Annotated in this window: 420 protein-coding genes, 6 tRNA genes, 3 pseudogenes and 1 riboswitch (2 of these 430 cut by a window edge); of the genes and pseudogenes, 212 read left to right on the top strand and 217 right to left on the bottom strand. The window is 66.8% G+C overall.

The annotated features are described in order from the left end of the window. The 4 genes from HRJ34_RS06475 to HRJ34_RS06460 all read left to right on the top strand — a co-directional run. On the top strand, positions 1–146 hold the end of the coding sequence (locus HRJ34_RS06475; RefSeq protein WP_208633640.1) for an alpha-ketoacid dehydrogenase subunit beta. The gene continues 868 nt to the left of window position 1, outside the view; the window shows 146 of its 1,014 coding nt (coding positions 869–1,014); its start codon lies off the left edge, out of view; its stop codon occupies positions 144–146. Between the two features lie 2 nt (positions 147–148). After that, positions 149–1,411 (top strand): dihydrolipoamide acetyltransferase family protein, encoded by a 1,263-nt coding sequence (locus tag HRJ34_RS06470; protein WP_208633639.1) that lies wholly within the window; start codon positions 149–151, stop codon positions 1,409–1,411. A gap of 3 nt (positions 1,412–1,414) precedes the next feature. Beyond that, complete coding sequence (lpdA, locus tag HRJ34_RS06465) at positions 1,415–2,815, top strand: dihydrolipoyl dehydrogenase (RefSeq protein WP_208633638.1); 1,401 nt, start codon at positions 1,415–1,417, stop codon at positions 2,813–2,815. Positions 2,816–2,887: 72 nt separating this feature from the next. Beyond that, on the top strand, positions 2,888–3,967 hold the full coding sequence (locus HRJ34_RS06460; RefSeq protein ID WP_208633637.1) for a branched-chain amino acid aminotransferase: 1,080 nt from the start codon (positions 2,888–2,890) through the stop codon (positions 3,965–3,967). 117 nt (positions 3,968–4,084) lie between these two features. Here the strand turns inward: HRJ34_RS06460 and HRJ34_RS06455 are convergent, their stop codons facing one another. Genes HRJ34_RS06455 through HRJ34_RS06445 form a run of 3 tightly spaced genes read right to left on the bottom strand, consistent with a single transcriptional unit; the run spans position 4,085 to position 6,822 of the window. Next, entirely contained in the window at positions 4,085–4,285 is a 201-nt protein-coding gene (locus HRJ34_RS06455; protein ID WP_208633636.1) for a DUF2783 domain-containing protein, read from the bottom strand. Then, entirely contained in the window at positions 4,282–5,856 is a 1,575-nt protein-coding gene (locus tag HRJ34_RS06450) for an FAD-dependent oxidoreductase (RefSeq protein ID WP_208633635.1), read from the bottom strand. Before HRJ34_RS06450 ends, HRJ34_RS06455 begins: the two co-directional genes overlap by 4 nt. 6 nt (positions 5,857–5,862) lie before the next feature. Then, a complete protein-coding gene (locus HRJ34_RS06445; protein WP_029994692.1) occupies positions 5,863–6,822 on the bottom strand; it encodes an MBL fold metallo-hydrolase in 960 nt (319 codons plus the stop codon). Positions 6,823–6,942: 120 nt separating this feature from the next. Here HRJ34_RS06445 and HRJ34_RS06440 point away from each other — a divergent pair, with 120 nt between their 5' ends. Next, a complete protein-coding gene (locus HRJ34_RS06440) occupies positions 6,943–7,686 on the top strand; it encodes a helix-turn-helix transcriptional regulator (protein ID WP_029994691.1) in 744 nt (247 codons plus the stop codon). Here HRJ34_RS06440 and HRJ34_RS06435 read toward each other — a convergent pair whose 3' ends face one another. After that, positions 7,687–7,902: a hypothetical protein gene (locus HRJ34_RS06435; RefSeq protein ID WP_011951620.1), complete on the bottom strand. Its 216-nt coding sequence runs from the start codon at positions 7,900–7,902 to the stop codon at positions 7,687–7,689. Between the two features lie 144 nt (positions 7,903–8,046). On the opposite strand from HRJ34_RS06435, the gene HRJ34_RS06430 reads away from it, so the two are divergent. Continuing rightward, the gene (locus HRJ34_RS06430) at positions 8,047–8,457 is read left to right on the top strand and encodes a hypothetical protein (protein ID WP_208633634.1); all 411 of its coding nucleotides are present in this window, start codon (positions 8,047–8,049) and stop codon (positions 8,455–8,457) included. Then, a complete protein-coding gene (locus HRJ34_RS06425) occupies positions 8,457–9,758 on the top strand; it encodes an Hsp70 family protein (RefSeq protein WP_208633633.1) in 1,302 nt (433 codons plus the stop codon). The genes HRJ34_RS06430 and HRJ34_RS06425 overlap by 1 nt, the downstream gene beginning before the upstream one ends. Before the next feature lie 117 nt (positions 9,759–9,875). On the opposite strand, the gene HRJ34_RS06420 is transcribed toward HRJ34_RS06425, so the two are convergent. From HRJ34_RS06420 to HRJ34_RS06410, 3 genes are read right to left on the bottom strand one after another with little or no spacing between them, the layout of a single operon-like run. Beyond that, positions 9,876–10,424 (bottom strand): VOC family protein, encoded by a 549-nt coding sequence (locus HRJ34_RS06420; RefSeq protein ID WP_208633632.1) that lies wholly within the window; start codon positions 10,422–10,424, stop codon positions 9,876–9,878. 8 nt (positions 10,425–10,432) lie between these two features. Next, positions 10,433–11,188, bottom strand: coding sequence for an SDR family oxidoreductase (locus HRJ34_RS06415; protein ID WP_208633631.1), 756 nt, complete (start codon positions 11,186–11,188; stop codon positions 10,433–10,435). Between the two features lie 2 nt (positions 11,189–11,190). Continuing rightward, a complete protein-coding gene (locus HRJ34_RS06410; RefSeq protein ID WP_208633630.1) occupies positions 11,191–11,976 on the bottom strand; it encodes an SDR family NAD(P)-dependent oxidoreductase in 786 nt (261 codons plus the stop codon). A 178-nt stretch (positions 11,977–12,154) separates the two neighbouring features. Here HRJ34_RS06410 and HRJ34_RS06405 point away from each other — a divergent pair, with 178 nt between their 5' ends. Together HRJ34_RS06405 and HRJ34_RS06400 are read left to right on the top strand one after the other, a co-directional pair. Next, on the top strand, positions 12,155–12,634 hold the full coding sequence (locus tag HRJ34_RS06405) for a 2,4'-dihydroxyacetophenone dioxygenase family protein (protein WP_011951615.1): 480 nt from the start codon (positions 12,155–12,157) through the stop codon (positions 12,632–12,634). A 133-nt stretch (positions 12,635–12,767) separates the two neighbouring features. Continuing rightward, the gene (locus HRJ34_RS06400) at positions 12,768–14,396 is read left to right on the top strand and encodes a long-chain fatty acid--CoA ligase (RefSeq protein ID WP_208633629.1); all 1,629 of its coding nucleotides are present in this window, start codon (positions 12,768–12,770) and stop codon (positions 14,394–14,396) included. A 4-nt stretch (positions 14,397–14,400) separates the two neighbouring features. On the opposite strand, the gene HRJ34_RS06395 is transcribed toward HRJ34_RS06400, so the two are convergent. Next, complete coding sequence (locus tag HRJ34_RS06395) at positions 14,401–15,495, bottom strand: helix-turn-helix transcriptional regulator (RefSeq protein WP_208633628.1); 1,095 nt, start codon at positions 15,493–15,495, stop codon at positions 14,401–14,403. A 239-nt stretch (positions 15,496–15,734) separates the two neighbouring features. Here HRJ34_RS06395 and HRJ34_RS06390 point away from each other — a divergent pair, with 239 nt between their 5' ends. Further along, entirely contained in the window at positions 15,735–17,945 is a 2,211-nt protein-coding gene (locus HRJ34_RS06390; protein ID WP_226949072.1) for a TonB-dependent receptor, read from the top strand. A gap of 126 nt (positions 17,946–18,071) precedes the next feature. Here the strand turns inward: HRJ34_RS06390 and HRJ34_RS06385 are convergent, their stop codons facing one another. Continuing rightward, positions 18,072–18,542 carry an Lrp/AsnC family transcriptional regulator gene (locus HRJ34_RS06385; RefSeq protein WP_011951611.1) on the bottom strand — a complete coding sequence of 157 codons (471 nt, stop codon included), beginning with the start codon at positions 18,540–18,542 and terminating at the stop codon, positions 18,072–18,074. Positions 18,543–18,667: 125 nt separating this feature from the next. Here HRJ34_RS06385 and HRJ34_RS06380 point away from each other — a divergent pair, with 125 nt between their 5' ends. From HRJ34_RS06380 to HRJ34_RS06360, 5 genes are all read left to right on the top strand, one after another. Next, on the top strand, positions 18,668–19,873 hold the full coding sequence (locus HRJ34_RS06380) for an amino acid aminotransferase (RefSeq protein ID WP_208633626.1): 1,206 nt from the start codon (positions 18,668–18,670) through the stop codon (positions 19,871–19,873). Positions 19,874–19,892: 19 nt separating this feature from the next. After that, positions 19,893–21,971, top strand: coding sequence for a transketolase C-terminal domain-containing protein (locus tag HRJ34_RS06375; RefSeq protein ID WP_208633625.1), 2,079 nt, complete (start codon positions 19,893–19,895; stop codon positions 21,969–21,971). A 14-nt stretch (positions 21,972–21,985) separates the two neighbouring features. Then, complete coding sequence (locus tag HRJ34_RS06370; protein ID WP_208633624.1) at positions 21,986–23,254, top strand: dihydrolipoamide acetyltransferase family protein; 1,269 nt, start codon at positions 21,986–21,988, stop codon at positions 23,252–23,254. Positions 23,255–23,359: 105 nt separating this feature from the next. Beyond that, positions 23,360–23,938 carry a TetR/AcrR family transcriptional regulator gene (locus HRJ34_RS06365; RefSeq protein ID WP_016745191.1) on the top strand — a complete coding sequence of 193 codons (579 nt, stop codon included), beginning with the start codon at positions 23,360–23,362 and terminating at the stop codon, positions 23,936–23,938. Positions 23,939–24,104: 166 nt separating this feature from the next. Then, positions 24,105–25,115: an acyltransferase family protein gene (locus HRJ34_RS06360; RefSeq protein WP_208633623.1), complete on the top strand. Its 1,011-nt coding sequence runs from the start codon at positions 24,105–24,107 to the stop codon at positions 25,113–25,115. A 7-nt stretch (positions 25,116–25,122) separates the two neighbouring features. Here HRJ34_RS06360 and HRJ34_RS06355 read toward each other — a convergent pair whose 3' ends face one another. The 10 genes from HRJ34_RS06355 to HRJ34_RS29150 form a co-directional block, all read right to left on the bottom strand. After that, positions 25,123–25,902 (bottom strand): enoyl-CoA hydratase-related protein, encoded by a 780-nt coding sequence (locus HRJ34_RS06355; RefSeq protein ID WP_208633622.1) that lies wholly within the window; start codon positions 25,900–25,902, stop codon positions 25,123–25,125. Beyond that, the gene (gene paaE / locus HRJ34_RS06350) at positions 25,895–26,971 is read right to left on the bottom strand and encodes a 1,2-phenylacetyl-CoA epoxidase subunit PaaE (RefSeq protein ID WP_011951604.1); all 1,077 of its coding nucleotides are present in this window, start codon (positions 26,969–26,971) and stop codon (positions 25,895–25,897) included. The genes HRJ34_RS06355 and paaE overlap by 8 nt, the downstream gene beginning before the upstream one ends. A 61-nt stretch (positions 26,972–27,032) precedes the next feature. Next, complete coding sequence (paaD, locus tag HRJ34_RS06345) at positions 27,033–27,533, bottom strand: 1,2-phenylacetyl-CoA epoxidase subunit PaaD (RefSeq protein ID WP_029994678.1); 501 nt, start codon at positions 27,531–27,533, stop codon at positions 27,033–27,035. Between the two features lie 5 nt (positions 27,534–27,538). Continuing rightward, a complete protein-coding gene (gene paaC, locus HRJ34_RS06340) occupies positions 27,539–28,291 on the bottom strand; it encodes a 1,2-phenylacetyl-CoA epoxidase subunit PaaC (protein WP_030092771.1) in 753 nt (250 codons plus the stop codon). A gap of 7 nt (positions 28,292–28,298) precedes the next feature. Beyond that, positions 28,299–28,583, bottom strand: coding sequence for a 1,2-phenylacetyl-CoA epoxidase subunit PaaB (gene paaB / locus HRJ34_RS06335; protein WP_011951601.1), 285 nt, complete (start codon positions 28,581–28,583; stop codon positions 28,299–28,301). Between the two features lie 17 nt (positions 28,584–28,600). After that, positions 28,601–29,599 (bottom strand): 1,2-phenylacetyl-CoA epoxidase subunit PaaA, encoded by a 999-nt coding sequence (gene paaA, locus HRJ34_RS06330; RefSeq protein WP_011951600.1) that lies wholly within the window; start codon positions 29,597–29,599, stop codon positions 28,601–28,603. 104 nt (positions 29,600–29,703) lie between these two features. Beyond that, positions 29,704–30,903, bottom strand: a complete 1,200-nt coding sequence (gene pcaF, locus HRJ34_RS06325; RefSeq protein ID WP_208633621.1) for a 3-oxoadipyl-CoA thiolase — start codon at positions 30,901–30,903, stop codon at positions 29,704–29,706. After that, positions 30,896–31,345, bottom strand: a complete 450-nt coding sequence (gene paaI / locus HRJ34_RS06320; RefSeq protein ID WP_029994675.1) for a hydroxyphenylacetyl-CoA thioesterase PaaI — start codon at positions 31,343–31,345, stop codon at positions 30,896–30,898. Before paaI ends, pcaF begins: the two co-directional genes overlap by 8 nt. Beyond that, positions 31,342–32,001 carry a 3-hydroxyacyl-CoA dehydrogenase family protein gene (locus tag HRJ34_RS29155; protein WP_226949071.1) on the bottom strand — a complete coding sequence of 220 codons (660 nt, stop codon included), beginning with the start codon at positions 31,999–32,001 and terminating at the stop codon, positions 31,342–31,344. The genes paaI and HRJ34_RS29155 overlap by 4 nt, the downstream gene beginning before the upstream one ends. Beyond that, the gene (locus tag HRJ34_RS29150; RefSeq protein WP_226949070.1) at positions 31,961–32,809 is read right to left on the bottom strand and encodes a 3-hydroxyacyl-CoA dehydrogenase NAD-binding domain-containing protein; all 849 of its coding nucleotides are present in this window, start codon (positions 32,807–32,809) and stop codon (positions 31,961–31,963) included. Before HRJ34_RS29150 ends, HRJ34_RS29155 begins: the two co-directional genes overlap by 41 nt. Before the next feature lie 104 nt (positions 32,810–32,913). Between HRJ34_RS29150 and paaG the strand changes: the two genes are divergently transcribed. Both paaG and paaZ read left to right on the top strand, forming a co-directional pair. Next, complete coding sequence (gene paaG, locus HRJ34_RS06310; protein WP_208633620.1) at positions 32,914–33,705, top strand: 2-(1,2-epoxy-1,2-dihydrophenyl)acetyl-CoA isomerase PaaG; 792 nt, start codon at positions 32,914–32,916, stop codon at positions 33,703–33,705. Between the two features lie 32 nt (positions 33,706–33,737). Further along, positions 33,738–35,765, top strand: a complete 2,028-nt coding sequence (paaZ, locus tag HRJ34_RS06305; RefSeq protein WP_016744219.1) for a phenylacetic acid degradation bifunctional protein PaaZ — start codon at positions 33,738–33,740, stop codon at positions 35,763–35,765. Between the two features lie 114 nt (positions 35,766–35,879). Here the strand turns inward: paaZ and HRJ34_RS06300 are convergent, their stop codons facing one another. Then, positions 35,880–36,356, bottom strand: coding sequence for a MarR family winged helix-turn-helix transcriptional regulator (locus tag HRJ34_RS06300; protein WP_029994991.1), 477 nt, complete (start codon positions 36,354–36,356; stop codon positions 35,880–35,882). A gap of 114 nt (positions 36,357–36,470) precedes the next feature. Between HRJ34_RS06300 and HRJ34_RS06295 the strand changes: the two genes are divergently transcribed. The 5 genes from HRJ34_RS06295 (at position 36,471) to HRJ34_RS06275 (ending at position 40,862) form a co-directional block, all read left to right on the top strand. After that, on the top strand, positions 36,471–37,583 hold the full coding sequence (locus HRJ34_RS06295; RefSeq protein ID WP_226949069.1) for an amidase: 1,113 nt from the start codon (positions 36,471–36,473) through the stop codon (positions 37,581–37,583). Beyond that, positions 37,580–38,131: a nuclear transport factor 2 family protein gene (locus HRJ34_RS06290; RefSeq protein ID WP_208633618.1), complete on the top strand. Its 552-nt coding sequence runs from the start codon at positions 37,580–37,582 to the stop codon at positions 38,129–38,131. The genes HRJ34_RS06295 and HRJ34_RS06290 overlap by 4 nt, the downstream gene beginning before the upstream one ends. Beyond that, positions 38,128–39,384: an aromatic ring-hydroxylating oxygenase subunit alpha gene (locus HRJ34_RS06285; RefSeq protein WP_011951591.1), complete on the top strand. Its 1,257-nt coding sequence runs from the start codon at positions 38,128–38,130 to the stop codon at positions 39,382–39,384. Before HRJ34_RS06290 ends, HRJ34_RS06285 begins: the two co-directional genes overlap by 4 nt. Further along, complete coding sequence (locus HRJ34_RS06280) at positions 39,381–39,896, top strand: aromatic-ring-hydroxylating dioxygenase subunit beta (RefSeq protein ID WP_016744214.1); 516 nt, start codon at positions 39,381–39,383, stop codon at positions 39,894–39,896. Before HRJ34_RS06285 ends, HRJ34_RS06280 begins: the two co-directional genes overlap by 4 nt. A 174-nt stretch (positions 39,897–40,070) precedes the next feature. Then, on the top strand, positions 40,071–40,862 hold the full coding sequence (locus tag HRJ34_RS06275; RefSeq protein WP_208633617.1) for a 2-keto-4-pentenoate hydratase: 792 nt from the start codon (positions 40,071–40,073) through the stop codon (positions 40,860–40,862). Between the two features lie 15 nt (positions 40,863–40,877). Here HRJ34_RS06275 and HRJ34_RS06270 read toward each other — a convergent pair whose 3' ends face one another. From HRJ34_RS06270 to HRJ34_RS06250, 5 genes are all read right to left on the bottom strand, one after another. Further along, a complete protein-coding gene (locus HRJ34_RS06270) occupies positions 40,878–41,351 on the bottom strand; it encodes a MarR family winged helix-turn-helix transcriptional regulator (protein ID WP_016744211.1) in 474 nt (157 codons plus the stop codon). A 67-nt stretch (positions 41,352–41,418) separates the two neighbouring features. Continuing rightward, positions 41,419–42,174, bottom strand: coding sequence for an SDR family NAD(P)-dependent oxidoreductase (locus tag HRJ34_RS06265; RefSeq protein WP_208633616.1), 756 nt, complete (start codon positions 42,172–42,174; stop codon positions 41,419–41,421). Continuing rightward, positions 42,171–42,530: a hypothetical protein gene (locus tag HRJ34_RS06260; protein ID WP_016744209.1), complete on the bottom strand. Its 360-nt coding sequence runs from the start codon at positions 42,528–42,530 to the stop codon at positions 42,171–42,173. Before HRJ34_RS06260 ends, HRJ34_RS06265 begins: the two co-directional genes overlap by 4 nt. A gap of 18 nt (positions 42,531–42,548) precedes the next feature. Then, the gene (locus HRJ34_RS06255; RefSeq protein WP_208633615.1) at positions 42,549–43,709 is read right to left on the bottom strand and encodes an acyl-CoA dehydrogenase family protein; all 1,161 of its coding nucleotides are present in this window, start codon (positions 43,707–43,709) and stop codon (positions 42,549–42,551) included. Positions 43,710–43,820: 111 nt separating this feature from the next. After that, positions 43,821–45,134 carry a spinster family MFS transporter gene (locus tag HRJ34_RS06250; RefSeq protein ID WP_011951584.1) on the bottom strand — a complete coding sequence of 438 codons (1,314 nt, stop codon included), beginning with the start codon at positions 45,132–45,134 and terminating at the stop codon, positions 43,821–43,823. A 251-nt stretch (positions 45,135–45,385) separates the two neighbouring features. On the opposite strand from HRJ34_RS06250, the gene HRJ34_RS06245 reads away from it, so the two are divergent. Genes HRJ34_RS06245 through HRJ34_RS06235 form a run of 3 tightly spaced genes read left to right on the top strand, consistent with a single transcriptional unit; the run spans position 45,386 to position 48,808 of the window. Then, positions 45,386–46,468: an NAD/NADP octopine/nopaline dehydrogenase family protein gene (locus tag HRJ34_RS06245; protein WP_029994999.1), complete on the top strand. Its 1,083-nt coding sequence runs from the start codon at positions 45,386–45,388 to the stop codon at positions 46,466–46,468. Beyond that, complete coding sequence (locus HRJ34_RS06240; RefSeq protein WP_208633614.1) at positions 46,455–47,453, top strand: 3-hydroxybutyryl-CoA dehydrogenase; 999 nt, start codon at positions 46,455–46,457, stop codon at positions 47,451–47,453. The genes HRJ34_RS06245 and HRJ34_RS06240 overlap by 14 nt, the downstream gene beginning before the upstream one ends. Next, entirely contained in the window at positions 47,453–48,808 is a 1,356-nt protein-coding gene (locus tag HRJ34_RS06235; RefSeq protein WP_208633613.1) for an FAD-binding oxidoreductase, read from the top strand. Before HRJ34_RS06240 ends, HRJ34_RS06235 begins: the two co-directional genes overlap by 1 nt. A 149-nt stretch (positions 48,809–48,957) precedes the next feature. Here the strand turns inward: HRJ34_RS06235 and HRJ34_RS06230 are convergent, their stop codons facing one another. Further along, complete coding sequence (locus tag HRJ34_RS06230) at positions 48,958–49,950, bottom strand: AraC family transcriptional regulator (protein WP_011951580.1); 993 nt, start codon at positions 49,948–49,950, stop codon at positions 48,958–48,960. 227 nt (positions 49,951–50,177) lie between these two features. Between HRJ34_RS06230 and HRJ34_RS06225 the strand changes: the two genes are divergently transcribed. The 6 genes from HRJ34_RS06225 to HRJ34_RS06205 all read left to right on the top strand — a co-directional run bounded on the left by HRJ34_RS06225 (position 50,178) and on the right by HRJ34_RS06205 (position 57,601). Further along, positions 50,178–51,683: an aldehyde dehydrogenase family protein gene (locus HRJ34_RS06225; RefSeq protein WP_011951579.1), complete on the top strand. Its 1,506-nt coding sequence runs from the start codon at positions 50,178–50,180 to the stop codon at positions 51,681–51,683. Between the two features lie 128 nt (positions 51,684–51,811). Beyond that, positions 51,812–52,960 carry an amidase family protein gene (locus HRJ34_RS06220; RefSeq protein WP_016744202.1) on the top strand — a complete coding sequence of 383 codons (1,149 nt, stop codon included), beginning with the start codon at positions 51,812–51,814 and terminating at the stop codon, positions 52,958–52,960. Positions 52,961–52,980: 20 nt separating this feature from the next. Beyond that, the gene (locus HRJ34_RS29435) at positions 52,981–53,115 is read left to right on the top strand and encodes a hypothetical protein (protein WP_264319422.1); all 135 of its coding nucleotides are present in this window, start codon (positions 52,981–52,983) and stop codon (positions 53,113–53,115) included. A 120-nt stretch (positions 53,116–53,235) separates the two neighbouring features. Next, positions 53,236–55,521 (top strand): TonB-dependent receptor, encoded by a 2,286-nt coding sequence (locus HRJ34_RS06215; protein ID WP_011951577.1) that lies wholly within the window; start codon positions 53,236–53,238, stop codon positions 55,519–55,521. 17 nt (positions 55,522–55,538) lie between these two features. Further along, positions 55,539–56,048, top strand: coding sequence for a hypothetical protein (locus HRJ34_RS06210; RefSeq protein WP_011951576.1), 510 nt, complete (start codon positions 55,539–55,541; stop codon positions 56,046–56,048). After that, positions 56,045–57,601, top strand: a complete 1,557-nt coding sequence (locus HRJ34_RS06205; protein ID WP_208633612.1) for a GMC family oxidoreductase — start codon at positions 56,045–56,047, stop codon at positions 57,599–57,601. Before HRJ34_RS06210 ends, HRJ34_RS06205 begins: the two co-directional genes overlap by 4 nt. A gap of 4 nt (positions 57,602–57,605) precedes the next feature. Here HRJ34_RS06205 and HRJ34_RS06200 read toward each other — a convergent pair whose 3' ends face one another. Then, a complete protein-coding gene (locus HRJ34_RS06200; RefSeq protein ID WP_208633611.1) occupies positions 57,606–58,583 on the bottom strand; it encodes a DMT family transporter in 978 nt (325 codons plus the stop codon). A gap of 82 nt (positions 58,584–58,665) precedes the next feature. Between HRJ34_RS06200 and HRJ34_RS06195 the strand changes: the two genes are divergently transcribed. From HRJ34_RS06195 to HRJ34_RS06170, 6 genes are all read left to right on the top strand, one after another. Next, positions 58,666–59,154, top strand: a complete 489-nt coding sequence (locus tag HRJ34_RS06195) for an Lrp/AsnC family transcriptional regulator (RefSeq protein ID WP_029995007.1) — start codon at positions 58,666–58,668, stop codon at positions 59,152–59,154. Between the two features lie 249 nt (positions 59,155–59,403). Continuing rightward, a complete protein-coding gene (locus HRJ34_RS06190; protein ID WP_030090881.1) occupies positions 59,404–61,776 on the top strand; it encodes a TonB-dependent receptor in 2,373 nt (790 codons plus the stop codon). A 41-nt stretch (positions 61,777–61,817) separates the two neighbouring features. After that, entirely contained in the window at positions 61,818–62,828 is a 1,011-nt protein-coding gene (locus HRJ34_RS06185) for an LLM class flavin-dependent oxidoreductase (RefSeq protein WP_011951571.1), read from the top strand. 20 nt (positions 62,829–62,848) lie between these two features. Continuing rightward, positions 62,849–63,292, top strand: coding sequence for an ester cyclase (locus HRJ34_RS06180; RefSeq protein WP_011951570.1), 444 nt, complete (start codon positions 62,849–62,851; stop codon positions 63,290–63,292). 155 nt (positions 63,293–63,447) lie between these two features. Continuing rightward, complete coding sequence (locus HRJ34_RS06175; RefSeq protein WP_049771114.1) at positions 63,448–64,494, top strand: AraC family transcriptional regulator; 1,047 nt, start codon at positions 63,448–63,450, stop codon at positions 64,492–64,494. Between the two features lie 49 nt (positions 64,495–64,543). Then, positions 64,544–66,652 carry a PQQ-dependent dehydrogenase, methanol/ethanol family gene (locus HRJ34_RS06170; RefSeq protein ID WP_011951568.1) on the top strand — a complete coding sequence of 703 codons (2,109 nt, stop codon included), beginning with the start codon at positions 64,544–64,546 and terminating at the stop codon, positions 66,650–66,652. A 20-nt stretch (positions 66,653–66,672) separates the two neighbouring features. On the opposite strand, the gene HRJ34_RS06165 is transcribed toward HRJ34_RS06170, so the two are convergent. Continuing rightward, positions 66,673–67,884 (bottom strand): MFS transporter, encoded by a 1,212-nt coding sequence (locus HRJ34_RS06165; RefSeq protein WP_016744191.1) that lies wholly within the window; start codon positions 67,882–67,884, stop codon positions 66,673–66,675. A 101-nt stretch (positions 67,885–67,985) separates the two neighbouring features. On the opposite strand from HRJ34_RS06165, the gene HRJ34_RS06160 reads away from it, so the two are divergent. Beyond that, a complete protein-coding gene (locus tag HRJ34_RS06160) occupies positions 67,986–68,771 on the top strand; it encodes an AraC family transcriptional regulator (protein ID WP_208633610.1) in 786 nt (261 codons plus the stop codon). Positions 68,772–68,776: 5 nt separating this feature from the next. Here HRJ34_RS06160 and npdG read toward each other — a convergent pair whose 3' ends face one another. The 6 genes from npdG to HRJ34_RS06130 all read right to left on the bottom strand — a co-directional run bounded on the left by npdG (position 68,777) and on the right by HRJ34_RS06130 (position 77,522). Further along, the gene (gene npdG / locus HRJ34_RS06155; protein ID WP_208633609.1) at positions 68,777–69,448 is read right to left on the bottom strand and encodes an NADPH-dependent F420 reductase; all 672 of its coding nucleotides are present in this window, start codon (positions 69,446–69,448) and stop codon (positions 68,777–68,779) included. Further along, complete coding sequence (gene cofH / locus HRJ34_RS06150) at positions 69,445–71,784, bottom strand: 5-amino-6-(D-ribitylamino)uracil--L-tyrosine 4-hydroxyphenyl transferase CofH (RefSeq protein WP_208633608.1); 2,340 nt, start codon at positions 71,782–71,784, stop codon at positions 69,445–69,447. The genes npdG and cofH overlap by 4 nt, the downstream gene beginning before the upstream one ends. A 174-nt stretch (positions 71,785–71,958) precedes the next feature. Further along, on the bottom strand, positions 71,959–72,849 hold the full coding sequence (locus tag HRJ34_RS06145; RefSeq protein WP_011951563.1) for a helix-turn-helix domain-containing protein: 891 nt from the start codon (positions 72,847–72,849) through the stop codon (positions 71,959–71,961). Positions 72,850–72,958: 109 nt separating this feature from the next. After that, positions 72,959–74,653, bottom strand: a complete 1,695-nt coding sequence (locus HRJ34_RS06140; protein ID WP_208633607.1) for an amidohydrolase — start codon at positions 74,651–74,653, stop codon at positions 72,959–72,961. A gap of 70 nt (positions 74,654–74,723) precedes the next feature. Beyond that, complete coding sequence (locus tag HRJ34_RS06135; RefSeq protein WP_011951561.1) at positions 74,724–77,066, bottom strand: TonB-dependent receptor; 2,343 nt, start codon at positions 77,064–77,066, stop codon at positions 74,724–74,726. Between the two features lie 288 nt (positions 77,067–77,354). Then, the gene (locus HRJ34_RS06130) at positions 77,355–77,522 is read right to left on the bottom strand and encodes a hypothetical protein (protein WP_208633606.1); all 168 of its coding nucleotides are present in this window, start codon (positions 77,520–77,522) and stop codon (positions 77,355–77,357) included. Positions 77,523–77,532: 10 nt separating this feature from the next. On the opposite strand from HRJ34_RS06130, the gene HRJ34_RS06125 reads away from it, so the two are divergent. The 9 genes from HRJ34_RS06125 (at position 77,533) to HRJ34_RS06085 (ending at position 91,217) form a co-directional block, all read left to right on the top strand. Continuing rightward, positions 77,533–77,913 (top strand): TIGR04076 family protein, encoded by a 381-nt coding sequence (locus HRJ34_RS06125; RefSeq protein ID WP_226949066.1) that lies wholly within the window; start codon positions 77,533–77,535, stop codon positions 77,911–77,913. Next, on the top strand, positions 77,910–79,052 hold the full coding sequence (locus HRJ34_RS06120) for an aldo/keto reductase (RefSeq protein WP_208633604.1): 1,143 nt from the start codon (positions 77,910–77,912) through the stop codon (positions 79,050–79,052). Before HRJ34_RS06125 ends, HRJ34_RS06120 begins: the two co-directional genes overlap by 4 nt. Positions 79,053–79,105: 53 nt before the next feature. After that, a complete protein-coding gene (locus tag HRJ34_RS06115) occupies positions 79,106–81,181 on the top strand; it encodes a N,N-dimethylformamidase beta subunit family domain-containing protein (protein WP_208633603.1) in 2,076 nt (691 codons plus the stop codon). Beyond that, positions 81,174–82,538: an MFS transporter gene (locus tag HRJ34_RS06110; protein WP_208633602.1), complete on the top strand. Its 1,365-nt coding sequence runs from the start codon at positions 81,174–81,176 to the stop codon at positions 82,536–82,538. Before HRJ34_RS06115 ends, HRJ34_RS06110 begins: the two co-directional genes overlap by 8 nt. 186 nt (positions 82,539–82,724) lie before the next feature. Next, on the top strand, positions 82,725–85,076 hold the full coding sequence (locus HRJ34_RS06105; protein ID WP_226949065.1) for a TonB-dependent receptor: 2,352 nt from the start codon (positions 82,725–82,727) through the stop codon (positions 85,074–85,076). Further along, the gene (locus HRJ34_RS06100) at positions 85,073–87,190 is read left to right on the top strand and encodes a N,N-dimethylformamidase beta subunit family domain-containing protein (protein ID WP_208633601.1); all 2,118 of its coding nucleotides are present in this window, start codon (positions 85,073–85,075) and stop codon (positions 87,188–87,190) included. The genes HRJ34_RS06105 and HRJ34_RS06100 overlap by 4 nt, the downstream gene beginning before the upstream one ends. Beyond that, positions 87,183–87,623 carry an SRPBCC family protein gene (locus HRJ34_RS06095; protein ID WP_208633600.1) on the top strand — a complete coding sequence of 147 codons (441 nt, stop codon included), beginning with the start codon at positions 87,183–87,185 and terminating at the stop codon, positions 87,621–87,623. The genes HRJ34_RS06100 and HRJ34_RS06095 overlap by 8 nt, the downstream gene beginning before the upstream one ends. A gap of 48 nt (positions 87,624–87,671) precedes the next feature. Continuing rightward, complete coding sequence (locus HRJ34_RS06090; protein ID WP_208633599.1) at positions 87,672–90,035, top strand: TonB-dependent receptor; 2,364 nt, start codon at positions 87,672–87,674, stop codon at positions 90,033–90,035. A gap of 48 nt (positions 90,036–90,083) precedes the next feature. Then, on the top strand, positions 90,084–91,217 hold the full coding sequence (locus HRJ34_RS06085) for an MFS transporter (RefSeq protein WP_226949064.1): 1,134 nt from the start codon (positions 90,084–90,086) through the stop codon (positions 91,215–91,217). Positions 91,218–91,323: 106 nt separating this feature from the next. On the opposite strand, the gene HRJ34_RS06080 is transcribed toward HRJ34_RS06085, so the two are convergent. Then, positions 91,324–92,693 (bottom strand): IS3 family transposase gene (locus HRJ34_RS06080; protein ID WP_150289884.1). Its coding sequence is split into 2 segments (ribosomal slippage): positions 91,324–92,339 and positions 92,339–92,693, totalling 1,371 coding nucleotides; the frame shifts between segments, so codons are not numbered across the junction. 90 nt (positions 92,694–92,783) lie between these two features. Here HRJ34_RS06080 and HRJ34_RS06075 point away from each other — a divergent pair. Then, on the top strand, positions 92,784–94,037 hold the full coding sequence (locus tag HRJ34_RS06075; RefSeq protein ID WP_208633598.1) for a tyrosine-type recombinase/integrase: 1,254 nt from the start codon (positions 92,784–92,786) through the stop codon (positions 94,035–94,037). 54 nt (positions 94,038–94,091) lie between these two features. Here HRJ34_RS06075 and HRJ34_RS06070 read toward each other — a convergent pair whose 3' ends face one another. After that, complete coding sequence (locus tag HRJ34_RS06070; protein WP_208633597.1) at positions 94,092–94,748, bottom strand: transglycosylase SLT domain-containing protein; 657 nt, start codon at positions 94,746–94,748, stop codon at positions 94,092–94,094. A gap of 124 nt (positions 94,749–94,872) precedes the next feature. On the opposite strand from HRJ34_RS06070, the gene HRJ34_RS06065 reads away from it, so the two are divergent. The 4 genes from HRJ34_RS06065 to HRJ34_RS06050 are packed head-to-tail and all read left to right on the top strand — an operon-like array spanning position 94,873 to position 101,285. Next, positions 94,873–95,802 carry a DUF7146 domain-containing protein gene (locus HRJ34_RS06065; RefSeq protein ID WP_208633596.1) on the top strand — a complete coding sequence of 310 codons (930 nt, stop codon included), beginning with the start codon at positions 94,873–94,875 and terminating at the stop codon, positions 95,800–95,802. Positions 95,803–95,842: 40 nt separating this feature from the next. Beyond that, positions 95,843–100,087: a strawberry notch-like NTP hydrolase domain-containing protein gene (locus tag HRJ34_RS06060; protein ID WP_208633595.1), complete on the top strand. Its 4,245-nt coding sequence runs from the start codon at positions 95,843–95,845 to the stop codon at positions 100,085–100,087. 53 nt (positions 100,088–100,140) lie between these two features. Beyond that, a complete protein-coding gene (locus HRJ34_RS06055) occupies positions 100,141–100,554 on the top strand; it encodes an MbcA/ParS/Xre antitoxin family protein (protein ID WP_208633594.1) in 414 nt (137 codons plus the stop codon). Further along, entirely contained in the window at positions 100,551–101,285 is a 735-nt protein-coding gene (locus HRJ34_RS06050) for an RES family NAD+ phosphorylase (RefSeq protein WP_208633593.1), read from the top strand. Before HRJ34_RS06055 ends, HRJ34_RS06050 begins: the two co-directional genes overlap by 4 nt. Before the next feature lie 65 nt (positions 101,286–101,350). Here the strand turns inward: HRJ34_RS06050 and HRJ34_RS06045 are convergent, their stop codons facing one another. Next, the gene (locus HRJ34_RS06045) at positions 101,351–101,863 is read right to left on the bottom strand and encodes a DUF6933 domain-containing protein (protein WP_208633592.1); all 513 of its coding nucleotides are present in this window, start codon (positions 101,861–101,863) and stop codon (positions 101,351–101,353) included. Between the two features lie 253 nt (positions 101,864–102,116). On the opposite strand from HRJ34_RS06045, the gene HRJ34_RS06040 reads away from it, so the two are divergent. Then, on the top strand, positions 102,117–102,929 hold the full coding sequence (locus HRJ34_RS06040) for an ATP-binding protein (RefSeq protein ID WP_208633591.1): 813 nt from the start codon (positions 102,117–102,119) through the stop codon (positions 102,927–102,929). On the opposite strand, the gene HRJ34_RS06035 is transcribed toward HRJ34_RS06040, so the two are convergent. From HRJ34_RS06035 to HRJ34_RS06025, 3 genes are read right to left on the bottom strand one after another with little or no spacing between them, the layout of a single operon-like run. After that, a complete protein-coding gene (locus tag HRJ34_RS06035; RefSeq protein ID WP_208633590.1) occupies positions 102,876–104,069 on the bottom strand; it encodes a DUF4417 domain-containing protein in 1,194 nt (397 codons plus the stop codon). The two genes, HRJ34_RS06040 and HRJ34_RS06035, sit on opposite strands and share 54 nt — an antisense overlap. Then, the gene (locus tag HRJ34_RS06030) at positions 104,066–104,416 is read right to left on the bottom strand and encodes a hypothetical protein (protein ID WP_030540636.1); all 351 of its coding nucleotides are present in this window, start codon (positions 104,414–104,416) and stop codon (positions 104,066–104,068) included. Before HRJ34_RS06030 ends, HRJ34_RS06035 begins: the two co-directional genes overlap by 4 nt. Further along, the gene (locus tag HRJ34_RS06025; protein ID WP_208633589.1) at positions 104,416–104,982 is read right to left on the bottom strand and encodes a hypothetical protein; all 567 of its coding nucleotides are present in this window, start codon (positions 104,980–104,982) and stop codon (positions 104,416–104,418) included. The genes HRJ34_RS06030 and HRJ34_RS06025 overlap by 1 nt, the downstream gene beginning before the upstream one ends. 221 nt (positions 104,983–105,203) lie before the next feature. Here HRJ34_RS06025 and HRJ34_RS06020 point away from each other — a divergent pair, with 221 nt between their 5' ends. Continuing rightward, positions 105,204–106,229, top strand: coding sequence for a hypothetical protein (locus HRJ34_RS06020; protein ID WP_208633588.1), 1,026 nt, complete (start codon positions 105,204–105,206; stop codon positions 106,227–106,229). Here the strand turns inward: HRJ34_RS06020 and HRJ34_RS06015 are convergent. The 14 genes and pseudogenes from HRJ34_RS06015 to HRJ34_RS05950 form a co-directional block, all read right to left on the bottom strand. Further along, positions 106,226–107,595 (bottom strand): IS3 family transposase gene (locus HRJ34_RS06015; protein WP_150289884.1). Its coding sequence is split into 2 segments (ribosomal slippage): positions 106,226–107,241 and positions 107,241–107,595, totalling 1,371 coding nucleotides; the frame shifts between segments, so codons are not numbered across the junction. The genes HRJ34_RS06020 and HRJ34_RS06015 overlap by 4 nt on opposite strands. 81 nt (positions 107,596–107,676) lie before the next feature. Beyond that, positions 107,677–108,315: pseudogene (locus tag HRJ34_RS06010) on the bottom strand (TraU family protein); the annotation flags it as partial. 53 nt (positions 108,316–108,368) lie between these two features. Next, positions 108,369–109,016, bottom strand: coding sequence for a type-F conjugative transfer system protein TraW (gene traW / locus HRJ34_RS06005; RefSeq protein WP_208633587.1), 648 nt, complete (start codon positions 109,014–109,016; stop codon positions 108,369–108,371). Continuing rightward, on the bottom strand, positions 109,013–109,537 hold the full coding sequence (locus HRJ34_RS06000; protein ID WP_208633586.1) for a S26 family signal peptidase: 525 nt from the start codon (positions 109,535–109,537) through the stop codon (positions 109,013–109,015). The genes traW and HRJ34_RS06000 overlap by 4 nt, the downstream gene beginning before the upstream one ends. Next, positions 109,524–109,931, bottom strand: coding sequence for a type-F conjugative transfer system protein TrbI (locus HRJ34_RS05995; protein WP_208633585.1), 408 nt, complete (start codon positions 109,929–109,931; stop codon positions 109,524–109,526). Before HRJ34_RS05995 ends, HRJ34_RS06000 begins: the two co-directional genes overlap by 14 nt. Then, entirely contained in the window at positions 109,928–110,320 is a 393-nt protein-coding gene (locus tag HRJ34_RS05990; RefSeq protein ID WP_073974249.1) for a hypothetical protein, read from the bottom strand. The genes HRJ34_RS05995 and HRJ34_RS05990 overlap by 4 nt, the downstream gene beginning before the upstream one ends. A gap of 29 nt (positions 110,321–110,349) precedes the next feature. Beyond that, positions 110,350–112,893 (bottom strand): type IV secretion system protein TraC, encoded by a 2,544-nt coding sequence (gene traC, locus HRJ34_RS05985; protein WP_208633584.1) that lies wholly within the window; start codon positions 112,891–112,893, stop codon positions 110,350–110,352. Then, on the bottom strand, positions 112,893–113,702 hold the full coding sequence (locus HRJ34_RS05980) for a conjugal transfer protein TraV (protein WP_208633583.1): 810 nt from the start codon (positions 113,700–113,702) through the stop codon (positions 112,893–112,895). Before HRJ34_RS05980 ends, traC begins: the two co-directional genes overlap by 1 nt. Positions 113,703–113,706: 4 nt before the next feature. After that, positions 113,707–114,621, bottom strand: coding sequence for a DsbC family protein (locus HRJ34_RS05975; RefSeq protein WP_208633582.1), 915 nt, complete (start codon positions 114,619–114,621; stop codon positions 113,707–113,709). Beyond that, positions 114,618–115,958 carry a TrbI/VirB10 family protein gene (locus HRJ34_RS05970; protein ID WP_208633581.1) on the bottom strand — a complete coding sequence of 447 codons (1,341 nt, stop codon included), beginning with the start codon at positions 115,956–115,958 and terminating at the stop codon, positions 114,618–114,620. The genes HRJ34_RS05975 and HRJ34_RS05970 overlap by 4 nt, the downstream gene beginning before the upstream one ends. Then, positions 115,951–116,709, bottom strand: a complete 759-nt coding sequence (locus HRJ34_RS05965) for a type-F conjugative transfer system secretin TraK (protein WP_208633580.1) — start codon at positions 116,707–116,709, stop codon at positions 115,951–115,953. The genes HRJ34_RS05970 and HRJ34_RS05965 overlap by 8 nt, the downstream gene beginning before the upstream one ends. Beyond that, positions 116,709–117,281, bottom strand: coding sequence for a type IV conjugative transfer system protein TraE (locus HRJ34_RS05960; RefSeq protein WP_208633579.1), 573 nt, complete (start codon positions 117,279–117,281; stop codon positions 116,709–116,711). Before HRJ34_RS05960 ends, HRJ34_RS05965 begins: the two co-directional genes overlap by 1 nt. An 11-nt stretch (positions 117,282–117,292) precedes the next feature. After that, entirely contained in the window at positions 117,293–117,580 is a 288-nt protein-coding gene (traL, locus tag HRJ34_RS05955) for a type IV conjugative transfer system protein TraL (protein ID WP_208633578.1), read from the bottom strand. A gap of 26 nt (positions 117,581–117,606) precedes the next feature. Further along, a complete protein-coding gene (locus HRJ34_RS05950; RefSeq protein ID WP_007688276.1) occupies positions 117,607–117,936 on the bottom strand; it encodes a hypothetical protein in 330 nt (109 codons plus the stop codon). 351 nt (positions 117,937–118,287) lie between these two features. Between HRJ34_RS05950 and HRJ34_RS05945 the strand changes: the two genes are divergently transcribed. The 8 genes from HRJ34_RS05945 (at position 118,288) to HRJ34_RS05910 (ending at position 121,512) form a co-directional block, all read left to right on the top strand. Further along, a complete protein-coding gene (locus HRJ34_RS05945) occupies positions 118,288–118,749 on the top strand; it encodes a hypothetical protein (protein ID WP_039980357.1) in 462 nt (153 codons plus the stop codon). A gap of 45 nt (positions 118,750–118,794) precedes the next feature. Further along, the gene (locus tag HRJ34_RS05940) at positions 118,795–119,034 is read left to right on the top strand and encodes an AlpA family transcriptional regulator (RefSeq protein WP_208633577.1); all 240 of its coding nucleotides are present in this window, start codon (positions 118,795–118,797) and stop codon (positions 119,032–119,034) included. A gap of 46 nt (positions 119,035–119,080) precedes the next feature. Continuing rightward, entirely contained in the window at positions 119,081–119,773 is a 693-nt protein-coding gene (locus tag HRJ34_RS05935; protein WP_208633576.1) for a HEPN domain-containing protein, read from the top strand. Between the two features lie 5 nt (positions 119,774–119,778). Then, a complete protein-coding gene (locus tag HRJ34_RS05930; RefSeq protein WP_208633575.1) occupies positions 119,779–119,982 on the top strand; it encodes a hypothetical protein in 204 nt (67 codons plus the stop codon). Continuing rightward, a complete protein-coding gene (locus tag HRJ34_RS05925) occupies positions 119,979–120,326 on the top strand; it encodes a hypothetical protein (RefSeq protein ID WP_226949063.1) in 348 nt (115 codons plus the stop codon). Before HRJ34_RS05930 ends, HRJ34_RS05925 begins: the two co-directional genes overlap by 4 nt. A 140-nt stretch (positions 120,327–120,466) precedes the next feature. Beyond that, positions 120,467–121,009: a hypothetical protein gene (locus HRJ34_RS05920; RefSeq protein WP_208633574.1), complete on the top strand. Its 543-nt coding sequence runs from the start codon at positions 120,467–120,469 to the stop codon at positions 121,007–121,009. A gap of 26 nt (positions 121,010–121,035) precedes the next feature. Next, complete coding sequence (locus HRJ34_RS05915; RefSeq protein WP_208633564.1) at positions 121,036–121,236, top strand: hypothetical protein; 201 nt, start codon at positions 121,036–121,038, stop codon at positions 121,234–121,236. A 78-nt stretch (positions 121,237–121,314) separates the two neighbouring features. Then, entirely contained in the window at positions 121,315–121,512 is a 198-nt protein-coding gene (locus tag HRJ34_RS05910; RefSeq protein WP_208633565.1) for a hypothetical protein, read from the top strand. Between the two features lie 206 nt (positions 121,513–121,718). Here HRJ34_RS05910 and HRJ34_RS05905 read toward each other — a convergent pair whose 3' ends face one another. Next, complete coding sequence (locus HRJ34_RS05905) at positions 121,719–122,633, bottom strand: topoisomerase DNA-binding C4 zinc finger domain-containing protein (protein ID WP_208633573.1); 915 nt, start codon at positions 122,631–122,633, stop codon at positions 121,719–121,721. Between the two features lie 66 nt (positions 122,634–122,699). Here HRJ34_RS05905 and HRJ34_RS05900 point away from each other — a divergent pair. Next, positions 122,700–124,069 (top strand): IS3 family transposase gene (locus HRJ34_RS05900; RefSeq protein ID WP_150289884.1). Its coding sequence is split into 2 segments (ribosomal slippage): positions 122,700–123,054 and positions 123,054–124,069, totalling 1,371 coding nucleotides; the frame shifts between segments, so codons are not numbered across the junction. Here the strand turns inward: HRJ34_RS05900 and HRJ34_RS05895 are convergent. The 4 genes from HRJ34_RS05895 to HRJ34_RS05880 are packed head-to-tail and all read right to left on the bottom strand — an operon-like array spanning position 124,066 to position 131,317. Next, on the bottom strand, positions 124,066–124,347 hold the full coding sequence (locus HRJ34_RS05895; protein ID WP_208633572.1) for a hypothetical protein: 282 nt from the start codon (positions 124,345–124,347) through the stop codon (positions 124,066–124,068). The genes HRJ34_RS05900 and HRJ34_RS05895 overlap by 4 nt on opposite strands. A 39-nt stretch (positions 124,348–124,386) precedes the next feature. After that, positions 124,387–127,560 carry a UvrD-helicase domain-containing protein gene (locus tag HRJ34_RS05890; protein WP_208633571.1) on the bottom strand — a complete coding sequence of 1,058 codons (3,174 nt, stop codon included), beginning with the start codon at positions 127,558–127,560 and terminating at the stop codon, positions 124,387–124,389. Further along, complete coding sequence (locus HRJ34_RS05885) at positions 127,553–130,267, bottom strand: PD-(D/E)XK nuclease family protein (RefSeq protein ID WP_208633570.1); 2,715 nt, start codon at positions 130,265–130,267, stop codon at positions 127,553–127,555. Before HRJ34_RS05885 ends, HRJ34_RS05890 begins: the two co-directional genes overlap by 8 nt. A 57-nt stretch (positions 130,268–130,324) precedes the next feature. Further along, positions 130,325–131,317, bottom strand: a complete 993-nt coding sequence (locus HRJ34_RS05880) for a helix-turn-helix transcriptional regulator (protein WP_208633569.1) — start codon at positions 131,315–131,317, stop codon at positions 130,325–130,327. Positions 131,318–131,421: 104 nt separating this feature from the next. Between HRJ34_RS05880 and HRJ34_RS05875 the strand changes: the two genes are divergently transcribed. The 3 genes from HRJ34_RS05875 to HRJ34_RS05865 all read left to right on the top strand — a co-directional run bounded on the left by HRJ34_RS05875 (position 131,422) and on the right by HRJ34_RS05865 (position 137,054). Further along, positions 131,422–133,497, top strand: a complete 2,076-nt coding sequence (locus HRJ34_RS05875; RefSeq protein WP_208633568.1) for an ATP-binding protein — start codon at positions 131,422–131,424, stop codon at positions 133,495–133,497. A 104-nt stretch (positions 133,498–133,601) separates the two neighbouring features. Further along, entirely contained in the window at positions 133,602–134,312 is a 711-nt protein-coding gene (locus HRJ34_RS05870) for a hypothetical protein (protein ID WP_208633567.1), read from the top strand. 60 nt (positions 134,313–134,372) lie between these two features. Beyond that, complete coding sequence (locus HRJ34_RS05865) at positions 134,373–137,054, top strand: UvrD-helicase domain-containing protein (protein WP_208633566.1); 2,682 nt, start codon at positions 134,373–134,375, stop codon at positions 137,052–137,054. Positions 137,055–137,260: 206 nt separating this feature from the next. Here HRJ34_RS05865 and HRJ34_RS05860 read toward each other — a convergent pair whose 3' ends face one another. The 4 genes from HRJ34_RS05860 to HRJ34_RS05845 form a co-directional block, all read right to left on the bottom strand. Further along, a complete protein-coding gene (locus HRJ34_RS05860; protein ID WP_208633565.1) occupies positions 137,261–137,458 on the bottom strand; it encodes a hypothetical protein in 198 nt (65 codons plus the stop codon). A 78-nt stretch (positions 137,459–137,536) separates the two neighbouring features. Beyond that, positions 137,537–137,737: a hypothetical protein gene (locus tag HRJ34_RS05855; protein ID WP_208633564.1), complete on the bottom strand. Its 201-nt coding sequence runs from the start codon at positions 137,735–137,737 to the stop codon at positions 137,537–137,539. Between the two features lie 26 nt (positions 137,738–137,763). Then, positions 137,764–137,997: a hypothetical protein gene (locus tag HRJ34_RS05850; RefSeq protein ID WP_208633563.1), complete on the bottom strand. Its 234-nt coding sequence runs from the start codon at positions 137,995–137,997 to the stop codon at positions 137,764–137,766. A 56-nt stretch (positions 137,998–138,053) separates the two neighbouring features. Beyond that, positions 138,054–139,423 (bottom strand): IS3 family transposase gene (locus HRJ34_RS05845; RefSeq protein WP_150289884.1). Its coding sequence is split into 2 segments (ribosomal slippage): positions 138,054–139,069 and positions 139,069–139,423, totalling 1,371 coding nucleotides; the frame shifts between segments, so codons are not numbered across the junction. A 66-nt stretch (positions 139,424–139,489) separates the two neighbouring features. Here HRJ34_RS05845 and HRJ34_RS05840 point away from each other — a divergent pair. Next, on the top strand, positions 139,490–140,383 hold the full coding sequence (locus HRJ34_RS05840; protein WP_208633562.1) for a hypothetical protein: 894 nt from the start codon (positions 139,490–139,492) through the stop codon (positions 140,381–140,383). Positions 140,384–140,405: 22 nt separating this feature from the next. Here HRJ34_RS05840 and HRJ34_RS05835 read toward each other — a convergent pair whose 3' ends face one another. Genes HRJ34_RS05835 through HRJ34_RS05825 form a run of 3 tightly spaced genes read right to left on the bottom strand, consistent with a single transcriptional unit; the run spans position 140,406 to position 146,459 of the window. Then, positions 140,406–143,147, bottom strand: coding sequence for a DEAD/DEAH box helicase (locus HRJ34_RS05835; RefSeq protein WP_208633561.1), 2,742 nt, complete (start codon positions 143,145–143,147; stop codon positions 140,406–140,408). Then, complete coding sequence (locus tag HRJ34_RS05830) at positions 143,140–145,086, bottom strand: phospholipase D-like domain-containing protein (RefSeq protein ID WP_208633560.1); 1,947 nt, start codon at positions 145,084–145,086, stop codon at positions 143,140–143,142. Before HRJ34_RS05830 ends, HRJ34_RS05835 begins: the two co-directional genes overlap by 8 nt. Continuing rightward, positions 145,083–146,459: a hypothetical protein gene (locus HRJ34_RS05825; RefSeq protein ID WP_208633559.1), complete on the bottom strand. Its 1,377-nt coding sequence runs from the start codon at positions 146,457–146,459 to the stop codon at positions 145,083–145,085. The genes HRJ34_RS05830 and HRJ34_RS05825 overlap by 4 nt, the downstream gene beginning before the upstream one ends. Positions 146,460–146,573: 114 nt before the next feature. Between HRJ34_RS05825 and HRJ34_RS05820 the strand changes: the two genes are divergently transcribed. From HRJ34_RS05820 to HRJ34_RS05800, 5 genes and pseudogenes are all read left to right on the top strand, one after another. Then, positions 146,574–147,395, top strand: a complete 822-nt coding sequence (locus HRJ34_RS05820; protein WP_208633558.1) for an IS5 family transposase — start codon at positions 146,574–146,576, stop codon at positions 147,393–147,395. Between the two features lie 264 nt (positions 147,396–147,659). Next, positions 147,660–148,307 carry a hypothetical protein gene (locus HRJ34_RS05815; protein ID WP_208633557.1) on the top strand — a complete coding sequence of 216 codons (648 nt, stop codon included), beginning with the start codon at positions 147,660–147,662 and terminating at the stop codon, positions 148,305–148,307. 13 nt (positions 148,308–148,320) lie between these two features. Beyond that, positions 148,321–148,977, top strand: coding sequence for a hypothetical protein (locus tag HRJ34_RS05810; RefSeq protein ID WP_208633556.1), 657 nt, complete (start codon positions 148,321–148,323; stop codon positions 148,975–148,977). Positions 148,978–149,005: 28 nt separating this feature from the next. Then, positions 149,006–149,780: pseudogene (locus HRJ34_RS05805) on the top strand (NYN domain-containing protein). Between the two features lie 95 nt (positions 149,781–149,875). Further along, the gene (locus HRJ34_RS05800) at positions 149,876–151,339 is read left to right on the top strand and encodes an ADP-ribosylglycohydrolase family protein (RefSeq protein ID WP_208633555.1); all 1,464 of its coding nucleotides are present in this window, start codon (positions 149,876–149,878) and stop codon (positions 151,337–151,339) included. A 35-nt stretch (positions 151,340–151,374) separates the two neighbouring features. Here HRJ34_RS05800 and HRJ34_RS05795 read toward each other — a convergent pair whose 3' ends face one another. Beyond that, the gene (locus tag HRJ34_RS05795) at positions 151,375–152,598 is read right to left on the bottom strand and encodes a hypothetical protein (RefSeq protein WP_208633554.1); all 1,224 of its coding nucleotides are present in this window, start codon (positions 152,596–152,598) and stop codon (positions 151,375–151,377) included. Between the two features lie 388 nt (positions 152,599–152,986). Between HRJ34_RS05795 and HRJ34_RS05790 the strand changes: the two genes are divergently transcribed. Both HRJ34_RS05790 and HRJ34_RS05785 read left to right on the top strand, forming a co-directional pair. Continuing rightward, on the top strand, positions 152,987–153,292 hold the full coding sequence (locus HRJ34_RS05790; RefSeq protein ID WP_049771107.1) for a hypothetical protein: 306 nt from the start codon (positions 152,987–152,989) through the stop codon (positions 153,290–153,292). Positions 153,293–153,321: 29 nt separating this feature from the next. Then, the gene (locus tag HRJ34_RS05785; RefSeq protein WP_041379511.1) at positions 153,322–153,504 is read left to right on the top strand and encodes a helix-turn-helix domain-containing protein; all 183 of its coding nucleotides are present in this window, start codon (positions 153,322–153,324) and stop codon (positions 153,502–153,504) included. Here HRJ34_RS05785 and HRJ34_RS05780 read toward each other — a convergent pair. Both HRJ34_RS05780 and HRJ34_RS05775 read right to left on the bottom strand, forming a co-directional pair. After that, positions 153,476–154,729, bottom strand: a complete 1,254-nt coding sequence (locus HRJ34_RS05780) for a tyrosine-type recombinase/integrase (protein WP_011951510.1) — start codon at positions 154,727–154,729, stop codon at positions 153,476–153,478. The two genes, HRJ34_RS05785 and HRJ34_RS05780, sit on opposite strands and share 29 nt — an antisense overlap. A 171-nt stretch (positions 154,730–154,900) precedes the next feature. Continuing rightward, positions 154,901–154,987 (bottom strand) — tRNA-Leu (locus HRJ34_RS05775). A 101-nt stretch (positions 154,988–155,088) separates the two neighbouring features. On the opposite strand from HRJ34_RS05775, the gene HRJ34_RS05770 reads away from it, so the two are divergent. The 6 genes from HRJ34_RS05770 (at position 155,089) to HRJ34_RS05745 (ending at position 164,203) form a co-directional block, all read left to right on the top strand. Further along, positions 155,089–156,027, top strand: coding sequence for an NAD(P)H-binding protein (locus tag HRJ34_RS05770; RefSeq protein WP_208633553.1), 939 nt, complete (start codon positions 155,089–155,091; stop codon positions 156,025–156,027). 8 nt (positions 156,028–156,035) lie between these two features. Beyond that, entirely contained in the window at positions 156,036–156,836 is an 801-nt protein-coding gene (locus tag HRJ34_RS05765; RefSeq protein WP_208633552.1) for an undecaprenyl-diphosphate phosphatase, read from the top strand. Between the two features lie 163 nt (positions 156,837–156,999). After that, on the top strand, positions 157,000–158,457 hold the full coding sequence (locus HRJ34_RS05760; protein ID WP_011951507.1) for an NAD(P)-dependent oxidoreductase: 1,458 nt from the start codon (positions 157,000–157,002) through the stop codon (positions 158,455–158,457). After that, positions 158,454–159,155 (top strand): DUF2059 domain-containing protein, encoded by a 702-nt coding sequence (locus tag HRJ34_RS05755; protein ID WP_208633551.1) that lies wholly within the window; start codon positions 158,454–158,456, stop codon positions 159,153–159,155. The genes HRJ34_RS05760 and HRJ34_RS05755 overlap by 4 nt, the downstream gene beginning before the upstream one ends. Continuing rightward, positions 159,155–163,693 (top strand): glutamate synthase large subunit, encoded by a 4,539-nt coding sequence (gltB, locus tag HRJ34_RS05750; protein ID WP_226949061.1) that lies wholly within the window; start codon positions 159,155–159,157, stop codon positions 163,691–163,693. Before HRJ34_RS05755 ends, gltB begins: the two co-directional genes overlap by 1 nt. A gap of 225 nt (positions 163,694–163,918) precedes the next feature. Then, positions 163,919–164,203 (top strand): hypothetical protein, encoded by a 285-nt coding sequence (locus HRJ34_RS05745; RefSeq protein ID WP_011951504.1) that lies wholly within the window; start codon positions 163,919–163,921, stop codon positions 164,201–164,203. 29 nt (positions 164,204–164,232) lie between these two features. Here HRJ34_RS05745 and HRJ34_RS05740 read toward each other — a convergent pair whose 3' ends face one another. The 3 genes from HRJ34_RS05740 to HRJ34_RS05730 all read right to left on the bottom strand — a co-directional run bounded on the left by HRJ34_RS05740 (position 164,233) and on the right by HRJ34_RS05730 (position 166,407). Further along, positions 164,233–164,526 (bottom strand): hypothetical protein, encoded by a 294-nt coding sequence (locus HRJ34_RS05740; protein ID WP_148218710.1) that lies wholly within the window; start codon positions 164,524–164,526, stop codon positions 164,233–164,235. A 44-nt stretch (positions 164,527–164,570) separates the two neighbouring features. Further along, positions 164,571–165,314 carry a Crp/Fnr family transcriptional regulator gene (locus HRJ34_RS05735; protein ID WP_011951502.1) on the bottom strand — a complete coding sequence of 248 codons (744 nt, stop codon included), beginning with the start codon at positions 165,312–165,314 and terminating at the stop codon, positions 164,571–164,573. Between the two features lie 115 nt (positions 165,315–165,429). Then, positions 165,430–166,407: a LysR family transcriptional regulator gene (locus tag HRJ34_RS05730; protein WP_030091138.1), complete on the bottom strand. Its 978-nt coding sequence runs from the start codon at positions 166,405–166,407 to the stop codon at positions 165,430–165,432. Between the two features lie 64 nt (positions 166,408–166,471). Between HRJ34_RS05730 and HRJ34_RS05725 the strand changes: the two genes are divergently transcribed. Continuing rightward, a complete protein-coding gene (locus HRJ34_RS05725) occupies positions 166,472–167,980 on the top strand; it encodes a CoA-acylating methylmalonate-semialdehyde dehydrogenase (RefSeq protein ID WP_011951500.1) in 1,509 nt (502 codons plus the stop codon). Positions 167,981–168,039: 59 nt separating this feature from the next. Here the strand turns inward: HRJ34_RS05725 and HRJ34_RS05720 are convergent, their stop codons facing one another. Beyond that, positions 168,040–168,345: a GIY-YIG nuclease family protein gene (locus HRJ34_RS05720; RefSeq protein WP_226949060.1), complete on the bottom strand. Its 306-nt coding sequence runs from the start codon at positions 168,343–168,345 to the stop codon at positions 168,040–168,042. Positions 168,346–168,413: 68 nt separating this feature from the next. Between HRJ34_RS05720 and HRJ34_RS05715 the strand changes: the two genes are divergently transcribed. Genes HRJ34_RS05715 through mmsB form a run of 4 tightly spaced genes read left to right on the top strand, consistent with a single transcriptional unit; the run spans position 168,414 to position 172,319 of the window. Continuing rightward, entirely contained in the window at positions 168,414–169,559 is a 1,146-nt protein-coding gene (locus HRJ34_RS05715; RefSeq protein WP_016745397.1) for an acyl-CoA dehydrogenase family protein, read from the top strand. A 14-nt stretch (positions 169,560–169,573) separates the two neighbouring features. Next, the gene (locus HRJ34_RS05710) at positions 169,574–170,638 is read left to right on the top strand and encodes an enoyl-CoA hydratase/isomerase family protein (protein ID WP_208634329.1); all 1,065 of its coding nucleotides are present in this window, start codon (positions 169,574–169,576) and stop codon (positions 170,636–170,638) included. An 11-nt stretch (positions 170,639–170,649) separates the two neighbouring features. Next, on the top strand, positions 170,650–171,423 hold the full coding sequence (locus HRJ34_RS05705; RefSeq protein WP_208633549.1) for an enoyl-CoA hydratase-related protein: 774 nt from the start codon (positions 170,650–170,652) through the stop codon (positions 171,421–171,423). 5 nt (positions 171,424–171,428) lie between these two features. Then, positions 171,429–172,319 (top strand): 3-hydroxyisobutyrate dehydrogenase, encoded by an 891-nt coding sequence (gene mmsB / locus HRJ34_RS05700; RefSeq protein WP_208633548.1) that lies wholly within the window; start codon positions 171,429–171,431, stop codon positions 172,317–172,319. A 42-nt stretch (positions 172,320–172,361) separates the two neighbouring features. Here the strand turns inward: mmsB and HRJ34_RS05695 are convergent, their stop codons facing one another. Then, on the bottom strand, positions 172,362–174,140 hold the full coding sequence (locus HRJ34_RS05695; protein WP_011951494.1) for an ABC transporter transmembrane domain-containing protein: 1,779 nt from the start codon (positions 174,138–174,140) through the stop codon (positions 172,362–172,364). A 128-nt stretch (positions 174,141–174,268) separates the two neighbouring features. Between HRJ34_RS05695 and HRJ34_RS05690 the strand changes: the two genes are divergently transcribed. The 3 genes from HRJ34_RS05690 to dgcA are packed head-to-tail and all read left to right on the top strand — an operon-like array spanning position 174,269 to position 178,009. Further along, positions 174,269–175,489, top strand: a complete 1,221-nt coding sequence (locus HRJ34_RS05690) for a polyhydroxyalkanoate depolymerase (RefSeq protein WP_011951493.1) — start codon at positions 174,269–174,271, stop codon at positions 175,487–175,489. After that, positions 175,482–177,011 (top strand): hypothetical protein, encoded by a 1,530-nt coding sequence (locus HRJ34_RS05685; RefSeq protein WP_226949059.1) that lies wholly within the window; start codon positions 175,482–175,484, stop codon positions 177,009–177,011. The genes HRJ34_RS05690 and HRJ34_RS05685 overlap by 8 nt, the downstream gene beginning before the upstream one ends. Then, positions 177,011–178,009, top strand: a complete 999-nt coding sequence (gene dgcA, locus HRJ34_RS05680) for an N-acetyl-D-Glu racemase DgcA (protein ID WP_208633546.1) — start codon at positions 177,011–177,013, stop codon at positions 178,007–178,009. The genes HRJ34_RS05685 and dgcA overlap by 1 nt, the downstream gene beginning before the upstream one ends. 12 nt (positions 178,010–178,021) lie before the next feature. Here dgcA and rimO read toward each other — a convergent pair whose 3' ends face one another. Continuing rightward, positions 178,022–179,365: a 30S ribosomal protein S12 methylthiotransferase RimO gene (rimO, locus tag HRJ34_RS05675; RefSeq protein WP_029549057.1), complete on the bottom strand. Its 1,344-nt coding sequence runs from the start codon at positions 179,363–179,365 to the stop codon at positions 178,022–178,024. 133 nt (positions 179,366–179,498) lie between these two features. Between rimO and HRJ34_RS05670 the strand changes: the two genes are divergently transcribed. Both HRJ34_RS05670 and HRJ34_RS05665 read left to right on the top strand, forming a co-directional pair. After that, positions 179,499–179,771 carry a helix-turn-helix domain-containing protein gene (locus HRJ34_RS05670; protein ID WP_011951489.1) on the top strand — a complete coding sequence of 91 codons (273 nt, stop codon included), beginning with the start codon at positions 179,499–179,501 and terminating at the stop codon, positions 179,769–179,771. Beyond that, entirely contained in the window at positions 179,768–181,513 is a 1,746-nt protein-coding gene (locus HRJ34_RS05665) for a SulP family inorganic anion transporter (RefSeq protein WP_208633545.1), read from the top strand. The genes HRJ34_RS05670 and HRJ34_RS05665 overlap by 4 nt, the downstream gene beginning before the upstream one ends. Here HRJ34_RS05665 and HRJ34_RS05660 read toward each other — a convergent pair. From HRJ34_RS05660 to serS, 3 genes are read right to left on the bottom strand one after another with little or no spacing between them, the layout of a single operon-like run. Next, positions 181,479–182,639 (bottom strand): M23 family metallopeptidase, encoded by a 1,161-nt coding sequence (locus tag HRJ34_RS05660; RefSeq protein WP_208633544.1) that lies wholly within the window; start codon positions 182,637–182,639, stop codon positions 181,479–181,481. The two genes, HRJ34_RS05665 and HRJ34_RS05660, sit on opposite strands and share 35 nt — an antisense overlap. Positions 182,640–182,688: 49 nt before the next feature. Next, complete coding sequence (gene surE / locus HRJ34_RS05655) at positions 182,689–183,453, bottom strand: 5'/3'-nucleotidase SurE (RefSeq protein WP_208633543.1); 765 nt, start codon at positions 183,451–183,453, stop codon at positions 182,689–182,691. Beyond that, positions 183,450–184,727 carry a serine--tRNA ligase gene (gene serS / locus HRJ34_RS05650; protein ID WP_208633542.1) on the bottom strand — a complete coding sequence of 426 codons (1,278 nt, stop codon included), beginning with the start codon at positions 184,725–184,727 and terminating at the stop codon, positions 183,450–183,452. The genes surE and serS overlap by 4 nt, the downstream gene beginning before the upstream one ends. A gap of 236 nt (positions 184,728–184,963) precedes the next feature. Here serS and HRJ34_RS05645 point away from each other — a divergent pair, with 236 nt between their 5' ends. Continuing rightward, positions 184,964–185,470: a preprotein translocase subunit YajC gene (locus HRJ34_RS05645; protein WP_016747368.1), complete on the top strand. Its 507-nt coding sequence runs from the start codon at positions 184,964–184,966 to the stop codon at positions 185,468–185,470. 152 nt (positions 185,471–185,622) lie between these two features. Next, positions 185,623–186,090 (top strand): RNA polymerase-binding protein DksA, encoded by a 468-nt coding sequence (dksA, locus tag HRJ34_RS05640; RefSeq protein ID WP_011951483.1) that lies wholly within the window; start codon positions 185,623–185,625, stop codon positions 186,088–186,090. Positions 186,091–186,332: 242 nt separating this feature from the next. On the opposite strand, the gene HRJ34_RS05635 is transcribed toward dksA, so the two are convergent. Beyond that, entirely contained in the window at positions 186,333–186,530 is a 198-nt protein-coding gene (locus tag HRJ34_RS05635) for a YdcH family protein (protein ID WP_011951482.1), read from the bottom strand. 219 nt (positions 186,531–186,749) lie between these two features. Between HRJ34_RS05635 and HRJ34_RS05630 the strand changes: the two genes are divergently transcribed. Further along, positions 186,750–186,905 (top strand): YdcH family protein, encoded by a 156-nt coding sequence (locus HRJ34_RS05630; protein WP_016747369.1) that lies wholly within the window; start codon positions 186,750–186,752, stop codon positions 186,903–186,905. 21 nt (positions 186,906–186,926) lie between these two features. Here the strand turns inward: HRJ34_RS05630 and HRJ34_RS05625 are convergent, their stop codons facing one another. The 3 genes from HRJ34_RS05625 to HRJ34_RS05615 form a co-directional block, all read right to left on the bottom strand. Continuing rightward, complete coding sequence (locus HRJ34_RS05625) at positions 186,927–187,316, bottom strand: PilZ domain-containing protein (RefSeq protein WP_011951481.1); 390 nt, start codon at positions 187,314–187,316, stop codon at positions 186,927–186,929. Between the two features lie 128 nt (positions 187,317–187,444). After that, positions 187,445–188,617 (bottom strand): acetyl-CoA C-acetyltransferase, encoded by a 1,173-nt coding sequence (locus tag HRJ34_RS05620; protein ID WP_011951480.1) that lies wholly within the window; start codon positions 188,615–188,617, stop codon positions 187,445–187,447. 89 nt (positions 188,618–188,706) lie between these two features. After that, positions 188,707–189,774: an alpha/beta hydrolase gene (locus HRJ34_RS05615; RefSeq protein WP_208633541.1), complete on the bottom strand. Its 1,068-nt coding sequence runs from the start codon at positions 189,772–189,774 to the stop codon at positions 188,707–188,709. A gap of 20 nt (positions 189,775–189,794) precedes the next feature. Here HRJ34_RS05615 and phaR point away from each other — a divergent pair, with 20 nt between their 5' ends. Then, positions 189,795–190,355, top strand: a complete 561-nt coding sequence (gene phaR, locus HRJ34_RS05610) for a polyhydroxyalkanoate synthesis repressor PhaR (protein ID WP_011951478.1) — start codon at positions 189,795–189,797, stop codon at positions 190,353–190,355. 139 nt (positions 190,356–190,494) lie between these two features. Here the strand turns inward: phaR and HRJ34_RS05605 are convergent, their stop codons facing one another. Then, complete coding sequence (locus HRJ34_RS05605) at positions 190,495–191,298, bottom strand: class I SAM-dependent methyltransferase (protein ID WP_208633540.1); 804 nt, start codon at positions 191,296–191,298, stop codon at positions 190,495–190,497. Between the two features lie 53 nt (positions 191,299–191,351). Between HRJ34_RS05605 and HRJ34_RS05600 the strand changes: the two genes are divergently transcribed. Further along, on the top strand, positions 191,352–191,552 hold the full coding sequence (locus tag HRJ34_RS05600; RefSeq protein WP_016747374.1) for a hypothetical protein: 201 nt from the start codon (positions 191,352–191,354) through the stop codon (positions 191,550–191,552). Positions 191,553–191,561: 9 nt separating this feature from the next. Here HRJ34_RS05600 and HRJ34_RS05595 read toward each other — a convergent pair whose 3' ends face one another. Then, positions 191,562–193,127: a CpaF family protein gene (locus HRJ34_RS05595; RefSeq protein ID WP_011951476.1), complete on the bottom strand. Its 1,566-nt coding sequence runs from the start codon at positions 193,125–193,127 to the stop codon at positions 191,562–191,564. Between the two features lie 95 nt (positions 193,128–193,222). Continuing rightward, the gene (locus tag HRJ34_RS05590) at positions 193,223–195,043 is read right to left on the bottom strand and encodes a M10 family metallopeptidase C-terminal domain-containing protein (RefSeq protein ID WP_208633539.1); all 1,821 of its coding nucleotides are present in this window, start codon (positions 195,041–195,043) and stop codon (positions 193,223–193,225) included. Between the two features lie 179 nt (positions 195,044–195,222). Between HRJ34_RS05590 and HRJ34_RS05585 the strand changes: the two genes are divergently transcribed. Beyond that, on the top strand, positions 195,223–195,681 hold the full coding sequence (locus HRJ34_RS05585) for an SRPBCC family protein (protein WP_208633538.1): 459 nt from the start codon (positions 195,223–195,225) through the stop codon (positions 195,679–195,681). Then, positions 195,674–196,003, top strand: a complete 330-nt coding sequence (locus HRJ34_RS05580) for an ArsR/SmtB family transcription factor (RefSeq protein WP_029994946.1) — start codon at positions 195,674–195,676, stop codon at positions 196,001–196,003. Before HRJ34_RS05585 ends, HRJ34_RS05580 begins: the two co-directional genes overlap by 8 nt. Before the next feature lie 176 nt (positions 196,004–196,179). Here the strand turns inward: HRJ34_RS05580 and HRJ34_RS05575 are convergent, their stop codons facing one another. The 6 genes from HRJ34_RS05575 to HRJ34_RS05550 form a co-directional block, all read right to left on the bottom strand. Continuing rightward, positions 196,180–196,443 (bottom strand): ATP synthase F1 subunit epsilon, encoded by a 264-nt coding sequence (locus tag HRJ34_RS05575; RefSeq protein ID WP_011951472.1) that lies wholly within the window; start codon positions 196,441–196,443, stop codon positions 196,180–196,182. Positions 196,444–196,489: 46 nt separating this feature from the next. Beyond that, a complete protein-coding gene (gene atpD / locus HRJ34_RS05570) occupies positions 196,490–197,944 on the bottom strand; it encodes a F0F1 ATP synthase subunit beta (RefSeq protein ID WP_011951471.1) in 1,455 nt (484 codons plus the stop codon). A 24-nt stretch (positions 197,945–197,968) separates the two neighbouring features. After that, entirely contained in the window at positions 197,969–198,853 is an 885-nt protein-coding gene (locus tag HRJ34_RS05565) for a F0F1 ATP synthase subunit gamma (RefSeq protein WP_011951470.1), read from the bottom strand. A 60-nt stretch (positions 198,854–198,913) separates the two neighbouring features. Then, positions 198,914–200,443, bottom strand: coding sequence for a F0F1 ATP synthase subunit alpha (atpA, locus tag HRJ34_RS05560; RefSeq protein WP_011951469.1), 1,530 nt, complete (start codon positions 200,441–200,443; stop codon positions 198,914–198,916). 2 nt (positions 200,444–200,445) lie between these two features. Further along, entirely contained in the window at positions 200,446–201,000 is a 555-nt protein-coding gene (locus tag HRJ34_RS05555) for a F0F1 ATP synthase subunit delta (protein ID WP_011951468.1), read from the bottom strand. A gap of 345 nt (positions 201,001–201,345) precedes the next feature. Further along, entirely contained in the window at positions 201,346–201,813 is a 468-nt protein-coding gene (locus tag HRJ34_RS05550; RefSeq protein WP_226949058.1) for an Hsp20 family protein, read from the bottom strand. Positions 201,814–202,053: 240 nt separating this feature from the next. Between HRJ34_RS05550 and HRJ34_RS05545 the strand changes: the two genes are divergently transcribed. Continuing rightward, positions 202,054–202,995, top strand: a complete 942-nt coding sequence (locus HRJ34_RS05545; RefSeq protein WP_011951466.1) for an acetyl-CoA carboxylase carboxyltransferase subunit alpha — start codon at positions 202,054–202,056, stop codon at positions 202,993–202,995. Positions 202,996–203,220: 225 nt separating this feature from the next. Continuing rightward, positions 203,221–204,660, top strand: a complete 1,440-nt coding sequence (locus HRJ34_RS05540) for a M48 family metalloprotease (RefSeq protein WP_208633536.1) — start codon at positions 203,221–203,223, stop codon at positions 204,658–204,660. A gap of 208 nt (positions 204,661–204,868) precedes the next feature. Here HRJ34_RS05540 and HRJ34_RS05535 read toward each other — a convergent pair whose 3' ends face one another. Both HRJ34_RS05535 and HRJ34_RS05530 read right to left on the bottom strand, forming a co-directional pair. After that, entirely contained in the window at positions 204,869–205,036 is a 168-nt protein-coding gene (locus tag HRJ34_RS05535; protein ID WP_011951464.1) for a Flp family type IVb pilin, read from the bottom strand. A 113-nt stretch (positions 205,037–205,149) separates the two neighbouring features. Continuing rightward, positions 205,150–205,335: a Flp family type IVb pilin gene (locus tag HRJ34_RS05530; RefSeq protein ID WP_011951463.1), complete on the bottom strand. Its 186-nt coding sequence runs from the start codon at positions 205,333–205,335 to the stop codon at positions 205,150–205,152. A gap of 103 nt (positions 205,336–205,438) precedes the next feature. On the opposite strand from HRJ34_RS05530, the gene HRJ34_RS05525 reads away from it, so the two are divergent. Next, complete coding sequence (locus HRJ34_RS05525; RefSeq protein ID WP_011951462.1) at positions 205,439–205,846, top strand: (deoxy)nucleoside triphosphate pyrophosphohydrolase; 408 nt, start codon at positions 205,439–205,441, stop codon at positions 205,844–205,846. Between the two features lie 4 nt (positions 205,847–205,850). Here HRJ34_RS05525 and HRJ34_RS05520 read toward each other — a convergent pair whose 3' ends face one another. The 6 genes from HRJ34_RS05520 to miaA all read right to left on the bottom strand — a co-directional run bounded on the left by HRJ34_RS05520 (position 205,851) and on the right by miaA (position 212,115). Next, positions 205,851–206,870, bottom strand: coding sequence for a hypothetical protein (locus HRJ34_RS05520; RefSeq protein ID WP_208633535.1), 1,020 nt, complete (start codon positions 206,868–206,870; stop codon positions 205,851–205,853). Positions 206,871–206,932: 62 nt separating this feature from the next. Then, the gene (locus HRJ34_RS05515) at positions 206,933–207,550 is read right to left on the bottom strand and encodes a YceI family protein (protein WP_030091229.1); all 618 of its coding nucleotides are present in this window, start codon (positions 207,548–207,550) and stop codon (positions 206,933–206,935) included. Between the two features lie 101 nt (positions 207,551–207,651). Next, positions 207,652–208,671 carry a ketol-acid reductoisomerase gene (gene ilvC, locus HRJ34_RS05510; RefSeq protein ID WP_016747383.1) on the bottom strand — a complete coding sequence of 340 codons (1,020 nt, stop codon included), beginning with the start codon at positions 208,669–208,671 and terminating at the stop codon, positions 207,652–207,654. A gap of 124 nt (positions 208,672–208,795) precedes the next feature. Further along, a complete protein-coding gene (ilvN, locus tag HRJ34_RS05505) occupies positions 208,796–209,311 on the bottom strand; it encodes an acetolactate synthase small subunit (protein WP_011951458.1) in 516 nt (171 codons plus the stop codon). A 42-nt stretch (positions 209,312–209,353) separates the two neighbouring features. Further along, the gene (locus tag HRJ34_RS05500; protein WP_208633534.1) at positions 209,354–211,108 is read right to left on the bottom strand and encodes an acetolactate synthase 3 large subunit; all 1,755 of its coding nucleotides are present in this window, start codon (positions 211,106–211,108) and stop codon (positions 209,354–209,356) included. Between the two features lie 62 nt (positions 211,109–211,170). Continuing rightward, positions 211,171–212,115, bottom strand: a complete 945-nt coding sequence (gene miaA, locus HRJ34_RS05495; protein WP_029549061.1) for a tRNA (adenosine(37)-N6)-dimethylallyltransferase MiaA — start codon at positions 212,113–212,115, stop codon at positions 211,171–211,173. Here miaA and serB point away from each other — a divergent pair. Further along, entirely contained in the window at positions 212,108–212,986 is an 879-nt protein-coding gene (gene serB, locus HRJ34_RS05490) for a phosphoserine phosphatase SerB (protein ID WP_029549062.1), read from the top strand. The genes miaA and serB overlap by 8 nt on opposite strands. A 16-nt stretch (positions 212,987–213,002) precedes the next feature. Here the strand turns inward: serB and HRJ34_RS05485 are convergent, their stop codons facing one another. Together HRJ34_RS05485 and HRJ34_RS05480 are read right to left on the bottom strand one after the other, a co-directional pair. Further along, positions 213,003–213,323: a hypothetical protein gene (locus tag HRJ34_RS05485; RefSeq protein WP_226949057.1), complete on the bottom strand. Its 321-nt coding sequence runs from the start codon at positions 213,321–213,323 to the stop codon at positions 213,003–213,005. A gap of 84 nt (positions 213,324–213,407) precedes the next feature. Then, positions 213,408–214,466: a tetratricopeptide repeat protein gene (locus tag HRJ34_RS05480; protein WP_226949056.1), complete on the bottom strand. Its 1,059-nt coding sequence runs from the start codon at positions 214,464–214,466 to the stop codon at positions 213,408–213,410. Positions 214,467–214,674: 208 nt separating this feature from the next. On the opposite strand from HRJ34_RS05480, the gene HRJ34_RS05475 reads away from it, so the two are divergent. After that, positions 214,675–215,868, top strand: coding sequence for an SPOR domain-containing protein (locus HRJ34_RS05475; protein ID WP_208633532.1), 1,194 nt, complete (start codon positions 214,675–214,677; stop codon positions 215,866–215,868). Positions 215,869–215,870: 2 nt separating this feature from the next. On the opposite strand, the gene HRJ34_RS05470 is transcribed toward HRJ34_RS05475, so the two are convergent. Genes HRJ34_RS05470 through HRJ34_RS05455 form a run of 4 tightly spaced genes read right to left on the bottom strand, consistent with a single transcriptional unit; the run spans position 215,871 to position 219,663 of the window. Continuing rightward, on the bottom strand, positions 215,871–217,100 hold the full coding sequence (locus HRJ34_RS05470) for a dihydroorotase (RefSeq protein ID WP_208633531.1): 1,230 nt from the start codon (positions 217,098–217,100) through the stop codon (positions 215,871–215,873). After that, a complete protein-coding gene (locus HRJ34_RS05465; RefSeq protein WP_208633530.1) occupies positions 217,097–218,047 on the bottom strand; it encodes an aspartate carbamoyltransferase catalytic subunit in 951 nt (316 codons plus the stop codon). Before HRJ34_RS05465 ends, HRJ34_RS05470 begins: the two co-directional genes overlap by 4 nt. 48 nt (positions 218,048–218,095) lie before the next feature. Then, positions 218,096–218,551 (bottom strand): Holliday junction resolvase RuvX, encoded by a 456-nt coding sequence (ruvX, locus tag HRJ34_RS05460; RefSeq protein ID WP_011951449.1) that lies wholly within the window; start codon positions 218,549–218,551, stop codon positions 218,096–218,098. Continuing rightward, positions 218,548–219,663: a DUF3089 domain-containing protein gene (locus HRJ34_RS05455; RefSeq protein WP_208633529.1), complete on the bottom strand. Its 1,116-nt coding sequence runs from the start codon at positions 219,661–219,663 to the stop codon at positions 218,548–218,550. The genes ruvX and HRJ34_RS05455 overlap by 4 nt, the downstream gene beginning before the upstream one ends. A 166-nt stretch (positions 219,664–219,829) precedes the next feature. Here HRJ34_RS05455 and gatC point away from each other — a divergent pair, with 166 nt between their 5' ends. The 8 genes from gatC (at position 219,830) to clpX (ending at position 230,994) form a co-directional block, all read left to right on the top strand. Beyond that, positions 219,830–220,117 (top strand): Asp-tRNA(Asn)/Glu-tRNA(Gln) amidotransferase subunit GatC, encoded by a 288-nt coding sequence (gatC, locus tag HRJ34_RS05450; protein ID WP_029995304.1) that lies wholly within the window; start codon positions 219,830–219,832, stop codon positions 220,115–220,117. A 67-nt stretch (positions 220,118–220,184) separates the two neighbouring features. Beyond that, the gene (gene gatA / locus HRJ34_RS05445) at positions 220,185–221,672 is read left to right on the top strand and encodes an Asp-tRNA(Asn)/Glu-tRNA(Gln) amidotransferase subunit GatA (RefSeq protein WP_208633528.1); all 1,488 of its coding nucleotides are present in this window, start codon (positions 220,185–220,187) and stop codon (positions 221,670–221,672) included. Continuing rightward, positions 221,669–223,153, top strand: coding sequence for an Asp-tRNA(Asn)/Glu-tRNA(Gln) amidotransferase subunit GatB (gatB, locus tag HRJ34_RS05440; protein ID WP_030090961.1), 1,485 nt, complete (start codon positions 221,669–221,671; stop codon positions 223,151–223,153). The genes gatA and gatB overlap by 4 nt, the downstream gene beginning before the upstream one ends. A gap of 170 nt (positions 223,154–223,323) precedes the next feature. Then, positions 223,324–226,464: a hypothetical protein gene (locus HRJ34_RS05435; RefSeq protein WP_208633527.1), complete on the top strand. Its 3,141-nt coding sequence runs from the start codon at positions 223,324–223,326 to the stop codon at positions 226,462–226,464. 321 nt (positions 226,465–226,785) lie between these two features. After that, positions 226,786–226,870: transfer RNA gene (locus HRJ34_RS05430), tRNA-Leu, on the top strand. A 69-nt stretch (positions 226,871–226,939) separates the two neighbouring features. After that, positions 226,940–228,595: a trigger factor gene (tig, locus tag HRJ34_RS05425; protein ID WP_011951442.1), complete on the top strand. Its 1,656-nt coding sequence runs from the start codon at positions 226,940–226,942 to the stop codon at positions 228,593–228,595. A 183-nt stretch (positions 228,596–228,778) separates the two neighbouring features. Further along, a complete protein-coding gene (locus HRJ34_RS05420) occupies positions 228,779–229,435 on the top strand; it encodes an ATP-dependent Clp protease proteolytic subunit (protein WP_011951441.1) in 657 nt (218 codons plus the stop codon). Positions 229,436–229,719: 284 nt separating this feature from the next. Then, a complete protein-coding gene (gene clpX / locus HRJ34_RS05415; RefSeq protein WP_011951440.1) occupies positions 229,720–230,994 on the top strand; it encodes an ATP-dependent Clp protease ATP-binding subunit ClpX in 1,275 nt (424 codons plus the stop codon). A 186-nt stretch (positions 230,995–231,180) separates the two neighbouring features. Here clpX and HRJ34_RS05410 read toward each other — a convergent pair whose 3' ends face one another. Continuing rightward, complete coding sequence (locus HRJ34_RS05410; protein ID WP_208633526.1) at positions 231,181–232,155, bottom strand: tetratricopeptide repeat protein; 975 nt, start codon at positions 232,153–232,155, stop codon at positions 231,181–231,183. A 193-nt stretch (positions 232,156–232,348) separates the two neighbouring features. Here HRJ34_RS05410 and HRJ34_RS05405 point away from each other — a divergent pair, with 193 nt between their 5' ends. From HRJ34_RS05405 to HRJ34_RS05385, 5 genes are all read left to right on the top strand, one after another. Then, a complete protein-coding gene (locus tag HRJ34_RS05405) occupies positions 232,349–234,802 on the top strand; it encodes a cyclic nucleotide-binding domain-containing protein (protein WP_029548621.1) in 2,454 nt (817 codons plus the stop codon). After that, entirely contained in the window at positions 234,802–235,680 is an 879-nt protein-coding gene (locus HRJ34_RS05400) for a hypothetical protein (protein ID WP_011951437.1), read from the top strand. The genes HRJ34_RS05405 and HRJ34_RS05400 overlap by 1 nt, the downstream gene beginning before the upstream one ends. A gap of 10 nt (positions 235,681–235,690) precedes the next feature. Further along, positions 235,691–237,514 carry a cytochrome c3 family protein gene (locus tag HRJ34_RS05395; protein WP_208633525.1) on the top strand — a complete coding sequence of 608 codons (1,824 nt, stop codon included), beginning with the start codon at positions 235,691–235,693 and terminating at the stop codon, positions 237,512–237,514. A gap of 128 nt (positions 237,515–237,642) precedes the next feature. After that, on the top strand, positions 237,643–238,512 hold the full coding sequence (locus tag HRJ34_RS05390; protein ID WP_011951435.1) for a phosphodiesterase: 870 nt from the start codon (positions 237,643–237,645) through the stop codon (positions 238,510–238,512). A 46-nt stretch (positions 238,513–238,558) separates the two neighbouring features. Then, a riboswitch (SAM-I-IV-variant riboswitch) is annotated at positions 238,559–238,666 on the top strand. A 38-nt stretch (positions 238,667–238,704) separates the two neighbouring features. Further along, positions 238,705–239,658, top strand: coding sequence for a homoserine O-succinyltransferase (locus tag HRJ34_RS05385; RefSeq protein ID WP_029995313.1), 954 nt, complete (start codon positions 238,705–238,707; stop codon positions 239,656–239,658). Positions 239,659–239,771: 113 nt separating this feature from the next. On the opposite strand, the gene HRJ34_RS05380 is transcribed toward HRJ34_RS05385, so the two are convergent. Continuing rightward, entirely contained in the window at positions 239,772–240,071 is a 300-nt protein-coding gene (locus tag HRJ34_RS05380; protein WP_011951433.1) for a zinc ribbon domain-containing protein YjdM, read from the bottom strand. A gap of 70 nt (positions 240,072–240,141) precedes the next feature. Then, entirely contained in the window at positions 240,142–241,587 is a 1,446-nt protein-coding gene (locus HRJ34_RS05375; RefSeq protein ID WP_208633524.1) for a glycosyltransferase family 2 protein, read from the bottom strand. Between the two features lie 123 nt (positions 241,588–241,710). Between HRJ34_RS05375 and HRJ34_RS05370 the strand changes: the two genes are divergently transcribed. The 4 genes from HRJ34_RS05370 (at position 241,711) to HRJ34_RS05355 (ending at position 244,873) form a co-directional block, all read left to right on the top strand. Then, the gene (locus tag HRJ34_RS05370; RefSeq protein ID WP_011951431.1) at positions 241,711–242,286 is read left to right on the top strand and encodes a cytochrome b; all 576 of its coding nucleotides are present in this window, start codon (positions 241,711–241,713) and stop codon (positions 242,284–242,286) included. Positions 242,287–242,346: 60 nt separating this feature from the next. Further along, entirely contained in the window at positions 242,347–242,967 is a 621-nt protein-coding gene (folE, locus tag HRJ34_RS05365; RefSeq protein ID WP_011951430.1) for a GTP cyclohydrolase I FolE, read from the top strand. A gap of 26 nt (positions 242,968–242,993) precedes the next feature. Beyond that, on the top strand, positions 242,994–243,464 hold the full coding sequence (locus tag HRJ34_RS05360) for a hypothetical protein (protein ID WP_208633523.1): 471 nt from the start codon (positions 242,994–242,996) through the stop codon (positions 243,462–243,464). A gap of 128 nt (positions 243,465–243,592) precedes the next feature. Beyond that, positions 243,593–244,873: an SAM-dependent methyltransferase gene (locus HRJ34_RS05355; protein WP_208633522.1), complete on the top strand. Its 1,281-nt coding sequence runs from the start codon at positions 243,593–243,595 to the stop codon at positions 244,871–244,873. A gap of 132 nt (positions 244,874–245,005) precedes the next feature. On the opposite strand, the gene HRJ34_RS05350 is transcribed toward HRJ34_RS05355, so the two are convergent. Next, positions 245,006–245,716, bottom strand: a complete 711-nt coding sequence (locus tag HRJ34_RS05350; RefSeq protein ID WP_016743746.1) for an SDR family NAD(P)-dependent oxidoreductase — start codon at positions 245,714–245,716, stop codon at positions 245,006–245,008. 22 nt (positions 245,717–245,738) lie between these two features. After that, positions 245,739–247,199 carry an amidophosphoribosyltransferase gene (purF, locus tag HRJ34_RS05345; protein ID WP_011951426.1) on the bottom strand — a complete coding sequence of 487 codons (1,461 nt, stop codon included), beginning with the start codon at positions 247,197–247,199 and terminating at the stop codon, positions 245,739–245,741. Between the two features lie 143 nt (positions 247,200–247,342). On the opposite strand from purF, the gene hisI reads away from it, so the two are divergent. The 3 genes from hisI to HRJ34_RS05330 all read left to right on the top strand — a co-directional run bounded on the left by hisI (position 247,343) and on the right by HRJ34_RS05330 (position 248,798). Then, entirely contained in the window at positions 247,343–247,717 is a 375-nt protein-coding gene (hisI, locus tag HRJ34_RS05340) for a phosphoribosyl-AMP cyclohydrolase (protein WP_208633521.1), read from the top strand. A 163-nt stretch (positions 247,718–247,880) separates the two neighbouring features. After that, positions 247,881–248,285, top strand: coding sequence for a MerR family transcriptional regulator (locus HRJ34_RS05335; protein WP_208633520.1), 405 nt, complete (start codon positions 247,881–247,883; stop codon positions 248,283–248,285). 48 nt (positions 248,286–248,333) lie between these two features. Next, complete coding sequence (locus tag HRJ34_RS05330; protein WP_011951423.1) at positions 248,334–248,798, top strand: DUF1465 family protein; 465 nt, start codon at positions 248,334–248,336, stop codon at positions 248,796–248,798. A 6-nt stretch (positions 248,799–248,804) separates the two neighbouring features. On the opposite strand, the gene HRJ34_RS05325 is transcribed toward HRJ34_RS05330, so the two are convergent. The 4 genes from HRJ34_RS05325 to rsmI form a co-directional block, all read right to left on the bottom strand. Continuing rightward, positions 248,805–249,404, bottom strand: coding sequence for a DedA family protein (locus tag HRJ34_RS05325; RefSeq protein ID WP_029994167.1), 600 nt, complete (start codon positions 249,402–249,404; stop codon positions 248,805–248,807). A 4-nt stretch (positions 249,405–249,408) separates the two neighbouring features. After that, entirely contained in the window at positions 249,409–250,356 is a 948-nt protein-coding gene (gene gshB, locus HRJ34_RS05320) for a glutathione synthase (protein ID WP_011951421.1), read from the bottom strand. A gap of 99 nt (positions 250,357–250,455) precedes the next feature. Next, the gene (locus tag HRJ34_RS05315) at positions 250,456–250,812 is read right to left on the bottom strand and encodes a YraN family protein (RefSeq protein WP_208633519.1); all 357 of its coding nucleotides are present in this window, start codon (positions 250,810–250,812) and stop codon (positions 250,456–250,458) included. Next, complete coding sequence (gene rsmI / locus HRJ34_RS05310; RefSeq protein WP_011951419.1) at positions 250,809–251,690, bottom strand: 16S rRNA (cytidine(1402)-2'-O)-methyltransferase; 882 nt, start codon at positions 251,688–251,690, stop codon at positions 250,809–250,811. The genes HRJ34_RS05315 and rsmI overlap by 4 nt, the downstream gene beginning before the upstream one ends. Positions 251,691–251,702: 12 nt before the next feature. Here rsmI and HRJ34_RS05305 point away from each other — a divergent pair, with 12 nt between their 5' ends. Continuing rightward, the gene (locus tag HRJ34_RS05305) at positions 251,703–252,887 is read left to right on the top strand and encodes a penicillin-binding protein activator (RefSeq protein WP_016743740.1); all 1,185 of its coding nucleotides are present in this window, start codon (positions 251,703–251,705) and stop codon (positions 252,885–252,887) included. A 320-nt stretch (positions 252,888–253,207) separates the two neighbouring features. Here the strand turns inward: HRJ34_RS05305 and hemW are convergent, their stop codons facing one another. The 3 genes from hemW to rph form a co-directional block, all read right to left on the bottom strand. After that, on the bottom strand, positions 253,208–254,401 hold the full coding sequence (gene hemW, locus HRJ34_RS05300) for a radical SAM family heme chaperone HemW (protein WP_208633518.1): 1,194 nt from the start codon (positions 254,399–254,401) through the stop codon (positions 253,208–253,210). A gap of 93 nt (positions 254,402–254,494) precedes the next feature. Beyond that, entirely contained in the window at positions 254,495–255,124 is a 630-nt protein-coding gene (rdgB, locus tag HRJ34_RS05295) for an RdgB/HAM1 family non-canonical purine NTP pyrophosphatase (protein ID WP_016743738.1), read from the bottom strand. After that, positions 255,121–255,837: a ribonuclease PH gene (gene rph / locus HRJ34_RS05290; protein ID WP_011951415.1), complete on the bottom strand. Its 717-nt coding sequence runs from the start codon at positions 255,835–255,837 to the stop codon at positions 255,121–255,123. Before rph ends, rdgB begins: the two co-directional genes overlap by 4 nt. Positions 255,838–255,951: 114 nt before the next feature. On the opposite strand from rph, the gene hrcA reads away from it, so the two are divergent. Beyond that, entirely contained in the window at positions 255,952–256,980 is a 1,029-nt protein-coding gene (gene hrcA / locus HRJ34_RS05285) for a heat-inducible transcriptional repressor HrcA (protein WP_011951414.1), read from the top strand. A 9-nt stretch (positions 256,981–256,989) separates the two neighbouring features. Here hrcA and HRJ34_RS05280 read toward each other — a convergent pair whose 3' ends face one another. Beyond that, positions 256,990–257,310, bottom strand: a complete 321-nt coding sequence (locus HRJ34_RS05280) for a PilZ domain-containing protein (protein ID WP_011951413.1) — start codon at positions 257,308–257,310, stop codon at positions 256,990–256,992. Between the two features lie 131 nt (positions 257,311–257,441). Here HRJ34_RS05280 and HRJ34_RS05275 point away from each other — a divergent pair, with 131 nt between their 5' ends. Then, positions 257,442–258,284, top strand: a complete 843-nt coding sequence (locus HRJ34_RS05275; RefSeq protein ID WP_208633517.1) for a cytochrome b/b6 domain-containing protein — start codon at positions 257,442–257,444, stop codon at positions 258,282–258,284. Then, positions 258,281–259,036 carry a molybdopterin-binding protein gene (locus HRJ34_RS05270; protein ID WP_208633516.1) on the top strand — a complete coding sequence of 252 codons (756 nt, stop codon included), beginning with the start codon at positions 258,281–258,283 and terminating at the stop codon, positions 259,034–259,036. The genes HRJ34_RS05275 and HRJ34_RS05270 overlap by 4 nt, the downstream gene beginning before the upstream one ends. A gap of 102 nt (positions 259,037–259,138) precedes the next feature. Here the strand turns inward: HRJ34_RS05270 and HRJ34_RS05265 are convergent, their stop codons facing one another. The 3 genes from HRJ34_RS05265 to HRJ34_RS05255 all read right to left on the bottom strand — a co-directional run bounded on the left by HRJ34_RS05265 (position 259,139) and on the right by HRJ34_RS05255 (position 262,979). Then, positions 259,139–260,107, bottom strand: a complete 969-nt coding sequence (locus tag HRJ34_RS05265) for a DMT family transporter (RefSeq protein WP_208633515.1) — start codon at positions 260,105–260,107, stop codon at positions 259,139–259,141. A gap of 138 nt (positions 260,108–260,245) precedes the next feature. Beyond that, on the bottom strand, positions 260,246–261,787 hold the full coding sequence (locus tag HRJ34_RS05260) for a 2-isopropylmalate synthase (RefSeq protein WP_011951409.1): 1,542 nt from the start codon (positions 261,785–261,787) through the stop codon (positions 260,246–260,248). Positions 261,788–262,118: 331 nt separating this feature from the next. After that, positions 262,119–262,979: a class I SAM-dependent methyltransferase gene (locus HRJ34_RS05255; protein ID WP_208633514.1), complete on the bottom strand. Its 861-nt coding sequence runs from the start codon at positions 262,977–262,979 to the stop codon at positions 262,119–262,121. A 57-nt stretch (positions 262,980–263,036) separates the two neighbouring features. Between HRJ34_RS05255 and HRJ34_RS05250 the strand changes: the two genes are divergently transcribed. The 4 genes from HRJ34_RS05250 to HRJ34_RS05235 are packed head-to-tail and all read left to right on the top strand — an operon-like array spanning position 263,037 to position 265,385. Next, entirely contained in the window at positions 263,037–263,780 is a 744-nt protein-coding gene (locus tag HRJ34_RS05250; RefSeq protein ID WP_208633513.1) for a ComF family protein, read from the top strand. 49 nt (positions 263,781–263,829) lie between these two features. Further along, on the top strand, positions 263,830–264,087 hold the full coding sequence (gene grxC / locus HRJ34_RS05245) for a glutaredoxin 3 (RefSeq protein ID WP_041379492.1): 258 nt from the start codon (positions 263,830–263,832) through the stop codon (positions 264,085–264,087). A gap of 3 nt (positions 264,088–264,090) precedes the next feature. Then, a complete protein-coding gene (locus HRJ34_RS05240; RefSeq protein ID WP_208633512.1) occupies positions 264,091–264,918 on the top strand; it encodes a carbon-nitrogen hydrolase family protein in 828 nt (275 codons plus the stop codon). Beyond that, a complete protein-coding gene (locus HRJ34_RS05235) occupies positions 264,915–265,385 on the top strand; it encodes a DUF1178 family protein (protein ID WP_030091847.1) in 471 nt (156 codons plus the stop codon). The genes HRJ34_RS05240 and HRJ34_RS05235 overlap by 4 nt, the downstream gene beginning before the upstream one ends. 5 nt (positions 265,386–265,390) lie before the next feature. Here the strand turns inward: HRJ34_RS05235 and HRJ34_RS05230 are convergent, their stop codons facing one another. Beyond that, positions 265,391–265,801 carry a DUF2147 domain-containing protein gene (locus HRJ34_RS05230; protein ID WP_011951403.1) on the bottom strand — a complete coding sequence of 137 codons (411 nt, stop codon included), beginning with the start codon at positions 265,799–265,801 and terminating at the stop codon, positions 265,391–265,393. A gap of 58 nt (positions 265,802–265,859) precedes the next feature. Beyond that, positions 265,860–266,765: a LysR family transcriptional regulator gene (locus HRJ34_RS05225; RefSeq protein ID WP_208633511.1), complete on the bottom strand. Its 906-nt coding sequence runs from the start codon at positions 266,763–266,765 to the stop codon at positions 265,860–265,862. Positions 266,766–266,888: 123 nt separating this feature from the next. Between HRJ34_RS05225 and HRJ34_RS05220 the strand changes: the two genes are divergently transcribed. The 3 genes from HRJ34_RS05220 (at position 266,889) to HRJ34_RS05210 (ending at position 269,093) form a co-directional block, all read left to right on the top strand. Further along, entirely contained in the window at positions 266,889–268,061 is a 1,173-nt protein-coding gene (locus HRJ34_RS05220) for an MFS transporter (RefSeq protein WP_029994186.1), read from the top strand. A gap of 104 nt (positions 268,062–268,165) precedes the next feature. Next, on the top strand, positions 268,166–268,930 hold the full coding sequence (locus HRJ34_RS05215) for an isocitrate lyase/PEP mutase family protein (RefSeq protein WP_208633510.1): 765 nt from the start codon (positions 268,166–268,168) through the stop codon (positions 268,928–268,930). A gap of 86 nt (positions 268,931–269,016) precedes the next feature. After that, positions 269,017–269,093 (top strand) — tRNA-Arg (locus HRJ34_RS05210). 50 nt (positions 269,094–269,143) lie between these two features. On the opposite strand, the gene HRJ34_RS05205 is transcribed toward HRJ34_RS05210, so the two are convergent. The 7 genes from HRJ34_RS05205 to HRJ34_RS05175 form a co-directional block, all read right to left on the bottom strand. Further along, on the bottom strand, positions 269,144–269,602 hold the full coding sequence (locus HRJ34_RS05205; RefSeq protein WP_226949055.1) for a methylated-DNA--[protein]-cysteine S-methyltransferase: 459 nt from the start codon (positions 269,600–269,602) through the stop codon (positions 269,144–269,146). A gap of 64 nt (positions 269,603–269,666) precedes the next feature. Further along, positions 269,667–270,428: a 2OG-Fe(II) oxygenase gene (locus HRJ34_RS05200; protein WP_208633508.1), complete on the bottom strand. Its 762-nt coding sequence runs from the start codon at positions 270,426–270,428 to the stop codon at positions 269,667–269,669. A 101-nt stretch (positions 270,429–270,529) separates the two neighbouring features. After that, positions 270,530–270,736, bottom strand: coding sequence for a hypothetical protein (locus HRJ34_RS05195; RefSeq protein WP_208633507.1), 207 nt, complete (start codon positions 270,734–270,736; stop codon positions 270,530–270,532). Then, positions 270,733–271,377 (bottom strand): DNA oxidative demethylase AlkB, encoded by a 645-nt coding sequence (gene alkB, locus HRJ34_RS05190; protein WP_208633506.1) that lies wholly within the window; start codon positions 271,375–271,377, stop codon positions 270,733–270,735. The genes HRJ34_RS05195 and alkB overlap by 4 nt, the downstream gene beginning before the upstream one ends. Next, complete coding sequence (locus HRJ34_RS05185; protein ID WP_208633505.1) at positions 271,370–271,987, bottom strand: hypothetical protein; 618 nt, start codon at positions 271,985–271,987, stop codon at positions 271,370–271,372. Before HRJ34_RS05185 ends, alkB begins: the two co-directional genes overlap by 8 nt. A gap of 6 nt (positions 271,988–271,993) precedes the next feature. Further along, the gene (locus tag HRJ34_RS05180; RefSeq protein WP_208633504.1) at positions 271,994–272,632 is read right to left on the bottom strand and encodes a DNA-3-methyladenine glycosylase family protein; all 639 of its coding nucleotides are present in this window, start codon (positions 272,630–272,632) and stop codon (positions 271,994–271,996) included. Between the two features lie 191 nt (positions 272,633–272,823). Further along, positions 272,824–274,554 (bottom strand): ATP-binding protein, encoded by a 1,731-nt coding sequence (locus HRJ34_RS05175; protein WP_208633503.1) that lies wholly within the window; start codon positions 274,552–274,554, stop codon positions 272,824–272,826. A gap of 165 nt (positions 274,555–274,719) precedes the next feature. On the opposite strand from HRJ34_RS05175, the gene HRJ34_RS05170 reads away from it, so the two are divergent. Then, positions 274,720–274,971 (top strand): hypothetical protein, encoded by a 252-nt coding sequence (locus tag HRJ34_RS05170; RefSeq protein ID WP_016743722.1) that lies wholly within the window; start codon positions 274,720–274,722, stop codon positions 274,969–274,971. A gap of 195 nt (positions 274,972–275,166) precedes the next feature. Next, a complete protein-coding gene (locus HRJ34_RS05165) occupies positions 275,167–275,346 on the top strand; it encodes a CsbD family protein (RefSeq protein ID WP_011951393.1) in 180 nt (59 codons plus the stop codon). 275 nt (positions 275,347–275,621) lie between these two features. Here HRJ34_RS05165 and HRJ34_RS05160 read toward each other — a convergent pair. Continuing rightward, positions 275,622–275,695: transfer RNA gene (locus tag HRJ34_RS05160), tRNA-Gly, on the bottom strand. A 105-nt stretch (positions 275,696–275,800) separates the two neighbouring features. On the opposite strand from HRJ34_RS05160, the gene HRJ34_RS05155 reads away from it, so the two are divergent. Genes HRJ34_RS05155 through HRJ34_RS05140 form a run of 4 tightly spaced genes read left to right on the top strand, consistent with a single transcriptional unit; the run spans position 275,801 to position 279,213 of the window. Next, the gene (locus HRJ34_RS05155; protein ID WP_011951392.1) at positions 275,801–276,187 is read left to right on the top strand and encodes a DUF983 domain-containing protein; all 387 of its coding nucleotides are present in this window, start codon (positions 275,801–275,803) and stop codon (positions 276,185–276,187) included. A 35-nt stretch (positions 276,188–276,222) separates the two neighbouring features. Further along, on the top strand, positions 276,223–276,927 hold the full coding sequence (gene gspN, locus HRJ34_RS05150) for a type II secretion system protein N (RefSeq protein WP_011951391.1): 705 nt from the start codon (positions 276,223–276,225) through the stop codon (positions 276,925–276,927). Between the two features lie 41 nt (positions 276,928–276,968). Then, on the top strand, positions 276,969–279,029 hold the full coding sequence (locus HRJ34_RS05145) for a protein-disulfide reductase DsbD family protein (protein ID WP_208633502.1): 2,061 nt from the start codon (positions 276,969–276,971) through the stop codon (positions 279,027–279,029). 13 nt (positions 279,030–279,042) lie between these two features. Next, positions 279,043–279,213, top strand: coding sequence for a DUF1289 domain-containing protein (locus tag HRJ34_RS05140; RefSeq protein WP_208633501.1), 171 nt, complete (start codon positions 279,043–279,045; stop codon positions 279,211–279,213). On the opposite strand, the gene HRJ34_RS05135 is transcribed toward HRJ34_RS05140, so the two are convergent. From HRJ34_RS05135 to HRJ34_RS05125, 3 genes are all read right to left on the bottom strand, one after another. Then, positions 279,200–280,747, bottom strand: a complete 1,548-nt coding sequence (locus HRJ34_RS05135; protein ID WP_208633500.1) for an alkaline phosphatase D family protein — start codon at positions 280,745–280,747, stop codon at positions 279,200–279,202. The genes HRJ34_RS05140 and HRJ34_RS05135 overlap by 14 nt on opposite strands. Positions 280,748–280,800: 53 nt before the next feature. After that, the gene (locus tag HRJ34_RS05130; RefSeq protein ID WP_011951388.1) at positions 280,801–282,900 is read right to left on the bottom strand and encodes a TonB-dependent receptor domain-containing protein; all 2,100 of its coding nucleotides are present in this window, start codon (positions 282,898–282,900) and stop codon (positions 280,801–280,803) included. Between the two features lie 198 nt (positions 282,901–283,098). Further along, positions 283,099–284,730, bottom strand: a complete 1,632-nt coding sequence (locus HRJ34_RS05125; protein ID WP_208633499.1) for an alpha-D-glucose phosphate-specific phosphoglucomutase — start codon at positions 284,728–284,730, stop codon at positions 283,099–283,101. A 190-nt stretch (positions 284,731–284,920) separates the two neighbouring features. Between HRJ34_RS05125 and HRJ34_RS05120 the strand changes: the two genes are divergently transcribed. Further along, positions 284,921–286,111 carry an aromatic ring-hydroxylating oxygenase subunit alpha gene (locus HRJ34_RS05120; protein ID WP_226949054.1) on the top strand — a complete coding sequence of 397 codons (1,191 nt, stop codon included), beginning with the start codon at positions 284,921–284,923 and terminating at the stop codon, positions 286,109–286,111. Next, positions 286,108–287,709: a phytoene desaturase family protein gene (locus HRJ34_RS05115; RefSeq protein ID WP_011951385.1), complete on the top strand. Its 1,602-nt coding sequence runs from the start codon at positions 286,108–286,110 to the stop codon at positions 287,707–287,709. The genes HRJ34_RS05120 and HRJ34_RS05115 overlap by 4 nt, the downstream gene beginning before the upstream one ends. A 92-nt stretch (positions 287,710–287,801) precedes the next feature. Here HRJ34_RS05115 and HRJ34_RS05110 read toward each other — a convergent pair whose 3' ends face one another. Genes HRJ34_RS05110 through HRJ34_RS05100 form a run of 3 tightly spaced genes read right to left on the bottom strand, consistent with a single transcriptional unit; the run spans position 287,802 to position 293,300 of the window. Continuing rightward, positions 287,802–289,121, bottom strand: coding sequence for an APC family permease (locus tag HRJ34_RS05110; RefSeq protein WP_208633497.1), 1,320 nt, complete (start codon positions 289,119–289,121; stop codon positions 287,802–287,804). Next, a complete protein-coding gene (locus tag HRJ34_RS05105; RefSeq protein ID WP_226949053.1) occupies positions 289,118–291,532 on the bottom strand; it encodes a TonB-dependent receptor in 2,415 nt (804 codons plus the stop codon). Before HRJ34_RS05105 ends, HRJ34_RS05110 begins: the two co-directional genes overlap by 4 nt. 46 nt (positions 291,533–291,578) lie before the next feature. Further along, positions 291,579–293,300, bottom strand: coding sequence for a tetratricopeptide repeat-containing sulfotransferase family protein (locus tag HRJ34_RS05100; RefSeq protein WP_208633495.1), 1,722 nt, complete (start codon positions 293,298–293,300; stop codon positions 291,579–291,581). Positions 293,301–293,436: 136 nt separating this feature from the next. Here HRJ34_RS05100 and HRJ34_RS05095 point away from each other — a divergent pair, with 136 nt between their 5' ends. The 3 genes from HRJ34_RS05095 (at position 293,437) to HRJ34_RS05085 (ending at position 298,785) form a co-directional block, all read left to right on the top strand. Then, entirely contained in the window at positions 293,437–294,771 is a 1,335-nt protein-coding gene (locus tag HRJ34_RS05095; RefSeq protein WP_011951381.1) for a Xaa-Pro dipeptidase, read from the top strand. A gap of 142 nt (positions 294,772–294,913) precedes the next feature. Beyond that, positions 294,914–297,724, top strand: coding sequence for a TonB-dependent receptor (locus HRJ34_RS05090; protein ID WP_208633494.1), 2,811 nt, complete (start codon positions 294,914–294,916; stop codon positions 297,722–297,724). Beyond that, positions 297,724–298,785: a phytase gene (locus tag HRJ34_RS05085; RefSeq protein WP_208633493.1), complete on the top strand. Its 1,062-nt coding sequence runs from the start codon at positions 297,724–297,726 to the stop codon at positions 298,783–298,785. The genes HRJ34_RS05090 and HRJ34_RS05085 overlap by 1 nt, the downstream gene beginning before the upstream one ends. Positions 298,786–298,898: 113 nt before the next feature. On the opposite strand, the gene HRJ34_RS05080 is transcribed toward HRJ34_RS05085, so the two are convergent. The 5 genes from HRJ34_RS05080 to HRJ34_RS05060 form a co-directional block, all read right to left on the bottom strand. Then, positions 298,899–300,104 (bottom strand): hydrolase, encoded by a 1,206-nt coding sequence (locus HRJ34_RS05080; RefSeq protein ID WP_208633492.1) that lies wholly within the window; start codon positions 300,102–300,104, stop codon positions 298,899–298,901. After that, the gene (gene astD / locus HRJ34_RS05075) at positions 300,101–301,504 is read right to left on the bottom strand and encodes a succinylglutamate-semialdehyde dehydrogenase (protein ID WP_208633491.1); all 1,404 of its coding nucleotides are present in this window, start codon (positions 301,502–301,504) and stop codon (positions 300,101–300,103) included. Before astD ends, HRJ34_RS05080 begins: the two co-directional genes overlap by 4 nt. Next, complete coding sequence (locus HRJ34_RS05070; RefSeq protein WP_208633490.1) at positions 301,501–302,505, bottom strand: arginine N-succinyltransferase; 1,005 nt, start codon at positions 302,503–302,505, stop codon at positions 301,501–301,503. Before HRJ34_RS05070 ends, astD begins: the two co-directional genes overlap by 4 nt. 69 nt (positions 302,506–302,574) lie before the next feature. Next, complete coding sequence (locus tag HRJ34_RS05065) at positions 302,575–303,849, bottom strand: N-succinylarginine dihydrolase (protein ID WP_208633489.1); 1,275 nt, start codon at positions 303,847–303,849, stop codon at positions 302,575–302,577. After that, positions 303,846–304,856: an arginine N-succinyltransferase gene (locus HRJ34_RS05060; protein ID WP_016744438.1), complete on the bottom strand. Its 1,011-nt coding sequence runs from the start codon at positions 304,854–304,856 to the stop codon at positions 303,846–303,848. The genes HRJ34_RS05065 and HRJ34_RS05060 overlap by 4 nt, the downstream gene beginning before the upstream one ends. A 77-nt stretch (positions 304,857–304,933) precedes the next feature. Here HRJ34_RS05060 and HRJ34_RS05055 point away from each other — a divergent pair, with 77 nt between their 5' ends. Next, positions 304,934–305,560: a trimeric intracellular cation channel family protein gene (locus HRJ34_RS05055; RefSeq protein ID WP_011951373.1), complete on the top strand. Its 627-nt coding sequence runs from the start codon at positions 304,934–304,936 to the stop codon at positions 305,558–305,560. Between the two features lie 116 nt (positions 305,561–305,676). After that, a complete protein-coding gene (locus HRJ34_RS05050) occupies positions 305,677–306,321 on the top strand; it encodes a hypothetical protein (RefSeq protein WP_030089642.1) in 645 nt (214 codons plus the stop codon). Between the two features lie 4 nt (positions 306,322–306,325). Here the strand turns inward: HRJ34_RS05050 and HRJ34_RS05045 are convergent, their stop codons facing one another. The 6 genes from HRJ34_RS05045 to HRJ34_RS05020 form a co-directional block, all read right to left on the bottom strand. Next, the gene (locus tag HRJ34_RS05045; protein ID WP_208633488.1) at positions 306,326–306,874 is read right to left on the bottom strand and encodes a GNAT family N-acetyltransferase; all 549 of its coding nucleotides are present in this window, start codon (positions 306,872–306,874) and stop codon (positions 306,326–306,328) included. Next, a complete protein-coding gene (gene sppA, locus HRJ34_RS05040) occupies positions 306,859–308,739 on the bottom strand; it encodes a signal peptide peptidase SppA (protein WP_029994212.1) in 1,881 nt (626 codons plus the stop codon). Before sppA ends, HRJ34_RS05045 begins: the two co-directional genes overlap by 16 nt. A gap of 74 nt (positions 308,740–308,813) precedes the next feature. Continuing rightward, complete coding sequence (locus HRJ34_RS05035) at positions 308,814–309,641, bottom strand: transglutaminase family protein (protein WP_208633487.1); 828 nt, start codon at positions 309,639–309,641, stop codon at positions 308,814–308,816. A gap of 1 nt (position 309,642) precedes the next feature. After that, the gene (locus HRJ34_RS05030) at positions 309,643–310,578 is read right to left on the bottom strand and encodes an alpha-E domain-containing protein (protein WP_011951368.1); all 936 of its coding nucleotides are present in this window, start codon (positions 310,576–310,578) and stop codon (positions 309,643–309,645) included. After that, positions 310,578–312,023, bottom strand: a complete 1,446-nt coding sequence (locus HRJ34_RS05025) for a circularly permuted type 2 ATP-grasp protein (protein WP_011951367.1) — start codon at positions 312,021–312,023, stop codon at positions 310,578–310,580. The genes HRJ34_RS05030 and HRJ34_RS05025 overlap by 1 nt, the downstream gene beginning before the upstream one ends. A 290-nt stretch (positions 312,024–312,313) precedes the next feature. Then, positions 312,314–314,362 carry a lytic transglycosylase domain-containing protein gene (locus tag HRJ34_RS05020; RefSeq protein ID WP_208633486.1) on the bottom strand — a complete coding sequence of 683 codons (2,049 nt, stop codon included), beginning with the start codon at positions 314,360–314,362 and terminating at the stop codon, positions 312,314–312,316. A 46-nt stretch (positions 314,363–314,408) separates the two neighbouring features. Here HRJ34_RS05020 and dapA point away from each other — a divergent pair, with 46 nt between their 5' ends. From dapA to HRJ34_RS04980, 8 genes are all read left to right on the top strand, one after another. Beyond that, entirely contained in the window at positions 314,409–315,284 is an 876-nt protein-coding gene (dapA, locus tag HRJ34_RS05015) for a 4-hydroxy-tetrahydrodipicolinate synthase (RefSeq protein WP_029548507.1), read from the top strand. A 61-nt stretch (positions 315,285–315,345) separates the two neighbouring features. Beyond that, the gene (gene smpB / locus HRJ34_RS05010) at positions 315,346–315,828 is read left to right on the top strand and encodes an SsrA-binding protein SmpB (RefSeq protein WP_011951364.1); all 483 of its coding nucleotides are present in this window, start codon (positions 315,346–315,348) and stop codon (positions 315,826–315,828) included. 11 nt (positions 315,829–315,839) lie between these two features. Then, on the top strand, positions 315,840–316,415 hold the full coding sequence (locus HRJ34_RS05005; protein WP_011951363.1) for a DUF2062 domain-containing protein: 576 nt from the start codon (positions 315,840–315,842) through the stop codon (positions 316,413–316,415). A 58-nt stretch (positions 316,416–316,473) separates the two neighbouring features. After that, positions 316,474–318,519, top strand: coding sequence for a M13 family metallopeptidase (locus HRJ34_RS05000; RefSeq protein ID WP_208633485.1), 2,046 nt, complete (start codon positions 316,474–316,476; stop codon positions 318,517–318,519). Between the two features lie 45 nt (positions 318,520–318,564). Beyond that, positions 318,565–320,976 (top strand): hybrid sensor histidine kinase/response regulator, encoded by a 2,412-nt coding sequence (locus HRJ34_RS04995; protein WP_208633484.1) that lies wholly within the window; start codon positions 318,565–318,567, stop codon positions 320,974–320,976. A 304-nt stretch (positions 320,977–321,280) separates the two neighbouring features. Then, the gene (gene recA, locus HRJ34_RS04990; protein WP_029992296.1) at positions 321,281–322,354 is read left to right on the top strand and encodes a recombinase RecA; all 1,074 of its coding nucleotides are present in this window, start codon (positions 321,281–321,283) and stop codon (positions 322,352–322,354) included. A 164-nt stretch (positions 322,355–322,518) separates the two neighbouring features. Next, positions 322,519–322,866: a VOC family protein gene (locus HRJ34_RS04985; RefSeq protein WP_011951359.1), complete on the top strand. Its 348-nt coding sequence runs from the start codon at positions 322,519–322,521 to the stop codon at positions 322,864–322,866. Between the two features lie 34 nt (positions 322,867–322,900). Then, complete coding sequence (locus HRJ34_RS04980) at positions 322,901–323,527, top strand: glutathione S-transferase family protein (protein WP_011951358.1); 627 nt, start codon at positions 322,901–322,903, stop codon at positions 323,525–323,527. A gap of 9 nt (positions 323,528–323,536) precedes the next feature. Here HRJ34_RS04980 and HRJ34_RS04975 read toward each other — a convergent pair whose 3' ends face one another. Then, positions 323,537–323,869: a c-type cytochrome gene (locus HRJ34_RS04975; RefSeq protein ID WP_226949052.1), complete on the bottom strand. Its 333-nt coding sequence runs from the start codon at positions 323,867–323,869 to the stop codon at positions 323,537–323,539. A 148-nt stretch (positions 323,870–324,017) separates the two neighbouring features. Here HRJ34_RS04975 and alaS point away from each other — a divergent pair, with 148 nt between their 5' ends. Then, on the top strand, positions 324,018–326,681 hold the full coding sequence (gene alaS / locus HRJ34_RS04970; RefSeq protein ID WP_208633482.1) for an alanine--tRNA ligase: 2,664 nt from the start codon (positions 324,018–324,020) through the stop codon (positions 326,679–326,681). Here alaS and HRJ34_RS04965 read toward each other — a convergent pair. The 11 genes from HRJ34_RS04965 to HRJ34_RS04915 form a co-directional block, all read right to left on the bottom strand. Next, positions 326,678–327,121 (bottom strand): SRPBCC family protein, encoded by a 444-nt coding sequence (locus HRJ34_RS04965; protein ID WP_208633481.1) that lies wholly within the window; start codon positions 327,119–327,121, stop codon positions 326,678–326,680. The genes alaS and HRJ34_RS04965 overlap by 4 nt on opposite strands. Positions 327,122–327,134: 13 nt before the next feature. Beyond that, the gene (locus HRJ34_RS04960; RefSeq protein WP_208633480.1) at positions 327,135–327,980 is read right to left on the bottom strand and encodes an SDR family oxidoreductase; all 846 of its coding nucleotides are present in this window, start codon (positions 327,978–327,980) and stop codon (positions 327,135–327,137) included. Positions 327,981–327,984: 4 nt separating this feature from the next. Further along, positions 327,985–330,057, bottom strand: coding sequence for a TonB-dependent receptor (locus HRJ34_RS04955; protein ID WP_208633479.1), 2,073 nt, complete (start codon positions 330,055–330,057; stop codon positions 327,985–327,987). A 117-nt stretch (positions 330,058–330,174) separates the two neighbouring features. After that, positions 330,175–331,188 carry a Rieske (2Fe-2S) protein gene (locus tag HRJ34_RS04950; RefSeq protein ID WP_226949051.1) on the bottom strand — a complete coding sequence of 338 codons (1,014 nt, stop codon included), beginning with the start codon at positions 331,186–331,188 and terminating at the stop codon, positions 330,175–330,177. 47 nt (positions 331,189–331,235) lie between these two features. Further along, positions 331,236–332,189: a threonine ammonia-lyase gene (locus HRJ34_RS04945; protein WP_208633478.1), complete on the bottom strand. Its 954-nt coding sequence runs from the start codon at positions 332,187–332,189 to the stop codon at positions 331,236–331,238. A 230-nt stretch (positions 332,190–332,419) separates the two neighbouring features. After that, complete coding sequence (locus HRJ34_RS04940) at positions 332,420–335,005, bottom strand: LuxR C-terminal-related transcriptional regulator (RefSeq protein ID WP_208633477.1); 2,586 nt, start codon at positions 335,003–335,005, stop codon at positions 332,420–332,422. A gap of 159 nt (positions 335,006–335,164) precedes the next feature. Beyond that, entirely contained in the window at positions 335,165–335,599 is a 435-nt protein-coding gene (locus tag HRJ34_RS04935) for a nuclear transport factor 2 family protein (RefSeq protein WP_029992285.1), read from the bottom strand. A 16-nt stretch (positions 335,600–335,615) separates the two neighbouring features. Further along, a complete protein-coding gene (locus HRJ34_RS04930) occupies positions 335,616–337,937 on the bottom strand; it encodes a xanthine dehydrogenase family protein molybdopterin-binding subunit (protein ID WP_208633476.1) in 2,322 nt (773 codons plus the stop codon). After that, on the bottom strand, positions 337,934–338,401 hold the full coding sequence (locus HRJ34_RS04925) for a (2Fe-2S)-binding protein (RefSeq protein WP_016744416.1): 468 nt from the start codon (positions 338,399–338,401) through the stop codon (positions 337,934–337,936). Before HRJ34_RS04925 ends, HRJ34_RS04930 begins: the two co-directional genes overlap by 4 nt. Next, on the bottom strand, positions 338,395–339,183 hold the full coding sequence (locus HRJ34_RS04920; protein WP_208633475.1) for an FAD binding domain-containing protein: 789 nt from the start codon (positions 339,181–339,183) through the stop codon (positions 338,395–338,397). Before HRJ34_RS04920 ends, HRJ34_RS04925 begins: the two co-directional genes overlap by 7 nt. 172 nt (positions 339,184–339,355) lie before the next feature. After that, positions 339,356–340,357, bottom strand: coding sequence for a threonine ammonia-lyase (locus HRJ34_RS04915; RefSeq protein ID WP_226949050.1), 1,002 nt, complete (start codon positions 340,355–340,357; stop codon positions 339,356–339,358). A 406-nt stretch (positions 340,358–340,763) separates the two neighbouring features. Here HRJ34_RS04915 and HRJ34_RS04910 point away from each other — a divergent pair, with 406 nt between their 5' ends. The 8 genes from HRJ34_RS04910 to HRJ34_RS04875 all read left to right on the top strand — a co-directional run bounded on the left by HRJ34_RS04910 (position 340,764) and on the right by HRJ34_RS04875 (position 347,704). Continuing rightward, the gene (locus HRJ34_RS04910; RefSeq protein WP_226949049.1) at positions 340,764–342,143 is read left to right on the top strand and encodes an integrase family protein; all 1,380 of its coding nucleotides are present in this window, start codon (positions 340,764–340,766) and stop codon (positions 342,141–342,143) included. 172 nt (positions 342,144–342,315) lie between these two features. Beyond that, positions 342,316–343,685 (top strand): IS3 family transposase gene (locus HRJ34_RS04905; RefSeq protein ID WP_150289884.1). Its coding sequence is split into 2 segments (ribosomal slippage): positions 342,316–342,670 and positions 342,670–343,685, totalling 1,371 coding nucleotides; the frame shifts between segments, so codons are not numbered across the junction. Between the two features lie 159 nt (positions 343,686–343,844). Further along, positions 343,845–344,792, top strand: coding sequence for a hypothetical protein (locus tag HRJ34_RS04900; RefSeq protein WP_021688196.1), 948 nt, complete (start codon positions 343,845–343,847; stop codon positions 344,790–344,792). An 8-nt stretch (positions 344,793–344,800) separates the two neighbouring features. Beyond that, positions 344,801–345,631: a PRTRC system protein B gene (locus HRJ34_RS04895; RefSeq protein ID WP_021688195.1), complete on the top strand. Its 831-nt coding sequence runs from the start codon at positions 344,801–344,803 to the stop codon at positions 345,629–345,631. Beyond that, positions 345,628–346,287 carry a PRTRC system protein A gene (locus HRJ34_RS04890; protein ID WP_021688194.1) on the top strand — a complete coding sequence of 220 codons (660 nt, stop codon included), beginning with the start codon at positions 345,628–345,630 and terminating at the stop codon, positions 346,285–346,287. Before HRJ34_RS04895 ends, HRJ34_RS04890 begins: the two co-directional genes overlap by 4 nt. After that, on the top strand, positions 346,277–347,035 hold the full coding sequence (locus HRJ34_RS04885) for a PRTRC system ThiF family protein (protein ID WP_021688193.1): 759 nt from the start codon (positions 346,277–346,279) through the stop codon (positions 347,033–347,035). The genes HRJ34_RS04890 and HRJ34_RS04885 overlap by 11 nt, the downstream gene beginning before the upstream one ends. Positions 347,036–347,147: 112 nt before the next feature. Further along, entirely contained in the window at positions 347,148–347,423 is a 276-nt protein-coding gene (locus HRJ34_RS04880; protein WP_013846907.1) for a hypothetical protein, read from the top strand. Continuing rightward, on the top strand, positions 347,420–347,704 hold the full coding sequence (locus HRJ34_RS04875) for a hypothetical protein (RefSeq protein ID WP_021688191.1): 285 nt from the start codon (positions 347,420–347,422) through the stop codon (positions 347,702–347,704). The genes HRJ34_RS04880 and HRJ34_RS04875 overlap by 4 nt, the downstream gene beginning before the upstream one ends. 99 nt (positions 347,705–347,803) lie before the next feature. On the opposite strand, the gene HRJ34_RS29140 is transcribed toward HRJ34_RS04875, so the two are convergent. Further along, positions 347,804–347,998 (bottom strand): hypothetical protein, encoded by a 195-nt coding sequence (locus tag HRJ34_RS29140; RefSeq protein ID WP_226949048.1) that lies wholly within the window; start codon positions 347,996–347,998, stop codon positions 347,804–347,806. Between the two features lie 254 nt (positions 347,999–348,252). On the opposite strand from HRJ34_RS29140, the gene HRJ34_RS04865 reads away from it, so the two are divergent. The 31 genes from HRJ34_RS04865 to HRJ34_RS04720 all read left to right on the top strand — a co-directional run bounded on the left by HRJ34_RS04865 (position 348,253) and on the right by HRJ34_RS04720 (position 372,552). Continuing rightward, complete coding sequence (locus tag HRJ34_RS04865; protein ID WP_021688189.1) at positions 348,253–349,491, top strand: hypothetical protein; 1,239 nt, start codon at positions 348,253–348,255, stop codon at positions 349,489–349,491. 120 nt (positions 349,492–349,611) lie between these two features. Further along, positions 349,612–354,783 (top strand): lactate dehydrogenase, encoded by a 5,172-nt coding sequence (locus HRJ34_RS04860; RefSeq protein ID WP_030090518.1) that lies wholly within the window; start codon positions 349,612–349,614, stop codon positions 354,781–354,783. 260 nt (positions 354,784–355,043) lie between these two features. Then, on the top strand, positions 355,044–355,289 hold the full coding sequence (locus HRJ34_RS04855; RefSeq protein ID WP_021688187.1) for a type II toxin-antitoxin system TacA family antitoxin: 246 nt from the start codon (positions 355,044–355,046) through the stop codon (positions 355,287–355,289). Then, entirely contained in the window at positions 355,286–355,813 is a 528-nt protein-coding gene (locus HRJ34_RS04850) for a hypothetical protein (protein ID WP_030090520.1), read from the top strand. Before HRJ34_RS04855 ends, HRJ34_RS04850 begins: the two co-directional genes overlap by 4 nt. 335 nt (positions 355,814–356,148) lie before the next feature. Further along, entirely contained in the window at positions 356,149–356,490 is a 342-nt protein-coding gene (locus HRJ34_RS04845; RefSeq protein ID WP_021688185.1) for a sigma factor-like helix-turn-helix DNA-binding protein, read from the top strand. Positions 356,491–356,917: 427 nt separating this feature from the next. After that, on the top strand, positions 356,918–358,138 hold the full coding sequence (locus tag HRJ34_RS04840; protein ID WP_021688184.1) for a hypothetical protein: 1,221 nt from the start codon (positions 356,918–356,920) through the stop codon (positions 358,136–358,138). A gap of 9 nt (positions 358,139–358,147) precedes the next feature. Next, entirely contained in the window at positions 358,148–358,288 is a 141-nt protein-coding gene (locus tag HRJ34_RS29710) for a DUF5983 family protein (protein ID WP_157034366.1), read from the top strand. A 73-nt stretch (positions 358,289–358,361) separates the two neighbouring features. Then, positions 358,362–359,009: a hypothetical protein gene (locus HRJ34_RS04835; RefSeq protein WP_021688183.1), complete on the top strand. Its 648-nt coding sequence runs from the start codon at positions 358,362–358,364 to the stop codon at positions 359,007–359,009. An 11-nt stretch (positions 359,010–359,020) separates the two neighbouring features. Then, entirely contained in the window at positions 359,021–359,482 is a 462-nt protein-coding gene (locus HRJ34_RS04830) for a hypothetical protein (protein WP_021688182.1), read from the top strand. Between the two features lie 43 nt (positions 359,483–359,525). Then, positions 359,526–360,281, top strand: a complete 756-nt coding sequence (locus HRJ34_RS04825) for a hypothetical protein (RefSeq protein WP_021688181.1) — start codon at positions 359,526–359,528, stop codon at positions 360,279–360,281. A gap of 5 nt (positions 360,282–360,286) precedes the next feature. Next, on the top strand, positions 360,287–360,766 hold the full coding sequence (locus HRJ34_RS04820) for a hypothetical protein (protein ID WP_021688180.1): 480 nt from the start codon (positions 360,287–360,289) through the stop codon (positions 360,764–360,766). 135 nt (positions 360,767–360,901) lie between these two features. After that, positions 360,902–361,276, top strand: a complete 375-nt coding sequence (locus HRJ34_RS04815) for a hypothetical protein (protein WP_047170220.1) — start codon at positions 360,902–360,904, stop codon at positions 361,274–361,276. Between the two features lie 140 nt (positions 361,277–361,416). Continuing rightward, positions 361,417–361,611, top strand: coding sequence for a hypothetical protein (locus HRJ34_RS04810; RefSeq protein ID WP_021688178.1), 195 nt, complete (start codon positions 361,417–361,419; stop codon positions 361,609–361,611). A gap of 102 nt (positions 361,612–361,713) precedes the next feature. Next, positions 361,714–363,228 carry a DUF3560 domain-containing protein gene (locus HRJ34_RS04805; protein WP_226949047.1) on the top strand — a complete coding sequence of 505 codons (1,515 nt, stop codon included), beginning with the start codon at positions 361,714–361,716 and terminating at the stop codon, positions 363,226–363,228. Beyond that, positions 363,225–363,731: a hypothetical protein gene (locus tag HRJ34_RS04800; protein ID WP_021688176.1), complete on the top strand. Its 507-nt coding sequence runs from the start codon at positions 363,225–363,227 to the stop codon at positions 363,729–363,731. The genes HRJ34_RS04805 and HRJ34_RS04800 overlap by 4 nt, the downstream gene beginning before the upstream one ends. 2 nt (positions 363,732–363,733) lie before the next feature. After that, positions 363,734–364,174, top strand: coding sequence for a hypothetical protein (locus HRJ34_RS04795; RefSeq protein ID WP_021688175.1), 441 nt, complete (start codon positions 363,734–363,736; stop codon positions 364,172–364,174). Positions 364,175–364,318: 144 nt separating this feature from the next. After that, positions 364,319–366,019 carry an ATP-binding protein gene (locus HRJ34_RS04790; protein WP_021688174.1) on the top strand — a complete coding sequence of 567 codons (1,701 nt, stop codon included), beginning with the start codon at positions 364,319–364,321 and terminating at the stop codon, positions 366,017–366,019. Positions 366,020–366,091: 72 nt separating this feature from the next. Further along, positions 366,092–366,682: a DUF1419 domain-containing protein gene (locus HRJ34_RS04785; protein ID WP_021688173.1), complete on the top strand. Its 591-nt coding sequence runs from the start codon at positions 366,092–366,094 to the stop codon at positions 366,680–366,682. 44 nt (positions 366,683–366,726) lie between these two features. Beyond that, a complete protein-coding gene (locus tag HRJ34_RS04780) occupies positions 366,727–367,086 on the top strand; it encodes a hypothetical protein (protein WP_040714537.1) in 360 nt (119 codons plus the stop codon). A 265-nt stretch (positions 367,087–367,351) separates the two neighbouring features. After that, entirely contained in the window at positions 367,352–367,891 is a 540-nt protein-coding gene (locus tag HRJ34_RS04775; RefSeq protein ID WP_021688171.1) for a hypothetical protein, read from the top strand. Further along, positions 367,888–368,253 (top strand): DUF6283 family protein, encoded by a 366-nt coding sequence (locus tag HRJ34_RS04770; RefSeq protein ID WP_021688170.1) that lies wholly within the window; start codon positions 367,888–367,890, stop codon positions 368,251–368,253. Before HRJ34_RS04775 ends, HRJ34_RS04770 begins: the two co-directional genes overlap by 4 nt. An 83-nt stretch (positions 368,254–368,336) precedes the next feature. Beyond that, positions 368,337–368,759 (top strand): hypothetical protein, encoded by a 423-nt coding sequence (locus tag HRJ34_RS04765; RefSeq protein WP_021688169.1) that lies wholly within the window; start codon positions 368,337–368,339, stop codon positions 368,757–368,759. Continuing rightward, entirely contained in the window at positions 368,756–368,956 is a 201-nt protein-coding gene (locus tag HRJ34_RS04760; protein WP_021688168.1) for a hypothetical protein, read from the top strand. Before HRJ34_RS04765 ends, HRJ34_RS04760 begins: the two co-directional genes overlap by 4 nt. Beyond that, positions 368,928–369,209 carry a hypothetical protein gene (locus HRJ34_RS04755; protein ID WP_226949046.1) on the top strand — a complete coding sequence of 94 codons (282 nt, stop codon included), beginning with the start codon at positions 368,928–368,930 and terminating at the stop codon, positions 369,207–369,209. Before HRJ34_RS04760 ends, HRJ34_RS04755 begins: the two co-directional genes overlap by 29 nt. Positions 369,210–369,237: 28 nt before the next feature. After that, positions 369,238–369,432: a hypothetical protein gene (locus HRJ34_RS04750; RefSeq protein ID WP_021688166.1), complete on the top strand. Its 195-nt coding sequence runs from the start codon at positions 369,238–369,240 to the stop codon at positions 369,430–369,432. Next, entirely contained in the window at positions 369,429–369,977 is a 549-nt protein-coding gene (locus HRJ34_RS04745; protein WP_021688165.1) for a hypothetical protein, read from the top strand. Before HRJ34_RS04750 ends, HRJ34_RS04745 begins: the two co-directional genes overlap by 4 nt. 75 nt (positions 369,978–370,052) lie before the next feature. Beyond that, the gene (locus HRJ34_RS04740) at positions 370,053–370,568 is read left to right on the top strand and encodes a hypothetical protein (RefSeq protein ID WP_021688164.1); all 516 of its coding nucleotides are present in this window, start codon (positions 370,053–370,055) and stop codon (positions 370,566–370,568) included. Positions 370,569–370,646: 78 nt separating this feature from the next. Then, positions 370,647–371,048 carry a hypothetical protein gene (locus HRJ34_RS04735; RefSeq protein ID WP_021688163.1) on the top strand — a complete coding sequence of 134 codons (402 nt, stop codon included), beginning with the start codon at positions 370,647–370,649 and terminating at the stop codon, positions 371,046–371,048. A 285-nt stretch (positions 371,049–371,333) separates the two neighbouring features. After that, on the top strand, positions 371,334–371,771 hold the full coding sequence (locus HRJ34_RS04730; protein ID WP_174391286.1) for a hypothetical protein: 438 nt from the start codon (positions 371,334–371,336) through the stop codon (positions 371,769–371,771). A gap of 117 nt (positions 371,772–371,888) precedes the next feature. Continuing rightward, the gene (locus tag HRJ34_RS04725) at positions 371,889–372,140 is read left to right on the top strand and encodes a type II toxin-antitoxin system prevent-host-death family antitoxin (protein WP_030090526.1); all 252 of its coding nucleotides are present in this window, start codon (positions 371,889–371,891) and stop codon (positions 372,138–372,140) included. Further along, entirely contained in the window at positions 372,130–372,552 is a 423-nt protein-coding gene (locus HRJ34_RS04720) for a putative toxin-antitoxin system toxin component, PIN family (RefSeq protein WP_021688160.1), read from the top strand. The genes HRJ34_RS04725 and HRJ34_RS04720 overlap by 11 nt, the downstream gene beginning before the upstream one ends. Before the next feature lie 26 nt (positions 372,553–372,578). Here the strand turns inward: HRJ34_RS04720 and HRJ34_RS29430 are convergent, their stop codons facing one another. After that, a complete protein-coding gene (locus tag HRJ34_RS29430; RefSeq protein ID WP_264319420.1) occupies positions 372,579–372,707 on the bottom strand; it encodes a hypothetical protein in 129 nt (42 codons plus the stop codon). 92 nt (positions 372,708–372,799) lie between these two features. Here HRJ34_RS29430 and HRJ34_RS04715 point away from each other — a divergent pair. After that, positions 372,800–374,169, top strand: a protein-coding gene (locus HRJ34_RS04715) for an IS3 family transposase (protein WP_150289884.1) whose coding sequence is annotated in 2 segments (ribosomal slippage) — positions 372,800–373,154 and positions 373,154–374,169 — 1,371 coding nt in all. Because the reading frame shifts where the segments join, the coding sequence is not laid out codon by codon here. Here the strand turns inward: HRJ34_RS04715 and yegS are convergent. The 3 genes from yegS to HRJ34_RS04700 all read right to left on the bottom strand — a co-directional run bounded on the left by yegS (position 374,166) and on the right by HRJ34_RS04700 (position 377,462). Continuing rightward, positions 374,166–375,050 carry a lipid kinase YegS gene (gene yegS / locus HRJ34_RS04710; protein ID WP_208633474.1) on the bottom strand — a complete coding sequence of 295 codons (885 nt, stop codon included), beginning with the start codon at positions 375,048–375,050 and terminating at the stop codon, positions 374,166–374,168. The two genes, HRJ34_RS04715 and yegS, sit on opposite strands and share 4 nt — an antisense overlap. Positions 375,051–375,084: 34 nt before the next feature. Then, entirely contained in the window at positions 375,085–376,380 is a 1,296-nt protein-coding gene (locus HRJ34_RS04705; RefSeq protein ID WP_066703033.1) for an NAD(P)/FAD-dependent oxidoreductase, read from the bottom strand. Between the two features lie 332 nt (positions 376,381–376,712). Next, complete coding sequence (locus HRJ34_RS04700; RefSeq protein WP_066516474.1) at positions 376,713–377,462, bottom strand: sulfite exporter TauE/SafE family protein; 750 nt, start codon at positions 377,460–377,462, stop codon at positions 376,713–376,715. 97 nt (positions 377,463–377,559) lie between these two features. Here HRJ34_RS04700 and HRJ34_RS04695 point away from each other — a divergent pair, with 97 nt between their 5' ends. Next, complete coding sequence (locus HRJ34_RS04695; protein ID WP_048575776.1) at positions 377,560–378,450, top strand: LysR family transcriptional regulator; 891 nt, start codon at positions 377,560–377,562, stop codon at positions 378,448–378,450. 20 nt (positions 378,451–378,470) lie between these two features. On the opposite strand, the gene HRJ34_RS04690 is transcribed toward HRJ34_RS04695, so the two are convergent. Together HRJ34_RS04690 and HRJ34_RS04685 are read right to left on the bottom strand one after the other, a co-directional pair. After that, positions 378,471–379,154 (bottom strand): glutathione S-transferase family protein, encoded by a 684-nt coding sequence (locus HRJ34_RS04690; RefSeq protein ID WP_208633473.1) that lies wholly within the window; start codon positions 379,152–379,154, stop codon positions 378,471–378,473. Continuing rightward, entirely contained in the window at positions 379,138–380,061 is a 924-nt protein-coding gene (locus HRJ34_RS04685; protein WP_048575774.1) for an alpha/beta hydrolase family protein, read from the bottom strand. The genes HRJ34_RS04690 and HRJ34_RS04685 overlap by 17 nt, the downstream gene beginning before the upstream one ends. A 61-nt stretch (positions 380,062–380,122) precedes the next feature. On the opposite strand from HRJ34_RS04685, the gene HRJ34_RS04680 reads away from it, so the two are divergent. Further along, positions 380,123–380,692 carry a TetR/AcrR family transcriptional regulator gene (locus tag HRJ34_RS04680; RefSeq protein ID WP_048575773.1) on the top strand — a complete coding sequence of 190 codons (570 nt, stop codon included), beginning with the start codon at positions 380,123–380,125 and terminating at the stop codon, positions 380,690–380,692. Here the strand turns inward: HRJ34_RS04680 and HRJ34_RS04675 are convergent. The 7 genes and pseudogenes from HRJ34_RS04675 to HRJ34_RS04645 form a co-directional block, all read right to left on the bottom strand. Then, the gene (locus tag HRJ34_RS04675) at positions 380,689–381,282 is read right to left on the bottom strand and encodes an ABC-type transport auxiliary lipoprotein family protein (protein ID WP_020820686.1); all 594 of its coding nucleotides are present in this window, start codon (positions 381,280–381,282) and stop codon (positions 380,689–380,691) included. The two genes, HRJ34_RS04680 and HRJ34_RS04675, sit on opposite strands and share 4 nt — an antisense overlap. A gap of 32 nt (positions 381,283–381,314) precedes the next feature. Then, positions 381,315–382,250: an MlaD family protein gene (locus tag HRJ34_RS04670; RefSeq protein ID WP_037444199.1), complete on the bottom strand. Its 936-nt coding sequence runs from the start codon at positions 382,248–382,250 to the stop codon at positions 381,315–381,317. Beyond that, positions 382,250–383,026, bottom strand: coding sequence for an ABC transporter ATP-binding protein (locus HRJ34_RS04665; protein ID WP_226949045.1), 777 nt, complete (start codon positions 383,024–383,026; stop codon positions 382,250–382,252). The genes HRJ34_RS04670 and HRJ34_RS04665 overlap by 1 nt, the downstream gene beginning before the upstream one ends. 8 nt (positions 383,027–383,034) lie before the next feature. Continuing rightward, positions 383,035–383,946: an MlaE family ABC transporter permease gene (locus tag HRJ34_RS04660; protein WP_052648628.1), complete on the bottom strand. Its 912-nt coding sequence runs from the start codon at positions 383,944–383,946 to the stop codon at positions 383,035–383,037. 135 nt (positions 383,947–384,081) lie between these two features. Then, a protein-coding gene (locus HRJ34_RS04655) for an IS3 family transposase (RefSeq protein ID WP_150289884.1) occupies positions 384,082–385,451 on the bottom strand; the annotation gives its coding sequence in 2 pieces (ribosomal slippage) (positions 384,082–385,097 and positions 385,097–385,451; 1,371 coding nt in all). Between the two features lie 88 nt (positions 385,452–385,539). Further along, positions 385,540–385,923: pseudogene (locus tag HRJ34_RS04650) on the bottom strand (cation diffusion facilitator family transporter); the annotation flags it as partial. Then, positions 385,920–386,195 carry a metal/formaldehyde-sensitive transcriptional repressor gene (locus HRJ34_RS04645; protein ID WP_086485632.1) on the bottom strand — a complete coding sequence of 92 codons (276 nt, stop codon included), beginning with the start codon at positions 386,193–386,195 and terminating at the stop codon, positions 385,920–385,922. The pseudogene HRJ34_RS04650 and the gene HRJ34_RS04645, both read right to left, overlap by 4 nt. A gap of 431 nt (positions 386,196–386,626) precedes the next feature. Here HRJ34_RS04645 and HRJ34_RS04640 point away from each other — a divergent pair, with 431 nt between their 5' ends. Continuing rightward, entirely contained in the window at positions 386,627–386,842 is a 216-nt protein-coding gene (locus tag HRJ34_RS04640) for a helix-turn-helix transcriptional regulator (protein WP_086485633.1), read from the top strand. 330 nt (positions 386,843–387,172) lie between these two features. On the opposite strand, the gene HRJ34_RS04635 is transcribed toward HRJ34_RS04640, so the two are convergent. The 6 genes from HRJ34_RS04635 to HRJ34_RS04610 form a co-directional block, all read right to left on the bottom strand. Continuing rightward, positions 387,173–387,248 (bottom strand) — tRNA-Lys (locus tag HRJ34_RS04635). Between the two features lie 125 nt (positions 387,249–387,373). Beyond that, positions 387,374–388,474 (bottom strand): rod shape-determining protein RodA, encoded by a 1,101-nt coding sequence (gene rodA, locus HRJ34_RS04630; RefSeq protein WP_011951344.1) that lies wholly within the window; start codon positions 388,472–388,474, stop codon positions 387,374–387,376. Next, positions 388,471–390,459: a penicillin-binding protein 2 gene (gene mrdA / locus HRJ34_RS04625; protein ID WP_016744413.1), complete on the bottom strand. Its 1,989-nt coding sequence runs from the start codon at positions 390,457–390,459 to the stop codon at positions 388,471–388,473. Before mrdA ends, rodA begins: the two co-directional genes overlap by 4 nt. After that, positions 390,456–390,968 (bottom strand): rod shape-determining protein MreD, encoded by a 513-nt coding sequence (gene mreD, locus HRJ34_RS04620; protein ID WP_011951342.1) that lies wholly within the window; start codon positions 390,966–390,968, stop codon positions 390,456–390,458. The genes mrdA and mreD overlap by 4 nt, the downstream gene beginning before the upstream one ends. Continuing rightward, positions 390,965–391,840 (bottom strand): rod shape-determining protein MreC, encoded by an 876-nt coding sequence (gene mreC / locus HRJ34_RS04615; protein WP_011951341.1) that lies wholly within the window; start codon positions 391,838–391,840, stop codon positions 390,965–390,967. The genes mreD and mreC overlap by 4 nt, the downstream gene beginning before the upstream one ends. A 16-nt stretch (positions 391,841–391,856) precedes the next feature. Then, positions 391,857–392,897, bottom strand: a complete 1,041-nt coding sequence (locus tag HRJ34_RS04610; protein WP_011951340.1) for a rod shape-determining protein — start codon at positions 392,895–392,897, stop codon at positions 391,857–391,859. A gap of 129 nt (positions 392,898–393,026) precedes the next feature. On the opposite strand from HRJ34_RS04610, the gene mutL reads away from it, so the two are divergent. After that, positions 393,027–394,811: a DNA mismatch repair endonuclease MutL gene (mutL, locus tag HRJ34_RS04605; protein ID WP_208633472.1), complete on the top strand. Its 1,785-nt coding sequence runs from the start codon at positions 393,027–393,029 to the stop codon at positions 394,809–394,811. A gap of 7 nt (positions 394,812–394,818) precedes the next feature. Here mutL and HRJ34_RS04600 read toward each other — a convergent pair whose 3' ends face one another. Beyond that, the gene (locus HRJ34_RS04600; RefSeq protein WP_226949044.1) at positions 394,819–396,165 is read right to left on the bottom strand and encodes a L,D-transpeptidase scaffold domain-containing protein; all 1,347 of its coding nucleotides are present in this window, start codon (positions 396,163–396,165) and stop codon (positions 394,819–394,821) included. Continuing rightward, positions 396,159–396,428, bottom strand: coding sequence for a hypothetical protein (locus tag HRJ34_RS04595; RefSeq protein WP_208633471.1), 270 nt, complete (start codon positions 396,426–396,428; stop codon positions 396,159–396,161). The genes HRJ34_RS04600 and HRJ34_RS04595 overlap by 7 nt, the downstream gene beginning before the upstream one ends. Positions 396,429–396,688: 260 nt before the next feature. Between HRJ34_RS04595 and HRJ34_RS04590 the strand changes: the two genes are divergently transcribed. Beyond that, entirely contained in the window at positions 396,689–397,219 is a 531-nt protein-coding gene (locus HRJ34_RS04590; protein WP_208633470.1) for a dihydrofolate reductase family protein, read from the top strand. A gap of 12 nt (positions 397,220–397,231) precedes the next feature. On the opposite strand, the gene HRJ34_RS04585 is transcribed toward HRJ34_RS04590, so the two are convergent. The 10 genes from HRJ34_RS04585 to HRJ34_RS04540 form a co-directional block, all read right to left on the bottom strand. Next, complete coding sequence (locus tag HRJ34_RS04585) at positions 397,232–398,197, bottom strand: transposase (RefSeq protein ID WP_226949043.1); 966 nt, start codon at positions 398,195–398,197, stop codon at positions 397,232–397,234. 414 nt (positions 398,198–398,611) lie between these two features. Beyond that, positions 398,612–398,788, bottom strand: a complete 177-nt coding sequence (locus HRJ34_RS04580) for a hypothetical protein (protein ID WP_208633469.1) — start codon at positions 398,786–398,788, stop codon at positions 398,612–398,614. Beyond that, on the bottom strand, positions 398,785–399,549 hold the full coding sequence (locus HRJ34_RS04575) for an MBL fold metallo-hydrolase (RefSeq protein ID WP_208633468.1): 765 nt from the start codon (positions 399,547–399,549) through the stop codon (positions 398,785–398,787). The genes HRJ34_RS04580 and HRJ34_RS04575 overlap by 4 nt, the downstream gene beginning before the upstream one ends. Continuing rightward, positions 399,546–400,322, bottom strand: a complete 777-nt coding sequence (locus HRJ34_RS04570) for a TatD family hydrolase (protein ID WP_208633467.1) — start codon at positions 400,320–400,322, stop codon at positions 399,546–399,548. Before HRJ34_RS04570 ends, HRJ34_RS04575 begins: the two co-directional genes overlap by 4 nt. Then, positions 400,322–401,881, bottom strand: coding sequence for a methionine--tRNA ligase (gene metG / locus HRJ34_RS04565; RefSeq protein ID WP_208633466.1), 1,560 nt, complete (start codon positions 401,879–401,881; stop codon positions 400,322–400,324). Before metG ends, HRJ34_RS04570 begins: the two co-directional genes overlap by 1 nt. Before the next feature lie 69 nt (positions 401,882–401,950). Then, a complete protein-coding gene (locus HRJ34_RS04560; protein ID WP_208633465.1) occupies positions 401,951–402,928 on the bottom strand; it encodes an AAA family ATPase in 978 nt (325 codons plus the stop codon). After that, positions 402,925–403,551, bottom strand: coding sequence for a dTMP kinase (gene tmk / locus HRJ34_RS04555; RefSeq protein ID WP_011951332.1), 627 nt, complete (start codon positions 403,549–403,551; stop codon positions 402,925–402,927). The genes HRJ34_RS04560 and tmk overlap by 4 nt, the downstream gene beginning before the upstream one ends. A gap of 4 nt (positions 403,552–403,555) precedes the next feature. Continuing rightward, on the bottom strand, positions 403,556–404,734 hold the full coding sequence (locus HRJ34_RS04550; RefSeq protein WP_011951331.1) for a D-alanyl-D-alanine carboxypeptidase family protein: 1,179 nt from the start codon (positions 404,732–404,734) through the stop codon (positions 403,556–403,558). Next, on the bottom strand, positions 404,731–405,639 hold the full coding sequence (locus HRJ34_RS04545; protein ID WP_226949042.1) for a septal ring lytic transglycosylase RlpA family protein: 909 nt from the start codon (positions 405,637–405,639) through the stop codon (positions 404,731–404,733). The genes HRJ34_RS04550 and HRJ34_RS04545 overlap by 4 nt, the downstream gene beginning before the upstream one ends. Then, complete coding sequence (locus HRJ34_RS04540; RefSeq protein ID WP_208633463.1) at positions 405,639–406,757, bottom strand: lytic murein transglycosylase; 1,119 nt, start codon at positions 406,755–406,757, stop codon at positions 405,639–405,641. The genes HRJ34_RS04545 and HRJ34_RS04540 overlap by 1 nt, the downstream gene beginning before the upstream one ends. A 124-nt stretch (positions 406,758–406,881) precedes the next feature. Here HRJ34_RS04540 and HRJ34_RS04535 point away from each other — a divergent pair. After that, a tRNA-Ser gene (locus HRJ34_RS04535) sits at positions 406,882–406,971 on the top strand. A 34-nt stretch (positions 406,972–407,005) separates the two neighbouring features. Beyond that, positions 407,006–407,866, top strand: a complete 861-nt coding sequence (locus tag HRJ34_RS04530) for a hypothetical protein (RefSeq protein ID WP_226949041.1) — start codon at positions 407,006–407,008, stop codon at positions 407,864–407,866. Here the strand turns inward: HRJ34_RS04530 and HRJ34_RS04525 are convergent. From HRJ34_RS04525 to HRJ34_RS04505, 5 genes are all read right to left on the bottom strand, one after another. Beyond that, the gene (locus tag HRJ34_RS04525; RefSeq protein ID WP_011951327.1) at positions 407,858–408,562 is read right to left on the bottom strand and encodes an RraA family protein; all 705 of its coding nucleotides are present in this window, start codon (positions 408,560–408,562) and stop codon (positions 407,858–407,860) included. The genes HRJ34_RS04530 and HRJ34_RS04525 overlap by 9 nt on opposite strands. Before the next feature lie 71 nt (positions 408,563–408,633). After that, positions 408,634–410,742 (bottom strand): TonB-dependent receptor, encoded by a 2,109-nt coding sequence (locus HRJ34_RS04520; RefSeq protein WP_041378889.1) that lies wholly within the window; start codon positions 410,740–410,742, stop codon positions 408,634–408,636. Between the two features lie 166 nt (positions 410,743–410,908). Next, positions 410,909–412,234 carry an MFS transporter gene (locus HRJ34_RS04515; protein WP_049771091.1) on the bottom strand — a complete coding sequence of 442 codons (1,326 nt, stop codon included), beginning with the start codon at positions 412,232–412,234 and terminating at the stop codon, positions 410,909–410,911. Between the two features lie 33 nt (positions 412,235–412,267). After that, positions 412,268–414,007, bottom strand: a complete 1,740-nt coding sequence (locus tag HRJ34_RS04510; RefSeq protein ID WP_030089701.1) for a hydantoinase B/oxoprolinase family protein — start codon at positions 414,005–414,007, stop codon at positions 412,268–412,270. 12 nt (positions 414,008–414,019) lie between these two features. Further along, positions 414,020–416,062 carry a hydantoinase/oxoprolinase family protein gene (locus HRJ34_RS04505; protein WP_208633462.1) on the bottom strand — a complete coding sequence of 681 codons (2,043 nt, stop codon included), beginning with the start codon at positions 416,060–416,062 and terminating at the stop codon, positions 414,020–414,022. 314 nt (positions 416,063–416,376) lie between these two features. Between HRJ34_RS04505 and HRJ34_RS04500 the strand changes: the two genes are divergently transcribed. Together HRJ34_RS04500 and HRJ34_RS04495 are read left to right on the top strand one after the other, a co-directional pair. Continuing rightward, positions 416,377–417,312 carry a LysR family transcriptional regulator gene (locus HRJ34_RS04500; protein ID WP_011951322.1) on the top strand — a complete coding sequence of 312 codons (936 nt, stop codon included), beginning with the start codon at positions 416,377–416,379 and terminating at the stop codon, positions 417,310–417,312. A 49-nt stretch (positions 417,313–417,361) separates the two neighbouring features. Continuing rightward, complete coding sequence (locus tag HRJ34_RS04495; protein ID WP_208633461.1) at positions 417,362–418,252, top strand: MBL fold metallo-hydrolase; 891 nt, start codon at positions 417,362–417,364, stop codon at positions 418,250–418,252. A gap of 57 nt (positions 418,253–418,309) precedes the next feature. Here the strand turns inward: HRJ34_RS04495 and HRJ34_RS04490 are convergent, their stop codons facing one another. From HRJ34_RS04490 to rpsB, 13 genes are all read right to left on the bottom strand, one after another. After that, the gene (locus tag HRJ34_RS04490) at positions 418,310–418,669 is read right to left on the bottom strand and encodes a VanZ family protein (RefSeq protein ID WP_208633460.1); all 360 of its coding nucleotides are present in this window, start codon (positions 418,667–418,669) and stop codon (positions 418,310–418,312) included. A 70-nt stretch (positions 418,670–418,739) separates the two neighbouring features. Next, entirely contained in the window at positions 418,740–418,970 is a 231-nt protein-coding gene (gene rpmE / locus HRJ34_RS04485) for a 50S ribosomal protein L31 (RefSeq protein WP_011951319.1), read from the bottom strand. A gap of 100 nt (positions 418,971–419,070) precedes the next feature. Continuing rightward, positions 419,071–419,544 carry a 3-hydroxyacyl-ACP dehydratase FabZ gene (gene fabZ / locus HRJ34_RS04480; RefSeq protein ID WP_208633459.1) on the bottom strand — a complete coding sequence of 158 codons (474 nt, stop codon included), beginning with the start codon at positions 419,542–419,544 and terminating at the stop codon, positions 419,071–419,073. A 10-nt stretch (positions 419,545–419,554) separates the two neighbouring features. Beyond that, positions 419,555–420,190, bottom strand: coding sequence for an OmpH family outer membrane protein (locus tag HRJ34_RS04475; RefSeq protein WP_011951317.1), 636 nt, complete (start codon positions 420,188–420,190; stop codon positions 419,555–419,557). Next, positions 420,190–422,931: an outer membrane protein assembly factor BamA gene (gene bamA, locus HRJ34_RS04470; RefSeq protein ID WP_208633458.1), complete on the bottom strand. Its 2,742-nt coding sequence runs from the start codon at positions 422,929–422,931 to the stop codon at positions 420,190–420,192. The genes HRJ34_RS04475 and bamA overlap by 1 nt, the downstream gene beginning before the upstream one ends. A gap of 70 nt (positions 422,932–423,001) precedes the next feature. After that, complete coding sequence (gene rseP / locus HRJ34_RS04465; protein ID WP_011951315.1) at positions 423,002–424,135, bottom strand: RIP metalloprotease RseP; 1,134 nt, start codon at positions 424,133–424,135, stop codon at positions 423,002–423,004. Then, positions 424,132–425,301 (bottom strand): 1-deoxy-D-xylulose-5-phosphate reductoisomerase, encoded by a 1,170-nt coding sequence (locus HRJ34_RS04460; protein ID WP_029992260.1) that lies wholly within the window; start codon positions 425,299–425,301, stop codon positions 424,132–424,134. The genes rseP and HRJ34_RS04460 overlap by 4 nt, the downstream gene beginning before the upstream one ends. Continuing rightward, on the bottom strand, positions 425,292–426,098 hold the full coding sequence (locus HRJ34_RS04455) for a phosphatidate cytidylyltransferase (RefSeq protein WP_208633457.1): 807 nt from the start codon (positions 426,096–426,098) through the stop codon (positions 425,292–425,294). The genes HRJ34_RS04460 and HRJ34_RS04455 overlap by 10 nt, the downstream gene beginning before the upstream one ends. A gap of 4 nt (positions 426,099–426,102) precedes the next feature. Then, entirely contained in the window at positions 426,103–426,849 is a 747-nt protein-coding gene (locus HRJ34_RS04450) for an isoprenyl transferase (protein WP_011951312.1), read from the bottom strand. After that, a complete protein-coding gene (frr, locus tag HRJ34_RS04445; protein ID WP_011951311.1) occupies positions 426,846–427,403 on the bottom strand; it encodes a ribosome recycling factor in 558 nt (185 codons plus the stop codon). Before frr ends, HRJ34_RS04450 begins: the two co-directional genes overlap by 4 nt. A gap of 12 nt (positions 427,404–427,415) precedes the next feature. Next, a complete protein-coding gene (gene pyrH, locus HRJ34_RS04440) occupies positions 427,416–428,129 on the bottom strand; it encodes a UMP kinase (RefSeq protein WP_011951310.1) in 714 nt (237 codons plus the stop codon). 130 nt (positions 428,130–428,259) lie between these two features. Then, positions 428,260–429,189: a translation elongation factor Ts gene (tsf, locus tag HRJ34_RS04435; RefSeq protein WP_208633456.1), complete on the bottom strand. Its 930-nt coding sequence runs from the start codon at positions 429,187–429,189 to the stop codon at positions 428,260–428,262. A gap of 114 nt (positions 429,190–429,303) precedes the next feature. Then, positions 429,304–430,056 (bottom strand): 30S ribosomal protein S2, encoded by a 753-nt coding sequence (gene rpsB, locus HRJ34_RS04430; RefSeq protein WP_016744062.1) that lies wholly within the window; start codon positions 430,054–430,056, stop codon positions 429,304–429,306. Positions 430,057–430,297: 241 nt separating this feature from the next. Between rpsB and HRJ34_RS04425 the strand changes: the two genes are divergently transcribed. Then, entirely contained in the window at positions 430,298–430,525 is a 228-nt protein-coding gene (locus HRJ34_RS04425; RefSeq protein ID WP_086400720.1) for a hypothetical protein, read from the top strand. On the opposite strand, the gene HRJ34_RS04420 is transcribed toward HRJ34_RS04425, so the two are convergent. Further along, a complete protein-coding gene (locus tag HRJ34_RS04420) occupies positions 430,464–431,261 on the bottom strand; it encodes a CDP-alcohol phosphatidyltransferase family protein (RefSeq protein WP_011951307.1) in 798 nt (265 codons plus the stop codon). The two genes, HRJ34_RS04425 and HRJ34_RS04420, sit on opposite strands and share 62 nt — an antisense overlap. 37 nt (positions 431,262–431,298) lie before the next feature. Next, on the bottom strand, positions 431,299–432,033 hold the full coding sequence (locus HRJ34_RS04415) for a phosphatidylserine decarboxylase (RefSeq protein ID WP_029992259.1): 735 nt from the start codon (positions 432,031–432,033) through the stop codon (positions 431,299–431,301). 164 nt (positions 432,034–432,197) lie between these two features. Between HRJ34_RS04415 and HRJ34_RS04410 the strand changes: the two genes are divergently transcribed. Then, a complete protein-coding gene (locus tag HRJ34_RS04410; protein ID WP_011951305.1) occupies positions 432,198–433,418 on the top strand; it encodes an NADP-dependent isocitrate dehydrogenase in 1,221 nt (406 codons plus the stop codon). Between the two features lie 63 nt (positions 433,419–433,481). On the opposite strand, the gene HRJ34_RS04405 is transcribed toward HRJ34_RS04410, so the two are convergent. Then, positions 433,482–434,684, bottom strand: a complete 1,203-nt coding sequence (locus HRJ34_RS04405) for an FAD-dependent oxidoreductase (protein ID WP_208633455.1) — start codon at positions 434,682–434,684, stop codon at positions 433,482–433,484. 16 nt (positions 434,685–434,700) lie between these two features. Next, positions 434,701–436,326 carry a YbaL family putative K(+) efflux transporter gene (ybaL, locus tag HRJ34_RS04400; RefSeq protein WP_208633454.1) on the bottom strand — a complete coding sequence of 542 codons (1,626 nt, stop codon included), beginning with the start codon at positions 436,324–436,326 and terminating at the stop codon, positions 434,701–434,703. Positions 436,327–436,450: 124 nt separating this feature from the next. Between ybaL and HRJ34_RS04395 the strand changes: the two genes are divergently transcribed. The 6 genes from HRJ34_RS04395 (at position 436,451) to HRJ34_RS04370 (ending at position 446,844) form a co-directional block, all read left to right on the top strand. After that, positions 436,451–438,235: a cation:proton antiporter domain-containing protein gene (locus HRJ34_RS04395; RefSeq protein WP_011951302.1), complete on the top strand. Its 1,785-nt coding sequence runs from the start codon at positions 436,451–436,453 to the stop codon at positions 438,233–438,235. An 87-nt stretch (positions 438,236–438,322) separates the two neighbouring features. Next, complete coding sequence (locus tag HRJ34_RS04390) at positions 438,323–439,978, top strand: MFS transporter (protein ID WP_226949040.1); 1,656 nt, start codon at positions 438,323–438,325, stop codon at positions 439,976–439,978. Position 439,979: 1 nt separating this feature from the next. Beyond that, the gene (locus tag HRJ34_RS04385) at positions 439,980–441,107 is read left to right on the top strand and encodes an HlyD family secretion protein (protein WP_208633452.1); all 1,128 of its coding nucleotides are present in this window, start codon (positions 439,980–439,982) and stop codon (positions 441,105–441,107) included. Then, complete coding sequence (locus HRJ34_RS04380) at positions 441,107–442,486, top strand: efflux transporter outer membrane subunit (protein ID WP_208633451.1); 1,380 nt, start codon at positions 441,107–441,109, stop codon at positions 442,484–442,486. Before HRJ34_RS04385 ends, HRJ34_RS04380 begins: the two co-directional genes overlap by 1 nt. A 66-nt stretch (positions 442,487–442,552) precedes the next feature. Continuing rightward, complete coding sequence (gene polA / locus HRJ34_RS04375; protein ID WP_029992253.1) at positions 442,553–445,339, top strand: DNA polymerase I; 2,787 nt, start codon at positions 442,553–442,555, stop codon at positions 445,337–445,339. Next, a complete protein-coding gene (locus tag HRJ34_RS04370; protein WP_011951297.1) occupies positions 445,336–446,844 on the top strand; it encodes a lipopolysaccharide biosynthesis protein in 1,509 nt (502 codons plus the stop codon). The genes polA and HRJ34_RS04370 overlap by 4 nt, the downstream gene beginning before the upstream one ends. Before the next feature lie 3 nt (positions 446,845–446,847). Here the strand turns inward: HRJ34_RS04370 and HRJ34_RS04365 are convergent, their stop codons facing one another. From HRJ34_RS04365 to eno, 3 genes are all read right to left on the bottom strand, one after another. Next, positions 446,848–448,515 (bottom strand): MFS transporter, encoded by a 1,668-nt coding sequence (locus HRJ34_RS04365; protein ID WP_011951296.1) that lies wholly within the window; start codon positions 448,513–448,515, stop codon positions 446,848–446,850. Positions 448,516–448,570: 55 nt separating this feature from the next. Continuing rightward, positions 448,571–450,172 (bottom strand): bifunctional phosphoribosylaminoimidazolecarboxamide formyltransferase/IMP cyclohydrolase, encoded by a 1,602-nt coding sequence (purH, locus tag HRJ34_RS04360; protein ID WP_208633450.1) that lies wholly within the window; start codon positions 450,170–450,172, stop codon positions 448,571–448,573. A 209-nt stretch (positions 450,173–450,381) separates the two neighbouring features. After that, positions 450,382–451,228, bottom strand: partial view of a phosphopyruvate hydratase gene (gene eno / locus HRJ34_RS04355; protein ID WP_016744074.1) — the 3' portion only. Its footprint extends 437 nt past the window's final position; only the last 847 of its 1,284 coding nucleotides appear in the window; its start codon lies beyond the right edge, outside the window — the gene reads right to left on this strand; the stop codon is at positions 450,382–450,384.

Genomic DNA, 451,228 nt, shown 5'->3' with positions numbered 1-451,228 from the left:
TGCAGGAGCGCTGCTTCTACCGCCTCAAGAGCCCGATCGAGCGGGTCGCGGGCTGGGACACGCCCTATCCGCACGCCTTCGAATGGGATTATTTCGTCGGCCCCGCCCGGATCGCGGCCGCCCTCGACCGCGCGATGGAGGCCTGACCATGGGGCGCTACCTGTTCCGCATGCCCGACGTCGGCGAGGGCGTCGCCGAGGCGGAGATCATCGCCTGGCACGTCAAGCCGGGCGACAGCATCGCCGAGGACCAGAGCCTGGTCGACGTGATGACCGACAAGGCGACCGTCGACATGACCTCGCCCGTCGCGGGCACCGTCGTCGCGCTGCACGGCGAGATCGGCGAGCTGCGCGCGGTCGGATCGACGCTGGTCGAACTGGAGGTCGAAGGCGAGGGCAACGGCGCCGATGCGCCGGCCGTCGTCGTCGAAGCGGCGGCTCCGGTCGTCGAAGCGGTGCCGGCGCCTCCCGTCATTGCCGCTCCCAAGGCCGCGCAGCCGCCGTCCGCCCAACCCGCCTTCGCGACGCGGACGCCGGGACAGGAGCCGCTCGCCGCCCCGGCGACGCGGCGGCGCGCGCACGAACTGGGGATCGCGCTGCAATATGTGCCGGGCACCGGCCCCGGCGGGCGGATCACCCCCGAGGACCTCGACCGCTATGTCGAGACGGGCGGCGCGCTCGCGGCGGGCGGGGCGGGGCGCCTGACGCCGCGCACCGGCGGCAGCGACGTCCGCATCGTCGGCATGCGCCGCAAGATCGCCGAGAAGATGCAGGAGGCGAAGCGCCGCATTCCCCACATCACCTATGTCGAGGAATGCGACCTGACCGAGTTGGAGGCGCTGCGCGCCGACCTCAACGCGCACCGCGAGGAGGGACAGCCCAAGCTCACCCTGCTGCCCTTCTTCATCCGCGCGCTGGCCCGCGTCCTGCCGCGCTTCCCGCAGGTCAACGCGCGCTATGACGACGACGCGGGCGTGCTCCACCAATCGGACGCGATCCACCTCGGCATCGCCACCCAGACGCCGGCGGGCCTGCTCGTCCCCGTCATCCGCCACGCCGAGGCGCTCGACCTCCGGGCCCTGGCGGAGGAGATCGCCCGGCTCAGCAAGGCCGCGCGCGACGGCAGCGCGACCCGCGAGGAAATGTCGGGCGCGACGATCACCATCACCTCGCTCGGCACGCTCGGCGGCGTCACATCGACCCCGATCGTCAACCATCCCGAGGTCGCGATCATCGGCCCCAACAAGCTGGTCGAGCGGCCGACGGTGCAAGGCAGCTTCGTCACGGTGCGCAAGATGATGAACCTGTCCTCCTCCTTCGACCACCGGATCGTCGATGGCTACGACGCCGCGCTGTTCGTCCAGCAGCTCAAGCGCCTGCTCGAGCATCCCGCCCTCATCTTCATGGACTGACCGATGACCGAGCCGAAAACCGAGATTGTGAAGACCAGGGTGCTGGTGCTGGGCGGCGGGCCCGGCGGCTATGTCGCGGCGATCCGGGCCGGCCAGCTCGGCCTCGACACGGTGCTGGTGGAGGCAGGGCGGCTCGGCGGCACCTGCCTGATCCGCGGCTGCATCCCGTCCAAGGCGCTGATCCACGCAGCGGAGCAATATGCGGCGATGGCCGGGGCGGCGACGGCGCCCCGGCTGGGGATCAGCCTCGCTTCGCCGCCGAGCCTCGACTTCGCGGCGACGATCGGCTGGAAGGACGGCGTCGTCGATCGGCTCAACGGCGGCGTCGCCGCGCTGCTCAAGCGGGCGAAGGTGCGGGTGATCGCGGGCCATGGCCGCTTCTCCGACGCCAGGACCTGCCATGTCGCCACCGCCGAGGGCGGCGCGGTGACCGTCCAGGCCGAGCATGTCGTCCTCGCGACCGGATCGGAGCCGATCGAGCTGCCCTTCCTGCCGTTCGGCGGCAAGGTGATCTCCTCGACCGAGGCGCTGTCGCTGCCGGCGGTGCCGAAGCGGCTGGCGATCGTCGGCGCGGGCTATATCGGGCTCGAGCTCGGCATCGCCTATCGCAAGCTCGGCGCCGAGGTGACCGTCGTCGAGGCCGCCGACCGCATCCTGCCGCTCTACGACGCGAAGCTGGTCGAGCCGGTCCGGCGCTGGCTGGACAGGCACGGCGTGGCGCTGCACCTCTCCGCCAGGGCGACCGGGCAGGGCAGGGACGGGCTGCTCGTCGAGACGACGGGCGGCGAGGCGATCGAGCTGCCGGCCGACAATATCCTCGTCACCGTCGGCCGCCGCCCGGTGACCAGGGGCTGGGGGCTGGAGGAGATGGCGGTCGCGATGGACGGTTCCTTCGTCGCGGTCGACGATCGCTGCGCCACCGCCACCCGCAACGTCTGGGCGATCGGCGACCTGGTCGGCGAGCCGATGCTGGCGCACAAGGCGTCGGCACAGGGCGCGATGGTGGCTGAGATCATCGCCGGACGGAAGCGCCGCTTCGATCCGCGCGCCATCCCGGCGGTCTGCTTCACCGAGCCCGAGATCGTCAGCGTCGGGCAGGGCCCCGATGCGCCCGGCACGATCACCGGCGTCTTCCCCTTCGCCGCCAATGGCCGCGCCCTGTCGATGGAGGCCGGCGACGAGGGCGGCTTCGTCCGCGTCGTCGCGCTGGAGGCCGGGCATCGCATCGTCGGCGTGCAGGCGGTGGGGCTCCATGTCTCCGAGCTGTCGGCGGCCTTCGCCCAGGCGATCGAGACCGGCGCGGTGCTGGAGGACGTCGAAGGCATCATCCATGCGCATCCCACCCTCGGCGAGGCCTTCCACGAAGCCGCGCTCAAGGCTATGGGGCACGCCATCCATGCCTAGCATGACAGGCGGTCGACCGGCCGAGTCCGGGCCGGCCGCCAAGCAGGAAGAGTTTCGCAGGAGCAGTTGCCGATGACATCCCAGTTCACCATCCTGCCCAACGCGGCGCCGACCCCGGCCGAAGACCGCGCCAAGCTGCTGGAAAATCCCGGCTTCGGCCGCGTCTTCACCGACCATATGGTCGTCGTCCGCTATGTCGAGGGCAAGGGCTGGCACGATGCCGAGGTGAAGGCGCGCGGGCCGCTGCAGATCGATCCGGCGTCGGCGGTGCTCCATTATGCGCAGGAGATCTTCGAGGGGATGAAGGCCTATCGCCTGGGCGACGGCCTCGCGCTGTTCCGCCCCGAGGCGAACGCCGCCCGCTTCAACCTGTCGGCGCGCCGCATGGCGATGCCCGACGTGCCCGAGGACCTGTTCATCGAGGCGGTCGAGCAGCTCGTCCGCATCGATCGCGACTGGGTGCCGGGCGGCGGCGGCAGCCTCTACCTGCGCCCGTTCATGTTCGCGAACGAGGTGTTCCTGGGCGTCAAGCCCTCGTCCGAATATCTGTTCATGGTGATCGCCTCGTCGGTCGGCGCCTATTTCAAGGGCGGCAAGGACTCGGTCACCGTCTGGGTCTCGACCGACTATACTCGCGCCGCGCCGGGCGGCACCGGCAGCGCCAAGTGCGGCGGCAACTATGCCGCCAGCCTCCTCGCCCAGAAGCAGGCGACCGAGCATGGCTGCGACCAGGTCGTCTTCCTCGACGCCGCCGAGCGCAAGTGGATCGAGGAGCTGGGCGGCATGAACGTCTTCTTCGTGATGGACGACGGGTCGATGGTGACGCCGCCGCTGCAGGGCACGATCCTGCCCGGCATCACCCGCGACTCGATCATCCGCCTGGCGCGCGACGAGGGCATCGCGGTCCGCGAGGAGCCCTATTCCTACGAGCAGTGGAAGGCCGACGCCCGCTCGGGCAAGCTGGTCGAGACCTTCGCCTGCGGCACCGCCGCGGTCGTCACCGCGATCGGCACGGTCAAGGGCGATGACGGCGAGTTCACCATCGGCGCCGGCGGCACCGGCCAGACCACGGCGCGGTTGCGCGACAGGCTGACCGGCATCCAGCGCGGCACCGTCGCCGACCCCTATGGCTGGGTGCGCCGGGTCGGTTGATCGACACCACCTCCGTCATGCCAGCGAAGGCTGGCATCCATGTCTGTCTTCTTCTCAGATGCCATCTGGCTGATGAGAGACATGGACCCCAGCCTGCGCTGGGGTGACGGTAGATGGTCAGGCTTTCGCGCTACCTCCCGCCGCGACGGCGATCGCCTCCAGGATCGTCTCCCGGTCGCCGATATGGTTGATCAGCGTCATGATCAGCCGCGCGTTGACCCGCTGGCTGTCGGCCGCGTCGCGCCCTTCGTGGAGCGCGATCAGCTTTTCGTAGATGCCGTCGGGATCGGCGAGGTTGGGGGTGAGGATCAGGCTCATCGCGGGTCGCCTCCCTGGGCCCGGGCGAGCGCGCGGGCGATCTTGGCGGTGTCGGGCCTGCGCCAGCGCGCCGCGACATAATGGTCGGGGCGGATCAGATAGGCGCCGCCCGCCTCCAGCCCGTAGCGGGCCAGCGCGATGTCGCCGTCGATCGCGACCGCGTCGAGCCCCTCGGGCGCGGCATCCGCGCTGCCCGCATGGAGCAGCACGAAGCGGTCGCCGAGCCCGCCGAGCAGCCAGCCCTCGCCGAGCGGGGCGTCGAGCGCGGGCGAGCCGGGGGCGACGCCGCCGGTCCAGTCGTCCTCGTCGGGCGTGCTGAGCGCGCTGTCGGGATAGCTGATCGCGGTCGACAACCGCCCCGAATTGACGATCGGCCGGGCGAAACCGTGCTCCGCCGCCAGCCCGAGCACGGCGTCGCGGAATGCCTCGCTGATCTCGCTCTTCGGTGTCAGGAAGTCGGTCGAACGCGTTGAGTTCAGGATATTTTCATCGGCCGTGACGATCGCCTCGTCATTATAGCTTTCGAGCAGCTCGGGGCTCGCTCCGCCCAGCACCAGGTCGAGCTTCCAGCCGAGATTGTCGATATCGGCGAACCCGCCGTTGCAACCGCGCGCGCCGAACGGCGACACCAGATGCGCGCTGTCCCCGGCGAAGATCACCCGGCCATGGACGAAGCGCGCCATGCGGCGGCACTGGAAGGTGTAGACGCTATACCATTCCTTCTCGAACGCCACGTCGGGGCCGAGCATCGCGCGGATGTAGCGTTCGACATTCGCGTCCTCGACGCACGTCTCGCGGTCGATGTTCCAGCCGAGCTGGAAGTCGAGCCGCCAGACGTCGTCGGGCTGGCGGTGGAACAGCGCCGACTTGCCCGGATTGAACGGGGGATCGAACCAGAACCAGCGCTCGGCCGGGCGATCCTCCTTGATCCGGATGTCGGCGATCAGGAAATTGTCCTCGAAGACGCGGCCCTCGAAGTCGAGCCCCAGCATATTGCGGATCGGCGAGCGGTTGCCGTCGCAGGCGATCAGCCAGCCGGCCTCGATCCCATAGCCGCCCTCGGCCGTGCCGACCTCGATCGAGACGCCGCCGTCATGGGACGCGACGCCGCGCACCTCATGCCCCCAGCGGATCTCGACGCCGGGCAGCTCGGCGAGCGCGTCGACGAGATATTCCTCCACATAATATTGCTGGAGGTTGATGAAGGCCGGGCGGCGCTGGTCCTTCACCGGCAGCAGGTCGAACTGGTAGACCGGATCGGGCCGGTCCTTCCAGAACACCTTGCCGACGTTCCAGGTCACGCCCTTGTCGACCATGCGCTGGCCGACGCCGAGCCGGTCCATGATGTCGAGCGAGCGCTTCGAGAAGCAGATCGCCTTGGAGCCCCCGGCGATATGGGCGAGCCGGGTCAGCACGACGACGCGGTGCCCGCGCCGGCCGAGGTCGAGCGCCATGGCGAGGCCGACCGGGCCGGCCCCCGCGATGACGACCGGCGCTTCGTCGGCCGTCGCGGCGGGCCGTGGCGACGGCCCGATGCTGCGCCAGACATGCCCGTAACGGACGTCGGTCATGGCGGCTTATCCCTGCAGCAGGTCCCACACCTCTCGGTCGCGCTCCATCGTCCAGATGCGCGGCCAGTCGATGCCGTCGAACTCGTCCCACAGGCGCTGTACGTCGAACGGCAGGCAATGCTCGAAGATCGGCCAGCGGCCGAACTTGGGGCCGAGCGCGGCGTGGGTCGCCTCGAACGCCTCCTTCAGCGTGCCGCCGCGCTTGTGGACCGCGCCGGTCTGCTCGATCATGACCTTCAGGAATTCGCGGGTCTGCTCGACGGCGGCGTCGGTCGCCGCGACGCCCTTGGCCACCGCGCCGCGCCCGCCGATCAGGTTCTCCGAGCGATAGGCCTTGACCTTGTCGAGCGTGCCCGACGACCAGTCGAAGTGGAAGGCGTCGCCGGTGTAGAGCGCCGCCTCGGCCTCGACCAGGTCGCCCGCGAACAGCGTCCTGCTCTTCTCGTGCCAGGCGACGATGTCGCCGGCGGTATGGCCGCGCCCGCAGAATTGCAGGTCGATGCGGCCGCGATCGCCGCCCAGCTCGATCGAGAAATCGTCCTCGAAGGTCTTGGTCGGCCAGGTCAGGCCGGGGATCTCCTCGGGCTGCTTGAACAGGCGCGGCATGCGGCCATATTCGCTGTCCCAATCCTGCTTGCCGCGCTCCTCGATCAGCTTGCGGGTCGTCTCGCTGGTGATGATCTGCTCGGCGCCGAACGCGCTCGCGCCCAGCACGCGGACCGCGTGATAATGGGTCAGCACCAGATATTTGATCGGCTTGTCGGTGTGCTCGCGCAGCTTGGCCAGCCAGTCGCGCGCGGCGGCCGGGGTGGCGCGCGCCTCGAAGCAGACGAGGAAATCCTCGCCCTCGATCGCGCCGACATTGGGGTCGCCCTCGGCGGTCAGCGCGTAGACGCCGTCGGCGAGGATCTCGAGGGTTTCTTTCTTCTCGGCAAGGTCGGCCGACGATGCGAAGGGCTTGGCCATGTCCGTCTCCTCTCGGGTGATCTGTCGGCATCGGCTATAGCGCGCGGCCGATCGCTCCATGTCCATAGAGCTATGGACAGGACTCGCGCGGGCGCGGCGCGGCTGCTATGAAAAGCGGCGATGGCGTGGAGCGGATTGCCCGAACCGGTGGACCCCAATGTCGGCGCGGCGCTGATCGAGGCGGCGGGCCGCGAGACGTTCGGCGACGTGCTGCTGGCGGCGGCGCAGCGCTACGACTTCGTCGAGGAGGTGTTCGCCTATCGGCTCGGCGCCGACGGCAAGCCGCGGGTCGTCGCCTCGTCGAGCGGGCTCGACCGCTCGGACGAGCGGGCGGAGATTTTCGCCCGCCGTTTCTACCGCGACGATCCGGCGCGCGGCATCTGGGCGGAGACCCCGGTCGGCGCGGTGTTCGCGCGGCGGGTCCATGCCAGCCAGATATTGCTGCACGACTATCGCGCGATCTGCTTCGACAAGCCGGCCTTCGCCGACAAGCTCTGCTTCGGCTGGCGAGGGAGCGAGGAGAGCCTGTTCCTCAGCATGTACCGGCGCGGCGCCGCCGAATGGCAGGGCGCGGCGCGGCTGGCGGCGCTGGCCAGCGTGGCGCTGTCGGCGATCGCGCAGAAGCCGCACCAGCCGGAGGCCAGCCTTGCCGACCGGCTCGAACGGCGGCTGGCGCGCGTCCATCCCGACCTGCGCGGCCGCGAGTTGCAGGTCTGCGCGCGGACCCTGGCGGGCCGCAACGCCGACGAGATCGCGGCCGAGCTCGGCATCGGCCGGGCGACGGTGCTGACCTATCGCCAGCGCGCCTATCAGCGTTACGGCTTCTCGGGGGTCAGCGAATTCCTGCCGGCGATCATCGACTGATCAGGTGGGCTCGTCGTCGGCATCCGCATCGGCATGGGCGAGCAGCGCCTTGACCGAATAGAGCATGGCGAGTTCGCGATGGGCGGCGACGGCCTGCGGCGCCGTGGCGGCTTCGGACCGTTCCACTTCCTGTCGGGCGCGGAGCAGGAAGTAGGAGGATTCCTCCCCGATTTCCTGCGGAATATTTTCGGAGATATCTCTCTGTTTTACCAACATTATCTTGTTCGCTTGCGACGTTCGGGGGCGAAGCGGACGATAGAGAATTTCGTTGACTGATCGATGAACGGCCCGAACAAGGCCGCCCGGCTTGCGACCGGGCGAGCCGCATTTGCGAGCAACGGGGAAGCAGAGGAAAAACCGATGGACGACGACCGGGCGCGCAACCGGGAAGAAGAACGGGGCCGCCGGTCGGCCGAGCGCGCCGAAGCCGCGCAGGCGCGCAGCGACCGCCGAGCCGCCGAGCGCGACGAGGCCGCCCGCCTGCGCGAACAGGCGCGCGACGCCCGCCGCGCCGAGGACGAGCAACGCCGCGCCGCGCTGGCCGAGGCGCGCGAGGATCGCCCGAAGCGCCGCGCCTCGGGATCGCTCGCCCGTACCGGCGAGGCCAAGGTGGTGCGCGACACCCGCAACTACCGCACCAATGTCGACATCAGCCGGATGCGCCAGCTCGCGATGCGCGGGGCGACGGTCGAGGGCCTCGCCAAGGTGTTCGGCGTTTCGATCGAGACGGTCGAGAAGGCGATCGAAGGCGTCGGAGTGATGAAGCTCTGATGCGGGAGGAAAATGCCGGCCGCGCGATCGGCCTCGATTTCGGCACGACCAACACCGTCGCCGCGGTTTCGCGGGACGACGGGGCGGCGGAACTGGTCACGTTCGCGGGCGAGCAGGCGACCGGGTCGGTGTTCCGCTCGGCGCTCTGCTTCTGGCAGGACGAGGACGAGCGCGGCGGGCTGGGGCATGCGGCGGGGCCCTGGGCGATCGCCGACTATCTCGATTATCCGCAGGGCAGCCGCTTCATCCAGTCGTTCAAGTCGGTTGCCGCCAGTCCGCTGTTCGAACAGGCCTCGGTGTTCCACAAGCGCTTCCGCTTCGAGGAGCTGGGCCAGATATTCCTGGCGCATCTCGCCGCGCATGCGGGCGGGGCGCTCGACGGGCGCGGGGCGCGGATCGTCGTCGGGCGGCCGGTCGACTATGCTGGCGCGCGGGCCGATCCGGCGCTGGCGCGCGAGCGCTACGACCGGATGTTCGCGGGCTTCGGCGCCGAGGTCCATTATGTCTACGAACCGCTCGGCGCCGCGTTCAGCTTCGCCGCGCGGCTGACCGAGCCGACAACCGTGCTGGTCGCCGATTTCGGCGGCGGCACCAGCGATTTCTCGATCGTCCGGGTCGCCGAGCCCGAGGCGCGTCCGCGCTGCGTGCCGCTGAGCTCGACCGGCGTCGGCATCGCCGGGGACCGCTTCGACAGCCGGATCGTCGAGCGGCTGGTGCTGCCGCTGCTCGGCAAGGGCGGCTCCTATCGATCCTTCGACAAGATCCTCGAAATTCCAGCCGGTTATTTCTCGGACTTCTCGGATTGGTCGAAGCTGGCGCTGATGCGCAACCGCCGCACGCTCGACGAGCTGGGCAAGCTGCGCCGCAGCGCGGTCGAGCCGGCGGCGATCGACCGGATGATCGCGATCATCGAGAATGAACTGGGCTATGCGCTCTACGACGCGGTCGGCCAACTCAAGCGCGCGCTGTCGACCGAGGAGCATGCCGGCTTCCGCTTCACCGGCGGCGGGCTGGACATCGCGAGCGAGGTCAGCCGCGCCGATTTCGAAAGCTGGATCGCCCTCGACATCGCCCGGATCGAAACCGCCGTCGACGCGGCGCTGCTTCGCGCCGGGGTGACGCCGGAGGCGATCGACCGCGTCTTCCTGACCGGCGGCTCGTCGCTGATCCCGGCGATCCGCCGGTCGTTCGAGCGCCGCTTCGGCGAGGAGCGGATCGGCGCGGGCGGCGAGCTGACCTCGATCGCGCACGGCCTCGCGCTGATCGGCCAGGCGGAGAACATCGCCGACTGGGCAGTTTAGACGTCACCCCGGCGAAAGCTGGGATATCCCTTCCTTTTCCGCTGCTTGCGGGAGGAGGTGGCGAAGAGGAGGGAGATTCCAGCTTTCGCTGGAATGACGGGTGATGGGGCGCGGGGGCTAGGCGCCCAGTACGCGCACCGGGTCGCTGCCGTCCCAATTCTCCGCCGCCGTCTTCATCATCGTGAAGAAGGCCTCGGTCTTGTCGGTCATCTCGATCAGCTCGATCATGCCGGGCAGCGCGTCGCTGGTGTCCATATAGGCGGCGCGGGCGCCGACCCCGGCGACGCCGTACAGCGCCATCTCATGCCCCAGCGCCTTGTAATGCGCGACGTCGGCGTCGAAGTCGCGGCAGGAGACGCCGAAATGGTGGAAGCCCCAGCCGCGCTTCGCCTGCACCTCGGTATAGACCGAGGGCGTCTCCCAATTGTTCTGCTGGATCAGTTCGACGCACATCGAGCCCGAATAGGTGAGGGCGAGGCTGACGTCGAACTCCGACGGCCGGCCGCGATACTGCGCCTCGAACAGTGGGAAATGGTCGATGACGAACCAGGGGCCGGTCTTCAGCCGCGCGCGATATTGCTCGATTGCCTGGCGGATGTCGGGGACGATATAGGCCATCTGCATGATGCCGCCCATCGGCTGGCCGAAGTCGAGGATTTGATCCATGGGATTCCCTAGTTGGTGAGGCTCATGCCGCCGTCGACCACCAGCGAGGTGCCGGTGACGAAGCGGGCTTCGTCGGACATCAGGAAGAGCACGCCGTTGGCGATGTCGACGGCTTCCTGCCATTTCTTCATCGGCACCTTGGACAGGAAGGCCTCGGCCGCCTGCGCCTCGTCGAGGCCGTGCTCGGCGGCGGTGCGCGCGATCAGTTCGTCGTGCATCGGGGTGCGGACCTGGCCGGGATGGACGCTGTTGCAGCGGATCGCATGGCCCTGCTCGCAGCAATGGAGCGCGACCGAGCGGGTGAACTGCATCACCGCCGCCTTCGACGCGCCATAGGCCGACAGGAAGGGCGTCGGCACCAGCGCGCCGATCGACGACATGTTGACGATCGCGCCGCCGCCGGCCGCCGCGATGGCGGGGATCGCATGCTTGCAGCCGAGGAACACGCCCTCGACATTGACCGTGTAGATGCGGCGCCAATCCTCGGCCAGCGCGCCCTCCGGATCGGGCGGGCCCTTGCCGTCGGCGATGCCGGCATTGTTGACGAGGCCGTCGAGCCGGCCGTTCGCCCTGACGACGTCGGCGATCAGCGCCTGCCACTGGCCCTCGTCGGTCACGTCCTGGCGGATCACGCCGTCGCCGCCCGCTATGTCGGTGCGGACCACGGTGGCGCCTTCCTCGGCCAGCCGCCGCGCGATCGCCGCGCCCAGCCCGGCGGCCGCACCCGTGACGATGATGACCTTGCCCGAAACCCGTCCGCTCATGTTCAGCCTTTCGAATGGGCGCTGGTGGGGCCCGCCAACTGGGCCCCGTCGATGACCAGCGCATGCCCGCTCATCATCGCAGCTTCGTCGGAGGCCGCGAAGAGGATGGCGTTGGCGATGTCCTGCGGCGTCGCGATCCGGCCGATCGGCACGAGGCGCGCCATCGCGTCGACCATCGCCTGCCGTCCGCCGACCGCATCGGCGATCGGATCGAGCATCTCGCTGTCGACATAGGTGGGATGGACCGAGATGCAGCGGATCGGCAGGCCGCGTTCGGCGCAGAACAGCGCGACCGACTTGCTGAGCGTCGTCACGCCGCCCTTCGACCCGCAATAGCCGGCGACGTCGGCGATGCCGACCAGCCCGGCGAGCGAGGAGACGTTGACGATCGCGCCGCTGCCGCCGCTGGCGGTGATCGCGCGGATCGCCGCCTGGCAGCCGAGCATGACGCCGGTCAGGTTGACCGCGATCATCCTGTTCCACTGGTCCATGGTCAAGTCGAGGATCGTGCCCGGAAAGCCGATCCCGGCGATATTGGCGAGGATGTCGAGCCGGCCAAAGCGATCGACCGTGCGCCGCGCGGCATCGGCCCAGGCGGCTTCGTCGGCGACGTCGAAGGCGATCGCCATCGCCTGCTCGCCGATCTGGGCGGCGGTGCGCGCGGCGCCGGCCGCGTCGATGTCGGCGACGGCGACGCGGGCGCCCTCGCGGGCGAAGGTCAGCGCCGTCGCCCGGCCGATGCCCGACGCGCCGCCGGTGACGATCGCGATCTTGTCCTTCAGGCGCACGGCCCCGCTTCCTCCCGCTTCGTTGATCCGGGCCGAGGCTAGGCAGCGGGCGGGGAGGGGCAAATAGCGGGAACCACTCAGGCCGGCGAAGGCGGCGGGCGTAGGTGTTCCCCGTCATTTCCCGTGCCGGACGATGCGGCCACTGTGGCCGGGACAACAGCCATTAGGAGACGTGACCATGGTGCTGCTCACCAAGGGCGACAGCCCCGATATCGCCCAGACCAAGCTCCACCGCCCGGCCTTCCATGACGTCGGCAAGCTGCCCTGGCTCGATTGGGTGATGCCGGAGACCTGGTTCAAGCTGCTCAACGTCAATGCGCTGACCGGCGGCTTCACCCTGCTGCTCAAGGTCGGGCCCAGCAACGAGGCGCCGGTCCACGGCCATATCGGCGGGGTCGAGGGCATCCTGCTCGAAGGCGGCTTCGGCTATGGCGAGGATCGCGGCCGCGCGGGCTGGTATGTCCGCGAGGCGGGCGGGATCAACCATATCCCCGATACCGATCCCGACGGCATGGTGATGTTCGCCACCGTCAACGGCCCGCTGGTCGGCTATAATGCCGACGGCAGCGTCGCGGCGATCGTCGACGCCAAGCTGATGTACGAGATGGCGGTGGCCGGCAACGCCGCCGACCATATCGACAAGCCCGCCGACTGGTGAGTGTTTCCTCTTCGTCATCCCGGCGAAAGCCGGGATCTCCCTGTCTTTCCGCGCCTCGGACGGAGGGAGCGAAGAGAAATGAGATCCCGGCTTTCGCCGGGATGACGCGGTCATTTACCACGAAGGCCCCGAAATGCTCGGACTGATGCAGGATCGGCCGCTGCTGATCAGCGGCCTGCTCGCCCATGCGGCGGCGGCGCATCCGCGGCGGGCGATCCTGTCGCGGGTCGTCGACGAGCCGCTGTGGCGCTACGACTATCATGGGCTGGCGGCGCGGGCCGCGCAGGCGGCGCATATGCTGCGGCGCTTCGGCATCGGGTCCGGCGACCGGATCAGCTCGCTCGGCTGGAACGGCCATCGCCACATGGAGCTGATGTTCGCCGCGCCGGGGATCGGCGCGGTGCTGCACACCGCCAACCCGCGCCTGACCGACGAGCAGATCGCCTATACGATCGACCATGCCGGCAGCTCGATGCTGTTCTACGAGCGCAGCTTCGCCGATCTCGTCGAACGGCTCGCGCCGCTGCTGCCCGCCGTCCGCCATTATGTGATGTTCAGCGACGAGGAACGCACCGTCGCCGGTTCGGTCGGCGCGCAGAGCTGGGAGGTGCTGCTGGCGCGCGAGACGGCGGCGTTCGACTGGCCGCTGCTCGACGAGAAGGCGGCGGCCTTCCTCTGCTACACCTCGGGCACCACCGGGCATCCCAAGGGCGTGCTCTACTCGCACCGCTCGACCGTGCTGCACGCGATGGCGGCGAGCCTCGGCTCGGCCTTCGGGCTGGGGGCGTTCGACTGCATCATGCCGTGCAGCAGCTTCTACCATGCGACCGGCTGGGGCCTGCCCTTCGCGGGCGCGCTCAACGGTTGCGCCTTCGCGCTGCCCGGCGACCGGATGGACGCGGCCAGCCTGCACGAGCTGGTCGAGACGGCGGGCGTCACCTTCACCTGCGGCGTGCCGACGATCTGGACGATGTATCTCGATCATCTCCAGCGCAGCGGGGCGGGGACCGGTAAGCTCGACCGCATCGTCATCGGCGGATCGGCGGTGCCGCGCGCGATGGCGGAACGGTTCGCGCGCGACCATGGCGTCCGGGTGCTCCAGCTCTGGGGCATGACCGAGCTCAACCCGGTCGGCGCGGTGGCGACGCCGACCCCGGCGCTCGCCGAACGGGGCGCCGATCATGTCGACGACGTCATCTGGACTCGGCAGGGCCGGATGCAGTTCGGCGTCGAGCTGAGGATCGTCGGCGAGGATGGCGCGGCGCTGCCGCATGACGGCGAGAGCGCGGGCGCGCTCATGGTGCGCGGCCCCTGGACGATCCGGCGCTATTTCCGCGCGGAGGAGGACGCCGCCGACGCCGATGGCTGGTTCGACACGGGCGACATCGCCACGATCGACGGCGACGGCTTCCTGCGCCTCACCGACCGCGCCAAGGACGTGATCAAGTCGGGCGGCGAGTGGATCAGCTCGATCGATATCGAGAATATCGTCGTCGGCCTGCCCGGCGTGCGCATCGCCGCCGTCGTCGGCGTCCACCATCCGAAATGGGAGGAGCGCCCGATCCTGGTGATCGAGGCGCACGACGGCGCGATGGTGACAGCCGAGATGGTCCGTACCTTCCTGACGCCGCGGATCGCCCGCTGGTGGATGCCCGACCGCATCCTGTTCGAGGCGGTGCCGCTCACCGCGACGGGCAAGATCGACAAGAAGGCGCTGCGCGCCCGCCACGCCGTTTGTCTGGCGGCGGAACCGGCGGCCTGACTAGCTAGTGGATCTGGAGCAGCCGCGACAGCAATTGCGTCCGGCTGCCGACCCCGACCTTGCGGTAGATCGAGCGCAGATGATTCTCGCCGGTGCGCAGCGAGATGCCCAGTTCCTGGCTGAGCGACGCGTTGCACTTGCCCGCCGCGATCCGCGACACGACCTCGGCCTCGCGCTCGGTCAGCCCGAATTTGCGGCAGGCGCCGTCGATCGCGTGATGCTTGCCCGCTCCGTTGGTGACGACCAGATGGAACAGTCGTCCGTCGGCCGAATGGAAATTGCGGATCTCGACCTCGACCGGCTTGGGCATGTCGGCGCGGAAGGTGAGCGCGCCGCCTTCGCTGCGATCGCAGCCGAGCAGCTTCTGCTTGATCTCGCCGAGCAGCGAGGACCCCCGGCTGTCCGCGCCGCCGACGCCGATATCCTCCATGCCGCGCGCATTGGCGTTGCGGATCACCAGGTCCTCGTCGAAGATCAGGAAGCCGAAATCGTTGCCGGCCTCCTTCGCCGCCATCGCGATCGTCTCGGACAGGGTGATAGCCTCCTTCGCGGCAAGCACGTAGAGCACCGAGCGGAGCGCGGGCCCCAGCCGCTCGAACCAGCCGATCTGATCGGCCGAGAAGGCCGGATCGTCGAGCCGGCGGTGGAAGCCGACGCAGGCGAGCTGGGTCTCGAAGGCGGTGTTCATCGGCAGGACGAAGGCGACGACATGGCCGACGTCGAAGGGTTGCAGGAAGCTGCTGCCATAATAGCTGTTCTGCTCCAGGATGCGCTTGAACGATCCGGTCAGCATGTTGGGCAGCGGGCGCTTGGGATCGTCGAGCCAGTCCATCGCCGGGCGCATGACCGGATCGAGCTTGTGGAACTCGTCGAGGTAGACGCCGACCGATCCCGGCTTGTGGCCGACATAGCTGTGCGCGCCGAAATGGCGGTCGCCGAGCGGGGAGGCGAACATCTGGATGAAGACCGCGCTGGTCGCGCCGAGCGCGTCGACCAGCGGCTCGAGGATGTGGCCGCCGATGTCGTCGAGCCCGTCGCAGGACAGGATCTTCTCGTAGAGGCTGGCCGACGGGGCGGAGGTGAAACTCTGCTTCGACATGGTCGTCTTCGTTCCTCCTCCCTCGTCGCTGGGCCGTCTGGCGCGGCCTGCGGCGGCGAACCGCCTTCGATAACCGGGGTCGGTTCTACGCCGCCACGGGCCTTGCGTCCATGTCGTTGCACCTTCAGCGGGTGAGTATTTCCCGTCATAGGCAGCGCACCCGCCCCGATGCAGATAGGCTCCGTTCCAAAAAGGTGCCGGCCTGTCGTCGTGGTCCGGCCTATCGGGGAGAGGCAAGAGTGTTCAAAGACAGCATCGGGGCGTTCCGTTCGGCGGCCTGCGGCTTCGCGCTGGCCGTCGCGGGCCTGTCCATGCCCGCTTTCGCGCAGGACAGGGCGGCACCGGCCGCCGACGACGCGGTCGACGAGATCGTCGTGACCGCGACCCGCCGCGCCGCGAACGTGCAGGATATCGGCATCGCGGTGACGGCGCTGGGGGGCGACCGTCTGACCGAGCTGGGCCTGCGCAACTCGACCGACCTGGCGGCGATGACGCCGGGCCTGCAGTTCACCGCGCCGGGCGGCCCGCCGGTCGCCGGCCTGATCTCGATCCGCGGCGTTTCGCAGAACGACTTCGCCGGCCATATCGAGCCCGCCAACGCCTTCTATGTCGACGAGGTCTATCAGCCCTCCAACGCCACCAGCGTGCAGGAGCTGTTCGACGTCAGCCGGGTCGAGGTGCTGAAGGGGCCGCAGGGCACGCTGTTCGGCCGCAACGCGACCGGCGGCCTGATCCACGTCATCACCAACCAGCCGACCGACGAATTGAACGGCTTCGTCGACGCGACCTATGGCAGCTACGACCAGTTCCGGGTCGAGGCGGCGGTCGGCGGCCCGCTGGGCGAGGGCGTCTCGGCGCGCATCGCGGTGCTCAAGAACAAGGCCGACGGTTATATCAAGAACGACATCGGTCCCGACATCCTGGCCAACGACACGCTGGCGGCGCGCGGCCAGGTGAAGATCGAGCCGAACGACCGGCTGACCGTCAACCTGTTCGCCGACTGGTACAAGATCCGGCCGGTCGCGACCGGCGGCGCGATGATCACCGGCGCCGCGCAGGACGCGGACGGGCTCGGCGTGCTGCTGCCGCCCGGCTCGCCGACCGGCTTCGGCTATGTCGACGCCGACGGCGATCCCTATACCGGCTCGTTCAACTTCGCGGGCCGCTTCACCCGCGAGACCTGGACGGTCGGCGGCAAGATCAACCTCGATCTCGGCGGCGGCTATTCGCTTGCGACCGTCACCAGCTACCAGAGCCTCGACAGCGAATATGCGGCCGACAACGACTTCTCGCCGATCGACATCGGCATCTTCGGGCAGAACGCCAAGGCCAAGCATTTCACCCAGGAAATCCGCCTGATCGAGGATGAGGGCGCGTTCCGCTGGACCGCCGGCCTCTATTATCTCAACATCAAGGGCGACTATTTCCAGGGCTTCAACCTGCCGGCCTTCGGCACCTATCCGCGCGCCGACTACAGCGTCGACACCCAATCCTACTCGGCCTTCGGGCAGGCGGAATATGACCTGACCGAGCAGCTCAAGCTGACCGCCGGTATCCGCGTCACCCGCGACGAGAAGAAATATTATTACTCGGAGGTCTGCACCGGCCCGCTGTGCCCGGTCTTCATCGCGCCGGGATCGCTCGCCTCGGCCGGCGTCACCACCGACAAGCATGGCGAGACCGGCGTCTCCGGCCGCCTCGCGCTCGATTACAAGCCTAATAGCGACACGCTGCTCTATGCGAGCATCAATCGCGGCTACAAGGCGTTCAACTACAATGCCGGCTTCGTCGGGCAGGCGCCGCTCACCGGCTTCCGCTTCAAGGGCGAGAACCTGATGGCCTATGAAGTGGGCGGCAAGTTCGAGTTCTTCGATCGCCGCCTGCGGCTTAACGGCGCCACTTATTATTACGACTATTCGGACTATCAGGCGTTCGACCAGCGTGGCTTCAACTTCACGCTCTTCAACACCAGCGCGAAGATGTACGGCGCCGATTTCGAGCTGTCGGCGCGGCCGGGCATGGGCTTCCAGTTCGATGCGGGCCTGGCGCTGCTCCACACCAATGTGAAGGGCATCCCGATCGGCACCCGCCTCGTCGACCGCAAGGCGCCGCAGTCGCCCGACTATACGATCAACCTGGCCGCGACGAAGCGCTTCGACCTCGGCTTCGGCCAGTTGAGCGGGACGATGAACGCGATCTACACCGACGACTTCTACGCCCAGCTCACCAATGCGCAGGCGACCCTGATCAAGGGAAGCTGGCTGGCCAATGCGCGGGTGTCGCTGAAGTTCGCCGACAGCGGCTTCGAGCTGGCGGGCTTCGTCAACAACCTGTTCGACAAGGCGCGCAAGACCTTCGCCTTCGACGTCTCGGCCCCGCCGCTCGGCGGCTCCTACGGCACCTACGCCACCCCGCGCTGGTTCGGCGTGCAGGCGCGGTACAGCTTCTGAGGCCTCCCAACTTCACCGTCGCCCCTGCGAAGGCAGGGGCCCATGTCTCTCATCAGCCAGATGCCATCCGGGAGACGACAGACATGGATGCCAGCCTTCGCTGGCATGACGGGGGAGGTGGGGAAGTCACACCGCGATCGCGGTGGTCGACTTGATGCGCTTGAGCGCGAAGTGCGACGCCGAATGCGCCACCGCCGGCTGGGCGAGCAGGCGGCGCATCAGGAAATCCTCATATTCCGCCATGTCGCTGACGGTGACGCGGATCTGATAGTCCCACTCTCCGGACATGGAGAGGCATTCCATCACCTCCTCGCGGCCGACGATGAAGGATTCGAACGCCGACCGGCTCTCGACGTCGTGCGCCTTCATCCGCACCTGGCAGACCACGTCGAGCGTCTTGCCGATCGCCTGCGGGTTGAGCAGCCGGACGGTCGGGCCGAGCACGCCGGCCTCCTCCAGCGCCTTCAGCCGGCGCCAGCAGGACGCGGGGGAGGACCCTACCTCTTCGGCCAGCGCCGCCTGGCTGATGTCGGCGCGGCGCTGCAGCACCCGGAGCAGCTTGCGGTCGATCGAATCGAGCTGAACTTTTTCCATCATCAAATCCGATAATGTGAAACGCTGATTTCATATCTGGCGTTATCATGCCTAAGTTTGAACGACATCTTTCGGCTGCATGCGATAAAAAATCCACAGGAAATGCATGTCCGAAGGAGCGGCCGACGATGATCACCCTCGACGAGACGACCGTGGCGCCGCCGCGCGCGCTGTTCGGCCGGCTCGAGCTTCAGCCTTCGGACTCGCTGCTGGCTCTGATCGGCCTCTATGCGGCCGACCCGCGCGCCAGCAAGATCGACCTCGGCGTCGGCGTCTACAAGGACGAGGCCGGGCATACCCCGGTGTTCGCGGCGGTGAAGGCCGCCGAGGCGAAGCTGCTCGCCGAGCAGCCGACCAAGGCCTATGTCGGGCCCGAAGGCGATATCGGCTTCTTCGAGGGGCTGGCGCCGATTGTGTTCGGCGACGCCGCGCCGCGCGCCCGCCTCGCCGGTCTCCAGACCCCGGGCGGCACCGGCGCGCTGCGGCTGGGCGCCGAGCTGATCGCCCGCAACAATCCCGATGCGGTCATCCATGTCGGTGGCCCGACCTGGCCGAACCATGCGCCGATCTTCGCGGCGGCGCGGCTCGCGCTCCGCCAGCACCGCCATATCGACCTGAACACGCAAGAACTGTGCTTCGACGATGTCCTCGCCGCGCTGCAAACGGCAGTGCCGGGCGACGTCGTGCTGCTCCACGGCTGCTGCCACAACCCGACCGGCGCCGACTTCACGGCCGACCAGTGGGAGGCGCTCGGCGCGTTGATGGCGAAGCGCGGGCTGCTGCCCTTCATCGACCTCGCCTATCAGGGCCTCGGTGCGTCGATGGACGAGGATGCCGAGGGCGTCCGCATCGTCGCGCGCCACTGCCCGGAGCTGCTGGTCGCTTATAGCTGCGACAAGAATTTCGGCCTCTATCGCGAGCGGGTCGGGGCGCTGTTCATACTCGCCGCCGAGCCCGAGGCGGCCGCCGTCGTCCAGTCGAACCTGCTGAGCCTCGCCCGCGCCAACTGGTCGATGCCGCCGGATCATGGCGCGGCGGTCGTGCGTTTGATCCTCGAAAGCGCCGAGCTGCGCGCGCAATGGCTGGCCGAGCTCGACGAGGTCCGCGCCCGCATCGCCGCGATGCGCGCCGGGCTCGCCGCGCTCGATCCGGCGCTGGCTTTCATCGGGCGGCAGAAGGGCATGTTCTCGACCCTGCCGCTTTCGCCCGACCAGGTGAAGGCGATGCGCGAGCGGCACGCCATCTACATGGCCGGGTCCGGCCGCATCAACATCGCGGGCCTCACCCCCGCCAAGCTCGCCCCGCTCGCCGCCGCCTTCGCGGCGGTCCGCTGACCGAAGACGGAGTTTCCCCATGGCCACCGCCGCGCTCAAGCAGCCGCTCCGCAACGCCCCCGACGATAATGTCGACTGGAAGCGCGTCGCCTATCTCGTCCACCTGTCGCGCGCGCTCGACAAGATGGAGGAGACCCGGCTCGTTCCCGAGAAGGAGGTGCTCTACCAGTTCTCGGCGCGCGGCCACGACATGGGGCAGATCCTGCTCGGCTGCCGGCTCGACAATCCGCAGGATGCGAGCTGCGGCTATTATCGTTCGCGCCCGCTGCTGCTCGCGCTCGGCGTCGACGTGGCCGACGCGCTCGGCTCGGCGATGGGCCGCGCGGGCGGCTATTCGGACGGCCGCGACATCGGCGTGGTGTTCAACTTCCCCAACCCCGACGGCGCCTCGGCCCTGCCGATGTGCGGCGGGGTCGGCGCGCAATACACGCCGACCGCCGGCTGGGCGCAGGCGATCGAATATTACCGCACCGTCGTGAAGGACCCCGCCTATGACAAGGCGCTGGCGGTCGTGCTCGGCGGCGACGGTTCGGTCGCATCGAACGGCTTCTGGGCGGCGCTGACCATCGCGACGACGCAGAAGCTGCCGATGCTCTTCTACATCGAGGACAACGGCTTCGGCATCTCGGTGCCCTCGACCTTCCAGACGCCGGGCGGCAACATCGCCGCCAATCTGGGAAGCTGGCAGGGGCTCGAGATATTCTCGGGCGACGGCACCGACCCGGCCGAGGCCGCGCGCCTCGTCGACGCGGCGACCGCCTATGTCCGCGACCGGCGCGCGCCCGCGATGCTGCGGCTGACCGTGCCGCGCCTCCAGGGCCACAGCTTCCAGGACACCCAGACCTACAAGTCGTCCAACGTCGTCGAGGCCGAATGGGCGCGCGATCCGCTGCCCAAGCTCAAGTCCTACCTGGTCCCCGCTGTGCTGAGCGAGGCCGAGTGGGACAGGTTGCAGGGCGATGCGCAGGCCGCCGCCGAAGCCGCCTGCGAGGAGGCGCGCGCGCGCCCGGTCTCGCAGCCCGAAAGCGTGATGAAGAACGTCTTCTTCGAAGGCGAGATGCAGGCCGAGGGTGGCATGGCGCTGCACGGCTATGTCGCGCCCGCCGCGACCGGGGAGCCCAGGCCCGAGGGGCAGCGGATCAACATGGTGACCGCGATCCGCCGCACCCTCGACCATGAGCTGTCGATCAACGACAAGGTCGTGCTGTTCGGCGAGGATATCGGGCCGAAGGGCGGCGTCCATGCGGTGACGCTCGGCCTCCAGGAGAAATACGGCACGGAGCGGGTGTTCGACACCTCGCTGTCGGAGGAGGGCATCATCGGTCGCGCGGTCGGCATGGCGCTCGCCGGGCTGATGCCGGTGCCGGAGATCCAGTTCCGCAAATATGCCGAGCCGGCGACCGAGCAGATCAACGATTGCGGCACGATGCGCTGGCGCACCAACAACCGCTTCGCGGCGCCGATGGTGGTTCGAATCCCGGGCGGCTTCTTCAAGTGCGGCGATCCCTGGCACAGCCAGACCAACGAGGTGGCGTTCGTCCACAATCCCGGCTGGAAGGTCGCGGTGCCGTCCAACGCCGAGGATGCGGTCGGCCTGCTGCGCGCCTCGCTGCGCGGCAACGATCCGGTGATCTTCTTCGAGCATCGCAACCTGCTCGACCTCGCCTGGGCGCGGCGGCCCTATCCGGGCGACGATTTCGTGCTGCCGTTCGGCCAGGCGAAGTTCACCAGGCAGGGCAGCGACATCACCATCGTCACCTGGGGCGCGATGGTGCCGCGCTGCGAGGATGCGGCCGCGCACGTCTCGGCCGACGTCATCGACCTGCGCACGCTGATGCCGTGGGACCGCGAGGCGGTGCTGGATTCGGTTCGCCGCACCCGCCGCTGCCTGATCGTGCACGAGGATCTCCAGACCGCCGGCTTCGGCGCGGAGATCGCGGCGGTGGTCGCCGACCAGGCGTTCATGGACCTCGACGCGCCGGTCGCGCGGGTGACGATGCCCGACATTCCCAGCCCGCATAATCCGTTGCTGCTCGATTGGGCGGTGCCGTCGGTCGAGCGCATCCGCGCGAAGATCGACGAACTGATCGCGTTCTGATCGAGGGGGCAGAGATGGGATATATCGATATTTTCGTGCCCGCCGAGCAGGAGGGCACCAAGGCGATCGTGCGGAGCTGGCTCCGCAATGTCGGCGACCGGGTCGAGGAGAATGATCCGCTGGTCGAGTTGGAGACCGACAAGGTCACCCAGGAAGTGCCCGCGCCGGCCGCCGGCGTGATCGCCGAGATCCTGTTGCAATCCGACGCGGAGGCCGAGCCTGGCGCTTTGCTCGGCCGCCTGAAGGTCGGTGACGAGGCGGCGCAGGACGCGGGAGTCCCGGCCGCTTCCGGGGATGCCGGGGCCGAGCCTGGGGAGGCGGGGTTCGCCCCGGCTCCGGCATCTTCCCCGGCGCCGGCCGCGCCGGGCGACAAGAGCATGGCGCTGGCGCTGTCCCCTGCGGTGCGCCGCGCCGTGCGGACGCACGACATCGATCCGGCGACGATCACCGGCACCGGCAAGGCGGGGCGGATCACCCGCGCCGACGTCGACAAGGCGGTCGCCGAGCGAGCCGCCGCGCCGGCTCCCAGGCCTGCGCCGGTTCCCGCCCCGGCCGCCGCGCGTGACGAGGCTCCCGCATCGGCGGGCGGCGTGCGATCGATCCCGCACGATCGGATGCGCCTGGCGATCGCCCAGAACATGCTCAACAGCGTGACGGTCGCTCCGCACGTCACGGCGATGTTCGAATGCGACTTCACCGCGATCATGGCGCATCGCCGCAAGCACAAGGCGGCCTTCGCGGCGGAGGGCGCGAACCTGACCTTCACCGCCTATTTCATCGCGGCCTGCGTCGCGGCGATGAAGGCGGCGCCGGCGATCAACAGCCGCTGGCACGACGACCGGCTCGATATCTTCGACGACGTCAACATCGGCATCGGCACCGCGCTGGGCGACAAGGGGCTGGTGGTGCCGGTCGTCTCGAAATGCCAGGAGCTGTCGCTGCTCGGCATCGCCAAGCGGCTGACCGAGATGGTCGAGCGCGCCCGCGCCAACAAGCTGACCCCGGCCGACATGCGCGGCGGCACCTTCACCATCTCCAACCATGGCGTGTCGGGATCGCTGTTCGCGACGCCGATCATCATCAACCAGCCGCAGTCGGCGATCCTCGGCATCGGCAAGACCGAGAAGCGGGTCGTGGTGCGCGAGGTGGACGGCGTCGACACGATCCAGATCCGGTCGCTCGCCTATGTCTCCCTGACGATCGACCATCGCGTGGTCGACGGGCACCAGACCAACGGCTGGCTCTCGGCCTTCGTCGAGACGCTCGAAAACTGGCCGTCGTGAGGGAGGGCCGATAGCGATCGCCATCACCGGTGGATCAGCGCGGTTGACGTGCCGCCAACACCCGCTAGTCCGTTCTTTCGCATTGGAAATGGCAACGGGGCGATAATGGCGCGGACGCAGGCGGCCGATTATGAGGAACGACGCGAGGCGATCGTCGAGAAGGCGGCCGAGCTGTTCGCCGAGCGCGGCTTCCTGGGCGCGTCGGTGTCGGACATCGCCAAGGCCTGCAAGACCTCCAAGTCGTTGCTCTACCATTATTATCCGTCGAAGGAGGACGTGCTCTACGCGGTCATGGCCTCGCATATCGACGGGCTGGTGGACAGCGTCGAGACCGCGATGGGCGAAGCCGGCGCGGCGCGCGATCGCCTGCGCCGGCTGCTGCGGCTGTTCATGGCCGATTATGTCGGCGCGGCGTCGCGGCAGAAGGTGTTGCTGAACGAGCTCGACAACCTGCCGCAGGACCGGCGCGCGGCGATCATCGCCAAGCAGCGCCGCATCGTCGACACGGTGCAGGCGCTGCTGGTCGAGATCGATCCCGCGCTCGCCGGGGACAAGGGCGAGGCGCGGGCGCGGACCATGCTGCTGTTCGGCATGATCAACTGGACCGGCAACTGGTACGACCCCGCCGGCCCGCTCAAGCCCGAGGCGATCGCCGACCGCGCCTTCGACCTGATCGCGGGGTAAGGCAAAGCCCATGCCAGTCATGCCGGCGGAGGCCGGCATCTCGGGCGTCTCCTGCGGCAACCTTATCTCTTTTCCTCCCGAGATCCCGGCCTCCGCCGGGATGACGCGTGGGAAGAATGGGGTGCATCCGTTGGCTTTCGATTCCGGTCCGCTCTAAACCTCAGCCATGCGGAAGCTGCTGGGTCTCCAATATCTGCGTGGCCTTGCGGCGGTGGCGGTGGTGCTGTTCCACGCGGCCGGGCGGTCCGGGCTGAACTTCCATGCCGGCGAGGCCGGGGTCGACCTGTTCTTCCTGCTCAGCGGCTTCCTGATGGTCGCGATCAGCGGGCCGGAGACGCGCCCGATCGCCTTCCTCGCCGACCGGGTCCGCCGGATCGTCCCCGTCTACTGGATCGCGACCAGCGTCATGCTCGCCGCCGCGCTGGCCGGCGCCTTCCCCAAGGTCCGGCTGGAGGCGGACCATGTCCTCGCCTCCTATCTGTTCCTGCCCTGGACCTCGCCCAGCAACGGCCATGTCTGGCCGCTGCTCGTGCCGGGCTGGACGCTCAACTTCGAAATGGCCTTCTACCTGTTGTTCGCGGCGCTGCTGCCGCTCGGCCGGCAGGTCCGACAGGTCGCGGCGCTGACGCTGCTGTTCGCCGGGCTGGTGACGCTGCGGCCGCTGCTCGATCCGACCAGCGCGCTCGCCACCTTCTACACCGATCCGATCCTGCTCGAATTCGCCGGCGGTTGCTGGCTCGGCATCCTGTGGAAGCGTCCCGGCGACTGGCCGCGCTGGCTGGGCTGGGGAAGCGCGCTGGTCGCGCTGGCGGCGGTCGGCTGGGTGGCGTTCCACGCGCCGCAGCTCCCGCGTGCGATCGGCTTCGGCATCCCCGCCGCGCTGCTGCTGGCGAGCATATTGGCGCTCGAACGGCGCGCGGCGATCGGCGAGTGGCGGCTGCCGTTGCTGCTCGGCGACGCCAGCTATTCGATCTATATCTGGCACACGCTCGCCATCTCGGTGACGATCCGGATCGGCTGGCGGCTCGGCCTTCCGCAGGCGCCGACGATCGCGCTCGGCATCGTCGGCGGGATCGCCGCCGGCCTGATCGGCTATCTGCTGATCGAGCGGCCGATCCTCGCCTGGTTCTGCGAGCGGCGCACTGTCCGTGGGGTGCCGGTTCCGGCGGGCCCCTGAGCGGAGGCTATCTGCCCTGCCAGTCGGGCCGGCGCTTCTCGCGGAAGGCGGTGATGCCCTCGGCTTTGTCGGCGGTGCCGAGCAGCTTGAGGAAGCGGACCCGCTCGCTGCGCAGATGCGCGGCCTCGTCGAGATGCTCGGCGTCGCGGATGCTCGCCTTGGCGGCGCGCAGCGCGAGCGGCGCGCGCATCGCCAGCTTGGCCGCCAGCGCCAGCGCGTCGTCGAGCGCCTGTCCCTGTTCGGCGAGGCAGGCGACCAGGCCGATCGCATGCGCCTCCTCCGCGCCGATCGGCTCGCCGGTCAGCACCATGTGCATAGCCCGCGCCTGGCCGATGCGGCGGGGCAGGGTGGCGGTGCCGCCTGCGCCCGGGATGATGCCCAGATTGGTTTCGGGCTGGCCGATCTTCGCGCCCTTCGCCGCGACGACGATGTCGGCGCACATCATCAGCTCCGCCCCCGCGCCGAGGCACCAGCCCTCGACCGCCGCGACGAGCGGCTTCGAGAAGGAGCGGATCGCCGCCCAGGCGATGTAGCGCGGCGTCTCGATCGGATCGCCGGCCCCGCTCGCGAGCAGTTCGTCGATGTCGGCGCCGGCGGCGAACAGCGTGTCGCTGCCGGTGATCACCACCACGCGCACGTCCTTGTCGCCCTCGGCCGCATTGATCTCGTCGGCGACTGCGCGCAGCAGCGGGGTCGTCAGCGCATTGCGCCGTTCGGGATGGTTGAGGCGGATCAGCACCACGCCCCCGGCGCGGCGCTCGACGATCAGGGTGCGGGGATCAGGCATCGAAGTTGAGTTCGACGTCGTCGGTCAGCGGCACCGCCTGGCAGGTCAGCACATAGCCGGCGGCGACCTCCTCCGGCGCGAGGCCGTAATTCTGCTTCATCGTCACCTCGCCCGACACCACCTTGGCGCGGCAGGTGGCGCAGACGCCGGCCTTGCAGGCGAAGGGAGCAGGCATGCCGGCGGCGCGCGCATTCTCCAGGATCGAGCCCTTGTCGGCGTCGAAGGTAACGGTGCGGCGGCGGCCGTCGAGGGTCAGCTTGACCTTCAGCCCTTCCGCCTTGCGCTCCAGCTCGCGCGCGGCGGCAAGCTGGGCTCCGGTCATCTCGCCGACCGTGAAGCGCTCGATCAGGATGCGCTCGCCGGGCACGCCGGCCGCCTTCAACCCGGCCTCGACCGCGTCCATCATCGGCCCCGGACCGCAGATGAACGCCGCGTCGATGGCCGCCGGGTCGATCAGCGGGCCGAAGATCTCGGCGGTCTTGGCGGTGTCGAGCCGGCCGTTGAACAGGGTGATGTCGTCTTCCTCGTCCTCGAGGAAATGATAGACTTCGAGGCGGTCGAGGAAGCGGTTCTTCATCGCCGCGATCTCCTCGAGGAACATGATGCTGCTGCTCGCCCGATTGCCGTAGAACAGGACGAAGCGGCTCTTCGGCTCCTCGCGCAGCGCGGTCTTGAGCAGCGACAGGATCGGCGTGATCCCCGATCCGCCCGCGAAGCCCGCATAGACGGCGGAACGATCGGGATCGAAGGTCCAGGTGAAGCTGCCGTGCGGGGGCATCACCTCCATCGTCTGGCCGGCGGACAGCGTCCGGTTGGCCCAGGTCGAGAAGACGCCGCCGTTGATCTGCTTGATCGCGACCCGCAGCTCGCCTTCATGCGGCGCGGCGCAGATCGAATAGTTGCGGCGGATGTCCTCGCCCTCGATCTCGGTGCGCAGGGTCAGGTGCTGGCCGGGGGTGAAGCGGAACGCATCGCGCAGCTCGTCGGGCACGGTGAAGCGCAGCGACACCGCGTCGTCGATCTCGCGCCGGACCTCGGCGATCTGGAGGGCGTGAAAGCCGCTGGACATATCTACTTCCTTTTCCCCCGGGCCGGGCCGCGCATCCCGCGTCGGCCTCGTCCCATCAACGTCAATGGCATTTGAACCGGTCGAACGGCTCGTGGCAGTCGGCGCATTTCCAGAGCGCCTTGCAGGGCGTCGAGCCGAAGCGGCTGACCTCCTGCGTGTGGGTCGATCCGCAGCGCGGGCATTCGACGATGTCGGCGCCGCGCAGCGACCGCGCCTCGGCCCCCTTGGGCGGCGGCGCGATGCCGTAGGCGCGCAGCTTCTCGCGCCCCGCGTCGCTGATCATGTCGGTGCTCCACGGCGGCGACAGCACCGTGCGGATCGCGACGTCTTCCATCCCCGCCTCGTCGAGCGCGACGCGGATCGCCATCTCGATCGCGATCGTCGCCGGGCAGCCCGTATAGGTCGGCGTGATGATCACGCTCGGCCCCTCCGGGTCGACGCCGCGCACGATGCCGAGCTCGACGACCGACACGGCCGGGATCTCGGGATCGGGCACCTCGGCGAGGACCGTCTCGATCCGGTCCCGCAGCGCTTGTTCCGACAGGGCGGCTCCGGCGGCCATGCTGCTTACCAGGCGGCTTCCGGATGGGCGCGCGGGAGCTGCTGCATCACGCCCAGCAGGTGCGACAGATGCTCGGTGTGCCGGCCCTCGCGGCCCGCGCCGACCTGCCAGACCGGCTCGGCGGCGGGCAGGGTGGCCTCGGCCAGCACCTCGGCGACGCGCGCGTCGAACGCCGGGCGGAGCGCCGCCCGGTCGACGAGCACACCCTGGTCGATCAGCGCGCGCTGCTCCGCGTCCACCGCGAACATGTCGTCGATGAAGCGCCAGAACCAGTCGAAGCCGTCGACCATGCGCTGGTGGCTCTCCTCGGTCCCGTCGCCCAGGCGGATCACCCAGTCGGCCGAGATGTCGGCATGGTAGCGCACTTCCTTGACCGCCTTGGCGGCGATCTCGGCGATGCGCGGGTCGGTCGATCCGACCAGCCCCTCGAACAAGGCGAGCTGATAGGTCGAGAACAGGAACTGGCGCGCCATGGTCTGGCCGAAGTCGCCGTTCGGCTGCTCGACCAGCAGGCAGTTGCGGAACTGCTCGGCGTCGCGGTGGAAGGCGAGGCGGTCGGCGTCGCGGCCCTTGCCCTCGACTTCCCCGGCATAGCCGAGGAACAAGGTCGCCTGGCCCATCAGGTCGAGGCCCAGGTTCGACAGGCTCAGGTCGACCTCGACGCTCGGCGCCTGGCCGCACCACTCGCAGAGGCGCTGCGCCAGGATCAGGCTGTCGTCGCCCAGTTCGAGCAGGCTGCGGAAGAGAATGTCGCTCATCGCGCCCTCACATGTGCTTCACGGCGTCGGGCAGCTCGTAGAAGGTCGGATGCCGGTAGATCTTGGTCTGCGCCGGCTCGAACAGCTCGCCCGACTGGTCGGGGTCCGACGCGGCGATGTCGGTCGACTTGACGACCCACAGGCTCACGCCTTCCATGCGGCGGGTATAGGTGTCGCGCGCGTGGCGCAGCGCCATCTCCGCGTCCGGCGCATGCACCGAACCGACATGGCGATGGTCGAGCCCGCCGCGGGCGCGGACGAACACTTCCCAGAGCGGCCAATCCTTGCTCATCTCTTTCCTTCCTTCTGTCAGGCGGCCGCGGCGGCCGAGCGGGCGGCGCGCTTCGCCTCATGGGCATCGGCGGCGGCGCGGACCCAGGCGCCGTCGTTCCAGGCGGCGCGGCGCGCCTTCATGCGCTCCTTGGCGGTCGGGCCCTCGCCGCGCACGACGGCGTAGAACTCGTCCCACTCGATCGCGCCGAAATCATAATGGCCGCGTTCCTCGTTCCACTTCAGGGCGGGATCGGGGATGGTCAGGCCGAGCAGCTCGGCCTGCGGCACGGTGGCGTCGACGAACTTCTGGCGCAGCTCGTCGTTGGTCTCGCGCTTGATCCGCCAGCGGATCGACTGCGCGGTGTTCGGCGAATTGTCGTCCGACGGGCCGAACATCATCAGCGACGGCCACCACCAGCGATCGAGCGCGTCCTGCGCCATCGCCTTCTGCGCGGGCGAGCCGTTGGCCATCGCCATCATGATGTCGAAGCCCTGCCGCTGGTGGAAGCTCTCCTCCTTGCAGACGCGGACCATCGCGCGGGCATAGGGGCCGTAGCTCGTGCGCTGCAGCGGCACCTGGTTCATGATCGCGGCGCCGTCGACCAGCCAGCCGATCGCGCCGATATCCGCCCAGTTGAGCGTCGGATAGTTGAAGATGGTCGAATATTTGGCGCGGCCGCTGTGCAGCGCGTCGATCATCTGCTCGCGGCTCGTGCCCAGCGTCTCCGCCGCGCAATAGAGGTAGAGGCCGTGGCCGCCCTCGTCCTGGATCTTGGCGAGCAGGATCGCCTTGCGCTTCAGGCTCGGCGCGCGGGTCAGCCAGTTGCCCTCGGGCAGCATGCCGACGATCTCGCTATGCGCGTGCTGGGAGATCTGGCGGGTGAGGGTGCGGCGATAGGCCTCGGGCATCCAGTCCTTGGGCTCGATGAACTCATCCGCCGCGACGCGGGCCTCGAAGGCCGCGATCAGCGCGGGGTCCTCGCCGCCGATCGGCGTGGGGGCGGTGGCCGTCTTGTCGAGTTCCGTCGTGTACATGAGCGAATCTCCTTATGACCTGCACTATATAATTAACCGAACGATCGGTCAATCAATTAGCGAGAGGCGGGAGCCCGGCCGTCAAACCGGGCTCCGCCGGGGCCTCACACCCGTTCGATCGCCAGCGCGATGCCCTGGCCGACGCCGATGCACATGGTGCAGAGCGCCTTGCTGCCGCCGCTGCGGACCAGTTCCTCGGTCGCGGTCAGCACCAGCCGCGCGCCCGACATGCCGAGCGGGTGGCCGAGCGCGATCGCGCCGCCGTTCGGGTTCACATGCGCCGCGTCGTCGGGCAGGCCGAGCTGGCGGAGCACGGCGAGGCCCTGGCTGGCGAACGCCTCGTTGAGCTCGACCACGTCGATCGCGCCGATGCCCAGGCCGAGCCGCTCGAGCAGCTTCTGGCTGGCCGGGGCCGGGCCGATGCCCATGATCCGCGGCGGCACGCCCGCCACCGCGCCGCCCAGCACCTTGGCGCGCGGGGTCAGGCCATAGGCCTCGACCGCCGCCTTGCTGGCGACGATGATCGCGGCGGCGCCGTCGTTGACGCCGCTGGCGTTGCCGGCGGTGATCGTGCCGTCGGCGCGGACGATCGGCTTGAGCTTGCCGAGCGCCTCCATCGAGGTCTCGCGCGGATGCTCGTCGCGGTCGACGACGATGGGATCGCCCTTGCGCTGCGGGATGGTCACGGGGACGATCTCGGCGGCGAGGCGGCCATTGGCCTGCGCCGCGGCGGCGCGGCGCTGGCTCTCGACGGCGAAGCGGTCCTGGTCCTCGCGGCTGACCTGGAAGTCCTGCGCGACATTCTCGGCGGTCTCGGGCATCGAATCGATGCCGAACCGCTCCTTCATCAGCTTGTTGACGAAGCGCCAGCCGATCGTGGTGTCATAGACCGCGTTGCTGCGCGAGAAGGCGCCGTCGGCCTTCGGCATGACGAAGGGCGCGCGCGACATGCTCTCGACGCCGCCGGCGACGATCAGGTCGGCCTCGCCGGCCTTGATCGCGCGGGCCGCATAGGCGACCGCGTCCATGCCCGATCCGCACAGCCGGTTGATCGTCGTGCCCGGCGCGTCCTCGCCCAGGCCCGACAGCAGCGCCGCCATGCGCGCGACGTTGCGGTTGTCCTCGCCCGCCTGGTTGGCGCAGCCGAACAATATGTCGTCGATATGGCCGACGATCCCCGGGTTGCGCTCGCGCAGCACCCGCATCGGGATCGCGGCGAGGTCGTCGGCGCGGACGGCCGTGAGGCTGCCGCCGTAACGGCCGATCGGGGTGCGTGCCGCGTCGCAGATATAGGCGTCAGCCATGGGAGTCTCCTTGGGGTTCGTCGTCGATGACCTGGCCGCCGATCGCTCGGCTATGGCCCTGGAATTGCGCGATGGCACGGCCGTCGCGGGTGCGGATCGCGACGCTGTAGGCGCCGCTGCGGCCGGCGACGGCCTGTTCGGTCGCCTCGGCGATCAGCTCCTCGCCCGGATGGGCGGGGGCCAGGAACAGGATGGATGCGCCCTGCGCGACGGTCGAGACGTTGCGGCTGTTGCAGGCATAGGCGAAGGCGGTATCGGCCAGCGCGAAGATCATGCCGCCATGGATCGATCCATGGCCGTTGGTCATGTCCGGCCGGATCGTCATCGCGAGGCGCGCATAGCCGACCCGCGCCTCCTCCAGCACGATGCCCCAGACCGGGGCGGTGCCCTCCAGTTCGAGCAGCCGCTCGGCAACGCGGCGGGCAAGGATGTCGTCGGTCATGCGGGCTCCGGGACGGCGATCGAGGGGGAGGGGGCGTAGATCGGATCGCCGGTGGCGGCGGCGATGGTGGCGAGCACGGCGGCGAGCCGGGCGGTGCCGAAGCGCCCGGCCCATTCGATCGGGCCCTGCGGATGGTTGGCGCCGTAGCGCATCGCCGTATCGACCCCGGCGGCGTCGGCGACGTCGTCGTCGAGCGCGTCGAAACCCGCATTGGCGAGCTGGGCGAGCGTCCGCAGCACGATCTGGCCGGGCCGGTCGGGCAGCGCCAGCACCCGCTTGCCGATCAGCCCGGCGAAGCCGGCGGCGAGCGCCAGCGCCGCCGCGTCGCGCGCAGTGACGACCAGGGTCGGCGTCGCGGCATAGTCGCGCGCCGCGTCGAGCAGCATGTCGGTATCGGCGCGGTCGGCGAGGCGGCGGCCGTCGCCCGTCGCCAGCAGCCGGCCGTCGATCCGCAGCAGGCCGGGGGCGAGGTCGGCGCTGCGCGCGACGGCGCCGCCGGCCGCCTCGGCCAGCGCGACGAGCGGTTCGAGATCGCCCGCGTCGGCGCCGGCCTCGATGCTGCGCGGCGGGGCGGCGAAGGGTGACGAAGGGCAGGGCAGGAGGTCGGCGCCATAATCATAGACGCCGCGCCCGCTCTTGCGGCCGAATGTCGGCATCGTGGAGCGCCTGCTGGCTCGGCTGCGGGCGGAAGCGGGTCTTGCCGGCATAGCCGTCGAACACCTGGCAGGCGACGGTGTAGTTGACGTCGTGGCCGATCAGGTCGGCGAGGGTCAGCGGCCCCATGCGGAAGCCGCCCGCGCTTTCCAGCGCCTGGTCGATCGTCGCCGGATCGACGCCCTCGCCGAGCGCGGCGAAGCCCTCGGCATAATAAGGCCGGGCGACCCGGTTGACGATGAAGCCGGGCACGTCGCGGACGCGGACCGGTAGCTTCTTCCACGCGCGCATCAGCGCTTCGAGATCGTCGACCACCGTCGGCGCGGTGCGCGACGAGGGGATCAGCTCGACCAGCTTCATCGCCGGCACGGGGTTGAAGAAATGGAGGCCGGCGAAGCGCTCGGGGCCCGGCACCGCGCCGGCCATCGCCTCGATCGACAGCGAGGATGTGTTGCTGGCGAGAATCGCGCCGGGCGCGACATGGCGGGCGAGCGTCTCGAACAGGCCGGTCTTGACGTCCATCCGCTCGACGATCGCCTCGATCGCGAGCGCGGCGGGGGCGGCGCTGGCGAGGTCGGTGCTCCAGCCGATCCGGTCGGCGATCGCGGCGGCGCCCGCCTCGTCGATCGTGCCGCGCTTGACCAGCGAGGCGAGCGACCGGGCGACGCTCTGCCGCCCGCGGTCGAGCGCCGCGTCCTGGGTGTCGATCACCCGCACCGCATGGCCGGCCTGCGCCGCGACCAGCGCGATCCCCGCGCCCATCGTGCCCGCGCCGACCACTGCGATGATGCCGTCCGTTCCGATCGTCATGGTCTCTCTCTAACCGTCAGATCATGTATATCTAGCCCGCAAAATAGCGCTTGCCAATAATTGTCTGACCGGGCAGTCTATTAAAAGGAAGTCGAGGATCGCCTATGGCCTATGAAACGATTGAGCTCGCCGTCGAGGACGGCGTCGCCCGCCTGACGCTGAACCGCCCGGATCGGCTGAACAGCTTCACCGTGAAGATGCACGAGGAGGTCGCCTCGGCGCTCGACACCATCGAGGGCGACGCGGCGATTCGCGCGATGCTGCTCACCGGCGCGGGCCGCGGCTTCTGCGCCGGCCAGGACCTCGGCGACCGCGCGGTGGCGCCGGGCGGCGAGGCGGTCGACCTCGGCGCCTCGGTCGAGAAATATTATGCGCCGCTCGTCACTCGCCTCGCGACGATGGACAAGCCGGTGGTCTGTGCGGTCAACGGCGTCGCGGCGGGGGCGGGCGCCAACATCGCCTTCGCCTGCGACATCGTGTTCGCCGCGCGCAGCGCCAAGTTCATCCAGTCCTTCGCCAATATCGGCCTGATCCCCGACTCGGGCGGCACCTGGGTGCTGCCGCGCCTGATCGGCCAGGCGCGCGCGCTGGGCCTCGCCATGACCGGCGATCCGCTGCCGGCCGAGACGGCCGAGCAATGGGGGCTGATCTGGAAGTGCGTCGACGACGCGGCGCTGGCCGAGGAGAGCATGAAGCTCGCCCGCAAATTCGCCGCCGGCCCGACACGCGGCCTCGCCGCGACCAAGCATCTGATCCGCGGTTCGATGATGAAGACGCTCGACGAGGAGCTCGCCATCGAGGGCCGGTGGATGCGCGAGCTGGGCTATAGCGACGATTATCGCGAGGGCGTGAGCGCCTTCACCGAGAAGCGGGCCCCCAAATTCACCGGGCGCTGACGCCCGTTTTCCTGATCGAGATCGAGGAAGCCATGACCAAGACGCTCAACAACTATGCCGCCGACCAGTGGGTGGCGAGCACCACCGAGAAGCTGCCGGTGCTGTCGGCGATCGACGGCTCGCCGGTCGCCCAGGCGGGCAGCGCGGGACTCGATTTCGCGGCCATGCTGCGCCATGCGCGCGACGTCGGCGGCCCGGCGCTGCGCGCGATGACCTTCCACGCCCGCGCCCGCATGCTCAAGGCGCTGGCGCAGGCGATCATGGCCCGCAAGGAGGAGCTCTACGCGCTTTCCGCCTCGACCGGCGCGACCCGCGTCGACAGCTGGATCGACATCGAGGGCGGCGCCGGTACGCTGTTCACCATGTCCTCGCGCGGCCGGCGGGAACTGCCCGACGACGTCGTCCTGATCGACGGCGACCTCGAGCCGATCGGCAAGAACGGCACCTTCGTCGGCCAGCACGTCTATACCTCGCTGCAGGGCGTCGCGGTCCACATCAACGCCTTCAACTTCCCGGTCTGGGGGATGCTCGAGAAGCTCGGGCCGACGCTGCTCGCGGGCGTGCCGGCGATCGTCAAGCCGGGCACCGCGACCTGCCACGTCACCGAGCATGCCGTCCGCATCATGATCGAGGCGGGCGTGCTGCCGGCCGGCGCGCTCCAGCTCATCGTCGGCGGCGTCGGCGACCTGCTCGACCATCTGACCTGCCAGGACGTCGTCTCCTTCACCGGATCGGCGGCGACCGCGATGAAGCTCCAGTCGCATCCCGTCATCGCGCGGGAGTCGGTGCGCTTCGTGGCCGAGCGGGATTCGCTCAACGCCTCGATCCTCGGCCCCGACGCCGCGCCGGGCACGCCCGAGTTCGACCTGTTCGTCAAGGAGGTCGCGCGCGAGATGACGGTGAAGACGGGGCAGAAGTGCACGGCGATCCGCCGCGCCTTCGTCCCCGCCCAGTGGCTCGACGCCGCCGAGGAGGCGCTGAAGGCCCGGCTCGGCAAGGTCGTGGTCGGCGATCCGGCGCAGGAGGGCGTCACCATGGGCCCGCTCGCCGGCATCACCCAGCTCAACGACGTTCGTGCCAAGGCGCGTGAGCTGGCGACCGAGGCGAAGCTCGTCTTCGGCGACATCGACACGGTCCAGGTGCAGGGCGCCGAGGCGGGCAAGGGCGCCTTCGTCTCGCCGCTGCTGTTCCGCCGCGACGATCCCTGGACGGCGAAGCTGGTCCATGACGTCGAGGCGTTCGGCCCGGTCTCGACGCTGATGCCGTACAAGGATTTCGACGACGCGATCGCGCTGGCCAATCGCGGCCTCGGCTCGCTCGCGGTGTCGCTGTTCACCTATGATCCGCAGGTCGCGCGCCAATTCGTGATCGGCGCCGCCGCCTATCATGGCCGCATCGTCATCCTGGATCGGGACAGTGCCAAGGAATCGACCGGCCACGGCTCGCCGCTGCCGATGCTGATCCACGGCGGCCCCGGTCGCGCCGGCGGCGGCGAGGAGATGGGCGGCGTCCGCGGCGTGAAGCATTATATGCAGCGCAGCGCTCTCCAGGGCCATCCGCGCAGCCTGAGCGTCGTCGCGGGCCGCTACCTGGCCGGCGCGCCGCAGCCGGAGGGCGAGGTCCACCCGTTCCGCCAGCGCTTCGGCGAGCTGCAGATCGGCTATACGCTGCGCACCGCGCCGCGCACGATCACGCTCGACGATATCGAGCATTTCGCCCATTTCACCGGCGACACCTTCTATGCGCACATGGACGAGGAGGCGGCCGCGGCCAATCCCTTCTTCCCGGGCCGGGTGGCGCACGGCTATCTGATCCTGTCGTTCGCGGCGGGCCTGTTCGTCGATCCGGCGCCGGGCCCCGTCCTCGCCAATTACGGCCTGGAAGGGCTGCGCTTCGTCAAGCCGGTGTCGCCCGGCGAGGCGATCAAGGTCGCGCTCACCGTCAAGAGCAAGACCCAGCGCAACGACGAATATGGCGAGGTCCGCTGGGCGGTCACGGTCACCGACTCCGCCGACGAGCTGGTCGCGACCTACGACCTGCTGACGATGAACGCGATCTGAGGCCAAGCATCGTCATCCCGGCGAAAGCCGGGATCTCCCTTCTCTTCCTGTCCCTCTGCGGAAGGTGGGAAGGCAGGGAGATTCCGGCTTTCGCCGGAATGACGGCCTATGATTTCACTCCCCCGACGTCTTCAGATTCTCCGCGACCCGCTGGAGCAGGCCGGTGAGTTGTTCCAGCTCGGCATCGGTCATCCCGGCGAAGGCCTGGCCGTAGATCGAATCGGCGCAGGCCCAGGCCTCGTTGCCGGCGACCTCGCCCGCGTCGGTCAGCACCACTTCCATGACATGTTCGCGGCCCGGCCGGGGGCGGCGGCGGACGAGTCCGTCGGCTTCCATCCGCTGGATGATCCGCGTCATCGTCGGCAGCTTCTCGCTCGAATGCGCGGCGATCTCGCTGACACTGGCGACCCGGTCCTGATGGAGCGTCATCAGCACCCGCCAGCGCGGCATGTCGAGCGTCGTGCCGCGCAGCATCTCCTCCATCCGGCCGCGATAGCGCCCGCTCGCCCGGGCGATCCAGTAGAAGGGCCAGCTCCGGTAGTTGAACCGCTCGTCGCGGACCGGGGCCTTCTTGTCATGCTTCGCGGTCATTGGTTTCTCCGTTCGCCTCCTTCTCTATCCGCCCGAGGCGGCGGCGACAATCTGGTTGAATATTCAACTCGACATGCTATGGATAGGTTGAATATTCAAGTTGAGGGGCTGAGGGTGACGTCGGACAACATCTTCGTCGAACGGTTCGAGCTTGGCGGCGCCGGTCCGACGGTGGCGGTCAAGGATTGCATCGACATCGCCGGCAAGCGCACCAGCGTCGGCAGCGAGGCGCTGTCCGAAGCGCCGCCGGCGGCCGCGCACGCGGCGGTGGTCGCCGCGCTGATCGCGGGCGGCGCGCGCATCGTCGGCAAGACCAACATGCACGAGTTCGCCTATGGCGTGACCGGCGTGAACCGCTGGCTCGGCACCCCGGTGAACCCCAATTATCCGGGTCTGATCCCCGGCGGTTCGTCGAGCGGATCGGCGGCGGCTGTCGCGGCGGGGCTCGTCGAGATCGCGATCGGCACCGACACCGGCGGCTCGATCCGCATGCCCGCCACCTGTTGCGGCGTGTTCGGCCTGAAGCCCAGCTTCGGCCGGGTCAGCCGCGAGGGCTGCATCCCGGCCGATTCGAGCCTCGACTGCGTCGGCCCCTTCGCGCGCGACGTGGCGGGAATCGAGACGGCGATGGCGCTGATCGACCCGACCTTCGTGCCCGCCGGCCGGCCGGCATCGGTCCGCATCGGCTGGGTCGAGAGCTCGGCCGACGCCGAGATCGCCGAGGCCGTCCTCGCCGAACTGCAGCGCAGCGGAGCGGATGTCGTTCCGGTCGACCTGCCGGGCCTCGACCAGGCGTTCGAGGCGGGCATCACCATCATGGCGGCCGAAGCCTGGTCGACCTTCGGCGATCTCGTCGAGGACCCCCGGATCGGCGCCGACGTCCGCGCCCGGCTGCTCGGCGCGAGCAAGGTCTCGGCCGCCCAGCTCGCCGAGGCGGAGAAGGTCCGCACCCGCTTCGTCGCGGCAGTCGACCAGGCGCTCGCCGGGGTCGACGCACTCGCCCTCCCGGCCTTGCCGGCGCTGCCGCCCGCGCTCGACGATCTCGGCGATGCTGCGCGGATGCTGCGCCTGACCTCGCTGATCCGGCCGTTCAACGTCTCGGGCCATCCGGCGTTGGCGATCCCGCTCGCCGGGCGTCCGATCGCGATCCAGCTCGTCGGCCGCCGCAACGACGACGAGACGCTCTGCGCGGTCGGCGCGCGTGTCGAGCAGGGCCTCGCGGCATGACGATCGAACAGGACATCGCGGCGCTCCGCGCCGAACTGGCCGACCTGCGCGCCGAGCGTGCGGTGCGCGCCGTCGTGATGCGCTATTTCCGGCTGTGCGACACGCTGGGTCCCGACACCTCGCTCGACGAGCTCGGCCTGTGCTTCACCCGCGACGCGCTGTGGGAAGGGCGGGGCCGCTACCGCAAGGCGTTCGGCCGGCACGAGGGCCGCGACGCGATCGTCGCGATGCTCGGCAGCTATGCCGTGCCGGTCGCCCATTTCGCGATGAACGCGCATTTCCTGTCGACCGAGACGATCACGATCGAGGGCACGATCGAGGGGCCCGAGGCGGCGGTCGGCCAATGGTCGATGCTGCAGACCTCGACCTATCGCGACGGCCGGTCGGACCTGCGCTCGGCCGCGCTGACGATCCGCTGCGCCGTCGAGGACGGCGCCTGGCGGATATCCCATTTCATCACCGAGAACCTCTTCGCCCGCGACGTCGACCACTGGTCCGACGCCGCCCCCATCTCCGTCCCTGACGTTGCGTCAAAGGAGCCATCATGAGCAGCACAGACTTCGCCACCCTGGTGCGGGACGATCGTGTCCTGACGCCGATGTACACCGACGAGGCCATCTTCGAGGAGGAGATGGACCGGATCTTCAAGAACACCTGGGTCTGGGTGGCGCACGCCAGCGACGTGCCGACCGGCAACACCTTCAAGACCTCCTGGGTCGGCCGCGAGCCGGTGATCGTCACCCGCGACAAGCAGGGCAAGATCCACACCCTGCTCAACCGCTGCCGCCACCGCGCCGCCAGCGTGTGCGAGAAGCGCAAGGGCAAGGCCAGCGTGTTCGTCTGCCCCTATCATGGCTGGAGCTATGACGTGGACGGCAAGCTCCGCAAGGTGCCGCACATCAGCGGCTATGGCGAGGGGCTCGACACCGACGACTACGGCCTCGTGTCGCTGCGCACCGAAGAATATAACGGGATGATCTTCGCCACCTTCAAGGACGACATCCAGCCGCTGGTCGAGTTCCTCGGCTCGGCGAAGAAGTGGATCGACCTGTTCATGAAGCAGGGCGGCGGCTACGGCGTGAAGACGCTGGGCGAGCATCGCTTCCGCTTCCCCGGCAACTGGAAGATCCAGCTCGAGAACACCACCGACGCCTATCACTTCCCGATCGTCCACAAGACCTTCCTCGACTCGCTCGATCCGGAAGCGGAGAACGTCTTCCAGGTGCTGGCGCATGGCGGCTGGGTCGAGGATCTGGGCAACGGCCACAGCGTGATGGTCATGATCCCCGACCTGATCGACCTCGAGGACAATCTCGACGCGCCGATCCCGCAGCGTTTCGAGGAACTGGCGAAGGAACTGGCGGCCGAGGGCATGCCCGACGACCAGGTGCGCCGCGTCGTCCGCGCCGTCGGCGGCTCGGGCTTCAACCTGAACCTGTTCCCCAACGTCGCCTGCTCGATGGCCTTCTTCCGCGTGCTGCGGCCGATCGAGGTCGACGAGACCGAGATCATGCACGTCGCGATCGGCATGGACGGCGGCCCCGACGCGGCGAACCGCATGCGGCTGCGCCTGCACGAGCATTTCCAGGGCCCGATGGGCTTCGGCACTCCCGACGATGCCGAGGGCTGGGAGCGCGTCCAGCGCGGCGCGCGCGCGGGCCAGGACCTGTGGGTCATGGTCAATCGCGGTGTCGACGCGCCCGAGGGCGTCGCCGCCCCGGGGCATAATGCCGGTGACGTCAGCGCCGAGACCGGCATGCGCGCCGCCTATCAGATGTGGAAGAGGATGATGACCGCGTGAGCACGATCGCTGAACCCCTGAACCGTTCCGACGCGGCGGCGGCGCCGTCGCTGCAGGACGCGATCCAGTTCGTCTGGGCCGAGGCCGACATGCTCGACCGGCTCGACTACAAGGCCTGGCTGCCGCTGTGGACCGAGGACGGCCGCTACATCGTCCCGACCGAGCGCGACATCAGCGACTATGACGACCGGCTCAACATCCTCAACGACGATGCCGAGATGCGGCAGGCGCGCGTCAAGCGGCTGTTGTCGGGCTTCTCGATGTCGTCGGCGCCGCCGGCCCGCACCGTCCGCACCGTCTCGCGCTTTGTGCCGGTCGCGGTCGAGGACGGCGCGATCACGCTGCGCGCGGCGATGATCATGGTCGAGTATAAATATGAGCGGATGCGCACCATGGCGGCCGACGTCGTCTACCGCATCGTCTCGACCGCCGACGGGCTGAAGCTCGACCGGAAGATCGTCACGCTGGTCAATTGCGACGATTACCAGCATGGTATCGGCTATCTTCTCTAACCGTCGGGCAGGCCGCCGCATCCAGCATTGTCCCGTCATTCCCGCGAAAGCGGGAATCCATGGACGGCGGCCCGCAGGAGAAGGAATGTTCCGTGACCGTGGATTCCCGCTTTCGCGGGAATGACGGAAGGATCAGGGTTTACATCGAATCCGGAAAGGCAGCAGGCGAGGTCCATGAGCGTCGAAGCACAGGCGGCGAAATTCGTCGAGGCCCGCAGCGCGGCCATCGGTTTTCCCGATTATCCCGGCCCCTTGCCGGCCGATCTCGACCAGGCCTATGCCGTCCAGCTCGCGGAGATCGGGCAATGGGCCGATCGGATCGCCGGCTGGAAGGTCGGCCGGATCGCGCCGCCGCTGGTCGATGCGCTCGGCGAGGACCGGTTCGTCGGCCCGATCTTCGCCGCCACCGTGCTGAGCGCCGGCGCGGCGAACGACTTCGCCGCGATCGAGAACGGCTTCTCGGCGTTCGAGGCCGAATTGGTGATCGTCGCCTCGGCCGACGCGCCGGCCGGCAAGACCGACTGGACCGCCGACGAGGCGGCCGATCTGGCGGGGGCGATGCACATCGCGGTCGAGGTGGCGGGCGGCCCGTTCGCGGCGGCCAACGACCTCGGCCCGCTCACCACCATCGCCAGCTTCGGCGGTAATAACGGCCTGATCCTCGGGGCGGAGATCGCCGACTGGCGCGCGCTGTCGTTCGATGCGATCCGCTGCACCACGACGATCGACGGCGCGGTGGCGGGGGAGGCGGCGGCCAGCGCGATCCCCGGCACGCCGATCGCGGCGCTCGCCTTCGCGCTCGCCCGCACGGCGCGGATGGGCCGGCCGATCCGCAAGGGCGACCTGATCTCGACCGGCGCGATCACCGGCGTCCATGTCGTCCGCATCGGCCAGCGCTGCACCGCCGATTTCGGCGCGTTCGGCGCGATCGCCTGCACGGTGGTCAAGGCGGCGCCCCGGGGCTGACGCCCCGGGGAGTGATCACCACTCGCTGAGATTGTTGAAGATCGATTCCACCAGCCGGTTGAGGCGGTGCTTGTCGTCGTCCGCGATGGTGCGGAACGCCTGGACGTAGAGCTTGTTGGCGATCGTCCATGCCTCCTGCCGCGCGGCGAGGCCGCGGTCGGTCAGCGACACCTCGGTCACTCGCCCGTCCGACGCCCGCGCCTCGCAGGTGACGAGGCCGTCGGCCTGCATCCGCTGCACGATCTTGGTCATGGTCGGCAGCTTGACGATCGCCAGCTCGGCGATCTCGCTCACGCTCGTCGCCTGGCCTTCCTTGAGGCACATCAGCACCCGCCAGCGCGACACGTCGAGCTCGACCCGCTTCAGCGCTGTCTCCAGCCGCTGGAGATAGCGGCCGACCGCCTGCGTCATCCAGAAGAACGGCCAGTCGTGCGGGTCGAACCCGGTCGCGTCGGGGGGAGGGCTGTCACGCAGGGCGTTGTCGATCATGCTCGTCGCTCTCTCCCCCTTTTGCCGGCCGCGCAAGCTCGTTTTCACGGATGCGGGCCGGCGCGGCTCAGCGCATGAAGAGGCCGCCATTGATGTCCCAGGTGGCGCCGGTCACGAAGCCGGCGTCGCGGGCGCACAGGCGCGCGGCGATGTCGGCGATGAAGGCGGGCGTGCCGAGCTGGCGGACCGGGATATTCTCCAGGAAGCGCGGCATCGCCTCTTCGGAGATGGTGCGGTGGACCATCGGCGAATCGAGCGGCCCCGGCGCGATCGCGTTGGCGGTGACGCCGAAGGCGGCGAGGTCGCGCGCGAACACCTTGGTCAGGGTCAGGATCGCGCCCTTCGACGCGGCATAATGCGCGCCCGTCGCCGTCCCGCCATTCTGCCCCGCAAGCGAGGCGAGGTTGACGATGCGGCCATAGCCCTGCGCCTTGAACACCCGGCCGAACACCTGCGACCCGACGAAGGTGCCGCGCGCGTTGACCGCCATCACCGCGTCGAACTCGTCGGGGGTGATGTCGAGCACCGGCCTGGCGGCGGTGGCGGCGGCGTTGTTGACCAGTCCTTCGACCGATCCCCAGCGCGCCGTCAGCGCGTCGCGGGCCGCCTCGAACGAGGCCTGCTCGCGCACGTCGAGGGCGATGCCGATCGCGGCCGCCCCGCTCGGGTCGAGCTCGGCCGCCAGCGCCGAAGCGGCGGCGGCGTCGAGATCGCCGATGCCGACCCGGAAGCCGCGCTCGTGCATCCCGCGCGCGATCGCCGCGCCCAGGCCGCTCGCGCCGCCGGTGACGAGGACGACGTCGCCGCCGCTGCCCTGCGTCATGCCGGGATCACCAGCTCACGGCCGATCCGCGCCTCGACCCGCATATACTTCCACAGGCGATATTCGCCGACCTCGATGGTGCGGAACAGGTTGCACGCGGCGACGGCGGTCTCGCGGTCGGGAACCTCGGCGAGGATGTAGAAGGTCCACGGCCAGCCGGTCGGCGAGGTGCCGACCATCGTCTGGTCGTCGTCGATGGTGCCGAGGATCTCGACGCCGGGCAGGTCGCGGATGCCCTTCAGCATCTCACCGGTCGCCGCCCACACCTTGCCGATGTCGCTGGCGGGAAGATCGAAGAAATTCTGCAGCACCGCGCCGCAGAAGAGGACGCGAAGACGCTGTTTCTCGGTGGTCATGAAGTCGTCCTTTCCAGTTCAGGGATATCCGGGAGGGGATTCGAGGCCCAGCAGCACCTTGCCGGCATTCTGCCAGGTGGTGTCGGCGAGGAAGGCATGCTGCGGGATGACCTGCGCATCCTGCATCAGATGCGCGATCCAGTGATTGGCGAAGACGCCGGTCGTGCCGGCCATGCGGTAGATGTCGAGCGTGATGTCGGCGCCGACGCGCGCCGCGTTGGTCGAGGCGAGACGGAGCAGGGCGCGGGTCTCGACGCTCAGCTCGTCGCCCGCGACCAGCGTCGCATAGGCTTCTTCCGTGATCTCGTAGAAGAAGGCGCGGGCCGATCGCAGCGCCGCCTCCGCCTTGGCGATGTCGGTCTGGACATAGGGACGGTCGGCCAGGGTCGGCTGGCCGGTGATCGAGGTCCGCCCGCCGGCCAGGGCGATCATCTGGTCGAGCGCGCTGCGCGCGATGCCGAGGCCGACCACCGCCAGAACCTGCGCCGCGAGCGGCATCGACGGATAGCGGTAGAGCGGGGTGTCGAGGCTCGACTTGCCGCCGCGCACGAAGGTCCACGCCTCAGGCACGACGACCTTGTCGAGCACCATGTCATGGCTGCCGGTGCCGCGCATGCCGATGACGTCCCAGTTGGGGACGATCCGGACGTTCTTCGCCGGGGTCACCGCGATCAGCGGCAGGCCGCCGTTCGATCCGCCGCCCTCGACCTTGATGCCGACGCCGATGACCTCGGCGCCGGTGCAGCCGCTGCCCCAGCTCCAGCGGCCCGACACTTCGAGCCCGCCGTCGACCGGCACCGCCTTCTGCGGCGGGAAGATGCCGCCCGCGAACACCACGTCGGGGCCGTTGGCGTACATCGCCTCGAGCGTCTCGATCGGCAGCGCCGACAGATAGACCGCCGAGAAGCCGAAGCTGGCGACCCAGCCGGCCGATCCGTCGGCCTGCGAGATCGTCTCGATCAGGCGCAGGAACTCGGCGGGCGATTTCTCGTCGCCGCCGAAGCGCTTGGCGACCATCGCGCGATAGACGCCGGCCGCCTTCATCATCTCGACGACGTCGGCGCTGATCTGCTGGTTGGCGCTGAACTCGTCGCGGCGCGCGCGCGCCGCCGACAGCAGCGTCTCCAGCGCGGCCGTCCGGTCGCTCGGTTCGGGCTTCACTTGCTCCTTGGCGTCCATGCCGCGTGCTCCTGGCTGGTGGGATTCTCCTTCCCACCAATGCTAAACATATCACTTGAAAAGGCAACTAATTTATACAGCGTCTCGGAAGAGGAAACGTCCGCATTCCGGTCAGGCCGCGCCATGGGCCGGCCGGTGCGCGAGCGTATCCGCATAGGGCCGGCATCCGAACGCCAGCAACCCCGCCGCGACGATCGAGGCGCCCGCGACGACGATGCCGAGCGAGCTGCCGACAGCCGCCTTGCCGGCGAACACATGGTCGTTGAGCAGGCCGACCAGCAGCGATCCGAGCGTCAGGCCGATCAGCGAATTGCTGCACAGGAAGATCGCCGCGACCCGCGACCGCATCGCGGCCGGCGCGACGATCTGCATGACGGCGGTCGACGGCGGCATCGGGAAGGAGGCGAAGAACAGCGCGACCGCGAGCAGCGCCATCCCCGCCCCGAAGGACGGCGCGAAGGGCAGGGCGGCGGCGGGCAGCATCGTCCCCAGCGCGCCGATGATGCCGGTGCGGAACGGCGAATCCGCGACGCCGCGGCTGGCGAGCCGATCCATGATCCAGCCGCTGGCGAGCACGCCGCCGCCGCCCGCGACGACGGTGACGACGCCCAGCCACAGCCCCGAGGCGGCGGGATCGACGCCATGGACGCGCATCAGATAGGCGGGCGACCAGCCGAGCAGCGAGAACAGCGCCATCGCCGCGAAGGTGTAGCCCAGCATGTGCGGCACGAAGATCGCCCGCTCGCGCGCCAGGAAGGCGAGCACCGCCTTCAGCGAGGGATGGTCGGCGGCGCCCGCGCGGGCGGCGGGCGGCAGCGGTTCGCGGACCGTCAGGAAGATGATCGCGGCGAGCAGCACGCCCGGCGCGCCGACGATCAGGAAGGCGAGGTGCCATGGCCGGAAGGCGATGCCGGCGAGGGTGATGCCGTCGCTGCCGCTGACCATCGCGATCACCGCGCCGCCGGCGAGGAAGGCGATGCCCGAGCCGAGGAAGGAGCCGAGCGAATAGACCGCGACCGCGCGACCCAGCTTCTCGCGCGGGAAGAGGTTGCTGATCAGCGAATAGGTGGCGGGCGACAGCGCCGCCTCGCCCGCGCCGACGCAGATCCGCGCGAGGAACAGCGACAGGAAGCTGCGCGCCAGCCCGCAGGCCATCGTCGCCGCGCTCCAGAAGGCGACGCCGATCGCGATGATCAGCGGGCGCGAGGCGCGGTCCGACAGGCTGGCGACCGGAATGCCCATCGTCGCGTAGAACAGCGAGAAGGCGAGGCCGTGGAGCAGGCCGAACTGGGTGTCGGTGATGCCGAGGTCGGCCTGGATCGGGGCGATCAGCAGGGCGAGGATCTGCCGGTCGATGAACGAGAAGATATAGGCCGTCATGCACAGGATGACGACATACCATCCCCGTCGTTCGTCCGGCTGCATCCGCTGGCTCCTCGCTGTCCGCCCGGTTCGACTCCGCGGGTGGGTGGATTATATGTCACGTGAAATGGCAATAAAGATAGGCCATCCGTGCGGCGATGAGGGCCCGGCGCGCCATTGCCTGTCAATCCTCGCCGGAAAGGGCATCGCGACATTGCTGCAGATTGCGGATCAACCCTGCCGATAGCGTATAGTGGCGGCGGCCGTGTCCGGCACAAATGCTCGCAGACATCGATCCATGGGAGAATTCGGGAATGCGTGTCGCGGTATTGGGCGGGGGACATGGCTGCTACGCGGCGGCGGTTGAACTGAGCGAGAAGGGCCATGAGGTCTGGTTCTGGCGCCGCGGCGCCGAGGCGTTCGCGCCGGTGCTGGAGAAGCGCAGCATCCGCATCCGCGACTCCAGGGGCGACCGCGAGGTCGCGATCGCGCACCCGACGCTGTCGCTGGAGGAGGCGATCACCTCGGCCGAGGTCGTCGTGATCCCGCTGCCGGCCGACACCCATGCGGACCTGGCCGTCGCCTGCGCGCCTTATTGGCGTGACGGGCAGGTCGCCTTCCTGCCGCCGGGCACCCTCGGCTCGATCCTGTTCGCGCAGGCGGCGCGCGCGGCCGGCAACAGCGCCGACGTCAGCTTCGCCGAGACCGGCACCTTGCCCTATCTGGTGCGCAAGCACGGTCCGGCCGAGATCGTCGTCAGCGCCTATGCCACCCGCCTGCCGACCGGCGTGTTCCCGGCGCGCAACGCCGACCATGCCTTCGGGCTGCTCGAACAGGTCTATCCGGCGATCGAGCGGATCGAGGACGGGCTGTCGGGCGGGCTGATGAACGCCGGGCCGATCATCCACCCGCCGCTGATCCTGATGAATGCCGGGCCGCTCGAATATTTCCCGGCCTGGGACATCCACAACGAAGGCACCCAGCCGTCGATCCGCGCCGTCACCACCGCGCTCGACAATGAGCGGATCGTGCTGCGCGAGGCGCTCGGCTATCGCGCGCCGCACTTCCCGCTCGCCGATCACTACACCCTCGACGGCGACGAATGGATGTACGGCAACGCCGCGCACGAGAAGCTGACCGACAGCGGCGACTGGCGCGAGAAGATCGATCTCAAGACGCATCGCTACATGCGCGAGGATACCGCGCTCGGGCTGTCGATGCTGGTGTCGATCGGCCGCTGGCTGGGCGTCGAGACCCCGGTCGCCTCCGGCCTGCTCGCCATGGCGTCGGCGATCACCGGCGAGGACCTCTATGCCGCCGGCCGCACGCTCGAAAGCCTCGGGCTCGACACGCTCGACCGCAACGCGATGAAGGATTTCCTGCATGACGGCATCTGAGCCGCTCAGGATCGGCGCGGTCGGCGCGGGGCGGATGGGGCGCGGCATTGCCGTCGCCTTCGCGCTGGCCGGCCATGCGGTCGTCCTGATCGACGTCAAGCCGCGCGATGCCGAGGCCGCCGAACGGCTCGCGGCCGAGGCGATGCGCGAGATCGGGCAGGATCTGGCCTTCCTGAAGTCGGTCGGCGCGATGGACGAAGGCGCGGTCGCCGCCGCGCTCGGCCGCGTCAGCTTCGCCGATCGAGGGGCCACCCCGGCGGCGATCGCGGCGTGCGACCTGCTGTTCGAGGGCGTTCCCGAGACGGTCGACGCCAAGCGCGACTGCTTCGCCTTCGTCGGCCAGCATGCCCGCGACGACGCGATCATCGCCTCGACCACCTCGACGATCGACGCCGACACGCTCGCGCCGCTGGTCAAGGGGCCGCACCGCTTCCTCAACGCGCACTGGCTCAACCCCGCCTATCTGATGCCGCTGGTCGAGGTGTCGCCCTCGGCCGACACCGCGCCCGAGATACTGGCGCGGCTCCGCGAGATACTGACCGCGATCGGCAAGGTGCCCGTCACCTGCCGCACCTCGCCCGGCTATATCGTGCCGCGCATCCAGGCGCTGGCGATGAACGAGGCCGCGCGGATGGCGGAGGAGGGCGTCGCCTCGCCCGAGGATATCGACACCGCGATCCGGGTCGGTTTCGGGCTGCGCTTCGCGGTGCTCGGCCTGCTCGAGTTCATCGACTGGGGCGGGGGCGACATCCTCCACCATGCCAGCGCCTTCCTGTCGGAGACGATCGACGCCGGCCGCTTCGCCGCCCCCGCGATCATCGGCGAGAACATGGCGCAGGCGCGGCGGGGGCTGCGCGACGGGGCGGGCTTCTATGACTATGACGGTGTCGACGTCGGCGCCTATCGCAGCGGCCGGCTCGCCGATTTCGTCGCGCTGCTGCGCCAGCGCGGCCTGATGCCGAAATTCGCCGATAGCGAGGATTGATGACCATCGACGCGCTCGCCGCCATCGTCGGCGCCGGCAACGCCTTCGGGCCCGACGCGGTCGAGCCCCGCTATCTCGACGACGAGACCGGCGGCGTGGCGGGACGGCCTGTCGGGCTGGTTCGCCCCGCCGGGGTCGAGCAGGTCGCGGCGGTGCTGCGGCATTGCCATGCCGCCGGCCAGCCGGTCGTCGTCCAGGGCGGCCGCACCGGCATGACGCGCGGCGGCCTACCGCGCGACGGCGAGCTGATCCTGTCGCTCGAACGCATGGCCGCGATCGAGGCGATCGACAGCGATGCCGGGTTGATGACGGTCGGGGCGGGCTGCGTACTGGAGGCCGCGCAGCTGGCGGCGGCCGATGCGGGCTGGCGGCTGGCGGTCGACATCGGCGCGCGCGGAAGCTGCACGATCGGCGGGATGATCGCGACCAATGCCGGCGGCACCCAGGTGCTGCGCTATGGCATGATGCGCGACCAGGTGCTGGGGCTGGAGGCGGTGCTCGCCGACGGGACGATCATCTCGTCGCTCGGCGCGATGCTGAAGAACAACACCGGCTACGACCTGAAGCAATTCTTCATCGGATCGGAAGGGACGCTGGGGATCGTCACCCGCGCGGTGCTGCGGCTGCGCCCGCCCCCGATCGGACGGCAGACCGCGCTCTGCGCCGTCGCCGACTATGCCGCGGCGGTGCGGCTGCTGGCGCGGCTCGAACGGGCGATGCCGGGCCAGCTCTCGGCCTATGAGCTGATGTGGAGCGATTTCTTCGGCGCCGCCTGCGTCGCCAGCGGGCAGGGCTATCCGTTCGACGCGGCGCACGAACTGGTCGTCCTCGTCGAGACCGAGAGCGGCGACGACGAGGCGCTGGCGGCGGCGCTGGAGGAGAGCTTCGCCGACGGCACGGTGCGCGACGCGCTGGTCGCCCGGTCGGAGCGCGACCACCAGCGCTTCTGGCGCTTCCGCGACGCGGTCGGCGAGTTGGTCGGGGCGATGGCGATCGTCGAGCCGTTCGACGTCAGCGCGCCGATCGGCGCGATCGGCGGCCTCGTCACCGAACTGCGCGCGCGGCTGGCCAGGGAGGTGCCGGGCAGCCGGCCGATCTGCTTCGGCCATATCGCCGACGGCAACCTCCACCTCGCGCTCGAACTGGCCGAGGAGGCGCAGCGGCCGGTGGCGGAGGCGATCGTCTACGACGCGGTGCGCGCGGCCGGCGGATCGGTCTCGGCCGAGCACGGCATCGGCATCCTCAAGCGCGCCTGGCTCGGCCATAGCCGCAGCGCCGCGGAAATCGCGATGATGCGGACGATCCGGGCGGCGCTCGATCCCAAGGGGATATTGAACCGGGGGCGGGTGTTTTAATTCCTCCTGAAATCCTCCCCGCGCGCAGCGGGGGGAGGGGGACCATCCGCAGGATGGTGGAGGGGTAGGCGCGCAGCGCCAGCTTCGCCGGCGCCCCCTCCACCGCCTGCGGCGGTCCCCCTCCCCATCTGCGATGGGGAGGATTTAGATCAGCACGGCCTTCTGCTGCGCAGCGTCTCGGACGGGCGGCAGCCATATTGCTGCCGGTAATATTGCGCGTAGCGGCCGAAATTGACGATGCCGCATTCGAGCATCAGCTCGGTCACGCTCGCCTCGGGGCTGGCGTCCATCAGCGCGCTGTGGAGCTTCTCCAGCCGGTGCCGCCGGACATATTCGACCGGGGTCAGCCCCAGGAACTGGCGGAAGCCGTTCTGCAGGCTGCGGACGCTCACCCCGACCTGGTTGGCGAGATCGGTGACCGAGATGCTGTCGTCGAACGAGGCGTGGATGATGTCGCGGGCACGGCGGACGTGCCAGGGCGAGATGTCGTTGCCGTAGAGCGCGATCTGGTCCGAATAGCTGTTGCAATAATTGCTCAGCAGCAGCTCGATCATCAGCATCGAATATTGGCGCTGGGTCCGGTTGTTCGACATCAGCATCGGACCATGGCTGGTCTGGTCGATCAGATGGTTGAGCAGGTTGCGCCAGACGACCGGCAGCTCGCGCCCGCATTCGCGGCCCGGATAGAAGACCAGCGGCCGGTTGGCCGGGATGTTCATGATCCGGGTCAGATAATCCTCGAACGCCGACCGGGCGATCCGCACCGTCAGGTGGCGGCAGGCCGGCGTCATGTGGATGCGGATCGGCGCGCCGGGCGAGCTGATGTGGAGGTTGTCGGGGCGGATCGAGCCTTCCGATCCGCCGGCCCAGACCTCGCTGGTCCCCTCGATCGAGGCATGGACCAGGAAATGCGCGTCGAGCTCGCCGGGGTCGATCCAGACGTCGGTGCCGTACTGGATGTCGACGATCTGGGTCGGCGCGACGCCGATGCAGCTCAGCTTGGCGGACATGCGCGACGGATCGCCCATGTCCATCCGGTGCGGGGCCAGCGTCTTGCCGACATAGTCGATGATCTCGCCCGGATCGTTCGACTGGAAATCGCGCGTCGCCTTGCGAGGGTCGTTTCGTGCCAGGGTCAGCATATCGCACCTCCTCCCGCCGTGCAGGCAGTGGCCGGCTCAGGCCGGTTCTGAGGCTAGGCCTGCCGGGACGCGAAGGACAATGCAAATTAGTTGAAATGTCAAGTGGTGCTTGGGCCGCCCCCGGCTTAGGATGCGAGATGCGGACGGCTGCTTCGCATTGCGGATAGCGGCCGGTCCGCCCCGAGGCTTAGCTGCGGCATCTTTTTCGCAAGGCTTGAGGAGTGGAAATGTCGGACGTCATCGACCAGAAGGGCAAGCTCGGGGCAGGGGCCCGCGCCTTCGTTTCGGCGCCGGGACAGATGCTGATCGACGGCCAGTGGGTCGGGTCCGAGTCGGGCCGCACGATCACCGTCACCGATCCGGCCACCGGGCTTCCCGTCACCACCGTCCCCGCCGGTACGGCCGGCGACGTCGACCGTGCGGTCAAGGCCGCGCGCCGGGCGTTCGAGGGTAGCTGGGCGGCGGTCCGTCCGGTCCAGCGCGAGCGGCTGCTGCTCAAGCTGGCCGACCTGCTCGAACAGCATGCCGACGAGTTCGCCGAGCTGGAGACGATCGACAACGGCAAGCTGCTGATGATGGCGCGCCATGGCGACCTCAACATCGCGATCGACTCGCTGCGCTACATGGCCGGCTGGGCGACCAAGATCGAGGGCACCACGATCAACCCGTCCTTCGCCTATATCCCCGACATGCAGTTCACGTCGCAGACGCTGCGCGAGCCGGTCGGCGTGGTCGGGCAGATCATCCCGTGGAACTTCCCGCTGGTGATGGCGGTGTGGAAGATCGCCCCGGCGATCGCGGCGGGCTGCACCGTCGTGCTCAAGCCGGCCGAGGACACGCCGCTGACCGCGCTGCGCCTGGGCCAGCTCATCTGCGAGGCGGGCTTCCCCGACGGCGTCGTCAACATCGTCACCGGCGATGCCGAGCCGGGCGCCGCGCTGGTCGATCATCCCGGCGTCGACAAGATCGCCTTCACCGGATCGACCGAGGTCGGCCAGATCATCCAGCGCCGCGCCGCCGACTCGATGAAGCGCATCTCGCTCGAACTGGGCGGCAAGTCGCCGGTCGTGATCCTCAAGGACGCCGACATCGGCATGGCCGTGCAGGGCGCCGCGCAGGCGGTGTTCTTCAACCATGGCCAGGTCTGCACCGCCGGATCGCGCCTGTTCGTCGAGCGGCCGATCTACGACGCGGTGATGGAGGGCCTCGCCCAGGTCGCCGAAGGCTTCACCCTCGGATCGGGCTTCGATCCGTCGGCGCAGATGGGACCGCTGGTCTCGGCCAAGCAGCGCGAGCGGGTCCAGGGCTTCCTCGACCTCGGCCAGGAGCAGGGCGGCCGGCTGATCGCGGGCGGCAAGGCGGTCGACGGCGCGGGCTTCTTCTTCCGCCCGGCGGTGTTCGCCGACGTCCGCCCCGACATGACCATCTATCGCGAGGAGATCTTCGGCCCGGTGCTCGCCGCGACCCCGTTCGACGACCTCGAGGCTGCGACCGCGATGGCGAACGACAGCAGCTACGGCCTTGGCGCCAGCGTCTGGACCAACAACCTCTCGCTCGCCAACCGCATGGTCCGCAAGCTCAAGGCGGGCACCGTCTGGGTGAACTGCCACAACCTGCTCGATCCGGCGGTGCCGTTCGGCGGCTACAAGATGTCGGGCTATGGCCGCGAGCTTGGCCATGTCGCCCGCGACCTCTACACCGAGAGCAAGTCGGTCACCATCGCACTGGGGTAAGGATCATCGTCGACCAAGCGACACTCGAACGTCTGATCGACCGGGCGACGGCGCTCAACGCCATCGCCGAGGTCGACCGCGACGCCATCGCGGCCTGGGGCGCGCTTCCGGAAGGAAGCGCGCCCCTGGTGCTCGTGAAGGACAATATCGCCGTTGCCGGCCTGCAATGGACGGCCGGATCGCCGGGCTTCGCCGCCGTCCGCGCGGAGCGCGACGCGACCGCCGTCCGGCTGCTGCGCGAGAAGGGCGCGGTGCTGCCGATCAAGACGACGCTCCACGAACTCGCCTTCGGCGTCACCGGCGCCAATGGCTGGACCGGCGCGATCGCCAACCCGCACGATCCCGCGCGCGCGGCGGGCGGATCGAGCGGTGGATCGGCCGCCGCGCTGGCGGCCGGCCTCGGCGATCTCTCGCTGGTCACCGACACCGGCGGGTCGGCGCGGATTCCCGCCGGCTTCTGCGGCGTGATCGGCTTTCGTCCCTCGATGGGGCGCTATCCCTCGGACGGGCTGATCGGACTGTCGCCGAGCCGCGACACGATCGGCCTGATGGCGCGCGAGCTGCGCTGGATAATGTGGGCCGATGCGATGCTCGCGGGCGAAATCCCGGCCGACGCGGCGGTCGGCGCACGCACCATCGGCATCGCCGCCGACGCCGACCTGGGCGAGCTGGAGCCCGCCGTCGCCGACGCCTATCGCCGGATGATCGCGCGGATCGAAGCGGCCGGACATCGCGTCGTCACCGTCGATCTCGCGCGGGTCAACGCGCTCGACGAGGCCTGCGGCTTCCCGATCGCACTCTACCAGACGCACGAGACGCTGCGCGCGACCGCGCCCGATCTCGCCGGCCGCTCGTTCGAGGAACTGGTCGCGGCGGTCGCCAGCCCCGACGTCGCGCATCTGCTCGGGCTCGCGTCGGACGGCGCGACGGTCACCGCCGCGCACTATGCGCAGGCGATCGGCCATGACTGGCCGGCGCTGCGCGCCGCCTATGCCGCGATCTTCGCGGGCGGCGTCGACCATATCCTGCTGCCGACCGCGCCGCTGGTCGCGCCGGCGATCGATACCGGGCCCGAGCTGCCGCTCAATGGCCGGCCGGCGCCGACCTTCCCGACCATCACCCGCTTCACCCGGCCCGACAGCATGGCCGGCCTGCCGTCGATCAGCCTGCCGTCCGGCACGGACGGGCAGGGGATGCCGATCGGCATGATGCTGACCGGCGCCCGCCACGCCGACGCAGCGCTGCTCGGCTTCGCCCGGTCGCTGCTGGGCCAGTAACGCCTGCAAGGATGCTCGTCATGCCGGCGGAGGCCGGCATCTCGGGAGGCTCCTGCCTCGACCTCATCTCCCTTCCTCCCGAGATGCCGGCCTCCGCCGGCATGACGTCGAATAAAACCGTCATCCATTTCTCGCCAACCGTTTCGTACCAATGACGCACATCGGCTGCGGATACTGGATAGTCGGCGGCCGCCCGAATTGAGACCTTCCCCATCGTAGCCCGGCATAGACCGGCGCGAGTTCGCAGGGCCCGTCAATTGCGAAAGGGGAATGTCATGATATCTACAGCTTGGACCAAGCGCCGCCTCCTGTCCTCGGCGATGATCGCCGCCGCGCTGTGCGGGGTCAGCCAGGAAGCGCTCGCGCAGGGCGCCTCGACCGAAGGTGAGAATGAGCTGGAGGTGATCACCGTCACCGCCCGCCGCCAGACCGAGAACCTCCAGAGCACGCCGATCTCGATCACCGCCTTCTCGGGCGACCGGCTGGAGGCGCAGGGCATCACCCAGGTCAACCGCATCCAGGATTTCACGCCGAACCTGACCTTTGCCAACATCCCGTCGAACAGCGGCATCGCGTCGAACGCGGCCGTCTACATCCGCGGCATCGGACAGAACGACTTCGCGCCGACCGTCGAGCCGGGCGTCGGCATCTATATCGACGGCGTCTATCTGGGCCGCACCGCCGGCGGCGTGTTCGACCTGATCGACGTCAACTCGGTCGAGGTGCTGCGCGGGCCGCAGGGCACGCTGTTCGGCCGCAACACGATCGGCGGCGCGATCAACCTGACCACGGTCCAGCCGAGCGACGAGTTCAAGCTGAAGGCCGACATCAAATACGGCACCGACGACCGGATCAACGTGCGCGGCATGGTCAGCGGCCCGATCGCCGAGGGCATCTACGCCAAGGTCAGCGGCGGCCTCTTCTCGCAGGACGGCTATGTGAAGGCGCCGGGGCTCGGCAAGAAGCTGGGCAACCAGGATACCAAGATGATCCGCGGCGCGCTGCGCATCGCGCCGGTCGACAGCCGGTTCGAGGCGACGATCGCCGGCGACTATACCCGCGACAAGAGCAACGGCGCGCCGGTCACCATCTCGGGCATCGATCCGACCGCGACCGGCAGCTTCGTGACGTTGCAGAACGTCATCGCGACCGGCCTGGGCAATCCGGCCGACTGCCTGACCCCGGCGGCTGCGGCCAACACCCAGTGCTACAACCAGCGCCTCTTCTCGAAGGACACCAACTATTCGACCGGGCCGACCTTCTCGGACCTCGAGCTGTGGTCGGCGTCGCTGACCGCCTCCTATGACCTGACCGACGAGATGCAGATCAAGTCGATCACCGCGATCCGTCGCATCAACGGCACCTTCGCGCAGGACCGCGACGGATCGAACCTGCCGATCAACCATGTCTATGACGACTTCACCCAGAAGCAGTTCAGCCAGGAATTCCAGTTCACCGGCAAGGCGTTCGACGACCGGCTCAACTGGGTCACCGGCCTCTATTTCTTCAAGGAGAAGGGCAAGGACCTCAACTCGATCGACTTCCTCGTCGTGTCGGCGGAATCGGGCGGCTATTACGACTACAAGAACTGGGCCGCCTTCGCGCAGCTCGGCTACAAGCTCACCGACAAGCTGACCCTGACCGGCGGCCTGCGCTACACGCAGGACCGCAAGGACTATCTGCCCGACCAGTTCGTGAAGTCGACGCTGGCGCCGTTCCTGGTGATCCCGCCCGGCACCCGGATCGTGCCGCTCCAGACGGTCAAGGCCGACGTCAACAAATGGACGCCGATGGTCAACCTGTCCTACCAGGCGACGCGCGACTTCATGCTCTATGCGACCTATTCGCAGGGCTTCAAGAGCGGTGGCTATACCCAGCGCATCTTCCCGCCCGAGCCGAGCCTGCCGAATTTCAAGCCCGAGACGGTCGACTCCTACGAAGCCGGCTTCAAGCTGATGGCGCTCGACAACCGTCTGCGCCTGAACGGCGCCGCCTTCTACACCGATTACAAGGACATGCAGCTTCTGGTGGCGGATGCGACCCGGGTCGGGCCGTTCATCACCAACGCCGGCAAGGCGCGCATCCAGGGCTTCGAGCTGGAGACCAACTTCGCGCCCGGCGACGGCTGGCGCCTGAACGCGGCGGTCGGCCTGACCGACGCCAAGTTCAAGCAGCTCGACGCCGGCGTCCAGGGCCTGACCCTCGACTCCAAGTTCGTCTACGTCTCGAAATGGACGGTCAGCGCGTCGGGCGAGAAGGAGATCGGCCTGGGCGACAACGGCTCGCTCACGCCGCATGTTGACTGGTCGTACCGGTCGGGCTTCTTCACCAACGCCAACGGCATCAACAACCCCGAACTCTACCAGCCGGGCTACAGCGTCTTCAACGGCAACGTCCGCTGGCAGAGCGACAGCAAGACCTTCTCGCTGACCTTCGGGGTCGACAACATCGCCGACAAGAAGTTCCGCACGTTCGGCGATTACCAGCCGTCCTTCGGCTTCTTCATGCAGGCCTATGATCGCGGCCGGCAATATTATGTGAAGGCCGGCTTCTCCCTCTGACCAACCGGGACGTGACGATGACCAGCCTTTCCATGACGCGGCGGGGGGCGGTGCGCGGCATCGCCCTCGCGGCCACCATCCCGTTCGCCTGCGGCCGGGCGATCGGGGCCACCGTGGCGGCGGCCGACCGGCGGACGGCGACCACCGCCGCGCTGCTGCGGACCGCCTTTCCGCATGGCCGGCTGACGCCGGACTTCTATCGCGGCGTCGCGGAAACCTATCTCGGGGAGATCGCGGCGAAGCCCGCCGCGGTCGCCGAGCACGACCGGGGGCTGGCGCTGCTCGACGGCAACCACATCGCCGCCTTCGCCGACCTGCCGGCGGTGATCCGGAAGGGCCTGGTCGAGAAGATCGACCAGGAGCCCTTCTTCAAGGCGATCCTCTGGCGCGGCGCGGAGCTGATCTACCGCGACCGATCGGTGTGGAAGATGGTCGGCTATGAGGGCTCGTCGCTCGAATATGGCGGCTATCACGACCGCGGCTTCGACGATATCGACTGGCTGCCCAAGGCGGGAGGGCGGGCATGAGCGCGCGCTTCAACCTCGACGACGGCTCGGTCTTCGTCGTCATCGGATCGGGCGCGGGCGGCGGCACGCTGTCGAACGATCTGGCGCAGAAGGGCCACAAGGTCGTCTGCCTGGAGGCGGGCCCGCGCCTGTCGCTGACCGACGTGGTCAACGACGAAGCGGTGATGTTCGAGAAGCTCACCTGGCTCGACCGCCGCATGGCGACCGGCAAGCCCGATCCCAATTTCCCGGTCTGGGGCTGCAAGACGGTCGGCGGCACCACCATGCACTGGACCGGCGCCTGCCCGCGCATCGAGCCTTATGAGATGCGGGCGCTGTCGACCTACGGCCCGCTGCCCGACACGACGCTGGTCGACTGGCCGGTGACGCCCGAGGAGATCGCGCCCTGGTACGACAAGGCCGAGATCCGCATGGGCGTGACCGGCAAGCACGGGCTGCCCTTCCTGCCGGCGGGCAACAATACCAAGGTGCTCGAAGCCGGCGCGCGGATGTGCGGCTATACGGACATCGACACGCACAACATGGCGATCAATTCGGTCCCGCGCGACGATCGGCCGCCATGTCAGCAGCTCGGCTTCTGCACCTCGGGCTGCGCGGTCGGCGCCAAATGGTCGACCCTCTACACCGAGATACCGAAGGCCGAGGAGACCGGCCGGTTCGAGCTGCGCCCGGATTCGATGGTCACCGGGGTCGACCTCGGCGCCGATGGCCGGGTCGAGAGCGTCACCTATCTGAACAAGGGCCGGACGGTCACGCAGAAGTGCCGCGCCGTCTCGGTCGCCGGCAACGTCGTCGAGACGACCCGCCTGCTGCTCAACAACCGCAGCGCGCGTTTCCCCAACGGCCTCGCCAATGGCAGCGGCCTCGTCGGCCGCAACTATATGCGCCACTTCACCATCCAGGTGATGGGGGTGATGCCGGGCAAGGTGAACTTCCACCGCCAGACCCACCTGGCCGGCGTCGTCCGCGACGAGCGGACCCACAAGCCCGAGCGTGGTTTCGTCGGCGGCTTCCTGATCAGCACCGTTCCGTTCACGCCGGAGATACTGGCGAAGAACATGATGATCGGCGGCTGGGGCGAGGACCTGACCTCGGTGCTCGACAAATATGATCATCTCGCGGGGCTGCTGCTGACCGGCGAGGACCCGCCGCAGCTCTCGAACGGCATCACCCTGCACCCGACCGAGCGCGACGGCTACGGCCTGCCGGTGCCGGTGATCCATTATGAGGATCACCCCAACACCATCGCGATGAAGACCTATGCGTGGAAGGTCGGCCGCAGGATCTACGAAGCGCTGGGCGCCGAGAAGATCGTCGAGATGGGCGACTTCATCCCCGCCACCCACAATATGGGCACGGCGCGGATGGGCACCGATCCCAAGGCCAGCGTCTGCACGCCCTATGGCCGCACCCACGACGTCGCGAACCTGTTCGTCTCGGACGGCAGCCTGTTCCCGACCGCGGCCGGCTGCAACCCGACCCTGACGATCGTCGCGCTCGCCCTGCGTCAGGCCGAGCATATCGACGGGGAGATACGGGCGGGCCGGCTCTGATCGCTCAGGCGGCGACCGGGACCGTCCCGGTCGCCGGCCTGCGGTGCGCGGCGATGCACGACAGCACGCTCAGCACCACCAGCGCGAAGGCCGCGCTTTCGAGCAGGGTCGGCAGGCGGCGTTCCCACAGGAAGCCGTAGATCAGCGCGAACAGCGTCTCGAACAGGATCATCTGCCCGACCAGGGTCAGCGGCAGCAGCCGGCTCATCCGGTTCCAGAAGGCGTTGCCCACGATCGACGCCAGCACCGCGACGCCGATCGACACGCCCGCGAACTGCGCCCAGGCGACGGTGTCGTGCCGCGCCGAGCCGAGCAGCAGCGCGAGCGGGAGCAGCACGACGCTCTGCGCGCCGGTGACGATCCCGGTCAGCAGGTTCCAGTCGTGGACCGAGACCCTGGGGAGGCGGCCGAGCATATGGCTGTTGCCGACCGCATAGGCCGTCCACGACGCCAGCGCGCCGACCGCGCAGAGCAGCCCCGTCACCTGCGCCGTCACCGATCCCGATGCGGGCATGGCGATCGCCTGCCAGCCGATGCAGAGCGCGCCGGCCGCGCACAACAGCAATGAGGGCGCGAGCCGGGACAGCGACACCGCGTCGCGGTGGCGGCTGCCGATGATCGTCACCGCGACCGGCAGGAAGCCGATGACCAGCGAGGTCATCGCGATGCCGCCGCTCTGCACTGCGCTCGACAGCAGGATATAGTAGAGCGTGTTGCCGGCCAGAGCGAGCCAGGCCAGCGCCAGCCATTCGCGGCGGCCGATCCCGGCGATGGCGGCGCGCCAGCGCGGCGCGATCAGCACCGCCGAGATCGCGCCATAGGCGAGGTAGCGGCCGATGGTGAGCTGGAGCGGGCTGAACGCGCCCGCCAGTTCGGGCGCCAGGAACACCAGCCCCCACAGCGCCCCGGCGGCCATGCCGCAGAGGATGCCGGTCAGGGTTGGATTGGTGCGGGAGGTTCGGTCCACGGCATGCTCGTTCATGGGAAGATGGTGCGGGTTATATCATCGAAGAGCTGATAATTTTGCTCTTGATTGACCCATCAAATGCAACAATTACTCGGTCATGGCCGGCAGATCATCTTCGCCAGCGCGCGTGCTCGACGCCTTCGACCTGGCGATCCTTCGCATCGTCCAGCGCGACAACAAGCTGCCGCAGCGGACGATCGCCGAGGCGGTCAACCTTTCGACCGCCGCGGTGCAGCGGCGGATCGCGGCGATGGAGGCGGCCGGGGTCATCACCCGCAACGTCGCGATCGTCGATCCCGACGCGGTCCGGCTGGCGATCACCGCGATCGTCGAGGTTCACCTCCGCGACGAGCGGGCGGCGACCGTCGACGAGGCCAAGGCGCTGTTCCGCGCCGCGCCCGAGGTCCAGCAATGCTATTATACGACGGGCGGCACGAGCTTCGTGCTGATCATCGTCACCCCGGACATGCGCGCCTATGACGCGCTGACCCGCCGCCTCTTCTCCGAGAATGACTGCGTCGAGCGCTTCCGCACGCTGGTCGCGCTCGACCGGGTCAAGGCCGACACGGCGATCGTCATTCCTTAGAAGGACGACACCCCCTCGACAGGATCGTCATCCTGACGAAAGTCAGGATCCATTGCCGCTTCGTTGAGATAGAGCGGGAGCGTTGCGGTTCTGGATGCTGAATCAAGTTCAGCATGACGAAGGGTATGTTGCGCCGCCCACGCATTCGGTGGCGAAAAGCGGCTCTGCCTTGCAGGGGGCGTCTTGGTGCATCGACAGGACCCCGGCACCATCGGCCCCATAAGAAATCCAGATGTCAGGGGTATGACGATGAAAAGGGGAATTGGGATATTGTCGGCTTCGGCCGCCACGCTGGCCGTGTTCGCGCCGGGTGCCGGCCATGCGCAGGACGCGGCGGGGCCCGTCGTCGCCAGCGGCCTCGAGGAGATCACCGTCACCGCCCGCCGGCGCGAGGAGAATATCCAGTCGGCGCCGCTCTCGGTCTCCGCGTTCAGCAGCGCCGCGCTCGAGGAGCGCAACGTCCAGAGCTCGTCCGACATCACCAGCTTCGTGCCGAACGTGCAGTTCGACAGCGCGGCGAGCGAGTCCGGCGGCGGCGCGTCGAGCCAGATCTCGATCCGCGGCATCGGCCAGACCGATTATGTGCTGACCGTCGAGCCGGCGGTCGGCGTCTATCTGGACGGCGTCTATATCGGCAAGTCGATGGGCTCGCTGCTCGACGCGGTCGACATCGATCGGCTGGAGGTGCTGCGCGGCCCGCAGGGGACGCTGTTCGGCAAGAACACGATCGGCGGCGCGATCCAGCTCATCTCGAAGCGGCCGACCGACACGCTCGAAGGCTATGGCGAGCTGGCCAGCGGCAGCTACAGCCGCTTCGACGCCAAGGGCGCGATCTCGGGCCCGCTCAGCGACACCGTCCGCGCGCGCCTGTCGGGCGCCTATCAGAGCCGCCACGGCTTCGTGAAGCGCGTCACCGAGACCGGCCAGGACACCGGCGACCGGCAGGGCAATGTCGACCGGTTGAGCGGCCGCCTCGCGATCGAGGCCGACCTGACCTCCAGCCTCACCGCGACGCTGACCTTCGACGGCACCCGCATCCGCGAGCAGTCGCCGGGCCAGATACTGGTCAAGGCCGACGAAGGCGCGGCCTTCTCGGGCGCCTATAATGCCGGCGTGCCCGGCGGCGTCTGCCTGCCGGGGGCCGGCGCCAGCCGGTTCGCCAACCCCTATTGCTACAACAGCCAGTGGGTCCGCCCGCTCAAGTCGCTGGAGACCACCAACAGCGGCCCCAACTATGCCGACACCGACGTCTATGGCGCGGGGCTGAACCTCGAATGGAAGCTCGGCGGCGCGACGCTCAAGTCGATCACCGCCTGGCGCAAGGTGAAGGTCGACATCGCGCAGGACATCACCGGCTCGCCGCACTATCTCAACTTCATCGAGCAGCACATCAAGACCGAGCAGTTCAGCCAGGAGTTCCAGCTCCTCGGCGATCTCGCCGACGACAAGCTGCACTATGTGCTCGGCCTCTATTACCTGCACGAGAGCGGCACCCAGCTCTTCCCGGTGCAGCTCACGCTCGTCCAGTTCCTGTCGGGCGGCAAGATCCGCAACGACAGCTATGCGGGCTTCGGCCAGGTCACCTACGACCTGACCGACCAGTTCTCGATCACCGGCGGCCTGCGCTATTCGGACGAGACGCGGCGCTTCAATCCGGGCGTGCAGGTGCTCCAGGGCTATGCCGCGCAGACCGACGTGCCGGGCTTCGTCAACCTGTTCGCCGGCGCGGTCGGCCCGGCCGGCACGCCGCTCTTCCCGGCCGGCTGGTATTCGCGCGGGTCGAAGTCGACGACGCCGATGGTCTCGGCCAACTACAAGTTCAACCGCGACGTCATGGCCTATGCGAGCTTCTCGAAGGGCTTCAAGGGCGGCGGCTTCACGATGCGCTACTTCCCGCCCGTCATCCCGGCGCCGGGCACCGACCCGAACGACATCGTCTCCTATGCCGGCCCGGAAAAGGCGACCTCCTATGAGGTCGGCCTGAAGACCGAGCTGTTCGATCGCCGCCTGCGCTTCAACGTCGCGGCCTTCTACACCGACTACAAGGACATCCAGGTCACCTACAACATCGACCCGGACGGCCCCGGCCCGATCGGCAATTTCGTGCCGGTGCTCGCCAACGCCGCCTCGGCGAAGATCAAGGGCGTCGAGGTCGAGGCGTCGGCCCGGCTCGCCGACTGGCTGCGGCTCGACGGCAGCCTCGGCTATACCGATGCCGACTATAAGGGCTTCTCGGCCCAGGCGCTGGCCAACTATCCGACGGCGGGCAGCTTCCGGGTGCCGAACACGCCCAAATGGACGGCGAACATCGGCGGCACCGCGACGCTGTTCGACAGCGACGACAAGGGCACCGCGCTGGTCCGCGTCGACTATGCGTACCGCAGCAGCCAGTTCAAGGAGTTCAGCAACGATCCGACGCTGTTCCAGAAGGGCTTCGGACTGCTCAACGCCAGCCTGACCTACAAGCTGCCCGGCGACCATATCGAGCTGTCGGCCGGCGCCACCAACATCACCGACAAGACCTATATCGTCAGCGGTGTCTCCAACACCGGCATCGGCTATACCCAGGCGACCGTCTCGCGGCCGCGCGAATGGTTCGTCCGCGCCAAATATCGCCTCTGACGGGCATCGGTCGCAGCTTCAACATCAGACACAGGATGGTCATGCCGACACGTTTCAGCATCATGGTCACCGGGGCGCTGCCGATGAAGGACTATGTCCCGCTCGCGCAGCAGGTGGAGGCCTATGGCTTCGACCAGATGCACATCGCCGACGACCTCGTCTTCCGTCCGGCATGGCCGATCCTGACGATGATCGCGATGAACACCAGCCGCCTCCAGCTCGGCCCGTTCATCGTGACCCCGCAGGTCGCCAATCCGGTCTACCACGCCGCCAACCTCGCCGCGCTCGACGAGCTGAGCGGCGGGCGGATGGTGTGCGGCGTGGGGCGGGGGGGCTTCAACCCGCTGCTCGGCATCACCAACCCGGTCAAGCCGGTGAAGATGCTCAAGGAGGCCTGGCTGCTGATGAGCCGGATGCTCCAGGGCGGCCGGGAACCGTTCGACGGCGAGTTCTTCAAGGCCACCGCCGATCTCTATTTCCAGTTCGACGTCGCCCGGACGATCCCGCTGTTCATCGGCACCTGGGGCCCGCAGATGGCGAAGATGGCGGGCTCGATCGCGCCCGGCATCAAGATCGACTGCACCGCCAGCCCCGATCACATTGCCGAGCTGCGCCGCCAGTTCATCGCCGGGGCCGAGGCGGCCGGGCGCGACACCGGCAATATCGAGATCATCGCCGGCCCGCTCGCCTCGATCGACGAGGACCGCGCGGCGGCCGAGGACAACATCCGCGGCATGCTGGCGCTGCTCCAGCCCTTCCTCGCGCCGATGACCTTCGCGGCGGGGATCACCCAGGAGGAGATCGACGCCTCCTACAACGCCTTCACCGCGGGCGAGGTCGAGAAGGCCAAGGCGCTCGTCACCGACAAGGCGGTCAAGGCGTTCAGCCTGACCGGAACGCCCGGCGACGTGATCGGCCAGATCGAGGCGATGATCGCGGGTGGGGCCGACCATATCGCCTTCGGGCCGCCGCTCGGCCCCGATCCGGCCGGGTCGCTGCGCCTGATCGGCGAGAAGATCCTGCCGCATTTCCGCAAGCTGCGGGACCGCTGACGAGCATCCGGGAGAGAGCCATGCTGACCGAAGCCATTTTCGACGACCTGGAACAGGCCTGGAGCGACAAGGACATCGACCGGCTGGTGTCGCTGTTCACGCCCGACTGCATCTATGAGGACCTGGCGCTGGGCGCCCGCCACGAGGGCCATGCCGGGGTGCGCGAGTTCGCCGAGGGCGTGTTCGCGACGATGCCCGACTTCACCCTGCGCTTCCCGGTGCGGCTGGTGACGCCCGAACGCGGATCGAGCCACTGGACGATCAGCGCCCATTGGAACGGCCCGTTCGAGGGCGTCGACCGGACCGGCCACCCGATCGAGTTCCACGGCCTGTCCTCCTACGTCTTCCGCGACGGCCGCATCGCCCACAATATCGACTGCTGGGACTATGTGGCGATGATCAAGGCGTTCGGGGTGCTGCCGCTCGGCCTCGCCGCGCTGCCCACCGCCGAATCGGCCTCGTAATTACGACCTTCATTGCGCGTTCGGGCTAGACTCGCATGACGATTGGGATGATCTTCGAAGGACGGAGGACGCGGAAGGCGCCTTGCGGGCCCCGACGGGAGCGCCCGGCGCGATGGGAGCACGCCATGTCTGGATTTGGACCGGTCTTGCAGGAGATGGCTGTCGATCAGCGCTTCCTCGCGAACGCCGCCGCGCCGGCCCTGGAGAGCGTCCATCGGCACAGTTTCGCCAGCCTGCGCCCGGCCGACGCGCTGGACAGCGTCACCCGCGTCTTCTTCCCGCATGAGGTCGTCGTCCGCAGCAACGACAAGCATCTCGACTTCAACCATTGCTCGGCCTCGCTCGGCGACATCAGCCTGAACCAGATCGCCTATGGCGCCGACGTCGACGTGCTGATCACGCAGTTGCAGCGGACGCATTTCGTCTTCGTCGTCGCGCTGACCGGCGAGGCGGTGGTCGAGTTCAACCAGCAGAGCTGGGCGTTCCGCAGCGGCGACAGCGTGCTGCTGTCGCCCAGCGTCCGCTACAATTTCCAGATGGGGCAGGACCATACCCATCTCGCGATCGGCATCCCGTGCAGCCGGCTGATCGGCAGCGGCCGTCCCTATGAGGCGGTCCACAACGTCGTCGAGCGCGCGGCGGACGCCCCCAATGGCGGGGCCGCCAGCCTGATGGGGTTCATCGAATATCTCTGTACCGAGCTGCATCGCGGATCGCCGATCTTCGGCATGCAGGACGTCGTCGCCGCGAACGAGAACAGCTTCCTGGCGATGATACGCGCGGCCCTGTTCGACCGCGAGATGCCGGTGCGGCAGGCGGCGGTGCTGCCGGTCTTCGTCCGCCGCGCCGAGCAGTTCATCGCCCGGCATCTGAAGGACGACATCCAGCTCAGCGACATCGTCGAGGCGGCGGGCGTCCCGGCGCGGACGCTCTATCACGGCTTCGAGCGCTTCATGGGCCATAGCCCGATGCGCTGGCTGCGGCTGCGCCGGCTGGAAAGCGCGCGCGCCGACATCATCGCCAGCGACGGCGAGATCTCGGTGACCGCGCTCGCCAACCAGTACTGGATCGGCCATGGCGGCCGCTTCGCCAACATGTACCGCGAGATCTATGGCGAGCCGCCGTCGGCGACGCTTGGCCGCGCGCGGGCGACGGCGCTGCGCGCGATGACCGGGCCCAAGGTTGCGCAACGCGTACAATGACGGCGTCCATGACCTAGTCGGCATCCGCCTCGCGACCGATAAGGGAGGGATGTCCCTTGTCCGGTCCAGGCTATCAGGAGCGAGAAGCGTGAAATTCAAGGCGGTTTCAGCGGCCATGCTGGTGGTCGCACTGGCGTCGTGCGCGCCCCGGAAGGCGGCCAATGTCGATTGGGCGCTGCACGGCCAGGACGCGGGCGAGAAGCGGTTCAGCGACCTCGGCGAGATCACGCCCGCCAATGTCGGCCAGCTCGGCGTCGCCTGGTATGCCGATTTCGACGCGCGCTCGCTGCGCGGGGTCGAGGGGACGCCGCTGGTCGTCGACGGCGTCATGTACGCCTCCGGCCCGTGGAGCAAGGTGATCGCGCTCGACGCGCAGAGCGGCAAGAAGCTGTGGGAATATGATCCGCAGTTCGACGGCGCGATCGCGCGGCGCGCCTGCTGCGACGTGGTCAATCGCGGCGTCGCCTATGCCGACGGCAAGGTGTTCGTCGGCGTCCTCGACGGCCGGCTGGTCGCGCTCGACGCGAAGACCGGCAAGCCGGTCTGGACGGTGCAGACCACCGACACGACCAAGTCCTACACGGTCACCGGCGCGCCGCGCATCGTCAAGGACAAGGTGGTGATCGGCAATGGCGGCGCCGAATATGGCGTGCGCGGCTATGTCACCGCCTATGACGTCGCGACCGGCAAGCAGGCGTGGCGCTTCTACACCATCCCCGGCGACCCGAAGAAGGGCTTCGAGAACGACGCCATGGCGATGGCCGCCAAGAGCTGGAACGGGGAGTGGTGGAAATATGGCGGCGGCGGCACCGCCTGGGACTCGATGGCCTATGATCCCGAGCTCGACCTGCTCTACATCGGCGTCGGCAATGGCGGTCCGTGGGATCGCGCCGTGCGCAGCGCCGGCAAGGGCGACAACCTGTTCCTGTCGTCGATCGTGGCGGTGCGCCCCTCAACCGGCGAATATGTCTGGCACTTCCAGGAGGTGCCCGGCGACGAATGGGATTATACCGCCACCCAGCACATGATCCTCGCCGACCTCGAGATCGACGGCAAGCCGCGCAAGGTGCTGATGCAGGCGCCCAAGAACGGCTTCTTCTACGTGCTCGACCGGACCAACGGCGCCTTCATCTCGGGCACGCCCTATGTCCCCGTCACCTGGGCGAAGGGCCTCGATCCCAAGACCGGCCGTCCCGACATCGTGCCCGAGGCGCGCTATAGCGGCACCGGCAAGCCCTTCCTCGGCATGCCGTCGCCGGCCGGCGGACATGGCTGGCAGCCGATGAGCTTCAACCCGAAGACCGGCCTCGTCTACCTGCCGACCGCCGAGATTCCCTATGGCTATATCTCCGGCAAGACGGAGGATTTCCGCTTCGACCCGCGCGGCTGGAACACCGGGCAGGACCCGGGCAAGACCGCGATGCCCGAGGACCCGGCGATCCGGCGGCAGATTCGCGGGATGATGGGCGGCGCGCTCGTCGCCTGGGACCCGAAGGCGCGCAAGCGGGTCTGGTCGGTGCCGATGCCGCTGCCGTGGAACGGCGGCGTGCTGTCGACCGCGGCGGGCCTGGTCTTCCAGGGCAACGGCACCGGCGACTTCGCCGCCTATGACGCGACCAGCGGCAAGAAGCTCTGGTCGATGCCGATGGGATCGGGGATCGTCGCCCCGCCGATCACCTATTCGGTCGCCGGGGTCCAATATGTCTCGGTCGCGGTCGGCTGGGGCGGCATCCTGCCGCTCAACATGGGCGAGGCGCTCCAGGCCTCGGTGAAGCCCAAGGTCAATCGCGTCGTGACCTTCCGCATCGGCGGCAAGGCGCCGTTGCCGCTGCCGGCGAAGGAGGCCGAGGCGCCGCTCGCCCCGCCGCCCTCGACCGCCTCCGCCGCCGTGATCGAGCAGGGACGGGTGCTCTACCATGTCCGCTGCTGGATGTGCCATGGCGACACCGTCGTGAACCATGGCGGCGTTCCCGACCTGCGCCGCTCGATGGTGATCGCGGACGCGGCGGCCTTCCGCGGCTTCGTCCTCGAAGGGGCGGCCGAGCCGCTCGGCATGCCCAATTTCTCGAAGGACCTGAAGCCCGACGAGGTCGAGGCGATCCGCGCCTATGTCATCAAGCGTGCCAACGACTTGAAGGCCGATCCTAAGATGCCGTGAGAGTGGCAGGCGACCGGGGTTCAGCCCCGGTCGCGTTCGGGATCGGGCAGAAACACGGCGAGCAGGCCGATCACCGGCAGGAAGGCGCAGATGGCGTAGACCATCTCGATCCCCGCCAGGTCGGCGACCTCGCCCAGTATCGCCGCGCCCAGCCCGGCCATGCCGAAGGAGAAGCCGAAGAACAGGCCGGAGATCATCCCCGGCTTCCCCGGCACCAGCTCCTGCGCGAACACGACGATCGCCGGGAAGGCCGAGGCGAGGATCAGGCCGATGATCACCGTCAGCGGCCCGGTCCAGAACAGGCTGGCATGCGGCAGCAGCAGCGTGAAGGGCAGCGCGCCGAGGATCGAGAACCAGATCACATATTTGCGCCCGAAGCGGTCGCCGAGCGGGCCGCCGGCGATCGTCCCCACCGCCACCGCGCCGAGGAAGACGAACAGGTGGAGCTGCGCCACCTCGACGCTGACGCCGAAGCGCTGGATCAGGTAGAAGGTGAAGTAGCTGGTGATGCTCGCCAGGTAGAAATATTTCGAGAAGATCAGCGCGAGCAGGATGGCGATGCCGGTCAGCGCCTTGCCGCGCGGCAGCGGCGGGGCCGCTTGCCGGCCGGCATGGCCGCGCGACAGGCGGGCGAGGCCGTGGTGGCGATACCATTGGCTGACGTTCCACAGGATCGCGCAGGACAGCAGGGCCAGCATCGCGAAGAAGGCGAGGCTCGACTGGCCCCAGCGCAGCACCACGATCGCCGCCGCGAGCGGGCCGAGCGCCGACCCGGCATTGCCGCCGACCTGGAACATCGACTGGGCCAGGCCGGGCCGGCGGCCCGCCGCCATCCGCGCCACGCGCGAGGATTCGGGGTGGAACACCGACGACCCCATCCCCAGCAGCGCCGCGCCGACCAGCAGCAGCCCATAGCTGTGCGCGACCGACAGCAGCATCAGCCCCGCCAGCGAGAACAGCGTGCCGCCGGGCAGGGCGAGCGGGGTCGGTCGCTTGTCGGCATAGAGCCCGACCAGCGGTTGCAGGATCGAGGCGGTCATCTGATAGACCAGCGTCACCAGCCCGACCTGGCTGAACGACAGGCCGAGCTCCGCCTTCAGATTGGGATAGATCGACGGCAGCAGCGACTGCATCATGTCGTTGAGCAGATGGCACAGGCTGATCGCGGCGATGATGCCGAACACGGTGCCGTCGGTCTCGACACGGGGCGGGGCGGCTTTGGTGGCGTTCATGGTCCTGACTCGTCGGTCGAAGCGTTTTCGTCGCCATAGGGCCTCCCCTCCTGGCCCGCATTCCTATATGGGTCTTTCACTTTCGCGAGTGGGACAATCCGGTGCCGTGGTCCGACCCATCCCTCGTCGAGCATGTCGATCGTCCGATCGTCGCGGTCGGCAACGAATATCCGCCGGCGTTCGAGCTCGACTGGCATCGCCACCGGCGCGGCCAGCTCATCTATGCCGCGCGCGGGGTGGTGGTGGTCAGCACCGCGCAGGGCGTCTGGGTCGCGCCGCCCGAGCGCGCGGTGTGGACGCCCGGCGGGGTCAGCCATGCGGTGCGGATGGTCGGCGCCGTCAGCACCCGGAGCGTGCTGATCGAGCCCGACGCCCATGGCTCGCTGGGCGACGCCAACAAGGTGATCCAGGTCTCCCCGCTGCTGCGCAGCCTGTTGGCGGCGGCGTGCGAGATCGATCCCGAATATGACGTCGCCGGGCGTGACGGGATGGTGATGGCGCTGCTGCTCGCCGAACTCGCCCGCGCGCCCAGCGTGTCGCTCGCCGTGCCCTTCCCGAAAAAGGCCGAGATCGCGCGCAAGTGTCAGGCGTTTCTCGACGCGCCGAGCCCGCACGACACGATCGATATGTGGAGCGCCGGGCTCGGCATGGGCCGGCGCGCCTTCACCCGCCTCTTCCGGCAGCAGACGGGGCTCAGCTTCGGCGCCTGGCGGCAACAGGCCTGCCTGCTGATCGCGCTGCCCCGGCTCGCGGCCGGGGAGGCGGTGACGACGATCGCGCTCGACCTGGGCTATGAGAGCCCGGCCGCCTTCACGACGATGTTCAAGCGGCTCGCCGGCGTCGCGCCCAGCCATTACCAGTCGGCCGGGCGGGCGATGGTCGATTGAGGACCCTACAGCGCCTTGCCGCTGGCCGGATCGATCAGCGTGCCGGTGATGCGGATGCCGGCGCCGTCGACCTGATAGGTCTTGTTGAGGAAGATCAGGACCGAGGTCAGCGCCTCGGCCGCCGCGGAATTGGCGAGCGCGCCGCCATGGATGCCGCGCAGGCCGATCGCGTCGGCCAGCGCCACCACCTGCTCGCGCGCGGCCTTGTCGTCCCCGAACACCAGCACGTCGCAGCCGATATCCTCGTCGGTCGCGAGCTTGTGCGCGGCGACGTTGTGGAAGCCCGAGACGACGGTGACACCTTCGCCGAGAAGCTGCGCGGCGCGGCCGGCGGCGCTGCCTTCGGCGGGGAGCGACACGCGCATCACCTTGGGCGGGACGAGCGGCACCGTCGTGTCGACGACGATCTTGCCCGCGACATGCGGCGCGATCTCGGCGAGCGCACCCTCCTGCGCGGCGAAGGGGACCGCGACGATCACCAGATCCGCGCCCGCCGCCGCCTCCGCATAGCCGGCCGCCGCGATGCCGTGGCCGAGCTCCTCGGCGGCGCCGCGGGCGCGGTCGGGATCGCGCGAGCCGAGCGTCACGACGGCCCCGGCGCGCGCCAGGCGGCGGGCGAGCGCCGCGCCGAGCTTGCCGGTGCCGCCGATCACGGCGATCTTCTGGGTGATGGTCATGCAAGAGGCTCCAGGAAGGGGGCCGGCCGCGGATCGACCGGCTGGTAAAGCGTGGTGCGCTGATAGGCCGGGCGGCCGGCGTCGGCGGCAAGCGCGATCATCTGCGCGCGATCGAAGCACTGGCCGTTCTGGCCGCCGGCCGAGCGGGTGATCGATTCGTCCATCAGCACGCCGCCCAGGTCGTTGGCGCCGGTGTCCAGGATCGCGCGCGCGCCGTCGGGGCCCATCTTCACCCAGCTCGTCTGGATGTTGGCGATGACCGGGTGCAGCACGATCCGCGCGATCGCGTGCATCAGCACCGCCTCGCGATAGCTGGGGCCCGAGCGCGCCTTGCCCTTGCGCCACAGCGGCGCCTCCATATGGACGAAGGGCAGGGGGACGAACTCGGTGAAGCCGCCCGTCTCGGTCTGCAAGGCGCGGACCCGCAGCAGATGGCGGGCCCAATGCTCATAGCCGTCGACATGGCCGAACATGATCGTCGCGGTGCTGCGCAGGCCGACGCCGTGCGCGGTCCGCATCACCTCGATCCACTCGTCGGCGGTCAGCTTGTCGGGGCAGAGGATCGCGCGGACCTCGGGATCGAGGATCTCGGCGGCGGTGCCGGGTAGGGTCGAGAGACCGGCCGCCTTCAGCCGCGCCAGATAATCCTCGAGCGGAAGCCCGAGCGTCTGCGCGCCATGGGTGACTTCGAGCGGGGAGAAGGCGTGGATGTGGATCGATGGCGCGGCGGCGCGGACGGCGGCGACGATGGCGAGATAGGTGTCGCCGTCGAAGCTCGGATGGATACCGCCCTGCAGGCACACTTCGGTCGCGCCGCGCTCGGCCGCCTCGGCGGCGCGGCGGCCGACCTCATCGAGGTCGAGCCGATAGGCGGGACCGCGCTCGGCCTTGGTCGATCCCTTGGAAAAGGCGCAGAAGCCGCATTTGTATAGACATATATTGGTGTAGTTGATGTTGCGGTTGACGGCATAGCTGACGCGGTCGCCATTGACCTGCCGCCGCAGTTCGTCGGCGGTGCGGGCGATCGCGGCGAGGTCGCCGCCTTCGGCCCGGAACAGCGCGACGATCTCGCCTTCGTCGAGCGTCGCGCCCGATCCCGCCCTGGCGAGGATCGCGGCGATCCCGGCGGTCGCCTTCGGTTCGGCATCGAGCCCGATCGCGGGCACCGCGCCGCCTTCGCCCGCCGCCCAGTCGTCGGTCTTGGGCAGGCCGCGCCCGTCGACGAGGCGGCGGATGCGGGTGGCGAGCGCCGGATCGGCCCAGCGGTCGACCGCGCGGGCATGGGCCGGGCCGATCGCGAGCCGCTGGAGCAGGGTGCGTCCCGCCTCGGCGGTCGCCTCCGCGAGCACCTCCAGATGCGGCCAGGGCGCCTCGGGGTTCACATGGTCGGGGGTGACCGGCGACACGCCGCCCCAGTCGTTGACCCCGGCGCGCAGCAGCGCGGTCAGCTCGGCGCGGTCGTGGAGGTTGGGCGGCGCCTGGATCGTCATGGCGGGGCCGAGCACCAGCCGGGCGGCGGCGATCGTCCAGAGATGCTCGTCGAGCGACGGCTCGGCATGGCCGGCCATGCGGGTGTCGGGCTTGGCGCGGAAATTCTGGACGATGACTTCCTGGATATGGCCGTGGCGCGCGTGCAGGTCGCGGATCGCGACCAGCGCCTCGATCCGCTCGGCGCGGGTCTCGCCGATGCCGATCAGCAGGCCGGTGGTGAAGGGCACGCCGGCGCGCCCGGCCGCCTCGATCGTCGCGATCCGCGCGGCGGGGCGCTTGTCGGGCGATCCGAAATGCGGCCCGCCCGGCTCGCACAGCCGGTCCGACGCGCTTTCGAGCATGATCCCCATCGACGCCGACACCGGGCGCAGCGCGGCATAGTCGTCGGCGTCCATCAGGCCGGGGTTGAGGTGCGGCAGCAGGCCGGTCTCGTCGAGCACCGCCTGGGCCATGTCGCGCAGATAGGCGAGGGTGCTGGCATGGCCGCTCGCCGCCAGCGCCTCGCGCGCCGCCGCATAGCGGTCCTCGGGCCGGTCGCCGAGCGTGAACAGTGCCTCGCGGCACCCGGCCGCCTCCCCGGCGCGGGCGATCGCCAGCACCTCGTCGCGGCTCAGATAGGCGGGGCCGGCCTGGCGCGGGGTGGTGGCGAAGGTGCAATAATGGCAGACGTCGCGGCACAGCCGGGTCAGCGGAATGAACACCTTGCGCGAATAGGTGACGATCGGCCCGTGCGCGGCGAGGGTCATCGCCTCGCTCTCCGCGATCATCCGCGCGAGGCCCATCGCGTCGAGCCGCGTCAGGATGGCGTCGGCGCCCCGTCGATCGAGATCATGTCCGGTCGCCATCGATCAATCCCCTCGCGCCGTTCCTTGCCTGCATCGCCGGCACTTAGCCCGTGGGGGGCCGTGGTCGGCAAGCCATTTATGGTAATGACGAGTCCATAGTGGCCACGGAATGCTGCCCGATACCGCCATTCGGGGACTGTTCCAGGGCGATCGCTTGGGAATCGAAGAAAAATGCTATAGCCGTTTGCGAAATTCCCGTGGGCACATCCGGTAGAGGCGGCGGAAACGCGCGGCGAAATAGGATGGGTCCTCGAATCCGCAATTGACCGCGATTTCACCAATTGATTGCTTGGTATGCATCAGCAGGTTGCAGGCGCGGACCATGCGCCGCTCGATCAGATAGGCATGCGGGGTCATGCCGACGCTGTCCTTGAACAGGCGGATGAAGTGGAAGCGGCTGACCCCCGCCTCGCGCGCCAGCATGTCGAGCGAGATGTCCTCGGCGATATGCGCCTCGACATAGTCCTTCACCCGTTGCAGCACCGGGCTCGACAGCACCGATCGCGCCGCCGGCCGGACCACGATCGCGCCGTTCTCCGAACAGAGCAGGCTCGAGATCAGGTGATTGGTGATCGTCTCCATCAGGAAGGCGGAGATCGGCCGCGGCGACAGGATCGTCGACAAGATCGACTGCATCAGCAGCAATATGCTCGGGTCCTCGAAGACCAGCTTGGCCTGCAAGTTGACGCGCGCGGGATCGCCCTTGAAATGCTCGGCCCAGGCCGCCTGCATCAGCTCATAGGGCAGGTAGACGTCGAAGATGTCGAGCGGATCGCCGGTCCAGCGCCAGTCGCAGCGCAGGAAGGCGGGGGTGAGGGTGAGCGACGCCCGCAACAGCTCCGCCCGTTCCCATTGTCCCTCGACGGCGCGGTCGACGACGCCGTTGGGGTTGATCGAAAGGCTGATCACCGGATCGTTGGACTGATCCTTGATCGTCGCGGTCTCGCGGTCGAGCCGGTGGATGAAATAGCTCGCCGACCGCCGCGACTCGCTGTAGCAGCGCATGAGGCATTCGACCCCGGCGGGCAGGTCTCCATACCAGTCGAAGCCTGCCTTTGCCGACATGACGCGATCGCTCCTGACGCTCCGACCGATGGCAGGTTGCGTGACTTTTCAATGAAAAGCAATTTGCTCCGGTTCGGCGGCCGGTCGACCGGCCGCCGGCCGTGCCGCGTCACGGATGCTGGTAGGCGGTCTTTCCGTCGATGATCACCTGGGTGACGACGACGTTGTGGACGTCGGTCGCCGGAATCTTGAACGGATTGCGGTCGAGGATGATCAGGTCGGCGATCTTGCCCGGTTCGATCGTCCCCAGCTTGTCGGCCATGCCGAGCTGCCTGGCGGCGTTGATCGTGAAGATGTCGATCGCTTCCTTGAGGGTGATCGCCTCGGCCGGGCCATAGACCTCGCCGGGGCGCTGGTCGTCGGGCGCGCGCCGGGTGACCAGCGTCTCGATGCCGATCCAGGGATTGGCCGAGGGAACCACCGACCAGTCCGACCCGGCGATGACCAGCGCCCCCGAATCCAGCCCCTCGCGCACCGGCCAGACGCGCTTGATCCGGTCCGGCCCGATGGCCTTGATGATGTCGTCGTTGATCGCCGACGGGAACCACAGATAGGGCGAGAATTCGAGCGTCGCCCGGATGGTCTTCGCGCGCGCCAGATCGTCCGGCTTGACGAAGGTCAGGTGGCCGACCTCGTGCATCGGGCCGTTCGGGCCGTTGGCCTTGCGCGCCGCGGCGATCGCGTCGAGCGCGGTGCGCGAGGCCTGGTCGCCGGCGGCGTGGAACTTGACCGTGATCCCCATCTTGTCGAGGCGGGTGACCAGCGGATCGAGCGTCGCCGGCCCGACGAGCAGCAGCCCGCGCGCCGGCTCGTGGAGATGGCCGTCCGCGCCGGGCGCGTACGGATCGATCATCGCCGCGGTGTGGCTCTCGGTCGGGACGCCGTCCTCGTACATCTTGACGCAGTCGGTCCGGAAGCGCGCGCGCTCATAGCTGCGGCGGTTGCGGAGGATATCCTCGAATTCCTTGTCGCCGCTATAGTGGAGGCACCCGACCACGCGCTGCTTCAGCAGGCCTCGGTCGGCGAGGGCGGCATAGGTTTCCAGGCCGGCGCGCGGCACCCGGGCGTCGACCAGCCCGGTCACGCCGTGCGACAACATGGTGTCGAGCGCGGTGTCGAGCGCCTTGACGTTCTTCTCGAGCGAAGGGGCCGGGATCGCCCGCTTCACCTGGTCGCGTCCGCTCTCGCGGAGCAGGCCGGTCGCCTCGCCCCGCGCGTCGCGCTCGATGATGCCGCCTTCCGGATCGGGCGTGTCGCGGGTGATGCCGGCCAACTTGAGCGCCAGGCTGTTGGTCCACATGCTGTGTCCGCTGATGTCGGTCAGCGCCACCGGATTGTTCGGGGCGACCCGGTCGAGCATCTCGCGGGTCGGCGGGGTGTCGCCGAAGGAGACGGCCTGCCAGCGGCCGCCGGTGATCCACTCGCCGGGCTTCGCCGCCTTCACGCAGGCCGTGACGGCGTCGAGGATATGCTGGGGCGCCGCGCCATATTCGAAGCGGCATTCGGACATCGCCAGCCCGGCCCCGAGCGGGTGGACGTGCATGTCGTAAAGGCCGGGCATCACGGTCTTGCCGCCGAGATCGACCATCTTCGTGGAGGGCGCGCGATAGGCGCCGAGCGCGGCCGCGTCGCCGACCGCCAGGATCGCGCCGTCCTTGACGGCGACGCCGGCGGCCCAGCCCTGCGGCGTATAGACCTCGCCATTGGTCAGGATCAGGTCGGCGGTGCGGTCCGCGGCCTGGAGCGCCGATGCCGAAAGGAGGGCGGCGATGATCAGGGTTGCTTTATGACGGGCCGTCTTCATCGTCCTCCTCCTCCAGGTCAGATCATGGTGGGGGAAGGTGTCGCGGACTTCCTTCCCCCGCCGCTTTCGGTCAGAAGCGGTAGCCGATCGTCGCGCCGAAGGTGCGCGGGCGCACCACATAGGAGCGATAGACGGCGCCCCGGTTGTTGTCGCGGGCGCGGTAGCCCTGCCAGACGGCCTGATCGAGCAGGTTGTTGACGAACAGCGACATGTCGATGCCGTCGATCCGGTGGCCGATCCGCATCGACAGCGCCTTGAGCGCGGGCGCGGTGCTCAGCGTCGGGTCCGAACCGCCGTTGCGCGGATCGATGCCCGGGATCAGGTCCGACTGGTGCGAGCGATAGTCGAAGTCGGCGCGGATGTACGAGTCATGATGGTCGCGCAGCGACAGCTCATACTGGCCGTGCAGCGACACCGTCCACGGCGGCGACACCACATGGTTGCCCTTGGTCACCAGCGGCACCGTGGCGAGCGGACCGCCGAACACGGTGTCGAGGAACTTGGCGTTGGTGTAGCCGATCTCCGCCTGCAGGGTGAAATCGTCGGTCAGGCGATAGTCGAGCTGGATGTCGAGGCCGCGGCTCCGCGCCGAGCCCAGGTTGGAGGTGAACTGGAAGCCGCAGGCGCCGAGGCCGACGACCTGCTGGATGTTCTTCCAGTCGATCTGGTAGACGCTGCCCTGCGCGCTGAAGCGGCTGGTGCGGGTCTTGAGGCCGAGCTCGTAGCTCCACACCGAGTCCGAATTATAGGTCTGCGGGCGACCGTTCGGATAGCCGAGCGCGTTGAGGTTGCTCGCCTGGCAGGGGACGCCGACCTGCGGGTTGTAGCCGCCCGGGCGGAAGCCCTTCGAGGCCGAGGCGTAGACCAGCGTGCTCGGCGTCACCTGGAACTCGGCGCCGAACTTCGGCGTGAACGGCTTCTCCTTCTGGCGGCCGACGTCGGTCACCGACGGGCCGACGACGGGCCCCTGCGCGAAGGAGTTGATGGTGAACTTGGTCTGGCCGTAGCGCAGGCCCACCGTCAGCGTCAGCCGGTCGACCGGCTTGAAGTTGACCTGGCCGAAGGCGGCGATCTGCTCGTCCTTCGAGCTGGTCGACTGGTCGTAGATCAGGCGGCCGTTGACCAGCGGCGGGAACACCGCCTGCAGCGCGGGCGCATATTGGAAGATGAACGGATCGTCGACCTGCTGGATCGAGGTCTGCTTGGCCTTCTGGTAGAAGCCGCCGACCTGCCAGGTGAGCATCGCGTCGCGGTCCGTGGAGGCGAGGCGAAGTTCGCCCGTCGTCACCTTCTGGGTGTTCTCGAACGCGCTGAACGCCCGCTGGTTGGCGAAGAGCGGCAGGGTGATGCCGGTGAACAGGCTCTGGTCGAACGTGGTGTAGTCCGACTGGAAGTTCTGCTTGCGATCGAAATAGGAGGCGATCGCGGTCAGGTCGACCGGGCCGAACGCATATTGGATGTTGAGCGTCGGCAGGTAGAAGCGGTCGCGGCCCGATTCCGGCACCCGGTTGCCGTTCAGGAACTCGCCCTTGTCATAGTTGGAGAACTGCGCGTCCGGCGTGGCGAGCGAGGTGCGGACATTGTCCCAGCTATCGGTGCTGTCGTTGTTATAGACCTTCTGATAGGCGATCGACGGCGTGATCTTCAGCTCGGGCGTCGGCTCCCAGACGAAGGCGATGCGGCCGACATAGCTGTTCTGATAGTTGGCGTCGTCGGTGACCACGCCCTTGTCTTCGAAGCGGACGCGGTCAATCCAGCCGCCGTCGCGGCGGTAATAGCCGCTGACGCGAACGCCCAGCTTGTCCTGGATCAGCGGCACGCCGAGGGCGAGGCCGGCCTCGTAGCTCGGGCCGCCATCCTCGGTCATCGCGAATTCGGTGCGCGCATAGCCCGACGACTTGGTCGTGCTCGGCTGCGGCGAGATGAAGCGGATCGTGCCGCCCTCCGAACCGGCGCCGAACAGCGTGCCCTGCGGACCGCGCAGAACCTCGACGCGCTCCAGGTCGAAGATCACCGGATAGGTGTTGCCGCCGCTATAGCCGAGCGACCGGATCTGGATCGGCGTGTCGTCGATATAGACGCCGGTGGTGGCGGCGCCGGCGGTCGAGTTGATGCCACGGATCGAGATGTTGGTGGTGTTGTTGGTCGCCTGGAACACGACGCCCGGCGTCTGGCGGATCACGTCGGCGAAGTTCCGGACGCCGCGGCTGTCGAGCTTCTCCTGCGAGAAGGCGCTGACGCTCAGCGGCACCTTGCTCAGCGATTCGGACTGGCGGGTCGCGGTGACGACGATGTCGCCGCTATACTGCTCCTCGGCCGGCTGCTCGGCCTGGGCGAGGGCGATCGCCGGCAGCATCAGCGCCGCGACGGCGACCGACGACTTGGTCCAGCCAAGATGTGAATGCTTCTTCATAAAAACCCCCTTCTGTCTGCCTCGATCGTCTGCGGCAGGTGGTGATGTTCGTCCCTGATGGATGATGGCGCTGGAGCGGCTGGCGTTGATAAGCCGTATAACATCGAGTTTGTTGGTAGGTGTTGCGCCCCGTTGCCGGATGAAATTTCTAGCTGGTAGCGAAAAAACTTACCTGATGCGCGCCGCTGGTTTGGCCTGCGCCTATCCTCCCTGCTTATAAAATCGAATTTCTTCGATTATTGAAGCTGCGCCATTGATGTCAATAGGGTCCCGCCCGTCGCCGCAAATTTATTGATCGTCCAGACGGTCAATATTTCCGATCCGATCCCGGCGGCGGCTGCTCCGGCGGGCGGGTGATTTTTCAATTAAAAGCAATTTATTCGGGTTTTGCGCAATTCCTATCGCGCCATCCGGCGCCGATGCGCGCATCTTTCTTTCCCAGACAAGCATAATCATGGGAGGTATCGTGAGCAGCGCAGCGGCAGATGACGGCTATCCGCTTCATGATCTTCGCGTCGAAGTGATGCCGGAACAGGATGGCAAGCCGTTCATCTGCAAGCACAAGGCAGGTGACTATTTCACCGTTACTGACGATGACCTGATCACCATGGGGGAGGCGGTGCGCTTCCCCATGTATTCGTTGGCGGCGATCCTGCCGTTGCTGCCAGCCAAGCAGCGAGACCTTCATCCCAACGACTGGATGAACACGGACGCGGTGATCGCCTGTCCCGATCCGCATTGCGGCGGCCGTTTCAGGATCATCCGCGAGACCCGCCGGATGCACAGCCATTCGGAGAATTCGGCGCTGTCGCTCGACAAGACCAGCCAATCAGAGGACCATGCATGACCATTCCCCGCGTTAATCTGCGCCCCGATTTCTCGGTTCCCCGCGTCATCAAGGGAAACTGGCAGATCGCCGACGACCATAGCAGCAGCGTGCGCGACGACGACGACATGCACCGCCACATGGTGTCCTTCGTCGATGCGGGGATCACCGCCTTCGACTGCGGCGACGTCTATTATGGGGTCGAGGAGCGGATCGGCCGCTTCATCGAGCGCTTCCGCCGCGAGCGCGGCCCCGCCGAAGCGTCGAAGATCGCGGTCCATACCAAGTATATCCCGGCTTTCCTCCAGGAGGAGGAGCTGCGCAACCACGGCCGCCAGACCATCGTCGACACGATCGACCGCTCGCTCGCCCGGCTGAAGGTCGAGCGGCTCGACCTCGTCCAGCTCCACTGGTGGAATTACGAGATCGACGGCAATGTCGAGACCGCGCTGATCCTCAAGGAGCTCCAGCAGGCGGGCAAGATCCACCATATCGGCGGCACCAACTACAATGTCGCCGAGCTGGCCAGGATGGTCGATGCCGGTGTCGATATCGTCGCCAACCAGGTGCAATATTCGCTGACCGACCGCCGCCCCAAGAACGGCATGGAGCAATATTGTGCCGAAAACGACATCCAGCTCCTCTGCTATGGATCGATCGGCGGCGGGCTGATCTCGTCCAAGTGGCTCGGCATCCCCGATCCGGGCAAGCCGACCTTCGAGAATGTCTCGCTCGACAAATATTACCGCATCATCGTCGACTTCGGCGGCTGGGCGCTGTTCCAGGAGCTGCTGCGCACGCTCGACACGATCGGCGCCAGACATGGCGTCGCGATCCCGGCGGTCGCCAGCCGCTACGTCCTCGACCAGCCGAGCGTCGCCGCGGTGATCCAGGGCGCCCGGCACGACCGGCACCTCGCCCAGAATCTCAAGCTGTTCGAATTCGCGCTCGACGAGGAGGACCGGCAGGCGATCGACGCGGTGCTCGCGCGTTCCACCGGGCCGGCGGGCGACTGCTACGACCTCGACCGCATCGAGGATCGCGACGCGATCGAGAATGTCGCGACCGACTATTTCGACGTCGAGGACGGCAAGCTCGTCACCCGCCATCGCGATCCGGTCGTGCTCGCCGAACCCTATGGACATCACATCAAGGCGTGAGACGCATCGATTGAGCTATTGAACGGGCCGGATCATCCTTCTGGAGACAGTGCGTGGAGCTACCGATCACCGGATATGCCAAGAAGCTGAACGTCGCGCCGGGCGAAACCGTGGAATTCGCGGTGAGCACGGCCGCGGCGGGCTTCGAGGCGCGGATGGTGAAGCTCCACCGCGATCCGGCGCTGTTCGAGCCGATCGCCTCGGACGTCGACGGCCGCCATCCGGGGATGCATCAGCCGATCCGGATGGGCAGCCATGCGGTGCTCGCCCGGCCGGCGTCCGGCTGGCCGGCGGACCTCACGCTTTCGCTCCACCTTTGCCCGACGGCCGAGAGCTCCGAACGGCAGGGAATAGCGACCAGCGGCCCGGGCCATGGCCTGTTCGTCGAGGCGGGGCGGCTCGTCGCGCTCGGCGGAGGCGTGGAGCTTCGCTCCGGCGTGCCGCTGCGGCCGAACCATTGGTATCGGGTCGTCCTGGCGGTGGGTAGTCCGACCCGGCTGGAGGTGACGCCGCTCGACGATCGCGAGGTCGGCGGCAGCGTCGAGACGGCGGAGGACTTCCAGGCGATCCGCGCGGAGGACTTCCGGCTCTCCGGCTGGCGGGACGGGGAGGCGACCGTCGGTTGCCTCGACGGCAAGATCGCCCGGCCGGCGATCCGCTCGGCCGCGCGGGGGCCGATCGCCGAATGGGACATGAGCCGGCATCTCGAAACGGCGCGCGTCGTCGACGTCGCGGGCGGCGGGAACGAGCTTCGCCTGGTCCAGCATCCCCGCCGCGCGGTCACCGGGCCGGCCTGGGACGGCACGGCCGACGACCCGCGCCGGCAGCCGTCGCATTATGACGCGATCGCCTTCCATAGCGACGACCTGACCGACGCCGGCTGGGCGACGACGCTCGCCTGGACGGTGCCCGCGACCCTCGCCAGCGGCATCTATGCCTTGCAGATATCGACGGCGGAGGGTTCCGATCACCTGCCGTTCCTGGTCACGCCGGGCGCCGGACGGCCGAAGCCCCGCTGCGCCTTTCTGGCCCCGACCTTCAGCTATCTGGCCTATGGCAATGAGCGGCATTGGTGGGACATGCCCAATGTCGATGCGCGGACCGGCAAGCCGCTCGAACAGAGCGTCACCGCCGCCGAGCTGTGGGCGGCCGGGCACGGGATGCTGAGCCCCTATGACCGCCATCGCGACGGCACCGGCTGCACCCATGCGTCCTGGCTGCATCCGATCGTCAATCTCCGCGCCGGCTACCACCATCCCTATATCGGCGGACCTCACCAGCTCAGCGCCGACCTGCTGATCCTCGACTGGCTCGACAGCATCGGCGAGCCGGTCGACGTGCTGACCGATCACGACCTGCACGTCCGTGGCGCCGAGGCGTTGCAGGGCTATGCGGTGGTGATGACCGGCAGCCATCCCGAATATGTCAGCGCCGCCGTGCTCGACGCGCTCGATGCGTTCAACCGGCAGGGCGGGAACCTGGTCTATTTCGGCGGCAACGGCTTCTACTGCGCGGTCTCGACCTATCCGGACGAGCCGCAGGTGATGGAGCTGCGGCGCGGCCACACCGGCGGCTCGCACTGGAAATCGCCGCCCGGCGAGGCGCGTCATGCCTCGACCGGAGAACTGGGCGGCAAGTGGAAGCTGCGCGACCGGTCGGCGCACCGGCTGTTCGGCGTCGGGACGGCGTCGGTGACGTTCGATCGCGGACGCCCCTATGTCCGCACCGAGGCGAGCCATGATCCCGCTCATGCCTGGGTGTTCGATGGCGTCGAGGGTGATGCGATCGATACCGAGAGCTGCGTCCTCGGCCAGCCGGGCGGTTTCGAATATGACCGGATGGAGCCCGGCCTCGGCACGCCGGCCGACGCCGTCTGCCTTGCGGTCGCGCGTTTCGATCCGTCCGTCACCGAATATCTGCTCGACGACTGGCGCTGGACCGGGACGCTCGGCGAGAACCGCGCCGACCTCGTGCTGATCCCCGGCCATGGCCGGCGCGGCGACGTGTTCTCGGTCGGGTCGATCGCCTGGACCGGATGCCTGCTCACCGACGGCGGAGCCAACAAGGTCGCGACCATCACCCGCAACGTGCTGCGGCGCTTCGCCGGGCGGGGAGGGATCGATGGATAGGCCGGTCGAGCTTCCGGCCATGGCGATGGCGCTTCCGGCGCAGCCCGGCCCCGCATCCGCGCCCGGCAAGGCCGCGCGCTATGGCTGGTACGTCGTCGGCGTCCTCGTGCTCGCCTATATCGCGGCCTTCCTCGACCGGCAGATATTGAGCCTGCTCGTCGGGCCGATCAAGCGCGACATCGGCATCTCCGACGTCCAGATCGGCCTGTTGCAGGGGCTGGCCTTCGCGATCTTCTATTCGACCTGTATCCTGCCGGCCGGATGGCTGGTCGACCGGTTCAACCGGCGCAACATCCTCGCCATGGCGCTGGCGATCTGGTGCCTGATGACGATCGCCTGCGGGCTGTCGCGCAGTTTCCCCGAGCTGTTCATGGCGCGGATGGGCGTGGGCATCGGCGAAGCCGTGCTGGGCCCCGCCGCCTTCTCGCTGATCAGCAATTATTTCGCGAAGGACCGGCTGCCGCTGGCGATCAGCGTCTATTCGATCGGCGGCTCGCTCGGGGCCGGGCTCGCCTATATCTTCGGCGCCTTCGCCGAGCGGATGGCCGCGCCGGCGACCGCGGCGCTGCCCTTCCTCCAGGGCTTCGCGCCGTGGCAGGCCGCCTTCTTCATCGTCGCCGCGCCGGGCTTCGCGATCTCGCTGCTGATCCTGACGATCCGCGAGCCGGCGCGCGGGCGGGTGGCGGGCGCGCAGGGCGGACCCTCCCTCCGCGCCTTCCTGTCGCCGCGCAGGCGCTTCCTGGCGCATTATTGCCTCGGCATCGGGCTGCTCACCAGCGTCAGCTATGCGAACATGGCCTGGATTCCGGCGATGTTCGAGCGGACCTATGGCTGGGCGACGGCCGATACCGCCCGCTGGCTGGGGCTGATGATGCTCGTCTTCGGGACGGCCGGCATCCTGGCGGGCGGCATGGGGGCGATTCGGCTGTCGCGGCGCCACGCCGACGCGACCCTGCGGCTGGCGGCGATCATCGCGCTGGTGCTCGCGCCGATCTGCCTGGTCGCGGCGATCGCCGGCAACCCCTATCTGTCGCTGGCGCTCTACGTGCCCTTCACCTTCCTTTCGACCTCGTTCGTCTCGCTCGGCCCGACGGCGATCCAGCTGATCACGCCCGACGCGCTGCGCGGGCGCGTCAACGGCATCGCGCTGATGCTGGTCAATATCATCGGGATATCGGTCGGCCCGCTGGTGGTGGCGCTGCTGACCGATCATCTCTTCGGCCGGGAAGCGATGCTGCGCTGGGGACTGGGCATCGGCAGCGGCCTGCTGTCGCTGACCGCCGGCCTGTGCCTGCTGACCGGACTTTCCGCCTATCGCCGCGTCCTGCGGGACGCCTCGGACATAGAGGAGGCATAGTGATGACGCATGCTCCGATACCAAAGCGCTGAATAATATTTAGTCGATACTGAAGAATATCGTCCGTGTCTTTCGCCTTGACGTTGTTTTGGCGGCTGGGAATTCGCGTCTTTCGAAAAGTATTTTCGTCGCGGGAATTCAATATTCAATAAAGGGGATCTCGTTATGAATTATCGCCATGCAAAGATGATCTTGCTGTCGGGTTGCGCCATCGCCCTTTGCAGCGGTCTGCAACCGGCCGCCGCGCAGGTCGAGGAAGAAGGCGCCCGCTCGGGCGGGCTCGAGGATATCGTCGTCACGGCGCGCCGCCGGGCGGAATCGGTGCAGACGACGCCGCTGTCGGTGTCGGCCTTCGACTCCCGCTCGCTCCAGGATCGCGGCTTGCAGAACATCGCCGACGTCTCGCGCGCCGTGCCGAACGTCCAGCTCGATCCGGTCGCCAACGAATCCGGCGTTGCGTCGACCCAGATATCGATCCGCGGCATCGGCCAGACCGACTATGTGCTGACCGTCGAGCCCGGCGTCGCCGTCTATCTGGACGGCGTCTATGTCGGCAAGTCGCTCGGCTCGCTGCTCGACACGGTGGACGTCGAGCGCGTCGAGATCCTGCGCGGCCCGCAGGGCACGCTGTTCGGCAAGAACACGATCGGCGGCGCGATCCAGGTGATCACCAAGCGCCCGACCGCCGACAACCAGGCCGAGATGGAACTGACCACCGGGCGCTACGACCGGCTCGACGCGCGCGGCGCGATGTCCGGCCCGATCACCGACTGGCTGCGCTTCCGCCTGTCCGCCTCCTATCAGAGCCGCGACGGCTTCATGAAGCGCATCCTGCGCAGCGGTGAGCGGACCGGCGAGGTCCAGGGCGACATGAACCGGCTGGGCGGGCGGCTCGTCTTCGAAGCCGACGTCGCTCCGAACCTGCTGGCGACGCTGGCCTTCGACGGGACGCGCATCCGCGAGAAGTCGCCGGCGACCTATCTGCGGCGGGTGACCGAGGATGCGGGCTTCCCGCGCCTGTTCAACCTGGCGGTGCCGGGCGGCGTCTGCGCGCCGGCGGCGGGGGCGTCGCGCTTCTCCAACCCCTATTGCTTCAACGACCAATATTCGCTGCCGACCGACACGCGCGTCACCTACAATGCCGGCGGCAACACGGCCGACACCGACGTGCGGGGCGTCGCCCTGACGCTCGACTGGAAGCCGGGCGACATCAACGTCAAGTCGATCACCTCGTTCCGCAAGGTCGACGTGTTCGTCGACCAGAACCTCGGCGGCAGCGCCTATTACAACAGCCAGGTCGGGCAGGACATCGACTTCAAGTCGTTCAGCCAGGAATATCAGCTCAGCGGCAACCTGCTCGACAAGCGGCTGTCCTACGTCCTCGGCGCCTATTACCAGCGCGAATGGGGGCGGCAGCTCTTCCCGGTCCAGACCGCGCTCGCGCAGTTCCTGTCGGGCGGCGACATCAAGAACGACAGCTATGCCGCCTTCGGCCAGCTCACCTATGAGATCACCAGCAGGCTCTCGCTGACCGGCGGCTTCCGCTACACCTATGAGACGCGCCGGTTCAATCCGGGCCTCCAGCACGTCATCGGCTATGACGACCTGTCGGTGATCAAGATCCCGGGCTTCGTGAATCCCGTCGCCAACGCCTTCGGCACGCCCGGCACGCCGCTGTTCCCGGCGGGCTGGTACAAGCGCAACAGCAAGGCCGGCACGCCGATGATCTCGCTGAGCTACAAGCCGGTCGACGACGTGATGCTCTATGCGACCTATTCGAAGGGCTTCAAGGGCGGCGGCTTCACCATGCGCTTCTTCCCGCCGGTCAAGCCGGCGGCGGGCGTCGATCCCGATACGCTGATCCCCTATGCCAAGCCCGAAAAGGCGACCTCCTACGAGGCCGGCATCAAGAGCGAGTGGCTCGGCGGCAAGCTGCGCCTGAACGTCGCGGGCTTCATCACCGACTACAACAACATCCAGGTCACCTACACGATCGATCCGGACGGCCCGGGCCCGATCGGCCGCTTCCTGCCGGTGCTCGCCAATTCGGGTTCGGCCCGCATCAAGGGCATCGAGGTCGAGAGCGCGGCGGTACCGACCGACTGGCTGCGGATCGATGGCAGCCTCGGCTATATCGACGCCAAATACCGCAAGTTCACCGCGGCGGCGATCGGCGCCTATCCCGCCGCGCTGGGCTTCGACCTGCCCAACACGCCGAAATGGACCTATAATGTCGGGACGACGGTGACCTTCTTCGACAATGAGTCGGGCAATGTCTTCCTGCGCGCCGACTGGGCCTATCGCAGCAGCCAGTTCAAGGAGTTCTCGAACAACCCGTCGCTGTTCCAGAAGGGCTACGGCATCCTCAACGCGGGGCTGACCTACCGGTCCGCCGATCGGAACTGGGACGTGACGCTGGGCGGCACCAACCTGACCGACAAGGCCTATATCGTCAGCGGCGTCGCCAGCTCCGATCGCGCGCAGGCGGTGCGGTCGCGGCCGCGCGAATGGTATCTGACGCTGCGGCACAAGATATGACCGGAGCGCCGCTGATCGGCTATGGCGACCGCTTCGAGGTCGCCCCGGGCGAAAGCCTCGGCTTCCATGTGAGCGCGCCCGCGGGCGGGTTCGAGGCCAGGCTCGTCCGGCTGGCGCGCCGCGCCGGGGACCTCGTCCCGATCGCCTCGGCGATCGACGGCGTCCATGACGGCGCGGAGCGGCCGATCGCCACCGGCAGCCATATGGCGGTGGCGGCCGGCGTGCCGCTGCCCGGCCGGCCGGCGATCTCGCTATGGGTGCGCCCGACCCGGCCGGCGGACGGGCGCGACCAGGCGCTGCTCGGCTGGGGACGGAGCCATGGCTTGTTCCTCGACGGGGAAGGGCGGTTGCGGCTGAGCTGGGGCGGTGTCGAGATCGTCACCGGCCAGCCGCTCGCTGTCGCGCGCTGGAGCGAGGTGCGGGTCGAGACGCGGGGCGACCGGATCGTTCTGTCGGTCCGCACCGCCGACGAGGGGATCGCCGATGGATCGGGGGAGGCGGCGTTGCCTCCAACTGATCTAAAGATCGATCCACAAGCTTTTTATATCGCTGCGATTATAGAGAACGATCTTCCCGTCGCCTGTTTCGACGGGAAGATCGCCCGGCCGCGCGTCGCGGACGGCGGCGCGCCGCTCGCCGCCTGGAATTTCGCGAAGGACCCCGGCAGTCCGGTCGTGATCGACGAGGGCCCCGCGGCGCGCCATGGGCGGCTGTTCCAGACACCGCAGCGCGGCGTCACCGGCCCGGAATGGGACGGTCTCAGTGGCGGCTGGAGCGAGGACCCGGAGGGCTATGACGCGATCGCCTTCCACAGCGACGACCTGACCGACGCGGGCTGGCCCGAGAGCTTCGCCTTCACGCCGCCCGCCGATCTGCCGAGCGAGGCCTATGGCATCGAGCTGCGCCAGGGCGACCAGCGCGACCTGGTGCCTTTCTTCGTCCTGCCGGCGCCGGACGCGGAGCCCGCGCCGCTCGCCTTCCTCGTGCCCAGCTTCAGCTATCTCGCTTATGCCAATGAGCGGCACTGGTGGACCAATCCCGGCGTCGAGGCGATCGCGGGCGCGGCGCTCGACGCGATCGTCGCCCCGATCGAGCGCTGGGCCGAGGAGGCGCGGCTGATCAGCGCCTATGACTATCATCGCGACGGATCGGGCTGCGCCCATGCCTCGCTGCGGCGGCCGCTGGTCAACATGCGCGCCGACTATCGCCATCCGCTGCTGCGCGGGCCGCACCAGCTCGGCGCCGACATCGCGACGATCGAATGGCTGCGCGCGACGGGCCAGCGCTTCGACGTCATCACCGACCATGTCCTGCACGAGCGCGGCGTCGAGGCGCTGAAACCCTATCGCGCGGTGATGACCGGCAGCCATCCCGAATATGTCAGCGCCGCGCTGTTCGACGCGGTCGAGGCCTATGTCGGCGGCGGCGGGCGGCTGATCCACCTCGGCGGCAACGCCTTCTACTTCGTCACCTCGGTCTTCGCGGAGGAGCCGCATGTGATCGAGGTGCGGCGCGGCCATGCCGGCACCATCCCCTGGCAATCGCCGCCGGGCGAGACGCGCCAGGCGGCGACCGGCGAGCCCGGCGGGCTGTGGCGCTGGCGCGGGCGATCGGCGCACCGGCTGCTCGGCACCGGCACGGCGGCGGTCAGCTTCGGCGAGGGGCGGCCCTATGTCCGCGAGGCGGCCAGCCACGATCCCGCCTTCGCCTGGATGTTCGACGGCGTCGACGCGACCGCGATCGATGCGCGGGCCGAGCTGCTGGGCGGGCCCTCGGGCTTCGAGGTCGATGCGATGCGGGCCGATCTCGGCACCCCGGCCGACACCGTCCGGCTCGCCACCGCGACCGGCTTCGATCCGGCGCTGACCTTCATCGCCAGCGAGGACGTGCTGTCGACCGGCACGGCGGGGGCGATGGAATCGCATATCGCCTATCGCCGGCTGGCGGGCGGCGGGCGGGTCTTCTCCGCGCCGTCGATCGCCTGGACGAGCTGCCTCGCCGATCGCGGCGGCGACAACGACGTCGCCCGGATCACCGCCAACGTGATCCGCGCCTTCACCCGGCCCGAGGGGCCGCCCGACCTTCCGACTGCAGGAGGAGACTCCCATGACTGACGCCATCGTCGCGACCGTCGAGCATCGCTTCGCCGGCAAGACGCCCGACCAGCTCTTCCGCGCCTGGATCGATCCGGCGCTGCTGCCGCAATGGCTGGCGCCCGATCCCTACGACCTGGTCCATGCCGAGGTCGAGGCGGCACCGGGCGGCCATTACCGCCACGACATCGTCGGCCCCGACGGCAGGCATGTCGTGATCGGGGAGTTCCTGCGCTTCGATCCGGGGCGGGGGCTCCGCAAGAGCTGGAACTATCGCGGGCCCAATCCCGCTCCGCGACCCGAGCCGACCTTCGTCGACGTCACCATCGAACCGGAGGAGGGCGGCAGCCGCCTCGTCCTCACCCATAGCGGCCTGCGCGATCAGGCGGAGTGGAGCCATTATGACGGCGGCTGGAGGGTCTGCTTCGATCGGTTGGACAAGTTGAGCCTGTAACCATCGGATATTGCTTGAAAAAGGGGAATTGAAATGGATGCGAGACGCATGAAGCGCGCTTTCCTTGCCACGGCCTCGGCCCTGCTGGTCCTGCCCGCGGTACCGGCGCTGGCGCAGGTCGCCGAGCAGGATGCCGGCTATAATCCGGCGTCGCTGGGCGACATCGTCGTGACCGCCCGCAAGCGCGAGGAGTCGGTGCAGACCACGCCGCTGTCGATCTCCGCCTTCGGCGCGCAGGCGTTGCAGGACCGCAACGTGCAATCGTCGGCCGACATCGCCAATTTCGTGCCGAACGTGCAGTTCGACAGCGCGGCGAGCGAGTCCGGCGGCGGCGCGTCGAGCCAGATCTCGATCCGCGGCATCGGCCAGACCGATTATGTCATCACCGTCGAGCCGGCGGTCGGCCTCTATCTGGACGGCGTCTATGTCGGCAAGTCGGTCGGCTCGCTGCTCGACACCGTCGACATCGAGCGGATCGAGGTGCTGCGCGGCCCGCAGGGGACGCTGTTCGGCAAGAACACGATCGGCGGCGCGATCCAGTTCATCTCCAAGCGGCCGAGCGACAAATTCGAGGCCGAGGCGGAGGCGACGGTCGGCCGCTTCAACCGGGTCGACGTGAAGGGCATCTTGTCCGGGCCGCTGTCGGACCGGGTCCGCGCGCGCCTGTCGGGCGCCTATCAGAGCCGCGACGGCTTCATGGACCGGGTCAGCCCCACCGGCGCCAAGACCGGCGAGCAGGGCAATATCAACCGGCTGAGCGGCCGGCTGGTGCTCGAGGCCGACCTGACCGACAATCTGCTCGCCACCCTGTCGTTCGACGGCACCCGCATCCGCGAGCAGTCGCCGGCCCAGGTGCTGCTCAAGGTGGTCGAGACCGACGGCTTCGCCGGCATCTACAACGGCGCGGTGCCGGGCGGGGTCTGCCTGCCGACGGCGGGCCCGTCGCGGTTCGGCAACCCCTATTGCTACAACAGCCAATATGTCCGGCCGATCGACGGCCGCACGACCACCAATTCGGGGCCGAACCAGTCCGATACCGACATCAAGGGCGCGTCGCTGAACCTCGAATGGAAGGGCGACGGCATCACCCTGAAGTCGATCACCGCCTATCGCGACGTCGGCGTCGACGTCGCGCAGGACCTCTACGGGTCGCCCTATTATTATGGCGGGGTCGAGCAGCACATCTCGCAGAAGCAGTTCAGCCAGGAAGTGCAGCTGCTGGGCGACCTGATGGACTCGCGGCTGCAATATGTCGCCGGCCTGTTCTACATGCACGAGAGCGGCACGCAGGTCTTTCCGGTCAACCTGCCGCTGGTGCAGTTCGATTCGGGCGGCAAGATCAAGAATGACAGCTATGCCGCCTTCGGCCAGATCACCTACGACCTGACCGACCAGTTCTCGATCACCGGCGGCCTGCGCTACACTTACGAGCGCAAGCAGTTCAATCCGGGGCTGCAGGTGATCACCGGCTACGACTATCTGTCGACGATCCCGACGCCGGGCGTGACCAATCCGATCGTCGACCTGTTCGGCCCGGTCGGCACCCCGCTGTTCCCGGCGGGCTGGTACAAGCGGACCAGCAAGTCGGCGACGCCGATGGTGTCGCTCAGCTACAAGTTCGACCGCGGCACCATGGCCTATGCGACCTTCTCGCAGGGGTTCAAGGCGGGCGGCTTCACGATGCGCTACTTCCCGCCGGTCATTCCCGCGCCCGGCACCGATCCCGACGACATCGTCTCCTATGCCGGCCCGGAGAAGGCGACCTCCTATGAGGTCGGCCTGAAGACCGAGCTGTTCGACCGCCGCCTGCGCCTCAACGTCGCGGGCTTCTACACCGACTACAAGAACATCCAGGTCACCTATGTGGTCGACCCGGACGGCCCCGGCCCGATCGGCCAGTTCGTGCCGGTGCTCGCCAATTCGGGCACCGCGCACATCAAGGGGATCGAGGTCGAGGGATCGGCGGTGCTGGCCGACTGGTTCCGCTTCGACGGCAGCTTCGGCTATATCGACGCCAAATATGTGAAGTTCAGCGCCGACGCGCTGGCCAACTTCCCCGGCGCGCTGTCGCTGAAGATCCCGAACACGTCGAAGTTCACCTATAATGTCGGCGGCGTCGCGACCTTCTTCAACAACGACCATGGCACGCTGTTCGCGCGCGCCGACTACAGCCGCCGCAGCGGCCAGTACAAGGAGTTCTCGAACGATCCGTCGCTCTTCCAGCCGGCCTATGGCGTGCTCGGCGCGTCGGTGACCTACCGTTCGCCGACCAAGCGCTGGGAAGTGGCGGCCGGCGGCACCAACCTGACCAACAAGGCCTATATCGTCAGCGGCGTCACCAGCTCCGAATATTCCCAGGCGGTCCGCTCGCGCCCGCGCGAATGGTTCTTGCGTCTGCGCTACCAGTATTGATGATGCCGGAAAGGGCTCCTCCGCCGGGGGAGCCCGTCCGGAAAGGGGATGGATTTGGAACGTACCGCCCGGGGCGTGCTCGCGGGGATGGCCCTCGTGGTCATCGGCATGCAGGTTTTCATCATCCAGCCCGGCCTCGTGTCGGTGCTGATCGCGAGCGGGCTGGACGAGAGCATCGTCGGCTATGCCGCCTCGGCCGAGATCTTCGGCATCGCGCTGTCGACCATCGCCGCCGCGTCGATCGGGACGCGGCTGCGCTGGTCGTGGCTGGCGGGCGTGGCGCTGGCGCTGATGGCGGCGGCGAACCTCGCCTCCGCCGTCGCTCCCTCGGGCGAGGCCTTCCTGCTGCTGCGGCTGCTCGCGGGGCTCGGCGCGGGGATCGCCATCTCGCTCGGCTATGCGATGGTCGGCGCGGCCTCCGATCCCGATCGCGCCTTCGGCCATCTGATCGTCGCGGTGCTCGCTTATGGCGCGCTCGGCATCTTCGGCCTGCCGCAGGCGGCGGCGCTGCTGGGGGCGGGCGGCATCTTCGGCCTGCTGGCGCTGATGGCGGCGGCCGGCCTCGCGCTGCTTCCCCTGATCGTCCAGCCCGCCCCGGCGGAGGCGGCCGGGCAGGAGGGCGGCGGGCCGCGCGCCGGCCCCTATCTGCTGCTCGGCGCGGTCTTCCTGTTCTTCCTGGGGCAGGGCGTCGTCTGGGCCTTCCTGTCGCTGATCGGCGAGCGGATGGGCATCGCTCCGCAATCGGTCGCCAACGGCCTGACGATCGCGCAGCTCGCCGGCATCCCGGGCGCCTTCGCGGCGTCGCTGGGCCAGCGGATCGGCCATCGCCGGCTGATCGCGATCGGCACGATCGGCTGCGTCGTGCCGCTGGCGGTGATGACGATGCGGCTCGATGCGATCGGCTATGGCGTCGGCATCAGCATCTTCAACGCCGCCGCCAACCTGATGACGCCGCTGCTCGTCGCGATCGTCGCCGGGATCGACCGGGGCGGGCGGCTCGTCCAGCGCGCCGCCGCGTTGCAGATGCTCGGCCTCGCGGTCGGGCCGGCACTGTCGACGCCGCTGATGGGGCAGGGCTTCGGCCCGATCCTCGCCTTGTCGATCCTGCTGTTCCTGCTGTGCTGGCTCTTCTCCGCGCTCGACCTGCGCGGCGCGCGGCGCAGGCTGTCGGAAAATAATTAGTCAAGCGATTGCTTGCTAATTGAGAAACGATCTGTCCGTCGTCGGGACATTTGGCGCAGATGGTTGCGCAGAGAAGAGGAGATCGGGCCTCGTCTGGGGTTGATGTTTAGGCGGCGAGCTTGCGGTGAAGCAAGCGTCGCTGTTCGATGGTCTTTCGCTTGATGCGTTTCCTCCGTTCGATAATGGCGGCGGCCCTGCCGAAATAGGCGTCGGCCGGTGTCACGTTGTCGAGGCTCTCGTGATAGCGGCGATGGTTATAATGCTCGACGAAGGCCTCGACCTGCCGTTCGAGATCGCCAGGCAGGAAGTAGTGCTCCAGCAGGATGCGGTTTTTCAGGGTCTGGTGCCAGCGCTCGATCTTGCCCTGGGTCTGGGGATGTAGCGGAGCGCCGCGAACATGGCTCATGTCATGGGCTTTGATCCAGTCGGCGAGTTCGCCGGCGATGTAGCTCGGTCCGTTGTCGCTGAGCAGCTTTGGTTTGTGCCTGACGGTGGCGTGGTCGCAGCCTGAGGCTTCGAGCGCGAGTTGCAGCGTGTCGGTCACGTCCTCGGCCCGCATCGTGGTGCACAGCTTCCAGGCGATGATGTAGCGCGAGAAATCGTCGAGCACGGTGGAGAGGTACATCCATCCCCAGCCGATGATCTTGAAGTAGGTGAAATCGGTCTGCCACATCTCGTTCGGGCGGCTGGTCTTGCGATGGAACTCGTCGGCCGCCTTGACCACGACGAAGGCCGGGCTGGTGATCAGGTCATGCGCCTTGAGCAGGCGGTAGACCGTTGATTCCGAGACGAAATAGTCCTTCTCATCGGTGAAGCGCACCGCCAGTTCGCGGGGCGACAGATCGGACTGCTCCAGTGCCATCTCGACGATCTGGTCCTGAATGGCGCCGGGGAGGCGGTTCCAGACCCGGCTCGGCGCGGAAGGACGATCCTCCAGCGCCTCGGGGCCGCCTTCGAGATAGCGATCATACCATCGGTAGAAGGTCCGCCGCGCGACGCCCAACTGGTCGAGGGTCCGCTTCGCCGGCAGGTGCGACTGCTCGACGATGCGGATGATCTCCAGCTTCTCGGATCCCGGATACCTCATTCGGGGTCTCCCCCATCCGCGATCATGCTTTTTTTCAGCAGCCGGTTTTCGAGCGTGAGGTCGGCGACGGCCTCCTTCAGGGCACGCGCCTCACGGCGCAGATCCTGTACCTCGCCGCTCGTCGCGGCACGGGCGGTGTCGCCCGCCAGCCGACGCTTCCCGGCCTCCATGAACTCCTTTGACCAAGTATAATACAAGCCCTGGGCAATGCCCTCCTTGCGGCACAGCTCCGCGATGCTGTCATCGCCGCGCAAGCCCTCCAGAACCACGCGGATCTTGTCCTCCGCCGAGAAATGCCGGCGTGTCGCGCGCCGGATATCCTTCACCACCTGTTCGGCCGACGCCTTGGGTTTGCGGGCCGATTTTACGCTTGAGGATTTGGGCTTCATCTTCGTTCCTTCGTCACTACGACGAAGCCCAAATCCTCCTTACATCACAACCTCAAATCTGTGCCATTGGCGCTGACGGCGGACACCCCCATGCCTCTGACGGAGACTCAAGCCAAGAATGCCAAGCCACGCGAGCGAGCGTACAAGCTTGCCGATAGCGAGGGCTTGTTCCTGCTCGTCCAGCCGAACGGCACGAAGCTTTGGCGGATGAAGTACCGAGTTGCAGGCAAGGAGAAGTTGCTGTCGTTTGGCGCTTATCCGGCGTTGGGGATCGCCGCCGCCCGGGACAAACGCAAAGCGGCCAAGGCGCTCCTTGCCGAGGGCAAGGATCCAATGAAGGCCAAGGGGGAGGTGATATCGGAGAACGGTGACACCTTCTACATGGTAGCGAAACGCTGGCACGAGAACCGCCAGTCGGCATTGAATCCAGCGCATGCCGAACGTGTCTGGTCACGAATGGAGCGGGACGTTTTCCCCTCCCTAGGACAGAAGCTGATCCACGAGATCACTGCCCCAGAGGTCCTGGACATGATCCGCAGGATTGAGACACGAGGCGCGCTCGATATCAGTCGGCGTGCCAAGCAAGGGGTAGGGCAGGTCTTTCAGTTCGCGATTGCTTGCGGGCTGGCATCCAGCGATCCCACTGCTCACCTCAGTGGCGCCCTCAAGCCTCGGCCGAGGGTGAAGCACATGAGCCGCCTTCCTTTGGTGGAGATACCTGCGTTCCTCGAAAAGCTGCGAGCCTACCAAGAGGAAGGTGACCGGCGCTCGGCGATCACCCGCGATGCAGTGCTATTCGCCTTGCTGACCTGGGTCAGGACAAAAGAGCTTCGACTGGCCGTCAAATCCGAATTTGAAAATATCGATGGTACAGAACCCGTTTGGCGGATTCCGGCTGCGCGCATGAAGATGGGGCGTGAACACCTTGTTCCACTTTCCGCTCAGGCCGCACTCCTTGCTAGGAAAATGGTATCGACGGCAACCGGTGATTACCTGTTTCCCGGCACCCACCCAGACAAGCCTTTGTCTGAAAACACGATGATCTATGCGCTTTACCGCCTTGGCTATCATAGTAGGCAGACCATCCATGGTTTTCGAGGCCTCGCCAGCACATGGGCGAACGAGCAGCTGGTTGAATTTGGCAAGCCAGCGATGTGGATCCGGAAGTACCATGAGGATTGGGTCGAGATGCAGCTCGCTCATTCAGAGAAGAATGATGTCAGGGGGGCTTACAACGCGGCGGAGTATCTCACGCCTCGCCGGCGAATGATGCAGGATTGGGCTGATTTCCTCGATGGGCGCAAGGTAGTCGATATCAAGAAGGGGCGAAAGCGCGCTGCGTGACGCCCGTCAGCAGAAGCATTCATTCCGATCAACTGCCACTCGATGCAGTTCGCACTAAAACTGCCAGCGCCGCAGGACGTCGCGGACATATCCGGGTGTTTCGCCATTGCGGGGAATGCCGCCTGCACGTTCGACTGCCCCTGGTCCCGCATTGTAGGCCGCCACGGCCAGGTGGACCACGCCAAACCTGTCGAGCATCTGCCGCAGATACCGAGCAGAGCCGAAGATGTTGGCCATAGGATCGAAGCGATTGAAGACCCCGAGTTCCTTTGCCGTTGCTGGCATTAGCTGCCCAAGACCTGCTGCGCCTGCTGGGCTGATGGCGAAGGGGTTGTATCGAGATTCTGTCCATACGAGTGCATCGAGCAGGCCGACGGGCAGTGCATACTTCGCTTCCGCTGCATAGACATGGGGCAGGTAGCTTGCTCGCCTAAAGCCGGATGGGCCAGGTTTGGCCTTGGGTTCGTATCTGTATGGCAGGTTGACCCGGCCATTTTGTGGCACAGTCAGAACAGGTGCCGGGCTGTCTTGGGTGGATCGCCAGAGCCCATGCTCGACCAACTGGAAGCCGTTCGATGCCTCAGCAATCCGAATGCCTTCGGAGTGGCTGGCGGGGACTTCGATTGTATCTGGCGTTGGCAACTCCTGGGCACTGGCGGGGATAGAAGAGGTGATCGCGATGCCTGCGATCGCGAGAGCTTTCATTGTCATTTCTCGATCCTTGGGTAGCCGAATCGAGTTGGAACATATAAAGAACAAAAGGCGTAGGAAAATGGTTTGGCGCGAGTGCAGAGCGGAGGCTGCACGGGGAGGGCATCTCAACCGGAGTAGGTCGATGCCCCCGTTAGATAATGCTCATCAACTCGAACGCCGAGCCCGGACCATCGTCGAAAGCCTTCAGGGTACATGGCGTCAGGGCAAAGGTATGTGCTGCTGCCCCGCTCACGACGATCGTAATCCGTCGCTTAGCGTGACCTTGGGGCGCAAAGCCATACTGTTTCATTGCTTTGCGGGATGTCCGAATGAGGATGTGATTGCGGCGCTGGATCGCCAGGGCGTTCGCAGCCGCGACCTTTTCAACGGCTCAGACGCCGGGAACATCGAACGGCAAGGTCATGGCGACTTCAGTCCCAATGCGCGGCGCTTGTGGCAATCGGCGACGGTGATCTCCGACAGCCCTGCCGCACAATACCTTGCGCAGCGCGGTCTTCTGCGCGGATCCGATCAACTCCGTTACCTGGCGCGCACGCCGCTCGGGCCGCGCGGCGCTGTCCAATTTCTCCCTGCGATGCTGGCCGCAGTAACGACCGACATTGGCATAATCGCGGTACACCGAACGTTTCTCGACTTGGCGAGCGGCAAGCTTGCCGGTTTCGAGCGGCCCAAGCGTGCGCTTGGCACCTTAGGTTGTGGTGCCATCAGACTAGCGCCGCCGGTGTTAGGGCATCTTGGACTTGCCGAAGGGATCGAGAGCGCCCTGTCAGCCACGCAGCTGTTCGGGGTCCCGTGCTGGGCAACGCTCGGGAACGAGCGCTTCGGCCTTGTTGCGATTCCAGAGAGCGTGCGTGAGCTCCATCTGTTCATCGACAATGATGCCGGAGGCGCTCTCGCGGAACAGCGAGCGCTGAAGGCTTACGCTGCGCCTAATCGTGTCATCCACTCACGAGCACCGGCCTCGCCCGGTTTTGACTGGAACGATGAGCTGAAGTCCCGGCTTGCCCGTAAACCTGATCCGTTGGGCAGAGGGGAGGGGGCCTTTGGCTGATTGAGGCCTGCCCGCCGCAGGACCTCGTCAGGAGGTTCCCATGTCCAATTCTTCCCTCGCCTTTGCATTCGATGAACCATCACCGCCCGCTGTTGCGACTGCGGCCCAGATCATGGTTTCAGAGCTCGCAGCAGGCCGCGCGCTGTCACGCAGCGACGTTACGCGTATCATGAGCGAGCACTTCGGGGGCAGCGATGCTCTCGGGCGTTGGTCGGTGCGTGACGCCCACGCAGCTCTAGAGCTGGCACAGGTTCAACACCTGCAAGCGTTCCATCAGATCCAGCTCTCAACCCCGATCGACGAGGCGGATCAGTTCTTCTGCTGCCTCGATGACCGAATTCCGACCCAGACCAATCGCAGCGACGAGCAGATCGAATGGCAGCAATTCGCAACGCCGCCGCGCCTCGCCTGGCTTGCCGCACGGGCCTGTGGGCTGATACCCGACGAGCTCGTGCTCGAACCTTCGGCCGGTACCGGCATGCTCGCAGTCTGGGCGACCAAAGCCGGTACGCGCCTTGCCTTGAACGAAATCTCGCCGCTGCGCCGCGACTGCCTGAAAGCTGTGTTCCCGGCTGCCCGCGTGACCGGACATGATGCCGAGTTGATCGACGAATTGCTCGATCCGGCCATCATCCCGAGCGTCGTGCTGGTGAACCCCCCGTATTCTCACGGGATCGAGCGGGGCCACGATGGCCGCACCGGGGCGAGGCATCTGCGATCTGCCTGGAACCGGCTTGCCCCCGGCGGCCGGCTTGTCGCGATCATGCCCGAATGGTTCGATTGCGCGCGGTTTCTGGCCGGGGTGAAGGGGCCGGTGTCGCCGCGGCTTAATGCCGCGGTCGAACGTGCCTTCATCAGGAACGGCACCGGGATCACCACGCGACTGTTGGTTCTCGACAAGGTAGAAAGCTCCAACGAGCCCGTCGCTATTCGCACTAACGAGTTCCGCCAGCTGGTCGATCTTGTCGATGCCCTGCCTGCTCGCGACAGCAGGCAGGCCGCAACCGAACAATCGAGCCTTCCAACTCGTTCGCCGTTCCGACTGGTAGCCGCGCCACGCAGACCGATCCCGGCCCTGGCAACGATCACTCGAGCTGCCTCAATGACCATCGGCGCGCTGACCTACGAGGCGCTCGCAACCCCTGCGCAGCTTGAGGCACAGGTCGGCCACTATCTGCCCTATCGCCCGAGCCGGATCGTGATCGATGGCGCGGCCGAGCATCCAACGCCGCTCGTCGAGTCCGTCGCCATGGGGTCGATCTCGGCACCCAAGCCGGACGCGGTGCCGCAGCTGCCCGACGGGCTTATCGCCAAGGGGTTGCTGTCTGCTGCCCAGGCAGAGACCCTGATCTACGCCGCCAGCGCTCACGCCCGCGATCTTCCCGGCCGGTTCGAGCCCGAGGACAAGGGCTGTTCGCTGAAGGCATCTGCGGAAGGCCAGACCTACCGGCAGGGCTATTTCCTCGGGGATGGCACTGGCGCTGGTAAGGGCCGTCAGGTTGCCAGTGTCATTCTCGATCGCTGGGTGCGTGGCGAACGCCGCCATATCTGGATTTCGAAGAACGAGGCGCTGCTCGAAGATGCCCGGCGCGACTGGGCCGCCCTTGGTGGTCTCCCAATTGACATCCAGCCGCTGGCGTCCTGGAAGCTGGGCACCCCCATCGCCATGCACGACGGGATACTCTTCGTGACCTACCCGACCCTGCGGTCGGGCCGAAGCGACGCAACCCGTCTCGACCAGATCCTCGCCTGGGCTGGTGAGGAATTCGACGGCGTGATCGTGTTCGACGAAGCGCACGCCATGGCCAACGCCGCTGGCGGCGAAGGATCGCGGGGCAAGGTCAAAGGATCGGAGCAAGGGATTGCCGGGGTGCGCCTGCAAAACCTCCTCCCCCGGGCAAGGGTGCTCTACGCCTCGGCCACGGGAGCGTCTGACGTCAACAACCTAGCCTATGCGACGCGCCTCGGGCTCTGGGGTCCGGAGACCGCGTTTGCCAATCGCGAGGCCTTCGTTGCCGACATTCGCGATGGCGGAATTGCAGCAATGGAACTGGTCGCGCGGGATCTCAAATCGCTCGGCATCTATACGGCCCGAGCACTCTCCTTCGCCGGTGTCGAGTATGAAATCCTCGAGCATTGCCTGAACGAGGATCAGATCGCGGTCTATGATGCCTATGCTGATGCCTGGGCGATCATCCACGCCAACCTGCGCGAAGCGCTGGAGGCCACACGGATCGTCGACAGCGAGACCGGGGGGACGCTCAACTCTGGTGCCAAGTCCGCAGCCCTGTCGATCTTCGAGGGAACCAAGCAGCGCTTCTTCGCGCAGCTGCTTCTGTCTATGAAGCTCCCCAGCCTGCTGCCCGCGATCGATACGGTGATCGCCGAGGGGCACGCTGTTGTTGTCCAGCTGGTTTCGACGGCAGAAGCCATGCTCCACCGCCGGCTTGCAGACCTATCGAACGAGGAACGCGAGGCTCTGGAGATCGACCTGTCTCCGCGGGAATATGTGATCGACTATCTCGCCAAGAGCTTTCCTGTCCGCCTGATGGCGGTGTTCACAGACGAAAACGGCAACCCTTGGTCCGAGCCGATGAGTGACGAGCAAGGCGCTCCCGTGTTGTGCCGCTCCGCGCTTGCAGCGCGCGACCGGATGATCGAGCAGCTCTGCGCCCTGCCGCCGATTGCTACTGCGCTCGATGCCATCATTGAGCGCTTCGGCGTTGACCAAGTGGCCGAAGTGACCGGTCGCACCCGTCGGCTCATCGTCGGCCGCGACGGTCGTCAGAAACTCCAATCCCGGTCGCCCCGCGCCAACGTCGCTGAGACCCAGGCGTTTATGGACGGTGCCAAGCGTATCCTGGTGTTCTCCGATGCCGGGGGCACCGGGCGTAGCTACCATGCCGATCTGGCCGCGAAGAACCAGGCTCGCCGCGTCCACTTCCTGCTCGAGCCGGGCTGGCGGGCTGACGCCGCAATCCAGGGGCTCGGCCGGACCAACCGCACCAATCAGGCATCGGCCCCGCTGTTCAGGCCAGTGACGACAGATGTGCGCGGCGAGCGCCGGTTCATCTCAACGATCGCGCGGCGCCTGGACAGTCTTGGTGCTCTTACGCGCGGGCAGCGCCAGACCGGCGGGCAGAACCTGTTCGATCCCGCTGACAATCTCGAAAGCATCTACGCCAAGGAGGCGCTCCATCGCTGGTTCGGCCTGTTGTTCACCGGCAAGCTCGAAGCGGTCAGCCTCGTGCGCTTTCAGGAGCTGACGGGCCTGCGGATCGAAGCACCCGACGGGTCGATGATCGATGACTTGCCTTCGATTCAGCGGTGGCTCAATCGCATCCTTGCGCTTTCCATAGCCCTGCAGAACGCGATCTTTGACGAGTTCATGGGGCTGGTTGAAGCGCGCATCGATGCCGCCCGGCAGGCTGGCACCCTTGATCTCGGCTTGGAGACCATCGCGGTTGAGGACTTCACGATCCTATCGGACACGCTGCTGCGCACAGATCCGGCATCGGGCGCGACCACCCATCTGCTGGAACTGGAAATCGCCAGAGCCTTGAAGCCGCTAACGTTGAAGCGGCTCGAGGAGATCCACGGCCTCACCGGGCAGCGGCAGCGACCGGTTCGGAACGCCCGTTCTGGTCGGGTCGCCCTGCTGGTCCCCGCTCGCAGTATTCTTGCCGATGACGGCACGCGCGTGACCCGCTTCGAATTGCTGCGTCCCCTCAAGCGCAGCCACATCACCGAAGATCAACTGGCGGAGAGCAGCTGGGAGGATGTCTCCCTCGACGATTTTCAAAATTCCTGGGCGACCGAGATCGAAGAAGCCCGTTCCAGCCACAAACGCGAGCGCCTCTATCTTGCGACGGGCCTCCTGCTTCCGGTCTGGGACAAGCTCCCTTCGGATTTCGTGAGGGTGAGCCGCATCTCGGCAGCAGATGGCCGTTCGCTCCTCGGCCGCGAGGTTCCCGCCCATTGTGTGCCCGAACTGTGCCGAGCGCTGGGTCTGGAACGCGAGCAAACGCTTTCCGCCGACGACATTGTCCAGACCGTCCGGGCAACGGGCAGGGCCATGGAGTTCGCGGGCCGCGAGCTGCTCATGGTCAAGCGCAGCCTGGTCAATGGCTCACAGCGACTTGAGCTTACGGGATGGAGTGCTGCTCGGCTCGACTGGTATAAGGCCCAAGGCTGCTTTACCGAGATCATCCGCTATCAGACCCGGCTCTTCGTGCCGATCGAGGGCGCTGCGAGCGTGATTGCTAGACTGGCATCATCGGCATAGTTCCTTGCCAAATGGCATTCTTCACCGTATATGATGCCATATGGAGAACTGCCATGCTGGCTCTGCAACCCGTTGATACTGCCGTTACCGCCTTCCGGCCCGATCCGATTACCCAGGACGAGGCAGCTGCCATGTTCCGGGCAGTCCTCAATCTGTTCGGCAAGTGGGAGTTGACCGACGAGCAGGCAGCAACTTTGCTCGACATGCCTGTTCGATCCTATCGGCGCTGGAAGGCGGAAGGCCCCGGGCGGGTTTCGCGCGATGGGCGTGCGCGCCTCTCCAACCTTATGGGCATCCACAAGGCGCTTCGGATCATCTTCTCGGAAGCGACGCGGGGATATTCCTGGATCGGGGCGGCCAACGACGCGTTTGGTGGAGTTAGTGCTCTCGACGTGATGCTCGGGGGTGAACTCACCGACATCATGCGGGTGCGTCGCTACCTCGACGCCGAGCGCGGTGGCTGGTGAGCGGAATAGCGGATATCCCCGTTTCCCGAGTTGAGTGGAAGGGCGCTGTCAGGATCATCCGCAGTGCCTTTCCACCGATCGACCTGTTCGAAGATATCGCCGATCCGGCCGACTGGCCGCTTTTGATCTCGGCAGAGCAGAAGACCAATCCCCGCATCATGGCGACGATTGGCAACCTCGACCTCGTGCCTGCTGACCGCCGCGTCGGCGGCGGCGGTGCTTCCTACCTCATGGCGCCATTCACCCACGTCAGCACCGACCGGCCAAGTCGTTTTACCGACGGCAGTTACGGTGTGCTCTATGTCGGGGATAGGTTCGAGACTGCGCTGTTCGAGACAATCCACCACCATGCCCGCTTCATGAAACGGACAAAGGAAATGCCTGGCTGGACCTCGCAGTTCCGAGAGATCGTCATGTCGGTCGACGCGGACTTGCATGATCTCCGAACTTTGGCGGGGAATCCGGATCCGGCGCTCGATCCTGACAGCTACACCGCCTCCCAAGCGCTGGCGCGGCACCTCAGGGGCTCGGGATCGGACGGGATTGCCTACCCGAGCATTCGGAATCCCGGTGGAGAATGCGTTGCGCTCTTCTACCCGGACCGCGCGTCAAATCCGCTCCAGGGACGACACCTCGACTATCACTGGAATGGGACGCGCGTCGATCTCGTACGTGATGCCGGCTCAGGGGCTGTGTTCCGCGTCATCGACTTGCCCATCGATCCTGTTTGAGCGCATGAGTTGGGTTTCCGGCCAAGTGCTGTAGGATCTCGGTGCGCACTGGGCAGCCAGCAGGATCATGCCTGCGCACCAGCCTTCACAAGTTCATGGAGGGCCTTGTCCGGCGAAATCGGTCCCTTGTACAGCGGGCTACACGGTGTCTCCGCTAGCTTGGCGGAAATCGCCCGAAGGTCGTCGTCATCGCCCTTTTCATAGGCATAGGCGGCCAACCAGAATTCGGCCTGCTTAACGAACTCATTGAGGATGCCCACAACACTCCGGTTTGCGGTCTTTGCATACTGGACCTTGTCCATGCGCCAGACTTCCTGGGCGATGAATTCGGGTGGGACTCCGTGCTCTTTCAAGACGAGCGCTAGCTGGCTAGCAAATCTTTGAGCAAGCGTCGCGACTGGAGCCAGCGGCATGAGCACGGGGAGCAGCGTGCGCTCTGAAACCAATAACGCCGCTTGCGGCTTCCAGAACAGGACAGTGGCATACCAGTTGCCCGGCGCGGTGTCGCTTTGCCCAGGCGCAACGATTTCCGGTTTGATCCGATCGAGTAACTTCTTGGTGCAATGGAGACGAAACATGGCGGCCCACGATAATGTTCGGTGTCCAGCGCGTCTACCGAAGCTGCCTGCCTCGCTGCTGGAATGACGAGAACCGCAGCACACATCGTCGAAGACAGGGGAGTTATGCGGGGTGTCAGAGCTAACAAGCCTGAAGACATTTGTGACCAAGCTCGCCGGGCACATCGCTGCTGAGGCAGCCCGATCATAATCCCCGAGCTGTGCTCAACCCATAGAATTGTAGGCGTAGGCCAAGTCCTTGTGGTATTGAGCAATGATGCATACTTTGCAGGCACAGTTCTCGGATGTAGATGACCTTCTCAGAGAAGCGATGCATGGTCATTTGCATGGCCGCGGCTCCTTTCTGATAAAAAAATCAGGACGTATTGGGCCACTTGTCGAGTTACTCGCCGCTGCCCAGCAATTTCCGGCCGAGTATGCATCCGTTTCTTTTGCGGGGTCATTTGCCCCGAAAGTTCGCGATGCTTGGGAAACGGGCCAGCCGTTCGGCGGCGGCTTCAGCGACCAAGCTGGGGCGTTTCCATTGCCGTTAGAGAATCCTGTAGAGACCCGTGATCCGGTTTGGGAGCAATGGCTCCTCCACGTAGAAAATGCTGCCAAAAATAGAGGCTTTCCTTCCGGGCTCGTCGCATCGCTGGTAGGGGCATTGGGTGAGATGCAGGACAATGTCTATGAGCATAGCGGCGCGGCCCAAACAGGGCTGGTCGCCTATGCAGTTACGGATCGCACCTTCGAGTTTGTGGTGGCGGATCGCGGCATGGGTGTGCTGGAGACGCTGCGGCAAAACCCTGATTACGCGCATCTGCCGGACGCAGGTGCGGCGCTGACGGAGGCGATCCGACCTGGGGTTTCGCGGTTCCCTGCTTCCAGCGGACGGGGCCAGGGATTTATCCAGCTTTGCAGGTCAATGGTGACAGACCGGGTCGAGCTTCGCTTCCGCTCTGGTGATCATGCGCTCACGCTATGCCCAACAAATGATCCCCTTAACGGGCACCAGCGGCTCAGCCATACTTCAGCCCTCGCGGGCCTGACGATCAGCGCGATTTGGCGCGCGGAAACCCCGTGAAGCGGCGTCGCGCCGTCGTTCTGCGTGGGTGCGCTCCAAGATAATGTGGTGACTGTGAAGCGCTGCGACGTTCTGTTGCAGCAAGGCGTCGATTGGGGCACCGCGCGGCGTTGGGCGCTTGCGCCACACCAATTTCCCGTCGGGGCGGAATTGCGCTTCCTGGCGGCAGCGGGTCTTGGTGAAGGCGTCGGTATCGATCATCGTCACCGCTGCAAAAGCTGCACGCAGTGGTTCCAGTGCCCGCATGCCGCCACGCACCACCAAGCCCAGCGGCTGGGGTACGCGGGCGGCAAGCGCGGTGAGCTGCGCCACATGCCAATCGAGCCGTTCGCCACGGCCCGTACCGGTCGCGAACTCGAAGGCCAGGCATTGAATTTCCGGGCGTTCGGCGATCAGCTCGGCCCAGCGCTCGTAATCCCGTTCGGTGCGCGCGTTGACATGCAGCGCGGTCGGAAGCCCTGCCTGCATCATCTCAACGGCAGCCAGCAGGATGCGTTTCATGGCATGCATGTTGTCAGTGCGGGGCACGTCGGTCAGCACGCTGTAATTGGGTGGCGTGATCAGCGCGATGTCGAATGCCGCCAGCTGCTCCAGCATGGCAACCCTGTCTGTTGCCGCCCAATAGCGCTCAATCCTGCGGTCGCGTGCTACCCCTGAAATCACCAGTCGGGCGTTCGGATCGATGCCGAACTTCTGACTCAACGCATCCCTGTCGGGATAGCGCAGCTTGCCCGCATTGATGTCCAAAAGCGCATGGAGCGGCAGCGCGACAATCGGAGAGTTGAGCGTGCCGACGCGCGCCGTCGAATGCTCGATCAACGGAACCATGGACGGCAGTGCCTCAACGGGGACGATTGGGGCGCTGGGCGCGTTCTTGAGGTCCAGGCCATTGACCTCCCGCAGGCGTTCCACAAACTGTTTGGGGTTGCCCCGGCAGATTAAATCGCATGTCGCCTTGTCATCGCAGCGGCAATAGTCGCCACAGTCGAAGAAGCTGGCGCTGTTGTGTGCACCACCACAGATGGGCCGATCAACGCAGCTTGCGCAGCCCAATGAACAGGGCATGGTGGCAGCGTCGTCCCACAAGCGCTGCGAGTTGCGCACGATGCGGGGCAGCGAATTATTGTTGGCATTCTTCATTGCAAACGAAGCTCCACGCTGTTGCCGAACAGGCTGACCCGTTCAACGATCCCGAGTGCGACGCCGCCGCAGTCGGTAATGGTTGTGCGCATGTCGGACGGCAGGCCGTTGACGGCACCGATGCGGCTTTGCCCCCGGCACACCATGGCGTTGCCGGACCCACACTGTACGACCAGCTCGTCGCCCGCCCGCACGCTCATGCCGGGGTCGATGTCCGCTGTAATGGTCCGCTGTTGTGACCCGAACCGGACATCGAACAGGCCCGGCTGCTTGAGGCGGTCCACGCCCTTGTTCCAGCGCTTGCGCCAGGGCTGGCCAGACTGTTCGCGGATGAAGTCAGCACCCATTACGCGGTCTCCATCACCGGGCTGAACAGCTTGGTTTTGCCGTGCCGCACTTCCTTCAGCATGCCCTTGGCGGACAACGTCGCCAGCCGGTTGTTCCATGCAGTCGTGCCGATCTTGTCATCGGGGCGGAGCTTGGCCAGCTCGGGCGCAGAAATCGGATGGTGCTGGGCAATCAGTTGGATGGTGCTCATCTGCCCTGCGTCGAGCTCCCCAAGGATGCGGGGGCCAGTGGCCGCGCCATCGGCATCAAGGGCACATGCCCAAATGGCGTCGTTGCGCCCCCGAAGGTAGGTCGCAAGCTCTTCTTCGATAGTCGCATTGGCATTGGCGACTACTGGGTAGATCATGCCAGCAGCGTTGCGGCAGAAGTCGCGGAAGCCCATGACGGCTTCGCGAAGGAACGAACCCGTCGCGATGTCCACCTCCGCGAAATCGAGGAAGGCAAGGGTCGGCTCGGCCACCGGCTTCGTCTTCTCGATCAACTGGGCGAGCATCTGCCGCCCCATGGCGCTACCGGCCAGCGTTGTGCTGCCGGTTGGGTTGGTCAGCATCGGGTATCGAATCATTTCACAATCCTCACTAATGAAAGTGAGATAAGTGAGGGGGGCCGGTTCGTCAAGGTTCGTGGGCCAACCTTCGCCGATGTTGAGGACAATCCGGGTAGCCGCCTGCAAAGGCGACATTTAGGGCCGCTGGTCCCGGCGTCGGAAGCTGCCGGTCGTTCACCGATGCTGTTCGGCGGCCGAATGCCGATTGATCAGGAAGGAAATTCCGATCACGAAGGGACATGCCTGAGATCACCATTTACGTTCCTGATTTCGCCTCAATGGAAGACGACGCGGTTCGCCAACATCCACTGACCAAGCATAGCGATGGTAGGTGGAGTTCCTTGTCGCAGTTGTTGAAAACCGACTTTGAAACTGAGCGAATGAGCCTCAATGAAACATGGGCAATGACTTCGCTTGCGTGGCGTTGCCCGGCGTGCGGCAGAAAAAAGATCGACAGTGCTAGGAAGACCGAAAGCGGCGTCATCCTGTGCCAGCTCGAACGTCATCACGATCATTTGGGCGATCTCGCCGCCCGCATTCTGCGGGAGACCGCGTGGTTAGACAACACGGACCCCCTCTACACGCAGCGCAAACGCGCTTGCGCTTCGGTTCTGCCCTTGGTCGAGCGCTTCGCAGAGACACTGGTTTGCATGGATTGCAATGCGGCTGACGCAGCGATGAAGAAGGATCTCGGTGGTCGTGTCCACCGCGACTTTAGCTTTAGCCCCGGCGAGATTGGCGCATTTGTCGATGCCCGTCCCAACCGTCCCCACGAACTCAATTTCGCAAAGGGGTTGGAGAATTGGGCGAAGGCCGACGCGGACTTCCAGCAGCGCCTCGTTTTTGTCGAGCAAATAGCGGGTCGATTGACCCTCGGCTTGCACGACCGTGAACAATACAATGATTCATACAACTTGGCCGGCGACCAGGACGCCCGTATGTTTCTGAGTCTCGCGACGGACCAGCTTGGTGCCAGAGGCAGGTTGCCACCATTGTGGGAAGCGTTACGCGCAAGGTCATGTGCCAGCGACGGCCATAAGTCGGCACAGACAAAAGCAACTGCTTCGCGCGTTCGGACCCCGACACCGAAGGAGTTCACCGAATATGATCGCTCCATGCAAAAGCCCGGACCGTGGAGCAAGACCGCTGCGGACTGGCGCTGCGCCTGCTGCTCGCGATTAAAACAGTGTCCGTCGTCGGGACATTTGGCGCAGATGGTTGCGCAGAGAAGAGGAGATCGGGCCTCGTCTGGGGTTGATGTTTAGGCGGCGAGCTTGCGGTGAAGCAAGCGTCGCTGTTCGATGGTCTTTCGCTTGATGCGTTTCCTCCGTTCGATAATGGCGGCGGCCCTGCCGAAATAGGCGTCGGCCGGTGTCACGTTGTCGAGGCTCTCGTGATAGCGGCGATGGTTATAATGCTCGACGAAGGCCTCGACCTGCCGTTCGAGATCGCCAGGCAGGAAGTAGTGCTCCAGCAGGATGCGGTTTTTCAGGGTCTGGTGCCAGCGCTCGATCTTGCCCTGGGTCTGGGGATGTAGCGGAGCGCCGCGAACATGGCTCATGTCATGGGCTTTGATCCAGTCGGCGAGTTCGCCGGCGATGTAGCTCGGTCCGTTGTCGCTGAGCAGCTTTGGTTTGTGCCTGACGGTGGCGTGGTCGCAGCCTGAGGCTTCGAGCGCGAGTTGCAGCGTGTCGGTCACGTCCTCGGCCCGCATCGTGGTGCACAGCTTCCAGGCGATGATGTAGCGCGAGAAATCGTCGAGCACGGTGGAGAGGTACATCCATCCCCAGCCGATGATCTTGAAGTAGGTGAAATCGGTCTGCCACATCTCGTTCGGGCGGCTGGTCTTGCGATGGAACTCGTCGGCCGCCTTGACCACGACGAAGGCCGGGCTGGTGATCAGGTCATGCGCCTTGAGCAGGCGGTAGACCGTTGATTCCGAGACGAAATAGTCCTTCTCATCGGTGAAGCGCACCGCCAGTTCGCGGGGCGACAGATCGGACTGCTCCAGTGCCATCTCGACGATCTGGTCCTGAATGGCGCCGGGGAGGCGGTTCCAGACCCGGCTCGGCGCGGAAGGACGATCCTCCAGCGCCTCGGGGCCGCCTTCGAGATAGCGATCATACCATCGGTAGAAGGTCCGCCGCGCGACGCCCAACTGGTCGAGGGTCCGCTTCGCCGGCAGGTGCGACTGCTCGACGATGCGGATGATCTCCAGCTTCTCGGATCCCGGATACCTCATTCGGGGTCTCCCCCATCCGCGATCATGCTTTTTTTCAGCAGCCGGTTTTCGAGCGTGAGGTCGGCGACGGCCTCCTTCAGGGCACGCGCCTCACGGCGCAGATCCTGTACCTCGCCGCTCGTCGCGGCACGGGCGGTGTCGCCCGCCAGCCGACGCTTCCCGGCCTCCATGAACTCCTTTGACCAAGTATAATACAAGCCCTGGGCAATGCCCTCCTTGCGGCACAGCTCCGCGATGCTGTCATCGCCGCGCAAGCCCTCCAGAACCACGCGGATCTTGTCCTCCGCCGAGAAATGCCGGCGTGTCGCGCGCCGGATATCCTTCACCACCTGTTCGGCCGACGCCTTGGGTTTGCGGGCCGATTTTACGCTTGAGGATTTGGGCTTCATCTTCGTTCCTTCGTCACTACGACGAAGCCCAAATCCTCCTTACATCACAACCTCAAATCTGTGCCATTGGCGCTGACGGCGGACAGTCCCTTGGCAGCCCGCGCACCAGAAAAGCTCATCGGTCGGCAGCTTGGCCGTTGCCGCCACGCAGTCCGCTGCACAGGCGGCAAGCGCCAAGGGATTGGCGAAGAGGACCGCCTCAGGATTGATGATCGCGGTGAGCTCGCTGTCCTGCCAGAGCGGATCGATCTCGGTGATGTAGAGGATATCGATCGAGCCGGACTCGAGGCACAGGAAGTCGGCAACAATCTCCATCCAGTAGATCAGCGGATAGGCATACCAGTGGACATGCCACTGCGAGTTGTACTGCGTGGCGCCGCCGACCGCCGATGGCCCCGCCATCGACTTGAAGCCGATGTCGAACCCAGGATCGAGCTTCATCCCGCCCAGATTGACAAAGCACCACGGCTTCATGCTGACATCGGCGAGCCGCACCGGCTCCCAGAACCCCATCGCGATGCCCGGCCGCAAACCGCAAAGGCAAACGGGGAGAGCCGGGTTGCTCGTATCGGGACGGCTCGACGGCCAGATCTTCAGGCCACCGATCGAGATCGGAAACAGGCACGACCAGCAGATGTCCGTGATCGGATTGACGAACTTGCCAGTGCAGCGCCCGGGGCCGGCCGCAGCCTGGGCAGGGGCACTGGACACGACGCTCATGCTGGTGAGCAGAAGTGCTCCGCAAAGCCATGATAGAAGGCGATGTTTCTTGCTCATGACGGCGAACGCTCCTTGAGAGGCACGGGCTGTTCGGTGATGAGGAGCGCGCGGCCTTGCTGCTCGATGGTTGCGGGCACCGCGCGAATGCCGAAGTGCTTCACGAGGCTGCCGCCCTGATCGAAGTAGAAGCGCCGCTGGCGGGCCTTCATGAGTTCGAGCGGCGCGCCCCGCACGAGGATGAGCTTCGCCTTTGTGCTGGCATAGCGGCGGGTGGCCCAGGCTAGCTGTGCCGGGTCGTCCCCATCGAGAAAGACGAGGGGAGCCCGGAGCGGCACGGTATCGAGCGGATTGACTTGGCGGCCTGCGGCAATGATGACGCGGCCTTTGTCGTCGGCAATGTCGCGCTCGACGGTGATCGTCGGATCGAAGCGCCAGCTGCGCAGTGCCGAGGCGAGGGTAACGCCCGCGACCGGCTCTGGCCGGTTGACCCGGGCGATTGTCCGCCGCTTCAGCTCTTCGTTGAGACGGGCCGTTTCGCCGGTCTTCTCAAGCTGGGTGAGCCTGGCATGGATCTGCTGAAGCAGGTCCGGTTCGATGACCGGCCATACCGCGCCGTGCTGGCCGTAATCGCGAGCCATTGCCTGTGGTGCGATGGCCAGCGCCAGCGCAGTGGCGCATACGGGCAAAGTGAGGAGCCTCACAGGATTGGCCTCCCGACCCCGAGTATGCGCGGTCCACAGATCCAACCGATCGCGGCATAGCGACTGTCGAAGCCATCCTTGTGTTCGCTGGTGACGAAATAGCAGCCTTGCGGCACGCGCCCCGTAGGTCCAAGCGCCAGCGGTTCGCCGAAGCGGCTCTCAAGCTTGGCTTTGGCCACGGCCTGCCCGTTGACGAAGTAGATGCGGTTTTGCTCGGTGATGATGTCGCCCGGAACACCGCTCACCCGCTTGCCGAACGGCTTGGGCTTCGCCCCGAAATGTTTGGATAACAAAGGCGAGGTGGGCGGGTCGAACAGGATGATGTCCCCGCGGTGCACGGGTGCTCCCCGGGTGACCCAGATGGCCCAGTAGGGCAGGCTGGGACTCACGTTGATCATGAATGCATGGCCCTGCGCAAAGGCGGCAAGTGAGGAGAGGGCCAGCGCCCCAGCACCGAGCCCGCCCCAAAGCACGAGTCGGCGCGCAGACGCCGAGCGGATCAGGCGATCAGCGGGCTGCATTGGGAATGGCTCCCATGCGGCGCACGACGTCGGCACGCACAGACCCGGTCAGGTCCGGCGTGCTCCCGGCGACCACTGCCTCCGCGACCAGAACTGTCCGGCCTTCGCGGCCGAGCTTCTGCACAGAGGCTTCCACGGCCTTGAGGTAGGCCTGGACGCGCAGTCTGGTTTCTTCCGGCGGCCGACCGGCACGTGCTTCGGCTTCGATGAAGTCGCCCATGATCTGGCTCAGCTGGACCGTGACGACCTCGCGTTTTTCCAGGGTGAGCAGCTTGTCCGTCGCCCAGACACCCCACAGCACCTGACCGATCATGCCGGTGCCGACCACGACAGCGGTGAGATTGATCGATGCAAGCCGCCCGCGCAGGCCCAATGTTGCCAGAATGTTCTTCACAGCTTTTCTCCCGAGAGTTCGCGGTCGAGGTCGCGGATGAAGCGCGGCATGCGCCACACGACGACGAGCGTCGCGAGACCGATCAGAACGAACTTGCACTGGCCGAGGAAGGTCACGCGCCGTGCGAGGTCGGCCGCCAGGAAGCGGTCACCGAGATTGGCGACATGGGCGAAGAAGGCATCGGGATTGCCGCCCGACAACAGCAGGAAGAACAGCAGCGGCAGGCCCAGCGCCATCAGGTAGGATGAGCCGAGAAACAGGCAGCCGCGAAGCAGAATGTAGCAGCCATCGGCCATGCGCGAGCGCAAGGTCTGGACTGGCTGGCTGACGGGCTGTTCGTCTTCGGACGGGTCGGTCCGGTCGAAGGGGGTGACGAGGTGGAGAGGCATGGAGATAGGGATCCTTTGGTGATGGGGTGTCAGCGGTTGGGATGAGCGATGCGCTCGATGGCATCGGCGAGCTGGTGCCCGCGCGTGATCTCGGCATCGATGGCGGCGAAGGTCTGGGGCGAACTCGAGAAGAGCGTTGCCGAATAGTCATCGAGCACGAGCCGCCCGATCGCCTCGGTCTCCGGCCCCTTGATGAACACCTCGGAATAGTCGCTCCCGGAGCGCTTGAGACTGCGGATCAGCGTCTCGGTGCGATCGTCCATATCGAGGCGCTTGCTTGCCTTGAAATCGGCGATCGTCTCCGGCTTTTGCTGAAGGATCAGCATCCAGTCGCTGTTCTCGAGCGCCGCCGTCGCCCCGTCGGACTTGTAATAGTCGTTGAGCGACTGCGTAGCTGTCGCAAGCGCGCCGCCATATTTGCGACAGGTGCGGGCGTAGGTTTCGACGAATTCGCCCATCGAACCGCCCTTGAGCATCGACCAGGCTTCATCGATCAGCAGAAGCTTGCGCAGCGACCTTGGGCTTCGCGTCATGGCCTGGCTGGTCATGAACATAATGGCTGAGAGCACCACGCTGCGCAGATCCTCCCGGCTCGCGAGGTCGGACATCTCGAAGACCGTGAAGTCTGCATCGAGGTCGAGGCTTGCCTGGCCTTCGAAGAAGGCGCCGTAAGTTCCGCCCGCCATGTAGGGAGCAAGCGCGGTTGCGATGTCAGCTGCAGTGTCATGGCCGAGACTGGCCAGCATTTCCCCGACGGTCGTGACCGTGGCAGCCGCGCCGTGCTGCGCCCAGACGAGGTTGACCGCCCGGTCGATCAATCCGCGCTCGGTATCGGTCAGCTTCGCGTTGTGGCGAGCCATTTGCCCGACGATGGCCTTGATCATCCCGAAGCAGTCGAGGCGGTAGTCCTCGTCCTCGGCGGCGCGGGTCGCATCGATCATCGAGAACGGGTTGAGGCAGAAGCCCGCTTTCATCGTGAACTCGACAAAGCGGCCGCCCTGCAGCTTGACCGAGTGCTCGAAGCTGCGGCCATCGTCGATCACGACAACCTGCGCGCCGGCGCCGCGCAGCGCGGCGCACATCTCCTGGAGCAGCACCGACTTGCCCGATCCCGACTTGCCGCAAATCGCGACATTGTGGTTGCCGGCCTCGTTCTCGAACGGGGACCAGAAGAAGGGCTGGCCGCGCCGCCCGACGAACAGCAGGTGGGGGTGGGCGCTGCCAAGGTACTCGCCCTGCATGGGCGCGATATTGGCTGCTGTCGTCGATAGCACGGTCTTGAACCGCTTCAGCCGTTCCATGTCGGCGCCGAGCCCGTCAGCCAGGGTGAGTGGCATAGCGGCGAGGAATCCCTGGATCTGGAGGTAGCGCTCGTCGGTGAGGTCCCAGCCCGCCGCCTTGTAGATCGACTTGATCGCGCGTTCATGGCGGTCACCCTGGCCCAGCGGCGAATAGGCCGTCACACCGTAGAAGACCCGCACGAGACGGCGGCCTTCCTGAAGCTCGGCCTGCACATGTTGCCACTCGGCGGCCTGTTCTCCGATCCGCGGCAGGAACCGGGCGCTGCGGGTCCCGGCGAGGCTGGTTGTCCGCATGAACTTGAATCCGGCCTTCGCCGATGCAGCCTCCTGGTCCGGATAGACGAGACACAGCATGGTGGCGGCCGGACAGGGGAAGCGCAGCTTGTCGGTGAACAGGTCGCCGATCAGCCGCGCGCATTCCCACGGGGCCCAGCGCGATGGCATGTTGCGTACGGCAAAATGCCGGACATCGAAGGCATCGGGATAGACGGTCCCGATCTCGGGCACGCCGTCATTGACCTTGCCAGTGGGGCGGAAACGCTCGGTCACGAGCCGCATGCGGTCTTCAGCTACCACCAGTTCGATGTCGTGGCGGATCGCCTGGGAGGCGATCGAATCGTTCGGGTTGTAGGGCACCGCATCGTCCTGCGGGGCGGTGGTGGGCGAAGTCAGATCATCGACGACAGCGATGAGCGCTTCCGGCCCGACTTCGACCACGCCGAGATTGAGCGACTTGAGCATCGCCACCAGGCCATCGCGGGTCTGCTTGAGATCCTCATTGCTGACCGACTTGGACGTCGGCACCCCGACCGAGACGATGACCTGGTGATGCCGCGCATGGAAGGGCGCGTCCGGCGAGCCGGACTCCCAGACGAGCGAATAGAGCCGCCGCGCCCGGTGCCGGGCAATCGCCTCGTACACCCCGCCCTGAATGTACCGTGGGGCGAACCACGGGGCGATGATCCTGCTGATGCGCGGGCTTGCAAGGTGGAGCACCTGCAGGCAGGCGCCCGCTGGCAGGCCTTCGGAGAAGAACTGACCGAGGATTTCCCCGGTGCGCTCGTCGGCTCCGATCAGCGGCGTAACCGAAAGGACAAAGCCCTTCGAGCGTGCGTTGAAGTACAGGCGGGTTGCCGGATCGTAGACCCGGTAGGGGAGCCAGTCGGAAAGCATGTCGACCATGAGCTGCGGGCGGGCTTTGTCGGCGTGCTCGGCATCACCCAGCAATCCGCTGAGCAGCCGATCGACGACGGTCTTGAGTTGTTCGGCCATCACTTGGGCTCCTTGGGCTGCGAGGTGCTGACGATCGGCTGTTCGCCGGTTCTGACTGCCGGGCGGATTGCAGCTTTCGCGGCTTCAATCGCCGCTGCGGTCGGGAACACCGGAGCGCTCTGCCCCGCCTCAGGCCGAGGGGCTCGATCACGCGGGGGAGGCGACGTGTCGAACCCCTCGACCGCCGGTGCCTTGGCACCGGCAACGGCCTCGCGCGCCGTGGAGGGGAGGACCAGCGGCGAGGCATCTGAAGTTTCGTTGAAGGGACTGGGGGCATCGGCGCCCGAGATGCCGCCAGCCTGACCCGCGTCGTCGCGTGCAGACGAGAAGGGCGACGCCTCATCAGGTGCGTTCGGGTCTCCCTCCGCGCCGTCCAGCGCAGGGGCTCTCTGAGCGGCTTTCAGCTGCCGACGGACCTGGCGCATCATGGATCCGCCCTGGTCCTCACCCGCCTTGCGGCGCAGCTCGGTGGCCCAACGCGGATTTTCGACGACGGTCCAGGCGACCGCTTCGTCGTGCAGCGTTCCTGCTTCATCGACATGAGCGGGGAAGACGACGCGCAAGGTGCGTTCTGCTGTGCGGCTGGTGTCGGCATCCACGACGCCTGACCTCTGCCGCGCGTCAGCATGGAGCAGCGTGCCGTTCGACAGATTGTCCGTCGCCTTGGCATCGATGACGTGAGCCGGTGCGCAGTCGCCCTTCGGCGCGCGGCAGGTGAAATCGCCCTCGACGTTGGTGCCGAACGTGGCGCAGCCACTGGCAAGACCGGCCAGACAGGCGCAGGCAAGGTGACGTGTCGGAAAACGCATGGGTCTATCCTTTGGGAGCAGGGGTGGGGGCCCGGGTGGAGGTTGGGCGCAGGAACTCCCGGAGCACTGCGGCAGGCCGGAAGCCCTCGAGAACAGCGCCATCGGCGGGGCGCACGATCACAGGCGTGCCGCCAAAGCCGTGGGCTCGCGCGAAGGCCTCGTTGGCATCGAGCCCGCTCGTGTCGCAGGGTTTGGGATTGGCGAGCGCCAGACCCGAATAGGCCATATGCAGCGCCAGCTCAGGCCGCGGCGAGCACAGAACCCGTTCGGCATCGCGCCGGCTTTCCGCCCCGAAGATCGAGATCGGCCGCTCTTCGACCCGCGCTCCGATCGCCTTCAACTCGGCCCCGAGCTTCTTGCAATAGCCGCAGTGGAAGTCCGAAAAGACGACGACACGCGGACCGTTGGCAGGCCCCCAGGTGATCGCGCCTTTGGCTGGAAGATTGCCGAGCGGGACATGGCGCGGCGGGGTGTTCCGGGCTGACGCTGCGGCTGCGCTCGGGCCGCCTTCCGCTTGTGTTTCAGGATTGCTGCGCCGCGCTGCCCCCGCTGCCAACAGGTCCGGATTGAGGGCAAGCAACCGGGCAGCCGTCAGATCCTGACGGGCTTCCATGTCGTAGACCCGGCCGATCACAAGATATTTCGCAGCGCGGTCGACGTAGAAGAGCGTCGATTTGGACGCGACCTCGCACAGGCCGCCAAGGCCCTTGCAGTTGATTGCGTCGATCGGCGTCTTGGGCAGGCGCAGCTTGAGCGCCTCTCGAACCTTCGCCGTGTCCGGCGCGGCAGCAGGGGCAGCAAGGCTTGCCACACCCCATCCCGTCGCGGCCGACACGGCGATGATCGCCGCCAGTCCGGCCGCCGGGCGCAACCAGCGGTGCCGACGATTGTCCTGCTCGAGGAGAGTATTTTCGATCATTGGGAGTTCCTCACGTAGACGCCGTCGAGGAACACGATTTCGACATCGATGCCGGTCGGCATCTCGACGACGGGTTGGTACTGTTCGGCGCGCTCGATCAGGTATTTGCTGACCGTGTCGGCAGCGTCGGCGGCGCCCTGGCCAAGCCCGCCACCGAGAATGTCGCCGGCCGAGAGCTTGGAGCGACTGCCGTCGGGGTTGGTCGTGACGCCGGAGAAGACGCTGTTGGCGTTGGCCGAGAAGCCGCGCCCGAAGCCGCCGACGATCCCGGCCAGCAGGGCCTGGCTGATGAGGCTGCCTTCGCGGCTTACGACGCGGCCGCGGACCCCGGACTTGCCAGCGAAGCTGATGAAGCCTTTGACCTCGCTCACTGCGACCCTGCCGCCAGGCTGATCGCAGGTCATGCGGGCGAGCTTCACATAGACCTTCTCACTGCTGAGATCCCCGCGTGCCGCGCCGTTGACAACGCAGCCCTGGATCCGGGTGGTCAGAACCTTACCGTTCTGCATGACCGAACGAGCAGGGCCGGTAATCCGAAGCACCACAGGCAGCGGATCGGCCTGGCTGGCGACGCCTGCCGAGGCATCGACGCCGACGATTACGCGTGCCGGCGCGTAGGAGTTGGGCGGCAGGTAATCGGGCGAATCCTCGACGACGACCGGGGGCGCCTCGGGGCGGCCCACTCTCAGACCGCTCACCCCAGCCTTGTCTGAGCTGAAGCTCATCAGCTTCACCTCGCCAGGCGACGGGATCATGCCGCCCTGCGGCTCGCCTGCTGCAGCGACGGCGCTGGTTTGAGGTGAACGGGCCCGTGCATCATAGCCGCCTGCCTGCGGCCCATAGGCCGGTGGCGGTACAGCCGGTGCCGGCGATGCAGGCTGCGCGGCAAGCCGGGTCTTGAGCTCAGCGTTCTCTGCCGAGATGGCATCGATCGCCGACTGTCCATCGACCCGCATGGCCTGGTTTTCGGCCTTGAGAGCCGCCAGCTGCGCTTCGATCTCGCTTCGCGGAATGCTGCCGTCTTTCAGCGCCTTCTGTTCGCGCGTGACCGCATCCAACCGGTTGCCATAGGTCGCGACGAACTCGCGCTGGGACAGATCGCGGTTGACCAGACCTGCAGTGTCGATCGTCTGCGCCGCATTGGGATCGCCGGTCTTGGCCTTGTCGTCGTCGCCAAGGATGAACCAGCTTCCGCCGATGAGGGCGAGTGCTCCCAGCGACCCCAGCAGCAGCTTCTGACGGCGCGCGGTGCGGGCGTTGAGCCCGGAAAGTTCGGACGATGCCGCGCTCTCGGCCTGCAAAGGGGCAGTGCTTGGCGTATTGGCTGCATCAGTCATGGCCGGTCTCCCCGTTTGCGCCGACAACAAAGGCCGTGGTGCTGGCCCCGGGTTCGAGCTTTGGCTCGGCGATCGAGACGGCGAGCGTGTCGCGCGGTGCCAGATCGCGTTCGGCGAGCGTCACGCTCTTCGATCCGCGATTGTGGATGCGGACGACTTTCCCGGTGAGGCTGGCGCCGCGATAATCGGCGATGAGCTGGAGCTCGAGATCGCCAACGCGCGCAGGGCTAGCGGTAGCCTGGCGGACCTCGAAGCCATCGACCGACCGGTCATTGGCCATCGCCTGAATGAGTCTGACGGCGCTTGTTTCGAGCGGGGTCTGGCTTTCCCAGTCAGCGGCACGGTTCTTCGCGATTGCCGGGTTGGTCACGAAAATCTGCGCTGCGGGGATCTGCTCGACCCGGCACGCGACCTTGTAAACGAAGCCCTTTTTGGTCGTGGCGAAGAAGCTGACAGCCCGCGCCGCGTAGGTTTCCGGCACAGACACGTAGATGTCCCCGCGCACCGGCTCGTTGGTCACGGCAAAGTCGTTATACGGCGTGCCGGTCGAGATCTTCGAGACGCTGGCGAACTGGTCGTCGACCAATGCGAAGCGGGTGAGCTCGCGTGCCGAAACGCTGCATTCGATCGCGGCGCCATCGGCGGCCTGTTTGAACTGGTCGGCCGCATGGGCAGGCTCGGCTGCTGCGGCGAGCAGCGCTGCCACGCTCAGAAGTAAGGCCCGTGTCTGGGCCCCTGATCGGTAAGCCATCACTGGGCCTCCTTCGATTTATCCTGTGGGGGGAGCTGCGCAAACCCGGAGAGCGCCAGGCGCAGACCGCGGTAAGTCCAACTGAAGCGGAAGCGGCGCTCGTCACTCGCAATCACCTGCGCGCCGACGAAGGTCTTGAGCGTCCCGGTCACATCCGAGGTGAGGCCCTTGGGGTCGACAGTCATCGACCGGATCACGAAAGCCTGCGTGACGTCCGAGCCCCGCTGCTCGTCGACGATCCGGACGAGCTCGGCCTTGAGGCGGCCATAGCTTGCGGGATCAGCGAGCTTCAGGATCTCGTTCATCCAGTAATCGAGGCCTTCCGGACTGCGATTGAGGAGAACAAGGGCCGCATCGCGGGTGACGAGCTCGAGATAATCTGCCTCGACCCCGGCACTGCTCACGGTGAGTGCTTTCGGAACGGTCGGAACCAGTACCACTTCGCGGTCGCGGGTGGCGGCAAGGCTCCCGGCGACGACCAGCGCAATGCCAAGGCCGGCGCTGGTGAGCGCAAAGAGGTTCCGCTGGCGCAGCAGCGATTGCTGACGTTCGTGGGATATGTCGGAAAACATGGGAGTGCCCCTCAACCGGCGAGTAGTCGGGAGTGGGAAGGTGGCGTTGCCTTGAGGCCCAGAAATCCTGCAGGCAGATACCAGTATGCGGCATGGGCTACCCAGGAGCTGGCGCGTCCTGCTTTTGCCTTTCGCAATGCGAACCAGGCGCCGAAGGCGACTATGATGCCGATAAAGATATGCTGGGTGAGGATCCCCCAGGTGAAGGGGGCCAGCATTCCCGCGAACTCGTCGATGGTCCAAAAGCCGATAAGCTCCGGGTCATCGAGCCGCCGGGGAATGATGTAAGGATCTGCCATGGCGCCGCCGCCTTCCCTTGCCGCGCTCAGATGACCGCGGTCACAACCGAGGTGACGATCGGAACACCCGTACCGACACCGATGCCGACGCCCACCGGAACGGCGACCTGGCCGAGCGAAAAGCGCCCGGATGCCAGACCGATCAGGCCGCCAGCGAGGCTGAGAACCGTGATGATCTTGCCGCCCGAACCTTCCAGAAAGTCGGTGAACTTGGTGAGAGCAGGGGTGAAGGTCGTGTCAGCGCCGGCATAGGCGGCGCTCGCCGCAAGCGCTGCGACTGCGACCGGGATGGCAATGTTGAGGGCCTTGCCGAGACCCTTGACGCTGGCGCGCCGGGGGAGGGTGAGAGACTGCATGTGAAGCTCCGGTTGGAGGGGGGGGCACAGCGTTCTTGCGTTCGCTGTGTGTTCCACATGCATCTAGGAAATGTTCGTAGGAAAGTGTTCAGCGAAAATCCCGTGTGGAGGTGGAAGGATGCGGACGCATCTTTTCCAGTCCGACGCTCAAAGCCAACGATAAGGACGATAAATCAGGTTTTTTATGTCGGTGATAACCGACGCAGTAGCCGTGATTTGGCGACGACACGGATAGAGGAATCGATTCGCCTCTAAACGAGATGTTCCGTGTATGTTCTTTTCATTTTCCTACATGGGATGCTTCGCGATATTCCTGCGATTCGCACCAGTGCACAAAGCAAGGAGACAACCATGCACCATCCAACCGCCGTCGCCAGACCGGCCAATCAAAGTCTGGCTCGCGTGCTCGCCCATGCAATCGATGCCGCCGGCAAACCCCGCCACAGGATTGCCAGTGAATGCGGGATGCACCGCGAGACCCTGCTTCGCGTTGCGCGCGGCGAGCGGCCAATTGGGCTCGACGAAGCGGCACTTGTGCTCGCCGCCTGTGGAGCGCACCCCCGCGCGACCATGATCCTTGCTCTTGCCGGGCAAGAAGAGCTCGCTTGCGAGTGGATGCATGGCGAGATGGGCGAATTTCTTGAAGAGTTCTTCACGAGCCTCCCAGTCCATCTGCAGCGGACCCTGGGGCGGCGGATTGAGGATCTGCGGCCTCGGTGGGCCAACGGCACCTCACAGCTCGTGGCGCGAATGCTTGCCAAGCACATCGATGATTTTGTGGGCCGAGACATCGCGATGTCGCTGTCCCGGTAAATCCTTGAGTTCGGAGGGGACCGAACCTTGCGAATGAGATCAGCAATGTCACATGCAACACCAGATGAAACGCACACGCCTCAACCGCCCGAACCAGCGCCGCCTGCACGGCTTTTGCGCCTGCCGGAAGTTATCGCTCGCGTCGGACTACGCCGCTCCGCCATCTACCAGCGAATGAGCGAGGGGCGATTCCCAAGGTCGCGATCGCTCGGCCCCAAATGCGCAGTTTGGGTTGAGGCTGAAATTGACGAGTGGATCCGAGCAGTATCGCGAATTCAAAACTGATGACTGTGATCTATTCGGTTAGGATTCCTCGCGCTAAGCTGTGCCAATGGTTTACCGTTACCCCCTTGGCAATTCTCTCCATCCCGAAGCCTTGAAAGAGAAGCAGCGCTCATTGCGCGAGGGCTTTCAAACCCCCTTGGCACTTCGCGTTCACCGGGCGCTATCTTGGCTTCGGCGTGCGGAAGCCGAGGATCAGGACCATGATGTCCGCTTCATTCTTCTCTGGATCGGTTTCAACGCGGCCTATGCCGGTGATGTAGAGGCGTCAGCCAGCAGCTCTGCACCGGAAGGCGAGCGTGGGCTGTTTCAGTCGTTTTTCTCGACATTGGTGAAGTTTGATGGGCGTCACCGTGTCTACGACGCGGTCTGGCAGCGGTTCAGCCAGGAGATCCGCCTCCTTCTGGACAATCGCTATGTCTACCATCCCTTCTGGCAGCATCAGAACGGTGTGCCGGGATATCAAGACTGGGAACAAAAGCTTGATCGCGGTCGGACAGCGATCAATCATGCCTTGCGCGAGCACGACACGGTCCGGATCTTATCGATCCTGTTTGATCGGCTCTACGTCCTGCGAAATCAGCTGGTACATGGCGGCGCGACCTGGAACAGCGATGTCAACCGCGACCAGGTGAGGGACGGGGCGTCGCTGTTAGGTTGCCTGCTACCGATCTTCATTGATCTGATGATGGACAATCCCCAGCATGAGTGGCCAATGCCGAACTATCCGGTCGTGGATTAGGCTGGATGGAGGCGATTGACGGTCTCGTCGCAGACTCTTCTGCGCTCATCGATGGCTATCTCGATCCCGCCGACCGAGAGCAGCTTTACAATCGCATCTGGCATTGCTTGCGCTGGCAACAGCACGAACCCGATGACCGGATCACGCAACTCATCATCCGACTGTGCGACCTGTTTGTCCTCGTGATGCCGTCGAGCACAGGACGATGATCTATCAGGCGGCGAAGAACGAGCTACCGCATTCCGTTCGATGGTATGTGGCATTATCTGAATTTCGCCGGCGAGATGCTGATCGATATCGTGCTGACATCGTTCAAGGAGGCATGACAATGACCGAAAGCCGTATTCACCCCGAAACCGGGAAGCGGTTGACGCGCGGCGTGCGCGAGCAGGCTGTGACATTCGGCTCGCTCATCCAGACGGTCCAGGTCCCAGGTTGGTATCCCGACGACGAAAGCGATTCGATCCACTCAGGAGCTGATCTCAAGGCGCTCAACGCAGCCTATGCCGAGCTACGCGCGGCTTATGCTGCGAGATCAAATCTGTACGAATGAAGTTGCGATTGACGCAGGAGTAGGCGGGGCGGAGCATCGAAAGCGAGGCTTGGTCGCGGCTTGTTAGATTGATTCCGCCAACGGACCACCCATCCACCGTCAGATATTGCGTCGCCAGCGCATTCCAGTAGCGTCGCGGCATGTCCTTGCCTGAAGACTTTAGCGGCTTACTCGAACAGGCTGCAGTCGCCTTTGCTGCATATGAAGCCGCAGCGGGCTACTCACCCGTGATTGTAGGCGGCGGGGCTATTGCCATCCAGACGCTCGGCGCCTTCATGTCGGGAGATCTTGATCTCTACGCGCCGAACGACGTCCTGTTGGAAAAATGCCTTGTTGGTGCTGGCTTCAAGCGAGAAGATCGCAAGGGTCGGCTGCGCGGAGGGTATTATCACCCCGACTATCCAGCCTATGGGATCGAAGCGATCTCGGGACAGCTCTTTGATGGGCGGTCCGACCACGATCGGCTACTTCGGATCACCCTCGATGGCGACGAGGCGATCACCACGCCGTCATTTGAAGACATGATTGCAGATCGCCTGGGCCAGCACGCGGTGGACAGATCGCCGGACAGTCCGCTCCTGCAGCAGGCGCGGTTGCTGTTTAGGGTGGCTGTTGCGCTCGATTTGGAATATCTGAGACGGCGCGTCGCCGAAGAGGGCGGCAGCTTCGAACTGCTGAACTGAACCTCGAATTGGAAAGGAAGCTCGCGATGACCACGATCAGCATGGCCCAGCTTCGTGACCATGTAGAGGCCAAGAAACGCGAAATCGGATGGGTGGACGACGATGCGTCGACCGATGCGCTCCGCAACAAGGGCGGCAACCGCAGCTCAGAAAAGCGTGCCTTTCTGGCTCGTGTTGATGCGCGCGCCATTGCCGCAGGCAAGAAGCCCACGCGCTCCTATTACTAGCGCGTCATTCCAACCCCACCATCTCCGGCCGCGACTGTCGTAGTTGGAGCTGCATGCCAGCGCTGCTATCATCCCCACATGCCCCGCTACTTCCTCGATCCTCCCGACGGCCACGCATATGGATTCCCCAAGCTGTTCGAGGGGGACATTGACGCTCTCGATTTCGATTCCTGGCTGCGCGAGAACGGTTACCCCGATGAGTTGATCCAGATGTTTCCCAACGGCAGGGGCTGCCGTATTCTCACTCGTCGCCATGAAGATAACGCAGATAGTTAGGCAGACTTCGCTTCACCGCAGTTGATCGCGGACGCGGCGCAGCGTGCTGTTAGAACACCGATTACGGTAAAGGAGCATTGGAGCTTCGAGGAATACGGGAAGCTGATCGAGCCGCAGTTTTTGGGATTCAAGAAGCTGAAGCAGTGGAGAAGTTTTTCGGCGAGGTAATCACGGTTTGGTGCCCGGCCGGCGGCGAATGAAGCAATCTAACCAAGGCTTGCCGTTGTTTTGCAGGTCGGGAACTCGCTACACCCCAAAAATTCTCCGTACTTTCCATCGATCCTGATCATCTGCCCACGCTCGCAGGAAGGACATGTGCTTCCCTGTGCGACATTGCCACTCAGACGGACAGGATGCCTTCCCTTTTGGCTCTCGTCGCTTGCGATATTCCGCTTGAACTCGCACCGCGGCCAAGTGCTGCAGCTTTCGAATTCGCCGTTGCGACCACTGCGCCGGGTGACGATTCCGACCGCACATTTGGGGCATGGCTCAAGAGGCGCGGCGTCGATCGGCTCAATCTCAACTGCGCCTTGCTTGACCAACTCAACCAGGAAGCGGGATGGCTGCGCCAGGCTCGTATAGATCCGAACCTGTCGTCTCGCGCGCGTGATGGCGACGTAGAAGAGCCTACGCTCCTCTGCCATCGGGAACGGATCCGGAGCAGGCATCGGTATTTGCAAGACGGGATCATCTTCGATCTGGCTTGGGAAGCCCCGGTTTCCTTCAACCACGTTGAGCAGCATGACGTAGTCGGCCTCTAAGCCCTTCGACGAATGGACGGTCTTGAAGTCGAGGTCGAGCTGTTCTGAAAACTGCGCCTTCCAGCGTCGTAGGTCTGCGGGCCGGTCGCTTCGATAACGGCCAAGAAGCAAAACTGACAGGCGGCCATTCTTCCCCGGCTCCAGCTTGCCGAGCTTCAGGTAGTGCTGCATTTGCGTGAGCTGCTCAGCCAAGTGTTCGGTGGATCTCCGTGCATCCTCGAAGGCATAGGCAAAAATGTACTGCTTGCTCTCGTAGTGATTGGCGCTTGCGACCTCCTTCCGGATTTGCGTTGGGTTGGCCTGAACGAACCGGCTGGAAATGTCGCAGATGGGCTGAGGACTGTCCGCCGTCAGCGCCAATGGCACAGATTTGAGGTTGTGATGTAAGGAGGATTTGGGCTTCGTCGTAGTGACGAAGGAACGAAGATGAAGCCCAAATCCTCAAGCGTAAAATCGGCCCGCAAACCCAAGGCGTCGGCCGAACAGGTGGTGAAGGATATCCGGCGCGCGACACGCCGGCATTTCTCGGCGGAGGACAAGATCCGCGTGGTTCTGGAGGGCTTGCGCGGCGATGACAGCATCGCGGAGCTGTGCCGCAAGGAGGGCATTGCCCAGGGCTTGTATTATACTTGGTCAAAGGAGTTCATGGAGGCCGGGAAGCGTCGGCTGGCGGGCGACACCGCCCGTGCCGCGACGAGCGGCGAGGTACAGGATCTGCGCCGTGAGGCGCGTGCCCTGAAGGAGGCCGTCGCCGACCTCACGCTCGAAAACCGGCTGCTGAAAAAAAGCATGATCGCGGATGGGGGAGACCCCGAATGAGGTATCCGGGATCCGAGAAGCTGGAGATCATCCGCATCGTCGAGCAGTCGCACCTGCCGGCGAAGCGGACCCTCGACCAGTTGGGCGTCGCGCGGCGGACCTTCTACCGATGGTATGATCGCTATCTCGAAGGCGGCCCCGAGGCGCTGGAGGATCGTCCTTCCGCGCCGAGCCGGGTCTGGAACCGCCTCCCCGGCGCCATTCAGGACCAGATCGTCGAGATGGCACTGGAGCAGTCCGATCTGTCGCCCCGCGAACTGGCGGTGCGCTTCACCGATGAGAAGGACTATTTCGTCTCGGAATCAACGGTCTACCGCCTGCTCAAGGCGCATGACCTGATCACCAGCCCGGCCTTCGTCGTGGTCAAGGCGGCCGACGAGTTCCATCGCAAGACCAGCCGCCCGAACGAGATGTGGCAGACCGATTTCACCTACTTCAAGATCATCGGCTGGGGATGGATGTACCTCTCCACCGTGCTCGACGATTTCTCGCGCTACATCATCGCCTGGAAGCTGTGCACCACGATGCGGGCCGAGGACGTGACCGACACGCTGCAACTCGCGCTCGAAGCCTCAGGCTGCGACCACGCCACCGTCAGGCACAAACCAAAGCTGCTCAGCGACAACGGACCGAGCTACATCGCCGGCGAACTCGCCGACTGGATCAAAGCCCATGACATGAGCCATGTTCGCGGCGCTCCGCTACATCCCCAGACCCAGGGCAAGATCGAGCGCTGGCACCAGACCCTGAAAAACCGCATCCTGCTGGAGCACTACTTCCTGCCTGGCGATCTCGAACGGCAGGTCGAGGCCTTCGTCGAGCATTATAACCATCGCCGCTATCACGAGAGCCTCGACAACGTGACACCGGCCGACGCCTATTTCGGCAGGGCCGCCGCCATTATCGAACGGAGGAAACGCATCAAGCGAAAGACCATCGAACAGCGACGCTTGCTTCACCGCAAGCTCGCCGCCTAAACATCAACCCCAGACGAGGCCCGATCTCCTCTTCTCTGCGCAACCATCTGCGCCAAATGTCCCGACGACGGACAGATCGCACCAGACCCGATGGTCTCGCGGGACCAGGCATCGAGGGATAGCTTTGCAAGGGCAGCGTTACGCAGAGTTGGCTTATAGCCTTCCCAGGCAGCGATTTTCCCTTCCGCGAAATCGGTGAAAGGGTGCCCCTTGCTCTCCGCAGTGATCAGCCGCTGGAACCGGTCAAAGTGTAACTGAAAATCAGAGGCGCTGATCATGGTCACGGCTTCCCAAACAACCTGCCCGCAGTTCAAGCTTCAAGCATTCGGCGAGCAATCTCGCCCGATCGTCAGCTCGCCGGTTTCCGTCCAAAAAACGGCAGCACCATCAACGGCCTTTTCACCCTTGGTGCCGACCGCATCGATGTAGGCTGCCAACTGCGGCCAGTAGCTTTCGAAGCGCTGCGCATGGTCTGCAACCGCCCCACTTTTGTGATCGACGATGATGAAGCCGTTAGGACCTTCAGCGATAAGATCGAGGATGATGATTTGGCGTCCGCCATCAGACAAAGCGATGTCGATTGGCTGTTCGATATGCAGGCGCGGATAGCCAAGCTCCGTAAGGGTCTGACGAAGTGCTTGCGCCTGTTGCGCGAGAAGCTCCACCTCAGCGTCGGAAACCCGGCAATGCTGGCTTACCCTGCCCCGCATATCTGGCCGGCACAGCAGGATCCGCAAGGCTTCGTGGACAGCAGTCCCCTTATCCGTTGCCTGGGCGAGATCCGATCCAGAAAGCCGGACACCTGCGGCAATCGCCCTGGTCTCGATTTGACGAGGCAGCGGCCGAGCGGTTGCGACGGCCTGCGAGGGACTGACCACCGCGACCAGGGTGGTGACCGCTCGCTTTTCAATTGCAAATCTTGGTTCGCGGTCACTGCTCGCCAACCAGACTGTGCCTTCCGTATCGAACGATGCCGGGATCTCCTTGTCACAGAAAGTCATGCGCGACGGGAAGTTCGCCGAACCGACAGTGATCTGATTGCCCTGCAATTTGATACCACAGACGTCGTTCAAAAGACGGCGCGCCGTGATCGGCAATGGCGGCTCAACCTTCTCGTCGTCCTGCGGCCATTCGATGATCAGGCGATCACGCGCACGGGTCAGAGCGACGTAAAGCAATCGGCGCGCTGTTTCTTCACTCTCGGGATAGAGCTCATGGAGAAAGCGCGCCGTCGCCTCTGGCGCAGCAAAATCAGGAGCATAGGCAAGTGTCGCCTCTTCGATCACATGATCGAGGTCGTCGAACCCAGGAAACTTTGTGCTGAATGTCCCAGCACGAGGATCAAGCTTGTGGTCCAGACCGCAGATAACCACGACCGGCCACTCCCGACCCTTCGATGCGTGCCAGGTCACGATCTCGATGCCGTCGGCCTCGGCGCCGGCAGGATTGGGGCGCAAATCCTCGCCCTTCAATCCCACCTTGTTCTCAAGCCAGCCAAGGAAGACGTTGGCACTCTGGCCATAGAAACCTGAGGCTTCACGCATATCCCGGTGTGCATCCATGAATGCCGCCGCTTCAGCCTCGAAGCGAAGAAGGTCCGCTCTCATTTGGGCGGGATCGTCAAGCCGGTCGCACCAGTCTCGCAGCCCGGCAACCTGGATCACCTGATGCACCAGTCTGTCCACCGGCGTCGCAAGCGAGTCAGGCCAAAGTCCCTGCAACGCCATGAGTTCTGGTGTCTCGATCCGGCCGTGACGGGCAAGAGCGCCAAGAGCATCGCCGAGCGGCGTTGCGCCCGGGCCGAGCGTTGCTGTGCAGATCGCTGCATGATTGTCTGCCGGATCGACGGCGAAACGAAGCGCGAAGCATGCTGCCTGAACGATCTTGCTTTGCCACCAGCCTCCTTCCGCAACGCGGACCGGCAAGCCCAGGGCCCGCAGCGCTGCCGCATAGCTCGCGCAGTGGCTGTGCGTCGGACACAGGATGGCAACGTCCCGCGGCTCCAGATCGCGCAAGGCTTTGGAATGCCTGTCGACGATGGTCACCCGATCATCCGTCAGCAGAGACAGGAGACGATCAGCGATGAAATGCTGGGGCTTCCCGCCGGAGCGGGCACCGCGCTTGTTGGCCAGCTCGATGACTTCCAGAGCGGTGTCGTGTCCCGAGGCATTCTGCGCGGCAAGCGCAGTATAGTCCTCACCGAAAAGGCATGGCCCCAGTGCGTTCACAAAATCCATGATGCGAGGATCGGAGCGCCAGTTCCGGTCGAGCGGGCTGGTTTCAAATTGCTGCGTAAGGGCGACAGTCAGTCGCGGATCCGCGCCCTGGAAGCCCATGATCGCCTGCTTGGTGTCGCCGACGATCAATGCGCGCTTGGCCTTGCGGGCCAGCGCCCACAGAAAGGTGAACTGGATCGGGTTGGTGTCCTGGAACTCGTCGACAATGACGCAGTCGACCTCGTCCATGATGGCGCCGAGCACGGCGGGCTTTTCATCGAGTATCCGCGCGGCGTTGGTCACCATGTCGTTAAAGTCGATGACGCCGAGCTCGCGTTTACGGGTCTCGTAGTCCGTCATCGCCGACTGTGCGCCTTCGACGAGAGCGCGCGCATGCGAAACCGCATCCTCGAGCGGTCCGGGGTGAGAAACCAGGTTGTGAGCCGCCAGCATGACCGCAGATGCAAGATCGTCGTAGCCGTCAGGGGTCGGACTGCCGCGCATCGACAGACGGAGGCCACGCAGCTTTTGCCACAGCCGCCAGTCTGTACCACCGGAGGCGAGCAGCTGCTGAGCCTGCTTCAGAGCGCGGAAGTTCTCGCGGAATGCTGTCTTGGCGGCGGCACTACCAGCCTCGTCAGCGAGCGAGCGAGGAAAGGCCTGAAGCAAGGCATCGACAGCCTTCTTGAGCGCTGCAGCCAAAGTCTCGGGTTTGCCGATCGGTGCACCGTATCCGGTTCGGATGGATGCCTCGACAAAGTCGGCCATCGCCGGATTGCTGCCTCGCGGACCGAGCGTTCGCAGCAAGGCGATGACGCCGAGCAACTTCTTGCGGAAGCTGTCCTCTGCGGTTTCGTCCGAGGAGAAGCTCCCTTGATAGCCAAGGGCGGCGAGGTTTCGGGAAAGCTCGCTCAATGCAGGATTTTCTTCGATCGAGCGACGGATCAGCAAGTCCTGCTCGTCTTCGGCGATCAGGCGCTGCTGCGGAGATGAACCCGATGCGAAGGCGTGCTCGATCAGCAATCGGCGCCCCAGCCCGTGAATGGTAGAGACATAGGCTCTCTCGACAGCCAGCGCTGCCGACAGATTGCTGTCCGCAATCAGAGCGCCCCGGATCCGCTGCCGCAATTCCCCGGCGGCGGCTTCTGTGAAGGTAACCGCGAGGATCTTCTCTGGGCGAACCATGCCGTCCCTGACCCATTGGGTGAGGGTTTCCTGGATATGGTGCGTTTTGCCAGCCCCGGCGCCTGCGGGCACAATCGAAAGTTCAGTCATCGAGTTCGTCCGGGATGGTGACAGAAGGAGCGGTGTCGTCACGCATGAATGCGGTGATCAACGGACTGTCTTCGAGAGCGTAAGTGCCAAGTGCGGCGGTCTTCTGGAAGAATTTGGCATCGGCTGTGGTGTTTGTTTCGAGACGGCCAGCCTTGAGGGCTTCGAATCTCGCCGAAATCAGCGCAAGTGCATTCGCGGCGATGTCACCTGCGACGAGTTCGACATCAGAGCTGTCGAACACTTCGATGCCATTGAGGAGGACGTTGCCGTCGTTGAGCGTGTGATAGGCGACTGCCGGCTGCTTGGACCAGCCGTTCAATGCCTCGCCAATGCGAACAACAGCTTCGTGGCTGCGCTCATCGATCCGAACGGTCATGCGCCGATAGAGATCGACCTGCAGGTCCCAGCCCTTCTGAAGGCGCTGTCGGCGGGTTCCGGAGCTGCTCTTCTTGTAATCGACGACGATCGGTTGACCATCGGGAAGGCGAAGCAGGCAATCTGCTTTGCCGTGCACGGGGTGGTCAAACAAAGTCCCGGAGAGCCAGAATTCGTTGCCCACGATCTCGGCGTCGAGGGATTTCAGTACCATCGACCAGTGCTTGGCGGACTTGGTGATTTCCGCCTCCAGCGTATTGCGCTCGACAGCCCAAGCCGACGTCTGCAGGAACGGCGCAATCGCACGAATGCGTTCCAGAAGAAGCTCAGGCACTTTCTCTTCGATCACCTCGTCGGACGGGTGGTCCTTGCCCGGCGGGAACAGGCGTTCGAACACCTCGTGGGCGAGAGAGCCGCGCAGCATGACGTCAAGCGCTTCCGGCTGCCAGGAAACATGCTCGGCGCCGAGTTCAGCCAAGACCCAGGCCAGCGGGCTGATGAGGAGCTTTTCGAGCCGGCTCGGGCTCTGCGCTCTCGGGGTGCCATCATCCTTCTTGCGCAGGCTCAGGAGATCGAGATCGAACTCATAGTGGGTTGGCACTTCGAGGGGCTGGAGGGGTTCGACCACTGGCCGCGGCTTCCAGGCCACCAGCCTGTCCCAGATCGTACCTTCACTATGCGTCAGCGGCACGACCAAAGATTCAGGATCATCCATGGCTGTGATGAGCCGGGAGATGAGTGGCAAGCTTGACGAAGCGGAGAGAAAGCTGCCGCCGCGATCGCGCTCTGACAGGAGGAAGATGACCTGATCACTTGCAGAGCCAATCTGACGCGCGAAAAGGTCGAGCGCCGCATCGAGCTGCTTGGCCTGGGACGGGAGCTGCATGCCGACCGCGTTCGAGATCGCCTCAACCTCACTGTCGAGGAAGAACGGATTCCCCGAAGGCGGGGGCGGATAGGCACCGTCGTTGAAGCCGAGGACGAGAAGCTTCCGAAACTGCCGCTTGGGCATTTCATGCGCTAACATGACCGAGATACCGCCCAGGTAGTAAGGTCCGCGTGGGCAAGGCGGTGCCTGGTATGCTGCGGCCAATTGGATGGCCTTTTCCAGTTCCGCTTCGGCGGCATCATTGCCATTGCCGAGCGTGGCCAAAAGGCGCGAAGCCAGCTGCTTGGTTTCGGCTACATCGGACGCAAGCATTTCGTCTTCACTGAGCAATCTCTGGAAGGAACGGATTTGCTCCTTGAGCTGACCGTTCGTCGCAGGGGACGCTGACCGGATAAGCGAGAAGAGCGCAGCCTGCTTTCCGCTCAAGTTATGCACCAACATCGGCCGAAAATCGCCGGCCATGACGGCATTGGCCAAGGCCGATCCAACATCCGGGGACCAGCACAGAATGGGGGAACAGTATAGCGAGGCGAGCGCCATGGCGGGAGCGGGCCGCCGCCTGCACTGCAGGAAATGCAGAAGCGCTTCACCCCCGATATTTCTGCGATCCGGTGCAGCAGGGAGCGATGATGCTGCAAGATCGGCCTTCGCGAATGCTTCGGACAGGTAATGCGTATACTCCGGCCCCGACGGCAGGATGATGCCGATCTCGCTCGCCGACAGAGTTCGATCCTCGGCAAGCCAGCGCTGGATGATGGCGGCGGCGGCTTCGCATTCCGTGAGTGCATCGCGGACGGAAAGAACCGCGAGGCTGTCGTCCATGGCTACTGTTGGCGCCGACGGATCAAGCAGATGCCTTTGGACATGCCCGGCGAGGATCGATTCAGGCGCTCGGCACGTCTTGAGGGCTGAGATCAGGCGGACGTAATCAATATCGTCCTCGTCCAGCTTGCCGTGGTGACTTTCGAGATGTTCGAGCACAGCGCGCTCGAGAGATGTCAGCTGGGTGCTATTCCGATCCCAGATCACCTGAAGCGGCTGCAACGCGTCGCCTGCCTCATAGGCCAGAAATGCCTTCAATATCGCCAGTTCGGACGGAGCAATGGCAGGATTACCAAGCCAAAGATCCCGCAGCGCCTCAATGTGGGTCCGCGCGCGCGCGCCAGACGGCAATGCCTCGGTCGCAATGGATCCCGGCTCCAGGTCGCGCGTGGCCATCATCAGATGGCGCAGCATTGCGGCAACAGCCGTGACGGTCTGTTCGGGAGCGACAGCAAAGCTCTCCGCCCAGGGGGCATCCTTACCCTGCGTTTCAAGAGCCTCGCGCAGGGGAATCTCGGCACAATAAGGCAAGGCGTAGAGGCTCGCCATGAGCTGCGGACTGAGCGGCATGCAGCTCGCAAATGGCGCGTCGCCGATCCGCAGATGGCAGTTCTCAAACATTCAGACTAATCCCCCGACGACTGTCACGCCACGCCCAACACGTTCTCTGCTCATCAACTACGACAATTTCGGTCGCAACATTTCCTGAGCCGCCGCGAGCCGCTTCTCAATCGTGTCCTTCAATGCCGCTGGTCCTTCGATCACCAAATCGCCCGACCATCCGAACAGGTGATTGGCGAGCTCAAAGAGCCCTCCGGATCGAAACCGCACCAGCAGCTCCTCGCCATCATCTTCGAATTGCTGATGCGGGTGGAACCGCCATGCCCGCGCTCGCTCGACCGCATGCGGGAGGACCCGCAGCACAATATCATGGTCTTCCTCTTGCCATATGCCGAAGCTGCGGGACATCCAGGCGTCGAGATCCCAATCCTCCGGTGGGCAGCCCACGATCCCGCTGTCTCGAACGTTGCTCATGCGATCGAGCCGAAAGGTGAACGGGGGATCATCCCGGTCAGGCATTTTGCCGAGCAGATACGTAATGGGGCCATGGATCAGGCCGTATGGAACGACCCGCCGCCAAGCGGGCGCAGCAGCCCAATCGGGCTGATAATCGAAATCCACACAATGGGCGGCAAGGATCGCTGACTGGATCGTTGTCAGATCCTCGGGCGAAGCGATGACGGCTGGCCCTGCCACAACGCGGGATCGCTGCAACCGGGTGAGCAGATCGAGATCATTGTCGAGCCGGCGCCGCTCAGCGCTGTCAAAGGCGATCTTGATCTTGGAGAGCAGCTTCTCAAGCGCTTCGGTGTTGGCTGTGCCCTCGATCCGTCCGGCTTCGACCACGGCCTGGAGCGCGGCGACTTCGCCAGCGTTTGGCCTAGCATAGGCCCGGCCCGGGCTATCCTTGATCCTGAATCGTTTGATGCGCCCATCGACCGTTTCGTCCAGGTCGAAATGAATGAGTATGACGTTGCGAAGTCGCTCAACAGTTCGGCGGTTCACCCCAAGCAATGCAGCCATCTCATCGAGCGACAAGCCTTCGATGCTTTGCGTCAACGCATGCACGAGTTTGAGTGTACGATCGAGGTTACTGAGGCGCTTGGTCATTAGAGCTACTGCTAACTGCCTGTCCTGCAAGCGCAAGTCGGATCAAGCGTAATCCCCCATTTATACGACCATATTTGTCGCACTCATGTGCTTAAAGGCCTTTTATGGAACCGGACCTCAGGGGGATTGCGCACAAGATGGCACGTCAAAGGGCAGCACAAGCCGAATTCAGCCAAATCGAGCAGGGTGAAGCAGCGCATTTCGCTCATGCTGCTGCGCGGGTTCTGCAGGCGTTGAGCGTCAATCAGGTCAAGCGGTGCGGCGAGGATCTGATCGACCTGATTGACCGTGAGGTTCCCGTTGCCGCGTTGCATAAGCTCACCAATCGGGAAAAGCCTTCTGTGGCCGAAATGCGGGCTGTCGCTCGGCAATTGGCCGCGAAGCGCGCCGCGCCAACCCAGTTGGACAGTGTGTTTGCATGGGTCGGCGAACTGTTCGGCCTCGATCCCGCTGAAGTCACCATCCTCACCATCTTTGCCCGCTGGGGGAAATTTGAGTGCTGGCGAGAGCTCGTGCGCCGGGCACCCATCTCATGCAGCAACCTCACCCCGAGCGCTGTCGCTCAACTCTCTGGTCTCGCCGGCAACACCGTCGAACGGAAACTGGTGTCTGGTGCACCGCTGTTTTCCTCTCGCCTTCTTCATGACGACCGCGATGGAGAATATAGCCTGAGCCCCCTGCTCAGGCGCCTTATTCGGGTCCATGCGGAAACCCGGGACGAGATGCTGCGCTGGCTCATGCCCGAACCGGAGCAAGGGGGGTTGCTGTGGAATGACTTCGAGCACCTCGATCCGTTGCGGAGCATCGCTCTCAAAGTCCTCTCGAGCAAGGAACCTGTAAGCATCTTGCTGTTCGGGGAGCCGGGAACGGGCAAAACCGAGTTTGCGCGCACCCTTGCCACTGAGGCAGGAAGCGGCGCGATCTTTGCCGGTTTGAGCGACGATTTCGGTAACGAGCCCGATCGCTCCGAGCGCCTCGATCATCTGATGATCTTGCGGGCTATGTGCCGTCATCACCGGGACAGGGTCATCGTCGTCGATGAAGCCGACGATGTCCTGATGATGAGCGAGCGCAAAGGCAGTTCCAAGCAGTGGATTAACCGTCTCGTCGAGGCGCCGCAGGTTTCCACGATCTGGATCGTCAACCAGCGTTCGCGGTTGGATCCCGCCGTCTTGCGACGCATGACCCTCGCGATCGGCTTCGATCGCCCGCGCTTGGCTGTGCGAGAGCGAGTAGCCAAGAGGTCCGCTGAAGCTGCATCGGTTGACCTCAGCAATGCTGAACTGCGCGATATCGCTTGCCTGAAGGCGCCCCCTGCCGTGGTGGCTGCAGGTCTGAAGGCTGCCCATCTTGCGAACGGCGGGGCGGACGTGGCGAAGACCGCTATCCACAGCGTAATGCGCGTTTTGGGGCAGTCTTGCGCCCCGGAAGCGCCCGGCAGTTCAGTCTACGACCCGGCGCTATCCCGTGCGGACACGGATTTGTCTCGTCTTGCTGACCGCCTGGCCGCCACCCCAGACCGCGGTTGGAGCCTGTTGCTGTCCGGGCCTTCAGGTACTGGCAAGTCCGCCTTCGCAAGGCATCTCGCCGAGGTCATGGGATTGGAGATCGAAGAGCGGCGGTGCTCGGACCTCATGAGTCCCTATGTAGGTGAGACCGAACAGAACATCGCTGAAGCCTTTGCGAGGGCAGCCGAACGCGGTGCACTGCTGTTGATCGACGAGGTCGACAGCTTCCTTTATCGCCGCGAAGCCGGTCAGAGGAGCTGGGAGGTCAGCCAGGTTAACGAGATGCTGGTGCAGCTCGAACACCTCCGCACTCCCTTCGTCGCGACGACCAATCTGGCCGATAACCTCGATCCAGCGACACAGCGCCGCTTCACGATCCGCGCCGCGTTCAATGCCATGACCCCCGCTCAGGTAAGCCAGCTTTTCAAAGCCAGGTTCGGCCTTGACTGGCCGGTAGAGTGGCCCGTCCACCATGGCCAAACGCCTGGCGACTTTACCGTGGTTGCGCACCGCGCAAATCTGCTGGCAGAACGAGATCCGGCTGTTCTTGTGAGCTGGCTGCGTGATGAGATCGAAGCCCGCGGCGATCAGGTGCGGGGCAAGATGGGGTTTCACGTGACTGGCGATGTCCTCGCACGTTCGGCAGTCCCGGTCGTACCAAAGGCCGCGTGAAGCTTGCCGATTGTGCGGCGAGGTTCGAAGTTGCAGAAACCAAAGATAAACTCTGATAGTGCATTTCACTTCAATCGCCGTTTCACTATCCTGCAGAGAACTAGATGTCATACCGCGTGGCGCATGTGCGCTTCACAAAGACTGGACGGACCTATCCAGTCAACTGCCACCGCAGGGATCTAATTTCCGGCGATATCGTCGTGGTTGAAATGGCTGCGGAGCAAACGCTGAAGGTGGCCCAGTTCGAAAGCTTGGAACACCTAAACTGGCGTTGCAGTAACACAATCATTTGCCGCCGTTCAGAACTTCAACGAAACGATCGGGGAGAGCACGTCGTTGTTAGGCATTCACCCAAAGGGGATGTTCTCGAGACTCTAAGTGACCTGGGCGGAGCTTTGATCAACGCGGGCTGGAGGTCCTTCGCTCCCACTTCCCGCGCCTTTCAGAGAATCTTTGCCAGGTCCTTCGACACGAGCGGTGCCGCGATCATCTTCCGTCGCAACGGCATCGACTACCAACTCTTCGACTCCCCGGAACTGCCGGGGATTATGGGCCAGCAAATGAGCTACGCTCCGTCGAATGGCCGACTTGTGAGAAACTGGTATTATCACTCCGAGGAGGATCTTTTTGATCGTACTCTGGCTTTCGCGCAGGCACTTGAGCGACAGCCCTTGAACATCGGGCCATTCTTCCATGGGGTCGGCTCAAAGCCACCGAAGCCACCTCGGGAAGTTGATGAGCTAGCCGAGATCCGAGATGCAATCACCGGAGGAAGCGGCGGTTTAGCCTATCTCTGTGATGACGTTTGGATTTAAGGTCAGCCATGCGGCATCGGACCGTGCGGCATCAAAGCAACCGACTTCAAGGATTGCGCATTGCTTGAGTTGATCCTCCTGGGCTTGCTCGGTGCGGGTGCTCTACTCGGCGGGAACAAGAAGGAATCTTCGTCCTCACGCCCGAAGGGCTTGGGGACATCCGGTGCAAAACCGGCTGCACTTTTGCCGGCGTCCGGGACGGCAAGCCAACAATTGGCTGAATGGCGCGCGGGATGGGAGGTGACGGTCGACAGGAAGAGGTGGATACCATCAGGTACGGCCGAGCGCATCCTGGCAGAGCACCCTGCCCCAGCGTCCTATCGGCCATGGATGAGCAGCGTTGGGCGATCAAAGGATTTAGTCGAACTTCTTGTCACGGAATTTGCTATCGACAATGATGCCTTCCTCGCTGGTCAAAAGGTTGCGCTGAAAGAATTCTTCGAGACGGTCGAAAAGAACCCGCTCACCGACGAGCAGATCAAAGCCTGCGTGTGCATGGACCACCGCATCCAGATTGTAGCCGCGGCGGGCTCGGGCAAAACTTCGACGATGGTATCCAAGGCCGGCTACGTACTTCAGCAAGGATTGGCGCTGGGCAGCCAAGTGGTCCTCCTCGCTTTCAACACCGACGCGGCAGAGGAACTGGCGGAACGCGCGAGGGATCGCCTGAGCCAACTGCCCGGTTCAGCCGACATCACGGCGAAGACGTTTCACAGCTTTGGTCTGCATGTCATCGCCATGGCGACCGGCAAGAAGCCGTCGCTCGCCCCTTGGCTTGAGCATCCAGGCGAAGACAACAAGATGATCGTCAGCATCATCGATGACCTGTGCAAGCAAGACCAGACGTTCCGAAATGACTGGCACTTGTTTCGGACAGTGTATGGCAGGGACGTGGGTGAATGGAACGTGCCTGCTGAGCCTGACGCCTATGGCAATGGCCGGCGGGGCTTCCGGACTGCAAATGGCGAGATCGTAAAGAGCAAAGAAGAGCGACTGATTGCAGACTGGCTATTCTATAACCAGGTCCCTTACGAATACGAACGTCGATATGAGCACGAAACGGCGACCGAGACGCACCGCCAATACTATCCGGACTTCTACTATCCGGATGCAGAGCTCTATCATGAGCATTTTGCGCTGGATCAGGCTGGTCGCCCACCTGAGCATTTTGGCCGGTCGTACCTGGATGGTGTTCGGTGGAAACGCGAGCTCCATCAGGCAATGGGGACCAAGCTGTTCGAAACCACCTCTGCCCAGATCTCGCAGGGAACAGCTCTGCCTTTTCTCGAAGCGCAGCTCGCAAAGGCTGGCATTTCCGCAAGCTTCGATCCCGAGCGCGAAGCGACCGGTACGCAGCCGGTTACGGCTCAGGAACTCGCGGGAACCATCCGGGTCTTTCAGCAACATGTAAAAAGCAACGGCATCAGCCATGCCGACTTGCAGGCTGCGCTCAAAGCCCACTCCAAGAATACCAATATCGATCGCTTGAAGCGTTTTGTCAGCATCTACGAAAGAGTTGCCGCCAGCTGGGAGCAGAAGCTCAAAGAGGGCGGCTACATCGACTTCGAAGACATGCTCAACCTCGCGGCGGAACATGTGGAGCGCGGCCGATATCGCTCCCCCTTCACGACCATCCTTTCTGACGAGTTCCAAGATAGTTCACGCGCACGGATACGTCTGCTTAAGGCATTGGCGGGACCGCCTGAGGCGGGAAGGCATCTGTGCGTGGTTGGCGACGATTGGCAAGGCATCAACCGCTTTGCGGGAGCCGACATTTCAGTAATGCGTGAATTCGATCGGATTTTCCCTGGGGCCACGCAGCTCACGCTGAACACCACCTTCAGAAGTCCTCAGCCCATCTGCGACATTTCCAGCCGGTTCGTTCAGGCCAACCCAACGCAAATCCGGAAGGAGGTCGCAAGCGCCAATCACTACGAGAGCAAGCAGTACATTTTTGCCTATGCCTTCGAGGATGCACGGAGATCCACCGAACACTTGGCTGAGCAGCTCACGCAAATGCAGCACTACCTGAAGCTCGGCAAGCTGGAGCCGGGGAAGAATGGCCGCCTGTCAGTTTTGCTTCTTGGCCGTTATCGAAGCGACCGGCCCGCAGACCTACGACGCTGGAAGGCGCAGTTTTCAGAACAGCTCGACCTCGACTTCAAGACCGTCCATTCGTCGAAGGGCTTAGAGGCCGACTACGTCATGCTGCTCAACGTGGTTGAAGGAAACCGGGGCTTCCCAAGCCAGATCGAAGATGATCCCGTCTTGCAAATACCGATGCCTGCTCCGGATCCGTTCCCGATGGCAGAGGAGCGTAGGCTCTTCTACGTCGCCATCACGCGCGCGAGACGACAGGTTCGGATCTATACGAGCCTGGCGCAGCCATCCCGCTTCCTGGTTGAGTTGGTCAAGCAAGGCGCAGTTGAGATTGAGCCGATCGACGCCGCGCCTCTTGAGCCATGCCCCAAATGTGCGGTCGGAATCGTCACCCGGCGCAGTGGTCGCAACGGCGAATTCGAAAGCTGCAGCACTTGGCCGCGGTGCGAGTTCAAGCGGAATATCGCAAGCGACGAGAGCCAAAAGGGAAGGCATCCTGTCCGTCTGAGTGGCAATGTCGCACAGGGAAGCACATGTCCTTCCTGCGAGCGTGGGCAGATGATCAGGATCGATGGAAAGTACGGAGAATTTTTGGGGTGTAGCGAGTTCCCGACCTGCAAAACAACGGCAAGCCTTGGTTAGATTGCTTCATTCGCCGCCGGCCGGGCACCAAACCGTGATTACCTCGCCGAAAAACTTCTCCACTGCTTCAGCTTCTTGAATCCCAAAAACTGCGGCTCGATCAGCTTCCCGTATTCCTCGAAGCTCCAATGCTCCTTTACCGTAATCGGTGTTCTAACAGCACGCTGCGCCGCGTCCGCGATCAACTGCGGTGAAGCGAAGTCTGCCTAACTATCTGCGTTATCTTCATGGCGACGAGTGAGAATACGGCAGCCCCTGCCGTTGGGAAACATCTGGATCAACTCATCGGGGTAACCGTTCTCGCGCAGCCAGGAATCGAAATCGAGAGCGTCAATGTCCCCCTCGAACAGCTTGGGGAATCCATATGCGTGGCCGTCGGGAGGATCGAGGAAGTAGCGGGGCATGTGGGGATGATAGCAGCGCTGGCATGCAGCTCCAACTACGACAGTCGCGGCCGGAGATGGTGGGGTTGGAATGACGCGCTAGTAATAGGAGCGCGTGGGCTTCTTGCCTGCGGCAATGGCGCGCGCATCAACACGAGCCAGAAAGGCACGCTTTTCTGAGCTGCGGTTGCCGCCCTTGTTGCGGAGCGCATCGGTCGACGCATCGTCGTCCACCCATCCGATTTCGCGTTTCTTGGCCTCTACATGGTCACGAAGCTGGGCCATGCTGATCGTGGTCATCGCGAGCTTCCTTTCCAATTCGAGGTTCAGTTCAGCAGTTCGAAGCTGCCGCCCTCTTCGGCGACGCGCCGTCTCAGATATTCCAAATCGAGCGCAACAGCCACCCTAAACAGCAACCGCGCCTGCTGCAGGAGCGGACTGTCCGGCGATCTGTCCACCGCGTGCTGGCCCAGGCGATCTGCAATCATGTCTTCAAATGACGGCGTGGTGATCGCCTCGTCGCCATCGAGGGTGATCCGAAGTGTCCGTCGTCGGGACATTTGGCGCAGATGGTTGCGCAGAGAAGAGGAGATCGGGCCTCGTCTGGGGTTGATGTTTAGGCGGCGAGCTTGCGGTGAAGCAAGCGTCGCTGTTCGATGGTCTTTCGCTTGATGCGTTTCCTCCGTTCGATAATGGCGGCGGCCCTGCCGAAATAGGCGTCGGCCGGTGTCACGTTGTCGAGGCTCTCGTGATAGCGGCGATGGTTATAATGCTCGACGAAGGCCTCGACCTGCCGTTCGAGATCGCCAGGCAGGAAGTAGTGCTCCAGCAGGATGCGGTTTTTCAGGGTCTGGTGCCAGCGCTCGATCTTGCCCTGGGTCTGGGGATGTAGCGGAGCGCCGCGAACATGGCTCATGTCATGGGCTTTGATCCAGTCGGCGAGTTCGCCGGCGATGTAGCTCGGTCCGTTGTCGCTGAGCAGCTTTGGTTTGTGCCTGACGGTGGCGTGGTCGCAGCCTGAGGCTTCGAGCGCGAGTTGCAGCGTGTCGGTCACGTCCTCGGCCCGCATCGTGGTGCACAGCTTCCAGGCGATGATGTAGCGCGAGAAATCGTCGAGCACGGTGGAGAGGTACATCCATCCCCAGCCGATGATCTTGAAGTAGGTGAAATCGGTCTGCCACATCTCGTTCGGGCGGCTGGTCTTGCGATGGAACTCGTCGGCCGCCTTGACCACGACGAAGGCCGGGCTGGTGATCAGGTCATGCGCCTTGAGCAGGCGGTAGACCGTTGATTCCGAGACGAAATAGTCCTTCTCATCGGTGAAGCGCACCGCCAGTTCGCGGGGCGACAGATCGGACTGCTCCAGTGCCATCTCGACGATCTGGTCCTGAATGGCGCCGGGGAGGCGGTTCCAGACCCGGCTCGGCGCGGAAGGACGATCCTCCAGCGCCTCGGGGCCGCCTTCGAGATAGCGATCATACCATCGGTAGAAGGTCCGCCGCGCGACGCCCAACTGGTCGAGGGTCCGCTTCGCCGGCAGGTGCGACTGCTCGACGATGCGGATGATCTCCAGCTTCTCGGATCCCGGATACCTCATTCGGGGTCTCCCCCATCCGCGATCATGCTTTTTTTCAGCAGCCGGTTTTCGAGCGTGAGGTCGGCGACGGCCTCCTTCAGGGCACGCGCCTCACGGCGCAGATCCTGTACCTCGCCGCTCGTCGCGGCACGGGCGGTGTCGCCCGCCAGCCGACGCTTCCCGGCCTCCATGAACTCCTTTGACCAAGTATAATACAAGCCCTGGGCAATGCCCTCCTTGCGGCACAGCTCCGCGATGCTGTCATCGCCGCGCAAGCCCTCCAGAACCACGCGGATCTTGTCCTCCGCCGAGAAATGCCGGCGTGTCGCGCGCCGGATATCCTTCACCACCTGTTCGGCCGACGCCTTGGGTTTGCGGGCCGATTTTACGCTTGAGGATTTGGGCTTCATCTTCGTTCCTTCGTCACTACGACGAAGCCCAAATCCTCCTTACATCACAACCTCAAATCTGTGCCATTGGCGCTGACGGCGGACACCGTCAACAACCTTGTCTTCTGGCAAAACCGATTTGGGCATGCCAATCGAGATCATCGCGTCCTTCTCGAAGCCCGGACTAACCGCGGTTTGAAGGAAGCGCTCGATACACTGTTTTACGAACTCTATCTGGGAGATCGTGAAGAAGGCGCGGTCTTCGAGGAGCTGGCCGAACTCACCGGGCGCAAATACCCGCTGATAGCCTATCTCTACTTCCTGAAGGACATGAACCGCTTCATGCCCATTCAGCCAACGGGTTTTGATCGCGCTTTTGCGGCCATGAACCTCGAGTTTTCAACGCGTCAGCAGTGCTCTTGGGAAAACTACAGGAGGTTTAATGAGATCCTGCTGCAACTCGTTCCCCTCATTGAGGCAGCTGCTGGCATCCGCCATGTCAGGCTAATAGATGCCCATTCTTTCTGCTGGATATATGCCCATCTTCTGAAATTGGAGGCGGAGGGCGCGATTGGCCAAACGGCATTAGGCAAAGACTCGGGCCGCGTGATCGGCGGTAAAGAAAAGTCAATTATCGCAATGCGTTTCTCGATCGAAGAGACGGTCAGAAGATCGAACGGCCAGATCGTCGAACGCCGGCTGAAAAACAAGGAGTCAGGACTTTCGGGCCAAGAGCTCGAAGATCTTCTTGCAGAACTGCTTGATTTGCAGGGAAACCGCTGCGCGCTGACCGGCATTCCCTTTCATTTTCATGGACCTGATGCCGACAGCAATCTCTTGCCGTCTCCAGACAGGATCGACAGCAACGGGCACTACGTCCGAGGAAATATCCAAATCGTGTGCCGCTTCATAAACTTCTGGAAAGGGGCGAGCGACAATGAGGAATTCAAGGAGCTTCTCATGCTTGTGAGAACGGTGTGATCCCGCGCTTGGCGCCTAATGGTCAGTCTCGGCCGAACGAAGCAGGGTAGGGGTCGGTCAATACTGCGTCCGGCACAGGCGTTCTCAAAAAGACTTCCCAGCCAGATCGGTTCAGGCGGATTTCCCTGTCGAAGTCACCTTGCGTGCATCGGTCCATCTTGTCTTCCACTGCATATTTTCGTTCGATGAATGAACCAACCTGATCTTCGTCGAAACTGTCTTTGAGATAGGGATAGTTGATTTCCAGAGCGCTCATGTCGGGACCCTGCTCCTGCAAGAGGCTGTTTACCTTGCCAAAGAGGCGGTCGATGCGGCCCACGCGCTGCTCATTATCGCCCGGCGTCCAAGCAATACCGTAATGATGAACCCTCCTGCACTGCAGATGCAGATTTACCCCCTCCTGGAAGACTGAGGTCGCAATAAGTGTGTTCGGATAAAAGGGGCTGTTGAAGCCAAGGATCAGGTGTTGCCGATGGCTGGACTCGCCGCTTGCGTACCATGCCGGGCTGGAGAGCGTAGTGAGTGTTCGCCATCCCTTGTCCCAGGCATCGACTTCGTGATCAATGATCTTAGTGCAAAGCTGCTCGAAGGTTGCGATGGCTGAACTAAAGTACTTCAGCAAAAGGGAGTTCGGAATTTGCAGGTCTGCAAAATCCAGGAATTTCCGGTAACGTCGCTGCACATTGGCGTGCTTTTCATCGTCAGCAAGGCCGCGCTCGAATGTTACATACCAGCCGTAGAGTTCGACGATGACTGGGCTGGCGAAGAGAAATCCGGCCTTGATGTAGTTAGCAAAGTTTTCCGCGATGCGCGGCCGAGCGGTTGCCCACTCAACAAGTCTAGACTTCTCTGGCGCGGGCAGGTGATCGAATACTCGACCCCAGATCGTTCCGATCGGCGCATCGTATTCGCGCTGATCTGCTCCGTGAGGGCGTAATGCGTCCAGCGCTTCTCGCGGAAACTCGGTTCGTGTTTCCATCCGCTGCATCTGTGCAGCCTTGGCAAAATCCATGCGCTGCTTGCCGCCCTGCACGAAGTGGTAGTGCCAGTGATAGGCGCCTGATCGATAATCAGAGGCAGGTTCCAGGAGCATCGAGAAGATGCCGGTGGTTTTGCGCAGATTTAGGCTGAAGCGGGAGCAGTCTGTTGGTGGTGCAGGCTGCCTGCCGTCAGTCGCCTTCTTCGTCACAAACAGGTCGGCAACTCTTGAGCGAAGGTAGTCGTGGTCGTCGACACCATCGGTCTCGCCTTCCATATCGTCCATCTGGTCATCTTCGCTATCAGCGTCGCGTCGATCGCTTGCGCCGGCCATTTCATTAAACACCTCACGCGACCAGTTGCTTTTTTTCCATCGAAGGCGGGCCTCTTCATCCCAGCCATGGGTTTCAGCGATGTGCCCTGCGAGCAATTCATCGTAACGCTCGTTGACGCGCTTCGTGAGCTCCCGGACTGACGGGATGCGGCGTACAAAGACGAGGTGCTTATCTTCGTGCAGAGGGCGATCTGCCGCCATCCTGAACAAGTCTGATGGCGTACAGAGATTGACGAGGCCATCGTATTTGGGGTGATCGGGCGCTGAGCGGAAAATGCTCCGAAAGTCGCGGCTCATTTTCTGCAGAAGTTCCGTGTCGTCCGCGGCTTTGAAATCTTTCGAATGCTCGACCTCTGGCTTTTCACTAACCGTCTGTGTCTCGCGGCTGTGCTCGTCAGGTCCTGCGGATTCGAAACCCTCAAGATATCCATATAGCAATCGTCTTTTTTCGTGTGTCTCACCACAATCTTCAATCAGGCGCTTCTGGTAGAGTGCGAAAAACATCTCATTCTGAGGACTGTCCTCAAATCTGCATGGAGTGGCGATTTCATGGCGATATTGGTGCTTCGTGAAGCTAAATCCTTGCCCTTCCATTCGACGAAAGCGACGCAAAGCATAATTGCGCATTAGAATTTCGACTGATTCATCTTTGATGGCCGCTTCGTCAATGAAGTAACTTAGAATGCTCCGGACATCTTCAAGCCGTGTGTGACTTGGCGTTGCCGTCAGGAGGAGAGTGCGTCGAGCAATGGGGTGATCGTGCTTGCCGAAAAACGAATCCGCAGCGGCGACCCGCTGTGATCCCCCCCAACGGTTGCGAAAATAATGGGCCTCATCAACGATCATCAAATCGAAGCCATTCCCATCGGTCGCAGCCATAATTCGATTGTGCAAGCTTTGGGCAGCTTTGCGCGCTGCAGCCGTCTTATCCACCGTTTCGTCCCAGCTATCTACAAGCCCGCTGAGCGAGTGAATGGTGGTGATGTAGAGCTTGGATAATCTATCCGAATATGCTTGGTTCTCGATCGTTTCTGTGAGTTTCGGTAGCGGAAGTGGCTCTTCGACGCTTGGCATAGGCTCGTTATCAGGGCCCTTCACATGGCCGTCTGCACACAGATAATGGCTCTTCACGAACTCGCGAAATTCTCGCCGCCAGTGATAGCAAATGTCGCGGTTCGGCGCGATCACCAGAACCTTGGCGTCGGGCTTCTTTCGCCATAGCAGTGTTGCCACGCCAAGTGCTTCGAATGTTTTCCCCATGCCGACTTCATCGGCCAAGAGCGCAACCGGGCTTTTTGAAAGCACGTTCCACAAATGAGCGACGCCTTCGGTCTGAAGCGCAGCCATTCCTGCTGGCTGATCAGGCGCATAAGTCCATTCCCCGCTGACCCCGCCGAAGTTGATCCACTTGGCGACATCAACAGGTTTCAAACGTCGCCAGAAATCACTCATATGCTGCCTGCGTCCTTACCAATGTAACATATTCTGAAGAGACCCCATCGGGAGCATGGGGGACCATTATTTTTATGCTTTCCCACCGTGACTTCGCCACCGGAACATAGTTTGGCTCACGATCGCCCGCGCCGCGCACGAGCTTGCGACGGAGGCGCTGAGCAAGAGCGCAAACATTTGCCACTTCATTTGCAAGAAACCAGTTGAACACTGCGCGTTCACTAGTTTGGATTGTTTCGCAGGTTCTCTCGACAAGCTCGAGTAAACATCCAGGCACTACGAAAACCTGCTTTTCCAACTGCTCCAGTTTGTCCACTGCAAAATACCGTTGGCGGTAATCATGCATGGCCTTGAAAAGACGAAAATAGCTGATCGCACTGTGCTCGGAGATATCTCGATGAAGAAGCTCTGAGCCCAACTCCGGATGAGCCGGCGTGTCGTCAGGAAAGCTGTCGCTATCGTCTGGGCCTCGAAGCGGAAGGTCCGTAAGAGATCCTGGGTCATCACCAAGCACCAATGCTTCCAGTAGATCATTCAAGCTATTGAATGTTTGGGCTCTGCGAGACTGTAGGTTGGTTTCGCTGATGATGCCGCGATGAACCTCTTCCCCATCATGGTTGACCCGAAAGACCCGATCTTTGAGCAGCGCGCTGTCATTCACGCGAATTCCCGACGGTTGTACGGGGTCGCCGCTGCGCTTCCACTTCAATGGCACAGGTGCCTGGACGCCGGGCAGACAGAGGGAGTATCCGTCGCGCGCTCCCTTTCCCAGCCATGCACCGGAAAACATGTAGACTTGAGCATGCCAGTCGAAGGTTACGTGCAAATCGAAGGGTGGCAGATCGGGGGGATTGAGGGCTTCGTCGGCCAGGAGCTCGTCCGAAGCGCAATCAGCCTGACTTAGCGCCAGTGCTTTGCCATGCATGAGCCGCCAGTCATTTGCATCTTCGATGATAATGCCGGCTTCAATGTTGTTGTCTCGGCTCCATTTCCCCTTGTCATCGCAATGGCTGTTGGACCCGGGGGCAGTGAAGTTCCACGAGCCAACGGCCAAAGCCTTGCCGATCTTCCAGATCTTCGCATGGCATAAATCAGTTCTGTGGTCGCGTTCGACCGGACAATCATAGAACGCCACATGTCCACGCTCGATCATTTGCCCCAATTCCTCGCTCCATTGAGTCCTGAGGAATTTGTTCTGGATTCGATCGGGCACCAAATGGACACGCAAGTTGCCGGTTGCCGTCGAGGTTTGCAGCTTGCCGATGAAACCGGCGAGGTCGCGAGGCAGATATGGCGACCAGACGACGATGTCTGAGTCCACCGAGCCGTCGAACAATTGCGCTGCGAACGATTGGTTCTGGAGGCTATGGACAAAGCGCCATTTCTCCTTGGACTTGGCAAACTTTCGGCGCTCGCGAAGTTTGCCTTCGTCGTCTTCAATGTCGGCCGCATCCCACAGTCCGTCAAAAAATCTTCGGATTTCTCGATAGTTGGCGAGACTTTCAACCTCGCGAAAAACGAATGCTTCGAGATTTCTCCCCCAGCCCGACAGCGTTAGATTGGCGCTACCCGCGCCGACGACGCGCCGACCATTGGCATCCTCGAGATAGATGACTTTGGGATGAAAAAGGCTGCGTTCGCTGAACCGCTGCGACACGCGATCGGGGCGAATGGCGTGGATGGGGACACAGGTCCTCTTGATGCGATTGGTGTCGATAAACCGCGGATCGCAGAAGACTCTGACGTCTGTGCCTTTTTCCGTGAGTTCCTGCTGAAGCTGCTCGAACTCTATGCGATTTCGCGGGGGCTCGGCGCCGATCGCGGCAGGCAGGACAAACGTCTCCAGGAACTCAATGTCCAGGTTGAAAGTGGTGAACCATGCTCGGCGTAAGGGGCCCATGCCGGTCACCTTGCGCTTCAATTCTTGTAAGAGCTTCATGCGGCCTCTCCACGCAGGCCATTCACGAAGCTGCTGAACTGAGGGAGGTAATAGCTGTTGTGCCATGAACCAGGCGTTCGGCTGTCAGGCTCGGGCAGAGAGACTGTCCGCGCGTGGACACTGATGGTGCCGTCATCGCCGACATTGAGCCATGAAACCTGGCCACGGGATTGCATCACCGAGCCATGGTAGTTCGCTAGCGCTCGAATTTGAGCGTCGAGACTGTTGGCGTTTGCGACCTCAAGAAGCCGCCTGAGACGCTTTGCCCCCTCAGTGCCCTTGATCGCTGGCAGATCCGCATACTCGGAAACCGCAGCGGATACGCGAGGCAATCGCGTCGCGTCCCGGCCGAACTTTGCCCAGGTGTTCGCGATATCATCGGTTGATTGGGTTCGCCGAGATGCCATGAGGGTGAATAGCAGCGAGCAATCCGCCAGGAACGGCTCTAGGTGCACAATGTGCTCGAGCTTGGCCTTCTCTCCGGGAGCTAAGTCGTGTGAAAGTGCCTGCTCGACTGCCTCTTGCGGCGAGAGATCTTCTGTTTCTTCGAGAACATCGAAAATCGCGCCGGCCGCCCCTTGATTAAGCTCGGTCTGCATCAACCAAAACTCTTTGGCGTAACTTCCGACTGCTTGAGGCGAGGCAAATGCGCGAGCGTATGCTCGGGTCAGATCTGCCGGCACGTCACCGAATGGAAGTTTCCCGCCTTGAATTGGTCGGGAGACGCATTCCTTCAGGAATTCATATGCCTTGCCAGCAGCCTTGCTGAGCGAGCTCTTTGGTTGGCCGACTATGAGCTTTTCGGCATCCGCCCACCGGCTTTGATATGCTGGCTTATGATAGTGATAATTGCCATCGAAGAAGCCCATTTCCATGAGCGGTGTTTTATAACGACCACTGACTCCGAGGCCGAGCTGCCGGACCAGGATTTGGCCGACGGGCTCATGGGTAAAGATAAGTGCCGGAGGACGATCTTCATTCGCCCAAAGGCGCCGCGCGTTTGAGATGCCAAGTATTCCTGTCGATTCCACGTCCTGTGATTTCTCATGACGCAGAATTGAGAAGACGAAAACATTTTCGAGAAAAATCAGGCATGCCTGCTTGAAATTCAGGCTGTCCTTGCTCTGATATTGCCGCAGCAGCGCATGACTGAGATGGACATCATCATCTTCAATCAACCTCTTCACCAAGTAGTGATGAAAGAGGTTGAGGGTGAAATTTCGGACATCGTTCGAAATGGAGTTTATCCTGTTTCGGAAAACCTGTCTGCCGAATGCCGACCAAATTATAAGCGTGCCGATGGGGTCAATATATGAATCGGACGAAAGGGTGTCGTCGTATTCGGTGAGTACGCTATCTAAAAAATGCGTCATTTGATCTCTTAGAGCCCGATCGGAAATTAAGTTGAGTGGTATCAGCAGGTTAGCTTGACGGCTTGGCCTGTCGTTGATTCACGGGTTTCGCCAAAAACTACCGTGGATTCAACGATGTGGACCGATACCACTCGCGCCCTTCATGCGCGAAGCGGACTGGCTTTGCCAAGTGATATGACCGATGCCGAATGGGCGGTTCTGGAACCACTGCTGCCACCCGCGTCGCATGTTGGGCGACCTCGCAAATGGCCGCTGCGACGCATTGTCGAGGCGATCCTGTACCTGCTTCGCGGTGGCTTGCCCTGGCGGATGCTGCCGCCTTGCTTCCCGCCGGTATCGACTGTGCGGCACTGGTTCTACCTTTGGCGCGACAACGGATTGTGGCTGACGATCAACCACACCCTTTTGATGGTGACACGAGAGGCGCACGGCCGCGAGGCATCGCCCAGTGCTGGGGTGATCGACAGCCAGAGCGTGAAAACGACGGAGAGCGGCGGCCCTCGTGGCTACGACGCAGGCAAGAAGACCAAGGGGCGCAAGCGCCACATTCTGACCGATACCGAAGGTAATCTGGTCCACGCCGTGATTCACGCCGCGGACATTCAGGACCGCGATGGAGCGCCGCTGGTGCTCGCCGATATCATCAACCGCTTCCCGTGGCTGCGTCATGTGTTCGCGGACGGAGGCTATGCCGGCAACAAACTCAAGGACGCCCTGCGCCGCATCGGCAAATGGACCATCAAGATCATCAAGCGATCCGATGCCGCAAAAGGCTTCGAGGTGCTGCCTCGACGCTGGGTCGTCGAACGAACCCTCGCATGGCTCAACCGAAACCGCCGCCTCGCCAAAGACTTCGAGCAGACCATCGCATCGGCAACCGCATGGCTGTTCATCGCCTCGATCCAGATCGTCATCCGACGTATCGCAAGATTATGAAATCAAAACGGATAATTTCGAATCAGGCTCTTAGCTCGCGCCTTCAACGGGTTTACAGGTGGGGTGGAAAAGGCTTGTCGAAAAGCGCAGATTGATAGCGTACGTGTTAGGGCATTTGACGAAGGCTACCTCGGATCTCATTTTCAAACTGTGAAGCACATACATCGGCTATCTGGTGCTCCTGCAAGAAGGAATGAGGGCTCTCTTGGCGCATCGTTTCAAGGTGCGACCGCTTTTGACGTATCGGGATAAGAGGCATGGCGCATGAGAAAACCTGATTCTGTTGCGGCGCTGACCGAATTTGGCCGTGTTCGCCTATCCAAGTCATTCTTTATGCGCGATTTCCTGTTCTCTGACATCGCCGCGGTTCATGGGCTGAGCAACGTGCCTGATGATCCTGACCTGGCGATCGCGGCAGGAAGCAGGCTCTGCGAAGAACTGCTTGAACCGTTGCAGGATCGGTTTGGCCGCATCGCTGTTCGATCCGCCTTTCGCTCGTGCGAAGTCAACGGGTTGGGCAATGAGATGCAAGCTGCGGGGAAGGGCGGGTACAACTGCGCTTCGAACGATGCCAATTTTGCCGGCCATATTTGGGATCGACGCGATGCCAAAGGCCGTATGGGTGCCACGGCCTGCGTCGTCGTTCCGGCATTCTGGGACACATTTCAGGCAGAGGGGGATTGGCGTAAGCTGGCCTGGTGGATCCACGACCACTTGCCCCATTCGAGCCTCTATTTCTTCCCGAAGTTCTGGGCCGTTAACATCGCCTGGCGCGAGGAGCCAGAGCGACGGATCGACAGCTACACCTATCCCAAGGGCTGTTTGACCAAGGTGGGCATGCCAAACAATTCTGGATCACACGAGCAGGAGTGGTCCGGCATCGAGGCAGCAATGGTGCGCGGATTTGCGTGAAGGGGCACCCGGCATGACGATTCCAGGCCAGCTAATCACCGCCGTCGATATGGCCATTGCGAGCGGAATAGATCCGAAGCGCTTTCGAGCTGCCCTTCGCGCTGCAAGTCTCGATTGGCATCCGCACAATGGACGTTGGGAAGTCGTGCGAGGGAGCGATCAGCACCAAGACATGGAAAGGGTCATGGCGCAGCTGGGCGGAGGGCGCTTCGGGCTCCGATCGACGTCAAAGGCCGTACAAGGCGGTTCCCTGGCCGCAATTCGCGACGAGCATTACGTGCTGGATCTCTGCGACGCAGTTCTCGGGCTGAAGGCCGTCCGGCAGCATTGCTTTCCGTTTCTGACCGGAGATCCAGATCGGCGTGGTCACCGGAAGGCATTACCTGTTGATGGCTTTTATCCTGCTCTTGGTCTCGTAGTGGAATATCATGAGCGACAACACCGCGAACGTGTCGGCTTCTTCGACGATAAGCCAACGGTTTCCGGCATTCCTCGGGGCGAACAACGCCGACGATATGATGAGCGCCGCGCCGATTTGCTGCCGAGGCATGGCTACAGTTTAGTCGTTCTCAATGTGGATGAATTCGCGCACGATAGGGTCAAGCGCCTGCTCAGGACCCCTCAAGATCAGGCCATTGTCAGCCGCCGCCTTGCAAGTTTTATAGGCTGATTAATGGATATCAAGGCAATGGTGCAAAATGGCTAATGAACCTCGCACCCCACGGCTTGCTGTCTTGATTGACGCAGATAATGCATCCTCCCGGATCGCACCGCGCCTTTTTGAAGAGATTGCCAAGATCGGTGAGGCAAGTGTTCGCCGCATTTACGGCGATTTCTCCGGGACTAGGCTTAAATCCTGGGCCGACGTTCTCGCCACGCATGCGATCAAGGCGCACCAGAACTTTGCGTATACCAGCGGCAAGAATGCTTCGGATATCGCTTTGGTCATCGACGCGATGGATCTTTTGCATACCGGTCGGTTCGACGGGTTTTGCCTTGTCTCTTCCGACAGTGATTTTACCGGGCTGGCCTCGCGTATCCGTGAGCAGGGGATCGATGTCTACGGCTTCGGAGAGCAGAAAACTCCCGAGAGCTTCCGACAAGCCTGTCGCCGTTTCATCTACACCGAGAACCTGCTGCCAGAGGCGCCAACGTCAGATGAGCCAGGCCGACAGGATGCCCGTCCGGCTAGCGTAAAGAAGTCGCCCACTGCTGCGGCACCTTTGATCCGAACTGCCATCTCACAGCTCGATGATGAAGGGGCTGGGTACCTCTTGGCGGTGGGGCCAACGCCTGCAGCGCCTCGCCTCTGACTTTGATCCACGAACCTATGGTGAAGGCAAGCTGAGCGACCTGGTCGAGAAGGCAGGCAGCTTCGAATTGCGCAGAACTGACACCGGGCATTTGCAAATCCGGGTGTCTCCGTCTGGAAAGATGGGTCAGCCTACAGCAAAGAAGGCAAAATCCGGGTGAAAGTCCGGCTTCGCCCTATGCGCGAGCCAATGCCTGTAAGTCGCCCTTAGATATGTGCGACCGATAATGTCGTATATAGGGCATATCAAAGCGCGATGAGCAGAAATCTTCGAACCAGCATCACTGATTCGATCCAGATCCCTACCCTTTCGGCTGCCTCAGGACGCATCGGCATCTCCTTTTGTCCCGGAAAGCAAGGGCCTGCCCTCGCTGGCTTTGACTGGAAGCGTGACCTTGCCGTCGATCTGGACGCGGTGCGCGGGTGGGGGGCTGCTGCTGTCGTCTCTCTGATTGAGAAGCATGAGATGGAGCTGCTGGGGGTCGAAGATCTGGAGACTGCGGTTGCTGCGCGCGGGATGGAATGGTTTCATCTCCCGATCCCCGACGTCACCGCTCCTGGGGAGGAATTCGAGCAACGATGGCACACGGCCGGAGCCCGGCTGCGCAGTCTCCTCACCGACGGGGAAAGCGTCTTTATCCATTGCCGAGGAGGGCTGGGCCGAGCCGGCACTGTGGCAGCGAGACTGCTCATCGAACTCGGCATCACAGACTCCGATACCGCAATCGCCCAAGTGCGAGAGGCCAGGCCGGGCGCTATTGAGACGAGAGCGCAGGAAGATCACCTTCGAGCGATCGAGCGCATTTACGATCGGTCCTGTGGATGCCTCATCGGTCTGGCGGTTGGTGATGCTTTGGGCACGACCCTCGAGTTCAAGCCGCGGGACACCTATCCCCACATCACAGATATGGTCGGGGGAGGGCCGTTCGGCTTGGACGCAGGGATTTGGACTGATGATACGTCTATGGCCCTTGCGCTTGGTGAGGCTCTCCTGGCCAGTGCAGCAAAGGGCTCAGTTTTCGAACCGGAAGAAGCACAACGGCGGTTCGTCAGCTGGTGGCGGAACGGTGCCTTCAGCCCCACGGGCAGCTGCTTCGATATTGGCATTGCAACCCGCCAAGCCCTTGCCCGATTCGAGGAATCTGGCGACCCGATTGCCGGCTCGACCGATCCGTATTCAGCAGGCAACGGCTCACTCATGAGGCTTGCGCCTGTTGCGGTTTGGGGAATCCGGCAGGATCCCGCTATCGTAACGCGAGTAGCCCGCCGACAGAGCATGACCACGCACGCTGCAGACGCGTGCCTCGACGCCTGTGAAGCATATGCACTCGTCTTGCGGGCGGCCATCCTAGGTGCCGACTTTGAGGAGGCTCTGGCGGTTCCAGCGGACGGATTTGGGCCTGAGATCGGCCCAATCATGGCCGGTAGCTGGCGCGGAAAAACGCGCGATCAGATTTCCAGCAGCGGATTCGTGGCGCACAGTCTCGAAGCGGCAATCTGGTCCGTTGCAAACACCACGAGCTTCGATGAAGCCGTGCTGTTGGCAGCTAACCTCGGTGATGATGCCGATACAACTGCTGCCATTGCTGGCCAGTTGGCTGGTGCGATCTATGGCGCATCTTCAATTCGCCAGACGTGGCTCGACAAGCTGGCCTGGCGCGACGAGATTGAGGTTCTTGCGCGCAATCTGGCTTTCCCGACGGCTTCGCGGCTAGGCTAATTGGGGCATTCCCATGGCGGACTCATGATTGATCGTCACCAGTACGAATTTGGGTAAAATCCGCGATCATCGTCAGCTCCAAAGATATGTTGCTCCTGAAACAGTTCGTCCAAGCCAGTCGCCATCAACCTCTGATCGGCCGCAGCCAACTTTGTCCGGGCCCAGGTCACGAATTCGGCCACACGAGTGGCCTGTTCGCCCGCTAGTTCCTCCTCCAGTCTTGTAACAAAAGCCGCCAGGCGATCTCTGCGTTCAAGACGGGCAAGCACATCCTCGAGGACCTTGTCCCTGCGCTCGGCAATGTAGGCCAGCCGCTGTGCTTCGATACGGCGTCGTTTCGCCTCCTCCTCTCGTAGCCGTGCCTCTTCCGCTTTCTGGTCGTCTTCTGCCTTTGCGGCAGCCAGAACGGCGAGCCCAACAGCAATGTCTGGCGCCAAATTCTCAAGTCGTTGGAGCTTGGCGTCCTTGAATGCTCTGCGAACCTGTGACGCATACCGTAGGTGGATATCAAACTCGAAGGCCAGCTGACCGGTGGGTACATAGTCCCATTCCGGTCGTCCAAAACTGAAGCTGTGAGGCGTCCAATCGCTGCGGCTCCAATCTCGCGATCGCCGTCGCTGACGGCGCTCGTCTTCGGCGATCTCCTCGGGTGTCAGAACATGCTTGATGCGTTTGTAGGCTTCCTTGATGGCGAACGGGATAGCGACGGAGCCGTTGGTGAAGGTTGCCTTGCTTGCCTTTGCAGAGAGCTCAAATCCTTGCGCCTTGGCGGCAGCTACGATCTGGAGGATACAGCGCTCTGCCCGGTCAATCGATCCCGGAGCAATTTCGAGCTGCACATGCCCGTCCGATGAAAGGCTGACGAGGCCGGTGTTGCCGGGCTTGGCCTTTCGAAGCTTATCGAAGCTCTTTTGCACCAAGGGATGCGAGAGCACCGCTCCCGACAGATCGAGTTCCGACGCCTTTACGCGTGCTTGTTCCCGTGCCGACGCTAAGGTGTCGGGTTCTTGCCGGACCTCACCGCTCGCTATGATTACGGTGAGAGCGACTCCAGCTTTGGCCTTCGGAAGTGGAATTCGCTTCACTTTTTGGCCGGCGGCATGCTTGGCCCACCAGCCGAGCGGCGGGTTAGGGATATCATGCTTCCTGCAGATCTTGTGAAGCGCAACATCTGACAGTCTGAAGTCCTTGGCTAGGTGCGTCATCGGCTTCGACCAGACCAGTTCGTAGAACTCTTCGCGGGTGAACCTTTGGCTCATCTCGGCAGACCTCCAGACTTCCATTCAGAATTGTGCGGCATAAAGCAGGATGGCGTCTTCCAGCGAATAATACGCCTACGTCACCTGAAGTTGAAAAGCCCGCAGATTGCAGAATCGACCAACAAAATGGTCCCGTCGCACCGCCGGGGCGGCCCGCCGCAAAGGTCCCTTTTTGGGGGTATCAATGGGGGTATTCTGCGTCCTTATGGCAAGGAAATCGATTAGCAGCAGCTAGTAATGAGCTATCTAAAGATCCCTCCTCCGCTACCATCAGAACAATGGGCGCTGATGGCCCATAAAAGGTACCTCGTGGCCCCCTAAGGGGCCTGCCCCTTGACCGGATTTTTCAGGACAATCTCTGCCCGCCTTCGTGCTTGCAGGAGATAACATGTCCGATCGCAAAATTGGCCCCTCCGTCATCGTCGCTGTGGTGCCCGATATGGACCCATTGGCCGTTAGGCTTCCGGTCGCCGCCCAACTCACGGGCCTTGATGAGACGCAGATGAGAGACCTTGTCGCCTCCGGCGAGATTGAAGTCTTTAAGGTGGGTCGGACCGAACTAGTGTACTACCCTAGCCTCAAATCGTTCATCGCGAAGGCTATCAGTCTGATGATCCGGCGGCCCAGAAACGGCGATGCTGATGGCAACGTCGTGTGGCTGACTGGCCACATTCCGCACGGTGATCAGAAGTGACTGCTACCGGAGTCGATAAGCTCCCGCGGTTGGCCAACGGCACATTGGAGCCGTTGGCCGTCCGGGTCACGGTCGCTGCCGAGCTGCTGGGTCTCGGTAAGACGCGCATTTACGAGCTGATCGAGGCCGGCGATCTCGAGATCGTCAAGATCGGCCGGTCTACTCTCATTCCCTATAAAAACCTCAAGAAACTAATCGGACAGGAGGAGTAGGGACCGATCCGAAGGAGCCGCGCTGGACGAGCGGTGCTCGGCGCAGCTCCTCGATATGGTCCGACCACCATTGCATCATCCGTACGCGCTCGGGCCAATATTCGCCGCGGGTGTAAGCTCGTCGAACCTCGTTGGTCTCGATATGCGCCAGCTGCCGCTCGATCGCATCGGGATGCCACTGGCCGGACTCATTGAGGAGGGTGGCTGCCATCGCCCGGAACCCATGGGCCGTCATCTGATCCTGCCCGAAGCCGAGCCGACGCAGCGCCAAGTTTACGGTATTCTCGGACATCGGCATGTCGTCGTTTCCCAGACAGGGAAACAGATATTTGCCGCCGCCGGTCAGGTCATGGAGCCGGTGCAGCTTCTCCATCATCTGCCGCGACAGCGGCACCCAATGCGGGCGCCGCATTTTGGTTTTTTCGGGCGGGATGGCCCAGATCGCCTCGTCGGCGTCTAACTCGGGCCATTCGGCCTGGCGCAGTTCGCCGGGACGGACGAACAGGTGGGCCGAGCATTCGAGCGCGATCGCGGTGATCTCATGACCGCTATAATTCTCGATCGCGCGCAGCAGCACGCCCGCTTCGCGGGCGGTCGTGATCGCCGCGAGATTCTTGCCCTTGGGCGTCGCGATCGCGCCGCGCAGGTCGGCCGCGACATCGCGCTCAATCCGACCGGTGGCCACGGCGAAGCGGAAGATGCGGCTCAGGACACTACGCAGGCGCCGCGCCGATTCGAGAATGCCTTCAGCTTCAAGCTTCTTAAGCACGGCAAGGGCGTCCAACGGGCGGATGACCTCGATCGGCTTGGATCCGAGCGCAGGATAGGCCTTGTCGAGCAACCAGCGGATCTTGTTGAGCGTGACTTGGGACAGGCCCTCGCGCTCGCATTTCTCCAGCCACTCCTCGGCGACGGCGCGGAAGCTGTTGCCGGCCACGATCTTGACCTTGGCTGCGACGGGTCCGAAGCGCTTGACGAGGGCGGGATCGGTGCCTTCCTCAATCAGCTTGCGGGCGTCTTCTCGCCGGATGCGGGCCTCGCTGATCCCCACCTTGGGCCAATGCCCCAGGTGCAGTGTTTTCTGCTTTCCCTCGTACCGATATTTGAGGCGCCAGACCTTCGAGCCCGAGGGCTGAACGACAAGTGTGAGTCCTCTCCCGTCGGAGAGCTTTAGAGCACCATTTGAGGCCTTGGCGGCGGCGATCTGGATGTGGGTAAGTGGCATGAATCAGCTCCAAAATGGGCTGATCGCGGACCACCAAATGGACCACCAAAATGAGGCGGCAGGAGGCGGTTTTACGCGGTTCAGCCCGGTCAAAGGCTGACGAGAATCTTCGGATTTATACCGTAAAACCAGCCGCTTAGCGGTCGTTCCCGATCATGCTCGGAAACCACTTGGTGCCCAGGAGAGGACTCGAACCTCCACGGCCTTGCGGCCACTGGCACCTGAAGCCAGCGCGTCTACCAATTCCACCACCTGGGCATCCGGGGTGAGGCCGGGCGGATAGCGGCGCTCCTTGTGCCTTGTCAACAGCTTCCGTGCAGGGCAATGCGAGTTCATCTGAACATCAAGGGATTCTGAGGATGAGCCGTCTTGTCACGCTGTTCGGCGGGGGTGGGTTTTTGGGCCGCTATGTCGCGCAGGAGCTGCTCAAGGCGGGCGCCCGCGTCCGCGTCGCGGAGCGCGATCCGTCGGACGCCTGGTTCCTGAAACCGCTGGGCGGCCTGGGCCAGACGCAGTTCGTCCCGGCCTCCGTCACCAAGCCGGCCACCGTCGCCGCCGCGGTCGCCGGGGCCGATTCGGTGATCAACCTGGTCGGCATCCTCAAGGGCGACTTCGATTCGATCCATCGCAAGGGCGCCGCCCATGTCGCGGCGGCGGCGAAGGCGGCGGGCGCCGAATCGCTCGTCCATGTCTCGGCGATCGGCGCCGATCCCGAATCGCCCTCGGCCTATGGCCGCAGCAAGGGGCAGGGCGAGGCCGCCGTGCGCGCCGCCTTCGCCGACGCCACCATCATCCGTCCCTCGATCGTGTTCGGGTCGGAGGACGGCTTCCTCAACCGCTTCGCGGCGATGCAGTCGGCGCCGTTCGTGCCGGTGCTGCGCGGCGCGGTGAAGTTCCAGCCGGTCTGGGTCGCCGACGTCGCCCGCGCGATCGCCGCCGCGGCGCTCGATCCCGGCGCCCATGCCGGCAAGACCTACGAACTCGGCGGGCCCGAGGTGGTGACGATGGCCGAGCTCAACGCCTGGCTCGCCCGCGCGACCGGCCACAACCCGACCTTCGTGCCGATCCCCGATTCGATCGGCGGCCTCCTCGCCACCGTTGCCGGCATCCTGCCCGGCGCGCCGATCACCCGCGACCAGTGGCGGATGCTGCAGGCCGACAATGTCGTGACGCCCGGCGCCAAGGGGATCGAGGCGTTCGGCATCAAGCCCGCGCCGATGGAGGCGGTCGCGCCCGCCTGGCTGGTCCGCTACCGGCCGCACGGCCGCTTCGCCTCGCAGACCAAGCCCGCGGCCTGACGCCACCCATGGAGATGTCGCTGCTGTCGATCGTCCTCCTCGGCATCGTCGAGGGGTTGACCGAATTCCTGCCCGTATCGTCGACCGGGCACCTGATCCTCGCCGGGGAGGTCATGAAGGTGCCGCAAGGCACCGAGACCTTCGACATCGTCATCCAGCTCGGCGCGATCCTCGCCGTCGTCGTGCTCTATCGCGAACGCTTCGCCGCGGTGCTCGCCGGGCTCGGCCGCCGCGACCCGGCGGCGATCCGCTTCACCCGCAACGTGCTGGTCGGCTTCCTGCCGTCGGCGGTGATCGGCGCGGTCGCCTATGGCGCGATCAAGGCGATGCTCAACACCCCGATCATCGTCGCGGTCGCGCTGATCCTCGGCGGCATCGCGATCCTGGTGATCGAGCGGCTGGTCCGCAGCCCGACCTGCGACAGCGTCGAGGGCATGTCGCTCAGGACGTCGTTCGGCGTCGGGCTGGTCCAGTGCCTGTCGATGATCCCGGGCGTCAGCCGCTCGGGCGCCACCATCATGGGCGCGCTGACCCTGGGGGTCGAGCGGCGTACGGCGGCCGAATACAGCTTCTTCCTCGCCATCCCGACGATGCTGGGGGCCACGACGCTGGCGCTGTGGAAGACGCGGCACGAGCTCGGCGATGCCCAGGCCACGGCGATCGCGATCGGCTTCGTCGTCTCCTTCATCGTCGCGATGCTGGTGATCCGCTGGTTCCTCGGCGTCGTGACCAGGCATGGTTTCGCGCCGTTCGCCTGGTATCGAATCATCGCCGGCACGGCGGCGCTGATCTGGCTCCTGGCAAGATAGTCTCAAATCGGACCTATATTGAAGAGTTTCTGCCTATCCGTTCATATCTTGCGATGGTTTCCACAAATAATAGGTAAGTTAAGCTGACTTATTACGCGGAATGCGCGTGACTCAGGGCTGCGATTGTGAGAAATGCGCCTCCCGAACGTGGAGGGCATTTGCCATGGCGAACGAGCCGATGCTGAAATTCGTGGGCGTGGGACAGGCGTTCCCGCCCAAGCGCGAGGCCGATGCGCGCATCGCCGATTTCGGCGAGATCGCGGCGCGCTATTCGGACGACAAGGCTGGCGAGCAGGCGTCGCGCTGCTCGCAGTGCGGCGTCCCCTATTGCTCGACGCATTGCCCGCTCCACAACCATATCCCCGACTGGCTGCGCCTGACCACCGAGGGGCGGCTGCGCGAGGCCTATGAGCTGTCGAACGCGACCTCGACCATGCCCGAGATCTGCGGCCGCATCTGCCCGCAGGACCGGCTGTGCGAGGGCAATTGCGTGATCGAATTCTCGGGGCACGGCGCGGTGACGATCGGCTCGGTCGAGAAGTACATCACCGACACCGCCTGGGAGCGCGGCTGGGTCGAGCCGGTGCAGGTCGGCCCGGCAAGGGGCCAGTCGGTCGGCGTGATCGGCGCGGGCCCGGCGGGTCTCACCGTCGCCGAGCTGATGCGCGCGCGCGGCTATGACGTCCATGTCTATGACCGGCACGACCGCGCCGGCGGCCTGCTGACCTACGGCATCCCCGGCTTCAAGCTGGAGAAGCCTGTCGTCCAGCGCCGGGTGCAGCGGCTGATCGACGCCGGCATCGTCTTCCACCAGGATTTCGAGGTCGGCCGCGACGCCACGCTCGACGAGCTGCGCGACCGCCACGACGCCATCCTGATCGCTACCGGCGTCTACAAGCCGCGCGCGATCAAGGCGCCCGGCGTCGGCGCGCCCGGCATCGTCGAGGCGCTCGACTATCTCACCGCGTCGAACCGCAAGGGGTTCGGCGATGCGGTGCCGGCGTTCGACGAGGGGCCGCTCGATGCGAAGGGCAAGAATGTCGTCGTGATCGGCGGCGGCGACACGGCGATGGACTGCGTCCGCACCGCGATCCGCCAGGGCGCCGCCTCGGTGAAGTGCCTCTATCGCCGCGACCGGGCGAACATGCCGGGCTCGCAGCGCGAGACGAAGAATGCCGAGGAGGAAGGCGTCGAGTTCGTCTGGCTGTCCGCGCCCGAGGCGTTCGACGGCGGCGAGACGGTCGGCGGCGTCCGCGCGATCCGGATGCGGCTCGGCGAGCCCGACATGTCGGGCCGCCGCACCCCCGAGCCCGATCCGGGCAGCGAGTTCCGGATCGAGGCCGATCTGGTGATCAAGGCGCTCGGCTTCGATCCTGAGGACCTGCCGGGCATGTTCGGCGCGCCCGAGCTGTCGGTGACCCGCTGGGGCACGCTCAGGGTCGACCACAAGACGATGCAGACCTCGCTCGAAGGCGTGTTCGCGGCGGGCGACATCGTCCGCGGCGCCAGCCTGGTGGTCTGGGCGATCCGCGACGGCCGCGACGTCGCAGTGCGGATGCACGCCTATCTGAAGGCGAAGGCGGAGCGGGTCGAGCTGGCGGCCGGGAAGGTGGCGGCATGATGCGCGCGATGCTGACGGCGGCCGCGATTGCGCTGGCGTCGCCGGCGCTGGCACAGGTCCCGGCCTCGGCTTCAGAGGCCGGCCGTCTGATGATGGCCAGGTCTGTCGCCGCTCGCATGCTGCCCGATGGTACCTTCGAGAAGGTGATGGGTAGCATGATGGACGGGCTGATGAGCTCGATGATGGACGGCATGATGAATGTACCGATCCGATCGATTGCGAACTTTTCTAACGAAAAGCCTGACAAGATCGCAGCGCTTGGACCGGGAACCTTGCGTGACATCATGACTATTGTGGATCCGGCCTATCGGGAACGCTCACAGATCGGGGCCCGTGTCATCGGGGCCGAGCTAGGACGGATGATGACCGGGATGGAGCCGACTTTCAGGGAGGCGATGGCGGAAGTCTACGCGACCCGTTTCGACGAGAAGCAGCTTCGAGAAATTGACGCCTTCTTCCAGACACCGACTGGGCGGACTTTTGCGGAACAATCGATGACGATCCAGACCGATCCCATCTTTGCGGACCGTATGAAGGCGATGGTTCCCGAAATGATGGGAGCGATGCCCGGCATAATGAAAAAGGCCGAAGCGGCCACTGCGAGCCTGCCGAAACCGCGAGACATGAAGGAATTATCGGCTGACGAGAAGAAACGGCTCGCCGAGTTGCTGGGGGCGGCCCCCGAGAAGGTGAAGTGATGAACCACACCGAGAACGACTGGATGTCCGCCGAACGCGAGCGCCTCGCCCGCGAGGGCATGTACCGCCCCGACTATGAGGGCGACGCCTGCGGCGTCGGCCTCGTCGCGGCGACCGACGGCAAGCCGTCGCGCCGCGTCGTCGCCGCCGCGATCGACGCGCTGAAGGCGGTGTGGCACCGCGGCGCGGTGGACGCCGACGGCAAGACCGGCGACGGCGCCGGCATCCATGTCGACCTGCCGATCCGCTTCTTCGACGACGCGATCGAGCATGCCGGCCACAAGCCGCGCCCGAACCGCCTGGCGGTCGGCATGGTGTTCCTGCCGCGCACCGACCTCGGCGCGCAGGAGACCTGTCGCACGATCGTCGAGAGCGAGATCATCGATTTCGGCTACACCATCTATGGCTGGCGCCAGGTGCCGGTCGACGTGTCGGTGATCGGCGAGAAGGCGCTGCAGACCCGCCCCGAGATCGAGCAGATCATGATCGCCGGGCCGATGCCCGACGAGATGAGCCTCGAGGAGTTCGAGAAGAATCTCTACCTGATCCGCCGCCGCATCGAGCGCAAGGTGATCGAGGCGCAGATCCAGGGCTTCTACATCTGCTCGCTGTCGGCGCGCTCGATCGTCTACAAGGGGCTGTTCCTCGCCGAGGAGCTGTCGGTCTTCTATCCCGACCTGAAGGACGAGCGCTTCGTCAGCCGGGTCGCGATCTTCCACCAGCGCTATTCGACCAACACCTTCCCGCAGTGGTGGCTGGCGCAGCCGTTCCGGTCGCTCGCGCACAATGGCGAGATCAACACGATCCGCGGCAACAAGAACTGGATGAAGAGCCACGAGATCAAGATGGCCAGCCTCGCCTTCGGCGAGCATTCGGACGAGATCAAGCCGCTGATCCCGGCGGGCGCCTCCGATACGGCGGCGCTCGACGCGGTGTTCGAGACGATCTGCCGCTCGGGCCGCGACGCGCCGACCGCGAAGCTGATGCTGGTGCCCGAGGCGTGGCAGCACAGCGCCGACGTGCCCGAGGCGCGCCGGGCGATGTACAGCTATATCGGATCGGTGATGGAGCCGTGGGACGGCCCCGCCGCGCTGGCGATGACCGACGGCCGCTGGGCGGTGGCCGGCGTCGACCGCAACGCGCTGCGGCCGCTGCGCACCACGCGGACCGCCGACAACCTGCTGATCGTCGGGTCGGAGACCGGCATGGTCGTCGTCCCCGAAAGCACGATCATCGCCAAGGGCCGGATGGGGCCGGGCCAGATGATCGCGATCGACCTCGACGAGGGACGGATCTACGGCGACGCCGAGATCAAGGACAAGATCGCCGCCGAGAAGCCCTATGGCGAGTGGGTCAGGAACTTCCGCACCCCGGCCGACCTGCCGCGCCCGGCCGAGGACATGATCCCGCGCTGGCCGCGCGCCGAGCTGCTGCGCCGCCAGGTCGCGGCCGGGCAGACGCTGGAGGACATGGAGCTGATCCTCAGCCCGCAGGTCGAGGACGCCAAGGAGGCGGTCGGATCGATGGGCGACGACACGCCGCTCGCGGTCATCTCCGACAACGGACGGCTGATCAGCCATTTCTTCCGGCAGAATTTCAGCCAGGTCACCAACCCGCCGATCGACAGCCTGCGCGAGACGCAGGTGATGAGCCTCAAGACCCGTTTCGGCAACCTCGCCAACATCCTCGACAATGAGGGGCAGCAGGCCGACGTGCTGGTGCTCGAAAGCCCGGTGCTCCACTGCCGCGACTGGCGGATGCTGAAGGACCATTTCGGCGCCCAGGCGGCCGAGATCGACTGCACCTTCGACGTCCATGGCGGGCCCGACGCGCTGCGCCAGGCGATCGCCCGCGTCCGCGCCGAGGCCGAGACCGCGGTGCGCGAGGGCAAGGCCGAGCTGTTCCTGACCGACGAGCATGTCGGGCCCGACCGGGTCGGCATCGCGATGATCCTGGCGGCGGCGGCGGTCCACACCCACCTCGTCCGCAAGGGGCTGCGCTCCTATGCGTCGGTCAACGTCCGCTCGTCCGAATGCCTCGACACCCATTATTATGCGGTGCTGGTCGGCGTCGGCGCGACGACGGTGAACGCCTATCTGGCGGAGGCGGCGATCGCCGATCGCCATGCGCGCGGCCTGTTCGGCGAGCGCAGCCTCGACGAATGCCTGAAACGGCACCGCAAGGCGATCGACGACGGCCTGCTCAAGATCATGTCGAAGATGGGGATCGCGGTGATCTCCAGCTATCGCGGCGGCTATAATTTCGAGGCGGTCGGCCTCAGCCGCGCGCTGGTCAACGACTTCTTCCCCGGCATGCCGGCGAAGATCTCGGGCGAGGGCTTCAACTCGCTCCAGTTCAACCTGATCGAGCGGCACGAGGCGGCGTTCGACGACGTGGTCGTGTCGCTGCCGGTCGGCGGCTTCTACAAGCAGCGCGCGGGCGGGGAGGCGCATGCCTATTCGGCGCAGCTGATGCACCTGCTGCAGACCTCGGTCGCGACCGACAGCTATTCGACCTATCTGCAATTCTCGCGCGGGGTGCGCGACCTGCCGCCGGTCTATCTGCGCGACCTGCTCGAGTTCAACTGGGCGCGCGAGGGGATAGCGATCGACTCGGTCGAGCCGATCACCGAGATCCGCAAGCGCTTCGTGACGCCGGGCATGTCGCTGGGCGCGCTCAGCCCCGAGGCGCACGAGACGCTGGCGATCGCGATGAACCGGATCGGCGCCAAGGCGGTGTCGGGCGAGGGCGGCGAGGACAGGAGCCGCTACACCCCCTATGCCAATGGCGACAACGCCAATTCGGTGATCAAGCAGGTCGCCTCGGGCCGCTTCGGCGTCACCGCCGAATATCTCGGCGCCGCCGAGGAGCTGGAGATCAAGGTCGCGCAGGGCGCCAAGCCCGGCGAGGGCGGCCAGCTTCCCGGCTTCAAGGTGACCGAGATGATCGCGCGGCTGCGCCATTCGACGCCGGGCGTGACGCTGATCTCGCCGCCGCCGCACCACGACATCTACTCGATCGAGGATCTGGCGCAGCTCATCTACGACCTGAAGCAGATCAACCCGAGCGCGCGGGTGTGCGTGAAGCTGGTCAGTTCGGCGGGCATCGGCACGGTCGCGGCGGGCGTCGCCAAGGCGCATGCGGACGTCATCCTGGTCGCCGGCCATGTCGGCGGCACCGGCGCGTCGCCGCAGACCTCGGTCAAATATGCCGGCACGCCTTGGGAGATGGGGCTGAGCGAGACCAACCAGGTGCTGACGCTCAATGGCCTGCGCCACCGGGTCAAGCTGCGCACCGACGGCGGCCTCAAGACCGGGCGCGACATCGTCGTCGCCGCGATCCTGGGCGCGGAGGAGTTCGGCATCGGCACGCTGTCGCTGGTCGCGATGGGCTGCATCATGGTGCGCCAGTGCCATTCGAACACCTGCCCCGTCGGCGTCTGCACCCAAGACGAGGCGCTGCGGAAGAAGTTCGTCGGCACGCCGGAGAAGGTGATCAACCTGATGACCTTCATCGCCGAGGAGGTGCGCGAGATCCTCGCCAAGCTCGGCGTCCGCTCATTGGACGAGATCATCGGCCGCACCGAGCTGCTTCGCCAGGTCAGCCGCGGCGCCGAGCATCTCGATGATCTCGACCTCAACCCGGTGCTCGCCAAGGTCGACGCGCCCGAGGAGAAGCGCCGCTTCAACATCCCGACCTTCCGCAACGAGGTGCCCGACAGCCTCGACGCGCAGATGATCGAGGACGCCAAGGCGGTGTTCGAGCGGCGCGAGAAGATGCAGCTCACCTATACGGTGCGCAACACGCACCGCGCGGTCGGCACGCGCTTCTCGGCGGAGATCACCAGGCGTTACGGCATGTCCTCGCTCGCCGACGGCCATGTCCATATCCGCCTGCGCGGATCGGCCGGCCAGTCGCTCGGCGCCTTCGCGGTCAAGGGCATCACGCTGGAGGTGTTCGGCGACGCCAACGACTATGTCGGCAAGGGCCTGTCGGGCGCGATCATCGCGGTCCGCCCGATGGTGTCGTCGCCGCTGGAGACGCGATCGAACACGATCATCGGCAACACCGTCCTCTACGGCGCCACCGCGGGCAAGCTGTTCGCGGCGGGGCAGGCGGGCGAGCGCTTCGCGGTCCGCAACTCGGGCGCGACCGTGGTGGTCGAGGGCTGCGGCGCCAATGGCTGCGAATATATGACCGGCGGCATCGCGGTGATCCTCGGCCGGGTCGGCGCCAATTTCGGCGCGGGCATGACCGGCGGCATGGCGTTCGTGCTCGACGAGCATGGCGATTTCGAGCGCAACGCCAATCCGGACAGCATCGTCTGGCAGCGGCTCGGCTCGGTCCGCTGGGAGATGCGCTGCAAGGCGCTGATCGCCGAACATGCCGAGCGCACCGACAGCAAATGGGCGCACAGCGTCCTCGACGACTGGGATCGCTGGCGCGACCGCATCTGGCAGGTCTGCCCGAAGGAGATGGTCGACCGGCTCGACTATCCGCTCAGCGATAGCGAGGCGGAGATCGTCGCCGCCGAATAGGCGTCGGACCTGATGCGGTTCGGACGGGACCCGGAAGCTCCATGGCTTCCGGGTCCTTCTTTTTTCGGGATTCCGTCGCGCTGTGAGCGCCGTCACTCCATCGAAACGTCAAAAATCGTAAACGCTGTGTTGCCATATGGGGTGTACCGATCGGTACGCGGGCTCCCTATATGGGGTGGGCAACAGGGATCGCGGTGGTCGCGATCGGCACGATGGACAAAGTCGATGGCGTTTCTGCAACCCGATCTGCCGCCTTCCAGCGGCCCCGCCAAGGCGGTCGCTCTTGCTCCGGCGATGCACCACGGCATCCTCCGCCGCCCCGCGAAGCCGCAGCGGCCGATGCTGCGTTTCCTCGCGGTGCTGCTCGCGATCCTGTTCTTCGTCGTTCCCGGCTATCTCGCCGCGCGGGCAACCGAGTCGCTCGCGATCGGCATCCTCGCCGCCGACCTCGCTTTCCTCATCGTCGTGGCGGGCTGGTCCGCCGTCGCGGGCGGCGATCGCCACCGCTGATCCCGATACCGCGAGGGGATATCCGGCTTTTACTTGCCGTCCGGCGTTCGGTTCCCGGCATCCGATCGGACGGTCGCTTCGCCGCCCATGCCGGCACCGGCCGTCCCGGTCGCATCGCGCCGCGACTTGCGCGTCGCGCGCTTCATGTCGCTGCCGGGGGCGAGGGGCGTCTGCGCGGTCGAGTCCATGCCCGCTGCCGTCGAAGTCGCAGCGCTGTCGGGTGAGGCCCCCGCGCCGGCGGACGAACCGGCGGGCTGGGCCGCCGCCGCGGCCGCGATCAGGGCGAGGGCGGCCGTGGCGCCTCCCAGGAAAATAGTCTTCATGTCCTTCTCCTCATGGCGTCCGCCCGGCGGGCGGCGCATCGATGTCAGGCGGCGACCATGTCGGCGTCATGCGGGTAGACCCCTGCCAGCACCTGATCGAAATGCTCGCGGATGCGTTCGTTGCAGCCACAGGCGATGGCGTGGAGCTGTTCGACGTCCATGATCACGATCCGCCGCCGCCGCGAACTGAGGATGCCCTTCACGCCAAGCTGGCGCAGCGAGCGGTTGATGAAGCTGCGGCCGACGCCGAGCATCTCGCCGAGCTGTTCCTGGGTGATGGCGATCTCGTCGCGGCAGATGCGGTCGCGCGTGGCGAGCAGCCAGCGCGACAGCCGCTGGGCGATGGTGTGCGACGCGTTGCACGCCGCCGACTGGAAGAGCTGAGCGACCAGGCAGTCGGCATAGCGCGACATCCAATGGGCGATGCTCGGCGACTGCTGCCGCGCCTGGGCGAGCGCCGACAGCGGCAGGCGCAGGAAACGGCCGCCGAACTGGACATGGGCGCGGGCATAGGCGGGCAGCCGGCCCGACGACACCAGCCCGCAGATCGCGCCTTCCCGTCCGATCAGGGCGGCGTCGACCAGATGGTTGGCGTCCGCGGCGACGACGAAGGAGGCGGCTGCGTCGCCGAGCGGGAACCAGGAATAGCGGACATCGGTCCCGGCTTCCTGAAGGATCTTGCCCGGGGCGAATTCATGAAGGGTGAAGGACGGCATCAGCAGGTCCAGATCGTCGGGCTTGAGAGCGCCGAGCAAGCGGTTCTGCAGGACGGTTTCGCGTTCGATCATACTCAACTCCACTGGTCGGTATGAAACGTTGCACCTCCGTGCTTGTTCACTTCGCAACAGAAGGGATGCCGAAAAAAATTGGCGACCGAAACGAAAATCGCGTTTTTATCGAGGCTTATGCCTGGCCCTGAAGAGGCGATGGAAGGGTGGCGGTCGCCACGATTCCGTCGGATTCGCCGAGCAGGCGGCTCCGCTGCCGCAGCATCAGGGCCGACAGCCATTCGACGAACAGCGCGGTGCGGGGCAGGTGGCGGCTGTCCTGATGGGTCACGAGCCAGAAGGAGCGCGTGATCGCGACCTCCGGCAGCACCCGGACGAGCGCACCGTCCCGGTCGCCGATGAAGCAGGGCAGCACCCCGATCCCCGATCCCGCCGCGACCATCCGATATTGCGCGTTGATCGACGAGGAGCGCAGCCGTGCCTCGACCGCCGGGCCGAGCTCGTCGAGATAGTTGAGCTCGGGCGAATAGAGCAGGTCGGGGACATAGCCGATCATCCGGTGCGCGGGCAGGTCGCCGCGCGCCGCGATCGGCGGGTGCCGGTCGAGATAGGCGCGGGCCGCATAGAGGCGCAGCCGGTAGTCGGACAGCTTCTTGGTGATCAGCGGCCCGCGCTGGGGGCGGGCGAGCAGGATCGCGACGTCGGCCTCGCGCCGCGACGGATCGAGGAAGCCGCTGTTCGCGGCGAGGTCGATCGAAAGGTGCGGATGGGCGCCGGCGAACTCGCCCAGATGATGCGCCACCATCCAGGTGCCGAACCCCTCCGAGGCGCTGACCCGCAAATGGCCGCGCACGTCCTCGCCGTCGGCCTGGTCGCCGCCGCCGGCGATCGCGTCGGCCTCGCGCTCGATCGTCTCGACGCGGGCGAGCAGGCGGCGGCCCGCCTCGGTCAGGACATGGCCGTCGCGGCCCTGCACGAACAATGTCTGTCCGCCCAGGCTGCGTTCGAGCCGGCGGATGCGCCGGCCCACCGTCGTCGCATCGACGTCGAGCTGTCGCGCCGCGATGGTCAGCAGGCCGGTCCGCGCCAGCGACAGGAAAAATTGTAGGTCGTCCCAGTGCATTGCCTGCATTATTGCAGCCTTGGGCTGCATGGCAAGGCCTTGCCAGTCGGGCGGCGCGGGCCGATGGACGGCGCGACACGCAGGAGAGCAAATCATGGCCACCCAGGTGCGGGAAATTTCCCATTTCTTCGCGGACGGCTCCACCAGCCCCGCCACCCGTTTCAGCGATGTGTTCGATCCCAACAACGGCGTCGTCCAGGCGCGCGTCGCGCTCGGCGCGCAGGCCGACCTCGACAAGGCGGTCGCGCTCGCCAATGCGGCGCAGCCGGGCTGGGCCGCCACCAACCCGCAGCGCCGCGCGCGGGTGATGTTTCGCTTCAAGGAACTGGTCGAGAAGAACATGGAGGAGCTGGCGCACCTCCTCTCCTCCGAACATGGCAAGGTGATCGCCGACGCCCGCGGCGACGTCCAGCGCGGGCTCGAGGTGATCGAGTTCGCCTGCGGCATCCCGCACGTCCTGAAGGGCGAGTTCACGATCGGCGCCGGCCCCGGCATCGACGTCTATTCGATGCGCCAGCCGCTCGGCATCGTCGCGGGGATCACCCCGTTCAACTTCCCGGCGATGATCCCGATGTGGATGTTCGGCGTCGCCATCGCGGTCGGCAACGCCTTCATCCTCAAGCCGTCGGAGCGCGATCCCTCGGTGCCGGTCCGCCTCGCCGAGCTGATGAAGGAGGCCGGCCTTCCCGACGGCATCCTGCAGGTCGTGCAGGGCGACAAGGTGATGGTCGACGCGATCCTCGACCATCCCGAGATCAAGGCGGTCAGCTTCGTCGGCTCGTCCGACATCGCCCATTATGTCTATCAGCGCGGCGTCGCCGCCGGCAAGCGCGTCCAGGCGATGGGCGGCGCCAAGAACCACGGCATCGTCATGCCCGACGCCGACCTGGACCAGGTCGTCAACGACCTCGCGGGCGCGGCCTTCGGCTCGGCGGGCGAGCGCTGCATGGCGCTGCCGGTCGTCGTGCCGGTCGGCCAGGACACCGCCGATCGCCTGCGCGCCAAGCTGATCCCGGCGATCGAGGCGCTGCGCGTCGGCGTGTCGACCGACAAGGAGGCGCATTACGGCCCGGTCGTCACCGCCGCGCACAAGGCGAAGATCGAGAGCTATATCCAGATGGGCGTCGACGAGGGCGCCGAACTGGTCGTCGACGGCCGGGGCTTCACGCTGCAGGGGCACGAGAAGGGCTTTTTCGTCGGCCCGACCCTGTTCGACCACGTCAAGCCGACGATGCGCAGCTATCAGGAGGAGATCTTCGGCCCGGTGCTGCAGATCGTCCGCGCCGCCAATTTCGAGGAGGCGCTCGCGCTGCCGAGCCAGCACCAGTATGGCAACGGCGTCGCGCTGTTCACCCGCAACGGCCATGCCGCGCGCGAGTTCGCGGCGCGCGTCAACGTCGGCATGGTCGGCATCAACGTGCCGATCCCGGTGCCGGTCGCCTATCACACCTTCGGCGGATGGAAGCGCTCGGGCTTCGGCGACACCAACCAGCACGGCATGGAAGGCGTGAAGTTCTTCACCAAGGTGAAGACGGTGACGCAGCGCTGGCCCGACGGCGGCGCCTCGGGCGACAGCGCTTTCGTCATCCCGACCATGGGGTGATGCAGCCGGTGGAACGCGGATGGAATCGTCATGCTGACGAACGTCAGCATCCATTCGCGCTACGCCGGTCGGGGAAAGCCGAGGTCGAGGGCGCGATCCTCCCAGAAGGGATTGTGCTCCTCGACCAGGGCGATCTTCCAGTCGCGGCGCCAAGCCTTGAGTTGCTTCTCGCGATGGATGGCGGTCGGCATGTCGTCGAACATCTCGAAATATACCAGACGGAAGACATTGTAGCGCGACGTGAAACCGGGAATAGCCTTGGTCCGATGTTGGTGAAGGCGGGTCATCAGATCGCTGGTGACGCCGATGTAGATCGTGCCGTGGCGCCCGCTGGCGAGGATATAGACGCAGGGGTTGCGTTCCATGATCGACCGTTGCGGCAATGGATGCTGAATCAAGTTCAGCATGACGGAGTAGGAGCCAGGGTCAACCCATGACCGATCAGTTCGAACTGACCGATGACCAGCGCGCCATCCAGGAGATGGCGCGGAAATTCACCGCCGACGCGATCACCCCGCACGCGGCCGAGTGGGACGAGAAGCACATCTTCCCGCGCGAGACGATCCAGGCCGCCGCGGCGCTCGGCTTCGGCGGCATCTATGTGTCGGAGGAAGCCGGCGGGATCGGTCTCGGCCGGCTCGAGGCGGCGCTGATCATGGAAGCGATGGCCTATGGCTGTCCGTCGACCTCGGCGTTCATCTCGATCCACAACATGGCCGCCTGGATGATCGACCGCTTCGGTTCGGACGATCTCAAGGGCCGCTATCTGCCCGACATGATCGCCTGCCACCGGATGGGGTCCTATTGCCTGACCGAGCCGGGCTCGGGCTCGGACGCGGCGGCGCTCAAGACCCGCGCGGTGCGCGACGGCGACGACTATGTCGTCAGCGGCTCCAAGGCCTTCATCTCGGGCGGCGGCGAGAACGAGGTCTATGTCGTCATGGTCCGCACCGGCGAGGACGGGCCCAAGGGCATTTCTTGCCTGGTCATCGACAAGGACATGCCCGGCGTCAGCTTCGGCGCGCAGGAGAAGAAGCTGGGCTGGCATTCGCAGCCGACCGCCCAGGTCAATTTCGACGGCGTCCGCGTACCGGTCGCCAACCGCGTCGGCGGCGAGGGGGAGGGGTTCCGCATCGCGATGATGGGGCTCGACGGCGGCCGTCTCAACATCGGCGCCTGCTCGCTCGGCGGCGCCCAGCGCTGCCTCGACGAGTCGGTCTCCTATACCAGGGAGCGCAAGCAGTTCGGCCAGCCGATCGCCGATTTCCAGTCGATCCAGTTCACCCTGGCCGACATGGAGACCGAGTTGCAGGCCGCCCGCATGCTGCTCTACGCCGCCGCCGCCAAGGTGACCGCCAACGCTCCCGACAAGACCCGCTTCGCGGCGATGGCCAAGCGCTTCGCGACCGACACCGGATCGGCCGTGGTCGATCGCGCGCTTCAGCTTCACGGCGGCTACGGTTATCTGCAGGATTATCCGATCGAGCGTTTCTGGCGCGACCTGCGCGTCCACCGGATCCTCGAAGGAACCAACGAGATCATGCGGATGATCACCAGCCGGGAGCTGCTGCGCCAATGACCGATCCAGTGCCGATGACCAATCCGGTGAATGACGACGTCCTGATCTTCGTGGAGGGGCGGACCGGCCGCATCCGCCTCAACCGGCCCAAGGCGATCCACGCGCTGACCCACCCGATCTGCACCGCGATGATCGGCGCGCTCACCGCCTGGGCGACCGACGATGCGGTCGACCTGGTGATGATCGACCATGCCGAGGGCAGGGGCTTCTGCGCCGGCGGCGACATCCGCCACATCGCCGAGAGCGCCAAGGGCGACGGTTCGGAAGGGCGCGCCTTCTTCCATGAGGAATATCGCCTCAACCATCTGCTGTTCACCTATGCCAAGCCGACCATCGCCTTCATGGACGGCATCACCATGGGCGGCGGCGTCGGCATCTCGCAGCCCTGCTCGATCCGCGTCGTCACCGAGCGGACGATGTACGCGATGCCGGAAACGGGCATCGGCCTGTTCACCGATGTCGGCGGCGGCCGCTATCTGTCGCGGATGCCGGGCCGCATGGGCCAATATGTCGGGCTGACCGGCGCCCGCCTCAACGGCGCCGAATGCCTCGCCCTGGCGCTGGGCACCCATTATGTCGAAAGCGACGGTATCGAGGCGCTGAAGGCGGCGATCCTCGGCAATCCGGGGGCGGTCGACGCGGCGCTGCGCAGCGCGGTCTCGGCGGTGCCGCCCGCGCCGATCCTCGACCGGCAGGCCGATATCGACCGGCTGTTCGCATCGGACCGCTATGAGGACATCGTCGCGGCGCTCGCCGCCGACGGCGGCGACTGGGCGCTGGCGACGCTGAAGACGCTCGGGACCAAGTCGCCCCAGGCCTGCAAGGTGGTGCTCCGCCTGCTCGCCGAATCCGCGCGGATCGACGATTTCGCCGAGGAGATGGCGATGGAATATGCGGTCGTCGTCCGCGTCATCCAGCGGCCCGACATCGTCGAGGGGGTTCGCGCCCTGATCGTCGACAAGGACAATGCGCCGCGCTGGAACCCACCGACCGCGGCGGGCGTCAGCGATGCCGACATCGACGCAATCTTCGCGCCGCTCCCGCCGTCCGAGGCGTGGACGCCTCTGCCCAACGCCTGAAAGGTTCGCCCATGTCCTATGAAACGATCCTCGTCGAGACCCAGGGGCCGGTCACGGTCATCCGGCTGAACCGTCCGCAAGCGCTGAACGCGCTCAACACGCAGGTGCTGGCCGACCTGATCGTCGCGTTCCGGGCGTTCGATGCCGATCCGGACCAGCGCTGCGCGATCCTGACCGGCAGCGAGAAGGCGTTCGCGGCCGGCGCCGACATCAAGCAGATGCAGGAGAAGGGCTATGCCGAGATGTTCGGCGAGGACTTCTTCGCCGACTGGAGCAAGGTCACCGGGACGCGCAAGCCGTGGATCGCGGCGGTGGCGGGCTTCGCGCTGGGCGGCGGCTGCGAGCTGGCGATGATGGCCGACATCATGATCGCCGCCGACAATGCCCGCTTCGGCCAGCCCGAGATCAAGCTCGGCGTCTGCCCCGGCATGGGCGGGTCGCAGCGGCTCACCCGCGCGGTCGGCAAGTCGAAGGCGATGGACATGTGCCTGACCGGCCGGATGATGGACGCGACCGAGGCCGAGCGCGCCAATCTGTGCAGCAAGGTCGTGCCGCTCGCCGATCTGATGGACGAGGCGATGAAGATGGCGCAGGCGATCGCCGCGATGCCGCCGCTCGCCGCCATCGCCAACAAGGAGGCGGTCAACGCCGCCTTCGAGACCGGCCTCCACCACGGCCTGCTGTTCGAGCGCCGCAGCTTCAACGGCCTGTGCGCCACCGACGACAAGGCCGAGGGCATGGCCGCCTTCGTCGAGAAGCGCCCCGGCGTCTGGAAAGGAAAGTGAGCATCATGGCGACGATCGGTTTCATCGGGCTCGGCAATATGGGCGGCGGCATGGCCGCCAATCTGGCGAAGAAGGGCCATGACGTGCGCGCCTTCGACCTGTCGAAGGAGGCGCTCGACCGCGCCGTGGCGGCGGGGTGCGTCGCCGCCGGATCGGCGGCCGAAGCGGTCAAGGACGCCGAATATGTCGTCAGCATGTTGCCGGCGGGCCAGCATGTCCGCGCGGTCTATGAGAATGACGTGTTCGGATCGGTGCCGCCCTCGGCGCTGCTGATCGATTGCTCGACGATCGACGTCGCCTCGGCGCGCGCCGTCAACGGCGCGGCGGCGGCCAAGGGGCTGGCGATGGTCGACGCCCCCGTCTCGGGCGGCATCGCCGCCGCCAATGGCGGCACGCTGACCTTCATGGTCGGCGGCAGCGCCGAGCATTTCGCCCGCGCCGAGCCGGTGCTCGCGCTGATGGGCAAGGCGGTGATCCATGCCGGCGGCGCCGGTTCGGGCCAGGCGGCGAAGATCGTCAACAACATGATCCTCGGCGCGACGATGGTCGCGACCTGCGAGGCCTTCGCGCTCGCGAGCAAGCTCGGCCTCGACCTCCAGACCTTCTACGACATCTCGTCCAAGGCGAGCGGGCAGAGCTGGTCGATGACCAGCTATTGCCCGGTCCCCGGCGTCGGCCCGCAGAGCCCGGCCGACAACGGCTATGACGGCGGGTTCGCGGCGGGCCTGATGCTCAAGGACCTCAAGCTCGCGGTCGAGGCGGCGCAGGGCGTCGGCGCCAGCGTGCCGATGGGCGGCCATGCCGAAAGCCTCTACCAGGCCTTCGCCAACCTCGGCGGCGCCGGCAAGGACTTCTCGGCGATCATCAAGCTGCTCGACGGCAGCTACAGGGTCTGAGCTCTGATCTCCCCTCCCTGGAAAGGGAGGGGGGATTCTCGATCATGCCGCTACGTCGTTGAACTGGAGCCGCGCCAGCCGCGCGTAGAGGCCGCCCTGCGCGCTCAGCGTCGCATGGTCGCCCTGTTCGACGATCCGGCCCTGGTCCATCACGATGATCCGGTCGGCGGCCCGCACCGTCGCCAGCCGGTGGGCGATGACGATGGTCGTGCGCTCCTTCATCAGCCGGTCGAGCGCGTCCTGCACCAGCCGCTCGGATTCGGCGTCGAGCGCCGAGGTCGCCTCGTCGAGCAGCAGCAGCGGCGCGTCGCGCAGGATCGCGCGGGCGATGGCGATGCGCTGGCGCTGGCCGCCCGACAGGCGCGCGCCCGCTTCGCCGAGGAAGCTGTCGAGCCCGTCCGGAAGCGCGCGCAGGAAGGAGGCGGCGTTGGCGGCCTCCGCCGCGGCCCAGATCGCGTCGTCGTCGGCATCCCAGCGGCCGTAGCGAAGATTGTCGCGCGCCGAGGCGCCGAACAGCACCGTCTCCTGCGGCACCACCGCGATCCGGGCGCGGATGTCGGCCGGGTCGGCATCGGGCAGGGCGATCCCGTCGAGCCGGATCGCGCCGCTTTCGGGGTCGTAGAAGCGCTGCGCCAGTTGCAGGATCGTCGACTTGCCGGCCCCCGACGGGCCGACCACCGCGACCATCTCGCCGGGCTCGACGGTGAAGCTGACGTCGTCGAGCGCGAGCATCTCCGGCCGGGTCGGGTAGCGGAAGCCGACATGGTCGAAGCTCAGCCGGCCGCGCGGAGGCTGGGGCAGGGCGATCGGCTTGGGCGGCGCCTTGATCTCGGCCTCGGCGGTCAGCAGTTCGGACAATCGCGCCGCGGCGCCGGCCGCGCGGACGATGTCGCCATAGACCTCGGCCAGCGCGCCGAACGCGCCGGCGACGAGGCCGCCGGTCAGGATGAAGGCGGCGATCGAGCCGCCCGACAGCCGGCCGTTCGCGACGTCGATCGCGCCCTGCCACATCACCATCGTGATCGATCCGAAGATCAGCCCGATGATGATCGCGGTCATCACCGCGCGGGTGCGGATGCGCCGCCGCGCGGTGTCGAAGCTGCTGCCGACCACCGCGCCGAAGCGCTCGGCCTCGCGCGATTCCTGGTTGAAGCCCTGGACGATCTTCATCGCGCGCAGCGTCTCGGAGACGGTGGCGCCGACATCGGCGATCCGGTCCTGCGTGCTGCGCGACAGGTTGCGCAGCCGCCGGCCCATCAGGATCACCGGCAGCATCACCACCGGGATTCCCAGCAGCAGCATCGCCGCCAGCTTGGGCGCGATCGCGAACAGGTAGATGATCCCGCCGATCGCCAGCACGATGTTGCGCAGCGCGACCGACACGGTCGTGCCTACCACCTGCTCGATGATCGCGGTGTCGGCGGTCAGGCGCGACGCGATCTCCGACGGCCGGTTCTCCTCGAAGAAGCGCGGCGCGAGGCGGAGCAGGTTGGCCTGCACCGCGATCCTGATGTCGGCGACGACGCGCTCGCCCATCCACGAGACGAAGTAGAAGCGGGTCGCGGTCGCCAGCGACAGCACCAGGACGATCAGCAGCAGATAGTGGAAATAGGGACCGACGTCGCCGCCCGAGGCGATGAAGCCCTTGTCGATCACCAGCCGGAAGCCGCCGGGGATGGCCAGCGTCGCGCAGGCGGCGACCACCAGCGCGGCCAGCGCCGCGGCGATCCTTCCCGGATAGCGGCGCGCGAAGCGCCAGATCATCGTCAACTCGCCGAGCTTGCGCTCGGACGTCTCGGGATTCGGGTCGCGCCGTGCCATGACGCGCGCCCTAGCAATTTGCCTCGCGCATCTCAATTGCGCTGGCGACGGCAAGCTTATGGCAATATGCTTCGGCTATCCTTACATTGGCGAGATCAGGGGTCCTACGCATCCCTCCGGAGAAATGCATGCTGTACGACGCTTATGAGTTCCAGCGCACCATGCTGTCCGCGGCCAGCGCCTGGGCCAATCTGGGCGCCCAGTGGCTCCAGAATCCGCTGAATCCGATGTCCTACAGCAATATGGCGCCGATGATGGCGTCGGGGCTCGACGTGTTCGCCCATGCCTCCGCCTCGCGCGGCAAGCCTGATTTCGGCTTCACCCAGGTCGAGGTCGACGGCCGCAAGGTCGCCGTCACCGAGGAGATCATCCTCCGCAAGCCGTTCGGCCAGCTCAAGCGCTTCCGCCGCCGCGGCATCACCGGGCAGCCCAAGCTGCTCGTCGTCGCGCCGATGTCGGGCCATTATGCGACGCTGCTGCGCGGCACGGTCGAGCGGCTGCTGCCGCGCCACGACGTCTATATCACCGACTGGCGCGACGCACGGCTCGTCCCGCTCGAGGAGGGGCGCTTCGATCTCGACGACTATATCGACTATCTGGTCGAGTTCCTCGAGAAGCTCGGGCCCGGCACGCACATGCTGGCGGTGTGCCAGCCTTCGGTCCCGGCCTATGCCGCCGCGGCGCTGATGGCGGCGGACAACCATCCCTGCCGTCCGAAGACGCTCACCATGATGGGCGGCCCGGTCGACACGCGCGAGGCGCCGACCGCGGTCAACACCGTCGCCACCCAGCGCCCGCTCGCCTGGTTCGAGCAGAACGTCATCCACACCGTGCCGGTCTATTATCCGGGCAGCGGCCGCCGGGTCTATCCGGGCTTCCTCCAGCTCACCGGCTTCATGGCGATGAACCTGGGCAACCATCTCGTCAGCCATTGGAGCATGTTCAAGCATCTCGTCGAAGGCGACGAGGAGGGCGCGGATTCGACCAAGGCCTTCTATGACGAATATCGTTCGGTCTGCGACATGACCTCGGAATTCTATCTCCAGACGATCGACCAGGTGTTCCAGCGCCACCTGTTGCCCAGGGGCGAGTTCCTGCATCGCGGCCGGCCGGTCGATCCCGGAGCGATCAAGGATATCGGCCTGCTGGCGATCGAGGGCGAGCGCGACGATATCTCGGGGATTGGCCAGACCAAGGCGGCGCTGACGCTCGCGACTTCGCTGCCCGCGAAGAAGAAGAAATATCTGCTCGCCGAGCGGGTCGGCCATTACGGCATCTTCAACGGCCGGCGCTGGCGCGAGAAGATCGCCCCGGTCGTGGACGACTGGATCGCGGCGCATGATGGGTAGGAGCGTCCGTCTCCTTCCCGCCCTCGCGCTGGCGCTCGCCGTCGCGTACCCGATCCGCGCGCAGAACCTTCCGGCCGATACGGCGCGGCAGGAGGCGATCGGCCGGGCCCAGCAGGCCGCGGCGGCGGACGATTGCGCCGGCGTGCTCGGGGCGCTCGATCCGCTGGTTCCGGGCCTCGCCCAGGGCGACCAGCGCACCTTGATCCAGCGGCTGCGGCTGATCTGCCTCGGCCGCGAGGGGCGGTTCGAGGAACTGGCCGAAGTCCAGCACGAGCTGACCGTGGCGATGCCGCGCGACGGCACGGTCCGCGCGTTCGGCGTGATCATCGCGCTGGGCGAGGAGCGCTTCGCCGACGCCGCCGACCAGCTCGCGACGCTCGCTGCATCCTCGCCCTCGTCGCTCAACATCCTGACCGGCGCGGCGGTCCGCGAAATCTCGACACGGCTCCAGCAGAGCAACGCGCTCGCGGTCCGCAACCGGATGATGATCGCGCTGGCGCGCGCCGACTGGGAGCCGTCCGACATCCCCGAGCTGCGGACCGGTTTCGCGGAAGGGGCGATCAGCGCGCTGCTCGACGAAGGCCAGCCCGACGAGGCCGAGGGCCTGCTCGAACGGATCGAGCAGCCCGAGTTGCTGAGTTCGATGCTCGTCGACCGCCATTACGCTCCGATCTGGCGCGCGGTCGAATCGCGGCTCGGGCCGGCCGGCGGCCTCTCGGTCGACAATTTCGCGCGCGACAAGCTCGGGACCTATGTCGACATGCCGACGTCCGACACGGCGTTGCGCGACGCCGCGAACGCGATGCTGCTGCTCGGCCGCTACCCCGACCTGATCGACATGACCGACGACGTCGCGGTCAGGGAAGGGATGAGCCGGGACGAGGTGCAGACCGTGCTGATGCGGGCCCGCGCGCTCGCCGTCCTCGGCCGCACCGCCGAGGCCGATCGCGTGCTGGCGCCGTTCATGACGCTCGATCCGGCTAGGTCGCCCGAGATCGTCACCGCGCTGATCACCTATCCCGAGTTCCTCGACGAGACCGGCCAGTCGGCCCGGGCGCTGGAGACGGCGCGCGCGGTGCGCGACCGGGGCGCGAGCGTGATCAACGGCTTCGGCATGCGCTGGGTCGACCGGACCGAGATCTGCGCGCTGAGCGCGCTCGGCCGTACCGCCGAGGCGGGCGCGGCGATCGACCGGCTGAAGCCGCGCTTCGGCGAGAACCATGCCGCGCTGATCGAGTCGCTGCTCTGCGCGAAGCGCGACGCCGAGGCGAGCGAGTTCGCGCTCAAGGCCTTCGCCGACAAGGACGCCGGGACCGAGCTGATCTATCAATTCCAGCCTGAAGGCTCGATCTGGGGGGCGGGGCCGTCGCGGCTGCGCGACCTGTGGACCGCCTTCCTCGCCCGCCCGGCGATCAAGGCCGCGTTCGAGAAACGCGGGCGGATATTGCCGCGCGCCTATTGGCCCGGCGCCAAGCCGCGCGAGATACCGCGCCGCCCGGCCGCGGGGGAAAACCTCACCTGATGCCGACGGCCGAGGGGCGGCGGCTCGTCGCGCGGATCGAGACCTGGCCGGTGGCCGGCAGCTTCGTGATCGCGCGCGGCGCGAAGACGCGGGTCGACGTGGTCGTGGTCGAGATATCCGAGGCCGGCTATCGCGGCCGGGGCGAGGCCACCGCGATCTATTATCATGGCGAGAGCGCCGAAAGCGTGCGGGCGCAGGCCGAGGCGATGGCGGACGCGATCGCCGAGGGCATCGGCCGCGACGATCTGCTGCGCGCGATGCCGCGCGGGGCCGCGCGCAACGCGATCGATGCCGCGCTGTGGGACCTGGACGCGAAGCGGACGGGCCGCCCGGCCTGGTCGCTGGCGGGCCTGGCGGAACCGATGCCGGTGCAATCGGCCTTCACCATCTCGCTCGGCGAGCCCGATCGGATGGAGGCCGACGCGCGCGCGGCCGCGCTGGTCTATCCGCTGCTCAAGCTCAAGCTGGCGGGGGAGGGCGACATCGACCGCGTCGCGGCGGTCCGCCGGGGCGCCCCCGAAGCGCGGCTGATCGTCGACGCCAATGAAGGCTGGACGGGGCGCGACGTGGTCGCCGAGGCGGCGGCGCTGCTGCCCTATGGCGTCGAGCTGATCGAGCAGCCGGTCCGGGCCGGCGAGGACTGTCTCCTCGACGGCCTGCGCTCGCCGATCCCGCTCTGCGCCGACGAAAGCTGCCAGGACCGCGCCGATCTCGCGCGCTGCGCCGGGCGCTACCAGGCGATCAACATCAAGCTCGACAAGGCGGGCGGGCTGACCGAGGCGCTCGCGCTGGCCGCCGAGGCGCGGTCGATGGGGCTGGAGCTGATGGTCGGCTGCATGCTGTCGACCTCGCTCGGCATCGCGCCCGCGATCCTCGCCGCGCAGCAGGCCCGCTGGGTCGACATCGACGGCCCGCTGCTCCTCGCCGCCGACCGCGACGATCCAGTCCGCTTCGATCGCGGGGTGGCCTATCCGGCCCGGCCCAGCCTCTGGGGCTGACGCGGAACCGGTCTAACGCGCCGCAGCCACCGGGACGCCGAACAGGTCATGCTCGTCGGCATCCTCGATCTCGACCGCGACGATGGCGCCGGGCTCGAGCCCGCCCGCGTCGCGCAGATGGACCTCGCCGTCGATCTCGGGCGCGTCGGCCTGCGATCGGCCGGTGGCGCCGCCTTCATCGTCGACCGCGTCGATGATCACGTCGAGCGTCCGGCCGACCTTGGCGGCGAGCTTGGCGGCCGAGATCGCGGCGGTCTTCGCCATGATCCGGGCGTAGCGCTCCTCCTTGACCTCTTCGGGCACCGCGCCGGGCAGGTCGTTGGCGGGGGCGCCGGCCACCGGCTCGAAGCGGAAGGCGCCGACCCGGTCGAGCTGCGCCTCGTCGAGCCAGTCGAGCAGATATTGGAAATCCGCCTCGGTCTCGCCGGGGAAGCCGACTACGAAGGTCGAACGGATCGCGATGTCGGGGCAGATCGCGCGCCAGCCGGCGATCCGTTCGAGCACCTTCGCCTCGTTGGCCGGGCGCTTCATCGCCTTCAGCACCGGCGGGCTGGCATGCTGGAACGGGATGTCGAGATAGGGGGTGATCAGCCCCTCGGCCATCAGCGGGATGACATGGTCGACATGCGGATAGGGGTAGACATAATGGAGCCGCACCCAGGCGCCGAGCTTGCCCAGTTCGCGGGCGAGGTCGGTCATGTGCGCGCGGACCTCGCCGCCGCCCTTCAGCGGGAAGGCCTTGTGCCTGAGGTCGAGGCCGTAGGCCGAGGTGTCCTGGCTGATCACGAGCAGCTCGCGCGTGCCCGCCGCGACCAGCTTCTCCGCCTCGCGCAGGATCGCGTCGGGCCGGCGGCTGACCAGGTCGCCGCGGATCGACGGGATGATGCAGAAGCTGCACCGGTGATTGCAGCCCTCGGAGATCTTCAGATAGCTGTAGTGGCGCGGGGTGAGCTTGAGCCCCGCCTCGGGCACCAGGTCGACATAGGGCGAGGGCGGGACCGGCGCCGCGTCGTGGACCGCGCCGACCACCTCCTCATATTGGTGCGCGCCGGTGATCGCCAGCACCTTGGGGAAGCGCGCGCGGATCGCCTCCGCCTCGTCGCCCATGCAGCCGGTGACGATGACCCGGCCATTCTCGGCAATCGCCTCGCCGATCGCCTCCAGGCTCTCCTCCTTGGCGCTGTCGAGGAAGCCGCAGGTGTTGACGAGGACGACGTCGGCGCCGGCATAGTCGGGCGACAGGCCGTAGCCGTCCGACCGCAGCTTGGTCAGGATGCGTTCGCTGTCGACCAGGTTCTTGGGACAGCCAAGCGAAACCATGCCGATCTTCGGCGGGGAGGGGAGTTCGATTGCCATGGGTGGCGCGCACATAGGGACTTTTGCGGGAAATTGCGAGGCTCAGCTTCACGCTGGCGTTTGAACCACCATGAATGATGTTCTATACATCAATCTTACCATATGATATGGAAGAGTTCAGAGAGGTGGAGCGATGATCACCGCCGCGCAGATGCGGGCCGCCAGGGCCCTTTTGGGAATCGACCAGCGCCAGCTCGCCGAAATGTCCGGCGTGTCGCTGCCGACCATCCAGCGGATGGAGGCGAGCGAGGGGACGGTCCGGGGCGTGATCGACACGCTGACCAAGATCGTCGAGGCGTTCGACGCGGCCGGCGTCGAGCTGATCGGCAACAACGCGCCGAGCACCGGGCAGGGGCGCGGCGTGCGGTTGAAGCAGGCCCCCGGGCCGGCCGGCGCCGGATCATGACCGCGCGGGCGCGCCGACCCGGCTTCGTCGAGCTGTTCACCCCGAAGCTCGTCACCATATTGCGCGACCGCTACGGCCTAGCCGACCTCAGGGCCGACGCGCTCGCCGGCTTCACCGTCGCGATCGTCGCACTGCCGCTGTCGATGGCGATCGCGATCGCCTCCGGCGTGACGCCCGATCGCGGGCTCTATACCGCGATCGTCGGCGGCTTCATCGTCTCGGCGCTGGGCGGGAGCCGCTTCCAGATCGGCGGGCCGGCGGGCGCCTTCATCGTCCTGGTCGCCGCGACGGTGGCGAAACACGGCGTCGACGGGCTGATCCTCGCCACCTTCCTGGCCGGACTGATGCTGCTCGCCATCGGCTTCCTGCGGCTCGGCACCTTCATCAAATATATCCCCTATCCGGTGACCGTCGGCTTCACCTCAGGGATCGCGGTGGTGATCTTCGCGAGCCAGCTCAAGGAGCTGATGGGCCTGACCCTGGCGGGGCCCGAGCCGGCCGCGATCCTGCCCAAGCTCGCGGCGCTGCGCGCGGCGCTGCCGACCATCAACGGAGCGGCGGTGACGGTCGCGCTGCTCTCGCTGGCGATCATCATCGCGGTCCGGCGGTTCCGGCCGAACTGGCCCGCCTTCATCATCGCGATCGCCGTCGCCAGCGTTCTCGGCGCGCTGCTTTCGCTGCCGGTCGAGACGATCGGGACGCGCTTCGGCGGCATTCCCCGGTCGCTGCCCGTGCCGCACCTGCCCGACGTCTCGCCCGACCGGATCGTCGCGCTGCTGCCGGCGGCGCTGTCCTTCGCGCTGCTCGGCAGCATCGAGAGCCTGTTGTCGGCGGTCGTCGCCGACAGCATGACCGGCCGCCGCCACCGCTCCAATGCCGAACTGGTGGCGCAGGGCTTCGCCAATGTCGGCTCGTCGCTGTTCGGCGGTATCTGCGTCACCGGCACGATCGCCCGTACCGCGACCAATGTCCGGGCCGGCGCGCGCGGGCCGGTGGCGGGCATGCTCCATTCGCTGTTCCTGCTGCTGATGATGCTCGTGGCGGCGCCGCTCGCCAGCTTCATCCCTCTAGCCGCGCTCGCCGCCGTGCTCGCCATGGTCTGCTGGAACATGGCCGAGAAGCATGAATTCGCGACGCTGCTGCGCGCTTCGCGCGGCGATGCGGTGGTGCTGGTCGCGACCTTCCTGTTCGTCGTCTTCCGCGATCTCACCACCGGCATCCTGGTCGGCTTCGGGCTGGGCGCGCTGCTGTTCCTCCACCGCATGGCGCAGGCCGTCGAGGTCGAGAGCGGCCGCCCGGTCGTGGCGGCCGACGTCGCCGATGACGGGACGGCGGACGGCGATCGCCCCCGCTACGACGCGGCGCTCTCGGCCGATCCGTCGATCATGGTCTGCCGGATATCGGGCGCCTTCTTCTTCGGCGCTGCGGCGACCGTCGGGGCGGCGCTCGACGGCGTCGGCGGCGGCCAGCCCCGGGCCTATGTCGTCGACTTCTCGGACGTGCCGCTGCTCGATTCGACCGCGGCTGCGACGATCGCCGGGCTGGCGCGCAAGGCGGCGCGGCAGGACGCCTTGCTCTACCTGACCGGTACGCGCCCCGCGATCCGCCGCGTGCTGTTCGCGCACGGCGTCCGTCCGCCCCATGCGCGCTTCAAGGCGACGATCGAGGCCGCCGTCGCGGCGGCGCGTAGGACGATGGCGGCGGGGGTCAGCTCCGCGACGGCAGATAGCTCAGCGGATTGACCGGCTTCAGCCCGCTGCGGATCTCGAAATGGAGCTGCGGTTCGGGCGTATAGGGGCTCGATCCGCTCTTCGCGATCGTCTGGCCCTTCACCACTTTCTGCCCGCGCGTCACGGTGATGCTGTCGGCATAGCCATAGGCGCTGATCCAGCCGTCGCCATGCCGCAGCAGGACCAGCGTGCCATATGCGGGGATGTCCTGGCCGACATAGGCGACCACGCCGTCGGCGGCGGCGGCGATCGGCGTTCCGCGCGGGGTGCCGATGTTGATGCCCTGGTTGATCTGCCCGCTCGAATAGCGGCCGAAGCCGCGCAGCACGGGGCCGCGCACCGGCCAGGCGAAGCGCCCGTCGAAGCGTGACGGCTCCGCCACCGCGACGGTCGGGGCGACCGGCTTGGCGGCGGTCGGGACCGGCGGCGCCGGCTGCTCGCTGGTGGCGAGCGCGGGCTCGGAGCCCGAGATCAGGTCCTCGATGTCGACGCGGAAGGCGGCGGCGCGCTCGTCGGCCGACATGCTGGCGACTTCGTGCTGGCTGGGCAGCAGCAGCCGCTGGCCGTCGCGCAGGATATAGGGCTCCTCCAGGTCGTTGATCTCGGCGATCCGCTTCCATTCGACGCCATAGGCGCGGGCGATGGCGATGCCGGTCTCGCCCTTGCCGACCTTGTGATAGCGGCCGCCGGGAATCTTGAGCTTCTGGCCGACCAATATCTTGAACGGCGGCTCGATCCGGTTGATCCGCGCGATCGCCTCGGACGCGGCGCCGGTCTTGTCGGAAATGCCGCGCAGCGTGTCGCCGGACTTCACGACATAGGTCTGGGCGGCGACCCGACCGCCGCTCGGCGTCACCGTGCGGACCTGCTGGCGGGCGGCGGCGGCGGCGATGCCGTTGAGAGACCGCCGGCGGCGGCGGGGTGAGGGGCCGGGGGTTGCGGCGCCGGGGTGGGCGCGGAGTCGGCGTCGTGGTTCGTTTCGTCGTGCGCGGCGGCTTGCCTGGGCGGCGTCGCCTCTCGGCGGCGTGAGGGGCGCCGGGCGCTGGCTGGGCGCGGGACGGTCCGGCGCCGGAATGCACGCGGTGGCCAGCAGCATGACCAGGAGGGCGGGCGTCGAGCGTCGGATCAGCGGAGCCATGCCGCCCTGTTAGCAGCCTTGGCCGACGATGCCACCCCGCTCGCTTCGATCAGCGGTAGAGCGCCGTCGTCGCGGCCAGCGCGGCATGGTTGGTCATGTCGCAATGGAGCGGGGTCACCGTCACCCAGCCGTCGGCGGCCGCTTCCAGGTCGGTGCTGTGCGCCGGGGTGCTGGGCATGCCGGCGAGCTTGATCCAGTAATAGTCGAAGCCGCGCGGGTCGGTGCGCTGGAGGATTTCGGTCTGGCCATAGTCGCGCAAGCCCTGGGGAACCACGCGGATGCCGAGCACCTGCTCCGGCTCGCGCGCCGGGAAGTTGACGTTGTACAGGCTGCGCGGCGCCCAGGGCGCGTCGAGCAGCGGGCGCAGCACCTTCTCGCCCCACGCCTCGGCCGCCGCGAAGCTGACGTTCGGGCCGGCGCCCTCGCGGGCATAGACCTGGCTCAGCGCGATCGACGGGATGCCGGCGAGCGCGCCTTCCATCGCCGCCGAGACGGTGCCCGAATAGCTGACGTCCTCGCCCAGGTTGGCGCCGCGGTTGACGCCCGACAGGATCAGCTCGGGCGGCGCGTCCTTCATGACCCGCGCCAGCGCCATCATCACCGCGTCGGTCGGCGTGCCCGCGACGGCGAAGCGCTTCTCGCCGAGCTGGCGCAGGCGGAGCGGTCGGGTCAGGGTCAGCGACCGGCCCGCGCCCGAACGCTCGCTGTTCGGCGCGACGATGGTGATGTCGTCGGACAAGGCGCGGGCGATGCGTTCGAGCACGGCCATGCCCGGCGCATGGATGCCGTCGTCATTGGTGAGGAGTATCCTCATGCCGGGCGCAGCTCGGCGATCCCGCCCATATAGGGGACGAGCGCCTCGGGGATCGTCACCGATCCGTCGGCCTGCTGGTAATTCTCCAGCACCGCGACGAGGGTGCGGCCGACCGCGAGGCCCGATCCGTTGAGGGTGTGGACGAAGCGGGTGCCCTTGCTCTCGCCGGCCGGGCGATAGCGCGCGTTCATCCGGCGCGCCTGGAAGTCGCCGCAGTTGGAGACGCTGCTGATCTCGCGATAGCAGCCCTGGCCCGGCAGCCAGACCTCCAGGTCGAAGGTCTTGCGCGCGGTGAAGCCCATGTCGCCGGTGCAGAGCAGGACGCGGCGATAGGGCAGGCCGAGCGCCTCCAGGATCGCCTCGGCCGCCTTGGTCATCGCCTCGTGGACCGCGTCGGACTGTTCGGGCGTGGTGATCGCGACCAGCTCGACCTTCTCGAACTGGTGCTGGCGGATCAGCCCACGCGTGTCGCGGCCCGCAGCACCTGCCTCGGAACGGAAGCAGGGGGTGAGCGCGGTCATCTTCATCGGCAGTTCGGCCTCGGCCACTATCTGCTCGCGGACCAGGTTGGTCAGGCTGACCTCGGCGGTCGGGATCAGCCAGCGGCCGTCGGTGGTGCGAAACAGGTCCTCGGCGAACTTCGGGAGCTGGCCGGTGCCGAACACCGCTTCGTCGCGGACCAGCAGCGGCGGGATAACCTCGGTGAAGCCGGCGGCGGTCTGCCGGTCGAGCATGAACGCGCCGAGCGCGCGCTGCAGCCGGGCGATGCCGCCCTTGAGCACCGCGAAGCGCGCGCCGGAGATCGCGGCGGCCGCCTCGAAGTCGAGGCCCAGCGGACCGGCGAAATCGGCATGCTCGCGCGCCTCGAAGGCGAAGGCGGGCGGGGTGCCCCAGCGGTGCTGCTCGGCATTGTCCTGCTCGTCGGCGCCATCGGGAACGTCGGCGGCGGGCAGGTTGGGGATCGCGGCGAGCGTGGCGTCGAGCGCGGCCTCGACCTCGGCGCCCTCGGCCTCCAGCGCGGGCATGCGCTCCTTGAGCGCCGCGACCTCGGCCATCAGCGCGGATGCGGTCGCTTCGTCCTTCTGCGCCTTGGCCTGGCCGATCGCCTTCGACGCCTCGTTGCGGCGGGTCTGCGCGGCCTGCAATTCGGTCGCGATCGCGCGGCGGCGCTCGTCGAGCGCGAGCAGTCGCGACGATGCCGACTCGGCTCCCCGGCGGGCGATGGCGGCATCGAAGGCGGCGGGATCTTCGCGGATCAGGCGGATGTCGTGCATGGCCCGCCTATGGCGCCGAAGCCCGTTGCGCGCAACCGCCCGCGCGAACCCGCGCGCGGCGGAAACGGGGCGAGGCGGGCCGGGGACATCAGGTCGTTTCGCCCCGCCAGCGGGTCGGCTGACCGAAAAAGGGTGGAACAGGCGGCTCCATCCGGGCGTCAATAGGTGGAATCCCCTTACCCATAGCGAGGAGTATGGATGTGACTTTGCGAGCTGCCTTTCTTGCCACTGCCCTGATGACGATCGCCGCCGGCCCGGCCTTTGCCCAGGAGGCCGCCCCGGCCGCCGCCGCGAAGGTCAACGTGACGCAGGGTGCGAGCGTTTCGGACGCGAAGGGCGGGGCCGTCGGCACCATCGCATCGGTGAACGGCGACGTCGCCGTCATCGACACCGGCGCGATCAAGGCCAGCGTTCCCACCTCGGCCTTCGCCCAGAGCGACAAGGGCCTGCTGATCGGCATGACCAAGGACGAGCTGGAGGCCGCCGCCAAGGGCGCCTCGCAACAGCAGCAGGAGCAGTTCCTGGCGTCGCTGGCGCCCGGCGTCGCCGTCACCGACCAGAGCGGCGGCGCGGTCGGCACGATCGAGGCGGTCGAGGGCGACATGGTGACGATCGCCACGCCGAACGCCAAGGCCAAGCTGCCCAAGAATGCGATCGCCCAGGGGCCGAACGGGCCGGTGATCGGAATGACCCAGGCCCAGCTCGAAGCCGCGGTCAAGTCGACCACGCCGCCGGCCGGCTGAGTCCACCACACGGATAATCCCCAAAAATCTGCGCCCGCGCACAGCCTGTCGGCTTGTGTGCGGGCGTTGTGCTGTCTATAGGCGCGGCGGGCCGTCCATGGCGTCAGGTCAATTGGCCGACAAGGGGTGGACGGACGAAAGCGGAGAGTCGAATGGCATCGTCGCTGAGTGGGCGTATGGATGGTCGGGAACCGGTGAACGTGTCTACGGTGGAACTGGACGACGGATACAGGCCTTCGCCTGACGAGCCCTTCATGAACGATCGGCAGCTCGCCTATTTCAAGGCGAAGCTCCTCCTCTGGAAGGACTCCATCCTCAAGGAGTCGGCGGGAACGCTGCAACAGCTCCAGATCGATTCGCTGCGCGAGCCCGACCTCACCGACCGCGCGTCGAGCGAGACGGACTGGTCGATCGAGCTCCGGACCCGCGATCGCCAGCGCAAGCTGATCTCGAAGATCGACGCCGCGCTGCGCCGGATCGAGGAAGGCGAATATGGCTATTGCGAAGTGACCGGCGAGCCGATCTCGCTGGGCCGCCTCGAAGCCCGCCCGATCGCGACGATGACGGTCGAAGCCCAGGAGCGCCACGAGCGCAACGAGAAGGTCAGCCGGGAAGAATAGAGCCCGGCTTTTTTATTGCTTCCTTTTCAAGGCGTCATGCCAGCGCAGGCTGGGGTCCATGTCTCTCATCAGCCAGACGGCATCTGAGAAGACAACAGACATGGATGCCAGCCTTCGCTGGCATGACGATTAAGGGAATGAAACGGGACGCGAAGCGTCCCGCAAGGCCGAACGGCCGCCCGAGCTTATGCGAGGAAAGCCAAGCGGGCGGATGCCCGCGCCGGCGCCTGAGGCCCAACAAACTACGCGATGATATCCGGGATCAGCAGGTCCTCGAGCTGGGAGATCTCGTCCTTGATCCGCAGCTTGCGCTTCTTGATTCGGGCGAGCTGGAGCTGGTCGACGGCGGGGGCCGTCTGCAGCGCCTCGATCGCTGCTTCCAGATCGCCATGCTCCTGGCGGAGAACCTGGATACGTCGCGTAATGACCTCGCTGTCCAACCGACTCGCTCCAAGCCCTGCAATGCTGCGCCGATTCTAGCGGCACAGGGGGCTTCGGCTCAACCCCGTCAGCCGCCGAGCGGAGGAGGTGAAGGGCTGTTTCTCGCGGGTAACGGCCAATCGTGCCCGGTGTCGGTCCAAGGCTTTTTTTGGGCGAGACAGACGGGGCGAATCATGATCTATTGGTCGGCCCAGTCGGAGTGAAAGGAGACAGTCTAGATGTCGACTACCCATTCGTCCGCAATGCTCGCCAAGCACGCCGGGATCGAAGCCCGGATCGCCGTGGAGAGCCGCAGGCCGGCACCGGACATGGTGCTGATCAGCGAACTGAAGAAGCAGAAGCTTCGAATTAAAGAGGCGCTTGCCCGCCTTTAAAGCCACGCAGGGGATTGAGGATCAATCGATCCTCAATCCAGGCCTGCGGACCCTTCCCATATCGATGACCTTGCGGAGATGATCGTCCGACCCGGCGGTCACGGGTAGCCGCGCGCGCTTGGGATCGATCGTCTCGTCGAAGGTGATCCCCATCCGCCCGTTGCGGACCCAGACGATCTCGCCCTGGACCAGGCCGATGCCGCGCAGGCCGATCTCGACATGCGCGCCGACGTCATATTCGACCTTCGAATCGGCCATCAGGCCGGTCGACGACAGGTTGCGGATGCGGATCGGCTGCGTGTCGCGGGCATAGTCGCCCGCGGCCTTGATCGTGCCCATCAGCAGCAGGCTGTCGCGCTTGCGCAGGCGGTTGCCCGGTTGCGGCGGCGCCTCTCCGGCGATGTCGGCCATGCTCGTCCCCTGTTGGAATCCAGCGGGACCATTAGCCTTTCGGCGGTTTATGGGGAGTTAAGACGGGAAGCGAAAAGGCCGCGGCCCACCTTCCCCGAGGCCGGGAAAGGCGGGCGCGACGGTGTCGATCAGCGTTCGATGCACATGGCGATACCCATGCCGCCGCCGATGCACAGGGTGACGAGGCCCTTCTTCGCGTCGCGCTTCGCCATTTCGTAGATCAGCGTGGTCAGCACGCGCGCGCCGGAGGCGCCGATCGGGTGGCCGATCGCGATCGCGCCGCCATTGACGTTGACGATGTCGGCGTTCCAGCCGAGCTCCTTGCCGACCGCCAGAGCCTGCGCCGCGAACGCCTCATTGGCTTCGATCAGGTCGAGGTCGGCGATCGTCCAGCCGGCCTTTTCGAGCGCCAGCTTCGACGCCGGCGCCGGGCCGATTCCCATGATCGACGGGTCGACGCCGCAGGTCGCCCAGCTCGCGATCCGGCCGAGCACGGGGGCGCTGCGCTTGGCGGCGTCCTCCGCCGACATCAGCACCAGCGCGGCGCCGCCGTCGTTGATGCCGCTGGCGTTGGCGGCGGTGACGGTGCCGTCCTTCTTGAAGGCGGGCTTGAGCGCGGACATCGCCTCGATCGTCGCGCCGGCGCGGATATATTCGTCGCGCGCCACGATGGTGTCGCCCTTGCGGCCCTTGACGGTGACGGCGGCGATCTCGTCGTCGAAGCGGCCGGCGGCCTGCGCGGCTTCGGCCTTGTTCTGGCTGGCGACGGCGAAGGCGTCCTGCTCGGCGCGGCCGATCTGGTACTTCTCCGCCAGATTCTCGGCGGTGATGCCCATATGATAACCGTTGAAGGCGTCGGTCAGGCCGTCAAGGATCATGGTGTCGACCAGCGAGGCGTTGCCCATCTTGAAGCCGCCGCGCAGATTCTGCGCGTGCATCGACAGCGACATGCTCTCCTGGCCGCCGGCGACCACCACCCGCGCGTCGCCGCAGCGGATCGACTGGGCGGCGAGGGCGACGGCGCGCAGGCCGGAGCCGCAGACCTGGTTGACGCCGAAAGCGGTCGCCTCCTTGGGGATGCCCGCGTTGATCGCGGCCTGGCGCGCCGGGTTCTGGCCCTGGCCGGCGGTCAGCACCTGGCCGAGCACGGCCTCCTGCACCTCGGCCGCCGCGACGCCCGCCTGGGCGAGCGCAGCCTCGATCGCCACGCGGCCCAGCTCATGCGCCGGGGTGGTCGCGAACGCGCCCAGGAAGCTGCCGACGGGGGTACGCTTGGCGCCGGTGATCACGATGTCAGTCATAGTCGCTCCTGCCTTCGTTTCGCGTGTGCGAACGGCTCAAGAGGCCGATTTCATCGACTCACGCGCTGGTTTTTCCGGCGTGGGGACTATCAGCTATTCCGCAGATGCGAAAGCCATGTGGAAAGATGGTTCCACAGCGATCCCGGCGCGCGCCGCCCGACCACCATGCCGACATGCCCTTCGTCCAGCGCGATCCGTTCGCCGCCCCGCCAGGCGCTCGCGGCGGGGGTGATGCGGTCGGTGGTCGACAGGATGTTGAGCAGCGGGATGGAGAGCGCGGCGGGATCGACGATGCGCCCGCCGACGGTCCACCGGCCGGCGCCGCTGACATTCCCCGACATCAGGCCTTCCATCAGCTCGCGGCCGGCGGCGAGCGGCAGGGGCGGGCCGTCATTGGCCCAGTCCTCGACCGCGACATAGTTCTGGCCCTCGGCGCTGGCGGCGTCCTTGGCGGCGAATTGCTCGAACTTGGCGATGGTGCGGGAGGGATCGATCCGCCAGAAGATCTGCTGCAGCACCTCGGCCGGCAACAGGCCGAAGCGGCTCGCCACCGGTTCCGCGCTGCGCCAGAGTTCGAGCAGGTCGTTCCGCGTCTGCGAAGAAAATCCGCCGAAATCCCATGGTGCGGCGATCAGCGCGAGCGCCCTGGGCGGGCGCAGCATCGCCGCCGCGATGCTCATCGTTCCGCCCAGGCAATAGCCGGCCAGCGCGGCGTCGGGGCCGAGCAGGTCGAGCGCCGGCAGGATATAGCGCTCGACATGGCCGCCGACGTCGACGTCCGCCTCGTCGGCGCCGGGAACGCCCCAGTCGAGCAGCACCGGATTGAGCCCGCGCGCCGCCAGCCCGCGCATCATCGAATTTTCAGTGCTGAGATCAAGGATTTCGGAGCCGTTGATGAGCGAGGGCACGAACAGCACCGGCGGCCCTTCCGCGCCATGGCCGCGCAGCGTGACCCGGCCGATCCGGCCGACCACCGCGGCCTCGGGCGGGCGCGGGGGGCGGGGGGCGTTCTGATAGGCGCGCAGGCCCGCCAGCGCGGCTCGCATCCGCGCGGAATCTTCCGCGGTTTCGTTGCGCAGCATGTCCAGGAACAGAGGCAAGGGCCGCGGCCTGTGTTGCGGCGCGGAAAGATTTGATGCTATGTCAGTCATCAGCATTGGTCGGCAGGTGGGGAATCATGGCGAAATCATCGGACGGCTCGGGTACGGTCATCATCAAGAAATACGCCAATCGCCGGCTGTATAATACCGAAACATCGAGCTACATCACCCTCGACCATCTCGCCGCCATGACGCGCGAGGGGCGCGATTTCAAGGTGATCGACGCCAAGACCGAGGAGGACATCACCCATAACGTCCTCACCCAGATCATCATGGAGGAGGAGAACCGCGGCCAGACGATGCTGCCGGTGAGCTTCCTGCGCCAGCTCATCTCGCTCTACGGCGATTCGATGCAGTCGATGGTGCCGCAATATCTCGAAGCGTCGATGGACGCCTTCCGCCGCAACCAGACCCAGTTCCGCCAGGCGATGGAAGGCGCGTTCGCCGGCGGCCCGTTCGCCGAGCTGGCCAAGCGCAACATGGAGATGTTCGAGGCCGCCGCGAGCGCGTTCAAACCGCAGCGCCCCGAGGGCGCGGCCAAGGACGCCCCCGCCGCCGAGACCCCGCCGCGCAGCGAAGTCGAGGCCCTCAAGGCCCAGCTCGCCGCGATGCAGGAGCAGATCAACAAGCTCAAGTGACGGCGGCGGCGTCAGCCGGCCGCGGTCATCCCGGCGAAAGCCGGGATCTCCCTGCCTTTTCGCCTGTCCTGGGCGCGAAGGATGAAGAGAAGTGAGATCCCGGCTTTCGCCGGGATGACGGCTTAGGACTGAATCGACGTCACGGCTTGACGAATTTCAGCGTCAGTCGGTCGCTCTCGCCGATCGCCGCATATTTCGCCTTGTCGACATCGCCCAGCTTGTAGGTCGGCGGCAGCGTCCAGACGCCTTCCGGATGGTCGTGCGTGTCCTTCGGATTGGCGTTGACCTCCGATTCGCCGGCCAGCTTGAAGCCCGCGGCGGTCGCCAGGCGGATGATCGTCGAGCGCTTGATATAGCCGCTCTTCTTCTCCAGCGCGCTGTCCTGGTCCTCGGGCAGGCGATGGTCGGCGACGCCGAGGATGCCGCCCGGCTTCAACGCGGCGTAGAAGTCGGCGAAGGCCTTCGCGGCGACGGCGTCGCCGGCCATGATCAGGTTGTGGACGTTGCGGAAGGTCAGCACGCGGTCGGCGCTGCCGGGCGCGATCGTCGACGGCGTGGTCGGGCTGAACGCCGCGATCGTCACCGGGCCGAACCAGTCCTTGTTGCGCTCCAGCATCGCGGTGGTGCTCGTCACCCCGCGCTCGGGGGCCAGCGCGACATAGCTGCCATTGCCCTTCAGCACTGGCGCCAGGATCTCGGTGTACCAGCCACCGCCGGGGTAGAATTCGACGACCGTCTGGCCCGGATGGACGTCGAAGAAGGCGAGCGTCTCGGCCGGGTGGCGATATTGGTCGCGGGCGCGGTTCGCCTCGCTGCGCCTTGTGTCCGCGATCGCCTTTGCGACGGCGGGGTCGGCCTTGGCGGCGCTGGCCGATGCTGCGGGGGCGATGGCGGCGGGCGCGATCAGGGCGATGGCGAGGGCGGCATAAAGCGGGTAACGCACCGGTGGTCTCCCGATATGGAACATCGGCGTAATGAAGACGGAGCGGCGCAAAGGTGCAATCGGATTATGCTTGGCCGACCCTTCTCTTCGTCGCGCTGGCGGTGCTGTCCGTCGCGGCCGACTGGCGCCGCCACCGCCGGCGCGAGGCCGATCGCCAGGCGGGACGGACCGGATGGGTCCCCTGGCCGCTGGTCACGGTGCTCGCGCTGATCATGACGGCGTTGTTCGCCGCATGGTGGATCGGCGATAAATAGGGCGGAGTTTCAGAGGCAGGCTTCGAGCAGCGGCTGATCGAAGCCGAACTGGCGCGCCTTCTCGATCGTGTAGGGGCGCAGGCCCGAGGTCGCGAATTCGCCGATGATCCGGCCTTCCGAATCCTCGGCATGATATTCGAACTTGAACAGTTCCTGGGTGATGATCACCGGCCCTTCCATGCCCAGCACCTCGGTGATGCTGGTGACGCGGCGCGATCCGTCGCGCAGGCGCTTGACCTGGACGATCAGGTCGACCGAGTCGGCGATCTGCTTCGAGATCGCCTCCTTGGGCACCTTGATGTCCGACATCATCACCATGTTCTCCATGCGCGCCAGCGCCTCGCGCGGGCTGTTGGAGTGGAGGGTGCACATCGATCCGTCATGACCGGTGTTCATCGCGGCGAGCATGTCGAAACATTCCGGCCCGCGAATCTCGCCCAGGATGATGCGGTCGGGCCGCATGCGCAGCGCGTTGACGACGAGGTCGCGGATCGTGATCGCGCCCTGGCCTTCCAGATTGGCGGGCCGCGTCTCGAGCGGCAGCCAGTGCGGCTGCTGCAGCCGGAGCTCGGCCGCGTCCTCGATGGTGACGACGCGCTCGCCCGGGTCGATCATCTTCGACAGCGCGTTGAGCATCGTCGTCTTGCCCGATCCGGTGCCGCCCGAGATGACGATGTTGAAGCGGCTCGCCCCGGCGATCTTGAGCATCGTCGCCATCTGCTCGCTCATCGATCCGCTGCGCGCCATCATGTCGAGCGTGATCGGCTTGGACGAGAATTTGCGGATCGAGATCGCCGTGCCGCGCAGCGACAGCGGCGGGACGATGACGTTGACGCGGCTGCCGTCGGTCAGGCGCGCGTCGGCCAGCGGCGTGGTCTGGTCGACCCGGCGGCCGACCTTGGAGACGATGCGCTGGGCGATCTGGAACAGATGCTCCTCGTCGCGGAAGGTGACCTTGGCGAGCTCGAGCTTGCCCTTGCGCTCGACATAGGTCTGCTCGGGACCGTTGACCATGATGTCGGTGATCAACGGGTCGCTCAGCAGCTCCTCGAGCGGGCCGAGGCCGAGCAGCTCGTCGATCAGCACCTTTTCGAGCGCGAACTGCTCGCGGCGGTTGAGGGTGATGCGCAGCTCGGCGAGCACCTCGCCGATGATCGGGCGGAACTCCTCGGCCAGCTCGTCCTTGCTCAGCGAGGCGGCGGCCTCTGGATCGACCCGTTCGAGCAGGCGGGGAAGCACCTGTTCCTTGATCTTGTGGATCGACGCCTCGAACCCCTCGACCCGCGCGCGGCCGGCATCGCCCGACGAGGCCTCGCGGATCGCCAGCCGCGCCATCGCGTCGGCATGCTTGGGGAGCGCGACGTCCTCCTCGCTCACCGCGATCGGATCGTCGAAGCTCGGCAGGCCGGCGAAGGGATCGGTGCCCGCGCCGGGGAAGGCGGCGCTGTCGATCGACGGGAATTGCAGCCCGCCGGTCAGCGGTCCGGGCGCGCTGTCGACGTGCATCGGGCGCGCCACGCCGAAGGCGGGCTTGGCCCCGTGCGTCATCGCTCCACGCTTGCCGAAAGCACTCATTCGATCAGTCCCCGACGGCCAGTTCCGGCCGAACGGTCATCCGGTAACGGCAAACCCCTCAGAATCGGTTAATTGGGCGTTGGTCATCGGTTCGATCAGACGAAGTCGGCCACGCTGATCGCGGCCGGATCGGACAGGCCGGCGAGCTTGATCGCCTCGATCGGCGACGAGCTGCCCGGATCGTAGAAGAGATAGAGGTCGCCGCCGACCTTGAGCACCGCCACGTCGGTGAAGCCCGCGCCGCCATCGAGCCGGGCCTGCGCCGCGGCGACAGCCTGGGCCAGCGTGTCGAACGCGCCGGGATCATAGGCGACGCCGCTGGGCACGCCGAAGCCCAGGCGGATATGGTCGACGCCGTCGGTGAAGTCGGCGATCATGTCGGTCATGTAGGCGAGCGCGCCGCTCGTGGCGAAGGTCGCGTCGCCGGTCGCGAAGGCGAAGACGTCGGCATCGCCGCCACCGGTGAGGATGTCGATGCCCGCGCCGCCGGCCAGCGTGTCGTCGCCGAGGTCGCCCAGCAGCACGTCGTTGCCGGCGCCGCCCTGGATGCTGTCGCCGCCCTGGCCGCCGCGCAGCGAATCATTGCCTTCGCCGCCGTCGATCGTGTCGCTGCCCAGATTGCCGTTGACGCTGTCGTTGCCGCTATTGCCGACGATGCTGTCATTGCCCTGGCCGCCCTGGATCCGGTCCGATCCGGTGCCGCCGTCGAGCCGGTCGTCGCCGGCATTGCCCTGGAGATAGTCGTTGCCGGCGCCGCCGGTGATCGTGTCCGAACCGTCGCCCTGCACCGCGCGGGAGGCGGCGCCGTAGAGATGGTCGTTGCCGCTGCCGCCGGTGATGGAGTCGTTGCCCGCGCCGGCCATGATGACGTTGCTGTTGTCGTTGCCGACGATCGTGTCGTTGCCGGGGCCGGTGATCGCGCTGTCGATCCGGGTGCCATAGGCGATCGCGATGTCGTTCTTCAGGCCGGTGACGCTGCTGAACCCGCCGTCGTGCAGGTCGATCGTCGAGGGGCTGGTGAAGCCCGACACGTCGAGCGTGTTGCCGACCCCCTTGTTCCACAGCGTGACGATCGGCCGGCTGTTCTGGGTGAAGTCGAAATATTTGGCGATCGGGCCGGCGATGTTGCTGTTGAAGCCGTAGACCTGCCCGCCCGACAGCGGCGTATCGACGGCGACCCCGTAGATCCGCTGGATCGCGACGATGTCGAGCGGCATCGGCGTGACCGGCGTGTTGCGATAGAGCAACCCGTCGCTGGCGCGCGACGTGCCCCAGGAAAAGCCGCTGTCGGGATCGTTGTAGGACATCAGCGTCCAGGCCCGCGAGTCGAAGCTGGTGTAGCGCGGCGAACCGAAGTCGAGGCTCTCGTCATAGGCGCCGCCATGGCCGAGGCCCAACACATGGCCCCATTCATGGACCAGCGTCGTATAGGGATAGCCGCCATATTCGCTGAACGTCGAGCCGATCGGCCCGAAACCCGCCGCGCTGGTGTCGATCTCGATCGCGCCGTCCCGCGCGCGGCCGATCGTCGTCGTTCCGGTGCTGCCCGGGAAGAACGTGTTCTGGCCGCCTGAGGCGTGGCCGTCGCTCCCGCGCCGCAGGATCACCTCGGCGGTGCCGGGGCTGGCCTGGACGAAGGTGACGTCGGCCACGGCCGACCAGAGCGCGGCCGCCGACGCGAAGGCCGATTGCTCGACCGCGCTCCAATTCGATGCGATGTCGAAGGCATAGCTGATCGTGGCGCCGGTGCCGGCCGTGCCGGCGCCGAATTTGGCGGTGTAGTTGTCCGCCGGATTGTAGGTGGCGGGGTTGTCGACGTTCCAGGTCCAGTAGCTTTCGCCGGCGAGAATGCCGCTGGCATTGATCCCGGACAGGAAGGTGACTTCGGTCTGCTGAAGCGAACTGATCGATGCCATGCGCTGACGATTCCCGTGATGCCGTGCCCGACCTTATACCAGGAAGGAGCGGCTTTCAGTTTGAACTGAAACGGGTTTGGAGATTCTTACCGAACTTGCGGCCGGCATAATATGCAACTTTATGGTTGCATATTATGCCCCAAGGAGCATGATGCCTGGCAATCAGGAGGTTGCCTGCCATGACCAATTCCATCGAACGCACCGTCGACCTTCGCGCACCCATCGACCGGGTGTGGCGCGCGCTCACCGATCACCGCGAGTTCGGGCAATGGTTCCGCGTCGCGATCGAGCAGCCCTTCGTCGTGGGCCAGCCGGCGACGGGGCACATCACGCACGAGGGCTACGAGCATGTCCGCTGGAACGTGCGGATCGTCGCGATGGAGGAACCGCGCCGCTTCGCCTTCACCTGGCATCCCTATGCGATCGATCCGGCGGTCGACTATTCGCAGGAGGAGCCGACCCTCGTCGAATTCCAGCTTGAACCGGTGGGGGCGGGGACACGGCTGATCGTCACCGAATCGGGCTTCGACCGCATCCCCGCGCATCGCCGCGACGAGGCGATCCGGATGAACAGCGGGGGGTGGACCGCGCAGGTCGAGAATATCCGCGCGCATGTCGATGCCGGCGTCGATGGCTGAGACCGCCCGCGCGACCGACCCGGCGCCGATCTTCGCGGCGCTGGGCGACCGCACCCGGCTGTCGCTGCTGATGCGGCTCAGCGACGGGCGCACCCGCTCGATCACGATGCTCGCCGCCGACACCGACCTGACCCGCCAGGCGGTGACCAAGCATCTGCGGGTGCTGCAGGACGTCGGCCTGGTCGAGAGCCTCCGCCATGGGCGGGAGAGCCGCTACGCCTGTCGCCCCGAACCGCTCGATATGGCGCGCGCTTATCTCGACCGGGTTGCGGCGCAGTGGGACGATGCGCTGCTGCGGCTCAAGGCGTTCGTCGAGGAGTAGAGCGGATCACCATCCCGTCATCCCGGCGAAAGCCGGGATCTCACTGCCTTCGTGCCGCATGGGAAAGGAGAAGAAGGGAGATCCCGGCTTTCGCCGGGATGACGATGCTATTAGAAAAGGCCCGGTCGCATCGCTGCGCCGGGCCTTTCGTGTTTCTTTGCCGCGGGGGCAGGGGATCAGGCTTCGGTCGCCTGCTCCGCCAGCACCGTCAGGCCCTTCTCGTTGACCTCGGCGAAGCCGCCCTCGACATGGATGCGCGCGGCAACCGTGGTCGGGCTCGAGTAGATCGCCAGTTCGCCCGAGCGGACCGTCGACATGAAGGGCGCATGGCCCGCGAGCACGCCGAAGTCGCCCTCGGAACCGGGGACCACCACCATATGGACCTCCTCCGAGCGGAGGAGCCTTTCCGGGGTGACGAGTTCGAAATGCAGGTCTGCCATTCTACGTCTCCCCCCTCCGGTTCAAGGGAGGGGATAGGGGGTGGGATCAGGCCGCTTCGGCGGCCAGCTTCTTGGCCTTCTCGACAACCTCGTCGATGCCGCCGACCATGTAGAAGGCCGCTTCCGGCAGATGGTCATATTCGCCTTCGACGACCGCCTTGAACGACTTCACGGTGTCCTCGATCGCGACGAACTTGCCGGCGATGCCGGTGAAGACCTCGGCGACGTGGAACGGCTGCGACAGGAAGCGCTGGATCTTGCGGGCGCGCTGCACGGTGAGCTTATCTTCTTCCGAAAGCTCGTCCATGCCGAGGATCGCGATGATGTCCTGCAGCGACTTGTACTTCTGCAGCGTCTCCTGGACGGCGCGGGCGGTCTCGTAATGCTCCTGGCCGACGATGCGCGGCTCGAGCATGCGCGAGGTCGAGTCGAGCGGATCGACCGCCGGGTAGATGCCCAGCTCCGAGATCGCGCGGTTGAGGTTGGTGGTCGCGTCGAGGTGGGCGAACGAGGTTGCCGGCGCCGGATCGGTAAGATCGTCGGCGGGCACGTAGATCGCCTGCACCGAGGTGATCGAACCCTTGTTGGTCGAGGTGATGCGCTCCTGCAGCGCGCCCATGTCGGTCGACAGGGTCGGCTGATAGCCCACCGCCGAGGGAATGCGGCCGAGCAGCGCCGACACTTCCGAACCCGCCTGGGTGAAGCGGAAGATGTTGTCGACGAAGAACAGCACGTCCTGGCCTTCGACGTCGCGGAAATATTCGGCGATCGTCAGGCCCGAGAGCGCGACGCGGGCACGCGCGCCCGGCGGCTCGTTCATCTGGCCGAACACCAGGGCGACCTTCGATCCCTCCGGGGTCGGGTTGCCGTCGGCATCCTTGGCGATGACGCCCGCGTCGAGGAACTCGTGATAGAGATCGTTGCCCTCGCGGGTACGCTCGCCGACGCCCGCGAACACCGAGGTGCCGCCATGGCCCTTCGCGATGTTGTTGATCAGCTCCTGGATGAGCACGGTCTTGCCCACGCCGGCGCCGCCGAACAGGCCGATCTTGCCGCCCTTCGCGTAAGGCGCGAGCAGGTCGATCACCTTGATGCCGGTGACGAGGATGCTGGCGTCGGTCGACTGGTCGACGAACAGCGGAGCCTCGGCGTGGATCGGCGAGGTCTGGGTCGCGTTGACCGGACCGCGCTCGTCGATCGGCTCGCCGATGACGTTGAGGATGCGGCCGAGCGTCTGCGGGCCGACCGGGACGCGGATCTGCGAGCCGGTGTCGGTGACTTCCTGGCCACGGGTCAGGCCGTCGGTGGCATCCATCGCGATCGTGCGGACGGTGCCTTCGCCGAGGTGCTGGGCGACTTCGAGGACGAGGCGGTTGCCGTTGTTCGTCGTCTCGAGCGCGTTCAGGATCGCCGGCAGCGAACCATCGAAGCTGACGTCGACGACGGCGCCGATGACCTGCGAGATGCGGCCGACATTCTTGGTGGTGGGGGCTTTAGCCATGGTCTGTTTCCTGCCTCTGATCTCTTACAGCGCTTCAGCGCCAGCGATGATTTCGATGAGCTCGGTGGTGATCGCCGCCTGACGGGTCCGGTTGTACTGGATCGTCAGCTTGTTGATCATCTCGCCGGCATTGCGGGTCGCGTTGTCCATCGCGGTCATGCGGCTGCCCTGTTCGGACGCGGCATTCTCCAGCATCGCGCGGAACAGCTGGACGGCGACGTTGCGCGGCAGCAGCTCGGTGAGGATCGCTTCCTCGTCCGGCTCATATTCGACCGCCGCCGAGGCGCCCGTTGCCGCCGCGCCGGTGTCGGCGGTCAGCGGGACCGGGATGATCTGCAACTCGGTCGGCTCCTGGACCAGCGCCGACTGGAACTTGGCGAAGAACAGGTGCGCGACATCGAACTCGCCCGCCGAATAGCGACCGATCAGGTCCTCGGCCACCATATGGGCATCGCTGAATGCGACGTTCTTGATGTGGCTCTGGTCGACCTGGTGGACGATCTTGCCGGGGAAGAGCCGCTGCAGCACGGCGCGGCCCTTCTTGCCGATCAGGTAGAATTTCACCGTCTTGCCCTGCGCGATCAGGCTGTCCGCGGTCTTGCGCGCGGCACGGACGATGTTGGTGTTGAACGCACCGGCGAGGCCGCGCTCCGAGGTCGCGACGACGAGCAGGTGAACCTGGTCGTTGCCGGTCCCGGCGAGCAGCTTCGGGCTCTGCGGCCCGACCGTCACCTTCGAAGCGAGGCTCGACATCACCGCGTCCAGCCGCTCGGCATAGGGGCGACCGGCTTCCGCAGCCATCTGCGCGCGGCGCAGCTTCGCGGCGGCGACCATCTTCATCGCCTTGGTGATCTTCTGGGTCGACTTCACCGAAGTGATGCGGACCTTGAGGGCCTTGAGACTTGCCATCTAGTCTTGTCTCTTCCGTCCTGCTTCACCCGGCGCAAGGCCGGGTGAGATATCAGTATGTTACGCGAAGGTCTTCACGAAGGCTTCAAGCGCCGACTTGAGCGCCGCGGTCGAGTCCGCCGACAGGTCCTTGCTGTCGCGGATCGCGGCCAGGACGTCGGCGTGCTTCGAGCGCATCTCGGCGAGGAAGCCGGCTTCGAAGCGGGTCACCGCGTTGGTCGGGATGCTGTCCAGATAACCGTTCACGCCGGCGAAGATCGACGCGACCTGCTCCTCGAAGGGCAGCGGCTGGAACTGGGGCTGCTTGAGCAGCTCGGTCAGGCGCGCGCCGCGGTTGAGCAGGCGCTGGGTCGAGGCGTCGAGATCCGAGCCGAACTGCGCGAAGGCGGCCATTTCGCGATACTGGGCCAGCTCGAGCTTGATCGAGCCGGCAACCTTCTTCATCGCCTTGGTCTGCGCGGCCGAGCCGACGCGCGACACCGACAGACCCACGTTGATGGCCGGACGGACGCCCTGGTAGAACAGGTCGGTCTCGAGGAAGATCTGGCCGTCGGTGATCGAGATCACGTTGGTCGGGATATAGGCCGACACGTCGCCCGCCTGGGTTTCGATGATCGGCAGCGCGGTCAGCGAACCGTTGCCGTTGGCGTCGTTCAGCTTGGCGGCGCGCTCGAGCAGGCGGCTGTGCAGATAGAAGACGTCGCCCGGATAGGCTTCACGGCCCGGCGGACGGCGCAGCAGCAGCGACATCTGGCGATAGGCGACCGCCTGCTTGGAAAGATCGTCATAGACGATCAGGCCGTGCATGCCGTTGTCGCGGAAATACTCGCCCATGGCGACGCCGGTGTACGGCGCGAGATACTGGAGCGGGGCGGGATCCGACGCGGTCGCGGCGACCACGATCGAATATTCCATCGCGCCGTTCTCTTCGAGCGTCTTGACCAGCTGAGCGACGGTCGAGCGCTTCTGGCCGATCGCGACATACACGCAGTAGAGCTTCTTGCTCTCGTCGGTGCCCGCGTTGGCGGTCTTCTGGTTGATGAAGGTGTCGATCGCGACGGCCGACTTGCCGGTCTGGCGGTCGCCGATGATCAGCTCGCGCTGGCCGCGGCCGACGGGGACGAGCGCGTCGAGCGCCTTGAGGCCGGTCTGCACGGGCTCGTGCACCGACTTCCTGGGGATGATGCCCGGCGCCTTGACCTCGACGCGGCTGCGCTGCTCGGCGACGATCGGGCCCTTGCCGTCGATCGGGTTGCCGAGGCCGTCGACCACGCGGCCGAGCAGGCCCTTGCCGACGGGCACGTCGACGATGGTGCCGGTCCGCTTGACGACATCGCCTTCCTTGATCTGGCTGTCCGAGCCGAAGATCACGGCGCCGACGTTATCGGCTTCGAGGTTGAGGGCCATGCCCTTGATGCCGTTCGAGAATTCGATCATCTCGCCGGCCTGGACATTGTCGAGGCCGTGGATGCGGGCGATGCCGTCGCCGACCGACAGCACCTGGCCGACTTCGGAGATCTGCGCTTCGCTGCCGAAGCTGGCGATCTGGTCGCGGATGACCTTGGAGATTTCTGCGGCGCGGATATCCATGTTCAGCCTTTCATCGCAATCGCGAGGGAGTTCAGTTTGGAGCGGATCGAACCGTCGATTTGGCGCGAGCCGATCTTGACGATCAGGCCGCCGAGGATGGACGGATCGACGGTGAGATCGACTGCGACGTCGCGGTCGAGCTGGGTCTTGAGCTTGGCCTTCAGGGCCTTGACCTGGGTGGCGGTCAGCGGGTGGGCCGAGGTGACCTCGGCAGTGGTCTCGCCGCGGTGTCGGGCCGAGAGCGTCCCGAAGGAGCGGATCACCGCGCCGAGCTGGCCGAGGCGGCGATTCTGCGCGAGCACGCCGAGGAACTTGGTGGTGAGGGGATCGATGCCGAGGCTCGCGGCCGTCGCGGCCACCGCCTTCATCGCCTCGTCGCGCGAAACGAGCGGGCTCGTCGTCAACCGACGGAAGTCGTCCGATTCGGTCAGCGCGGCCTTGAGCGACTGAAGGCTCGCGGAGACCGCGTCGATCGCCTTTTCGTCCCGTGCGAGACCGAACAACGCGGTCGCATAACGTCCGCTGAGGCTAGCCTGAATACCGCCGGAATTCTCCACGCGCTTTCATTCCCCCAAAAAAGGTTGGGCCATGCGCAAAAAGGGCCGCCGGGAAGGCGCCCCTGCATGGTTCGCGGGCCGGTTAGCAGGGGTGCCCCCCTTATGCAAGGCACCTGAGGTACAAGTTACGGTGAAGTTTGGTGGGGGGTGTCGAAGTTCAGTTCCGGCCCCGTTCGTCAGTCCCTTATCCGTCATGCCAGCGCAGGCTGGCATCCATGTCTGTTCTCTCCTCGATGGCCATCTGGCCGATGAGAGACATGGACCCCAGCCTGCGCTGGGGTGACGGCTCTTGCGAGAATCAGAAAGCCGGACCTTGCGGCCCGGCTTTCCTCTGCCCGTCGCGATCTACGCGGCGGCCTTGCTCGGCTCCGCGTCGATCACCGACTGGGGCTCGACGCCGTCGATGGCGATGCGGCGCGGCTTCTTGTGCTCGGGGATCTCGCGCACCAGCTCGACGTTGAGCAGGCCGTTCTCATAGCCGGCGCCGGTCACCTTGATGGTGTCGGCGAGCTGGAAACGGCGCTCGAACGCGCGCTTGGCGATGCCGCGATGCAGGAACTCGCGCTTGTCGGCATCGCTGGCCTCGACGGCGCGGCCGATGATGATCAGCACATTGTCCTGCACGGTGACGTCGATCTCGTCGCGGGTGAAGCCGGCGAGCGCCATCTGGATGCGATAGGCGCCGTCGCCCGTCTTCTCGATATTGTAGGGCGGATAGCTGTCGCCGTCGCCGCGCGCGAAGTCGACGAGGCGGTTGAGATTCTCGAAGCCGATCGAGGATCGGAGGAGGGGAGCGAAATCAAGGCTACGCATCGGGTCTGTTTCCTCATCAAGCGATGTTGACCATGTCGGCCCGCGGAGCATCCGCCGGACCATGCCGCACCGCCCCTTCTGGCGACGGCCGGCAGGATCGAGATAGGGAAGGGCTTTCCGGCTTCAAGGGCTGTTTTTTGTCGGCTCTCCTCGCATAGGCGCGGGCGGCCGTTCGGCCTTGCGCGCCTTCGCGGCGCGGGCTTCGTTGACTGGAGCGTCGCGCCCGCCTAACCGGGGCCGATGGTTGCCTATCTCGAATTCGAAAAGCCTATCGCCGAGCTGCAGGCGCGCATCGCCGAGCTCCGGTCGACCGCCGACGCCGGTTCGCTCGATCTCGAGAGCGAAGCCTCCAAGCTCGAAGCCAAGTCCGACAAGCTGCTGCGCGACACCTATGCGAAGCTGACGCCGTGGCAGAAGACGCAGGTCGCCCGCCACCCCGAGCGCCCGCACTTCAAGGACTACGTTGCCGGCTTCATCACCGATTTCATGCCGCTGGCAGGCGACCGCGCCTTCGCCGACGACCAGGCGATCATCGGTGGCCTCGGTCGCCTGGGCGACCGCAAGGTGATGGTGATCGGCCATGAGAAGGGCGACGACACCGCCTCGCGCATCCGCCACAATTTCGGCATGGCCAAGCCCGAGGGCTATCGCAAGGCGATCCGGCTGATGGAACTGGCCGACCGCTTCGGCCTGCCGGTGGTCAGCCTCGTCGACACCTCGGGCGCCTTTCCCGGCATCCAGGCCGAGGAGCGCGGCCAGGCCGAGGCGATCGCGCGCTCGACCGAGGCCTGCCTCGCGCTCGGCGTGCCGATGGTCGCGGCGGTCGTCGGCGAAGGCGGCTCGGGCGGGGCGATCGCGGTCGCGGCGGCCAACAGCGTGCTGATGTTCGAACATGCCGTCTATTCGGTGATCTCGCCCGAGGGTTGCGCCTCGATCCTGTGGCGCACCGGCGACAAGGCGGCCGAGGCGGCCGAGGCGATGAAGGTCACCGCCGCCGATCTCCAGAAGCTCGGCGTGGTCGACCGCGTGGTGGCGGAGCCGGTCGGCGGCGCGCATCGCGATCCGGCCGCCGCGATCGCCGCGCTCGGCGCCGCGATCGGCGAGGAGCTCGACAAGCTGGCCGGCAAGAAGCCGACGGCGCTGCGCGCCGCGCGCCGCGACAAGTTCCTCGCCATCGGCTGACGGGCCCCACGGCCCTGCATTTTCTTCGTCATTCCCGCGAAAGCGGGAATCCACGGTCACGGGACATTCGGTCTCTTGCGGGCCGCCGTCCATGGATTCCCGCTTTCGCGGGAATGACGGATGAGCAGAGGCATGGATTGCGTAATGATTCCCGGACGGAAAAAGTCGTAACGGAACCGTTCGGCGGTTATCTGCTTTCTGCGTTGGGTTGCGTGGGAGGATCGCATGAAGACGTTTCTGCTCTGGACCAGTCTGTCGCTCGTCGCCATTCCCGGCGTCGCCCTGGCGCAGGTCCAGTCGATTTCGGCCAGCGACAAGCGCACCGGCGCGGAGGCGCATCCGCAGCTCGTCCAGGAATTCGGCGGCGCGATGAAGGGCCCGGCCGCCGACTATGTCGGGCGGGTCGGCCGCAAGATCGCGGTCCAGTCGGGCCTGTCCAACTCGGAGCGCGACTTCACCGTCACGCTGCTCGATTCGCCGGTCAACAACGCCTTCGCCATCCCCGGCGGCTATGTCTATGTGACCCGCGGCCTGCTCGCGATCATGAACGACGAGGCGGAACTCGCCTCGGTGCTGGGGCATGAGGTCGGCCATGTCGCCGCGCGCCACTCGGCCAAGCGACAGCAGACCGCGACGATCACCTCGGTGCTCGCCGGCATCGTCGGCGCGGTCGCGGGCGATTCGGGGGTGGGCAGCCTGATCGGCCGGGGCGCGGGCGTCGGTGCCGACCTGATCACCAAGGGCTTCTCGCGCACCCAGGAATATCAGGCCGACGATCTCGGCGTCCGCTATCTGGCCAATGCCGGCTATGACCCGCTCGCCTCGTCGGACATGCTCGGCGTGCTGGGCGCGCAGCAGGACCTCGACGCGCGGATCAGCGGCAAGGCGAATTCGCTGCCGACCTGGGCCAGCACCCATCCCAATTCGGTCGACCGGGTGAAGCGCGCGCGCGGCAAGGCGCAGGAGACCGGCAAGGCCGGCCGGGGCCTGCGCAACAACGACGCGCTGCTCGACGCGGTCGACGGGCTGGTGTGGGGAGACGATCCGGCCAAGGGCTTCCTCGACGGGCAGGAGTTCAAGCTGCCGACCCAGCGGCTCGCCTTCACCGTGCCGCGCGGCTATGCGGTCAACAACACCGACGCCGCCGTGACGATCAGCGGCAATGGCGGCCAGGCGAGCTTCTCGGGCGGCGCGATCGGTTCGGGCGGACTCGACGGCTATATCGGCCAGGTCTTCTCGAAGCTCGGCGGCAACATCCGCCATGGCCAGGTCCAGGGCGGCAAGGGCAAGGGCGTCGATTTCCGCTACGCCTTCGGCCAGGGGAACAGCAATGCCGGGCCGCTCGACGTCGGCGTGTTCGCCTACCGCCCCGATAACGGCGCGACGGCCTATCATTTCGTGACGCTGACCCGGTCGGGGCAGGGGATCGGCCCGTTCGAATCGCTGGTCGAGAGCATGCGCCGCCTGTCGGCGGCCGAGGCGCAGGGCGCCCGCCCGCTGCGCGTCAAGGTGCTCAAGGTCAAGGCGGGCGAGACCCCCGACACCTTCGCGCGGATGATGGCCTTCCCCGACGCGCCGCTCGACCGCTTCCTGGTGCTCAACGGCCTGGAGAAGGGCGACACGCTGCGCACCGGCGAACGGGTCAAGGTGATCGTGCGGAATTAGTATACCGCTCTCACACATGATTCGTCATGCCAGCGGAGGCTGGCATCCATGTCTGTGGTCTTCTCAGATGCCATCTCGGGTGAAGAAAGACATGGGCCCCAGCCTTCGCTGGGGCGACCGTAGAGAAGCGGTTGGACACATACAGAAAGGGCGGCGAGTTGTTCCCGCCGCCCTCTCGAAGCCAGCCTAAGCCGTAAGGCTAGTGGCCTTAGCTCGCCTTCATGTTGTTGGAGACGTTGTTGAACGTCTTCTGGAGCTGGTTGCCGAGGCTCGTCATCGCGGTGATCGCGGCGACGGCGATGAGGGCGGCGATCAGACCATATTCGATCGCGGTGGCACCCTTGTTGTTCTTCAGCAGCTTAGCAACGAACTTCATATCTCTACTCCCGCTTCCCGATTTCGGGTGGTGTGTCCGGCCCGGCTGGCCTCCAACCATTGGCCAACGCTGGCACCGTAGCGGGGAGTTCCTTTTATTTCGTTAATGGCGGCTCAGATCGAGGTGACGCGCTCGGCGATGTCGTTCCAGCGGCTTTGGACCGAACTGCCCAGGCTCGCGACCGCGCCCATGATGGCCATGAAGATCAGCGAGAGGATCAGGCCATATTCGACGGCGGTGGCGCCCCGGCAATCGCGGGCGAGGGCGCGGAACGGCACGTGACGGCGATCCTTTCCCATGCGGAATTCCCCTCGAGCGACCGGCGTGCCAAATCGCTTTGATCTGCAGACGCTTATTGCGTAGGCGTCGCGAATTAAGAAACCCCTAAAGGCCTTCATACCAATGGATAAGGGAAAGCCCCTAATCGTCGTCGCGGCGGCGCTGGTCGACGGCGACGGGCGGCTGCTCGTCCAGCAGCGGCCGGCCGACAAGTCGATGGGGGGACTGTGGGAATTCCCGGGCGGCAAGGTCGAGGAGGGCGAGACCCCCGAAGCCGCCCTGATCCGCGAACTGCACGAGGAGCTGGGCATCGGCGTCGAGCAGGCCTGCCTCGCCCCCGCCTGCTTCGCCAGCGAGCCGCTGGGCGGACGGCACATGATCCTGCTGGTCTATATCTGCCGCAAATGGCGCGGCATCCCGCAGGCGATCGAGGCCCCTGCGCTCCGCTGGGTCCGCCCGGTCGAGCTGCACAACCTGCCGATGCCGCCGGCGGACAAGCCGCTGATCGGGCTCCTCGACGCGCTGGTCTGAAGGGTTACGGAGCCTCCGGCGACGGAGCAGGCGTTTCGTCGGGGTTGCGAAGGCCCATGTAGAGACCCTTGATCCGGCCCGCCGAGATGTCGGTCAACAGGTCGAGCACCGGGGTCGGGTCGATGCCGGGGCCGAGCGGGAAGGCGAGCATCGATCCGCAGGGGAGCAGCGCGAGCCCCGCCCTCGCGAAGCGGTCGCGCAGCATGGCGAACTGAGCCGGTTCGCCCGAGAAGAGGATCGCGTCGTCGAGGTTCACGCCGACGCATTGCCGGGCGGCGCCCGCGGTCATGATCTGCGGCCGGGGGCCATCGGACCGTCCCGCGCCATAGGCCGCCTCGAACCGCTGCAACGTTTCGAGCGCCTCGGCGTGCACGGCCCGGGCGCCGTCGTCCTGCGACGCCGCGGTGCCCTCGGCCGCCTGCCGGAGCATGGCGGCGGCGGCTTCGATCTTCGCCGGATAGCCCTGGGTGCGCGAGGGCAGGGCGGCGAGCTCGGCCATCGGGATGAGCGTGCCCAGCGTCACCGGCGATGTCGCGCCGAGGCGTTCGAAACGGATACGATAGGCCTGTTGATAGGCGCTGTCGGTCCATAGCGCGGGATCGTCGGGATGGAGCAGCCGCTCGACCTCGGCGCGGCGGATCAGCGCGGTCGCGACCTCGGGATCGCCGGCGCCCAGCACCAGCCGATAGGCGTCCACCGCGCGCTCCAGATAGTCGAGCACCAGCGCCGAGGTCGGATCGTCGAGCTTCGGGGCGTTGAGGAAGAGCTGCGTGGCGAAGGCGGCGAGCAGGTCGGCGCGGACGCGCGGGCTGCGCTCCGCCGCCATATCGCGCGACAGCAGGCGCTCGGCCTCGTCGAGCCGCCCCTTGCGGATCATCGCGATCTCGCGGTCCAGCCGCGACGCGGCGTCCGGCGGGGCTTCCGCCACGGTCGGCGCCTCCTCCGCCGCGCTGGCCCCGGGCGATGCCAGGCACAGCACGGCCGCACCGAACAGGGTTCCGTAGAATGTCAGGGGGCCCGCCATCGGGAAGAGAATGGCGGAGCCTCCGGGTCGCTGTCCAGCCTCGATCGACCGGCGGCCGGCCGTTATTCGGCCTTCTCGAAGGCGACCGAGATCTGCAGCGGGACGGCGTCGGGCACCAGCGGGATGCCGTAGCTGACGCCGAAGTCGCTGCGCTTGACGGTGGTGGTCGCGTCGAAGCCGATGGTGCGCTTGCCCATCATCGTGCCGGCGCCGACGAAGACGGTGTCGAGCACGACCGGCTTGGTCACGCCCTTGACCGTCAGGTTGCCGGCGATTTTCGCGGTCTTGGGACCGGTGACGCGGACCGAGGTCGATTCGAAACGGGCGGTCGGATATTTCGCCGCATCGAAGAAGTCGGCGGCCTTGAGATGCTCGTCGAGTTCCTTGACGGTGGTGGTGATGCCGCTCATCGGGATGTCGATCGCCACCTTCGCCTTGGCTGGTGCCTTGGGATCGATCGTCATCGATCCGGTCGGCGATCCGAAGAAGCCGCGATAGGTGCTGAAGCCCAGATGGTTGACGGTGAAGGTCACCTGGCTGTGGCCCGGATCGACCGTATAGGTCCCCGCCGTCACGCGGCGCACGTCGGAGATGCCCGGCGGAGTCGTCGGAACCTGGGCGACGACCGGCAGGGCGACCAGAGAGAAGCCCAGCAGCAGGGCGGCGGCGGAACGGACCATGATCGTCTCCCATATGAGAAAGGGCGGCAGACTAGCGCCTGCCGCCCCTTCGACAACCGTCTATTCCGAAACCCTGTGTTCGGGTTCCGGAAGCGATCGGATCAATTCTTGGCCTTGTCGACCAGCTGGTTCTTGCTGATCCAGGGCATCATCGCGCGCAGTTCGGCGCCGACCTTCTCGATCGGATGCTCGGCGACGAGCTTGCGGCTCGCCTTCAGCTCGGGCTGGCCGGCGCGGTTGTCGAGGACGAAGCGCTTGACGAACTTGCCCTTCTGGATGTCGTCGAGCACGCGCTTCATCTCGGCCTTGGTCTCCGAGGTGATGACGCGCGGGCCGGTGTGGATGTCGCCATATTCGGCGGTGTTCGAGATCGAGTAGCGCATGTTGGCGATGCCGCCCTCATACATCAGGTCGACGATCAGCTTCACTTCGTGGAGGCATTCGAAATAGGCCATCTCGGGGGCGTAGCCCGCCTCGACCAGCGTCTCGAAGCCGGCCATGATCAGGTGGCTGAGGCCGCCGCACAGCACCGCCTGCTCGCCGAACAGGTCGGTCTCGCACTCTTCCTTGAAGGTCGTCTCGATCACGCCCGAACGGCCGCCGCCGATCGCCGAGGCGTAGGACAGGGCGACGTCGTGCGCGTTGCCGCTGGCGTCCTGGGCGATCGCGATCAGGCAGGGCACGCCGCCGCCGCGCTGATATTCGGAACGGACGGTGTGGCCGGGGCCCTTCGGCGCGATCATGAACACGTCGATGTCGGCGCGCGGCTCGATCAGGCCGAAATGGACGTTGAGGCCATGGGCGAAGGCGAGCGCCGCGCCCGGCTTCAGATTGTCGCGCAGGTCGTCATTGTAGATCGCGGCCTGGTGCTCGTCGGGCGCCAGGATCATGACGATGTCGGCCCACTTGGCCGCGTCGGCGTTCGACAGCACCTTGAAGCCGGCGCCTTCGGCCTTCTTCGCGGTGGCCGAGCCGGGGCGCAGCGCGATCGCGACGTCGGCGACGCCCGAGTCCCGCAGGTTCTGGGCATGGGCGTGGCCCTGGCTGCCATAGCCGACGATCGCCACCTTCTTGGTCTTGATGAGGCCGATGTCGGCATCACGATCATAATAGACGCGCATATTGTTGCTTCCCTCTGACGCGGCCGGACATCCGGTTGCGGAGACTGCCGCCTGGTTGAAATGGAATGGTGGCCCCGTTAACGGGCGCAGGCCCGTCCGTCGAGCCTGCTTTATCGCCTCGCCCCTAAAGCGCTTCTTTGCCCCGGCCGATCGCGGCGACGCCGGTGCGGGCCACCTCGACCAGCCCGACCTCGCGCATCAGCTCCAGGAATTTGTCGATCTTCTCGGTGCCGCCGGTCACCTCGAAGATGAAGCTGGAGATGGTCGCGTCGACCACGCGGGCGCGGTAGACCTCGGCCAGGCGTAGCGCCTCGATGCGATGATCGCCGGTGCCGGCGACCTTCACCAGCGCCAGTTCGCGCTCGACATGCGGGGCGAGCGCGGTGAGGTCGGTCACCTTGTGGACCGGCACCATCCGGTCGAGCTGCGCCACCACCTGCTCGATCACCTGCGGCGTGCCGGTGGTGACGATGGTGATGCGGCTGATCTTCTCGTCCTCGGTGACGTCGGCCACCGTCAGGCTGTCGATATTGTAGCCGCGCGAGGAGAACAGCCCCGCGATGCGGGCGAGGATGCCCGATTCATTGTCCACGGTCACGGACAGCGTGTGCCGCTCGGTGGCTTCCTGCTTGATGTGCATGATGTCTTTCTCTGTGTCGGTCGAAGGAGGTGGGGAGGGGGATCAGACGAGCGCCTTGGCCTCGTCGTCCATCTCGCCGACCACCTCGTCGGCTTCGAGGATCATGTCGGTGTGCGCCGCGCCGCTCGGGATCATCGGGAAGCAGTTGGCCAGCTTCGCCACCCGGCAGTCGACGATCACCGGCCCGTCATGCTCGAGCATCGCGGCGATGCCGGCGTCGAGTTCCTCGGGCTTCTCGATCAGCACGCCCTTCCAGCCATAGGCCTCGGCCAGCTTGACGAAATCGGGCAGCGCGTCGCTGTAGCTCTGCGAATAGCGGCCCGCATAGGTCAGGTCCTGCCACTGGCGGACCATGCCCATATATTCGTTGTTGAGGATGAACACCTTGACCGGCAGGCGATATTGCGTCGCCGTGCCCAGCTCCTGGATATTCATCTGGATCGAGGCTTCGCCCGCGATGTCGATCACCAGCGCGTTGGGATTGCCGAGCTGCGCGCCGATCGCCGCCGGCAGGCCGTAGCCCATCGTGCCGAGCCCGCCCGAGGTGAGCCATTTGTTCGGCCCCTCGAAGTCGAAATGCTGGGCCGCCCACATCTGGTGCTGGCCGACCTCGGTGGTGATGATCGGCTTGAGCGCATGGGTCGCCTCCCACAGCTTGCGGATCGCGAGCTGGGGCATGATCTCCTTGGTCGAGGCCGGGAACTTCAGGCTCTTGCGCGCGCGCCAGGCGTCGATCTGCTCGTACCAGGCGGCCAGGTTGCGGGCCTGGTGCTGGCCCGCCTTCCAGATCTTGACCATGTCCTCCATCGCGCGGCCGACGTCGCCGACGATGCCGATGTCGGCGCGCACGATCTTGTTGATCGACGAGCGGTCGATATCGACATGGATCTTCTTCGAATGCGGCGCGAAGGCGTCGAGCCGGCCGGTCACCCGGTCGTCGAAGCGCGCGCCCAGGCAGACGATCAGGTCGGCCTTGTTCATCGCCATATTGGCTTCATAGGTGCCGTGCATGCCCAGCATGCCCAGCCACTGGCCGCTCGACGCGGGGAAGGCGCCCAGGCCCATCAGCGTCGACGTCACCGGCGCCCCGGTGACGCGCGCCAGCTCGCGCAGCACCTGGCTGGCGAGCGGACCCGCATTGATGATGCCGCCGCCGGTGTAGAGGATCGGCCGCTCGGCCGCGGCGATCATCGCCACCGCCTGCTCGATCAGCGTCGGATCGGCCTTCACCTGCGGGCGATAGCCCTTGTGCGGCAGCGCTTGCACGCTGGGCTTGCGATAGGCGGCGCTCGCCACCTGCACGTCCTTCGGCAGGTCCACCACCACCGGCCCCGGCCGGCCCGAGGTGGCGATGTGGAACGCCTCGTGGATCACGTCGCCGAGCAGGGCGGGGTCCTTCACCAGGTAGTTGTGCTTGGTGCAGTGGCGGGTGATGCCCACCGTGTCGCATTCCTGGAAGGCGTCGCTGCCGATCAGCGGGGTGCCGACCTGGCCGGTCAGCACCACCAGCGGGATCGAATCCAGCAGCGCGTCGGCGATGCCGGTCACCGCGTTGGTGGCGCCGGGCCCCGACGTCACCAGCACCACGCCGGGCTTGCCGGTCGAGCGGGCATAGCCCTCCGCCGCATGCACCGCGCCGGCCTCGTGCCGCACCAGGATGTGGCGGATGCGGTTCTGCTTGAACAGCGCGTCGTAGATCGGAAGCACCGCGCCGCCCGGATAGCCGAAGACGACCTCGACGCCGAGGTCGTTCAGCGCCTGGATCAGTATGTCGGCCCCCGTCATCTCGGCAGTCATGGTCTCTTCCTCTTGTGCGTCGCAGCGCATTGAAACGAGCGGCGGGACCTATCGGTAATAAACTACTCTGTCAACGCATCATCGCGTAATTTAATTGCAATCTTGTCGATCTCGTTATCATTGAGTTGCGCATCGATCCGCTGCCATGCGGCGGGCGGCTGATGGCGGAACCAGGTATATTGCCGCTTGGCATATTGCCGGGTCGCGGCCTGGGCCTTCGCCACCATCGTTTCGCGGTCGATCAGCCCGTCCTGCCAGGCGGCGATCTCGCGCACGCCGATAGCCTGCATGGCCGGAAGCATCGGATCAAGCCCGCGCGCGCGCAACTTCTTCACTTCCTCGACCGCGCCCTGATCGAGCATCGCCTCGAACCGGGCGTCGCAGCGCGCGCGCAGCCAGTCGCGCGGCGGCAGCACGATCGCGGCGGCGACGGCGATCTCGCCGCCGATCCCGCCGGTCAGCTCCGCCTGCCAGTGCGACAGCGACCGGCCGGTCGAACGGATCACCTCCAGCGCGCGGGCGATGCGGGTGGCGTCCTGCGGGCGCAGATGGCCCATCGCCGGGTCCTCGGCGGCGAGCGCGGCATGGGCCGCCTCGACCGGCAGCGCGCGCACCTCGGCGCGGATCGCCGGATCGATCTCGGGCACCGGCGCGATGCCGAAGATCAGCGTGCGCAGATAGAGGCCGGTGCCGCCGACCAGGATCGGCAGCTTGCCCGCCTCGCGCGCCGCGGCGATCGCGCGCTTCGCGTCGGCGGCCCAGTCGGCGGCGCTGCAAGGCTCGGCCGCGTCGCGATAGCCGAACAGCCGGTGCGGCGCGCGCGCCTCCTCGGCCGGATCGGGGCGGGCGCTCAGCACCCGCAGGTCGGCATAGACCTGGCTCGCATCGGCGTTGACCACCACTCCGTCGGCGATCTCCGCGAGGCGGATCGCCAATGCGGACTTGCCGCTGGCGGTCGGCCCCGCAATAAGCGCGACCGGATATTTCGGGGAGACGCTCTTGTTCATCGCCACGCTGATAGCATCGGACCGGATCGAAGCGGGGGATATTTCGACCGCGGCCGATCGCCTCGCCGCCGCCGGTCTGCGCACCGGAGATTCGGCGTGGATCGAGCCGGGGATCGCCTGCGACCTCGGCTTCGACGGCGATCCGGCGGCGGCGCGCGCGGCGCTGGAAGGGGCATTCGCGGGGGTCGACGTGGTCGTCCAGGCGGCGGCGGGACGGCGGCGGCGGATGCTCGTCGCCGACATGGACTCGACGATGATCACGATCGAATGCATCGACGAGCTGGCCGACTATGCCGGCATCAAGCCGCAGATCGCCGAGATCACCGAACGGGCGATGCGCGGCGAGCTCGACTTCGAAGGCGCGCTCGACGCGCGGGTGGCGCTGCTCGCGGGGCTCGACGCCTCGGTGATCGACCGCTGCCATGCCGAGCGGGTGGTGATCATGGCCGGAGCGCGCGAACTGGTGCGGACGATGCGGGCGAACGATGCCGACTGTTACCTCGTCTCGGGCGGCTTCACCCTGTTCGCCGACCGGGTGGCGACCGAGATCGGCTTCACCCGCGCACTGTCGAACGTGCTGGAGTTCGCCGACGGCAAGCTGTCGGGCACCGTCGCCCGGCCGATCGTCGGTGCCGAGACCAAGCGCCGCACCCTGCTCGACGAGGCCGCCGCGCACGGCCTGTCGCCCGACCAGTGCCTCGCGGTCGGCGACGGCGCCAACGACATTCCGATGATCCAGGCCGCCGGACTCGGCATCGCCTATCACGCCAAGCCGAAGACCGCCGCCGCCGCGGGGGCGCGGATCGATCATGGCGACCTGACCGCGCTGCTCTATGCGCAGGGCTATGCGCGCAAGGACTGGGTGATCTGAAGCTGATCCGGCGGGATCAGCCGCCGCTGGTCATGTCGGCGGTGATCGCCGCCAGCGCATAGGCGACGGCGGCTTCGCTGCGGTCGAAGGCGATCCGCAGGCTGTTTTCGCCGATCTCGCTGATCCGGGCGCGGATCGATCCCGCCTCGGGATGGCGCAGCTCGACCGTCGATCCGAGCGGGAGCGGCGTCCCGATGTCGAGGCGCGCCCCGCCGGCGTCGATCTGGCGCAGCGCCACGGGCAGGGGGATGTCGTCGATGATGAGCTGGCAGACGCGCCGCCGCCGCCAGGGGCTCGCCATCGCTGCAACCCGATCGAAATCACGCCAGTGCCGCATGCACGCTTCCGCTACCTTCACGTCCGGCGCTTATCGCCCTTATCCATCAAGATAGCGTTAACGACGATCCGCCGACGCGGCCCCTCAGGGCGCGACCGGGAAGCAGGTGGTCCCCGCCGCCTTCACCGCCGCGCAGGCCTGGTTCGCCGCCGCGCGCGAGGCGAGCGGCCCCGCCTGGAGACGCGTCAGCGCGCCGACTGCCGAGAAGCTCGGCGTCAGCGCCTTGAGGCCGGCGCGCGCCGACAGGCTGGTCCAGGCGTTGCGCGCGGCGTCGGCGCTCGAAAAGGCGCCGGCTGGATCTTCCAGCCGCAACTCGGCGACGCGACGATCGCGGGCACAGGGGCAGGGGCAGGGGGGCAGGCGTGGGGGCCGCTCTTCGGCACCGGCCGGCTTTGGGCGGGCGCGGCGGCGATGCGGCCGGGCGGTGGTGGGCGCCCGCCAGGGCGTACCGCCGGCCTGGGCCATGATCGTCGGCGCGGCCGTCGGCGCCGGAGCGGGGGCCATCACCGGTGTCGACGTCGTCGAGGGCGGCACGCTGGTCTGGCCGACCGGCGGCGTCACCGAGTTGCGCATGGTCAGCGGCATGCCCGGCGTGGCGACGTCGTTGGTTCGTAGCTGCGCGGTCCGCTCCATCTCGCGGGAGAGGGCGAGGCCGGCCTCGCGCTGCTCCTGCGGGATGATCTGGTCCATCTGCTGGAGGCTGGTGGTCGCCGCGCCGATGTTCGCCGCCTTGGCGCGGGTCATCAGCGCATAGGCGCGCGGCCAGTCGCGGGGCAGCAGGTCGCCGTTGAAATAGGCGGTGCCGACGACATATTGCGCGCGCGCCTCGCCCTGGTCGGCGGCCTTCTTCAGCCAGGTCATCGCCTCGGGGCGCTGTCCGTTCTGGAACAGCAGCAGGCCGAGCGTCGCCTGCGCCTGCTCATGGCCCGATGCGGCCGCCTTGCGATACCAGTCGAGCGCCGTCGCCGGCTCCATCGGCACGCCGCGGCCGAGCTTGTAGGCCTGTCCGAGGTTGAACTGGGCATCGGGATCGCCGGCCGCGGCGGGGCCGCGCCATTCGGCGATGGCGGTGGGGTAATCGCCCTTCGCCCAGGCCTCGACGCCTTCCTTGACGCCCGCGATCGCCGGTGCGGCAACGGTCACCGCCGCCAACGCACAGCCCAGGACAAAGCTTCTCATACTCGATCGCCCCCGATGTTTCGGCATGGTTTCGCGCGGGGTGATAGCGCGTTCGACGCGACTGGCGATAGCCCCAACGCGCTCGCGCCGATCATCGTTAACCAAAGTTTAGCATCGGCGCGCGCACCCTGGCGCGGATGATCCCGACCGAAGCGAGGACAGGGGGCCCGCGATGAGGATGAACTGGACCGGCCTCACGGCCACCGCGATCGGCCTCGTGCTGGTTTCCGGGGCGAGCGCGGCGACGCACAAGCGGGCCGACCGGCTGATCGCCGGCGCGCGCGAGGCGATGGCGCGCGGCGTTCCCGCCGCCGCCGTCCGCCAGGCCGAGGCCGCCGTGCGCGAAGCCCCGCGCGATCCGCAGGCGCGGGCGACGCTGGGGCGAGCCTATCTCGCCGCCGGGCGCTTCCGCTCGGCCGAGACGGCGTTCGGCGACGCGCTGTCGCTCGATCCCGCCCAGGCGCGGGTCGCGATCAACCGCGCGCTCGCGCAGATCGCGCTGGGCCGGGCGGACGAGGCCATGGCCCTGCTCGACGGCCTGCGCGGCGGCGGCAACGACAGCGACGTCGGGCTGGCGCTGGCGCTGCTCGGCCGGCCCGACGAGGCTCGGCCGCTGCTGATCGCGGCGGCGCGCGCGCCCGGCGCCGATGCCCGGATCCGCCAGAATCTCGCCTTCGCCTATGCCCTCGAAGGGTGCTGGAACGAAGCGGCGGCGATCGCCGCGCAGGACGTTCCCGCCGATCTCGTCGCCGAACGGCTCCGCCGCTGGGCGATGGTGGGGCAGTTGCGCGCCGATCCGGCGATGCAGGTCGGCGCGATGCTCGGCGTCCTGCCGTCGGCCGATGCTGGCCAGCCCGAGGCGCTCGCCCTGATTGCCGAACCCGTCCCGGCCTCCGCGCCGGTGCTGCTCGCCCATGTTCCGACGCCGCCCGCGCCGCCACCGCCCCTGATCACGCCGCCGCCGGTCCCGCCGAGCGAGCCTGTCGCATCCGCCTTCGCCGGCCCGCCACGGATGCGCGCGGCCCGGCCGGTCCTGCTGGCGGCGCATGTCGTGCCGGTCCGGCCCGCGCTCGCCTGGGCCGTCCAGGTCGGCGCCTATTCGACCGTGGAGCGCACCGAGGTCGCCTGGGCCGCGCTCGGCCGGCGCGCGACCTTCCTCGCCGATCACATGCCGACCGGCTCGGCTTTCCGCAGGCGCGGCGTCGTGCTCCATCGCCTGTCGATCAGCGGGCTGGCGAGCCGGGCGGATGCATCGAATCTGTGCCGACGGATACAGTCGGCAGGCGCGCAATGCTTCGTCCGCATGGATGGCGGCGACCGGCCGATGCAATGGGCCCTGCGCGCCAAGGCGGCCGAGCCGGCCTGAGCTCAGCGGAGCAGCACGCCGCCCTTGATCGTCTGGATCACCTTGCCCTGGACGGGCAGGCCGTCGAACGGCGTGTTGCCCGCGCGCGACGCCATGTGATCCGAATCGATCCGCCACGGCATGTCCGGGTCGAACAGCACCAGATCGGCCTCGGCGCCGACCGCCAGCGATCCGCCGGGCAGGCCGAGCAGCGTCGCGGGCGCCGCCGACAGCAGGTCGATCAGCCGCGGTAAAGTGACCACCCCGTCGCGTACCAGCGTCAGCGACAGCGTCAGCAGCGTCTCCGCGCCGGCCATGCCGGGCTCGGCATCGGCGAAGGGCAGGCGCTTGGCCTCGGGGCCCTGCGGGTCGTGGCTCGAGCAGATCAGGTCGATCGTGCCGTCGGCCAGCGCCGCGAGCGCCGCCTGCCGGTCGTCCTCGCTGCGGAGCGGCGGGGAGAGGCGGGCGAAGGTGCGGAAGCCGCCGACCGCGATGTCGGACAGCAGCAGGTGCGCCGGGCTGATGCCGCAGGTGACGGGCACGCCGCGCAGCTTGGCGTCGCGCACCAGATCGAAGGCGCGCGCGGTCGAAAGCTGTCGGAAATGGAGGCGGGCGCCGGTCTGCTCGGCCAGCATCAGGTCGCGCGCGACCGCCATCGCTTCGGCGATCGCCGGGGCGGCGGGCAGGCCCATGCGGGTCGCATATTCGCCTTCGGTCGCGACCGCTCCGATGGTGACGCCGCCATCCTCGGCATGGCTGACGACGGTCAGGCCGAGCGAGCGGGCATAGGAGAGGACGCGCAGCATCACGCCCGAATCAGCGATCCAGCCGCGTCCGGTCGCGACCGCGCAGGCGCCGCCGGCCTTCATCAGGCCGATCTCGGCGAGTTCCCTGCCGTCGAGCCCCTTGGTCGCGGCGGCGAGCGGATGGACCCAGACGTCGGGCTTGCCGGCCGCCGCGGCGCGCTGGACGAGCGCGGCATGGTCGAGCGGCGGCGACTGGTCGGGCATCAGCACCGCGCGGGTGATGCCGCCGGCGGTGAAGGCCGGCATGTCGATCGCGAAGATGCCGAGGTCGACCAGGCCCGGCGCGACATGGGCGCCGCCCGCGTCGATCGTCTCGGCGTCCGGCGGCAGGTCGAACGCCCCGGTCGCGGCGATCCGCCGGTCGCGGATCAGCAGGTTGCCGCGCGTGATCGTCCCGGCGGCGGGATCGACCAGCCGGGCGTCGACGATGGCGAGGGCGCCGGTCATGCCCAGCCCTCCACGCCGCGCCGTCGGCGGGTCAGCACGTCGAGGCAGGCCATGCGCACCGCGACGCCCATCTCGACCTGTTCGGTGATCGCCGATCGGCTCGGATGGTCGGCGACGCTGCTGGTGATCTCGACCCCCCGGTTCATCGGCCCCGGATGCATGACCAGCGCGTCGGGCGCGGCGCGCTCGAGTCGCTCGGGGGTGAGGCCGTAGAGCGCGTGGAACTCGCGCGGGGAGGGGAGATAGGCCCCGTCCATCCGCTCGTTCTGGAGGCGGAGCATCATCACCACGTCGGCACCGTCGAGCCCCGCGTCGAAATCGTGGAAGGGGATCGCGCCCATCCGCTCGATCGCGGCGGGCATCAGCGTCGGCGGCGCCACGACGCGCACCTCGGCGCCGAGCGTGGTCAGCGCCAGGATGTTCGACCGCGCCACCCGGCTGTGCAGGATGTCGCCGCAGATCGCGACGACCAGCCCGGCGATCCGGCCCTTGCGGCGGCGGATCGTCAGCGCGTCGAGCAGCGCCTGGGTCGGATGCTCGTGCCGCCCGTCGCCGGCGTTGAGCACCGGGCAGTCGACCTTGTCGGCGATCAGCTGCACCGCGCCCGACGACTGGTGGCGGATCACGATCATGTCGGCGCGCATCGCGTTGAGCGTCATCGCCGTGTCGATCAGCGTCTCGCCCTTCTTCACGCTCGACGCGCCGACCTGCATGTTGACCACGTCGGCGCCGAGGCGCTTGCCGGCGATCTCGAACGACAGCAGCGTCCGGGTCGAGTTTTCGAAGAAGGCATTGATCAGCGTCAGGCCGGCGAGGCGATCGTCATGCTTGCTGGTCGCGCGGTTGAGCGCGATCCACTGCTCGGCTTCGTCGAGCAGGAACAGGATCTCGTGCGGCTGAAGCCCGTAGATGCCGGTGAGATGGCGGTGCGGGAAGGATGCGGACATTAAAGCCGCGCCATAGGCCAGCGCGCCGGGAAGCTCAAGCGGGGTTCGTCAGATCATCGCGTCGATCGCGCCCTGCAGGATGTAGGCGGCGGCGAGCTTGTCGACCAGTTCGGCGCGGCGGGCGCGGCTCGCGTCGGCGTCGAGCAGGGTGCGGGTCACCGCCTGGGTCGACCAGCGCTCGTCCCACAGCAGGATCGGCAGGCCGAACGGCTCGACGTTGCGGGCGAAGGCGCGGACCGACTGGGTGCGCGGCGAATCGCTGCCGTCGAGGTTGAGCGGCAGGCCGATCACCAGCCCCTTCACCAGTTGCGCCGCGACCAGCGCGCGCAGCTTCGCGGCGTCGACGCTGAACTTGGCGCGCAGGATCGTCTCGGCCGGGCTGGCGATCGTCCAGCCCGCGTCGCACAGCGCCACGCCGATCGTCCGGGTGCCGACGTCCAGCCCCGCCAGCCGGCCGCGATCGGGCAGGGCGTCGCGGAAGTCGAGGGTGGAGGCGGAGATCACCGCTTCAGGAAGGTCCCGGCGCGCGCCGCCGCATCGGCCCGGATATTGGCCCAGAACAGCGCATAGTCGAACACATGGTAATTGTTGCCCGGCATCACGAAGCGGTCGAACCCCTTGGGCGGCCCGCCGATCAGCAGCAGACCCGAGGGATCGCAGCGCGCCGAGATTGCGCCCGGCTTCAGCTCGGCATCCATGAAGTCGGCGCCGGGCGCCAGCGACCCGAGATTTGCGGCGGGCAGCGCGGCGGTGCCGGGCGCGCCGGTCAGCGGGTTGATGCAGAGCATCGGCGTGCCCTTGCGCGGCGCGCCGGTGAAGCCGGGAGCTGCCTCGTAGATCTCGCGGATCATGCGCGGGTCGGCGGGCTCGGCGAAGCTCTGCCACGACAGCAGGCACTGGGCCTGGCCGGGCCCGGTGCAGGCGGGCAGGCCGAGCGCGGGCACGTCCGCTATGGTCGAGATCGGCCAGCCGACCAGATAGGCGGCGACGATCCGCTTGGCGACGGGCTTGCCCGCCACCCGCTCGCGCATCAGCCGCATCAGGTGGACGGTGCCCTGGCTGTGCCCGGCCAGAATGATCGGCCGCGACGCCGGAATCTGCGCCAGGAAGGCGTCGAAGGCGCGCGCCACGTCGCCATAGGCGAGGTCGAGCGCCTTCGCCGAATCCGGCGCGCTGCTGAGGAAGGCGCCGAGCGCGGCGGAGCGGTAGCGCGGCGCCCAGACCGCGCCGGCCTGGTTGAACGCGCTCGCCTCGCTCCAGCCGAACACGGTCAGCCATTTGCGCGATTCGCGGTCGTCGAGCCCGGCGTTCCAGCTGGCCTTGCCATAATAGGTGGTCGGCGCGACGTAGAAGACCGCGACCTCGGGCTTGCCGCCGGCGCGCGCGACCCCCTTGGGCAGCCAGCGCGACGGATCGTCGGGCAGGTCCGGCCGCGCCAGCCAGCTCGCCGGCCGCGCATAATCGGGCGCCGGCCCCGCCGCATCGGCGTCGAAGCGGACGCCCGGCACGAAGGCGAAGCGCATGAGCTGGTCCTGGAACAGGGTCCAGCCGATTCCGGCGGCCAAGGTCAGCACGATCAACCCCGCGATGATGTAGAGGAAACGGCGAGCGAGCAACGGCGGGCTCCGATGGTGCAGTGCAACATGAACGATGCGGTCGCGCAAGTGCGTAGCGGGCAATCGTGCGTGCGTCCAATGCCAACCCGCATAATCCCCCTCCCTGCCAGGGAGGGGAGCTAGTAAGGCATTGCCGCCGCGTCGCCCCGATGGTAGCGGCGCGGCCATGTCAGTCGATGCCGCAACCGTCCGCAAGATCGCGAGCCTCGCGCGCATTGCCGTCACCGACGGCGATGTCGAGGCGATGGTCCCCGAACTCAACAACATCCTGGGCTGGATCGAGCAGCTCGGCGAGGTCGATACCGATGGTGTCGCGCCGCTCGCCGCCGTGATCCCGAACCACCAGCGCCTGCGCGAGGACGTCGTCACCGACGGCAATATCCGCGACAAGGTGCTGGCCAATGCGCCGCAGGCCGAGCACGGCTTCTTCGCGGTGCCGAAGGTGATCGAATGATGACGGGACGGCATCATTCGATCATCCTCGCGAAAGCGGGGATATCCACCGGCAAGGGTATGTTCTGATGACGGCCATCACCGACCTGGGCCTTGCGGGCCTGCGCGACGGCTTCCGCGCCGGCGACTTCTCGGCGCGCGAGATCGCCGACGCCTTCAATGGCGCCGTCGCCGGCGCCAAGGCGCTCAACGCCTTCATCATCGAGACCCCCGATCACGCGATCGCGGCGGCCGAGGCGGCCGACAGGGCGCGCGCGGCGGGCGAGCTGCTGCCGCTGTCGGGCGTTCCGCTCGGCATCAAGGACCTGTTCTGCACCGCCGGCCACCAGACCACGGCGGCCAGCCACATGCTGGGCGGCTTCACGCCGACCTATGAATCGACCGTGACCGGCAAGCTGTTCGCGGCGGGCGCGGGCATGCTCGGCAAGCTCAACCTCGACCAGTTCGCGATGGGCTCGTCGAACGAGACCAGCGCCTATGGCAACGTCGTCTCGCCGTGGCGGCGCAACGACGGTGGCAACGCCCCGCTGGCGCCGGGCGGCTCGTCGGGCGGCTCCTCGTCGGCGATCGCGGCGCGGATCGTGCCGGCGGCGACCGGCACCGACACCGGCGGCTCGATCCGCCAGCCGGCCGCCTTCACCGGCATCGCCGGGATCAAGCCGACCTATGGCCGCTGCTCGCGCTTCGGCATCGTCGCCTTCGCCTCGTCGCTCGACCAGGCGGGCGCGATGGCGCGGGACGTCCGCGACAGCGCGATCCTGCTCGAGGCGATGTCGGGCTTCGACCCGAAGGACTCGACCTCGCTCGACGTCGCGGTTCCGAAGTGGGAAGCCAATTTATCGAGCGATCTCAAGGGTAAGAAGGTCGGTATTCCCAAGGAATATCGGGTCGACAACATGCCCGCCGAGATCGACGCGCTGTGGCGGCAGGGCATCGAATGGCTCCGCGACGCGGGCGCCGAGATCGTCGACGTGTCGCTGCCGCACACCCGCTATGCGCTGCCGACCTACTATATCATCGCGCCCGCCGAGGCGTCGTCGAACCTCGCCCGCTATGACGGCGTGCGCTACGGCCTGCGCGACCTGCCCGAGGGCGCCAATCTCCAGGAGATGTACGCCGCGACCCGCGCCGCCGGCTTCGGGCCCGAGGTCAAGCGTCGCATCCTGATCGGCACCTATGTGCTGTCGGCGGGCTATTACGACGCCTATTACACCAAGGCGCAGAAGGTCCGCGCGCTGATCGCCCGCGATTTCGAGGAGGCGTTCCGGCAGGTCGACGTGCTGCTGACGCCGACCGCGCCGTCCGCCGCCTTCGCGCTGGGCGAGAAGAGCGCCGATCCGCTGGAGATGTACCTCAACGACGTCTTCACCGTCCCGGCCAGCCTCGCGGGCGTCCCCGCCATGTCGGTGCCGGCGGGCCTCGACGGGCAGGGCCTGCCGCTGGGCCTCCAGATCATCGGCCGCCCGCTCGACGAGCAGGGCGTCCTCAACGCCGGCCTCGCGATCGAACAGCGCGCCGGCTTCACCGCCAAGCCGCAGAACTGGTGGGCGAAATGAGCAGCTATCGTATCCAGGGCGCCACCGGCGAATGGGAGGTCGTGATCGGCCTCGAGGTCCATGCGCAGGTCGTCTCCAACGCCAAGCTCTTCTCGGGCGCCTCGGCGGCGTTCGGGGCCGAGCCGAACCAGAGCGTGTCGCTGGTCGACGCGGCGATGCCGGGCATGCTGCCCGTGCCGAACGAGGAGTGCATCCGCCAGGCGGTCAAGACCGGCATGGCGCTGGGCGCGGAGATCAACCGCTGGTCGCGCTTCGACCGCAAGAACTACTTCTACGCCGATCTGCCGCAGGGCTATCAGATCTCGCAGCTCTACCATCCGCTGGTGGGCGAGGGCACGATCACGATCGACGCCGACGAGAAGGCCGGCATCGCCGAGGCCAGGACGATCGGCGTCGAGCGGCTCCATGTCGAGCAGGACGCGGGCAAGCTGATGCATGACCAGCATCCGACCCGCTCCTATGTCGACCTCAACCGCTCGGGCGTCGCGCTGATGGAGATCGTGTCGAAGCCCGACATGCGTTCTCCTTCCGAAGCAGGAGCTTATCTCCGGAAGCTGCGATCGATCCTCCGCTATGTCGGTTCGTGCGACGGCAATATGGAAGAAGGTTCGATGCGCGCCGACGTCAACGTCTCGGTGCGCAAGGCCGGCGATCCGTTCGGCACCCGGACCGAGACGAAGAACGTCAACTCGATCCGCTTCGTGATGGCCGCGATCGAGAGCGAGGCGAACCGCCAGGTCGACGTGATCGAAGGCGGCGGCAAGATCGTCCAGGAGACGCGGCTCTACGATCCCGACCGGAACGAGACGCGGTCGATGCGCTCCAAGGAGGATGCGCACGACTATCGCTACTTCCCCGATCCCGATCTGCTGCCGCTCGAGCTGAGCGAGGAATTCGTCGCGCAGTGCCGCGCCGAGCTGCCCGAGCTGCCCGACGCCAAGCGCGCCCGCTATGAAGGCGAGCTGGGGCTCCCCGCGTATAACGCCGCGGTGCTGACCTCGGACGTCGAGACGGCGCGCTGGTTCGAGGCGCTGCTCGACGCGGCCGGCAAGCCCGGCGCGGAGGTGGCCCGCGCCGCGTCCAACTGGCTGATCTCCGACCTGTTCGGCGCGCTCAACCGGCTTGGCAAGGCGATCGACGAGAGCCCGGTCAGCCCCAGGCAGGGCGCAGAGCTGCTCGCGCTGGTCGCCGACGGAACGTTGTCGGGCACGCTGGCCAAGCAGGTGTTCGAGATCATGCTGGAGACCGGCGACGATCCCGCCAGGATCGTCGAGGAACGCGGCCTCAAGCAGACCAGCGACACCGGCGCGATCGAGGCGGTGATCGCCGAGGTGATGGCCGCCAACGCCGACAAGGTCGCCGAATATCGCGGCGGCAAGGACAAGCTGTTCGGCTTCTTCGTCGGCCAGACGATGAAGGCGATGGGCGGCAAGGCCAATCCCGGCGTCGTCAACGAGCTACTCAAGAAGGCGCTGGGCTGACCTTCGCCGTCGAGCCAACAAACTTTCTTCGTCATGCCTGCGAAGGCAGGCATCCATGTCTGTTTCCTTCTCAGATGCCATCTGGCTGAAGAGAGACATGGACCCCAGCCTTCGCTGGGGTGACGTGAATTGGGTGGGATGCCAAGGGGACAGTCGGCTATGCCGAGGCCATGATCTACGGCGATCCCGGCAGCATCGTTCCGCTCAACCTGCCGGCGGGCGAGGGCGAGTATCGTTTCTCGGTACCGTCGGGGCTGGCGATCGCGCGGCGGGTCGAAGCCGTCGAGTATCGGCCGACCGGCGCCGTCTGGCGCTTTCCGCCGCAAGCCACCACCGCGACGAGCGAGGGCGACGGGCTGGCCGGCCGGATCAGCCTCGCCGTCGCCGGGCCCGGCAAGCCGACCGGGAAGGGCGTGCTGCTCGACAGGAGCAGCTACCTCCAGTCGCAGGCGCTCGGCATCGATTTCGGCACCAGCGCCGATCCGCTGCGGACCCAGACGCCCCGGCGGCTGCGCTGTTCGTTCCGGGGGATCGTGCCGCCGCGCGCGGACGGGGCGCTGCTCTTCTACCTGACGGGCTGGACGGTCGGCACGATCGCACTGATGACCCGCTATGGCAGCAACCGGCTCGAATGCGTGATCGGGCGTGGCGATCGGACCCAGGCCGGGTTCGCCAGCACGGTCGACCGCACTCCCGGCGTCGAGCAGCTGCTGGAGGTGGAGTGGCGCGACGATCCGGCGGGGGCGGGCGGGACGCTCGCCTTCCTGATCGACGGCAAGCCGGCGGGCGGGCCGTTCCGGACGCCGTTCAAGCCCCGGATCACGCCCGAAATGGGCTTCTCGGTCAACGCCGCGCTCGGCAATCTGCGCCAGGCGATCGACGGCCTGCTCGTTCGCGAGGTCGCGATCGGCTTCGACCGGCCGGTGGTGAAGGAGAGCTATTCTCCGGTCGCGGACGGCATGGTCGCGGGTGCGGACCTGCCCAGCCTCGTCGTCGACGCGCGCTCGGTGACGGCGCCGCAACCGGCGCGGACGCTGGCGTGGCGCGGGCCGGACGGATCGGTCGGCACGCTCGACGTCACCATCGGCCCGCTCGATGTGCCGCCGGGCCAGCCCTGGAAGGCGGTGCTGGTCGACTGGTCGAGCGGGACGGGCGTGCCGCACCCAAACGAACTGGTGATGGCCCGGCCGGCGGTGCAGAACTGCCGTTTCGAGGACGCCTGGCTGGGCGCCGCGCAGCCGGCCTGGATCGAATGCCTGCCGCGGGGGCCCGTTCCGGTGATCGACGGCATCGCCTATCGCTGCGAGGCGATCCGCGCGGGCGACTATGTCCAGTTCCAGTTCGGCTATGACTGGGACGCGAGCGTCATGCCCGACAATCCGTTCGGCGACCCGAGCGGCCGCAACGCCTATATGGTCCCGCACAAATGGCTGATCTACGACCGCGAGGACCGGCTGCTCGCGACCGTCGAGCGCCCCGACGGCGGCCCGCTCAACGGCGCCGACGTCCCGGCCCATTTCCAGGGGCCGTTCGACGGGCGCGGCTGCGCGGTCATCAGCCGCGAGCATCGCTGGTATCCGCACGGCACGGTCCGCTCGGGCATCATCTGGCGCAACCGCGATCCCGGTAGCCACGACCAGGCCGGCATCCGCCGCGCGGTGCCGCTGTTCGACCTGAGCGTGCCGTTCGGCTGCCATCTCGACTATTCGGTCAACGGCTACGACCTGCGCGTCTTCGGCGGCGGCGCGGGCAATGAGGGGCAGGCGAACGGCTTCGGCAATGTCCGCGTCATGCCGTGGAAGCAGAGCGACTATCGGACGATGGTCGACCGGGCCGGGCGCACCCGCGATCCCTATGGCGCGCTGCTCTATTCGGCCAATTCGATGGCGGCCAATGCGGCGCTGTGGCTCGAATATACGCCGTTCAACGTCCAGGGCCGCTCGCCGATCACCGGATCGGGCGGCATGCGCGACGACCGCCAGACCATCCCCGAGCCCGTCGTCTGGCACATGAACCTGCCCGACGGCGCGCGGCCGCACGACGGCACGCCGTGGCGCGCGATCGCGCTCGATTATCTGACCGGCTATGTCTCCGACCCGGTCCATGCCTTCGAGAAGGGGCGCAACCGGCCCGTCTTCAAGGGCGCGCCGCAGCGGCCCATCGCGGCGCGCAACCATTATTACGGCCCCGGCAACATGGCGCTGCCGCCGGCGCAGGCCTGGTATCAGCAGGGCGGCCGCACCTATGCCTGGGTGCGCGGCACCAATCCGCTGCGGGTGGCGGTGCCCTATGCCGGCGACGCGCCGGAGAGGCCCTATTTCGGCACCTTCCAGATCGACAAGCTGCACGGGCACCAGTTTCCGGGCTGGGGCAGCCTGCTGTTCCGCACGCCCGAATTCGCATTTCTCGGCCATCGCTTCTGGGACCAGAACCGGCTCTATTCGAACGACATCATCGGTGACGCCGCGCTCGACCTGTGGGCCGCGCGCGAGGGGGCCTGGGCCTTCCTGCACGCGGCGCTCGCCTGGAAGACGGCGAGCGCGACGTCGCAGCGGCTCTACAGCCGGCGCGAGGTGCTCGATTTCGTCGTCTTCGACTTCGAGCTGTTCCACGACCGGCATTACGCCGCGACGCCCGGCTTCCTGAACCCGCCCGCCAACCTGATGCCGGGCGGGCAACTGAACCTCACCCACGCCGTCTATGCCGCCGCGCGCCACTTCGGGGTGGTCGCCAAGGGCGGGTGGGGAGTCTACCAGCATGAATTCAGCATCGGCTACTGGCTGAGCGCATTGGCCACGGGCGAGAAATTCGGCTTCAACGCGGCCCTGCGCGCGGCGTCGGCCAAGGCGGGGGCGGTGCTCGACTGGCTGATCGCGATGCACCGCAAGCGGATCGTCGGCCGGATCGTCGAGGGCGCGACCCTGCCGCCGCTCGACCATGTTCCCTATATGCAGGGCATCTGGGGCCCCGATCATATCGCCGCGGCCGGCGGCGAGGTCGCCCGCCTGCCGCACGGCTATGCCGATCTCGAACAGCTGTGGGGGCGGGCGCCAGGCTGGGACCGGTTCGACGACCATGGCCGCTCGGTCACCCGCGACGGACAGGCGATGGACCAGCTGATCGCCGGGCCGTCGCTGCTCCGCTACCTGCTTGGCCAGTCGGGCGAGGACCTCGTCGCCGCGCAGGCGATCGCCAACCGCTGGCGCGAGCAGAAGAAGGTCGAGGAGTTGGCCAAGGGCGAGCGTGCCGGGGAGGGCTGGTTCGTCTATCTCCAGGCGTCGAACAATCCGGCGCGGCCGGTCCAGAGCTAGACTCGTTCCGGGTCAATTTGATGCACGTCTCCCGCCTCCCCATCGTCATTCCCGCGAAAGCGGGAATCCATGGACGGCGGCCCGCAAGAGGCCGAATGTGCCGTGACCGTGGATTCCCGCTTTCGCGGGAATGACGGAAAGATCGGGAAATCCGTGGGATTCGATCACTCTCGGAGAGAATCTAAAGTCTGGACCCTGGAAAGCGCAGCCCCGGATAGGCTTTTGTCTATACATTAAGCCTGTCTTTTTCGCTCGTCGCACGGCCGGGTTGTACTGGCCCGCCATGTTGCTATAGAGCGCGCCGACCGGCGGTCCTTATTTGCGGGCGTGGCGGAACTGGTAGACGCGCTGGATTTAGGTTCCAGTATCGCAAGATGTGGGGGTTCGAGTCCCTTCGCCCGCACCAGCTTCGCCATCCAGCAGCGCGAAGCGGGACCGACACAGATTTTCTCGAGATAGAGGTTGGATGCGACCCATGCAGACTGTCGAAACGCTGAACGAGGGCCTCAAGCGCGCCTATACGGTGACGATCCCCGCCAATGATGTCGCCCAGCGCGTCGAGGCCGAGATCAAGTCGATCGCGCCGCAGGTCCGCATGCCCGGCTTCCGCCCCGGCAAGGTGCCTGCCAACCTGATCAAGAAGATGCATGGCCCGGCGATCGAGCAGGACGTGCTCAACAAGACCGTGCAGGACGGCGTCCAGCAGCTCCTCGCCGAGCAGAAGCTGCGTCCCGCGATGCAGCCCTCGGTCGAGCTGGTCGGCGGCGACTATGAGCCCGGCAAGGACGTGGCGCTCAAGGTCGAGCTCGAAGTGCTCCCCGACGTGCCGCCGCCCGCGATCGAAGGCCTCAAGCTGGAGCGCCTGAGCGTCGAGGCCCCGACCGACGAGATCGACGCGCAGATCAAGCGCATCGCCGACCAGCAGAAGCGCTATGACGACGCCAAGGACGGCCACCCCGCGGTCGAGGGCGACCTCGTCGTGCTCGATTTCGCCGGCAGCGTCGACGGCGTCGCCTTCGAGGGCGGCACCGGCACCGGCATGTCGGTCGAGCTTGGCTCGGGCCGCCTGATCCCCGGTTTCGAGGACCAGCTCGAAGGCATCAAGAAGGGCGAATCGCGCAGCCTGAACGTCACCTTCCCGAAGGATTATGGCGAGAAGTCGCTGGCCGGTAAGGCCGCCGTCTTCGAAGTCACCGCCACCGACGTCCGCGTCCCCGGCGAGACCAAGGTCGACGACGAGTTCGCGCAGTCGCTGGGCCTGCAGGGCCTCGACCAGCTCCGCGAGCTGATCAAGGGCCAGGTCGAGCAGGAGCTCAACGGCCTGACCCGCACCCATATGAAGCGCAAGCTGCTCGACCAGCTCGCCGCCGGCCACGACTTCCCGGTCCCGCCGTCGATGGTCGAGGCCGAGTTCGGCCAGATCTGGGCGCAGCTCGAGCATGAGGCGACCCACGAGGAGGACCCCGAGGCCGCCCGCGCCGAGATGGAGAAGGACCGCGACGATTATCGCGCGATCGCCGAGCGCCGCGTCCGCCTGGGCCTGCTGCTGTCCGAGATCGGCCAGCAGAACGGCGTCGAGGTGAGCGCGCAGGAGATGCAGCGCCTCGTCCAGCAGGCGGCGATGCAGTATCAGCCCGCCGACCGCGACCGCTTCGTCCAGTATCTGCAGCAGGACCCGATGGCCGCCGCGCAGCTCCGTGCGCCGCTCTATGAGGACAAGGTCGTCGACTTCCTGTTCGACAAGGCCGAGGTCAGCGACCGCACCGTCACCCGCGACGAGCTGGAAGCCGCGATCGAGGCCGACGACGACACGATCGGCAAGGGCCATGTCCATGGCCCGGGCTGCGGTCATGACCACCATGATCACGACCACGACCATGATCATGCCGCTCCGGCCAAGAAGCCGGCCGCGAAGAAGGCCGCTGCCAAGCCGGCCGCCGAGGAGGCTCCTGCCGCCGAGGACAAGCCGGCTGCCAAGAAGAAGGCCGCGGTGAAGACCGAGGAAGCCGCCGAGGCCGCTCCGGCGCCGAAGAAGGCCCCGGCCAAGAAGGCCGCCGCCGCCAAGGCCGAGGAGGCCCCGGCCGCCGCGCCGAAGAAGGCTCCGGCCAAGAAGAAGGCCGCCGCCGAGTAATCGGCCGGTCTTCGAACCATTCGCGAAGGGCCGTCGGAGCGATCCGGCGGCCCTTCTGCTTTCTCCGATCCTCCGCCGACATGACGGGCAGGGCGGGGACCAACCAGCGCGGACCCTCTTGAAACCCCCGCGGCAAAGGCCGATGTAGGCCGGGCAAGGCAAAGCAAAGGACCAGACCTTCCCATGCACAATCCCTTCGAAACCGGTGAGTTCCTGAATCCGGAAACCGGCGCCCTGGTCCCCGTCGTGATCGAGCAGTCGAACCGCGGCGAGCGCAGCTTCGACATTTATTCGCGCCTGCTGCGCGAGCGGATCATCTTCGTGACCGGCCAGGTCGAGGACCATATGGCCTCGCTCATCACCGCCCAGCTGCTGTTCCTCGAATCGGAGAATCCGAAGAAGGACATCTTCATGTACATCAACTCGCCGGGCGGCGTGGTGACGGCCGGCCTCGCGATCCACGACACGATGCAGTATATCCGCCCGCGCGTCGGCACGGTCTGCATCGGCCAGGCGGCGTCGATGGGCAGCTTCCTGCTCGCGGCGGGCGAGCCGGGGATGCGCGTCGCGCTCACCAACAGCCGGATCATGGTCCACCAGCCGTCGGGCGGCGCCCAGGGCATGGCGGCCGACATCGAGATCCAGGCGCGCGAGATCCTGCGCATGCGCCACCGGCTCAACTCGCTCTATGCGAAGTACACCAAGCAGCCGATAGAGGCGATCGAGGCGGCGATGGACCGCGACAAGTTCCTCGAGGCCGACGAGGCCAAGGCCTTCGGCCTGATCGACGAGGTGTTCGACAAGCGTCCGAGCCCCGCCGACGAGGCGATCGCCGCCTGATCGGCCGGCGCCCGGCATGGCCGACGCCTGGGACGCGCCTTTCCCGGATCGGGGAGGGCGCGTCCTGCGCGTCGCGGCCGGCCGAGTCGCGCGGTTTTCCGCGGCGCGGGCCGGCGGCGCGCGATCCGGCCGGGGCGCGGGGGCGCCATCCGGTTGCACCCGGAAAACGGCTTCCCATATCGATGGGAACCCGCTTGGCCTTCATCGCTTCTCAAGATGGTTGTGAGAAGGGGGAGGACATGTTTAGGATGCGTTCGATCCCTAGTGGAGTCAGGATCTAGTTTATGACGAAGTTGACCGGCGGCGACTCGAAGAGCACGCTTTACTGCTCCTTCTGCGGCAAGTCGCAGCACGAGGTCCGCAAGCTGATCGCTGGCCCGACCGTGTTCATCTGCGACGAGTGCGTCGAGCTCTGCAACGACATCATCCGTGAGGAGACGAAGGGCGCGCTCGTCAGCAAGAAGGACGGCGGGGTCCCGACCCCGCACGAGATCTGCGAGCATCTCGACCAATATGTGATCGGCCAGGCCAAGGCCAAGCGCGTCCTCTCGGTCGCGGTGCACAACCATTACAAGCGGCTCAACCACGGCGCCAAGGGCGCCGATGTCGAGCTGGCCAAGTCGAACATCCTGCTCGTCGGCCCGACCGGATCGGGCAAGACGCTGCTCGCCCAGACGATGGCGCGGCTGCTCGACGTGCCGTTCACCATGGCCGACGCCACCACGCTGACCGAGGCGGGCTATGTCGGCGAGGATGTCGAGAACATCATCCTCAAGCTGCTCCAGGCCTCCGACTATAATGTCGAGCGGGCGCAGCGCGGCATCGTCTATATCGACGAGATCGACAAGATCAGCCGCAAGGCCGACAATCCTTCGATCACCCGCGACGTGTCGGGCGAGGGTGTCCAGCAGGCGCTGCTCAAGCTGATGGAAGGCACCACCGCGAGCGTTCCGCCGCAGGGCGGCCGCAAGCATCCGCAGCAGGAGTTCCTCCAGGTCGACACGACCAACATCCTGTTCATCTGCGGCGGCGCCTTCGCGGGGCTGGAGAAGATCATCGGCGATCGCCTGCAGGGCAAGTCGATCGGCTTCGGCGCCTATGTCGCCGCGCCCGAGGAGCGCCGCACCGGCGAGACCCTCCAGCAGTGCGAGCCCGAGGACCTGCTCAAGTTCGGCCTGATCCCCGAATTCGTCGGCCGCCTGCCGGTGATCGCGACGCTGATGGACCTCGACGAGGCCGCGCTGGTCGAGATCCTGACGGCGCCGAAGAACGCGCTGGTCAAGCAGTATCAGAAGCTGTTCGACATGGAGGGCGTCAAGCTCGGCTTCACCGACGACGCGCTGGTCGCGATCGCCCGCAAGGCGATCACCCGCAAGACCGGCGCGCGCGGCCTGCGCTCGATCCTCGAAGGGCTGCTGCTCGACACGATGTTCGACCTGCCGTCGATGGACGGGGTCGACGAGATCATGGTCGACAAGGACGTGGTCGAGGGCCGCAAGGACCCGGTCCGCGTCTTCACCAAGAAGAACAAGGAAAAGGCCGGCGGCGACGCCGCCTGATCCGATAGGATATCCCGAACGAAGAAGGGCCGCCGGAGCGATCCGGCGGCCCTTTTCTTATGATGGCCCAGGCGGTCATCCTGGCGAAAGCCAGGATCTCTCTTCTCTTCGTCATTCACCGCCGGACCGAGGAAAGGCAGGGAGATCCCGGCTTCCGCCGGGATGACGGTGAGCAAAGGTTAAGGTTCAGCGCTCCACGCCGAGCGTCTTCGCGGCCTCGTCGAAGCGGGCGATCTGGCCGGCGTCGCCCTTGAAGACGGTCTTCGCCCTGGCGAGCGCGTCCTTCGCGCCGGCGGGGTCGTTGAGCATCATCCGCGAGCGCATCAGCATGATCCAGCGATCGGCGTCGCGCGGATTCTGCTCCAGCCGGGCGGCGAGGCGGGCGACCATCGAGCGGGCGAGCTCGTCCTGCTGCGACGGGGTCATCGCCGTCGCGGCCTTGAGGTCGGCGGCGCTGGGCCCCGGGATGCCGGCGGTCGCGACGCTGTCGCCGCCGGCCGTCGGCGCGGCCGAGGACGACTGCTGGGGCATGGAAGGCGGCGGCACGCGGCCCGCCAGGTCGATCTTGTGCTCGGCGGAGACCTTGGCGATCAGCTCGCGGACCGGCCCTTCCCAGGGCGCGCCGGCGGGGCTGTCCTTGAGGATCGCGATCCAGTCGTCGATCGCGCCCTTGTGGTCGCCGTCCTGGTCCTTCTTCACCGCGAGGAAATAGCGGGCGCGATGGTCGGTCGGGTCGATCGACACCGCCTTGCGGAACGAGGCCTCGGCCGCCGGAGTGACCCCGCCGGGACCCGACAGGAGCTGGACCTCGCCCAGCGCCGACCAGATCTCCGCGTTGGACGGATCGATCTTCGTCGCCCTGGCATAGGCCTGCGCGGCGTCGGCATAGCGGCCGAGATTATAATAGGACCAGCCGAGCGTCGCCCAGCCCTTGAAGTCGTCCGGATTGTCCTTGAGCCGCTTTTCGAGCCCGGCGATCATCGATCCGACGTCGCCGGCCTGGCCCGCTCCCTGTCCCGGCGCGGCGGTCTCATCGAGCCCCGACCGCGAGCGCGTCACCGCCAGGACGACCGCCGCCAGGGCGATCAGCGCGGCGAGGATCAGCGCGATCCGCGCGAAGGGCAGCGAGAGACCTTTGTTCGCGGTGGTGTCCTTCGTCACATTTCTCTCCGCAATCGAGGGTAATGGCCTTTGATAACCAAATGTAACGAAAGTCTAGCGGAACGCGTCGAAGCTGATAGAGTAGGGACGGGGCAGACACTAAATTCACGCTTTGTCGCAGGGGCATGCGAGAATTTCGGGGTCTAATGACGGCCGCTCGCTCGGCGGCGGTGAAACGGGGCAGGGGGAATCAGTGGCGGATACCTACCGTATTGCCATCGTTGGCTCGGGGCCGGCGGGGATGAGCGCTGCGGCTCACGCGGCCAAGCTCGGCATACCGCACGTCCTGCTCGAAAAGACCGACCACCTTTCCGATACGATCTTCAAATATCAGAAGGGCAAGCACGTCATGGCGACGCCGAGCCAGCTCGTGCTGCGCTCGGATGTCGATTTCGATGCGGGCAAGCGCGAGAAGATCCTCGGCATCTGGGACGAGCAGACCGCCGGCCACAAGGTCAACGTCCGCTTCAAGAGCGAGGTGAAGGCGATCACCGGGCAGAAGGGCGCGTTCGTCCTCACCCTGACCGACAAGACCGAGATCCATGCCGAGACGGTCATCCTGGCGATCGGTACCCAGGGCAACCCGAACCTGCTGCGCGCGCCGGGCATCGAGAGCAGCGGCATCCACGTCCAGTATCAGCTCGACGATCCCGGCGAATATGTCGACGAGCACATCACCGTCGTCGGATCGGGCGACGCCGGCATCGAGAATGCGCTGGGCCTCGCGCAGGACGCGGCGCAGGGCAACATCGTCACCATCCTCAACCGCGGCGCCGATTTCAGCCGCGCCAAGGGCGCCAACGTCAAGCTGCTGATGCAGGCGCGCGACGAGGGGCGGATGAACGTGATGACCGACACCTCGCCGAACCGGCTCGAGGCGGGGCATCTCGTCCTCGACACCCGCGACGGCGAGGCGCGCATCCGCTGCGACCGCGTGATCGCGCGCATGGGCTCGGCCGCGCCGCGCAAGTTCATCGAGGAATGCGGGATCGAGTTCACCAGCCCGGACCGCGAGGCCTTCCCGACGCTGTCGCCGCAGTTCGAGACGACCAACGCCGGCATCTACGTGATCGGCGCGCTGGCCGGCTATCCGCTGATCAAGCACTGCATGAACCAGGGCTATGACGTCGTCGAGTTCATCAACGGCAACACCGGCCTGAAGCCCGCCGACGAACCGATCCTCGAAGGCAAGTTCGTCAACCTGCCGGTCAGGAAGTCGGTCGACGAGTGGCTGGAGTTCATCCGCACCAACGTCCAGATCCTCAACGACCTGTCGCCGCTGCAGATGCGCGAGTTCATGCTGGACTCCGAAGTCCGCTACTACGGCAAGAACGACATCATCTTCGAGAAGAACGCGCCGGGATCGTCGCTGTTCTGCATCGCGCAAGGATCGGTCGACATCCCGCTGCCCGACGGCCGCTCGACCGGGATCGTCATTCCCGAGGGATCGATCTTCGGCGAGGTCGGCCTCGTCTCCGGTCGCCGCCGCGGCTCGACGATCCGCTCGGTCGCCGAGACCATCGTCGTCGAGATCCCGCGCAACGCGATCCTCAAGCTGATGGCGTCGGTGCCGGGCGTGAAGCGCGCCGTCACCCGCATCTCCACCGAGCGCCAGCTCCTCCAGATGTGGCAGTCGGGGCTCCAGCCCGCCGACCTGGCCGAGGTGCTGGAGACCGCCGAGATCAAGGGCATCCGCGCCGGCGAGGCGATCTTCCGCGAGGGCGAGGAAGGCAATGACGTCTATGTGATCCGGTCGGGATCGGTGGTCGTCGAGAAGGCGATCGGCGGCAAGCCGGTGTTCCTCTCCTATGTTCCCGCCGGCAATTATGTCGGCGAGCTCGAACTGTTCGACAACGGCATCCGCAAGCAGACCGTGCGCGCCGCGGTGAAGTCGGAGGTGATCAAGCTCGGCGGCGATGCGTTCCGCCGGCTGCTGGAGGCCAAGCCGGAATTCTTCGCCCGGGCGAAGGTGGCGATCGGCGAGCGCGAGGACCTCGCCTCGTTCATCGAGGCGAAGAAGGACAGCTTCGCCACCGTCGTCGACATGTACAGCTCGGTCGCGAACTTCCTGGTCGACAACGGCGTCGGCGAGGCGACCGACGTGCTGCTGATCGACGAGAATCTCTGCGTCGGCTGCGACAATTGCGAGAAGGCCTGCGCCGACAGCCATGAGGGCATCTCGCGGCTTGACCGCGAGGCGGGGCGCACCTTCGCGCATCTCCACGTGCCGACGAGCTGCCGCCATTGCGAGCATCCGCACTGCATGGCCGACTGCCCGCCGACCGCGATCCATCGCGGCCAGGACGGCGAGGTCTATATCGACGACACCTGCATCGGCTGCGGCAACTGCCAGCGGAACTGCCCCTATGGCGTGATCCGCATGGAGAAGGAGCCGCCGCAGAAGCCTTCCCTGTGGAAATGGTTCCTGTTCGGGCAGGGGCCGGGACCGGGAGAGCCCAGCCATGACTGGGCCTATGCCAATGCGACGCCCGGCGTCGAGAAGGCGAAACGCGCGGTCAAGTGCGACATGTGCTCGGGTATCGAGGGCGGCCCGAGCTGCGTCCGCGCCTGTCCGACGGGGGCGGCGATCCGTGTCGCGCCCGAGGAATTCCTGACGGTCGCCCGGCTGCAACGGGACGACGCCTGATGGCCAGCAAATCGCTACGGCAGGCGACCACGGGTCGCGAGCGCGCCTCCGAGCATGAGGGCTTCCTGCGCTACCAGGGCTATAAATGGCTCAAGATCGCGCTGGCGATCAGCGCGGTGGCGCTGCTGATCTACGCGTTCAACGACGTCCAGCCGAAGCCCAATGGCGGCAGCATCTACGGCTACACCACCGGCACGATCGGTGTCCTCCTGATCCTGTGGCTGACGATGCTCGGCGTCCGCAAGCGCGCGATCACGCCGGGCCGCTGGTCGCTCAAGAGCTGGACCTCGGCCCATGTCTATCTGGGCCTGTCGCTGATCGTCATCGCGACGCTGCACACCGGCTTCGACTTCGGGTGGAACGTCCACACGCTCGCCTATGCTCTGATGATGATCGTCATCGCCTCGGGCGTGTTCGGCATCGCCACCTATGCGATGCTGCCCCAGGCGCTGTCGGCCAACCGGGGCGAGACGACCCAGGTCCAGATGCTCGACAACCTGCGGATGATCGACCGCCAGCTCAACGAGGCGGCGCAGCCGCTCGATGCCGAGGGCGCGGCGATCGTCCGGATGGCGCTCGACGACGATCCGTTCGGCGGCGGCCTGGTCGCGCGGCTGACCGGCCACTATCGCAACTGCGGGACGCGCGCGGCGCTGGCCGCCGTGCGCGCGCATGCGGGGCGCAAGGAGGCGGCCGCCGATCCCTACGACCATGTCGAGGTGCTGCTGGAGCGCAAGCGATCCTCGCTGTCGCGCATCCGCAAGCATCTGCGGCTGAAGGCGCTGCTGGAGGTGTGGCTCTATCTCCATATCCCGCTGACCTTCGCGCTGATCGCGGCGCTGTTCGTCCACATCGTCTCCGTCTTCTATTATTGGTGAGAACGCGCAGATGAGCTTCATCGTTCGCACGGTAGCGCGCACCGCCGACGGGCGGGACATCGTCCGCCCCAAGAGCTTCGACAAGGCCGAGCTGAGCATCGGCCGCAGCCCGTCGAGCGACATCCACCTGCCCGACCTGGCGGTGGCGCTGAACCATGCGGTGATCCGCAGCGCCGCGGGCGGCGCCGTCGAGATCGTCGCGACCGCGGGCATGCCTTTCCTCGTCGACGGCAAGTCGGCCGAGCATGAGCGCTTCTCCGCCTCGCCGGGTGCGAATATCCGCATCGGCAGCCATTCGCTGTCGGTCGAGCCGGGCGAGGGCGACGAGAAGGGCGCGGTCGTCATCACCGTCGAACGCGTCGGCGCCATCTCCAACGCGTCCGAGGAGAAGGAGGAGGCACGGGTCTTCTCGCTGGCGTCGGTGTTGCCGGGCCGGCGCATCATGGCCTGGGCCGGCGTATTGCTGGTGCTCGCGATCTTCCTTGCCTGGCCGCTGGTGTCGATCCACACCCAGCCGACCGACAATAGCCGCAAGGTCGCGTTCCACGCCGACGAGCTGTGGACGTCGGGCAAGCTGTCGCAGGTCCATCGCAGCCTAGAGAACAACTGCCAGGCCTGCCATGTGAAGGCCGGAGAAGCGGTGCGCGACACGGCCTGCGTCGCCTGTCACACCAAGGTCCACGACCATGCCGACAAGGCGAAGCTGCTGGAAGCCAAGGGCTCGCCCGGCATCATCGACGGCACCAAGCAGTTTGTCGGCGGGATCTTCGGCATCCAGCCCGGCCGCTGCGTCGAATGCCATACCGAGCATCAGGGCCAGACGGCGATGCCGGTGACCGACGAGCGCTTCTGCACCAACTGCCACGGCGACATGAGCAAGCGGATCGACACCGCGCTCAAGGACGCCGATGATTTCGGCGATCACCATCCGCAGTTCGAGCCGACGATCCGTTTCGTCGGGGAGAACGGCCTGCCGTCCTTCCGCCGCGTCTCGCTCGACGCGAACCCGAAGGAGGACAACGGCTTGAAATTCCCGCACGATCTCCACCTGTCGACCACCAACGGCGTGGCGCAGATGGCGAAGACGCTGGGCAAGGCCGAAGGCTATGGCGCGCCGCTCGATTGCGCCAACTGCCACATCCGCGACGCGACCGGATCGAGCTTCGTCGCGGTGAAGATGGAGCCGGCCTGCGGCGCCTGCCACTCGCTCGCCTTCGATCAGGTCGGCGACACGATCCGCACCCTGCGCCACGGCGATCCGGCCCAGGTCGTCGCCGACATCCGCGCCTTCTACCGCGCCGGCGCACCCCGCAATCCCGCGTTGCAGGGCATGGACCGCCGCCGTCCGGGCGACTTCGCCAGCGCCGCGCAGCGCGCCAGCTTCGCGCAGACCAGCGCGATGCACATCGGCAATGCCGATCAGGCGATCCGCGCTGTCTTCTCGAAGGGCGGGGCCTGCTTCGATTGCCATACGGTCCGCGCGACCGGCAATCCGACGACGCCCTTCGCGGTCACTCCGGTGGCGCTCAGCCGGCGCTACATGATGAAGGGCTGGTTCGACCATGCCTCGCACGACACCGAGAGCTGCGCGAGCTGCCATGCGGTGAAGGGATCGAAGCTGTCGTCCGACGTCAACCTGCCGAAGCTGGCCAAATGTCAGGAATGCCATGGCGGCCAGGACGCGCACAAGGAAGTGCCGTCGGCCTGCGCGATGTGCCACGACTATCACCGGAACGACTTCGCTCCGCTGATGGTTCGCGACAATCGCGCCCGCGGCAAGGCGGTCGAACATATCCGGGAGAAAGCGCTGAAGCAGGCAGGTACCGGTATTTAAGCCCCGGTTTACCGCTTTTTACGATCCGTTGTGTAGGAAATCACAGCAGCCGGTGCCAGCAGGTGGTCTGATGATGGACCGTTGGGGGGCCGGGGGCGTTTTACCGGCGGAGCGCAAGGGACCAAGTCATGCTGATCGCGCAACTGACCGACCTGCATATCGGCTTCGATCTCGAGAATCCCGACGAGCTCAACTTCCATCGGGTCGCCGCCGCGATCGACTATGTGATGGGCCTTTCGGTTGTGCCCGACCGGCTGTTCCTGACCGGCGACCTCACCGACCATGGCGACGTGGCCAGCTATGAACGGCTCAAGGGCCTGATCGACGGCTGCGGCTTCCCGGTCCATCTGTGCGTCGGCAACCATGACGACCGCGCCGCGATGAAGCAGGTCTTTCCCGACCTGCCGGTCGAGGACGGCTTCGTCCAATATGTGATCGACGAGCCCGAGGTGCGGATCATCGTCCTCGACACGCTCGACCCCGGCCATCATGGCGGCGCCTTCGGCCATCGCCGCGCGGGCTGGCTCAAGGCGCGCCTCGCCGAGGTGCCGGGCAAGCCGGTGCTGATCGTCCTCCATCACCCGCCGATCGAGACCGGCATCCCCTGGATGACCGCGCACCAGACCGAGCCCTGGGTGGTGATGCTCGACAAGGCGATCGGCGACCGGCCCGGCGTGACGATGATCTCGGGCCATATCCACCGCTCGATCACCACGAGCTGGCGCGGCCGCATGCTCGCCGTCGCGCCCTCGACCGCGCCGCAGGTCGCGCTGGAGATGGCGCCGATCGATCCCGAACGCCCCGACGAGCGGCCGATGATCGTCGCCGAACAGCCCGGCGTCGCGCTCCACCTGTGGACCGGCGAGGGCTTCGTCACCCACCATGCCCAGGTCGGCGCCCCCGACGTGCTGGCTCGCTATGACCGCCGGCTCCAGCCGCTGGTCCAGGCGCTGGCCGAGGAGCATGACACGATCCGGCCGGGCGCCGCCGCCGCCTGAGCGCGGGCCGGGGGATTGCCAAGCGCCGCTCCCGCGCCTAGGGAAGATGCAGCATCAAGAGTTGGGCCGGCGCCCAACGCCAACCTGCCGATCCGGGCAAGGTGGCGCTCCCGCGAGGGGGGATGTGGCCGATCCGGCAACCAAGCGGACCAAGCCCATCGCGTCGACCCATCCGACAAGGAACGACGCGACGTGCCGATCAAGATACCCGACGACCTTCCCGCCCGTCCCATCCTCGAACAGGAGGGCGTCGTCGTCATGCGCCGCACCGATGCCGTGCGGCAGGACATCAGGCCGCTCAGGATCGGCCTGCTCAACCTGATGCCGAACAAGATCAGCACCGAGACGCAACTCGCCCGGCTGCTCGGTGCGACGCCGTTGCAGGTCGAGCTCACGCTGGTGCGGATGACCGACCATGTCGCGCGCCATACCCCCGCCGATCATATGGCGGCCTTCTACCGCCCCTGGGCCGAGGTGCGCGACGAGCGGTTCGACGGCTTCGTCATCACCGGCGCCCCGGTCGAGCATCTGCCGTTCGAGGAGGTGGGCTACTGGCCCGAACTGTGCCGCGTGCTCGACTGGACCCAGACCCACGTCCACAGCAGCTTCACCATCTGCTGGGCGGCGCAGGCCGCGCTCCATCATTTCCACGGCGTGCCCAAGCATCTGCTGGCCGCCAAGGCGTTCGGCCTGTTCCGCCACCGCAACCTCGCGCCGGCATCGCCCTATCTGCGCGGCTTTTCCGACGATCCCCATATCCCGGTGTCGCGCTGGGCGGAGATCCGGCAGGCGGACATCCCGGCCGGCAGCGGGCTGGAGACGCTGCTCGACAGTGCCGAGACCGGCCCGTGCCTGCTCGACGATCCGGCGCACCGGTCGCTCCACATGTTCAACCATGTCGAATATGACACGCGGTCGCTGGCCGACGAATATTTCCGCGACGGACAGGGGCCGCTGCCGGCGGGCTATTTCCCCGAGGACGATCCGGCCCGACCGCCCGAGAACCGCTGGCGCGGCCATGCCCATCTGCTGTTCGGCAACTGGATCAACGAGATCTACCGGACGACCCCGTTCGACATCGCCGCGATCGGCGGAGGCCGGCCGCCCGCGAACGATGCGGGGCCGATCGAGGCGGCCGCGGGCTGAGGGCCTCGATCGTCATCCTGGCGAAAGCCAGGATCTCACTTCTTTCTTGGGCCGGAGAAAGGCAGGGAGATCCCGGCTTTCGCCGGGATGACGTTGGGAGGGGGAGAGGAGGCTTATCTTTTCCGGACGAACTCGGCGCGCAGCACCAGACCCTTGATGCCTTCGAAGCGGCAGTCGATCTCCTGATCGTCGCCGGTCAGGCGGATCGACTTGATCACCGTGCCGCGCTTGAGCGTCTGGCTGGTGCCCTTGACCTTCAGGTCCTTGATCAGCGTCACGCTGTCGCCGTCGGCGAGGAGGTTGCCGACCGAATCGCGGACCTCGACCTGCGAAGTGGCGCCCGCCGCTCCGGCATCGGCGGCGCTGATCCATTCGCCGGTGGCCTCGTCGTAGATATAGTCGTCGTCGCTCATCGATCCGCCTTCGGTTGTCGCAGGTCCGCTCGCTACAAGGTTCGCGGGCGATTGGCCAGCATCGCGCCGGTCAGGACGCCGCGCGCGCCAATATCCCGCCGCGCCGGGCCTTGCTCCAGGTCGAGCTGCGGGTGAGGAAGGCGACCCAGCCCCAGGCGGCGCCGAGATGGCGCAGGAGCTGAAAGCTGAATGGCTCGATGAAGGAGGCGGCGAGGACGCGGCCCCAGCCCTCGGGCAGCATGCCGCCCGACCAGCGCCGGTAGAGCATGATCGACCAGATGTGGAAGCCGAGGTCGATCGCGACCTTGGCCAGCATCGCGATCAGGATCGGCCCGACCACCGGCAGCCGCCCCTCCATCGCGAAGCCGAGCAGAAGGGCGAAGGCGACCAGGCCGAACAGGGGCTGGACCGTGTCGAACGCCTTGACCGGCAGCATCATCGTGCCGAGCCGGCCGAAGCGCGGATTGCCGACCATGTCGCGGTTCCAATATTGGGTCTGGAGGAAGCCGCCGAACCAGCGCCGCCGCTGCCGCAGGAAGGCGGCGACATGGCCGGGCGCGTCGGTCTGCGCGCGCGCCTCACCCAGCACGCGGACCTTCCAGCCGCAGCCATGATCGGCGGACCAGCGGTGCAGCCGGTGGATCAGCTCATAATCCTCGACCAGGCATTCGGGATCGAAGCCGCCGACCGTGACGACCGCCTCGCGCCGGAAGCCGGCGAAGGCGCCCGAGATCAGCAGCAGCCCGTCGACCCGCATCCACGCGAAGCGCGAGATGAAGTTGCGGACATATTCATAGGTCTGGAACCATTCGAACAGCCGCCCGGCGGCGCTGCGGTCGCAGATCGGCCGGAGCAGCCCGGTCGCCGCCACCAGCGCCGGTTCGCGGTGGAAGGCGGCGCGCATCGCCGCGATCGCATCGGGGGCGAGGATGGTGTCGGCGTCGACGGTCAGGACGATGTCGCTGTCGATCGCCTCGAGCGCGGCGTTGAGCGCGCGCGCCTTGCCGCCATGCGGCAGCCGCAGCCAGCGCAGCGACGGCACGGCCGGAGACGTCGCCATCTCGCCAAGGGGAGGGAGCGCCATGCCGAAGGCTCGCTCCATCCTTTGAGGGGTCCGATCGGTCGAGCCGTCGTCGGCGATCAGGATGATGTCGGGCGGGTCCTGTTGCGCGAGCAGCGCATGGACGGTCTGTTCGAGCACCGCGGCCTCGTTGTGGGCGGCGACCAGCACCGCCAGGGTCGGCCGCGCGCCGCCACCGTCCTGCGCGGGCGCGAAATGGCGCAGGGGGAGCGTCTGGACGCCGACGAACAACAGCAGCGCCGTGTCATAGGCGAGATAGACGAGCCCGACCGACCAGGCGAGGATGCCCGTCCATTGCCAGGCCTGCGCGGTCAGGACGATCAGCACCAGCAGGGCGCCGCCGTGGAGCAGCAGCGCGGGCAGGGTCAATGGACGCCGATTGAGGCGCGGCGAGAAGGCGTTGAAGCGGGCTTCGATCGAGGTCGATAGGGTCATGGGCTGGCGGGGCCGGGGCGACTCACGGGGTGGTTCATTGTGCGATCCGGCTGGAATCCGCCGTTTCGCGCTCTATGATCGGAATGTTGAAGTATCGCAACGATCCAGTCCCGGAGCATAGCCATGGCCGATGAACGCCCGCTGACGCGGCGCTACACCAGTTTCGCGATCGTCATGCATTGGCTGATCGCCGTGCTGATGATCGGCAACCTGCTGCTCGGCCTGCTCGCCGAGAAGCTCCCCGACGAGGATATCCGCTTCGCGATCGACACCCACAAGTCGATCGGGATCACGGTGCTGGGCCTGGTGCTGCTGCGCATCCTGTGGCGGCTCGGGCACCGGCCGCCGCCCTTCTCGACGGGCATGGCGGCATGGGAGCGGGGGCTGGCCCATCTGGCCCATTTCGGCCTCTACCTCTTCATGCTGTGGATGCCGCTGACCGGATGGCTGCACGACAGCGCATGGAAGGCGGCGCCCGAGATTCCGCTGCGCCTGTTCGGCCTGTTCGACGTTCCGCGCGCCGGCTTCGTCATGGCGCTGCCGGCCGACCGCAAGGAGATGCTCCACGGCCTGTTCGGCGAGATGCACGAGATCGGCGGCTATCTGCTGATCGCCCTGCTGCTGCTCCATATCGCAGGTGCGCTGAAGCATCAGTTCATCGATGGGGAACCCGAATTCCGGCGGATGTGGCCGCGCTGACGTTTACATTCCGTCGCGCGATGCGTTAGGCGGACCCGAACAAGAAGGACAGGATGCGGAATGTCGATACTCGGTGACGATGACGAGGCGCTGCACGGGACGCCCAAGGGGAAGATCGCGGTGCCGGAGCACGTGCAGGAGGCGATCCGCACCCTGATCCGCTGGTCGGGCGACAATCCCGACCGGGAGGGCCTGCTCGATACGCCGTCGCGCGTCGGCCGCGCCTGGAAGGAATATTGCCAGGGCTATGACGAGGACCCCTCGGTCCATCTCAGCCGGACCTTCGAGGAGGTCGGCGGCTATGACGAGATCGTCCTGCTGCGCGACATCCCGTTCCAGTCGCATTGCGAGCATCACATGGCGCCGATCATCGGCCATGCGCACATCGCCTATCTGCCGCACAGCCGGGTGGTCGGCATCTCGAAGCTGGCGCGGGTGCTGCACGGCTTCGCCCGCCGCTTGCAGATACAGGAGCGGCTGACCGCCGAGATCGCGGACTGCATCTGGACGAACCTGGAGCCGCTCGGCGTCGCCGTCGTCATCCACGCGACCCATGCCTGCATGACGGCGCGCGGCGTTCGCACGCCCGGTGTCGGGATGACGACGAGCCGCATGATGGGCGTCTTCCGCGACGACGATCGAAGCCGTAAGGAGGTGCTGAGCCTGATGGGGCTCGGCTGAGAATCTCCGGGAGAGGTGGTCCTATGATGCGTGGCACGATGTCGATCGCTTTGCTCCTTGCCGCGCCGGCCGCCGCGATCGCCGCGCCGACCACGGCCAAGCCCGCCGCCGCGGCCACGGCCGGCGGGGCGCTCGCGCCGACACCGGGCGTGCCGGTGCGTCGCATCACCCTGTCGCCCGAGGGACGGGCGATCGCTGCCCGGATCATCGGCACCCCCGATCCCCGCCTGAAGGAGATCCAGGCGGAGATGACGACGATCCGTCAGCAGAAGGCGCAGCTCATCGCCGGGGCCACCGTCGACGTCGAAAAGCTGGAGCCGCTGCTCCGGCGCGAAGAGGCGCTGCAGGGAGAGATGCGCACCCGCCAGAACGATCGGCTGCTGTCGCTGCTGCGCGCCTTGCCCGAGGCCGATCGCGTCGCGCTGCTCCACAGCATGGCCAATCCGGCGCGGCCGGACGGTGCCAAGGCGCCGGCTCCCGCCACGCCCGGCCATTGATCGCGCCGCCCCCGATCGATCCCCAGGAATTTGTCGCCGTCCCTGCAACAATGCTTCTTCCGCTGCCGTAAGCCTCCATATAAGCGGCATGATATCGGCCGGTTGGGGAACAGGACGGACAAGACCAGATGAATGCGCAGCCGCCCGTGCGGGGACAGCACCTCCTTCTCGCCGATCGTCGTTTCGCCACCGGATCGAGCTGGGTCGCGCGATTGCTGTCGCCCGGTTTCCAGCGGCTGCTCGACCGCATCGACCTGGGGCTGGAGGAAGGGGCGATCGAGGCGACCCTGCCCGACGGCAGCTTCCGGGTGCTGGGCGGCCGCAAGCCCGGCCCGGTCGCGATCGTCGAGCTGCGCAACTGGAACCCGCTGATCCGGCTCGTCACCACCGGTTCGGTGGGCTGGTACCGGAGCTGGGCCGACGGCGAATGGACCAGCCCCGATCCGGTGCCGATCTTCGACCTGTTCATGCGCAACCGCCATCCGCTCGGCGAACTGGGGCGCGCGCAGGGGCCGCTGCGCTTCTTCAACCTGATCTGGCACGCCTTCCGCCGGAACAGCCGCACCAACGCCCGGCGCAACATCGCCTTCCACTACGACCTGGGCAACGACTTCTACGAGCTGTGGCTCGACCGGACGATGAGCTATTCGTCGGCGCTGTTCGCCGAGCCGATCGATGCCGCGGAGCCGATCGAACGGGCGCAGCACCGCAAGATCACGGCGCTGCTCGACCGGCTCGACCTCAAGCCCGGCGCGAAGCTGCTCGAGATCGGCTGCGGATGGGGCGGGCTCGCCGAGGTCGCGGCCGCCGATTATGGCGCCGACGTCACCGGCATCACCCTGTCGGTCGAGCAGAAGGCCTTTGCCGACGCGCGGCTCGCGGCGGCCGGGCTGTCGGATCGAGCCCATTTCGAGATCCGCGACTATCGCGACGTTCCCGGCCAATATGACGCGGTCGCCAGCGTCGAGATGGTCGAGGCGGTCGGCGAGAAATATTGGCCGACCTATATGGAGGCGATCGCCCGCGCGCTGAAGCCGGGCGGCCGGGCGGCGATCCAGTATATCGAGATCGACGACGATATCTTCGAAAGCTATCGGACCGACGCCGACTTCATCCAGACCTATATCTTCCCCGGCGGGATGCTGATCTCCGAAAGCCGCTTCCGCGCGGCGGCGGAGAAGGCCGGGCTGCGCTGGGAGGCGTCGAGCCGCCACCGCTTCGGGCTGCACTATGCGGAGACGCTGCGGCGCTGGCGCGAGAGCTTCGACGGCGCGATCGCCGAGGGGCGGCTCCCCACCGGCTTCGACGAGGCCTTCGTCAAGCTCTGGCGCTTCTACCTGATGTATTGCGAGGGCGGCTTCGCCGGCGGCGGCATCGACGTGGCGCAGGTGACGCTGGTGAAGGCGTAAAAGGCCAGATAACCGTCACCCCAGCGTAGGCTGGGGTCCATGTCTCTCATCAGCCAGATGGCATCTGAGAGGAAAACAGACATGGATGCCAGCCTTCGCTGGCATGACGACACTACTGGGGAAGCGCCCGGCTCAGCCCTCGATCCTGGTCCGTAGCCCGGTCTCGAAATCCTGCGCGATCAGCTCGACGAGCGCCGCGCCGACGGTGGCCGGGCTCCTGAGCGTCGTCTGGTCCTCGCCCGGATAGGCCTTCTGCCGCATCGCAGTCGCGGTGGCGCCCGGGTTGACGACGGCGACCCGGATCGGGCTGATCTTGCCCACTTCCTCGGCATAGGCGAGCAGCAGCGTCTCCAGCGCGGCCTTGGATGCGCCATAGGCGCCCCAATAGGCGCGCGGCGCCTGGGCGACGGTGCTGGTCAGGCCGATCACCCGGCCCGCCGCGCTCGCGCGCAGCATCGGGTCGAAGGCGGCGATGAGCTGCTGCTGCGCCATGATGTTGAGCGTCAGCAGTCGGGCGAATTCCTTGGCGTCGATCGCCGGGACCGGGGCGAGCGTGCCGAGCATCGCCGCGTTGAGGACGAGGATGTCGAGCGCCTGCCAGCGCCCGCCGATCGCCTCGGCCAGCCGGGCGATGCTGTCGTTCTCGGCCAGGTCGAGCGGAGCGATGGTGGCGCTGCCGCCGGCCGCGTGGATACGCTCCTCGACCTCCTCGAGCCCCCCCGACGTGCGCGCGGTCAGGATGACGTGCGCGCCGGCGGCGCCCAGCGCCTCGGCGGTCGCGGCGCCGATGCCGCGCGATGCGCCGGTGACGAGCGCGAGCTTGCCGGAAAATGGCTTGTCCATGGTTCGGTCCCGGTGGGGAGGATCAGGCGACGACCCGCTCGCCGTGCAGGGCGAGCTGGTCGGTCGGGGTCAGTTCCTCATGATCGGTGAGGTGGGTCGGATAGTCGCCGGTGAAGCAGGCGTCGCAGAAGGTCGGCGCGCGATCGACCCGGCCTTCGTCGCCCAGCGCCTTGTAGAGGCCGTCGATCGACAGGAAGGCGAGGCTGTCCGCGCCGATATAGGCGGCCATCTCCGCGACGTTCATCTGCGCGGCGAGCAGCTTGGCGCGCTCGGGCGTGTCGACGCCGTAGAAGCAGCTGTGCCGGGTCGGCGGGCTGGCGATGCGCAGGTGCACCTCGCGCGCGCCGGCATCACGGAGCATCTGGAGGATCTTCACGCTGGTCGTGCCGCGGACGATCGAATCGTCGATCAGCACGAGCCGCTGGCCGTCGATCAGCGCGCGGTTGGCGTTGTGCTTGAGCTTGACGCCGAGATGGCGGACCTGGTCGCCGGGCTGGATGAAGGTGCGGCCGACATAGTGCGACCGGATGATGCCGAGTTCGAACGGAATGCCCGATTGCTGGGCATAGCCGATCGCGGCGGGCGTGCCCGAGTCGGGGACGGGGACGACGAGGTCGGCGTCGACCCCGTTCTCGATCGCGAGCTGTGCGCCGATCCGCTTGCGCACCGAATAGACCGACGAGCCGTCGACGATCGAATCGGGCCGCGAGAAATAGACATGTTCGAAGATGCAGGGCCGCGCGCGGACGTCGGCGAACGGCCGGATCGAGCGCAGTCCGCCCTCCGACACGATCACCAGCTCGCCCGGCTCGACCTGGCGGATGAAGGTGGCGCCGACCACGTCGAGCGCGACCGTCTCCGACGCGAAGATATAGGCGTCGCCGACCCGGCCGAGCACCAGCGGACGGATGCCGAGCGGATCGCGGCAGGCGATCATGCCCTCGGGCGTCATGCAGATCAGCGAATAGGCGCCCTCGACCTGCTTGAGCGCATCGATGAAGCGATCGAGCAGCGTCCGGTATTTCGACATGGCGACGAGGTGGATGATCGTCTCGGTGTCGCTGGTCGACTGGAAGATCGATCCGCCCCGGACCAGTTCCCGGCGCAGCTTCATCGCGTTCGAGATATTGCCGTTATGGGCGATCGCGAAGCCGCCCGACGACAGTTCGGCGAACAGCGGCTGCACGTTGCGCAGCGCGGTCTCGCCCGTCGTCGAGTAGCGGACGTGGCCGCAGGCGACATGGCCGGGCAGGCCGCGGATCACCTCGTCCTTGTCGAAATTCCCGGCGACATGGCCCATCGCCCTGTGGGTGTGGAAGGCATGGCCGTCCCAGCTCGTGATCCCGGCCGCCTCCTGCCCCCGGTGCTGCAACGCGTGCAGGCCGAGCGCAACCATGGCGGCGGCGGTCTCCGCGCCCCAAATCCCGAATACGCCGCACTCTTCGCGCAGCTTGTCGTCATCAAACGGATGCGTGGTGAGCATCGCGAATCCCATCGCGGTGGCCGATATGGGCGGCATATAGTGACGGTGTCGGCGTTTGTCGCCCCACTGTCACAATAAATCTGTGGGTGGACGGTTTTCGCCCGGTCTTGCCTGCGGCACGGCTTTGGCGCATCGCTCCCGCCATGGATCAGGATCGTGAACAGGGCAGCGCGCTCGACCCGCGCTACGACGCCGCCGGCCTCGTCACCGCCGTGGTGACCGACCATCGTTCGGGCGAGGTGCTGATGCTCGCCCATATGAACGCCGAGGCGCTCGCCGCGACCCTGGAGAGCGGGGAGGCGACCTTCTTCTCGCGCTCGCGCGGGCGGTTGTGGAAGAAGGGCGAGAGCAGCGGCAACGTCATGCGCGTCGTCGAGGCGCGGATCGATTGCGACCAGGACGCCATCTGGCTGCGCTGCGAGCCGGCGGGGCCGGCATGCCACACCGGCGAGCGGAGCTGCTTCTATCGCCGGATCGACCGCGAGGGCCCGACCCTGGTACGGACCATCGAGGCTTAGAGCTTGCCGGTGCCGTCCGAAATGATCCACGGGATCATTTCCAAACGAACTCTTAGACCAAGGTCGAACCTTAGACTAAAGTGGTAAGCATCTGAGATTGTTCGATTGATGGTCGGAGCGCGCTTGCCGTAGGGGCAGGGACAGTCCTTTCAGGGGTGGTTCCGTGGCCAGTGATTGCGCTCCCATCGTCGATATAGCATCGACCGACGCCCAGAGCTTCGGCATTGCCGAACTGTCGAAGGAGTTCGGGATAACGCCCCGTGCGCTGCGCTTCTACGAGGAGGAGGGGCTGATCGCCCCGGTCCGCGACGGCGCGACGCGGGTCTATTCGCGGCGCGACCGGTTCCGCGTCGCCTGGATATTGCAGGGCAAGGCGATGGGCTTCGGCCTCGATGAGATCGCCGAGCTGCTCGACCTCTACGACGTCGGCGACGGCGGGGCGACCCAGCGGACCGTCACCGCGCTGCGCTGCCGCGCCAAGGCCGACCATCTCCGCCGGCGGATGGTCGAGCTGCAGACGATGATCGACCATCTCGGCCGCTTCGCCGACCGGATCGAGGCTGGTTAACCCACTTTTGGTTTCGCGGCGGCGGGCGGCTGTGTCATCACCGAGCATATGGGTGAAGGGCCGAAAGAGATTCGCCTGCGGGGACGGCTGGTCAACAGCCTCTACACCGAAGCGATGCTGCTCGCCGACGAGGCGCGCGGCTATTTCGAGCATCGTGGGCGCGACGACCGCGAGGCGCTTGATCCGCTCGCCCGCGTCACGCTGAGCTGCGAATCGCTCAAGGTCACGAGCCGGTTGATGCACGTCCTCGCCTGGCTGCTGACCGAACGGGCGATCGAACTGGGCCAGATGAGCGACGAGGAAGCCGCCGCCGCCGCCCGCCGGCTTGGGGATGCGACGCCCAGCGACGCGATCTCGACCGCCGGCCTGCCGCCCGCCGCGATCGCGCTGATCGACGCCAGCCAGGATCTCTATGCCCGCGTCCGGCGACTGGAGGTCGAGCCGCCGGTCGACGTGGCGCCGGCTGCCAGCCCGGCGCTCAGCCTGCTCGACCGGCTCGAAAAGGCGTTCTGATCTTCCTCAGCGGGACGGCTTCCAGGTCAGCACCCGCCAGACGTAGAAGCCGCCGAGCACGGCCAGCAGCACGGTCGAGGCGACGCCGAGCCATGCCTCCATCGCGGCAAAGCGGGTGCCCAGCACCCAGCCGCCGACCGCGAGCATCGTCGACCAGCCGAGCGTACCGACCGACGACCACAGCAGGAAGGGCAGGAAGCGCATCCGCATCAGCCCCGCCGGCACCGAGACCAGCGAGCGCGCGGTCGGCAGCATGCGGCCGATGCAGACGAACAGATGGCCGTGGCGCATGAACCAGCGTTCGCCGCGGTCGACCTCCGCCCAATCCATCGTCAGCCAGCGGCCATGGCGCTCGATCAGCGGCCGGAGCCGATCGAGTCCCAGCCGGCGCGCGGCGAGATACCAGACGATGTTGCCGAGCATCGCGCCGGCCGTGCCGGCGAGGATCGCGGCGGGCAGCAGCATCGTGCCCTTCGCCGCCTGCAGCCCGGCCATCGACATGATGACCTCGGACGGAATCGGCGGGAACACCGTCTCCCCGAACATCAGCAGGAACAGGCCCAGATAACCGCCGTCGGCGATCAGTTGCTGCACCCAGCCGGTCATCGGTCTAGCGGAGCTTGGCCTCGATCGCGTCCCAGATCATCGCGGGCGTGTCGGTGCCGTTGAACCTGTCGATCGCGACGATGCCGGTCGGCGAGGTGACGTTGATCTCGGTCAGGTGTCCGGCGATCACGTCGATCCCGACGAACAGCAGCCCGCGCGCCGCGAGATCCGGACCCAGCTTGTCGCAGATCTCCACCTCGCGCGGGGACAGCTCGGTCGCGTCGGCGCGGCCGCCCGCCGCAAGGTTCGATCGAATCTCACCTTCCTTCGGCAAGCGATTGATTGCGCCCGCGACTTTCCCGTCGATCAGCACGATACGCTTGTCGCCCTTCGACACGTCGGGAAGGAAGGCCTGGACCATGAACGGCTCGCGCCAGACCTGGCCGAACAGTTCGGTGAGGGCGGCGAGGTTGGCGTCGTTGCGGCCGACATGGAACACCGCCGACCCGGCATTGCCGTAGAGCGGCTTCACCACCACCTCACCATGCTCGGCATGGAAGGCGCGGGCGTCGTCGAGCCGGCGGGTGATCATCGTCGGCGGCATGAACTCGGCATAGTCGAGCACGAACAGCTTCTCGGGCGCGTTGCGGACCGAGGCCGGGTCGTTGACCACCAGCGTCGCGTGCTGGACGCGTTCGAGCAGGTGGGTCGCGGTGATATAGGCGAGGTCGAAGGGCGGGTCCTGCCGCATCAGCACCACGTCGACATCGTCGGCGAGGTCGATGACGACCGGATCGCCGACCGCGAAATGATCGCCCGCCACGCGCTGGAGCTTTTGGATCGGCCGCGCCGGCGCGGTCACCCGCCCGTCGCGATAGCAGAGGTCGCCGGCCTGGTAATGCCACAGGCGATGCCCGCGCCGGAGCGCGTCGAGCATGATCGCGAAGGTCGAATCGCCCGCGATGTTGATCGTCTCCAGCGGGTCCATCTGGACGGCGACTCTCAGGGACATGGGGCAGGCTCCGATGGTTTCGGGGGCCTAACTAGGGTGCGGCGCGCGGTGCTGCAATGGGCGCGGGGGAATAAGCCCCTCCCTTTCAAGGGAGGGGAGTCATTGGCCGTGCCACACATTCGTCAGGTGCACCGGCCGTCGCCAGGGGCGGACGAGCATCACGTCGATCCGCACATTCTCGACGCCCACGCCATAGCGCGGCAGCAGCGCCTCGGCCGCGGCGACGACGCGGCGCAGCCGGTATTCGTCGATCGCGGTGGCGAGCCCGGCGGCGTCGCCGCGCGTCTTGACCTCTACGAAGGCGAGCGTCCGGCCGCGCCGGGCGATCAGGTCGACCTCGCCGCGCCGGGTCTTCACCCGGCTGCCGACGATCCGCCAGCCGTGCAGGCGCAGCCACCAGGCGGCGATGCGCTCGCCGGTGCGGCCCTGCCGCTCGGCGGCGGCGCGGCGGTTCAATCGCCGTCCTTGATCGCCATCGCCCGCGCATAGAGCTCGCGGCGGTTGAGCCCGGTGGCGCGGGCAACCTCGCCGGCCGCCTTGGCGGCGGGCAGATGGGCGAGCGCGGCGCGGAGCAGCGCGTCGGCATCCTCGGGCGAGGCGGCGGCGCGCGGGCCGGGCGGGCCGACGACGATGACGATCTCCCCCTTGGGGCCGCTCTCGCGATAGCGCTCGGCGAGGTCGGAGAGCGGCCCGAGCACGCTTTCCTCGAAGGTCTTGCTGATCTCGCGCACCACCGCCGCCTCGCGATCGCCGAGGCCGTCGGCGAGCGCCTGGAGGGTCGCGCCGAGGCGCGGGCCGGCTTCGTAGAGGATCAGGGTCGCGCGGACGTCCGCCACCTCGGCGATCGCCTCGGCGCGGGCCTTGTCCTTGGCGGGGAGGAAGCCGAGGAAGAAGAAGCGGTCGGTGGGCAGCCCCGCCAGCGTCAGCGCCGCGATCGCCGCGCAGGGGCCGGGCAGGGTGGTGACCGTGATCCCGGCCGCGCGCGCGTCGCGCACCAGCTTGTAGCCGGGATCGGAGATCAGCGGCGTCCCCGCGTCGGAGACCAGCGCCACCGCCTGGGTCGCCATCCGCGCGATCAGGCCGGGGCGCACCTTGTCCGCATTATGGTCATGATAGGGTGTCATGGGCCGCTTCACCCCGAGGCGCTGGAGCAGCTTGGCGGTGACGCGGCTGTCCTCGACCGCGATCGTTTCGGCCCGGGTCAGGACCGACGCGGCGCGCGGGGAGAGATCACCCAAGTTGCCGATCGGCGTGGCCACGATATACAGGCCGGGGGGGAGGGGTGCTTCGGATGCCTGCGCATCGGTCGCCCCCGGTTCGGTAATTTGGTTCATAAGGCGGAACAGATGGCAGAGGCCCCCACGTACAGGCAACCGCTTCATTCGATGGCCCGTTGGTCGCTGCTGGGGCTCACCGCCCTGCTGGCGAGCTGCGCGGGCATGGTGCCGAAGGGGCGCCCGGGCCCCGCGACGCCCCCGCCGGCGACCGAGGCGCCGGTCGAGAGCGGATTTCCCGGCGACAAGGCGCGGCATCGCGTCGCGCTGCTGGTGCCGCTGTCGGGGCCCAACGCCGCGGTGGGCCAGTCGATCGCCAATGCCGCGACGATGGCGCTGATCGACACCGGCAACAAGTCGGTACGGATGACCACCTACGACACCGCCGCCGGCGCGGCCGCCGCCGCGAATCGCGCGGTGGCGGATGGCAACCGGCTGTTTCTCGGCCCGCTGCTGTCGGAGGACGCGGCGGCGGTGGCGCCGGCGGCGCGCAAGGCGGGCATTCCGGTCGTCTCCTATTCGAACGACGCGGCGGTGGCCGGCAACGGCGTGTTCGTGATGGGCTTCTCGCCGACCCAGTCGATCGACCGGGTCGTCCATTTCGCCCGGAGCAAGGGCATCAAGCGCTTCGCCGCGCTGGTGCCGGTCGGCGTCTACGGCCGCAACGCGTCGACCGCCGTGATCCGATCGGTCGAGAGTGCCGACGCCAACCTCGTCGCGATGAAGAGCTATGAGCGCAACAGCAAGTCGCTCCAGAAGGCGATCGCCGATCTCGGCCGCAGCCAGGCCTATGAGGGTGTGCTGATCGCCGACAATGCCCGGCTCGCGATCAGCGCGGTGCCGCTGATCCGCAAGATATCCAGTCAGCAGGCGCGGGTGCTGGGCACCGAGCTATGGGCGGCGGAGCCCTCCGCGCTGACCGCCCCGGCGCTTAACGGCGCCTGGTACGCGAGCGTCTCGGACAGCCGCTATCGCCAGCTCGCGGCATCCTATCGGCGGCAGTTCGGCAAGGCGCCGTTCCGGCTCGCCAGCCTTGGCTATGATTCGATGCTGCTGGTGGTGAAGATCGCGCGCGACTGGAAGGTTGGCGAACGCTTCCCCGCCGACAGGCTGCGCGACGAGGACGGCTTCGTCGGCGTCGATGGCGCGTTCCGCTTCGGCCCGACCGGCGTGGCGCAGCGCGCGCTCGAGGTCGGGGAGGCCACGCCGAGCGGCGTCAAGACCGTCTCGCCGGCACCGTCCAGCTTCAAGGAGTGATTTGCTGCAATTGCGAAGAAAATGCGGAAGAGGGTAAATCGTGGCGGTGCCGGCCCCGAGGGGACGAGCACCGCCGCGAATTGGGTCAGAGGGCGACCACGACCCCGATAGCCAGCGCCTGAGCCGCAATCGCGATGATCGCCGAGGCCGCGCTTTCAAAGTACCGCATGTGATGTTTCCTGCTTTGCTTTTATATCGCATCTGCGATTGTGCGATGCAGCGCGATCTAGGCGCGACGAGCCGAGATGGCAATTTCCAAAGGTGGCGCAGCGATTGCATGAATTGCAATCGTAATAATTGCGTTTATCGGAATAGGTAAGTTAGGCTGTCACGATCTCGGCAAGGATCGCGTCGAGCAGCAGCATGCCGGCGTCGCTGACGGTCAGCCGGTCGCCGTCGCGGGCGAGCAGGCCCTGTCGCGCCAACCGGTCGATGGCGATGGCATCGACGAGCCGCCCGACCGGCAGGCCGCTCATCGCGGCGATCCGGGCGAGGTCGACGCCTTCGGCCAGCCGCAACCCCATCAGCAGCGCCTCCTGCGCCCGCGCCTCGGATGGGAGGTCGTCCTCGCGCTCGATGCCATGGCCGTTGGCCTCGACCCGCGCGAGCCAGTTCTCGGGCTTCTTGCGGCGCACCGTGGCGCGGCCGTCGCGGCGGCCATGCGCGCCTGGGCCGATCCCGGCATAATTGCCGTAGCGCCAGTAGGTCAGGTTGTGGCGGCTCTCCGCGCCGGGGCGGGCATGGTTCGAGATTTCATAGGCGGGCAGCCCCGCCGCCGCGGTGGCCGCGCGGGTCTGCTCGAACAGCTCGGCCCCGGCATCGGGATCGAGCGGAACGAACTCGCCCTTGGCGACGCGGGTCGCGAACTGGGTGCCGGGCTCGATGGTGAGCTGGTAGAGCGAGAGATGCTCGGTGCCGAACGACAAGGCGCGGTCGAGCTCGGCGGCCCAGGCCTCGGGCGTCTGGCCGGGCCGGGCGTAGATCAGGTCGAAGCTCACCCGGCCGAAATGGGTCTGGGCGGTGTCGAGCGCGGCCAGCCCCTCCGCCACGCCATGGGCACGGCCGAGCCAGCCGAGCACCGCATCGTCGAGCGCCTGGAGCCCCAGCGAGACGCGGTTGATCCCGGCGCGGGCGAGATCGGCGAAGCGCGCGGCCTCGACCGAGGAGGGATTGGCCTCCAGCGTGATCTCGATATCGTCGGCGGCGGGCCAGTGGCGGGTCGCGGCATCGATCAGCGCGGCGACCGTCGCGGGCGGCATCAGCGACGGCGTCCCGCCACCGAAGAAGATCGAGCCGAGCCGGCGGCCGGGAAGCGCGGCTGCCTCATGCGCCAGGTCGCGGAGCAGCGCATCGCGCCATGCCTGCTGGTCGACGCTCTCGCGGACATGGCTGTTGAAGTCGCAATAGGGGCACTTCGACACGCAGAAGGGCCAATGGATGTAGAGGGCGAGCCCCCACTCCCTTTCAAGGGAGGGGGCCGGGGGGTGGGTGGCGAGCGGTAGCGAGCCTTCCATCGTTCCGTCGAACTCCGCCGAGGGGCGTCGAGCCCCTCGGCTCCGTTACCCACCCCTACACCCCTCCCTTGCAGGGAGGGGAATCTTTCGGTTCTAGAACACCGCCGCGACGAGCTTGGCGAAGGCGTCGGCGCGATGGCTCATCGCGTGCTTGGCCTCGGGGTCCATCTCGCCGAAGCTGGCGGCGTGGCCGAGCGGCTGGAAGATCGGGTCGTAGCCGAAGCCCTTGTCGCCGCGCGGCGGCCAGGTGATCAGCCCGTCGACCCGGCCCTCGAAGGTCTCGACATGGCCGTCGGGCCAGGCGATCGACAACGCGCAGATGAAATGCGCGTCGTGGCCGGCCTCGTCGCCCGCCTCGATCATCCGGGCATGGACGCGGCGCATCCCCTCGGCGAAGTCGCGGCTGCCGTCGTCGAGCTCGGCCCAGCGCGCCGAGAAGATGCCGGGCTCGCCGCCCAGCGCCTCGACGCACAGGCCGCTGTCGTCGGCGAGCGCGGGCAGGCCGGTCAGGTCGGCGGAGAAGCGCGCCTTCAGCTCGGCATTGGCGACGAAGCTGGTGCCGGTCTCCTCGGGCTCGGGAACGCCGAGCGCCCCGGCCGACACCGTCTCGATCCCGTGCGGGGCGAGCAGCTCGGCGATCTCGCGCAGCTTGCCCTTGTTGTGGCTGGCGATGACCAGCTTGCCGGGGGCGAGCTTGCGGTGGAGGAGACCGTCGTCGCTCACCGTCCGGTCGCCTTGCGCTGCGCGGCGAAAATCTCGCCGCAGCCGATGCGGGCGAGGCGGAGCAGCCTCAGCAAGGCTTCCTCGTCATAGGTCGCTCCTTCCGCGGTCGCCTGCGCCTCGGCGATGTTGCCATTGTCGAGCAGCACGAAATTGGCGTCGGCATGGGCGTTCGAATCCTCGATATAGTCGAGGTCGAGCACCGGCGTTCCCTCATGGATGCCGCAGGAGATCGCCGCGACCTGCGCGGTGATCGGGTCCTCGGCGATCGCGCCCGAGGCGAGCAGCTTGTCGACCGCGAGGCGCAGGGCCACCCAGCCGCCCGAGATCGAGGCGGTGCGGGTGCCGCCGTCGGCCTGGAGCACGTCGCAGTCGATCACGATCTGGCGCTCGCCGAGCTTCGCCATGTCGACCACCGCGCGGAGCGAGCGGCCGATCAGGCGCTGGATCTCCTGGGTGCGGCCGGACTGCTTGCCCTTGGCCGCCTCGCGGCTGCCGCGGGTATGGGTGGCGCGGGGCAGCATGCCATATTCGGCGGTGACCCAGCCCTGGCCCTTGCCGCGCAGGAAGGGCGGAACCTTCTCCTCGACCGAGGCGGTGACGAGGACGCGGGTGTCGCCGAAGCTGATCAGCACGGAGCCTTCGGCGTGGACGGTGAAACCGGTTTCGATGCTGATCGCCCGCATCTGATCGGGGGCGCGGCCGGATGGGCGCATGGACGTTCCTTCTTTGCTGTACGCCGGGCTCCTTAGGCGTCGCCGCGGGAAGTTGGAAGCCTGTTGAGCGGGGCGGGCGGGTTCACTATCTCTAGGGACGTGACCAGCCAGCCCATGTCCGAAATGTCGACCCGAGCCCGCGAGGTGTTTCGCGTCGTCGTCGAAAGCTATCTCGGATCGGGTCAGCCGATCGGATCGCGGACCATCTCCAAGCTGGCGGGGCTCAACCTGTCGCCGGCCTCGATCCGCAACGTCATGCAGGACCTGGAGGAGCTGGGCCTGCTCGAGGCGCCGCACACTTCCGCTGGGCGGATGCCGACACAGTCGGGGCTACGCCTGTTCGTCGACGGCATGATGCAGACCGCCGAGCCGTCGATCGAGGAACGCGCCGCGATCGAGGCGCGCGCCGCGCGCGGCAGCCCGGTCGAGGAGGCGCTGGCCCAGACCAGCGCGGTGCTGTCGGGCCTGTCGGCCTGCGCGGGAATCGTCCTGGTCCCCCCGCACGAGATGGTGTTGCGCCAGTTCAGCTTCGTGCCGCTGTCGCGCCAGCAGGCGGTGGCGGTGCTGGTCGGCCATGACGGCAGCGTCGAGAACCGGGTCGTCGACCTGCCGCCCGGCCTGCCGCCGTCGGCGCTGGTCGAGGCGGGCAATTTCATCAGCGAGCGGCTCGGCGGGCTGACCCTCGCCGAGGCGCGCGCGCGGATCGAGGCGGAGCTGGGCCGCGAGCGCGCGGCGCTCGACGCGGCGGCGGCGTCGCTGGTTCAGCAGGGGCTGGCCGTCTGGTCGGAGGACGGCAGCGCCCGACCGGTGCTGATCGTGCGCGGGCAGGCGAACCTGATCGATCCGTCGGCGGCGGCGGACCTCGAACGGGTGCGCCAGCTGCTCGACGAGATCGAGGGCAAGGAGGAGATCGCCCGCCTGCTCGACAGCGCGCGCAGCGGGCAGGGGATGAAGATTTTCATCGGATCGGAGAACAAGCTGTTCTCGCTGTCGGGATCGTCGGTGATCGCGGCGCCCTATCGCGGCGGCGACGGCCGCGTGGTCGGGGTGGTCGGGGTGATCGGGCCGACCCGGCTCAACTATGCGCGGATCGTGCCGATGGTCGATTTCACCGCGCAGGCGCTGACGCGGATGATGGCCTGAAAGCTGGCCTCAGCGGTCGTTCTGATGCGCGCTGCGCGACACCAGGCCCATGATCACGGCCTCGGCAAGGGGTTCCTCGAACTGGATGCCGAAGCGGTTGCCCTCGACCCAGCGGACCACGCCGGGAACCTCGAAATTCTGGCGCTCGAGCAGCAGGCGGCAGCCGACCGGAAGCGGCGGCGAGGCGCTGACCATCGCGCCGCCCTGCGACAGGTCGAGCAGCACGCCGTTGCATTCGCCGTGGACCGAGTAGAGCGTCGCGGCGAGCATGATGCGATGGCGCCCGTGGCGGCGCGCGTCGCTTTCCTCCTGTTCACTGGCAACCGCCATCGCGTTCCGATTCCCCTGCTTCCTGCCGATAGGCGATCGGCATCATCGCCGATTATCCCTAATGATTTCCTAAAGGGCCTCGTTGACGGGGGATTACCGCTCTTTGGTCCGGTCGTGCTAGCCTGCGCGCCATGACCGACGAGGCACAGGAGAGCGGCGTGGCGCCGCACGGCGGGGACCTCGTTCGCCGGCACCGGGCGTCGACCCGGCTGTGGCACTGGATCAACGCGGTCACGATCTTCACGATGCTGATGAGCGGGCTGATGATCTTCAACGCGCATCCGCGCCTCTATTGGGGCCAATATGGCGCGAATAGCGACCAGGCCTGGTTGCAGATCGGATCGTCGGGCGGGCGCGGCGTGCTGGTCGTCGGCGGCGAGGCCTATGACACGACCAGCGTCCTCGGCGTCTGGAAGGACCGCGACGGGATCGAACGGCGGCGCGCCTTCCCCTGGTGGGCCACGATCCCGTCGAGCTACAGCCTCGCCGATGCCCGCATCTGGCATTTCTTCTTCGCCTGGGTGCTGGTGCTGTCGGCGGCGGCCTATCTGGTCGCCAGCCTGCTCAACCGGCATTTGCAACACGACCTGTTGCCGCGCGGGGCGGAGCTGCGTCCGGGCCATGTCTGGCGCGACATCCGCGATCATCTGCGGCTGCGCTTCCCGCGCGGCGCGGCCGCTGCGCGCTACGGCATCCTCCAGAAGCTCGCCTATGTCGGGGTGATCCTGGGGCTGATCCCGCTGCTGATCCTGACCGGGCTGACCATGTCGCCGGGCGTCAACGCGGCCTGGCCCTGGCTGCTCGACCTGTTCGGCGGGCGGCAGTCGGCGCGGTCGATCCATTTCCTCTGCGCGGCGGCGATGCTGGTCTTCATCCTCGTCCACCTGCTGATGGTGCTGCTGTCCGGACCGTTCAACCAGCTCCGCGCGATGATCACCGGCGCCTATCGCCTGCCGAGGGAGAAGGATCGATGATCTCGCGCCGCAAGCTGATCGGATCGCTGGCGGCAGGGGCGGGCGGGCTGATCCTGTCGGGCTGCAACCGGATCAACGCCGATCCGCGGGTCCGTTCGGTGCTGCAGAGCGCCGAGGGGCTGACGATGCGGGCGCAGCGCCTGATCACCGATCGCACCGCGCTGGCGCGCGAGTTCGGCGCCGCCGACCTGTCGCCGCTGTTCCGTTCCAACGGCACCCGCAAGCCGGCCGGCACCGCCTATGAGACGCACCTTCGCGCGGGGTTTGCCGACTGGCGGCTTGTCGTCGACGGGCTGGTCGCGCGGCCGCTGTCGCTGTCGATGGCGCAGCTGCGCGCGCTGCCGCGCCGCACCCAGATCACCCGCCACGACTGCGTCGAGGGCTGGAGCGCGATCGGCCAGTGGACCGGCGCGCCGCTCAAGCTGCTGCTCGACATGGCCGGGCTGCGGTCCTCGGCCCGCTACCTGATCTTCCATTGCGCCGACCGCTACGCGCAGGGCGACTATTATGAGAGCATCGACCTGATCGACGCCTTCCATCCCCAGACGATCCTCGCCTGGGGGCTCAACGGCCAGCCGCTGCCGGTCGGCAACGGCGCCCCGCTGCGGCTGCGGGTCGAGCGGCAGCTCGGCTACAAGCACGCCAAATATGTCCAGCGGATCGAGGCGGTCGAAAGCCTCTCCGCCCATGGCCGCGGCAAGGGCGGCTATTGGGAGGACTATTATGACTACGCCTGGTATGCGGGGATTTGATATCCGGCGTCATCCCGGCGAAAGCCGGGATATCCCTTCTCTTCGTCGTTTTGCCGGAACGAAGGCAGTGAGATCCCGGCTTTCGTCAGGATGACGAGAGGTTCAGGCTTCTACCTCCACCGCAACCGCGTCCCGCCTGGCGCGCAGCCGGCCTGGCCGGCTCTCGATCCATGTGAACAGTCCGACCCCGCCGATCACCAGCAAAGTGCCCGCCGCCTCGCCGATGCCGAACGGCTCGCCCAGCACGACGATGGCGAGGGCGATCGTCACCACCGGGCTGATCGTCGAGATGATCGCGGTGCCCTGCGCGCCGATCCGGGCGGTGCCGGCCGACATCATGAAGGTCGGCACGATCGTCGAGAACACCGCCAGCCCGATCATCAGCGCCCAGGCGCGCGGCGGCGCCGGGGGCAGGGCGATGCCGTGGGTCAGTGCGAAATGGGCGATCACCGACAGGCCGGCGGCGCTCATCGCGATCGCGGTGAACAGCGCGGGGCCGCAGCGCAGGATCAGCTCGCGCGCGAACAGCTGGTAGAGCGCGAAGGTACCGGCGGCGGCGAGGATCATGCTCGCGCCGCCGATCATCGCCGGGGTGAGGCGGGCCGGGTCCGATCCGAACATGACGAGCAGCCCGGCATAGCTGAGCCCCGCCCCGGCGAGCGCGTGGAAGCGTAGCCGGTGGCCGAAGATCAGCCGCCCGAACAGGATGACGAGGAAGGGATAGGTGAACAGGATCAGCCGCTCGGCCTGCGCCTCGACCGATTGCAGCCCGGCGAAATCGAGCCAGGACGAGACGTGGTAGCCCAATATGCCGACCAGCGCGGCGAGCCCGACGCTGCGCGCATCGGGGCGCTGGGCGGCGGGCCGGCGCCGCCATTCGAGCAGGCCGACGCCGAAGAACACCGGCAGCGACAGCAGCATCCGCACGGCGAGCAGCGCGGTGGTGTCGATCTGATAGACGTAGATCAGCTTGATCAGCACGCCCTTGATCGCGAACAGCATCGAGCCGACCGCGGACAGGAGGAAGCCGATCAGCCGCCAGCGGGCGGTGTGGGCGGTGGCTTGGGACATGGGGACCCGTTCATTCCCCCTCCCGCTCGCGGGAGGGGTTAGGGGTGGGAACGCGGCCGGTCATGGCTGCGCTCCATCCGATCGTTGAAGGCCCACCCCCAGCCCCTCCCGCGAGCGGGAGGGGGGAGGCGGCTCGGCTCAGCCCGCCTGGGCGTCGACCGGCGCGCGGCCGCGCTTGACCATCATCTTGTTGAGCGCGTTCACATAGGCGCGGACCGAGGCGACCATCGTGTCCTGGTGCGCGCCGCGTCCCCGCGTGGTGCGGCCGTTCTCCGACAGGAGCACCGACACCTCGGCCTGCGCGTCGGTGCCGCCGGTGACGGCATGGACCTCGTAGCGTTCGAGCACCGAGCTATCGTGCGGCACGATCATGCGGATCGCGTTGAACAGCGCGTCGACCGGGCCGTTGCCGCGCGCGGTGACGGTCTTCTCCTCGCCGTCGACCTCCAGCGTCAGGATCGCGCGCTGCGGCCCGTTCGAGCCGCAATAGACCTCGACCTCCTTGACCTGGATCGAATCGTGGCCGCGCAGCACCTCGTCGTCGACCAGCGCGACGATGTCCTCGTCATAGACCGCCTTCTTGGCGTCGGCGAGCGCCTTGAAGCGGCCGAACGCGTCCTGGAAGGCGTTGTCGCCCAGCGCATAGCCCAGCTCCTCCAGCTTCTGGCGGAAGGCGGCGCGGCCCGAATGCTTGCCCATCACCAGGCTGCTATGGGTCAGGCCGACGCTCTCCGGGGTCATGATCTCGTAGGTCGAGCTGTCCTTGATCATGCCGTCCTGGTGGATGCCGCTCTCATGCGCGAAGGCATTGGCGCCGACGATCGCCTTGTTGGGCTGCACCTGGAAGCCGGTGATGCCCGAGATCAGGCGCGAGGCGCGGGTGATCTCGGTCGAGACGACGTTGGTCGCATAGGGCATCACGTCCTGGCGGACCTTCAGCGCCATCGCGATCTCCTCGATCGCGGCGTTGCCGGCGCGCTCGCCGATGCCGTTGATGGTCGATTCGACCTGGCCCGCGCCGTTCATGATCGCCGCCAGCGTGTTGGCGACGGCGAGGCCCAGATCGTTGTGGCAATGGGTCGAGAAGACGGCGAGGTCGGCGTTGGGCACCCGTTCGATCATGTCGCGGAACATCGCGCCATAGGTCTGCGGGGTCGCATAGCCGACCGTGTCGGGCAGGTTGATCGTCCGCGCGCCGGCCGCGATCGCGGTCTCGATCGCGCGCGCCAGGAAGTCGGGCTCGGTCCGGGTCGCATCCTCGGCCGACCATTCGACGTCGGGGCAGATGTTGCGGGCGTGGCGCACCGTCCGGTCGATCGCCTCCAGCACCTCGTCGGGGCTCTTGTTGAGCTTCACCCGCATGTGCAGCGGCGAAGTGGCGATGAAGGTGTGGATGCGCGGCGCGACGGCGTGCTGGACGGCCTCCCATGCGCGGTCGATGTCGGCGGCGGCGGCGCGCGCCAGGCTGGCGACGGTCGCCGTCTTGCACTGGCGGGCGACTTCCGACACAGCCTCGAAATCGCCGGGGGAGGCGATGGCGAAGCCCGCCTCGATGATGTCGACGCCCAACGTCTCGAGCTGGGCCGCCACCTGCAGCTTCTCCTCGAGGTTCATCGAGCAGCCCGGCGATTGCTCGCCGTCGCGCAAGGTGGTGTCGAAAATCCTGATCGTCTTGGTCACGGGGCCTGCTCCTGCTGCAGGGTGGTCATTCGGGGTTTCTGTCGGGACCCTTAGACGCCGTGGCTTGCCGGGCCTGTTTCGACCCCAAGCGAAATCGCGCGCCTAAGGGCGCGTAAGTCGAAGCAGGAGAAGGGCGAACGGCCGCGTCATTACGAGGCGGTCCTTACACATAAGCGGTCGGGTAAGTCCATAGCGCAATCGCCTTTTCGACAATCACGTCATCCCGGCGAAAGCCGGAATCTCCCTTTTCTTCCAGCGTCGCTCCCGCTCCAACGTCGAGAAGGCAGGGAGATTCCAGCTTTCGCTGGAATGACGGTGGGGCTCGGGAGAATCACCCCTTCGGCCGCAGCGCCTCGATCATCGACGCCGTCGCGCTGCCGCGCTTCGCGGGCTTGGGCTGGTCGGGGCTGGGCGACCAGCCCGACAGGTAGACGAGGTCGAAGCTCTCGCGCAGCCGGCCGTCGGGCCCGGCCTCCGCCTGGAAGCGACCGAACAGCTCGGCCAGCCAGGCGCGGCCGGGTGCGGTGCGGGCGCGCTGGGCGAGGATGTTGGTCGCCGCCATGCCGCGCAGGTCGTGGATCAGCCGGATCGGATCGCCATAGCCGACGTCGAGCGGCTCGCCGTCCGCCACCTGCAAGGCGAAGCCCGCGCGCGACAACAGGTCGCCCGCCGCGCGCACGTCGACCTGCGGATGGATGCGCGCCGCCGCGCCGCCATGCGTCGCGCTGTCGGCGGCCAGCGTCGCGCGCTTGAGCCAGGCGAGGCTGCCCGCCCCGGCGAAGGCGCCGAGGAACAGCCCGTCGGGGCGCAGCACCCGGCGGATCAGCGTCAGCGCGCCCGGCAGGTCGTTGACCGTGTCGAGCGTGCCGACCGCGACGACGAGATCGAAGCTGGCGTCGGCGAAGGGCAGGCGATCCTCGTCGCACTGCACCCCGCCCGCGGCGCGCGCGAAGGCGAAGCCGGGATCGGCATTGACGATGCGTCGCCCCGGCGCGGCGAAGCGCCGGGCGATCCGCCCGTCATGACAGCCGAGGATCAGCGCCCGGCCGAAATCGCGCGTCACCATCGCCAGCCGCTCGGCCAGCTCGTCGGCCATGTGATCGATCAGGAAGGCGTGATCGGCGAAGCGCGCGGCGGCCCGGCCGCGGCGAAGGCGGCGGAGCGAACGGTCGAAAATCGCGGGCTGGTCCATTGCGCGCGCTTGTGCCGCCGGCGCGCTTGCGTGACAAGACGGCATCGGGGGGACGTCATGCGGCTGCTGGTCGGGGGATTGCGGGGGATCGCGGGCGCGGGGCTGCGCTTCGCCCTGCCGCCGCGCTGTCCCGGTTGCGGCGTGATCACGCCCGACATGCACCAGTTCTGCCTCGACTGCTGGTCGGCGCTCGATTTCCTCGGCGATCCGCAATGCGCGCGCTGCGGGGCCCCGTTCGAGGTTGATCCGGGGCCCGGCGCCTTGTGCGGCGGCTGCCATGCCGATCCGCCCGCGTTCGATTCGATGCGCGCCGCCGTCGCCTATGGGCCGATCGCCCGCGCACTCGCGCTCAAGCTCAAATATGGCCGCCGGCCCGGCATTGCCCACACCATGGCCGCGCAGTTGCGCCGGCATCTGCCCGGGGGCGAGGCTCTGGTGGTGCCGGTCCCGCTCCATCGCTGGCGGATCTGGACGCGCGGCTACAACCAGTCGGCGCTGATGGCGCGGGCCGTCGTTCGCGGAACCGGACATCTCCTCGCGCTCGACGCGCTGGTCCGCACCAGGGCGACTCCGTCGCTGCGCGGGCTGGGCCCAGACCAGCGGGCCAAGGCTGTGCGCGGCGCCTTCGCGGTGCGCGACCGGGGGGCGGTCAAGGGGCGGGCGGTGCTGCTGGTCGACGACGTCTACACGACGGGCGCCACCGCCGATGCCTGCGCGCGGGCGCTCAGGCGGGCCGGCGCAAGCCGGGTCGACCTGATCTGCTGGGCGCGCGTGGTGCGCGACGAGGATGTCGCGCGTTGACTTTCGCGGCCGGCGACAACATTTCGGGGTGGAAAAGGAAATGGATCGCATGCCCAAGGTCGAAATCTACACCAAGGCCTTCTGCCCCTATTGCTCGCGCGCCAAGGCGCTGCTCGAGACGAAGGGCGTCGGTTTCGAGGAATATGACATCAGCATGGGCGGCCCGAAGCGCGCCGAGATGATCGAGCGCGCCCGGGGCGGATCGACCGTGCCGCAGATCTTCATCGACGACCGCCACATCGGCGGCTGCGACGACATGTTTGCGCTCGATCGCCAGGGCAAGCTCGACCCGCTGCTGGCGGCCTGAGCGATGCGCGTCGCCGTCCTCCAGAGCCGCACCGGGATCGATCCCGCCACCAACGCCGCGATCCTCGTCGATGCGGTCGCGCAGGCGAAGGCGGGCGGGGCGGACATGTTGTTCACGCCCGAAATGTCGGGCCTGCTCGACCAGGACCGCGCCCGCGCCGCCGGGCATCTGCGCGACGAGGGCGGCGATCCGGTGCTGGCGGCGGTGCGCGCGGCGGCGGCCGAGCAGGGCATCTGGGTCGATCTCGGCTCGCTGGCCTTGACCGGCGGGGCCGATGGACGGCTCGTCAACCGCGGCTTCGTGATCGACGACACTGGCGCGATCCGGGCGCGCTACGACAAGATCCACCTGTTCGACGTCGACCTGCCGACCGGCGAGAGCTGGCGCGAATCCAGGGCCTATGCGCCCGGCGAGCGCAGCGTGATCGCGACGACGCCCTGGGCCAGGATCGGCCTGTCGATCTGCTACGACATGCGGTTCCCCGATCTCTACCGCGCGCTCAGCAATGCGGGGGCGGAGATATTGTCGGTGCCGGCCGCCTTCACCGTGCCGACCGGCCGGGCGCATTGGCATGTGCTGCTGCGCGCCCGCGCGATCGAGGCGGGGGCGTTCGTCGTCGCCGCCGCGCAATGCGGCGAGCATGAGGACGGCCGCGCCACCTATGGCCATTCGCTGGTGGTCGATCCGTGGGGCGAGGTGCTGCTCGACATGGGCGAGGGGCAGGGCGTCGGCTTCGCCGATCTCGACATGGCGCGGCTCGCCGACATCCGCCTGCGGGTGCCCGCGCTGAAGAATCGCCGCCCGATCGGCGCGGTCGAGGTCAGCGCATGATCGTCTTCGATCTCGCTTGCAACACTGCTGGCCATGTCTTTGAAATCTGGTTCGGATCGTCCGCCGACTATGAGGACCAGAAGGCGCGCGGGCTGGTCATGTGCCCCTATTGCGGATCGACCGACGTCGACAAGGCGGTGATGGCCCCGAACGTCGCCGCCAAGGGCAACCAGCGCAGCGAGCCATCCGCCACGGCGCCGGTCCCGGCCGCCGCCAACGTCCCGTCGCCCGAGGCGTTCAAGGCGATGGTGGGCAAGCTCGCCGAGGTTCAGGCGAGGATGCTCGAGGGCTCCGACTATGTCGGCAGCCGCTTCGCCGACGAGGCGCGCTCGATGCATCTGGGCGAGCAGGAGAGCCGCCCGATCCACGGCCAGACCAGCCCCGAGGAAGCCAAGGCGCTGATCGACGAGGGCGTGCCGGTCGCGCCGCTGCTGCTCCCCGTGCGTCCGCCGAAAAGCGAGAACTGACGAGCTTATTCGGCGATCCGCGTCCAGCTCTGCGACTTGCAGCCGATCCGCCCGACCAGGCAGCCGCTGCCCTTCAGATGGGTTTCGTCGACCACCTCGATCGTTCCCGAGAAGGTCTTGCCGATATCGGGGACGAACACCTTGCCGCGCCACAGGCCCGGTTTCTGCAGCCGGAAATCCTTGAACAGCGTCGCGCCGACCAGCTTGTCGGTCCCGCCGCGCGCGGCGTCGGCGCGGGCCTTGTCGTTCGCCCAGACCACGACGCCGCACATCCGCTGGCCGCAGGGCTCGGCGCGAACATGGACGCTGTTCTGGGGGTTGCGCCAGGTGCCGAACGACTGATCGGCGCGGGCAGCGCCGGCGGCGACCGGGACGCTGGCGAGGGCGAGGGCCGCAAGGCCCGGGATCATCTTCATCCGACCATCTCCTCGGCCCGAGGCTATGGAGTCCGTGCGCGCCGCGCAAGCCGTTCCGCTATCGCAGCCGTTCGGCCAGGAAATCGACGAAGACCCGAACCCGCGCGGGGGTGTTGGCGCCGCCGACGAACACCGCGTGGATCGCCTCGACGTCGCCCGGATTATATTCCTCGAGGATCGGCACCAGCCGTCCGGCGGCGATCCGCTCGACGACGCTGAAGGCGCCCACCCGGGTGATGCCGACGCCGGCCGTGGCGAGCTGGGCGAGCGTCTCGCCATTGTTCGCCTCGATGCTGCCCCGGACGCCCAGCGCATAATCGCGCCCGTCCTTGCGGAACGGCCAGACCGGCTCGACCCGGCGGAAGTTGAAGTTGAGGCAGACATGGTCGTGGAGGTCCTCGGGGACCGATGGCGTGCCGTGGCAGGCGAGATAATCGGGCGAAGCGACGATCACCCGCCGGGTCTCGCCCAGCTTGCGCGCGGTCAGCGCGCTGTCGGCGAGCGGGCCGAAGCGGATCGCGACGTCGGCCTGTCCGCCGGCGACGTCGACCACCCGGTCGGTCAGCCCAACGTCGACCAGGATATGGGGATGAAGGCGGACGAAGTCGCCGAGCAGCGGCACGACGCATTGCCGCCCATGCGCCAGCGACACGCTGACCCGCAACCGCCCGCGCGGCGCGCCCTGGTCGGCGATCGCCTGCTCGGCGTCGTCGAGATCGGCGAGGATGCGGCGGGCGGCGCCGAGATAGGCCTGCCCCTCGACCGTCAGGGTCAGCGCTCGGGTGGTGCGCAGCAGCAGGCGGACGCCCAGCCGCGCCTCGATCCGGTCGATCGCCCGGCTGACCGCCGACGGGGTGAGGCCCAGCTTCCGTCCGGCCGCCGAGAAGCTGCCCTCCGCCGCCACCGCCGCGAACAGTTCGAGCGCGCGGGCGCGGTCGGTGTCGCCGCTTATCTTTGCGTCCATGTCAAAAATCCTTCGCTTTCCGCTGCTCTACTCTCGCAGGGTTTCGTCGTCCATCTGTGCCCCTGCGTAGCAGCGGAGGGACGATCTTCCATCCGATGCCGGCCTCATCAAGGAGCTTGCCCGATGAAGTTCAATCCGCCCTTGCTCGCCCTGGCGGCGGGCGCCTTCGGGATCGGCGTGACCGAGTTCGCGCCGATGGGGCTGTTGCCCGTCATCGCCCGCGACCTGGACGTTTCGATTCCCGCGGCCGGCCTGCTGATCAGCGCCTATGCGCTGGGGGTGCTGCTCGGCGCGCCGCTGATGACGCTCACCACCGGCCGCGTGCCGCGCCGGACCCTGCTGATCCTGCTCGCGGCGATCTTCACCGTCGGCAACCTGCTGGCGGCGGTGTCGAACGGCTATGGCATGTTGCTCGTCGCCCGGCTGATCACCTCGCTCAACCATGGCGCCTTCTTCGGCGTCGGATCGGTCGTCGCGGCCAGCCTGGTGCCGGCCGAGCGGCGCGCGGGAGCGGTCGCCGCGATGTTCATGGGCCTGACGATCGCCACCGTCGTCGGCGTGCCGCTGGCCACCTGGGCGGGCGACCAGCTGGGCTGGCGCGCCTCCTTCTGGGGAATCGCGGGGCTCGGCCTGCTGACGATGGCGGCGTTGCGGCTGACCTTGCCGGCGATGCCCGCGCCGAGCGGCGGCGACGCGCTGGCCGAGCTGCGGGTGCTGCGGCGCGGCCCGGTGCTCGCGGCGCTCGGCCTGACGGTGATCGCGTCGAGCGCGATGTTCACCGTCTTCACCTATATCGCCCCGATCCTGCGGGAGGAGACCCATGCGTCGCTGGGCTTCGTCACGGCGATGCTGCTCACCTATGGGGTCGGGATGACCGTGGGCAACTGGATCGGCGGGCGTTTCGCCGACCGTTCGGTCGACCGGACCCTGATCGTCACCCTGGCCTCGCTGGTCGCCGTGCTCGCCGCGCTGGCGCTGCTGATGCCCTATGCCGTGCCGACCGCGATCCTCGTCTTCCTGTGGGGAGCGGTCAATTTCGCGCTGGTGCCGCCGTTGCAGATCCGGGTGATGTCCGCCGCCGCAGAGGCGCCGAACCTTGCCTCCGCGGTCAATATCGGCGCCTTCAACCTGGGCAACGCGATCGGCGCCGCGCTGGGCGGCGCGGTGATCGCGGGCGGGCTCGGCTATCCGGCGGTGGCGCTGGCCGGCGCGGCGGCATCGGCGCTGGGGCTGCTGGCGATCCTGCTGGGCCGGTCGGGCGAGGGCGTTCCGGCGCTGGCGGAGGCCCGGCGCTGATCGAGGCGGCGAACGGCCAGGCGTCATGAAGCGATGATAGTGGCATCGGGCGGGGACGAACCCATATTGGTTGTCCATCGCACCATCGAGGCCGGGAGCCGCACATGAGCATCGCCGACAGATTCGCCCTATTTTCGAAGCTGCACGTCGCGGGCGATCCGCTCCGCCTCGTCAACGTCTGGGACGCCGGCAGCGCGCGTGCCGTGGCCGAAGCCGGCGCGCCGGCGCTGGCGACGAGCAGTTGGGCGGTCGCCGCCGCCGCCGGCTATCCCGATGGCGAGGAGCTGCCGTTCGACGCGCTGCTCGCCACCGCCTCCGCCATCCTGCGGGCGACCGACCTGCCGGTCAGCGTCGATTTCGAGGGTGGCTATGCCGATGCGCCCGACGAGGTGCAGGGCCATGCGCGGACGTTGCTCGGGCTCGGCCTGGTCGGCTGCAATTTCGAGGACCGCAAGGTTCGGGGCGAAGGGCTCCATGGCGTCGAGGACCAGGCGGCGCGGTTGCGCGCGATCGTCGCGGCGGCGGCGGGGCTCGATCGTCCCATCTTCATCAACGCCCGCACCGACCTGTTCCTCGGCACCGATCCGGCCACCCATGCCGGCCGGGTCGACGAGGCGCTGGTCCGGGCGGAGGCCTATGCGGCGGCGGGGGCGGGGAGCTTCTTCGTCCCCGGCCTCGGCGATCCGGCGCTGATCGCGCGCATCTGCGGAGCGAGCCCCTTGCCGGTCAACGTGATGGTGCTCGACCCGACCGCCGACCTCGCCGCGCTCGCGAGGCTCGGCGTCGCGCGGATCAGCTTCGGTCCGGCGCCCTATGTCGCGGCGATGCAGTCGCTCGCCGCGCTGGCCGGGCAGCTATTGGGCCATTGATCGCCGGCGGGCTTTTCGCGCGATCGCCCGCCGCCTATCTGGACATCGGCGCGGGGCACGATAAGAGATGCGCCGTCCGCCGACGTGCCCCGGTAGCTCAGCAGGACAGAGCAACGGTTTCCTAAACCGCAGGTCGGGAGTTCGAGTCTCTCCCGGGGCACCAGCGCCGCCTGGCACGACACGCCCGGCGACGAGAACGCAAACCCTTGCCCTCTATCGATCGATCGCTTTCCGTTCGCGGGCGAGAAGCGAGCGCTTGCGCCGGAAGCCCCATCGATAACCGGAGATCGAGCCGTCCTTCCTGATGACGCGGTGGCACGGCACCAGCACGGCCACCGCATTGTTGGCGATGGCGGCGGTGACGTCGCGCGCATCCCTGGTGCCGAGCCTGGCGGCCAGCGCGCCGTAGCTCGTCGTCTCGCCGCTCGGAATGTCCCTCAGCATCGTCCACACCATGACCTCATAGGGCGTTCCCCGCAGGTCGAGCGGCAGGCCCGGATCATAGCCGGGCTCCTCGATCGCGCGGACGGCCTTCGCGACGATCGGGGCGAGCTCGTCCGGTCGCTCATGGACGACGGCCTCGGGAAAGCGGGCGCGAAGGGCCTGCTCCACCGCCGGCCGTTGGTCGCCGAACTCGATCGCGACGATCCCGCGATCGGAGACGGCGACCATGACATCTCCGAGGGAGCTCGTCCCCCAGGCGAAGCGGATGATCTCTTGCATGGCGATACTCCGGTCAGGGGGCGTCGTGGAAAATGATTCCGAGGCAATGGCGCCGGCCCGAGCGCAGGCGGCTCACCCCATGGCGCATGTTCACGCGATAGACGCCGCGCGTGCCCTGCACCGGCCGATGATGGACCGCGAAGGCGACCGCATCGCCCTGCCTTAGGGGCACGACCTCGGCCCGGCTCTGCATGCGGGGACGCTGTTCGGTGAGGACGAACTCGCCGCCGGTGAAGTCCTCCCCCGGTTCCGACAGCAGGATGGCGACCTGGATGGGGAAGACGAGCTCGCCGTAGAGGTCCTGGTGCAGGCAATTATAGTCGCCCGGCCCATATTGCAGCAGCAGCGGCGTCGGCCGGGTCTGCCCGGCCTCGCGGCAGCGGGCGAGATAGGAGGCGTGGTCGACGGGATAGCGCTCCCCGATCCCCATCCGCTCGTTCCACCGGTTGGCGAGACCCGCCAGACGAGGATAGATCGCCGTCCGGAGCGCGCCGACCGGATCGGGCAGGGGATAGTTGAAATAGCGATATTCGCCCTTGCCGAAGCCGTGCCGGCCCATGACGACCCGGCTGCGGAAACGGCTTTCGTCCGGGTAGAGCGCCGCGATCGCCCGACATTCGTCGGCGGCGAGCAGGCTCGGCAGGATCGCGCAGCCGAAACCGTCCAGCTCGCCGGTGATCGCCGGCCAGTCATAGGCTGCCGCCCGGTCCTCCGCCGCCCGAACCTCCGCCGGTAGCGTCGCGGAGGCCGGGAGCCGGGAAGCCGCGTCGTTCATCGAAGTTACTCCTCGTCATCGCGTCATGCCCCGAAATAGGCCGCGTCCTCGCGGTCCAAACTCCGGTCCTTGTTCTTGAATCGGAAAGCCCGCCCGGCCGCTCAGGCCAGCCGGAAAATGTCGTCCGTGCCGAGCAGGAAGACCTCGCCCGACAGAAGGCGCAGGCGGATCTCGCCGCCCGCGAGAAGCGACCATTCCGCCAGTCCGTCGTCGACCATCCGTCCGATCCGTTCGAGCACGGCGGCCCTATGGGGATCGTTCGCCATGGCGCGGGTGCCGCAGCGCCCGATGCGCCGCGGATCCGTCACAGTGCTTTCCGGAAGGTCAGGTTGATGCGCTGTCGTCCGAGCATCTCGTGCTCGCCGTCCTTCAGTTCCGCGACGCCGTGGAAATGCAGGCGCGACGGTCCGCCCCATGCCGCGATATCGCAGTGCTCCAGCGCAAATCTCCGGGGCCTGTCGTCCCGTTTCGCTCCGCCGAACAGGAAGGTCGCCGGCAGCCCGAGCGAGACCGATATGATCGGGTGCGCGACATCCCGCTCGTTGCGATCCTGATGGAGCGAGAGGCGCGCGCCGGGGATATAGCGGTTGATGAGGCAGGCGTCCGGCTGGAACCCGCCATGGCCGGCGGCTTCCGCCGCGGCGCGGGCAAGCGCCGCGAAGCAATCGGGCATGGCGGGCCAGGGCGAAGCCGTCTTCGGGTCGATCCCGTCATAGCGATAGCCGGAGCGGTCGGTGAGCCAGCCGGCCGCGCCGCAATTGGTCATGGCGACCGACATGACATGACCGCCGGGCGTGGTCATGTGCCGGAAGGGCGAAATCGCGAGGACGTCCCGAAGCGCGGCAAGCAGCTCCGCCTCATAGGGCCGCGCGAACCCGCGCAGCAGGATCGCGCCGGCCGCCATGGTCACCACGGGAGGTTCCGCCTCCCCATCGAACAGATCACGCATGGCCCGTCTCGACGGAAGGATGAACGACAACGCGATAGCCGGCGCGCAATGCCGCCACCGTCGACGGTGGCGTCAGCAGGCGCTCCGCCCGCGGCAATGGCTCGGGCGGGCCATAGCCCCTGTCGGTCCAGCACCGGGCCAGGCCCTCATGGAGCAGGAAGGCCGCGCCCGCGTTCGCGACCATCGTGCCGTCGGGAAGGTCGATCGGCCGGCCCGGCGCCGGATGCGCGCGACGGCCGATCCGTTCCGCGTGCAGGACGGCGTCCATGGCTCCGGCGGAGGGCTGGGGAAGCCCCTGTCCCGCCGCCCATGCTTCGCGGAAGCGCAACGCAGCGGGGCGGCGGCACAGGAAACAGGGGCGATGGCCGGCGGCGAGCGCGACCGCTTCGTCGAGGAAGAACAGTTCCGTCCAGCTCCGGCCGCCCATCACGGCACGGCGACGGTCCCGGTAGTCACAGGTGCAGATCAGCCATGCCTTGCTCGTCCAGCGACGCTTTCCCAGCGTCCTGGTCGCGGGATCGTGGAGGATGCCGCGATTGCCGGTGAACAGGCCGCGCTGGTCGATGGCGACGATGTCGCCGAAGGGGGTGACCCGGTTCTGGAGCGGCATGACGCCCTACGTCCCGGCAGGCGCGCGATCGCGCGGGATGCGCCACAGATACCATGTGGCGACGGTGCGATGCGGCGCCCAGGCGCTGGCGATCCCGCGCAATGCCCTGGGCGTCGGCGGTGCGGGCAAGGCCTTCAGCAGGCGATAGCCCTCGCGCGCGCCGAAATCGTCGGCGGGCAGGACGTCGAGCCGTTCGAGCGAATAGATCAGCAGCATCTCGACCGTCCAGCGGCCGATCCCCCTGATGGCGGTGAGGCGATCGATCAGCGCCTCGTCCTCCATCGCGGCCGCGGCGTCGCGGCCGGGAACGAAGCCGGACAGCGCGGCGCCGGCGATCGCCTGGATGGTGGCGGCTTTCGCGGCGGAGAAGCCGCACGCGCGCAAGGCGTCGGGATCGGCATCCGCGAGCTGCTTCGGCGAAGGAAAGCCATGACCGCCCAGCCTGGTCTTCAGCCGGCCGATGATGGCGTCTCCGGCCCTGGCGGTGAGCTGCTGATAGGCGATCGACCGGACCAGCGCCTCATAGGGTTCGCGAGCCGCCTTCGGATCGTGCCGGCACGGACCGACCCGTTCGATCAGCCGCGCCCAATCCGGGCCGACGCTCTTCAGGAAGTCCACCGACTCCGCATATCGGGGATCATCCACGACGGGTAGGCGAGGGAAAGGAGGTTCCGGTCATGGTCCTGCATTTCTGATCGATGATGTCGGGAGAAGGTGATCCGCTCCGTGGTCGGGCGCACTCCGTCCCTTGCTCTGGAATTCGCTTTGCCCGCCGTCGGACGCCGCTTCTTATCCCGGAAGTGAAGCCATCCGACGCTGGAGCCGTCGATCGCTCGCTACAACCCGACCAGCTTGAGCATCGCGTCGGCGGTGCCTTCGAGGCCGTGGCGCGCCTCGCCGCGTCCCCGGCCGGCCATCGGCGCTTCCTCGACGATCAGCAGGCCGTCGCCGGCTTCGACGCGGTCCTTGAAGAGCTGCTCCCGGCCGAGGAAATAGGGCCAGAAGGTTTCGGTCCGCGCCACCGAATAGGCGAGGTCGGCCGAGAAGCCGACGAGCTGGTCCTGCCCGAAGACGCGGCCCTGCTCGGCGCGCTCGACCCGGACGCCGCGCCCGCCCTTGAGCGCCAGCCGCGTCGGGCCGTGGAAGACGAGATAGCGAAGCTGCAGGGTCAGCCAGGCGTTGAGCGAGAAGAGCCGCCAATGGCTGCTGATCCGCAAGGGACGGCCGATCGGCTGCGCCACCGCCGCCAGCGCGCGGGGCTGAAGGACGCAGGCGGCGCCTTCGGGCAGCGACAGGATCACCGTCTCGGCGAAGGGATCGCGCACCGCCGATATCGTCGTCGTCTCCCCGTCGCCCCGGATCCGGGTCAGGAAGGCGAGGCCGCTGACCAGGCTGGACAGCGGGTGGCGATAGTCGAGCAGCCAGCGGGTCGCCTTGGCGCCGCCATGCGAGGTTGATTGGAGATAGTCCTGCCGCACCAGCAGTTCCTCGCCCCGGTCGAGACGGATCGCGACCGAGGTGGTCGACGGGCCGGGCAGGGGGATGGCCGTCCCGCCGCCGCCCGGAACGCTGAGCCGGATCGCGGCGCGGCGCATCGCCATCGGCGCGAGCAGGAAAAAGAAGGCCAGCCGGATCGCATAGGGCGTCAGCAGGATCGCCAGCAGCGCCCAGGCCGCCGCGATCAGGATCGGCCGCAGCCCCAGGCGATCGGCCCAGAGACGCGCGCGTTCGGACCAGTTCCCCGCCCATTCGGTCCGCGCCCGATCGACATCGGCCGCGAACCGCTCTTGCCAGGCATCGAGCCGGGCGCCGGCCTCCGTCTCGGACCCCGCGAGCAGGGCCTCGGCGCGGGTGCGGGCGAGGGCGGCTTCGCGGCTCGTGGCGGCGAGCAGGTTGTGGCGGCCGACCTGTCGCCGCGCTTCGGCGCAGGCGGTCGCCGTCCGCGCGGCGAGCGCGCGATGCTCGTCATTGTCGAGCCAGGACCGCACCCGCCACCGCCAGCGCTGCTCGAACGCGGCGAGGTCTTCGCGCGCGCCGTCGCAGCCGTGGATCGCCGCCTGCGCCGCGGCGCGCTGTGCTTGCAGGTCGGTGGCGGCGGCGATGCTCGCCCGGTCGGCCAGCGCGAGCGAGCGCGCCGCCCGCAGCGCGCCGATCTCGCGATCGAGCATCAGCGCGCGCAGCTCGCGCCGCTTCGCCGCGAGCAGGGCGTCGCGGCCCTGCAAGGCAAGGACGAAGGTCGACGGCGCATTGCGCCCGGCCTGTTCGAGCGCCATCTTCTCGCGTTCGGCCAAGGCGATGCGGGCGTCGATCGCCGCCACGCCCTGTTGCCGCGTTTCGGCCACCGATGTCCCGATCGCATCCCGCGCGGTGGCGATCTCGCGATCGAGCTGGCGGCGCGAGAGGTCGAGCGCTTCGTAGCGCTGCTGCGCCTGCCGGTCGCCCTCGATCTCGCGCTTGATCCACGGCAGCGCGAAGGTCGCGAAGCCGATCGCGCAGACCAGCAGGGCATAAAGCAGCAACCGCCGCCCCAGCCAGCCGAACGCCCGCCCGATGATGTTCAACGCCATGACAGGCTCATAACGCCCTCGACCGGCTTCGCGGAAGACATGGGCGCGGATTTGATCGGACGCATCCCGGTTTTCGCACCGGATCGGACCGAGAGGCTTGTCAGCCTGACTATATCGTGCCGAAGATATAGCCGGAATTTTGGGGAGGGGCCTGTGAATCGATGGATGGAAGCCATTCTCGTCTTTGGGCCGGTGCTGCTTCCCTTCATCGCGATGCCCCTGTTGTGGCGCCGCATGAAGCGGGTGCGCGATGAAGCCTACAGGGCGCGGGAAGCCGAGCGACCCGAACCGCAATGGCAGGAAACCATCGATACCCGCGACGGCCTGCGCATCGTTCGTGATCAGCAAACCAATGAGGAATTGATCAAGCTCGGAGACCGGGCGTCTCATTCGCACTGGCCGATCAGCGATCCTTGACGATCGGAGCGGATGAACGAGGATCGTCTTCGCAGGAAATCAGAAGATTTATTATAATTTCAGTATATTAAATGGTAATCCTGAGAATCTTTCTCGGATGAAGGGCGCCGGTGGCAATTAATTAATGGAGCTTCGCCCCTGCCTTGGGCGTTCGATTGTCCGTGCCGGGTCAATGGCATGTGATGGAGGACGACGATGGGTGAATATACCGATAAGGCGAAGGGTGCCGTCAACGAGGCGATCGGCAAGGCAAAGCAATCGATCGGCAAAGAGGCGAACAAGCCGGGCCTGGTCGCCAAGGGCATCGCTCAGGAAGCCAAGGGAGCTGCCCAAAAGCTTAAAGGCGCGGCCGAGGGCGTGGCCAAGAAGCTTTGACCGATGGAGAGTTGGCCCTTCCGCAGAGGGCCAACCTCCTTTCTGGCATATCGAAACCCGGAAGGCTGATCAGCGGCACATCCTGTCGCGCAGCTATTGCCGCCGAGCCCGACGATTTCATGCGCGCGCGGATGGCCTAATTGGTCGACCTGATCGAAGCCAACTCCGCTTGTGGATTTTGGCTGAGCTACTAGCAAAAGTCGGAATTCCGACATCGGAAAGTCGGAACGAGGTCGTATCGGACCGAATTGCGCGAACTAAGTACCTGAAAAGATTGGAGCGGGTGAAGGGAATCGAACCCTCGTCGTAAGCTTGGGAAGCTTCTGCTCTACCATTGAGCTACACCCGCCCGGTTCGCGCCGCTTGCCACAGCCGGGGCGGATCGGTCAACGACATTAGTCGTCGGAAACGCAAAGCGCTTCCGCCTCGAATGATCAGGCTCTATGGGGGCGCCATGAACCAGCCCTCATCGTTCGGCGAGCGCGACCTGCGTTCGGCGCTGCTGCGCGGCCTGCGCGGCGAATGTCCGGCCTGCGGCGACGCCAAGCTGTTCGGCCGCTTCCTCAAGCCCGTCCCGCATTGTCCGTCCTGCGGGCAGGACTGGACGGTGCACAGCGCCGACGACATGCCCGCCTATCTGGTCGTGCTGATCCTGGGCCATGTGCTCGTGCCGATCCTGGTCGCGGTCAACATGCGCTACGATCTGCCGATGTGGCTCGACATGACGCTGTGGCCGGGGCTGGCGGTAATCCTGGCGCTGCTGATGATCCAGCCGGCCAAGGGCGTGGTGATCGGCTTCCAATGGGCCAGGCGGATGCACGGCTTCGCAAGAGGGCGCTGACGGGGCATAAGGGCGTAGGGCAAAAGGGGAGCATCATGAGGACGATCCTGCTGTTTCTGCTGGTCGTCGCGGCGGCCGTCGTCGCGATACCGTTCATTCCGCTCAAGACCGCGATCGGCCTGATGCAGCTCGACCGCGTCGGCTTCGAGGCCGCGCAGGTCGAGGGCAATCTGTGGGAAGGGCAGCTCTACGACGCCCGGCTCGCCAAGATACAGCTCGGCGACGTTACGAGCCGGATGTCGCTCGCGGATGCCGCCAAGGGTCGTATCCGCCTCGACGTCGAGGGCACCGACGAGGTCTCGCGGCTGAAGGGCGTGTTCAGCTACGGCCTCGGTGGCGCGGGGATCGACGATTTCAGCGTCGGCATGCCGGTGGTCGCGGGACCGCAGCCGATCGGCAACGTCACCTTGATCGTCGATGCGCTCAAGGCGCGTTTCCCCGGCGGCGACTGCGAAGACGGCAGCGGCCAGGTCCGCGCCTATCTGTCCGGCGCGCTGCCGATGGTCGGCCTGCCCGGCGAGATGAGCGGCCCGGCGCTGTGCCGCGACGGCAAGCTCACCTTCGACATGGCGAGCCCGAGCGGGCGCGAGCAGGAACAGGTGACGATCCTGTCGCCGACCAAGTTCAAGGTCCGCCTGTTCATCAAGCCGACCGCGCCGCGGGTCGAGCAGATATTGCAGTCGCACGGCTTCCAGCGCGCCGACGACGGCTATGCCTATGAGGAGGAACGCTCGATCTGACGGCGCTTCCCGCGCGCCGCGGATCGGGCCATAAGCCCGGCATGACATCGATCGGCCGCCTGATTCCCCTGTTCGTCGCCCTGCTGCTGGCCGTGGCGGGGGCCGGTGCCGCCCCGGCCGCGCATATCAAGGCGGTGCTGGAGGCGGAGACGCTGCGCCCGGCGGCCGGCAGCCGCATCACCCTGGCGCTTGGCATGACGCCCGAGCGCGACTGGCACGGCTATTGGCTGAACCCCGGCGACGCGGGCGCGCCCGCCGACATCGTCTGGACGCTGCCGCGCGGGGCGACGGTCGGCTCGTTGCGCTATCCGGTGCCGCAGCGGCTGATCGTCCAGGGGCTGATGAACTATGTCTATGAGCGGCCCTATGCGCTGCTGATGACGCTGACCGTGCCCAAGGGGCTCGCCCCCGGCACGCCGCTGCGCATCGCCGGCAAGGCCCGCTGGCTCGCCTGCTCGCCGACGATCTGCGTGCCCGAGCAGGGGCCGGTCGCGATCGACCTGACGGTCGGCGACGGCGCGGTGACGGCGGCGTCGCGCGCGCGCTTCGACGCATGGCGGGCGAAGCTGCCGATGCCGCTGGGACAGATGGCGAGCTTCGAGGCGAAGCCGGGCAAGCTGCGCCTCGCCATTCCCTTCCCCAAGGGACGGCCCGTCACGGCGCCCTATTTCTACCCCGCCACCGACGGGGTCGCCGACTATGCCGCGCCGCAGGCGATCAGCCGCCGCGGCGACCGCCTGATCGTCGAGATCAAGGCGGCGCGGAACCCGCAGCCGGTGCAGGCGATCGAGGGGCTGATCGCGATCGGGCCCGACCGGGGCCTGATGGTGACGGCCCGGCCCGGCCCGGTGCCCGCAGCGGGCGTGCCGATCGCCGGCGCGGGCGACGAGGCCGGGGAGGGGGGCGGCTGGCGCACCTTCCTGCTCGCGCTCGGCGGCGCCCTGCTCGGCGGGCTGCTGCTCAACGCCATGCCCTGCGTCTTCCCGATCCTCAGCCTCAAGGCGCTGAGCCTCGCGCGCAGCGGTGAGACCGATCGCCACGCCCGGGTCGAGGCGCTCGCCTATACCGCCGGGATCGTGCTGAGCTGCGTCGCTCTCGGGCTGCTGCTGCTCGGCCTGCGCGCGGGCGGCGCGGCGGCGGGCTGGGGTTTCCAGTTGCAGGACCCACGGATGGTGTTCGTCCTGCTGCTGCTCGTCACCGCGATCAGCCTCAACCTCGCCGGCCTGTTCGAGCTGCGCGTGGTCGGTATCGGCGAGGCGATGACCAAGGGGCGCGGCGCGCTCCCTGCCTTCTGGACCGGCGTGCTCGCGGCGCTGGTGGCGACGCCGTGCAGCGGCCCGTTCATGGCGGGCGCGGTCGGCGCCGCGTTGCTGCTGCCTCCGGCCGCCTCGCTGGCGGTGTTCGCCGGGCTCGGCCTGGGCCTGGCGCTGCCCTTCCTGCTGGTCGGCTTCGTGCCGGCGCTGCGCCGCCTGTTGCCGAAGCCGGGCGCCTGGATGGACCGGCTGCGCCGCATCCTCTCGGTCCCGATGTTCCTGACCGCGCTCGGCCTCGCCTGGGTGCTGGGTCAGCAGGCCGGGGTCGATCGCCTGGTGCAGGGGGTCGGCGCCGCGCTGCTGCTCGGCCTCGCGCTCTGGTGGGTCGGCGCGCGGCAGGCGCAGGGCAAGCGGCACAGCTGGATTCCGGTGGCGCCGGTGCTCGCCGCCGTGCTGGCGCTGCTGCTCGTCACGCCGTCGGGCGGCAGCCCGGCCGCCGCGGCGCCCACGGGCGAGGCCGGCGCGGAACCGTTCAGCGAGGCGCGCCTCGCCGCGCTCCAGGCACAGAAGAAGCCGGTCTTCCTCTATTTCACCGCCGACTGGTGCCTGACCTGCAAGGTCAATGAGAAGGCGGCGATCGAGCGGCCCGCGGTGCGCGAGGCGTTCGACCGGGCCGGCGTCGTGGTGATGGTCGGCGACTGGACCAACGGCGATCCCGCGATCGGCCGCTTCCTCGAGGCGCAGGGGCGTTCGGGCGTGCCGCTCTACCTGTTCTACGACAAGGACGGGCGGCAGGAGACGCTGCCCCAGCTGCTGACCCCGGCGACGCTCACCGCGCTCGCGGCCTGACCCGCGCCGCGCGATGGCGGTCTCATCCCCCTGCAACAAGGTCTGCGAGATCGAGCCGGCCAGCGGCTATTGCCGGGGATGCCGCCGTACGATCGAGGAGATCGTCGCCTGGCCCACCACCGACGATGCGTGGAAACGCGCGGTGATCGAACGACTGAAGGACCGGACGGTCAGGAGAGGTTGATCGCCGGCTTGCCGCGCTCGACGCTGGCGGTGGCGAGCGTCGCGATCGCACCGCCGGGGGTCGTCACCTGGTCGACGCCGCGGAAGCGGGTCTGCCACAGGTCGCGCGTCACCTCGCAGACCGCATAGCCCCGCTGGTCGCTGACATATTGAAGTGCCGGGTTGTGGGCGCGCAGCTGCGCCTGCACCTCGGGCCTGACCCATCCGTCGCCGCCCGAGCTGATCGAGGTGACGACGAATTCCGGCGCGGCGACCTCGCCCTTGCCGCCCTGGCGGCGCAGTTCGCCCGCGAAATTCTGGTGCTCGTCGCCGGTCATCACGATCACGTCGCCGCGTCCGGCGAAGCGCGCCGCCATCCGTTCGCGCGCGGCGTCATAGCCCGCCCAGCTGTCGAGGTTGCGGATCTCGCCGCCGCCGGGCTCGCTCTGGCGGTCGAGCGGCATCATCATCACCTGCTGGGCGACGAGGTTCCAGCGGCTGCCGCCGTCGCTCAGGCCGCGCTCCAGCCATTGCTCCTGCGCGCCGCCCAGCACCGTCCGCTTCGGATCGGCGACGGCGGGGCAGGTAGGCTCGAACCCGCCCTTGCACGGCAGCGGGCTGCGATATTGGCGCGTGTCGAGGAAATGCGTCGTCAGCAGGTCGCCGATCCGGCTGCGGCGGTAGAGCTGCATCGCGCCGCCGCTGGGCATCGACGCCCGGCGCAGCGGCATATGCTCATAATAGGCCTGCATCGCCGCCGCGCGGCGGATCGCGAACAGCGCGGGATCGGGCTGATAGGGACTGACGGTCGAGGTCCAGTTGTCGACCACCTCATGGTCGTCGAAGGTGGTGAACCAGGGCGCGACGCGATGCGCGGCCTGCAGGTCGGGGTCCATCTTGTACTGGGCGTAGCGGCGCCGATAGTCGCCGATCGTATAGCATTCGGTGCCGACATGATCGCGGACATGGACGCGCGCGCGGCCGTCGCGCTCATAGTTCACCTGCCGGGCGCGATCCTCGTAGATATAGTCGCCATAGTGCCAGATGAAGGCGACGTCCTCGCGCGCCAGATGGGCATAGGCGGTGAACAGCCCGTCCTCATAATGCTGGCATCCGGCCGCGGCGAAGCGCAGCCGGTCGAGCGCCGCGCCGGGCGCGGGCAGGGTGCGGGTCCGGCCGAGCTGGGTCTTGTCGCGGCCGAGGACGAAGCGATACCAATAGGGGCGGTCGGGCTGCAGGCCGGCAAGCTCGACATGGACCGAATGGCCGAGTTCGGGCCAGGCGGTCGCGCTGCCCTTCTGCGCGACCCGCTTCATCCCCTCGTCCTCATAGACGAACCAGTCGACGTCGACCGGGCCCATCGGCATGCCGCCATGCTCGTCGACCGGATCGGGGCAGAGCCGCGTCCAGATGACGAAGCCGTCATGGCTCGGATCGCCCGAGGCGATGCCGAGCCGGAACGGGAAGGCGGTGAGGAGTTGCTGGGCGCGGAGGATCGCGGGGGCGGCGACCAGGCCGACGCCGGCCCCGGCGAGAATCTGGCGGCGTGAAAACATGGACGTCCCCTGCAACCCGAGCGTTGCAGGCTTATGACGCGGGGGGAGGCTTCCTAGAAGCCCACTCGCGCGGTGACGCGGAAGTCGCGGCCGGCGAGCGGGGCGAAGTCCTTGAGGTAGCTCGCATGGCGCCGCGCGTTCACATCGAAGATATTGTGCGCGGCGAGCACGATGCTGGTCTCCGGACGGTCGGCGAACGGGCGCAGGGTCAGCGAGGCGTTGACCAGCGTGTAGCCGGCGGTCGGCGTCTCGAAGCTGGCGAGTCGCTGCGCCTTGTCGGTCCATTCGACCTCGACCCGGCCGTCGACCCTGGCGCTTTCGGCGCTCAGGCCGCCCAGCAGGCGCAGCGGGGGGATACGCGGGGCGGGACCAAAGCCGGTGATCTTCGCATGGACGAAATCGCCTAGCGCGTCGGCCTTGATCGCGAAGCCGCCGAGCTGGGCGAGATCGGCGGTCGCCTCGAGCTCCGCGCCGTAGAAGCGGGCCTTGGCCTGGGCGTAGCGGAACACGGGCAGGCCGTCTTCCAGCGTGCCGTCCGGGCTGTCGTAGATGAAGTTGTCGAACCAGTTGTGATAGATCGACGCGTGGATGGTGAAGCCCGGCCCCTTGCCGTGCAGCACGCCTTCGAGGCCCCAGCTCCGTTCGGTCTTGAAATCCGGGCTGCCGATCTCGAACGCCTCGGTGCCCGCGTGCGGGCCGTTGGCGAACAGCTCCTCGGCGGCCGGCGCGCGTTCGGTGCGCGACAGGTTGACGCCCAGCCGCCAGTCGTCGGTCACCCGGTAGGAGGCGCCGATCGATCCCGACAGCGTGTCGAAGTTGCGGCTGCCCTTGGGGAATTGCGGCTGGTCCTCGAACGGGTTGGCCGACAGCCAGCTCTTCTCGTAGCGCAGCCCGCCTTCGAGCTTCACCACGCCATAGTCGAGCTGCTGGAGGGTGAAGAGGCCGATCTGCTGGGTCTGGTTGCGCGGCAGGAAGGCTTCGTCGCCGACGACGTTGAAGTCGCGGATGAAGAACTGCGCGCCGGTCGCGCCATGCCACGCGCCATGATCGGCCTGGACCAGCTCGACCCGGCCTTCGAAGCCATTGTTGTAGAAGGCGGTGCCGACCGAGCCGTCCTCCTCCAGCTCGAAATGGCGATATTTGGCGTAGGCCAGCCGGGCGCGGATGGTCTGGATCACCGATCCGCCGGCGGCGATCTCCGCGCGCGCGTCGAAGCGGTTCTGGACGAGGTCGATGCGCGGCGCCTCCTGCTCCTGGCCCGGCTCGGTGGCGAAGCGGATCGGCACGCCGTAGCGGCTGTCATAATGGCTGTAGGCGATGCCGTAATGGCTGTCCCCGTCGATATAGGACAGGCCGCCGCCGGCGACCCAGGTCTCCGACTGGCTGTTGGGCAGCTTGCCCTTGACCGCGGCGTTGGCGGCGAAATCGATCTCCTCGTCCGGGTCGGCAGGAAGCTGCGCCGAGGCGAGCGCCTGCGCGCGGGCGGCGGGGCTCAGCGCATAGCCCCCGATCCGCAGATTGCCGGTCTTCTGGTAGCTGCCGTCGAGATGCGCGACGAAGCCGCCGCCGATCGGCGCGTCGAGCGCGGCGCCGCCCGACCGCTCGTTGGCGGCGCTGCCATAGGTCAGGATCGCGTCGACATGGACGGGCTCGTCGGGGATGGCGCGCGGGATGCGCTTGTCGATCACGTTGACGACGCCGCCGATCGCGGCCGATCCGTAGAGCAGCGCCTCCGGCCCGCGCAGCACCTCGATCCGCTCGGCGAGCAGCGGGTTGATCGCGACGGCATGGTCGACGCTGGTGTTCGACACGTCGACCGAGCCGATCCCGTCGGTCAGCACCCGGACCCGCTCGCCCTGCAGGCCGCGCAGGATCGGGCGCGAGGCGTTGGGGCCGAAGGAGGTGGCCGAGACGCCCGGCGTATGCTCGATCGTCTCGCCGATCGTCGGGCGCAGCGCCGTGGTGAGCTGCGCGCCGGTCAGCACCGAGGTGCCCGCCAGCACGTCCATCCGGTCGCGCTGGAGCGGCGCGGTGACGATGATGTCGGCGGATTCGGGGCGGTGATAGTCGTTGTCCCGTTCGTCGGCGAAGGCCGGCGAGGCCATCAGCGCGAACATGGAAATGGAGAAGGACAACCGACCCTTGAATGACATGATATACTATCCCTTACCTTGTGCGGCAGGGATTAGCGGTGATGTGATATTATATCAAGAGGGTTGTTGCGGACTCATTCCTTCCCGCGCGCAGCGGGGGGAGGGGGACCGCCGCAGGCGGTGGAGGGGTCTGCGACCCTACCCCTCCACCACCCTTCGGGTGGTCCCCCTCCCCGAGTGAACTCGGGGAGGATTTTGTCAGGTGATCACGTCCGGCGCGGTCCGGCCGGTGTGGCGGGCGATGCCGGCGATCGCCTCGGCGGCGACGACCAGATCGGCGATGGCATCGCCGGTCGCGCGGCCGAGGTTGCCGCCGGCGGGTTCGTAGCGTTCGATATAGACCCGGATCGTCGCGCCCGAGGTGCCGGTCCCCGACAGGCGGAAGACGATGCGCGATCCGCCCTCGAACAGGATGCGGATGCCCTGGCCGTGACTCTGCGAGCCGTCGACCGGATCATGATAGGCGAAGTCGTCGGCCGCCTCGATCCCGAGCGCGCCGATCGTCGTGCCGGGCAGGTTGGCGAGACGGCCGCGCAGGTCCGCGATCACCGCGTCGGCGGCGGCGGTGTCGACGCCCTCATAATCATGGCGGGCATAATAGTTGCGCCCGAAGCGCGCCCAATGCCCGGCGGCGATCGCCTGCACGCCCTCGCGGCGCGCCGCGAGGATGTTGAGCCAGAGCAGCACCGCCCACAGCCCGTCCTTCTCGCGGACATGGTCCGATCCGGTGCCGGCGCTCTCCTCGCCGCAGATCGTCGCCTGGCCGGCATCGAGCAGGTTGCCGAAGAATTTCCAGCCGGTCGGCGTCTCGAACAGGGGGGTGCCCAGCGCTTCGGCGACCCGGTCGGCGGCGCCGCTGGTCGGCATCGACCGGGCGATGCCGGCGAGGCCGCGGGCATAGCCGGGGGCGAGATGGGCGTTGGCCGCCAGCATCGCGAGCGAATCCGACGGGGTGACGAAGATGCCTTTGCCGATGATCAGGTTGCGATCGCCGTCGCCATCGGAGGCGGCGCCGAAATCGGGGGCGTCGGGGCCCATCATCTCCTCGTACAGCGCTCGGGCGTGGACCAGGTTGGGATCGGGATGATGGCCGCCGAAGTCGGGCAGGGGGACGCCGTTGCGCACCGTCCCCTTTGCCGCGCCGAGCCGATGTTCGAGGATCTCGATCGCATAGGGGCCGGTCACCGCGCTCATCGCGTCGAAGGCGATGCGGAAGCCCGACCCTATCAGGTCGCGGATCGCGGCGAAGTCGAACAACGCCTCCATCAGCGCGGCATAGTCGGCGACCGGATCGATGATCCGGACGACCGCGCCGCCGACCCGCGTCTCGCCGTCGCGATCGAGATCGACGTCGGGCGTGTCGAGCGTCCGATAGCGATCGATCGTCCTGCTGCGGGCGAAGATCGCGTCGGTGATCCGCTCGGGCGCGGGGCCGCCATTGGCGATATTGTACTTGATCCCGAAATCCTCGGTCGGGCCGCCGGGATTGTGGCTGGCCGACAGGATGATCCCGCCGAACGCGCCATGGAGGCGGATGAGATGGCTGGCGGCCGGGGTCGACAATATGCCGCCGCGCCCGACCAGGATCGTGCCGAAGCCGTTGGCGGCCGCCATGCGGATCGCCGTCTGGATCACTGCGCGGTTGTGGTAGCGGCCGTCGCCGCCGATCACCAGCGCCCGGCCGGCGAAGCCTTCGAGCGAGTCGAAGATCGACTGGATGAAGTTCTCGGCATAGCCGGGCTGCTGGAAGACGGGGACCTTCTTGCGAAGCCCCGATGTGCCGGGCTTCTGGTCGGGGAAGGGCGTTGTGGCGACCTCACGGATCGTCATGCGGTGGGGCTCCCTGCGATGGCCGCCTTTCCATGCCCCGTCGCCGCCTGTTCCGCCAGAGCCCGGCGACCAGATGAGCGATATGGCGCGACTGGTCGTGCAGCGGCTTTCATTTGCGCTTCGGGCCCGATCGGGGCAGTCTGCTGACAGCGATGTTCGCGGCGGCGGCCGCGTGAAGGAATGCCGGACGATGACCTTGCGTGTCGTGAAGGAAGTGGGGTCGGCGATCGATCCCGATGCGAATTTCGGCCTGCCGGGCTGGATCTACCATGATCCGGAGATATTCGCGCTGGAGCAGGAGCGGATCTTCCGCCGGTCGTGGCAGCTCGTCTGCCATCTCAACGACATTCCGGCCAGGGGCGACTGGCAGTCGCTGGAGATCGGCCATGAGGCGATCATCGTCGTGCGCGGCGAGGATGGCGAGGTACGGGCGCTGTCCAACACCTGCCGTCACCGCGCGTCGCGGCTGGTCGACGGTGCCGAGGGCTGCGCCAGGAAGCTGATCTGTCCCTATCACGCCTGGACCTACGAGCTGGACGGCCGGCTGTCGGGGGTGCCCGGCAAGCGCGACTATCCCGCCTTCGACATGGCCGATTACGGCCTCCACAGTTTCCCGGTCGAGATTTGGCGCGGCTTCATCTTCGTCAACATCGAAGGCGAGGGGCCTTCGGTCGCCGAGATGATGGCTCCCTATGAGGAGGAGGTCGCGCCCTATCGCTTCGAGGAGATGAAGGCGCTCGGCCGCGTCGTGATGCGCCCGCGCACCGTCAACTGGAAGAACATCGCCGACAATTATTCGGACGGCCTGCATATCCCGGTCGCGCATCCGGGGCTCAAGCGGCTGTTCGGTCCCGGCTACGGCATCGAGGCGAAAGCCTGGGCCGACAAGATGTGGGGGCCGTTGCTCGAAGGCGTGCCGGGCAGTTCGTCCGAGGCGCTCTATCGCAAATATCTGCCGCAGGTGGCGCATCTGCCCGCCGACCGGCAGCGGTTGTGGATCTATTTCAAGCTGTGGCCGAACACGGCGTTCGACATCTATCCCGACCAGATCGACTTCATGCAGTTCATCCCCGTCTCGCCGACCGAGACGATGATCCGCGAGATCGCCTATGTCCTGCCCGACGAGCGGCGCGAGATGAAGGCGGCGCGCTACCTCAACTGGCGGATCAACCGCATGGTCAATGCCGAGGACACGAAGCTGGTCGCGCGGGTGCAGGACGGCATGGCGACGCAGAGCTATACGCAAGGCCCGCTCGGCACCGGCGAGGTCTGCCTCAGGAGCTTCGCCCGCAAGATGCGCACGCTGATCCCGGAGACGCGCCTGCCGACCCGCCCGCCCGCGGGCTGGAGCACGAAGAGCGTCGCGGGGCGCCTCGCATGACGACACGGCAGGACGTCGTCATCATCGGCGGCGGGCATAACGGCCTCGTCTGCGCCTTCTACCTGGCGGTGCGCGGGCTCAAGGTCCGCGTGCTCGAACGGCGCAAGGTCGTCGGCGGCGCGGCGGTGACCGAGGAATTCCACCCCGGCTTCCGCAATTCGGTGGCGAGCTACACGGTCAGCCTGCTCCAGCCGCGCGTGATCGCCGACATGAAGCTGCACGAGCGCGGCCTCAGGATCGTCGAGCGGCCGATCTCCAACTTCCTGCCGCTCCAGGACGGCGGCTATCTCAAGCTCGGCGGCGGATTGGAGCGCACCCAGGCCGAGTTCCGACGCTTCTCCGCCCGCGATGCCGAGACGCTGCCCGCTTATTACGACGCGCTCGACGGCGTCGCCGACGTGCTGCGCGACCTGGCGCTCCGGATACCGCCCAATGCGGGCGGCGGCATCGCCGAACTGTTCAAGGCCGCGTCGCAGGGGCGCAGGATCGCGATGGCGGGCCTGCCGGCGCAGCGCGACATGCTCGACCTGTTCGTGAAGAGCGCGCGGACCTTCCTCGACGGCTGGTTCGAGCATGACGCGATCAAGGCCGCCTTCGGCTTCGACGCGGTGGTCGGCAACTATGCCAGCCCCGACACGCCCGGCTCGGCCTATGTCCTGCTCCACCACGTCTTCGGCGAGGTGAACGGCAAGAAGGGCGCCTGGGGCCATGCGATCGGCGGGATGGGCGCGATCACCCAGGCGATGAAGGCCGCCTGCGAGGACTATGGCGTCGTCATCGAGACCGATACGGCGGTCGAGAAGGTGCTGGTCGACAACGGTCGCGCGGTCGGCGTCCGCACCGGGGACGGGGTCGAGCACATGGCCCGCGCGGTGGCGTCGAACGTCGGGCCGGGGCTGCTCTATCGCAAGCTGGTCGACCAGGCCGATCTCGACGCCGATTTCAAGCGGCGGATGAAGGGGTTCAAGGCCGGGTCGGGCACCTTCCGGATGAACGTCGCCCTGTCCGAACTGCCCAGCTTCTCGGCGCTGCCGGGGGAGGGCGAGCATCACCGCAGCGGCATCATCATCGCGCCGACGCTCGACTATATGGACCGCGCCTTCACCGATGCGCGCGCGCATGGCTGGTCGAAGCAGCCGATCGTCGAGATGCTGATCCCGTCGACCGTCGACGACAGCCTCGCGCCGAAGGGCCAGCATGTCGCCAGCTTGTTCTGCCAGCAATTCGCGCCCGAGCTTCCCGACGGCCGGAGCTGGGACGACGAGCGCGAGGCGGCGGCCGACCACATCATCGCCACCGTCGACGCCCATGCGCCCGGCTTCGCCCGATCGGTGCTGGGGCGGCAGATATTGTCGCCGCTCGACCTCGAACGGACCTTCGGGCTGGTCGGCGGCGACATCATGCATGGGCACATGTCGCTCGATCAGCTCTGGTCGGCGCGGCCGATTCTCGGCCATGGCGACTATCGCGCGCCGGTCAAGGGACTCTACATGTGCGGCGCGGGCAGCCATCCCGGCGGCGGCGTGACCGGCGCCCCCGGCCACAACGCCGCCCAGGCGATCCTCGCCGATCGCGGGCTGGGGCGCTTCTTCGGCTGAGGTCACAATCCGTCATCCCGGCGGAGGCCGGGATCTCGGGAGGCCAAGGTGCGCCCCCCTCTCCTGAGACCCCGGCCTCCGCCGGGGCGACGTCAGGTTGAGGGGGCCGCCGCCGGCTGCCGCCCCCGCATGATCCACCACACCGGCACGCCGGCGAGGATCAGCACCGCGCCCCACAGATTGGCCACGGGTCCGGCCCCGTACAGCGCCCAGAGCGCATAGATCGCCGCCGCGACCGCGATCCAGGGGCGGACGGCGCGGAGCTTGATCGCCGCCGCGGCGACCGCGACGTACATCACCAGCGAGGCGGTCGTCGCCAGCACCGCGACGAAGGTGAACAGGCTGACGGTGGTGCGGCTCGCGTTGAGCAGCAGCAGGATGGTGACCAGGCTGCTCGACAGCAGGTGGGCGCGCACCGGGACGCCCCTGGCGCTGAGCTTGTCCAGCATGGCCGGGAAGACGCCGCCGGCCGCCATCGCGGCGGGCATCTCGCCCTGGAGCAGCACCCAGCCGTTGAGCGCGCCGATCGCGCTGATCATCGCGAAGGCGGCGACGACATGGGCGGCGTCGGGCCCCCAGTAGCGGCCGATCACCTCGGCGAAGGGCGCGGCCGAATGGGCGGCGACCTCGGGCGCGAGCAGCAGCACGACGGCGCTGCAGGCGAGAAGGTAGATCAGCCCGGTCAGCGCCGTGCCGCCGAGCGTGGCGCGCGGGATGGTCTTTTCCGGCTGATGGACCTTGCCGGCCGGCACCGTCGCCGATTCGAGGCCGAGAAAGGCCCAGAGGGTGAGGGTGCCCGCCGTGGTGATCGCGGCCAGGCCGATCTCGGGCTTGTGCGGATCGGGGAAGGCGAGGTCGCCGTGCGGCGCGGCCATCGCCGCGATCATCACCACGGCGGCGAGCGGGATGACCTTCAGCACCGTGGCGATGAGCTGGACCCAGCCGGCGTTGCGGGTGCCGCTGATGTTGATCGCGGTCATCGTCCAGACCAGCGTGATGGTCGCGGCGGTCGACAGCCGGGCGTCGGTCGCGAAGACGGGCATGAAGGCCGAGAGATAGCTGATCGCGGCCACCGCGATCGCGCCGTTGCCGACGAACAAGGATATCCAATAGGCCCAGGCGACGTAGAAGGCGAGGTCGCGGCCGAACGCCTCCCGCACATAGACATAGGGGCCGCCGGTCTTCGGATGCGCGCGGCACAACCCGGCGAAGACGGCGGCGATCGCGAGGCTGCCGGCGATCGTGATCCCCCAGGCGGGGATGACGTTCCAGCCATAGGGCGCGAGGCTGGCCGGCAGCATGTAGACGCCCGAGCCGATCATGTTGCCGACGACCAGCGCCGTCGCCATGACCAGCCCGAGCGGTCGGGCGGCGGCGGTCGTGCCGCCGCCCACTTTCGGACCGTCGCTCAATATTTCCAGCCGATCCGCATGCCGATCGTCTGCGGCGTGTTGGGGAAGACGTAGGGCCGGTCGAAGCACTGGCCGCAGGTGACGAGGCGGGTCTTCTGCGCCCGCTTGTCGAACGCGTTCTCGACATAGGCCTCCCAGGTCCAGCGGCCGAATTTGGCGCCGGCCGAGAAGTCGAAGATCGCGTAGGAGCGCAGCTTGCCGGTCAGTGCCGCCGGATTGACCGGGTTGCCGTTCGGATCGAAGATCAGCGTCCGGATGTCCGACGAGGCCGAGCTGGCATAGGTCATCGTGCCCTGGACATAGGGCTGATACTTGCCGCCCATGTCGAAGTCATAGCGCGCGGTGCCGCCGTAGCGCCATTTCGACGTGATCGGCAGGCGCGTGCCCTTCGGCGCGGAGATGAAGTTGCCGGCGCCCGCGCAGCTATAGGTCGGGTCGTCGATCCCGCACAGGTTCTGCCGCGTCTTGGCGTCGGTATAGGCACCGCTGCCGATCAGCGTCAGTCCCTCGATCGGGCGGAAGGTGAAGTCCAGCTCGATGCCCTTGCTGCGCGCATTGGGGCCGTTGTGGATCTCGGTGAAGCTGTTCGCGCCGAGGAAGGAGAATTGGAACTTCTTCCATTCCTCCCAGAACAGCGCGCCGTTGATCCGCAGCTTGCCGTCGAGCCAGGTCGTCTTCCAGCCCAGTTCATAGTTGGTCAGATAGTCGGGGCTGTAGGGCGGGATGGTGCCGCGGCGGTTGATGCCGCCCGGACGGAAGCCGCGCGACCAGGTGGCGTAGACCATCAGGTCGTCGGTCGGCTTCCAGGTCAGGTTGAGGCGGTGGGTGGTGCCGTTGCCCTTCACCCGCTTGGGAAGCACGTTATTGCCGGACACCACGCCGAGATTGTTGCACGGCGCCCCCGGCAGCAGCGTGCCGACATAATTCCCGTTCGCGTCCGTGAAGCAGGCCGCGACGCCGGTCCGGCTCGAATAGCCGTCGCCGAAGCCGAAGAAGCCGACCAGCGAATTGTTGTACTTGAACGCGCGCAGGCCGCCGGTGAGGGTCAGCTTGTCGGGGACGATGTCGAACGACGCCTCGCCGAAGGCGGCATAGTCCTTGTCGACGCGGAACTGCTTGGTCAGCCAGATCGTGCCGGGCCGCCCGTTCACCGAGGTCGCGTCGGCGAGCCCGAAGATCTGGTAGTCCTGCAGGATGTCGTGGGTCTGGCGCTGGTAGAACAGGCCGGCGAGCACGCGGAAGCGCTTGTCGGACGGCGAGGAGATGCGGAGCTCCTGGCTGTTCTTGGTGAAATGGTCGCGTCCGGCGATGTGCTGGCTGGGATCGATGTAATTGCCCGCATTGTCGGTGAAATAGCCCGAGAAGCCGCCCGCGTAGAGATTGTCGTAGGTGACGGCATAGTCGGTATAGTCGCTGACCGCGTCGATATGGCGGTCGAGATAGGCGCCGGCATAGGTGATGTCGAAGTCGGCGATCTTGCCCTGGACGGTCAGCGCGGCCTGCCAGTAGCGGTCATGGAAGCGCTCGCGGCCGAAATGCTGGACCTTCAGGTCGCCGACGCTCGGATCATAGCCGAAGAAGCCGTTGTTGACCTGGTCCTGGTAGAAGATCGTCGGCGTGACGGTCCAGTTGTCGTCGATTTCGATGCCGAGCGCGGCGCGGCCGCCGACCACGGTCGACCGGTTGTAGTTCTTCTTGACGTCGGCGGCGTTGTTGATCGTGACGCCGGTGCCGAAGGTCCGTGTGCCCGGGACATTGTCTATGAAGCCGGCGTCGCGCTGGTACCAGCCGACGACGCGCAGCGCTGCGGCGTCGGACAGCGGCTGGTTGACGAAGCCCTCGAGCTTGCCGCCCACCGCGCCATGGCTGACCTTGTTGATGTCGGCGTCGAAGCCGGCGGCGAAGCCGCTCGGGTCGGGCTTGTTGGTGATGATGCGGATCGTGCCGGCCTGCGACGAGGCGCCGTACAGCGTGCCCTGCGGCCCCGACAGCGCCTCGATGCGGGCGATGTCGTAGATGTGGATGTCGAGCGCGCCGTCGATCGTCGTGATCGGCTGCTCGTCGAGATAGATGCCGACCGAGGGCAGCGAGCCCGAATGGTTGCCGTCGCCGCCGCTGGTCACGCCGCGGAAATAGACCTTGGCGTTGCCGGGCTGGCCGGACTGGAAGGAAAGGCTGGGAAGAAGCTTCGTGTAGTCGTTGAAATTGCTGACATTATATTGTTCGAGCTTGGCGGTGCCCAGCGCCTGCATGGGGATCGGCACCTTCTGCATATTCTCTTCGCGCTTCTGCGCGGTGACGATGATCTCGTCACGATAATTGGCGTCCGAGTCCGTGGCTCCCTGGGCCAGCGCCGGCGTCATCGCCGTTCCCGCCATGATCAGCGCGACCGCGCCGCTCAGCTTCGTCATTCGAGTTCGCATGTCACTTCCCCTTTTGCTTATGCGTGTTCGTCGTTCAGGCGTCCTCTGTGCTCTTCATGCTCGGATAATCGGAAAGCGCGCTGCCGAGCGCTTCGACCAGCGGCGAGAGCCGGTGCTCGAAGCGCTGCCAATGGTCGACGGCATCGCGGAAGATCGGGCGGCGCACCTGTTCGGAGCTCGGCGTCCGCACCGCGCGCTCGGTCGCGTGGAAGGCCAGGCAGGCGGGATCGAAGGCGAGGCCGGCGGCGGCGAGCAGGGCGCGGATGCCCGCTTCGGGATCGTCGACCATCGCCTCGTAGAAGACGCGGTGGACGGCGCCGGGCTGCGCGGCGTCGAACGCCGCCATCGCGCGGACATAGTCGGCATAATAGCCGCCGAGATCGGCGAGGTCGTAGCTATAGGCCTGGCCGCGCGCGAAATTCTGCTTGAACACCGACCAGCAGCAGCCGATCGGATGCCGCCGCGTGTCGATGATCGTGGCGTTGGGCAGGATCAGCCGGATCAGCCCGACATGCGCCCAGTTGTTGGGCATCTTGTCGATGAAGCGCGGCCGATCGCTGTGGCGGTGGACGCGGGTGCGCGCGAGATAGTCCTCGCCCAGCGCGCGGACATCGGCGGCCGACAGGTCGGCCAGGGCTTCGGGATAGGGCGAGCGCTGGTCGCGGCGGCTATGCCCGCTCAGCCGCCGGGCGATCTGGCCGATGTCGTGCAGCTCGCCCGTGCCTTCGACCTCGGGATGGCTCGACAATATCTGTTCGACCAGCGTCGATCCCGAACGCGGCATGCCGAGCACGAAGATCGGGGCGGGGTCGGGACAGCCCCATCCCGCGCGCTCCGCGAAGAAGGCCGCGTCGAAGAAGGCGGCCGAGCGGTCGACATGCTCGACATTGTCGCCGGCATGATAGGGGACCATGCGGCGACGCATCGCATTGGCCTCGGCATAGCGGTCGAACGCCTCGTCGTCCTCGCCGCGATCCTCGCGCGCCTTGCCGAGCGCGAAGCCGATCTGGGCGCGGTCGTCGATCGACAGCCCATCGCCGGCCCGCGCCCGTTCCATCGCCGAGACATCGGCGTCGGCGAAGCGGAAGGTCTTGAGGTTGGCGAGGCTCCACCAGGCTTCGCCGGTCTCGGGCCTCAGTTCCACCGCGCGACGGTAAGCGACGATCGCCTCGGCCGTCCGGCCGATCGTCTTGAGGCCGTGGCCGTAGCTCATCCACAACCAGGGATGGCCGTCCTGTTCGGCGATCAGTTCCTCGTAGAGCGCGATCGACGCCTCATGCTCGCCGATCTGGCCGAGCGCGGCGGCCTTGAGGTTGCGCGCGGCGCGATCGGCGGGGTTGCGGTCGAGCAGCTGTTCGATCTCGACCAGCGCGTCGGCGTGGCGGGTCTGGCGGACCAGCACCAGCGCGAGGTTGTGGCGCGCGCCCTCGAACTCCGGCGCCAGTTCGAGCGCGCGGCGGAGCAGCGCCTCGGCGTCGCGATAGCGGCCGATCCGGCCGGCGACCTCGGCGAGCATGCGGATCGCGGCGATGTCGAACGGATCGTCGCGCAGCGCCTGACGAAGCAGTGCCTCGGCCTCCGATATCCGACCGGTGACGAGGGCATGGCCGGCGCGAGCGAGGCGAGGGTCCTTGGCCGCCGCGGCCAGCGCGCGCGCCGTCTCGGCTTCCGTGGCGAGCTGTCCGGGCAGCAGATCATAGGCATGGCTCGACGCCGTGTGGAGGATATCCGTCGGTGCGTGTCCGCCTGAGCCCACTACCCGCCTCGGTGCGCGATGTCCGCGAAGAAGAAACCTTGCGCCGATATGTGTCAACAGGGATGTCAACAGTTGCGCCGGCCGGCTTGTCACGGCACGGTAACGTTGTCGAAAAGCCACAGTCAGGGAGAGCGGGATGCGTGGTGCATGGATGGCAGGGGCGGCGATGCTGCTGATCGGCGGCGGGCAGGCGCAGGCGCAGGAGCGGACCGTCGCGATCAAGGCGGGCCGCCTGATCGACACGGCGCGCGGGATCGTGCTGACCGATCAGGTCATCATCGTCACCGGCGACCGGATCACCAGCGTCGGGCCGGCGTCGGGCACGGCGATCCCGGCGGGCGCGGCGCTGATCGACCTGTCCGGCAAGACGGTGCTGCCGGGGCTGATCGACACCCACACCCACATCACCGGCGATCCGACCGTCAGCCCCTATGAATCCTACCATCTGTCGGTGCCGCGCCAGGCGGTGACGGGAGTCGCCAATGCGCGCCGCACCCTGCTCGCCGGCTTCACGACGATCCGCGACGTCGGCTCGTCGGGCTATGCCGACGTGGCGCTGAAGGACGGGATCAACGCCGGCGAGATCGCCGGGCCGCACATCTTCGCCTCGGGCCCGGCGCTGGGCATCACCGGCGGCCATTGCGACGACAATCATCTCGCCCCCGAATATCATCATGAGGGCGAGGGCGTGGCGAATGGCACCGACGCCGTCCGCGCGGCCGTCCGCCGCAACATCAAATATGGCGCCGACCACATCAAATATTGCGGCACCGGCGGCGTCTTCTCGCGCGGGGACAAGCCCGGCGCGCAGCAATATACCCAGGAGGAGGCGAACGCGATCGTCGCCGAGGCGCACCTCCATGATCGCCCCGTCGCGGTGCATGCCCATGGCGCGGACGGCATCAAGGTCGCGATTCGCGCCGGCGTCGACTCGGTCGAGCATGCCAGCCTGATCGATGATGAGGGGCTGCGCATGGCCAAGGCGGCCGGCACCGTCCTGTCGATGGACATCTACAACACCGACTATACCCAGGCGGAGGGCAAGAAGAACGGCGTGCCCGAGGAATCGCTGCAGAAGGATCGCGACGTCGGCGACATCCAGCGCGAGAATTTCCGCAAGGCGGTGAAGATGGGCATCAAGCTCAGCTTCGGCACCGACGCCGGCGTCTATCCCAATGGCGACAATGCGAAGCAGTTCGCCATCATGGTCCGCTACGGCATGACGCCGATGCAGGCGATACAGGCGGCGACCGTCACCGGCGCCGGCCTGATCCGCCGGCCGAAGGATCTCGGGCAGGTGGCGCCGGGCTTCTACGCCGACATCGTCGCGGTCGACGGCGATCCGCTTGCCGATGTCCGGTCGCTCGAGAAACCGGCCTTCGTCATGAAGCAGGGGGCGGTCTACCGTGCCGATGCGCAGCAATGCGCCGCGGCGCCGTCGAGCTGGGGATGCGCCGACCCGGCCCGCTGAAAAATAAATTGCTGCGGCGCACCCTGAAACGGTCGGTTCGCGGCCGTCGCGAAGGATAATGAAACGAAAGTGACGCTCATGCGTCGCTTTGCTGTCATCAGCCGCTGTCAGTCGGCCCCCCGAACACTGCAGGGAGGCAGACATGACATTCTTCGGTGCGAGCCGTGCCGCCATCGCGCTCGGGCTCCTTTTCTCCACGTCGGCGATGGCCGGCACGATCGTCGGTACCGTGTCCGACGCGTCGGGCACCCGCGCGCTGGAAAGCGCCGAGGTCCGTATCGTCGAGCTCGGCCGCACGGTCGAGGCGTCGCGCGACGGCCGCTATCGCTTCCCCGACGTGCCCGCCGGCACCTACACGGTCGAGGCGCGCTACATCGGTGCCGACACGGTGCGGACCACCGTCAAGGTGGCGGAGAGCGGCGACAGCTATGCCGACATCGCGATGGGCGGCCGCGAGAGCAATTCGATCATCGTCATCGGCCAGGCAGCGAACCAGGCGAGCACCCTGTCGCGCCAGCGCGCCGCCGACGGTGTCGAGAGCGTGCTGACCCGCGACGCGATCGGCCAGTTCCCCGACCAGAACGTCGCCGAATCGCTCCGCCGCCTGCCGGGCATCAACATCCTCAACGACCAGGGCGAGGGCCGCTTCGTCTCGATCCGCGGCCTCGACCCCGAGCTCAACGCCTCGACCGTCAACGGCGTTCGCCTGCCGGCGCCCGAATCCGACGTCCGTTCGGTCGCGCTCGACGTGATTTCGAGCGACATCATCGAATCGATCGAGGTTCGCAAATCGCTGACCCCCGACATGGACGCCGACACGATCGGCGGCTCGATCGACATCAAGACGACGAGCGCGTTCGACCGCAAGAAGGACCTGTTCAAGGTCTCGGCCGAGGGCAGCTACAACGACCTGACCGACAAGCTGTCGCCCAAGGGCAGCTTCGACTTCTCGACCAAGCTCACCGATGCGGTCGGCGTGTCGGGCGGCCTGTCCTACTATCGGCGCCGCTTCGCGACCGACAATATGGAGATGGACGGCTGGGACATCGACGACAATGGCAATGCCTATGCCGACACCGTCGAGTATCGCGACTATGACGTGACCCGCAAGCGGCTCAGCGCGTCGCTGTCGTTCGATTTCAAGGTGGGCGAGAGCACCAAGCTCTATGCGCGGGGCCTCTACAGCCAGTTCGACGACCAGGAATATCGCCGCCGGCTGACCTTCGAGATGGACGAGGCACCGACCAGCAGCACCGCCAACACCGCCAGCTTCGCGTCCGACGACGGCGAGATCAGCGTCCAGCGCGACCTGAAGGACCGCTTCGAATCGCAGAAGATCCGCTCGCTCGTGCTCGGTGGCGAGACCGAGACCGGGCCCTGGAAGGCGACCTATTCGGCGAGTTGGGCCAAGTCGTCCGAACGCGAGAACGGCTCGATCGACCCGGTCAATTTCGAGCGCAAGTTCGAGGACCCGGGCGAGTTCGGCGTGACCTTCGACTATAGCCGTCCGAAGCTCACCAGCTATGCCGTCACCGCCGGCCAGGCGCGGTTCCTCGACCCGAGCGAATATGAATTCGACAAGGTCGAGCGCACCACGCTGAGCGATGCCCGGGACGAGGAGTTCGCGATCAAGGCCGACGTCTCGCGCGAGTATGTGATGGACGGCGGCGTCTTCACCGTCCAGGCGGGCGCCAAGCAGCGCTGGCGCAAGAAGACCTACAACGCCCAGTTCGACATCTATAAGGGCTTCAACGGCGACCTGACGCTGGCCGATTTCCTCGGCAAGCAGGATTACGGCCTGGCGTCGATCGACCCGGTGCTGGCCAAGAAGTCCTTCCGGCCCTTCTTCCGCACCAACATGGCCGATTTCGAGCTCGACCCGTTCGACACCGACCAGGCGTCGAACGAATCCGACTTCCGCGTCGACGAGGATATCAGCGCCGGCTACCTGCTCGGCCGCTGGGACAGCGATAAGGTCCGCATCATCGGCGGCGTCCGTGTCGAGCATACCCGCAACAAGATCCGCGGCAACCAGGTCGAGCTGGTCGAGGAAGGCGACGAGCATGACGGCGTGGAGGTCGATGAGGACACCGTCTTCGTGACCCCGCAGAGCTTCAAGCGCAGCTACACCGACTGGCTGCCGAGCTTCACCGTCCGCTACGAGCCGGTCCGCAACGTCGTGCTCCGCGCCGCCGGCTACAAGAGCCTGGTGCGTCCGAAGCTGTCGAACCTCGCGCCGCGCGCGGTGATCGAGGACAATGAGGGCGAGTTCGGCAACCCCGCGCTGAAGCCCTACAAGGCATGGAACGCCGACCTGGCCGTCGAATATTATTTCGGCCGGAACGCCGCGATCTCGGCCGGCTTGTTCTACAAGGACATCAAGAATTACGTCGTCGAGGTCACCAACCAGGACGTCGCCTATAACGGCGTCATCCTCGACGAGGCGACGACCTATGCCAACGGCCCCAAGGCCAAGGTGAAGGGCTTCGAGTTCAGCTACAGCCAGGTCTATGATTTCCTGCCGGCGCCGTTCGACGGGCTGCTGACCCAGGTCAACTACACCTACACCGACGCCAAGGGCCGGGTGTTCACCGACGGCGATATCACCGATCCGCGCCGCATCCCGCTGCCGGCCTCGTCGAAGCACACGCTCAACCTGGTGCTCGGCTATGAGAAGGGGCCGCTCAGCCTGCGCGCCGCCGGCACCTTCCGCGACAAATATCTGGACGAGCTGGGCGGCGATCCGACCGAGGATCGCTACGTCTCCAGCCATTTCCAGCTCGACCTGAGCGGCAAGTACCGGATCACCGACAATATCCGCGTCTTCGCCGAATGGGTGAACGTGACCGACCGTCCCTATTTGGCCTATCAGAACCTCGATGGCCGCCGCCGGCTGCTCCAATATGAGGAATATAGCTGGACCGCCAAGTTCGGCGTGACGGCGAACTTCTGATGCGGCGGGTCCTGACGATCGCGGCATTTGCGTCCCTGGGCGCCTGTGCCGCGAAGGAGATGCCGGTCGAGCAGCGGATCGCGCTGGCCTCTCCGGCGGCGACGGTGACGGCGCGCGGCGAGACCGCGCCCGTCGGCACCGCCAATGCCGACGCCGCCGACGATCCCGCGATCTGGCGCAATGCCGCCGATCCCGCCGCGAGCCTGGTCGTCGGCACCGACAAGAAGGCGGGGCTCTACCTCTATGGCCTCGACGGCAAGGTGCGCGACTTCCTCGATGCGGGCCGGGTCAACAATGTCGACCTGAAGGACGGCGTCGCGATCGGCGGCGGGACGGGCGTGCTCGTCGTCGCCAGCGACCGCAACGACATTACCCAGGCGAAGCTGGCGCTGTTCCGGCTCGACACGGCGAGCGCGAAGCTGACCGCGCTCGGCACGGTGCCGGCGGGGGCGGGGGAGGCCTATGGCGTCTGCCTGTACCGCGACGTGGCTGGCCTCTACGCCTTCATCGTCCTCAAGGACGGCACGATCAACCAGGTCGCGCTCGACGCGAGCGGCGCGACGCCGTCCGGTCGGATCGTCCGCACCATGAAGCTCGGTACCCAGTCGGAAGGCTGTGCCGCCGACGATCGCACCGGCGTCCTCTATGTCGCGGAGGAGGATGTCGGCCTCTGGAAGTTCGACGCGAAGGCTGGCGGCAGCGTCAGCCCGGTCAAGATCGCGGCGGCCGACGGCAGGAACATCGTCGCCGATGCCGAGGGCGTCGCCATCGCGATGGTCGGGGAGAAGGACGGCTATGTGCTGGTCTCCAGCCAGGGCGACAACGCCTATGCCGTCTACCGGATCGCCGACGACGCCTATGTCGGCCGCTTCCGCATCGCGGCGGGGACGGTCGGCGCGACCGAGGAGACCGACGGCATCGAGGTGATGACCGGCGACTTCGGCCCCGGCTTTCCCGGCGGCCTGTTCGTCGCGCAGGACGGCCAGAACGGCGCGGGCGCGCAGAATTTCAAGCTGGTCGCCTGGGACGACATCGTCCGGGCGCTGGGGTTGCCGCGATAAGCATGTCATCCCAGCGAACGCTGGGATCTCACTGCCTTTCCTGCCATCCCGCTTGCTGAACGAAGAACAGTGAGATCCCAGCGTTCGCTGGGATGACGACTTGGGGATGACGATTAGAGGCTTCCCCGCTCCGCCAGCCGCAGCATGACGAGGGTCGAGAGCTGGGCCCGTTCGGGCAGGCTCTCGACGATCAGATATTCGTCGGGGGAATGGATGGCGCCGCCGCGCGCGCCCATCGTGTCGACGACGGGCACGCCGCAGGCGGCGATGTTGTTGCCGTCGCAGACGCCGCCGCTCGCCTTGTGGGTGATCGGACGGCCGAGCAGCGCGGCGCTCTCCTCAACCAGCGCGAACAATCGGGCGGCCTTTTCGTCGATCGGCTTGGGCGGACGGCCGAACCCGCCATGGACGTGGATCGCGACGTCATGCTCGGCCGCGACCGCCTTTGCCAGATCGTCGATCAGTGCCTGGGCGATCGCCTGGTCCTCGGGCAGGGCCGGGCGCAGGTTGACGCGCAGGATCGCCCGATCGGGCACGACATTGTTGGGGCCGCCGCCGTCGATCCGGGCCGGGTTGATCGCCAGCCCCGAGCGCCGCGCGCGCGACAGGCGCAGCGCCAGGTCCGCCGCCGCGACGATCGCGTTGCGGCCCTCCTCGGGATTGCGGCCGGCATGGGCCGAGCGGCCGGTGACGATAATCGAGAAATTGCCGCTGCCGGGCCGCGCGCCGGCGAGCGTGCCGTCGGGCAGCGACGAGGGCTCGTAGGTGAGCGCGGCGAGCTTGCCGCGCGCCGCCTCGGCGATCAGCGCGGCGGAGCCGGGCGAGGCGATCTCCTCGTCCGAGTTGATCACCACCTCATAGCCGATGCGCGATCCGAGCGGCGAGGCTTCGAGCGCGGCGAGCGCCGCCAGCATCAGCGCGATGCCGCCCTTCATGTCGGCGACGCCGGGGCCGTTGATCACCGCGCCGCCGTCCATGTCGGTCAGCGTCTGGAACGGATGATCGGGCGCGTAGACCGTGTCCATATGGCCGGTGAGCAGCAGCTGCACCGGCGCACCGGGCCGGACGCGGACATGGAGGTTGCGGCCATAGTCGAGCGGCTGGACGTTGCCCGCCGCATCGACGGCCTCGCCCGGCACCGCGTCGCGCAGCGCAACCTCCCCCGGCAGCGCCGCGAAGGCATCGGCCAGCAAGCCCGCCATCACCGCCAGCCCGTCGAGGTTGCGCGACCCGCTGTTGACCAGGCTCCATTGCCGCACCTGCGCCAGCATCGGGGCGGCCGCGGCCGCTTCGAGGGCAGGGCGGTGGGCCTCTATCACAACAGCCGCCCACCCAGTTCGCCGGTCAGGTCCGCGATCGTGTCGGCTTCGAAGCTGGCGACCGGATAGGCGCAATAATCGGCGGCATAATAGGCGCTCGGCCGGTGATTGCCCGACTGGCCGAGCCCGCCGAACGGCATGTTGGCGGCGGCGCCGGTGGTCGGCCGGTTCCAGTTGACCACCCCGGCGCGCGAGCGGGCGAGGAAGCGTTGCCACAGTTCCGGATCGTCGGCGAGCAGGCCCGCCGACAAGCCGAAGCTGGTGTCGTTGGCGGCGGCGATCGCGGCGTCGAAATCGGGCACGCGGACGACTTGCAGCACCGGCGCGAATATCTCGGCGTCGGGCACGGCGAGGCCGGTCACGTCGTACATGCCCGGCGTCACGAAGGCGTCGCTGCGTTCGAGCCGCTCGAAGGGCAGCAGGGTCCGTGCGCCCTTCGCCTTGAGCCCGGCCACCGCGTCGATCGCGGTCTGCGCGGCGCGGGCCGAGATCAGCGGCCCCATATAGGGTTCCTCGGGATCGTCCCAGGCGCCGATCCGCAGCCGGGCGGCGAGGGTGTGGACCGCCTCGATCGCCGCGTCGCCCTCGCTGCCGTCGGGCAGGATCAGGCGGCGCGCGCAGGAGCAGCGCTGTCCCGTGGTGATGAAGGCCGACTGGACGATCGCCGCCGCCGATGTCTCGGCATCGCCCCAGGCGATCAACGGGTTGTTGCCGCCCAGTTCGAGCGCGAGGATGACGTGTGGCCGGTCGATCATCGCCCGGCGGAAATGCGCGCCGGTGCTGGCGGCGCCGGTGAACAGCAGCCCGTCGATGTCGGCGGCGATCAGCGCCGCGCCCTGGTCGCGCCCGCCTTGGACGAGCTGGAACACCGCCTCCGGCACGCCGGCGTCGTGGAGCGCCCGCGTCATGTTCTCACCGGTCAGCGGGGCTTCCTCGGACGGCTTGAACAGCACGGCGTTGCCGGCGAGCAGCGCCGGGACGATATGGCCGTTGGGCAGGTGGCCGGGGAAATTATAGGGGCCCAGCACCGCCATCACGCCGTGCGGCTTGTGGCGCAGCACCGCGCGGCCGAAGGCGGTGTCGGCCCGGCGCGATCCGGCGCGCTCGGCCTGCGCCGCGATCGACACCGCGACCTTGTTGACCATCGATCCGAGTTCGGCGCGCGTCTCCCACAGCGGCTTGCCGGTCTCGCGCGCCATGTCGCGGGCGATGTCGTCGGTCCGCTCCTTGAGCAGGGCGGCGTAGCGCTCGACGATCGCGACCCGCTCCTCGACCGGGCGGTCGGCCCAGCCCGGCAGGGCGAAGCGCGCGCGTTCCACCATCGCCGGGATCGCCGCGACGGCGACCTCTTCGCCTTCCCAGATCGCCTGTCCCGTCGCCGGGTCGATCGACCGCATCATTGCCTTACCCTCACCATCTCGCCGGATTTGAGCCGCAGCGCGTCGATCGCCCCGCCGTCGAGCGTCGCGACGCCCTCCTCGATCCGGACCTTCGCCCGGATCGCGCGGAAGCCGCTGAGCGAGGCGGTCGAGACGAGCCGTTCGGGCGCATCGGCGGGATCGCCCTTCATCGCCGCCAGCACCTCGGTCCGCTCGATCGTCCGGATGCTGTCGCGCGGCACGGAATAAGTGGGGCCGCCGTCGAAGATGTCGACCAGTCCCGATCCTCGGAAGCCTTCATGTTCGAGCATCGCGCGCGCCGCCTCGCCCTCGATATGGACGCGGCCGATCGCCTCCTGCGCGGCGGTGTCGATCAGCTCGACATAGATGGGATGGCGCGGGGCGAGGTCGAGGATGAACTGGCCGTCGGTCGACATCACCATATGGTCGGCCTCGTCGAACGGCAGGCGGAAGAATTTGCTCGCGACGCCGTCCCAGAAGGGGCAGGTGCCGTCGGGCGCGAAATAGCCGCGCAGCTCGGCCATCACCGTCTCGGAGAAGCGCTGCCGCTCGGTCCCGATCAGCATGTAGCGCGACCGGGCGAGCAGGCTGCCGGCGCCGCCCGAGCGCCGCTCGGGCCGCAGGTAGAGCGATCCCACCTCGGTCCAGCCCGCGCATTCGTTGACCAGCACCAGCGCCTTGTGGTCGAAGCGCGTGTTGATCGCCGAGGAGAACTGGGCGAGCGTCATCACCCGGAACGAGAAATGCGGCCGCGCGACGCCGACCGCCGCGCGGACGCCGCCGAGTCCTTCGATCCGTCCGGTCTCGCTGTCCTCGAGCATCAGCGTGTACCACGCCTCGCGTGGGGCGATGGCGCCGCTGAAGCTCGCTTCGGACAGGGTCAGGCGGTTGAGCAGGGTCGCCTCGTCCTCGGGCAGGCTGGTGAAGCCGCGCCCCGACAGGACGGCAAGCTCCATCAGCGAAGCGAGATCGGAGGGACCGGCGGGACGGACGATCAGCATCGGCGGGTCCGCGCGGCGGTCTTGAGACGGGATGTCATCTTCATCTTGTGCGCCATAAGCGGTTCGAGTTCAAACCCGTGCGAGCAACGCGTCGAGCGCGTCGTGCGCGGCGCCCGCCGCAGCCCACAGCGCCGGATCGGCCAGCTCGGCCGCGTCGATCCGCTCGGGCCAGTGCCGGTCGACCAGCGCGCACAAGGCCTCCCACCGCCGCTCGTCGAGCAGGAAGCGCGGGTCGATCGCCCGCAGCGCTTCCTCGCCGACCGGCACGCGCAGCCGCAGGCAGGCGGGGCCGCCGCCGTTGCGCATGCTTTCGCGCACGTCGACGACGATCGCCTCGTTGATCGGGTTGTTGCCGGCCAGGATGGTCTCGACCGCCGCCCAGACGCGCGGATTCTCGCGCGTCTCGCTCGGCAGGACCAGCGCCATGCCGCCCTCGGGAAGGGTCAGCAGCTGCGAGTTGAACAGATAGGAGCTGATCGCGTCGTCCAATCCGATGCTGTCGACCTCGACCGCGACGAAATCGGGCGCGACGCGGCCGGCGGCGGCGAACAGGCCGTCGCGATCCTCGAACGCGGCGGCATGGGCGAGCAGGACATGCTCGTTGGCGACGGCGACCACGTCGTTGTGGAAGGCGCCGGCCTCGATCGCGGCCTGCGATTGGAGCGTGTGGAAGGCGTCCGCGCCGGCCAGTCGGGCGACTGCTTCGCCCGCGCGCTTCGCCTGCCGCTCGGGGAAGCGGCTGCCGCGCGCGGCGCCGTGGACGAAGATGTCGAGGCCGCGTTCGCCGTGGCGCGGGGTTATGCGCATATGGTTCGCCGCGCCCTCGTCGCTGAAATGCCGTGTGCCGGGCAAGGCGGGGTGGACCGCGAAATGGCGCTGGTCGGCAAAGATGGTGCGCAGCGTCGCGAAGGTGTCGGGCGCCTCGAAGCTCCGGTGCAGCATCGTCGCGAGATTGGCGGTGACGAGATGGACCCGGCCGTCGCCGCTGTCGGGGGCCGCGATCACCGTCGCCGCATTGGCCGCCCACATCGCCGAGGCGGAACAGGCGTTGTTGAACAGGACCGGGTCCTCGGCGGCGGCGCGGGCGATCACCGATCGGTCGTCGCCGCCGAAGCCGAGCGCTCGCAGCGCGGCGACGGCGGGCCGGCGCGGCGGCGGGATGAAGCCCTGGACCAGGCCGCGATCCATCAGCCGCTTCATCTTGGCGAGCCCCTGGAGCGCGGCGGCGCGGGGCTGGGAGATCGCGCCGGCATTGGTGGCGCTGGCGATGTTGCCGGGGGAGAGACCGGCATAATTGTGCATCGGACCGATCAGGCCGTCGAAATTGATTTCGGTAGCGGTCATATCGCCAGATAGCCGATCGGGTCGCCTTCGGACAGGCCCAGCAGCGCGGCGCTGGCCGGATCGGTCACCGCCTGTCCGCCCGCCGCCTCGATCGATCCGGGGGCGCAGCGGAAACCGGCACCCTTGCCATGGGCGATCAGGTGATCGTGGAGCGGATCGCCGTCCCGGCTGCCCGCATAGCTGGCGTGGTGCAGGGTGCGGATCGCCTTGAGGTCGTCGATCATCGCGATCATCGTCGGGCCGGCATCGAAGATGTCGACATAGCCGTCGTCCCGGAACCCTTCCTCGACCAGCAGGGCGTGCGCGCCGCGGCCGTCGTCATGGACGCGGCCGATCGCCTGCTGCGCCTCCTCCGACAGCATGTTGACGTAGATCGGCGCGCGCGGGCCGAGATCGGCGATGAACTGGTTGCCGGTGGTCGCGTTGATATGGTCGGCCTCGGCGAAGCTCATCGCGTAGAAGCGGCCGCCGACCGCGTCCCAGAAGGGCGAGCGGCCCTGATCGAGCCAGCCCCGGAGGTCGGCGATCACCCGCTTGCCGAAATCGGCGCGGTGGCAGCCGATGAACAGGTAGCGGCTGCGCGCGATCATCCGGCCATAGCCGCCGCGCCGCAGCGTCGGATCGACGATCAGTCCGCCGACCTCGGCGCAATCCTCCAGGTCGTTGGTCAGGGTGAGGACCGGAAAGCGCACCATCCGGCCGTCGATGCTCGACCGCTGCGTCGTGTAGCTGATCCGGTAGCTGTAGAAGGGCCAGTCGACGCCGATGCGGGGAAAGACCATGCCGCAGCCGCGCACCCGCCCGCCAACCTCGAGCCCGAGGATGATCGCCCCGCCCAGTTCCTCCCCCGCCAGCAGCGCGTCGCTGCGCTCGATCCTTTCGCGCAGAATGTCGCGATCGGCGGGCAGGTTGGTGAAGCCGGGCCCGCTGCCCCGGGCGAGCGCGAGCAGCGCGTCGACATCGTCGTTGCGGACCGGGCGAATCCGGATGGAGTCGGGTTCGGACATGCAACGATGTTCCATCCTTCCCGGCGCGCTTTCAAGGGTGGGTTGAACCGGCGCCGAAAGCATAGGAAGGGAGGGCGATGGAGCTGCCCGACCTCATGATGGTGCGAACCGTCCTTCCCTGGCTCGATATCGCCGGGATCGCGATCTTCGCGATCAGCGGCGCGCTCGCGGCGGCGCGGCGCGAGCAGACGATCGTCACCTTCACCTTCTTCGCCGCCGTCACCGGCACCGGCGGCGGCACGGTACGCGACCTGCTGATCGGCGCGCCGGTGTTCTGGATCCACGACAATCGCGCGCTCGCCGTCTGCCTGTTCGCGGCGCTCGCCGTGTGGATGACGCCGCGCCGGATCTGGCCGGTCAAGGCGCTCGAATGGTTCGACGGCGTCGGGCTCGCCGCCTATGCGGTGTTCGGATCGTGGAAGGCGCTGGCCTATGGCGTGCCGCCGCTCGGCGCCGCCGCGATGGGCGTGTTCACCGCCTGCCTGGGCGGGATCATCCGCGACGTGCTGGCGGGCGAACCCTCGATCCTGCTGCGGCCCGAACTCTATGTCACGGCGGCGGCGCTCTCCGCCGGGCTGTTCGTCGTGCTGACCCTGCTGGGGGCGCCGCTGCTGCCGGCGGCCGGGATGGCGGCGCTGGCCGGCTTCGCGCTGCGGGCACTGGCGATCCATCGCGGCATCGCCCTGCCGAGCTATCGCGACTGATCGTCGCGCCGGCCCCGGCCGTTCACCTCCACGTCATCTCCATTCCCCACGGGTAAGGAACCGCAGCCGTCACGGTGCGTAGACTCGTGGACAGTAGGTGGAGAGAGAATTTGGTGATGCGTGGTGGGATTTTCGCGGCTTCGGCCATGGCGCTGCTGCTGGCGGGCTGCGGCCCCAAGCAGCTCGCCTTGCCGGGCGACCCGATCGACAGGGCGGCGACCTGCGCCGTCGTCAGCGCGGCGTCGGCCCGCGCCGACGCGCCCGACGTGAAGGGCGATCTCGGCTTCGACGCGCAGACCCGCATCCTCCATTATGCGATGCTCGCGGCGACGGCTGACGACCATTTCTCCGCCAAGAAGGCGTCCGAGGTGGTCGGCCGGATGGGCGAGGTCGAGAAGGCGGTGACCGACGGCAAGTGGCAGGCGCTGGTGACGCCCTGCGACCAGGCCTATCCCGAGGTCAGGAAGACCGCCGGCATCGAGCTGCCCAAGGGCAAGTTCGACGCCGAACTGGGCTGCTATTCGCTCGGCGATTTCCTGGTGAAGACGGTGAGCACCAGCGATCCCAAGGCGCAGGAGCAGCTGTCCGGGCTGACCAAGATGCGCCGCGAGCTCGATGGCACGGTCGGCCGCCAGCTCAAGGCGCGCGGCGCCTCCGGCTATGAACGGACGCTGGAGCTGAAGCAGGCGGCGCTCGGCCGGATGACGAAGCTCGGCGCCCCCGCCGAGACGGCTCGCATGTGCCGGAGCCGCTTCGCCTGATCGGTCAGCCGGCGGGCAGGAACGGACGGGGCTCCGGCGGCGGCACCGGATGCCCGCCCAGGTCGAGCTGGTAGATGCCGACATCGTGCCAGCCGCCCTGCTTGAAGCCGATCTTTGCCAGCACCCCCGCGCATACGAAGCCCAGGCTTTCGTGCAGTCGCACGCTGGCGGGATTGGGGAGGGTGATCTTGCCGATCACCGTCCGGAAGCCCTGCTCGCCGAGGCTTGCGATCAGGGCGCGGTAGAGTGCGGCGCCGATCCCCTGGCGATGGCTGCCGGGGGCGACATAGACGGTCGCCTCGACCGCCCAGCGATAGGCGGCGCGTTCGTAGAGCCGCGTCGCATAGGCATAGCCGGCGATGCCGCCGTCCAGTTCCGCGACCAGATAGGGATGGTGCGGCAGGATGTCGGTCATGCGCCGCGCCATCTCCGCCGCCGAGGGCGGGTCGACCTCGAAGGTGATCGGCCCGGTCAGGACATAATAAGCGTAGATCGCGGCGATCGCCTCCGCGTCGGCGGAACGCGCCGCGCGGATTCTCAGCGGACCGCCCATGCGAGCAGGCTGCGCGCGGCGCGGATATCGGCCGGACGCGGCGGCGTCGCGGCCGAAGCGCATTCGAGGCAGCGCACCTGGATCGCCGGCCCGCCCAGCACGCGCCGGGCATTGGCCAGCGCGGCGACCAGCGCCTGGTCCGGGCCGTTGGCGACGACGCCCCAGAAGGTGCGGCTGCCGGCCTCGCTGCTGTCATTGTCGGGATCGATCAGCGAGCGGATCATCTCCTTCCACGGATTCAGCGGCTTCTCGATATAGAGCGGGCGCACCTTGGCGGGGTCGAGCTTGGCGAGCTTCGCGGCCTCGGCGATCGCGTCGTCGACCGATCCGAAGCCGTCGACCAGCCCGATCTGGCGGGCGGTGGCGCCGGCCCAGACGCGGCCCTCGGCGATCTCGCGGACGCGCTCGATCGGCAGCTTGCGCGATTGCGCGACCAGCCCGGTGAAGCGCCGGTACACATCCTCGATCGAGCCCTGCATCATCGCGTCGAACTGCGGCGAGGTGCCGCGGAAGACGTCGGGCTCGCCCGACAGCGGCGTCGTCTTCACGCCGTCCGCCGACAGGCCGAGCTTGGCGAGCGAACCCTGGAAGGTCGGCAGGATGCCGAACACGCCGATCGAGCCGGTGATCGTCGCCGGATCGGCGATGATCCGGTCGGCCGGGGTCGATATCCAGTAGCCGCCGCTCGCGGCGAGGCCGCCCATCGATACGACGACGGGAAGGCCGAGCCCCTTCGCCTGGAGGATCGCCGAGCGGATCGTCTCCGCGCCGGTGACCGATCCGCCGGGGGAATCGACCCGCACGACCAGCGCCTTGATCCGCTTGCGGCCCAGCTCGTCGAGCAGCAGGTCCGATATGGTGGTGCCGCCGGCCGCGCCCGGCGGGGCGTCGCCGTCGACGATGTCGCCCGCGACGGTCAGCACGCCGATCGGCGTCCCGCCCGACTTCTCGGGATGCGCGCTCGCCCAGCGATCGAGCGGGATCGCCTTGAAGCCGTTGAGGCTGGAGCCGCCGGCCGAGCCCGCGATCGCCGCGACCCGCGAGTCGAACGCGTTGCGGTCGCCGAGCCGGTCGACCAGGCCGGCGTTGAGCGCCGCCTGCGACATCCGCCCGCCCGCCTCGCCGATGATCGCGGTCGGCCGTTCGACATAGGCGGCGAGCTTGGCCTTGGGCCGGGCCTTGCCGACCTCGGCCGTCCAGGTCGACCACAGCGCATTGGCGAGCGCCTGGTTGGCCTCGCGCGCCTCGGGCGACTGGTCGGATCGCATATAGGGTTCGACCGCCGACTTGAACGCGCCGACCCGATAGATCTTCGCGGTGATGCCGAGCCGGTCCATCAGCCCCTTGTAGTAGAGCCGGGAACCGCCCGGTCCGGTGAGGATCACCCCGCCGAGCGGGTTGAGCCAGACCTCGGTGGCGTGGGAGGCGAGCTGATAGCCGTCGTCGCCATAGCCGGTCGCATAAGCGAGGATCGGCTTGCCCGCCGCGCGGGCCTTGTCGAGCGCGCGGCCCGCCGCCGCGATCGTCGCCTGCTCGCCGCCGGCGAAGCTGTCGAGGTCGAGGACGATCGCCTTGACGCCGTTCGATTCCGCCGCGGCTTGCAGCGCCCGTTCGAGGTCGCGCAGCCGCGTCTCGCGCGCGATCCCGCCATTGCCGGCCAGCAGCGTCAGCGGATCGGTCTCGGCGGGCTGCTCGACCAGCGTGCCGTCGAGGTCGATCACCAGCGCGCCCGACGAGGGCAGCGTGCTGTTCGGCTTGATCGACAAGGCGAGGAACAGCGTCCCGAAGAAGATCAGCATCGCGATCAGGACGAGCCCGTCCTTGATCCCGACGAGCAGTTTCCAGAGCCCCCGAACCAGCTTCATAAAATGACTACATCCAGCTTGCGTGGCTCACAAATAGGTGCGCGTCGGGCCGCCGTCCACTGGTGGCCCGACGATCAGGCCTGATATTGTTCCTGCGACAGGCTGACGTCGACGCCGATCGCCAGCACCTCGTGCCCGCCGCCGACCCGCGCGCCCGAGATCGGCGCGGCGTCGCGGAAGTCGAGTCCCTGGGCGATGCGCACATAATGGTCGTTGGGGCACATGTCGTTGGCCGGGTCGAACCCTATCCAGCCGAACTCGGGCACGTCGATCTCGGCCCAGAAATGCGGCGCCTCGCGATGGCCGCAATCGGGATCGTCGCGATAGATGTAGCCGGTCACGAAGCGCGCGGGAAAGCCGCCGGCGCGCGCCGCCGCGATAAGCACATGGGCCATGTCCATGCTGCAGCCCGACCGCACGTCCAGCACCTCGCCGACCGAACGGACCTCGGTGCTGCGATGCTCCTTGCAGGGAAAGAGGCGGCAGACCGCACTGTTGAGGCCATGGATCCGGCTGAGCGCGTCGCCGTTCGCGCCGTCATGGTCGCGCAGCAGGTCGAGCAGCGCGTCGCACGGCGCGGTCAGCTCGGTGGCGCGCCGGTAGACGGCGGAGGGCAGGGGATCGATCGCGCCCGACACGGCGCCCGCCCGGTCCTCGGTCAGCACCTCTCCCGTCACCCGGAGGCCGATCCGTTCGACCGGTCCGGCCAGGTAGAGCATCGAGACGATGTTGCCGAAACCGTCGGTCGAATGCTTCAGCCGCGCGTCGCAATCGACGTCGATCCGCCAATCGACGATGTTCTGGCCGATGTGGCTCGACGGCGTCATGCGCAGCAGCTGGACGACCCGGGCCTGCGGCTCGGTATAGCGATATTCGGTCTGGTGCTGGATCAGGAGCCGCATCTCATCCGAACCGGAACTGTTGGCCTATGGCGCTGTGTATCCGCGTGTTCTCATAGATGAAGCCGGTTAGCCATTCGTGCAAACCCTGAGCGAAGATGGTGTCGATCGTCGTCCGTTCGAGCGCATTGTGGCGCAGGCGGGACAGCCTGTCGGCCTCGCCCTGCAGGCCGGTGCGCTTGCCGATCGCATTGAGGTGCATGATCACCTCCTCCGACGAGGCGATCAGCGAGCGCGGCAGCTCGGGCTTCAGGCACAGCAGCTCGGCGACGAGCCATGGCTTGAGCCCCTGGCTGTAGAGCCAGCGATAGGCGGTGTTGGCCGAAACGGTGTGGAGGATCGTCGTCCACTGGTCGCGGTCGATCAGCCCGCCGACCTTCTCGCCCTCCGGCAGCAGCAGGTGATATTTGACATCGATCAGCCGCGCGGTGTTGTCGGCGCGCTCCATCGCCGCGCCGAGGCCCAGGAAGCTATAGGCCTCGTTGCGCAGCATCCGGTGCAGCGCCCCTTCGAAGCCGCGCGTCTCGGCCCGGATCTGCTCGACGAGGCTCAGCGTCGTCTGGCTGCCCCCGGTCGAGGCGCGGCCGCGCAGCCCCAGCCAGGCGCGGTTGATCGCCTCCCACGCGTCGCGGCTGAGCGCGGTGCGCACCGACTTGGCGTTGCTGCGCGCCGCGTCCAGGCACGAGCGGATCGAATTGGGATTGGCCGCCGCCAGCGTCAGGTAGCGGCTGATCGCCAGTGGCGAGCGGGTCTCGCCGGTCAGCCCGAAGTCGTAGTCGGCCGCGGCGACGAGCAGCGCGCTGTCCCACGCTCCCTGGCCGGCGGGGCGGGCGGACAGCGCGTCGAGCCGGATCGTCGCTTCGATCAGCCGGGCGGTGAACTCGGCCCGTTCGACATAGCGGCCGATCCAGTAGAGCGAGTTGGCGGTGCGCGACAGCATCAGGCCCGCTCCCCCCGCCCGGTCAGGATCAGGCTGTCCTTGGTGCCGCCGCCCTGGCTCGAATTGACGACCAGCGATCCCTCGCGCAGCGCGACGCGGGTCAGGCCGCCCGGCGTGATCGTCACCCCCTTGCCGCCCGACAGGACGAACGGCCGGAAATCGACGTGGCGCGGGGCGACGCCCTTCTCGGTCAGGGTCGGCACCGTCGACAGGGCGAGGGTGGGCTGGGCGATGTAGCGGTGCGGCTCGGCGACTAGCGCCGCGCGGAATTCCTCGATCTGCGCGCGGGTCGCGGTCGGGCCGACGAGCATGCCGTAGCCGCCCGATCCGTCGACCAGCTTGACCACCAGCTTGTCGAGATTGTCGAGCGTGTAGCGGAGCGCCTGCGGCTCGCGGCAGCGATAGGTCTCGACATTGGGCAGCTTCGCGTCCCCGCCCGAATAATATTTCACGATCTCGGGCATGTAGCTGTAGATCGCCTTGTCGTCGGCGATGCCGGTGCCCGGCGCGTTCACCAGCGCGACGTTGCCGGCCATGTAGGCGGCGACGATGCCGGGGACGCCCAGCAGCGAATCCGGGCGGAACACCAGCGGATCGAGATAGTCGTCGTCGATGCGGCGATAGATCACGTCGACCTGGACGCGTCCCTCGATCGTCCGCATCCAGACCTTGTCGTCGTCGACCTCCAGGTCGGCGGCCTCGACCAGTTCGATCCCCATCGAATCGGCCAGGAAGCTGTGCTCGTAGAAGGCCGAGTTGAAATGGCCGGGGGTCAGCAGCACGCAGGTCGCATCGGCGCCCCGGCCGCGCGGCGACACCGACTGGAGCGTCTCCAGCAGCGCGTCGGGATAGGAATCGATCGGGGCGACGTCGAACTGCTCGAACAGCTCGGGGCACAGCCGCAGCATCGCCTCGCGATTCTCGAGCATGTAGGAGACGCCCGACGGAGTGCGGGCATTGTCCTCCAGCACCCAGAATTGATCGGGGCCGGTACGCACCAGGTCGATGCCGCAGATATGGGCGAACACCCCGTGCGGCGGCTTCGCGCCCGCCAGCACCGGGCGGAACTGCGGATTGGCGAGGACCAGCTCCTCGGGAAGGATGCCGTCGGCGAGGATGCGGCGCGGGCCGTAGATATCGGCAAGGAAGGCGTTGATCGCCTCGACCCGCTGCACCAGCCCCTCCGAGAGGCTGGCCCATTCGCGCGCGGTGAAGATGCGGGGGACGATGTCGAAGGGGATGATCCGTTCGGCGGACTCCTCCTCGCCATAGACGGCGAAGGTGATCCCCAGTTGTCGGAAGGCGGCCTCGGCGGCCTTTTGCCGGCGATCGAGTTCGGCGGGCGGGGTGGTTTCTATCCAGTCGAGAAGCTGCGCGAACTCGGGCCGTCCGGCCGGGTCGCCCGGTTTGCCTCGGATCTCGTCGAAAGCGTCTGCCCCTGCCATAGCGCTCCGTTAGTCCTGATCGACGCGCCGATGGTGCATCTCTCCGCTGCGCTGCACAAGGGGCTTTGCGCAGGAAAGGGCGATATGCTGCCGGACGGCTCCCCGTGCCGAATTCAACGCGGTGGATGGATTGGCGTTCCGTGGTGGCGTAGGCTGTTGTTTTTCCTGTGCCTTTTCTCTGAAGCAACCGTCATCCCGGCGAAAGCCGGGATCTCATTCCTTCTTCCTGCACTTTGCCGGGAAGGCAGGGAGATTCCAGCATTCGCTGGAATGACGGGGGTGGTGCTATCTCACCCCGGCTTCGCCTTGCCGAGATAGGAGGAAAGCCGGTTCTTCGTCGCGCTCCGGGCGCGGGAGGGGTTGAGCAGGTCGTAGACGACCGCGTTCTCCAGCACCTTCTGCACATAGCCGCGCGTCTCGGCGAAGGGGATCGCCTCGATCCAGTCGACGACGTCGACGCCCGGCATGCGCGGATCGCCATTGGCCTTGATGAACTTGTTCACATTGCCGGGGCCGGCATTGTAGCTGGCGACGGCGAGGACGTAGCTGCCGCCATAATAGGTCAGCATCCGGTCGAAGAAGGCCGATCCGAGCATGACGTTATAGTCGATGTCGGCGAGCCGGGCCGGATCATAGGCGAGGCCGAGCTTGCCGGCCTGCTCGCGCGCGGTCGCCGGCATGAGCTGCATCAGCCCGCGCGCGCCGGTGCGGCTCGTCGCCTGGCGGTCGAACTGGCTCTCCTGGCGGCTGATCGCGTGGATCAGCGTCCAATGGCCGTTCATCGCCTGGGGCACCGGCACCTCGGGAAAGCCGATTCGCAACGGATCGGGGGTGCCGCTGGTCCGTGCGGCGCGCGAGACCATCACGCCCAGGTCGGGGCGGTTCATCGACCTGGCGAGCTCGCCGGCGAGGATATGGTCGCTGTCGGTCTTCGCATTGGCGGCGATCAGGCGGATGAAGGCGGTCTGGTCCTGCCACTGGCCGGACTGGCCAAGCAGGCGGGCGGCGCGGACCACCTCGCTCGCCTCGAACGAGGCGCGTTCGGTGGGCGGGACCATGGTGCGCGGCGGCTCGGGCGGGATCATCAGCTCGCGGCCGAGCCGTTCGGCGGCGAGCTGGCCGTAGAACTGGTCGATATGGACGGCGGCCTGGTTGAGGTAGCTCTTCGCCCAGTCGGGCTTGCCGCCGCGTTCCGCCGCGCGGCCCGCCCAGTACCAGCCCTTGGTCTGCGTCCCCGGCGTCTGCGCGGCGCGCGAATAGCGGTCGAACATCGTCACCGCGTCGTCGTAGCGGCCGAGCTTCTGGAGCGCGGCGGTGCCCGCCAGCCACATCAGGCTGGTATAGTCGTCGCGCTCGGCGAACGGCCGGTCGCGGATGCGGGTTCCGGGCGGGAAGGCCTGTTCGGCATGTTTCGCGATCGCCAGCGCCAGATCATATTGGCCGTCGGCATTGGCCGCGCGGGCGAAGCTCAGCAGGTCGTCGAGGAAGGCGGCGCTGTCGAACGGCGGCCCGCTCAGGTCGCGCGACTGGCCGAGCCAGATGCGGGCGGCCATGCTGTCGCCGCGATCACGCAGATAGCGGGCGCGTTCGATCATATAGCCCGGATCATGGTTGACCGCGTCGCCCGCCGCCGCGATCCGCGCGTCGACGTCGGCGTCGTTGCGCAGCAGGGCGAGCCGCGCCGCGTAGAGCGCCCGCCGGGCCGGCGAGACGTTGGCGACCTGTCGCCCGGCGGCCGTCGTCGCCCGGTCGAGCAGCAGCCGCTCCATCCGCCGGTCGTGATCGGCCGGGGTCATGCCGGCGCCGAACCGGGCGAGCAGCCGCGCCTCGTCGTCCTGGCTCAGGCCCTTGGTCACCCAGGCAGCGGCGGCGTTGCTGCGCGCCTCGGCCATGCGGCCGGTGGCGGCGAGCGCCTCGGCATTGCGGGTCTGGCCGGCGGCGGTCAGCGGCGGGAAGCGGGTGAAGAAGGTGACGACCAGCCCGCGATCATAACTGTTCGGATCGATGCGCCGCTCCGCCGCGCGGCGCATCGCGCTCTCGCCCGGCCAGCCCGGATGGGCGATCAGGAAGGCCGCATAGTCCTGGAACGGCAGCGAATCGCTCTGTTGCAGCCGCCGCCATTCGCCGATCACGCCCTGCAGCACGTCGCTCCGCCATGCCGGCGCGCCGGGCGCGGGCGACTGGACCGCCGGCGCGGGCGCCGGTTCGGGCGCGACGGTCGCGGCGATCGCCGCGGTCGAGGCGAGAAGGGTCAGACCCGTAAAAAGACGGCGGGAGCGGCTGGACAGGTTAGGGTAGCCGAACCTATTGGGCGCATTCGTTTCTCGGACGAGCTTCATTGCGCCATTATGGCGCGGCCGACGCCCGAGGTGAAGGGAGAGCGTGATGTTCAGTGGGTCGATACCTGCCCTGGTGACGCCGTTTCGCGACGGGGCGTTCGACGAAAAACTGTTCCGCGGCTTTGTCGACTGGCAAATCGCGGAAGGATCGAGCGCGCTCGTGCCCTGTGGCACCACCGGCGAAAGCGCGACCATGTCGATCGAGGAGCACAACCATGTCGTGCGCGTCTGCATCGAGCAGGCACAGGGCAGGGTGCCGGTGATCGCCGGCTGCGGATCGAACGACACCGCCGTCGCGCTGGAGCATATGAAGGCGGCGCAGGCGGCCGGGGCCGATGCGGCGCTGGTCGTGCTGCCCTATTACAACCGCCCCAACCAGGACGGCCTGATCGCGCATTTCCGTCACCTGACCGACAATTGCACCCTGCCGATCATCGTCTACAACGTGCCGGCGCGCACCGTGACCGACATCCTGCCCGAAACGCTGGGCGCGCTGGCCGGGATCAGGACCATCGTCGGCATCAAGGACGCCAGCGGCAAGGTCGAGCGCGTCTCGGCGCAGCGGCAGCATTGCGGCCCCGATTTCTGCCAGCTCTCGGGCAATGACGACATGGCGCTCGGCTTCATGGCGATGGGCGGGGTCGGTTGCATCTCGGTCACCGCCAATGTCGCGCCGGGGCTGTGCGCAGAGTTCCAGACGGCCTGCGCCGACGGCCGCTGGGCCGACGCGCTGGCGTTGCAGGACAAGCTGTTCCCGCTTCACGCCGCGCTGTTCAGCGACGCTTCACCCGGCCCGGTCAAATATGCGCTGACCCGCACCTACCGGGATTTCCCCGCGGACCTGCGGCTGCCGATGACCTGGCCGTCGGAAGCGAGCCGTGCCGCCGTCGACGCGGCGCTGGCGCACGCCGGCATCGCCTGAATTTCCGCTCGTTTCCCTTTGCCGGGAGACGAAATCGATCCTTTTGCGTTAAGTTGAGTCCATGGCCCGCCCGCGTCCCGCAGAGTTCGAGAAGAAGAAAGTGGTCGCCGAGAACCGGCGGGCGCGCTTCGATTATTTCCTCGAGCAGTTCTTCGAGGCCGGCATCGCCCTGACCGGGACCGAGGTGAAGTCGCTGCGCTTCGGCGAGGGATCGATCGCCGAAAGCTATGCCGAGGTGAAGGACGACCAGGTCTGGCTGGTCAATTCGAACGTGCCCGAGTTCAGCCATGGCAACCGCTTCAACCATGAGCCGAAACGGCCCCGCAAGCTGCTGCTCCACGCGCGCGAGATCGACAAGATGCGCAACGGCGTCTCGCGCGAGGGGATGACGCTGATCCCGCTGTCGATCTATTTCAACGGGCGCGGCCGGGCGAAGGTCGAGCTGGCGCTGGCCAAGGGCAAGAAGCTGCACGACAAGCGCGATACCGAGAAGGAACGCGACTGGAAACGCGAGCAGCAGCGCCTGCTGCGCGATCGCGGCTGAGCCCGGGGCGGATGTTCGACAGCATCGGCCGATGGTGGCGCAAGAACGCCCCGACCCGCGAATCGCTGGAGGAGGTGCGCTGGCTGCGGCCCTTCGCCCATCGCGTGCTGGAGCCGGCGCTGTGGCGCTTCACCCGCCGGTCGGTGCCGCGCGGGGTGGCGCTGGGACTGATCGTCGGCCTGTTTCTGATGATTCCGGGGCTGCAGATCATCGGCGCGGCGCTGCTCGCGCTGCCGTGCCGCGCCAATGTGCCGATCGCCGTGGCGATGACCTTCCTCAGCAATCCTGCGACGACGCCGTTCATCCTCTATCTCTCGATCATCGTCGGCAATCGCTTCATCCACTCGACGGTCGACGTCGGCACGGTGATGACGATGATCAACCAGGGCGCCAGCCTCGCCGAATGGGCGGCATGGCTCGCCTCGGCGGCGGCGCCGGCGCTGGTGATCGGGCTGTTCGTCATCTCGGTGATCACGGCGGCGGTCGGCTATCTCGCCTCGGGCTGCATCTGGCGGGCCTGGACCTCGCACAAGTGGAACCTGCGCGAGCGCCATCGCGCCGAGCGGGCGGTGGAAGAGCGGGGTTGATCCTGACAAGGCTGATGGTAAGCCAGCCGTCATAGTCAGATCATACACCGAGGTTCCCATGAAGATTTTCCTGATCGCTCTCGCGGCGAGCAGCATGCTCGTGCCCGTGGCGGCGCCGATCGCCGGCGATGCCGCGCGCGCCGCGCCGGCGAAGGCCACGGCCAAGCCGACCTATGGCGATTTCGGCTTCGATGCCGCCGGCATGGATCGCAGCGTCCGCCCCGGCGACGATTTCTACGCCTATGCCAATGGCGATTGGGCGAAGGACACGCCGATCCCGGCGGATCGGTCGAACTTCGGCATGTTCACCGTGCTGGACGAACTGTCGATGGCGCGCAGCCACGACATCCTCGAACGGGTCGCGAAGACGCGCGGCACCCGGATCGGCGACCTCTACGCCAGCTTCATGGACGAAGCGGCGGTCGACGCCGCCGGGATCGCGCCGCTCAAGCCGCTGCTCGACGCGGTCAAGGCGATCGACGACCGGTCCGCGGTCGCGGCGAAGATGGGCGACTATCTGCGCCTCGGCATCCGGACGCCGTTCCGCGCCTTCGTCGACCAGGACGACAAATATCCCGAAAGCTATATCGCGATCGTGCGGCAAAGCGGGCTCGGCCTGCCTGATCGCGACTATTATCTGAAGCCCGATGCCGACATGGCGAAGACGCGCGCGGCCTATCAGGCCTATGTCGCGCAGCTCCTGACCCTGGCGGGCGAGCCGCGCGCCGACGAGCGGGCGGCGGCGATCCTCGCCTTCGAGACCGAGCTGGCCAAGGTCCAGTGGACCCGCGTCGATTCGCGCGACAGCACCAAGACCTACAACAAATGGACACGCGGCGACTTCGCGAGGAACGCGCCCGGCTTCGACTGGGACGCCTATCTGAAGGCGGCGGGCCTCGACGGCCAGGCCGATTATCTGGTCGGCCAGCCCAGCGCCTTCGCCGGCATGGCCAGGGCGATCGCGGCGGCGCCGGTCGAGCTGCTCAAGGATTATCTGCTGCTGGCGGCGATCAACGCCGAGGCGCCCTATCTGTCGAAGCCGTTCGTCGATGCCGAGTTCGCCTTCAACCAGACGGTGCTGTCGGGCACCCCGCAGAATTCCGAGCGCTGGAAGCGCGGCGTCACGCTGGTCAAGGAACAGGTCGGCGAGGATCTGGGCCAGGAATATGTGAAGCTCTACTTCACCCCCGAGACCAAGGCCGCCGCCGACGAGCTGGTCCGCAACGTCATCGCCGCGATGGGTCGACGGATCGACGGGCTGAGCTGGATGTCGCCCGAGACCAAGGTGAAGGCGCGCGCCAAGCTGGCCGCCTTCACGCCCAAGATCGGCTATCCGAGCAAGTGGCGCGATTATTCCGCGCTGGAGATCCGGCGCGGCGACCTGCTCGGCAACGTGCTGCGCGCCAGCGCCTTCGAATGGCGGCGCAACCTGAACAAGCTGGGCCGGCCGATCGACCGGACCGAATGGGGCATGACCCCGATGGAGATCAACGCCTACGCCAACTTCGCGATGAACGAGATCGTCTTCCCCGCGGCGATCCTGCAGCCGCCCTTCTTCGATCCGCATGCCGATCCGGCGATCAACTATGGCGGCATCGGCGCGGTGATCGGGCATGAGATCAGCCATCATTTCGACGATCAGGGCGCCAAGTACGACATGCACGGCCGGCTGTCCGACTGGTGGACGGCCGACGACGTCAAGCGCTTCGGCGTGCTGACCGACCGGATCGTCAAGCAATATGACGCCTATGAGCCGCTGCCCGGCCTGCACATCCAGGGCGCGCTGACCCAGGGCGAGAACATCGCCGATCTCGCCGGCCTGACCGTCGCCTATGAGGCCTATCAGATGGCGCTGAAGGGGCGGAAGGCGCCGGTGATCGACGGCTTCACCGGCGACCAGCGCTTCTATCTGGGCTGGGCGCAGGTGTGGCGCCGCAACTATCGCGAGGCCAATCTGCGGCAACGGCTGCTCACCGATCCGCACTCGCCCTCGATCCAGCGCGCCTGGGTCGTCCGCAACCTCGATCCCTTCTACGAGGCCTATGACGTGAAGGCCGACGAGAAGATGTACCTCGCGCCGGCGGATCGCCTGCACATCTGGTAGGGCGTCCCGCTTGACGAAAGGACGGGCGGCGGAGAACAAGCGCGGATGGCCACGCTGTTCTCCGCCGCCCCGATCTCCGCGAGCTCGGGCCGCTTCGCGCTCAACCTGCTGCTGGCGGTGCTCGCCTTCATCGCCTCGATCGGCATGGCCGGGATGATCTGGGGCGCGACCGACAATCTGCTGGTCGCCGGCCTGTTCATGCTCGCCTTCTGCCTGGGGATCGGCATGATCCTGCTGGTGGCGACGGTCCGCGCGCGGATCCACAGCCGGCCCGTACGGCTGCTCGACACCGAATTGCTGCTCGGCACGATCGAGGATTCGGCGTCCGGTGTCGCGATCACCGGACCGGGTGGCGAGCTGCTCTGCGCCAATCGCCAATATGAGACCTGGTTCGGCGGGCTGCCGACGCCGCCGGGCCTGCCGCTCGACGCGACCACCCGGATGCAGCTTTCCTCGGCGGCGCTGGCGGCGCGACGCGATGGCCTCGCCCAGATCGCCGGGTTGTCGACCGATCGCGGCCTGATCGACGTGATCGTCCGGCGCGCGGGCAATGGCGACGATCACCTCGTCTGGCGCTTCCACCGGTCGAGCGAGTTCGACGGCCTGGGCGACATCATGCGGATGCTGGGCAGCGAGATCGGCCGGCGGATCGGCAGCGCGGGGGTGATGACCGCGCTGGTCGACGGCAATGGCATCGGCCTCGTCGCCAATCGCGTCTTCCTGCAGCGCGCGCTGGGATCGGCCGACGCGCCGAGCGCGGGCTGGGCCTTTGCCGAGCTGCTGCGCAGCGACGGCGACATGATCCGGCTCACCGCCGATCCCGCTACCGCCGATCCGGTGCGCCTGATCCAGATACCCCTCGACAACCAAGGCGGGGCCGACGCCACGCTGTTCCTGCTGCTCGACGAGCCGACCGGCCATGGCGCGGAGGCGCGGGCGGTGGCGACCGGCGATCTCCACGCGCTGCTCGGCATGCTGCCGATCGGCCTGGCCGTGGCCGAGCGCGACGGCCGCGTCCTGTTCATGAACAGCTCGTTCCGCCGCGCCGCCGGGCTGGGGCCGGAGGCGACGATCGTCTATCCGAGCGACCTCGTCGTCGAGGAGGACAAGGCCGCCGTCTCCGACGCGGTACGGCGCTTCTCCGCCGGGCGTGGATCGGCGAGCGACCTGTCGGTGCGGCTGAAGGAACGGCCCGAGGAGAATGTCTCGCTGACGATTGCCGCCGCCAAGGGGCTCGGCAAGGCGTCGGTGCTGCTCAGCCTCAAGGACAATAGCGAGGAGTCGCGGCTCAAGCGGCAGGTCGCCCAGGCGATGAAGATGCAGGCGGTCGGCCAGCTCGCCGGCGGCGTCGCGCACGACTTCAACAATATCCTGACCGCGATCATCGGCCATTGCGACCTGATGACGATGCGCCACATCCCCGGCGACAGCGACTATGACGACATCCAGCAGATCAAGCACAATTCGAACCGCGCGGCGGCGCTGACCCGCCAGCTCCTGGCCTTCTCGCGGCAGCAGACGCTGCGCCCGCAGATCCTGCAGATCCCCGACGTCATCTCGGAGATATCGAACCTGCTCAACCGGCTGCTGGGCGAGACCGTCCGGCTCGAGGTCAGCCATGGCCGCAACCTCGGCACCGTCCGCGCCGATCCGGGGCAGCTCGAGCAGGTGATCGTCAACCTCGCCGTCAACGCGCGCGACGCGATGCCCGACGGCGGCATGCTGACGATCCACACCTATGCGGTCTCGCAGGCCGACGTTCGGAGGCTCGGCATCGAGATCATGCCGGTGACCGAATATACCGCGATGAAGGTGACCGACACCGGCAGCGGCATCTCGGCCGAGAACCTCAACAAGATCTTCGAGCCCTTCTTCACCACCAAGGAGGTGGGCAAGGGCACCGGCCTGGGCCTGTCGACCGTCTATGGCATCGTCAAGCAGACCGGCGGCTTCATCTTCGCCGAGAGCGAGGTGGGGGCGGGGACGAGCTTCGTCATCTACCTGCCGGTCCATGAGGCGCCCGCCAAGGCCGCCGCCGCCCGCGCGCCGGTCAAGGAGGCGAGCACCGAGCTGTGGGGCACCGGCACCATCCTGCTGGTCGAGGACGAGGCGATGGTGCGCGCCGTCGCCGAGCGGGCGCTGGCGCGGCAGGGCTACAAGGTCCTCACCGCCACCAACGGCGAGGAGGGGCTGGAGATATTGGAAGCCGGAGAGGAGCCGATCGACCTCGTCATCTCCGACGTGGTGATGCCGACGATGGACGGCCCCTCCATGGCCCGCGCGGCGCGCGAGAAGCGGCCCGACCTGCCGATCATCTTCATGTCGGGCTATGCCGAGGAACAGCTCCGCCGCTCGATCGACCTCGACAATATCGGCTTCCTGCCCAAGCCGTTCTCGGTCCAGCAGATCGGCCAGGCCGCGCGGGAGGCGCTCGCGGATCACGCGCGTCTTGGTTAGCCTCAGGCGCTGGCGGTCGCATCCGCGACCTTGGCTATCCTCGCATAAGCTCGGGCGCGCGTTCGCGCTTGCGCAGCCCTGACGGGCTCCGACGATCAGCTCAGCGTCGGGATGCGCCAGCATCCCGCAAGGCCGAACGGCCGCCCGAGCTTATGCGAGGATAGCCAAGGCGGACGGATGTCCGCCGCCCGGCGTCTGAGGGCAAAACAATATAAGTTCTCCCCTTGTTCTAATGGAACATTAAGAGTACACGCGTTTCCGGTTTGAGGTTTCGGGCCACCCGATCTACGAGGGAGTGACGCACATGTCGGCGCAGTTGAAGCTCATCGGATCCGAAAGGGAAGCAGCGAATATGGATAGGCAGAAGGCCCTTGAAGCCGCATTGGCGCAGATCGACCGCGCCTTCGGCAAGGGCTCGGCGATGAAGCTCGGCAGCCGCGAGACGATGCAGGTCGAGGCGATCTCGACCGGGTCGCTCGGGCTCGACATCGCGCTCGGCATCGGCGGCCTGCCCAAGGGGCGCGTCGTCGAGGTGTTCGGGCCGGAAAGCTCGGGCAAGACCACGCTCGCGCTCCACGCGATCGCCGAGGCGCAGAAGGCGGGCGGCACCGCGGCGTTCATCGACGCCGAGCATGCGCTCGATCCGGTCTATGCCAAGAAGCTCGGCGTCAATATCGACGAGTTGATCGTCTCGCAGCCCGACACCGGCGAGCAGGCGCTGGAGATCGCCGACACGCTGGTCCGCTCGAACGCGATCGACGTGCTGGTGATCGACTCGGTCGCGGCGCTGGTTCCCCGCGCCGAGATCGAGGGCGAGATGGGCGACAGCCATGTCGGCCTCCAGGCCCGGCTGATGAGCCAGGCGCTGCGCAAGATCACCGGCTCGATCAGCCGGTCGAAGTGCCTGGTCATCTTCATCAACCAGATCCGCATGAAGATCGGCGTGATGTACGGTTCGCCGGAGACGACGACCGGCGGCAACGCGCTGAAATTCTACGCTTCGGTCCGTCTCGACATCCGCCGTACCGGCGCGATCAAGGACCGCGACGAGGTGGTCGGCAACGCCACCCGCGTCAAGGTCGTCAAGAACAAGGTCGCCCCGCCGTTCAAGCAGGTCGAGTTCGACATCATGTATGGCGAGGGCGTGTCGAAGGTCGGCGAATTGCTCGACCTCGGCGTCAAGGCCGGCCTCGTCGAGAAGTCGGGCGCCTGGTTCAGCTATGATTCGATCCGTATCGGCCAGGGCCGCGAGAATTCGAAGGTCTATCTGCGCGAGAATCCCGAGGTCGCCGCCAAGCTCGAAGCCGCGATCCGCGGCAATGCCGACGGCGTCGGCGAGGCGATGATGGCGGGTCCGTCCGAGGACGACGACATCTGAGGCGAGGGTGGGGGAGCGAGATGACTCCCCCCCATCCGCACCATCCCTCGTCATTCCAGCGAAAGCTGGAATCTCCCTTTCCTTCGTGCCGCTGGCGGTGACGATGGAAAAGGCAGGGAGATTCCGACTTTCGCCGGGATGACCAATATTGGGAGACGAGAACCATGACCGCGCGTCTCAACTATGTCGAGCTTCCGGTCGGCGACACGGCCGCATCCAGGGCTTTCTTCGAACAGGCCTTCGGCTGGTCGCTGACCGCCTTCGGCCCCGATTATGCCGCGACGACCGGGCAGGCCGGCAGCGACATCGGCCTCAACGGCGATGCGGGCGACGCCACCCGCGCGCCGCTCGCGGTGATCGAGACCGACGATCTCGAAGCCGCGCTGGCGTCTGTCGAGGCGGCGGGCGGGACGGTCAGCCGTCCGATCTTCGCTTTTCCCGGTGGCCGCCGCTTCCACTTCCGCGAGCCTTCGGGTAACGAACTGGCCGTCTATGTGAACGAGCCGGGCTGATCGGACGAGCCGGGCCGTCTCGCGGGAGGCTGCCATGGCGATCATCGTCCACCATCTCGAGAATTCGCGATCGCAGCGCGTCCTGTGGATGCTGGAGGAGCTGGGCCTCGCCTATGAGGTCCGCCGCTACGAACGCGATCCGAAGACGATGCTCGCGCCGCCCGCGCTCAAGCAGGTCCATCCGCTCGGCAAGTCGCCCGTCGTAGAGCATGACGGCCGCGTCGTCGCCGAGACCGCGACGATCCTCGAATATCTGGTGGCGCTCTCGGCCGGCCGGCTCGGCCCGCCCGAGGACCCTGACGGGGCGCTGCGCTGGCGCTATTTCCTCGACTATGCCGAAGGCTCGCTGATGCCGCCGCTATTGCTGTCGCTGGTGATCGGCAGGATGGGGCCGTTCGGATGGCCCGCCAGGGGCTTCGTCACCCGCATGGCTATGACCCACATCGACTATGTCGAGAGCGAGCTCAGCCAGCGTCCCTGGTTCGCCGGTGCCGAGTTCAGCGCCGCCGACGTGATGATGAGCTTCCCGCTCGAAGCCGGCCGCCAGCGTCTCAAGCTCGACGGCCGCCGCCCGTCGATCCTCGCCTGGCTCGATCGCATCCATGCCCGCCCGGCCTATCAGGCCGCCTTGGAGAAGGGCGGACCTTACGCCTATGCATGACCGTGCGGCTCAGCGCGGCTTGGCCGGCTTCGGGCCGATGCTCTCCAGATAGGCGATGAAACGCTTGATGTCGGCCGGCTCCCACGGATCTGACGGCATGTCGGGATGGCCCGCGACGATCCCCTCGGCGAGCGCTTCGTCGAGCGTCTCCACCGGATAGCGATAGCCCAGCGAACGGAAGGGCGGCGCGATGGGGAGGGGGCTCGCGCCCGTCTTCTCGGTGGCGTGGCAGGCGCCGCACCGCTTCACCGCCAGCGCATGGCCCTCGCGGGCGAGCCGGTCGGGCCGGGCCGTCGCGGCCTGCGATACGAAGAGGCAGGACAGGCCGAGCAGGACGGCCACGGATCGTTTCGAGGGGCTGGACATCATGGGGTCATATTCCGCGCCGGGCGGGCTTTAGGCCATACGCATTAGGACGTAGCAGCGACGATCTGCCATGCCCTCCGCCGAACCGCTTGAGAAGCGGCCTGCTCTCGCCTAAGTCGCACCCATGACCTCGACCAACGACATTCGCCGCTCGTTCCTCGACCATTTCGCGAAGGAAGGGCATGAACTGGTGCCGTCGGCGCCGCTGGTGCCGCACAACGATCCCACGCTGATGTTCGTCAACGCGGGCATGGTGCCGTTCAAGAATGTCTTCACAGGCCTCGAGAAACGGCCCTATTCGACCGCGACCTCGTCGCAGAAATGCGTGCGCGCCGGCGGCAAGCACAATGATCTCGACAATGTCGGATATACCGCGCGCCACCACACCTTCTTCGAGATGCTCGGCAACTTCTCGTTCGGCGACTATTTCAAGGAACGCGCGATCAGCCTCGCCTGGAGCCTGATCACCGGCACCTGGGGCATCCCGGCCGACCGGCTGACCGTCACCGTCTTCCACACCGACGACGAGGCGTTCGACCTGTGGAAGAAGATCGGCATGCCCGAGAGCCGGATCATCCGCATCCCGACCTCGGACAATTTCTGGTCGATGGGCGACACCGGCCCCTGCGGTCCCTGCTCGGAGATATTCTACGATCATGGCGCGCACATCCCCGGCGGCCCTCCGGGCAGCCCGGACGAGGATGGCGATCGCTTCGTCGAGATCTGGAACCTCGTCTTCATGCAATATGAGCAGGTCGACAAGGAGACCCGCATCGACCTGCCGAGGCCGTCGATCGACACCGGCATGGGTCTGGAGCGCATCGCGGCGGTGCTGCAGGGCGTCCACGACAATTACGATACGGACACCTTCAAGGCGCTGATCGCCGCCTCGGGCGAACTGACCCGGACGGCGACCAATGGCGACTTCAAGGCGTCGCACCGCGTCATCGCCGATCACCTGCGCGCTTCGGGCTTCCTGGTGGCGGACGGCGTGCTGCCGGCCAATGAGGGACGCGGCTACGTCCTGCGCCGGATCATGCGCCGCGCGATGCGCCACGCGCACCTGCTCGGCGCGGCCGAGCCGCTGATGCACCGCCTGGTGCCGAGCCTCGTCGCCGAGATGGGCGCCGCTTATCCCGAACTGGTCCGCGCGCAGCCGCTGATCGAGGAGACGCTGAAGCTGGAGGAGACCCGCTTCCGCCAGACGCTGGCCAACGGCCTGCGCCTGCTCGACGAGGCGACCGGCGCGATGAAGCCGGGCGACGTTCTGCCCGGCGCGGTCGCGTTCAAGCTCTACGACACCTTCGGCTTCCCCTACGACCTGACCGAGGACGCGCTGCGCGCGCAGGACCTGGGCGTCGACCGGAGCGGCTTCGACGCGGCGATGGCCGAGCAGAAGGCCGCCGCGCGCGCCGCCTGGAAGGGATCGGGCGAGAAGGCGTCGGACGAGGTCTGGTTCGACATCGCCGAGGAGTTCGGCGGCACCGAGTTCACCGGCTATGTCAGCGAGGAGGGCGACGGCCAGCTCCTCGCCATCGTCAAGGACGGCCAGCGCGTCGCCGAGGCGAAGGCGGGCGACGAGGTGGTGCTGGTCACCAACCAGACCCCCTTCTACGGCGAGAGCGGCGGCCAGATGGGCGATGCCGGCCGGATCACCGGCGACGACGGCCTGGAGATCGCGGTCGAGGACACCGCCAAGCCGCTCGGCCGCGTGCATGCGCATCGCGGCACGGTGGTGAGCGGGTCGGTCCGGACCGGCGATGCGCTCCACCTGGTCGTCGACGGCGATCGCCGCACCCGTATCCGCGCCAACCATTCGGCGACCCACCTGCTCCACGCGGCGCTGCGCAACCGGCTCGGCAGCCATGTGACCCAGAAGGGCAGCCTCGTCGCGGCCGACCGCTTCCGCTTCGACTTCTCGCACCCCAAGGCGCTGACGCCCGAGGACATCGCCGCGATCGAGGCCGAGGTGAACCGCCACATCCGCGAGAATGACGAGGTCACCACCCGGCTGATGACCCCCGACGCCGCGATCGAGGCCGGCGCGATGGCGCTGTTCGGCGAGAAATATGGCGACGAGGTGCGCGTCCTGTCGATGGGCAAGGCCGATCGCGACCTCGGCGCGAAGAGCTATTCGGTCGAGCTGTGCGGCGGCACCCATGTCTCCGCGCTCGGCGATATCGCCTTGTTCAAGATCATCTCCGAAAGCGCGGTGTCGAGCGGCGTGCGCCGCATCGAGGCGCTGACCGGCGAGGCCGCGCGCCAATGGCTGACCCAGCGCGACGAGAAGCTCAAGGAAGCCGCCGCGGCGCTCAAGACCGCGCCCGACGATGTGCCCGCGCGCATCGCCGCGCTGGTCGAGGAGCGCCGCAAGCTCGAACGCGAACTGGCCGAGGCGAAGAAGGCGCTGGCGCTGGGCGGCGGTTCCAAGGCCGAGGCCGCCGGCCCCGAGGACGTCGCGGGCGTGAAGTTCCTGCCGCAGGTCGTCGAAGGACTCGATCCCAAGGGGCTGCGCGGACTGGTCGACGACGCCAAGGCCTCGCTCGGATCGGGCGTGTCGGTGATCGTCGCGGTCAATGACGGCCGGGCGAGCGTCGCGGCCGGCGTCACCGCCGACCTCGCCGACCGGATCAGCGCGGTCGACCTCGTCAAGGCCGCGGTGGCGGCGCTCGGCGGGCAGGGCGGTGGCGGCCGTCCCGACATGGCGCAGGGCGGCGGCCCCGACGGCGACAAGGCCGCCGATGCGGTGGCGGCGGTCCGCGACGCGCTGGCGAAGGTTCCGGCTTAAACCGGCTCGGCCAGCGCCGCGCGGACGTTGGCGATCAGCATGTCGTGGTTCCGCTCGGCGATCGCGCGGGCGGCCTCGTCCTCCATGTCGACCGGCACGAAGCTGGTCCGCAGATAGAGGATCGACGCTGCCGGCCCGGCGGGGATGACGCGGGCATGGCCGCTGTGGCAGGCGAAGGGCACGATATCGCCGGTATCGACGATGCTCAGCCGCATCTCGCGCGCGACAGCGTCGCAATGATCGAGCCGTTCCCTGACGACGATCTCCGGCGGATGGCCTTCGAGCCGCATGTGGCGGACCATGCCGACGCCGTCGCCCTCGAACTCGATCGACGCGACGATGCCGCGTTCGAGCCGGCATTGCCCCTCGCGGCTCGACAGGAGATGCCACAGCCGGTCGGCGTTCGCGGCGACGCGGGTGGCTTTCTCGACGGTGATCATGCTGTTCCCATCCTCATGAGGTGCCAAGTCGGCCGGCGAGGATGCGGTCGAGCATCCGGTCGGGCAGCAGGCGCGGCAGTGTCCAATGGGCCAGCCGCCCGCGCATCAGTGCATAGCGCGGGCGCGGATGGCGGATGGTGAGGACGCGGTGGATCAGCGCCGCGAAGCGCTCGGGCGGGAGCGCCGCCTCGCCCGCCGCCGCGAAGGCGATCTTGAACCGCGCGAACGGCGGCCCGAAGTCGCCGTCCGCGAAGCGTTCGTCCTCGGGGCGGTCGACCTTGTCCCAGATCGGCGTCCGCACCGCGCCGGGCTGGATGACGATCGTCCGGATGCCGTAGATCGCCAGCTCGCGCCGCATCGCGTCGGACAGCGCCTCCAGCCCATGTTTCGACGCGGCATAGCCGCTGGTGAAGGGCAGGGTGATCCGTCCGCTGACCGAGGAGATATTGACGATCCGCCCCGGCGGTCCGCTGCGCGCGCGATCGGCGCCGAGCAGCGGCAGGAAGGCCTGGACGACGCGCAGCGTGCCGGTCAGGTTGACGTCGACCTGCGCCTGCCAATCGTCGATCGGCTGCACCGCGAGCGGCCCGAAATGGGCGAGCCCGGCATTGTTGACGAGCCCCGCCAGGCGATCCGTCCCGAGCACCGCCGCGACCTGCCCGGCCGCCTCGGCGATCGCCGGGCCGTCGCGCAGGTCGAAGCGGAGCGGGACGAGGGCCGGGCCGAGCGCGGCGGACAGCGCCTCCGCCTGCGCTTCGGTCCGGACCGATCCGAACACGCGCCACCCGCGTTCGACGAGCAGGGCGGCCGTCGCGCGGCCAATGCCGCTCGACGCCCCCGTGACGACGGCCGCCCGCATCGGCCTAGAAGTTGAACCGGCCGGTCAGGCCGTAGCGCCGCCCCCAGCTCCTCTGGTTGTAATCGCCGAGCGGAGCACCGCTGAAACGCTGCGCGACGACGTCGATCAGATATTCCTTGTCGAACAGGTTCTCGACATAGGCGGTCAGCGTCACCGGGCCGGTGCGCAGCGACAGCCGGGCATTGACCAGGTTGACGAAGTTCAGCCGGTCGCGATTGTCGACCTCCCAATAATAATGGCCGCCCTTGCCGTTCGCCTCGATGCGCGGGGTGAGATCGGTGTCGGCGCCGAGCGGGATGCGGTACTGCATCGCCGCCGAATAGGACCAGCGCGGCACTTGCGGCAGGTCGTTGCCGGTGAAGTCGCCGGCCGCGGGCAGCCCGGCGAACACCGTCGTGTCGTAGCGGGTGACCTTGGTGTCGAGGAAACCGCCCGACAGCGAGATGTCGAGGCCGTCCGCCGGCCGCGCCGTCATCTCCAGTTCGGCGCCGAAGATGCGCGAGCGCGGGATCGGGTTGGTGATGATCTGCGATCCGGTGAGCTGGTCGAACAGGTAGATCTGCCGATCCTTGACGCGGGTGTAGAACAGCGCGCCGTTGAGGGTCAGCTTGCGGTCGAGCCAGGTCGACTTGAAGCCGGTCTCGAAGCTCCAATTCTCCTCGGCCTTGTAGACGCGTGTGATGCGGGCGTTGGGGTTGAAGCCGCCGCTGCGGAAGCCCTTGCCCGCCGAGGCGTAGAGATTGGCGTCGGGCGTCAGCTTGTAGGTGATGGCGAGCTTGGGCTGGAACGCCTTGAACGTCTTGTCGTAGCGCGGCAGGCCGGGCAGCGCCCGGTCGGTCTGCTTGCGCTCGTCGATGTCGTAGCGCAGCCCCAGCGACAGATCGAGCGCGTCGGTCGCGCTATAATTGGCCTGCCCGAAGAAGGCGTAGGCGAAATTGTCGTCGGTCGACCGGGTGGCGGTGAAGACGGTCGGCGCCGGGATCGGGAAGGGGAACAGTACTCCGCCGGCCCCCGGCCGCACGAACAGCGTGCTGTCGAGCTTCTGGTCGGTCTTGATCAGATAGGCACCGGCCATCCAGTTGAACCGGCCCGGATCCGACGTCAGCCGCAGCTCCTGGCTCCACGCATCGGATTTGAAGCCCTGCGTGCCCGACAGATAATCGAAGGGCAGGAAGTCGAAATCCTCGTTCAGGAAGAATTTGGTCCGGGTATAGGCGCTGACCGAGGTCAGCGTGGCGCCCGGGAATTCATAGTCGATCTTGACCGACGCATCGTGGAGATAGCGGTCGACCTTGCCTGGTATGTCGGCGGTGATCGGCAGCAGGTCGGTCCGCCGCGCGCCCGGCGGCACGAAGGAATACCAGGCCGCGCCGCTGTGGTTCTCGGTCCGCGAGCCGCGGATGTCGATCGTCAGCGCCTCGCTGGGATGGGCGATCAGGCTACCGCGGAAGCTGTAGGACTTGTCGTTGTTGATGTCCTTGCCGACGGTCACGTTCCTGATGTCGCCGTCGAAATCGCGCACCGCGCCAGACAGGCGGAACAGCAGCTTGTCCTCGACGATCGGCCCGCTGATCGCGGCGCGGGCGCGCAGGTCGCTGCCGGTGCCGATCGTGCCCTCGACCATGCCTTCCAGTTCGTTGGTGGGCTGGCGGGTGACGATGTTGAGCGCGCCGGCGATCGCGTTGCGGCCGTAGACCGCCCCCTGCGGTCCCTTCAGCACCTCGATCCGTTCGATGTCGAACAGGTCCTGGGTGAACTGGTTGACGTTGTTGAGCTGGACGCCGTCGATCACCACCGCGATCGGCGGCTCGCCGTTGCGGACCTGGCCGACGCCGCGGATGTTGATCAGGACGATGCCCGGCTGCTCGGCCGACGAGATGCTGAAATTGGGCACGTTGAGCGCCACGTCGCGGATATTGTCGATCGCCGCCGCCTCGATCGATGCCGAGGTGAAGGCGGTGATCGCCTCGGGCACGTCCTGCAGCCGCTCCTCGCGCTTGCGGCCGGTGACGACGATCTGGTCAGGCGCCTCCTCCGCCCCGATCGCTGGCCCGGCCGTTTCGGGCTGCTGCGCCATGGCCATGGTTGCGATCGAAAATACAGCAGTTCCAATGGCCCATCGGCCGATCCTGAGTTTCCCTGTCATGATTTTTCTCCACGTCCCCTTGTGGCGGTCGCTGCCGCCGTTCCTCGCTCAGATGAAATCGCGTGACGGGTGGGCGCGCGGATAGGCGCGCATATAGTCGAAGAAGCGGGCGAGCGTCTTGTCGCTCCTGGTCAGCGTACCCGGCCGGAACTTGATCGACGACATGACCATCAGGTCCTCGGACACCACGCCGCGTTCGAGCTCCTCGACGAAATCCAGGAAGCGCTCGACCTCCTCGGGCGTGCCCATGTCGCGGCGCGCGGCCAGCACCATGTAATTCTGCGAGGAGCCGGCCCGGGGCATCCCCATCGGGTTGAGGAAGCCGAACCAGCGGCCCGCATAGTCGGTTGTCTGATAGTAGAGCGACGTGCCGTAGATGCCGACGACATTGTCGACCGGCGACCCGTCGGTATGGATGCCCGAGAAGCTGTAGACCATCGAATGGTCGGTCCAGGCGATGTCCTCGGGATCGTCCTGGGTGAACGTGATGTTATGCAGCGCCTTGATGTGCTGCATGTCGGGCGTGTTGGCGCACTGGATCCACGGATCGACGTCGTTCGGTTCGCCGTTGACGACCGTCCGGAAGACCAGTTCCTCCTCGGGATAGGGGAAGTCGGGCAGGTCGTAATGCGGATCGTCGCCGTTGAATGCCCAGATGATGCCGTACCGCTCCTGGCTGACGAATTTGTAGAGGCGGGCGGACGGCGGCGGCGCATCGCCGATCTTGGTCGCGACGCAACGCCCCTGGCCGTCATAGTTCCAATGATGGAAGGCGCAGCGGACGGTGTTGCCGACGACGTCGCCCGATCGCAGGTCCGCGCCGAGATGCGGGCAGAAGGCGCTGGTGACGTTGGCGATGCCGTCCTCGCCCCGGAACACGATGATGCGGCCGTCGAGGAAGCCATAGCCCTTGACCGTGCCGACCGGCACGTCGCTCGACAGGCAGATCGGGAACCAGGACTGGGTGAACAGGCCGTCCTCGCCTTCGAGCAGGATCTTCTCGCCCTGCGCGCGGCTCGTCGGATTGCCGGCGGTAGGACGGTTCATGATGGTTGTGGACACGATCTGCTCCTTTGACACGGATGATGGGGTAGGGCGGGCGGCGGTGCTCAGGGCACCGCACCGCCCAGGATGGCGACGAGATGGCCGGGGTCGAGATGGCCGCCGGAGACGATGCAGGCGACCGGCCCCGCCTGCTGGCGAGCGAGCGCCGCGGCGACGGGAGCGGCGCCGGCGCCCTCGGCGATCAGGTGGTGCCGCTCGACGAGCAGCCGCACCGCCGCCGCGGTCTGGGCGAGGGAGACGAGCGCCGTGTCGTCGACCAGCGCGCGGACGTGCGGCCACATCGCCGGGATCACGGCGGGGCCGCCCATGCCGGTGACGAAGCTGCCCGAATCGAACGGGATGGTGACCGGCCGGCCGGCGGCCAGCGCCGCGCGCAGCGGTGCTCCGGCCTCGGTCTCGCAGGCGATGACGCGGGCATTCGATCCGCGCGCCCTGAGGGCGGCGGCGATTCCGCTGATCAGCCCGCCGCCGCCATAGGGGACGATGACCGCCGCGAGGTCGGGGCGCGCGTCGAGCAGCTCCAGCCCGATCGTGCCGTTGCCCGCCAGCACGTCGGGATCGGCGACCGGATGGATGAAGCCGGCATCGTCGCTACCCTCGGCGAGCATCGCCCACCAGCGGTCATAGGGCAGCGCGACGATCGCCGCGCCGAGCCGGCGGAGCCCGTCGAGCTTACTCTCGGCGGCGGTCTCCGGGACATAGGCGGTCACCTTCACGCCGCGCTCCCGCCCCGCATAGGCGAGGCCCTGCGCGAAATTGCCCGCGCTGGCGGTCGAGACGTCGCGCGCGCCGGCCTCGACCCGGCGGAGCAGCGCGTTGGCCGCGCAGCGGACCTTGAACGAGCCGACGGGCTGAAGCGTTTCGAGCTTGAGGTGGATATCGGCGCGCCCGTCGGCCTGGAGGCGGACCAGCGGCGTCGGATCGGCGATCCCGGCGATTCGTTCGCGCGCGGCCTCGATCTCCGCCAGCGCCGGCAGCGCGGGGGTGGCGACGGCCATCGCTCAATCGCCTCCCGCCCGATCGGCGAAAGGACATGCCGGTAATTTCATCCTGCCCTCCCAATGGATCGTGCCCATCGCTTATGGGCGTCATGAGAGGGGGAACGGCGGATGGTGACAAGCCTTGCGCCGGCCTTCCGGCGCTGCCGAAAGGAGGTGTATGGCCGGAGCGATGAAAACCTCTATCCGTTCGGATAGGCCGGACCGCGAAAGGCCGCGTCCTTGCCTGTTCAGTAAAGCAGGCCCTGTTGCTGGGCGACGGCGATCGCCTTGACCCGGTTGTGGGCGCCGAGCTTGCGATAGATGCGCTGGAGGTGGAATTTCACCGTCGCCTCGGAGACGTTGAGGCGCTCGGCGGTCGACTTGTTCGATTCGCCCTGGGCGAGGCTGAGCAATATCTCGCGCTCGCGGGCGCTGAGATAGGAACCGCCGGCATCGCGGTCGATGACATGCTCGTAGCTCTGGCCGAGCCGTTCCGACAGCTCGGCAAGGAAGCGGCTTGCCTCCGGGCCGAGGGCGTGGCGCTGAGAATGATGGGCGACCAGCGAGCAGAGTCGCGCCATCAGTTCGCCCTCCTCGATGAAGGCCTGCATCGACGGCTGCTGCGCCGATTGGAGCAGTTCGACCAGCGTCGCGATCGCGCGCTGCGGGCTGCCCGAGCAGGCGAGCAGCAGCGCCCGCAGCAGGCCCACCTTGGCGACGAGGCGGCCGATCCCCCGGCGCTCGCATTCGCCTTCCAGCGTGTCGAGCAGCACGGTCGCCCGGCGGAACTGGCGCGAATGGATCAGCAGCCGGGCATTGGCGATGCCGAGCGCGAGCCGCTCGCGCCAGCGCGCGTCGTCCTCGCCGTTGCTCGGCACCCGGATCGCGCGCAGCGCGGCGCCCGCCTGGTTGCGATGCCCGGCGAGCGACAGCAGCTCGGCGCGGAGAATCTGCATGACCAGCGCGAGGCGCGGCAGGCCGATGCGGAGTGCCGCCTCGTCGCCCCGCCGGGTGACCGCCAGCGCGGCTTCGAGGCCGCCGCCGCGAAAGGCGTGGAGCGCGGCGGTGCGATAGCCGCTGACGAACAGGTCGAGCCACCCGTCGTTGTTCTCGGCGCTCTGCAACGCGGGCAGCAGGTCGATGCCGAGATCGGCCTGGCCCTGGTCGAACAGCAGCTCGGCGCGCAGCAGCCGGCAGAGCGTCGCCATCGCAGGGTCTTCGGGGAAATGCTGGACGGCGATCGATTCGGCGCTGTCGATATGGCTACCGACCTGATCGTAGAGCCCCTGCCAGCTCCGCGTCGAGGCGAGGTGGAGGTGGACGAAGAACTGGCCGTAGCGCGAGTCCGACCGGGCATAATAATGTTCGGCGGCGATCCCGGCGGCGGCGGCATGGGTGAAATTGCCGAGGCTGAGATGGACGCGGCAGATCAGATTCTGGACCCAGCCCTGATGGATCACGTCGTCGTGCGGCAGCGCCGCGGCGACCGCAGACAGCCTGTCGGCGAGCCCGGGCATGAGCGGCTGATCGGCATGGCAGGCGAGCATGATGTCGAGCAGGTCGAGATCGCCGAGCGCGCCGGCCGCCGCCGCATGGCCGCCGGCCTTGTCGCGCAGCCGGTGGATCAGCCGCCGGGCGTCGGACACGCGGCCTTCCTTCGACAGCACCAGCGCCTCCGAGATGCCGAGCGCGGGTTCATGGTCGAGATAGTGGCGCGGCAGCGCGGCCAGCACCGAGCGGAGCGTCCGCAATCCGTAGCGCATCGAGAGATTGGCGGGTCCGAAGCGGCGGACGAGCTGGACGCATTCGTCATAATCCTGTGCGAGGCAGGCGTGGAGCACCGCCTCGTCGACCGCGTCATGCTCGATCATCCACGCCTCGATCATGCGGTGGACGCGGCGGACGTCCGCCCCGATCCGCGCCTGGAAGCGCCGCATCAGCGTCGCGCGGAGCATCGGATTGACATGATACCAGAGGCCGTTGAGCCGCCGCGCCTGGAGCAGCCCCGCCGCGCGGCCGAGCCGCTCGACCGATTGCTCGACGGCGGCCTCGGGCGCGAGCAGCCGCGCCAGATCGAGCGTGAAGCGCGACACCACCGCCGTCCGCTCGAGGAAATCGGCGTCCTCGGGCAGCAGCGGGGCGAGGATCTGTTCGTCGAGGAAGTCGGCGATCAGGCCGGCCGACACCGACCCCATGTCGCCGGCCAGCGTCGGCGGATCGCCGGCATCGAGCCCGTCGCGCACGAATTTGAGCAGGATCGGCCAGCCCTCGCAGCGGTCGACCAGACGCAGGACGTCGGCATCCTCGCTGGCGCCGAGGAAGGCGAGCGCCTCGGCGCGGGTGAAGCCGAGCTGGTCGGGACCGATCACCGCGACCCGATCCTGCGCGCGCAGCTTCGCCAGCCCGGGAAGATTGCCCTCGCGCGAGGCGATCACGAAGCGCAGGCCGGGGGCGAACAGGATCAGGTCGGACAATGCCGGGGGCAGGACATCGCCCGCCTCGTCGATGCCGTCGAGGAACAATAGGGCCGGGCGGTCGTCGGCGGCCCCGACCTCCACCGCCTCGGCCACGCCCGCCGCATCGGGCTGGGCGGGATCGACGCCCAGCGCCTGGGCGACCCGCCGGAAGAAGCGGCTCAGATCGGCGTCGCGCTTGTCCAGCAGCAGCGCGGCGCAACGCTCCCCGCCCGCCTCGATCGCGGCGCGCAGCCGGTCGAGGGCGACGCTCTTGCCGTGGCCGGCCGGCGCCCGCAGCAGCGTGACGTGGTGGCGGGCGATCCGGGGCGCCAGATCGTCGATGCGTCGGGACCAGCCGTCCCCGGCGTTGATCGTCATCGTCCCGGCCTCGCCTGTTTTCCGTCATTCCCGCGAAAGCGGGAATCCACGGTCACGGCACATTCCATCTCTTGCGGGCCGCCGTCCATGGATTCCCGCTTTCGCGGGAATGACGATAGGGGTTGATGAAATGCCTTGCTCCGCCCAGCTACGCAGCGATCAGGCCAGCTCGGCGGGCATCGGCTTGTCCTCGCCCTCGCTGTCCCATCCCATCGCCGCGATCTGCCAGTCGCCGTCGTTGCGGACCAGCAGGAAGCCGTTCGCGCCGCGGCCGATCGGGCCGCCGTCGATCTGCGCCCGGTAGCTGCCGATCGCCACGGCGAGGTTACCGAAGACCTTGACGATCGTCTTGTTGGCGCGCTCGTCGAAGGTCTTCATGCCGCCGCTCTCATATTGACCGCGCATCCGGCCGACGAAGGTCTCGATGTCGGTCGGGCTGACCGGGCGAGCCGAGGGGGCGAGCAGCGCGTCCTTGCGCACGGCGGCCGCGAAGGCGGTGAAATCGGGGGCCTTGTCGGCGGACCAGCTGATCGCCTCGAACATCTGCTCGACGATCTCGCGGATACGCGCCTCGTCCTTCGCATAATCGGCCATGGGACACTCCTTTCGTTCAGCTTGGGAGAAGGTTTTCGGGACGGATCGGCAGCCGGTCGACGGCGTCGCCGGCTGCATCGCCCAGCGCGTCGCGGATCGCGTTGGCGATCGCGGCCGGGATCGGGATCGCGCCGCTTTCGCCGACGCCCTTCGCGCCGTTGGGGAAGAAGGGGGACGGGGTTTCGAGATGGACCAGCGCGATCGGCGGGACGTCGGCCGCGAAGGGCAGGGGATAGTCGCGCATGCAGCCTGTGGCGGGCTGGCCGGCCGCGTCATGGTCGAGACCCTCGTAGAGCGTCGCGCCGATCCCCTGGACGATCCCGCCGATCACCTGCGCCTCGACCAGCGCCGGATTGATCTGCCGCCCGCAATCATGGCCGAACAGGATGTCGCGCACCTCGACCAGCCCGGTCTCGCGGTCGACCTCGATCTCGGCGAGCGCGACGCCATAGGTGATGGCGAGCGCGGCGGGATCGAAGCTGGCGCGGGCGTCGAGGCCGGGTTCCATGCCGGCGGGAAGGTCATGGGCGAGATAGGCGGCGCGCGCAACCCGGGCGATCGACACGCGGCGCGCGGAATCGCCCCGCACCTGCACGCCGCCCTGGCTGAGTTCTACCTCGTCCGGCGCCGCGCCGACGAGGTGCGCGCCGATCGCGCAAAGCTTCTCGCGGAGGCGGCCGGCGGCGAGCATCACCGCCGAACCGCCGATGCCGGTCCCCCGGCTGCCACCGCTGCCATAGGCGGTATAGGGGCAGGCCTGGGTGTCGCCATGGACGACGGTGACGTCCTCGTCGGGCATCGTCAGCTCGGCGGCGCAGAGCTGTTGCAGCACCCGCTCGACGCCCTGGCCCATCGGCGTCTGGCCGGTGAAGACCACCACCTGTCCGCTCGGCTCCATGCGGAGCGTGGCGATGTCGAAGCCGCCCGAGTTGATGCCGATCATGCCGCACAGCGCGGACGGGCCGAGATTGGTCGGCTCGACATAGAAGGCGAGGCCGATCCCGACGGCGCGTCCATCCGCCCGCGCGGCGTGCGCCCGGTCGACCCGCGCGCGATAGCCGAAGGCGTCGAGCGCGAGATCGAGCATCTCCTCGTAGCGGCCGCTGTCGAGCAGCAGCAGCCCCGTCGCCGATGGCGCGGGCATCGCCTCGGCGGGCACGAGGTTGCGGCGGCGCAGCTCGGCCGGGTCGAGGCCGATCTGCCGCGCCGCATCGTCGAGCGCGCGTTCGAGCGCGAAATTGACCTCGGGCGTGCCATAGCCGCGATAGGCGCCGGTCGGCGTCTTGTTGGTGACGACGACCCGTGTCGCGACATGGACGTTGGCGATGCGATAGGCCCCCGTCACCATCATCGCCCCCGCCCAGGCCGCCCCGACCGAGGCGGCATAGGGTTCTGCGCCCTTGTCGAGCGTGATCAGCGCCTTGAGGCCGAGGATCGCGCCATCCTCCGACAAGGCCAGCTCGATATCGACGACCTCGTCGCGGCCGGGGACGCAGGCGACGAACGCCTCGGCCCGGCTCTCGATCCAGCGCACCGGCGCGCGAAGCCGGAGCGCGAGGTGCGCGAGCAATATCTCCTCGCCATAGGGGCAGGACTTCGATCCGAACGCGCCGCCGACGTCGGGCACGATCACCCGGATGCGATGCTCGGCGATGCCGAGGCACCAGGCGATCGCCTCGCGCACCTGGTGCGGCCCCTGGGTCGAGCTATGGACGGTGACGCCGTCCTGCGCCGGATCATAGGCGGCGAGCACGCCGCGCGTCTCCAGCGAATGGGCCGACACCCGGCCGGACACATAGCGGCCCGCGACATGGACCGGCGCGTCCGCAAAGGCGGCATCAGGGTCGCCGCCGCTCCATTCGGCGGAAGCGACGACATTGTCGGGCCAGTCGTCGAAGAGCCGGGGCGCATCGGCGGCGAGCGCCTGGTCGATCGAGGCGATGACCGGGCGCTGGACATAGGCGATCCGCACCAGCGCGGCGGCATGGCGGGCGATCGCCTCGCTCTCGGCGACGACGATGGCGACCGGCTCGCCGACATAGCGGACCCGGCCGTGCGCCAAAGCGCGCAGCCCCGAGCGACGCTGGCCGGGGACGTCCCAGATGATCGGGGGCGGTTGGATCGACGCGAGGATGTCGGCGCCGTCGAGCACAAGCCGGACCCCCGCGACCGCCCTCGCCGGATCGGCGTCGACGGCGATGTCGGCATGCGCCTCGGCGCTGCGCACCACCACCGCGTGGAGCATGCCGGGCATCGACAGGTCGGCGACATAGCGGCCGCGCCCTTCGAGGAAGCGTCGCGCCGAGGGGCGGGCATGGCCGGGCATCGTCGCGGTCATCGGCCGCGCCCCAGCAGGTCGCGGACCGCGGCGACGATCGGCAGATAGCCGGTGCAGCGGCAGGCGACCGACGATATCCGCGCCTCGACCTCGGCGTCGCTGAGCCTCTCCCGCGCCTCGTCGCGCAGCAGCGCGGCGACAGTGGTGACGAAGCCCGGCGTGCAGAAACCGCATTGCAGCGCGTTGTGCCGCAGGAAGGCGTCCGCGATCCGTTCGAATGCCTCGCCGGCGGCGATGCCCTCGACCGTCTCGATCGCCATGCCGTCGCACTGCCCGGCCAGCGTCAGGCAGGCGCGCGCCGCGCCGCCGTCGAGCAGCACCGTGCAGGCGCCACACACGCCTTCGTCGCAGGCGACATGCGTTCCGGTCAGCCCCAGCGTCTCGCGGAGCAGCGCGGAAAGCCGGGTCGTGGCGGCCGCCTCGACCGTCACAGCGCGGCCGTTGAGGGTGCAGTTGATCAGCATGCCGCATCCTCCGCCGTCGCGATCGCCCGGCGCGCGGCGGCGAGCGCCCAGGATCGTGTCGATGGTGCATCGAAGGCCGGGGATCGCGCCGCGAGCGCGTCGAGCAGCGCGGGGCCATCCGTGGCTTCGATGCGGAAGGGCTGGCATGTTCCGCCGCTGACCGTCAGCCGGGCGCGCCCGGCGTCGAGCCGCGCGAGCGCCATCGCCAGCGACCGGCCGCCCGAGCGCCGCCGCAGGATTTCGGCGAAGCCCACATGCTCGCGCTCGGCGGGGAAGGGGAGGCGGATCGCGCGGATGAAAGCGGGTTCCCTCGCCTGACCGGTGATCAGCCGGTCCACCGGGCGGACTTCGCCCCCGGCGAGCATGACCTCGGCGTCATAGGCGAGCAGGAAGGTCGATATCTCCGAGGCCGGATCGGCGAGGGCGAGGCTGCCGCCCAGGGTCGCGCGGTTGCGCACCGCGCTGTTGGCGACATGGCCGAGACAGGCTGCCACGACCGGAAAGGCCCGTGCCAGTTCGGCCCGCGCCGCCGCGATCGTCACCATCGCGCCGATCTCGACATGGTCGGCGCGCCACTCGATCCGGCCAAGCTCGGCGATGCGGCGCAGGTCGATCAGCGCGTCGGGCGCGCCGCCCGGCCGATCGAGTTCGGGGATCAGCGTCTGGCCACCGGCGAGCAGCCTTGCGTGGCCGTCGTAACGGGTGAGCAGGTCGCCGACCTCGGCGATCGTCGTGGGCAGGAAGTAATCGGGCGCGGCAAGGACGGGAACCGGATCATCCATCGTCGCGCGCCCTCCCTCGCCATTCCCACCCCGCGGCGGTCTCCGCCATGCGCTTCATGGTCGCCATCCCCGGCCGCCAGTCAAATCGTTCTTCGGAATCCGGTGGCGACCGAAAGGATGGATCGATCGGCCTGTTCACCTGGACTTAGCCGAACGGCTAGGTTCGCATGCGCTATTGCAGGCCGGTGAAGGTTCGTCCGGTTTCGATGTGGGCGGCGAAGCCGGCGATGTCGATATTGGCCCCGCAGACGATGACGCCGACCCGCTTCCCGCGCAGGCGCTCGGCGAGCGGGCCGAGCATCGCGGCGGTCGCCGCGGCGGCGGCCGGTTCGACGGCGAGCTTCGCCTCGCGGAACAGCAGGTTCATGCCCGCGCGGAGCTGGTCGTCGGAGACCAGGACGATCTCGTCGACCGACCGGCGGCACAGGTCGAAGCTGTAGGGCAGCGAATAGGGCGGGGCGAGGCTGTCGGCGATCGTCGCGATCCGGGCATTGGCGACGGGCTCGCCCTTCTCGAAGCTGCGGCGCATATTGTCGGCGCCCTCGGGCTCGACGCCGTAGACCTTGCAATCCGGGGAAAGCAGCTTGATCGCGGTGGCGAGGCCGGCGATCAGTCCGCCGCCGCCGATCGGGCAGATCACCGCGTCGAGCGGGCCCGCCTGCTTGACCCATTCGAGCCCGATCGTGGCGGTGCCGAGCGCGGTCAGCGGTCCTTCGAACGGATGGATGAAGCTGCGCCCTTCCTCCGCCTCGATCCGCCGGGCGCGTTCGAAGGCCGATGCGCCGTCGGGGGCGATCTCGACCTCGGCGCCGAGCTTGCGGCAGCGCTCGACCCGGGCGGGGTTGGCGCTGGCGAGCATCACCACCTTGGCCGACGAGCCGAGCGACCGGGCCGCATAGGCGGTGGCGATCGCATGGTTGCCCGCGCTGACCGCGGTGACGCCCCGCGCGCGCTGTTCGGGCGACAGGCCGAGCATCACGTTGAGCGCGCCGCGCGCCTTGAAGGTGCCGGTGCGCTGGAACAGCTCGAGCTTCAGGTTGACGCGGGCGTCCGGCCCCAGCCGGTCGACGATCTCGTCGCATTGCCAGTCGAGGGTCGGGGTGGTCACGACGCGCGTGCCCAGCGCCGCGCGCGTGGCGCGAATCGCTTCGATCGTAAGCGGTGAAGTGGTCATCCGTCGATTGTGCAGCATTTCGCGCACGCGCGGGCAAGACGATCGGACGGGGCGCGGTTCCGCTCCGGTCGGCCGCTATCCGAACGGATGGATGTGGAACCGGATTTTCGGGGCATCGTGGATCATCCGGACGACGCGACCCACGCGCATCCTTCGCGGAACTTCAACAGCTATGGAGAGGGAATGGTGGACGCACTAGGGCTCGAACCTAGGACCCGCTGATTAAGAGAAATTGGATTCGGCGTCTCGCGGTGGAACATGGAGTAACCTTGGGGCACATCGTGTCACCTATGAAGTCTATGATTTCCCTTTATTTTCCTACCTTTTCCCGGCAATATCCTGAGCAAGCTGAAATGGGGCATTACTTCCGATTTGCTGCACAGTTTGCTGCACACTTGAGGCTGCTATGGCTACAAAAAAATTCTCTGATCCGTGGCTCCGAGGGCTGAAAGCTGCTGAGCCTGGGTCTCGCGATGAGTGGATGGACGAAATCGAGGCTGGGTTGATCGTTCGCGTCAATCCGAAGCGCCGGGTGTCGTTTCTTCTCATGGCGCGATTTCCAGGAGGTGATGGCACAACGCTGCACGCTAGCCGGCGTGTTCTCGGAGATTATTGCCCGGCTGACGCGAAGGACCGCGTGTATGTCGTCGCTAAGGGCGTCTGTAGACTCACACTAGACGCCGCTCGCCAGAAGGCGCGCGAATGGAAGGCGATAATCGCCGAGGGTAGGGATCCCGGCAAACCTGAGGCTGAGGCTGAGGCTGAACCTGAAGTTGAATCAGACACCATCGCGTCGGTTTTCGCCGAGTATTTTAAGCGCCATGTTATGAAAGAGGGGCAGAAAGACGGTCGCGGCAAGCCACTCGCGCCGCTGCGGTCCGCCAGCGAAATCCAACGGATATTTGACCACTACATCTTCGCCGATCTCGACGGCAATGAGCGGTGGCGCGACCGTTTGATCGCATCCATCGCCCGGCGTGATGTGACTAAACTGCTCGATACGATCCAGGATGCCAGCGGTGCAACACAATCAGACGCGGTGCTCGCTCAGCTTAGCGCGATGTTCAATTGGCACGCCGCGCGTGATGATGATTTCGTATCCCCGATCGTGCGGGGGATGAAACGCACCAAGTCATCCGAGCGGAAGCGCAAACGTATCCTCAGCGACGAGGAAATCCGAATTTTCTGGCGAGCGTGCGAGACCCAAGGCACTTTCGGCGCTTTCTGTCAGTCATTGCTCCTGACGCTCCAGCGGCGTGAGAAATTGAGACTTATGCATCGGGACTTCCTCACGTCTGATGGTTTGTGGGCGATTCCGACCGAAGATCGTGAGAAGGGCAACGCCGAGTATATCAGGCTGCCTCCTATGGTTATGCAGATCGTTCGCAAGCAGCCTACTAGTGCAAGCGCTCCCTTTATCTTCCAAGGACGCTTGAAAGGGCCGATCAATGGCTTCACCAAGGACAAGGCGGCGCTCGATGCCAAGATGGAGGAGATCGCTGGCCATCCGATCCCGCATTGGGTGTTGCACGATTTGCGACGCACTGGAAAAACACTGATGATCCGATCTGGCGTCTCCCCGCACGTCTCCGAGCGGGTGATGGGGCATGTTATACCTGGCGTGGAAGGTGTCTACGATCAGTATGAGTATCTGGCTGAAAAGACGGCCGCCCTTAGAAAGCTGGCAGCGTTGGTGGCGCGGATTCTCAATCCGAAAGACAATATCGTTTCGCTGAAGCCCGGGCTTCGATCCAAATCGCTTACCAAGAAAAAGGCCTCGGGATAGATCGAGAACCCTTTGCCCATTACCTACGGGGATCGAACCGGGCCTTCGGGGTAATACAGGGTAACGCAGGGGAAGCAAGCCCTTGATTGTCCGCCGTCAGCGCCAATGGCACAGATTTGAGGTTGTGATGTAAGGAGGATTTGGGCTTCGTCGTAGTGACGAAGGAACGAAGATGAAGCCCAAATCCTCAAGCGTAAAATCGGCCCGCAAACCCAAGGCGTCGGCCGAACAGGTGGTGAAGGATATCCGGCGCGCGACACGCCGGCATTTCTCGGCGGAGGACAAGATCCGCGTGGTTCTGGAGGGCTTGCGCGGCGATGACAGCATCGCGGAGCTGTGCCGCAAGGAGGGCATTGCCCAGGGCTTGTATTATACTTGGTCAAAGGAGTTCATGGAGGCCGGGAAGCGTCGGCTGGCGGGCGACACCGCCCGTGCCGCGACGAGCGGCGAGGTACAGGATCTGCGCCGTGAGGCGCGTGCCCTGAAGGAGGCCGTCGCCGACCTCACGCTCGAAAACCGGCTGCTGAAAAAAAGCATGATCGCGGATGGGGGAGACCCCGAATGAGGTATCCGGGATCCGAGAAGCTGGAGATCATCCGCATCGTCGAGCAGTCGCACCTGCCGGCGAAGCGGACCCTCGACCAGTTGGGCGTCGCGCGGCGGACCTTCTACCGATGGTATGATCGCTATCTCGAAGGCGGCCCCGAGGCGCTGGAGGATCGTCCTTCCGCGCCGAGCCGGGTCTGGAACCGCCTCCCCGGCGCCATTCAGGACCAGATCGTCGAGATGGCACTGGAGCAGTCCGATCTGTCGCCCCGCGAACTGGCGGTGCGCTTCACCGATGAGAAGGACTATTTCGTCTCGGAATCAACGGTCTACCGCCTGCTCAAGGCGCATGACCTGATCACCAGCCCGGCCTTCGTCGTGGTCAAGGCGGCCGACGAGTTCCATCGCAAGACCAGCCGCCCGAACGAGATGTGGCAGACCGATTTCACCTACTTCAAGATCATCGGCTGGGGATGGATGTACCTCTCCACCGTGCTCGACGATTTCTCGCGCTACATCATCGCCTGGAAGCTGTGCACCACGATGCGGGCCGAGGACGTGACCGACACGCTGCAACTCGCGCTCGAAGCCTCAGGCTGCGACCACGCCACCGTCAGGCACAAACCAAAGCTGCTCAGCGACAACGGACCGAGCTACATCGCCGGCGAACTCGCCGACTGGATCAAAGCCCATGACATGAGCCATGTTCGCGGCGCTCCGCTACATCCCCAGACCCAGGGCAAGATCGAGCGCTGGCACCAGACCCTGAAAAACCGCATCCTGCTGGAGCACTACTTCCTGCCTGGCGATCTCGAACGGCAGGTCGAGGCCTTCGTCGAGCATTATAACCATCGCCGCTATCACGAGAGCCTCGACAACGTGACACCGGCCGACGCCTATTTCGGCAGGGCCGCCGCCATTATCGAACGGAGGAAACGCATCAAGCGAAAGACCATCGAACAGCGACGCTTGCTTCACCGCAAGCTCGCCGCCTAAACATCAACCCCAGACGAGGCCCGATCTCCTCTTCTCTGCGCAACCATCTGCGCCAAATGTCCCGACGACGGACAGCGTGCATCCTTCTCGCGTCCGGGGACGGCGGGAGCAAGGCTCCCAGGCCGCTCCCGCCGCCACCGGGCCTGCGCCTTCCACCCCTTGGCTGACCTCGCGGGGCGGGCCGTTGCACTGTCCGGCGACATTCCCGCCCTCTTCGATGCTCCACTGGCGTCCCATCACAAGCTGATAGGCCGCTGGGCCACGTCTCGGGAAACGACGGCTAAACGCTATACTCGCGACCAGGCGCGCCAGCGCATCGAACGACTGTTCGACAAGGCGGTGCTCGACATTCTGGGCTCCGTCGAATTCGCGGACTTCAGGGTCGCGGTTCTTCACGGGAACGAAGGTTATCCGCCGGCTATCGCGGTGATCTGCGACAGCATGGGGCAACTCGACCTCGGATGGATCGAAGACAGCGATGCGCCCATTCCCTGGCGCGCCGCAGCCTACAAGGCCCTCGACGATATGCTGGGCCGCGCCCTTCCGATCTTCGGCTACCAGGACCTCTTCGATGAAATCTCTATGTACTATTGGGACGGCGCGACCGATGATGAAACCGCGCGGCAGTGGATCGTCGAATATCAGGGCATGGATCCTGACGATATCGAGGAACTCACTCTGCCATCCAACATGGAGTCTCGCCGGCCCGATTGGATGATCGCGGCAAACGCGGGGGCATCGGCGGAACTTCCGAACGGCTTACACCGGAAACTGGAGGAACTCCGCAAGGCGTACGCCGCTCTCGGGAAACTCCGACCGGAGCGCAGCGCCTGGCAATTCGATATCGAGATTGCCCAAGAGTATCTCCCCGGCATCGAGGAATGCTCGACATTGCCCCCGCTGACGCTCGTTCCGGTCGAGCAGTTCGCACGCGAGGTCGATGACGTCGGACGCCACGGGATGGAATACGGCTTCATGGACATCGCCGGCTTCTGCCCTTTGCCAGATTCAGTCCCGATCGACGACTGGTTCGCGTCCTTGCGTGTCGGCGCGCGGTTCCTGCTCGCCGCGCAGGACCTGATCCAGCTCGATCCAGCCAACCTTTGAGGTTCCTTATGTCCGACCACCGCACCCAGTTCGAAGCGACCGCCGGCGGCCTCGCGCTGACCAACGCCATTCTCCTTTACCGCAGCCAGCCGATCCGCAACGCCAGTCCCTATGCCACCGCTCGCGCGGGCGCCGCCGCATTCGCCAGCATCCATGCGATCGAGCATGACGATGAGGGAAAGCCGATCATCGGCGCGGGCACATCGCTGTCGCGCGCGCATCTGCGTCAATGGACCGAGGCCCTGGGCCGGACCGTTCTTCCCGAATTCCTGCCTGACAATGTGCTGGTCGCTCATCCCGACATGCTCGCATGGTGGATCCCGACCCAGGTTCGCCCGGCCTATTTCGCTCTCACGGATCCGCCCGCCGGCCTGCAGGTGCTCGCCGCGCGAACCACTATGCCGGTCCCGTATCCGCCGCATCTGTTCATCGCGACCCGATCGGGGTTCGGCGTTTACGCCTTGCCGGCAAACGAACGCCCCGGCATCGATACCCCGGTGCTGCACTCGCCGGTGCTCAATGTCTATCTCGACGGGCAACTTTGCTGGGGCAACATTCCGAAGCCAAAAACGCTGACGACAGCCTCCATCCCGGAATTCGAGCGCGGGGTGTTCGATAGCTGGTCCACCCACCCCAATCCCGGACAGGAACTGACCATCACCGGCAAAGGTGGTCTGGTTCGGCTCTGGGACGACCTCGCCGCGCGCAAGGCGAAGCGCTTTCCGGTCAGGCGTCTCAGGCCATTCGATCCCGGTCGGACACGACAGGCCTCCCGGCGAGCAACCCGGACCGATCAGATGACTCTCGGAAAGCTCCTTGCGAGAGGGGCGAACCAATGACCGTGCTTGCTGACGATCCCACTGCGGCCGCGGTCCTTGCCGCCGTGCCCTGTTATCCGGTCCCGCCACAGGGACGCTCGCCCGCCCTCGCTATGCTGCGCGCCGCCCGCGCCGGACGCGGCCTTGCGATCGGGATAGACGGCGTCATGCTCATCCTGCGCCGGCCCTGGCTGGAACTGGATTTCCCGATCACGCCGCCGCTTTCCCTCCATATGCCCTATGGCAGCACGGGCGCCTGTCGCGCCGAACTGCGCTGCGGGCTCATTCCACGCGAGCATCTCGATCATATTCTCGATCATTTTCGCGCAGCCTTGCCCAATGAAGCCGCGGCGTTCGTCCTCTGGAACGAAGCGACCCGGGAATTCGCGGTGGACCTTCCTGTCATCGACGAAGCCACACCCTCGCGCCTCGTCTATCGCACGCCGATTCCGCAGCCCGATTGGCATGTTGTCTGCGATTTTCACAGCCACGGGGTCGGTCCCGCCTTCTTCAGCACCACCGACGATGCCGATGACGCCCATGCGACGAAGATCGCGATCGTCGTCGGCCGGCTCGACGATCCCTGTGGTCCGGCGATGCTCGCGCGCCTTTGCGCCGACGGCATGTTCCTGCCGTTACCACGGAGCCCGTTTTCAGGAGACCGTCATGCCGACTGACCTCACGGATCGTCATTATCTGCCCGCCGGGTTCGATAATCGCACGATCAACATCCTGCTGGTCGGTTGCGGCGGAAACGGCGGGCAGATGCTGATGGGACTCGCCTCGCTCGACACCGCGCTGCGCGCGATCTCCTCGCGATCGCTGCATGTCGTCGTGATTGACGACGACATCGTGACCGAAGCCAATCTCGGCAGGCAGCCATATTACCGGGGCGACGTCGGCAGTTCCAAGGCCCGCACGCTCACCGAACGGATCAACCTCGCACACGGCCTGGCCTGGCAGGCAGTGCACGGCCGCGCCCCTGAAGCCATTAGTATGGATGGCGCCGACATCGTCATCACCTGTGTCGACACGGCATCGGCCCGCCGCGCGATCGGTGCCGCGCTCGCCGAATGCGGGACCGTTCCCGCCTATTGGATGGATCTCGGCAATCGCGCGAGCGACGGGCAATATCTCATAGGCTCCCCGGAGCACTGTTCCAACAAGCACCGCCATCGCCTGCCGACCGTGCTTGAATATTTCCCCGAACTCGCCGACGAAAACCTGCCCGACGACGATGCCCCTTCCTGCTCGGTCGCCGAAGCGCTCGAACGCCAGTCGCTGTTCGTCAACCGCGTCGTTGCGAGCCATGCCCTGGCGTTGTTGTTCGACCTTCTCGGACGCGGCTCCATCGGTCACGCCGGCGCATTCCTCAACCTCGCCAGCGGTCAGGCCGTCCCGATCCCGTTGCCGCGCGGCGACTGAACCTACCCGCATCACCCCGTGTCAGTCGGCCTGCACCGGCCGGAACCGCACGCCAGTCCGGCGGAGCGGCGGGAGAATCGCGCCTTCGCAAATTCACACAAGGAGACCAAACATGGCGTCACTTTCCCAGAGGGGCTGGACCCTTCATTATACCATTGGCCGGGTGCTGGCCGCCAAGGTCAGGCCGGGGGATATCGTCCCCATGCCGGGTGGGGCCAACGATTTGATGGTGCTCGGCGGACGCGCCCCGCAGCGTGCCAACGACCGCGGCAGCGTGTTCGTGCGCGATCCCCTCGCTGAGACCAGTGATTGCATGGAAATGCCGCTCCGGGCGCTCGGAATGGTTTGGATCAGCGACGCCGGTGGCTGGTCGGAGCTCCCGGCATGAGAGGGTTTCACGTCCATGTCTATACGACGATCAGGGTCAAGGTCGCGGTGACCGCCGAGGATCATGCGGGCGCGATGTTGCGGGCTGACGCGATCGTCGGACGCGGGATATTCCCCGTTCGTCTCCTTCCGAACGCCGCTGGTGTGCTGGAGGCGGAGCCGGCTGAAGAGGTCACCGGCTATCTGGTCGATGAAACCGACGATCCCGAATTCGAGAACAGCTGCTCTTACGATGCCGAATACCGGCCTTGCGGCGCGGGCGACAGTCCGGGCTGCGCCTAGAAAGGGGGAGAGGGAACAGGGGAGGGTGCTCCGCATGATGGAGCAGTCTGGAGAATCCCCATGCAAATCGAACTACGGCGTATCTCCTACAGCGCCGCGCTATCGCAGGAAACCGCGGCTTTCTCGGCGGAAGTCTGGATCGAAGGCGAACTCGCCTTTCATGCCCGAAACCAGGGAACGGGCGGAGCGGACTTCTATCACCAGGTTGGCCGGTGGACCGTGGCCGAGGTCGATGCCTGGCTCAAGGCCAACCGGCCGGTGCGCACCCTGGATGAAAATCTCGGCTGCGACCATGATCTCGAGATCGAGGTAGCCGACCTTCTCGCGCGCGAACTCGAGTCCCGGCGCCTAAAGCGCCTTTTACGCACTAACCTTCTCACAATCGAGAGTGGCCGGATATTGCAATATCCGCTCCGCAAGCGGTCGCCCGCGCCGTGCGCGCCACCAATCCCGCCGCGGTCATCGTCAACGACGCTGGCGACGAGGTGTTCGCGCGCGCGCTCGACCTGCTTCTCGCCAGCCGCTGACATTCCAGGCCGGAGATCGTCATGACCGACAGTTTCGATCCCGCCGATGCGGGATGCTGGATGGCGCGCGGCCGTCCGGCTCATCACGCCCATGCGTTGGCCGATGCCTGGCGCCGTTTCCCCGACCTGCCGAACGATGCGCCCCTCGACGCCCGCATGGCGCGTTCCCGCGAGCGGGTTCAGGCGCTTCGTCCCCTCAACGAAGCGATCGCCCAGGAAACCGAGCGCCAGCGCGTGGCCGCGAACTTTGCCTGCATCGAGCGCCAGATCGCCCAGGGCAGCACCGACAGCCGAAACCCCGCGATCCTCCATGGTCGTGACGTGCATGGCTATGGCTGGGATGCTGCCGTTGCCTACGCCGACGGACTCTACGCTGCCCGGGCGGGATGGGAATCCAGGCCGCCGTCACCGCCACGACTGGGTGATCCCGATGTCCGGCGACCTGCCTACCGCCAGGGATTTTTGGATGGCGGCGGCCAACCCGACGACATTTTCGACGTCGCCCGTCGAGCTTTCGCTGCCACACCCTCCGAGCCCAATCGCACCGAGAATGCGCAGCCGGGACGGCCGCTCCCCAGCGAGTGGTCGTACCCCACCGACGTCCCGGCACCGGCATCCTGGCATCGCCGCGTCCTTCTGCTCGGCGCGACTGAACTCGCGACGGGCACAATCGGCATCCTGGCCATGCTACGCGAACGATCCGGACACGAAGCTATCGCGCTTTATGCCGTCAGCGCCGAAACCGGGCTCCGCCCCTTTTCGCTCTCGTCCGGGCCCGCGCCGGCCGACGCGACGGTGACGCGCCAGGCTCTGCGCCAAGGCGACTATTCCGATATTCTCGTCGTCGTGGACCCCACTGAACTCGAACGGCTCGATGCGGACGCCGATATCCTCCCGCTCGCACGAACGATGGAGCGCACGCGCAATTCGGTGCTGCAACAGCGAGCCCAGTTCCGCCTCTGGCTCGCACGAGGCCGAGCGCCCGGCGATCAATTTGCCGCCGGACATATCCGATGGTCCAGGATGGCCGCCGGGCTGTCGGGCCGCCTCGGGGATTTCACCGCGCGCTATGCCGGCCCGGCGCTGCCCCGCGGCCATCGTATAGTCGTTGAGGACATAAGCGGCAGGTTGGCGCTCGGATACCGCACGCCGCTCGGCCGCGAACTCCAGCCCGAGATCGTGATCGGCAACAAGGCGCATGCCCGAACCGCGATGGCCGATCTGCTGCGCCAATATGCCGCTTCGCTTCGCCTCGGATGACCTGAGGCCTGAGACGAGGTCAGATCCAGGGCTCCCCGTCACACCCTGATCTTCGACCAGCCTGACAAGCTTGTGGGCCGCCGCGCTGCGCCCGCGAACCCATCAAAAAGGAAGCATTCCATGCGAAACAGTGCATCCGCGCTGGCTCTCCAGCTATGCCTCGACTTCGATCAGCCGGTCAGGCCGCCCGACCCGGCGCCCGCTGTCGCGCCCGATGCAGCGATCATCTCCCAGCATTGCGAGCCTACGCTCTTCTCGCTGGCGCCGGCGGAGGTGCTTGCCGGTCAGCCCCCGGTCGAACCCATCGATTTCTCCTTCGCCGCCGGGCGGATGCTGGCGTCCTCGTGGAAGGGCCGCGCGCAAGACAATGTCGAGGCGATCCGGCTGCTGAACCTGCTGGACCGCGAACAACGAGGAGCAACGCCGGCCGAGCAGGAGGCCATCGCGAAGTTCATCGGCTTCGGCGCCTCCGAGCTTGCGAACAACATCTTCGCCGATCGCGCGGGCACATTCCGCGATGGCTGGGAGGAACTGGGGCACGGCCTTGCCGCCGAAACGACCGATGCCGAACTTCAGTCGCTCAAGCGCGCGACGCAATATGCTCACTATACGCCCGAATATATCGTCCGCGCCATGTGGGACGCCGCCCGCATCCTCGGCTTCACCGGGGGCCAGGTTCTGGAACCCGGATGCGGCAGCGGTCTCTTCATGGGGCTGCGGCCCGACTGGCTGGCCAGTGACACGCTGTTCGTCGGTATCGAGAACGATCCCGTCACCGCCCGCGTCGCGAGCGCGCTCTATCCGGGTCAGATCATCCGCTGCATCGATTTCGACAAGGCGTCGCTGCCGCGCGACTTCGACCTCGCTATCGGCAATCCCCCATTCTCGAACCTCAGCATCCAGAACAAGACCAGCCTCGGCCGGCTCGGGCTGTCGCTCCACGATTTCTTCATCGCGAAATCGCTGGAGCACCTTCGGCCGGGCGGCGTCGCCCTGTTCGTGACCTCGCGCTATTCGCTCGACAAGAGCGATCCCAAGGCCCGCGGCCATATCGACGGCATCGCGGATTTCCTGGGTGCGGTGCGCCTTCCCGGCCGGGCCATGCGGCAGGAAGCGGGCACCGACGTCGTCGTCGATATCCTGCTCTTCCGCAAGCGCGAGCCTGATCTCCTCCGGCCCGGACACAATTGGATCGATCTGGCCGATGTTCCCGATAGCGACGAGGGTGAGGGACCGCTGCGGATCAACCGCTATTTCCTCGACAATCCCGCTCATGTGCTTGGGGCTCATGAATGGAAAAGCGGCCAGTTCGGCATGGACTATACCTGCGCCGCCGAGCCGGGTGTCGACATCGGGCAAGCTCTCACGACCACCCTGTCGGCAATCGCATCCCGATACGAAGGCGCCTGCCGCCCCGTCCATCGCACGACGTCGCTGCGTGACCGGGTCGACGTGTCGCTCGACATTGAGATCGGGACCGCTGCCGATGAAGCCGAGTTCAAGGAAGGCAGCTATCTCGTTTCCGGCGGTGTCCTGCACCAGATCGTCGACGGGATGCCGGCCATCGTCGACGTCAAATCGGGGCGTGGCACCACTGGCCTGTTTGTCAAGCACGCGAGCATCATCAAGGCGCTGATCCCGATCCGCGATGCGGTGCGCGCGATCCTGCGGGCGCAGCTGAACGACCAGCCCTATGCCGCGTCCCAGGAAAAGCTGCTCACGCACTACAGGCAGTTCACCAGGAAGTACGGCCCGATCAACCGGACGATCACCAGCATCCGCACGGATCCCGACACCGGCGCCGAGAAGGAATATCAGCGTCGCCCGAACCTCCAGCCCTTCCTCGACGATCCCGACGTCTGGCTGGTCGCGTCGATCGAGGCCTATGACGAGGCGAGCGATACCGGCACGCCGGGCGCGATCTTCACCGAACGTGTCGTCAAGCCGCCGGTCGCCCATGAAATCCGCTCGGCGCAGGATGCGCTGGCGGTGTCGCTCCACGAGCGCGGCCGCGTCGATCTCCCGTTGATCGCCGGCCTGCTCGGCGTCGCGCAAGCCGAGGCGCTCGCGGACCTTGCCGACGATATCTATCTGGACCCCGTCCGCACCACGCCCCACTTCGACCACTGGGTCACCGCGGACGAGGCCCTTTCAGGCCCCGTGCGGACCAAGCTCGCCCTTGCCCGCGAGAAGGCCGAAACCGATCCGCGCTTTCATGCCGTCGCCATCGCGCTCGAAGCGGTCCAGCCGGTCGACCTCAAACCCAGCGAGATCACTGCGCGTCTCGGCGCGCCCTGGATTCCTACCAGGGTCATCGAAACCTTCGTCGTGGAAATCATGGAGGTCGAGACCACCATCTTTCATACCGTCGATATTGCGAGCTGGACTGTCGACAAGGCCCCGTTCGCGGGACATGTCAGTTCCACCTCGACCTGGGGCACGGCGCGCCGAGGCGCGGCCGACCTGCTCGAAGATGCCCTCAATTCTCATATCCCCAAGATCTACGATGTTCACCGCGAAGCTGACGGTTCGGAGCGCCGCGAGCTCAATGTCACCGACACCGAAGCCGCGAAAGAGAAGCTTGCGAAGATCAAGTCGACCTTCGAGACCTGGGTCTGGCAGGACAGCGAACGCGCTGATCGCCTGGTCCGCATCTACAACGACGCCTATAACAACCTCGTTCCCCGGACCTTCAACGGCAAGCATCTGACGCTGCCCGGCGCGTCGACCGCCATCCAGATGCGCGATCACCAGAAGCGCGTCGTCTGGCGGATCGTCGCCGCAGGCTCGACCTATGTCGCCCATAGCGTCGGCGCGGGCAAAACCTTCAGCCTGTGCGCCGCCGTGATGGAGCAACGCCGTCTCGGCCTTGCCAACAAGCCGATGATGGCGGTGCCCAATCATTGCCTCGCGCAGATCGCGCGTGAGTTCCTGATGCTCTATCCCACCGCGCGCATCCTGGTCGCCGACGACACGAACTTCATCAAGGAGAAGCGGCGGCGGTTCCTGGCCCGCGCGGCGACCGGCAACTGGGATGCGATCATCATCACCCATGATGCGTTCAAGTTCATCCCCACCCCGGCAGCCTTCGAAAAGCAGCTGATCGAAGACCAACTCGCCAGCTACGAGGGGCTGATCGCGGGCATCGACAATGACGATCGCGTCTCGCGCAAGCGGGTCGAGCGCCTCAAGGAGGGGCTCCAGCGGCGGCTTGAGAATCTGCAGTCCCGCAAGGACGACCTTGTCCATATCGGCGAGATCGGCATCGACCAGATCCTGGTCGACGAGGCCCAGCAGTTTCGCAAGCTCACCTTTGCGACCAATCTTGGCGACCTCAAGGGCGTCGACCCGGCCGGCTCGCAGCGGGCATGGGATCTGTTCGTCAAGGGTCGATACCTTGCCGGCATCAATCCCGGCCGCGAACTGATCCTGTCGTCGGGCACGCCCATTACCAACACGCTGGGCGAAATGTATACGCTGCAGCGCTTCATGCAGCCCGATGAGCTACAGGCCAAGGGCTTGCATGAGTTCGACGCCTGGGCCGCGAACTTCGGCGACACACGCACCGAACTCGAACTCCAGCCGAGCGGCAGCTACAAGCCGGTCACGCGCTTCTGCGAATTCGTCAACGTCGCCGACTTGATGGCGATGTATCGTAGCGTCGCCGACGTCGTGCTCAAGGACGATTTGCGCCAATATGTCCGGCTGCCCACCATCAAGGGCGGCAAGCGCAAGATCATCGTCGCCCAGTCCGGGGCGCCCTTCAAGGCCTATCAGAAGGTGCTCGCCGGACGCATCAAGGCGATCGAGAACCGCAGCGGGCGCCCCCAGAAGGGCGATGATATCCTCCTTTCGGTGATTACCGACGGGCGGCATTCGGCGATCGATCTCCGCTTCGTCGATCCCATGATGGGGAACGAGGAGGGCAACAAGCTCAATCTCCTGATCGAGAATGTCTACAGTATCTGGCGCGATACGAGCGGCAATCGCTACACCGATCCGGAAACCGGGCGACCTTATCCGCTGCCCGGCGCCGTGCAGATGATCTTCTCCGATCTCGGCACCGAGAACGCCATCGAGACACGCGGCTTCTCCGCCTATGTCTGGATCCGCGAGCAGCTGATCGAGATGGGCATACCGGCCGATCAGATCGCCTTCATGCAGCATTACAAGAAGAACAGCGCGAAGCAGCGCCTGTTCAACGACCTCAATCAGGGGCGCAAGCGCATCCTCATCGGGTCCACGCCCACCATGGGAACGGGCGTCAACGCGCAGCAACGCCTCAAGGCCCTGCATCATCTCGATGTTCCCTGGATACCCTCCGATATCGAGCAGCGCGAAGGCCGGATCGAGCGCCAGGGCAACCAGAACGACGAAATCGAGCTATACGGCTACGCGACCAGTGGCTCGATGGACGCGACCAACTGGCAGATGCTCGAAAGAAAAGCCCGCTTCATCAACATGGCGATGTCGGGTGATCGCTCCATTCGCCGGATCGAGGATGTCGGCTCCAACGTCAATCAGTTCGCGCTCGCAAAGGCGCTGGCGTCCGGCGACGATCGCCTGATGCGCAAGGCTGGGCTCGATGCCGAGGTCGCAAGGCTCGAGCGCCTGCGCGACGCGCATATCGACGACCAGTATAATATCCGCAGGACCATCAAGCGAACCGCGGACGCCATCATCGACGGCTCCAGTCTGATCGCGAAGCTGGAAGCCGATATCGCGCGCCGGGTTCTTCCGCGTCACGACGAGGTTCTGTTCGATTGCGGCGGCACCATGGTCACCGACCGCAAGGCCGCCGGCGAACGCATCCTGCGGCAGGCCTTCGAGTTGCGGCTGCACGGCGGCCGGGCACGCCAGTTGCTCGGCACCGTCAACGGCATCGATGTGGAGCTCTCAGGCTACGAGGCTGTCGACGATGATGGCGAGCGCGGTATCCGCACGTCCGTCGCGGCACTGCACCACGGCGAGCGCAATGCGTTCGAAGTATCCGACAGGACGCGATGGACCACGGCGTTGGGCCGGCTCGAATCCTCCATTCTCAATCTCGACGCTGATCTTGCGGCCGTCCAGGCCGATCTCGAAGCGAACGAGCGGCGCCTTCCGGCTTTCGAGGCGCGTCTCGGCCAGGAATTTCCCGATGCAGCCTTGCTGGAAGACAAGCTGCGGGAACTCGCGGAACTGGAGGCCGATCTGGCGACGACGAAGGGCGAATTCGAGCCGGGGAATGACGAGGACGCAACCTTGGCACCGCCTTTCGGCAACGAAAGTGCGGTTCCGCAAGCGGCATGACGGTCTCGACCATTGGACGGGACGATTCCGCGCGCACTCCTGGCGACGTTGGCAATGCGACAATAGCGGTCGTGTCGGTCGGCACCAGCTGCTTGAGCCATGGAAAGGGATTGAGATGGGCTCACCCTGGGCTGGCCAATTTCCATTGTGCGCTTTCAAGGCGTACATTCTTGACGGGGCACTATTCGATCATGTACTAATTGAAACTGTACAAACGGAGGCGTGCAATGCCGCGAGCTGTGGTGGAAGACAATAGGCGCATGAGCCTGCGCATACGACCGGAGCAAAAGGCTTTGCTCGCCCGGGCGGCGGCGCTCAGACATACCGATCTGACGACCTTTGTCACCGGTTCGGCGCTGCGCGAGGCCGAGAGCGTAATCGAAGAGGCGGAGCGGACCAAGCTGAGCGAACGGGACAGCCTGCTCGTTCTCGATCTGCTCGAAAATCCCCCTCCGGCGAATGCAAAATTGCGCGCTGCCATCGCCGCGATGCCCAAGCTCGCATGAGACTTCCGTCCTGGCACGAGGACGCGATCGCAAAAGCGCATGACCGAGCTTCCTTCGACTGCGGTGACAATGATCTGAACATCTTCTTGCGGCGCTATGCCCGGCAAAGCCATGAGCTGGGCGGGGCCAAGACGTTCCTTGCCGTCGACGACACCGACAACAAGACGATTCTCGGTTTCTACAGCATCGCTCCTGGCAGCATGGACCATGCCGACACGCCCGAACTTGCGAGGCGGGGCCTCGCCAGGCATGAAGTGCCCGGTTTCCGGCTCGCGCGGCTTGCAACCGATATTCGGGTGCAGGGGAACGGGCTTGGGGGGCAACTTCTTGGCGCCATCGGCCGCAGATGCATTCGCGTCGCGGCAGAAGTCGGCGGGGTGATGCTGATCATCGACGCCAAGAACGAGCGGGCTGCCGCATGGTATGCCAGCTATGGCGCCATAACACTGCACGACAAACCGCTGACCCTCATATTGCCTTTTGCGACACTTGAACGTGAATTGAGATCAGCGGGTCAATTGTAGGCGCCTGGTGCGCGATACACCGGTCAATTGCATTCGCGTTCGACGTGAATGCCGCATCGGGGCCATTCGTATGATGACATCCGAGCCGAGGCCCCGGAAATTTGAGATACGCCCCACGTTCGTTCACGAACCGGGAATACATGGCGCGGGCTTGACAGATAGGCGGCAAGCGATCCGTTCAGATCATTCGCTTAAAATGTCCGATGAGGAGGCGCTGTCCGCACAAGCCTCTGGTAAGAAAATTCCCAAGATAGTTTGCGATTTGAAAACAGTTGCACGTGCGGACATGTTATAGGCGACCTATGCTGCTGGCCTCTGGCACCTGGAGGTGAATCATGCGGCATTCGAACATCATCGCAGCCGGCCCGGAGCGGGATCGCGCGTTGGAAATGATGGAGCAGGTGCTGGCCATCATGGTCGCGCACCATGACGACGAAGGCGCGATCGCACTGCAGGCAATCATGGAAAGGACGATGGGCACGCACGCCGATCCGGAGCAGGACGGCGAGATATGGGATATGATCGAGACGCTGCCCCATTTCACCGAGCGCGTGCTCTATCTCCATCGGCTGAACGGCCTCACCATCAGCCAGATTGCTCGCAGGCTCGGGCTGAACCGGAAGGAGGTAGCGGAGCGGCTGTCCCTGGATTTGCAACTCGTTCGAGGCGCGCCGTAAACGCTTGGGCTTTCCGTCCGTCCTCGGTTTGGCGATGCGGCGGCACAGTCTCCTGCCGGTTTCAGAAAACCGCCATCCGCGTTCCCACTATCCGAAATCTTTTCCTGAAATCCATGTGAGGAAAGGGGAGATTGCCATCGCGACACTGGCTTACCCGGCCATTGCTCGACCAGGTTTCCAGGGGATGGCGGTCGCAAGGTAAAACCGCACGGAGATGCCGACAGCCTTTCGCGCAAGGTGGCCGCTCAGGGCGATGGCGAACATCGCGACGGCGAACGCGGCCGAGCAATCTCCCCCGCCCCGTGCGGCCATAGGGAGTGAAGGGGGAAGTAGGGAAGGGAGCAGGCGCGTGTGTCCAAATGGGCCACGGACCACCACACCCCGGTTTTGCGCGGCGTGGGCTCTCCCTTCTTCGGAGACGTTCCCCATGACCACTCCCAGATCCGCGCCATGGACGGCGCAGGAAATCGCTACGCTGCGCGCCTGGTATCCGGCCGAAGGGCATAGCGTTGCGCAGCGGCTGCCGGGCCGAAGCATCCATGCCTTGCAGGTCAAGGCCCACAAGCTCGGCCTGAAGACAGCCCATAGAAATGCCGCGCCCAGACCGCGCCTTGGTGGCGGGGATCTCGACGAAGCCATCCGACTGCGCGAGGTCGAGAACTGGTCGTTCAGCGCCATCGGCAAACATTTCGGTATCTGCGAAGCCAGCGCCTGCAATGCGGTGACGATCGCCCTTTGTGTCCGGCGTGGATATCGTCCCGCAGAGCGCGATCAGCATGGCCGCCTGACGGCCGAGGGCATCGAGCGGCTGCGCTATGCCTTGAAGAAGGGTTACAAGGGCATCGACATCCAGTTGCGTCTTGGCGTGTCGGCGGCCTGCGTATCCGAGCAGCGCCGCCGGTATAACCGTGAACTGCTTGCCCGCGGCAAGGCACCGCTGCCGCCGCCGGGCGGCGGTCAGGCCTATAGTGGCGTGAAGCTGTCGCCGGCGAAGCGCAGAAAGGTCGAGGACCTCTTCCTGCAGGGGCTTGGCACTCAGAAGATCGCCGATCGCACCGGCGTGTCGCGGACGAGCTGCACGCGCATCAGGGCCCGGCTTTTGCGGCGCCTGCGCCGCAAGGGAGAAACGCTCCCCGGATGCGATGCCGCCGGGGTCCGGCATGTTCATGCCCAGAGCGCCCGTTTCGTCACCGATGAGCAGAAAGACCTTCTGCGCGCGATGCTGCTCGATCACGTGCCCGTCCAGCGCGCCGCGCGCGAACTCGTGATCGGCGCATCGAGCGCCTATCGTCTTCGGGATGCATTTGCCGCCGAACTGGCGGGCGAAGGACAAGTGTTGCCGCCCCCCAGACGCCCCGGCCGGGCTCGCCATGCGCCGGTGCGTAGCTCGTCATGGCCTCCAGCTTCGCCTCGGGAGATCTATGCGTTCCGGCGTCTGCTCGGCACGATGGCCTTCGACGAGGCGAAAGCGCACTGGGAGGAAACGCGGCGAGCAGAGGCAAGGGCGGCACGCGATGCCGCCGCGACCCGCAAGCTCACGTTCGAAGAGCAGCTTGCCAAGGTTGCGTCCGGCGAACTGGGCATCACACGCGGCTTCGTTCGCAACCATCTCGAACCGCGGCGTCCCCTGCAGGTGACCATCGCGTGATCGCGACCGGTGTCGGCGCGCCCGTGCCGCCGGCATCTCCCGGCCGATCTTGTCAGTGCGCTGGCGTTCGCGCGCGGACTGGGCTGCAATTATCTGATCCTGGACCGCGACGCGTCCACGACCGATCGGCTCGCCTGCTACGAATGGTGACGGCCTGATCGAGGGGAGGGGGAAGGAGTGAGGCGGGCGTGATGATGCGCTCAGGTCTCAGGAGCAGAACCCCATGTCCTATGACGCCGCGTTTCGCTTTCAGCAGGCGCTCGACCCTTCCGCGCTGACCACGCTTGCCGGAGGGCTGAATGTCCTGATCCAGGCAATCGACGAGTGCCATCGCAACCATATTGACGTGGAGCGTGATCCGGCCGTCCTGTTGCTGGTGCGCCATCTCGGCAACATAGCAACCGAGAACCGTCCGCCCCAGACCGAGTTGCGCCGTGCCTGCGTCGAAGCCGTCGGCGCCGCCGAACGCACGCCTATCCTGGTGACGCTTGCACGGCGCGGGGTCGACTATGACAGCGAGGCGAAGGCCATTTTTCACCAGGAGGGCCGCGCCGCACTGCGACGGCTCGCCGAGGCGCTCGGCCTCCAACGGAACGAATTTCAGATTCGTTCAAATATGGCTGGGGGCGCCTGCTCGGGTGAAATTATTCTTCACGCCGCCCATCTCTATATCCAGCTCGATCTGGGCTGCATGGGCCCCGGCCACGAGGTGATGTTTCGTAGCTGCAAAGGCCGCGAGGATTATGTCGGCGGCCGCAATCACTTCGCTTCCGTGGCGGAGCTGATCGAGCCCGCTAGGCTCGCCGAACGTATCCGCCGCGACCTCGATCTTCCCCAACCGGACGCCGCTGCAACCCGGCTCTTCGCCTGAGGACAATCATCATGGAAATCATCGTCACCCGTTCCCGCATCGCGGGGACGCTGCCGCACTATGTCTATCGCGCGCTGGTCCCTGCCGACAAGGTCGCGGCCGAACGCCGGGCATTGACCGGCACGGTTGTCGGGCCGAAACATGTCGGGCGTCTCCCGTGCGTTCGCATCTCTCCGTTGCTGGCGCCCGATCGCTATTACGCGATGCCGCATGCCGAGCGGGCCGCGCTTGCCTCCCGCATCGCCGCTCTGGGACGCCGGATCGAAACCTTGATCATCCAGGCCAGCTTCCCGGAGATGACCGCGGCCTTCACACCCATCGTCTTCCAGCTCGATGCCGATCCCGGTGACGCCTTCACCTGGATCGACATCGATGATCTGACGGCTGCTTTCGACCGCCTCGAGCCGCGGTTCGCCGACCTCACCGCCTTTGATCTCGGCCTTTCCCAGGACGCTGCCCGCTGCGCCGCCTGATGCCCGCACCGATCCCGCATCCTCACTATCCGGAGAATTCGACATGGATATTTTCGTCGCCAACGGAACGCATTTCTCGCAACCGTCCAAAATCACGAGCTATCACACCAGCGAACGCGAAGCCCGGATTGCCGCGACCCGGTTGGTGAACCAGCTTCGCGCCGACCTCGATTCCGAGGCCCTGCCGCCGATCGACGTCGGCAGCTGGGAGATGGGGCTGATCGCGGCGCAATGCCGTCACCTCGCCGCGCTCGGCATCGACATCAGCGACATGGACCATGACGACCTCGCGGATGCGGCCGGCTGCGATGTGTGGATCGAAAAGGCCGACCTCCAGGGGGTAACGGTTCTCGCACTCAACGATCGGGAACTCTCGACCGTGCTTGCGGCATTGCGTGACCACCAGCGATGCCACTGTGGGGCCGACCTTGACGATGTCGCCAGCAATCTCGGTCGGCATGAGCCGCTGACTTCGGATGAGATCGATGGCCTCTGCATGCGGATCAACGGCGGTGAACTGACTCCACAGGAAGCCAATGTCGTGATCGAACTCGATGGCGGTCTTGTCCAGGGCATCATCGCCGACAGGCCGATCACGGTGCGTGTCGTCGATTATGATGTCGAGGGCGCCGATCCCGATGATCTCCTGCTGGTCTCACGCGACAATGGCGATCCCGTCCCTGCCTCCATCAGCAGTTGGGCCGTGGAGGACGCCTGCATCGATCCGGATTGGATAGCCCGCCTCGATGCAGCCAGTGCCTCGGACGGCCGAGCCACGGCACAAATGGCAGCGGAGTGACCGCCATGGGCGTTATCGGACATAACTACATTCGCAAGGTCGAGAACTTCGACGGCTATGAGGTTCTCGCGCACCCGCTTGCCCATCGCGACGATCGCGTCTTCCATCGCGGTGAAGCCGAAACCTCCCGCGTCTCGATCACCTATGCATCGCATGATGTGCAGATAGCGCGACCGACAGGTATCGGAAGCAGGGGTCGCATTGCTATCCTGATGCACAGCGGTCTGGGTTGCCGCGTGCTCGAGTTCTACGAGAGCGCCTTGCCGATCGCCACAATATTGCTCTCCCTTCCGGAGCGCGAACAATATGCCCTTGCCTATGCGCTCTTCGAGCAGGCCGATGAATGCGCTGGCGGCGCTCGTGCGGCCGAAGCGCAACGATGGGCCGATGCGTTCGTGGACGGACGCATTCGCAAACGCCGCAGCGGCGGCAGGCGCTATGTCCATATCGAGACGCCAGACGAGAAAGCGCTTCGGCGTTCCTAGCCGCGGTTGGGGATACCGTCTGCACGACTGCCGGGTCCCGGCCGATTTCTGCGCTCATCATCCCGGCGGTGAGCCGGTGTATTCACCCGTTCCGAAAGGCCATATTCCATGGACAAACCATCTTCGTCGACGAGCATGTCGCAACTGCCGATCATGACCCGTGCCGATGCGGAAAGCATCGGCTTCGCGACCTTCAACCATGTTCCGACCTTGCCGGTCGATATTCCGGACGGCGGCTTCACCATCAGCGCGAAAACCAGCGAGGGGCTGCGCGTCACCTTCTATTTCGGGCCATACCACACAGGCGGGCCGCCGCGCTTCATCGACATCCAATATCGAGATTCGGCGATGACCGTACCCGGAGGCGACGGATCGCCGGTGCCGGTGTTCGATATGCTGACGATCGCGGAGAAGGGGATTCACCGCTACGACAGCCGCAAGGCCGATACTTCCGAAAAGCCGTCGATCGCTGTCGTGCTGCTCGAAACGCCGGAAACCCGCGGTGAATGAGGTCGTCGTCGAATTCGCCTGAAAAGGCGCCTGAAGCTGCCCATCCCGAAATCCTGGCGCGAATGGTTGGGCGCGCCGGTCGTGCCGCCCGCGCCGCGGGCCATCCCTTGCCACCCACCATTTCCACAAGGAGCATCTGCATGACGACTACCGACATCGATACCGCGACCGCCGAGCAACTCGCGCCCATCCTCTACGCAGCCATTCAGCGCCTCGGCCAGCTCGGCCGCACCGGGGCGGTCGCGCTCGCCGCGTTGGTCGAAGACGACGACGCTGATTTTGAGGAAGCCTCGAGCTGGATTGGCGACATAGCCGCAGGAGACCTGCGCGAATAGCCCATCCGACACCAACATTCCCCGTTTTCCACGAAGCCCGGCCATCGCGCCGGGCTTCGTGATTCCGGGGAGCGCAGATGCACCGCCTTGCCCCGAAACCTGATGATCGCGGACCGCTCGAAAAAACGATCGATGACCAGCTTTACCGCAACCTACAGCCCCGAGGACAACAAGATCCGCATTTACGCATCATCGCGCCTTGATGCCGAGACCTATGCACAGGTCAAGGAGGCCGGGTTCAAATGGGCTCCGAAACAGGAGCTGTTCGTCGCGCCCAGGTGGACGCCGCAACGCGAGGACCTGGCCATCGAACTGGCTGGCGAGATCGAGGCGGAAGAGATGACCCTGGCCGAGCGCGCCGCGATGAAGGCCGAACGGCTCGAGGGCCTTGCAGACAAGCGCCACGCCCAAGCCAACGCCTTTGCGCGCCGCGCGGACGAACTGTCGCAGGCCTTCTATATGGGCCAGCCGATCCTTGTCGGTCATCATAGCGAGCGCGGTGCGCGCAAGACCCAGGAACGCATGCACTCCGCCATGACAGCGGCCGTGAAGGCCGAGAAGGCCGCGGGCTACTGGCTCGGCCGCGCGAGCAGCGCCGAGCATTACGCCAGCAGGAAGAGTGATCCGCGCGTCCGCGCCAACCGGATCAAGATGCTGCTGGCGGAACTGCGCGACCTTCAGCGCGGCATCAACAGGGCCCATGCGGCGCTGGCGATCTGGGAGGAGATCACGACCGACGAACAGATCCGCCATGCGCTCGGCAACAGGGATTCCCGCGAACTCTGGTCAGGCTATGATCTCTACTACAAGGTCGACAAGGGCGAGATCACGCCTGCCGACGCACGGCAGCAATGCATCGACGGGGCAACGCTCGCCGTCAACGGCCCCAACCGCGGCCGCTGGATCGAGCACGTCCTGCACCGGCTCGCATTCGAGCGTTCCATGCTGGGCGACGTGCCGCGCTATGATGGCGAACTGACCCCGGTCATCATCCAGGCCTTCGCTCGTGAGCATGGCGCGGAAAGCCCCAAATGCACCGCGATCGCGGCGGCAGTCTTCCGGCTCGAAAGCCCGGTCCCGCTTCCGGCGCATATCGCGTCGGCATCCACCCTTGAATTGAGCGAGAGCGACTGGCGCGACCTGATGCAGGGGTGCGGCTACACGGTGCCCGAGAAAAAGACGCGGCGTGCTTCGCGTAAGCCGGATGCCGTGCCGCTGATCAATCCGTCCGCCGAACAGGCCCGGCAATTGCAGGCCGTCTGGAATCTGCGGATGGTCGCGGCCTGCAAGGGCAAGTATGGCGCAGCCAAACCCGCGGAAATCTATACGACGACGCAGGCGATCTATTCGGAAAACTCCAAAGGGGACTATGCCCTCTTCAAGACCGTCGAGATAGCCGCCGATGGCCGCCGCGTCCGGATGGATTGGCAAGGACATGAGCGCGTGCGGTCTGGCGAGCCGGTGGCCCGCATTCGTATCTCGACGATCGGCAGCGAGTTCTACAAGCCGGATTCAGTGGTGGTGATCACCGACAAGCCGGGCAAGCCGCTACCGATCGACCTCGATGCTCTGGAAGCCGACGCCCGCCATGCCGCGGCCGAGGAGACCGCAGCATGAAAACCGGCGTCTCTTCCCGGCCCGCGGAGCCATCACGGATCGCTGTCCGGCCGCGCAGCGTCTGCGCAAAGGCTGAGATCGCGCCCGCTGCGGAAAACCGAAGCCGCGCGATGCTGATGGATAGTCTCGAAACCGCTGCCTGCCTCTGGGAGGCCGTGCTGACATTGCGCGATCATCCCAGTTCCGATCCCGACGCTATCGCCCTGGCGCTGGCCATCCGCCAAACCTGCAATGCGGTCGGCACGGCTGACCTGCGCTTGACCGTCGTGGGCTGGGCCAGCGCGGTCGAGGCGGCCTGGAGCGTTGTCGCCAACAGCTACGACCTGTGTTTCGACTGGGACTTCGTGCCGGACTGGATCGTCGATCATATCGACTGGTCCGATCCTTTCCATCCCACAATAAAGCCGGAACCCGTGCCGCAAGATCCGGGTCGTGCTGCGGCCGATGAACCTGTCGCCGCCCAGCCGCCCGCCTGGCGGCCGTCTGCCGACGAAAGGAACTGACCATGGGACGCTCGGTATCCCATCCCGGCGGAGCGCATGTCGCGTTCTCGCAGTGGGACGCGGGCTGGATCGAGGATGACGACGATTCCGGCACCCGCCATTTCGATGAATTTGCCGCACAGGATGACTGGGACTTCATCGTCGCGGATTTTCGGGAACAGGTGCTCGCACTCTATCCTTCGGCATGGGCGCATGACGGCTGGATCGATCGTGAAGACCGGATTGTCGCCATGAACGGCTATGCCCGCTTCGGCCTCTCGGAATATTGCGGTTGCATAGCCTATTGGGTGGTCTTGCGGGACGATATCGATGTCGGCCAGGAAGGGCTGGCACAGCGATGGTTCGACCGGATCGGGCCAAAATTCGAGCAGCGTTTCGCGACCCTTGTCCGCCTGGGCAGCTTCTCGAACGGCGAGTCCGTCTATCGGCGCATCGCCGCCTGACCGCCCGACTCGCCGATCCATTTTTCGTCCATTCCGCGCTCGCGGTGCCCCATCGGGGTGCTGCATCCCAATCGCGCAATCGCGCCGCGAAGGGGAGGGCGGGATTTGGGGCGATGATGAGGTCGCAGAAATCCGGAGGCTCCCATGACCTTTCCCACGACAATCAATACGATGGTCAGTCCGTCGCTGCTCACCAAAATCAGCCGCTTCAGTGATGGTGGGGTGCTGGCCGCCCTCCTCGAAATTATCCAGAACGCACGTCGAGCTGGCGCGAAGCGCATCGATATCACCCAGGTTAAGGCCGATCAGGGACTTGTGCTGCGCATCCGCGACGACGGGTGCGGTATCGCCGATCCGGTCAAGTTTCTGGCGCTCGGCGATTCCGGCTGGGATGAGAAGATCGCGCGATCGGAGGATCCCGCGGGCATGGGTGTGTTCAGTCTTGCCGGCCATCATGTGACCGTGCGCTCCCATCCCGCCGCGATCGGCGCGGCCTGGCAAGTGTCGATCCCTCCGCACGCATGGGAAAGCGGCCAGGCGCTCGACGTCATCCCTTCCTCGCTCGACCAGGGCACGGAAATCGAGATCGACCTGCCCGAGGCGTGGGCGCAGCAATTGGAACAGTCCGTCAAGAGCGCGGCTCGTTTCTGCCCGGTGTCGATCTGGTTCGATGGCAACCGGCAACCGTACGAGAATTTCCTTCATGGCGCCGTGCGGATCGAGGAATGGGAAGGCTGCCGCATCGGCGTCTTCACCGATAAATATGATCTCCATCGCGAACAGCCCAGGATCAACTTCCACGGGCTTACCGTGTGCTGCCGGCTGCCGTTCGTCAGCGACGCCGATGGCGGCCGGGGCTGGTATGCCAAGGTCGATATCGTCGACACCTGCCCAATTCGGTTTGTCCTGCCAGCGCGCAAGGAAATTTTGCAGGGGGCCGCGCTCGAGGCGCTGCGCGAAGCCTGTGAGGCGGCGATCTTCCGCACCATCGCCCGCAAAGGCCACCATCGGCTTTCCTTTGCCCATTGGCAGCGCGCCAGGGCACTCGGCATATCCCTGCCGGAAGCAGCCCCCTGGCTCCATGAATGGACGCCGCGCACGGCGGAAACCGATGGCGTTCCGATCGGCGAACGGGTGGCGGGCGAGCCGATGATCCTGATGCCGGCGGACCAGACCCACATCGAGCAAGCCGTGAACCGCGCGGTTGCTTCAGGACGGCCGCTCGGCGCGGCGCTGGTACGTCCGATCGACGATTTCGCGGGATATGTCTGGTATAATGCCATCCCGCGGGTGCTCGGCTGTTCCTTCCGTATCGAGCGGGGTGAAGGCGACATCTGCGACTACGGTGCGGACATGGAACCGCCATCCGATTTTCGCTCCGGGCGGGTCGAGGCAATCTCCCTCGAAATCGCCGTGCAGGGGCAGGACGTTCCCACCGAAAACGTCGATGTGATCGTGCTTCCCGCCGATGTCCTGATCATGCCACCCGATCGCTGGACCGATCTTGAGGAGGTCATCATCCTGCTCGGAGCCGACAGCGCGATCACGCCCTGCGAACTTGCCTCGCTGATCGAAGCTGCCTGTTTCTATCCCGATGAGGATTGCGATGCCGACAGCTATCATACCCAGCAGGCGGCGTTCGAGATGCAGGCGCGCTTCGTCGCGAACATGTTGCTGCTCGGTGAGGATGCCGCGGTCCTCGAACGCGTCCGCGAGGCGATGCGCGAGCATGTCGCCTGGCTGATCCCCAAGGACCGGGCGATCAGGATGCAGGCTGTCAACCATCGGGTCGAGGCCAGCTTCGCGGACAATGACGACATGTCCGTGCTCAGCGCCGTCGAATAGCCCCTTCCCATACCAGCCTGCCAGGCGTGCTGTCGCGCGCCGCGGCGGGCCATGTCCATGAGGAACCGCCCCATGACCCAAGCTCCGCCATTCAGGAAGATTTTCGACGGCGTCGCGACGCGCGAGCAGATGTTCGAGCTGTTCAACCGCGTCCCAGACTGCCCCTGTGAGGATCGTATTTCGGGAAAGGCCTTTGAGAATAGCTGGTTTGAAATCGAGAGCACCTCCTACGAATACATGCTCGAGATGCTGCCGCCATTGTTCATGCGCGCCGGGATGTTCGCGATGTCCGAACTCAAGGCCGGTTTCGTCGGCTCTGTCTTTTTCGAGATCGTGATCGGACGCACCCGCTGGTTCACCGGCTATTGCAACCTTGGTCACCGCCATAGCCCTGACGCGATGCGCGCGGCGATTGTCGAGCATGAGACAACGGGCACCGCCGGCCTGTCGCGCGACGCAAAGCTCGACCTGATATGGGCGCGCACGCCTGCCGACTATCGCGGTCTTGCCGGGGAGGCCGCTCCCGATTCCTGGCCTCCCGAACACCGCGGCAAGCGTGTCATCCTTGTCCATCAACCCGGCGTCGGCACGGTCCAGAAGCTTCTCGAAGATCTTACGGACGACGAGATCAGCGCCCGGCTGCCCATAGATCCGATGATCTAGCCGGTCGGCAACCATGCGGACCAACATCCCCAAAGGAATTTGCCATGACAATGCAACGCAAGGTGCTGGTCGTGATGCGATCCAGCCATCTCCACACCGAGCTGGTCGAGGTGACCGCGAAGGTGAACGTGATCGGCGACGCCATGAACCCCAAGGTCGAAGCAGACCTAGCGGTGATCGAAGGTCTCGCGCGCAAGGCTATGCGACAGCAAGAGCCGCTGTCCGGCCAGGAGCAACCCGGCTTCGGCCCTTTCGGCGACCCAGAGGCCGCCTTCGATCTCGATTTCGTCCTGTGCGCTCTGATCGACGCCGCGATGAACCGGGGCCGGATCGTGCCGGTCAAGCAGGTCGCGACGGAGACCGTCGAGCGGTGGGGCAGGGGATCGGAGACGAACGATGCCTAGATATTCCGTCGACGTGAAAGCGTTCATCTCCGTCATCGTCGATGCGGATGACGCCACCGAGGCGCGGGAACGGGCCGATCATTTTGTGGAATGGCTGTCCCCGACAATCGAGCAAATCGACGACTAAAGCGCCAACCATGATCCGATCGATACCGATACCGGCCCGTTCGATATCGATGGCGAAAGCTGCGTCGAGGCGATCGGCGACTGAGCCGGCTTCGTGCTCTCGACCTCCATTCTGTCCTTTTCATCGAGGAGCCCGAAAATGGCCAATCACTATCTGCAAACGGCGTTCGCCATTCCGGTGACGCCGGCGGAAGCGTTGCTGCTCAAGGAATGCTTCGCCGTGTCGGCGCAGCTGTCCAGCGACTTCGCAGAACTCTCGTCTGACAGCCTGCAAGCGGTGAAGACCTGTTACGCGTCGCTCAGCGAAGCCTTCAGGAACACCTTCCCGAAAAAGCCGGAAGAGGAAGATCCATTCGCGGACTTTCTCGATCTCTGGTCCGACCCGGGCTTCCCCGAGTTCGACGCCGACCTCATTATTCAAGGTGACCCGGAGGCCAGGACACAGTTCGCGTTCATCAGCGGCCATGAGGTCGACGTTCCGGCTCTCGCATCACTGATCCAGAAGGTCTGCAAATCCGCGCTGCCCTTCGGTTTTCAATGGGCGGAGGTGGCTGACAAGGACATCGCCGGCGCTTTCGGCGGCGGCTATTATGTCGTCACCGATACGGAAATATTCGGCGGCTCGACCCGGTGGCTCATGGCGGAGACGCTGCAAACCGCGCGGGCGGGCGCGACATGAAGCCGCTGCTCACGCGGCCGTGCAACGAATGCCCCTGGCGCCGCGATCATCCCGCCGGTTGGCTGGGCGGCTACCGGCCGGAGGATTTCACGCAGCAGATCCAGTTCGACGGGCCGCCGCTGCCTTGCCACAAGACCATTCCGGGCGACGGCAGCGATGCCCGCGCCATGTGCGCCGGCGCGCTCATCTTCATGCGCAACAGCTGCAAAGGCGCGCACCATCCCGATTATGGCGACGCGCTCGATACGGTCGAGCCGGATACCGAGACGGTATTCGCGTGGTCGCAGGAATTTCTAGAGCATCATAACAACCCGGCACAATGGATCGAGAGCGTCCGGGCCAGGATGATGCAGCGGCCCTGAGACCGCCAATAGCCTTCCATCCCCGATACAAGACCGGGCGCCTCGTGCGCCGCGTCCGGTCGAATCCGCCAGGGAGACATCCGATGAACGACGATCATTTCGACGGGCTGGTCAATGACGCGACCCATGCGGTCACCAACCTCATTCCCGACACCGTGCTGGACGGTCTTCGCGATAGGGAAAGGTCGGACCTGCTTTTCCAGATCAATGACGCGCTGACACCGATCCTGCGCGATGTGATCGACAGGACCGACACCGACAATCCGACCCGCGCCAGCACGGTTGCTGCCCTGATCTCCGAGTTGCTGGAGACCCATGCCCAAAAGTGCGACGAGGGCGGCGATTGCGAGGATGACCGTCCGCCGCACGTGATTTCGGAAATCCACGGCACCAGTGCCAATATCGACAGCATCGCGAGCTGCGACATGGAGACGGGGACGCAGATCTACCTCGTGCTGGACGATCGCACCTCGTTCCGCATCACCGTGGAAGCGATTGCCGCATGATCGAGATGCACATGGCGCTTCGCGCGCTCAGGCAGATCGCACTCGCTTCCACCCAGAGCGAACTCGATGTCGCCAGGATGGATGCCGCCGATATCCTCGACGAGGCCGGTTGGGAGAAGTCGGCGCGCACCGTCATCGACAGTATTGGCCTTCCGGTCGCCTCCGACGATGCGGAAGGCACACAGCAACAAGGCTGATCCCGCTGCCTATGCCCGCCTGCCGGGCACAAAGTTTCCTCACCGCAACATCATGGAGGATATCATGGCCCAACTGTCTCCCCTTCGTGGGGTCTTAGCAAGCGCGGAGCACGCATATGCCTGCGCGATTCAGCGCCGCAGCGCCACCGGCCGCAATCAGTATGTCATCCGCACCGGCAGTTCGATCCAGCCGTTCCGTGTGACGGAGACGCGTCCGGCGAAGGACGAGAATCTCGTCCTGCACGTCGCCTGACGGAATTCCCATCATCGAGGAGGCGCCAATGAACACTGCCGATCGATACCCGATTGCGCCTGGCATGTGGATCAGGACCGAGGAGAACGAGAAGCTCCTGTTCCTGCGATATTCCTCGACCGGCCACTGGGGCTTCTTTTCCGAGGACGGCCATCACACCGCGCGGGAATACAAGCTGCCGCTCGCGGGCCTCAAACCCTGGTACAAGGAACGCCGCCCATGAAAACGCACGCGCTGGCGAGCGGCCTTCGGGTCACTCTCAACAAGACCGAACTGCAGGCCTTGCTAGCGCTCGCGCGATATGGCGCCGAACAGATCGCGGCCGCACACCACTCCTATATCCTGCCCAGGCGGGGGGAAGCCGTGGCGGCGGACGTCATCCAGGGCCTCGAACAGGGGCTGTCGTCGGTCCGTTGGAAACAGGCAGAGGCCAAGGCACGACGCGATGCACCCAAGCGCGAAGCCGCGCGGCGCGCAGCACGCGAGCATTATGCCGTGATTGATGGATATAACGTGTGGGGCATGTTGGGAGACTGGACCGATCTCGCGGACGATCCCGACCGGCGCCAGTGGGCGGACCTGTTTAATCCTCTCACCGAAGCCCGTGAGCAGGCAGAAGTTCGCCGTAATGTCTGGCGGATATATATCAGCAAAGGCAGCGCGGCGGCGGACGATCTCATCGTCTATCCGGGCGATTGCACGCAGACCGCCGATCGGGGGGAAATCGGCGAACTCGCCCGACGTATCATCGCGCAACATCGGGAATGACGGCATCGGCCGTTCCGAAATGGCTCGCATGGAGAAAGGGGGAAGGGTGGCGGTGAACTTCCCTGGGAGCTTGCCATGACCGCCAGCGATTTTGCTACATACCATCGACCGGCTACGCCGCCTGTATTCATTTCCGGATCGCTTTCCATCCGGCAGCTTCCAGCCTGCGTGATGAAGCGGCTTGGCGTGATCATCGACCAGGAACTGCCTGTCGTGATCGGTGATGCCCCCGGCGCGGATGCTGCTATCCAGCACTTTCTTGCCGAGTGCGGCGTGCGTCACGTCACGATCTTCTGCGGTGGTTCCGTTCCCCGTCACAATATCGGCATATGGCCGGTCCGGCAGATCCGGGCCGATGCTCCTGCGGGCACACGCGCGTTCCATAGTGCGAAAGATCGGGAAATGGCCTGCCTCGCCGGCGCCGGGTTCGTCATATGGGACGGAGCAAGCCATGGCAGCCGCGCCAACATTCGGCGCCTGTGCGAGCGCGGGCGGTATGTCGTCGTCTATCTTCGCCCTGAAGACCGGTTCGTCACCCTCGCCAGCGATGCGGAACGGACGGCGTTCCTGGCGTCCGGCCGTCTCGGTTGACATTGCCGCGGCATAAGGGGCGCGGGGCTTCGCCATAAACCGCCTCACTCTTGAACTACCCTGACAGGAATAACGCCAATGACCGAAACCATCCGATTGTCCGCCGGAGATATCCGGCGACTACGAGAGATCGCCGAACGCATTGCTCGCCGTGACAGTTCGGCTGCCCGCTTTGCGATCGAGATTGCCGAGCGCGTCAGCCTCGTGACGGGCGATGCCGCCCTCAACATCCTCGCAATCAGCCAGGACCCGGATTGGGCGGACACCGATCTCAATCAGACATTCCCCTGGTCGCGCATCCGCGAGCGCCATATGCTTGTAAACGCCCGGGCGCTCTTCGACCTCTATATCTATGAACGGCCCGGCATCGGCGAGACCGGCGATCTTGTCTGCTGTGTCCAGGCCGAACTGGATGGACAGGGCCTCGTTGCCGTCCACGCCGACAGCGCCAGGGATGTCTGGCGCCGGTCGGATCTGTAGACTGTCCTCGGGCCCATTCGATACGATGAGTGCGATCGCGCACAGCAACCATGTCTTCGGGAACCCCGCCATGCGCCTATTCGGACTCTATGCCGGAAGCCGCGATGGCAGTTCGGTCTGGCTTGGGGCGGGGGCCTGCGACGCCGACGCCCGCGCGTTGGTGATCCGCTTGCAATGATGCGCCAATCCATCGGCCCAAGTGACTGATCGGCGATGATGAGATGCCGTCTCGCGGTCAGGAGTGGAGGGAGGGGGCGATAGTGATCCAAAATGGAGAACATCGCCATGTCCACCAGCGAAGAATCCTCGAAGGCTGTCGGAATCGTCGTGACCATCCGTGTGATCACGACCACTTCTGATATCGACATCGCAACACCGGAGCAGCTTGCACCCGTGCTCCATGCGGCAATTCAGCGCCTTGGGCAGCTCGGGCGGACGGGATCACTCGCGCTCGCCGCACTGGTCGATAGCGAAGACGACGATTACAATCATGGTTCCTTCTGGATCGACAGCATCGCCGAAGGCGTCAGCCACAGCTATTTCGAACGTCGAAAGGGACGTGCGATGTGGAAATTGCGATACTTCGCGAACGCAACCCGCCTGCTGTTCAAGGGCAATATCCGGTGGGTCATCTACCGCAAAGCTTTGCGCGAATGGCCTGTTGCCGTGGCCGGTAAGGACGGCGCCTATCAACTGGATCCCGATTTTTCGGCCCGCTGGTAGCGCCTGCATCCACGGCGCGCGCGCAAGCGCTGGCGCACAGACCGCTTGAAAGACAGGCTTCTCCTTCTTAGATAGTGAATCGAACGATTCGACCAATTCGGTCGAATGGAGGCAGCCATGCAGACCATCACCGCCAATGAAGCCAAGACCCGCTTCGGCGAACTGATCGACCGTGTACAGCGCGAGCCGGTGCGCGTGACCCGCCGCAATCGGGTTGTGGGTGTGATGGTTTCCCCGGAAGACTATGCAGCCATGCGGGCGTTCTACGCGGACAGGCTCGCCAGCACGCTACGCGAAACCGCCAACGAGGCCGCGCAGAAGGGCCTTACCGATAGCGAACTGGAGCGTCTGCTGTCCGATGAAGGGTGACAGGTTCGTTCTCGATACGAATGTCCTCATCAGCGCCGCGCTTTCAGCGGATTCGACCCCCGCAAGGGTGACGCTCTGGGTGATCGCCCATGCCCGGCTGATCTTCGCCGAGGCCACTTTCGAAGAATTCCGTTCCCGTCTTTGGCGTCCGAAATTCGACAGATATCTGACCATCGAGCGTCGAAATCAGATTCTACACGATTTCAGCGCAATCGCCGACTGGGTGGAGCTGAATGACGATGCTCTTCCGGTCAGCAGCCGAGATCCCGATGATGATATGTTCATCCGCGCCGCCATGGCCGGCTCGGCTCGCTGGCTGGTGAGTGGCCACAAGGATTTGCTGGACGTTCAGGGATTGCCGGCGATTACGATCCTGACGCCGGCGGACATGCTGAAGCGGATTTCCGCATAGCTCTGCCGACAAGGCGCTGGCGGCGGTCAGGCTCCTTCGAGCAGCCGCTCTCGTGCGAGATCAAGCGCGTGCGACAATCGCATCGCCACCACCTGATCCTTGGGGCCGGTCAGGCATTCGAGGGCCGCCTCCATCAGCTCGATGGCTTTTTTCAAACCTGGCTGTCCGCCGTCAGCGCCAATGGCACAGATTTGAGGTTGTGATGTAAGGAGGATTTGGGCTTCGTCGTAGTGACGAAGGAACGAAGATGAAGCCCAAATCCTCAAGCGTAAAATCGGCCCGCAAACCCAAGGCGTCGGCCGAACAGGTGGTGAAGGATATCCGGCGCGCGACACGCCGGCATTTCTCGGCGGAGGACAAGATCCGCGTGGTTCTGGAGGGCTTGCGCGGCGATGACAGCATCGCGGAGCTGTGCCGCAAGGAGGGCATTGCCCAGGGCTTGTATTATACTTGGTCAAAGGAGTTCATGGAGGCCGGGAAGCGTCGGCTGGCGGGCGACACCGCCCGTGCCGCGACGAGCGGCGAGGTACAGGATCTGCGCCGTGAGGCGCGTGCCCTGAAGGAGGCCGTCGCCGACCTCACGCTCGAAAACCGGCTGCTGAAAAAAAGCATGATCGCGGATGGGGGAGACCCCGAATGAGGTATCCGGGATCCGAGAAGCTGGAGATCATCCGCATCGTCGAGCAGTCGCACCTGCCGGCGAAGCGGACCCTCGACCAGTTGGGCGTCGCGCGGCGGACCTTCTACCGATGGTATGATCGCTATCTCGAAGGCGGCCCCGAGGCGCTGGAGGATCGTCCTTCCGCGCCGAGCCGGGTCTGGAACCGCCTCCCCGGCGCCATTCAGGACCAGATCGTCGAGATGGCACTGGAGCAGTCCGATCTGTCGCCCCGCGAACTGGCGGTGCGCTTCACCGATGAGAAGGACTATTTCGTCTCGGAATCAACGGTCTACCGCCTGCTCAAGGCGCATGACCTGATCACCAGCCCGGCCTTCGTCGTGGTCAAGGCGGCCGACGAGTTCCATCGCAAGACCAGCCGCCCGAACGAGATGTGGCAGACCGATTTCACCTACTTCAAGATCATCGGCTGGGGATGGATGTACCTCTCCACCGTGCTCGACGATTTCTCGCGCTACATCATCGCCTGGAAGCTGTGCACCACGATGCGGGCCGAGGACGTGACCGACACGCTGCAACTCGCGCTCGAAGCCTCAGGCTGCGACCACGCCACCGTCAGGCACAAACCAAAGCTGCTCAGCGACAACGGACCGAGCTACATCGCCGGCGAACTCGCCGACTGGATCAAAGCCCATGACATGAGCCATGTTCGCGGCGCTCCGCTACATCCCCAGACCCAGGGCAAGATCGAGCGCTGGCACCAGACCCTGAAAAACCGCATCCTGCTGGAGCACTACTTCCTGCCTGGCGATCTCGAACGGCAGGTCGAGGCCTTCGTCGAGCATTATAACCATCGCCGCTATCACGAGAGCCTCGACAACGTGACACCGGCCGACGCCTATTTCGGCAGGGCCGCCGCCATTATCGAACGGAGGAAACGCATCAAGCGAAAGACCATCGAACAGCGACGCTTGCTTCACCGCAAGCTCGCCGCCTAAACATCAACCCCAGACGAGGCCCGATCTCCTCTTCTCTGCGCAACCATCTGCGCCAAATGTCCCGACGACGGACAATCATGATCGGACTCGAATTCGATCCAGGGACTGCGAGTGGCAATCTTGAGATCATTGATCCTATCGAGCCCTTCGTGCAGAAGGCTGGCAAGTACATTGAGCCCCGCATCGCGGCTGAGTTCTGGCAGGATCATCAGATCCAGTTCTCCATCGTTCAGCAGGGCGCCAGGGCAGAGCTGGATGCCGCCTCCTGCCTGGCGACCATTGCCGATTGCCATTGCGATAAACGAACCTTCCCAACTGAAATCGGGAGTCCGGAAGCGCCCCTTACACCCCGTGAACTCCCTGAGCCGTCCCATGCCCGTAAGAAGATAGGCCAGGCCACCCAGGCGGCTCTTCAAGGCAGGATCGGTTTCCGCAGTGACCCGCGAGCCAAAGCCGCCGGACACGAGATTGACGAAAGGCGTTTCATTCAGCATGCCGATGTCGATCTGGCGCGCCGTCGTGCAGAGGCTCAATCGCAAAGCCGCGGTCAGATCGTCGACCGGGATTCCCGTCGATCGTGCAAAATCATTGGCGGTGCCGAGCGGCAGCACGCCAAATGAGCAATCGCCAAAAGATCCCGTTTTATAAGCGGTCGCAAAGACCTCATTGACCGTGCCGTCGCCTCCACCGGCGATGATGCGATCCACCTCGCCCTGCCGGGCCTGGCGGACAGCGTCCCTGGTGAAACGACGGGCATCGCCCGCTTCCCAAGTGACCCGTACATCGACCATGTGGCCGTCGTTCCTTGCCGCCTGAACGGCCGCGCGGACACGCTCCTCCTGTGCCGCCTTGCCATGAAGAATAAGCCTGGCCCGGATCATTTCGCTCGCTCTGACGGCCGTGGCAGCACTGATATCATGTTTTCTCGTTCTCGGATCGGGATCGTTCTTTCCTAGCTATGCCGGTGTCACCACGCCCTGTCAGCAGGCGCGCGCCGCGGCCATATGTGAACCAGGCCCACGACCAATTGACGTAGACCATCAGCCTGCTTCTGAAATCGACCAGCAACATCAGATGGACCATCGACCAGCCAAGCCAGGCAAGAAAGCCCTTGAGTTGGAAACGACCGAAATCGGCGATCGCGCGGGATCTGCCGATGACCGCCATCGTACCAAGATCGCGATAGCGAAACGGCACCGCCTTTTCGCGGCCCGCGATCCGGTCGGCAATCAGTCTTCCGACATATTTTCCCTGTTGCTTCGCCACGGGGGCCAGGCCGGGCAGCGGTTTGGCCGTGCCCGGATCGAAGCTGGCGACGTCGCCGATCGCGAAGATGTTGGCATGCCCGGGCACGGAGCAATTCTCCGTCACCTTGACGGCGCCATTGCGCGCAGCCGCGGCACCAAGCCAGATCGCGGCGGGCCGCGCTTGCGTGCCCGCGCACCATAACACGACAGCGGCGTCGATCCGCTCATCGCCCAGAACGATCCCGTCCGCATCCACGAGCGTGACCGCCTCGCCCAGACGGACCTCGACGCCGAGCGAGCGAAGCGCGCCCGACGCATAGTCTGGCAGATCGCCGGGAAATGCGCCCAGGACATGCTGGCCAGCCTCGCACAGGACGATGCGGGCCGATTGGGGATCGATATGCCGGAAATCACGGGCGAGAGTGGTCCGTGCCAGTTCAGCAATGGTGCCGGCCAGTTCGACACCGGTCGGACCGCCCCCGACGACTACGAATGTCAGGAGCCTCGTCACCTCCGCAGGATCGTCGCATTGCTCGGCGCGTTCGAACGCGAACAGCAATCGGTCCCGGATCGACAAGGCGTCATCGATCGATTTCAGGACCTTTGCGTGGTCCGCCCACTCGTCACGGCCGAAAAAACTGTACGCCGCGCCAGTGGCAAGGACCAGATAATCGTAGCGGAGCGTTCTGCCGTCTGCGAGTTTCACGACCTGCGCGGTCGGTTCGACGCCAGTCACATCGGCCATCAGGACGCTCGCATTGCGGTTTCGCCTCAGGAGCACCCGGCTCGCCGTGGCGATATCAGCCGGCGACAGGGCCGCTGTCGCGACCTGATAAAGCAATGGCTGAAAAAGATGGTGATTGGTACGATCGACGAGGAGTACATCCGCATCCGCGTGCTTTAGCGCTTTCACAGCCGCCATTCCGCCAAAGCCGGCGCCCACGACCAAAATCTTCGGTCGCATCCTAAATTCTCATAGCCATTCCGACGGGCCTCCATCTTCGCTTCTGTAATCACGTCCATTGCTGCGATTTGCAACCGACCCTGCCGATAAGGCGTCCGCTCCCGACTATTGTGTCATCATCGATCACCCGGCCTGCTCACGCGGATCTAAGTGGTGACGAAGGTGCGAGAGCACATCTCCGCGCGGAAGGCTGGGCACACCGCCCGTCCGCCGTTGTGCCGTGCCAGAGGGCAGCGCCCGCAAGCAACCCGCCCGGCCAGAGCGAAGCGGAGGCCGGAAAGATAGATCGGATCAGGACATGGGAAATCGAATGCCCGAGAAATTGAAGCTGATTACAGCAGCGTCCGCGATGCCATCTCGCATCCGAGCAGCAGCAGACAGATCAGGAATCCACGGCGGAAGGCGACCGGGCTGATCCGGTTGCGAACGTGCTGCCCCGCCCACATGCCTGCTAACGACGGGATCACAGCAAGCGCCGACAGCGCGAGATAATCGCTTTGGAACGCGCCGCGCGCTCCAAGTCCAATCGCCAAAGCAATCGTCGACACAGTGAATGACAAGCCGAGCGCCTGGACCAGATCGTCCTTCGACAGCCCGAGCGCCTGAAGATAGGGCACGGCCGGTATGACGAAGACGCCGGTTCCGCCCGTGATGATACCGGTGATCCCACCGACAAGCGGCGACAGCCATGTCTCGACCTGTCCCGCGACACTGAACTGCCGAGCGAACAGCGTGTAGGTGGAATAGATGATGAGCGCGATGCCGAGCAGCAGCGTCGTCACTCCCGTATCGCCGCTGGCGATCCATCTCGATCCGAGCAGCGTTCCGACAACAACGGCCAGCATCATCGGCCAGAGCCTCCGCAGCAGCGCTCCAAAGCTCGGCCCCGCGAAGAGTTGCCAGACATTGGTGGCGAAGGACGGCACGATCAGCAGGCTTGCGGCCACCAGTGGAGAGATAAGCGCACCGAGCATGCCCATCGCCACGGTCGGAAGGCCCATTCCGGTGACACCTTTGACGAGGCCAGCGGCCAAAAAGGTCGCGAAGACGGCGGCGAGCATTACTGTCGGAAGATCAAACATGCCCCCTGAATATCCGCCTGGACGCCGTGGACAATGCGGATGAGTTGATGTCTGGCTTCGGCTATGCCGAAGCCAGACAAGCGGCTATTCTTGCCGCATGCGCTTCGATCTGACCGACCTTCGCCTGTTTCTCGCTGTCGTTGATGCCGGCAGCATTACCCACGGTGCGATCGAAGCGGGGATGTCGCTGCCGGCCGCCAGCGAACGGCTGCGGGATATGGAGGCGGCGGGCGAAGTGCTGTTGCTCCATCGTGGCCGTCGCGGCGTGGTTCCGACGGAGGCCGGTGAGGCGCTAGCCCATCATGCCCGTGCGATCCTGCACCAGGTGGCCCAGATGCGTGGCGAGCTGGGACGTTACGCGAAAGGACTGCGCACAGAGGTGCGCATCCTCGCCAATACAGCGGCTATCTCCGAGTTCCTGCCCGAAAGGCTTGCGCCCTGGTTGACGGCCCATCCTCAGGTCGATGTCGAACTGAAGGAGCGGCAGAGCACTGAAATAGCGCGGAGCATTGCTGCCGGCTTTGCCGAGATCGGCATCCTGTCGAATGCTGCTGGCACGGAGGGGCTGACTTTGCGCCCCTTTGCCATTGACCGGCTTGTCATGGTGTTCCCGGCCGATCACGATCTGGCAGGAAAGCGACAGGTTCGCTTTGCCGATCTGCTGGACTGCCATTTCGTTGGATTGATGGACGGTGCCCTGCAAAAGCATATCGAGATGCAGGCGGCACGGCTGGGAGCGAAGATCAAGCTGCGTCTGACGCTTCGCGGTTTCGACGGCATCTGCCGTATGGCGGGCGAAGGTGTCGGCATCGGGATCGTGCCGGAAACGGCGGCACGGCGCGCGAAGCGCTCGACGCGGATGGCTTTCGCGCCGCTTACAGACGATTGGGCAACGCGACAACTGTCGGTCTGTGTCCGAGATGAGACGGCATTGACTCCCGCCGCGCTTAGCCTGCTCGATCATTTGACTTCGAGCAGCGCCTGCTGAGCGGCGTGAAGCGCTCCATGTCAGCCCATAGCTTCCAGGCTGATCGCCCGCCGAACGGCGGGGCGCGCCAGCACCTTGGTCATCAGCCGCGCCCAATTGGGCCAACCCGCCTCCATGTCGAGGCCGATGCGACGGCCCCAGAGCCAGAACACGCTAAGATAGGCGTCGACGACAGTATAGCGGGCAGGGACGGCCCAGTCGCGGCCATCGGACAGGATGCGGTCGATATGGTCATAGGCGGCGCGGATGTTCTCCAACCCCTTGCCCTTGACCGCCTCATGCAGCGTGGGGTCGGGCACGAAGCGGTGCGGACGCCAGAGTTGGCTGTAGCCAACGCCGTGGAGATCGACGGAGATCCAGCTCAGCCATTCCAGGCATCGCGCCTCGGCGGCAGCATCGGCAGGCACGAGTTTCGCCTCGGGATAGCTGCCAGCCAGAAACAGCAGGATGGCGACGGATTCGGTCAGCAGGTCGGGCGCGCCGCCGGAGCCACCGGAAACGCCAGTGAGCGCCGGCACCCGGCCCCTGGGGTTGAGCGCCAGATAGTCCGCCGTCGACGTCCCCTCGCCATTTTTGGCGGAGCGGATCTCTGTCTCATAGGGCTGGCCGATTTCTTCCAGAACGATGCGGACGGCGAGCGAACAGGCTCCGGGCGAATAGTAGAGACGATGCATTTGACCCTCCAGTTCAGCGGGCAATGGCATGGTCAGGCCAGCGATTGCGGCCGTCGCGCAGCCACATCAGGGTATCGAGCCAGAATCCAGCGGCATGGCTGTCGTGGAACAGGCCGAAATGCCCAATCTCTTCGCGACCGTAATCCGATGGCTGAAGCAGCACCGACGTCCGCTCGGCGCCGGTGTAATATTCAAGCGTTCGGCGGATCGCGGCCGGTGTGCCAAGCTCGTCATCGCAAACGCTGACAGCCAGCACCTGGGCGGACACGGTCGCCATGCGCTCCAGCACACTTTGCCGCTCGTCGGGCGGGTAGCTACGCTCGAACCGTGACCCGCGAAAGCTCCATTCATGCGCTACGCCAGCCGGCAGGTCTTCAAGCCAGTTCAGCCTGCGACCAGGGAAATAGCCGAAAGCGTATGTCAGCGCAGGCATCGCCACATGCCATTTGAGGAAGAGAGGGAGTCGGCGACGGGCGGCATAGTCGCCCCACCAGGCATATTGCGCCCCGACAGTCAGGATGCGCGCTATGCGCCCGGCGCTGTCAGCAAGTCCCGGCAGAAAGCCGCCTATACTGTGGCCCACCACAAGCAGCTGGTCGCTTCGGCCGTGCTGTCCGATAAATCTGATAGCGCCCTCGAAATCCCGCTCGCCCCAGTCGCGCCAGCGATAGCCACAGCCTCTCAGACGCTCGGGTCGCGACAAGCCGATGCCACGATAGTCGTAAGTGAGCACGTCGAACCCGTGCCGGGAAAGGAACCGGGCATAACTATGGTAATAGCGGGCGAGGACGCCGGTGGCCGGATTCACGATCACCGTTCCGATGGGATGGGCCTTGTTCGCGCGCCAGAGATGGCCGCCGAGACGCACCCCGTCAGGGCAGGAAAGTTCAACCGTTTGCCCGTCAATAGTCGTGGAGTGCGAAGTCAAGCTGCTCATGACGGATATGATATGCGGAGCGATCGCTTGAGTATATTCACTGGTCGGTATACATTGCGGTATGACCAGAACCGATGTGCCCACACGCGATCGAATTATCGAGGCGGCCGGCAAGCTCTTTCACGCCGAGGGAATCCGCGCCGTCAGCGTCGATGCCGTCGCTGAGAAGGCGGGCCTGACCAAGCGGACGCTCTATTACCATTTCCGTAGCAAGGACGATCTGATCGCGGCGTATCTGGAAACGCGAGACCAGCCGAACCTTGCGCTGTTCCAGCGCTGGTTCACTGAAACGGTGGGCAGCACGGCCGACAAGGTGCAAGGCATCTTTTGCAATCTTGCGGCTTCCGCACGGCATCCGAAATGGAAGGGCTGTGGGTTCCTGCGGACATCGGTTGAGCTGATCCACCTGCCGGGGCACCCTGCGATCCTTGCAGGACGCACGCACAAGAAGCGCGTAGAGGACTGGCTGTGCTCGCTGTTTGCAGATGTGCGCCCACCAGACGAGGCCCGGCGTCTTGCGCGCCAGATCATCCTTCTGCTCGACGGGGCATTTGCCGTCGTGCTGCTTCATCGAGACCCGAGTTATATGGAGAGTGCTGGTGAGGCAGCGGCGCAGTTGGTCCGAGGTTAGTGCACAACCTCACACCATTCCAGGATCTGGAGCGTATAGTGCGATACGGCCCGATCGAACGCGGAAGTGATGGCTGACTGGCTGCTGGCGGATGCGCGCTCATCGACCGTGAAGCGGCGGCTTGCGATCGGTTGAAGACTGGCGGAATCGACAAGGGTGGCTGAGCCGCTCACTCTTATCGTCGGAGCGTCGGATTTTTGGGCGTTTCCGCGATAATCCGCTTCGAAACGATCTATCGTCAGGTGCAGGAGCGGGGCGCCGTTGCCCCGGGCGGCAGCGGGCAGGAGGCGAACAGAAGAGGTCGCCTGTTCGAAACGGCGCATCACCGCCTGGGTGAACAGGTCCGGTGCTGGCGCAACCCAGCGCGCATCCTTGATATAGAGGACGGTGTCGCCATGAGCCGTCAATATGCGGTCACCGTCGATCTCGGGAGCGAACCGGACGCGCCCCAGCGTTACAGGCTTTTTATCCCGCTCTATTATGGGGGCCTCATGCGCCGGGTCTTCGACGATGCCGAAGCGATAGAGGTTATCGGGCGGTCCGCTTTTCAGAACGGAGACACAACCGGCCAGCGGCAGGACAGCGGTCATGATCGCGATCCTGGCTCCACGCGTAAAACACATCATCGGGGTAGCTCCAGTTCCTGTCCACTGTCCTTGGTGAGCGCACGGCGCGGATTCTGGCGTATTTCGCGCAAGAACCCATCGAGCGATTCGGATGTCTCCTGCAGGCTATGCATCGCGGCATTGACGGCGGGGAGGGTGGTCGTTCCGATTGTCTCGCTTTGCCGGTTGATATGGGCGAGGGTGCCGCGCGCTTCGCCGATTGCGGCCTTGAGCTCGGTCGCCGCCTCCGACATCTCCGCGAGTGTCCGGCGTCCGTCTCCCTCGCCCATTTCCCGAATGAGCGCCGCTGACGCTTCGATATCGGTGGCAGCGGAATCGAGTTTTGCCAGCATGGACCCGGCATGATCGAACATGGCGCGATTCTCGGCGAGCTCGCCCATGGTGAGACGTACATCCTTTATCGTCGCGCTCAGATCGGCGATGTTCTCGTCCGAGATGAGCTTGTTGACCTGGTTGAGCGCCCTGGTCGCGCTTTCGACCATCTGGCCGCCGCCCTGAATCAGCGACGACATGGCGTTCGGCTTGCTTCGAATAACAGGCCGGTGGGAGCGCTCGGCCTCGCGCAGGAGAGGCTGTTGCGGATCGCCCGCGCTGATCTGGACGATACTCGTGCCGGAAATGCCTTGCGTTTCGGTGGATGCCAGAGAATCGCGGCGAACCGGCGTGCGTGCCTGCAGGGATATGTCGGTGATTACCCGGTTGGGATTGTCTTCGTCGAGCCTGATCCGTTCGATCTGACCCATCTTGATACCGTTGAACTGGACATCCCCGCCCACGCTGAGGCCGCGAACAGGGCCCTCGAAGATGATCCTGTATCGGTCATATTCATTGCTGAAACGCGATCCGCCCAGCCATACGACAAACACCACGCCGGCAATCAGCAGCAGTGTCGAGATGGCGCCTACCAGCGCGTAATTGGCCTGCCGTTCCATCAAATGCTATCCTGCTGTTCTGCCGCAGCGCGGCCGCGCGGCCCAAGGAAATAATCCCTGATCCAGGGATGATCCGATTGCTCCAGCTCGTGAAGCGGGGCCGTGGTCACGATTTTTCGATCGGCGATGACGGCGACCCGATCACAGACCGCGTACAGCGTGTCGAGATCGTGGGTAATCATGAAGACCGTGAGGCCCAGCGTATCGCGCAGATCGCGGATGAGCGCGTCGAATTCTGCGGCGCCGATCGGGTCGAGACCTGCGGTGGGTTCATCGAGAAACAATATGTCGGGATCAAGTGCGATCGCCCTTGCAACGCCAGCGCGCTTGCGCATGCCGCCCGACAGTTCGGCCGGACGAAGATCGGCGGCATGGGCGGGAAGGCCGGCAAGCCTGATCTTGAGGCGCGCCGCTTCGCGCATGAACCCCGGCGCGAGGCGGGTATGCTCCAGCATCGGAGCCTCGACATTCTGAAGCACGGTCAGGAAGGAAAAGAGCGCGCCCTGCTGGAACATGACGCCGATGCGCCGTTGAACATCGCCCTGCGACCGGCCCATATCCTCACCGAAAACTTCCACGTGTCCGGCGTCGGGCTGCTGAAGGCCAAGAATAGTGTTCAGAAGGACCGACTTGCCCGATCCAGAGCCGCCGACCACGCCCAGTATTTCACCACGCCTGACTTCGAGATCAAGATTGTCGTGAATGACCTTGTCACCAAATGCGGTGCGCAGACCGGTCACCCGGATCGCGAGCGGATCGGCCAGACCGTTGTTCACGGACCCGCTCACAGGCCGAGCACCATGAAGATCACCGCAAAGATGGCATCGAACATGATAATGAGGAAAACAGACTGGACCACTGCGGACGTCACATGACGGCCCAGACTCTGGACGTCTCCTCCCACCATCATTCCATGGCGGCACCCCGCGGCAGCGATCAGCAGGGCGAGGAACGGGGCCTTGCCCATGCCGATCCAGAAATGCTTGATACTGACGGTTTCCGCGAGACGGGTGACGAAGAAGGAGGGGCTGATGTCGATGGTGGCCCAGCTTACGAGAAGCCCTCCCAGGAGTCCGCCCAGGTCGCCCACGAACGTCATGAGCGGAATCATGACGAGCGCGGCGAGGATACGGGGCGTGACGAGGGCATCGAACCGGTCGACACCCATGACCTGCATGGCGGCCACTTCCTGGTTCATCCGCATGGAGCCGATTTGTGCCGCGAAGGCAGAGGCCGAGCGGCCCGCCAGAAGAATAGCGGCGATGACGACGCCAAACTCCCTGAGGATAGCGACGCCCACAAGTTCGACGGTAAAAATCTCCACTCCGAGGCTGGTGAGGAGATTGGTGCCGACCAGTGCGATGATCGCACCGATGAAAAACGTCATGATGAAAACGATCGGCAAGGCATTGATGCCTGATTCTTGCATGACAGCGAATAGCGGTGTGACCCGCAATCGCCTGGGGCGTAACAATGTGCCTCCAAGAGCAAGGATCATCTGACCGGTGAAAACCAGCATCGCATAGGCGTCGTGAGCGATTTCAATGATCTGCTGGCCGAAGCGCGCGAAGAACCCGGTCAGGTAGCCACGGGGGGGCGGGCTATCCTCGTGAGGCGTCATGCCCGGCGCAACGAGGTTGGCCAGACGTCGCACATCGTCACGTGTGCCGAACAGGATCTCGCCGTCGGTGGGCATCAGTTTAAGGAGCAGCAAGGCGCCGGTCGTGTCGATCCTCCCGAGGGCGGAGACGTCGATCTGTCCGTCGTCGGGACATTTGGCGCAGATGGTTGCGCAGAGAAGAGGAGATCGGGCCTCGTCTGGGGTTGATGTTTAGGCGGCGAGCTTGCGGTGAAGCAAGCGTCGCTGTTCGATGGTCTTTCGCTTGATGCGTTTCCTCCGTTCGATAATGGCGGCGGCCCTGCCGAAATAGGCGTCGGCCGGTGTCACGTTGTCGAGGCTCTCGTGATAGCGGCGATGGTTATAATGCTCGACGAAGGCCTCGACCTGCCGTTCGAGATCGCCAGGCAGGAAGTAGTGCTCCAGCAGGATGCGGTTTTTCAGGGTCTGGTGCCAGCGCTCGATCTTGCCCTGGGTCTGGGGATGTAGCGGAGCGCCGCGAACATGGCTCATGTCATGGGCTTTGATCCAGTCGGCGAGTTCGCCGGCGATGTAGCTCGGTCCGTTGTCGCTGAGCAGCTTTGGTTTGTGCCTGACGGTGGCGTGGTCGCAGCCTGAGGCTTCGAGCGCGAGTTGCAGCGTGTCGGTCACGTCCTCGGCCCGCATCGTGGTGCACAGCTTCCAGGCGATGATGTAGCGCGAGAAATCGTCGAGCACGGTGGAGAGGTACATCCATCCCCAGCCGATGATCTTGAAGTAGGTGAAATCGGTCTGCCACATCTCGTTCGGGCGGCTGGTCTTGCGATGGAACTCGTCGGCCGCCTTGACCACGACGAAGGCCGGGCTGGTGATCAGGTCATGCGCCTTGAGCAGGCGGTAGACCGTTGATTCCGAGACGAAATAGTCCTTCTCATCGGTGAAGCGCACCGCCAGTTCGCGGGGCGACAGATCGGACTGCTCCAGTGCCATCTCGACGATCTGGTCCTGAATGGCGCCGGGGAGGCGGTTCCAGACCCGGCTCGGCGCGGAAGGACGATCCTCCAGCGCCTCGGGGCCGCCTTCGAGATAGCGATCATACCATCGGTAGAAGGTCCGCCGCGCGACGCCCAACTGGTCGAGGGTCCGCTTCGCCGGCAGGTGCGACTGCTCGACGATGCGGATGATCTCCAGCTTCTCGGATCCCGGATACCTCATTCGGGGTCTCCCCCATCCGCGATCATGCTTTTTTTCAGCAGCCGGTTTTCGAGCGTGAGGTCGGCGACGGCCTCCTTCAGGGCACGCGCCTCACGGCGCAGATCCTGTACCTCGCCGCTCGTCGCGGCACGGGCGGTGTCGCCCGCCAGCCGACGCTTCCCGGCCTCCATGAACTCCTTTGACCAAGTATAATACAAGCCCTGGGCAATGCCCTCCTTGCGGCACAGCTCCGCGATGCTGTCATCGCCGCGCAAGCCCTCCAGAACCACGCGGATCTTGTCCTCCGCCGAGAAATGCCGGCGTGTCGCGCGCCGGATATCCTTCACCACCTGTTCGGCCGACGCCTTGGGTTTGCGGGCCGATTTTACGCTTGAGGATTTGGGCTTCATCTTCGTTCCTTCGTCACTACGACGAAGCCCAAATCCTCCTTACATCACAACCTCAAATCTGTGCCATTGGCGCTGACGGCGGACAGGCGGGCGCGAAGAGTCGCCGGACCGACTCGATGCCGATACCGAGCGCGATGATCGCCAGCACGAGGGCGCTGGCAAAGCCGGCCAACTCGCCGACCTTGCCGGTGCCGAAAGTGAAGCGCGGATCGCGCGCATGGCGCCGGGCATAGCCATAGGCGAAGGCCGCGACGCCGAGCGCGCCCGCATGGGTCGCCATGTGGAAGCCGTCCGCGAGCAGCGCCATCGATCCGGTCAGATAGCCGGCGGCGATCTCGCCGATCATCATCGCGAAGGTCAGCACGACGACGATGCGGGTGCGCCGCGCATTCTCGTCATGGCTCGCGCCCAGGAAGTTGTGATAGTGCGCGAGGGTCTCGGCGCTTCGCAAGACGTCCGTATCGCGAGTCATTTGGAATAGCGCCGGATCACGGTTGTCAGCTCCGCGGCGCCGGCCGCGCGCTCGGTATCGTCAAGGCCGGGCCGTGCGACATGCTCATTGAGATGCTCGACGATGATCTCGTCCATCAACCCGTTCACAGCGCCGCGCACCGCCGCGACGAGTTGGAGAATATCGGCGCAGGGCGCCTTGTCAGTGAGGCCGCGTTCGACCGCTGCGACCTGTCCTGCGATGCGTTTGACCCGCGCCATGAGATCGGAGTCGTTTCGAGATGTGTGTGCCATACTATACCCCCCTATATTATTTAGGGACAGGCTGACAACTGTTCCGGGCGGGCGGTGGCATACACCGGAGCTAAGCGACGAGATCCCGCCGCGGGAATGATAAGCGAGAACGCAATATGCGGCATTTGCTTGCCTGAAAGCGCGATCTTCGTCCTTTGGAAGCCGCTCCGGAAATGCTAGATTGGCTGCGCGTCATGGCCTGCCTGCGTTGCCCACAGGGTAGCAATCCATGCGCTATTCCCATGCGGACTCATACGATCAGCTTCGGCGAACGCGTTCGCGTAATGGCCGGATGGCGGTCCAACCGTTCCAAATCGGCCGGAAGGGAAGGGAGAGGGAAGGAAGCGGAAGCAGCGGACAGACAACTGTCGAAGACCCCAATCCCTCAACCACAACACTGAAGTCGGCAGGCGACCCGATCGGACGTTGCAATGCGTAATCTGCTGGCATTCTCCGATCTAAAGGCGAAGGATATTCCTTTCACCCGCCAGCATGTGGCACGCTTGATCAAGCAGGGGCGCTTTCCCGCACCGATCAAACTGGGCGTAGGCACGAACCGCTGGATAGCTTCCGAGATCGATGACTGGTTGGATCAGCGAAAGGCCGCCCGGGATGAGGCTCTGGCATCGCGGCCAGGAAACCCATAGTCAATTTTCACGATAGCAGACCGAACGTCCGCTAGTTCCGAACGGTGCGCAGGCAAAGCCTTCCCCGAACGTCGCTTGCGAATCGGCTTTCCGTGAGCAGCATAAGGCTCGTTCACAAGCCAGGGCTAGATGCCTCAAGTCAGGTCTTGCACGGCAGATTTTGAGGTCGGCGCACGCGAACAAGGCGTCACTGGCAGGAACATTCCCGAACCTCTGGGAGCCTCGCATCACGTGAAATCTGCTGCACAGTTTGCTGCACACCAGCGGAATCTTGATCGAAAATCGACCTTAGGTTACTGTGACAAGTCACTGAAATTATTAAGAAAGTAGTGGTGGACGCACTTGGGCTCGAACCAAGGACCCGCTGATTAAGAGTCAGCTGCTCTACCAACTGAGCTATGCGTCCACTTTCCGGCGGATGGGAGATGGTAGCTCCCGTCGTGGAGGCGCGCCCTTAGCATCGGCTCGCGCGAAATGTAAACCGCTTTGAGGGAAAAAATTTCGCCGTCGCCAAAAAAAGATCGGCGGCCATCAGGGGCGCTGGGCCGAACGGTCGATCGCCATCAGCATGCCGATGCAGATCAGCACCGTCATCATCGCCGATCCGCCGAACGAGACGAGGGGCAGGGGGATGCCGACGACCGGCGCCAGGCCCATCACCATCGCCAGGTTGATCGCGACGTAGAAGAAGATCGTCGTCGCCAGCCCCGCCGCCGTCAGCCGCGCGAAGCGGCCCTTGGCGCGGCCGGCGACGCGCATGCCCCAGCGGATCACCAGCAGGAAGGCGAGGATCAGTGCGACCCCGCCGACCAGGCCCCATTCCTCGGCCATGGTAGCGAAGACGAAGTCGGTATGCCGTTCGGGCAGATAGTCGAGATGGCTCTGGGTGCCGGCGAGGAAGCCCTTGCCGAACAGCCCGCCCGACCCGATCGCGATCTTCGACTGGATGATGTGATAGCCGGTGCCGAGCGGATCGCTTTCGGGATTGAGGAATATCTCGATCCGGTCGCGCTGATAGTCGTGCATGAAGGACAGCGCGATCGGGAAGGCCGCCGCCAGCGCCAGCGCCGCGCCGCCGAACAGGCGCAGCGGCACCCCGGCGAGGAAGGCGACGGTGACGCCGCCGCCGCAGATCATCAGCGCGGTGCCGAGGTCGGGCTGGACCAGGACCAGCGCGGCCGGCACGCCGATCAGCAGGGCGGGAGGCCATATCGCGCTGAACCGGCGGATCTCGCCCGCCGGCAGCATGTCGTAGAAGCGCGCGACCGCGAGCACGATCACCGGCTTCATCAGCTCGGACGGCTGCAGGCGGATGAAGCCGAGGTCGAGCCAGCGCCGGCTGCCGCCGCCGACGAAACCGAACAGCTCGACCAGCAGCAGCAGGAAGACGAGGATCCCGTAGGTCGGCATCGCCGCCCGCTTGAGTCTTTCCTCGCCCGCCCAGGAGATCAGGATGGCGAGCCCGATGAACATCGCGAAGCGGGTGCCCTGCGACATCGCCCAGGGGCGGATGTTGCCGCCCGCCGCCGAATAGAGCACGACCAGCCCGAAGCCGCCGATCGCGACGACGAGCGCGAGCAGGCGCCAGGGGACGTGGCGCAGCGGGGTGGGAACGATCGAATCGCGGTTCATTCGGGATCGGCCTCCCCGGTGGGTGGCGGGGGCGGCGATGCCTCGGCCGACGGCGGCGCGGCGGCCGGCTTGGGATCGTTGCGATGCGCCCAGATCGCTGCCTTGCGCGCCATGCGCTGCTCGATCGTGCCGCCCCAGCCCTGTTCGAGCGTGGCGAGCCGGTCCTCGGCGCGCTTGCGGTCGTAGAGCCAGGTGATCAGGTCGCGCGCGATCGGCGCGCCGGCCGCGCCGTGCAGGCCGTGCTCGATCACCACCGACACCGCGTAGCGCGGGTCCTGGACCGGCGCGAAGCCGACGAACAGGCCGTGGTCGCGATATTTCCACGGCATGCCCTCGGTGCCGGTGAGGCCGGCCCGGCGCATCGCCATGGTGATGCGGCGGACCTGCGCCGTGCCGGTCTTGCCCGCCATCAGCAGGTCGCCGATGTTGAGCTGGCCCGATCGTCCGGTCCCATAGGGGCCGTTGATCACCCCGCTCATCGCCTGGCGGACGATGTCGAGATGCTCGGGCGCGATGTCGAGCGGGCCGCCCTGCGGCGGATAGCGCTTGTTGACGATCAGCCGCGGCGCGAGCGCGGTGCCGCTCGCGATCCGCGCCGCCATCATCGCGAGCTGGAGCGGGTTGCTGAGCATATAGCCCTGGCCGATCGTCGCGTTGAGCGTGTCGGCCGTGGCCCAGCGGGCCCCCTTGTAGCGGCGCGCCTTCCAGGCGATGTCGGGCACCGTTCCGTAGCGCTGCGACGGCATCGGCAGATCGAATTCCTGCCCCATGCCCAGCATCCGCGCGGTCGCGGCGATCCGGTCGATCCCGACGAGCCGCGCCATGGTGTAGAAATAGATGTCGCAGCTGGCGGCGATCGCCCGGTGCATGTCGACGCTGCCATGGCCGCCATGCCGCCAGCAGTGGAAATAGCTGTTGCCGAGCCGGTAGCGGCCCGTGCAGACCACCGTCTGGCTGGGATCGACCCCGGCTTCGAGCAGCGCCAGCGCGACCATCGGCTTGACGGTCGACCCCGGCGGGTAGAGCCCCTGCATCACCTTGTTGGTCAAGGGCAGATGGTCGTCGCCCGACAGGAAGTCCCATTCGGCATGGCTGATGCCGTCCGAGAAGCTGTTGGGATCATAGGCCGGCATCGACGCCATGGCGAGGATGCCGCCCGTCTTCGTGTCGATCACCACCGCCGAGGCGCTCTCGGGGCCCAGGCGCGCGGCGGCGTAGCGTTGCAGCCCGGCGTCGATGGTGAGCTGGAGGGCGTTGCCGACCACTTCGGGCCGGGTGGTCAGCTCGCGCACCACCTTGCCATGGGCGGTGACCTCGCTCCGCTTGGCTCCCGGCTTGCCGCGGAGCCATTTTTCCATCGTTTTCTCAAGACCTTCCTTGCCGATCTTGAAACCAGGCGCGATCAGCAGCGGGTCGCGGGTCTTCTCATAGTCGGCGGCCGAGGCGGGGCCGACATAGCCGACCAGATGCGCGACCGCCGGCCCGGCCGGATAATAGCGGCCATAGCCGCTCGACGGGGCGACGCCGGGCAGCGACGGCTGATGGACGCTGACCGCGGCGAAATGCTCGTAATCGATATTCTCGACCACCGGCACCGGGCGGAAGCCGTGCGCCTCGGCGAGGTCGGAGCGGATCCGGTCGAGATCGTCGGCGGTCAGAGCGAGAAGCTGGCTCAGCCGGCCGAGCACCGCGTCGACGTCCTTGAGCTGGTTGGGGATGATGTCGACGCGGAAGGTGGTGCGGTTGATCGCGATCGGCTTGCCGGCGCGGTCGATGATCCAGCCCCGCCGTGGCGGGACGAGGGTGAGCTGGACCCGGTTGCTTTCCGACAGCGAGGTGTAGCGCTCGTTCTGCGCGATCGACAGCCACGCCATACGGCCCGCCAGGACGACGCCGACCCCCGCCTGCGCGGCGCCGAGGACGAAGGCCCGGCGGGTGAAGGTGAAGGCCTGGGTCTGCTCGGTGATGATGCGGTTGCGCTTCATCGCTTGAGCCGCCAGTTGTCGAGCGCGGCGGTGATCCGCAGGATGGCGGGGAACAGCAGGATCGCGCCGATCGTCTGGGGAAGGATGGTCAGCACCGGGCTATGGCTGCCGCCCGGTTGCGACAGCGCCCATGATCCGATCCCGATCGCGACGATGCCCACCGAGGCGACACCCCATTCGATCCAGCTGTCGCGCCAGCGCAGCGCCTGGTCGACCCATTCGAGCGCCAGGAAGGCGATGGTCCACAGGATCATCGCGGTGCCGAGATAATGACCGCTCAACAGGTCGTCCGCCAGTCCGAGCGGCAGCGCCGCCCAGACCGGCCAGATCTCGGGCCGCAGCAGCCGCCAGGCGAGCAGCATCATCAGCCCGAAGGGCGGGACGATCGGTTCGGTCGCGACGATCGGCAGCAGCGCCATCGCCGACCCCGCCAGCGTCGACAGGATGGGAACGATCGTCACGCGGAGCGGGGTACGCTCCAGGAAGGGATTGTCCCGGGGCGCGATCATGGCTTGGGCTGGGCCGGCGGATCGGCCACCGGCGCCTGGAAGATCGGGTAGACAGCGGCGAAATCGGCGCGCCCCGGATCGGCGAGCGGCCGGGCGGTGGCGCGGTCGCCGTTGACCGCGGTGACGACGGCCACCGGCATATTGGGCGAATAGACGCCGCCGGTGCCCGAGGTGACGGCGAGGTCGCCGCGCCGGAACGGCCGGCCGCCGGCGATCAGCGCGCGGACCTCCATTGTCCCGTCGCCCTGGCCGGTGGCGAGCGCGGCCTGGCCGCTGCGGACGATCTTGATCGGGACGGTGGTCTCGCCGTCGGTCAGAAGCAGCACGCGCGAGGCGAACAGGCCGCTTTCATAGACGCGGCCGACCAACCCCTCGGGCGAGCGCACCGTCATCCCGGGCCGCACCCCTTCGGCGGTGCCCGCCGCGAGCGTCGCGAAGCGGCGCTGGCCGGTCGGGGTCGATCCGATCAGCCGCGCCGACAGGATCGGGGCAGGGAGGTGCTCGGTCAGCCGGACGAGCTTCTTGAGCCGGGCATTTTCGAGCGCGACCGCGCGGGCGGCGATCACCCGGCGCCGTTCGCGGGCCAGTTCCTCCTTGAGCGCGCGATTCTGGTTCGCGGCGTCGAGATAGGCGGCGATGCCGTCGCCGAGGTCATGCGCGGCGTCGACCCCGACCCGGCCCGCGCCGGTGAAGATCGCCCCGGCGTCGACGACGACCCCGCGCAGCGTCCCGAAGGCGCGCGGATCGAGCCGCGCCACGAGCAGCAGCGCGGCGCCGATCAGGATTCCGACGATCGCGACGACATAGCCCGCGAACAGGCCATATTGGACCCGGCGGGAGAATCCTCGACGCCTGTGCCGGGGCGCCGCCATCGGCCAGCGGCGCGGTTCAGGCCGTCTGGAGCACGCCGCGGAAGACCGAGTCCTCCAGCGCGCGTCCGGTGCCCAGGGCGACGCAGGTCAGCGGGTCGTCGGCGATCGAGACCGGCAGGCCGGTCGCCTCGCGCAACACCTCGTCGATGCCCTGCAGCAGCGCGCCGCCGCCGGTCAGGACGATGCCCTGGTCTACGATGTCGGCGGCCAGCTCCGGCGCGGTGTTCTCCAGCGCGATGCGGACGCCCTCGACGATCGCCGAGACCGGCTCGGTCAGCGCCTCGGCGATCTGCGCCTGGGTGATCGTGATCTCCTTCGGCACGCCGTTGACGAGGTCGCGGCCCTTGATGTGGATCGTCTCGCCCTTGCCATCGGCCGGCATCTTGGCGACGCCGACCTCCTGCTTGATCCGCTCGGCGGTGGCTTCGCCGATCAGCAGGTTGTGGTTGCGGCGGACATAGGAACTGATCGCCTCGTCCATCTTGTCGCCGCCGACGCGGACCGAGGTGGTGTAGGCGAGGCCGCGCAGCGAGAGCACGGCGACCTCGGTGGTGCCGCCGCCGATGTCCACGACCATCGACCCGATCGGCTCGGTCACCGGCATCCCCGCGCCGATCGCGGCCGCCATCGGCTCCTCGATCAGCCACACCTGGCTGGCGCCCGCGTTGGAGGCGGCGTCGCGGATCGCGCGGCGCTCGACCGAGGTCGACCCCGACGGCACGCAGATCACGATTTCCGGCCAGCGCATGAAGTTGCGGCGGCCATGCACCTTCTGGATGAAGTGCTTGATCATCTGCTCGGCCACGTCGATGTCGGCGATCACGCCGTCGCGCAGCGGGCGGATCGCGTCAATCGAGCCCGGCGTCTTGCCCATCATCAGCTTCGCGTCGTCGCCGACGGCGCGCACCCGCTTCACCCCGTTGGTCGTCTCGATCGCCACGACCGACGGCTCGTTGAGCACGATCCCGCGCCCGCGCACGTAGACGACGGTGTTCGCGGTGCCGAGATCGATCGCCATATCGTGCGACATGAACTTGAAGTAACGCTGCAGGAACATGCTCTGGTCCGTTCTCTAGCCCCGCCCCGGGACGGATTTTGCGTATCGGTCGCACCACCCGATCGGCGAGGAAAATCCGGCGTCTATCAAGGGGTGCGGAACGCCGCCGCTTGGGCTAGGACAATGCCCATGTCAATACGCCGCCTGCCCGAGCATCTGGTGAATCGCATTGCCGCCGGTGAAGTGGTCGAAAGACCGGCCAGCGCGCTCAAGGAACTGGTCGAGAATTCGATCGACGCAGGGGCCAGGCGGATTTCCGTAAGCCTTTCAGAAGGGGGGCTTTCTGCGATCGACGTCGCCGACGACGGCTGCGGCATGACGCCCGACGAGATCGCGCTGGCGCTGGAGCGCCATGCCACCTCGAAACTGCCCGACGACGCGATCGAGGCCGTCACGACATTGGGCTTCCGGGGGGAGGCGCTGCCCTCGATCGGCAGCGTCGCCGACCTCACCATCGAAAGCCGGGTGCGCGGCGCCGACGGGTGGCATCGCCGGGTCGACCATGGCGAGCTGGTCGGGGAGGGGCCGGCGGCGCTTCCGCCCGGCACCCGCATCCGCGTGTCGAACCTGTTCGCCAAGGTGCCGGCGCGGCGCAAATTCCTGCGCTCGGCGCGCGCCGAATATGCGGCCTGCGTCGACGTCATCAAGCGGCTCGCCATGGCGCGGCCCGACATCGGCTTCACGCTGGAGCATGAGGGGCGGCGGGCGATCCTGGTCGCGCCCGACGAGCAGCGGGTCGACCGGGTCGCGGCGCTCACCGACCGCGACCTGGCCGAGAACAGCGTCGCGGTCGATTTCCGGCGCGAGGCGGTGTCGCTGACCGGCGTCGCCGGCCTGCCGACCTTCAACCGCGGCGTCGCCGACCACCAGTTCCTGTTCGTCAACGGCCGGCCGGTGAAGGACCGGCTGCTGATCGGCGCCGTCCGGGGCGCCTATCAGGACATGCTGGCGCGCGACCGGCACCCGGTGATCGCGCTGTTCGTCGAGCTTCCCGGCGATCAGGTCGACGTCAACGTCCATCCCGCCAAGACCGAGGTGCGCTTCCGCGATCCGGGGCTGGTGCGCGGCATGATCGTCGGCGGCCTGCGCGCTGCGCTCGACGAGGCCGGGCATCGCAGCGTCCAGCGGCCCTCGGTCGCGGCGCTCGGCAACTGGCAGGCGGGCGGGCTGCCGACCGCGCCGTCGATGGCGCCGGCGATCCCCAACGGCTTCGCCTTCAGCGCCGCCGCCGAGCGGAGCGGGCAGGGCAGCGTCTGGGACCGGGTGGCGGACTTCGCCCCGGCGCCGATGGCGCGGGCCGAGCCCGCCTACAGCCCGCCGCCGCAGCAGGCGAGCTATCCGATGGGCGTCGCGCGCGGCCAGGTCGCCGCCACCTATATCGTCGCCGAGGCCGAGGACGGGCTGGTGATCGTCGACCAGCATGCGGCGCACGAGCGGCTCGTCCTCGAAAGGATGCGGCGGGCGATGGCCGACGGCGGCGTCGCGCGGCAGGCGCTGCTGCTGCCCGAGGTCGTCGAACTCGACGAGGTCGGTTGCGACCGGCTCGAAACGCGGATCGCCGAGCTGGCCGAGATGGGACTCGAGCTCGAACGCTTCGGGCCCAAGGCGATGCTGGTGCGGGCGACGCCGGCCTTGCTGGGGCAGGGCGACGTCCACGGCCTGATCGTCGACCTGGCCGACGAGCTGGCGGCCTATGACGAGGCGCTGTCGCTCAAGGAAAGGCTCGACCATGTCGCCGCCACCATGGCCTGCCACGGATCGGTCCGCGCGGGCCGGACGCTGTCGGTCGCCGAGATGAACGCGCTGCTCCGCGAAATGGAGGTGACGCCGCATTCTGGCCAGTGCAACCATGGCCGGCCGACCTGGATCAAGCTCGGCCATGGCGACATCGAGAAGCTGTTCGGGCGCAAGTGACCGTCGATCATTCGTCGCGGCCGTAGACGTCCTTCAGGAAGCCGATGCCGCGCTCGGTCGGCGTCGCGGTGATATAGGTCAGATAGACGGGGATCGGCGCCGGCAGCGCCACGTCGCGCTCGGGCTGCTTCGACGCGGCGGGGAGGGGGCGTCCGAACATCAGGCGGTACAGGCCCGGCGCATCCTGGAGGCGGATGCAGCCGTTGCTGAGATGCCGGTCGGCTTTCGACAGCAGCCCCTTGTCGGGCGTGTCGTGGAGGTAGATGCCGAGATCGTTGGGGAAGATGAACTTGACCCGCCCCATCGCATTGTCGCGGCCGGGAAGCTGGCGCATCCGCACCAGCTTGCGGCCCGCGGCGACCGCCGGCCAGTCGACCTCGTCGGCGGCGAGGCGGCGCGGGGAGGCGCTCCAGTCGGACAGCACCTCCATCCGCAGCGAGGCCGACGTCGCACCGGCGACGATCTTCGGGGCGAGCCTGCGCTGGATCAGATAGTCGGGGACGTTCCAATAGGGGTTGAGGACCGCGTAGCGGACCATGCCGGCCAGCATCGGCGTCTCGGTCTCGGGCGCGCCGACGACGACGCGCATCATCGCGCGCTGCTTGCCGCCCTCATAATACCAGAGCCGCGCCGACGCCGCGTCGACGACGACATGGCGGGTCCATGGACCTGGCAGCAGCCGGGCGCGATCGAGGTTGAGGCGCAGGCGCTGGACGGTCTCGCGCGGGCTCTTGCGCTCCCGGGCCTGGGCGAGCAGGGCGCGCAGCCGGACATAATGCGGGCTCATCCATCCCATCGTCGCGATATAGCTGCCGAGCGACGGCTGCAGCGCGGCGCCCCTCAGCGCGGTCAGCGCGGTGACGGGACGCGGCTTGAGCTCGGGGTCGAGATATTTGATGCGGACGCCGCGCGGCTTGCGGACCTCGGCGACATAGTCGGCGAAGGCCGCCGACAGCGCCAGTTCGGCCTCCGCGATCGCCTGCGGATCGGCGGAGCGTCCCTTGGCGACGAGGGCGCGGAGCCGGTCGATGCGATAGGAGGACGGATCGAGGCCGTCGAGATCGGCGGTCTTCAGCATGGCGATCAGCGTGTCGGCCTCGGGGCCGATCCGGCCGCTCGACGCCCAGAGCGGCCAGAAGCCGCGCGTGGCGTAGAAGCTCGCGATCTGGCCACGGCCCTGGTCACGGATGGCGAGCGCGATCGCGCGTTGCCCGGCGACGGGCTTGGCCCTGGCGGCGGTCTTGGGTTTGGCGGCTTCGGCGGAGACGGTCGTACAGGCGAGCCCGGCCAGCAGGAGCAGGGCAAGCTGGGGAATGCGGACGCGCCGCATTCCCCCGAAGTGGGCGATCAACAAGTTCCTGCTCCCCCGCGGCGGGTCGGCGGCGGGGGAGGCGGTGGCGGGGCCGGCGGCAGGTTCGGGTGATAGATGCCGTCGGCCGAATAATAGCCGTCGACGCATCCTGCCGCCGTCGCATCGGCGGCGACGTTGCCGGGAACGGCGCCGGGCGGAGGTGGCGGCGGCGCGGCAGTCGCACCCTCCCTCGCTTTCTGCGTGCTGGCGCAGGCGCTGAGCATCAGCGCCGTGGCCATCGACATGGCGATCAATCTTATCTTCATCGGGCAACCTCCCTTGGGCTGGCGCCGCGGACTGGCGGGCGACGGTCCAGCCGGACCGCACGGGCAAGCAGGCTGCCCGTTCGATGGCTGGAAGATGAACGGCAACGCCCGACATCGCCAACTGGTTGCGCCCGCGCGCCGACCGGCTTGCTTGTGTGACCCGGAATACATTCGAGACGGAGCCGGAAGGAAAGGGCGGAATTGCAGACGGCTCCGGTTCTGCGTACCCTGGCCTCGATCCCTTCCGAGGAAAATCGTCCATGGCGAAGCTCATATTCGCATTGAACATGTCGCTGGACGGCTATGTCGACCACATGGAATTCGCGCCCGATCCGGTGCTGTTCCGGCATTGGATAGACGACATGCGCGGCCTGACCGGCAGCCTGTACGGCCGGCGCATGTACGAGGTGATGCGCTATTGGGACGAGGAGCATCCCGAATGGGACGCGGAACGCCACGCCTATGCGGCGGCGTGGCGGAGCAAGCCGAAATGGGTCGTGTCGCGCTCGCTGACGTCGGTCGGCCCCAATGCCATTCTGGTCGACAGCGAGGTGGAAGCGGCGGTCCGCGACCTGAAGGCGCGTCTGGACGGGGTGATCGAGGTTTCCGGGCCCGAGCTGGCGCACGGCCTGGCCGACCTCGGGCTGGTCGACGAATATCGGCTCTATCTGCATCCCGTCGTGCTCGGCGGCGGCAAGCCGTTCTTCGCCGGTCCTCGGCCGCGGCTGCGCCTGATCGCCAGCGATCGGATCGGCGAGAGCGTGGTCAGGCTGACCTACGTTCCTGTTTAGGGTCTTCCGTCATCAAGTCAGTTGAGGCTGGAGATTGGCAGCGTCGCGGATGCGAGCATTGGCGATGCAGATGATTTTGCGCATGAGGGCGGCGAGAGCGAGGCGTTTGGGTTTTCCAGCGCGGACGAGTGCGTTGTAGAAGTCTGCGAGAGGATTTTTGCCGCGAGCGGCGGCGAGGGCGGCGATGAAGAGGGCGGGCCTGATCTGCCTTCGTCCGCCTGAGCTGTGTCGGCGGGCCTGGAGTTTTCCGCTGTCTCTGGGATGAGGGGCGCAACCAGCGAGGCTTGCGGCCTGCCGGCGGTTGAGAGAGCCGAGTTCGGGCATGGTTGCGATCAGGAGAGGAGCGAGGACGGCGGCGACGCCTGGGATGGATCGCAAGGCGCGAGCGCGGGAGCTGAGGTCGCGGTGTTGGTTGATGAGCTCCTCGATCTGAACCTCGATGGTGCGGATACGGTGTTCGAGATCGGCGATATGGTCGCGGATGTCGTCGGCGACGAGATGCCCACGAGGGGCCTTGAGGCGATTGGTTTCCTGGCGCTTCATGGCGACGAGATCGAGGCGTGTCGTGAGACGAGGAGGCCGGGCTGGATTCGGCCTGGCAAGGCTCGGGAGGCGTTGCCAGCGCATCAGGCCGACCGCGGTCGATGGCGTAGCGGCCGAGCCAGCGGGCATCATCGATGGGGTCGGTCTTGGCGCGTTTGCCGAAGGAGCGGATATAGGCCTTGATCTGGCGGCATCACCGCGGTGAACGGGGATGGCGAGGCCGCAGAGGACGGCGAGGAGCTTGTCCTCATGGCCTCCGGTCGCTTCGCATACGGCCAGATCGCGGTTGCGCAGCGGATCGAGCGCGGCCGTGAGGGCCTGGGTCTCGTTGGCTATGGTGAGGGTCTGGCCGGTTACGCTGTCGAACAGGGTCACGCTGTCCTGGGATACGTCGAGGCCAAGAGCTGTCTGGATTTCGTCGGCATATCGTATCATCTTGGGGTCCCATGCTTCGAATTGTCTGCGGGCGTGCCGAAAGGCGGCCCATTCAAGTCAGCAAGCGATGCGAAGCTGGGGCGACAAGAGCCCTGGATGACGTCGGTCGTTTCGACCTATTCCCGCACGGGCGCCTTGCCGCCACGAGCTGCGGGGTGGCCACCCCGCAGCTCGTCTCGCCAGCCACCCACTCTTAAATCATTTTCCCGAGAGACAATTCCCGCGAAAGCGGGAATCCATGGACGGCGGTCCGCAGGAGACGGAATGCGCCGTGACCGTGGATTCCCGCTTTCGCGGGAATGACGACAGGGGCAAGGGTAAATCCAATAGTCCGATAATATATATTATGTTAAATCAAGATATCGGTGGGGCCGCTATTCCAGCGATTTTCCAGCCCCCTCAATGGCTTCCGGCTTATAATCCCCGGCCGAGCAACAGCACGATCGCCGTCGCCGCCATGAAGATCACCGCCCAGATCAGCGCAAGCCGGACCAGCCGCCCGGCCGGCAATTGTCGCCGTGCGATCGCCGGCGCCACGAGGATCAGCATCGCGACGATCGCGATCAGTCCGACGATCCTGTCTCCGCTCATGGCTGCACCTCCAGTCCGTCATAGGCCGGCTCGACGCCGTCCGGCAGGCTTTCGCCGAGCCGCGCATAGTCCATCGACTGGTCCATATGCGTCAACAGCGCGCGGCCCGGCGCGCAGGTCCGGATCGCGTCGAGCGTCATGGCGAGATGCGCGTGCGTCGGATGCGGCCGCGCGCGCAACGCATCGACCACCCAGATGTCGACGCCGCTGAACAGGCCGATCATCTCGTCAGTAAATTCATGGAAATCAGTCGAATAGCCGATCGACTTCCCATCATGATCGAAGCGTAGCCCGGCGCTGAAGATCGATCCGTGCGGCTGTGCGACGCAGCGGATGCGGATGTCGCCGATCGTCATGTCGGGTTCGAGCACCCCCGGCTCGACCGTCGGCGGATAGCCGTCGCGCCCCGTGAAGACATAATCGAAGCGCCGCCTGAGCTGCTGCATCGCCTCGGCAAAGGCATAGCCCGGCACCGGCGCGCGGCGCGCATGATATATCTGCCGGACGTCGTCGATGCCGTGGCAATGATCGGCATGGTCGTGCGTCCACAGGATCGCGTCGATCGCGATGACGTCGGCGTCGAGCAGCTGCTGGCGCATGTCCGGCGTGGTGTCGACGAGCAGCCGGGTCGTGGCGCTTTCGACCAGGATCGAGGCTCGGCTGCGCCGGTTGCGCGGCTCGGCCGGGTCGCAATCGCCCCAGTCATTGCCGATCCTGGGGACGCCCGACGACGTTCCGCAACCCAGGACCCGGAGCTTCATCTCGTCGCTTTCGTGAACAAGTTGAAGAAGTTGTCGCTGGTCCTCGCGGCCAGATCTTCGATATCCCAGCCGAGCTCGCTCGACAGCAGCCGCGCCGTGTCGACGACGAAGGCCGGCTCGCACGGCTTGCCTCGATGCGGCACCGGCGCGAGGAACGGGCTGTCGGTCTCGATCAGCAGCCGGTCGCGCGGGATGAGATGCGCGGTCCGGCGCAGGTCGCCGGCATTCTTGAAGGTCACGATCCCCGACAGCGAGATGAAGAAGCCGAGATCGAGCATCGCGCGGGCGAGGTCGGCGCTGCCGGTGAAGCAGTGGATAACGGCGGTGAACGCCCCCTTCCCCAGCTCCTCGGCCATGATCGCCTTGGTGTCCTCCTCCGCCTCGCGGGTGTGGACGATCAGCGGCAGGCCGGTCTGGCGCGCGGCGGCGATGTGACGGCGGAAGCTGGCGCGCTGCCGGTCGCGGTCCGACTTGTCGTAGTAAAAGTCGAGCCCGGTCTCGCCGATGCCGATCACGCGCGGATGCTCGGCCCGCTCGACCAGCAGCGCGGTCTCGACGTCCGCATGGGTGTCGGCGTCGTGCGGGTGGATGCCGACGCTGGCCCAGACGTCTGGCTCATGTTCGGCGGTCGCCAGCACCGCGCTCCATTCGGAGGCGCGGGTCGAGATGTTGAGCATCGTCGAGACGCCGGCCGCGCGCGCCGCCGCCAGCACCTCCTGCTGGCGATCGGCGAGCCCGGAATAGTTGAGGTGGCAATGGCTGTCGACGAACATCAGGCGTCCGCCGTTTCCAGCTCGAGCCGCGGGAACAGCGGCACCGGCTGCGCGACCCGATAGCCCGAGGCGCGCAGCTCGTCATACCAGGCCTGGCTCTCGATCGCCGCGAAGTCGCGCGCGTCGGCGGCGACGCCCATCTGGTCGAGCAGCTTGCCCGCGCTGTCCGGGATGATCGGCAGGATCGTTATGGCGAGGTCGCGGATCACCGCGAACAGCGTACCCAGCACGGTCTTCATCCGCTCCGGATCGGTCTTGCGCAGCGTCCAGGGCGCCTGGGCGTCGACATATTGGTTGCAGGCGAACACCGCCTTCATCCATGCCTCGATCCCGATCGAGAAGGCGAGCTGCTCGAAGGCGCGCGGCGTCTCGTCGAGGCAGGCGGTCGCGACCGCGCGGACCAGCGCGGCATCCTCCTCGGTGCGGTCGAGCGCGGGCAGCTCGCCGTCGAGATTCTTGAAGATCATCGACAGGGTGCGCTGCGCCAGATTGCCGAAACTGTTCGCCAGCTCGGCATTGGCGCGGTGGACGATCGCCTCATGGCCATAGCTGCCGTCCTGCCCGAAGCTGACTTCGCGGAGCAGGAAATAGCGAAGCTGGTCGACGCCGTAGCGTTCGGCCATCGTCATCGGATCGACGACATTGCCGACCGACTTCGACATCTTCTCGCCCTTGTTGAGCAGGAAGCCATGGCCGAACACCTGCTTCGGCAGCGGTATCTTCGCCGACATCAGGAAGGCCGGCCAGTAGACGGTGTGGAAGCGGACGATGTCCTTGCCGATCAGGTGCAGGTTCGCCGGCCAATACCGGCCAAGCGCCGCATCGCGGTCGGGATAGCCGATGCCGGTCAGGTAGTTGGTCAGCGCGTCGACCCAGACATACATGACATGGCCCGGGCTGCCCGGCACCGGCACGCCCCAGTCGAAGCTGGTGCGCGACACCGACAGGTCGCTGAGCCCGCCCGAGACGAAGCTGACGATCTCGTTGCGGCGGGTTTCCGGCCGGATGAAATCGGGCTGGTCGCGATAGAGCTGGAGCAGCGGCTCCTGATATCGGGACAGCCGGAAGAACCAGCTCTCCTCCTTGGTCCATTCGACCGGGGTGCCCTGGGGCGACAGTTTCTGTCCCCCTTCCCCGTCGGTCAGCTCCTTCTCGTCGTAGAAGGCCTCGTCGCGGACCGAATACCAGCCTTCATAGCGATCGAGATAGAGATCGCCATTGGCCTCCATCGCCTGCCAGATCGCCTGGCTGGCGGCGTAATGATCGGCGTCGCTGGTGCGAATGAAGCGATCGCAGGAGATGTTGAGAGTGTCACACATCTCCTTGAAATAGGAGGACATCTCATCGGCCAAGGCGCGTGGCGTGATGTCGCGCGCGCGCGCCGCCTGGGCCATTTTCAGGCCATGCTCGTCGGTTCCCGTCTGGAACCGCACGTCGCGGCCCATCGACCGCTGGAAACGCGCGATCGCGTCCGCCGCGATCGCCTCATAGGCGTGGCCGATATGCGGGCGGCCATTGGGATAGCTGATCGCCGTGGTGATGTAATAAGGTTCCGACATGGGTTCAGCCATTAGGCAGAGGCTCGGCAATCCGCAACGCCCGGATTGACCAGAAGTGCCCCGCCAAGGTTATCGAGCGGGCGCCGGCGCCAGCTTCGCCAGCATCGTCGCCAGCTCGAACACCGTGGTCGATTGATCGAGCGAGAGGTGGACCGCGCTCTCGCCGATCCGGCGGGCGTCCTCCCACAGCGCGATCGCCTCGGCCAGCGCCGGCCCCTGGCGGCCGCGCGCCTCGGCCGCGATCCGCGCCGGCACCCGCTCCAGATAGGCTTCGTAGCGCGCCTGCGTGGCCTTGGTGCCGAGCTGCTTCGACAGGATGGCGCGAACCGCGTTGGTCGGATCGCCCTGCCCCACCAGCCGGTCCATCGCGGCGTCGAGCGCCGCGATCTCGAGCCCGGCGAAGCCGAGCGCGCGGCCTGGCGAGCCGTTGCCGACGCTTACCAGCGCGTCGATCTCGTCGGCCGGCTCCTCGGGCAGCGCGCGGCGCAGCGCCAGCCGCATGTCGGCAGCGCCGAGCGGCACGAAGCGGAGCTGGCGGCAGCGCGAGCGGATCGTCGGCAGCAGCCGGCCCGGCGCATGGCTGATCAGGAAGAAGGTGGTGCCGGCGGGCGGCTCCTCCAGATTCTTGAGCAGGGCGTTGGCGGCGGGGCGTTCGAGGTCGTCGATCGCATCGATGATCACCACGCGGCGCGGCGACAGGCTGGGCGTGGTCGCGAACAGGCTCTGGAGCGAGCGGACCTGCTCGATGCTGATCGACCGCGCCAGATCGTCCGACTTGTCCTTGGTCAGCCGCGCGAGGATGCGGATATCGGGATGGCTGCCGGCGCGGATATAATTGACGATCGGGTGATCGTCGGGCGTCTCGATGCCGGGCAGGCCGACCCGCGGCCCCGCCGCGTCGGCCAGCAGCCGGGTCGCCGCTGCCAGCGCGAAGCTCGCCTTGCCGACGCCCTCGGGGCCGGTCAGCAGCCAGGCATGGTGCAGCCGCCCCGAATCCGCCGCCTCGCGGAACGCGGCGATCTGCTCGTCATGGCCGACCAGGCTCATGGCAACAGGTCCGCCAGCGCTTCGATCAGCCGCGCGGTCACCTCTTGCGGCGACCCTTGCGCGTTGATCGTGCGGATTCGCGCCGGTTCTTGCGCTGCGATCCTGCGGAAGCTGTCCGCGACCCGGTCGTGGAAGGCCTCGTCGCGCTTCTCGAACCGATCGCTGTTGGCGATCCCGGCCTCGGCCTGACGGAAGGCCGCGTCGAACACCGGCATGTCGAGCAGCAGGGTGCGATCGGGCAGGTAGCCGGCGCTGCCGATCGCGTGCAGCGTCCGGATCGCCTCGTCGCCGAGCCCGTCGGCGCCGCCCTGATAGGCGATCGAGCTGTCGAGGAAGCGATCGCACACCACCCAGCGGCCGGCCTCGATCGCGGGCCGGATCGTCCGCGCGACATGATCGGCGCGGGCGGCGGCGAACAGCAGCGCCTCGGCGCGCGCGTTCCAGCGGTCGGCGGCGCCTTCGAGCAGCAGGCGGCGGATCGCCTCGGCGCCGTCGCTGCCGCCCGGTTCGCGCGTCTCGACCACGTCGAGCCCGCGCGCGCGCAACGCGGCGGCCAGCGCCTTGGCCTGGGTCGACTTGCCGACCCCCTCCCCGCCTTCCAGGGTGATGAATCGACCGGGCACGGCCTCAGGCGAGGCCGAACAGCCAGCGCAGGCCCGCCATCATCCGGTTGAAGAAGCCGGCCGTGCCGACGTCCTGGTCGGCGACGAGCGGCAGCTTCTGCGGCACCATGTCGGGACCGCTGACGACGAGGTCGGCGATATGGTCGCCCTTCTTGAACGGCGCCTTGATCGGCCCCTGATAGACCACCTTGGTCTTGAGGTCCGAACCCAGCCCGGCCGGAACGGTGACGACCAGGTCCTTCGGCGCGACCAGGCCGACCTCGCGCTCGTCGCCGAGCTGGACCTCGGCAGTCTGCACCTTGCGGCCCTTCGGCACGACCGGCTTCGACTGCCAGGAGCGGAAGCCCCAGTTCATGAAGGAGACCGACTGGTCGATCCGCTGGTTGAACGAGGTCAGTCCCGACAGGACCATGACGAGACGGCGGCCATTCTGCTCGGCCGAGCCGGTGAAGCCGAAGCCGGCCTCCTCGGTATGACCGGTCTTGAGGCCGTCGGCGCCCGCCACGCGGCCGAGCAGCGGGTCGCGGTTCGCCTGGGTGATGTCCTGCCCGCCGCCCATCGTCTTGCCCCAGGTGAAGCTGGGACGGCTGTAGAAGGTCTTGTAGAGCTTGGGATGCTCCTCGATCGTCTTCTCGGCGAGCGTCGCGAGGTCGCGCGCGGTGACGTAGGTGGCGCCGCCGTCGGGCCAGCCGTTCGACGTGCCGAAATGGCTGTTGGTCAGCCCCATCTCCTTGGCGCGGCGGTTCATCAGCGCGACGAACGCCTGCTCGGTGCCCGAGATATGCTCGGCCAGCACGACGCAGGCGTCGTTGCCCGACAGGGTGACGATGCCGAACAGCAGGTTGGCGACGCTCACCTGCTCGCCGGGCGACAGGAACATCGTCGATCCGGCGGCGGGGCCGTGCCACTGCTTCCACGTCTCGGGCCGGACGGTGGCCATCGCGTCGAGCTTGAGCTCGCCCTTCTGGATCAGGTCGAAGGCGACATAGACGGTCATCATCTTCGCCATCGACGCCGGCGGCATGCGCAGGTCGGGATTCTTGGCGTAGAGGATCGCGCCCGACGACAGATCCTTGAGGAACGCGACCGGCGCGGGCGTGTCGAACGGCGGCGCGGCGGCCTCGGCCGGGATGGCCGCCATCAGGAAAACAGCCGAAAGCAGGGCGATCTTGCTGCGCGTCATTGCCTGGAAATTCCCTCCGAACCTTGCATGTCGACCGAACCGGCGCCACCGGCGATGCGGACCAGCCGGGCATCCTGATAGCCGTAGGACCGGGCCTGCGCCAGCGCGGTCGTGGCTTCCATCTCATTCTTATAGGGGCCCATCCGGACCCGCCAGAGATTGCCGACCGGCTCGACCCGGCCGGCGACGATCTCTGCGATCTCCTCGGCGCGCGCGCGGTTGCCGACCGCGGTCACCTGGATGAACCAGCCGCCGACCGGCACCGCCTCGTCGGGCACCGCGGCGGCGACCCGCGCCGGCGCCCTGGGCTCGGCCGGGCGCGTCGCGAAGCGCCGGTTGAGCGCGGTGAGCTCCGACGAGGAGGCATAGGGCCGGTCGGACGCCGGCCGGCCCCAGCGCAGGGCGAGCCGATCGGCGTCGGACGGATAGACCCGGCGCACCCGGACCCGCGAAACCCCGGCCCGCTCGATACCGAGCAGCTGGGCCGAGCGGCGCGACAGGTCGATGATCCGGTTGGTGACGAACGGGCCGCGATCGTTGATGCGGACGACGATCGTCCGGCCGGTGTCGAGCGCGGTCACCTCGACATAGCTGGGCAGCGGCAGCGTCTTGTGCGCGGCGCCGACCCGATCCATGTCGAACTGCTCGCCATTGGCGGTCTGCCCGCCGTGGAACTGCGCGCCGTACCAGGAGGCGAGCCCGACCTCGTCATAGCCCGCCTCGTCGGACGGATAATACCAGACGCCCGCGACCTGATAGGGCTTGCCGACCTTGACCGGCGTGTCCGACGCCGGGCCCTGCGGCGTCGGCCGGTGCGCAGGGCCCGGCCGGCCGGGACGCGGAACGCCGCAGCTCGCCAGCAGCAGGGCCAGGCCGAGGAGCGCGGCGCTATGCGACGCCCGCATCATTCGACGATCGCGTCGCCGAGCAGGCCGACCGACAGCGCGTAGAAATTGGAGCAGTTGTAATCGAGGATCGAGCGGTAGTTGGTGGTCAGCAGATAGCCGGTATTGCCGTTGCCGTCGGGCTCGATCAGCGTCGCCAGCTCGTCCTCGGCCGGCACCCGGCCGCTCAGCATCATCAGCCCCTTGTCGCGCCATTCGGCGATGGTCAGCCAGCGGCTCTGCCGGGCGAACACGCGCGGGCAGCGCGGCGACGACAGGGGCGAGCGGATCGCCGCCCGGTCGATCCCCTCGGGAACGCGCACCGCCACGCCCCAGGGGACGCCCTTCTTCCAGCCCGCGTCGCGCAGATAATTGCCGATCGAGGCGAGCGCGTCGGGCTCGCTGCGCCAGATGTCGGCCTTGCCGTCATTGTCGCCGTCGATCGCGAGGCGCAGATAGACGCTCGGCAGGAACTGCGGATAGCCGGTCGCGCCCGCCCAGCTTCCCTTGAGCTGGCTGCGGGGCACGCCGCGGTTCATCAACAGCAGCGTCTTGAGGAACTCGTCGGCGAACAGTTCGCGCCGGCGGCCCTCATAGGCCAGCGTGCCGAGCGCGTTGAGCAGGTCGAAATTGCCCGTGAAGGTGCCATAGCCGGTCTCGTGCCCGTAGATGGCGAGCATGATCTGCTCGGGCACGCCCGTCTCCTGCTCGATCCGCAGCAGCAGCGGGCGGAGCGAACCGTAGCGCGAGCGGCCCATGTTGATCCGGACCCGGTCGACATGGCTGGCCAGATAGGGCGCGAAGGGCGGCGGCGCGGCGGTGCTGCCTGGCGTCGCGCCGGGCTGGCCGCGATCGAGCCGGACGACCCGCGCGTTGAAGCTCAGCGTCGGCAGGGTCGCGTCGAACAGGGTCGGCGAGATCCCCATCTCCAGCGCGCGCGGGCGCAACGTGGCGATGAAGGCGCGCATCCGGCTGTCCTCGGTCGGAACCGCGGCGGCGGGCGCATCGGTCAGCCGCGCCGCGTCGTCAGGCGCCTGCCCTTCCTCCGCCGCCGGCTGCGCGACCGCCGGCACCACCCCGGCCACCGCCGCCATCAAAGCCAAGGCGGCGACCGCCCTACGCAACACCGAACTTCGCATTCCAACCCCTTTGTCCGCAGCCTGCTTGCCACAGCTTGGACCGGGGGTGAAATGCTTTGATCGCGCGACTTGCACGAAAGGCCGCAGCGGCGATAAGGGCAGGCATCCCTCGGGCCGACCCGACGGAGAGGTGGCCGAGTGGTTTAAGGCAGCGGTCTTGAAAACCGCCGTGGGTGCAAGCCCACCGTGGGTTCGAATCCCACCCTCTCCGCCATTCCGCCGGCACGAGCCTGGAGGTGGGGGCGGTCATGTCGTTTCAGCCGTTCGGCTACAAATTCGAGATTCACTCCCCCGTTTCGTCGACGCTTCTGAAAACCAGGCTTCGCGCGCGGAAAAAGGGGTGGTTCTATCGCCAGGCCGGCGCCCGGGGGTGGATCGTTGGCCCGTTCGTCTGCTTATGGTTTCGTGCGTCCGATCGCTACGGCCCGCTATTGGTCGGCGTCCTTTCCGACGATGGGTCCGGTTGCCGCATCAGGGGACGCGCCGGATCGGACCTGAACGGCATGGCGGCGTTCGTCCTGATGCTCCCCTTCCTCATCGGGCTGGCCGGCCTGGGCATGGCGCATCAGGAACCCGGCGCAGGGCGGTTCGCCTTCATCGCGGTCATCATCGTCCTCGTGAGCCCGTTCATGCTCTGGGTGGCGCATTCGAACCGGAAGGATGCGGAGCCGCTCGTGCGTTTCCTGCGCGACGTCGCCGACGAGCGCGCAGGGCCCGGGCGCTCGCGGCCCGATCGCGTGTCGCTTCCCGGGAATTTGGGATTGTTCATATCGGGTGAACCAGCACCCCATCCCTTGAACTCGGATATGCTCTATGATGCGCTGCTTCGAACCGGTACCGATGAATTCATCGTCCTCGAACGGTCCGAGCACGACTATCTTCAGATAGCCTCCCGCGCCGGCAAATTCCGTATCGAGATGAGGGACGGAAGCCATCTGCGTCACTATCTGGCCCGGCGCGTCGGGAAAGCCACGGCAAAACGACGCACCGCGAATTTTGATTTCGAGTTCGAAGAAGCGCTCGGCGCAGCGTTCGGCTACGCCACCGGAGGCGATCTTCCCAAGATTATCGCCTGGGAAAAAATGGACATGCCCCCGCCGTCAGGCTGATTGCGCCCGCAGCGCCGCTTCGACGATCTCGGTCGCGCCGGTGACGTCGGGGTAGCAGAGGCCCGGCTCGGCGCGGAAGCGTTCCATGAAGGCCCGTTCGGCCGCCAGCCATTTGAGGCTGCCCTCGATCGCCTCGTCGAGCTGGTCGCGCGGGATGACGACGACGCCGTTGTCGTCGGCGAGGATCGCGTCGCCGGGCGCGACCGCGACGCCGCCGCAACTGATCGGCACGTTCATCTCCCCGCCCATGCCGCGATATTTGGTGGTGACGGGGCTGATGCTGCGCGCCCAGATCGGCAGGCCGGCCTCGCGGGCGTCGTCCATGTCGTTGACCGCGCCGTCGACGATCACGCCCTCCAGCCCGGTCGCCGCCGCGGCGTGGATGGTCGCGCCGCCCCAGTTGCAGGTGCGCTGGTCCTGCCCCCGGTCGATCAACAGCACATCGCCGGGCCGGGTGAACTTGAGCGCATAATGCGCCATCACCGAATCGGGCACGGTGATCCGCACCGTGACGGCGGTGCCGACGATCTTGCTGCCCGGGATGCGCGGGATCATGCCGCCGTCCATGAAGCCGGCCTCGAGGTGGTGGCCCACCGTGCCGGTGTCGAGCTCCAGCAGCGCGGCGCGCTGGTCGGCGCGCATCTGCTCGGGCATCGGGTTGACGACATAGATGCGCCGTTCGGGAAGCATCGCCATGATCAGGTCATCCTTGCAGAAAGTGGGAGGACGGAACGGCAGGGCGGGCGCGGCCGCCCTGCCCCGGCCGGTCAGAAGCGGTAGCGCATCTCGACGCCATAGGTGCGCGGCTCGCCCCAGACCGCCTGGTCGAGGCCGCCGAACACGCGGGCATAGGTGCGATAGTCCTGCTTGGTGAGGTTCTTGCCCCACAGCGCGATCATCAGGTCGCCGACCTCATAGCCGATCCGCGCGTCGATCAGCGTATAGCCGGACTCGCGATATTTCGGCAGCTTCTCGGGCTGGAGGTACATGTCGCCGGTATAGGTGGCGCTGCCGACCAGGAAGACCTCGCCCGGTCCGGCCGGGAAACGATATTCGGCCTGCCCGCCGATCATCCAGTCGGGGGTGAACTCGATCCGGTTGCCGGCATAGGAGACCGCCACCGTCGAGCCGATCGTCGAATAGTCGAAGCGGGTATATTTGGCGTCGAGATAGGAGGCGTTGCCCGACAGGCTCAGCCCTTCGAACGGCCGCAGCGTCGCCTCGACCTCGAAGCCCTTGATCCGCGCCTTGCCCGCGTTGGTGACCTGGACCGACGAGACGGTGCTCGCCCCGGTCGGCACGATCTGGGCGACCTGCTTGTCCGAATAGTCCATGCGGAACGCCGCCAGGCTGTAGCGCAGCAGCCGGCCGAACAGCTGGCCCTTGATCCCGGCCTCATAGTTGATCACCGATTCCGGGCCGAAGATCAGGTCGCGCGAGATCAGGTTGGCCGCGCCGATCGTGTCGAGGTTGAAGCCGCCCGACTTGAAGCCCTTCGAGACGGTCCCGTAGATCGTCAGCTCGCGGGTCGGCTTGTAGGTCAGGCTGCCCGTCCAGGAGACGTTCTTGTCGGTGCGGCGCAGATCGTCGAAATCATAGCTCAGCACCGGGCCGCGAACCTGCAGATAGTCGCCGGTCTTCTTCTCATAGGTGTAGCGCAGGCCGCCGTTGAGGGTGAGCTGCGGCAGCAGGTCGTAATCGGCGTTGATATAGGCGGCGTAGCTGTTGGTGATCGCCTTGGCACGGTTGAGCGCGCCGTTGGCCAGCGACCCGCCGATATAGATCTTCCGCAGCGCGGTGCCCTTCTGGTGGTAATAATAGAGGCCGCCGACGTAGCGGAACGGGCCGTCGCTGGGCGAGGTGATCCGGAATTCCTGACTCGCCATCTGCACGAAGTCGGTCAACGGATTGGAATTGAACAGGTTGATCGGAAGCTGGTCGATGTCGCTCGACACCGTGACGTCGATCTTCCGATAGGCCGAGATCGATGCCAGCACCATGTCGTTGGGCAGGCTGTACTCCGCCGTCAGGTCGGTGCCCCACATGTTGCGCTTGTCGCCATTGGGCTGGTCGCTGTTCGCCTCGAACCGGTTGCCGGTATAATAGGGCGCCGCCGCGCCGACCGGCGAATCCATCTGGGTCTGGAGCACGGTGCGCCGGTCGCGGGTGAAGTCGGCGTTCAGCTTGACCTTCAGCGCGTCGGACGGCTTGAAGACGATCTGCGCGCGGGCGCCGCGGCGGTTCTCGTCATTGACGTCCTGATCGTTGAAGATGTTGTGGATATAGCCGTCGCGGTCATAGGTCGCGACGGTCAGCTTGGCCGATAGCGTGTCCGACAGCGGGCCGGAGATGCTCGCCTGCGTCCGGAAGGCGTTGTAGTTGCCATAGCTGGCGTAGACGCTGCCCTCGACGGTGTCGCCGGGCTCCTTGGTGGTGATGTTGATGACGCCGCCGATCGTATTCTTGCCGAACAGCGTCCCCTGCGGTCCGCGCAGCACCTCGACCTGGGCGATCTCGGCCAGGTCGGCATTGTAGCCCGAGGTGCGGGGGATATAGACGCCGTCGAGATACATGCCGACGCCGGCCTCGATGCCGATGTTGCGCGAATCCCCGCCGACGCCGCGGATGGTGAGCTGGGTCGACAGGCTGCCGCGCTCGGTGAACTGGACGCCGGGCATCAGCCGCGACATGTCGCGCAGGCTCTTGATGCCGGCGGTTTCGAGTTGGGCCTGGTCGAAGGCTGTCACAGAGACAGGAACGTCCTGCAGGCTTTCGGCGCGGCGCCGGGCGGTGACGACGATCTCGCCGCTATCGACAGAAGAAACCTCGCTATCGGCGCCGGCTTCGGCCGCGAATACCGCATGGGCGGGCGCCATGCAGAGGATAACGCCAAGCACTTTTATGGATGACCCAGAAATTATCTTCTTCATGCCCAATCCCCTTCGCAAGTTTATTGATGGTTTATTGGCGACAGGGACTAGGGCTACCATTTCATCGAATAATTTCGAGTTTGATTTAATTATAAATCCCTATCAGCGATTCTTATGAGCCGTAGGCCGGGCGGACGTCCGCCACGGATTCGTGCCGCGTCGAGCGGGCCAACCAGGCCAGCACAGCCGTCGCGACCAGCATCGCAGGGCCGATCACCAGCGCCATCGAGAGCCTGAGCGAGGCGGCGTCGGGGCCCATGCCGGTCGACAGCAGGCCGACGAGGGTCGGCCCGAGCCCGAGCCCGACGACGTTGATGAACAGCACATAGAGGCCCGACACCTGTGCCCGCGCGGCCGGCGGCGTCGCGAGCTGGAGGAAAGCGGGCACCACGCCCATCGGCATCGAGGCCGCGAAATGGAGACCGCCCACGACCAGCAACAGCCCCACCGGGCCGCTCGGCAGGGCGAGCGCGAGCGCGAACGGCAGGCCGAGCAGCGCCGCCAGCGCGACGACGCGGACATGCGCATTGACGCTTCCCGAGCGCAGCAGCGCATCGGCGAGCCATCCGCCCGTGAGCAGCCCGACCGGGCTCGCCGACAGCACGACGAGCCCGTAGCGCACCCCGATCACCTCGGCCGGCCAGTGGAACTCGCGGCCGAGCACCGCCGGCATCCACGACACCAGCGCATAGCTGGTCATGATCACCCCCGACATGCCGACGAACAGCGGCAGATAGAGGCCGATGCGCGCCCGGACCGCCGCGACCATCGCCGCGAAGCCGCGCGGCTCGCCGGCTCCGGCGGCGTCGGCCGGCCCGGCGACCCGCTCGGGCTCGCGGATCATCGCGATCAGGATCAGGAAGAGCAGCCCCGGCGTGGCGATGGCGAGGAAGGTCTGCTGCCACGGCCGCAACCCGCCGATCAGGGGTAGGTCCGCCCCGCCCCCGCCGGTGAAATAGCGATAGACATAGCCGGTGATCAGCAGCGCCAGCCCGGCGCCGAGCACGCCGCCGACCTGGAACAGGCTGATCGCGCGGCCGAGCTGCTCGCGCGGGAAGCGGTCATGGACGATCGAATAGCTGGCGGGGGCGAGCCCCGCCTCCCCCGCCCCGACCCCGATCCGCGCGAGCAGCAGTTGGGGGAAGTTGGCGGCGAGCCCGCAGGCGGCCGTCGCGACCGACCACATGCCGACGCCGAGCATGATCGTGCCCTTGCGCGACCAGCGGTCGGCGAGCCAGCCGAGCGGCAGCCCCATCACCGCGAAGAACAGGCCGAAGGCGATGCCCTGGAGCAGGCCGATCTCGGCATCGCTGATGCCCAGGTCGGCCCGGATCGGATCGACCAGCAGCGACAGGCCGATCCGATCGACGAAGGACAGGATCAGGGCGGCCATCAGCAGCAGCACGACGAGCCAATCCCTGATCCGTCCCTTTTCCATGTGCATCGCTTCCTTTCGTTGTTCCGATGGCCCTCAGGCCGACAGACGTTCCGCCTCGGCGGCCTTTTCCGCGCCATAGGCTGCGCGGGCCGCCGCCGGCGTCACCCGGCCCTGGCGCAGGTCGGCGGCGATCGCGGCGGCGTCGCGCGCCTCGGGGTCGCCGAAGCCGCCGCCGCCGGGCGTCTCGATCCGCACCGACTGACCCGGCGCCAGCACCAGCCGGGGCTGGTTGGCGGGTATCTCATGCTCGCCCGGAGTACCCCGGTCGCGGATGATATGGGCGACCGCTCCCTTGCCGCCGCCGAACACGCCGTCGGCGGGAACGATCGTGCCCTCGCTCGACGCATAGCAGAAGGTGTCGTCGTCGAGCGCGCGGATCTGCCGGGCGATGCCCATGCCGCCGCGCCACTGCCCGGCGCCGCCGCTGTCGGCGACGAGGCTATATTCGTCGACCACCAGCGGATATTCGTTCTCCAGCGCCTCGGCCGGCAGGTTCGACGAGTTGGTGATGTGGACATGGGTGCCGTCGGCGCCGTCATGCCCGGCCCGTCCGCCCGCACCGCCGCCGATCGTCTCGACATAGACATAGGTGCCCGGCCGCCGCCGGCTGCGGCCGGAGAAGACCATCGCCGGCATCGCGTCGTTGCTCGCCGCCATCACCCGCTCGCGCGGCAGGAAGTGCGCGAAGGCCCCGATCACCGACGCCGCGACCCGCTGCGCGGTGTTCGATCGCATGCCGACCGCCGCCGGGAAGGTCGGGTTGGTGATCGTCCCCTCGGGCGCGCGCATCGTGATCGAGGCGAACATGCCCTCATTGGCCATCAGCTCGGGATCGAGCATCGTCTTGACCGCATAATAGACGCTCGCCAGCATCGCGCTCTTGGGCATGTTGTAGCTGCCCCGGCATTGCGGCCCCGACCCGTCGAAGTCCACCGTCAGATTCTCGCCCTCGACCGTCAGGGTCGCGCGGATCGCCACCGGATCGCCGCCGAAGCCGTCGTCGTCGAGATGGCAGACATGGCTGCCGGTGCCGTCCTTGAGCGCGGCGATGCGGTTGCGCAGCCGCCGGGCGGTATAGGCGAGGATGTCCTCGATCGACTGCTCGACCGCGTCGATGCCGAGCTGGCGGACCAGTTCGAGCATCAGCTGCGCGCCGCGCTCATTGGCGGCGATCTGCACCTTGAGGTCGGCGACCCGGTCGGCCGGCTCGCGGCTGTTCTGCGCGAGCAGGGTCAGCAGCCCGGTGTCCAGTTCGCCCTCGCGGACGATGCGGACCAGCGGGATGCGGATGCCTTCCTCGAACACGGTCCGCGCGGTCGGGGAGACCGAGCCCGGATAGGTGCCGCCGACGTCCGAATGATGGCCGATGTTCGCCGCGAAGAAGCGGCAGCGGCCTTCCCAGAAGATCGGCGTGACGATGGTGATGTCGGGGGCGTGGGTGCCGCCCGCCAGATAGGCGTCGTTGCAGATGAAGACGTCGCCCTCGCGGACATTGTCGACGCCATAGTCGCCCAGCACCGTCTCGACACCGCCCGACAGCGAGCCGAGGTGCATCGGGATGTGCGCGGCCTGGGCGATCAGCCGCCCCTTGCCGTCGAACATCGCGACCGAGCAGTCCTTGCGCTCCTTGATGTTGGGCGAGAAGGAGGCGCGGACCAGCCGGTTGCCCATGTCCTCGGTGATCGAGAGCAGGCGGTTGGAGAAGACCTCCATCGCGATCGGATCGAACAACTGGCCCTCGGCCTTGCTGATCGGGGAATCCCTGTCTGCCATGGTCTGCTATTCCTATTCGAAGATCGAAACGATGAGGTTGCCGACCGGATCGACCGTGATGGTCTGGCCGGGCTGGACGATGAGGGTCGAGCTCATCTCCTCGATGATCGCGGGCCCCGCGAAGGTGCGCCCGATGGGCAATTGCCCGCGGCGGTAGATCGACGTCTCCACCCAGCCGGCATCCTTGCCGAAATAGACCGGGCGGCGGCCCTTGACGGCGTCGAGGCCGGGCACCGGCACCGGCGCCGAGACCGGCACCCGCGCGACCCGGCCGATCGCCTGGATGCGGCAGTTGACGATCTCGACCGGGCGGTCGGACACGTCATAGCCATATTCCTGGACATGCTGGCGGCGGAAGCGCTGGACCATGTCGTCGAGCCCGTCCTCGCGGACGTCGTCGAGCGGCACCGACACCTCGAAATTCTGGCCGTCATAGCGTGCGTCGACCATGATCCGGAGTTGGCGGTCCTCCTCGGCCACGCCTTCGCGGACCAGCCAGGCGGTCGCCTCGTCGCGCATCTCGCCGAGCACCGCGCAGACGCGCCGCCAGGAGGCGTCGGCGGCCAGGCTCAGCTCGCTGCGGACGAAGTCCATGTTGATGTCCGACAGCAGGATGCCGCGCGCGCACAGCGTCCCCGGCTCCTGCGGCACCAGCACGGTGCGGATGCCGCAATCCTGGGCGAGGTCGCAGGCGTGGAGCGGCCCGGCGCCGCCATAGGCGAACAGCGCGAAGTCGCGGATGTCGTGGCCCCGCTCGGTCGAGACCGAGCGGATCGCGCGGCTCATATTGGCGTTGGCGATGCGCAGGATGCCATAGGCCGCCTCCTCGACCGACAGGCCGAGCGGCCGCGCGATCCGTTCCTCGATCACCGCGCGCGCCGCGGCGGCGTCGACCGGGAGGCGCCCTTCGAGCAGCGCGACCGGATCGAGCCGGCCGAGCACGATGTTCGCGTCGGTGATGGTCGGCTCGGTGCCGCCGCGGCCATAGGCGACCGGGCCGGGCGCCGCGCCGGCGCTGCGCGGGCCGACCTTCAGCGCGCCGGCGTCGTCGATCGCGGCGATGCTGCCGCCGCCCGCGCCGATGACGTGGATGTCGATCATCGGCGTCTTGACCGGATAGTCCGCCACGAGCCTGTCCGACGCGAACAGCGGCTTGCCGCCGACGATGACCGACACGTCGGTCGAGGTGCCGCCGACATCGAAGGTGACGAGGTTGGGGAAATTGGCGAAGCGGCCGATCTCCGCCGCGCCGATCACGCCGGCCGCCGGGCCCGACACGCAGGTCCGCACCGGGATCTCGCGCACCGTCGGCACCGACATCAGGCCGCCGTTCGAATGGACGGTGTCGAGCTCGCCGGTGATGCCGAGATCGCCGACCCGGCCGAGCAGCCGTTCCAGATAGGTGCCCATGCGCGGGCCCATATAGGCGTTGAGCACGGTCGTGGACATGCGCTCATATTCGCGGAATTCGGGCAGGACGTTCGACGACAGGCTGATATAGGCGTCGGGCAGGATCGCGCGGACGATCTCCCCGGCGCGACGCTCATGGTCCGGGCGGCGATAGCTGTGCAGGAAACAGATCACCACCGCGCCGACCCCGGCCTCGCCGAGCTTGCGGGCCGCCTCGGCGACCTGCTCCTCGTCGAGCGGAACCTCGACCGTGCCGTCGGACAGGGTCCGCTCGTCGACCTCCAGGCGCAGGTCGCGCGGGACCAGCGGGGTCGGCCGGCTGACCGAATAGTCGTAGAGATGCGGGCGGGTCTGGCGGCCGATCTCGAGCGTGTCGCGGAAGCCGCGCGTCGTGATCAGCCCGGTCAGCGCGCCCCTGCGTTCGATCACCATGTTGGTCGCGACCGTGGTGCCATGGCCGAGATGGCGGATCAGCGCCGGATCGATGCCATGATCGGCGATCAGCGCCGACAACCCGGTTCCGATCGCCTCGGACGGATCGTGCGGCGTCGAAGGCACCTTGAAATAATGAACCGAGCCGCGCCCTTCATCGAGCATGGTGAAGTCGGTGAAGGTCCCGCCCACGTCGAACCCTATGCGATACATTCATCTTCCCTCTGGTAAGCGACCGGGCGTCCTTTCGGAAACCCATCGAGAGACGACGCATCTGGCCCACCGGATGGCGCCGTCGGTTGCCCTTTGAGTAGCGTCGCCCTTTCGCGGGCGGCCAACGCGATTTTCCGATGGAATGCGATCAGCATTTGTAATCGCGCCCGAAGAACGGGGCCGAACGGGCCGCGCCAAGCTCCGCCGATCGACTTTCATCGGAAGAAACGATTGGGTTTGCCCACCCCCTGTCCGGCTATGGTCGGGACAGCTACCATGGCCATCGCAGGCGACGGAGCGGGACGGACGAGCGGATGAACACACGATTCCTCGAAACCTTCATCTGGCTGGCACGGCTGAAGAGCTTCAGCCGCACCGCCGAGAAGCTTCACGCGAGCCAGCCCGCCGTCTCGGGCCGGATCGTCGCGCTCGAGGAACTGCTGGGGGTGACGCTCTACGAGCGTAATTCGAAGGGTTTCGAGCTGACCGCGGCCGGCCGCCGCGTGCTCGACCGTTGCGAACGGATCGTCGAGCTGTCGAACGAGCTGAAGTCGATCGCGACCGAGGACAATGTGCTGGGCCGCCCGGTGCGGATCGGCGCGTCGGACGTGATCACGCTGAGCTGGATGAGCGACCTCGTCGCCGTACTCGGCAGCAAATATGTCGATTATCAGTTCGATATCGTCACCGACAGCGCCAACAATCTCAGCCGGATGCTGATGGCCGACGAGATCGACATCGCGCTGATCGCCAACGGCATCGACGCCAACCGGATCGTCAACGCGCCGCTGTGCAACTATCGCATCGAATGGCTCGCCAATCCGCGCCGCTTCGACGTCACCAAGCCGATCAACATCGAACAGCTCTGCGAACTGCCGATCATCATGCCGCCGCCCGGGACCCCCGGCTACACCTGGCAGGTCGAATATCTCAAGCGGCACAATCCCAACTATTCGCCCGACCGGCCGTCGCCGCTGCGCATCTCCTGCGGCTATTCGCCGGCGACCGGCATCCAGATGGTGGCGCAGGGCTTCGGCGTGCTGCCGGTGCCCGTGCTGCTCGCGCGGCCCTGGATCGCCTCGGGCGAAGTCGCCCCGCTCAAGGTCAAGGAGAGCTTCCCGGCCTGGGCGATGAACGCCTGCTACAAGTCGCCGCCGACCATCCCGATCATCGTCAGCCTCGTCGAAACCGCGCAGGCGGTCGCCAAGGCCTATGCCGACCGACGGGGCGGATCGGATTTCTGGCCCTGACCGACGAAGGACGACCGACCATGCCGCACGATCCGGCCCTCGCCGCGCCATGCGCAGGTCGAAGCCCCCGCCCGCCGCCCGGCGTCAGGGCTTCTTCGACCCGGCGACCTCGACCATATCGCATGTGGTCCACGATCCGGTCAGCCGCGAGGCCGCGGTCGTCGATCCGGTGATCGGCTACGACCCGGCGTCGGGACGCACCGACAACCGCCCGGCGGACGCGATCGCCGCCTATGTGGAGGCTGAGGGACTGCGCGTCGCCTGGCTGCTCGAAACCCATGTCCATGCCGATCATCTGTCCGGCGCGCCTTATCTGCAGGAGCGGGTCGGCGGCCGGATCGCGATCGGCGAGCACATCTCCGCCGTCCAGACCAGCTTCGGTCGCCTGTTCCGGCCGGGCCGCGAATTCGCCGCCGACGGGTCGGATTTCGACCGGCTGTTCGCCGATGGCGACCGCTTCCGCATCGGCGGGCTGGAGGCGACCGTCCTCCATGTTCCCGGCCATACCCCGGCCTGTGTCGCCTATGTGGTGGGCGACGTCGCCTTCGTCGGCGACACGATGTTCATGCCCGACTACGGCACCGCCCGCGCCGATTTCCCGGGCGGCGACGCCCGCCAGCTGTTCCGATCGCTGCGGCGCATCCTGAAGCTGCCGGGCCACACCCGGCTGTTCATGTGCCACGACTATCTCCCCGAGGGCCGCGACAGCTATCAGTGGGAGACGACGGTCGAGGCCGAGCGGCGCGGCAACGTCCATGCCCGCGACGGGATCGGCGAGGACGCGTTCGTCGCGATGCGCGAAGGCCGGGACGCCGACCTGGCGGTGCCCCGGCTGCTGCTGCCCTCGATCCAGGTCAACATGCGCGCCGGCCATCCGCCGGCTCCCGAGGACAATGGCATCCGCTACCTGCGCATCCCGCTCGACGCCTTTCCGGATTAGTCAGCTGCTCCCATTCCGTCATGCCGGCCTCCGCCGGCATGACGTAGGATCGGAGCCCTATCGGCGGCGCAGCCGCTCGACGATCAGCGCCGCGCCGAGCGCGATCAGGATCGCGGCGCTGTCCGCCACCCAGTCCCAGACGCTGGCGTCGCGCCGCACGGCCGGGATCGCCTGGGTCAGCTCGATCAGGATGCCGAACAGCGACAGGCCGGTTGCGAGCCGCCAGGCGGCGACGGGGCGATAGGCGACCCGACCCAGCAGGGTCAGGACGAAAAAGGCCGCCATATGGTTGACCTTGTCGCCCGCGCCGAGGTCAGGGGCCCGGTCGGCCGGCATGATCGCCAGGCCATAGACGATCAGCAGCGTCGTCCAGAAGACGGGGACCTTGAAGCGGCGGTAGAGGTCGATCAGCGCCATGCCGTGCCCCGAAATGAAAATGGCCGGGCGATACCCGGCCATATCCACGTCCGAATGTTCGGAACCAAGCTTATTTCTTGCCGAGCGTGAGCCCGCCGAAACGCTTGTTGAAACGCGCCACCTGGCCGCCTGCATCCAGCATGTGCGACTTGCCGCCGGTCCAGGCCGGATGCACCGACGGATCGATGTCGAGCTGGAGCGTGTCGCCGGCCGAGCCATAGGTCGAGCGGGTCTGGTAGGTGGTTCCGTCGACCAGCTGCACCGTGATGCTGTGGTAGTCGGGATGGATATCTTTCTTCATCGTCGTCTGGCTCCAGAAAAATGGCTGGTTTCCGACCAGCCGGGAAGCGAAGCGGCGCCTCTACAGCCTCGGGCCCGATAAGGCAAGCGAAGCAGGTGGCTCAGTCGGTGGGCGGGTCCGCGATCATCGCGGTGAAATTGGCCTGGGCGGCGAGCTTGTCGCCGATATAGGCCTTGCCCTCGAACTTGCAGACGCTGCCGCGCTTCTGCGCGAAGGCGACCTCGAGGCGGAGCAGCACGCCGGGCTCGACCGGGGTCCGGAACTTCACCTCGTCGATCGTCATGAAATAGACGAGCTTGCCCGAGCCGGCGAGGCCGAGCGATTCGACCGCCAGCACCCCCGCCGCCTGCGCCATCGCCTCGACGATCAGCACGCCGGGCATGATCGGACGGCCGGGGAAATGGCCCTGGAAGAAATTCTCGTTGATCGTGACGGCCTTTATCGCCGTGATCCGCTCGTCGACCACCAGCTCCTCGACGCGATCGACGAGGAGCAGGGGGTAACGATGCGGCAGCGCCGCCATGACCCGCCGGACGCCCAGCGGGCCAAGGATCTTCGGTGCGTCTTCGCTCATCGAGGGAAGATCAGCGTCCCGCCGGAGCGCCGGCCTGCTCGGCCTGGCCCGGCTGCCAGTTGGCCGGCGGAGTGATCGAGACGCTCGGCACCAGCGCGTTGAGCTGGGTCACGACGTCGGGGGTGAGGTCCGAACCGCCCTGGACGGCGACGACCGCCTCCGGCCCGATCACGACGCCGACCTTCTTCGCGGTCATCGCGGCCTTGAGAGCCTGCTCGACCTTGGCGCCGATCTGCTCCTTCACATAGGCCTGCGGACGGGCGATCGGGGCGGCAAGGCGCTGCAGCTCGGCCTGGGCGGCCTGGCCCTTCTGCTGGAAGGCGCCGATCTTGGCGTCGAGCGTCGCCTTCGGCGTCGCCGGGTTCTTCTGGAGATTCTCGATCTCGGTGCGGAGCGGGCCCAGCTCGCCCTGCAGCGCCGTCTGGCGGGTCTGCAGCGCGGTGAACTGCGCCTTGTAGGTGGTCTCGATCTGGGTCATCGCCGAACGATAAGCGGCCGAATTGGCGACCGCGCCTTCGAGGTCGACGACGGCGACGCCGGTGTTGACGGCGGCGGCGGCCGGCGCCGCGGCCGCCTGGGCATTGGCCGCGACGGGAAGAAGCGCGAGGGCGGCCACGCTGGCCGCCGTCTTCAGGAAGGATTTCATCAGAACTGTGTCCCTACGTTGAAAGTGAAGAGCTTGGTGTTGTCGCCCGGCTCCTTGAGAAGAGCCTTGGCGATATCGATGCGGAACGGACCGAAGGGCGAATTCCAGTTGACGCCGAAGCCCACCGAAAGGCGCGGCTTGGCGGAGTTGCCATAGAAATCCTCGCGGAACGGGCTGATCGTGTTCTGGGCCGGCGTGTTCAGGAAGCTGCCGACGCACGGATTCTTGGACGAGGATGAGTAGCCGTTCTTACAGATGGTATAGGTCCCGGCATTGTCACCTTCGGCGGTGATGTAAAGTTGGCGCCCGCTACTGTCGAGCAAATCCCGCAACACTGGCAGATAGTTGCCGTTCTCGTCCTTCTGAAAGGGATAATTGGGATTCTCAGGCGCGATCAGCGCCGGCTTCGTCACGCCGAACACCGCGCCGACGTCCATGAAGATCGACGGACGCAGGCCGAGCTCGCGGGCGCCGTTGCCGAGCGGAATCTCGAGCTCGAGCCGGCCGCGATAATAGGCCTTGCCGCCAAGCGCATCGTCATTGGTGTAGTTCTTGTCGTTGACCGCCGCGAACTGGCCGGTGTTGGGATCGATGTAGCGGCGGATCACGCGCGGGCCGACGCCGCGGATGCCGAAGCCGCGCATGTCCGGCTCGCCCAGATAGAAGCGGTCGATCAGGCGGACGTCCTGGCCGAGACCCTTGATGTAGCCGCCCTCGCCGCCCGCCGAGAAGATGAAGCCGCCGCCGATGCCCCAATATTTGGTCGCCTGCACCGACGTCTTGATATAGCGGACCTTGCCGCCGAGGCCGGCGAAATCCTGGCTGAACACGGCGCGCTGGCCGCGCGACGGGCGGATGCGGTTGTTGAGGTTGTCGAACACCAGCGAGTAGCCGACCGACGAGGTCACCCGGTTGCCGATCGCGTCGCAGAGATAGCGTCCCGCCACGATCGGATCGCAGGCGTCGCGGATGCCGTCGCCATTGGTATCGGTGTAATAGGTGAACTTGTTCAGCGACACCTGATCATAGCTGAGGCCGTAGCGCGTCGCGAGGGTGATGAACTCGGTCAGCGGCACGCCGGCGCGGAGCTGGAAGCCGGTCGTGGTCTGCTCATAGGTGGTGTTGCGGTCGTTGCCGGCGAAGTTGAACGAGTTGTAGTCGCGCCGGAACAGGTCGACGCCGACCGCGATGTTCTTGTCGAACACATAGGGTTCGGTGAAGCCCAGCTCGATCGACTTCGAATAGGTCGAGTAGCTGACCCCGGCGCGGAGCTCCTGCCCCTTGCCCATGAAGTTGCGCTCGCGGATCGACAGGTCGACGATGAAGCGCTCGAGGCTCGAATAACCCGCCGACACCTGCAGCTCGCCGGTCGACTTCTCCTCGACGTTCGCCTCCAGCACGACGCGGTCGGGCGCCGATCCGGGCTTCTGCTCGACCTCGAACTTGTCCTGGAAGAAGCCGAGCGACTGGATGCGGTCGCGCGAGCGCTTGACCTTGAAGCTGTTGAAGGCGTCGCCTTCCGACAGGCGGAATTCGCGGCGGACGACCTTGTCCTTGGTGTGGGTGTTGCCGTTGATGTCGATCCGCTCGACATAGACGCGAGGGCTCTGGTTGATCTTGAAGACCACCCCCATGGTCAGGTCGTCCTTGTCGCGGTTGAAGTCCGGACGGACGTCGGGGGTGAAGCCGAACACGCCGGTCGCCTCGGTGATGGCGTCGACGGTGTCCTCGACCTGCTTCGCGTTGTACCAGTCGCCCTTCTTCATCGGCAGCAGATATTTGAAGGTCGAGGCCTTGATGTCGCGGATCTCGCTTTCGAGGTCGACGTCGCCGAATTTGTAGCGCGAGCCTTCCTCGACGACATAGGTGATGATGAAGTCCTTCTTGTCCGGCGTCAGCTCGGCGACGGCGGACACGACGCGGAAGTCGGCATAGCCCTGCGTCAGGTAGAACTGGCGCAGCTTCTGCTGGTCGTAGGACATCCGGTCGGGATCGTAGCTGGTGCCCGACGAGAAGATCTTGGTGAGGCCGGTCTGCTTGGTCGCCATCTCGCCGCGCAGGCGGCCGTCCGAGAATTTCTCGTTGCCGATGATGTTGATCTTGCGGACCTTCGACTTGTCGCCCTCGTGGATCTCGAAGATGATGTCGACGCGGTTCTGGTCGAGCTGGACCATCTTCGGCTCGACGGTCGCGGCGAAGCGGCCCTGGCGGCGATACAGCTCGATGATGCGGTTGACGTCGGCGCGGACCTTCGACCGGGTGAAGATCTGGCGCGGCGCCAGCTTGATCTCCGGATTGATCTTGTCGGCCTTGAGCCGCTTGTTGCCTTCCAGCACGATGCGGTTGACGACCGGGTTCTCGCGGACCTGGAGGGTGATGTTGCCCTGCCCGTCGTCGCGCACCTGCACGTCGGCGAACAGCTCGGTCTCGTAGAGGTCCTTCAGCGCCTGGTCGAGCGCCTCGCGGGTGTAGCTCTCGCCCGGGGCCAGCTTGACGTAGGAGCGCACCGTGTCGGCCTCGAGACGCTCCGACCCGGCGACGTTGACCGACTTGATGGTGCCCAGCGTCTGCGCCGGTCCCAGCACAACGGGCTGGGCGGCCGGAGCCGCGGGTTCGGGAGCCGGGGGCTGAGCCGGGGCCTGCTGCGCCATCGCCGGCTGCGCCAGCCCGCCGAGCATCGTGCCGACGAGGAGCGCCGACAATAGCCGCGCCCGATGGATGTTCGTCGTCGTCGCCGTCACGCGTTCCCCGCCTCGAAAGAATCCCTGACCCCCGAACGTGGGAGCGTGCGCATGCACTGCCCCAACAAGCTCAGCCGATCAACCCGGCAAGCCGCTCCAGCGCCCCCAGCGAGAGAATATCGTTGAGCGTCACGAAGATCATGAACGACAGCAGCACCGCCAGACCCGATCGAAACGCCCATTCCATCGCCCTTTCCGGCACGGGCCGGCGCGCTATTCCCTCGAACAGGTAGAAGACCAGATGGCCACCGTCGAGCATGGGGATTGGCAATAGGTTGATGAATCCCAGATTAATCGAAATGAGAGCCATCAACATGACGAAGTTGAGCAGGCCCAGCGACGCCTGCTGGCCGGAGACCTGGGCGATCTTGATCGGACCGCCCAATTCCTTGACCGAACGGCGGCCGGTGACGATCTGGCCGAGCGTGTCGACCATCATCCGGACGATGCCGAAGGTCTGGCGGGTCGCCTCCACAGGAAGCTCGTGTAGCGGCACCGGCACCACGATCTGCGGGCCCGACAGCACGCCGATCGTGCCCTTGCGGAATTCGTTGCCGAAGCGATCGCGCTCGACATTGGCGACCGGCACGACGAACAGCGTCCTCGTCTCCGATCCGCGGACCAGGTCGATCCGCAGCCGCTCGTCGGGGCGGAAGCGGATCATGTCGGCGAGGTCGTCGAACCGTTCGATCGGCCGCCCCTCGATCGCGACGACCCGATCGCCGGGCTGCATCCCAGCCCGCGCGGCCGGCGATCCCTCGATCACCGCCGACACCACCGAGGGGGTGCGCGGCGCGCCATACGCCGCGAAGAAGGCCATGAAGATGCCGATCGCGACGACGAAATTGGTGAACGGCCCGGCGAAGACGATCAGGAAGCGTTGCCAGACCGGCTTGGCCTGGAAGGTCCTGGCGCGCTCCTCGGGCGGCAGGGCGAGCCATTCGGGGGTCGGCACGCTCGCAGGGTTCATGTCGCCGGCGAACTTCACATAGCCGCCCATCGGCATCCAGCCCAGCTTCCAGCGGGTGCCGCGCGAATCGGTATAGCCGGCGATCTCCCGCCCGAAACCGATGGAGAAGACGTCGGCCTTCACCCCGCACCAGCGCCCGGCCAGGTAGTGGCCGAGCTCGTGGACGAAGATCAACGGCCCGATGACGAGCAGGAAAGCCAATATCGTGAAGAGGATACCGGGACTGTCTGTCACGCCGTCATAACCTCCATCGTCGCCTGCGCGGCCCTGCGGGCGCCGGCGTCGATCGCGAAGACGTCGTCGAGCGAAGCCGGAGCCGGCGGATCATAGCGCTCCAAGGCTTTGCGGACGATTAACGCGATGTCGAGGAAACCGATCCGCCCGTCGAGGAAGGCGGCCACGGCCACCTCGTTGGCGGCGTTGAGGATCGCCGGGCGGGCGCCGCCGGCCGCGAGCACGTCGAGCGCGATCGCCAGCGCCGGAAAACGTTCGAGGTCGGGCGCGAGGAAATCGAGCCGGCCGACCGTCGCCAGGTCGAGCCGACGGCAGGGCGTCGCCATGCGCTGCGGCCAGGCCAGGCTGTGCGCGATCGGGGTGCGCATGTCGGGCGTGCCGAGCTGCGCGAGCACCGATCCGTCGATATAGTCGACCAGCGCATGGACCACCGATTGCGGGTGGATGATCGCGTCGAACGCCTCGGGCGGCAGCGGGAAGAGGTGGAAGGCCTCGATCAGTTCGAGGCCCTTGTTCATCAGCGTAGCCGAATCGACCGAGATCTTGGCGCCCATCGACCAGTTGGGGTGGCGGACCGCCTGGGCCGGGGTCGCTGCGCGCATCGCCTCGATGCTCCAGTCGCGGAACGGCCCGCCGCTCGCGGTCAGCGTCACCTTGCGGATGCTGCCCGGCGCGGCATGGTCGAAGCACTGGAAGACGGCATTATGCTCCGAATCGACCGGCAGCAGCGTCGCGCCGTGCGCGCGCGCCGCGTCGGTCATCAGCGCGCCGGCCGAGACCAGCGATTCCTTGTTGGCGAGCGCCACCGTCCCCCCGGCCGCCAGCGCCGCCAGGGTCGGCCGCAGCCCGGCGATCCCGACGATCGCCGCCATCGTCCAGTCGGCGCCGGCCGCGGCGGCCTCGACGATCGCCTCCACGCCGGCGGCCGCGCGGATGCCGGTGCCGGCGAGCGCCGCCTTGAGATCGTCATAGCGCGCCGGATCGCCGATCACGGCCAGTTCGGCGCCGGTCCGCCGCGCCGCCGCGGCGAGGCCGTCGACGTCGCGCTGGGCGGTGAGCGTGGTCACGCGGAAACGATCGGGCTCGCGTTCGACGAGGTCGAGGGTCGAGGTGCCGATCGAGCCGGTCGCGCCGAGGATGGCGATGCTCCGCGCGGTCACAGCCATCCCCCCGCGACGGCGGCGGCGACCAGCACCGCCACCGGCACCACGCCGTCGAGCCGGTCGAGCACCCCGCCATGGCCGGGCAGCAGCTTGCCGCTGTCCTTCACGCCCGAGCGGCGCTTGAGCCAGCTTTCGAACAGGTCGCCCGCCTGCGCGGCGACCGCGAGCGGCGCGGCGGCGAACAGGCAGAAGGCCGGCAGGCCGCCGGCCCGCGCGACCAGCGCGCCGACGATCGCGGCGGCGATCATCCCGCCGATCAGTCCCGCCCAGGTCTTGTTCGGGCTGAGCGCGGGGGCGAGCTTGGGCCCACCGATCGCGCGGCCGGCGAAGAAGGCGCCGATGTCGGTCGCCCAGACGATGACGAGCGTCCAGAGCGCGAGGACGAGCCCCTGCTCCGCCTGCTCGCGCAGGAAGACGAGCGCGATCGCCGGCAGCGCGGTATAGAGCACGCCGGCGCCGAGCCGCGCGCGGAAGCCGATCACGGCCAGCAGGATCGCGCCGAGCCCGGCCAGGTCGATCGTCTGCGCGATCAGCCGGCCGGAATAGCGCGCCATAGCCGCAGGATCGATGAAGGGCAGCGCCGTCACCATCAGCGCGGCGACGATCGCGGCGCCGACCGCGGCCTGCCACTTGGCGGCCTTGGCCATCGCCGACCATTCAAGCATCATCAGCACCGCCAGCAGCGACGCGAGCGCCCAGAAGGCGGTACCGCCCAGCCACAGCGCGCCCAGCGCCACCGCGATCATCGCGATGCCCGAAAGGATACGGAGCCGGAGTTCGGAGGCCGCGGCCTGTGCCATGACCTTATCGGCCGCCGAAGCGGCGCTCCCGCGCCCCGAAGTCGGCGATCGCGGCGGCCAGCGCCGCGCCGTCGAAGTCGGGCCATAGCGTGTCGACGAACAGCAGTTCGGCATAGGCCGCCTGCCAGAGCAGGAAATTGGACAGGCGCCGCTCGCCCGAGGTGCGGATCAGCAGGTCGAGCGGCGGCAGGTCCTGCGTGTCGAGCCGGCCGTCGATCACCGCGCTGCAGATGTCCTCGGGCGCGAGCCGGCCGTCGCGCACGTCGGCGGCGATCTCCCGCACCGCGCGGACCATCTCGTCCTGCGCGCCGTAGTTGAGCGCCAGCACGAAATCGAGGCGGCGATTATGCTTGGTGCGCTCGACCCCTTCGCGGACCAGGTCGACCAGGTCGCCCTCGAGCCCGTTGATGTCGCCGATCGTCCGCAGGCGGATGCCGTTGCGGTCGAGCTCGGCGACCTCCTTGCGCAGATAATGGCGCAGCAGCCCCATCAGGTCGGACACTTCCTCGGTCGACCGCCGCCAGTTCTCCGAGGAGAAGGCATAGAGCGTCAGCGCCTGGAGGCCCATGTCGGCCGCGGCCTTGACGGTGGTGCGCACCGCCTCCGCCCCGGCCCGGTGCCCGGCGACGCGCGGCAGGAAGCGGCGCTTCGCCCAGCGGCCGTTGCCGTCCATGATGATCGCGACATGGCGCGGCGCCGTCCCCGCGTCCGCGAGGGTGCTGGAGGCGGAGCTGGCCGAAAGGCCGCTCACTTGCCGAGGATTTCCTTTTCCTTCGCCGCGGCCGCCGCATCGACGTCCGAGATGGTCGCGTCGGTCAGCTTCTGGACCTCGGTCTCGCGGCGCTTGCGGTCGTCCTCGCCGATCTCGCCCTTCTTCTCGTCGGTCTTGAGGCTGTCCATGCCGTCGCGACGGACGTTGCGGACGGCGACGCGGGCCTTCTCGGCATATTGGCTGGCGAGCTTGGCCAGTTCCTTGCGGCGCTCCTCGGTCAGGTCGGGGATCGGGATGCGCAGCGTCTGGCCGTCGACGATCGGGTTGAGGCCGAGGCCAGCCGAGCGGATCGCCTTGTCGACCGGGCCGACGTTCGAGCGGTCCCACACCTGCACCGACAGCATGCGCGGTTCGGGCGCGGTGACCGTCGCGGCCTGGTTGAGCGGCATGTGCGCGCCATAGATCTCGACCGTCACCGGATCGAGCAGGTTGACCGACGCGCGGCCGGTGCGCAGGCCGGTCAGGTCGCTCTTGAGCGCTTCGACGGCTCCGTGCATGCGGCGTTCGAGATCGGCCTTGTCATAGGCGGGCATGATGGTCTCCCCTCAGTTCTGAACGGTCGTGGCCGTTCCCGAACCCGCGAGCACCCGGGCGAGATTCCCCTGCTCACGGATATTGAATACCACGATCGGAATGTTGTTGTCGCGGCACAGCGCGACGGCGCTCGCGTCCATCACCTTCAGGTCGTCGGCGAGGACGCGGTTGAAGGTGACGGTCTCGTACCGGATGGCGGTCGGGTCCTTCTTCGGGTCGGCGTTGTAGACGCCGTCGACCGAGGTCCCCTTGAACAGCGCGTCGCAGCCCATTTCGGCGGCGCGCAGCGCGGCGGCGCTGTCGGTGGTGAAATAGGGATTGCCGGTGCCGGCCGCGAAGATCACGATCCGGCCCTTCTCCAGGTGGCGTTCGGCGCGGCGGCGGATGAAGGGCTCGCACACCGTGCTCATCGGGATCGCCGACTGGACGCGAGTGTCGACGCCGATCTGCTCGAGCGCGTTCTGCACCGCGAGCGCGTTCATCACCGTCGCGAGCATGCCCATATAGTCGGCGCTGGTGCGGTCGAAACCCTTGGCGGCGGCGGCGAGGCCCCGGAAGATGTTGCCGCCGCCGACGACGAGGCACAGCTCGTAATGGGTGGCGACGTCGGCGATCTCGCGAGCGACGCGGGCGACCGTCTCGGGATCGATCCCGAACTGCCCCTGCCCCATCAGCACCTCACCCGACAGCTTCAGAAGGATACGTTTGAAGCGCGGGCGATCCATGGGTTCTTCTTCACTTTAATTCTACTGTGTGGCGGGCACCTTAGGGGCAGGTTTCGAACCTGCCAAGCGCCCATAAAAAAGGCCCGCTCTTCCGGGCGTCACCGGAAGAGCGGGCCCTTCTTCGATCCGATCAGCCCTTGACGGCCGCCGCGACCTCGGCAGCGAAATCGCTGGTTTCCTTCTCGATGCCTTCGCCGAGCTGGAAGCGGACATAGTCCTTCAGCGTGATCGAGCCGCCGGCCGCCTTGGCGGCGTTGGCGACGACCTGCGCGATCGGGGTCTTGTTGTCGATCACGAAGACCTGGCTGAGCAGCGCGTTCTCCTTGCGGAACTTCGCGACCGCGCCCTGGACCATCTTCTCGACGATCTCGGCCGGCTTGCCCGACTCGGCTGCCTTCTCGGCGGCGATCGCGCGCTCGCGCTCGATCACGACCGGGTCGAGGCCGTCCTCGGTCAGCGCCTGCGGGAAGGCGGCGGCGATGTGCATCGCGATCTGCTTGCCGACGGTCTCCATCTCGGCGACCGGGGCGTCGCCCTCGAGCGCGACGAGCACGCCGATCTTGCCGAGGCCCGGCACGGCGGCGTTGTGGACGTAGGGAACGACGGTGCCCTTCGACACTTCGACGACCTTGGCGCGGCGCAGCGTCTGGTTCTCGCCGATCGTCGCGATGTTCGACGTCAGCTTCTCCGCCACGGTGCCGCCGCCCGGATAGCCGGCGCCGGCCAGCGCCGCGACGTCGTCGCCCGCGGTCAGCGCGAGCTGGGTCACGGTGCGGACGAAATCCTGGAACTGGTCGTTCTTGGCGACGAAATCGGTCTCCGAGTTGACCTCGACCGCGGCGCCCTTGGTGCCCTCGACGCTGACGCTGACGCCGACCAGGCCCTCGGCCGCGGTGCGGCTCGACTTCTTGGCGGCGGTGGCGAGGCCCTTGGTGCGCAGCCAGTCGACCGCGGCTTCCATGTCGCCGTTGGTCTCGGTCAGCGCCTTCTTGCAGTCCATCATGCCGGCGCCGGACTTCTCGCGAAGCTCCTTGACGGCAGCAGCGGTGATCTCCGCCATATGCTTTTCCTTTCGTACGAATGCGTCACCCCGGCGCGGGCCGGGGTCTCACAGAAGCGTCGTGCCGGGCACGACCGCGAGATCCCGGCCTAGGCCGGGATGACGATGGAATTATTACGCGAGCGCGTCTTCGCTCGGAGCCTCGACGGCGGCGCCGAGATCCTCGCCGCGGGCCTGACGGCCGCCCTGGGCGCCACGGGTCGCGGCCTCGGCGACGGCCTCGCAATAGAGGCGGATCGCGCGGGCGGCGTCGTCATTGGCGGGAACCGGGAAGGCGATGCCGTCCGGGCTGACGTTCGAATCGAGGATCGCGACGACCGGGATGCCGAGCGTGTTGGCTTCCTTGATCGCCAGCTCTTCCTTGTTGGCGTCGATCACGAACATCACGTCCGGGATGCCGCCCATGTCGCGGATGCCGCCGAGCGACAGCTCGAACTTGTCGCGCTCGCGGGTGAGTTGGAGGACTTCCTTCTTGGTCAGGCCGTGGGTGTCGCCCGACAGCTGCTCCTCGAGCGCTTTGAAGCGCTTGATCGAGTTCGAGATGGTCTTCCAGTTGGTGAGCATGCCGCCCAGCCAGCGATGGTTGACATAATGCTGGCCCGACCGGCGCGCGGCCTCGGCGATCGGCTCCTGCGCCTGGCGCTTGGTGCCGACGAACAGGACCTTGCCGCCGTGCTGGACGGTCTGGCTGATGAAATCGAGCGCGCGCGCCATCAGCGGCACGGTCTGCGACAGGTCGATGATGTGGATGCCGTTGCGGTCGCCGAACAGATACGGCTTCATCTTCGGATTCCAGCGGTGAGTCTGGTGACCGAAATGCGCGCCGGCGTCGAGCAACGCCTGCATGGAGACGGTGGGAGCCGCCATAGGATTTTCTCCTTACCCGGTTGAACCTCTGCGGGGCGGGAACCGGGAAACCCGGCACCGGACTATGTGCCCCGCATGTGGAATGGCCGCGCCTCTATGCGACCTGCCGTGCGAAATCAAGGCTTGACACGCAAGAACAAATCATGAACATTGGGAACAGAACGAGATTTCAGGCGCTTTTCCCGGTCATCGAAGCCCCAGGAAGCGAACGCGCCGGAAACGGACGACAAAGGACAAGACGATGCTTCAGCTTCTCTCCTTCGCCCTGTTCTCGGGTGTGTTCATCATCTCGATCGCGGCGATCGCGGCCACGGTCCGTTCGGAGATGCCCTATATCCTGCGCGCCCTGGGCATCGCCCCCTCGCCCACTCCGCCGCTCCGCCCGGTCGCGGAGCGGCGCTTCCGGGTCATTCGGCAGGTGCAGGGTCGGCCGGCGGCGTCGGCGCAGGCGTGGCGCGCCGCCGCCTGATGCGGCGATAGGAGGCCGCGCTGAACGGCACGGTCGCCAGATAGCCGAGCATGAAGACGCTGAGCGTGTGCCAGGGCGCGTTGAACAGCGCGGCGCCCAGCATCGCCACCAGCAGCAACGCCGGCAGCCGCCAGGCGCGCGATATATGGAGCGACGACCAGCTGTAGGTCGCGATGTCGGAGATCATCAGGCAGCCGACCAGCGCCGCCCATCCGCAGATGAAATAGGGATCGCGGAACCACCACAGGTCGCTCCACAACCACATCGCCACCGGCACCAGCATCAGCCCCGCGCCGAGCGGCGCCGGGACGCCGGTCAGGAACCCCGCCACCTTGCGGGGATGCTCGGCGGTATCGATCGAGGCGTTGAAGCGGGCGAGCCGCAGCGCCGCGCAGACCGCATAGCCGAGCGCGAAAATCCAGCCGAAACGCGGGATCTCGTTCAGCGACCAGAGGAACATGATGATCGCGGGCGAGACGCCGAAGGCGATCACGTCCGACAGCGAATCGAGCTCGGCGCCGAACCGGCTCTCGCCCTTCAGCAGCCGCGCGATCCGCCCGTCGAGCCCGTCGAGCACCCCGGCGATGGCGATGGCGATCAGCGCCTTCTCCCAGTCCCCGGCGATCGCGAAGCGCACCCCGGTCAGCCCCGAGCAGAGCGCGAGGGCGGTCACCGCATTGGGGGCGACGGCGCGCGCGGGTATGCCGCGGCGGATATTCTGACGGCGTCCGCGCATCAGGCGATCGAGGCCCCGGCCGGGAGGGGGCGGGACATCATTGCGCCGCGCCGATGCTGCGATCGGCCTCGCCGAGCCTGGCGATCACCGTCTCGCCGGCGATGGTCCGCTGGCCGAGCGCGACGCGGTGCCCGGTGCCGGCCGGCAGATAGACGTCGACCCGGCTGCCGAAGCGGATCAGGCCGACGCGCTGGCCGAGGCCGACGACGTCGCCGGCCTTGACGAAGGGCACGATGCGGCGGGCGACGAGGCCGGCGATCTGGGTGAAGCCGATGCGGGTGCCGTCGGCGCCCTCGACCAGGAAATGCTGGCGCTCATTCTCCTCGCTCGCCTTGTCGAGGTCGGCGTTGAGGAAGCTGCCGGCGATATAGGCGACGCGCTTGATCGTGCCCGCGATGGGCGTGCGGTTGATGTGGACGTCGAACACCGACATGAAGATCGAGACGCGGGTCATCGGCGCGTCGCCGAGCCCGTCCTCGCCGGCCAGCTCGCGCGGCGGCGGCACGGTGGTGATCATCGTCACCAGCCCGTCGGCGGGCGCGATCACGAGGCCCTCGCCGGTCGGGGTGCTGCGGACGGGATCGCGGAAGAAGGCGGCCACCCAGATGGTGATGCCGGCCATCGGCCAGGCGAGCGTCTCCCATGCCAGAAGAGCGAAGATCAGGCAGATCACTGCCGAGAGCAGGACGAATTTGCGACCCTCGGGATGGACGCTGGGCCAGCGCCATTTGATCGAGGTCGTTCCGATGTCGGGTTTGTCGAGGGATGTCATCGCTGCAGTGTAGGGATGCCGGATGGGGCTGACAATCATCCCGGCGACCTTCGGGGTCCGCTTTTCCGGCCGCGCTTGCGAATAATTGGGCCGGCAATGGTTGATCCTGCCGATTTGCTGGCATAGGGACGGCCGGAACTTTCCTCCCCCGGAGATAGAAAAGCATGGCGAAGATCAAGGTGAAAACTCCCGTCGTCGAGCTCGACGGCGATGAAATGACGCGGATCATCTGGCAATGGATTCGCGAGCGCCTGATCCTCCCCTATCTCGACATCGGCCTGGAATATTACGACCTGTCCGTCGAGAAGCGCGACGAGACCAACGACCAGATCACCATCGACAGCGCCAAGGCGATCCAGAAGTACGGCGTCGGCGTGAAGTGCGCGACGATCACCCCGGACGAGGCCCGCGTCGAGGAATTCAAGCTCAAGAAGATGTGGAAGTCGCCGAACGGCACAATCCGCAACATCCTGGGCGGCGTCGTGTTCCGCGAGCCGATCGTGATCAAGAACGTCCCCAGGCTGGTGCCGGGCTGGACCGATCCGATCGTCGTCGGCCGTCACGCCTTCGGCGACCAGTATCGCGCCACCGACTTCCTCGTCCCCGGCCCCGGCAAGCTCCGCATGATCTGGGAAGGCGACAATGGCGAGACCATCGAGCATGAGGTCTTCCAATATCCGTCGGCCGGCGTCGCGATGGGCATGTACAATCTCGACGAGTCGATCCGCGACTTCGCCCGCGCCAGCATGAACTATGCGGTCGATCGCGGATGGCCGCTCTATCTCTCGACCAAGAACACCATCCTCAAGGCCTATGACGGCCGCTTCAAGGACCTGTTCCAGGACGTGTTCGACGCCGAGTTCGCCGACAAGTTCAAGGCGCGCAACATCGTCTACGAGCATCGCCTGATCGACGACATGGTCGCCTCGGCGCTCAAGTGGAGCGGCAAGTTCGTCTGGGCCTGCAAGAATTACGACGGCGACGTCCAGTCGGATACCGTCGCGCAGGGCTTCGGCTCGCTCGGCCTGATGACCTCGGTGCTGATGTCGCCGGACGGCAAGACGATCGAGGCCGAGGCGGCGCACGGCACCGTCACCCGCCACTATCGCATGCACCAGGCGGGCAAGCAGACCTCGACCAACCCGATCGCCTCGATCTTCGCCTGGACGCAGGGCCTGCAGTTCCGCGGCAAGTTCGACGGGACCCCCGACGTGGTCAAGTTCGCCGAGACGCTCGAGCGCGTCTGCATCCAGACCGTCGAGAAGGGCGGGATGACCAAGGACCTCGCGATCCTGATCGGCCCGGACCAGCCCTGGATGACCACCGAGCAGTTCTTCGAGCAGATCCGCGTCAACCTCGAAGCCGAGATGGCGAACTGGAAGTAAGTTCCAGCACCTTCTGAGATCAGGGCGTCATTCCACTGGAATGGCGCCCTTTTCTTTTATCATCTACACATTAACCGCCGGCGACCGGACATGCTCGCGCCGGACGCCCAGCCCGACGATCCGCGCCGGTATCCGCTGGAGCAGCGGACAGCGGCCGATCAGCCGCAGCGCGAACGGCGCCTCCATTTGCGCGGTCGCATCGAGCGTCGGGCCGAGCACGCCGGCATGGACCGCGCGCTGCAACCCCTGGATCACCCGGACGGGCAGCATCCGCCGCGCCTGGACCTTGCCGAGCAGGCCGTCGACCGGCGCGCCCCGCGCCATCGGCCCGGCGAGGATGTTCGCCGCCGCCACCGCATCCTGGATCGCCAGGTTGATCCCCACCCCGCCGACCGGCGACATGGCATGGGCGGCGTCGCCGATCGCCAGCAGGCCGGGCCGGTGCCAGCGGGTCAGCCGGTCGAGCGAGACCGACAGCAGCTTGACGTCGTCCCAGGAGGCGATCGCGTCGAGGCTCCCCGCGATCTCGGGCTCCGCGAGCGCCACCCGCGTCCGGAAGGCGTCGAGCCCCTCGGCGCGAATGCGGTCGGCGCCGCCCTTGGCGAAGACGAAGGCGCATTGCCAATAGTCGCCCCGGTCGATCATCGCGATCACCGTGCCCGGCGCGAAGCGGCCCATCGTCTCGTTGTGCGCGGTGCGCGGCTTGGGCACCCGGAACCAGAAGACGTCGATCGGCGCGCCGAGGTCCTTGCGGGGAAGCCCCGCCGCCTCGCGCAGGATCGAGCCGCGTCCGTCGGCGGCGATCACCAGGTCGGCCGGGATCGTCTCGCCGTCGGCGAGGCGCACGCCGTCCACTCGCCCGCCCGTCTCGGTCAGCCCGACGACCTCGCTCTCCATGCGCAGCGCGAAGGTCGGCCAGCGGCTCGCCGCGTCGCGCACGAAGTCGAGGAAATGCCATTGCGGCATCATCATCATGAATTTGTGGCGAACCGGCAGATGGGTGAGGTCGGCCACCCGATAGCGCCGCCCGCCGACCGACGCCGAGACGTCGGTGACCATGTCATGCTCGCGCGCCAGCAGCGCCTCGGCGAGGCCGAGCTCGTCGAACAGCTCGATCGTCGAGGGATGGACGGTGTCCCCGCGGAAATCGCGCAGGAAATCGTCATGCTTCTCGACAACCAGCGTCTCGACGCCCGCCCGCGCGAACAACAGGCCGGCCATCATCCCGGCGGGGCCGCCGCCCGCGACGACCAGCCTGCTTCCCATCCCCGTCCTCCTCCGCTCAGCGCGGCTTGAAGGCGTAGTCTACCATGGATCGGGCGATTTCGCGCTCGCCGGTGATCGCCACGTCGGCGCCCATCTTCGAGAAATGCTCGACCTCGGCCTCGTCCTGCGCGCGGGCGATGATCCGGATCGCAGGATTGGCCTTGCGCGCGCGCTCGACGATCTGGCCGACCTCGAAGCCCTCGGCGATGGCGATGCAGAGCAGCCGCGCCTTTTCGAGCCGGGCCTGGTCGAGCGGCGACGCCTCGCAGGCATTGCCGATCAGCACGGTCGCATTGGGATGCTCCGGCAGGCCGGTCGCGTCGGGTTGCGCCTCGATGATCGTCACCTGCTCGCCCGCCTCGAGCAGCTTGCGGCCGACCAGCGATCCGACCCGGCCATAGCCGATCAGGACGACATGCCCGCGCGGCGGCGGCGGCGGCGCGGCCTCGTCCGTCACCTTCTCGGGCATCCATTTGCGCCCATAGCGCCCGACGATCGCGAAGATCAGCGGGTTGAGCAGGATCGAGATGATCGCCCCGGCGAGGATCAGGTCGCGCGCCACGGCGGGGATCAGCTTCAGCTCATGCCCCATCGTCGCCAGGATGAACGAGAATTCGCCGATCTGCGCGAGGCTGGCCGCGATGGTGAGCGCGGTGGCGGCCGAGTGGCGGAACGCCATGACGATCGCCAGCGCCGCGATCGACTTGCCGACGATGATGATCGCGACGGTGCCGAGCAGCGGCAACGGCTCGTCGGTTACGACATGCGGGTTGAACAGCATGCCGACCGAGACGAAGAACAGCACCGCGAAGGCGTCGCGCAGCGGCAGCGTCTCGTTGGCCGCGCGCTGGCTGAGCGGCGATTCGGCGAGGATCATGCCCGCGAAGAAGGCGCCCAGCGCGAAGGACACGCCGAACAGCATCGCCGCGCCGAACGCGACGCCGAGCGCGATCGCGAGCACCGCGAGCCGGAACAGCTCGCGCGAGCCGGTATGGGCGACATAGTGCAGCGCCCAGGGGATCACCCGCCGGCCGACGATCATCATGAAGGCGATGAAGGCGATGACCTTGCCGACCGTCAGCGCCAGGACCGCCCAGATCGCGCTGCCGCCGCCGCTTCCGCCCTGCGCCAGCGCCGGCAGCAGCACGAGCGCGAGCACCATCGCCAGGTCTTCGACGATCAGCCAGCCCACCGCGATCTTGCCGCGCTCGGTGTCGAGGATCTTGCGCTCCTGCAACGCGCGCAGCAGCACCACCGTGCTGGCGACCGACAAGGCCAGGCCGAAGACGATGCCGCCCGCCAGGCTCCAGCCCAGCAACGCCGCCAGGCCCATGCCCATCAGCGTCGCCACTGCGATCTGCGTGACGGCGCCCGGAATCGCGATCTTGCGCACGGCCATCAGGTCGCGCACCGAGAAATGCAGGCCGACGCCGAACATCAGCAGGATGACGCCGAGTTCGGCGAGTTCGTTGGCGAGATGCTGATCCGCGACATAGCCCGGCGTGAAGGGGCCCGCCGCGACGCCGGCCATCAGGTAGCCGACCAAAGGAGGAATGCGGAGCCGTTGGGCGACCGCGCCGAAGATGAAAGCCAGCGTTAGGCCGCCGACGATGGTTGCGATGAGCGGTGTCGCGTGAGGCACGCGGCGGGGTCTCCCTTCCTATGAGATGGTCGTGATCGTCGTTTAATGATGGAGTCGGGCCCCCGAGGAAAGGAAATTTCTCCGCAGGGTGTTCAGGGCGCCCGTCATCCGCAATGATCGACGGATGGCGCTACCCATTCATTCCGCGGCTTTCAGCGATTCGCTCGTCGTCCTGGGCACCGCGGGCCTCGTCATCCCCGCCTTCGCCCGCTTCCGCATCACCCCCGTCATCGGCTTCATCCTGGTCGGCATGCTGGTGGGGCCCAACGGTCTGGGCCGGCTGATCGACGAGGTTCCGTGGCTCTATTATGTGACGATCGGCAATCCGCGCTCGATCGAGCCCTTCGCCGAGTTCGGCATCGTCCTGTTGCTCTTCTCGATCGGCCTCGAGCTGAGCTTCAAGCGATTATGGGGCCTGCGCCGGACGGTGTTCGGGCTGGGCTCCTCGAAGCTGGCCCTGTCGGCGCTGCTGATCGGCGGCGGCCTCTGGCTGTTCGGCCAGACGCCGAACGGCTCGTTCGGCCTCGGCCTCGCGCTGGCGCTCTCCTCGACCGCGCTGGTGCTGCCGATGGTCGGCACCAGCGGCGCGGTCGGCCAGCGGGCCTTCGGCATCCTCCTGTTCGAGGATCTCGCGCTGGTGCCGATCGTGTTCATCCTCGGCGCGATGGCGCCCTATGGCGAAACCGACGGATGGGACGGGCTGCTGTTCACGGTCGCCTCCGGGATCGGCGTGATCGCGGTGATGATGGTCGGGGGGCGGCTGATCCTGCCCCGCTTGTTCGCGCAGGCCGCGCGCGCCAAGAATCCCGAGCTGTTCCTGTCGGCCAGCCTGCTCGTCGTCATCCTCGCCAGCATCGCGACCACCGCGGTCGGCCTGTCGCCGATCGTCGGCGCGCTGGTCGCCGGCCTGCTGATCGCCGAGACCGACTATCATGCCGAGGTCGACCTGGTCACCGCGCCGTTCAAGGGGCTGGCGCTCGGCATCTTCCTGATCACCGTCGGCATGTCGGTCGACCCGCTTATGATCCTCGCCAATTGGGACAGCGTCGCGCTGGCGGTCGTCGCGATCGTCGCCGCCAAGGCGCTGGTCACCGCCTTCCTGCTGCGCTTCTGGGGCGCGAAGCGGGCGGTCGCGGCCGAGACCGGGCTGCTGATGTCCTCCCCGTCGGAAACCACGCTGATCGTGCTCGCCACCGCGGCGCAGGCGCGGCTGATCGATCCCGGCACCGCCGGCTTCTGGCAGGTGGTGACCGCGATCGGGCTGACGATCACCCCGATCCTCGCCAAGATCGGGCACGACATCGCCCGTCGGGTCGACGAGCGCGAGACCGCCGCCGACCCCGACCTGTCGGACACGATCCAGGCACGCGCGATCATCGCCGGCTTCGGCCGCGTCGGGCGGCTCGTCGCGCAGATGCTCGATGCGCACAACAAGCCCTATATCGCCGTCGATGCCGATATCGACACGGTGATCAATGCCCGTCGGCGCGGCTACAAGGCGATGTTCGGCGATGTCGCCAAGCCGGGCATGCTCGACCATCTCGACCTGTCGCGCTCGACCGCGCTGATCCTGACGATGGACGATCCGGTGCAGGTCGTCCGCATCACCCGGCTCGCGCGGCAGAATTATCCCGAGCTGACGATCGTCGCCCGCGCCCGCGATCCGAACCACGCGGCGGAACTCTATCGCGCCGGCGCCACCGACGCCGTGCCCGAGACGATCGAATCCTCCCTGCAATTGTCGGAGGCGGTGCTGGTCGACCTCGCCGTGCCGATGGGACCGGTGATCGCCTCGATCCACGAGAAGCGCGCCGAGCTGCGCGCCAAGATCATGGAAATGGGCCAGATCGACCGCGAGCCGGCGTTCGGCCGCCGCCGGCTGCGCGACGCCGTCCCCGAGCAGGAGTAGATTTCCGGCGCACCGTCCCATCGCGCTGTTGCAGCGGCGCGGGCGCCGGGATAATCCGTGTCGGGGGTGTTCCTCTCGGGGAGCCGCATGGCCGAGTCCACAGATTATGTGTTCAAGCCGCACGAGCGGCCGACACTTCCAGGTTCGCCGGCCAATCCCGATCATCCCTCGCGTCGCCGGATGGGCTATTTCGCGATCGGCTGCCTGATCGGCGTCACCGGCGGGCTCGGCAATGCGCTGGTGACGGTGAACCTCAACTTCGCGCAGGGGACGCTCGGCCTCAACAGCGACGAGGCGACCTGGCTGACCGCCGCCTATTTCATGACCAACGTCACCGCCAACCTGCTGCTGGTGAAGTTCCGCCAGCAGTTCGGGCTGCAGATGTTCATCCGCTACATGCTCGCCGCCTATGCGGTGACCGCCCTCGCCCACCTGCTGGTCCACGATTTCTGGACCTCGGTCGCGGTGCGCGCGGCGAGCGGGATCGCGGCGAGCGGCCTGAGCACGCTGACCGTGCTCTATCTGTCGCAGGGCATGTCGGCGCCGAAGCGGCTGGCCGGGATCATGATCGGCATCAGCATCCCGCAGCTCGCCACCCCGCTCGCGCGGGTGCTCTCCCCCGGCCTGCTGATCTGGGGCGACTGGCACATGCTCTACTGGTTCGAGCTGGGGATGACGCTGGCGACGCTCGCCGCCGTCATGTCGCTGCCGCTGCCGCCCAGCGAACGGGTCCACGCGTTCGAGAAGCTCGATTTCCTGACCTTCGCGCTGCTCGCGCCCGGACTGTGGCTGCTCGTCGCGGTGCTCAGCGAGGGGCGGATCCAGTGGTGGGCGGAGCGCCCCTGGATCGGCTGGTCGCTGGCCGGCAGCATCGCGCTGATCGCCGCCGCGCTGGTGGTCGAGCACCATCGCGTCAACCCGCTGATCAACACCCGCTGGCTCGGCACGCGGGAGATGGTGCGGCTGATCGCGGTGGCGTCGTCGATCCGCATCCTGCTGTCCGAACAGGCGTTCGGATCGGTTGGCCTGCTCACCACGCTGGGCATGCTCAACGACCAGATGGTGACGCTCAACCTCGTCATCATCGTCGCCTCGGTCGCCGGCATCGCCGCGGCGGTGCTGACCTTCCGGCCCGCCAATGTCGCGCGGCCGCTGACCATCGCGGTGATCCTGATCGCGATCGGATCGTTCATGGACGCCGACACGACCAACCTCACCCGTCCGTCGAGCTTCTATGTCAGCCAGGCGATCATCGGCTTCGCCTCGCTGCTGTTCATGGCGCAGGCGATCGTGATCGGCATCGCCCGCACCCTGCTCGCCGGGACCAAGCATTTCATCAGCTTCATCGTGCTGTTCAGCCTCAGCCAGAGCATCGGCGGCCTGGTCGGATCGGCGCTGCTCGGCACCTTCCAGGTGGTCCGCGAGAAGTATCATTCGCACGAGCTGGTTCAGTCGATCGTGATGAGCGATCCGCAGGTCGCCGCGCGGATCGGCGCCGGCGCCCGCTCGCTCGGCGGGGTGATCGGCGATCCGGTGCTGCAAGGCGCGCAGGGTGCGGCGCTGCTCGCCCGCACCGTCACGCGCGAGGCGAACATCCTCGCCTATAACGACGTCTTCCTGCTGATCGGCGTCCTCGCCGTCGCGACCGTGATCTGGAGCTACGGCATCCGCCTGTCGATGCGCCGGCGCGGGGAAATCTCACCGGTACTGGAACTGCAACGGCGCATGGCGCAGGGGAAATGAGATGAGCGACCGCGATCCCGCCACCGAAGCCACTTCCAGCACCACCGACGTCGCCGACACGCTCCAGTCGCCGCCGAGCGGATGGGCGCCGCCGCCGCGCAGCCGCAGCGTGACGATCGCGATCGTCGCGATCGCCGTCGTCGCGATCCTCGCCATCCTCTATGCGTGGCAGCTGCCGCCCTTCGCCGGCTTCTCCGAACGGACCGACAATGCCTATGTGCGCGGCCGGGTGACGATCATCAGCCCGCAGGTCAGCGGCTATGTGACCAGCGTGCCCGTCCAGGACTTCGCCGAGGTGAAGGCGGGACAGGTCCTCGCGACGATCGACGACCGCATCTATCGCGCGCGGGTGGCGCAGGCGGAGGCCAATGTCGCGGCGCAGGAGGCTTCGCTCGCCAATTCGACCCAGGCGCAGCGATCGCGCGAGGTGGCGACCGCCAGCCAGGACGCCGCGATCGCCAATGCCCGCGCCCAGCTCGTCCGGGCCGAGGCCGACATGCGCCGCGCCGACGCGCTGATCGCCGACGGATCGATCTCGGCGCGTGAGCGCGACCAGACCCGCGCGGCCCTGCTCGCCGCGCAGGCCGGCGTCCGCCAGGCCGAGGCCGCCCGCGCGATCGGCACCCAGGATGTCCGCACCGTGCTGGTCGGGCGCGGCGGGCTGACCGCGGCGGTCGAGGGCGCCCGCGCCCAGCTCCGCCTCGCCCGGATCGACCTCGACAACACGGTGATCCGCGCGCCGGTCGCCGGGCAGCTCTCCGAGATCGGCGTGCGTAACGGCGCGTTCGTCACGGCCGGCACCCAGCTGATGTTCCTGGTGCCGCACGACGCCTGGGTGGTCGCCAATTTCAAGGAGGCGCAGACCCGGGACATGCGGGTCGGCCAGGGCGCGAGCTTCAAGGTCGACGCGCTGGGCGGGGCCAAGCTGACCGGCCATGTCGAGAATATCGCGCCCGCCGCCGGCTCCGAGTTCGCCGTGCTCAAGGCCGACAACGCCACCGGCAATTTCGTCAAGGTGGCGCAGCGCATCTCGGTCCGCATCCGCATCGACCCCGGACAGGAGCTCGCCCGCCGCCTGCGCCCGGGCATGTCGGTCGAGGCGAAGATCCACACGAGCGGGTCGCTCTGATGCGGCGCGGCAGCCTGCTCCTGCCCTTGCTTCTCGGCGGATGCGCGGCCGGCCATGTGAAGCCGGTGGCGGTGCCTCCAGTCGACGCCCCCGCCGCCTGGCGGACCGCCGCCCCGCTGTCGGCGGTCGAGCGCGACTGGTGGACCGGCTTCAGCGATCCGGCGCTGACCGCACTGGTCGATCGCGCGCTCGCCAACAACAGCGACATCGGCATCGCCGCCGGGCGGGTGCGCGAAGCGCGGGCCAATCTGGCGGCGGCGCGCGCGACGCTGCTCCCGACGCTCGACGCCAACCTGACCGGCGGTCGGACGCGCAGCATCAGCCCCTTCGGCACCGCCGAGGTCCAGAACGCCGCGCAGCCGCAGGTCCAGGCCGCTTATGAGATCGACCTGTTCGGCCGCCTCGCCGACCAGCGATCGGCCGCGCGCAGCGCCTACCTCGCGAGCGAGGCCGCCCGCGACGCGGTTCGCCTCGCCATCGCCTCGGCAACCGCGAGCGGCTATGTCACGCTGCTCGGGCTCGACACCCGGCTCGACATCGCCCGCCACACGCTGGCGGCGCGCGAGACGTCGCTGAAGATCGCCCGCTCGCGCGTCTCGAACGGCTATTCGCCCAAGCTCGAACTGCAACAGGCGCAGGCCGAATATGACGCGACCGCCGCGATCGTCCCGCAGATCGAGCTCGCCGTCGCGCGGACCGAGCACGGCCTGAACCTGCTGACCGGCGACACGCCCCAGGCGATCGGCCGGGGCGCGACGCTGGCCACGCTCGCGCAGCCGCCGCTCGCGGGCGGGCTGCCGTCCGAGCTGCTGCGCCGCCGCCCCGACATCGCCCAGGCCGAGCGCCAGCTCGCCGCCGCCGACAGTTCGCTCGCGGTCGCGCGCAAGCGCTTCCTGCCGCAGCTCCGCCTGTCGGCCAGCGCCGGCGCGGCCTTCTCCAGCCTGCTCGACGACCCGATCACCCTCTGGCAGGTCGGCGGCAGCATCCTCGCGCCGATCTTCCAGGGCGGGCGGCTGACCGCGCAGGCCGAGGCGGCGGCCGGGCAGCGCGACCAGGCCGCCTTCGCCTATCGCAAGGCGGTGCTGACCGGCTTCCGCGAGGTCGAGGACGCGCTGGCGTCGGTGCGGCGGATCGACGAGCAAGTCGCGCTCGCGACCCACCAGCGCGATACGCTCGCCGAAGCGCTGCGGCTGGCGACCAACCGCTATCGCGAAGGCTATTCGCCCTATCTCGAACAGCTCGACGCGCAGCGCCAACTGCTCGCCGCCGAACTCAACCTCGCCCAGCTCCAGAGCGACGGCTTCGCCGCGCGGATCCAGCTCTACCAGGCGCTGGGCGGCGGCTGGACGGCGGCGGACGAGGAATCCGGCCGACCCTGATCGCGAATCGGGCTGGGGCACGTTGGCATGTTCCCCCCTGCCCCGACGCCTGCTATCCACCCCGGCATGTCATCCAAGCATCTCTATCTGGTCGACGGCTCCGGCTATATTTTCCGGGCCTATCATCGCCTGCCGCCGCTCACCAACCGCCACGGAATCCCGGCCGGGGCCGTCTACGGCTTCACGACGATGCTGTGGAAGCTGATCAACGAGCTGCACCAGGCCGACGGCCCGACTCACCTGGCGGTGATTCTCGACGCCTCGTCGAAGACCTTCCGCAACGAGATGTACGACCAGTACAAGGCGCACCGGCCGCCGCCGCCCGAGGACCTGGTGCCGCAATTCCCGCTGATCCGCGACGCGGTGCGCGCCTTCTCGGTCCCCTGCATCGAGGAATTGGGGCTCGAGGCCGACGACATCATCGCCTGCTATGCCGAAGCCGCGCTGGCGCAGGACTGGCAGGTCACGATCGTCTCGTCCGACAAGGACCTGATGCAGCTCATCCGGCCCGGCCTCGACCTGCTCGACACGATGAACAACCGCCGCCTCGGCCGCGAGCATGTGCTGGAGAAGTTCGGCGTCGAGCCGGAGGCGCTGGGCGACGTGCTCGCGCTGATGGGCGACAGCGTCGACAATGTCCCCGGCGTCCCCGGCATCGGACCCAAGACCGCGAGCCAGCTCATCCAGCAGTTCGGCACCCTCGACGCGGTGCTGGCCAGCACCGACCAGATCACCAAGCCCAAGCTCAAGCAGTCGCTGATCGACCATGCCGACAACGCCCGGCTGTCGCGCGAGCTGGTCCGCCTGAAATGCGATGCGCCGCTGCCCGAGCCGCTCGACGGGCTGGAATTGAAGGGCCTGCCGCCCGAGCCGCTGCGCGCCTTCCTGGAGGACCAGGGCTTCAAGTCGCTGCTCGCCAAGGTGCAGGGCGATGGCCCCGCCACCCTGCCGACCGGCGGCCCGACCATGCTGGCGCTCGCGCCCGGCGCCGAGGAGAAGCCGGCGCCCGTGATCGCGCAGGTGCCGTTCAACCATAAGGATTACGAGACCGTCGTCGACGAGGCGGCGCTCGACCGCTGGATCGCCGACGGCTTCGCCTGCGGCCGGATCGCGGTTGACACCGAGACCGACAATGTCGATCCGGTCCGCGCCAACCTGGTCGGGGTCAGCCTGTCCACCGCGCCGGGCAAGGCCTGCTACATCCCGCTCGCCCATATCGGCGACGGGCTGCTGTCGGAGACGCCCAGGCAGATCGCGATGGACGCGGCGCTGGCGAAGCTCAAGCCGCTGCTCGAAGCCGCGCATATCCTCAAGATCGGCCAGAACATCAAATATGACATGGTCGTGCTGGCCAAATACGGCGTCGACGTCGCGCCCTATGACGACACGATGCTGCTGTCCTACGATCTCGACGCCGGGCTCGGCGGCCACGGCATGGACGAGCTGGCGCAGCGCCACCTCGACCATGCCTGCATCGAGTTCAAGACGGTGTGCGGCACCGGCAAGAGCCAGATCAGCTTCGACAAGGTGACGCTCGACGTCGCCACCGAATATGCCGCCGAAGACGCCGACGTCACGCTGCGCCTGTGGCAGCTGCTGAAGGGGCGGCTCGCGCCCGAGGCGGCGACCCGCGTCTATGAGCTGATCGACCGGCCGCTGGTGCCGGTGCTGGCGGGCATGGAGCGCGCCGGCATCAAGGTCGACCGCGAGGAACTGGCCCGGCTGTCGGCCGAGTTCTCGGGCGAGGCGACCCGGCTGGAGGCCGCGATCCACGCCGAGGCGGGGACGCCGTTCACCGTCGGCAGCCCCAAGCAGCTCGGCGACATATTGTTCGACAAGATGGGCCTGAAGGGCGGCCGCAAGGGCAAGACCGGGGTCTATTCGACCGACGTCACCGAACTGGAGCGGCTCGCGGGCGACGGCGTGGCGATCGCGCGGCTGGTGCTCGACTGGCGTCAGCTCACCAAGCTGCGCTCGACCTATACCGACGCGCTCCAGCAGCAGATCAATCCGGCGACGGGCCGGGTCCACACCTGCTTCTCGATGGCGGTCGCGCAGACCGGCCGGCTGTCCTCGACCGATCCCAACCTCCAGAACATCCCGATCCGCAGCGACCATGGCCGCCGCATCCGCGACGCCTTCGTGGCCGAGCCGGGCAAGCTCATCCTGTCGGCCGACTATTCGCAGATCGAGCTGCGGCTGGCGGCGCACATGGCCGACGTGCCGGCGCTGAAGGACGCCTTCGCGCGCGGCGACGACATCCACGCGCTGACCGCGCAGGAGGTGTTCGGCGAGGTCAACCGCGACACCCGCGCGCGCGCCAAGACGATCAACTTCTCGATCCTCTACGGCATCTCCGCCTGGGGCCTCGCCGGGCGCCTGGAGGTCTCGCGCGAGGAAGCGCAGGGGATGATCGACCGCTATTTCTCCCGCTTCCCCGGCATCAACCACTATATCGCCGCGACCCTCGGCCAGGTCCGCGACCAGGGCTATGTGTCGACGCTGTTCGGCCGCAAGACCCATCTGCCGTGGATCAGGAGCGCCAAGCAGGGCGAGCGCCAGTCCGCCGAGCGCCAGGCGATCAACGCCCCGATCCAGGGCACGTCCGCCGACATCATCAAGCGCGCGATGGTGCGGATGAACCCCGCGCTCGCCGCCGCCGGGCTGGGCGACGTGAAGATGCTGCTCCAGGTCCATGACGAACTGGTGTTCGAGCTGGCGCCCGAGCAGGTCGAGCCGGCATCGGCGGTGATCCGCGCGGTGATGGCGGGCGCGGCCGAGCCGATCGTCCGGCTGTCGGTGCCGCTGGGCGTCGAGATCGGCACGGGGCCGAGCTGGGGCGCCGCGCATTGAGCCTTCCCCCCGAGACCGCCCCGCCGACCGCCGACACGCTGCAGGAGGGCGACGACATCAAGGCGCTCGCCAAGGGCGGACGCACCAATTTCTTCGGCTTCCTGCTGCGCCTCGCCGCGCGCCTGCCCTTCCTGTTCATCGCCGGGCGCTGGTACGGCGCCGAAGCGCTGGGCCGCTTCGCCTATGCGGTGATCATCGTCGAATTCGTCGCGACGCTGGCGACGCTGGGCCTCAAGCGCGGCCTTGCCGAACAGCTTTCGGCGACCGACCGGCCCCATGTCCACGTCGTCTGGGACGGGCTGCTGATGGGGGCGATCGCCTCGGCGGTCGCGGCGACGGTGCTCGGCGCGGTGCCGGAGCTGATGTTCCCGAACAGCGGGATCAACGGGCTCGAATGGCTGCTGCCGCTGACCATCTTCGCGCTCGCCTGGTCCGACATCGCCCTCGCCGCGCTCGCCTATCGGCTCGATATCGGCGCGACGGTGCGGGCGCGCTCGGTCATCGAGCCCTGGACGATCAGCATCGCCGCCTTCGGCCTCGCCTTCTACTCACTGCGCGACGGCCTGATCATCGCCTATGTCGTGTCGATGGTCGCGGCGCTGGTGGCGTCGATCTGGCCCTTGCTCAAGAGCTTCGGCTGGCCGCACGGCTGGCGGCCGCGCCCGGCGGCCCTGTTCATGCTCGCGCGCCGCAACGTCCCGCTGGCCGCCGCCGACGCGATCGAATGGGGATCGCGCCGCCTCGACATCGCCATCCTCGGCCTGTTCTTCTCGCCGGTGATCGTCGGCATCTACTACGTCGCGCAGCAGGTCGCCTCGCTGCCGCAGAAGCTCAAGACCAGCTTCGACCCGATCCTCGGCCCGGTGATCACCCGCAACCTCGAAGCCGGCAACCGGCTCGCGGTGGCGAAGCAGGTCGCGCAGGTCGGCTTCTGGATCATCGCCGCCCAGACCGCCGTCGGCCTGGCGCTCGGCATTCCCGGCGAAGGCGTGATGGGCCTGGTCGGGCCCAATTTCGTCGCCGGCAACACCGCGCTCGCCTTCCTGCTGATCGCCGAGGTGGTCGCCGCGACCGCGGCGGTCTCGGAAGCCGCGTTGATCTACGTCGCGCGGCACCTGAACCTTTGGATATCGATGGGCATGATCGGCATCCAGATCATGCTGAGCTTCGCGATCGTGATGATCATGCGCGACCAGTTCGCCCTGCCCGTCCTGTGGCAGGCCGCGGGCCCGGCGATCGCGCTGGCGATGGCGCTCGGCATCGCCTCGATCATGAAGGCGAAGCTCTTGTCGCGGCTGCTCGGCGCGCCGGTCTCGGGCTGGCGCTGGCCGCTGGTCTGGGCGGCGCTGGCGGCGGGCGTCGTCGGCTATCTGGCGACGCGGCTTCCCGAATGGCTCGAACTGCTGCTCGGCATCCCGGCGATCCTGCTGGTGTTCGGGGCGATCATCTGGCGCTTCGGCTTCACCAGCGAGGACCGGACGCTGTTCCGCCTCAAGGAGGCCTGAGCTTCAGCTCCCCGGCGACGGCAGCGGCACGATGACCCCGCGGTCGGGTACGTCCTCGCGCCAGCGGACCGAGCCATAGGGGCGCTCCAGCTTGCGGCGGACGCGGATCGGGTCCTTGTCGCGGTGGAAGTCGATCGCGATCTGCCAGGTCTCGAGATCGGCGATGGTCAGGCGGCTGCGCTGGCGCAGATAATCGTGCCAGGTCGGGGTGTGATAGCGCTCGGTCCACAGCTCGGGATCGCCGACGTCGCGCGAGATCGACCAGCCATAGCCGCCGGTGCGGTGGCGGATCGCCTCGACCGGCATCATCGCCGTGTAGAAGCCGCGCGCCTGGTCGAGCGGCACGCGATATTCGATGGTGACGACGATCGGGCCGCTGCGCCCGTTGAGGTCGAGATTGGTCTCCGGCTCGCTGAGCGGCGTATCGCGGTCGCGCTGCTCCTCGACCGCCGGCATCCGCCAGACCAGGCTGGCCGCGATCGTCAGGATCAGCGCAGTGCCCGAGGCGACGAGCGCGAGGCCGGTGCCCTCCGACGCGGCGATCCGGCCCCAGGCCCAACCGCCGATCGTCATTCCGCCGCAGACCGCCGTCACGCAGGCCGCCAGCGCCCGGCCCGTCACCCAGCGCGGCGACGACATCTGGATGTTGATGTTGCACAGCGCCATCGAGATCATCCACCCCGATCCCGCGCCCATCACCAGCAGGCCGGTCAGCACGCCGTGACGGCTGAGGCCTGTGCCGATCATGCACAGCCCCATCAGCGCGCTGGCGAGCCCGACCGAAACCTCGTCCGACAACCGTTCCTTGATCGGTGTCAGGAACAGCGCCCCGAGCACCGCGCCGCCGCCGAAGCAGCCGAGCAGCACGCCGTAGAGGGTGGCGTCGCCGTGGAGCAGTTCGCGCGCGACCAGCGGCATCAGCGCCGACGCCGCCACGCCGGCGAAGGCGATCAGCAGGGTCCGCACCAGCACCGCGCGGATCGGCGGCGAATAGACGACGTAGCGCGCGCCCGAGATCACCGCGCGGCCCAGTGCCTCGGGCGGCAGGCGCGAGGTTTCGGGCAGGCGGCGCCAGAAGATCATGACGACGATCAGCGGGACATAGGCGAGCGCGTTGAAGGCGAAGGCCGCGAGCACGCCGGCCAGCGCGACGAGCAGGCCGCCGATCGCCGGGCCGAAGCTGCGCGCGATATTGTAGCTGATCGAGTTGAGCGCGATCGCCTGCGCCAGCTCGCGCGACGGCACCTGTTCGCCCACCGAACTCTGCCAGGCGGGGCCGAACAGCGCCGTGCCGGTGCCGACGACGAAGCAGAAGAACAGGATCCAGCCCGGCGTCAGCAGGCCCAGCGCGGTGACGAGGCTGAGGCCGAGCGCGCCCAGCAAGGCGATCGACAGCGCGACCAGGGCGATCTTGCGCCGGTCGTAGCTGTCGGCGATCGCGCCCGCGAACAGCGACAGCAGCATCAGCGGCGCGAAGGTCGCCGACTGGACCAGCGCGACCATGTCGGCGCGCCCGGTGAGCTGGGTCATCGCCCAGGCCGCGCCGACGCCCTGGATGAGCTGGCCGAAATTGGAGAAGAGGCTGGCCGTCCAGATGCGACGGAACAGGCCATGGCGCAGCGGATCGAAAGGCCCTACCCGCCCTGCCGCTTCCCCGCCGCCATCGGCCATGTCAGCCCGTCCCCCTTTGTCCTGCTGCTCCTTAATGCGGAAGCGCCGTCAGCGATCAATGCCGGAAGTGGCGCATGCCCGTGAAGACCATCGCGAGCCCGGCCTCGTCCGCCGCTGCGATCACCTCGGCGTCGCGGATCGACCCGCCAGGCTGGATCACCGCCGTCGCCCCGGCCTCGACCGCCGCCAGCAGGCCGTCGGCGAAGGGGAAAAAGGCATCCGACGCGACCGCCGAGCCGATCGTGCGCGGCGTCGCCCAGCCCGCCTTCTCGGCGGCGTCCTTCGCCTTCCAGGCGGCGATGCGCGCCGATTCGAGCCGGTTCATCTGGCCGGCGCCGACGCCGGCGGTCGATCCGCCCCTGGCGTAGACGATCGCGTTCGACTTGACGTGCTTGGCGACCGTCCAGGCGAACAGGCAGTCCTTGAGTTCCTGGTCGGTCGGCGCGCGCTTCGTCACCACCTTGAGATCGTCGAGGCCGATCCGGCCGTTGTCGCGCGACTGGAGCAGGACGCCGCCGGCGATGCTCTTCATCGTCATGCCGGCGCGCGCCGGATCGGGCAGCTCGCCGGTCAGCAGCAGGCGGAGGTTCTTCTTCTTCGCGAACACCGCCTTGGCGTCGTCGTCGGCGTCGGGCGCGGCGACGACCTCGGTGAAGATGCCGCTGATCGCCTCGGCGGTCTTGCCGTCGAGCGGCCGGTTGACCGCGATGATGCCGCCGAAGGCCGAGACGCTGTCGCAGGCGAGCGCCGCCTCATAGGCCTCGATCAGCGTGTCGGCGCTGGCGACGCCGCAGGGGTTGGCATGCTTGACGATGACGACGGTCGGCGGGCCGTCGCGGAATTCGCTGACCAGCTCGAGCGCGGCGTCGGCGTCGTTGTAATTGTTGTAGCTCAGCTCCTTGCCCTGCACCTGGGTCGCCTGGGCGATGCCGCGCGGGGACGGGCCGACCGGCAGGTAGAGCGCCGCTTGCTGGTGGGGGTTCTCGCCATAGCGCAGCTCCTCGGCCTTGCGGACCGGGATGGAGAGCGCCTCCGGGAAGAACTGGCCCTGGTCGGCATGGGCGAACCAGGAGGAGATCATCGCGTCATAGGTCGCGGTCGCGGCGAACGCCTTGGCGGCGAAGCGCTTGCGCAGCGCGAAGTCGGTGGTGCCGCCGCTGGCGATGATCTCGGCATAGTCGGCCGGATCGGTCGCGATCGTCACATAGGCGTGGTTCTTGGCCGCCGAGCGGACCATCGACGGTCCGCCGATGTCGATATTCTCGATGATCTCGTCGCGGCCGGCGCCCTTCGCGACGGTCTGCGCGAAGGGATAGAGGTTGACCACCACCAGGTCGATCGCGCCGATGCCGTGATCGGTCATCGCTTTCGCATGTTCGGGATCGTCGCGGACGCTGAGCAGGCCGCCATGGACCATCGGGTGCAGCGTCTTGACCCGCCCGTCCATCATCTCCGGGAAGCCGGTGATGTCGGAGATGTCCTTCACGTCGAGCCCGGCGTCGCGCAGCGCCTTGGCGGTGCCGCCGGTCGAGACCAGCTCGACGCCCCACCCCGCCAGCGCCCGGCCCAACTCGACCAGCCCGCTCTTGTCGGAGACCGACAGCAGCGCGCGCTTGATGGCGACTTTGTCGGGGGCGGGCGTGGTCGGGGTCTTCATGATGCGATCCTGTCGAGGGTGGCGGCTGTTCGACGCCGGTTAGGCGAAGCCGACACGAAATGCCAGCAAGCTTCCTCCCCATTTTATGGGGAGGGGGACCATCCGAAGGATGGTGGAGGGGGCGGCGGCGCAGACGCCGCTGCGCGGCACCCCTCCACCGCCTGCGGCGGTCCCCCTCCCCGAGCAAGCTCGGGGAGGATCAACCAGCCTCAGCCGAGCGCCTTGATCGCGCTGCGGCCGGCATAGACGGCGACCGGGCCCAGTTCCTCCTCGATGCGGATGAGCTGGTTGTACTTGGCGAGCCGGTCCGAACGGGCGAGGCTGCCGGTCTTGATCTGGCCGCAGTTGGTGGCGACGGCGAGGTCGGCGATCGTCGAATCCTCGGTCTCGCCCGAGCGGTGCGACATGACCGCGGTGTAGCCGGCGCGCTGCGCCATGTTGACCGCCTCGAGCGTCTCCGACAGCGTGCCGATCTGGTTGACCTTGACGAGCAGCGAGTTGGCGAGGCCGTCCTTGATGCCCTGGGCGAGCCGCGCCGGATTGGTCACGAACAGGTCGTCGCCGACCAGCTGGACCTTGTGGCCGATCTTGTCGGTGAGGATCTTCCAACCCTCGAAATCATCCTCGCCCATGCCGTCCTCGACCGAGACGATCGGATAGCGCGCGCAGAGATCGGCCAGATAGTCGGCCATCTCGGCCGGCGAGCGCTTCACGCCCTCGCCATGAAAGTCGTAGACGCCGTCCTTGAAGAATTCGGTCGCGGCGCAGTCGAGCGCGAGGACGACGTCGTCGCCCGGCTTGTAGCCGGCCTTCTCGATCGACTGCATGATGAAGTCGAGCGCGTCGGGGGCCGAGGCGAGGTTGGGGGCGAAGCCGCCCTCGTCGCCGACGGCGGTCGCGAGGCCCTTGTCGTGGAGCGCCTTCTTCAGCGTGTGGAAGATCTCCGATCCGGCGCGGACCGCGTCGAACAGGGTCGGCGCGCCGACCGGCATGATCATGAATTCCTGGAAGTCGATCGGGTTGTCGGCATGGGCGCCGCCGTTGATGATGTTCATC

It is taken from the genome of Rhizorhabdus wittichii, from assembly GCF_017607425.1.
GTDB lineage: Bacteria > Pseudomonadota > Alphaproteobacteria > Sphingomonadales > Sphingomonadaceae > Rhizorhabdus > Rhizorhabdus wittichii.
Note: the sequence above shows the minus strand (reverse complement) of the source record. Positions and strands in the feature narration are given on the sequence as shown.

Excerpts from the sequence above, each read along its gene's own strand:
- HRJ34_RS06470 (WP_208633639.1), top strand. The coding sequence starts at position 149 with ATGGGGCGCTACCTGTTCCGCATGCCCGACGTCGGCGAGGGCGTCGCC.
- lpdA (WP_208633638.1), top strand. The coding sequence starts at position 1,415 with ATGACCGAGCCGAAAACCGAGATTGTGAAGACCAGGGTGCTGGTGCTG.
- HRJ34_RS06460 (WP_208633637.1), top strand. The coding sequence starts at position 2,888 with ATGACATCCCAGTTCACCATCCTGCCCAACGCGGCGCCGACCCCGGCC.
- HRJ34_RS06455 (WP_208633636.1), bottom strand. The coding sequence starts at position 4,285 with ATGAGCCTGATCCTCACCCCCAACCTCGCCGATCCCGACGGCATCTAC.
- HRJ34_RS06450 (WP_208633635.1), bottom strand. The coding sequence starts at position 5,856 with ATGACCGACGTCCGTTACGGGCATGTCTGGCGCAGCATCGGGCCGTCG.
- HRJ34_RS06445 (WP_029994692.1), bottom strand. The coding sequence starts at position 6,822 with ATGGCCAAGCCCTTCGCATCGTCGGCCGACCTTGCCGAGAAGAAAGAA.
- HRJ34_RS06440 (WP_029994691.1), top strand. The coding sequence starts at position 6,943 with ATGGCGTGGAGCGGATTGCCCGAACCGGTGGACCCCAATGTCGGCGCG.
- HRJ34_RS06435 (WP_011951620.1), bottom strand. The coding sequence starts at position 7,902 with ATGTTGGTAAAACAGAGAGATATCTCCGAAAATATTCCGCAGGAAATC.
- HRJ34_RS06430 (WP_208633634.1), top strand. The coding sequence starts at position 8,047 with ATGGACGACGACCGGGCGCGCAACCGGGAAGAAGAACGGGGCCGCCGG.
- HRJ34_RS06425 (WP_208633633.1), top strand. The coding sequence starts at position 8,457 with ATGCGGGAGGAAAATGCCGGCCGCGCGATCGGCCTCGATTTCGGCACG.
- HRJ34_RS06420 (WP_208633632.1), bottom strand. The coding sequence starts at position 10,424 with ATGGATCAAATCCTCGACTTCGGCCAGCCGATGGGCGGCATCATGCAG.
- HRJ34_RS06415 (WP_208633631.1), bottom strand. The coding sequence starts at position 11,188 with ATGAGCGGACGGGTTTCGGGCAAGGTCATCATCGTCACGGGTGCGGCC.
- HRJ34_RS06405 (WP_011951615.1), top strand. The coding sequence starts at position 12,155 with ATGGTGCTGCTCACCAAGGGCGACAGCCCCGATATCGCCCAGACCAAG.
- HRJ34_RS06400 (WP_208633629.1), top strand. The coding sequence starts at position 12,768 with ATGCTCGGACTGATGCAGGATCGGCCGCTGCTGATCAGCGGCCTGCTC.
- HRJ34_RS06395 (WP_208633628.1), bottom strand. The coding sequence starts at position 15,495 with ATGTCGAAGCAGAGTTTCACCTCCGCCCCGTCGGCCAGCCTCTACGAG.
- HRJ34_RS06385 (WP_011951611.1), bottom strand. The coding sequence starts at position 18,542 with ATGATGGAAAAAGTTCAGCTCGATTCGATCGACCGCAAGCTGCTCCGG.
- HRJ34_RS06380 (WP_208633626.1), top strand. The coding sequence starts at position 18,668 with ATGATCACCCTCGACGAGACGACCGTGGCGCCGCCGCGCGCGCTGTTC.
- HRJ34_RS06375 (WP_208633625.1), top strand. The coding sequence starts at position 19,893 with ATGGCCACCGCCGCGCTCAAGCAGCCGCTCCGCAACGCCCCCGACGAT.
- HRJ34_RS06370 (WP_208633624.1), top strand. The coding sequence starts at position 21,986 with ATGGGATATATCGATATTTTCGTGCCCGCCGAGCAGGAGGGCACCAAG.
- HRJ34_RS06365 (WP_016745191.1), top strand. The coding sequence starts at position 23,360 with ATGGCGCGGACGCAGGCGGCCGATTATGAGGAACGACGCGAGGCGATC.
- HRJ34_RS06360 (WP_208633623.1), top strand. The coding sequence starts at position 24,105 with ATGCGGAAGCTGCTGGGTCTCCAATATCTGCGTGGCCTTGCGGCGGTG.
- HRJ34_RS06355 (WP_208633622.1), bottom strand. The coding sequence starts at position 25,902 with ATGCCTGATCCCCGCACCCTGATCGTCGAGCGCCGCGCCGGGGGCGTG.
- paaE (WP_011951604.1), bottom strand. The coding sequence starts at position 26,971 with ATGTCCAGCGGCTTTCACGCCCTCCAGATCGCCGAGGTCCGGCGCGAG.
- paaD (WP_029994678.1), bottom strand. The coding sequence starts at position 27,533 with ATGGCCGCCGGAGCCGCCCTGTCGGAACAAGCGCTGCGGGACCGGATC.
- paaC (WP_030092771.1), bottom strand. The coding sequence starts at position 28,291 with ATGAGCGACATTCTCTTCCGCAGCCTGCTCGAACTGGGCGACGACAGC.
- paaB (WP_011951601.1), bottom strand. The coding sequence starts at position 28,583 with ATGAGCAAGGATTGGCCGCTCTGGGAAGTGTTCGTCCGCGCCCGCGGC.
- paaA (WP_011951600.1), bottom strand. The coding sequence starts at position 29,599 with ATGTACACGACGGAACTCGACAAGACGGCCACCGCCCCCACGCCGATC.
- pcaF (WP_208633621.1), bottom strand. The coding sequence starts at position 30,903 with ATGGCTGACGCCTATATCTGCGACGCGGCACGCACCCCGATCGGCCGT.
- paaI (WP_029994675.1), bottom strand. The coding sequence starts at position 31,345 with ATGACCGACGACATCCTTGCCCGCCGCGTTGCCGAGCGGCTGCTCGAA.
- HRJ34_RS29155 (WP_226949071.1), bottom strand. The coding sequence starts at position 32,001 with ATGCCGACATTCGGCCGCAAGAGCGGGCGCGGCGTCTATGATTATGGC.
- HRJ34_RS29150 (WP_226949070.1), bottom strand. The coding sequence starts at position 32,809 with ATGACGATCGGAACGGACGGCATCATCGCAGTGGTCGGCGCGGGCACG.
- paaG (WP_208633620.1), top strand. The coding sequence starts at position 32,914 with ATGGCCTATGAAACGATTGAGCTCGCCGTCGAGGACGGCGTCGCCCGC.
- paaZ (WP_016744219.1), top strand. The coding sequence starts at position 33,738 with ATGACCAAGACGCTCAACAACTATGCCGCCGACCAGTGGGTGGCGAGC.
- HRJ34_RS06300 (WP_029994991.1), bottom strand. The coding sequence starts at position 36,356 with ATGACCGCGAAGCATGACAAGAAGGCCCCGGTCCGCGACGAGCGGTTC.
- HRJ34_RS06290 (WP_208633618.1), top strand. The coding sequence starts at position 37,580 with ATGACGATCGAACAGGACATCGCGGCGCTCCGCGCCGAACTGGCCGAC.
- HRJ34_RS06285 (WP_011951591.1), top strand. The coding sequence starts at position 38,128 with ATGAGCAGCACAGACTTCGCCACCCTGGTGCGGGACGATCGTGTCCTG.
- HRJ34_RS06275 (WP_208633617.1), top strand. The coding sequence starts at position 40,071 with ATGAGCGTCGAAGCACAGGCGGCGAAATTCGTCGAGGCCCGCAGCGCG.
- HRJ34_RS06270 (WP_016744211.1), bottom strand. The coding sequence starts at position 41,351 with ATGATCGACAACGCCCTGCGTGACAGCCCTCCCCCCGACGCGACCGGG.
- HRJ34_RS06265 (WP_208633616.1), bottom strand. The coding sequence starts at position 42,174 with ATGACGCAGGGCAGCGGCGGCGACGTCGTCCTCGTCACCGGCGGCGCG.
- HRJ34_RS06260 (WP_016744209.1), bottom strand. The coding sequence starts at position 42,530 with ATGACCACCGAGAAACAGCGTCTTCGCGTCCTCTTCTGCGGCGCGGTG.
- HRJ34_RS06255 (WP_208633615.1), bottom strand. The coding sequence starts at position 43,709 with ATGGACGCCAAGGAGCAAGTGAAGCCCGAACCGAGCGACCGGACGGCC.
- HRJ34_RS06250 (WP_011951584.1), bottom strand. The coding sequence starts at position 45,134 with ATGCAGCCGGACGAACGACGGGGATGGTATGTCGTCATCCTGTGCATG.
- HRJ34_RS06245 (WP_029994999.1), top strand. The coding sequence starts at position 45,386 with ATGCGTGTCGCGGTATTGGGCGGGGGACATGGCTGCTACGCGGCGGCG.
- HRJ34_RS06240 (WP_208633614.1), top strand. The coding sequence starts at position 46,455 with ATGACGGCATCTGAGCCGCTCAGGATCGGCGCGGTCGGCGCGGGGCGG.
- HRJ34_RS06235 (WP_208633613.1), top strand. The coding sequence starts at position 47,453 with ATGACCATCGACGCGCTCGCCGCCATCGTCGGCGCCGGCAACGCCTTC.
- HRJ34_RS06230 (WP_011951580.1), bottom strand. The coding sequence starts at position 49,950 with ATGCTGACCCTGGCACGAAACGACCCTCGCAAGGCGACGCGCGATTTC.
- HRJ34_RS06225 (WP_011951579.1), top strand. The coding sequence starts at position 50,178 with ATGTCGGACGTCATCGACCAGAAGGGCAAGCTCGGGGCAGGGGCCCGC.
- HRJ34_RS29435 (WP_264319422.1), top strand. The coding sequence starts at position 52,981 with ATGCCGGCGGAGGCCGGCATCTCGGGAGGCTCCTGCCTCGACCTCATC.
- HRJ34_RS06215 (WP_011951577.1), top strand. The coding sequence starts at position 53,236 with ATGATATCTACAGCTTGGACCAAGCGCCGCCTCCTGTCCTCGGCGATG.
- HRJ34_RS06210 (WP_011951576.1), top strand. The coding sequence starts at position 55,539 with ATGACCAGCCTTTCCATGACGCGGCGGGGGGCGGTGCGCGGCATCGCC.
- HRJ34_RS06205 (WP_208633612.1), top strand. The coding sequence starts at position 56,045 with ATGAGCGCGCGCTTCAACCTCGACGACGGCTCGGTCTTCGTCGTCATC.
- HRJ34_RS06200 (WP_208633611.1), bottom strand. The coding sequence starts at position 58,583 with ATGAACGAGCATGCCGTGGACCGAACCTCCCGCACCAATCCAACCCTG.
- HRJ34_RS06195 (WP_029995007.1), top strand. The coding sequence starts at position 58,666 with ATGGCCGGCAGATCATCTTCGCCAGCGCGCGTGCTCGACGCCTTCGAC.
- HRJ34_RS06190 (WP_030090881.1), top strand. The coding sequence starts at position 59,404 with ATGAAAAGGGGAATTGGGATATTGTCGGCTTCGGCCGCCACGCTGGCC.
- HRJ34_RS06185 (WP_011951571.1), top strand. The coding sequence starts at position 61,818 with ATGCCGACACGTTTCAGCATCATGGTCACCGGGGCGCTGCCGATGAAG.
- HRJ34_RS06180 (WP_011951570.1), top strand. The coding sequence starts at position 62,849 with ATGCTGACCGAAGCCATTTTCGACGACCTGGAACAGGCCTGGAGCGAC.
- HRJ34_RS06175 (WP_049771114.1), top strand. The coding sequence starts at position 63,448 with ATGGCTGTCGATCAGCGCTTCCTCGCGAACGCCGCCGCGCCGGCCCTG.
- HRJ34_RS06170 (WP_011951568.1), top strand. The coding sequence starts at position 64,544 with ATGTCCCTTGTCCGGTCCAGGCTATCAGGAGCGAGAAGCGTGAAATTC.
- HRJ34_RS06165 (WP_016744191.1), bottom strand. The coding sequence starts at position 67,884 with ATGAACGCCACCAAAGCCGCCCCGCCCCGTGTCGAGACCGACGGCACC.
- npdG (WP_208633609.1), bottom strand. The coding sequence starts at position 69,448 with ATGACCATCACCCAGAAGATCGCCGTGATCGGCGGCACCGGCAAGCTC.
- cofH (WP_208633608.1), bottom strand. The coding sequence starts at position 71,784 with ATGGCGACCGGACATGATCTCGATCGACGGGGCGCCGACGCCATCCTG.
- HRJ34_RS06145 (WP_011951563.1), bottom strand. The coding sequence starts at position 72,849 with ATGTCGGCAAAGGCAGGCTTCGACTGGTATGGAGACCTGCCCGCCGGG.
- HRJ34_RS06140 (WP_208633607.1), bottom strand. The coding sequence starts at position 74,653 with ATGAAGACGGCCCGTCATAAAGCAACCCTGATCATCGCCGCCCTCCTT.
- HRJ34_RS06135 (WP_011951561.1), bottom strand. The coding sequence starts at position 77,066 with ATGAAGAAGCATTCACATCTTGGCTGGACCAAGTCGTCGGTCGCCGTC.
- HRJ34_RS06130 (WP_208633606.1), bottom strand. The coding sequence starts at position 77,522 with ATGATTATGCTTGTCTGGGAAAGAAAGATGCGCGCATCGGCGCCGGAT.
- HRJ34_RS06120 (WP_208633604.1), top strand. The coding sequence starts at position 77,910 with ATGACCATTCCCCGCGTTAATCTGCGCCCCGATTTCTCGGTTCCCCGC.
- HRJ34_RS06110 (WP_208633602.1), top strand. The coding sequence starts at position 81,174 with ATGGATAGGCCGGTCGAGCTTCCGGCCATGGCGATGGCGCTTCCGGCG.
- HRJ34_RS06105 (WP_226949065.1), top strand. The coding sequence starts at position 82,725 with ATGATCTTGCTGTCGGGTTGCGCCATCGCCCTTTGCAGCGGTCTGCAA.
- HRJ34_RS06100 (WP_208633601.1), top strand. The coding sequence starts at position 85,073 with ATGACCGGAGCGCCGCTGATCGGCTATGGCGACCGCTTCGAGGTCGCC.
- HRJ34_RS06095 (WP_208633600.1), top strand. The coding sequence starts at position 87,183 with ATGACTGACGCCATCGTCGCGACCGTCGAGCATCGCTTCGCCGGCAAG.
- HRJ34_RS06090 (WP_208633599.1), top strand. The coding sequence starts at position 87,672 with ATGAAGCGCGCTTTCCTTGCCACGGCCTCGGCCCTGCTGGTCCTGCCC.
- HRJ34_RS06085 (WP_226949064.1), top strand. The coding sequence starts at position 90,084 with ATGGATTTGGAACGTACCGCCCGGGGCGTGCTCGCGGGGATGGCCCTC.
- HRJ34_RS06075 (WP_208633598.1), top strand. The coding sequence starts at position 92,784 with ATGCCTCTGACGGAGACTCAAGCCAAGAATGCCAAGCCACGCGAGCGA.
- HRJ34_RS06070 (WP_208633597.1), bottom strand. The coding sequence starts at position 94,748 with ATGACAATGAAAGCTCTCGCGATCGCAGGCATCGCGATCACCTCTTCT.
- HRJ34_RS06065 (WP_208633596.1), top strand. The coding sequence starts at position 94,873 with ATGCCCCCGTTAGATAATGCTCATCAACTCGAACGCCGAGCCCGGACC.
- HRJ34_RS06060 (WP_208633595.1), top strand. The coding sequence starts at position 95,843 with ATGTCCAATTCTTCCCTCGCCTTTGCATTCGATGAACCATCACCGCCC.
- HRJ34_RS06055 (WP_208633594.1), top strand. The coding sequence starts at position 100,141 with ATGCTGGCTCTGCAACCCGTTGATACTGCCGTTACCGCCTTCCGGCCC.
- HRJ34_RS06045 (WP_208633592.1), bottom strand. The coding sequence starts at position 101,863 with ATGTTTCGTCTCCATTGCACCAAGAAGTTACTCGATCGGATCAAACCG.
- HRJ34_RS06040 (WP_208633591.1), top strand. The coding sequence starts at position 102,117 with ATGATGCATACTTTGCAGGCACAGTTCTCGGATGTAGATGACCTTCTC.
- HRJ34_RS06035 (WP_208633590.1), bottom strand. The coding sequence starts at position 104,069 with ATGAAGAATGCCAACAATAATTCGCTGCCCCGCATCGTGCGCAACTCG.
- HRJ34_RS06030 (WP_030540636.1), bottom strand. The coding sequence starts at position 104,416 with ATGGGTGCTGACTTCATCCGCGAACAGTCTGGCCAGCCCTGGCGCAAG.
- HRJ34_RS06025 (WP_208633589.1), bottom strand. The coding sequence starts at position 104,982 with ATGATTCGATACCCGATGCTGACCAACCCAACCGGCAGCACAACGCTG.
- HRJ34_RS06020 (WP_208633588.1), top strand. The coding sequence starts at position 105,204 with ATGCCTGAGATCACCATTTACGTTCCTGATTTCGCCTCAATGGAAGAC.
- HRJ34_RS06000 (WP_208633586.1), bottom strand. The coding sequence starts at position 109,537 with ATGCAGCCCGCTGATCGCCTGATCCGCTCGGCGTCTGCGCGCCGACTC.
- HRJ34_RS05990 (WP_073974249.1), bottom strand. The coding sequence starts at position 110,320 with ATGCCTCTCCACCTCGTCACCCCCTTCGACCGGACCGACCCGTCCGAA.
- traC (WP_208633584.1), bottom strand. The coding sequence starts at position 112,893 with ATGGCCGAACAACTCAAGACCGTCGTCGATCGGCTGCTCAGCGGATTG.
- HRJ34_RS05980 (WP_208633583.1), bottom strand. The coding sequence starts at position 113,702 with ATGCGTTTTCCGACACGTCACCTTGCCTGCGCCTGTCTGGCCGGTCTT.
- HRJ34_RS05975 (WP_208633582.1), bottom strand. The coding sequence starts at position 114,621 with ATGATCGAAAATACTCTCCTCGAGCAGGACAATCGTCGGCACCGCTGG.
- HRJ34_RS05970 (WP_208633581.1), bottom strand. The coding sequence starts at position 115,958 with ATGACTGATGCAGCCAATACGCCAAGCACTGCCCCTTTGCAGGCCGAG.
- HRJ34_RS05965 (WP_208633580.1), bottom strand. The coding sequence starts at position 116,709 with ATGGCTTACCGATCAGGGGCCCAGACACGGGCCTTACTTCTGAGCGTG.
- HRJ34_RS05960 (WP_208633579.1), bottom strand. The coding sequence starts at position 117,281 with ATGTTTTCCGACATATCCCACGAACGTCAGCAATCGCTGCTGCGCCAG.
- traL (WP_208633578.1), bottom strand. The coding sequence starts at position 117,580 with ATGGCAGATCCTTACATCATTCCCCGGCGGCTCGATGACCCGGAGCTT.
- HRJ34_RS05950 (WP_007688276.1), bottom strand. The coding sequence starts at position 117,936 with ATGCAGTCTCTCACCCTCCCCCGGCGCGCCAGCGTCAAGGGTCTCGGC.
- HRJ34_RS05945 (WP_039980357.1), top strand. The coding sequence starts at position 118,288 with ATGCACCATCCAACCGCCGTCGCCAGACCGGCCAATCAAAGTCTGGCT.
- HRJ34_RS05940 (WP_208633577.1), top strand. The coding sequence starts at position 118,795 with ATGTCACATGCAACACCAGATGAAACGCACACGCCTCAACCGCCCGAA.
- HRJ34_RS05935 (WP_208633576.1), top strand. The coding sequence starts at position 119,081 with ATGGTTTACCGTTACCCCCTTGGCAATTCTCTCCATCCCGAAGCCTTG.
- HRJ34_RS05930 (WP_208633575.1), top strand. The coding sequence starts at position 119,779 with ATGGAGGCGATTGACGGTCTCGTCGCAGACTCTTCTGCGCTCATCGAT.
- HRJ34_RS05925 (WP_226949063.1), top strand. The coding sequence starts at position 119,979 with ATGATCTATCAGGCGGCGAAGAACGAGCTACCGCATTCCGTTCGATGG.
- HRJ34_RS05920 (WP_208633574.1), top strand. The coding sequence starts at position 120,467 with ATGTCCTTGCCTGAAGACTTTAGCGGCTTACTCGAACAGGCTGCAGTC.
- HRJ34_RS05915 (WP_208633564.1), top strand. The coding sequence starts at position 121,036 with ATGACCACGATCAGCATGGCCCAGCTTCGTGACCATGTAGAGGCCAAG.
- HRJ34_RS05910 (WP_208633565.1), top strand. The coding sequence starts at position 121,315 with ATGCCCCGCTACTTCCTCGATCCTCCCGACGGCCACGCATATGGATTC.
- HRJ34_RS05895 (WP_208633572.1), bottom strand. The coding sequence starts at position 124,347 with ATGATCAGCGCCTCTGATTTTCAGTTACACTTTGACCGGTTCCAGCGG.
- HRJ34_RS05890 (WP_208633571.1), bottom strand. The coding sequence starts at position 127,560 with ATGACTGAACTTTCGATTGTGCCCGCAGGCGCCGGGGCTGGCAAAACG.
- HRJ34_RS05885 (WP_208633570.1), bottom strand. The coding sequence starts at position 130,267 with ATGTTTGAGAACTGCCATCTGCGGATCGGCGACGCGCCATTTGCGAGC.
- HRJ34_RS05880 (WP_208633569.1), bottom strand. The coding sequence starts at position 131,317 with ATGACCAAGCGCCTCAGTAACCTCGATCGTACACTCAAACTCGTGCAT.
- HRJ34_RS05875 (WP_208633568.1), top strand. The coding sequence starts at position 131,422 with ATGGAACCGGACCTCAGGGGGATTGCGCACAAGATGGCACGTCAAAGG.
- HRJ34_RS05870 (WP_208633567.1), top strand. The coding sequence starts at position 133,602 with ATGTCATACCGCGTGGCGCATGTGCGCTTCACAAAGACTGGACGGACC.
- HRJ34_RS05860 (WP_208633565.1), bottom strand. The coding sequence starts at position 137,458 with ATGCCCCGCTACTTCCTCGATCCTCCCGACGGCCACGCATATGGATTC.
- HRJ34_RS05855 (WP_208633564.1), bottom strand. The coding sequence starts at position 137,737 with ATGACCACGATCAGCATGGCCCAGCTTCGTGACCATGTAGAGGCCAAG.
- HRJ34_RS05850 (WP_208633563.1), bottom strand. The coding sequence starts at position 137,997 with ATGTCCCGACGACGGACACTTCGGATCACCCTCGATGGCGACGAGGCG.
- HRJ34_RS05835 (WP_208633561.1), bottom strand. The coding sequence starts at position 143,147 with ATGAGTGATTTCTGGCGACGTTTGAAACCTGTTGATGTCGCCAAGTGG.
- HRJ34_RS05830 (WP_208633560.1), bottom strand. The coding sequence starts at position 145,086 with ATGAAGCTCTTACAAGAATTGAAGCGCAAGGTGACCGGCATGGGCCCC.
- HRJ34_RS05825 (WP_208633559.1), bottom strand. The coding sequence starts at position 146,459 with ATGACGCATTTTTTAGATAGCGTACTCACCGAATACGACGACACCCTT.
- HRJ34_RS05820 (WP_208633558.1), top strand. The coding sequence starts at position 146,574 with ATGTGGACCGATACCACTCGCGCCCTTCATGCGCGAAGCGGACTGGCT.
- HRJ34_RS05815 (WP_208633557.1), top strand. The coding sequence starts at position 147,660 with ATGAGAAAACCTGATTCTGTTGCGGCGCTGACCGAATTTGGCCGTGTT.
- HRJ34_RS05810 (WP_208633556.1), top strand. The coding sequence starts at position 148,321 with ATGACGATTCCAGGCCAGCTAATCACCGCCGTCGATATGGCCATTGCG.
- HRJ34_RS05800 (WP_208633555.1), top strand. The coding sequence starts at position 149,876 with ATGAGCAGAAATCTTCGAACCAGCATCACTGATTCGATCCAGATCCCT.
- HRJ34_RS05795 (WP_208633554.1), bottom strand. The coding sequence starts at position 152,598 with ATGAGCCAAAGGTTCACCCGCGAAGAGTTCTACGAACTGGTCTGGTCG.
- HRJ34_RS05790 (WP_049771107.1), top strand. The coding sequence starts at position 152,987 with ATGTCCGATCGCAAAATTGGCCCCTCCGTCATCGTCGCTGTGGTGCCC.
- HRJ34_RS05780 (WP_011951510.1), bottom strand. The coding sequence starts at position 154,729 with ATGCCACTTACCCACATCCAGATCGCCGCCGCCAAGGCCTCAAATGGT.
- HRJ34_RS05770 (WP_208633553.1), top strand. The coding sequence starts at position 155,089 with ATGAGCCGTCTTGTCACGCTGTTCGGCGGGGGTGGGTTTTTGGGCCGC.
- HRJ34_RS05765 (WP_208633552.1), top strand. The coding sequence starts at position 156,036 with ATGGAGATGTCGCTGCTGTCGATCGTCCTCCTCGGCATCGTCGAGGGG.
- HRJ34_RS05760 (WP_011951507.1), top strand. The coding sequence starts at position 157,000 with ATGGCGAACGAGCCGATGCTGAAATTCGTGGGCGTGGGACAGGCGTTC.
- HRJ34_RS05755 (WP_208633551.1), top strand. The coding sequence starts at position 158,454 with ATGATGCGCGCGATGCTGACGGCGGCCGCGATTGCGCTGGCGTCGCCG.
- gltB (WP_226949061.1), top strand. The coding sequence starts at position 159,155 with ATGAACCACACCGAGAACGACTGGATGTCCGCCGAACGCGAGCGCCTC.
- HRJ34_RS05745 (WP_011951504.1), top strand. The coding sequence starts at position 163,919 with ATGGCGTTTCTGCAACCCGATCTGCCGCCTTCCAGCGGCCCCGCCAAG.
- HRJ34_RS05740 (WP_148218710.1), bottom strand. The coding sequence starts at position 164,526 with ATGAAGACTATTTTCCTGGGAGGCGCCACGGCCGCCCTCGCCCTGATC.
- HRJ34_RS05735 (WP_011951502.1), bottom strand. The coding sequence starts at position 165,314 with ATGATCGAACGCGAAACCGTCCTGCAGAACCGCTTGCTCGGCGCTCTC.
- HRJ34_RS05730 (WP_030091138.1), bottom strand. The coding sequence starts at position 166,407 with ATGCAGCCCAAGGCTGCAATAATGCAGGCAATGCACTGGGACGACCTA.
- HRJ34_RS05725 (WP_011951500.1), top strand. The coding sequence starts at position 166,472 with ATGGCCACCCAGGTGCGGGAAATTTCCCATTTCTTCGCGGACGGCTCC.
- HRJ34_RS05720 (WP_226949060.1), bottom strand. The coding sequence starts at position 168,345 with ATGGAACGCAACCCCTGCGTCTATATCCTCGCCAGCGGGCGCCACGGC.
- HRJ34_RS05715 (WP_016745397.1), top strand. The coding sequence starts at position 168,414 with ATGACCGATCAGTTCGAACTGACCGATGACCAGCGCGCCATCCAGGAG.
- HRJ34_RS05710 (WP_208634329.1), top strand. The coding sequence starts at position 169,574 with ATGACCAATCCGGTGAATGACGACGTCCTGATCTTCGTGGAGGGGCGG.
- HRJ34_RS05705 (WP_208633549.1), top strand. The coding sequence starts at position 170,650 with ATGTCCTATGAAACGATCCTCGTCGAGACCCAGGGGCCGGTCACGGTC.
- mmsB (WP_208633548.1), top strand. The coding sequence starts at position 171,429 with ATGGCGACGATCGGTTTCATCGGGCTCGGCAATATGGGCGGCGGCATG.
- HRJ34_RS05695 (WP_011951494.1), bottom strand. The coding sequence starts at position 174,140 with ATGGCACGGCGCGACCCGAATCCCGAGACGTCCGAGCGCAAGCTCGGC.
- HRJ34_RS05690 (WP_011951493.1), top strand. The coding sequence starts at position 174,269 with ATGCTGTACGACGCTTATGAGTTCCAGCGCACCATGCTGTCCGCGGCC.
- HRJ34_RS05685 (WP_226949059.1), top strand. The coding sequence starts at position 175,482 with ATGGGTAGGAGCGTCCGTCTCCTTCCCGCCCTCGCGCTGGCGCTCGCC.
- dgcA (WP_208633546.1), top strand. The coding sequence starts at position 177,011 with ATGCCGACGGCCGAGGGGCGGCGGCTCGTCGCGCGGATCGAGACCTGG.
- rimO (WP_029549057.1), bottom strand. The coding sequence starts at position 179,365 with ATGGCAATCGAACTCCCCTCCCCGCCGAAGATCGGCATGGTTTCGCTT.
- HRJ34_RS05670 (WP_011951489.1), top strand. The coding sequence starts at position 179,499 with ATGATCACCGCCGCGCAGATGCGGGCCGCCAGGGCCCTTTTGGGAATC.
- HRJ34_RS05665 (WP_208633545.1), top strand. The coding sequence starts at position 179,768 with ATGACCGCGCGGGCGCGCCGACCCGGCTTCGTCGAGCTGTTCACCCCG.
- HRJ34_RS05660 (WP_208633544.1), bottom strand. The coding sequence starts at position 182,639 with ATGGCTCCGCTGATCCGACGCTCGACGCCCGCCCTCCTGGTCATGCTG.
- surE (WP_208633543.1), bottom strand. The coding sequence starts at position 183,453 with ATGAGGATACTCCTCACCAATGACGACGGCATCCATGCGCCGGGCATG.
- serS (WP_208633542.1), bottom strand. The coding sequence starts at position 184,727 with ATGCACGACATCCGCCTGATCCGCGAAGATCCCGCCGCCTTCGATGCC.
- HRJ34_RS05645 (WP_016747368.1), top strand. The coding sequence starts at position 184,964 with ATGACGATCGCCGCCGGCCCGGCCTTTGCCCAGGAGGCCGCCCCGGCC.
- dksA (WP_011951483.1), top strand. The coding sequence starts at position 185,623 with ATGGCATCGTCGCTGAGTGGGCGTATGGATGGTCGGGAACCGGTGAAC.
- HRJ34_RS05630 (WP_016747369.1), top strand. The coding sequence starts at position 186,750 with ATGTCGACTACCCATTCGTCCGCAATGCTCGCCAAGCACGCCGGGATC.
- HRJ34_RS05625 (WP_011951481.1), bottom strand. The coding sequence starts at position 187,316 with ATGGCCGACATCGCCGGAGAGGCGCCGCCGCAACCGGGCAACCGCCTG.
- HRJ34_RS05620 (WP_011951480.1), bottom strand. The coding sequence starts at position 188,617 with ATGACTGACATCGTGATCACCGGCGCCAAGCGTACCCCCGTCGGCAGC.
- HRJ34_RS05615 (WP_208633541.1), bottom strand. The coding sequence starts at position 189,774 with ATGCTGATGACTGACATAGCATCAAATCTTTCCGCGCCGCAACACAGG.
- phaR (WP_011951478.1), top strand. The coding sequence starts at position 189,795 with ATGGCGAAATCATCGGACGGCTCGGGTACGGTCATCATCAAGAAATAC.
- HRJ34_RS05595 (WP_011951476.1), bottom strand. The coding sequence starts at position 193,127 with ATGAGTGCTTTCGGCAAGCGTGGAGCGATGACGCACGGGGCCAAGCCC.
- HRJ34_RS05590 (WP_208633539.1), bottom strand. The coding sequence starts at position 195,043 with ATGGCATCGATCAGTTCGCTTCAGCAGACCGAAGTCACCTTCCTGTCC.
- HRJ34_RS05585 (WP_208633538.1), top strand. The coding sequence starts at position 195,223 with ATGACCAATTCCATCGAACGCACCGTCGACCTTCGCGCACCCATCGAC.
- HRJ34_RS05580 (WP_029994946.1), top strand. The coding sequence starts at position 195,674 with ATGGCTGAGACCGCCCGCGCGACCGACCCGGCGCCGATCTTCGCGGCG.
- HRJ34_RS05575 (WP_011951472.1), bottom strand. The coding sequence starts at position 196,443 with ATGGCAGACCTGCATTTCGAACTCGTCACCCCGGAAAGGCTCCTCCGC.
- atpD (WP_011951471.1), bottom strand. The coding sequence starts at position 197,944 with ATGGCTAAAGCCCCCACCACCAAGAATGTCGGCCGCATCTCGCAGGTC.
- HRJ34_RS05565 (WP_011951470.1), bottom strand. The coding sequence starts at position 198,853 with ATGGCAAGTCTCAAGGCCCTCAAGGTCCGCATCACTTCGGTGAAGTCG.
- atpA (WP_011951469.1), bottom strand. The coding sequence starts at position 200,443 with ATGGATATCCGCGCCGCAGAAATCTCCAAGGTCATCCGCGACCAGATC.
- HRJ34_RS05550 (WP_226949058.1), bottom strand. The coding sequence starts at position 201,813 with ATGCGTAGCCTTGATTTCGCTCCCCTCCTCCGATCCTCGATCGGCTTC.
- HRJ34_RS05545 (WP_011951466.1), top strand. The coding sequence starts at position 202,054 with ATGGTTGCCTATCTCGAATTCGAAAAGCCTATCGCCGAGCTGCAGGCG.
- HRJ34_RS05540 (WP_208633536.1), top strand. The coding sequence starts at position 203,221 with ATGAAGACGTTTCTGCTCTGGACCAGTCTGTCGCTCGTCGCCATTCCC.
- HRJ34_RS05535 (WP_011951464.1), bottom strand. The coding sequence starts at position 205,036 with ATGAAGTTCGTTGCTAAGCTGCTGAAGAACAACAAGGGTGCCACCGCG.
- HRJ34_RS05530 (WP_011951463.1), bottom strand. The coding sequence starts at position 205,335 with ATGGGAAAGGATCGCCGTCACGTGCCGTTCCGCGCCCTCGCCCGCGAT.
- HRJ34_RS05525 (WP_011951462.1), top strand. The coding sequence starts at position 205,439 with ATGGATAAGGGAAAGCCCCTAATCGTCGTCGCGGCGGCGCTGGTCGAC.
- HRJ34_RS05520 (WP_208633535.1), bottom strand. The coding sequence starts at position 206,870 with ATGGCGGGCCCCCTGACATTCTACGGAACCCTGTTCGGTGCGGCCGTG.
- HRJ34_RS05515 (WP_030091229.1), bottom strand. The coding sequence starts at position 207,550 with ATGGTCCGTTCCGCCGCCGCCCTGCTGCTGGGCTTCTCTCTGGTCGCC.
- ilvC (WP_016747383.1), bottom strand. The coding sequence starts at position 208,671 with ATGCGCGTCTATTATGATCGTGATGCCGACATCGGCCTCATCAAGACC.
- ilvN (WP_011951458.1), bottom strand. The coding sequence starts at position 209,311 with ATGCACATCAAGCAGGAAGCCACCGAGCGGCACACGCTGTCCGTGACC.
- HRJ34_RS05500 (WP_208633534.1), bottom strand. The coding sequence starts at position 211,108 with ATGACTGCCGAGATGACGGGGGCCGACATACTGATCCAGGCGCTGAAC.
- miaA (WP_029549061.1), bottom strand. The coding sequence starts at position 212,115 with ATGAACAAGAGCGTCTCCCCGAAATATCCGGTCGCGCTTATTGCGGGG.
- HRJ34_RS05485 (WP_226949057.1), bottom strand. The coding sequence starts at position 213,323 with ATGCGGCACTGGCGTGATTTCGATCGGGTTGCAGCGATGGCGAGCCCC.
- HRJ34_RS05475 (WP_208633532.1), top strand. The coding sequence starts at position 214,675 with ATGAGGATGAACTGGACCGGCCTCACGGCCACCGCGATCGGCCTCGTG.
- HRJ34_RS05470 (WP_208633531.1), bottom strand. The coding sequence starts at position 217,100 with ATGACCGGCGCCCTCGCCATCGTCGACGCCCGGCTGGTCGATCCCGCC.
- HRJ34_RS05465 (WP_208633530.1), bottom strand. The coding sequence starts at position 218,047 with ATGTCCGCATCCTTCCCGCACCGCCATCTCACCGGCATCTACGGGCTT.
- gatC (WP_029995304.1), top strand. The coding sequence starts at position 219,830 with ATGTCAGTCGATGCCGCAACCGTCCGCAAGATCGCGAGCCTCGCGCGC.
- gatA (WP_208633528.1), top strand. The coding sequence starts at position 220,185 with ATGACGGCCATCACCGACCTGGGCCTTGCGGGCCTGCGCGACGGCTTC.
- gatB (WP_030090961.1), top strand. The coding sequence starts at position 221,669 with ATGAGCAGCTATCGTATCCAGGGCGCCACCGGCGAATGGGAGGTCGTG.
- HRJ34_RS05435 (WP_208633527.1), top strand. The coding sequence starts at position 223,324 with ATGATCTACGGCGATCCCGGCAGCATCGTTCCGCTCAACCTGCCGGCG.
- tig (WP_011951442.1), top strand. The coding sequence starts at position 226,940 with ATGCAGACTGTCGAAACGCTGAACGAGGGCCTCAAGCGCGCCTATACG.
- HRJ34_RS05420 (WP_011951441.1), top strand. The coding sequence starts at position 228,779 with ATGCACAATCCCTTCGAAACCGGTGAGTTCCTGAATCCGGAAACCGGC.
- clpX (WP_011951440.1), top strand. The coding sequence starts at position 229,720 with ATGACGAAGTTGACCGGCGGCGACTCGAAGAGCACGCTTTACTGCTCC.
- HRJ34_RS05400 (WP_011951437.1), top strand. The coding sequence starts at position 234,802 with ATGGCCAGCAAATCGCTACGGCAGGCGACCACGGGTCGCGAGCGCGCC.
- HRJ34_RS05395 (WP_208633525.1), top strand. The coding sequence starts at position 235,691 with ATGAGCTTCATCGTTCGCACGGTAGCGCGCACCGCCGACGGGCGGGAC.
- HRJ34_RS05390 (WP_011951435.1), top strand. The coding sequence starts at position 237,643 with ATGCTGATCGCGCAACTGACCGACCTGCATATCGGCTTCGATCTCGAG.
- HRJ34_RS05380 (WP_011951433.1), bottom strand. The coding sequence starts at position 240,071 with ATGAGCGACGACGACTATATCTACGACGAGGCCACCGGCGAATGGATC.
- HRJ34_RS05375 (WP_208633524.1), bottom strand. The coding sequence starts at position 241,587 with ATGACCCTATCGACCTCGATCGAAGCCCGCTTCAACGCCTTCTCGCCG.
- HRJ34_RS05370 (WP_011951431.1), top strand. The coding sequence starts at position 241,711 with ATGGCCGATGAACGCCCGCTGACGCGGCGCTACACCAGTTTCGCGATC.
- folE (WP_011951430.1), top strand. The coding sequence starts at position 242,347 with ATGTCGATACTCGGTGACGATGACGAGGCGCTGCACGGGACGCCCAAG.
- HRJ34_RS05360 (WP_208633523.1), top strand. The coding sequence starts at position 242,994 with ATGCGTGGCACGATGTCGATCGCTTTGCTCCTTGCCGCGCCGGCCGCC.
- HRJ34_RS05355 (WP_208633522.1), top strand. The coding sequence starts at position 243,593 with ATGAATGCGCAGCCGCCCGTGCGGGGACAGCACCTCCTTCTCGCCGAT.
- HRJ34_RS05350 (WP_016743746.1), bottom strand. The coding sequence starts at position 245,716 with ATGGACAAGCCATTTTCCGGCAAGCTCGCGCTCGTCACCGGCGCATCG.
- purF (WP_011951426.1), bottom strand. The coding sequence starts at position 247,199 with ATGCTCACCACGCATCCGTTTGATGACGACAAGCTGCGCGAAGAGTGC.
- hisI (WP_208633521.1), top strand. The coding sequence starts at position 247,343 with ATGGATCAGGATCGTGAACAGGGCAGCGCGCTCGACCCGCGCTACGAC.
- HRJ34_RS05330 (WP_011951423.1), top strand. The coding sequence starts at position 248,334 with ATGGGTGAAGGGCCGAAAGAGATTCGCCTGCGGGGACGGCTGGTCAAC.
- HRJ34_RS05325 (WP_029994167.1), bottom strand. The coding sequence starts at position 249,404 with ATGACCGGCTGGGTGCAGCAACTGATCGCCGACGGCGGTTATCTGGGC.
- gshB (WP_011951421.1), bottom strand. The coding sequence starts at position 250,356 with ATGTCCCTGAGAGTCGCCGTCCAGATGGACCCGCTGGAGACGATCAAC.
- rsmI (WP_011951419.1), bottom strand. The coding sequence starts at position 251,690 with ATGAACCAAATTACCGAACCGGGGGCGACCGATGCGCAGGCATCCGAA.
- HRJ34_RS05305 (WP_016743740.1), top strand. The coding sequence starts at position 251,703 with ATGGCAGAGGCCCCCACGTACAGGCAACCGCTTCATTCGATGGCCCGT.
- hemW (WP_208633518.1), bottom strand. The coding sequence starts at position 254,401 with ATGGAAGGCTCGCTACCGCTCGCCACCCACCCCCCGGCCCCCTCCCTT.
- rph (WP_011951415.1), bottom strand. The coding sequence starts at position 255,837 with ATGCGCCCATCCGGCCGCGCCCCCGATCAGATGCGGGCGATCAGCATC.
- hrcA (WP_011951414.1), top strand. The coding sequence starts at position 255,952 with ATGTCCGAAATGTCGACCCGAGCCCGCGAGGTGTTTCGCGTCGTCGTC.
- HRJ34_RS05280 (WP_011951413.1), bottom strand. The coding sequence starts at position 257,310 with ATGGCGGTTGCCAGTGAACAGGAGGAAAGCGACGCGCGCCGCCACGGG.
- HRJ34_RS05275 (WP_208633517.1), top strand. The coding sequence starts at position 257,442 with ATGACCGACGAGGCACAGGAGAGCGGCGTGGCGCCGCACGGCGGGGAC.
- HRJ34_RS05270 (WP_208633516.1), top strand. The coding sequence starts at position 258,281 with ATGATCTCGCGCCGCAAGCTGATCGGATCGCTGGCGGCAGGGGCGGGC.
- HRJ34_RS05265 (WP_208633515.1), bottom strand. The coding sequence starts at position 260,107 with ATGTCCCAAGCCACCGCCCACACCGCCCGCTGGCGGCTGATCGGCTTC.
- HRJ34_RS05255 (WP_208633514.1), bottom strand. The coding sequence starts at position 262,979 with ATGGACCAGCCCGCGATTTTCGACCGTTCGCTCCGCCGCCTTCGCCGC.
- HRJ34_RS05250 (WP_208633513.1), top strand. The coding sequence starts at position 263,037 with ATGCGGCTGCTGGTCGGGGGATTGCGGGGGATCGCGGGCGCGGGGCTG.
- grxC (WP_041379492.1), top strand. The coding sequence starts at position 263,830 with ATGCCCAAGGTCGAAATCTACACCAAGGCCTTCTGCCCCTATTGCTCG.
- HRJ34_RS05240 (WP_208633512.1), top strand. The coding sequence starts at position 264,091 with ATGCGCGTCGCCGTCCTCCAGAGCCGCACCGGGATCGATCCCGCCACC.
- HRJ34_RS05235 (WP_030091847.1), top strand. The coding sequence starts at position 264,915 with ATGATCGTCTTCGATCTCGCTTGCAACACTGCTGGCCATGTCTTTGAA.
- HRJ34_RS05230 (WP_011951403.1), bottom strand. The coding sequence starts at position 265,801 with ATGAAGATGATCCCGGGCCTTGCGGCCCTCGCCCTCGCCAGCGTCCCG.
- HRJ34_RS05225 (WP_208633511.1), bottom strand. The coding sequence starts at position 266,765 with ATGGACGCAAAGATAAGCGGCGACACCGACCGCGCCCGCGCGCTCGAA.
- HRJ34_RS05220 (WP_029994186.1), top strand. The coding sequence starts at position 266,889 with ATGAAGTTCAATCCGCCCTTGCTCGCCCTGGCGGCGGGCGCCTTCGGG.
- HRJ34_RS05215 (WP_208633510.1), top strand. The coding sequence starts at position 268,166 with ATGAGCATCGCCGACAGATTCGCCCTATTTTCGAAGCTGCACGTCGCG.
- HRJ34_RS05205 (WP_226949055.1), bottom strand. The coding sequence starts at position 269,602 with ATGGTCGCCGTCTCCGATCGCGGGATCGTCGCGATCGAGTTCGGCGAC.
- HRJ34_RS05200 (WP_208633508.1), bottom strand. The coding sequence starts at position 270,428 with ATGAACGACGCGGCTTCCCGGCTCCCGGCCTCCGCGACGCTACCGGCG.
- alkB (WP_208633506.1), bottom strand. The coding sequence starts at position 271,377 with ATGCGTGATCTGTTCGATGGGGAGGCGGAACCTCCCGTGGTGACCATG.
- HRJ34_RS05185 (WP_208633505.1), bottom strand. The coding sequence starts at position 271,987 with ATGCCGCTCCAGAACCGGGTCACCCCCTTCGGCGACATCGTCGCCATC.
- HRJ34_RS05175 (WP_208633503.1), bottom strand. The coding sequence starts at position 274,554 with ATGGCGTTGAACATCATCGGGCGGGCGTTCGGCTGGCTGGGGCGGCGG.
- HRJ34_RS05170 (WP_016743722.1), top strand. The coding sequence starts at position 274,720 with ATGGAAGCCATTCTCGTCTTTGGGCCGGTGCTGCTTCCCTTCATCGCG.
- HRJ34_RS05165 (WP_011951393.1), top strand. The coding sequence starts at position 275,167 with ATGGGTGAATATACCGATAAGGCGAAGGGTGCCGTCAACGAGGCGATC.
- HRJ34_RS05155 (WP_011951392.1), top strand. The coding sequence starts at position 275,801 with ATGAACCAGCCCTCATCGTTCGGCGAGCGCGACCTGCGTTCGGCGCTG.
- gspN (WP_011951391.1), top strand. The coding sequence starts at position 276,223 with ATGAGGACGATCCTGCTGTTTCTGCTGGTCGTCGCGGCGGCCGTCGTC.
- HRJ34_RS05145 (WP_208633502.1), top strand. The coding sequence starts at position 276,969 with ATGACATCGATCGGCCGCCTGATTCCCCTGTTCGTCGCCCTGCTGCTG.
- HRJ34_RS05140 (WP_208633501.1), top strand. The coding sequence starts at position 279,043 with ATGGCGGTCTCATCCCCCTGCAACAAGGTCTGCGAGATCGAGCCGGCC.
- HRJ34_RS05135 (WP_208633500.1), bottom strand. The coding sequence starts at position 280,747 with ATGTTTTCACGCCGCCAGATTCTCGCCGGGGCCGGCGTCGGCCTGGTC.
- HRJ34_RS05130 (WP_011951388.1), bottom strand. The coding sequence starts at position 282,900 with ATGTCATTCAAGGGTCGGTTGTCCTTCTCCATTTCCATGTTCGCGCTG.
- HRJ34_RS05125 (WP_208633499.1), bottom strand. The coding sequence starts at position 284,730 with ATGACGATCCGTGAGGTCGCCACAACGCCCTTCCCCGACCAGAAGCCC.
- HRJ34_RS05120 (WP_226949054.1), top strand. The coding sequence starts at position 284,921 with ATGACCTTGCGTGTCGTGAAGGAAGTGGGGTCGGCGATCGATCCCGAT.
- HRJ34_RS05115 (WP_011951385.1), top strand. The coding sequence starts at position 286,108 with ATGACGACACGGCAGGACGTCGTCATCATCGGCGGCGGGCATAACGGC.
- HRJ34_RS05105 (WP_226949053.1), bottom strand. The coding sequence starts at position 291,532 with ATGACGAAGCTGAGCGGCGCGGTCGCGCTGATCATGGCGGGAACGGCG.
- HRJ34_RS05095 (WP_011951381.1), top strand. The coding sequence starts at position 293,437 with ATGCGTGGTGCATGGATGGCAGGGGCGGCGATGCTGCTGATCGGCGGC.
- HRJ34_RS05090 (WP_208633494.1), top strand. The coding sequence starts at position 294,914 with ATGACATTCTTCGGTGCGAGCCGTGCCGCCATCGCGCTCGGGCTCCTT.
- HRJ34_RS05085 (WP_208633493.1), top strand. The coding sequence starts at position 297,724 with ATGCGGCGGGTCCTGACGATCGCGGCATTTGCGTCCCTGGGCGCCTGT.
- astD (WP_208633491.1), bottom strand. The coding sequence starts at position 301,504 with ATGATGCGGTCGATCGACCCGGCGACGGGACAGGCGATCTGGGAAGGC.
- HRJ34_RS05070 (WP_208633490.1), bottom strand. The coding sequence starts at position 302,505 with ATGCTGATCGTCCGTCCCGCCGGTCCCTCCGATCTCGCTTCGCTGATG.
- HRJ34_RS05065 (WP_208633489.1), bottom strand. The coding sequence starts at position 303,849 with ATGACCGCTACCGAAATCAATTTCGACGGCCTGATCGGTCCGATGCAC.
- HRJ34_RS05060 (WP_016744438.1), bottom strand. The coding sequence starts at position 304,856 with ATGTCCGAACCCGACTCCATCCGGATTCGCCCGGTCCGCAACGACGAT.
- HRJ34_RS05055 (WP_011951373.1), top strand. The coding sequence starts at position 304,934 with ATGGAGCTGCCCGACCTCATGATGGTGCGAACCGTCCTTCCCTGGCTC.
- HRJ34_RS05050 (WP_030089642.1), top strand. The coding sequence starts at position 305,677 with ATGCGTGGTGGGATTTTCGCGGCTTCGGCCATGGCGCTGCTGCTGGCG.
- HRJ34_RS05045 (WP_208633488.1), bottom strand. The coding sequence starts at position 306,874 with ATGGGCGGTCCGCTGAGAATCCGCGCGGCGCGTTCCGCCGACGCGGAG.
- sppA (WP_029994212.1), bottom strand. The coding sequence starts at position 308,739 with ATGAAGCTGGTTCGGGGGCTCTGGAAACTGCTCGTCGGGATCAAGGAC.
- HRJ34_RS05035 (WP_208633487.1), bottom strand. The coding sequence starts at position 309,641 with ATGCGGCTCCTGATCCAGCACCAGACCGAATATCGCTATACCGAGCCG.
- HRJ34_RS05030 (WP_011951368.1), bottom strand. The coding sequence starts at position 310,578 with ATGCTGTCGCGCACCGCCAACTCGCTCTACTGGATCGGCCGCTATGTC.
- HRJ34_RS05025 (WP_011951367.1), bottom strand. The coding sequence starts at position 312,023 with ATGGCAGGGGCAGACGCTTTCGACGAGATCCGAGGCAAACCGGGCGAC.
- HRJ34_RS05020 (WP_208633486.1), bottom strand. The coding sequence starts at position 314,362 with ATGAAGCTCGTCCGAGAAACGAATGCGCCCAATAGGTTCGGCTACCCT.
- dapA (WP_029548507.1), top strand. The coding sequence starts at position 314,409 with ATGTTCAGTGGGTCGATACCTGCCCTGGTGACGCCGTTTCGCGACGGG.
- smpB (WP_011951364.1), top strand. The coding sequence starts at position 315,346 with ATGGCCCGCCCGCGTCCCGCAGAGTTCGAGAAGAAGAAAGTGGTCGCC.
- HRJ34_RS05005 (WP_011951363.1), top strand. The coding sequence starts at position 315,840 with ATGTTCGACAGCATCGGCCGATGGTGGCGCAAGAACGCCCCGACCCGC.
- HRJ34_RS05000 (WP_208633485.1), top strand. The coding sequence starts at position 316,474 with ATGAAGATTTTCCTGATCGCTCTCGCGGCGAGCAGCATGCTCGTGCCC.
- HRJ34_RS04995 (WP_208633484.1), top strand. The coding sequence starts at position 318,565 with ATGGCCACGCTGTTCTCCGCCGCCCCGATCTCCGCGAGCTCGGGCCGC.
- recA (WP_029992296.1), top strand. The coding sequence starts at position 321,281 with ATGTCGGCGCAGTTGAAGCTCATCGGATCCGAAAGGGAAGCAGCGAAT.
- HRJ34_RS04985 (WP_011951359.1), top strand. The coding sequence starts at position 322,519 with ATGACCGCGCGTCTCAACTATGTCGAGCTTCCGGTCGGCGACACGGCC.
- HRJ34_RS04980 (WP_011951358.1), top strand. The coding sequence starts at position 322,901 with ATGGCGATCATCGTCCACCATCTCGAGAATTCGCGATCGCAGCGCGTC.
- alaS (WP_208633482.1), top strand. The coding sequence starts at position 324,018 with ATGACCTCGACCAACGACATTCGCCGCTCGTTCCTCGACCATTTCGCG.
- HRJ34_RS04965 (WP_208633481.1), bottom strand. The coding sequence starts at position 327,121 with ATGATCACCGTCGAGAAAGCCACCCGCGTCGCCGCGAACGCCGACCGG.
- HRJ34_RS04960 (WP_208633480.1), bottom strand. The coding sequence starts at position 327,980 with ATGCGGGCGGCCGTCGTCACGGGGGCGTCGAGCGGCATTGGCCGCGCG.
- HRJ34_RS04955 (WP_208633479.1), bottom strand. The coding sequence starts at position 330,057 with ATGGCGCAGCAGCCCGAAACGGCCGGGCCAGCGATCGGGGCGGAGGAG.
- HRJ34_RS04945 (WP_208633478.1), bottom strand. The coding sequence starts at position 332,189 with ATGGCCGTCGCCACCCCCGCGCTGCCGGCGCTGGCGGAGATCGAGGCC.
- HRJ34_RS04940 (WP_208633477.1), bottom strand. The coding sequence starts at position 335,005 with ATGACGATCAACGCCGGGGACGGCTGGTCCCGACGCATCGACGATCTG.
- HRJ34_RS04935 (WP_029992285.1), bottom strand. The coding sequence starts at position 335,599 with ATGGCCGATTATGCGAAGGACGAGGCGCGTATCCGCGAGATCGTCGAG.
- HRJ34_RS04930 (WP_208633476.1), bottom strand. The coding sequence starts at position 337,937 with ATGACCGCGACGATGCCCGGCCATGCCCGCCCCTCGGCGCGACGCTTC.
- HRJ34_RS04925 (WP_016744416.1), bottom strand. The coding sequence starts at position 338,401 with ATGCTGATCAACTGCACCCTCAACGGCCGCGCTGTGACGGTCGAGGCG.
- HRJ34_RS04920 (WP_208633475.1), bottom strand. The coding sequence starts at position 339,183 with ATGGATGATCCGGTTCCCGTCCTTGCCGCGCCCGATTACTTCCTGCCC.
- HRJ34_RS04915 (WP_226949050.1), bottom strand. The coding sequence starts at position 340,357 with ATGACCACTTCACCGCTTACGATCGAAGCGATTCGCGCCACGCGCGCG.
- HRJ34_RS04910 (WP_226949049.1), top strand. The coding sequence starts at position 340,764 with ATGGCTACAAAAAAATTCTCTGATCCGTGGCTCCGAGGGCTGAAAGCT.
- HRJ34_RS04895 (WP_021688195.1), top strand. The coding sequence starts at position 344,801 with ATGTCCGACCACCGCACCCAGTTCGAAGCGACCGCCGGCGGCCTCGCG.
- HRJ34_RS04890 (WP_021688194.1), top strand. The coding sequence starts at position 345,628 with ATGACCGTGCTTGCTGACGATCCCACTGCGGCCGCGGTCCTTGCCGCC.
- HRJ34_RS04885 (WP_021688193.1), top strand. The coding sequence starts at position 346,277 with ATGCCGACTGACCTCACGGATCGTCATTATCTGCCCGCCGGGTTCGAT.
- HRJ34_RS04880 (WP_013846907.1), top strand. The coding sequence starts at position 347,148 with ATGGCGTCACTTTCCCAGAGGGGCTGGACCCTTCATTATACCATTGGC.
- HRJ34_RS04875 (WP_021688191.1), top strand. The coding sequence starts at position 347,420 with ATGAGAGGGTTTCACGTCCATGTCTATACGACGATCAGGGTCAAGGTC.
- HRJ34_RS29140 (WP_226949048.1), bottom strand. The coding sequence starts at position 347,998 with ATGGTCGCAGCCGAGATTTTCATCCAGGGTGCGCACCGGCCGGTTGGC.
- HRJ34_RS04865 (WP_021688189.1), top strand. The coding sequence starts at position 348,253 with ATGACCGACAGTTTCGATCCCGCCGATGCGGGATGCTGGATGGCGCGC.
- HRJ34_RS04860 (WP_030090518.1), top strand. The coding sequence starts at position 349,612 with ATGCGAAACAGTGCATCCGCGCTGGCTCTCCAGCTATGCCTCGACTTC.
- HRJ34_RS04855 (WP_021688187.1), top strand. The coding sequence starts at position 355,044 with ATGAGCCTGCGCATACGACCGGAGCAAAAGGCTTTGCTCGCCCGGGCG.
- HRJ34_RS04850 (WP_030090520.1), top strand. The coding sequence starts at position 355,286 with ATGAGACTTCCGTCCTGGCACGAGGACGCGATCGCAAAAGCGCATGAC.
- HRJ34_RS04845 (WP_021688185.1), top strand. The coding sequence starts at position 356,149 with ATGCGGCATTCGAACATCATCGCAGCCGGCCCGGAGCGGGATCGCGCG.
- HRJ34_RS04840 (WP_021688184.1), top strand. The coding sequence starts at position 356,918 with ATGACCACTCCCAGATCCGCGCCATGGACGGCGCAGGAAATCGCTACG.
- HRJ34_RS04835 (WP_021688183.1), top strand. The coding sequence starts at position 358,362 with ATGTCCTATGACGCCGCGTTTCGCTTTCAGCAGGCGCTCGACCCTTCC.
- HRJ34_RS04830 (WP_021688182.1), top strand. The coding sequence starts at position 359,021 with ATGGAAATCATCGTCACCCGTTCCCGCATCGCGGGGACGCTGCCGCAC.
- HRJ34_RS04825 (WP_021688181.1), top strand. The coding sequence starts at position 359,526 with ATGGATATTTTCGTCGCCAACGGAACGCATTTCTCGCAACCGTCCAAA.
- HRJ34_RS04820 (WP_021688180.1), top strand. The coding sequence starts at position 360,287 with ATGGGCGTTATCGGACATAACTACATTCGCAAGGTCGAGAACTTCGAC.
- HRJ34_RS04815 (WP_047170220.1), top strand. The coding sequence starts at position 360,902 with ATGTCGCAACTGCCGATCATGACCCGTGCCGATGCGGAAAGCATCGGC.
- HRJ34_RS04810 (WP_021688178.1), top strand. The coding sequence starts at position 361,417 with ATGACGACTACCGACATCGATACCGCGACCGCCGAGCAACTCGCGCCC.
- HRJ34_RS04805 (WP_226949047.1), top strand. The coding sequence starts at position 361,714 with ATGATCGCGGACCGCTCGAAAAAACGATCGATGACCAGCTTTACCGCA.
- HRJ34_RS04800 (WP_021688176.1), top strand. The coding sequence starts at position 363,225 with ATGAAAACCGGCGTCTCTTCCCGGCCCGCGGAGCCATCACGGATCGCT.
- HRJ34_RS04795 (WP_021688175.1), top strand. The coding sequence starts at position 363,734 with ATGGGACGCTCGGTATCCCATCCCGGCGGAGCGCATGTCGCGTTCTCG.
- HRJ34_RS04790 (WP_021688174.1), top strand. The coding sequence starts at position 364,319 with ATGACCTTTCCCACGACAATCAATACGATGGTCAGTCCGTCGCTGCTC.
- HRJ34_RS04785 (WP_021688173.1), top strand. The coding sequence starts at position 366,092 with ATGACCCAAGCTCCGCCATTCAGGAAGATTTTCGACGGCGTCGCGACG.
- HRJ34_RS04780 (WP_040714537.1), top strand. The coding sequence starts at position 366,727 with ATGACAATGCAACGCAAGGTGCTGGTCGTGATGCGATCCAGCCATCTC.
- HRJ34_RS04775 (WP_021688171.1), top strand. The coding sequence starts at position 367,352 with ATGGCCAATCACTATCTGCAAACGGCGTTCGCCATTCCGGTGACGCCG.
- HRJ34_RS04770 (WP_021688170.1), top strand. The coding sequence starts at position 367,888 with ATGAAGCCGCTGCTCACGCGGCCGTGCAACGAATGCCCCTGGCGCCGC.
- HRJ34_RS04765 (WP_021688169.1), top strand. The coding sequence starts at position 368,337 with ATGAACGACGATCATTTCGACGGGCTGGTCAATGACGCGACCCATGCG.
- HRJ34_RS04760 (WP_021688168.1), top strand. The coding sequence starts at position 368,756 with ATGATCGAGATGCACATGGCGCTTCGCGCGCTCAGGCAGATCGCACTC.
- HRJ34_RS04755 (WP_226949046.1), top strand. The coding sequence starts at position 368,928 with ATGCGGAAGGCACACAGCAACAAGGCTGATCCCGCTGCCTATGCCCGC.
- HRJ34_RS04750 (WP_021688166.1), top strand. The coding sequence starts at position 369,238 with ATGAACACTGCCGATCGATACCCGATTGCGCCTGGCATGTGGATCAGG.
- HRJ34_RS04745 (WP_021688165.1), top strand. The coding sequence starts at position 369,429 with ATGAAAACGCACGCGCTGGCGAGCGGCCTTCGGGTCACTCTCAACAAG.
- HRJ34_RS04740 (WP_021688164.1), top strand. The coding sequence starts at position 370,053 with ATGACCGCCAGCGATTTTGCTACATACCATCGACCGGCTACGCCGCCT.
- HRJ34_RS04735 (WP_021688163.1), top strand. The coding sequence starts at position 370,647 with ATGACCGAAACCATCCGATTGTCCGCCGGAGATATCCGGCGACTACGA.
- HRJ34_RS04730 (WP_174391286.1), top strand. The coding sequence starts at position 371,334 with ATGTCCACCAGCGAAGAATCCTCGAAGGCTGTCGGAATCGTCGTGACC.
- HRJ34_RS04725 (WP_030090526.1), top strand. The coding sequence starts at position 371,889 with ATGCAGACCATCACCGCCAATGAAGCCAAGACCCGCTTCGGCGAACTG.
- HRJ34_RS04720 (WP_021688160.1), top strand. The coding sequence starts at position 372,130 with ATGAAGGGTGACAGGTTCGTTCTCGATACGAATGTCCTCATCAGCGCC.
- yegS (WP_208633474.1), bottom strand. The coding sequence starts at position 375,050 with ATGATCCGGGCCAGGCTTATTCTTCATGGCAAGGCGGCACAGGAGGAG.
- HRJ34_RS04705 (WP_066703033.1), bottom strand. The coding sequence starts at position 376,380 with ATGCGACCGAAGATTTTGGTCGTGGGCGCCGGCTTTGGCGGAATGGCG.
- HRJ34_RS04700 (WP_066516474.1), bottom strand. The coding sequence starts at position 377,462 with ATGTTTGATCTTCCGACAGTAATGCTCGCCGCCGTCTTCGCGACCTTT.
- HRJ34_RS04695 (WP_048575776.1), top strand. The coding sequence starts at position 377,560 with ATGCGCTTCGATCTGACCGACCTTCGCCTGTTTCTCGCTGTCGTTGAT.
- HRJ34_RS04690 (WP_208633473.1), bottom strand. The coding sequence starts at position 379,154 with ATGCCATTGCCCGCTGAACTGGAGGGTCAAATGCATCGTCTCTACTAT.
- HRJ34_RS04685 (WP_048575774.1), bottom strand. The coding sequence starts at position 380,061 with ATGAGCAGCTTGACTTCGCACTCCACGACTATTGACGGGCAAACGGTT.
- HRJ34_RS04680 (WP_048575773.1), top strand. The coding sequence starts at position 380,123 with ATGACCAGAACCGATGTGCCCACACGCGATCGAATTATCGAGGCGGCC.
- HRJ34_RS04675 (WP_020820686.1), bottom strand. The coding sequence starts at position 381,282 with ATGACCGCTGTCCTGCCGCTGGCCGGTTGTGTCTCCGTTCTGAAAAGC.
- HRJ34_RS04670 (WP_037444199.1), bottom strand. The coding sequence starts at position 382,250 with ATGGAACGGCAGGCCAATTACGCGCTGGTAGGCGCCATCTCGACACTG.
- HRJ34_RS04660 (WP_052648628.1), bottom strand. The coding sequence starts at position 383,946 with ATGCCCACCGACGGCGAGATCCTGTTCGGCACACGTGACGATGTGCGA.
- HRJ34_RS04645 (WP_086485632.1), bottom strand. The coding sequence starts at position 386,195 with ATGGCACACACATCTCGAAACGACTCCGATCTCATGGCGCGGGTCAAA.
- HRJ34_RS04640 (WP_086485633.1), top strand. The coding sequence starts at position 386,627 with ATGCGTAATCTGCTGGCATTCTCCGATCTAAAGGCGAAGGATATTCCT.
- rodA (WP_011951344.1), bottom strand. The coding sequence starts at position 388,474 with ATGAACCGCGATTCGATCGTTCCCACCCCGCTGCGCCACGTCCCCTGG.
- mrdA (WP_016744413.1), bottom strand. The coding sequence starts at position 390,459 with ATGAAGCGCAACCGCATCATCACCGAGCAGACCCAGGCCTTCACCTTC.
- mreD (WP_011951342.1), bottom strand. The coding sequence starts at position 390,968 with ATGATCGCGCCCCGGGACAATCCCTTCCTGGAGCGTACCCCGCTCCGC.
- mreC (WP_011951341.1), bottom strand. The coding sequence starts at position 391,840 with ATGGCGGCGCCCCGGCACAGGCGTCGAGGATTCTCCCGCCGGGTCCAA.
- HRJ34_RS04610 (WP_011951340.1), bottom strand. The coding sequence starts at position 392,897 with ATGTTCCTGCAGCGTTACTTCAAGTTCATGTCGCACGATATGGCGATC.
- mutL (WP_208633472.1), top strand. The coding sequence starts at position 393,027 with ATGTCAATACGCCGCCTGCCCGAGCATCTGGTGAATCGCATTGCCGCC.
- HRJ34_RS04595 (WP_208633471.1), bottom strand. The coding sequence starts at position 396,428 with ATGAAGATAAGATTGATCGCCATGTCGATGGCCACGGCGCTGATGCTC.
- HRJ34_RS04590 (WP_208633470.1), top strand. The coding sequence starts at position 396,689 with ATGGCGAAGCTCATATTCGCATTGAACATGTCGCTGGACGGCTATGTC.
- HRJ34_RS04585 (WP_226949043.1), bottom strand. The coding sequence starts at position 398,197 with ATGATACGATATGCCGACGAAATCCAGACAGCTCTTGGCCTCGACGTA.
- HRJ34_RS04580 (WP_208633469.1), bottom strand. The coding sequence starts at position 398,788 with ATGAGCGGAGACAGGATCGTCGGACTGATCGCGATCGTCGCGATGCTG.
- HRJ34_RS04575 (WP_208633468.1), bottom strand. The coding sequence starts at position 399,549 with ATGAAGCTCCGGGTCCTGGGTTGCGGAACGTCGTCGGGCGTCCCCAGG.
- HRJ34_RS04570 (WP_208633467.1), bottom strand. The coding sequence starts at position 400,322 with ATGTTCGTCGACAGCCATTGCCACCTCAACTATTCCGGGCTCGCCGAT.
- metG (WP_208633466.1), bottom strand. The coding sequence starts at position 401,881 with ATGTCGGAACCTTATTACATCACCACGGCGATCAGCTATCCCAATGGC.
- HRJ34_RS04560 (WP_208633465.1), bottom strand. The coding sequence starts at position 402,928 with ATGAGCCTGGTCGGCCATGACGAGCAGATCGCCGCGTTCCGCGAGGCG.
- HRJ34_RS04550 (WP_011951331.1), bottom strand. The coding sequence starts at position 404,734 with ATGACGCGCAGCAAGATCGCCCTGCTTTCGGCTGTTTTCCTGATGGCG.
- HRJ34_RS04545 (WP_226949042.1), bottom strand. The coding sequence starts at position 405,639 with ATGCGGGCGTCGCATAGCGCCGCGCTCCTCGGCCTGGCCCTGCTGCTG.
- HRJ34_RS04540 (WP_208633463.1), bottom strand. The coding sequence starts at position 406,757 with ATGCGAAGTTCGGTGTTGCGTAGGGCGGTCGCCGCCTTGGCTTTGATG.
- HRJ34_RS04530 (WP_226949041.1), top strand. The coding sequence starts at position 407,006 with ATGTCGTTTCAGCCGTTCGGCTACAAATTCGAGATTCACTCCCCCGTT.
- HRJ34_RS04525 (WP_011951327.1), bottom strand. The coding sequence starts at position 408,562 with ATGGCGATGCTTCCCGAACGGCGCATCTATGTCGTCAACCCGATGCCC.
- HRJ34_RS04520 (WP_041378889.1), bottom strand. The coding sequence starts at position 410,742 with ATGGCGCCCGCCCATGCGGTATTCGCGGCCGAAGCCGGCGCCGATAGC.
- HRJ34_RS04515 (WP_049771091.1), bottom strand. The coding sequence starts at position 412,234 with ATGGAAAAGGGACGGATCAGGGATTGGCTCGTCGTGCTGCTGCTGATG.
- HRJ34_RS04510 (WP_030089701.1), bottom strand. The coding sequence starts at position 414,007 with ATGGCAGACAGGGATTCCCCGATCAGCAAGGCCGAGGGCCAGTTGTTC.
- HRJ34_RS04505 (WP_208633462.1), bottom strand. The coding sequence starts at position 416,062 with ATGTATCGCATAGGGTTCGACGTGGGCGGGACCTTCACCGACTTCACC.
- HRJ34_RS04500 (WP_011951322.1), top strand. The coding sequence starts at position 416,377 with ATGAACACACGATTCCTCGAAACCTTCATCTGGCTGGCACGGCTGAAG.
- HRJ34_RS04495 (WP_208633461.1), top strand. The coding sequence starts at position 417,362 with ATGCGCAGGTCGAAGCCCCCGCCCGCCGCCCGGCGTCAGGGCTTCTTC.
- HRJ34_RS04490 (WP_208633460.1), bottom strand. The coding sequence starts at position 418,669 with ATGGCGCTGATCGACCTCTACCGCCGCTTCAAGGTCCCCGTCTTCTGG.
- rpmE (WP_011951319.1), bottom strand. The coding sequence starts at position 418,970 with ATGAAGAAAGATATCCATCCCGACTACCACAGCATCACGGTGCAGCTG.
- fabZ (WP_208633459.1), bottom strand. The coding sequence starts at position 419,544 with ATGAGCGAAGACGCACCGAAGATCCTTGGCCCGCTGGGCGTCCGGCGG.
- HRJ34_RS04475 (WP_011951317.1), bottom strand. The coding sequence starts at position 420,190 with ATGAAATCCTTCCTGAAGACGGCGGCCAGCGTGGCCGCCCTCGCGCTT.
- HRJ34_RS04460 (WP_029992260.1), bottom strand. The coding sequence starts at position 425,301 with ATGGCTGTGACCGCGCGGAGCATCGCCATCCTCGGCGCGACCGGCTCG.
- HRJ34_RS04455 (WP_208633457.1), bottom strand. The coding sequence starts at position 426,098 with ATGGCACAGGCCGCGGCCTCCGAACTCCGGCTCCGTATCCTTTCGGGC.
- frr (WP_011951311.1), bottom strand. The coding sequence starts at position 427,403 with ATGCCCGCCTATGACAAGGCCGATCTCGAACGCCGCATGCACGGAGCC.
- pyrH (WP_011951310.1), bottom strand. The coding sequence starts at position 428,129 with ATGGATCGCCCGCGCTTCAAACGTATCCTTCTGAAGCTGTCGGGTGAG.
- tsf (WP_208633456.1), bottom strand. The coding sequence starts at position 429,189 with ATGGCGGAGATCACCGCTGCTGCCGTCAAGGAGCTTCGCGAGAAGTCC.
- rpsB (WP_016744062.1), bottom strand. The coding sequence starts at position 430,056 with ATGGCGGCTCCCACCGTCTCCATGCAGGCGTTGCTCGACGCCGGCGCG.
- HRJ34_RS04425 (WP_086400720.1), top strand. The coding sequence starts at position 430,298 with ATGCTTCAGCTTCTCTCCTTCGCCCTGTTCTCGGGTGTGTTCATCATC.
- HRJ34_RS04420 (WP_011951307.1), bottom strand. The coding sequence starts at position 431,261 with ATGCGCGGACGCCGTCAGAATATCCGCCGCGGCATACCCGCGCGCGCC.
- HRJ34_RS04415 (WP_029992259.1), bottom strand. The coding sequence starts at position 432,033 with ATGACATCCCTCGACAAACCCGACATCGGAACGACCTCGATCAAATGG.
- HRJ34_RS04410 (WP_011951305.1), top strand. The coding sequence starts at position 432,198 with ATGGCGAAGATCAAGGTGAAAACTCCCGTCGTCGAGCTCGACGGCGAT.
- HRJ34_RS04405 (WP_208633455.1), bottom strand. The coding sequence starts at position 434,684 with ATGGGAAGCAGGCTGGTCGTCGCGGGCGGCGGCCCCGCCGGGATGATG.
- HRJ34_RS04395 (WP_011951302.1), top strand. The coding sequence starts at position 436,451 with ATGGCGCTACCCATTCATTCCGCGGCTTTCAGCGATTCGCTCGTCGTC.
- HRJ34_RS04390 (WP_226949040.1), top strand. The coding sequence starts at position 438,323 with ATGGCCGAGTCCACAGATTATGTGTTCAAGCCGCACGAGCGGCCGACA.
- HRJ34_RS04385 (WP_208633452.1), top strand. The coding sequence starts at position 439,980 with ATGAGCGACCGCGATCCCGCCACCGAAGCCACTTCCAGCACCACCGAC.
- HRJ34_RS04380 (WP_208633451.1), top strand. The coding sequence starts at position 441,107 with ATGCGGCGCGGCAGCCTGCTCCTGCCCTTGCTTCTCGGCGGATGCGCG.
- polA (WP_029992253.1), top strand. The coding sequence starts at position 442,553 with ATGTCATCCAAGCATCTCTATCTGGTCGACGGCTCCGGCTATATTTTC.
- HRJ34_RS04365 (WP_011951296.1), bottom strand. The coding sequence starts at position 448,515 with ATGGCCGATGGCGGCGGGGAAGCGGCAGGGCGGGTAGGGCCTTTCGAT.
- purH (WP_208633450.1), bottom strand. The coding sequence starts at position 450,172 with ATGAAGACCCCGACCACGCCCGCCCCCGACAAAGTCGCCATCAAGCGC.